This window comes from Marinobacter gudaonensis (genome assembly GCF_900115175.1).
In the GTDB taxonomy this organism is placed as follows: domain Bacteria; phylum Pseudomonadota; class Gammaproteobacteria; order Pseudomonadales; family Oleiphilaceae; genus Marinobacter; species Marinobacter gudaonensis.
Genome location: NZ_FOYV01000001.1, coordinates 1,373,919 through 1,829,253, shown reverse-complemented (window position 1 = coordinate 1,829,253; position 455,335 = coordinate 1,373,919). Strand labels below are relative to the sequence as shown.

General features: G+C 60.3%; 422 protein-coding genes, 2 tRNA genes and 2 other RNA genes (2 of these 426 only partly in view). 236 read left to right on the top strand and 190 right to left on the bottom strand.

Annotation, left to right across the window (positions count from 1 at the left end; genetic code table 11):
* The 4 genes from BM344_RS08390 to BM344_RS08375 form a co-directional block, all read right to left on the bottom strand.
* Positions 1–116: the beginning of an esterase/lipase family protein gene (locus BM344_RS08390; RefSeq protein ID WP_091988213.1), read on the bottom strand. 811 nt of this gene lie to the left of the window's left edge; 116 of the gene's 927 nt are visible here — the first part of the coding sequence; its start codon is at positions 114–116; the stop codon falls past the left edge of the window.
* Between the two features lie 129 nt (positions 117–245).
* Positions 246–560: a DUF3301 domain-containing protein gene (locus tag BM344_RS08385; protein WP_091988210.1), complete on the bottom strand. Its 315-nt coding sequence runs from the start codon at positions 558–560 to the stop codon at positions 246–248.
* 77 nt (positions 561–637) lie between these two features.
* Positions 638–3,727 carry an efflux RND transporter permease subunit gene (locus BM344_RS08380; RefSeq protein WP_091988208.1) on the bottom strand — a complete coding sequence of 1,030 codons (3,090 nt, stop codon included), beginning with the start codon at positions 3,725–3,727 and terminating at the stop codon, positions 638–640.
* A complete protein-coding gene (locus BM344_RS08375; RefSeq protein WP_091988204.1) occupies positions 3,727–4,839 on the bottom strand; it encodes an efflux RND transporter periplasmic adaptor subunit in 1,113 nt (370 codons plus the stop codon). The genes BM344_RS08380 and BM344_RS08375 overlap by 1 nt, the downstream gene beginning before the upstream one ends.
* A gap of 332 nt (positions 4,840–5,171) precedes the next feature.
* Here BM344_RS08375 and BM344_RS08370 point away from each other — a divergent pair, with 332 nt between their 5' ends.
* Positions 5,172–5,684 (top strand): DnaJ domain-containing protein, encoded by a 513-nt coding sequence (locus BM344_RS08370; protein WP_091988201.1) that lies wholly within the window; start codon positions 5,172–5,174, stop codon positions 5,682–5,684.
* Positions 5,685–5,686: 2 nt separating this feature from the next.
* Here BM344_RS08370 and BM344_RS08365 read toward each other — a convergent pair whose 3' ends face one another.
* The gene (locus BM344_RS08365) at positions 5,687–6,472 is read right to left on the bottom strand and encodes a secretin N-terminal domain-containing protein (RefSeq protein WP_091988197.1); all 786 of its coding nucleotides are present in this window, start codon (positions 6,470–6,472) and stop codon (positions 5,687–5,689) included.
* A gap of 360 nt (positions 6,473–6,832) precedes the next feature.
* On the opposite strand from BM344_RS08365, the gene BM344_RS08360 reads away from it, so the two are divergent.
* Positions 6,833–7,885 (top strand): 3-deoxy-7-phosphoheptulonate synthase, encoded by a 1,053-nt coding sequence (locus BM344_RS08360; protein ID WP_091988194.1) that lies wholly within the window; start codon positions 6,833–6,835, stop codon positions 7,883–7,885.
* Here BM344_RS08360 and BM344_RS08355 read toward each other — a convergent pair.
* Positions 7,830–8,501, bottom strand: a complete 672-nt coding sequence (locus BM344_RS08355) for a LysE family translocator (protein ID WP_091988191.1) — start codon at positions 8,499–8,501, stop codon at positions 7,830–7,832. The genes BM344_RS08360 and BM344_RS08355 overlap by 56 nt on opposite strands.
* Before the next feature lie 186 nt (positions 8,502–8,687).
* On the opposite strand from BM344_RS08355, the gene BM344_RS08350 reads away from it, so the two are divergent.
* Entirely contained in the window at positions 8,688–10,130 is a 1,443-nt protein-coding gene (locus BM344_RS08350; RefSeq protein WP_091988188.1) for a dihydrolipoyl dehydrogenase, read from the top strand.
* On the opposite strand, the gene BM344_RS08345 is transcribed toward BM344_RS08350, so the two are convergent.
* Positions 10,131–10,400: a DUF2061 domain-containing protein gene (locus BM344_RS08345; protein ID WP_208603387.1), complete on the bottom strand. Its 270-nt coding sequence runs from the start codon at positions 10,398–10,400 to the stop codon at positions 10,131–10,133. It abuts the gene before it with no gap.
* A gap of 239 nt (positions 10,401–10,639) precedes the next feature.
* Between BM344_RS08345 and BM344_RS08340 the strand changes: the two genes are divergently transcribed.
* The gene (locus BM344_RS08340) at positions 10,640–12,307 is read left to right on the top strand and encodes a choice-of-anchor I family protein (RefSeq protein ID WP_091988185.1); all 1,668 of its coding nucleotides are present in this window, start codon (positions 10,640–10,642) and stop codon (positions 12,305–12,307) included.
* A 67-nt stretch (positions 12,308–12,374) separates the two neighbouring features.
* On the opposite strand, the gene BM344_RS08335 is transcribed toward BM344_RS08340, so the two are convergent.
* From BM344_RS08335 to BM344_RS08310, 6 genes are all read right to left on the bottom strand, one after another.
* Entirely contained in the window at positions 12,375–13,499 is a 1,125-nt protein-coding gene (locus BM344_RS08335) for an NAD(P)/FAD-dependent oxidoreductase (RefSeq protein ID WP_091988182.1), read from the bottom strand.
* Positions 13,499–14,812, bottom strand: a complete 1,314-nt coding sequence (locus tag BM344_RS08330; RefSeq protein WP_091988179.1) for an SAM-dependent methyltransferase — start codon at positions 14,810–14,812, stop codon at positions 13,499–13,501. Before BM344_RS08330 ends, BM344_RS08335 begins: the two co-directional genes overlap by 1 nt.
* Positions 14,813–15,068: 256 nt before the next feature.
* Entirely contained in the window at positions 15,069–16,364 is a 1,296-nt protein-coding gene (locus BM344_RS08325) for a TRAP transporter large permease (RefSeq protein WP_091988177.1), read from the bottom strand.
* Positions 16,361–16,906 (bottom strand): TRAP transporter small permease subunit, encoded by a 546-nt coding sequence (locus tag BM344_RS08320; RefSeq protein ID WP_091988174.1) that lies wholly within the window; start codon positions 16,904–16,906, stop codon positions 16,361–16,363. Before BM344_RS08320 ends, BM344_RS08325 begins: the two co-directional genes overlap by 4 nt.
* A 99-nt stretch (positions 16,907–17,005) precedes the next feature.
* Complete coding sequence (locus BM344_RS08315) at positions 17,006–18,082, bottom strand: TRAP transporter substrate-binding protein (RefSeq protein WP_091988171.1); 1,077 nt, start codon at positions 18,080–18,082, stop codon at positions 17,006–17,008.
* Positions 18,083–18,232: 150 nt separating this feature from the next.
* Positions 18,233–18,691 (bottom strand): ATPase, encoded by a 459-nt coding sequence (locus tag BM344_RS08310; protein ID WP_091988169.1) that lies wholly within the window; start codon positions 18,689–18,691, stop codon positions 18,233–18,235.
* Positions 18,692–18,828: 137 nt separating this feature from the next.
* Here BM344_RS08310 and BM344_RS08305 point away from each other — a divergent pair, with 137 nt between their 5' ends.
* The gene (locus BM344_RS08305; protein WP_091988166.1) at positions 18,829–19,896 is read left to right on the top strand and encodes a beta-N-acetylglucosaminidase domain-containing protein; all 1,068 of its coding nucleotides are present in this window, start codon (positions 18,829–18,831) and stop codon (positions 19,894–19,896) included.
* A gap of 26 nt (positions 19,897–19,922) precedes the next feature.
* On the opposite strand, the gene BM344_RS08300 is transcribed toward BM344_RS08305, so the two are convergent.
* Complete coding sequence (locus tag BM344_RS08300; RefSeq protein ID WP_091988163.1) at positions 19,923–20,633, bottom strand: SIMPL domain-containing protein; 711 nt, start codon at positions 20,631–20,633, stop codon at positions 19,923–19,925.
* 115 nt (positions 20,634–20,748) lie between these two features.
* Here BM344_RS08300 and BM344_RS08295 point away from each other — a divergent pair, with 115 nt between their 5' ends.
* A complete protein-coding gene (locus tag BM344_RS08295; RefSeq protein ID WP_091988159.1) occupies positions 20,749–21,294 on the top strand; it encodes a macro domain-containing protein in 546 nt (181 codons plus the stop codon).
* A gap of 10 nt (positions 21,295–21,304) precedes the next feature.
* On the opposite strand, the gene BM344_RS08290 is transcribed toward BM344_RS08295, so the two are convergent.
* Positions 21,305–22,318: a ChaN family lipoprotein gene (locus tag BM344_RS08290; RefSeq protein ID WP_407656807.1), complete on the bottom strand. Its 1,014-nt coding sequence runs from the start codon at positions 22,316–22,318 to the stop codon at positions 21,305–21,307.
* Positions 22,319–22,410: 92 nt separating this feature from the next.
* On the opposite strand from BM344_RS08290, the gene dauA reads away from it, so the two are divergent.
* From dauA to BM344_RS08255, 7 genes are all read left to right on the top strand, one after another.
* Positions 22,411–24,144 (top strand): C4-dicarboxylic acid transporter DauA, encoded by a 1,734-nt coding sequence (gene dauA, locus BM344_RS08285; protein ID WP_091988155.1) that lies wholly within the window; start codon positions 22,411–22,413, stop codon positions 24,142–24,144.
* Between the two features lie 11 nt (positions 24,145–24,155).
* Positions 24,156–26,102, top strand: coding sequence for a CASTOR/POLLUX-related putative ion channel (locus BM344_RS08280; protein WP_091988152.1), 1,947 nt, complete (start codon positions 24,156–24,158; stop codon positions 26,100–26,102).
* A 226-nt stretch (positions 26,103–26,328) separates the two neighbouring features.
* The gene (locus tag BM344_RS08275; protein WP_091988150.1) at positions 26,329–27,921 is read left to right on the top strand and encodes an isocitrate lyase; all 1,593 of its coding nucleotides are present in this window, start codon (positions 26,329–26,331) and stop codon (positions 27,919–27,921) included.
* Positions 27,922–28,290: 369 nt separating this feature from the next.
* Positions 28,291–29,244, top strand: a complete 954-nt coding sequence (locus BM344_RS08270) for a dentin sialophosphoprotein (protein WP_091988147.1) — start codon at positions 28,291–28,293, stop codon at positions 29,242–29,244.
* A gap of 79 nt (positions 29,245–29,323) precedes the next feature.
* Positions 29,324–29,650 carry a hypothetical protein gene (locus BM344_RS08265; protein ID WP_228143577.1) on the top strand — a complete coding sequence of 109 codons (327 nt, stop codon included), beginning with the start codon at positions 29,324–29,326 and terminating at the stop codon, positions 29,648–29,650.
* Between the two features lie 14 nt (positions 29,651–29,664).
* Entirely contained in the window at positions 29,665–30,360 is a 696-nt protein-coding gene (locus BM344_RS08260) for a C39 family peptidase (RefSeq protein WP_091988145.1), read from the top strand.
* 125 nt (positions 30,361–30,485) lie between these two features.
* A complete protein-coding gene (locus tag BM344_RS08255; protein WP_091988143.1) occupies positions 30,486–30,905 on the top strand; it encodes a hypothetical protein in 420 nt (139 codons plus the stop codon).
* Between the two features lie 7 nt (positions 30,906–30,912).
* Here the strand turns inward: BM344_RS08255 and BM344_RS08250 are convergent, their stop codons facing one another.
* Both BM344_RS08250 and BM344_RS08245 read right to left on the bottom strand, forming a co-directional pair.
* A complete protein-coding gene (locus BM344_RS08250) occupies positions 30,913–31,989 on the bottom strand; it encodes a transporter (RefSeq protein WP_091988141.1) in 1,077 nt (358 codons plus the stop codon).
* A gap of 13 nt (positions 31,990–32,002) precedes the next feature.
* The gene (locus tag BM344_RS08245) at positions 32,003–33,382 is read right to left on the bottom strand and encodes a sigma-54-dependent transcriptional regulator (RefSeq protein ID WP_091988138.1); all 1,380 of its coding nucleotides are present in this window, start codon (positions 33,380–33,382) and stop codon (positions 32,003–32,005) included.
* A 296-nt stretch (positions 33,383–33,678) separates the two neighbouring features.
* On the opposite strand from BM344_RS08245, the gene BM344_RS08240 reads away from it, so the two are divergent.
* Together BM344_RS08240 and senA are read left to right on the top strand one after the other, a co-directional pair.
* Positions 33,679–35,502 (top strand): SLC13 family permease, encoded by a 1,824-nt coding sequence (locus BM344_RS08240; protein WP_091988135.1) that lies wholly within the window; start codon positions 33,679–33,681, stop codon positions 35,500–35,502.
* 150 nt (positions 35,503–35,652) lie between these two features.
* Positions 35,653–37,020: a selenoneine synthase SenA gene (gene senA / locus BM344_RS08235; RefSeq protein ID WP_091990922.1), complete on the top strand. Its 1,368-nt coding sequence runs from the start codon at positions 35,653–35,655 to the stop codon at positions 37,018–37,020.
* Between the two features lie 23 nt (positions 37,021–37,043).
* On the opposite strand, the gene BM344_RS08230 is transcribed toward senA, so the two are convergent.
* The 12 genes from BM344_RS08230 to BM344_RS08175 all read right to left on the bottom strand — a co-directional run bounded on the left by BM344_RS08230 (position 37,044) and on the right by BM344_RS08175 (position 50,651).
* Positions 37,044–38,618, bottom strand: a complete 1,575-nt coding sequence (locus BM344_RS08230) for a cation:proton antiporter family protein (protein WP_091988133.1) — start codon at positions 38,616–38,618, stop codon at positions 37,044–37,046.
* A 36-nt stretch (positions 38,619–38,654) separates the two neighbouring features.
* Complete coding sequence (locus BM344_RS08225; protein ID WP_091988130.1) at positions 38,655–39,599, bottom strand: alpha/beta fold hydrolase; 945 nt, start codon at positions 39,597–39,599, stop codon at positions 38,655–38,657.
* 124 nt (positions 39,600–39,723) lie between these two features.
* On the bottom strand, positions 39,724–41,010 hold the full coding sequence (gene purD / locus BM344_RS08220) for a phosphoribosylamine--glycine ligase (protein ID WP_091988128.1): 1,287 nt from the start codon (positions 41,008–41,010) through the stop codon (positions 39,724–39,726).
* 12 nt (positions 41,011–41,022) lie between these two features.
* Positions 41,023–42,603 carry a bifunctional phosphoribosylaminoimidazolecarboxamide formyltransferase/IMP cyclohydrolase gene (gene purH, locus BM344_RS08215; RefSeq protein ID WP_091988126.1) on the bottom strand — a complete coding sequence of 527 codons (1,581 nt, stop codon included), beginning with the start codon at positions 42,601–42,603 and terminating at the stop codon, positions 41,023–41,025.
* Between the two features lie 84 nt (positions 42,604–42,687).
* Positions 42,688–43,005: a DNA-binding transcriptional regulator Fis gene (gene fis / locus BM344_RS08210; RefSeq protein WP_008170934.1), complete on the bottom strand. Its 318-nt coding sequence runs from the start codon at positions 43,003–43,005 to the stop codon at positions 42,688–42,690.
* Positions 43,002–44,000, bottom strand: coding sequence for a tRNA dihydrouridine synthase DusB (gene dusB, locus BM344_RS08205; RefSeq protein ID WP_091988124.1), 999 nt, complete (start codon positions 43,998–44,000; stop codon positions 43,002–43,004). Before dusB ends, fis begins: the two co-directional genes overlap by 4 nt.
* Before the next feature lie 244 nt (positions 44,001–44,244).
* Positions 44,245–45,477, bottom strand: a complete 1,233-nt coding sequence (locus BM344_RS08200; protein ID WP_091988121.1) for a DUF3426 domain-containing protein — start codon at positions 45,475–45,477, stop codon at positions 44,245–44,247.
* A 61-nt stretch (positions 45,478–45,538) separates the two neighbouring features.
* A complete protein-coding gene (gene prmA / locus BM344_RS08195; RefSeq protein ID WP_091988118.1) occupies positions 45,539–46,435 on the bottom strand; it encodes a 50S ribosomal protein L11 methyltransferase in 897 nt (298 codons plus the stop codon).
* A gap of 2 nt (positions 46,436–46,437) precedes the next feature.
* Entirely contained in the window at positions 46,438–47,784 is a 1,347-nt protein-coding gene (gene accC, locus BM344_RS08190; protein WP_091988115.1) for an acetyl-CoA carboxylase biotin carboxylase subunit, read from the bottom strand.
* 18 nt (positions 47,785–47,802) lie between these two features.
* Positions 47,803–48,270, bottom strand: coding sequence for an acetyl-CoA carboxylase biotin carboxyl carrier protein (accB, locus tag BM344_RS08185; protein ID WP_091988112.1), 468 nt, complete (start codon positions 48,268–48,270; stop codon positions 47,803–47,805).
* Positions 48,271–48,296: 26 nt separating this feature from the next.
* On the bottom strand, positions 48,297–48,737 hold the full coding sequence (aroQ, locus tag BM344_RS08180; RefSeq protein WP_091988109.1) for a type II 3-dehydroquinate dehydratase: 441 nt from the start codon (positions 48,735–48,737) through the stop codon (positions 48,297–48,299).
* A gap of 300 nt (positions 48,738–49,037) precedes the next feature.
* Positions 49,038–50,651: a diguanylate cyclase gene (locus BM344_RS08175; protein ID WP_091988106.1), complete on the bottom strand. Its 1,614-nt coding sequence runs from the start codon at positions 50,649–50,651 to the stop codon at positions 49,038–49,040.
* Positions 50,652–50,846: 195 nt separating this feature from the next.
* On the opposite strand from BM344_RS08175, the gene BM344_RS08170 reads away from it, so the two are divergent.
* Together BM344_RS08170 and BM344_RS08165 are read left to right on the top strand one after the other, a co-directional pair.
* The gene (locus BM344_RS08170) at positions 50,847–52,847 is read left to right on the top strand and encodes a bifunctional diguanylate cyclase/phosphodiesterase (RefSeq protein ID WP_091988103.1); all 2,001 of its coding nucleotides are present in this window, start codon (positions 50,847–50,849) and stop codon (positions 52,845–52,847) included.
* 7 nt (positions 52,848–52,854) lie between these two features.
* Complete coding sequence (locus BM344_RS08165) at positions 52,855–53,907, top strand: DUF2333 family protein (protein ID WP_091988100.1); 1,053 nt, start codon at positions 52,855–52,857, stop codon at positions 53,905–53,907.
* Positions 53,908–53,970: 63 nt separating this feature from the next.
* Here the strand turns inward: BM344_RS08165 and ppa are convergent, their stop codons facing one another.
* From ppa to rpiA, 3 genes are all read right to left on the bottom strand, one after another.
* Positions 53,971–54,498: an inorganic diphosphatase gene (ppa, locus tag BM344_RS08160; protein ID WP_091988097.1), complete on the bottom strand. Its 528-nt coding sequence runs from the start codon at positions 54,496–54,498 to the stop codon at positions 53,971–53,973.
* A 495-nt stretch (positions 54,499–54,993) separates the two neighbouring features.
* Positions 54,994–56,133 carry an acyl-CoA dehydrogenase family protein gene (locus BM344_RS08155; RefSeq protein WP_091988095.1) on the bottom strand — a complete coding sequence of 380 codons (1,140 nt, stop codon included), beginning with the start codon at positions 56,131–56,133 and terminating at the stop codon, positions 54,994–54,996.
* 143 nt (positions 56,134–56,276) lie between these two features.
* The gene (gene rpiA / locus BM344_RS08150) at positions 56,277–56,957 is read right to left on the bottom strand and encodes a ribose-5-phosphate isomerase RpiA (RefSeq protein ID WP_091988092.1); all 681 of its coding nucleotides are present in this window, start codon (positions 56,955–56,957) and stop codon (positions 56,277–56,279) included.
* Here rpiA and ilvA point away from each other — a divergent pair.
* A complete protein-coding gene (ilvA, locus tag BM344_RS08145) occupies positions 56,914–58,653 on the top strand; it encodes a threonine ammonia-lyase, biosynthetic (RefSeq protein WP_265734092.1) in 1,740 nt (579 codons plus the stop codon). The genes rpiA and ilvA overlap by 44 nt on opposite strands.
* Before the next feature lie 269 nt (positions 58,654–58,922).
* The gene (locus tag BM344_RS17560) at positions 58,923–59,084 is read left to right on the top strand and encodes a hypothetical protein (protein ID WP_167363225.1); all 162 of its coding nucleotides are present in this window, start codon (positions 58,923–58,925) and stop codon (positions 59,082–59,084) included.
* Here the strand turns inward: BM344_RS17560 and BM344_RS08140 are convergent.
* The 6 genes from BM344_RS08140 to BM344_RS08115 all read right to left on the bottom strand — a co-directional run bounded on the left by BM344_RS08140 (position 59,054) and on the right by BM344_RS08115 (position 62,541).
* Complete coding sequence (locus BM344_RS08140) at positions 59,054–59,701, bottom strand: 5-formyltetrahydrofolate cyclo-ligase (RefSeq protein ID WP_091988086.1); 648 nt, start codon at positions 59,699–59,701, stop codon at positions 59,054–59,056. The two genes, BM344_RS17560 and BM344_RS08140, sit on opposite strands and share 31 nt — an antisense overlap.
* Positions 59,702–59,705: 4 nt before the next feature.
* A non-coding RNA gene (gene ssrS, locus BM344_RS08135) (6S RNA) lies at positions 59,706–59,887 on the bottom strand.
* Between the two features lie 61 nt (positions 59,888–59,948).
* A complete protein-coding gene (locus BM344_RS08130; protein WP_091988083.1) occupies positions 59,949–60,245 on the bottom strand; it encodes a cell division protein ZapA in 297 nt (98 codons plus the stop codon).
* Positions 60,245–60,451 (bottom strand): TIGR02449 family protein, encoded by a 207-nt coding sequence (locus BM344_RS08125; RefSeq protein WP_091988079.1) that lies wholly within the window; start codon positions 60,449–60,451, stop codon positions 60,245–60,247. The genes BM344_RS08130 and BM344_RS08125 overlap by 1 nt, the downstream gene beginning before the upstream one ends.
* A gap of 102 nt (positions 60,452–60,553) precedes the next feature.
* A complete protein-coding gene (locus BM344_RS08120) occupies positions 60,554–61,828 on the bottom strand; it encodes an ABC transporter permease (protein ID WP_091988076.1) in 1,275 nt (424 codons plus the stop codon).
* A complete protein-coding gene (locus tag BM344_RS08115; protein WP_091990919.1) occupies positions 61,825–62,541 on the bottom strand; it encodes an ABC transporter ATP-binding protein in 717 nt (238 codons plus the stop codon). Before BM344_RS08115 ends, BM344_RS08120 begins: the two co-directional genes overlap by 4 nt.
* A gap of 67 nt (positions 62,542–62,608) precedes the next feature.
* Between BM344_RS08115 and BM344_RS08110 the strand changes: the two genes are divergently transcribed.
* The gene (locus BM344_RS08110; RefSeq protein WP_091988073.1) at positions 62,609–63,130 is read left to right on the top strand and encodes a DUF3299 domain-containing protein; all 522 of its coding nucleotides are present in this window, start codon (positions 62,609–62,611) and stop codon (positions 63,128–63,130) included.
* Between the two features lie 24 nt (positions 63,131–63,154).
* Here the strand turns inward: BM344_RS08110 and BM344_RS08105 are convergent, their stop codons facing one another.
* Entirely contained in the window at positions 63,155–63,730 is a 576-nt protein-coding gene (locus BM344_RS08105; RefSeq protein ID WP_091988070.1) for a ZrgA family zinc uptake protein, read from the bottom strand.
* A 136-nt stretch (positions 63,731–63,866) separates the two neighbouring features.
* Here BM344_RS08105 and BM344_RS08100 point away from each other — a divergent pair, with 136 nt between their 5' ends.
* The 5 genes from BM344_RS08100 to BM344_RS08080 all read left to right on the top strand — a co-directional run bounded on the left by BM344_RS08100 (position 63,867) and on the right by BM344_RS08080 (position 69,296).
* A complete protein-coding gene (locus tag BM344_RS08100; protein ID WP_091988067.1) occupies positions 63,867–64,466 on the top strand; it encodes a UPF0149 family protein in 600 nt (199 codons plus the stop codon).
* A gap of 26 nt (positions 64,467–64,492) precedes the next feature.
* Positions 64,493–65,812: a Xaa-Pro aminopeptidase gene (gene pepP / locus BM344_RS08095; RefSeq protein WP_091988064.1), complete on the top strand. Its 1,320-nt coding sequence runs from the start codon at positions 64,493–64,495 to the stop codon at positions 65,810–65,812.
* A 6-nt stretch (positions 65,813–65,818) separates the two neighbouring features.
* Positions 65,819–67,099, top strand: a complete 1,281-nt coding sequence (gene ubiH / locus BM344_RS08090) for a 2-octaprenyl-6-methoxyphenyl hydroxylase (RefSeq protein WP_091988062.1) — start codon at positions 65,819–65,821, stop codon at positions 67,097–67,099.
* The gene (locus BM344_RS08085) at positions 67,092–68,315 is read left to right on the top strand and encodes an FAD-dependent monooxygenase (RefSeq protein WP_091988060.1); all 1,224 of its coding nucleotides are present in this window, start codon (positions 67,092–67,094) and stop codon (positions 68,313–68,315) included. Before ubiH ends, BM344_RS08085 begins: the two co-directional genes overlap by 8 nt.
* 66 nt (positions 68,316–68,381) lie before the next feature.
* A complete protein-coding gene (locus BM344_RS08080; protein WP_091988058.1) occupies positions 68,382–69,296 on the top strand; it encodes a DUF808 domain-containing protein in 915 nt (304 codons plus the stop codon).
* 19 nt (positions 69,297–69,315) lie between these two features.
* Here BM344_RS08080 and BM344_RS08075 read toward each other — a convergent pair whose 3' ends face one another.
* From BM344_RS08075 to ubiE, 9 genes are all read right to left on the bottom strand, one after another.
* Entirely contained in the window at positions 69,316–70,035 is a 720-nt protein-coding gene (locus tag BM344_RS08075) for a 16S rRNA (uracil(1498)-N(3))-methyltransferase (protein WP_091988056.1), read from the bottom strand.
* Positions 70,032–70,817 (bottom strand): twin-arginine translocase subunit TatC, encoded by a 786-nt coding sequence (gene tatC, locus BM344_RS08070; RefSeq protein WP_091988053.1) that lies wholly within the window; start codon positions 70,815–70,817, stop codon positions 70,032–70,034. The genes BM344_RS08075 and tatC overlap by 4 nt, the downstream gene beginning before the upstream one ends.
* Positions 70,814–71,305, bottom strand: a complete 492-nt coding sequence (gene tatB / locus BM344_RS08065; protein WP_091988050.1) for a Sec-independent protein translocase protein TatB — start codon at positions 71,303–71,305, stop codon at positions 70,814–70,816. Before tatB ends, tatC begins: the two co-directional genes overlap by 4 nt.
* A gap of 11 nt (positions 71,306–71,316) precedes the next feature.
* Positions 71,317–71,571, bottom strand: a complete 255-nt coding sequence (tatA, locus tag BM344_RS08060) for a Sec-independent protein translocase subunit TatA (protein WP_091988047.1) — start codon at positions 71,569–71,571, stop codon at positions 71,317–71,319.
* An 88-nt stretch (positions 71,572–71,659) separates the two neighbouring features.
* Positions 71,660–71,989 carry a phosphoribosyl-ATP diphosphatase gene (locus tag BM344_RS08055; RefSeq protein WP_091988044.1) on the bottom strand — a complete coding sequence of 110 codons (330 nt, stop codon included), beginning with the start codon at positions 71,987–71,989 and terminating at the stop codon, positions 71,660–71,662.
* A gap of 12 nt (positions 71,990–72,001) precedes the next feature.
* Positions 72,002–72,418, bottom strand: coding sequence for a phosphoribosyl-AMP cyclohydrolase (hisI, locus tag BM344_RS08050; RefSeq protein ID WP_091988042.1), 417 nt, complete (start codon positions 72,416–72,418; stop codon positions 72,002–72,004).
* 39 nt (positions 72,419–72,457) lie between these two features.
* A complete protein-coding gene (ubiB, locus tag BM344_RS08045; RefSeq protein ID WP_091988040.1) occupies positions 72,458–74,101 on the bottom strand; it encodes a ubiquinone biosynthesis regulatory protein kinase UbiB in 1,644 nt (547 codons plus the stop codon).
* Positions 74,098–74,739: a ubiquinone biosynthesis accessory factor UbiJ gene (locus tag BM344_RS08040; RefSeq protein WP_091988037.1), complete on the bottom strand. Its 642-nt coding sequence runs from the start codon at positions 74,737–74,739 to the stop codon at positions 74,098–74,100. The genes ubiB and BM344_RS08040 overlap by 4 nt, the downstream gene beginning before the upstream one ends.
* Positions 74,739–75,530: a bifunctional demethylmenaquinone methyltransferase/2-methoxy-6-polyprenyl-1,4-benzoquinol methylase UbiE gene (gene ubiE, locus BM344_RS08035; RefSeq protein WP_091988034.1), complete on the bottom strand. Its 792-nt coding sequence runs from the start codon at positions 75,528–75,530 to the stop codon at positions 74,739–74,741. The genes BM344_RS08040 and ubiE overlap by 1 nt, the downstream gene beginning before the upstream one ends.
* A gap of 124 nt (positions 75,531–75,654) precedes the next feature.
* Here ubiE and BM344_RS08030 point away from each other — a divergent pair, with 124 nt between their 5' ends.
* Entirely contained in the window at positions 75,655–75,933 is a 279-nt protein-coding gene (locus tag BM344_RS08030; RefSeq protein WP_091988031.1) for a polyhydroxyalkanoic acid system family protein, read from the top strand.
* Positions 75,934–75,946: 13 nt separating this feature from the next.
* On the opposite strand, the gene BM344_RS08025 is transcribed toward BM344_RS08030, so the two are convergent.
* Entirely contained in the window at positions 75,947–76,696 is a 750-nt protein-coding gene (locus BM344_RS08025) for an FFLEELY motif protein (protein ID WP_091988029.1), read from the bottom strand.
* Positions 76,697–76,774: 78 nt separating this feature from the next.
* Entirely contained in the window at positions 76,775–77,698 is a 924-nt protein-coding gene (locus tag BM344_RS08020; protein WP_091990917.1) for an alpha/beta hydrolase, read from the bottom strand.
* A 336-nt stretch (positions 77,699–78,034) separates the two neighbouring features.
* Here BM344_RS08020 and BM344_RS08015 point away from each other — a divergent pair, with 336 nt between their 5' ends.
* The 4 genes from BM344_RS08015 (at position 78,035) to BM344_RS08000 (ending at position 84,376) form a co-directional block, all read left to right on the top strand.
* Positions 78,035–79,441 carry a WS/DGAT domain-containing protein gene (locus BM344_RS08015; RefSeq protein WP_228143576.1) on the top strand — a complete coding sequence of 469 codons (1,407 nt, stop codon included), beginning with the start codon at positions 78,035–78,037 and terminating at the stop codon, positions 79,439–79,441.
* Between the two features lie 190 nt (positions 79,442–79,631).
* A complete protein-coding gene (locus BM344_RS08010; RefSeq protein WP_091988025.1) occupies positions 79,632–80,732 on the top strand; it encodes a porin in 1,101 nt (366 codons plus the stop codon).
* 235 nt (positions 80,733–80,967) lie between these two features.
* On the top strand, positions 80,968–82,137 hold the full coding sequence (gene nosP / locus BM344_RS08005) for a nitric oxide-sensing protein NosP (protein ID WP_407656805.1): 1,170 nt from the start codon (positions 80,968–80,970) through the stop codon (positions 82,135–82,137).
* Positions 82,115–84,376, top strand: coding sequence for a hybrid sensor histidine kinase/response regulator (locus tag BM344_RS08000; RefSeq protein WP_091990914.1), 2,262 nt, complete (start codon positions 82,115–82,117; stop codon positions 84,374–84,376). Before nosP ends, BM344_RS08000 begins: the two co-directional genes overlap by 23 nt.
* Before the next feature lie 54 nt (positions 84,377–84,430).
* Here the strand turns inward: BM344_RS08000 and BM344_RS07995 are convergent, their stop codons facing one another.
* The gene (locus BM344_RS07995) at positions 84,431–85,108 is read right to left on the bottom strand and encodes a response regulator (RefSeq protein ID WP_091990912.1); all 678 of its coding nucleotides are present in this window, start codon (positions 85,106–85,108) and stop codon (positions 84,431–84,433) included.
* 370 nt (positions 85,109–85,478) lie between these two features.
* Between BM344_RS07995 and BM344_RS07990 the strand changes: the two genes are divergently transcribed.
* The 3 genes from BM344_RS07990 to BM344_RS07980 are packed head-to-tail and all read left to right on the top strand — an operon-like array spanning position 85,479 to position 87,869.
* A complete protein-coding gene (locus BM344_RS07990; protein WP_091988019.1) occupies positions 85,479–86,432 on the top strand; it encodes an ABC transporter substrate-binding protein in 954 nt (317 codons plus the stop codon).
* Positions 86,429–87,205 carry an ABC transporter permease gene (locus BM344_RS07985; RefSeq protein ID WP_228143575.1) on the top strand — a complete coding sequence of 259 codons (777 nt, stop codon included), beginning with the start codon at positions 86,429–86,431 and terminating at the stop codon, positions 87,203–87,205. Before BM344_RS07990 ends, BM344_RS07985 begins: the two co-directional genes overlap by 4 nt.
* Positions 87,198–87,869, top strand: a complete 672-nt coding sequence (locus BM344_RS07980) for an ATP-binding cassette domain-containing protein (protein ID WP_091988016.1) — start codon at positions 87,198–87,200, stop codon at positions 87,867–87,869. Before BM344_RS07985 ends, BM344_RS07980 begins: the two co-directional genes overlap by 8 nt.
* A gap of 27 nt (positions 87,870–87,896) precedes the next feature.
* On the opposite strand, the gene BM344_RS07975 is transcribed toward BM344_RS07980, so the two are convergent.
* From BM344_RS07975 to BM344_RS07960, 4 genes are read right to left on the bottom strand one after another with little or no spacing between them, the layout of a single operon-like run.
* On the bottom strand, positions 87,897–88,700 hold the full coding sequence (locus BM344_RS07975; protein ID WP_091988013.1) for an ABC transporter permease: 804 nt from the start codon (positions 88,698–88,700) through the stop codon (positions 87,897–87,899).
* A gap of 1 nt (position 88,701) precedes the next feature.
* On the bottom strand, positions 88,702–89,424 hold the full coding sequence (locus BM344_RS07970) for an ABC transporter ATP-binding protein (protein ID WP_091988010.1): 723 nt from the start codon (positions 89,422–89,424) through the stop codon (positions 88,702–88,704).
* Positions 89,421–90,395 (bottom strand): YVTN family beta-propeller repeat protein, encoded by a 975-nt coding sequence (locus BM344_RS07965; RefSeq protein WP_091988009.1) that lies wholly within the window; start codon positions 90,393–90,395, stop codon positions 89,421–89,423. Before BM344_RS07965 ends, BM344_RS07970 begins: the two co-directional genes overlap by 4 nt.
* 43 nt (positions 90,396–90,438) lie before the next feature.
* Positions 90,439–91,611 (bottom strand): ABC transporter substrate-binding protein, encoded by a 1,173-nt coding sequence (locus BM344_RS07960; RefSeq protein WP_091988008.1) that lies wholly within the window; start codon positions 91,609–91,611, stop codon positions 90,439–90,441.
* A 264-nt stretch (positions 91,612–91,875) separates the two neighbouring features.
* On the opposite strand from BM344_RS07960, the gene pedF reads away from it, so the two are divergent.
* From pedF to BM344_RS07880, 16 genes are all read left to right on the top strand, one after another.
* The gene (pedF, locus tag BM344_RS07955) at positions 91,876–92,304 is read left to right on the top strand and encodes a cytochrome c-550 PedF (protein WP_091988005.1); all 429 of its coding nucleotides are present in this window, start codon (positions 91,876–91,878) and stop codon (positions 92,302–92,304) included.
* A gap of 89 nt (positions 92,305–92,393) precedes the next feature.
* The gene (locus BM344_RS07950; protein WP_091988003.1) at positions 92,394–93,359 is read left to right on the top strand and encodes a transporter substrate-binding domain-containing protein; all 966 of its coding nucleotides are present in this window, start codon (positions 92,394–92,396) and stop codon (positions 93,357–93,359) included.
* 124 nt (positions 93,360–93,483) lie between these two features.
* Entirely contained in the window at positions 93,484–95,259 is a 1,776-nt protein-coding gene (locus BM344_RS07945; RefSeq protein ID WP_091988000.1) for a PQQ-dependent methanol/ethanol family dehydrogenase, read from the top strand.
* A 253-nt stretch (positions 95,260–95,512) separates the two neighbouring features.
* Positions 95,513–96,331 (top strand): bifunctional transcriptional activator/DNA repair enzyme AdaA, encoded by an 819-nt coding sequence (locus BM344_RS07940; RefSeq protein WP_228143574.1) that lies wholly within the window; start codon positions 95,513–95,515, stop codon positions 96,329–96,331.
* Positions 96,332–96,487: 156 nt separating this feature from the next.
* Positions 96,488–98,008 (top strand): acetaldehyde dehydrogenase ExaC, encoded by a 1,521-nt coding sequence (gene exaC, locus BM344_RS07935; RefSeq protein ID WP_091987995.1) that lies wholly within the window; start codon positions 96,488–96,490, stop codon positions 98,006–98,008.
* 328 nt (positions 98,009–98,336) lie between these two features.
* Positions 98,337–98,408, top strand: coding sequence for a pyrroloquinoline quinone precursor peptide PqqA (gene pqqA, locus BM344_RS07930; protein WP_007153157.1), 72 nt, complete (start codon positions 98,337–98,339; stop codon positions 98,406–98,408).
* A 53-nt stretch (positions 98,409–98,461) separates the two neighbouring features.
* Complete coding sequence (gene pqqB, locus BM344_RS07925) at positions 98,462–99,391, top strand: pyrroloquinoline quinone biosynthesis protein PqqB (protein WP_091987991.1); 930 nt, start codon at positions 98,462–98,464, stop codon at positions 99,389–99,391.
* Entirely contained in the window at positions 99,388–100,143 is a 756-nt protein-coding gene (gene pqqC, locus BM344_RS07920; RefSeq protein ID WP_091987989.1) for a pyrroloquinoline-quinone synthase PqqC, read from the top strand. Before pqqB ends, pqqC begins: the two co-directional genes overlap by 4 nt.
* Positions 100,140–100,418, top strand: a complete 279-nt coding sequence (gene pqqD, locus BM344_RS07915) for a pyrroloquinoline quinone biosynthesis peptide chaperone PqqD (RefSeq protein ID WP_228143573.1) — start codon at positions 100,140–100,142, stop codon at positions 100,416–100,418. The genes pqqC and pqqD overlap by 4 nt, the downstream gene beginning before the upstream one ends.
* Complete coding sequence (pqqE, locus tag BM344_RS07910; protein ID WP_091987983.1) at positions 100,415–101,572, top strand: pyrroloquinoline quinone biosynthesis protein PqqE; 1,158 nt, start codon at positions 100,415–100,417, stop codon at positions 101,570–101,572. The genes pqqD and pqqE overlap by 4 nt, the downstream gene beginning before the upstream one ends.
* A gap of 175 nt (positions 101,573–101,747) precedes the next feature.
* Positions 101,748–103,532 (top strand): S9 family peptidase, encoded by a 1,785-nt coding sequence (locus tag BM344_RS07905; protein ID WP_228143572.1) that lies wholly within the window; start codon positions 101,748–101,750, stop codon positions 103,530–103,532.
* Between the two features lie 44 nt (positions 103,533–103,576).
* Positions 103,577–104,740, top strand: coding sequence for an alcohol dehydrogenase-like regulatory protein ErcA (gene ercA / locus BM344_RS07900; RefSeq protein ID WP_091987977.1), 1,164 nt, complete (start codon positions 103,577–103,579; stop codon positions 104,738–104,740).
* Entirely contained in the window at positions 104,724–106,493 is a 1,770-nt protein-coding gene (locus BM344_RS07895; protein WP_091987975.1) for a PAS domain-containing hybrid sensor histidine kinase/response regulator, read from the top strand. The genes ercA and BM344_RS07895 overlap by 17 nt, the downstream gene beginning before the upstream one ends.
* A 105-nt stretch (positions 106,494–106,598) precedes the next feature.
* The gene (locus BM344_RS07890; RefSeq protein ID WP_091987973.1) at positions 106,599–106,886 is read left to right on the top strand and encodes a hypothetical protein; all 288 of its coding nucleotides are present in this window, start codon (positions 106,599–106,601) and stop codon (positions 106,884–106,886) included.
* Positions 106,887–106,968: 82 nt separating this feature from the next.
* Complete coding sequence (locus BM344_RS07885) at positions 106,969–108,345, top strand: class II fumarate hydratase (RefSeq protein ID WP_091987970.1); 1,377 nt, start codon at positions 106,969–106,971, stop codon at positions 108,343–108,345.
* A gap of 26 nt (positions 108,346–108,371) precedes the next feature.
* Positions 108,372–108,854 (top strand): CDP-archaeol synthase, encoded by a 483-nt coding sequence (locus tag BM344_RS07880; RefSeq protein WP_091987968.1) that lies wholly within the window; start codon positions 108,372–108,374, stop codon positions 108,852–108,854.
* On the opposite strand, the gene BM344_RS07875 is transcribed toward BM344_RS07880, so the two are convergent.
* Positions 108,851–109,825 carry a metallophosphoesterase gene (locus tag BM344_RS07875; RefSeq protein ID WP_091987965.1) on the bottom strand — a complete coding sequence of 325 codons (975 nt, stop codon included), beginning with the start codon at positions 109,823–109,825 and terminating at the stop codon, positions 108,851–108,853. The two genes, BM344_RS07880 and BM344_RS07875, sit on opposite strands and share 4 nt — an antisense overlap.
* A 164-nt stretch (positions 109,826–109,989) precedes the next feature.
* On the opposite strand from BM344_RS07875, the gene chrA reads away from it, so the two are divergent.
* The 4 genes from chrA (at position 109,990) to BM344_RS07855 (ending at position 113,156) form a co-directional block, all read left to right on the top strand.
* Positions 109,990–111,171 carry a chromate efflux transporter gene (gene chrA, locus BM344_RS07870; RefSeq protein WP_091987963.1) on the top strand — a complete coding sequence of 394 codons (1,182 nt, stop codon included), beginning with the start codon at positions 109,990–109,992 and terminating at the stop codon, positions 111,169–111,171.
* A gap of 111 nt (positions 111,172–111,282) precedes the next feature.
* Positions 111,283–111,936 (top strand): peptide-methionine (S)-S-oxide reductase MsrA, encoded by a 654-nt coding sequence (msrA, locus tag BM344_RS07865; protein WP_091990907.1) that lies wholly within the window; start codon positions 111,283–111,285, stop codon positions 111,934–111,936.
* 11 nt (positions 111,937–111,947) lie between these two features.
* The gene (gene msrB, locus BM344_RS07860; RefSeq protein WP_091987961.1) at positions 111,948–112,373 is read left to right on the top strand and encodes a peptide-methionine (R)-S-oxide reductase MsrB; all 426 of its coding nucleotides are present in this window, start codon (positions 111,948–111,950) and stop codon (positions 112,371–112,373) included.
* An 18-nt stretch (positions 112,374–112,391) separates the two neighbouring features.
* Entirely contained in the window at positions 112,392–113,156 is a 765-nt protein-coding gene (locus BM344_RS07855) for a lysophospholipid acyltransferase family protein (protein ID WP_091987958.1), read from the top strand.
* A 16-nt stretch (positions 113,157–113,172) separates the two neighbouring features.
* On the opposite strand, the gene BM344_RS07850 is transcribed toward BM344_RS07855, so the two are convergent.
* The gene (locus BM344_RS07850; protein WP_208603385.1) at positions 113,173–114,156 is read right to left on the bottom strand and encodes a calcium/sodium antiporter; all 984 of its coding nucleotides are present in this window, start codon (positions 114,154–114,156) and stop codon (positions 113,173–113,175) included.
* A 9-nt stretch (positions 114,157–114,165) separates the two neighbouring features.
* Positions 114,166–115,416 (bottom strand): sodium:proton antiporter NhaD, encoded by a 1,251-nt coding sequence (gene nhaD, locus BM344_RS07845; RefSeq protein ID WP_091987956.1) that lies wholly within the window; start codon positions 115,414–115,416, stop codon positions 114,166–114,168.
* Between the two features lie 339 nt (positions 115,417–115,755).
* Here nhaD and mqo point away from each other — a divergent pair, with 339 nt between their 5' ends.
* From mqo to BM344_RS07820, 5 genes are all read left to right on the top strand, one after another.
* The gene (gene mqo, locus BM344_RS07840; protein ID WP_091987954.1) at positions 115,756–117,234 is read left to right on the top strand and encodes a malate dehydrogenase (quinone); all 1,479 of its coding nucleotides are present in this window, start codon (positions 115,756–115,758) and stop codon (positions 117,232–117,234) included.
* 155 nt (positions 117,235–117,389) lie between these two features.
* Positions 117,390–118,622 (top strand): ATP-grasp domain-containing protein, encoded by a 1,233-nt coding sequence (locus tag BM344_RS07835; RefSeq protein ID WP_091987951.1) that lies wholly within the window; start codon positions 117,390–117,392, stop codon positions 118,620–118,622.
* A 52-nt stretch (positions 118,623–118,674) separates the two neighbouring features.
* Positions 118,675–120,699 (top strand): hypothetical protein, encoded by a 2,025-nt coding sequence (locus BM344_RS07830; RefSeq protein ID WP_091987949.1) that lies wholly within the window; start codon positions 118,675–118,677, stop codon positions 120,697–120,699.
* Positions 120,700–120,747: 48 nt separating this feature from the next.
* Entirely contained in the window at positions 120,748–122,418 is a 1,671-nt protein-coding gene (locus BM344_RS07825; protein WP_091987947.1) for an acetolactate synthase large subunit, read from the top strand.
* Positions 122,419–122,464: 46 nt separating this feature from the next.
* Positions 122,465–123,328 (top strand): hypothetical protein, encoded by an 864-nt coding sequence (locus tag BM344_RS07820; RefSeq protein WP_091987945.1) that lies wholly within the window; start codon positions 122,465–122,467, stop codon positions 123,326–123,328.
* On the opposite strand, the gene BM344_RS07815 is transcribed toward BM344_RS07820, so the two are convergent.
* The 5 genes from BM344_RS07815 to smpB form a co-directional block, all read right to left on the bottom strand.
* Positions 123,325–124,212 (bottom strand): chemotaxis protein, encoded by an 888-nt coding sequence (locus tag BM344_RS07815; protein ID WP_091987943.1) that lies wholly within the window; start codon positions 124,210–124,212, stop codon positions 123,325–123,327. The genes BM344_RS07820 and BM344_RS07815 overlap by 4 nt on opposite strands.
* A gap of 118 nt (positions 124,213–124,330) precedes the next feature.
* Positions 124,331–124,927, bottom strand: coding sequence for an exopolysaccharide biosynthesis protein (locus tag BM344_RS07810; protein ID WP_091987940.1), 597 nt, complete (start codon positions 124,925–124,927; stop codon positions 124,331–124,333).
* Positions 124,928–125,072: 145 nt separating this feature from the next.
* Positions 125,073–125,439, bottom strand: a transfer-messenger RNA (tmRNA) gene (gene ssrA / locus BM344_RS07805).
* A 91-nt stretch (positions 125,440–125,530) separates the two neighbouring features.
* Entirely contained in the window at positions 125,531–126,949 is a 1,419-nt protein-coding gene (locus BM344_RS07800; RefSeq protein WP_091987937.1) for a WS/DGAT/MGAT family O-acyltransferase, read from the bottom strand.
* Between the two features lie 138 nt (positions 126,950–127,087).
* The gene (gene smpB, locus BM344_RS07795; RefSeq protein WP_091987935.1) at positions 127,088–127,567 is read right to left on the bottom strand and encodes an SsrA-binding protein SmpB; all 480 of its coding nucleotides are present in this window, start codon (positions 127,565–127,567) and stop codon (positions 127,088–127,090) included.
* Positions 127,568–127,746: 179 nt separating this feature from the next.
* Here smpB and BM344_RS07790 point away from each other — a divergent pair, with 179 nt between their 5' ends.
* The 3 genes from BM344_RS07790 (at position 127,747) to BM344_RS07780 (ending at position 130,180) form a co-directional block, all read left to right on the top strand.
* The gene (locus BM344_RS07790; RefSeq protein WP_091987933.1) at positions 127,747–129,372 is read left to right on the top strand and encodes a sodium-dependent transporter; all 1,626 of its coding nucleotides are present in this window, start codon (positions 127,747–127,749) and stop codon (positions 129,370–129,372) included.
* A gap of 83 nt (positions 129,373–129,455) precedes the next feature.
* Positions 129,456–129,902 (top strand): type II toxin-antitoxin system RatA family toxin, encoded by a 447-nt coding sequence (locus BM344_RS07785; protein ID WP_091987931.1) that lies wholly within the window; start codon positions 129,456–129,458, stop codon positions 129,900–129,902.
* Complete coding sequence (locus tag BM344_RS07780; RefSeq protein ID WP_091987929.1) at positions 129,902–130,180, top strand: RnfH family protein; 279 nt, start codon at positions 129,902–129,904, stop codon at positions 130,178–130,180. Before BM344_RS07785 ends, BM344_RS07780 begins: the two co-directional genes overlap by 1 nt.
* 22 nt (positions 130,181–130,202) lie before the next feature.
* Here BM344_RS07780 and BM344_RS07775 read toward each other — a convergent pair whose 3' ends face one another.
* Positions 130,203–130,529: an outer membrane protein assembly factor BamE gene (locus BM344_RS07775; protein WP_091987927.1), complete on the bottom strand. Its 327-nt coding sequence runs from the start codon at positions 130,527–130,529 to the stop codon at positions 130,203–130,205.
* A 122-nt stretch (positions 130,530–130,651) separates the two neighbouring features.
* On the opposite strand from BM344_RS07775, the gene fur reads away from it, so the two are divergent.
* The gene (gene fur, locus BM344_RS07770; protein WP_091987925.1) at positions 130,652–131,065 is read left to right on the top strand and encodes a ferric iron uptake transcriptional regulator; all 414 of its coding nucleotides are present in this window, start codon (positions 130,652–130,654) and stop codon (positions 131,063–131,065) included.
* A gap of 97 nt (positions 131,066–131,162) precedes the next feature.
* Here the strand turns inward: fur and recN are convergent, their stop codons facing one another.
* Positions 131,163–132,842, bottom strand: coding sequence for a DNA repair protein RecN (recN, locus tag BM344_RS07765; protein ID WP_091987923.1), 1,680 nt, complete (start codon positions 132,840–132,842; stop codon positions 131,163–131,165).
* 256 nt (positions 132,843–133,098) lie between these two features.
* Between recN and grpE the strand changes: the two genes are divergently transcribed.
* From grpE to greA, 7 genes are all read left to right on the top strand, one after another.
* Positions 133,099–133,698, top strand: coding sequence for a nucleotide exchange factor GrpE (gene grpE / locus BM344_RS07760; RefSeq protein WP_091987920.1), 600 nt, complete (start codon positions 133,099–133,101; stop codon positions 133,696–133,698).
* A gap of 90 nt (positions 133,699–133,788) precedes the next feature.
* Positions 133,789–135,714 (top strand): molecular chaperone DnaK, encoded by a 1,926-nt coding sequence (gene dnaK / locus BM344_RS07755; protein ID WP_091987918.1) that lies wholly within the window; start codon positions 133,789–133,791, stop codon positions 135,712–135,714.
* Positions 135,715–135,793: 79 nt separating this feature from the next.
* The gene (gene dnaJ, locus BM344_RS07750; protein ID WP_091987915.1) at positions 135,794–136,918 is read left to right on the top strand and encodes a molecular chaperone DnaJ; all 1,125 of its coding nucleotides are present in this window, start codon (positions 135,794–135,796) and stop codon (positions 136,916–136,918) included.
* Between the two features lie 24 nt (positions 136,919–136,942).
* On the top strand, positions 136,943–137,743 hold the full coding sequence (dapB, locus tag BM344_RS07745; RefSeq protein ID WP_091987913.1) for a 4-hydroxy-tetrahydrodipicolinate reductase: 801 nt from the start codon (positions 136,943–136,945) through the stop codon (positions 137,741–137,743).
* 193 nt (positions 137,744–137,936) lie between these two features.
* Positions 137,937–139,067, top strand: coding sequence for a glutamine-hydrolyzing carbamoyl-phosphate synthase small subunit (gene carA, locus BM344_RS07740; protein WP_208603384.1), 1,131 nt, complete (start codon positions 137,937–137,939; stop codon positions 139,065–139,067).
* Positions 139,068–139,147: 80 nt separating this feature from the next.
* Positions 139,148–142,366 (top strand): carbamoyl-phosphate synthase large subunit, encoded by a 3,219-nt coding sequence (carB, locus tag BM344_RS07735; protein WP_091987909.1) that lies wholly within the window; start codon positions 139,148–139,150, stop codon positions 142,364–142,366.
* A 4-nt stretch (positions 142,367–142,370) separates the two neighbouring features.
* Entirely contained in the window at positions 142,371–142,850 is a 480-nt protein-coding gene (greA, locus tag BM344_RS07730; protein ID WP_091987907.1) for a transcription elongation factor GreA, read from the top strand.
* 65 nt (positions 142,851–142,915) lie between these two features.
* Here the strand turns inward: greA and yhbY are convergent, their stop codons facing one another.
* Positions 142,916–143,227: a ribosome assembly RNA-binding protein YhbY gene (gene yhbY / locus BM344_RS07725; RefSeq protein ID WP_091987904.1), complete on the bottom strand. Its 312-nt coding sequence runs from the start codon at positions 143,225–143,227 to the stop codon at positions 142,916–142,918.
* Positions 143,228–143,605: 378 nt separating this feature from the next.
* Between yhbY and ftsH (BM344_RS07720) the strand changes: the two genes are divergently transcribed.
* The 13 genes from ftsH (BM344_RS07720) to pnp all read left to right on the top strand — a co-directional run bounded on the left by ftsH (BM344_RS07720) (position 143,606) and on the right by pnp (position 158,293).
* Positions 143,606–145,549 (top strand): ATP-dependent zinc metalloprotease FtsH, encoded by a 1,944-nt coding sequence (gene ftsH / locus BM344_RS07720; protein ID WP_228143571.1) that lies wholly within the window; start codon positions 143,606–143,608, stop codon positions 145,547–145,549.
* A 108-nt stretch (positions 145,550–145,657) separates the two neighbouring features.
* The gene (folP, locus tag BM344_RS07715) at positions 145,658–146,488 is read left to right on the top strand and encodes a dihydropteroate synthase (RefSeq protein ID WP_091990900.1); all 831 of its coding nucleotides are present in this window, start codon (positions 145,658–145,660) and stop codon (positions 146,486–146,488) included.
* Positions 146,488–147,831, top strand: coding sequence for a phosphoglucosamine mutase (gene glmM, locus BM344_RS07710; protein ID WP_091987903.1), 1,344 nt, complete (start codon positions 146,488–146,490; stop codon positions 147,829–147,831). The genes folP and glmM overlap by 1 nt, the downstream gene beginning before the upstream one ends.
* A gap of 75 nt (positions 147,832–147,906) precedes the next feature.
* Positions 147,907–148,665 (top strand): triose-phosphate isomerase, encoded by a 759-nt coding sequence (gene tpiA, locus BM344_RS07705; protein WP_091990897.1) that lies wholly within the window; start codon positions 147,907–147,909, stop codon positions 148,663–148,665.
* 24 nt (positions 148,666–148,689) lie between these two features.
* Positions 148,690–149,067, top strand: coding sequence for a preprotein translocase subunit SecG (gene secG / locus BM344_RS07700; protein WP_091987900.1), 378 nt, complete (start codon positions 148,690–148,692; stop codon positions 149,065–149,067).
* Positions 149,068–149,074: 7 nt separating this feature from the next.
* A tRNA-Leu gene (locus tag BM344_RS07695) sits at positions 149,075–149,159 on the top strand.
* A 325-nt stretch (positions 149,160–149,484) separates the two neighbouring features.
* Complete coding sequence (gene rimP / locus BM344_RS07690; RefSeq protein ID WP_091987899.1) at positions 149,485–149,946, top strand: ribosome maturation factor RimP; 462 nt, start codon at positions 149,485–149,487, stop codon at positions 149,944–149,946.
* A gap of 54 nt (positions 149,947–150,000) precedes the next feature.
* On the top strand, positions 150,001–151,494 hold the full coding sequence (nusA, locus tag BM344_RS07685) for a transcription termination factor NusA (protein ID WP_091987896.1): 1,494 nt from the start codon (positions 150,001–150,003) through the stop codon (positions 151,492–151,494).
* A gap of 18 nt (positions 151,495–151,512) precedes the next feature.
* On the top strand, positions 151,513–154,077 hold the full coding sequence (gene infB, locus BM344_RS07680) for a translation initiation factor IF-2 (RefSeq protein ID WP_091987894.1): 2,565 nt from the start codon (positions 151,513–151,515) through the stop codon (positions 154,075–154,077).
* Positions 154,078–154,102: 25 nt separating this feature from the next.
* Complete coding sequence (rbfA, locus tag BM344_RS07675; RefSeq protein ID WP_091987892.1) at positions 154,103–154,534, top strand: 30S ribosome-binding factor RbfA; 432 nt, start codon at positions 154,103–154,105, stop codon at positions 154,532–154,534.
* Positions 154,531–155,472, top strand: coding sequence for a tRNA pseudouridine(55) synthase TruB (truB, locus tag BM344_RS07670; RefSeq protein ID WP_091987890.1), 942 nt, complete (start codon positions 154,531–154,533; stop codon positions 155,470–155,472). The genes rbfA and truB overlap by 4 nt, the downstream gene beginning before the upstream one ends.
* 78 nt (positions 155,473–155,550) lie before the next feature.
* On the top strand, positions 155,551–155,820 hold the full coding sequence (gene rpsO / locus BM344_RS07665; protein WP_091987887.1) for a 30S ribosomal protein S15: 270 nt from the start codon (positions 155,551–155,553) through the stop codon (positions 155,818–155,820).
* Positions 155,821–156,178: 358 nt separating this feature from the next.
* The gene (pnp, locus tag BM344_RS07660; protein ID WP_407656851.1) at positions 156,179–158,293 is read left to right on the top strand and encodes a polyribonucleotide nucleotidyltransferase; all 2,115 of its coding nucleotides are present in this window, start codon (positions 156,179–156,181) and stop codon (positions 158,291–158,293) included.
* Between the two features lie 87 nt (positions 158,294–158,380).
* Here pnp and BM344_RS07655 read toward each other — a convergent pair whose 3' ends face one another.
* The 9 genes from BM344_RS07655 to BM344_RS07615 all read right to left on the bottom strand — a co-directional run bounded on the left by BM344_RS07655 (position 158,381) and on the right by BM344_RS07615 (position 167,889).
* On the bottom strand, positions 158,381–159,250 hold the full coding sequence (locus BM344_RS07655) for an alpha/beta hydrolase (protein ID WP_091987881.1): 870 nt from the start codon (positions 159,248–159,250) through the stop codon (positions 158,381–158,383).
* Positions 159,220–161,085, bottom strand: coding sequence for an Lnb N-terminal periplasmic domain-containing protein (locus BM344_RS07650; RefSeq protein ID WP_091987879.1), 1,866 nt, complete (start codon positions 161,083–161,085; stop codon positions 159,220–159,222). Before BM344_RS07650 ends, BM344_RS07655 begins: the two co-directional genes overlap by 31 nt.
* 91 nt (positions 161,086–161,176) lie before the next feature.
* A complete protein-coding gene (locus BM344_RS07645) occupies positions 161,177–161,641 on the bottom strand; it encodes a DUF3015 domain-containing protein (RefSeq protein ID WP_091987876.1) in 465 nt (154 codons plus the stop codon).
* Between the two features lie 244 nt (positions 161,642–161,885).
* The gene (locus tag BM344_RS07640) at positions 161,886–162,587 is read right to left on the bottom strand and encodes an ABC transporter ATP-binding protein (protein ID WP_091987873.1); all 702 of its coding nucleotides are present in this window, start codon (positions 162,585–162,587) and stop codon (positions 161,886–161,888) included.
* 9 nt (positions 162,588–162,596) lie between these two features.
* Positions 162,597–163,352 (bottom strand): high-affinity branched-chain amino acid ABC transporter ATP-binding protein LivG, encoded by a 756-nt coding sequence (gene livG / locus BM344_RS07635; protein ID WP_091987872.1) that lies wholly within the window; start codon positions 163,350–163,352, stop codon positions 162,597–162,599.
* 6 nt (positions 163,353–163,358) lie between these two features.
* On the bottom strand, positions 163,359–164,630 hold the full coding sequence (locus BM344_RS07630) for a high-affinity branched-chain amino acid ABC transporter permease LivM (RefSeq protein ID WP_091987869.1): 1,272 nt from the start codon (positions 164,628–164,630) through the stop codon (positions 163,359–163,361).
* Entirely contained in the window at positions 164,630–165,553 is a 924-nt protein-coding gene (livH, locus tag BM344_RS07625) for a high-affinity branched-chain amino acid ABC transporter permease LivH (RefSeq protein WP_091987867.1), read from the bottom strand. Before livH ends, BM344_RS07630 begins: the two co-directional genes overlap by 1 nt.
* 162 nt (positions 165,554–165,715) lie before the next feature.
* The gene (locus tag BM344_RS07620; protein ID WP_091987865.1) at positions 165,716–166,828 is read right to left on the bottom strand and encodes a branched-chain amino acid ABC transporter substrate-binding protein; all 1,113 of its coding nucleotides are present in this window, start codon (positions 166,826–166,828) and stop codon (positions 165,716–165,718) included.
* Positions 166,829–166,980: 152 nt separating this feature from the next.
* Entirely contained in the window at positions 166,981–167,889 is a 909-nt protein-coding gene (locus tag BM344_RS07615; RefSeq protein ID WP_091987863.1) for a TPR end-of-group domain-containing protein, read from the bottom strand.
* A 165-nt stretch (positions 167,890–168,054) separates the two neighbouring features.
* Here BM344_RS07615 and BM344_RS07610 point away from each other — a divergent pair, with 165 nt between their 5' ends.
* Positions 168,055–168,549, top strand: coding sequence for a MarR family winged helix-turn-helix transcriptional regulator (locus BM344_RS07610; protein WP_091987861.1), 495 nt, complete (start codon positions 168,055–168,057; stop codon positions 168,547–168,549).
* Between the two features lie 106 nt (positions 168,550–168,655).
* Here BM344_RS07610 and lon read toward each other — a convergent pair whose 3' ends face one another.
* Positions 168,656–171,106, bottom strand: a complete 2,451-nt coding sequence (gene lon, locus BM344_RS07605) for an endopeptidase La (RefSeq protein ID WP_091987858.1) — start codon at positions 171,104–171,106, stop codon at positions 168,656–168,658.
* Positions 171,107–171,366: 260 nt separating this feature from the next.
* On the opposite strand from lon, the gene trxA reads away from it, so the two are divergent.
* Together trxA and BM344_RS07595 are read left to right on the top strand one after the other, a co-directional pair.
* The gene (trxA, locus tag BM344_RS07600) at positions 171,367–172,230 is read left to right on the top strand and encodes a thioredoxin (RefSeq protein ID WP_091987856.1); all 864 of its coding nucleotides are present in this window, start codon (positions 171,367–171,369) and stop codon (positions 172,228–172,230) included.
* Between the two features lie 6 nt (positions 172,231–172,236).
* Positions 172,237–172,557 (top strand): hypothetical protein, encoded by a 321-nt coding sequence (locus tag BM344_RS07595; RefSeq protein ID WP_091987853.1) that lies wholly within the window; start codon positions 172,237–172,239, stop codon positions 172,555–172,557.
* Positions 172,558–172,594: 37 nt separating this feature from the next.
* Here BM344_RS07595 and BM344_RS07590 read toward each other — a convergent pair whose 3' ends face one another.
* Positions 172,595–173,701, bottom strand: a complete 1,107-nt coding sequence (locus tag BM344_RS07590; protein ID WP_091987852.1) for a fatty acid desaturase — start codon at positions 173,699–173,701, stop codon at positions 172,595–172,597.
* Positions 173,702–173,804: 103 nt separating this feature from the next.
* Between BM344_RS07590 and BM344_RS07585 the strand changes: the two genes are divergently transcribed.
* Positions 173,805–174,860 (top strand): AraC family transcriptional regulator, encoded by a 1,056-nt coding sequence (locus BM344_RS07585; RefSeq protein ID WP_167363224.1) that lies wholly within the window; start codon positions 173,805–173,807, stop codon positions 174,858–174,860.
* Between the two features lie 23 nt (positions 174,861–174,883).
* On the opposite strand, the gene BM344_RS07575 is transcribed toward BM344_RS07585, so the two are convergent.
* Entirely contained in the window at positions 174,884–176,248 is a 1,365-nt protein-coding gene (locus BM344_RS07575; RefSeq protein WP_091987847.1) for a KamA family radical SAM protein, read from the bottom strand.
* 656 nt (positions 176,249–176,904) lie between these two features.
* Here BM344_RS07575 and aceE point away from each other — a divergent pair.
* The 3 genes from aceE to BM344_RS07560 all read left to right on the top strand — a co-directional run bounded on the left by aceE (position 176,905) and on the right by BM344_RS07560 (position 182,817).
* Entirely contained in the window at positions 176,905–179,568 is a 2,664-nt protein-coding gene (gene aceE / locus BM344_RS07570; RefSeq protein WP_091987845.1) for a pyruvate dehydrogenase (acetyl-transferring), homodimeric type, read from the top strand.
* Between the two features lie 10 nt (positions 179,569–179,578).
* The gene (aceF, locus tag BM344_RS07565; RefSeq protein ID WP_091987842.1) at positions 179,579–181,267 is read left to right on the top strand and encodes a dihydrolipoyllysine-residue acetyltransferase; all 1,689 of its coding nucleotides are present in this window, start codon (positions 179,579–179,581) and stop codon (positions 181,265–181,267) included.
* A 284-nt stretch (positions 181,268–181,551) separates the two neighbouring features.
* Positions 181,552–182,817: an NADH:flavin oxidoreductase/NADH oxidase family protein gene (locus BM344_RS07560; RefSeq protein WP_091987840.1), complete on the top strand. Its 1,266-nt coding sequence runs from the start codon at positions 181,552–181,554 to the stop codon at positions 182,815–182,817.
* 64 nt (positions 182,818–182,881) lie between these two features.
* On the opposite strand, the gene BM344_RS07555 is transcribed toward BM344_RS07560, so the two are convergent.
* Positions 182,882–184,021 (bottom strand): DcaP family trimeric outer membrane transporter, encoded by a 1,140-nt coding sequence (locus BM344_RS07555; protein ID WP_091987838.1) that lies wholly within the window; start codon positions 184,019–184,021, stop codon positions 182,882–182,884.
* A gap of 162 nt (positions 184,022–184,183) precedes the next feature.
* Between BM344_RS07555 and BM344_RS07550 the strand changes: the two genes are divergently transcribed.
* The 6 genes from BM344_RS07550 to astB all read left to right on the top strand — a co-directional run bounded on the left by BM344_RS07550 (position 184,184) and on the right by astB (position 191,905).
* The gene (locus BM344_RS07550) at positions 184,184–185,644 is read left to right on the top strand and encodes an exonuclease domain-containing protein (RefSeq protein ID WP_091987836.1); all 1,461 of its coding nucleotides are present in this window, start codon (positions 184,184–184,186) and stop codon (positions 185,642–185,644) included.
* 99 nt (positions 185,645–185,743) lie between these two features.
* Positions 185,744–186,958: an aspartate aminotransferase family protein gene (locus BM344_RS07545; RefSeq protein WP_091987833.1), complete on the top strand. Its 1,215-nt coding sequence runs from the start codon at positions 185,744–185,746 to the stop codon at positions 186,956–186,958.
* 9 nt (positions 186,959–186,967) lie between these two features.
* Positions 186,968–187,987: an arginine N-succinyltransferase gene (locus BM344_RS07540; protein ID WP_091987831.1), complete on the top strand. Its 1,020-nt coding sequence runs from the start codon at positions 186,968–186,970 to the stop codon at positions 187,985–187,987.
* Complete coding sequence (gene astA / locus BM344_RS07535) at positions 187,984–189,087, top strand: arginine N-succinyltransferase (protein ID WP_091987828.1); 1,104 nt, start codon at positions 187,984–187,986, stop codon at positions 189,085–189,087. Before BM344_RS07540 ends, astA begins: the two co-directional genes overlap by 4 nt.
* The gene (gene astD / locus BM344_RS07530; protein WP_091987825.1) at positions 189,075–190,550 is read left to right on the top strand and encodes a succinylglutamate-semialdehyde dehydrogenase; all 1,476 of its coding nucleotides are present in this window, start codon (positions 189,075–189,077) and stop codon (positions 190,548–190,550) included. Before astA ends, astD begins: the two co-directional genes overlap by 13 nt.
* Before the next feature lie 14 nt (positions 190,551–190,564).
* Entirely contained in the window at positions 190,565–191,905 is a 1,341-nt protein-coding gene (astB, locus tag BM344_RS07525; RefSeq protein WP_091987823.1) for an N-succinylarginine dihydrolase, read from the top strand.
* 3 nt (positions 191,906–191,908) lie between these two features.
* On the opposite strand, the gene BM344_RS07520 is transcribed toward astB, so the two are convergent.
* On the bottom strand, positions 191,909–192,544 hold the full coding sequence (locus tag BM344_RS07520; RefSeq protein ID WP_091987821.1) for a TetR/AcrR family transcriptional regulator: 636 nt from the start codon (positions 192,542–192,544) through the stop codon (positions 191,909–191,911).
* A gap of 348 nt (positions 192,545–192,892) precedes the next feature.
* On the opposite strand from BM344_RS07520, the gene BM344_RS07515 reads away from it, so the two are divergent.
* A complete protein-coding gene (locus tag BM344_RS07515) occupies positions 192,893–193,858 on the top strand; it encodes an efflux RND transporter periplasmic adaptor subunit (protein ID WP_407656849.1) in 966 nt (321 codons plus the stop codon).
* A complete protein-coding gene (locus tag BM344_RS07510) occupies positions 193,858–196,884 on the top strand; it encodes an efflux RND transporter permease subunit (protein ID WP_091987817.1) in 3,027 nt (1,008 codons plus the stop codon). Before BM344_RS07515 ends, BM344_RS07510 begins: the two co-directional genes overlap by 1 nt.
* A 16-nt stretch (positions 196,885–196,900) precedes the next feature.
* Here the strand turns inward: BM344_RS07510 and astE are convergent, their stop codons facing one another.
* The 6 genes from astE to BM344_RS07480 all read right to left on the bottom strand — a co-directional run bounded on the left by astE (position 196,901) and on the right by BM344_RS07480 (position 202,229).
* Positions 196,901–197,956 (bottom strand): succinylglutamate desuccinylase, encoded by a 1,056-nt coding sequence (gene astE / locus BM344_RS07505; RefSeq protein WP_091987815.1) that lies wholly within the window; start codon positions 197,954–197,956, stop codon positions 196,901–196,903.
* A 242-nt stretch (positions 197,957–198,198) separates the two neighbouring features.
* Positions 198,199–198,921, bottom strand: coding sequence for an ABC transporter permease (locus tag BM344_RS07500; protein ID WP_091990895.1), 723 nt, complete (start codon positions 198,919–198,921; stop codon positions 198,199–198,201).
* A 15-nt stretch (positions 198,922–198,936) separates the two neighbouring features.
* Positions 198,937–199,641, bottom strand: a complete 705-nt coding sequence (locus tag BM344_RS07495; RefSeq protein WP_091987813.1) for an ABC transporter permease — start codon at positions 199,639–199,641, stop codon at positions 198,937–198,939.
* Between the two features lie 50 nt (positions 199,642–199,691).
* A complete protein-coding gene (locus BM344_RS07490) occupies positions 199,692–200,444 on the bottom strand; it encodes an ABC transporter substrate-binding protein (protein WP_091987811.1) in 753 nt (250 codons plus the stop codon).
* Between the two features lie 101 nt (positions 200,445–200,545).
* Entirely contained in the window at positions 200,546–201,316 is a 771-nt protein-coding gene (locus BM344_RS07485) for an ABC transporter ATP-binding protein (protein WP_091987809.1), read from the bottom strand.
* Between the two features lie 154 nt (positions 201,317–201,470).
* Positions 201,471–202,229: an FCD domain-containing protein gene (locus tag BM344_RS07480; RefSeq protein WP_091987806.1), complete on the bottom strand. Its 759-nt coding sequence runs from the start codon at positions 202,227–202,229 to the stop codon at positions 201,471–201,473.
* A 373-nt stretch (positions 202,230–202,602) separates the two neighbouring features.
* Here BM344_RS07480 and dctP point away from each other — a divergent pair, with 373 nt between their 5' ends.
* From dctP to BM344_RS07440, 8 genes are all read left to right on the top strand, one after another.
* Positions 202,603–203,628 carry a TRAP transporter substrate-binding protein DctP gene (gene dctP, locus BM344_RS07475; RefSeq protein WP_208603419.1) on the top strand — a complete coding sequence of 342 codons (1,026 nt, stop codon included), beginning with the start codon at positions 202,603–202,605 and terminating at the stop codon, positions 203,626–203,628.
* A 101-nt stretch (positions 203,629–203,729) separates the two neighbouring features.
* On the top strand, positions 203,730–204,440 hold the full coding sequence (locus tag BM344_RS07470; protein WP_091987801.1) for a TRAP transporter small permease subunit: 711 nt from the start codon (positions 203,730–203,732) through the stop codon (positions 204,438–204,440).
* Positions 204,437–205,972, top strand: a complete 1,536-nt coding sequence (locus BM344_RS07465) for a TRAP transporter large permease (protein ID WP_091987799.1) — start codon at positions 204,437–204,439, stop codon at positions 205,970–205,972. The genes BM344_RS07470 and BM344_RS07465 overlap by 4 nt, the downstream gene beginning before the upstream one ends.
* Before the next feature lie 18 nt (positions 205,973–205,990).
* Entirely contained in the window at positions 205,991–206,416 is a 426-nt protein-coding gene (locus BM344_RS07460) for a GlcG/HbpS family heme-binding protein (RefSeq protein ID WP_091987797.1), read from the top strand.
* 107 nt (positions 206,417–206,523) lie between these two features.
* Entirely contained in the window at positions 206,524–207,996 is a 1,473-nt protein-coding gene (locus tag BM344_RS07455; protein WP_091987794.1) for an FAD-linked oxidase C-terminal domain-containing protein, read from the top strand.
* On the top strand, positions 207,989–209,056 hold the full coding sequence (gene glcE / locus BM344_RS07450) for a glycolate oxidase subunit GlcE (RefSeq protein ID WP_091987793.1): 1,068 nt from the start codon (positions 207,989–207,991) through the stop codon (positions 209,054–209,056). Before BM344_RS07455 ends, glcE begins: the two co-directional genes overlap by 8 nt.
* 2 nt (positions 209,057–209,058) lie before the next feature.
* The gene (gene glcF, locus BM344_RS07445) at positions 209,059–210,267 is read left to right on the top strand and encodes a glycolate oxidase subunit GlcF (RefSeq protein ID WP_091987790.1); all 1,209 of its coding nucleotides are present in this window, start codon (positions 209,059–209,061) and stop codon (positions 210,265–210,267) included.
* Positions 210,268–210,382: 115 nt separating this feature from the next.
* Positions 210,383–210,823 (top strand): DUF4124 domain-containing protein, encoded by a 441-nt coding sequence (locus BM344_RS07440; protein WP_091987789.1) that lies wholly within the window; start codon positions 210,383–210,385, stop codon positions 210,821–210,823.
* 21 nt (positions 210,824–210,844) lie between these two features.
* Here BM344_RS07440 and rhtB read toward each other — a convergent pair whose 3' ends face one another.
* The gene (gene rhtB / locus BM344_RS07435; RefSeq protein WP_091987786.1) at positions 210,845–211,465 is read right to left on the bottom strand and encodes a homoserine/homoserine lactone efflux protein; all 621 of its coding nucleotides are present in this window, start codon (positions 211,463–211,465) and stop codon (positions 210,845–210,847) included.
* Positions 211,466–211,468: 3 nt separating this feature from the next.
* Entirely contained in the window at positions 211,469–212,431 is a 963-nt protein-coding gene (locus BM344_RS07430; protein WP_091987784.1) for a calcium/sodium antiporter, read from the bottom strand.
* Positions 212,432–212,690: 259 nt separating this feature from the next.
* Here BM344_RS07430 and BM344_RS07425 point away from each other — a divergent pair, with 259 nt between their 5' ends.
* Positions 212,691–212,879 carry a hypothetical protein gene (locus BM344_RS07425; protein WP_091987782.1) on the top strand — a complete coding sequence of 63 codons (189 nt, stop codon included), beginning with the start codon at positions 212,691–212,693 and terminating at the stop codon, positions 212,877–212,879.
* Between the two features lie 64 nt (positions 212,880–212,943).
* Here BM344_RS07425 and BM344_RS07420 read toward each other — a convergent pair.
* The 4 genes from BM344_RS07420 to BM344_RS07405 form a co-directional block, all read right to left on the bottom strand.
* A tRNA-Phe gene (locus tag BM344_RS07420) sits at positions 212,944–213,019 on the bottom strand.
* Positions 213,020–213,140: 121 nt separating this feature from the next.
* Positions 213,141–213,413, bottom strand: coding sequence for an oxidative damage protection protein (locus tag BM344_RS07415; protein WP_091987780.1), 273 nt, complete (start codon positions 213,411–213,413; stop codon positions 213,141–213,143).
* A 73-nt stretch (positions 213,414–213,486) separates the two neighbouring features.
* On the bottom strand, positions 213,487–214,554 hold the full coding sequence (gene mutY, locus BM344_RS07410; RefSeq protein WP_091987777.1) for an A/G-specific adenine glycosylase: 1,068 nt from the start codon (positions 214,552–214,554) through the stop codon (positions 213,487–213,489).
* Entirely contained in the window at positions 214,554–216,737 is a 2,184-nt protein-coding gene (locus tag BM344_RS07405) for an AsmA family protein (protein ID WP_091987774.1), read from the bottom strand. Before BM344_RS07405 ends, mutY begins: the two co-directional genes overlap by 1 nt.
* 205 nt (positions 216,738–216,942) lie before the next feature.
* On the opposite strand from BM344_RS07405, the gene BM344_RS07400 reads away from it, so the two are divergent.
* From BM344_RS07400 to hisF, 5 genes are all read left to right on the top strand, one after another.
* Positions 216,943–217,404: an SRPBCC family protein gene (locus tag BM344_RS07400; protein ID WP_091987771.1), complete on the top strand. Its 462-nt coding sequence runs from the start codon at positions 216,943–216,945 to the stop codon at positions 217,402–217,404.
* 126 nt (positions 217,405–217,530) lie between these two features.
* A complete protein-coding gene (gene hisB / locus BM344_RS07395; protein WP_091987769.1) occupies positions 217,531–218,124 on the top strand; it encodes an imidazoleglycerol-phosphate dehydratase HisB in 594 nt (197 codons plus the stop codon).
* A gap of 72 nt (positions 218,125–218,196) precedes the next feature.
* Positions 218,197–218,838, top strand: a complete 642-nt coding sequence (gene hisH / locus BM344_RS07390) for an imidazole glycerol phosphate synthase subunit HisH (RefSeq protein WP_091990892.1) — start codon at positions 218,197–218,199, stop codon at positions 218,836–218,838.
* Positions 218,832–219,569, top strand: a complete 738-nt coding sequence (hisA, locus tag BM344_RS07385) for a 1-(5-phosphoribosyl)-5-[(5-phosphoribosylamino)methylideneamino]imidazole-4-carboxamide isomerase (RefSeq protein ID WP_091987766.1) — start codon at positions 218,832–218,834, stop codon at positions 219,567–219,569. Before hisH ends, hisA begins: the two co-directional genes overlap by 7 nt.
* 7 nt (positions 219,570–219,576) lie before the next feature.
* Positions 219,577–220,350, top strand: coding sequence for an imidazole glycerol phosphate synthase subunit HisF (hisF, locus tag BM344_RS07380; RefSeq protein WP_091987764.1), 774 nt, complete (start codon positions 219,577–219,579; stop codon positions 220,348–220,350).
* Between the two features lie 2 nt (positions 220,351–220,352).
* Here the strand turns inward: hisF and BM344_RS07375 are convergent, their stop codons facing one another.
* From BM344_RS07375 to gpmM, 4 genes are all read right to left on the bottom strand, one after another.
* Positions 220,353–221,168 (bottom strand): divergent polysaccharide deacetylase family protein, encoded by an 816-nt coding sequence (locus tag BM344_RS07375; RefSeq protein ID WP_091987761.1) that lies wholly within the window; start codon positions 221,166–221,168, stop codon positions 220,353–220,355.
* The gene (locus tag BM344_RS07370; RefSeq protein ID WP_091987759.1) at positions 221,165–222,577 is read right to left on the bottom strand and encodes a S41 family peptidase; all 1,413 of its coding nucleotides are present in this window, start codon (positions 222,575–222,577) and stop codon (positions 221,165–221,167) included. Before BM344_RS07370 ends, BM344_RS07375 begins: the two co-directional genes overlap by 4 nt.
* 96 nt (positions 222,578–222,673) lie before the next feature.
* Positions 222,674–223,807, bottom strand: coding sequence for a murein hydrolase activator EnvC family protein (locus BM344_RS07365; protein WP_091987757.1), 1,134 nt, complete (start codon positions 223,805–223,807; stop codon positions 222,674–222,676).
* Positions 223,808–223,827: 20 nt separating this feature from the next.
* A complete protein-coding gene (gpmM, locus tag BM344_RS07360; protein WP_091987754.1) occupies positions 223,828–225,375 on the bottom strand; it encodes a 2,3-bisphosphoglycerate-independent phosphoglycerate mutase in 1,548 nt (515 codons plus the stop codon).
* 148 nt (positions 225,376–225,523) lie between these two features.
* Between gpmM and BM344_RS07355 the strand changes: the two genes are divergently transcribed.
* Positions 225,524–225,940: a rhodanese-like domain-containing protein gene (locus BM344_RS07355; protein WP_091987752.1), complete on the top strand. Its 417-nt coding sequence runs from the start codon at positions 225,524–225,526 to the stop codon at positions 225,938–225,940.
* 146 nt (positions 225,941–226,086) lie between these two features.
* Positions 226,087–226,590: a protein-export chaperone SecB gene (gene secB, locus BM344_RS07350; RefSeq protein ID WP_091987749.1), complete on the top strand. Its 504-nt coding sequence runs from the start codon at positions 226,087–226,089 to the stop codon at positions 226,588–226,590.
* Positions 226,591–226,656: 66 nt separating this feature from the next.
* Here the strand turns inward: secB and trmL are convergent, their stop codons facing one another.
* The 5 genes from trmL to traF form a co-directional block, all read right to left on the bottom strand.
* Entirely contained in the window at positions 226,657–227,121 is a 465-nt protein-coding gene (gene trmL / locus BM344_RS07345) for a tRNA (uridine(34)/cytosine(34)/5-carboxymethylaminomethyluridine(34)-2'-O)-methyltransferase TrmL (RefSeq protein ID WP_091987747.1), read from the bottom strand.
* Between the two features lie 5 nt (positions 227,122–227,126).
* A complete protein-coding gene (locus tag BM344_RS07340; RefSeq protein ID WP_091987745.1) occupies positions 227,127–228,305 on the bottom strand; it encodes an acetyl-CoA C-acetyltransferase in 1,179 nt (392 codons plus the stop codon).
* 107 nt (positions 228,306–228,412) lie between these two features.
* A complete protein-coding gene (locus tag BM344_RS07335) occupies positions 228,413–229,159 on the bottom strand; it encodes a pteridine reductase (protein ID WP_091987742.1) in 747 nt (248 codons plus the stop codon).
* 9 nt (positions 229,160–229,168) lie between these two features.
* Positions 229,169–230,290 carry a multifunctional CCA tRNA nucleotidyl transferase/2'3'-cyclic phosphodiesterase/2'nucleotidase/phosphatase gene (locus tag BM344_RS07330; protein ID WP_091987739.1) on the bottom strand — a complete coding sequence of 374 codons (1,122 nt, stop codon included), beginning with the start codon at positions 230,288–230,290 and terminating at the stop codon, positions 229,169–229,171.
* Positions 230,291–230,372: 82 nt separating this feature from the next.
* Entirely contained in the window at positions 230,373–231,632 is a 1,260-nt protein-coding gene (gene traF, locus BM344_RS07325; RefSeq protein WP_091987737.1) for a conjugal transfer protein TraF, read from the bottom strand.
* A 267-nt stretch (positions 231,633–231,899) separates the two neighbouring features.
* On the opposite strand from traF, the gene BM344_RS07320 reads away from it, so the two are divergent.
* Together BM344_RS07320 and BM344_RS07315 are read left to right on the top strand one after the other, a co-directional pair.
* Positions 231,900–232,445, top strand: coding sequence for an LPP20 family lipoprotein (locus BM344_RS07320; protein WP_091987734.1), 546 nt, complete (start codon positions 231,900–231,902; stop codon positions 232,443–232,445).
* Positions 232,446–232,451: 6 nt separating this feature from the next.
* Complete coding sequence (locus BM344_RS07315; RefSeq protein WP_407656804.1) at positions 232,452–233,666, top strand: flagellar assembly protein T N-terminal domain-containing protein; 1,215 nt, start codon at positions 232,452–232,454, stop codon at positions 233,664–233,666.
* 60 nt (positions 233,667–233,726) lie between these two features.
* Here BM344_RS07315 and BM344_RS07310 read toward each other — a convergent pair whose 3' ends face one another.
* The 8 genes from BM344_RS07310 to trhP all read right to left on the bottom strand — a co-directional run bounded on the left by BM344_RS07310 (position 233,727) and on the right by trhP (position 241,983).
* On the bottom strand, positions 233,727–234,191 hold the full coding sequence (locus BM344_RS07310; RefSeq protein ID WP_091987732.1) for a SufE family protein: 465 nt from the start codon (positions 234,189–234,191) through the stop codon (positions 233,727–233,729).
* Positions 234,192–234,734: a putative Fe-S cluster assembly protein SufT gene (sufT, locus tag BM344_RS07305; RefSeq protein ID WP_091987730.1), complete on the bottom strand. Its 543-nt coding sequence runs from the start codon at positions 234,732–234,734 to the stop codon at positions 234,192–234,194.
* Positions 234,735–234,812: 78 nt separating this feature from the next.
* On the bottom strand, positions 234,813–235,166 hold the full coding sequence (locus BM344_RS07300; RefSeq protein ID WP_091987727.1) for a HesB/IscA family protein: 354 nt from the start codon (positions 235,164–235,166) through the stop codon (positions 234,813–234,815).
* Between the two features lie 13 nt (positions 235,167–235,179).
* Entirely contained in the window at positions 235,180–236,433 is a 1,254-nt protein-coding gene (locus BM344_RS07295) for an aminotransferase class V-fold PLP-dependent enzyme (protein ID WP_091987725.1), read from the bottom strand.
* Positions 236,434–236,439: 6 nt separating this feature from the next.
* Positions 236,440–237,726, bottom strand: a complete 1,287-nt coding sequence (gene sufD / locus BM344_RS07290) for a Fe-S cluster assembly protein SufD (RefSeq protein WP_091987723.1) — start codon at positions 237,724–237,726, stop codon at positions 236,440–236,442.
* Positions 237,727–237,738: 12 nt separating this feature from the next.
* Complete coding sequence (gene sufC, locus BM344_RS07285) at positions 237,739–238,512, bottom strand: Fe-S cluster assembly ATPase SufC (protein ID WP_091987720.1); 774 nt, start codon at positions 238,510–238,512, stop codon at positions 237,739–237,741.
* 226 nt (positions 238,513–238,738) lie between these two features.
* Positions 238,739–240,187 carry a Fe-S cluster assembly protein SufB gene (gene sufB / locus BM344_RS07280; RefSeq protein WP_091987719.1) on the bottom strand — a complete coding sequence of 483 codons (1,449 nt, stop codon included), beginning with the start codon at positions 240,185–240,187 and terminating at the stop codon, positions 238,739–238,741.
* Positions 240,188–240,663: 476 nt separating this feature from the next.
* A complete protein-coding gene (gene trhP / locus BM344_RS07275) occupies positions 240,664–241,983 on the bottom strand; it encodes a prephenate-dependent tRNA uridine(34) hydroxylase TrhP (RefSeq protein ID WP_091987716.1) in 1,320 nt (439 codons plus the stop codon).
* 181 nt (positions 241,984–242,164) lie between these two features.
* Here trhP and BM344_RS07270 point away from each other — a divergent pair, with 181 nt between their 5' ends.
* On the top strand, positions 242,165–242,521 hold the full coding sequence (locus tag BM344_RS07270; RefSeq protein WP_091987714.1) for a helix-turn-helix transcriptional regulator: 357 nt from the start codon (positions 242,165–242,167) through the stop codon (positions 242,519–242,521).
* Between the two features lie 24 nt (positions 242,522–242,545).
* Here the strand turns inward: BM344_RS07270 and fabB are convergent, their stop codons facing one another.
* Together fabB and fabA are read right to left on the bottom strand one after the other, a co-directional pair.
* The gene (fabB, locus tag BM344_RS07265; protein WP_091987712.1) at positions 242,546–243,757 is read right to left on the bottom strand and encodes a beta-ketoacyl-ACP synthase I; all 1,212 of its coding nucleotides are present in this window, start codon (positions 243,755–243,757) and stop codon (positions 242,546–242,548) included.
* 11 nt (positions 243,758–243,768) lie between these two features.
* Complete coding sequence (gene fabA / locus BM344_RS07260) at positions 243,769–244,278, bottom strand: bifunctional 3-hydroxydecanoyl-ACP dehydratase/trans-2-decenoyl-ACP isomerase (protein WP_091987710.1); 510 nt, start codon at positions 244,276–244,278, stop codon at positions 243,769–243,771.
* A 218-nt stretch (positions 244,279–244,496) separates the two neighbouring features.
* On the opposite strand from fabA, the gene BM344_RS07255 reads away from it, so the two are divergent.
* Positions 244,497–245,012 (top strand): SRPBCC family protein, encoded by a 516-nt coding sequence (locus tag BM344_RS07255; protein ID WP_091987707.1) that lies wholly within the window; start codon positions 244,497–244,499, stop codon positions 245,010–245,012.
* A 20-nt stretch (positions 245,013–245,032) separates the two neighbouring features.
* On the opposite strand, the gene BM344_RS07250 is transcribed toward BM344_RS07255, so the two are convergent.
* Positions 245,033–246,217: an NnrS family protein gene (locus BM344_RS07250; RefSeq protein ID WP_091987706.1), complete on the bottom strand. Its 1,185-nt coding sequence runs from the start codon at positions 246,215–246,217 to the stop codon at positions 245,033–245,035.
* A 125-nt stretch (positions 246,218–246,342) separates the two neighbouring features.
* Here BM344_RS07250 and BM344_RS07245 point away from each other — a divergent pair, with 125 nt between their 5' ends.
* Positions 246,343–246,720 carry a SirB2 family protein gene (locus BM344_RS07245; protein ID WP_091987703.1) on the top strand — a complete coding sequence of 126 codons (378 nt, stop codon included), beginning with the start codon at positions 246,343–246,345 and terminating at the stop codon, positions 246,718–246,720.
* 11 nt (positions 246,721–246,731) lie between these two features.
* Here the strand turns inward: BM344_RS07245 and BM344_RS07240 are convergent, their stop codons facing one another.
* On the bottom strand, positions 246,732–247,559 hold the full coding sequence (locus tag BM344_RS07240) for an ion transporter (protein ID WP_091987702.1): 828 nt from the start codon (positions 247,557–247,559) through the stop codon (positions 246,732–246,734).
* Positions 247,560–247,779: 220 nt separating this feature from the next.
* Between BM344_RS07240 and BM344_RS07235 the strand changes: the two genes are divergently transcribed.
* Entirely contained in the window at positions 247,780–249,132 is a 1,353-nt protein-coding gene (locus BM344_RS07235; protein ID WP_091987700.1) for a hypothetical protein, read from the top strand.
* A 20-nt stretch (positions 249,133–249,152) separates the two neighbouring features.
* Here BM344_RS07235 and BM344_RS07230 read toward each other — a convergent pair whose 3' ends face one another.
* Entirely contained in the window at positions 249,153–249,611 is a 459-nt protein-coding gene (locus BM344_RS07230) for an EVE domain-containing protein (RefSeq protein WP_091987698.1), read from the bottom strand.
* A 106-nt stretch (positions 249,612–249,717) separates the two neighbouring features.
* Complete coding sequence (locus BM344_RS07225; RefSeq protein WP_091987695.1) at positions 249,718–251,073, bottom strand: MFS transporter; 1,356 nt, start codon at positions 251,071–251,073, stop codon at positions 249,718–249,720.
* A 286-nt stretch (positions 251,074–251,359) separates the two neighbouring features.
* Between BM344_RS07225 and BM344_RS07220 the strand changes: the two genes are divergently transcribed.
* The 3 genes from BM344_RS07220 to BM344_RS07210 all read left to right on the top strand — a co-directional run bounded on the left by BM344_RS07220 (position 251,360) and on the right by BM344_RS07210 (position 254,580).
* The gene (locus tag BM344_RS07220) at positions 251,360–251,821 is read left to right on the top strand and encodes a universal stress protein (RefSeq protein ID WP_091987693.1); all 462 of its coding nucleotides are present in this window, start codon (positions 251,360–251,362) and stop codon (positions 251,819–251,821) included.
* Between the two features lie 47 nt (positions 251,822–251,868).
* A complete protein-coding gene (locus BM344_RS07215) occupies positions 251,869–253,371 on the top strand; it encodes an MFS transporter (protein WP_091987691.1) in 1,503 nt (500 codons plus the stop codon).
* Between the two features lie 120 nt (positions 253,372–253,491).
* Positions 253,492–254,580, top strand: a complete 1,089-nt coding sequence (locus BM344_RS07210; protein ID WP_208603383.1) for a DUF2157 domain-containing protein — start codon at positions 253,492–253,494, stop codon at positions 254,578–254,580.
* A gap of 51 nt (positions 254,581–254,631) precedes the next feature.
* Here BM344_RS07210 and BM344_RS07205 read toward each other — a convergent pair whose 3' ends face one another.
* Entirely contained in the window at positions 254,632–256,263 is a 1,632-nt protein-coding gene (locus BM344_RS07205; RefSeq protein ID WP_091987689.1) for an MFS transporter, read from the bottom strand.
* 395 nt (positions 256,264–256,658) lie between these two features.
* Here BM344_RS07205 and BM344_RS07200 point away from each other — a divergent pair, with 395 nt between their 5' ends.
* Positions 256,659–257,222, top strand: coding sequence for a Yip1 family protein (locus BM344_RS07200; RefSeq protein ID WP_091987687.1), 564 nt, complete (start codon positions 256,659–256,661; stop codon positions 257,220–257,222).
* A gap of 14 nt (positions 257,223–257,236) precedes the next feature.
* On the opposite strand, the gene trhA is transcribed toward BM344_RS07200, so the two are convergent.
* Positions 257,237–257,902 carry a PAQR family membrane homeostasis protein TrhA gene (trhA, locus tag BM344_RS07195; RefSeq protein ID WP_167363223.1) on the bottom strand — a complete coding sequence of 222 codons (666 nt, stop codon included), beginning with the start codon at positions 257,900–257,902 and terminating at the stop codon, positions 257,237–257,239.
* A gap of 188 nt (positions 257,903–258,090) precedes the next feature.
* Here trhA and wrbA point away from each other — a divergent pair, with 188 nt between their 5' ends.
* Complete coding sequence (wrbA, locus tag BM344_RS07190; RefSeq protein ID WP_091987682.1) at positions 258,091–258,690, top strand: NAD(P)H:quinone oxidoreductase; 600 nt, start codon at positions 258,091–258,093, stop codon at positions 258,688–258,690.
* Positions 258,691–258,745: 55 nt separating this feature from the next.
* Here wrbA and BM344_RS07185 read toward each other — a convergent pair whose 3' ends face one another.
* Entirely contained in the window at positions 258,746–259,453 is a 708-nt protein-coding gene (locus tag BM344_RS07185) for a Crp/Fnr family transcriptional regulator (protein ID WP_091987680.1), read from the bottom strand.
* Between the two features lie 96 nt (positions 259,454–259,549).
* Between BM344_RS07185 and BM344_RS07180 the strand changes: the two genes are divergently transcribed.
* Positions 259,550–260,467 carry an AEC family transporter gene (locus BM344_RS07180; RefSeq protein ID WP_091987678.1) on the top strand — a complete coding sequence of 306 codons (918 nt, stop codon included), beginning with the start codon at positions 259,550–259,552 and terminating at the stop codon, positions 260,465–260,467.
* On the opposite strand, the gene BM344_RS07175 is transcribed toward BM344_RS07180, so the two are convergent.
* From BM344_RS07175 to BM344_RS07160, 4 genes are all read right to left on the bottom strand, one after another.
* Positions 260,464–261,129 (bottom strand): cation diffusion facilitator family transporter, encoded by a 666-nt coding sequence (locus BM344_RS07175; protein ID WP_091987675.1) that lies wholly within the window; start codon positions 261,127–261,129, stop codon positions 260,464–260,466. The genes BM344_RS07180 and BM344_RS07175 overlap by 4 nt on opposite strands.
* An 86-nt stretch (positions 261,130–261,215) precedes the next feature.
* Positions 261,216–261,674 carry a Cd(II)/Pb(II)-responsive transcriptional regulator gene (gene cadR / locus BM344_RS07170; RefSeq protein WP_091987674.1) on the bottom strand — a complete coding sequence of 153 codons (459 nt, stop codon included), beginning with the start codon at positions 261,672–261,674 and terminating at the stop codon, positions 261,216–261,218.
* Complete coding sequence (locus tag BM344_RS07165; RefSeq protein ID WP_091987671.1) at positions 261,671–263,026, bottom strand: ATP-binding protein; 1,356 nt, start codon at positions 263,024–263,026, stop codon at positions 261,671–261,673. The genes cadR and BM344_RS07165 overlap by 4 nt, the downstream gene beginning before the upstream one ends.
* Positions 263,013–263,678 (bottom strand): response regulator transcription factor, encoded by a 666-nt coding sequence (locus tag BM344_RS07160; protein ID WP_091987668.1) that lies wholly within the window; start codon positions 263,676–263,678, stop codon positions 263,013–263,015. The genes BM344_RS07165 and BM344_RS07160 overlap by 14 nt, the downstream gene beginning before the upstream one ends.
* Before the next feature lie 201 nt (positions 263,679–263,879).
* Here BM344_RS07160 and BM344_RS07155 point away from each other — a divergent pair, with 201 nt between their 5' ends.
* The 8 genes from BM344_RS07155 to BM344_RS07120 all read left to right on the top strand — a co-directional run bounded on the left by BM344_RS07155 (position 263,880) and on the right by BM344_RS07120 (position 271,244).
* Entirely contained in the window at positions 263,880–264,428 is a 549-nt protein-coding gene (locus BM344_RS07155) for a cupredoxin domain-containing protein (RefSeq protein ID WP_091987665.1), read from the top strand.
* A 77-nt stretch (positions 264,429–264,505) separates the two neighbouring features.
* Positions 264,506–266,305, top strand: coding sequence for a copper resistance system multicopper oxidase (locus BM344_RS07150; protein ID WP_091987662.1), 1,800 nt, complete (start codon positions 264,506–264,508; stop codon positions 266,303–266,305).
* 71 nt (positions 266,306–266,376) lie between these two features.
* Positions 266,377–267,048 (top strand): copper resistance protein B, encoded by a 672-nt coding sequence (locus tag BM344_RS07145; protein WP_407656846.1) that lies wholly within the window; start codon positions 266,377–266,379, stop codon positions 267,046–267,048.
* A 156-nt stretch (positions 267,049–267,204) separates the two neighbouring features.
* On the top strand, positions 267,205–267,561 hold the full coding sequence (locus BM344_RS07140) for a hypothetical protein (RefSeq protein WP_091987658.1): 357 nt from the start codon (positions 267,205–267,207) through the stop codon (positions 267,559–267,561).
* A 19-nt stretch (positions 267,562–267,580) separates the two neighbouring features.
* Entirely contained in the window at positions 267,581–267,793 is a 213-nt protein-coding gene (locus BM344_RS07135; protein ID WP_091990884.1) for a hypothetical protein, read from the top strand.
* Positions 267,786–270,167, top strand: a complete 2,382-nt coding sequence (locus BM344_RS07130) for a heavy metal translocating P-type ATPase (protein WP_091987656.1) — start codon at positions 267,786–267,788, stop codon at positions 270,165–270,167. Before BM344_RS07135 ends, BM344_RS07130 begins: the two co-directional genes overlap by 8 nt.
* A gap of 54 nt (positions 270,168–270,221) precedes the next feature.
* Positions 270,222–270,572: a DUF3147 family protein gene (locus tag BM344_RS07125; protein ID WP_091987654.1), complete on the top strand. Its 351-nt coding sequence runs from the start codon at positions 270,222–270,224 to the stop codon at positions 270,570–270,572.
* Positions 270,573–270,710: 138 nt separating this feature from the next.
* Entirely contained in the window at positions 270,711–271,244 is a 534-nt protein-coding gene (locus BM344_RS07120; protein ID WP_208603382.1) for a hypothetical protein, read from the top strand.
* A 34-nt stretch (positions 271,245–271,278) separates the two neighbouring features.
* Here BM344_RS07120 and BM344_RS07115 read toward each other — a convergent pair whose 3' ends face one another.
* Positions 271,279–272,811 carry an FAD-binding domain-containing protein gene (locus BM344_RS07115; RefSeq protein ID WP_091987651.1) on the bottom strand — a complete coding sequence of 511 codons (1,533 nt, stop codon included), beginning with the start codon at positions 272,809–272,811 and terminating at the stop codon, positions 271,279–271,281.
* Positions 272,808–272,951, bottom strand: a complete 144-nt coding sequence (locus BM344_RS07110) for a DUF2256 domain-containing protein (protein ID WP_091987649.1) — start codon at positions 272,949–272,951, stop codon at positions 272,808–272,810. Before BM344_RS07110 ends, BM344_RS07115 begins: the two co-directional genes overlap by 4 nt.
* Positions 272,952–273,026: 75 nt before the next feature.
* Here BM344_RS07110 and BM344_RS07105 point away from each other — a divergent pair, with 75 nt between their 5' ends.
* Complete coding sequence (locus tag BM344_RS07105) at positions 273,027–274,715, top strand: HAD family hydrolase (RefSeq protein WP_091987647.1); 1,689 nt, start codon at positions 273,027–273,029, stop codon at positions 274,713–274,715.
* 30 nt (positions 274,716–274,745) lie between these two features.
* On the opposite strand, the gene thpD is transcribed toward BM344_RS07105, so the two are convergent.
* On the bottom strand, positions 274,746–275,657 hold the full coding sequence (thpD, locus tag BM344_RS07100; protein ID WP_091987645.1) for an ectoine hydroxylase: 912 nt from the start codon (positions 275,655–275,657) through the stop codon (positions 274,746–274,748).
* 176 nt (positions 275,658–275,833) lie between these two features.
* On the opposite strand from thpD, the gene BM344_RS07095 reads away from it, so the two are divergent.
* Genes BM344_RS07095 through ftsH (BM344_RS07085) form a run of 3 tightly spaced genes read left to right on the top strand, consistent with a single transcriptional unit; the run spans position 275,834 to position 281,281 of the window.
* A complete protein-coding gene (locus BM344_RS07095; RefSeq protein WP_091987643.1) occupies positions 275,834–277,171 on the top strand; it encodes an acetyl-CoA C-acetyltransferase in 1,338 nt (445 codons plus the stop codon).
* A gap of 46 nt (positions 277,172–277,217) precedes the next feature.
* On the top strand, positions 277,218–279,317 hold the full coding sequence (locus BM344_RS07090; protein ID WP_091987641.1) for a 3-hydroxyacyl-CoA dehydrogenase NAD-binding domain-containing protein: 2,100 nt from the start codon (positions 277,218–277,220) through the stop codon (positions 279,315–279,317).
* A gap of 26 nt (positions 279,318–279,343) precedes the next feature.
* Positions 279,344–281,281 (top strand): ATP-dependent zinc metalloprotease FtsH, encoded by a 1,938-nt coding sequence (gene ftsH, locus BM344_RS07085; protein ID WP_091987639.1) that lies wholly within the window; start codon positions 279,344–279,346, stop codon positions 281,279–281,281.
* A gap of 33 nt (positions 281,282–281,314) precedes the next feature.
* On the opposite strand, the gene BM344_RS07080 is transcribed toward ftsH (BM344_RS07085), so the two are convergent.
* Entirely contained in the window at positions 281,315–282,559 is a 1,245-nt protein-coding gene (locus tag BM344_RS07080; protein WP_167363222.1) for a substrate-binding periplasmic protein, read from the bottom strand.
* A gap of 120 nt (positions 282,560–282,679) precedes the next feature.
* Here BM344_RS07080 and BM344_RS07075 point away from each other — a divergent pair, with 120 nt between their 5' ends.
* The 7 genes from BM344_RS07075 to BM344_RS07045 all read left to right on the top strand — a co-directional run bounded on the left by BM344_RS07075 (position 282,680) and on the right by BM344_RS07045 (position 290,694).
* A complete protein-coding gene (locus BM344_RS07075) occupies positions 282,680–283,396 on the top strand; it encodes a response regulator (protein WP_091987634.1) in 717 nt (238 codons plus the stop codon).
* On the top strand, positions 283,383–284,849 hold the full coding sequence (locus tag BM344_RS07070; protein WP_091987632.1) for an ATP-binding protein: 1,467 nt from the start codon (positions 283,383–283,385) through the stop codon (positions 284,847–284,849). The genes BM344_RS07075 and BM344_RS07070 overlap by 14 nt, the downstream gene beginning before the upstream one ends.
* A gap of 111 nt (positions 284,850–284,960) precedes the next feature.
* Positions 284,961–286,421, top strand: coding sequence for a carbohydrate porin (locus BM344_RS07065; protein WP_091987630.1), 1,461 nt, complete (start codon positions 284,961–284,963; stop codon positions 286,419–286,421).
* Between the two features lie 35 nt (positions 286,422–286,456).
* Positions 286,457–287,716, top strand: coding sequence for an ABC transporter substrate-binding protein (locus BM344_RS07060; protein WP_091990879.1), 1,260 nt, complete (start codon positions 286,457–286,459; stop codon positions 287,714–287,716).
* A gap of 52 nt (positions 287,717–287,768) precedes the next feature.
* Entirely contained in the window at positions 287,769–288,695 is a 927-nt protein-coding gene (locus BM344_RS07055) for a carbohydrate ABC transporter permease (RefSeq protein ID WP_091987627.1), read from the top strand.
* Positions 288,688–289,557: a carbohydrate ABC transporter permease gene (locus BM344_RS07050; protein WP_091987624.1), complete on the top strand. Its 870-nt coding sequence runs from the start codon at positions 288,688–288,690 to the stop codon at positions 289,555–289,557. Before BM344_RS07055 ends, BM344_RS07050 begins: the two co-directional genes overlap by 8 nt.
* A gap of 18 nt (positions 289,558–289,575) precedes the next feature.
* Positions 289,576–290,694, top strand: a complete 1,119-nt coding sequence (locus BM344_RS07045) for an ABC transporter ATP-binding protein (protein WP_091987622.1) — start codon at positions 289,576–289,578, stop codon at positions 290,692–290,694.
* Between the two features lie 15 nt (positions 290,695–290,709).
* On the opposite strand, the gene BM344_RS07040 is transcribed toward BM344_RS07045, so the two are convergent.
* Positions 290,710–292,242, bottom strand: a complete 1,533-nt coding sequence (locus tag BM344_RS07040) for a cryptochrome/photolyase family protein (protein WP_091987620.1) — start codon at positions 292,240–292,242, stop codon at positions 290,710–290,712.
* Between the two features lie 335 nt (positions 292,243–292,577).
* On the opposite strand from BM344_RS07040, the gene hemN reads away from it, so the two are divergent.
* Positions 292,578–293,996: an oxygen-independent coproporphyrinogen III oxidase gene (hemN, locus tag BM344_RS07035; protein ID WP_091987617.1), complete on the top strand. Its 1,419-nt coding sequence runs from the start codon at positions 292,578–292,580 to the stop codon at positions 293,994–293,996.
* 78 nt (positions 293,997–294,074) lie between these two features.
* On the opposite strand, the gene BM344_RS07030 is transcribed toward hemN, so the two are convergent.
* Entirely contained in the window at positions 294,075–296,102 is a 2,028-nt protein-coding gene (locus BM344_RS07030; RefSeq protein ID WP_091987616.1) for a methyl-accepting chemotaxis protein, read from the bottom strand.
* 285 nt (positions 296,103–296,387) lie between these two features.
* Between BM344_RS07030 and ubiU the strand changes: the two genes are divergently transcribed.
* The 5 genes from ubiU (at position 296,388) to BM344_RS07005 (ending at position 301,389) form a co-directional block, all read left to right on the top strand.
* Entirely contained in the window at positions 296,388–297,383 is a 996-nt protein-coding gene (gene ubiU, locus BM344_RS07025; RefSeq protein WP_091987613.1) for a ubiquinone anaerobic biosynthesis protein UbiU, read from the top strand.
* A gap of 13 nt (positions 297,384–297,396) precedes the next feature.
* Positions 297,397–298,290, top strand: coding sequence for a U32 family peptidase (locus tag BM344_RS07020; protein WP_091987612.1), 894 nt, complete (start codon positions 297,397–297,399; stop codon positions 298,288–298,290).
* Positions 298,291–298,387: 97 nt separating this feature from the next.
* Positions 298,388–299,413, top strand: coding sequence for a sodium:calcium antiporter (locus BM344_RS07015; protein WP_228143569.1), 1,026 nt, complete (start codon positions 298,388–298,390; stop codon positions 299,411–299,413).
* 34 nt (positions 299,414–299,447) lie between these two features.
* Positions 299,448–299,810, top strand: a complete 363-nt coding sequence (locus BM344_RS07010) for a DUF488 domain-containing protein (protein WP_091987608.1) — start codon at positions 299,448–299,450, stop codon at positions 299,808–299,810.
* Between the two features lie 445 nt (positions 299,811–300,255).
* Positions 300,256–301,389, top strand: a complete 1,134-nt coding sequence (locus BM344_RS07005) for an NnrS family protein (RefSeq protein WP_091990877.1) — start codon at positions 300,256–300,258, stop codon at positions 301,387–301,389.
* Here BM344_RS07005 and BM344_RS07000 read toward each other — a convergent pair.
* From BM344_RS07000 to BM344_RS06985, 4 genes are all read right to left on the bottom strand, one after another.
* Positions 301,376–301,702, bottom strand: coding sequence for a carboxymuconolactone decarboxylase family protein (locus BM344_RS07000; protein WP_091987605.1), 327 nt, complete (start codon positions 301,700–301,702; stop codon positions 301,376–301,378). The two genes, BM344_RS07005 and BM344_RS07000, sit on opposite strands and share 14 nt — an antisense overlap.
* 179 nt (positions 301,703–301,881) lie before the next feature.
* On the bottom strand, positions 301,882–302,361 hold the full coding sequence (gene ubiT, locus BM344_RS06995; RefSeq protein ID WP_091987603.1) for a ubiquinone anaerobic biosynthesis accessory factor UbiT: 480 nt from the start codon (positions 302,359–302,361) through the stop codon (positions 301,882–301,884).
* Between the two features lie 68 nt (positions 302,362–302,429).
* Complete coding sequence (gene narL, locus BM344_RS06990) at positions 302,430–303,089, bottom strand: two-component system response regulator NarL (protein WP_091987601.1); 660 nt, start codon at positions 303,087–303,089, stop codon at positions 302,430–302,432.
* A 17-nt stretch (positions 303,090–303,106) separates the two neighbouring features.
* Positions 303,107–304,966 (bottom strand): histidine kinase, encoded by a 1,860-nt coding sequence (locus BM344_RS06985; RefSeq protein ID WP_091987598.1) that lies wholly within the window; start codon positions 304,964–304,966, stop codon positions 303,107–303,109.
* A 178-nt stretch (positions 304,967–305,144) separates the two neighbouring features.
* Between BM344_RS06985 and BM344_RS06980 the strand changes: the two genes are divergently transcribed.
* The 15 genes from BM344_RS06980 (at position 305,145) to BM344_RS06910 (ending at position 324,117) form a co-directional block, all read left to right on the top strand.
* Positions 305,145–306,413, top strand: coding sequence for an MFS transporter (locus tag BM344_RS06980; RefSeq protein WP_091987596.1), 1,269 nt, complete (start codon positions 305,145–305,147; stop codon positions 306,411–306,413).
* Positions 306,414–306,559: 146 nt separating this feature from the next.
* On the top strand, positions 306,560–310,303 hold the full coding sequence (locus BM344_RS06975; protein ID WP_091987593.1) for a nitrate reductase subunit alpha: 3,744 nt from the start codon (positions 306,560–306,562) through the stop codon (positions 310,301–310,303).
* The gene (narH, locus tag BM344_RS06970; RefSeq protein ID WP_091987591.1) at positions 310,300–311,874 is read left to right on the top strand and encodes a nitrate reductase subunit beta; all 1,575 of its coding nucleotides are present in this window, start codon (positions 310,300–310,302) and stop codon (positions 311,872–311,874) included. The genes BM344_RS06975 and narH overlap by 4 nt, the downstream gene beginning before the upstream one ends.
* Before the next feature lie 10 nt (positions 311,875–311,884).
* The gene (gene narJ, locus BM344_RS06965; RefSeq protein ID WP_091987588.1) at positions 311,885–312,625 is read left to right on the top strand and encodes a nitrate reductase molybdenum cofactor assembly chaperone; all 741 of its coding nucleotides are present in this window, start codon (positions 311,885–311,887) and stop codon (positions 312,623–312,625) included.
* Positions 312,626–312,648: 23 nt separating this feature from the next.
* Complete coding sequence (narI, locus tag BM344_RS06960; RefSeq protein WP_091990874.1) at positions 312,649–313,326, top strand: respiratory nitrate reductase subunit gamma; 678 nt, start codon at positions 312,649–312,651, stop codon at positions 313,324–313,326.
* 134 nt (positions 313,327–313,460) lie between these two features.
* Entirely contained in the window at positions 313,461–314,267 is an 807-nt protein-coding gene (locus BM344_RS06955) for a peptidylprolyl isomerase (RefSeq protein WP_091987586.1), read from the top strand.
* Between the two features lie 347 nt (positions 314,268–314,614).
* Positions 314,615–315,364, top strand: a complete 750-nt coding sequence (locus BM344_RS06950) for a Crp/Fnr family transcriptional regulator (protein ID WP_091987584.1) — start codon at positions 314,615–314,617, stop codon at positions 315,362–315,364.
* Positions 315,365–315,406: 42 nt separating this feature from the next.
* On the top strand, positions 315,407–315,787 hold the full coding sequence (locus tag BM344_RS06945; RefSeq protein ID WP_091987581.1) for a putative zinc-binding protein: 381 nt from the start codon (positions 315,407–315,409) through the stop codon (positions 315,785–315,787).
* A gap of 36 nt (positions 315,788–315,823) precedes the next feature.
* Positions 315,824–316,225 (top strand): ribonucleotide reductase subunit alpha, encoded by a 402-nt coding sequence (locus BM344_RS06940; RefSeq protein ID WP_091987578.1) that lies wholly within the window; start codon positions 315,824–315,826, stop codon positions 316,223–316,225.
* Positions 316,226–316,378: 153 nt separating this feature from the next.
* Positions 316,379–318,478 (top strand): transcriptional regulator NosR, encoded by a 2,100-nt coding sequence (nosR, locus tag BM344_RS06935; protein WP_091990872.1) that lies wholly within the window; start codon positions 316,379–316,381, stop codon positions 318,476–318,478.
* Between the two features lie 65 nt (positions 318,479–318,543).
* Positions 318,544–320,439 (top strand): TAT-dependent nitrous-oxide reductase, encoded by a 1,896-nt coding sequence (gene nosZ / locus BM344_RS06930; protein WP_091987576.1) that lies wholly within the window; start codon positions 318,544–318,546, stop codon positions 320,437–320,439.
* A gap of 110 nt (positions 320,440–320,549) precedes the next feature.
* Complete coding sequence (locus BM344_RS06925; protein ID WP_091987574.1) at positions 320,550–321,818, top strand: nitrous oxide reductase family maturation protein NosD; 1,269 nt, start codon at positions 320,550–320,552, stop codon at positions 321,816–321,818.
* Positions 321,815–322,747: an ABC transporter ATP-binding protein gene (locus BM344_RS06920; protein ID WP_091987572.1), complete on the top strand. Its 933-nt coding sequence runs from the start codon at positions 321,815–321,817 to the stop codon at positions 322,745–322,747. Before BM344_RS06925 ends, BM344_RS06920 begins: the two co-directional genes overlap by 4 nt.
* On the top strand, positions 322,744–323,574 hold the full coding sequence (locus tag BM344_RS06915; protein ID WP_091987569.1) for an ABC transporter permease: 831 nt from the start codon (positions 322,744–322,746) through the stop codon (positions 323,572–323,574). The genes BM344_RS06920 and BM344_RS06915 overlap by 4 nt, the downstream gene beginning before the upstream one ends.
* Positions 323,575–323,589: 15 nt before the next feature.
* Positions 323,590–324,117: a nitrous oxide reductase accessory protein NosL gene (locus BM344_RS06910; RefSeq protein WP_091987567.1), complete on the top strand. Its 528-nt coding sequence runs from the start codon at positions 323,590–323,592 to the stop codon at positions 324,115–324,117.
* A gap of 171 nt (positions 324,118–324,288) precedes the next feature.
* Here BM344_RS06910 and moaA read toward each other — a convergent pair whose 3' ends face one another.
* From moaA to BM344_RS06895, 3 genes are all read right to left on the bottom strand, one after another.
* The gene (moaA, locus tag BM344_RS06905; RefSeq protein ID WP_091987565.1) at positions 324,289–325,281 is read right to left on the bottom strand and encodes a GTP 3',8-cyclase MoaA; all 993 of its coding nucleotides are present in this window, start codon (positions 325,279–325,281) and stop codon (positions 324,289–324,291) included.
* A gap of 170 nt (positions 325,282–325,451) precedes the next feature.
* Positions 325,452–327,746: a nitric-oxide reductase large subunit gene (locus BM344_RS06900; RefSeq protein ID WP_091987562.1), complete on the bottom strand. Its 2,295-nt coding sequence runs from the start codon at positions 327,744–327,746 to the stop codon at positions 325,452–325,454.
* A complete protein-coding gene (locus BM344_RS06895; protein ID WP_091987559.1) occupies positions 327,739–328,248 on the bottom strand; it encodes a hemerythrin domain-containing protein in 510 nt (169 codons plus the stop codon). The genes BM344_RS06900 and BM344_RS06895 overlap by 8 nt, the downstream gene beginning before the upstream one ends.
* A gap of 225 nt (positions 328,249–328,473) precedes the next feature.
* Here BM344_RS06895 and BM344_RS06890 point away from each other — a divergent pair, with 225 nt between their 5' ends.
* The 4 genes from BM344_RS06890 to BM344_RS06875 all read left to right on the top strand — a co-directional run bounded on the left by BM344_RS06890 (position 328,474) and on the right by BM344_RS06875 (position 331,527).
* Entirely contained in the window at positions 328,474–328,698 is a 225-nt protein-coding gene (locus BM344_RS06890; protein ID WP_091990869.1) for a hypothetical protein, read from the top strand.
* A 47-nt stretch (positions 328,699–328,745) separates the two neighbouring features.
* The gene (locus BM344_RS06885) at positions 328,746–329,114 is read left to right on the top strand and encodes a YbaN family protein (protein WP_091990868.1); all 369 of its coding nucleotides are present in this window, start codon (positions 328,746–328,748) and stop codon (positions 329,112–329,114) included.
* A 28-nt stretch (positions 329,115–329,142) separates the two neighbouring features.
* Positions 329,143–329,580: an RrF2 family transcriptional regulator gene (locus tag BM344_RS06880; protein WP_091987556.1), complete on the top strand. Its 438-nt coding sequence runs from the start codon at positions 329,143–329,145 to the stop codon at positions 329,578–329,580.
* Between the two features lie 114 nt (positions 329,581–329,694).
* Entirely contained in the window at positions 329,695–331,527 is a 1,833-nt protein-coding gene (locus BM344_RS06875; RefSeq protein WP_091987553.1) for a sensor domain-containing diguanylate cyclase, read from the top strand.
* Here the strand turns inward: BM344_RS06875 and BM344_RS06870 are convergent.
* Together BM344_RS06870 and BM344_RS06865 are read right to left on the bottom strand one after the other, a co-directional pair.
* Entirely contained in the window at positions 331,517–332,590 is a 1,074-nt protein-coding gene (locus tag BM344_RS06870) for a fatty acid desaturase family protein (protein ID WP_091987551.1), read from the bottom strand. The two genes, BM344_RS06875 and BM344_RS06870, sit on opposite strands and share 11 nt — an antisense overlap.
* Positions 332,591–332,658: 68 nt before the next feature.
* Positions 332,659–333,762 (bottom strand): ferredoxin reductase, encoded by a 1,104-nt coding sequence (locus BM344_RS06865; protein ID WP_091987549.1) that lies wholly within the window; start codon positions 333,760–333,762, stop codon positions 332,659–332,661.
* 194 nt (positions 333,763–333,956) lie between these two features.
* Here BM344_RS06865 and BM344_RS06860 point away from each other — a divergent pair, with 194 nt between their 5' ends.
* Complete coding sequence (locus tag BM344_RS06860) at positions 333,957–334,583, top strand: TetR family transcriptional regulator (protein ID WP_091990865.1); 627 nt, start codon at positions 333,957–333,959, stop codon at positions 334,581–334,583.
* A gap of 26 nt (positions 334,584–334,609) precedes the next feature.
* Here BM344_RS06860 and BM344_RS06855 read toward each other — a convergent pair whose 3' ends face one another.
* Positions 334,610–336,109: a WS/DGAT/MGAT family O-acyltransferase gene (locus BM344_RS06855; protein ID WP_091987546.1), complete on the bottom strand. Its 1,500-nt coding sequence runs from the start codon at positions 336,107–336,109 to the stop codon at positions 334,610–334,612.
* 252 nt (positions 336,110–336,361) lie between these two features.
* On the opposite strand from BM344_RS06855, the gene BM344_RS06850 reads away from it, so the two are divergent.
* The 4 genes from BM344_RS06850 (at position 336,362) to BM344_RS06835 (ending at position 340,603) form a co-directional block, all read left to right on the top strand.
* Positions 336,362–337,246, top strand: coding sequence for a bile acid:sodium symporter family protein (locus BM344_RS06850; protein WP_091987544.1), 885 nt, complete (start codon positions 336,362–336,364; stop codon positions 337,244–337,246).
* 15 nt (positions 337,247–337,261) lie between these two features.
* The gene (locus BM344_RS06845; protein ID WP_091987542.1) at positions 337,262–337,642 is read left to right on the top strand and encodes a CidA/LrgA family protein; all 381 of its coding nucleotides are present in this window, start codon (positions 337,262–337,264) and stop codon (positions 337,640–337,642) included.
* On the top strand, positions 337,635–338,372 hold the full coding sequence (locus BM344_RS06840) for an LrgB family protein (protein WP_091987540.1): 738 nt from the start codon (positions 337,635–337,637) through the stop codon (positions 338,370–338,372). The genes BM344_RS06845 and BM344_RS06840 overlap by 8 nt, the downstream gene beginning before the upstream one ends.
* A gap of 155 nt (positions 338,373–338,527) precedes the next feature.
* On the top strand, positions 338,528–340,603 hold the full coding sequence (locus BM344_RS06835) for a TonB-dependent receptor family protein (protein WP_091987537.1): 2,076 nt from the start codon (positions 338,528–338,530) through the stop codon (positions 340,601–340,603).
* A gap of 18 nt (positions 340,604–340,621) precedes the next feature.
* Here the strand turns inward: BM344_RS06835 and BM344_RS06830 are convergent, their stop codons facing one another.
* From BM344_RS06830 to tmpT, 5 genes are all read right to left on the bottom strand, one after another.
* The gene (locus BM344_RS06830) at positions 340,622–342,517 is read right to left on the bottom strand and encodes an alkaline phosphatase D family protein (RefSeq protein ID WP_228143568.1); all 1,896 of its coding nucleotides are present in this window, start codon (positions 342,515–342,517) and stop codon (positions 340,622–340,624) included.
* A 28-nt stretch (positions 342,518–342,545) separates the two neighbouring features.
* Complete coding sequence (locus BM344_RS06825) at positions 342,546–344,105, bottom strand: SpoVR family protein (RefSeq protein WP_091987533.1); 1,560 nt, start codon at positions 344,103–344,105, stop codon at positions 342,546–342,548.
* On the bottom strand, positions 344,102–345,391 hold the full coding sequence (locus BM344_RS06820) for a YeaH/YhbH family protein (RefSeq protein WP_208603417.1): 1,290 nt from the start codon (positions 345,389–345,391) through the stop codon (positions 344,102–344,104). Before BM344_RS06820 ends, BM344_RS06825 begins: the two co-directional genes overlap by 4 nt.
* 39 nt (positions 345,392–345,430) lie before the next feature.
* Positions 345,431–347,353, bottom strand: coding sequence for a PrkA family serine protein kinase (locus tag BM344_RS06815; protein WP_091987529.1), 1,923 nt, complete (start codon positions 347,351–347,353; stop codon positions 345,431–345,433).
* Positions 347,354–347,640: 287 nt separating this feature from the next.
* On the bottom strand, positions 347,641–348,294 hold the full coding sequence (gene tmpT / locus BM344_RS06810; RefSeq protein WP_091987527.1) for a thiopurine S-methyltransferase: 654 nt from the start codon (positions 348,292–348,294) through the stop codon (positions 347,641–347,643).
* Positions 348,295–348,409: 115 nt separating this feature from the next.
* On the opposite strand from tmpT, the gene BM344_RS06805 reads away from it, so the two are divergent.
* Positions 348,410–349,357 (top strand): D-2-hydroxyacid dehydrogenase, encoded by a 948-nt coding sequence (locus tag BM344_RS06805; protein WP_091987525.1) that lies wholly within the window; start codon positions 348,410–348,412, stop codon positions 349,355–349,357.
* 69 nt (positions 349,358–349,426) lie between these two features.
* The gene (locus BM344_RS06800; protein WP_091987523.1) at positions 349,427–350,788 is read left to right on the top strand and encodes a YihY/virulence factor BrkB family protein; all 1,362 of its coding nucleotides are present in this window, start codon (positions 349,427–349,429) and stop codon (positions 350,786–350,788) included.
* On the opposite strand, the gene BM344_RS06795 is transcribed toward BM344_RS06800, so the two are convergent.
* The 4 genes from BM344_RS06795 to BM344_RS06780 form a co-directional block, all read right to left on the bottom strand.
* Entirely contained in the window at positions 350,771–351,820 is a 1,050-nt protein-coding gene (locus BM344_RS06795; protein WP_091987521.1) for an HDOD domain-containing protein, read from the bottom strand. The genes BM344_RS06800 and BM344_RS06795 overlap by 18 nt on opposite strands.
* A 109-nt stretch (positions 351,821–351,929) precedes the next feature.
* Positions 351,930–353,159: a DUF445 domain-containing protein gene (locus BM344_RS06790; protein ID WP_091987519.1), complete on the bottom strand. Its 1,230-nt coding sequence runs from the start codon at positions 353,157–353,159 to the stop codon at positions 351,930–351,932.
* A 286-nt stretch (positions 353,160–353,445) separates the two neighbouring features.
* Entirely contained in the window at positions 353,446–354,180 is a 735-nt protein-coding gene (locus BM344_RS06785; RefSeq protein ID WP_091987517.1) for a 16S rRNA (uracil(1498)-N(3))-methyltransferase, read from the bottom strand.
* A gap of 44 nt (positions 354,181–354,224) precedes the next feature.
* Positions 354,225–355,577: an adenosylmethionine--8-amino-7-oxononanoate transaminase gene (locus tag BM344_RS06780; protein WP_091987515.1), complete on the bottom strand. Its 1,353-nt coding sequence runs from the start codon at positions 355,575–355,577 to the stop codon at positions 354,225–354,227.
* A gap of 168 nt (positions 355,578–355,745) precedes the next feature.
* Between BM344_RS06780 and BM344_RS06775 the strand changes: the two genes are divergently transcribed.
* Positions 355,746–356,234, top strand: coding sequence for a DUF2505 domain-containing protein (locus BM344_RS06775; RefSeq protein ID WP_091987513.1), 489 nt, complete (start codon positions 355,746–355,748; stop codon positions 356,232–356,234).
* Positions 356,235–356,250: 16 nt separating this feature from the next.
* On the opposite strand, the gene BM344_RS06770 is transcribed toward BM344_RS06775, so the two are convergent.
* From BM344_RS06770 to BM344_RS17510, 8 genes are all read right to left on the bottom strand, one after another.
* Positions 356,251–356,997 carry an amino acid ABC transporter ATP-binding protein gene (locus BM344_RS06770; protein WP_091987511.1) on the bottom strand — a complete coding sequence of 249 codons (747 nt, stop codon included), beginning with the start codon at positions 356,995–356,997 and terminating at the stop codon, positions 356,251–356,253.
* A 13-nt stretch (positions 356,998–357,010) separates the two neighbouring features.
* Positions 357,011–357,682 carry an amino acid ABC transporter permease gene (locus tag BM344_RS06765; RefSeq protein WP_091987509.1) on the bottom strand — a complete coding sequence of 224 codons (672 nt, stop codon included), beginning with the start codon at positions 357,680–357,682 and terminating at the stop codon, positions 357,011–357,013.
* Between the two features lie 91 nt (positions 357,683–357,773).
* Positions 357,774–358,532 carry a transporter substrate-binding domain-containing protein gene (locus tag BM344_RS06760; protein ID WP_091987507.1) on the bottom strand — a complete coding sequence of 253 codons (759 nt, stop codon included), beginning with the start codon at positions 358,530–358,532 and terminating at the stop codon, positions 357,774–357,776.
* A 296-nt stretch (positions 358,533–358,828) separates the two neighbouring features.
* Positions 358,829–359,698 (bottom strand): methylenetetrahydrofolate reductase [NAD(P)H], encoded by an 870-nt coding sequence (gene metF / locus BM344_RS06755; protein ID WP_091987504.1) that lies wholly within the window; start codon positions 359,696–359,698, stop codon positions 358,829–358,831.
* Positions 359,699–359,710: 12 nt separating this feature from the next.
* Complete coding sequence (gene ahcY, locus BM344_RS06750) at positions 359,711–361,105, bottom strand: adenosylhomocysteinase (RefSeq protein ID WP_091987501.1); 1,395 nt, start codon at positions 361,103–361,105, stop codon at positions 359,711–359,713.
* A 63-nt stretch (positions 361,106–361,168) separates the two neighbouring features.
* Positions 361,169–362,359: a methionine adenosyltransferase gene (gene metK / locus BM344_RS06745; RefSeq protein WP_091987499.1), complete on the bottom strand. Its 1,191-nt coding sequence runs from the start codon at positions 362,357–362,359 to the stop codon at positions 361,169–361,171.
* A 169-nt stretch (positions 362,360–362,528) separates the two neighbouring features.
* The gene (locus tag BM344_RS06740; RefSeq protein ID WP_228143567.1) at positions 362,529–363,521 is read right to left on the bottom strand and encodes a metalloregulator ArsR/SmtB family transcription factor; all 993 of its coding nucleotides are present in this window, start codon (positions 363,519–363,521) and stop codon (positions 362,529–362,531) included.
* Positions 363,522–363,559: 38 nt separating this feature from the next.
* Positions 363,560–363,754 carry a hypothetical protein gene (locus BM344_RS17510; protein WP_139229633.1) on the bottom strand — a complete coding sequence of 65 codons (195 nt, stop codon included), beginning with the start codon at positions 363,752–363,754 and terminating at the stop codon, positions 363,560–363,562.
* On the opposite strand from BM344_RS17510, the gene tkt reads away from it, so the two are divergent.
* The 4 genes from tkt to fba all read left to right on the top strand — a co-directional run bounded on the left by tkt (position 363,754) and on the right by fba (position 369,267).
* The gene (gene tkt / locus BM344_RS06735) at positions 363,754–365,754 is read left to right on the top strand and encodes a transketolase (RefSeq protein ID WP_091987495.1); all 2,001 of its coding nucleotides are present in this window, start codon (positions 363,754–363,756) and stop codon (positions 365,752–365,754) included. The genes BM344_RS17510 and tkt overlap by 1 nt on opposite strands.
* Positions 365,754–366,785 carry a type I glyceraldehyde-3-phosphate dehydrogenase gene (gene gap, locus BM344_RS06730; protein WP_091987493.1) on the top strand — a complete coding sequence of 344 codons (1,032 nt, stop codon included), beginning with the start codon at positions 365,754–365,756 and terminating at the stop codon, positions 366,783–366,785. Before tkt ends, gap begins: the two co-directional genes overlap by 1 nt.
* 29 nt (positions 366,786–366,814) lie before the next feature.
* Complete coding sequence (locus tag BM344_RS06725; RefSeq protein WP_091987491.1) at positions 366,815–367,975, top strand: phosphoglycerate kinase; 1,161 nt, start codon at positions 366,815–366,817, stop codon at positions 367,973–367,975.
* 227 nt (positions 367,976–368,202) lie between these two features.
* A complete protein-coding gene (gene fba / locus BM344_RS06720) occupies positions 368,203–369,267 on the top strand; it encodes a class II fructose-bisphosphate aldolase (RefSeq protein WP_091987489.1) in 1,065 nt (354 codons plus the stop codon).
* Between the two features lie 2 nt (positions 369,268–369,269).
* Here the strand turns inward: fba and BM344_RS06715 are convergent, their stop codons facing one another.
* Positions 369,270–370,478, bottom strand: coding sequence for an MFS transporter (locus BM344_RS06715; protein WP_228143566.1), 1,209 nt, complete (start codon positions 370,476–370,478; stop codon positions 369,270–369,272).
* 234 nt (positions 370,479–370,712) lie between these two features.
* Here BM344_RS06715 and BM344_RS06710 point away from each other — a divergent pair, with 234 nt between their 5' ends.
* Complete coding sequence (locus BM344_RS06710; RefSeq protein WP_091987487.1) at positions 370,713–371,696, top strand: DnaJ C-terminal domain-containing protein; 984 nt, start codon at positions 370,713–370,715, stop codon at positions 371,694–371,696.
* A 13-nt stretch (positions 371,697–371,709) separates the two neighbouring features.
* Positions 371,710–372,054, top strand: coding sequence for a chaperone modulator CbpM (locus BM344_RS06705; RefSeq protein WP_091987485.1), 345 nt, complete (start codon positions 371,710–371,712; stop codon positions 372,052–372,054).
* Between the two features lie 19 nt (positions 372,055–372,073).
* On the opposite strand, the gene BM344_RS17505 is transcribed toward BM344_RS06705, so the two are convergent.
* Positions 372,074–372,250 (bottom strand): DUF6435 family protein, encoded by a 177-nt coding sequence (locus BM344_RS17505; protein WP_139229632.1) that lies wholly within the window; start codon positions 372,248–372,250, stop codon positions 372,074–372,076.
* Positions 372,251–372,485: 235 nt separating this feature from the next.
* Between BM344_RS17505 and BM344_RS06700 the strand changes: the two genes are divergently transcribed.
* Complete coding sequence (locus tag BM344_RS06700; protein ID WP_091987483.1) at positions 372,486–374,426, top strand: methyl-accepting chemotaxis protein; 1,941 nt, start codon at positions 372,486–372,488, stop codon at positions 374,424–374,426.
* 8 nt (positions 374,427–374,434) lie between these two features.
* Here the strand turns inward: BM344_RS06700 and BM344_RS06695 are convergent, their stop codons facing one another.
* Positions 374,435–375,409: an NAD(P)H-dependent flavin oxidoreductase gene (locus BM344_RS06695; RefSeq protein WP_091987481.1), complete on the bottom strand. Its 975-nt coding sequence runs from the start codon at positions 375,407–375,409 to the stop codon at positions 374,435–374,437.
* Positions 375,410–375,543: 134 nt separating this feature from the next.
* On the opposite strand from BM344_RS06695, the gene BM344_RS06690 reads away from it, so the two are divergent.
* The 3 genes from BM344_RS06690 to BM344_RS06680 all read left to right on the top strand — a co-directional run bounded on the left by BM344_RS06690 (position 375,544) and on the right by BM344_RS06680 (position 378,167).
* Complete coding sequence (locus tag BM344_RS06690; RefSeq protein WP_091987478.1) at positions 375,544–376,278, top strand: DsbA family protein; 735 nt, start codon at positions 375,544–375,546, stop codon at positions 376,276–376,278.
* Between the two features lie 113 nt (positions 376,279–376,391).
* Positions 376,392–377,411 (top strand): oxygen-dependent tRNA uridine(34) hydroxylase TrhO, encoded by a 1,020-nt coding sequence (gene trhO, locus BM344_RS06685; RefSeq protein ID WP_091987475.1) that lies wholly within the window; start codon positions 376,392–376,394, stop codon positions 377,409–377,411.
* 24 nt (positions 377,412–377,435) lie between these two features.
* Positions 377,436–378,167, top strand: a complete 732-nt coding sequence (locus BM344_RS06680; protein WP_091987472.1) for a DUF481 domain-containing protein — start codon at positions 377,436–377,438, stop codon at positions 378,165–378,167.
* A 1-nt stretch (position 378,168) separates the two neighbouring features.
* Here BM344_RS06680 and BM344_RS06675 read toward each other — a convergent pair whose 3' ends face one another.
* The 5 genes from BM344_RS06675 to BM344_RS06655 all read right to left on the bottom strand — a co-directional run bounded on the left by BM344_RS06675 (position 378,169) and on the right by BM344_RS06655 (position 384,602).
* The gene (locus tag BM344_RS06675) at positions 378,169–379,116 is read right to left on the bottom strand and encodes a YbgA family protein (protein WP_091987470.1); all 948 of its coding nucleotides are present in this window, start codon (positions 379,114–379,116) and stop codon (positions 378,169–378,171) included.
* 106 nt (positions 379,117–379,222) lie between these two features.
* Complete coding sequence (locus BM344_RS06670) at positions 379,223–381,475, bottom strand: glycosyltransferase (protein ID WP_091987467.1); 2,253 nt, start codon at positions 381,473–381,475, stop codon at positions 379,223–379,225.
* Positions 381,472–382,530, bottom strand: a complete 1,059-nt coding sequence (locus BM344_RS06665) for a lysylphosphatidylglycerol synthase transmembrane domain-containing protein (RefSeq protein WP_091987464.1) — start codon at positions 382,528–382,530, stop codon at positions 381,472–381,474. The genes BM344_RS06670 and BM344_RS06665 overlap by 4 nt, the downstream gene beginning before the upstream one ends.
* A gap of 65 nt (positions 382,531–382,595) precedes the next feature.
* The gene (locus BM344_RS06660) at positions 382,596–383,618 is read right to left on the bottom strand and encodes a DUF6160 family protein (RefSeq protein ID WP_091987461.1); all 1,023 of its coding nucleotides are present in this window, start codon (positions 383,616–383,618) and stop codon (positions 382,596–382,598) included.
* 324 nt (positions 383,619–383,942) lie between these two features.
* Positions 383,943–384,602 (bottom strand): GntR family transcriptional regulator, encoded by a 660-nt coding sequence (locus tag BM344_RS06655; protein ID WP_091987460.1) that lies wholly within the window; start codon positions 384,600–384,602, stop codon positions 383,943–383,945.
* A 263-nt stretch (positions 384,603–384,865) separates the two neighbouring features.
* Between BM344_RS06655 and BM344_RS06650 the strand changes: the two genes are divergently transcribed.
* Positions 384,866–386,005 (top strand): alkane 1-monooxygenase, encoded by a 1,140-nt coding sequence (locus BM344_RS06650; protein WP_091987458.1) that lies wholly within the window; start codon positions 384,866–384,868, stop codon positions 386,003–386,005.
* A 393-nt stretch (positions 386,006–386,398) separates the two neighbouring features.
* Positions 386,399–386,947 carry a lactoylglutathione lyase gene (gloA, locus tag BM344_RS06645; protein WP_091987456.1) on the top strand — a complete coding sequence of 183 codons (549 nt, stop codon included), beginning with the start codon at positions 386,399–386,401 and terminating at the stop codon, positions 386,945–386,947.
* 6 nt (positions 386,948–386,953) lie between these two features.
* Here the strand turns inward: gloA and BM344_RS06640 are convergent, their stop codons facing one another.
* The 8 genes from BM344_RS06640 to atzF form a co-directional block, all read right to left on the bottom strand.
* Positions 386,954–387,907 carry a DMT family transporter gene (locus tag BM344_RS06640; RefSeq protein ID WP_091987453.1) on the bottom strand — a complete coding sequence of 318 codons (954 nt, stop codon included), beginning with the start codon at positions 387,905–387,907 and terminating at the stop codon, positions 386,954–386,956.
* Positions 387,904–388,557 carry a LutC/YkgG family protein gene (locus tag BM344_RS06635; RefSeq protein WP_091987452.1) on the bottom strand — a complete coding sequence of 218 codons (654 nt, stop codon included), beginning with the start codon at positions 388,555–388,557 and terminating at the stop codon, positions 387,904–387,906. The genes BM344_RS06640 and BM344_RS06635 overlap by 4 nt, the downstream gene beginning before the upstream one ends.
* Positions 388,554–389,993: a LutB/LldF family L-lactate oxidation iron-sulfur protein gene (locus BM344_RS06630; protein ID WP_091987450.1), complete on the bottom strand. Its 1,440-nt coding sequence runs from the start codon at positions 389,991–389,993 to the stop codon at positions 388,554–388,556. The genes BM344_RS06635 and BM344_RS06630 overlap by 4 nt, the downstream gene beginning before the upstream one ends.
* On the bottom strand, positions 389,990–390,778 hold the full coding sequence (locus tag BM344_RS06625; protein WP_091987449.1) for a (Fe-S)-binding protein: 789 nt from the start codon (positions 390,776–390,778) through the stop codon (positions 389,990–389,992). Before BM344_RS06625 ends, BM344_RS06630 begins: the two co-directional genes overlap by 4 nt.
* A 167-nt stretch (positions 390,779–390,945) precedes the next feature.
* Positions 390,946–391,215 (bottom strand): ComEA family DNA-binding protein, encoded by a 270-nt coding sequence (locus tag BM344_RS06620; RefSeq protein WP_091987446.1) that lies wholly within the window; start codon positions 391,213–391,215, stop codon positions 390,946–390,948.
* Between the two features lie 479 nt (positions 391,216–391,694).
* Positions 391,695–392,381, bottom strand: a complete 687-nt coding sequence (locus tag BM344_RS06615) for a GntR family transcriptional regulator (RefSeq protein ID WP_228143565.1) — start codon at positions 392,379–392,381, stop codon at positions 391,695–391,697.
* 388 nt (positions 392,382–392,769) lie between these two features.
* Positions 392,770–396,402, bottom strand: coding sequence for an urea carboxylase (gene uca / locus BM344_RS06610; RefSeq protein ID WP_091987443.1), 3,633 nt, complete (start codon positions 396,400–396,402; stop codon positions 392,770–392,772).
* A gap of 14 nt (positions 396,403–396,416) precedes the next feature.
* The gene (gene atzF / locus BM344_RS06605; protein WP_091987441.1) at positions 396,417–398,252 is read right to left on the bottom strand and encodes an allophanate hydrolase; all 1,836 of its coding nucleotides are present in this window, start codon (positions 398,250–398,252) and stop codon (positions 396,417–396,419) included.
* 370 nt (positions 398,253–398,622) lie between these two features.
* Between atzF and urtA the strand changes: the two genes are divergently transcribed.
* The 9 genes from urtA (at position 398,623) to BM344_RS06560 (ending at position 407,906) form a co-directional block, all read left to right on the top strand.
* Positions 398,623–399,930 (top strand): urea ABC transporter substrate-binding protein, encoded by a 1,308-nt coding sequence (gene urtA / locus BM344_RS06600; protein WP_091987439.1) that lies wholly within the window; start codon positions 398,623–398,625, stop codon positions 399,928–399,930.
* Between the two features lie 108 nt (positions 399,931–400,038).
* Complete coding sequence (urtB, locus tag BM344_RS06595) at positions 400,039–401,637, top strand: urea ABC transporter permease subunit UrtB (protein WP_091987436.1); 1,599 nt, start codon at positions 400,039–400,041, stop codon at positions 401,635–401,637.
* A gap of 3 nt (positions 401,638–401,640) precedes the next feature.
* Positions 401,641–402,765 (top strand): urea ABC transporter permease subunit UrtC, encoded by a 1,125-nt coding sequence (gene urtC, locus BM344_RS06590; RefSeq protein ID WP_091987434.1) that lies wholly within the window; start codon positions 401,641–401,643, stop codon positions 402,763–402,765.
* Positions 402,762–403,586 (top strand): urea ABC transporter ATP-binding protein UrtD, encoded by an 825-nt coding sequence (gene urtD / locus BM344_RS06585; RefSeq protein ID WP_091987431.1) that lies wholly within the window; start codon positions 402,762–402,764, stop codon positions 403,584–403,586. Before urtC ends, urtD begins: the two co-directional genes overlap by 4 nt.
* On the top strand, positions 403,586–404,284 hold the full coding sequence (gene urtE, locus BM344_RS06580; protein ID WP_091987429.1) for an urea ABC transporter ATP-binding subunit UrtE: 699 nt from the start codon (positions 403,586–403,588) through the stop codon (positions 404,282–404,284). Before urtD ends, urtE begins: the two co-directional genes overlap by 1 nt.
* A gap of 170 nt (positions 404,285–404,454) precedes the next feature.
* On the top strand, positions 404,455–404,742 hold the full coding sequence (locus tag BM344_RS06575) for a hypothetical protein (RefSeq protein WP_091987426.1): 288 nt from the start codon (positions 404,455–404,457) through the stop codon (positions 404,740–404,742).
* A 26-nt stretch (positions 404,743–404,768) separates the two neighbouring features.
* Entirely contained in the window at positions 404,769–405,845 is a 1,077-nt protein-coding gene (locus BM344_RS06570; RefSeq protein ID WP_139229631.1) for a tetratricopeptide repeat protein, read from the top strand.
* 74 nt (positions 405,846–405,919) lie between these two features.
* Positions 405,920–406,978: a DUF262 domain-containing protein gene (locus BM344_RS06565; RefSeq protein WP_091987421.1), complete on the top strand. Its 1,059-nt coding sequence runs from the start codon at positions 405,920–405,922 to the stop codon at positions 406,976–406,978.
* A 1-nt stretch (position 406,979) separates the two neighbouring features.
* Positions 406,980–407,906 carry a HEPN domain-containing protein gene (locus BM344_RS06560; protein ID WP_091987418.1) on the top strand — a complete coding sequence of 309 codons (927 nt, stop codon included), beginning with the start codon at positions 406,980–406,982 and terminating at the stop codon, positions 407,904–407,906.
* Positions 407,907–408,069: 163 nt separating this feature from the next.
* On the opposite strand, the gene BM344_RS06555 is transcribed toward BM344_RS06560, so the two are convergent.
* A complete protein-coding gene (locus BM344_RS06555) occupies positions 408,070–408,513 on the bottom strand; it encodes a tautomerase family protein (RefSeq protein WP_091987416.1) in 444 nt (147 codons plus the stop codon).
* A gap of 245 nt (positions 408,514–408,758) precedes the next feature.
* Between BM344_RS06555 and BM344_RS06550 the strand changes: the two genes are divergently transcribed.
* Positions 408,759–410,105, top strand: coding sequence for a S41 family peptidase (locus BM344_RS06550; protein ID WP_091987414.1), 1,347 nt, complete (start codon positions 408,759–408,761; stop codon positions 410,103–410,105).
* A gap of 43 nt (positions 410,106–410,148) precedes the next feature.
* Positions 410,149–411,318, top strand: a complete 1,170-nt coding sequence (rho, locus tag BM344_RS06545; RefSeq protein WP_228143564.1) for a transcription termination factor Rho — start codon at positions 410,149–410,151, stop codon at positions 411,316–411,318.
* Between the two features lie 53 nt (positions 411,319–411,371).
* On the opposite strand, the gene BM344_RS06540 is transcribed toward rho, so the two are convergent.
* The gene (locus BM344_RS06540) at positions 411,372–412,169 is read right to left on the bottom strand and encodes a cobalamin-binding protein (RefSeq protein WP_091987408.1); all 798 of its coding nucleotides are present in this window, start codon (positions 412,167–412,169) and stop codon (positions 411,372–411,374) included.
* A 44-nt stretch (positions 412,170–412,213) separates the two neighbouring features.
* On the bottom strand, positions 412,214–412,705 hold the full coding sequence (locus BM344_RS06535) for an MOSC domain-containing protein (protein WP_091987406.1): 492 nt from the start codon (positions 412,703–412,705) through the stop codon (positions 412,214–412,216).
* Between the two features lie 197 nt (positions 412,706–412,902).
* On the opposite strand from BM344_RS06535, the gene BM344_RS06530 reads away from it, so the two are divergent.
* The 5 genes from BM344_RS06530 (at position 412,903) to BM344_RS06510 (ending at position 418,176) form a co-directional block, all read left to right on the top strand.
* Positions 412,903–413,535 carry a nucleotidyltransferase domain-containing protein gene (locus tag BM344_RS06530; protein WP_228143563.1) on the top strand — a complete coding sequence of 211 codons (633 nt, stop codon included), beginning with the start codon at positions 412,903–412,905 and terminating at the stop codon, positions 413,533–413,535.
* Between the two features lie 25 nt (positions 413,536–413,560).
* Positions 413,561–413,917, top strand: a complete 357-nt coding sequence (locus BM344_RS06525; RefSeq protein WP_322853414.1) for a hypothetical protein — start codon at positions 413,561–413,563, stop codon at positions 413,915–413,917.
* A 50-nt stretch (positions 413,918–413,967) separates the two neighbouring features.
* Entirely contained in the window at positions 413,968–416,709 is a 2,742-nt protein-coding gene (locus BM344_RS06520) for an AAA domain-containing protein (protein ID WP_091987399.1), read from the top strand.
* 240 nt (positions 416,710–416,949) lie between these two features.
* Positions 416,950–417,558 (top strand): DUF3592 domain-containing protein, encoded by a 609-nt coding sequence (locus BM344_RS06515; protein ID WP_091987397.1) that lies wholly within the window; start codon positions 416,950–416,952, stop codon positions 417,556–417,558.
* Positions 417,559–417,846: 288 nt separating this feature from the next.
* On the top strand, positions 417,847–418,176 hold the full coding sequence (locus tag BM344_RS06510; protein WP_091990860.1) for a hypothetical protein: 330 nt from the start codon (positions 417,847–417,849) through the stop codon (positions 418,174–418,176).
* A gap of 80 nt (positions 418,177–418,256) precedes the next feature.
* Here BM344_RS06510 and BM344_RS06505 read toward each other — a convergent pair whose 3' ends face one another.
* On the bottom strand, positions 418,257–418,601 hold the full coding sequence (locus BM344_RS06505) for a PBPRA1643 family SWIM/SEC-C metal-binding motif protein (protein ID WP_091987394.1): 345 nt from the start codon (positions 418,599–418,601) through the stop codon (positions 418,257–418,259).
* Between the two features lie 285 nt (positions 418,602–418,886).
* Here BM344_RS06505 and BM344_RS06500 point away from each other — a divergent pair, with 285 nt between their 5' ends.
* Positions 418,887–419,534 (top strand): hypothetical protein, encoded by a 648-nt coding sequence (locus tag BM344_RS06500; protein WP_091987391.1) that lies wholly within the window; start codon positions 418,887–418,889, stop codon positions 419,532–419,534.
* Between the two features lie 44 nt (positions 419,535–419,578).
* Here the strand turns inward: BM344_RS06500 and BM344_RS17665 are convergent, their stop codons facing one another.
* Positions 419,579–419,791 (bottom strand): DUF1127 domain-containing protein, encoded by a 213-nt coding sequence (locus tag BM344_RS17665; protein ID WP_091987390.1) that lies wholly within the window; start codon positions 419,789–419,791, stop codon positions 419,579–419,581.
* A 112-nt stretch (positions 419,792–419,903) separates the two neighbouring features.
* Between BM344_RS17665 and BM344_RS06490 the strand changes: the two genes are divergently transcribed.
* Positions 419,904–420,785: a LysR substrate-binding domain-containing protein gene (locus BM344_RS06490; RefSeq protein WP_091987387.1), complete on the top strand. Its 882-nt coding sequence runs from the start codon at positions 419,904–419,906 to the stop codon at positions 420,783–420,785.
* A gap of 220 nt (positions 420,786–421,005) precedes the next feature.
* On the opposite strand, the gene BM344_RS06485 is transcribed toward BM344_RS06490, so the two are convergent.
* Positions 421,006–421,896: a LysR family transcriptional regulator gene (locus BM344_RS06485; RefSeq protein ID WP_091987385.1), complete on the bottom strand. Its 891-nt coding sequence runs from the start codon at positions 421,894–421,896 to the stop codon at positions 421,006–421,008.
* A 188-nt stretch (positions 421,897–422,084) separates the two neighbouring features.
* Here BM344_RS06485 and BM344_RS06480 point away from each other — a divergent pair, with 188 nt between their 5' ends.
* The 3 genes from BM344_RS06480 to BM344_RS06470 all read left to right on the top strand — a co-directional run bounded on the left by BM344_RS06480 (position 422,085) and on the right by BM344_RS06470 (position 424,643).
* Entirely contained in the window at positions 422,085–422,909 is an 825-nt protein-coding gene (locus BM344_RS06480; RefSeq protein WP_091987382.1) for a DUF6544 family protein, read from the top strand.
* Positions 422,910–422,988: 79 nt separating this feature from the next.
* On the top strand, positions 422,989–424,284 hold the full coding sequence (locus BM344_RS06475) for a mechanosensitive ion channel family protein (protein WP_091987380.1): 1,296 nt from the start codon (positions 422,989–422,991) through the stop codon (positions 424,282–424,284).
* A gap of 98 nt (positions 424,285–424,382) precedes the next feature.
* Positions 424,383–424,643, top strand: a complete 261-nt coding sequence (locus BM344_RS06470) for a hypothetical protein (RefSeq protein WP_091987377.1) — start codon at positions 424,383–424,385, stop codon at positions 424,641–424,643.
* A gap of 34 nt (positions 424,644–424,677) precedes the next feature.
* On the opposite strand, the gene BM344_RS06465 is transcribed toward BM344_RS06470, so the two are convergent.
* Entirely contained in the window at positions 424,678–425,424 is a 747-nt protein-coding gene (locus BM344_RS06465; RefSeq protein WP_091987375.1) for an NYN domain-containing protein, read from the bottom strand.
* Between the two features lie 211 nt (positions 425,425–425,635).
* Between BM344_RS06465 and BM344_RS06460 the strand changes: the two genes are divergently transcribed.
* From BM344_RS06460 to BM344_RS06435, 6 genes are all read left to right on the top strand, one after another.
* Complete coding sequence (locus BM344_RS06460; protein ID WP_091987372.1) at positions 425,636–426,091, top strand: metallophosphoesterase family protein; 456 nt, start codon at positions 425,636–425,638, stop codon at positions 426,089–426,091.
* Positions 426,092–426,178: 87 nt separating this feature from the next.
* Complete coding sequence (locus tag BM344_RS06455) at positions 426,179–426,634, top strand: CopD family protein (RefSeq protein ID WP_091987371.1); 456 nt, start codon at positions 426,179–426,181, stop codon at positions 426,632–426,634.
* A gap of 7 nt (positions 426,635–426,641) precedes the next feature.
* A complete protein-coding gene (locus BM344_RS06450) occupies positions 426,642–427,061 on the top strand; it encodes a hypothetical protein (protein ID WP_091987368.1) in 420 nt (139 codons plus the stop codon).
* Between the two features lie 83 nt (positions 427,062–427,144).
* The gene (locus BM344_RS06445; RefSeq protein ID WP_091987366.1) at positions 427,145–427,702 is read left to right on the top strand and encodes a GAF domain-containing protein; all 558 of its coding nucleotides are present in this window, start codon (positions 427,145–427,147) and stop codon (positions 427,700–427,702) included.
* Positions 427,703–427,879: 177 nt separating this feature from the next.
* Positions 427,880–428,449 carry a DJ-1/PfpI family protein gene (locus BM344_RS06440; protein WP_091987363.1) on the top strand — a complete coding sequence of 190 codons (570 nt, stop codon included), beginning with the start codon at positions 427,880–427,882 and terminating at the stop codon, positions 428,447–428,449.
* Positions 428,450–428,509: 60 nt separating this feature from the next.
* Entirely contained in the window at positions 428,510–428,890 is a 381-nt protein-coding gene (locus tag BM344_RS06435; protein ID WP_091987361.1) for a ribbon-helix-helix domain-containing protein, read from the top strand.
* 5 nt (positions 428,891–428,895) lie between these two features.
* On the opposite strand, the gene BM344_RS06430 is transcribed toward BM344_RS06435, so the two are convergent.
* Both BM344_RS06430 and ltaE read right to left on the bottom strand, forming a co-directional pair.
* The gene (locus tag BM344_RS06430; RefSeq protein ID WP_091987358.1) at positions 428,896–429,441 is read right to left on the bottom strand and encodes a nucleoside 2-deoxyribosyltransferase; all 546 of its coding nucleotides are present in this window, start codon (positions 429,439–429,441) and stop codon (positions 428,896–428,898) included.
* A 9-nt stretch (positions 429,442–429,450) separates the two neighbouring features.
* Complete coding sequence (ltaE, locus tag BM344_RS06425; protein WP_228143562.1) at positions 429,451–430,470, bottom strand: low-specificity L-threonine aldolase; 1,020 nt, start codon at positions 430,468–430,470, stop codon at positions 429,451–429,453.
* Positions 430,471–430,713: 243 nt separating this feature from the next.
* Between ltaE and BM344_RS06420 the strand changes: the two genes are divergently transcribed.
* From BM344_RS06420 to BM344_RS06410, 3 genes are all read left to right on the top strand, one after another.
* The gene (locus BM344_RS06420; protein WP_091987356.1) at positions 430,714–431,010 is read left to right on the top strand and encodes a hypothetical protein; all 297 of its coding nucleotides are present in this window, start codon (positions 430,714–430,716) and stop codon (positions 431,008–431,010) included.
* A 171-nt stretch (positions 431,011–431,181) separates the two neighbouring features.
* Positions 431,182–432,966: a DEAD/DEAH box helicase gene (locus BM344_RS06415; protein ID WP_091987353.1), complete on the top strand. Its 1,785-nt coding sequence runs from the start codon at positions 431,182–431,184 to the stop codon at positions 432,964–432,966.
* A gap of 49 nt (positions 432,967–433,015) precedes the next feature.
* The gene (locus BM344_RS06410; protein ID WP_091987351.1) at positions 433,016–433,882 is read left to right on the top strand and encodes an NAD(P)-dependent oxidoreductase; all 867 of its coding nucleotides are present in this window, start codon (positions 433,016–433,018) and stop codon (positions 433,880–433,882) included.
* A 71-nt stretch (positions 433,883–433,953) separates the two neighbouring features.
* On the opposite strand, the gene BM344_RS06405 is transcribed toward BM344_RS06410, so the two are convergent.
* A complete protein-coding gene (locus tag BM344_RS06405) occupies positions 433,954–434,694 on the bottom strand; it encodes an AraC family transcriptional regulator (RefSeq protein ID WP_167363221.1) in 741 nt (246 codons plus the stop codon).
* Positions 434,695–434,775: 81 nt separating this feature from the next.
* On the opposite strand from BM344_RS06405, the gene BM344_RS06400 reads away from it, so the two are divergent.
* The 4 genes from BM344_RS06400 to BM344_RS06380 all read left to right on the top strand — a co-directional run bounded on the left by BM344_RS06400 (position 434,776) and on the right by BM344_RS06380 (position 437,999).
* Positions 434,776–435,225 (top strand): hypothetical protein, encoded by a 450-nt coding sequence (locus tag BM344_RS06400; protein ID WP_091987346.1) that lies wholly within the window; start codon positions 434,776–434,778, stop codon positions 435,223–435,225.
* A gap of 459 nt (positions 435,226–435,684) precedes the next feature.
* Positions 435,685–436,002 carry a hypothetical protein gene (locus BM344_RS06395; RefSeq protein WP_139229629.1) on the top strand — a complete coding sequence of 106 codons (318 nt, stop codon included), beginning with the start codon at positions 435,685–435,687 and terminating at the stop codon, positions 436,000–436,002.
* A gap of 391 nt (positions 436,003–436,393) precedes the next feature.
* Positions 436,394–436,873, top strand: a complete 480-nt coding sequence (locus BM344_RS06385; protein ID WP_091987340.1) for an FKBP-type peptidyl-prolyl cis-trans isomerase — start codon at positions 436,394–436,396, stop codon at positions 436,871–436,873.
* The gene (locus tag BM344_RS06380) at positions 436,845–437,999 is read left to right on the top strand and encodes an SLC13 family permease (protein WP_228143560.1); all 1,155 of its coding nucleotides are present in this window, start codon (positions 436,845–436,847) and stop codon (positions 437,997–437,999) included. Before BM344_RS06385 ends, BM344_RS06380 begins: the two co-directional genes overlap by 29 nt.
* A gap of 24 nt (positions 438,000–438,023) precedes the next feature.
* Here the strand turns inward: BM344_RS06380 and BM344_RS06375 are convergent, their stop codons facing one another.
* Positions 438,024–438,833 (bottom strand): substrate-binding periplasmic protein, encoded by an 810-nt coding sequence (locus tag BM344_RS06375; protein WP_091987338.1) that lies wholly within the window; start codon positions 438,831–438,833, stop codon positions 438,024–438,026.
* A gap of 242 nt (positions 438,834–439,075) precedes the next feature.
* On the opposite strand from BM344_RS06375, the gene BM344_RS06370 reads away from it, so the two are divergent.
* From BM344_RS06370 to BM344_RS06360, 3 genes are all read left to right on the top strand, one after another.
* On the top strand, positions 439,076–440,065 hold the full coding sequence (locus tag BM344_RS06370; protein ID WP_091987335.1) for an aldo/keto reductase: 990 nt from the start codon (positions 439,076–439,078) through the stop codon (positions 440,063–440,065).
* 225 nt (positions 440,066–440,290) lie between these two features.
* Positions 440,291–441,016, top strand: coding sequence for a NirD/YgiW/YdeI family stress tolerance protein (locus BM344_RS06365; protein WP_167363220.1), 726 nt, complete (start codon positions 440,291–440,293; stop codon positions 441,014–441,016).
* A gap of 256 nt (positions 441,017–441,272) precedes the next feature.
* Positions 441,273–442,166 (top strand): DUF4124 domain-containing protein, encoded by an 894-nt coding sequence (locus tag BM344_RS06360; protein WP_091990850.1) that lies wholly within the window; start codon positions 441,273–441,275, stop codon positions 442,164–442,166.
* On the opposite strand, the gene BM344_RS06355 is transcribed toward BM344_RS06360, so the two are convergent.
* Entirely contained in the window at positions 442,161–443,162 is a 1,002-nt protein-coding gene (locus BM344_RS06355) for an MBL fold metallo-hydrolase (RefSeq protein ID WP_091987330.1), read from the bottom strand. The genes BM344_RS06360 and BM344_RS06355 overlap by 6 nt on opposite strands.
* 9 nt (positions 443,163–443,171) lie before the next feature.
* Complete coding sequence (locus BM344_RS06350; protein ID WP_091987328.1) at positions 443,172–443,375, bottom strand: DUF3185 family protein; 204 nt, start codon at positions 443,373–443,375, stop codon at positions 443,172–443,174.
* Between the two features lie 171 nt (positions 443,376–443,546).
* Between BM344_RS06350 and BM344_RS06345 the strand changes: the two genes are divergently transcribed.
* Positions 443,547–443,837: a type VI secretion system PAAR protein gene (locus BM344_RS06345; RefSeq protein ID WP_091987325.1), complete on the top strand. Its 291-nt coding sequence runs from the start codon at positions 443,547–443,549 to the stop codon at positions 443,835–443,837.
* 26 nt (positions 443,838–443,863) lie between these two features.
* Here the strand turns inward: BM344_RS06345 and BM344_RS06340 are convergent, their stop codons facing one another.
* On the bottom strand, positions 443,864–444,067 hold the full coding sequence (locus BM344_RS06340) for a hypothetical protein (protein WP_091987323.1): 204 nt from the start codon (positions 444,065–444,067) through the stop codon (positions 443,864–443,866).
* A 107-nt stretch (positions 444,068–444,174) separates the two neighbouring features.
* Here BM344_RS06340 and BM344_RS06335 point away from each other — a divergent pair, with 107 nt between their 5' ends.
* Positions 444,175–444,552, top strand: a complete 378-nt coding sequence (locus BM344_RS06335) for a nuclear transport factor 2 family protein (RefSeq protein WP_091987320.1) — start codon at positions 444,175–444,177, stop codon at positions 444,550–444,552.
* A gap of 77 nt (positions 444,553–444,629) precedes the next feature.
* Here BM344_RS06335 and BM344_RS06330 read toward each other — a convergent pair whose 3' ends face one another.
* Entirely contained in the window at positions 444,630–445,298 is a 669-nt protein-coding gene (locus tag BM344_RS06330; protein ID WP_091987318.1) for a glutathione S-transferase family protein, read from the bottom strand.
* A 188-nt stretch (positions 445,299–445,486) separates the two neighbouring features.
* Between BM344_RS06330 and BM344_RS06325 the strand changes: the two genes are divergently transcribed.
* From BM344_RS06325 to BM344_RS06315, 3 genes are all read left to right on the top strand, one after another.
* Complete coding sequence (locus BM344_RS06325) at positions 445,487–445,942, top strand: GatB/YqeY domain-containing protein (protein WP_091987316.1); 456 nt, start codon at positions 445,487–445,489, stop codon at positions 445,940–445,942.
* A 96-nt stretch (positions 445,943–446,038) separates the two neighbouring features.
* Positions 446,039–446,548: a MarR family winged helix-turn-helix transcriptional regulator gene (locus BM344_RS06320; protein ID WP_091987314.1), complete on the top strand. Its 510-nt coding sequence runs from the start codon at positions 446,039–446,041 to the stop codon at positions 446,546–446,548.
* 87 nt (positions 446,549–446,635) lie between these two features.
* Positions 446,636–447,064 carry an organic hydroperoxide resistance protein gene (locus BM344_RS06315; RefSeq protein ID WP_091987313.1) on the top strand — a complete coding sequence of 143 codons (429 nt, stop codon included), beginning with the start codon at positions 446,636–446,638 and terminating at the stop codon, positions 447,062–447,064.
* 30 nt (positions 447,065–447,094) lie between these two features.
* Here the strand turns inward: BM344_RS06315 and BM344_RS06310 are convergent, their stop codons facing one another.
* A complete protein-coding gene (locus BM344_RS06310) occupies positions 447,095–447,964 on the bottom strand; it encodes a hypothetical protein (protein WP_139229628.1) in 870 nt (289 codons plus the stop codon).
* 116 nt (positions 447,965–448,080) lie between these two features.
* Here BM344_RS06310 and BM344_RS06305 point away from each other — a divergent pair, with 116 nt between their 5' ends.
* Entirely contained in the window at positions 448,081–450,006 is a 1,926-nt protein-coding gene (locus BM344_RS06305) for a CocE/NonD family hydrolase (protein ID WP_167363219.1), read from the top strand.
* 63 nt (positions 450,007–450,069) lie between these two features.
* Here BM344_RS06305 and BM344_RS06300 read toward each other — a convergent pair whose 3' ends face one another.
* A complete protein-coding gene (locus BM344_RS06300; protein WP_091987307.1) occupies positions 450,070–451,218 on the bottom strand; it encodes a cell adhesion protein in 1,149 nt (382 codons plus the stop codon).
* Positions 451,219–451,410: 192 nt separating this feature from the next.
* Here BM344_RS06300 and BM344_RS06295 point away from each other — a divergent pair, with 192 nt between their 5' ends.
* Both BM344_RS06295 and BM344_RS06290 read left to right on the top strand, forming a co-directional pair.
* The gene (locus tag BM344_RS06295; protein ID WP_091987304.1) at positions 451,411–452,106 is read left to right on the top strand and encodes a hypothetical protein; all 696 of its coding nucleotides are present in this window, start codon (positions 451,411–451,413) and stop codon (positions 452,104–452,106) included.
* Between the two features lie 46 nt (positions 452,107–452,152).
* Positions 452,153–452,872, top strand: a complete 720-nt coding sequence (locus BM344_RS06290) for a DnaJ domain-containing protein (protein WP_091987302.1) — start codon at positions 452,153–452,155, stop codon at positions 452,870–452,872.
* 349 nt (positions 452,873–453,221) lie between these two features.
* Here BM344_RS06290 and BM344_RS06280 read toward each other — a convergent pair whose 3' ends face one another.
* Complete coding sequence (locus BM344_RS06280; protein WP_091990848.1) at positions 453,222–453,614, bottom strand: MAPEG family protein; 393 nt, start codon at positions 453,612–453,614, stop codon at positions 453,222–453,224.
* 124 nt (positions 453,615–453,738) lie between these two features.
* Between BM344_RS06280 and mtgA the strand changes: the two genes are divergently transcribed.
* The gene (mtgA, locus tag BM344_RS06275; RefSeq protein ID WP_091987297.1) at positions 453,739–454,431 is read left to right on the top strand and encodes a monofunctional biosynthetic peptidoglycan transglycosylase; all 693 of its coding nucleotides are present in this window, start codon (positions 453,739–453,741) and stop codon (positions 454,429–454,431) included.
* Between the two features lie 17 nt (positions 454,432–454,448).
* On the opposite strand, the gene tenA is transcribed toward mtgA, so the two are convergent.
* The gene (gene tenA / locus BM344_RS06270) at positions 454,449–455,117 is read right to left on the bottom strand and encodes a thiaminase II (RefSeq protein WP_091987294.1); all 669 of its coding nucleotides are present in this window, start codon (positions 455,115–455,117) and stop codon (positions 454,449–454,451) included.
* 107 nt (positions 455,118–455,224) lie between these two features.
* Between tenA and BM344_RS06265 the strand changes: the two genes are divergently transcribed.
* Positions 455,225–455,335, top strand: the start of a protein-coding gene (locus BM344_RS06265) for a DsbA family oxidoreductase (RefSeq protein WP_091987291.1). The gene runs 534 nt beyond the window's last position; the window shows 111 of its 645 coding nt (coding positions 1–111); its start codon is at positions 455,225–455,227; the stop codon falls past the right edge of the window.

Genomic DNA, 455,335 nt, shown 5'->3' with positions numbered 1-455,335 from the left:
ACGCCATGAACCAGCACGATCGGATGTCGGGTCTGGGTGTAGCTGGCGTGACTGAAAAATGAGACTGACAGCAAGGCCAGCCCCAGCATGATTGCTGCGGTAAGTCGGGAACGCATGTTTGACTCCTGTTGTTTTTGTTGACGGCCACGTGAGGTGGCCGACGGTCGTCGATGCGTTGTCGATTATTCGTGCAGTTGCGGTGTTGAGAAATCGCCCAAATGGGGGAGGTCGGATATCAGAGGCGGTCAGGAAAACCGATGTGGTTCCAGTTCCATGTGCTGGATGCGCTGGCCCAGCATGATGATGCGGCCGGTGTAGCGTTCCTCACCGGTGGAGGTGAAATCGAACAGAAACCGCCGCCATACCCGCAACCGACCCTGTTCATCGCGCTTGAACCAGAGCCCGCGCAGAAAGACGGCGTCGTCGAGCAGCATGACATCCATGCTCTTGCAGTATCGATGTGCCGCCTGGAGCACGAAATCCTTGATGGCTTTGGCTCGCCACCAGTACCAGACTGCAAATCCGGCCACGAACAGCCAGAACAGGGTTCCAAGAGTCACAGCGTTGTTTTGCCTTTTGCCGCCGGGGTACAAAAAGCCCGGCACACAGAGTTGTGGCCGGGCCCTGAGCCATCAGTCTAGTGTGCCGGAGCAGCTTTGTCCTGATTCTCTCCGCCGTTGCCATACTCTTCAGCGGCAGTGCCGTGATGATCACGGCCGAGCAGAATGTAGAACGCTGGCAGCACGAAGATGGTGAACAGCGTGCCAATGCCCAGGCCGGCACTGATGGTCAGGCCGATGGCGAAACGGCTCTCGGCGCCCGGGCCGATGGCAATCAGCAGCGGCACCATCGCAAAGATAAGCGCCAGCGAGGTCATGATGATGGGCCGCAGCCGGATGGCGGCCGCTTCCACCACCGCGTCAAACTTGTTGAGCCCCCGCTCTTTCTGCAGCTGGTTGGCGAATTCCACGATCAGGATGCCGTTCTTCGACACCACCCCGATCAGGGTAATAAGGCCCACCTGGGTGTAGATGTTCATGGAGGCGAACCCGAGCACAATGAACGCCATGGCACCGGCCACCGACATGGGGACGGACACCAGGATGATGAACGGATCACGCCAGCTTTCGAACTGCGCCGCCAGCACCAGGTAGATCACCAGCAGTGACAGGAAGAAGGTCACCATCAGGGCGCTGCCCTGGGTGGCCAGCTGCCGGGTCTGGCCGGTGTAGTCGTAGCTGAAGCCCTGGGGCAACACGTCGGCCGCGGTCTGCTCCATGAAGTCCATGGCGGTCCCCGCCGCCACCCCGGGCATGACAACGCCCTGGAGCGTCAGCGAGTTCTGCTGGTTGAACTGGGTGCGGTTCGATGGCTCCACGTCCCGGGTGAAACTGACCACGCTGCCCAGGGGCACCAGTTCGCCGTTATCGGCCCGGATGTAGTAATCGTTCAGCGCCTGCGCGTCCAGCCGGAACTGCTGGTCCACCTGTGGAATCACCTGGTACGAGCGGCCTTCCATGCTGAAGCGGTTGATGTAGCCGCCGCCGAGCATGCTCGACAGACTCTGGCCGACGTCCTGCATTGAAAGACCCAGGTCCGCGACCCGGTCCCGGTCGACATTGATGCGGGTAATGGGCCGGTCGAAGTTGATAGACTTCTGCAGGAACATGAAGTTACCGCTGGCCATGGCCTTGCCGAGCATGTCATCGGCCACCTGGTTCAGCTGCTCGTAGCTGCTGCCCGTGGTGATCACGAACTGGAACGGCAGGCCGCCGCCGGAGCCCGGCAGGGACGGACGGGGGAATACGGCGGTCTGCAGGCCGGTCACCTTCTTGAGTTCTGCATCGAGCAGCGGCTGGGCCTCAAACTGGCTGATCTCACGCTGGCTCCAGGGCGCCATCTTGAAACCGCCAAACACCGCATTGGGGCCGGTAATGCCGATGATCTGGAAATCCTCGTTGTAGCCCGGGACGGTTTCCATGCGTTCCTGGATCTCGTTGCCGTGCTCCAGCAGATAGTCCAGCGTAGAGGTCTGTGGACCGAGGCCCTGATAGAACAGGATGCCCTGGTCTTCGGTCGGCGCCAGTTCGTTCTGGCTCATGGTCACCATGAAGTAGATGGAGCCCAGAACCACCACGGCAAAGAAGATGACCACCGACTTGGTTTGCATCAGTGAGCTGAGCGCCCGCTTGTAACTCGCTGCCAGGCCGTTGAAGGTTTTCTCCACCAGGCTCTCGAAGCGCCCCGGGTTGCCGTGGGGCTTGAGTACCTTGCCCGAGAGCATCGGTGAGAGGGTCAGGGCCACGATCCCGGAAATCACCACGGTGCCAGCAAGGGTGAAGGCAAATTCGGTGAACAGGGAGCCAACCAGCCCACCCATGAAACCGATGGGTGCGTAAACTGCCACGAGGGTAGTGGTCATGGCGATGATCGGCACCGCCATTTCCCGGGCGCCGTGAATGGCTGCCTCGAAGCGGGATTCGCCCTGTTCGATGTGGCGATGAACGTTTTCCACCATGATGATGGCGTCGTCCACCACCAGGCCAATGGCAAGCACCATGGACAGCAGGGTCAGCAGGTTCAGGGAAAACCCGAACATCAGCATGATAAAGGCGCCGCCCACCAGTGAAAGCGGAACCGCCACAGAAGGTACCACCGAGGCGCGGATGGAACCGAGGCACAGGAATACCACCACCAGAACGATCACCAGGGCCTCAAGCAGGGTCTTGATGACCTCGTTGATGGAGTCCTCGATGAAGTCGGACGCATCGTAGGCCAGGCGGACTTTCAGGCCGTCCGGCAGCTGGCTCTCAATATCGGGGAGTTGTTCCTTCACGAGGCCAGCCACGGTCAGCGGGTTGGCTCCCGGGGCAAGCTCGATGGCTACGTAGGTGGCAGGCTGGCCCTTGTATAGCGCCAACTGGTTGTAGGTTTCGGAGCCGAGCTCCACGCGGGCAATGTCCTGCAGGCGAATCTGGGTACCGTTGGCCTGTTTCACCACCAGGTTCCGGAACGCGTCGGGGTCGGCCACGTCGGTGTCGCTGGTCATGCTGATTTCGGTGTAGGTGCCTTTGGTGTTACCCACGGCCGCCTGATAGTTGTTGGCACGAAGCCGTGCCACCACTTCCTGCGGGGTCATGTCCACCGCCGCGAGGCGTTCCGGGTCCAGCCATACCCGAAGGGCAAACTTCCGGCCCAGCAGTTCCGCCTTGCCAACGCCGGACAGCGCCTGCAGACGGGGCTGCACCACTCGGGTCAGGTAATCGGTAATCTGGGGAACGGCCAGCTCTTCACTGTAGAACGCGATGTACATCAGCGCCGTAGAGTCACCGGTGGTGGAGGTGATGACCGGATCCTGGGCCTCGGCCGGCAGCACGTTGCGCTGGCTGGCCACCTTGGCCTGAATCTCTGCCAGCGCCGCATTGGCGTCGTAGTTCAGGATCATCTTCGCTTCGATGGTCGAAGTGCCCTGGGAACTGGTGGACGTGAGGTAATCAATGCCGCTGGCCTCGGCGATGGCCTGTTGCAGCGGCGTGGTGATGAACCCCTTGATCAGGTCCGAGCTGGCACCGGGGTAGGCAGTAGTGACCGTCACCGTGGTGCTTTCAAGCTCCGGGTACTGCCGTATCTCCATTTCCATGGCGGCTCTGGCGCCAAGGAGCAGGATCAGCAGGCTGACCACCGTGGCCAGTACCGGCCGGTGGATGAAGATATCGGTGAAGCGCATTACTCAGACGCCTCCTGCTTGCTGTCCTGCGACTCGCTGCTCTCCTGGATGGTTACCTTCTGGCCGGCCCGCAGACGCAGGAGGCCCTTGGAAACCACGGTTTCGCCGGCTTCCAGCCCGGACAGGATGGCCACGCGGGTGTTGCGGGTCTCGCCGGTAGTAACCGTGCGCCGCTCAACCACCAGCTCGCCGTTGTCGTTTTCCGCGACCACAAACACGAAATCGCCGTAGGTGTTGTAGGAGATGGCGGTGCGCGGCACGGTCACCACCTCATTATCTTTCGGCTGCTGGGTCAGCACCGTGGCAAACATACCCGGGCGCAGCAGATTGGCCGGGTTCTTGAGGGTTGCCCGGATGCGAACGGTACGGGTTTCCGGATTGACCGAGGTATTGATGGCGCTGACGGTGCCCTTGAACTGCTGCTCAGGCACGGCCGCGACCGTTGCGATCACCGGATACTCGGTGTCGATGTCCGGCAGATTCTTTTCCGACAGGGTGTAATCCACGTAGATCGGATCAAGCATGTTGATCTCGACAATGGGGGTGCCGGTGGCAATGTATTCGCCCTGATCCACCATTCGGATACCGAGGGTGCCGTCGAAGGGCGCCCGGATGATCTTCTTGCTGAGCTGGGCTTCGGCCTCGTTGACCCGCGCGCGGGCAGCGTCGAAGTTGGCTTTGGCTTCATCGTACTGGGACTGAGACACGGCGCGCTTGGGCAGCAGGTCAGAGACCCGCTTGAATTCTTGCTCTGCCAGTTGCGCCTCGGCCCGCCGGGTGCGCAGGGCGGCTTCGTCGATGGCCGAATCGATCCGGATCAGTACGTCACCCTGCTTGACCACGTCACCGGACTCGAAATTGATGGCTTCAATCACGCCGGGTACTTCGTTGGCCACCTCGATGCCGTTGATCGCTTCCACACTGCCCACGGCCTTGATGGCAGGTGTCCAGCTCTCGGTGCGAGCTTCGGTGGCAGAGATCTGGGCGGGCGGCTGCGGCTGGGACATCTGTTCCTGCATCTGGCCGAACTGGTAGAACTTGTAGCCGAAGATGCCCCCAAGCACCGCGCCAAGAAAGATAATGACAATCACAAAGCGGGAAGCAGTACGCATAGGTCGGGTCCTGAAAATCTCTGTCCAGTCTGGGCGCTGCAACAGTGTCGGGATTCAGGGGAGGCGGGTGATCTGCGTTCCCTTGCCGATCCATTACACGACAGACTGATTGAATACGGGAATCATTCACGTGTGACGAAACATAGCATCCTACAAAAATACGATTGCTATTGTCACCGGGTTGTAGGTATTTCTATCTAGTGTCCCGTCTGGCCTTCCGATCTTGCCGTATTGCAAGGGGCTTTGGCCAGTACCGTTTTTCCACCGGGGTGCTGGTAATCTAACGGTTGTCGGTGACAGAATTACGACGGCATACAGAGTAGGGATCAACCATGCAGTGGATTCTGGGAATCGCATTGGCCGCGGCGGTGTTTGTGATTCTTAAGCAGTGGGGCGCCTTGACGGCAGAAAAGAAGAAGGCGGCTATCTGGAAGATTGTCCTGGTGGTGGGCGGTGCACTGCTGGTCTTCATGGTGCTCACCGGGCGGGTTCACGTGCTGACAGCGGCCGTGGCGGCGGTCATTCCGCTGTTGCGAAAGTTGCCGGCTCTGTTGAAGTACGCGCCTGCCATCAGCCGCCTTTTTGGCGCCGGTGGCAGCGAGGGCGCCCGCGCAGACAATCCCTTCGGCCGAAGGCAAGACTCCGGGGTTCCGGCGACCGACCGTATGTCGGTGCGAGAGGCCTGCGACATCCTGGGCGTAGACGAGGATTGTCCGGAGCAGGATATTGTCATGGCGCACCGGCGGTTAATGCAGAAACTCCACCCCGATCGCGGCGGCAACGATTATCTGGCTGCCAAACTCAACGAGGCCAAGCAGGTACTGTTGGCCCGTCGTGAAACCTGAGCTCAGGGCAGGAGCTCCACCCTTACTTCAAAGCTGCGGTTGTCCGAGCGGCTACTGTTCACCTGGTAGGTGATGCCGCTTCGTTCCTGAGATTTTCGAGTGCTGGTGCTGCCGAGACTGACCCATTGGCCGGGTTCCACCCGGCGAACCGTCACCAGTGCCTCGGTTTCATAGCCCTCGATTGACGCTGGATCCTCTTCGAATGACACGATGCTCAGTTCCACCGCCTGGTCGGAAATGACCTGGGGGCTGACCAGAAAGCCGCTGCGCGTTTCAACCTGTTGCAGGATGGCTGCGGGGTTTCTTCCGCCCTGAATGGCCACCGGCAGGGTGCGGATCTGGCCAGAGGTGATGTGGGCAGACTGACCGTCCTGCATCACCAGGCTCCGCTCCTGGCTCTGTCCGGTGGTGGTTACCCGGCGTTCAGCGCCTATGCCAACCTGGTCGTTGGTCACTGATACGCCCGCGCCCGAGCGCTTGCCGCCGCTGTCCGTGCGGGAGCGAACAGTGATCCGCAGCTGCACCGGCGCCACGTCCAGAGTCTCCACCAGAGTGCCAATCTCGTCGAGCAGGTCCGGCTGACCGCGCACGATCAACTGCTGACCTCGGGCAATAACGGTGACGGGCGATCCCTGGTAGAGGTCCTGTACCTGGCTGGCGACCTCCTCGCCAGCCCGGTTGTTCAATTCGTAGGTTCGGGTTTCCGCCTGGGCCATGGCCGGCCCGGTGGCCAGGACGAGCGCCCAAACCAGAACCAGCAGAGAGATAAAACGTTGCGGTGAAACCATCTGTGTCTGCTCCCGTTCTCGAGGGAAGAGTTTAAAAATCTCCGGCGCACGGGTTGCCAAGGGGAAAACCGGGGGTATATATTGAAAAGCATGAAGACCACACACGCGACCTGTCAATTGAATGTTTCGCAAGCTTTCGGCGCCAAGCCGGTGGCTGCGGTCGCTGCTGTGTTTTTCTGGTGGTTTGGTTATGGCTTTTATTTTAGCCAGAGCCAGGGCCGCCCATAGGATCTTCATCGAACGAACAACGAGGAAGGCAGCCCGGCAGAAAACCCAGGCTGCCACCGGACTCAGAAAGCCCCGACTGGTAGCCCAGCCGGGGCTTTTTTGATTCTGACCCAAGGAAACGGAAACACTGACATGAACATGCCGTTGAACACCGAACTGACCCAGCAGGACAGCCAAGGCACGCCAGCCCACCGGGTTGAGACCAGGCTGCCCACTCCCGCCGAACTCCGGCGGCAGATGCCGACGACCGATGCGCTGGCCGCCCAGGTGGCCCAACACCGGCAGGCGATCCGGGCTATCCTGCGGGGGGACGATCCGAGACTCCTGATTGTGATGGGCCCCTGCTCCATTCACGACGAAGTGGCGGCGCTGGAATACGCCGAGAAACTCAAAGTCCTGGCGGATACGGTGAGCGACCGGTTCCTGGTTGTCATGCGGGCCTACCTGGAGAAGCCGCGCACCACCGTGGGTTGGAAAGGTCTGCTTTACGATCCGGAGCGTTCCGGCGAGGGCAATCTGGGGGAGGGGCTTCTGCGGTCACGACGCCTGCTGCTCAATCTCGCGGGCATGGGATTGCCACTGGCCACCGAGGCGCTCAGTCCATTCGCCATGGATTACCTCGGTGATCTGATCAGCTGGACCGCCATTGGCGCCAGGACCACCGAATCCCAGGTGCACCGGGAAATGGTCAGCGGCCTGCCCATGCCGACCGGCTTCAAGAACGGTACCGACGGTGGCATTGCCGTGGCCACCAACGCCATGAAGTCGGCAGCGCATCCACATCACCATATGGGCGTCTCAGCCACCGGAGCACCGGTGATGATCACCACCCGCGGCAACCCCGACACCCATCTGGTGCTCAGGGGCGGGCGTGGCATTACCAACTACGACGCCGGGAGCATTGAGCAGGCGGTGGCTTCGCTTCGCAATGCCAGCCTGTCTACCGCAGTGATGGTGGATTGCAGCCACGACAACGCCTGCAAGCAGGCGGAACGGCAGCTCGACATCGCCCGGGACGTGATGGCCCAGCGCCTTGCCGGCAACCATCACATCCGGGGGCTGATGCTCGAAAGTTTCCTGGAGCCGGGGCGCCAGGACGACGGCGAAGAGCTGCGTTACGGCTGCTCGATCACCGACCCGTGCCTGGGGTGGGCCCAGACGGAGGCTCTGATCCGCTCACTGTAGAAAACAGGAGCTGGCCGGCAAGCAACAACAGCACGCCGCCCATCAATCGGTCGAGCCAGTGGCCGAACCGGTTAAAGCCCCGTCGGACCTGCGGCAGTGTGAAGAATACTGCCACCATGGCAAACCACAGTCCGGTCGCCAGCGCCATGTACAGGCCATAGCCCGCCTGCAGCGCAACCGGCGTGCCCGGGCTGATGACCACCGAGAACAGCGACACGAAGAACAGGGTCGCCTTGGGGTTCAGAGTGTTGGTCAGAAACCCCAGGCGCAGCGCCGCTGCGCCGGATTGCCGGGTACCCGAGTGCTGGCCAACGTGGATGCCCCCGGCCCGGGCTCTCAGGCACTGGACCGCTATCCAGGCCAGGTACAGGGCGCCCAGCACTTTCAGAATACTGAACAACAGGATCGACTGCTGGATCAGCAGACCAATGCCCAGCAGCGAGTAGGTTACGTGCACCAGAATACCGGCGCCGATACCCACGGCACAGAGCAGGGCATTTCGACGGCTCTGGAACAGGGCCTGGCGCAGCATAACCGCAAAATCCGGCCCGGGGCTTGCCACTGCCAGCAGGTGCACCAGGGCAACCGTCAGAAATTCCGGCCAGTAAGTCTGCATGGTCTGTGTCTGCCCTCCCGCGCGTATCTGACTGGGTACCAATGATCGAAGCCTGACAGCATAGTGTGAAGCCGCGAGTTTTTCACGCGACGCCTGTTCCTTGCCAGTGCTTCTATACTGAGGACACATCCGATCAAACCTTTCCCCCGTTCCCGGCTGTCGGGAGCGTCTGGCAGGAGGCAGTCCATGGATAAACGACAGGTTGATGTTGCCATCATTGGCGCCGGCACCGCCGGCATGGTGGCTTACCAGAGGGTCCGGAAAGTCACCGACAAGGTAGTCCTGATCGAATCGGACCAGTACGGCACCACCTGTGCCCGCGTCGGCTGCATGCCCAGCAAGTTGCTGATCGCGGCGGCGGAGAATGCCCACCAGGCCCGGATGGGCGAGTTGTTTGGCGTGTTTGCCCGGGAGGTTGCCATTGATGGCAAGCGGGTGATGGAGCGGGTTCGTTCCGAGCGCGACCGTTTCGTCGACGGCGTCATCCGGTCGGTTGAGAAATTTCCCCGGCAGCACCGTCTGATGGGGCATGCCCGGTTTGTCGGTCCTGACCTGCTGAAAGTGGGAGAAGACACCCAGGTGCAGGCCGACAGGATCATCATTGCCACCGGCTCCCGTCCCAATGTTCCCGGCTTCCTGAAAGAGGCCAAGGATCGACTGGTGGTGAATGATGATATTTTCGAATGGCAGGATCTTCCCGGCTCGGTGGCGGTGTTCGGCCCTGGCGTTATTGGCCTTGAGCTCGGTCAGGCCCTCAGTCGGCTGGGTGTGCGCGTGCGCATGTTTGGCGTTGGCGGAAGTGTCGGCCCGATTCAGGACGACAGCCTCCGGGAATACGCGCTCAATACGTTCAATGAAGAATTCCCCCTGGACCCGGATGCCGACGTCCGGTCGGTCGAGCGGGTAGAAGGCGGCGTCGCCGTCACGTTTATCGACAAAGACGCAGGCGAGACCCGGGAGGTGTTCGACTATGTGCTGGCGGCCACCGGGCGGCGGCCCAATGTCGACGGCCTGGATATCCAGAACGCCGAACTCGAGCTGGATGACCGCGGCACGCCGGTCTACGATCCCCACACCCTGCGCTGTGGTCAGAGCGCGGTCTTCATCGCCGGTGACGCCAATAACCGCTTGCCACTGTTGCACGAGGCCGCCGACGAGGGACGAATTGCCGGCGACAACGCCGCCGCCTATCCGGAGGTGCGCGCAGGGCTGCGCCGGACGCCCCTGGCGGTTGTCTTTACCGACCCGCAGATCGCGACGGTGGGGCTAACTATCCATCAGGTGAACGAACGCTGCCAGGGCTGCTTTGCGGTCGGTGAGGTGTCTTTTGAAGACCAGGGGCGAAGCCGGGTAATCGGCAAGAACCGGGGCTTGCTGAGGGTTTACGGAGAGCACGGCAGCGGCCTGTTCATGGGCGCTGAAATGTTCGGGCCGGCGGCCGAGCACATTGGCCACCTGCTGGCCTGGTCGGCGCAGCGCCGGCTGACAGTGAGCGAGATGCTGGAGATGCCGTTCTACCATCCGGTCATCGAGGAGGGGCTGCGCTCTGCCCTCAAGGACCTGAACCGCAATCTCAGCATTGGCCCGGCCCCGGAAGAGGGCTGTACCGACTGCGGTCCAGGGGTCTGATCAACAGGCCCTTGCCTGGGCCTCGCTGCTACCCGAGTTGCCGGCATTCTTCAGGCGCCGGGCCCAGAGTTTTTCATGGAAGAAGTAAGCCACCGTGTTGATGGCGGGCTCCACCATGGCGATCAGGCTGCCAATGAGGATATCTCCGGTGAGCAGATACGCCACTGTGAACGCCACCGTGAAGTGGGTCAGGGCAAAGGTCACTGTTTTTGTCAGCGACTGATCCCCTTGCGTGCCGTGGTTGTGAATAAATAGCTTCAGTGCACTCATGACCTGCTCCGGTATGGAAACGCGACTTCTCCATTCAACACCGGCTGATAATCGCTGTTAAATGAATTGAATTGACGTTTTTGATAGTTCCGATCTATGCCTGCTTGTGGACACCAGCCAGAAGCCCGATTCAGCTCTCTTTGATACCGCTTCGAATGTCTTTGTATTGACGCATGGCTGTCATCTTGCCCCGATAACGTGTGTCGCAAACCGACACACTGTGAACAATCGAGGCAACAATGGAACTGCGCAAATCTCTCTTTGGTACGGTCTTTCTGGTATCTGCTCTGGGGCTGGCGGGCTGCGAGGGCGACGACGGTGCCGCGGGCACAGACGGAACCAGCAAAACACTCATAGAACTATCTGCAGTGGGTACTTACCAGGCTCCGGGCGACGTATTCGATGTCGGTGCCGCGGAAATTGTTGCCCATGATCCAGTCAATCAGCGCCTGTTCGTGGTGAATGCGGGCGCATCCACCGTAGATGTTCTGGACATTCAGGACCCCACCCGCCCGACTCTGTTGCGGACTATTGATGCGACGGCAGAGGGGGCCTCGGCCAACAGCGTTGCTGTATACGGTGACCTGGTTGCAGTGGCTATTGAAGCCGACCTCAAGCAGGACAACGGCAAGGTGGTCTTCTATAACAGTACCGATCTGGGAAAAGTGGGTGACGTGCAGGTCGGCGCTCTCCCGGACATGGTTACCTTTACCCGGGATGGTATGAAGGTGCTTGTGGCCAACGAGGGCGAGCCAAGCGACGATTACACCAACGACCCGGTGGGATCCGTCAGTATCATTGACCTTGCAGCGGGCGTTGCCGGGGCCACCGTATCGACCGCCGGGTTCGAGACATTCAACGGGCAGGAGGCGGACCTGAGGGCCAGTGGTGTCCGGATATTCGGTCCGGGCGCCACGGTAGCCCAGGATCTGGAGCCGGAATACATTGCGGTTTCCCTGGACAACAAAACCGCCTGGGTGGCCCTGCAAGAGGCCAATGCCGTTGCCGAGCTGGATATTGAGGCAGGCGTCATCACCGCGATTCTGCCACTAGGCTTCAAGAACCACAGTCTTATAGGCAATGAGCTGGATGCCAGCAACCGGGACAGCGGCATCAATATCCGCAGTTGGCCAGTGAAAGGCATGTACATGCCCGATGCCATCGCCAGCTTTGGGTATAACGGCAACACTTATTACATTACCGCCAACGAAGGTGATTCCCGGGATTACGGCGGCTTTTCCGAGGAATACCGACTAGCGGATCTGACGCTGGATACCACCGCTTTCCCGGACGCCGCCGAGCTGCAACAGGATGAGAACCTGGGTCGGATCAACGTGACTTCAACCCTGGGTGTGAGCAACGGTTGTGATCCGAGCGACCCTGCCACCAATCCCGTAACCGATTGCGAATACAATGAGGTCTACGTCTACGGGGCCCGCTCCTTCTCTATCTGGGCCGCGGATGGCAAGCAGGTATTCGACAGTGGCAGCGAATTTGAGCGAATCACCGCCCGACTGCTTCCCGAGAACTTCAACGCCACGAACGATGAGAATAACTTCGATAATCGTTCCGATGACAAGGGGCCAGAGCCCGAGGCAGTGACCGTTGGCACAATCAACCGCCAGACCTTTGCCTTTATCGGGCTGGAGCGGATTGGCGGTATCATGGTCTACGACGTGACCAATCCCCAAAATCCGCAATTTGTTCAGTACCTGAACAACCGCGACTTCTCGGTTTCTGAGGCGGATCTCCAGGCGGGTCTGGCGGGCGATCTCGGGCCCGAGGGCATTGCATTTATCGCTGCGGAAGACAGTCCCAATGGCCGGCCGATGCTGGCGGTGGGCAATGAAATCAGCGGCACTACGACCCTTTATGAAATTGATGTGATTGAACTGGCCGCCGACTGACGGACGTGAGTAGTTAGGCTGGGAGCGGGCGGGGCCGCCGCTGCGCCCCAGCCTTTGTTGAGGGCTGTTAAACCGCCGTTTCGAGGGGCGGCACCTCCCGGTGCAGGAACCATTTTTCGGTGACCACCTTGCGGGTGAACCAGTGTGACCGCATGAGGGTGCTGGCCAGGGGCATCTTGACCCAGTCCGGCACCTGCCAGCCCTGGTCCGAATCTGCGGCACGGGTACCGAAACGCTGGGCGATGGCGTCGCCGTAGGTTTGTAAGCTGGATGCCGAGTAGTCGGTGGCCTCACGGATCACGTCCGCCGCCATCAGGGCGGACTCTATGGCGGGCCGGATGCCCTCGCCGCTCTGGGTATAGGCCAGGCCAGCTGCGTCACCGATCAAGATCACGCCGTCGTCAACCAGGGGCCTCTCGGCATGGGCGTAGAGCAGGTACGCGTGGCCCTTGAATCGCCCGGGCAGGTCTGCGGGAATGCGCCCCGCCGATTTCATTTCCTCGACAAACGCCTCCAGGTGGTCGGTGAGTTTGTGATTGTCCTCCCGGCCCAGACCGATGTTCAAATAGTTGCCCTTGCGGAACACCCAGGCGTAGCCCTTCAGGTCTCGACAGAACCAGAGCTCCGGGGTGTCGCCCCGGGCCTGGCAGCTCGCTGCCTGATCCGGGGTCATTTCAAACTCAACTTCTTTGGCGGCCACCACGGTTTCATGGCCGCCGGGGCCATCTCCCAGCAAACGGGCAACCGGGCAGAAGTGGCCGCCCGCTCCGACCACCAGTGGCGCTTCCCAGGTGTCGTTGATCACCCAGTTACCGCCCTTGCGGACGATGGACTTGACGGGGGTGGCCAGCTGTTTCGGGCCCGCGACCTGCGCCAGCAGGTAGTCGTCGAACTCGCAGCGACGAATGCCGTAACTCACCACCTCGCCATGATCATTTTCCACGGCGGACTGCCCCATCATGCCGATTCGGAATCGGCGAATCGGCTGAAGCGTCCGTCCGGTTCCGTAGTCTTTCTGATCAATGCCGAGCGTTTCCATAACCGCGGGCGTCACCCATCCCGCACAGGTCTTGTCCCGGGGAAAGTCCTGTTTGTCGATGATCAGTACTTTCTTTCCCGTGTCTTCCAGGGCTCTGGCCAGGGTGGAACCGGCGGGGCCAGCGCCAACGATGATCAGGTCGTAATAATCCATCACGCCTCCTCGGGTGCGGCTGGAAAGGCATAGATATCCTGGCGGCTTTGGGGCAACCGGTTGTTGTCGCCGTGGGTAAATACCACCTGGAAGAGCTGTAGCGAGCCGGCCCGGAAGGCGGCGATGGAGCCGGCGAGATACATGCGCCAGGCACGGGTAAAGTGCTCGTCGTACATGGCGCTGACCTCGTCCTCGCGTGCCGTGAACCGCTCCATCCAATCGCTCAGGGTCTGGGCGTAGTGCAGGCGCAGGTTCTCCACATCGAGCACCGAGAAGTCGCTGTGCTCGCAGATTTCCATGAACTCGCCAATGCTCGGAGGGTAGGCGCCCGGGAAAATCCGCTTCTCGATCCAGGCGTTCATCAGCATCGGTCGGTTGCGGCCAATGCTGTGCAGCAGAGCTATGCCGTCCGGTTTCAGGCTGCGCTTGATCAGCTCGGAGAGGGCCGGGTAGTTTTCCTTGCCCACATGCTCCAGCATGCCGATGGAAACGAACGCATCGTACTGGCCGCTGATGTTGCGGTAGTCGTCCTCAACGTACTCCACCAGATGGTCCAGCTCCTGCTTCCGGGCTTCTTCCCGGGCGTAGGCCAGCTGTTCCCTGGAAATGTTGTAGGCGTGCACCTTCACCCCGTAGTTGCGGGCCATGTAGCGGGCCAGTCCGCCCCAGCCACAACCGGCTTCCACGACGGTCATACCGGGCTTGAGCCGGAGCTTTCGACACACGTGCTCCAGTTTCGCCAACTGGGCCTGTTCCAGGGTCAGATCGGCGGATTCGTAATAGGCGCATGTGTATTGCATTTCCGCCGTGTCGAGCCAGAGGCGATAGAACTCGTTGCCGAGGTCGTAATGGTGGTGAATGTTTTCCTTGGCCTCCGAAATGCCGGTTGAGCGCGGGTTATGGTTGCGCCACAGCGCCTCCAGCCACTTCGGCCACTTCTGACGGGCCTGATGCACAGACCGGTACAGACATTCCATCAGCTCGGGCAGGTCACCTTCCACCTCCAGGCGGCCGGCACTGTAAAGGTCGCCGAAGGCCAGGTTGGGGTTGGTCACCAGCGCGTACAGGGCCTTGGGATCGGTCAGCTTCAATGTGAATTGCGACTGCTGTCCTTCCGGCTCGATCACGTCGCCGTTCCAGAGCCGGAACCGCAGGGGCGGCGAGCCGGCCATGCGCATCAGTTTGGCGATCAGCCAGCGTTCGTAAGTGTGCGGTGACCGGTCAACGTGGGTGTCTTCCAGTGGCAGGGTCAGCACATGGGACTTGCCCGTCTGCTCGCCGTCCCGGGGTTTCTGGGCAGTACTCTGGTTCATGGACTCCGCTCTCCCTTGATAACCTTGCTTGCAGGCTTGTCAACATCACTGTTGTTGCACGATGTTCGCGTACCAGGGCTTCCCGACTACCATTCTGAGAATCGCCAGTTGTGTGTTCAGTATAGAAAACAGTGGCGTTTTGTCAGGTTGGGAAAACTGGGTGCTGAAAGAGCAGGATTTTCGGGAGTGCGGTTTTTTGGTCGGCTGGAAAAAAAACCGGGCCTTGGCCCGGTTTTTTCTGCATGGATGCTTTCCGTCAGTAGGATGAACTCATCCCGAACCATTCCGGAAAAATCACGATCAGGGCCAACACCAGTATCTGAATGAGAATAAAGGGCAACACACCTTTGTAGATATCCGTTGTTCGCACCTCCGGTGGTGCCACCCCTTTCAGATAGAAGAGCGAGAACCCGAACGGTGGCGTCAGGAAGCTGGTTTGCAGGTTCATCGCGATCAGGATGGCAAACCAGAGCATGTTGATGCCCAGGGCCTCGGCCACCGGCGCCAGAATGGGCACGATGATGAACGAGATTTCCACGAAATCGATGAAGAAGCCCAGCACCAGAATGACCGCCATGGCCAGAATGATGAAGCCCCACTTCTCGCCCGGAAGCTGTAGGAGCCATTCTTCCAGCAGGTAGTCGCCGCCGGTGTAGCTGAAGACCATGGAGAAGGCCGTAGCACCGATCAGGATGGCAAAAACCATGGCGGTGACTTTCACCGTGTCCTTGGAGGCATCCCACACCATTTTGAAGGAGAACTGGCGATAGATGATGGCCAGAACCACGGCGCCAACGCCGCCCAGGGCCGATGACTCGGTGGGCGTGGCAATGCCGGTGAAGATGGAACCCAGTACCACCACGATGAGTGCCAGCGGCGGAATAATGGCCAGCAGCGCGTCGAGGATTTCCTTCTTGCGGGACACGCTGTCGTCTTCCGGCATGGCCGGCGCCGTTTCAGGCCGGAACCGGGTCAGCACCAGAATATAGAGGATATACAGGCCGATCAGCACCACGCCGGGCCAGACCGCCGCCTTGAACAGATCGCCCACGGGCAGGCCCAGTACGTCACCCAGGATGATCAGGATGATGGAGGGCGGGACAATCTGTCCGAGAGTGCCGGACGCACAGATGGTGCCTGTGGCCAGCCGCTTGTCGTATTTGTGTGCCAGCATCACCGGCAGGGAGATCAGGCCCATGGCAACCACACTGGCACCGACCACACCGGTGGAAGCTGCAAGCAGAGCGCCTACCAGGATGGTTGAAATGGCAAGACCGCCAGGCAAACCACCGAACAGGCGGCCCATGGAGGTCAACAGCTGTTCTGCCAGCCGGGTGCGCTGCAGCACCACGCCCATGAAGATAAACAGGGGCACAGCCATCAGCACGGTGTTCTGCATCACGCTCATGATGCGGTAGGGCATGAAGGCAAACAGATCCATGCCTTCAGCAAAGATTCCGAAGAACAGCGCAACGCCCCCGAAGGTAAAGGCAACCGGGAACCCCAGCATGAGCATCAGCAGGGCAACCCCGAACATAATCATACCGATCATGACAGGCCTCCTGCGCTGTGTTCGCCTTCGTATTCCTTGTCGCCTGCCATGACCCGCAGCGCGTAGGTCACCATATTAAGCCCGGCGATTGCGATGAAAACGGCGGTGATCGGAATGACCGACTTGATGATCCAGCGGTGGGGCAGGCCGCCCGGGTCACCGCTGCCTTCCCCCATGTTGTAGGAGTCGAGGGCAAAATCGTAACCATAGATACCGATCAGGTAGGCGAACGGTATGACGAAGATCAGGGCGCCAACCAGATTGACCCACGCCTTGGCCTTGTTGCTCCATTTTGTGTAGAAGACGTCGACCCGCACGTGGCCATCCGTGCGCAGCGCATAGGGAATGCCCAGCAGGAACACCACCGAATAGAGGTGCCACTCCATTTCCTGCATACCGATTGAAACATTGTTGAACGCGTAGCGGGCCACCACGTCGTAAAAGACGTTGGCTGCCATCAGAATCATGGCAACACAGGCCACCCAGCCACAGAATGTGGACAGGCGCGCAAGCCCCTCATCCAGTTTGATAATCCACCGCATTGATGATCCTCCGCCAGCGGGCTGGCGATTTTCGATTGCTCTAAACGACAAAACCGGGATCACTGCAAGAGCGATCCCGGCTCCGTTAAAGCCAATATCTTACTCGACTTCGGCCATGGTGTTGAGGTAGGCGCGCTCGGAAATGTTGGTGTAGGCGCGGCTCTTCTCCAGGTACTCCTGCTGGGACTTGATGATTTTTGCAGCCATCTCACTGCCTTTGGCAGCTTCGTCCAGCAGCTTGTTGTTGGCAGCGTACATGGCATCGAACACATCATCCGGGAACTGCTTGATCTGCACGTTCGGATACTCTTCCTTGATGTTGGCCCAGGCTTCGGCATTGGCGTGCTGGGAGTGAACCAGCATGTCGTAGGACGCGGTCCGCATGGCCACACGCATGATTTCCTGCAGATCTGCCGGCAGCTTTTCCCATACCCGCTTGTTCACCAGGAACTGCAGCTCGGTGGCCGGCTCGTGCCAACCGGTGTAGTAGTAGTCGGCAATCTGCTGGAAGCCAAGACGCAGGTCCAGCGCCGGACCAACCCACTCGACCGCATCGATGGTGTTTCGCTCGAGGGCCGTGTAGAGCTCGCCCGGGGCGATGTTGGTCGGGCTTACGCCCACTTCGGCGAATACTTCACCGGCGAAGCCCGGGATGCGCATCTTGAGGCCCTGCAGGTCCTCCAGGGACTTGATTTCCTTGCGGAACCAGCCGCCCATCTGGACACCGGTGTTACCGCCGGGGAAGGACAGCATGTTGTGGGGCTCGTAGACCTCCTGCATCAGCTCCATGCCGCCGCCGTGGTAGAACCAGGCGTACTGTTCCATGGCATTCATGCCAAAGGGCATGCTGGTGAAGAACAGGGTTTCGGGAACCTTGCCTTTCCAGTAGTAGGACGCGGAGTGGCCCATGTCGTACTGGCCGGCCTTGACCATGTCAAACACGCCCAGGGGGGCCTTGTGTTTGTTGGCGGAATCGATACGGACTTTCAGGCGTCCGTCGGACATTTTTTCAACGTTTTCGGCGAAGCGCTTGGTTGTGTCACCGAAAATCGGGAAGTTTGGTCCCCAGGTTTCCGCCAGGCGGAGGGTGAAAGTCTCTTGGGCGAGCGCCTGCGTGGAGGCAAAGGTGGTTGCCACAGCCAACACAGCCGCGGAAAGAACAGAACGGATCTTCATTGCTCTTCTATCCTCTTATCGTTTTTGTGGGTCGAGCGTCCCCCCCTTGTTAAGGGACTGAACTACTCTCAATGCTAGTTCACGTTAGCAATTATCGTTAACAAACTAAATCAAAAACCGCTGGTTGTACGACCTTGGTCTTAAGCGGGATCAGAGGTCTTCCATCCGGCCGATCTGACTCGAAAGTCGCATGGCCTCGTGTTCCTCCATGGCCAGCAGGTCTTCCAGCAGGGCCTTGGCCTCGGAAATCTCGGCCTTGCCGATCAGGGAGTCGTAGAGGTCCATAACCTGATCATGGAACTGGAACACCTCGGCGGCGATATCCCGGAAGGACATGGAGGCGTAGTGGGTGTAGGAGTCGGCGCTGGGGCCAATCGGTTTGTGGTTCAGGTAGTCGTACAGGCGGGTGTCCATGGCCTTTCGATCTGCCTGTTTCTCGAATTCGCCGACGGCTTTCTCAAGCAATGCCTCATGGCCGGCGAGGTAGTCGAGCAATGCGCTGGCCCTCTCGTCGTTGTTCAGCTTGGCGGACTCGTGCAGGCACCTGGCCAGATGCGCGTGCAGTTGTCGCGTCCAGTCAATCAGGTCTTCAAAGGTTTTTATCTCCATCGCGCGCCTCCTTGAAGGGATCTGGCCATGCGGAACATGGATCGGTTTTCTGGTTGGCAATACTCATCAGTCTAGTCAAAATTGACGGTTATGGGTTGGTGAACCGCCAGCCCTGGAAACCGGAGGGGCGTGGCATCATGACAACGACACTGGGCATCATCGAAGGATTCTATGGCCCCATGTGGACCTGGGAAGAGCGCCGGCATCTGGTGCGAACCCTGGCCCCGCACGGTTATGGCTTTTACCTGTATGCGCCCAAGGCGGATCTTTACCTGCGACGAAAGTGGCAACAGCCGCACCCGCCGGCGGTAGCCGCCGAGCTTGCGGATTTCGCCCGTTTCTGCCGCCAACAGGGCATGCGGTTTGGCGTCGGGTTGAGCCCGTTCGAGGTTTTTAACCGGTTTGACGACGAAGCCCGTACCGCACTCGCCCACAAACTCGAACTGCTGGAACGAATGGACATTGATGAACTGGCCATTCTGTTCGATGACATGACCGCCGACACGCCGGACCTAGCCCGCAGCCAGGTCGACATTGTCGACTGGGTGCGCGAAAGCACCGGCATCGCCCGCTTGAGTGTCTGTCCCAGCTACTATTCCGACGACCCGGTGCTCGACCGGGTGTTCGGCGAGCGGCCCGCTGATTACCTGGAGACCCTGGGGCGCAAGCTGGATCATTCGGTGAATATTTTCTGGACCGGAGAGGAAGTGTGTTCCCGGGAGATCTCGCCGGGACACCTGAAACGGGTGGGCGACCTGCTGGGGCGCAAACCAGTGCTGTGGGACAACTACCCGGTGAACGACGGCGACCGGATGTCGCAGCATTTGCACCTGCGGGCCTTCACCGGCCGGCCGGCGGCGAATGCGGCGCATCTGGCCGGACACGGCATCAATCCCGCCTTGCAACCGACGCTGACCGCCATCCCCGCGATCACGCTGGCGGAATCCTACCGACTGGGGCCGGCCTACCAGTACGGCCAGGCTTTCCGCAACGTCTCGCGGGAAGTGCTCGGGCGGGATCTGGCGGCGCAGCTGCAGGCGGATCTTCTGGTGCTGCAGGACGCCGGCCTGGGGCGTATCAGCGACGAAAAAAGACAGAGTCTGCAGCACACCTACGACGCGTTCGACCACCCCGCTGCCAATGAGATTCTGCGCTGGCTTGCCGGCGAGTACCGGGTGACCGATGAAATGGTGGCAACGCAGTAAGGCCACTCTTCAGCGCGGGTAGTATTCTAACGCAGGTAGTATTCCACCGTTGACACCACCCGGACGGTTTTCACTGGCTGCTGCTCTTCCATCACGCCTGGCGCCTGGTCCCGGGCCAGTATCTGGAACACCCCCTGGTTCGCACGCCGCAGCCCGCCAAGTTCGGTGTTGGCATCCTTGGCGAACTGTGCGGCGGCTTCCCGGGCCGAGGCTGTGGCTTCGGCGATCATGTCTGGCTTGATGTCGTTCAGGCCGTTGAACAGGTAGGTGGGGCCGGAAGGCCCGTAGTCGGAAGACAGCACCACGCCCGAGTCCACCAGTTCACTGACGCCCTGTGCGGCCTGGCGGATGCGGTCGATATCGGTGCTGCGCACCATCAGCGTCTGGTTGATGATGAACTGCTGCTCGCCGTTTGAGTTCTGGTAGGGGTTGGCGCTGGTATCGGTGACGTCCAGGCGTTGCAGCTCCACCGCGTCCTGGCCGATTGCCTGCAGATTGAGGAACGCCATGATGGCATCCCGGCTACTTCGGGCCTTTTCCTGGGCCGCGTTCAGGGAATTGCCGGTAGCCACAAACCGGATAGGCCAGAGCGCGAGATCGGCGGTCACCTCCCGTTCCGCCACGCCCTTGACGGTGACATACCGGTCGCCGGTGCGCAGGTCGGTGAGGCCATCACCAATCAGCGCGGCGGCAATGATGGCGCTGATACCCAGGATCAGTGCGGAGATTGCTTTCATGGCGTGTCCCTGTGTGCTGTCGCAATCGGCCCGGGCAGGTGCCGGTGGTCGACTGCTATGCTGAAAACAGCCATCAAGATTAGCGTTTCGCCGCTGCGGCGAAAAGGGAGGAATCATGACAGACAGGACAGCTTCGGTGAGGGTGGAGTGCGTGCAGGGCAATATCGCCGCACAGCCGGATATGGATGCCATCGTCAATGCCGCCAACGGCGAGCTGATGCCGGGTAGCGGTGTGGCGGGCGCCATTCACGGCGCCGCCGGGCCGGAGCTCGCCGAGGAGTGTCGGCCCCTGGCCCCGATCCAGCCCGGTCAGGCGGTGATCACCGGGGCCCACAAGCTGCCAAACCGGCACGTCATCCACTGCCTGGGGCCGGTCTATGGGGTGGATGAGCCTTCGGACCGGCTGCTGGCAGAGTGTATTCACAATGCGCTCCGGTTGGCCGACCATCATGGCCTGGCATCGATTGCGTTCCCGGCGATATCCACAGGCGTGTTCGGGTACCCGCTGGACCAGGCGGCGGAGGTAGTCATGGAGGCGGTGGCTGACACGCTCGACGAGCTGCGAACCGTCCGGACCATCCGCTTTGTGCTCTTCAGTGATGACGATCTCGCGGTGTTCGAGAGCGCGCGCAAGGCCCAGTCCGGACTGGCCGGCGATTGACTGAGGGTGGTCAGTCACAGTCCGTGCGGGCGGACGTGCTGAAGCGCTCGGCCATGGCCTTGCGTGCGCGCTCCGGGTCACGGAATTCCTCCGGCAGGGGCTGGATCAGGTAGAGATAGTCGCCATGGGTACGGTTCTCTGCCAGGGGTGGGGTGTCGTCCTCCCGGGGCCAGACAACCGGGCTGATCACCGCAACGGAAACCGCCGGCGCCCGTTGCTTCAGCAGGGCGACCGTTCCCAGGCCCTGCTCGCTGTGGAAGGTGCCGGTGATGTGCAGGATCTGGTGTTCCGGGTATTGTGAGCGTGCCTGGAGAATGCGCTCGGCCATGGTGTTGTCCCGCAGGAGCTGGGCCTTGTAGGTGTTGCTCATGCGCTCCTTCATCGTGCTGTCTGCCCGGTGGCTGGCGCCGATGGCGGCCATGAACTTCTCCCGGTAGGCGGGAATGTCCAGGAAGGGCTTTGCTGGCAGGGAGTGTCTGACTGGCTCAGGCAGATTGTCGAGATACTCTGGCCCCTGTCGGCCCACGCAGCGAACCACATGGGCCGGGGCGTTGGCAGCGATCACCGGCAGGTCATGCAGGCGCGCAAACTCCACCAGGGGCCGGTAGGCGCCGCGGTAGTTGTCCCAGGCCTCTGCGTCTTCAATCATTTCGGCTTCGCCGATGTCGCCAGCCAGGTACCGGTTCAGGGCATCCTGATGATCAAGGTCGAACTGCTCCATGGACAGGACCTGCTGCCGGTGCTGCCGGTACAGGGCCTGCTGAAGGCCTGATTGCAGGAGATGCGAGGCATGATGGCCATGATATTCTCCGACAACCACCACATCGGTACCGGCCAGCCGTTCGGCCAGTTCCTCGATACCAAGGGGCCTGTTGCCAGGCGGCGCCACGATGCGGGCATCGTATTGGCTCATGGGCGCTGAGAGCGGTTCCGGGGCCGGGGCATCGGGCATGGCGGCGCATCCATTCATCAACAGGAAAGTGGAAACCAGCAGTGTCAGAGTAACCAGAGTAACTTGATTCATAATAAGCCATACGCTTCCGCGGCCCGATTGGCCGAGCCTATAATTCCACCGGTTGCGAAGCAACTGTCTTGCCGTTAGCAAAAGAGTCCACTATGCCGCACCGCGCCCATCTGTTTTCCCTTCGCCTGGCTCACGCCTTTCGCGAAGCCTGCCTGGATGAGCGTTACCGGGGGCGGCGTTTGCTGCGTGATCTGATGGCCGGCGTTACCGTAGGCATCATCGCCATCCCGCTGGCCATGGCGCTGGCCATCGCCAGTGGCGTGGCGCCTCAGTACGGCCTGTATACCGCGATTATCGCCGGCTTTGTCATTGCCCTGACCGGTGGCAGCCGGTTCAGTATCTCCGGCCCCACCGCCGCCTTCGTGGTGATTCTGTACCCCATCGCCCAGACCTACGGCCTGGGCGGGTTGCTGCTCGCCACCCTGATGTCCGGTGTTCTGCTGGTAGCCATGGCCGTGATGCGCCTGGGGCGATTGATCGAATATATTCCCGAGTCCGTTACCCTGGGCTTTACCGCCGGCATCGCCGTGGTGATTGCCATCCTTCAAATACCGGATTTTCTCGGGCTGCCCATCGGCGACCTGCCCGGGCACTTCTGGCAGAAACTGGTGACACTGGCTGGCGCGCTGCCGCAGATGGACCGGGTCAGTGCGCTCATTGCCGGCCTGACCCTCGCGGTGATGTTGCTCTGGCCCCGGCTGAAAACGCCGGTGCCGCCCCACCTTCCCGCGCTGGTGATTGGCAGCCTGCTGGCGCTCTGGTGCAATGCCCAGGGCGCCGGTGTCGCAACCATTGGCTCAAGCTTCACCTATCTGCTTCCGGATGGCTCCGAGGGGGCGGGCATTCCACCGTTCCTGCCCGAGTTCGTCTGGCCCTGGCAGCAGGCGGGCGCCTCCGGCGAGGCCATCGGCTTTTCATGGTCACTGTTCCGGGATCTGCTGCCCGCCGCCTTTGCCATTGCCATGCTCGGTGCCATCGAATCACTGCTGTGCGCGGTGGTGCTGGATGGCATGACCGGCAAACGTCACAGTGCCAACAGTGAACTGATGGGGCAGGGCCTGGGCAATATCGTCACGCCGTTCTTCGGGGGTATCACCGCCACCGCCGCGATAGCCCGCTCGGCCGCCAATTACCGGGCCGGAGCCGAATCACCGGTCTCGGCCATGGTGCACTCCCTCGTGGTGCTGCTGGCACTGGTGACCCTGTCAGGCGTGCTGGCGTACCTTCCCATGCCCGCCATGGCGGCCCTGCTGGTGATGGTGGCCTGGAACATGAGTGAGGCCCCCAAGGCCGTGCACCTGCTGAAAACCGCCCCTCGCAGTGACATCCTCGTGTTTCTCACCTGTTTCTCCCTGACGGTGCTGCTGGACATGGTGATTGCAATCACGACCGGTGTATTGCTGGCGGCGGTACTGTTCATGCGTGAGATGGCGCGGATGACGCGGGTAACGGACATTACCGCTGGCAGTCGGGTCGCTGGCAGGGGGCTGCCCGAGGGGTGGCGGGTGTTCAAAATCAATGGTCCGCTGTTCTTTGCAGCGGCAGACCGGATCTTCGGCGAGCTGGCCGTCATGTCCCGCGATGCTCGCGGGTTTATCCTCTATATGGACGGAGTCACCGTGCTCGACGGCGGCGGCCTGGCCGCACTGAACAAGCTGATTGTCACCTGTCAGCGGGAAGGGACCGAGGTTGTCATTGCCGATCTGCAGTTTCAGCCCCTCCGGACCCTGGCCCGTGCCGGTGTGGCACCCATCAAGGGCGTGAGCCGCTATACTTCGTCTCTGGACGAGGCCCTGCGGCTTGTCAGTGCAGAAACACCCACATAACGAGGAACGCCATGCTGCCATTCCGGCTTATCGACAGACTGAAATTCATCGTGGAGAGGCAACTGGTCAAGGGCGCCGGATTCCAGCTCCTGGTGGTGGCCGTGTTCATCGGTCTGATCTCGCTGGTGGGCGGGCTGCTGGTGGTGCCCCAGGGCGGCGACTTCGAGGACCCCGGATCCGCCATCTGGTGGGCGTTCCTGAGGCTGACCGATCCCGGTTACCTGGGTGATGACGTCGGCACCTGGCAGCGATTTGTCTCCACACTGCTGACGGTGAGCGGCTATGTTGTCTTCATGGGTACTCTGGTGGCCATCCTGACCCGTTGGTTGATCGCCAAGATGGCCGATCTGGAGCGTGGGCTGACGCCGGTGACCCTGAAAAACCACATAGTGGTGCTGGGCTGGACCAGCCAGACCCTGCCGCTGCTGTCTGAACTGCTCGGCTCCAGTGGGCGTATGCGACGCTTCCTGGAAAAGCACGACGCCCAGAAACTGAACCTGGTGGTGCTGTCCGAGGATGCCTCGGCGGCCCAGGTGCATGAAATACGAAGCGAGCCCGGGATCCGGCGTCGGGCGCGGCAGGTTATCCTGCGATCGGGCTCGGCGATCCAGCCGGATGCGTTGCATCGGGTGGCCTGCCTGGATGCCGCCGCGGTGATTGTGCCCAGTGCCGCCCACGAGGCGGGCAGCCTGGTCACGTCGGATGTGGAAACGGTCAAGGCGCTGCTGTCCATCGCTGCCCAGGCCCGCTACCTGAAAATGTCGCTGCCGTTCGTGGTGGCGGAAATTCAGGATGTCCGCAAACTGCCAGTGATCGAGCGCGCCTATCCCGGCGCGGTGGAAGTGGTGGGTGGCGACGCCACCATCAGCCGCCTGATGGTGCAGAATATCCTCCATCCGGGGCTTTCCGAGGCCTACAACGAGCTGCTCACGGCCGGCGAGGGTAATGAAATCTACATCCGCGGCGGTGAGTCCCTGGCCGGTATGACCCTGGCCGAGCTGGCGGCGGCGCGTCCGGAGGTCATTGTCCTGGGCCTGCTCAAGCCCCGGGAAACGGGTTGGGAAGTGTGCCTGCTGGCGCCTTCGGACACTCCCATCGGCCCGAAAGACCGGGTAGTGATCATGGCCCGGGATTATTCCGAAACCGAGCCCGACGCCAAGCGCACGCCTTTGCCGATCATCGATCGTGGCCCGGCGGTGCGGGTCAGCCCGCCGGCCGACCGGATTCACCACCGGGTCCTGGTGATGGGCTGGAACCGACGCGTGCCCAGCCTGGTGGCCGAGTTTTTGAGCTACAGTCACCGCCGGTTCGAGGTGGATCTGGTGTCCGTGGTGCCCAAGGCAGAGCGGGAACAGGCCATTGCCCGGTACGTCGACGACGATGGTCGCGTGGTCTGTCGCCATATCGAGGCGGATTACATGGTCGAGGGCGAACTGAGGCGGATCGGGCCGGCCAATTACGACACCGTGATCCTGCTCAGCAGTGACCGCCTGGCCTCGGGCGAGGAGGCCGACGCCAGGGCCATGGTAGGGTATCTGCAACTGGAGGATATTCTTGCCGAGTCGTCGCATCGGCCGCAACTGATCATGGAACTGAGCGATCCGGACAACCGGCATTTGCTGGAGGGACACCAGAGCGAAATGCTCATCAGTCCGATGATTCTCAGCCACATTCTGGCCCAGGTTGCCCTGCGCCGGGAGTTGCGCGTGGTGCTGGATGAGCTGTTTACCGTGGGCGGCGCGGAAATCCAGTTCCGCAACCCGGAGAACTATCCCCTGCCGGCAAGCTCTACCTTCCAGACCTTGGAAAAAATTGTCGCCGCTGAGGGCGAACTGGCCCTGGGCGTGTTCCGAGCCATTCCGGACTCGCGGGGCCGGCATCTGCAACTGAATCCTGCCCGCCAGGACTATCTGGAACTCCAGCCCGGGGACCAGCTGGTGGTACTCTGCCTGACCTGAATGCCTGCCCTACGTGCGTCAGGTCGGCCGTTTGGCTGGCCTGATCAGCATTCACCAAAAAAATGCCGAAAATAGATGATATAAATTTCAATTATAAAATCGAAACCACTAAAGTAACCGTCAACGTCAGCGCTTAGCTCAAAAAGTGAGCAGGTTGTTGGCTTCGGAAGTCGCAGTTAGCTTTTCCGTACCTACTTAGAAAACCAACGTAGAAAGGATTGAGATCATGCCCTACGCAAAAGACGTTGACCAGATTGCTTCCCTGTTGAAGCAGCACCCGACCTGGAACGCCATCAACCCGAAGCACGCCGCTCGCATGCGCGCCCAGAACAAATTCAAGACCGGTCTGGATATCGCCAAGTACACCGCCAAGATCATGCGCGAAGACATGGCGAACTACGACAAGGACAGCTCCCAGTACACCCAGTCCCTGGGCTGCTGGCACGGCTTCATCGGTCAGCAGAAGCTGCTGTCCATCAAGAAGCACTTCGGTACCACCAAGCGTCGTTACCTGTACCTGTCTGGCTGGATGGTTGCGGCCCTGCGTTCCGAGTTCGGCCCGCTGCCTGACCAGTCCATGCACGAGAAGACTGCCGTATCCGGTCTGATCGAAGAACTGTACACCTTCCTGCGTCAGGCGGATGCCTGGGAACTGAACCACCTGTTCCGCGCCCTGGAAGAAGCCGAGAAAGCCGGCGACAACGCCAAGGCTGAAGAGCTGATCAAGCAGATCGACAACCACGAAACCCACGTTGTGCCGATCATTGCCGACATCGACGCTGGTTTCGGTAACGCGGAAGCGACTTACCTGCTGGCCAAGCAGATGATCGAAGCCGGTGCCTGCTGCATCCAGATCGAAAACCAGGTATCCGACGAGAAGCAGTGTGGTCACCAGGACGGCAAGGTTACCGTTCCCCACGCCGACTTCCTGTCCAAGATCAACGCTGTGCGTCTGGCGTTCCTGGAGCTGGGCGTGGACGACGGTGTTATCGTTGCCCGTACCGACTCCCTGGGCGCTGGCCTGACCCAGAAGCTGGCCGTCACCGACGAGCCGGGCGACCTGGGCGACCAGTACAACAGCTTCCTCGACGGTGATTACATTGAGGACGCTTCTGAAATCAACAACGGCGACGTGGTCATCAAGTCCAACGGCAAGCTGATGAAGCCCAAGCGTCTGGCTTCCGGCCTGTTCCAGTTCCGTCCGGGCACTGGCGAAGACCGTGTTGTTCTGGACTGCATTACCAGCCTGCAGAACGGTGCTGACCTGCTGTGGATCGAAACCGAGAAGCCCCACGTTGGCCAGATCGCCGGCATGGTAAACCGCATCCGTGAAGTGGTGCCCGATGCCAAGCTGGTCTACAACAACAGCCCGTCGTTCAACTGGACCCTGAACTTCCGTCAGCAGGTATTCGACGCCTGGAAGGAAGAAGGCAAGGACGTATCTGCCTACGACCGTGACAAGCTGATGAGTGAAGAGTACGACAACACCGAGCTGGGTCAGCTGGCTGACCAGTGGTGCCAGAACTTCCAGCGTGACGCGTCTCGCGAAGCGGGTATCTTCCACCACCTGATCACGCTGCCGACGTACCACACAGCGGCCCTGTCCACCGACAACCTGGCCAAGGGCTACTTCGGCGACGAAGGCATGCTGGCCTACGTTGCGGGTGTACAGCGCAAGGAAATCCGTCAGGGTATCGCCACCGTCAAGCACCAGGATATGGCGGGTTCCAACATCGGCGACGACCACAAGGAATTCTTCGCTGGTGACGCGGCCTTGAAGGCCGGTGGTAAAGACAACACCATGAACCAGTTCGGCTAATCGACGGTTCGGATGTTGCCAGGGCGCGCCAGACCCGCCCTGAACCAGAAACCCCGCAGACGCGGGGTTTCTGCTTTTCTGACACCATCGGTTTGCCTTACCTGACTGTTTTTGAAGGATAAAGCACGGCGCAGTCAGAATATCCCTTCCCGCGTGTTTCATCACTGAAACAGATTGCCCCGCCAAAACCGGCGTCCGGCTGGTGCTCTGCTCGAGAAAAGCCCGCAAAAACAAGCACCCAGCATCGCCAGGACGATTCTGGCACGGGAATCGCTCCGTTCATCAGGCGGGTCTGAACCTTGGCTTACCCGATAACGGACGGGGTGGGTCGGATCCCTTCAAAGCCAATAACTCAAAGGAAATGACGTCATGAACACCAAGAAAGCACTGCTAGCTGCTGCCATCGCAATGACCATGGGTATTTCCGGCCTGGCCTACGCGGATCAGGGGGGTGATGGAGATCCCAACACCAATGCGGACAACACCTCCACTGCCAATAACGGTTACTCCGGTAATACCGATTCGGCAAACGATAACTCCACCAACACGGACAACTCGAACAACTCGGATAACTCCGATAATTCCGACAGCTCCGACAACAGCACCAACGTGGCGGATTCGTTCAAGATTGCCGAAAGCGGCAATGACATGTCGGATAACTCCGATAATTCAGACAACTCTGATAATTCGGACAACAGCACCAGCGTGAACGACTCGTTCAAGATCGCTGATAGTGGCAACGACAACTCGGACAATTCCACCAGCGTTGCCGACAGTGCGAACGACAGTTCCGACAATTCCATCAACACCGCGATCACTGACAGTGGCAACGACAGTTCCGACAACTCCACCAATGTGGCGGACAGCGGTAATGACAGTTCGGACAACTCCACCAACGTGGCGGACAGCGGCAACGACAACTCGGATAATTCGATCAACGTTGCCGACAGTGGTAATGACAACTCGGATAACTCGACCAACGTCGCTGACAGCGGAAACGACAGCTCCGACAACTCCACCAACATTGCGGACAGTGGCAACACCACAGTGTCTGGCAGTGGCAACGACAGCTCCGACAATTCCGTGGTGCTGGAGCTGGATGTGTTCCTGAACAACGCCGATCTGGACGGTTCCGTCTCCGGTGTGTCTGCGAACTACGGCGATGCCAACGGGCGCCGCTCCTACACCGAAGCCCGGGCCTCCAATGAAATCTCCGGAGGTTCTGCGAACTTCACCGGTGTCGGGGCCTTTGCCCAGAATGCCGGCGTGGGCAGCGTGACCCAGGCTAATGTGAGTGTCATGTCCAATCTGTCTACCCAATAGCCGAGGGAAGCCGGCCGCATCCTTTCCGGGGTGCGGCCAGCTCTCAGCAAGGAGGCATGCCATGACGAGGATTCCCGGAATGGCATTCGCAATTGCGTTGATTCTGGTCGGCGATCCACGGCCTTCCCAGGCGGAGGAGCTGCTTGGCCTGACCCCCATGAGTGCGGAACAGCTCGAGCAGTCCAGCGGCCGACAGGGCTTGCCGGTGCAGTGGCAACTGAACGATACCGAGCAGAATGCCATCGTCAGTGACAACGTGTTGAGCGGCAACGTCGCCACCGGTGACAACCGGATCATGGACCAGGCGTTCCAGAACATGAGCGGCATTGCCACGGTGATACAGAACACGGGCAATCAGGTGGTGATTCAGGACAGCACCCAGATCAACGTGCACATAAACCAGTAGCGGGGAGGTGGGCCATGGTGTCCAAGGTCTTGATGGCGGCAGGCCTGGGGGCTTTGCTGGCGCTTTGGCCCCCGGCCCACGGCGGAACCGTCGCGGTGCCGGGTATTGCTGGCAGCCTGGAGGTGCCGGTCACCAGCTTTCAGGCTCAGCGATTCCGCTCCGTCATGCGTCAGCAGTTCGATTTCAGCTGTGGATCTGCCGCTCTCGCCTCTCTGTTGACCTATCACTATAACGACCCGGTGTCGGAGCAGGACGTGTTCACGGGCATGTTTGAGGTTGCCAACCTCGAGAAGGTCCGGCAGGAAGGTTTCTCCATGCTCGATATGAAACGGTATCTGGAACAGCGTGGGTACAGGGCGGATGGTTTCCGGATGCCACTCGATGGGCTGCGCACGAAAGTCCGGTTGCCGGTCATCGTGCTGGTCAGTTTTGACGGCTACCGCCACTTCGTGATTATCAAGGGCATCAGTGACAACGCGGTGCTGGTGGGTGACCCCGCCCGCGGTCTCAAGGAGTACAGCAAAACGGAGTTTCTGGAACACTGGGATGGTGCTGCGTTTGTCATACGCAGTCACCTTGAGCAGGGACGAGCCAGTTTCCTGCTGGCTGGCGACTGGTCTGGTATCGCCCGAGCGCCGCTCTCCAGCGCCCAGGAACCGTCAACGATTGGCCATAGCTTGCCGTATTGGCCCTCATCCAGGGAGTGGTGACGATGAATGTCGGCTTGTCTTCAAGAATACTGTCAGCGTGGGTTCTTTCATGTGCCATCGCCGGGGGCGCCAACGCAACCTGGCCGGAAGACGCGGGTTTGCCCCTTTCCGACACGGAGCTAGCCATGCTTCGCGGCGGGTTCGTGGGCCTCGACAATCTGCAGATCAGCATCGGGCTTGAGCAACGGGTCGCCATTGATGGGAAGATTCTGATCCTCAACCGGCTGACCATTCCAGACCTGAATAAGGCGGTGGACGCGGGCCGGATCGCCGCAAGAGTCGAGCAGGCTCTGGCAAACGCGCTGCCAACGGGTAACGCCGCCATTGTGACCTCTTCGCAGCCAGGCACGCCTTCTCCCGCGGTGGGAGCCGGTTCGGGTGTCTCCAGCCAGGTGAATGCCGGTCAGTGGATGACGGTGATCCAGAACCGCGTCAACGGTACCGTTATCCAGAGCCTGCAGCAGCTGAACATTGAGCTGAATAACCTGGGCGCCATGTACAGATTGCCCCACGGTATCCGTGGTTCCATTCCGGTCATGCCCTGATCGGTCCTCAGAGGCTGAACGGCAGCCGCAGCGTGATCTCGGTGTTTGGGGCGCTGTCGGTAACGCCGACACCGACCGAGAGGTTCAGGCTGGCATCCGGTGACAGTCGCTGGGACAGTCCGAACGACAGGGTGCCAACGTGGATCCGGTCGAAGTTGGCATCGAACAGGTTGTTGTCCAGTTCAATAGCTGTCTTGCGAATGATCGAGTGGTCGTAACTCAGGCTGAAGGAGGTCCGCTCGTTGAATGCGAAGCCCATTCCGAACCCGAACCGGATCACGTCGCCAGCATCAACCTTGCCACCATTGTCCGGTCCCTCGTTCTCTTCCCGGGTCCAGACATAGCTGAGGTTGCCAAACAGGACCGCAGGGTCCGACGGGTAGATAAAGGACAACCCGGGTTCGAAGGCCCAGTATCCGGAGCCCGTTGGCCGTTCGGCCAGCTCCACCCCGATAGGATTGCCCTGGCTGTCGACAATGGTCTCCCGATCCACGTCGTAGGGTCCCTCGCCCGTGGGCGCTTTCGCGCGAATCACGCCAATAATGTAGGGCCAGCCGTCCAGCCCGTCATTGATCTGGTAACGGAATGCCAGTTCGACATCGCCCAGTCCGTCACCGGAGGACTCGCGCAGCGTATCAACCGGGGTGCCCTGAAAGGCCTCCCGCTCCCGCAGATCCTCGTCAATCTTGAGGTAGGGCACTCGCAGCGACGCCTCGAAGCGGCTGGTAAAACCGTACTTCAGGGACAGCGCGCCCACCAGAACGTCCCGCTGTATCTCGGAGATATTGATCAGGCCCACCAGCAGGGCGGGTATCACGGTGTATCCCTCAACGGCGACTTGCGTCGAGTTACTGTGTGCGTAGGAGAAGGAGGGCTCGATGGTCAGGCGCCCGGGACGGGTGACGATACCCCGGTCCACGGTTATCGAGGCAATGTCGGTGGCCTGATCCTGTCCGCCCTGGCGGGTGGTGTTTGCAGCCGACTGTGCCGCGGCGCTGGCGCCGTCGCTCGCCTCCTCCGACGCCGCCGGCAACGCGAAGGCGACGGTTAACACCGGTAGCAGATAGAGCGCTGTGCTGTTCATTGATCACTCTCCTTTACTCGCGTCCTGTGTTCCACCCCGCTTTTCCGTGGTGCAACTGGTGTTTTTCCATCAGCCGGTACATCGAGACCCGTGAGATCCTGAGCAGTCTTGCGGCTGCCGAGACGTTGTTCCGGGCCAGGGCAAGACTGACCGAGATCGCTTCACGGTCGGCCCGGGAACGGAAAGCATCGAGGGAAAGTTCTGTTCGAGCGTTCTCGGTGGCGACGGGAAAACCAAGATCCTGGGGCTCAATGCGGGGCCCTTCGCTGAGCAGCAGCGCCTGCCCCAGGCGGTTCTGGAGCTCGCGGAGATTGCCGGGCCAGGCGTGCTCGGTCAGGGAGACCATGGCCGAATCAGTGAGACGAAGGCCGCGTCCTCCCGAGGCAGTCGCCGACAACAGGCCGGTAACCAGTGCCGGAAGGTCCATCCGGCGTTCCCGGAGCGGGGGCATGCGAACATGCAGGCTCCCCAGCCGGTAAAACACGTCACTCCGGAAGGCTCCCACCTCAACCAGTTGGTCCAGAGGGCGGGTGCTGGTGGCGATCAGCCGGGTATCGATCCGTATCGGGTGAGTGGAGCCCAGCCGCTCGATGACACCCTCCTGCAGGAAGCGGAGAATGGCGGATTGCTGCTCGGTTGAAAGTTCATCAATGCCCATCAGAAGCAGGGTGCCGCCTTGGGCTGCCTCAATCCGCCCTTTCTGGGCGCTCATGGCGTGGGTGAAGGCCCCTTTTTCATGACCGAAGAGCTCATTCTGGGTCAGTGACGGCGGTAGGGCGGCGCAGTTTACCACCACCAGGGGCTTGCCCCGTCTCGCCGAGAGCCCGTGGATGTACTTGGCCGCCGCCTCCTTGCCGGTGCCGTTTTCACCATCGATGTGTACCGGCTCGTCGGTTTGGGCAAACCGTTGCAGTAAGTTCCGGACCCTCACGATACCCGGCGAGTTACCGACAAGTGCACAGTTGTGGTAGGTGCCCGACCGGGTATCCGGGAGGCTTGCCTGCAGCACGGACATGCCCCACAGGTGTCCGATAAACGCGCCAAGGCGCTGAGGCCGCAGTGGCCGGGTGTGGTAATCGGAACAGAATCGTTGAATCAGGCGGCGCAGCTCGGGGTTGCGAAGCTGGTCGGCTTCGACAATGGCAACCCACCGTTCCAGAGGGAGGTACTCGAGAATTTTTTCGAGCGCTGCCAGGGCGTCTGACGCCAGTGCGCTGGTGTCAAATACTCCGACTCTGGCTTCCGGGTTGATGTCCGGCATGGCGCTCCCGAAGCTGTCCGGCATTGGCTTTAATGAGTAATACAGCAGTCGCCAGCCACGGAACACGGGCTCGCTGGCGAGAAAATCCGGGTATGCCGCCGACAACCAAACGAGCGGTCGTTTTTCCTCCATGGCGACTCTCCTGCGAAGGGGTCGGGAAAACGGACTGCACAGCGTTCAGTAAAGGTTGGTGCTACCGGAACGGCTCGATCCGATCACTGCCCTGTGACCGCAAACGGCTGGGGGAAACAGGCAAAATACTCCTGTTAACTGCTATACAGGTTATATGCCAGTTCAAACAGGTGTTGCCGATTCAGTCGGTTATGAGCCGGCGCTGTCGAACTTCGGCGTTTCCTGTAAAGTTTGCCGACACAGGCCCGGCACCGGGTGTCGCGGCCGTCAAACGGGATGATCACCAGGGAGTCCGTGTGACCGCCAATCAGATAATCATCTTCTCGGTACTGGCCAGCGCCCTGGCGTTGTTTGTCTGGAACCGGATCCGCTTTGATCTGGTGGCCCTGCTCGCTCTGCTTGCGGTGGCCGTCGCCGGCATTGTTCCCACCGACCGGCTGTTCGATGGCTTTGGGCACCCGGCCGTGGTCACCGTGGCGGCGGTTCTGGTGATCAGCCAGGGCCTGGTGAATGGTGGGGTGGTTGACCGTCTTGCACGTTTGCTGGGCAAGGTTGGCCACCGGCCGACGCTGCAGGTCCTGATGCTGACCTCGGTTGTGGCCCTGTGCTCGGGGTTCATCAACAACGTGGGTGCCCTGGCGTTGCTGATGCCGGTGGCCGTGTGGATGTCCCGCGAGGCCGGGCGCTCGCCCTCGGTACTGCTGATGCCCCTGGCGTTCGGATCGCTGCTGGGCGGCACCATGACCCTGATCGGCACCCCGCCCAACATCATCATTGCCAGTTATCGTGAGGCCGGGTCTTTCGGCATGTTCGACTTTGCGCCGGTTGGCGTGGCCATCACCCTGGCCGGGATTGGCTTTATTACGCTGATTGGCTGGCGACTGACGCCAAGGCGTGGCAAGGCCGACGACGGTGGCAAGCTGTTCAGCGTCGGCGATTACGTGACCGAGCTGCGGGTACCCGAGGATTCCTCCCACGCCGGCGCTACCCTGCACAATCTCCTGACCGGCGCCGATGCCGAGGAGGACGTGGTGGTGCTGGCGCTGATCCGGGATGGCAAGCGTAACCTGGCGCCGACGACCTTTTCCGTGCTGCGCGGCGGCGACCTGCTGCTGGTGGAAGCCGGCACCGACGCGTTGCAGGAGTTTCTGGACAAGACCCAGCTGGAGCTTGCCAACGTTGCCGGAGCAGAGGAGGACGAGGCCGATGACCCGGAAGGCGACGGGGACTCGGCAGACGAGCCCGAAGAGCCGGCTCTGGCAGAGGGGGACGTCCGTCTGCTGGAGGCGGTGATTGCGCCCGAGTCCGTGCTGATCGGTCAGACGGCAAACCGCCTGAACCTTCGGGAGCAGCGGGGGCTGAACATTGTTGCCGTGGCCAGACAGGGGCAGCGACTGGAGAAACGGCTGGGTGATATCCGATTCCAGTCCGGGGACATCCTGCTGGTCCAGGGACATGAGCAGACTCTGCGGGCGACGCTGCAGAACCTGGGGTGCCTGCCACTGGCGGAGCGCGGTCTGCGATTCGGCCAGGAGCGCAGTGGCCTGCTCTCCGGCGGGCTGTTCCTGGCCGCCATCACCCTGATTGTCGCCGGTTGGCTGTCGCCTCCGGTGGCGCTGGTGGCCTGCGCCGTCGTGATGGTGCTCACCGGTGTGCTCAGCCACCAGGAAGCCTACCGCGCGATTGACTGGCCGGTGATTGTCCTGCTGGCGGCCATGATTCCGGTCGGACAGGCCCTGGAGAGCACCGGGGCGGCCAGCCTGATTGCGTCCTGGATGCTTGAGCTCGGCTCCGGCAGTGAGCCCTGGCTGGTGATTTCCATTGTGCTGGCAGGCACCATGCTGCTGTCGAATGTCGTTAACAATGCGGCAGCGGCCATCCTGGTGGCTCCCATAGCCCTCAGCATTGCCAGCCAGTTGAATGTGTCGTCCGATGCGCTGCTGATGGCCGTGGCCATCGGTGCCTCATGCGCCTTCCTGACGCCGGTCGGGCACCAGTCCAATGCTCTGGTCATGGAGCCTGGCGGGTATCGTTTCGGCGACTACTGGCGCCTGGGCTTGCCGCTTTCGGTGATCGTCACCCTGGTGGCCACTCCCCTGATCCTGATGGTCTGGGTCTGAGCGGACGCAGCTGATGGCGGATCCGATCCGATGGCGCTGTCTGTCCGTAAACCCCAGCTTTTGCAGAAGACCGGTTGAATTGGTTTGGCGTCCGTTTTTCGCTGTCTGTTATGCTGATGGGCAGTCAGGTTGAGGTGGATGATGGGTGATATGACCACGATAGAGCGAATCGACGAAGCCAGAGCCGAGCTGCTGAGCCAGCTGGAGTGGACCCGGAAGCGTACCGAGGCCCTGGTGACCTCCCTGCCTGAATCGGCATTGGACGTACCCTACCATCCCGGCGTCAATCCGCCTCTGTGGGAGATGGGCCACGCCGCTTTCTTCTACGAGGTCTTCGTGTTCAATCTGCTGGACGGCACCCCCAGCGTCGATCCTTCCATGGACGATCTGTGGGATTCCTTCCACGTGGAGCATCGGGACCGGTGGAACCGCGAGCTGTTCCCCGGGCGGGAGCAGACCCTGGCCTACTTCAACCTGATCTACGACCGGGTGGCCGAACGCATCCGGACCCAGCCGCTGACCGACCAGGCCCGTTATCTGTACCGGTACGCTATTTACCACCAGAACATGCACATCGAGTCGCTGATCTGGTGTCGTCAGACGGTGGGTTATCCGGCGCCGCCGGGCACCGACTGCTATCGGCCGGCACCTGGCGAGGGGCAGGGTGGTGATGTCACGATTCCGGCCGGCGAGTGGCTCATCGGCATGCCGGGCGAGTCGGAGGCCTATGCCGGTGAAGACTTTGCTTTCGACAATGAAAAGCCGGCCTTCAAGGTTCGCCTGGACGCGTTTGCCATCTCGAAACATCTGGTCAGCAACCGCGAGTTCCGGGAATTCGTCGAGGACGGTGGCTATCGTCGGCCCGAGCTGTGGTCGTTCGGGGGGCGCAAATGGTTGCAGACTGAGACCGATGTGGCCCTGGTCCATGGCAGTGCTGAACCGTTGATGCGGACTCCGAAGCACCCCCTTTACTGGCGCTGGCACGAGGGTCAGTGGCAGGAACGGCTGTTCGATCAGTGGCAGTTGCTGAATCCGGAGGCTCCGGTCACCCACGTGACTTTCTGGGAGGCCGAGGCCTACTGTCACTGGGCCGGTCGACGGCTGCCCACCGAGTTTGAATGGGAGGTGGCGGCGCTTGGCAACCGACCGGGCGGGCCTGCACGTCGTTTCCCCTGGGGTAATGACACGCCGGACGACCGCAGGGCCGATCTCGACGGTCGGGCCATGGCCCAGAATCCCGTCACCGATTACCCCGAGGGCGACAGCCCCTTCGGCTGCAGACAGATGACGGGTACCGTCTGGGAGTGGACCAGCAGTCAGTTCTTCCCGTACGACGGCTTCAAGGTGGATGTGTATCCGTTCATGTCCACCCTTCAGTTCGGCGACCACAAGGTAACCCGTGGCGGCAGCTGCGCCACGTCGTCCTGCCTGATACGCGGTACCTATCGCCAGGCCTATCTGCCGCTGCGCAATGATGCGTATACCGGCTTTCGCACCTGTGCACTTGGCGACCCGTAGGCGCGGAGCCTCCGACGCTCTGGCTAGTCAGCTGCGCCGGCCAACGGTGCCGATCCCGAAGCGCTCCTGTCGGTGATGTGACTGGCCAGTGCCACGCCGGTTTCACTCATGGTCAGGTAGGCCTCGTCGGCGCCCGCCTCACGGATCTGCTTTGCTTCGTCTTCGTACATGGTGTGGGCGACGATATAGCCCTTGAAACCCAGCTTCCTGAGCATACGCGCGGCGATGAGCTTGCCCTCGATGTCGCCCATTGCCAGGATCACGGACTGAACGGCAGGCATATGCAGCCCGTTCCAGAAGGAAGCATCCTCGGCGTCGGCGAACACCACATTGCGGCCGGCTTTCTGGTGCTGGCGGGCTTTCGCCGGATCCGAATCCAGCCCCATCAGCCGGGCTTCGTCGTCGGCGAGCCAGTCGTAGGCGGCGGTTCCGGTACGGCCCATCCCCATGATCAGCACCCGGGTGTCGCCCAGGGAAATAGGCTGCTCGTCGGGGTGATGCTTGCGGCCTTCAAACCGGCTGAGGTTTCTGGCATAGCGCTCGTAAATGCCGTGGGAGAAGCGATTCAGCGGCGCCGACACCAGGAACGACACCGAGACCGAAATGGCCAGGGGAACCAGCCACTCGGGCAGCGCGACGCTGGCGACAATCAGGCCGAATTCGCTGTAGTTGGTCAGCGCCAGGGCACTCAGGAAGCCGCTGCGGGCCCGTAACCGGAACGCCAGCAGCAGGAAAAAGAACAGGATACCCTTGAGTGGCAGCACCAGACCGGCGATCACGGCAAACAGGAGGGCGTCGGAATCCGGGAGCCCGCCCATGCCAATCTGCAGGAAAAACCCGACCAGGAAAACTTCCTTCACGCTCCAGAGCGACTTTGACAGTTCCTGGGCCCGAGGGTGATTGGCGAGCATGGCGCCAAAGATGAGGGCGCCGAGTTCGGAACTGAGCCCCACGGCTTCGAAACCCAGCCCGCCAACAACCAGGGCCAGCAACAGGCCCAACAACACCAGTAGCTCGTCGTGCCCGCTGGCGTCGAGCAGGCGGAACAGCAATGGTCGCAGCAGGGGCAGGCCAAACACAATCAATGCCCACTGTGACGGCGTCTTGCCGGCAGCAAGACTCATCACCACCAGGGCAATCAGGTCCTGCATGATCAGGATGCCGATGGCGACGCGGCCATGGAACGCACGTAGCTCCCGTTTTGATTCGAGCACCTTGGCCGCCAGCACGGTGCTTGAGAAGGACAGGGCGATGGCCAGCATCAGCGCAGTCGACCAGGAGACGTCCAGGAGCAGGTAGACCCCCGGCGCGAATACCGCGCAGGTTATGGCGAAATGCAGGAGGCTGCCGCCGATTACCTCGGGGCTGACGATGGAGCGCAGCTTGAGTTTCAGGCCAACAGTGAACAGCAGCAGGAGCACACCGAGGTGCGCGATGTGCTGGAGCACGCCGGTGGCCTCGATGGCAAGGCTGGTGGTCTCGGCAATGCCGCTCAGTACAAAACCGGCTGCAAGGTAACCCACCAGGGGCGGCAGGCCCACCATTTTGACCAGCAGGCCGAGCACAAAGGCAAAGGTAATCCAGATGGCTTCAGGCATGGGTAACGCGAGGTTTCGGTTTGGACGCAGGCAAGGCTAGCGTGTTTTCACCGACTCGGCCAGAAATTGTCGGAACAAACGAGCCGATTCCTCTGGAACTTCGATCATCGGTGCATGACCAACACCCTCCAGAATGACCTTTCGGGCATCGGGTATCTGCTGGACGAAAATATCGGCGTTACGTGGATCGGTGATCCGGTCCTCCTGCCCCCAGACGATCAGTACCGGCGCCTGAATCTCCGTGATGCGCTCGCTGAAGGCGGACGCCATGGTGCTGTCGCGGATATCGCTAAAGATGACCGTATTGACTTCCCGGTTTGCGATGGCTTTTTCCTCCATCACGCTGTACACGGGCCAGGGCACGAAGGGCTTCTTCTCGAGGGCGAAATCGACCAGGCGTTCGAAGTCGCCCTCTTTGGTGGGAATAAGCGGATTGTCACCGGCCATCACCTGATCGGAGAGGTCGGACTCGTAGGCCCAGATGCCCGCAGGATCGAACAGGGTCGCGGAGCGGATCTGCCCGGGGAAGTTGGCTGCGTAGAGCGCGGTAATGGCGCCGCCCATGGAGTTGCCCATCATGTGAAACCGGTCCAGGCCCAGCTCGTCCAGGATAGTTGCCAGTCGATTGGTCTGTTCGTCGAAGTGGTACCCGATGTCGAGCGGCTTGCTGCTGTCGCCGTGTCCCGGCAGGTCAATGGCATAGACGTTGAAATCACCGGTCAGGTGCTTGGCAAGCCGGGTCCAGTTATCCTTGTTAGCGCCGAACCCGTGAATCATGACAATGGTTTCGCCATCGACCGGCTGCTCGTTGCGCAGGTAAGCGATTGTCAGTTCACCGACCACCAGGGTGTCCGCCTCGAGGCCTGACATTGAACGTTCGAGACCGATTGCAGTGTCGTAAAGGCCCTGGCGGGAACAGGCACTCAGCAGTAGTGAAACGGTCAGCACGAACAGCAGGTTGCGGGTGGCAAAACGGGGCATGGCGGGCTCCTTGGCAATCGGTGGGTTAGCGTCCTCTGCGAGGCGTTTACATTACCCCATAAAAAAGCCCGGTCAATGACCGGGCTGTGTTTTCGAGCAGGCGTTGGTGTTTTCGTTCAACGGCTCACGAACGCTCGCGGGCAATCGCCCGGAAGGCGATATCCTTGCGGTAGAACACGCCGTCCCACTGGATTTTGCCTGCCACGTCGTAGGCCCGCTGCTGGGCCTCGGTAACCGTGTTGCCAAGGGCCGTTGCGCACAGAACCCGACCGCCGTTGGTCACCACCTGATCGCCCGAAAGGCGGGTCCCGGCGTGGAACACTTTCTCGCCGTCGGTTTCTTCCTCAGGCAGGCCGGAAATCACGTCACCCTTGTTGTAGCTGCCGGGGTAACCGCCGGCGGCCAGCACGATACCTACCGATGCCCGGTCATCCCACTCGGAGCGGCACTGGTCCAGTTTGCCGTCGATGGCGGCACTGCACAGTTCCACCAGGTCGGATTTCATGCGCAGCATGATCGGCTGGGTTTCCGGGTCGCCGAAGCGGCAGTTGAACTCAATGACCTTGGGGGCACCGCTGGGGTCGATCATCAGGCCGGCGTACAGAAAGCCTTTGTAGGGGTGACCCTCGGCGGCCATGCCCTGCACGGTCGGGAAGATAACCTCATCCATGATCCGCTGGTGGACATCGGCAGTCACCACCGGTGCCGGTGAATAGGCGCCCATGCCGCCGGTGTTGGGGCCGGTATCGCCGTCGCCCACGCGCTTGTGATCCTGGGAGGTGGCCATGGCCAGTACGTGCTCGCCATCCACCATCACGATAAAGCTGGCTTCCTCGCCTTCGAGGAACTCCTCGACGACGACACGGCTGCCGGCATCGCCAAAAGCATTGCCCGCCAGCATGTCTCGGATGGCGTCCTCGGCCTCTTCCAGGGTCATGGCCACGATCACGCCCTTGCCGGCGGCCAGGCCATCGGCCTTGACCACGATCGGCGCGCCCTGTTTGCGCACGTAGGCCAGCGCCTCGTCGACATCGGTGAAGTTGCCGTAACCGGCGGTAGGGATTTTGTGGCGCGCCAGGAAATCCTTGGTAAAGGCCTTGGAGCCCTCCAACTGGGCGGCGCCGGCGCTGGGGCCAAACACCCTGAGGCCCCGGGCCTCGAACTTGTCGACAAGGCCCGCCACCAGCGGTGCTTCGGGGCCAACGATGGTCAGCTCCACGTTGTTGGTGGCGGCAAAACCGGCCAGGCCCTCAAGGTCCATGACGTCGATATCAACGTTCTCCAGACCCGGTTCCCGGGCGGTGCCGGCGTTGCCGGGAGCCACGAAAACCCGGTCTGCTTTCGGGGACTGGGCGGCTTTCCAGGCCAGGGCGTGCTCACGGCCACCGGAGCCAATAACAAGAATGTTCATCGTTTCAGTACCTCAGTGCCGGAAGTGACGCATGCCGGTAAAGACCATGGCAATGCCGTGTTCGTTCGCCGCATCGATCACTTCCTGGTCGCGCATGGAGCCGCCCGGCTGGATCACGGCGGTGATACCGGCTGCGGCCGCGGCATCAATACCGTCCCGGAACGGGAAGAAGGCATCGGAGGCCATCACCGAGCCCTTCACTTCCAGGCCTTCATCCGCGGCCTTGATGCCAGCGATCTTGGCGCTGTACACCCGGCTCATCTGGCCGGCGCCCACACCAATGGTGCGGCCCGCCTTGGCGTAGACAATGGCATTGGATTTGACGTACTTGGCCACTTCCCAGGCGAACAGCAGGTCGTTCAGTTCCTGCTCGGACGGCTGGCGCTCGGTAACCACCTTCACGTCCTCCATGGCCACCATGCCCAGGTCCCGGTCCTGCACCAGCAGGCCGCCGGTAACGCGCTTGTAGTCCATGGAGCGGGCGCGCTCGCCGTCAAACTCGCCACAGGCCAGCAGGCGAACGTTCTTCTTCGCGGCCACCAGTTCCACCGCTTCCGGCGCGATGGTGGGGGCGATGATCACTTCCACGAACTGCCGGTCGATAATCGCTTTGGCGGTCTCAGCATCCAGTTCACGGTTGAAGGCGATGATGCCGCCGAAAGCCGAAGTGGGGTCGGTGGCGAAGGCCAGGTCGTAGGCCTGGCGGATATCGGCGCCGATGGCCACGCCGCAGGGATTGGCGTGCTTGACGATCACACAGGCCGGGTCGGCGAAGGGCTTCACGCACTCCAGGGCGGCGTCGGTGTCGGCCACATTGTTGTAGCTCAGTTCCTTGCCCTGCAGCTGTTTGGCGGTGGCCACGCAGGCTTCCTTCGGGTGACGCTCGGCGTAGAAGGCGGCCCGCTGGTGCGGATTCTCGCCATAGCGCATGTCCTGCACCTTGACGAACTGGGCGTTGAAGGTGCGCGGGAAATCTGCGTTGTCGTTGTCCGGGGTTCGGCCACCCAGATAGTTGGCGATGGCGCCATCGTAGCCGGCGGTGTGTTCGAACGCCTTGACCGCCAGGTCGAACCGGGTGCTGTAGCTCAGCTGGCCGTCGTTGGCGTCCAGCTCTTTCAGTACACGGTTGTAGTCGGAGGCGTTAACAACAATGGCCACGTCGTTGTGGTTCTTGGCAGCGGCGCGCACCATGGTCGGCCCGCCGATGTCGATGTTCTCGATGGCAGTGGCCAGGTCGCAGTCGGGGTTGGCCACGGTCTCCTCGAACGGGTAGAGGTTCACCACCACCATGTCGATCGGATTGATGCCGTGCTCGGACATGACGGTGTCGTCGGTGCCCCGACGCCCGAGGATACCGCCGTGGATTTTCGGATGCAGGGTCTTGACCCGGCCATCCATCATCTCGGGGAAGCCCGTGTAGTCGGACACTTCGGTGACGGGGACCTTGTTGTCCTTCAGCAGCCTGTAGGTGCCGCCGGTGGAGAGCAGCTCGACGCCGCGTTCGGTCAGGGCTCGTCCGAAATCGACGATGCCTGTCTTGTCACTCACGCTGATCAGCGCGCGACGGACGGAGGTATTAGCCTGGTTTGCCATGGGTCACTATCTTCGCTGGAGATGAACGAATAAGGGCCTCGCGAATGGTGTCCGGGAGGCCCTCATCAAATCAGGGTGTCTGGATTATAGCAGACCGTACTGCTTGAGCTTCTTGCGCAGGGTGCCGCGGTTCAGGCCCAGCATGGTGGATGCCTTGGTCTGGTTGTTGCGGGTGTACTTCATGACCTGCTCAAGCAGGGGCGCTTCCACTTCGGAAAGCACCAGCTGGTATACCTCGGTGACCGGAGCGCCATCCAGTTGGGCGAAGTAGTTTTTCAGGGCCACTTCCACGCTGTCACGCAGGGTGACAGTGTTGCCGCTGCTGTTCACCGTCTGCAACTGATGGATATCATCGTTGGCGGGTGTGCTCAGGTTGTCGTTTGCCAAAGTCTCAGCGCTCATGCTGCGAATACCTCTCCATTTCGTAAGCCTGCAAAGTACTGTTGAATCGCGTCTTTCTGCTCCAGCGCATCGTCGATGGCGTTGAAGCGTTTTCTGAATTGTTTGCCCGGGTCGTGAGACTGCAGGTACCAGCCCACGTGTTTTCTGGCAATGCGCGGCCCCATGGTGTTCCCGTAGAAGGCATGCAGGGCCTGCAAATGCTCGGTCAGGATCTGCTCCACTTCGTCCAGCGGCGGTGCCGGAAGATGCCGGCCGGTTTCCAGAAAATGCAGGATTTCCCGGAAGATCCAGGGGCTGCCCTGGGCGGCACGGCCAATCAGCAAGCCGTCAGCCCCGGTATGACGGAGCACGTCCCGGGCCTTTTCCGGGGAGGTGATATCCCCGTTGGCGAACACCGGAATGGACACCCTGGATTTGACCTCGGCGATGGTGTCGTACTCGGCCTGGCCGTTGTACTTGTCTGCCCGGGTGCGACCGTGTATCGCAATTGCCTGGATGCCGGCGTCCTCTGCCATGCGGGCAATGGTCAGGGCATTGCGATTGTCGCTGTCCCAACCGGTGCGCATCTTCAGGGTAACCGGCACCTCGACGGCCCCTGCCACTGCATGCAGGATATCGCGTACCAGGGCTTCGTCCTTCATCAGCGCCGAGCCAGCCGCCTTGTTGCACACCTTCTTCGCCGGACAGCCCATGTTGATGTCGATGATCTGGGCGCCAAACTCTGCGTTCTGACGGGCCGCATCGGCCAGCATCTCGGGGTCGCCGCCGGCGATCTGAACCGAGCGGGGCTCGGGTTCGCCCTCGTGGTTGAGGCGACTACGGGACTTGCGCGTATGCCAGAGCTTGCTGTCCGCTATGACCATCTCCGATACCGCCAGACCGGCCCCCAGCCGCCGGCAAAGCAGCCGGAAGGGGCGATCGGTCACACCCGCCATGGGTGCGACAATCAGCGGGTTGGGCAGGGTGTACGGCCCGATTTTTGCCGTTGGCAGCATGATCTGAGTCCGTGTCACAGCGGGTTAAGCCAGAGTCGGAGTTGAACGGTTGCTCAGAAAATAACCGATTATGCCTCCGAAGGGCGGTAATGATACCGCCGGGGGCACGTTGATTGAAGGGGCCTGGGGGCGAAAAAACTGATTATTTTTCGCGCTGTCTGGTTGACTTTTGTGCGTTGAGCTGGCCCCGGTGCGCTGTAGCGGAGCCCGTGTTTCCTGATGCCGGTGCCGGCGTGCGCCGGTGTCAGGGCGCGTAAGGGCGGAACAGAATGTTGTAATTGACCGCATCGCGACCAGGGTCACGGATGTTGATGGCGATGCGCACCGGTGTTTCCGGGGGCATGGTCTCGAGCTCTTTGCCCTCGCCGGCGAGGTACTCCTCCGGGGTGAACAGGCTCTGGGCTACAACGTCGCCATTGAGGTTGGAGAAGGTGAGGGCAATGGCCGGGAATGGCTGCTCGAAGTCGGCCCGGTTAATGATGACCGCGTCCACCACCAGCTGCGAGCGGTTGTCCGGATTGGTACGCACCACCAGCTTGCGGCTCTGGATGGCATCAACATCAATCAGGGGCTTGAGTTCGCAGCCCGCCAGTTCGCAGCCCTTCTCGTAGAAGGGGCGAAGTTCGGGGATGGCCGACAGCCGATCAAACTGGAACCAGGTCACCTGTGCCACCAGGACCCCGACCAGGGCGAGTACAATCAGGCTCCAGATAACGGTGCGCAGGCTGCCTCCCCTGCCGCTGTCGACGGCCACGGGTTCCCGGCGGAGATCCCGGAAGGGCGGATCGGCCCGGAAGCTGTCTTCTTGCCGTTCCGGTGTCTCGAATTCGATGGCGGCATCGCTGCCCGAACCCTCCGGCGAAGAAGTCGCAGCGGTTGTCAGCGAGGGCTTTGTGGCCGGCGAGCTCTGGTAGGTGGGTTCTTCTTCCAGGCTCAATTCGGCACCGATGTCCGGACTCGGTTCGGGCTTCGCGGGAGCCTCCGGTTCCGGCTCTGGATCGGGTCTGGCTCTCTTCGCTGTCGTGGTTGACGGCTTGCGGGGCTCCGGTTCGTCGTCGAGAATCGCTTCCGCCCAGCTTTCATCCACCGGTTGCTCGGAGTGGTCGTCCTCAACGTCCTTGTAGTCGCTCTGGTCGCGCTCGTCGAAGCTGCGGAAGCTGTCGCTGAGCTCGTCGTCGGAAAAGGTCAGTTTGCTGCCAGCGTATCGGCCCTCTGCGGCATCTTCCTCGGGATTGTCCGCAAATACGAAGTCCTCCTCGCTGGCGCCGGACGAGGCTGTATCAGAAGGTCGGGACGGGGCTGGAGAAGGGCGATTGCCGGCAGAACTGCCCGGCATGATCTGGTGCTCAATGGCGTTGAACACGTTCATGCAGTTGCCGCAGCGCACTTTGCCCTTGGCAACGCCAAGTTGCTCTTCCGTGACCCTGAACCGGGTCTGGCATTTGGGGCACTGTGTCTGCAGGCTGCTCTGGGTCATGCTTCTTCCTGAAAGCGACGGGGCTACGACTGTCGGAGTTTAGTCGTTACGGCCGGGTTCGTCATCTGTCGATGCGCCGTCCTGTGAGGCGTATCCACTCTTCCCTCTGCTCCGGCTCGTCCATCACAAACCAGGGCTCGTAGGCCGCCATCACCTCGCGGGCCTGGGTGGACAGTATGCCTGACAGAACAAGGGCGCCACCAGGCCGGGTCCGGGCCGCCAGATGAGGAGCCAGGCCGATCAGCGGTTGCGCCAGGATGTTGGCGAGCATGATATCGGCGTGGGTGTCTGGCTCATTATCGGGCAGGTACAGGTCCAGCCGCTGCTCGTCGATGTCGTTGCGACGGGCATTCTCACGGCTGGCCTCCAGGGCCTGGGGATCGGTGTCCACGCCCACCACGTGTTCGGCGCCGAGCAGCAGTGCGGCCAGTCCCAGGATGCCGGATCCGCAGCCGTAGTCGATGACCTGTTTGCCCTGGACGTCCTGCCCGTCAAGCCATTCCAGGCACAGGGCGGTGGTGGGATGGGTGCCAGTACCGAAGGCCAGCCCGGGGTCGAGCATAAGGTTGGCCGCCTTGGGATCGGGCGCCTGATGCCAGCTGGGTACGATCCAGAGCCGGTCGCCAAATCTCAAGGGCTGGAAGTCGTCCATCCAGGCCCGTTCCCAGTCTTTGTCCTCCACCAGGCTTACCTCGATTTCAGGCAGGTCCTGCTGGGTTCTCTGGTGCCAGGCATCGCGGATGTCGGCGCACAGCTGCTCAACGTCCCGGTCGGAGTCAAAGAGGCCGGTCACGGTGGTCTGGCTCCACAGGGGCGTGGTGCCGGGGTCGGGTTCGTACAGGGGCTGGTCGGCGGCGTCCTCCATGGAGACGGCGTCCGAGCCCATCTCCATGAGCAGATCCTCCAGCTGATCCGCGTTGTCCGGATCAGCCGGGATCTGGAGTTGTATCCAGGGCATGGTTATTCCCGCATCAGTTTCTCGAGGTAGTGGATGGTGAAGTCTACCGTTTTAAAGCCACCATCGCGTACCAGTTTTCGATGCAGGGACTGGTTGGTCTTGATGCCCTCGACGACCAGCTCGTCCAGCGCGTTCTTCATCCGGCGCCGGGCAATATCCCGGTCGTCGCCCCAGGTGATCAGCTTGGCCACCAGGGAGTCGTAGTAGGGCGGTACCGTGTAGCCGCTGTACAGATGGGAATCCACCCGCACGCCATTGCCACCCGGCGCATGGAAATGCTTGACCTTGCCGGGGCTGGGAACGAAGGTCTTCGGGTCCTCGGCGTTGATCCGGCATTCCATGGCGTGCCCGGAAATGCGGATATCATCCTGGGTGTACTGCAGGGGCAGACCACTGGCAATGCGCAACTGCTCGCGCACGATGTCCACGCCGGTCACCATTTCCGACACCGGATGCTCCACCTGGACCCGGGTGTTCATTTCAATAAAGTAGAATTCTCCGTCCTGGTACAGGAACTCGAACGTACCGGCGCCCACGTAGCCGATTTCCTTGCAGGCATCCACGCAGGCCTTGAGGGTGCGTTCCCGGGATTCCGGGTTGACGTTGGGCGCGGGCGCCTCCTCAATAACCTTCTGGTTGCGACGCTGCATCGAACAGTCACGGTCGCCCAGGTGGATGCAGTTGCCGTGCATGTCGGCCAGCACCTGCACTTCCACATGCCGGGGCGCTTCCAGGAATTTCTCGAGGTACACGGTGGGGTCGCCAAAGGCGTTGCGGGCCTCGCTCTGGGTAATCTGCACGCCCTTGAGCAGGGCCGCTTCCGAATGCACCACCTGCATGCCCCGGCCGCCCCCACCAGAGGCCGCCTTGATCATCACCGGATAACCGATTTCCCGGGCGATGCGCAGGGTGCGTTCCTCGTCATCATTCAGGGGGCCGTCGGACCCGGGCACCGTGGGCACGCCCGCCTTGATCATGGCGTTGATGGCCGACACCTTGTTGCCCATCAGGCGGATGGTTTCGGCCTTGGGGCCGATGAAGCGGAATCCGCTCTTCTCAACCTGCTCGGCAAAGTCGGCGTTCTCGGCCAGGAACCCGTAGCCGGGGTGGATGCCCACGGCGTCGGTCACTTCGGCCGCGCTGATGATGGTTGGAATATTCAGGTAGCTGTCGGTCGCACTGTTGGGGCCAATGCAGACAGACTCGTCGGCGAGCCGCACGTGCATCAGATCGCGGTCGACCTGGGAATGCACCGCCACGGTCTTGATGCCCAGCTCCTTGCAGGCGCGCAGAATCCGGAGGGCAATTTCACCCCGGTTTGCGATCAGAACTTTCTCTAACATGGCCATGGGTTGCTATCACCGCGTTCAGGAAATGACGACCAGGGGCTGGTCAAACTCTACCGGTTGGCCATTCTCGACCAGGATCTCGGTAATGGTGCCGCTCTTGTCGGCCTCGATCTGGTTCATCATCTTCATGGCTTCAACGATGCAGATGACGTCACCCACGTTCACGCTCTGGCCGACTTCCACGAAAGCCTTGGCCGTGGGTGAGGGCGAGCGGTAGAAAGTGCCGACCATCGGCGATTTGACGGTGTGGCCGGAAGGTGCGGCCGGTGCCGAGGATTCCTCGGATGCCTGTGCGGAGCCACCCTGGGCCTGAGCGGGCTGGGGTGCCGGCGCGGGCGCCGGGTAATGGCTCACGTATTGGGTGCCTGCGGCGGGTTCGCGGCGACGGGAGATGCGTACCGAATCGTCGGCTTCGTGAATCTCCAGCTCCTCGACGTCGGATTCCTCGAGCAGCTCGATCAGTTTCTTGATTTTGCGAATATCCATAGTCAGTCCAGTCCCGTGTGTCAGTTCTATCGGTGAATGCGTGTCAGGGCGGCCTTGAGGGCGAGATCGTACCCCTGGCTGCCCAACCCACAGATAACGCCTTCGGCGATATCCGAGAAATAGGAGTGATGGCGGAAGGGTTCCCGCGCATGCACGTTGGAAAGATGCACTTCGATAAAGGGGATGCCGGCGGCCAGCATGGCATCCCTGAGTGCGACGCTGGTGTGGGTGAAGGCGGCCGGATTGATGATGATGAAATCCACGCCCTCCGCACGCGCCTCGTGCACCCGTTCGATCAGCTCGTACTCCGCGTTCGACTGCAGGTGCAGCAGGTGGTGGCCGTGTTCGGCCGCTACCGAGCGCAGGCGGTCATCGATGTCGGCCAGGGTCTCGTAGCCATAGACCTCTGGCTCGCGGCTGCCGAGCATGTTGAGGTTGGGGCCATGGAGTACGAGAATTGTCGACATGGTGCTGGCTGCCTTGGTGTCTTTTTACAGGATCGCCGAATTTAACGGCATGTTCACCCAATGGTGCGTGCTTATATCCCTCAGATCAACACTTTTTGACATTCGTCCGTGTTGTCCATTGGTCGTAAAAAGACGGCAAATGAATCGAAACCGGACCTTTTTGCTGATGACAGGAATTGTCGTCAACGATGGCCGGAACTTCCATACGACGTTGGTTTCATAAAGCCCGGGGCCGGGGCGGTCAGGTGCCGCGCCCGGCTGGCTGGTGTCGGAGCAGGGAGGGGGAGCTGGCTGCCGAACTCAGGTCTCGGCCAGGGTAACGCAGTTGCGACCGTGTTCCTTGGAGGCGTAGAGGGCGCGGTCGGCCCGCTCGCACAGGGCCTGGGACGTTTCGTTGTTCCAGGCCGCAATGCCACAGCTGAAGGTGACGTTGAACTCCCGATCGCCGGCCGGCTGCTGCAACTCCGAAAACCGCTCCCGGATCTCGTTGAGCACGTTGCGGGCATCGCTCGGGCGGGTATTGGGCAGGATGATGGCAAATTCCTCGCCGCCGTACCGGCCGATGTGATCGGTCTTGCGCAGCCGCTGCTTGAGAAACATCGACAGGCTTCTGAGGACGCGGTCGCCAATCGGGTGACCGAAGGTGTCGTTTACCTTCTTGAAGTAGTCAATGTCGATCATGGCGAAGCACAGCGGCTGGTCTTTCTGACGGGCCCGGACAATCTCCTGGTCCAGCAGGTGCAGGGTGTGAGTGTGATTGAACAGGCCGGTCAGGCTGTCACGGATCATCAGGGCCAGAAGCGAGCGCGCCCGACGGCCACGGTTGTGGATGGTGGCAATCAGGTGTTTCGGGTCGATGGGCTTGGTCAGGAAGTCATCACCGCCGAGGCTCATGGCATGCAACTGCTTGGTGACGTCCTCTTCCGCCGAGAGGTAGATGATGGGCACGCTGTGGAAGCGGTCCTGCTGACGGATGACCCGGGCAATCTCCATGCCGGTGCACCCGGGCATGTACATGTCGAGAATGATGATCTCCGGCGAGAATTCTTCCAGGGCATGGATGATCTGCATGGGGTCGGTGATGATGTGGGCGGTCATGCCCGCCTTCTTCAGCACTGTCTCCATGTACTTGGCCTGAGCCCGGGAGTCGTCCAGCACCAGTACCCGGTAAGGTTCGACGGTGTTGCCGTGGGTGTAGGTCTCGATTTTCTCGATCAATTGCCCGGGGTCTACAGCCGGGTAGAAAAACTCCTCGCCGCCGCATCGCGAGGCGCGCAGGCGGGTCTCGATGGAACCATCCTCGTCACTCATGAAAATGATGGGAATGGGCGTGTCGTGGCGTTCCTGAAGCGTCTCGATGGTGGCGATGCCGGCGTTGGTTTCGCCGGTGAAATTGACATCCACCAGGATGGTTTCGGGTTTATGCAGGGCGCAGGCCTCGTTCAGTTCCGATGCGCTGGCAAACGCTGAGGCGCGAAAGCCAAAGAACTCCAATTGACGGATGAGGCGGCCGGCCATCTCCTGGTTGGCCAGGGCAATGTACACCGGGGTGCGACGGAACTGATGTGGGGCTTCGGTACTGTTCAGGTCGGTGCGGCGCAGGGTACTGTGGGACAGGCTCTCAATGGCATCCTGCAGCTGTCGGGCAAGGGCATCGTCCAGTGGCGTTCCCGGCTCCCACTGGTTGGTCAGTTCACGGAGCGAATCGCCGGCCCTTGCGTGGCTGGCCATTTCGAACCGCTGGGCGTAGCGTACCAACTTGTCGATGGCTGCAACGAATTCGTTGCGATGACCGGGGGCCGATTCCCGGTTTTCATGGATCTTCTGCCAGGTGTCCAGAACAACCCGGGCCTGGGTTGTGACACGGCGTGCGAAATGCTGCCTGAGTTTTTCCTTCTGGCTTTCGTCGTTCATGCTGCTCCGGCCTGTCTCTTTTTTTCGTTTTTGGTGGTCTCGCCCCGGACCACTTTTTCAACCTTAGTCCTTTTGCAGAGTCTATAGTGTTTAATGTTGTCGGCGTAGGTTGCGCTGTGTAAATGTTTGTCAACTCTGAGGTGCAGGTCACAATCGGCCCGCCAGTTGCCGCACGGCCTGTCCGGAGACACCTCCATGGCACGGAAGCAGTTCATCAAGCAACGCAGTCAGCGGGGAGTGGCGACCCTGCGCACCATTCTCCTGATCCTCACCGGCGCTCTTTTGATCACATTGCTGGCGGCGGTGTTCGTGACCAGCTACGGCTATTTCCGCGATTACGTGTCGGATCAGCTGGCCGGCCATGCCCGTGATGGCGCCACCGCCATCGGTCTGTCGCTCTCCAACGCCATTGACGGTCGCGACCCGGTTGCGGCGGCGTCGCTGATCGATTCGGTGTTCGACAGTGGTCGTTACCTCTCCATCAGCTACCGGAATCACCAGGACGAGCAGATCGCAGGTCGTGCCATGACCCTTCAGAACATAGCGGTGCCGTCCTGGTTCAGGTCACTGGCAGATCTACCGTTGCCGGTGGCTGAGGCAGAGGTGGTCCGGGGCTGGAGCCGGCTGGGCACGGTGCAGGTCATCAGCCACCCGGGCAGGGCCTATCAGGACCTGTGGCGCATTACCGTGGGGCTGACCACCAGCACTGCTATCATCGGCGGCCTGGGACTGTTCGCGGTGTTCCTGCTGTTGCGAAGAACCCTGCAACCTCTGCTGGCACTGGAAGACCAGGCCAGGGCCCTTGGTCAGCGAGACTTCCGGAAGCGGGTGTCGGTGACCTCCACCCGGGAGATCAATCAGGTTACCGAGGCCATGAACCGGATGGCCGACGATCTCGGCCAGCTCTTTGAAGGGCAGGCCAAACTGATCCAGCACCTGCGCCGGGTCAACAACGAGGATGCGGTGACCGGTCTGGCCAGCCGCAGTGCATTCGATCAGCGCCTCAAGGTGGAAGTGGAATCCGAGGAGAAGGCGGCGCCGGGGATGTTGATCCTGATCCAGCTGGCGGACTTTGCCGGTTACAATCAGGCGTACGGTCGTAACGACGCCGACCGCCTGTTGCTGCGGGTGGCGAGCGTCGTGTCGGACTTCGTGAACCAGCATGCAGGCGCCTTTGCCGGGCGCCGCACCGGCGCCGAGTTTGCGATTTTTCTTCCCGGTGTGATGGCGGCCGATGCCGGCGTCTGGTGCCGGCAGCTGGTTGCGGACCTCGACGGTGTTTACGCCGACCTGGCGTCACCCATCGATACCGCAGTTCATGCCGGCCTGGCAAAAACGCTGGAAGGGCGGGGCGCCAGGGAATTGATGGCGGCCGCCGACGAGGCCCTGCGAACCGCCCAGAACCGGAACGGCAGTGGCTGTCATCTGGCGGACCCCGAGCGGGACGGCCACCACAACCTCGAAACCTGGAGAGTCATCATCAGCCAGGCCATACGCCAGAGGACGCTGGCACTATGGCTACAGCCCATGGTGAATGAGGGTCGGCTGATGCCGGTTTACCATCAGGTGTTCTCCCGCATCGATTCGGCGGAGGGGTCGTTGAAGGCGGGTACCTTTGTGCCGCTGGCCGAGCGTTTTGGTCTGATTGCCGATCTCGATCGCCTGCTCATTGAACGGGTACTGGAACGGCTGCGAACCTTTCCGGACCAGCCCTTGGCCATCACTCTCGGCAATGCCTCGGTCGCCAGCGAGAGCTTCCGCTCGGATATGCTGGCGCAACTGGACCAGGCGGGCCAGCTTGCAGGCAACCTCTGGATTGGCATCTCTGAACAGGCCATTCATCACCACCGCACGGCGGCGGGCCTGCTGGTGCGTGCGCTGGGGCGCCGGGGTGTTCCGGTGCTTGTGGACCGCTTCGGCGTGGGCGGCGTGCCCTTCAGCTACCTTAGAAATCTGAGGTTTCAGGGGTTGCGTATCGATAACAGCTTCATTCACGACATCGACACCCACGAGGACAACCGCTTTTACGTGGAGTCGGTGCTGGCGATTGCCCACAGTCGCGGTGTGAAGGTGTTTGCCACGGGAGTGGAAACGGCGGCCGAATACTCTGTACTCTGTCAGCTGGGTATTGACGGGGCCATGGGGTACCATCTGGGTCGACCGTTTGCCGCTGATAACCAACAGACAGGGGATTGAGTGCTCTATGCCAGGCAGAATCAGACAGTATTTCAGGGACAGGAAAGAGGATGTGCAGGATTACGCCGGCGGCAGTAGCGTCATCGGCAAACTGATCCTGGCCGTGGTTGGCGTGTACCTGCTGGTAGCGGTGGTTCTCGGGATGTACTGGAGCAGTGAGCCCGATACCTTCTCGGTGCGTGAACACACCCGGTCGGTGGCAAACGCCATGGAGCGGGAGCCGATTACCGGTTTTGCCACCACCACGACTATGATTCGCATCGCCGAAACCCTGCTGGAGAAACCCGGCGGCTACCTCTCCAATGACATCTTCCCGCCGGGCGTCTGGCTCGACAACATTCCCAACTGGGAGTACGGCGTCCTGGTTCAGTTGCGGGACCTCTCCCGTGCCATGCGGCGGGATATCGCGCGGTCCCAGAGCCAGTCTGCCGAAGATCCGGACCTGGTGATCGCAGAACCCCAGTTCCACTTCGACAGCGAAAGCTGGGCCATTCCGTCCACCGAGGCCGAGTACCGCCGTGGCATCGAGGCGCTCAGGCGTTATCTGAACCGGCTCAGCGCACCCGAGCAGGCCAACGCCCAGTTCTTTGCTCGCGCCGATAACCTGAACAGCTGGCTGGCAGATCTCGAGACCCGTCTCGGTAGCCTTTCCAGAAACCTGGGCGAAAGCGTGGGCAAGGCCTCGGTTTCAGACGCGGTGGCCAACGTGGAAGAAGGTAATCCGCTTGCCGAGGAAACCGGCGCCAATGAAGTGCAGACTCCCTGGACCAAAGTGGACGACGTTTTTTACGAGGCCCGTGGCAGCGCCTGGGCGCTGCTGCATATCTTCCGGGCGATCGAAGTGGATTTCCGCAAGGTGCTGCAGGACAAGAACGCCATGGCCAGCCTTAAGCAGATCATCATCGAGCTCGAGGGAACCCAGGGCGAGATGTGGAGCCCGGTCATCCTGAACGGCAGTGGCTTTGGCGTGTTGGCCAACCACTCCCTGACGATGGCGGCTTACCTGTCCCGGGCCAACGCGGCCATCAGCGATATGCGGGATTTGCTGTCGCGGGGCTGATTGGCCTGCGGGAGACATAAAAAAAACCGGGCTGCTGCCCGGTTTTTTGTTGGGAGGCGGCGATCAGCCCTTGTAGTTGTTGATGGAATCAACAATGGCCTTGCGCGCCGCGTCCGCGTTATCCCAACCCTGCACCTTCACCCACTTGCCGGGCTCCAGGGTCTTGTAGTTCTCGAAAAAGTGCTTGATCTGGTCGCGCAGCAGTTCCGGCAGATCGTCAATGTCCTTCACGTCGTGGTAGGTGGTGGTCAGCTTGTCGTGAGGCACTGCCACCAGCTTGGCGTCGCCGCCTGCTTCGTCTTCCATGTTCAGCACACCCACAGGGCGGCAGCGAATCACGGAGCCGGCCTGTACCGGGTAGGGGGTAACCACCAGCACGTCCAGGGGGTCGCCGTCGTCGGCCAGGGTGTGCGGGATGAAGCCGTAGTTTGCCGGGTAGAACATGGGCGTGGCCATGAACCGGTCAACCAGCAGGGCGCCCATGTCTTTATCGAGCTCGTACTTCACCGGCGAGCTGTTGGCCGGGATTTCGATGGCAACGTAGATGTCTTCAGGCGGGTTCTTGCCTGCGGGGATGTTGTCGAATTGCATGTGCGATCCTTCCTGGTACGTTCAAGGTACGTTTAACTGCGGTTAAAAAGTGGGCGCAATTATACGGAAGTCTCCTGCGGTTCGAAACTAAACCTTGGTCGCTGGTTTATTGGCCTGCTATGCCGGGCTTTGGTGCAAGCGGGTATCTGGCGGGACCTTCCGAAAAACGCCCGTGAATACATCCCTGTAGGGCTCGGTCGCGCCATCCCTGGCGCTCCACGTTTTCGGAAGGTCCCGCCAGATACCCGCCCGAACCTCTGAGAAAAGCCGTCGAAGTAAGCACGAAACAAAGAGCGCCGTATTTAATATGAGGACTGCACAGTGTCCGAACGGGGCGTGTCAGTGGCTTTTCCAAAACTGTAGAGGGCCATGGATGGCCCGAAACAAGCGCACATGGATGTGCTTGTAGCGTGTTTTGGAAAAGCCGCTGACGCGGCCCGCCCCCCAAACCGGGCAGGCTGGGTCAGTAAAAGCGGCCAACCCGAAACTCAGAGGTCAGAGTCTGATCTGCTTGGCAATGAGCTCCTTCATGATTTCGGTGGTACCGCCGCCAATCGAGAGAATCTTGGCGTCCCGATACAGGCGCTCGACCACGGTTTCCCGCATGTAGCCCATGCCACCGAACAGCTGCACCGCCTCCCGGGTGACCTTCTCGCAGACATCCACCGAAAAGTTCTTGGCCATCGCCACCTCCTTGATCGGATTCTTGCCGGCCTGCATCAGGGCCGCGCAGCGGTAGGTGTATTCCCGGGCAACGTCGATCTGGGTGGCCATGTCCACCAGCTTGTGGCGGGTGACCTGAAAGCCGGCGATGGAGCGGCCGAAGGCTTGCCGCTGACGGGTGTGCTCCAGGGCCGCCTCGTAGGCCAGTTGCGCGGTCATGTACGCCATGATCGACAGGCTGAGTCGTTCAAACAGGAAGTTGCTCATGATGGCGATGAAGCCGGCGTTCTCGGCGCCGATCAGGCGATCTGCGGGTACCCGGCAGTCCTCAAAGAACAGCTCGGCGGTGTCGCTGGCCCACCAGCCCATTTTGCGCAGTTTCCTGCCGGTGGAGAATCCGGGCATGTCCCGGTCAATCAGCAGCAGGCTGATGCCGCCGTGGCCATCGCCGCCGGTGCGTACCGCCACCGTGTAGTGGTCGGCGCGCAGGCCGCTGGTGATGAAGGTTTTGCTGCCGTTCACGATGTAGTGGTCGCCGTCGCGCACCGCGCGGGTCTTGAGGTTGGCGACGTCCGAGCCGCCTCCCGGTTCGGTTACCGCCAGCGCTGCAATTTTCTCGCCCCGCAGTACCGGCGGAACGATTCTTTCGCGGACTTCCGGTTTTGCCCATTTGGCCACAGGAGGCAGTCCGATATCCAGGGAGCCGAGGCCGGCAACCAGGCCGCCGGACGTGGAGCGCATAAGCTCCTCGGACACTGCCACTTTCATGAAGATGTCCCCCTCGCCAACCCCGCCCAGCGATTCCGGGAAGCCAATGCCCAGAAGGCCTGTCTCTCCGGCTTTCGCGTAGAGATCCCTGGGGAATTCGCCTGCCTCTTCCCAGTCTTCGATGTGCGGACGCACATGGGTATCGATGAATTTGCGCGCGGTGGCCCGAACCTGCTGGTGAGTTTCGTTGAAATAATCGGACACGGTAAAGCTCCCTGATCGGAATCAATGGGAAGCAGTGTCGCCCATATTCTGAAACCAAGCAAGCGCTTGGTTTTCCGTTTTTCAGGCAATAAAAAAGCTGGCCCATCTGGCCAGCTTTGCTGTGTCCGGTGTTGTTGTGACGATCAGGCGCCCTTACTCTCGATGGTTTTGACACCATCCTTGGTGCCCAGCAGTAGCACATCGGCGCGCCGCCGGGCGAACAGACCATTGGTGACCACGCCCACCACGTTGTTCAACTGCTCCTCCACCCGGATCGGCTGGGAAATATCCATGTTGTGGACGTCGATGATGATGTTGCCGTTGTCGGTCACCACGCCTTCACGATACACAGGATCGCCGCCGAGTCTCACGATTTCCCGGCCTACGTGGCTGCGGGCCATGGGAATGACTTCCACCGGCAGGGGGAATGCTCCCAGGATACCCACCATTTTGGACTCGTCGGCAATGCAGATAAAGGTCTTGGCGACGGCGGCCACGATTTTCTCGCGGGTCAGTGCGGCACCGCCGCCCTTGATCAACTCCAGGCGTTCGTTGGTTTCGTCGGCACCGTCCACATAGAACTCCAGTTCACCGGCGCTGTTGAGATCGTAGACCGGGATGCCGTGACTTTTCAGGCGTTCTGCGGTGGCTTCGGAGCTGGCAACGGCGCCATCGAATTCGGTTTTCAGGTCGGCCAGCATGTCGATGAAGAAGTTGGCGGTGCTCCCGGTACCGACACCGATCACGCTCTCGCTGTTAAGGCGGGGGCTGATGTAATCAATGGCGGCCTTGGCGACGGCTTTTTTCAGTTCGTCCTGGGTCATCTGGGGCTCCGGCGGTAAAACAGAATGGATTTGCCGGCATTATAGCGTCTTGTGCGGGTCTGCTTATAGACGGCCCCCGTGCAAAGTTTCTACACTGTGGGTTTTTCCCAGCCGGGCCGCTGAATCAACCCGCCACCAACCAACAGAAGCCGGAACTGCTATGCCGCAACGCTACATCAAGAAGATTCTCGATGCGCGCGTCTATGACGTGGCCATCGAAACACCCCTTACTGAAGCCCGCAGTCTGTCCAAGCGCTTTGGCAACAATATTATGCTCAAGCGGGAAGACCTTCAGCCGGTGTTTTCCTTCAAGATTCGTGGCGCCTACAACCGGATTGCGCAGCTCTCTGAAGAGCAGAAAGCCAAAGGGGTTATCTGCGCCTCGGCCGGCAACCATGCCCAGGGCGTGGCCCTGGCGGCCAAGAATCTGGGCATTAAGGCGGTGATTGTGATGCCCCAGACCACGCCGGAGATCAAGGTGCGTTCGGTGCGTGATCACGGTGCCCGGGTGGTTCTCAAGGGCGATGCCTTTGACGAGGCGGCCGCCCATGCCCAGGACTTGATCAAGAAGCACGGCTACACCTATATCCCCCCCTACGATGATCCGGACGTGATTGCCGGCCAGGGCACGGTGGCCATGGAGATCCTGTGGCAGTTCAGCAAGCCGATTCACGCCATCTTCATCTGTGTGGGCGGTGGCGGCCTGATTGCCGGCATGGCCGCCTACATCAAGTACCTGCGTCCGGAGATCAAGGTGATTGGTGTGGAGCCGGACGACTCCAACTGCCTGCAGGCGGCCATGAAGGCGGGCAAGCGGGTGGTGCTTGATGAAGTGGGCATCTTCGCCGACGGCGTGGCGGTCAAGCAGATCGGCAAGCACCCGTGGGAGATCTGCAAGGACTATGTGGACGAAGTGATCACCGTGTCCACGGATGAAATCTGCGCCGCCATCAAGGATGTGTTCGAGGATACCCGCTCCATTGCCGAGCCCGCCGGGGCCCTGGGCGTGGCGGGCATCAAGAAGTACATTGAGCGTGAGAAGATCGAGGGCGAAAACCTGGTGGCTACCCTGAGCGGTGCCAACATGAACTTCGACCGCCTGCGTTATATCTCCGAGCGCACCGAGGTGGGTGAGAAACGTGAAGCGATCCTGGCGGTAACCATTCCGGAGAAGCCGGGCGCTTTCAAGACCTTCATCAATGCCCTGCACAAGCGCAGCATTACCGAGTTCAACTACCGCTACGCCGATGCCACCAACGCCACCATTTTCGTGGGGATCCAGATCGCCGCCGGCGGCCATGGCCGGGAGGATCTCGTCCAGGAGCTGCGGGAAAACGGGTACTCAGTGGTGGATCTCACCGACAGCGATCTGGCCAAGCAGCACATTCGCCACATGGTGGGCGGCCACGCGCCGACCATCACCAACGAAAAGGTGTTCCAGTTCGAGTTTCCGGAGCGCCCGGGCGCGCTGCTCAAATTCCTGATGTCACTGGGCACCCGCTGGAACATTTCCATGTTCCACTACCGGAACCACGGTGCGGCCTACAGCCGGGTGCTGCTGGGTGCTCAGGTGGAAGACGATGAAGTGCAGGACTTCGAGAAGATGCTCGACAAGGTCGGTTTCCGCTATGAAAACATGACGGATAACGAGGCCTATCAGCTGTTTCTTGGGCAGGGAAATGCGCGATCGAACTAACTCGGAGTAGGCCGGGGTCTGGTGGAGCTTTCCAAAACACGCTGTAAATACGTCCCTGTACGCTTGGCTCCGCCATCCATGGCTCCGCACAGTTTTGGAAAGCTCCACCAGACCCCGGCCGGTCGCCGCGGAGAAAGCTTACTTAATTTTAATCTGTCAAAAATTGTAAAAGTCGAGATAGGTGTTAGTCTTTCTTCTGATTCTTGAAGTCAAGAATAGCTCACTGATTTTTCGACGTTTTCAACATCGCATTTCGAGGAACTGAAACCATGGGCGGCAAGCCTGACATCATCAAAGCCATTGTGCTGATTTTCGCCATCGGCCTGGTGATTACCGGTTTCACCTCCATCCACGCCTCTGAAGACAACGGCCCCCGGGCCAGTGCCCTTGTGGGTGCCGCTCAGGTAGCGAGCCCACCTCTGAACCGGTAACGCTGTTTATCGGTGACCACGCTGTGTAACGGCACATCCCAGGGCTCGATGGGCAGCTTGTCCACTTTCTGAAAATCATGGGCCAGGCCGATCAGCTTGGGCGCCAGTCTTGGCCGTAACCGGCTGAAAGCAAAGGTACGGTCGTAGAAGCCGCCGCCCATGCCCAGTCTGCCTCCGTGTTCGTCAAAACCCACCAATGGAAACAGAACCGCATCCAGTGCCCAGACCGGCCGCCGAAGACCTTTGCTGAAGGCAGGCTCAGGAATGCCGAAGCGGTTGGCGGTCAGCTCCACGCCATCGTAATAGGGGCTGAACACCAGTCGACCCTCATGGATCGGGTGCAATACCGGCAGATAGAAACGGACACCCTTGCGCCGTGCGATGTCCAGGTAAACGTGGGGATCAATCTCGCCGTCGTTGGGGAGGTAGATGGCCACATGCCGCGCGCGGTGCAGGTCCGGATTCTTCAGCAGGTTCAGGGCGAGGTTCTCGGCAGCCTGCTGCTGCTGTTCGAAGCTGAGTGAACGTCGCTGATGGCGCAGACGCTTGCGCAGGGCGCCGCGCGAAATGGTATCTGGATGGGATTGAAACGGTTGGGGCTCGATAAACTGGCTCAAAATAAAGCTTCCCGGGCTGCCGTTATCGGATGTGGCCCTTGAACCCAAAGTTCAAGGTCGGTGGCCGCTGTGACATATTAGGCTTTCCCCTTTCGGGGACGTGCTCACAATGCCCTGAAGTAGCCACCTGGGTAGTGCGCATCGGCTCGAGGACGTATCCGACTATCCCGAACAGCCCAGGAAGTTAGACTCATTATACGGGCAGGTCCGGGGCCGATTGCAACACCTGTCCGGGAATCTCCGGAGGTTACCGGCCGGATCCGTCGCCGAGGGCGCCGCTCAGTTTGCTGTCCATCGCCCGCAGCAGGCTGCTGGTGGCGTCGGACATGGTGTCCCGCTCCAGCAGTTCGTGGGTGATGTTCAGGGCGGCCATGACCGCAATGCGCTCGGTACCGAATACCTTGCCGCCGGAGCGGATCTCCCGCATCTTGCTGTCGAGGTGGCGGGCCGCCCGAAGCAGCGCTTCCTGTTCTTCCTCGGGGCAGGCGACCAGGTATTCCTTGTCGAGGATTTTCACCTCAACGGTAGTGGATTGCTGTGCCATCAGTGATGCTCCAGGGCCCGAAGGCGGCTGATCATGGCTTCGATCTTGTGCTTCGCGTGATCGTTCTTCTGCATCAGCTGGGCCCGTTCCCGGTTCCAGTCGTCCTGCAGTTCCCGCAAAGTTGCGTTGTCCCGCTCGAGTTTCTGACAGCGTTCAATCAGCCTGTCCAGCTTGTCCGCTAATGCCTGTACTTCGGACTGTTCCATGACGTGCCCAACGGTGGTTTGAGAGAGTTGTAACCAACTATAAGTGTGGACGGTAAGTCGGTCAATTTACAGGCTTGTCATCGCGGTCCAACGTGACGGCCATCACTGATCCGAGGCCCCGCCAAAGCCCTGGCGACGGCTCTGGCGCCAGGTGTTGACGGCCGGGATCAGAGCAACGACCAGTGCCGCTATCGGCACCGAGGCCAGAAGCGACCACTCGCTCAGGGTCAACGGGCGCAGGCTGAGCTGCAGGCCGTATTCATTCAGCAGCCAGGGACTGGCCAGGGCTATGGCCAGGGTGCCGATCAACAGGGCCAGGACGCAGGCGGCCAGGGCAAGACCAAGGCACTCCAGCAGGTACAGCGAGGCAATCAGCCCGGGCGAGGCGCCGGTAGCGCGTAGCACGGCAATTTCGTGGGCCCGTTGTGCCTGCAGTGTCAGCAGCACCGCCGCCAGCCCGATCAGGCTGGTTGCCACCACAAATCCGGTGATGCCCAGCAGTGCCGTCTCGAACTGGCCCATCAGCCGCCAGAGCTCGCTCAGGGCAACGCCGGGCAGAATGGCCGAGAGCGGCTCGCCGGTAAACTGATTGATTTCCCGCTGGATGCGGAAAGTCAGAATCGGCCGTTCAATGCCCACGAAGGCGGCGGTGATCGCATCGGGGGTGAAGTCGCGCCCCTGGGCCTGCTCACGGCTGAGAGTCCGCCCTGGTATGGCAACACCGGATTCCCAGCCCACGTGCATGGCTTCCATTCCATCCAGACCTATGTAGACGGCCTGGTCCACGGGGGTGCCGGTGGGGGCCAGAATACCGGTTACGGTGAACGGGGTGTCCTGGTGATTGGAAAAACTGGTTCGGCCGCCTCCGTGGGACAGGACAATGTCCTCTCCCACCTGGTGCCCCAGGGTTCGCGCAACGCCTGCACCGAGCACCACGTCGAACACACCTTCGAACCATTGGCCCTGGGCCAGTTCCAGGGGCAGGTCGCGTCCGTAGCGGAAGTGGGCCGGGAAGTTCTCGTCCGTTGCCACCACCCGGTAGCCCCGGTAGCTGTCGCCCAGGGAGATCGGGATCAGCCAGTCCAGGCGGTTGTCTTCCCTGAGTTTCTGGTAGGTCGACCAGCGTATGTTGTTGGTGGCATCGCCGATATGAAACACCGTGTACAGCAGCAGGTTCAACTGGCCGCTTCGGGCTCCGACAATCAGGTCGGTGCCGCTGATGGTGCTGGTGAAGGACTGCCGGACCTCGGTGCGCAGATACTGGATGCCCAGCAGTAGTGACACGCTCAGGGTCAGAGTCAGGCACACCAGGGCAAGGACCTTCCGGCGGTGCCAGAGGCTGGCCATGGCCAAGGACAGGGCGAGGCGTGCTTTCATGGCTGTTCGCTCCCGAGCGCCAGGCGGTTGTCGAAGTGGGCGGCGAGGGACTGATCGTGGCTGACAAACAGCACCGATGTGCGGTGCTGCCGGGCGAGGGTCAGAAGCAGTTCCAGGAACCGGTCACGGTTATCGGCATCAAGGGCCGAGGTGGGCTCGTCCGCGAGAATCACCCGGGGGGTGCCGATCAATGCCCGTGCGGCGGCAATGCGCTGCTGTTGACCGATGCTCAGGCGGGTAATCTTGCGATGCCAGTGATCCACCGGGATCGATAGCGCGGTGAGCAGACGCTCTGCTTCGTTTTGCGGATCCGGTTCGCAGCGTTGTCTGCGAATCGCCGAGAGGCCGCAGGGCAGGGTTACGTTTCCGAGGGTGGTCAGGTAGGGAACAAGATTGAACTGTTGGAAGATGACACCCATGTGGTCGGCCCGGAACTGGTCCCGGGCGCCCGCGCCCAGGCGGTGGATGTCGGTGCCATGGATGTCAATGGTGCCGCCGGCCGGGCGCAGCATGCCGGCAAGAAGGCTCAGCAGGGTGCTTTTGCCGCAACCGCTGGGGCCATGGATAAACAGATGCTCTCCCTGGCTCAGGTGGATGTCGGGGAAAGTCAGCGGTGCCTGTTCCATTGACCACGAGAAGGAGAGACCGCGGACTTCGATGGCCGTTTGCTCGTTTTGGAAACCGGGGCCGGTTGTGTCTGTCTTGGTGTTCATGTTGATTGCCGTCTCGCCCATGTATGATGGCGGCTTGCCCTTTTGACTGTCAGGAGTCCATGGTCCGATGATGTTTTTCCCGGCACGTTCGCGTTTCGCGCTGTCCTGTCTCACGATGCTTGCACTGTTGTTGTCGCTGCCCACAACCGGCCGCACTGAAACCCGGGAGATCGACTGGCTTGAACTGATGCCGGCGGAGGATCTCGCACTGCTGGAGAATATGCCAGAGATTGACCACGAGGGCGATGGCGCGCCCCTGTTGCCCGATGAAATCATGACCGGGCGCGTGGTGCCGGAGATGGGCAATGTTGAGGGTCGGATCCCGGGCTTTGTGGTGCCCCTGAAAACCACCGAAGACATGCGCATCCTGGAATTCTTCCTGGTGCCTTACTACGGTGCCTGCATTCACGTACCGCCACCCCCTCCTAACCAGATTATCCACGTGAAGTACCGCGAGGGCTTTACCCTTGAGGCGCTGTACGACCCTGTGTGGATCGAGGGCAAGCTGGTGATCGAACGCACAGAGAACGATATTGGCACCTCGTCCTACTCGATGGTGGCAACCGAGGTTGAGCCCTACACCGAGTGAATTCGCGGCGGCCCAAGGCGGCTGTTAGTTAACGTCCAGGCTGAACCGGTCCACGCCCTGTTCCAGGCGCTCGGAACCCTGACCACCGGACCAGACCCACTCGACACTCAGGTGCTCGATCTCGGGAAAACGCCCGGTCAGCGGCGTCGACAGGGTAGTGCCGTCGCCGAGGCCGGCGCAGCTGAGTGTTTGGGCGACTTCGAAATCGGTGTGGGTTGATTCCGGATGCTCTGACCCGGAGTGCCCGGATCTGTGCTCGTGGTGATCGTGTCCGTCAGCACCGGACTGATGTTGCACATCGGCTTCCATGACCTTGCAGCTGGGGTCTGTGGTGTCGACCAGGGGCGTCGCACCCAGCCAGCGGGTGGTTTCCTGTACGGCAGTCTTCTGTTCGCCGGTACGGGCCCTGTGCTCAAAGCCGAGCAGGTTATAGGCCGGTGAGGTGAACAGCAGGTCGATACGGTTGCCTTCCACGGCCAGCTGGAGTTCGGCGTTGCCGTGTTCATGGGCGCCGGGGTTGTCGTCGCTGGCGGCGCTGGTGCTGGCGGTCACTGCGACCGTTAGCGCCAATAGACAGCCGGTCAGTTGGGCTGGATTCATAAAGTTTTCCTTAGCTGGAAATGATACGTTATAACATATTGATATGGTGCCGGATAAAAATCAACAGGCAGTGCCTTGCCCCGCCCCGAATGCTAGGATAGGGCCCTAATTCAACAACACAGGATCTGCCTGTTTCATGTCAGAAACCGACGCCACCGGCGCTGCCCGCGCCGCTGAATTCGAGCGCTGGGCCAACGTCTTTACCACCCACAAGGCATTCAGCCACCCCTCTGAGCTGCACGGTGCCCTGTGTGGCCGTCTGGCCGCCGGATCCCGGATCAACGAGCCGGAATGGTTGGCCATGGTATGCGAGCACATGGGGTTGCCCGAGCAGGCGGCAGAAGAATCGACTGACCTGGCGCCTTTCATGAACAGGGCCTACGAGCAAACCCTGGAACTCTTGAAATCCGCCGACATGAGTTTCCATCCTTTGCTACCGGATGATGACTATGCCATCGAGCAAAGGCTGGAAGCGCTGGTATCCTGGGTGCGCGGTTTTCTGGAAGGGATGGCGTTGTCTGCCGGTGAGTCCCTGGGCCAGGCGCCCGATGAGATCCGCGAGCTGATCGAGGATATGGTGGCCATCAGCCAGCTGTCCGAAGATGAGGAAGCCGACGAGGAAAGCGAGCAGCAGCTTCTGGAAATCACCGAATATATCCGGCTCGGTGCGCTGGCCGTGTTCACCGAATTCAATGCGCCAGAACCACCGAAGTCCGATTCGCCGACCCTGCATTAAGCCGGGTCCCGATTGCAGGAGAGATGATGAATTCCATGATCCCCGTTAAGGAATTTGCCGAGCGCCGCCGCAAACTGATGGAGCGCATGGCGCCAGACAGTATCGCCATTATCCCCGCGGCGCCCGAGCGCGTTCGCAACCGGGATGTTCTGCACCCGTTCCGTCAGGACAGCGATTTTCACTACCTGTCCGGTTTTGGTGAGCCGGAGGCGGTGCTGGCCCTGATCCCGGGGCGGGAGCACGGCGAGTCGGTGCTTTTCTGCAAGGAGCGTAACCCCGAAAAAGAGCTATGGGACGGCTTTCTCGTCGGCCCTGAGGGCGCGATAGAGCGCTATGGGCTGGACGATGCCTTCCCGATCTCCGATATCGACGACATCCTGCCGGGCATGATCGAGGGCCGCAGCCGGGTGTACTACCCGCTGGGTAAGGACGATCACTTCGATGCCAGGGTCATGGACTGGGTGAAGATGATTCGCAGCAAGGTGCGCAGCGGCGCGCATCCGCCCGGGGAATTCGTGGCCCTGGAACACCTGCTGCACGATTTGCGGCTGTACAAGAGCGCCAGCGAAATCAAAGTGATGGCCAAGGCCGCCCAGATCAGCGCCGAGGCCCACTGCCGCGCCATGAAGCGGGCACGGCGAGGCGGTTTCGAGTACAACCTTGAGGCCGAACTCATCCATACCTTCATGGAACATGGCGCCCGTTCCACCGCCTATCCCTCTATCGTGGGCGGTGGCGCCAACGGTTGTATCCTGCACTACATAGAGAACAGCGCCCCCCTGAAAGAGGGCGATCTGGTACTGATCGATGCCGGCTGCGAATACCAGTGTTATGCGTCGGACATTACCCGTACCTTCCCGATCAGCGGCAAATTCAGCCCGGAGCAGCGCGCCCTTTATGAGGTCGTTCTGGCGGCCCAGTACCGTGCCATCGAGGCGGTGTCGCCGGAGAACCACTGGAATCGTCCCCACGAGGCCGCCCTCGAGGTGCTGACCCAGGGCCTGATTGATCTGGGCTTGCTGTCCGGCACCCTGGAAGACGCCATCGCCAACGAGGCCTACAAGCCGTTCTTCATGCACCGCACCGGCCACTGGCTGGGCCTGGACGTGCACGACGTGGGCGATTACAAGGTGGGCGAAGCCTGGCGCCAGTTGGAGCCGGGCATGGTTCTGACGGTGGAACCGGGGCTCTACATCGCTCCCGACAACACCAGCGTTGATGAGAAATGGCGGGGGATCGGTATCCGCATTGAGGATGACGTGGTGGTCACCAGAGAGGGCTGCCGGGTGCTGACCGAAGCGGTGCCGAAGACCATCGCTGAAATCGAAGCCCTGATGGCGGACTGACACCCGGTGGCCACGTTCGATACCGATCTGATCATTGCCGGCGGCGGTCTGGCCGGCGCGACTTTGGCGTTGGCGGTGGCCCGGGCGGTGCCGTCGCTACGGGTTACGGTGGTGGAGGCTTTTCCGCTTTCGCCGGATGCCCTGCCCGAGAGTTACCAGCCCAGTTACGACGCCCGTTCCACGGCGCTTGCCTGGGGCTCACGCCTGATCTTCGAGGAGCTGGGGCTGTGGCAGCGGTTGGCCGAGCATGCCACGCCCATCAAGCACATTCACGTTTCCGACCGGGGCCACTTTGGCGCCACCCGATTGCACGCCGTCGACCACGGCCAGGAGGCCCTGGGCTATGTGGCCGACAACCGCTGGATGGGCCTTTGCCTGATGCGGGAGCTGCTGGATACAGGGGTGCAGTGGCGCGCGCCGGCGGAAGTTACCGACATGATACCCATGCCCGGCGGCGTTCGGGTGCGCCTGTCGGAGGGCGATGACACCCGTGAAATGTCCGCCCGATGCCTGGTGGTGGCCGATGGCGGCCGATCGGGATTGCGGGAGAAACTCGGGTTCCAGCCCGATCGCCACAGCTATGGCCAGAATGCCCTGATCGCCAATGTCTCCACCAGCGACAGCCATGACTTTACCGCGTTCGAGCGCTTCACCGAGGCCGGTCCCATGGCGTTGCTGCCCCACGGTTCGCCGGCCCGCGCAGGGCACCAGTCGGCGCTGGTCTGGACCCTGTCTGATGACGCCCTGGGGCAGGTGCTTGAGCTGTCCGACGAGGAAAAATGCCGCTGGCTGCAAAAGCGGTTTGGCTGGCGGCTTGGCCGGTTTACCCGCATTGGCACCTGCCACCATTACCCGCTGACCCTGACCACGGTGTCCGAGCCGGTGCGCCCGGGCGTGGCCCTCGTAGGCAACGCCGCCCATGCGCTGCACCCGGTCGCCGGTCAGGGTTTCAATCTGGCGCTGCGGGGGCTGATGACGCTGGTTGAGCAGTTCCGGTTGGCGGAGGAGAACGGCCTTGGCATTGGTGATCTGGAAGTGCTGGGCCGCTACCAGAGCCTGCATCGTCAGGACTGGCAACAGACGGTGCGGTTTTCCGATTCCCTGATACGTCTGTTTGGCCAGCCCATGGCGCCGGTCGTCGCCGCTCGCGATGCCGGTCTGGTAGGCCTGGATCTGCTGCCCGGTGCCAAGCGCTGGTTTGCCCGCAAGGCCATGGGACTGGGCGGGCGGCGTGCGGTGATCGACCGGCCCGGCAATCACCCGCAGGAGACCATTGGCCATGAGTGAGTCCGGCAGCTTCGATATCCTGGTGGCCGGTGGTGGCATGATCGGTTCGGCCCTGGCCCTCGGCCTGTCCCGGCAGGGCTGGCAGGTGGGCCTGGTAGAGGGCGCTGACCATGACAGCCTGGTGCGCGCGCCCGATGTGGCCGCATCGGTTGACGATTTCGAGCCCAGGGTCAGTGCCCTGTCGCTTGCCAGTCAGCGTCTGCTGGAACAGCTGGATGTCTGGCCAGATATCATTGCTGGTCGCCACTGTCCGTACCAGACGATGACAGTCTGGGACGGCGACGGCACCGGCCGTATCCGGTTTGAGGCAGCCGAACTCCAGACCCGCGCCCTGGGCACCATCGTCGAGAATCGGCGCATCGTACAGGCCCTGTTTTCTGCCCTGACCGAGAGCACGGTAACGCTTTTTGATGGCGCAAGGATGGTCGGCTGCCAGAGGCATCCGGAGGGGTTTCGGTTGGATCTGGCGGATGGCCGATCACTGTCGGCTGGTCTGCTGGTGGGCTGTGACGGCGCTCATTCGCCATTGCGACAGTGGGTGGGGTTACCGACACGGGAGTGGGACTACGACCAGCAGGCCATTGTCTGTACGGTTCGTACCAGCCAGAGCCACCGCTATACAGCATGGCAGCGGTTTTCCCAGACCGGCCCCCTGGCGTTCCTGCCGCTGTTGCCGGAAACCGGTGAGGAGCATTTCTGTTCCATTGTCTGGTCCCAGGACACCACCGAAGCCCAACGGCTGATGGCCCTGGACGATCGCGCCTTTGCCTGCGAGCTTGAGCGGGCCATTGAACGCGAGCTGGGTGCGGTCGAGGCGGTGTCCCGCCGGTTTGCCTTCCCACTTCGCCAGCGCCACGCCAAGGATTACATCCTGCCGGGGTTTGCCCTGGTGGGGGACGCTGCCCACACCATCCACCCGCTGGCAGGTCAGGGGGCCAACCTGGGTTACGGTGATGTTCGCGCCCTGATGAGCGAGCTGACAAGAGCCCGGCAGGCGGGCCTGGATCCCGCCCACCAGCTGGTTCTGTCCCGCTACCAGCGCCGGCGCAAAGGGGAGAACCTGGCCATGATGGCGGCCATGGAGGGCTTCAAACAGCTTTTCGCCCGGGACGAGTTGCCAGTACGCTGGTTGCGCAACACCGGCCTGCGATGGCTCGACGGTCTCGGGCTGGTGAAAAATCGCATAGCCGCCGAGGCCATGGGGCTTCACGGCTGAACCTCTGAGCCGCAGGGGCTCGGAACCTTTCAACGACAGAAAGACACAGCGACAGGAGTCTTTTCCATGGCAGGAAGCAGTCTGCTGATTCTGATCGACGACATCGCCACGGTGCTGGACGACGTCGCCCTGATGACCAAAACCGCGACCAAGAAGACCGCCGGGGTTCTGGGCGACGATCTGGCGCTCAACGCCCAGCAGGTGACCGGCGTAAAACCCGCCCGGGAGCTGCCGGTGGTCTGGGCGGTGGCCAAGGGCTCAATGATCAACAAGGCGATTCTGGTGCCTGCCGCCCTGGCGATCAGCTTTTTCATGCCGTGGCTGGTGACGCCACTGTTGATGCTTGGCGGCGCCTTTCTCTGTTTCGAGGGCTTCGAGAAGCTGGCGCACAAGTTCCTGCACGGGGAGGAAGACGAGAAGCGCAAGGGCGAGCTCCATGAGGCCCTGAAGAACCCGGAAGTCGATCTGCGTGCCGTCGAGAAAGACAAGATCAAGGGCGCCATCCGCACTGATTTCATCCTCTCCGCCGAGATCATCGCCATTACCCTGGGCACCGTGACCACCCAGACCATTGGTATGCAGTTCCTGGTGCTGGCGGTAGTTGCCGTGCTTATTACGGTTGGCGTCTATGGTCTGGTGGCGGGGATCGTGAAGCTGGACGACGGCGGCCTGTACCTGAGCCAGACCGACAGCCCAATGCTGCAGAAAATAGGGGCGGGTATCCTCTGGCTGGCGCCCTACCTGATGAAGACCCTGTCGGTGCTCGGCACCCTCGCCATGTTCCTGGTGGGTGGCGGTATCCTGACCCACGGTTTTACGCCGGTGTATGACGCTATTCACCACTTCGCCGAGGGGTTCAGCGGTGTGGTTGCGTTGCTGCTGCCGACAGTGGCGGATGGTCTGTTCGGGGTGCTGGCCGGTGCTGTTCTGGTGGCGGTGATTACGCCTCTGGTGAAATGGTGGCAGCAACGCTCCGCCTGAGACTGGCGTCGGAGTGATTCTAAAGACAGCTGTCGAACAGCCGACTGATCAGCACCGGAACCGCGGTTTCCACTCTGAGGATACGCGGGCCAAGGTGCACCCCCTGACAGCCGGCTTCTTGCAGTTTGCCCACTTCGTAATCGGTAAACCCGCCCTCCGGGCCTACACACAGAACCGCAGGCTCCTCAAGGTGTGCCGGGCAGGGCACCGACGTGCCCGGATGGGCCACGAGTGCCTGTTTGCCAGCCAGCAGCGCCGGTAATTCGTCCTCGACAAACGGCTTGAACAGCTTGCGGATGTGCACGGCGGGCATCCGGGTGTCCTTTGCCTGCTCAAGTCCCAGCACCAGGTTCTCCCGCAGATGGTCCTCGGACAGCCAGGGCGTCTGCCAGAAGCTCTTCTCCACCTTGTAGCTGTTGATCAGCCAGAGATCCTTTACGCCCAGGGCGGCGCAGGTTTGCAGGATGCGTCGAAACATCTTGGGCCTGGGCATGGCCAGGACCAGGGTAAGCGGTAACGGAGGCGGCGGTGGCTGGTCAAGGGTAACCCTGAGCTCCGCCTCGGAGTCCGTGAGTCTGACGACCTCGCCAGTGCCCATCGGGCCATCGACGCGGCCGACCGGTACCCGGTCGCCGGTGGCCACCTTGATGACCGAGGTCAGGTGCGTCAGGCGACGCCCCCTCAATACCGCGCGATCAGCGTCCACAAAGTCGCTGTCGAACAGCAGGGCCAGGTTCATTGGCCGTTTGGCTCGTCGGTTTCCGGATCGGCCACTTCCCGTCTTGCCAGCCGCCCGAAGAGGATGCCGAATTCAAACAGGATCCACATGGGCACGGCCAGCAGGGTCTGGGAAATGATGTCGGGCGGGGTCAGCAACATGCCGATGATAAAGCAGCCCACCACCACGTAGGGGCGCTTGGCGGCCAGATCATCGGGTGTGGTGGCGCCGGTCAGGATCAGCAGCACCGTGGCGATGGGGATCTCGAAGGCGACGCCGAAGGCAAAAAACATCTTCAGCACAAAGTTCAGGTAGCTGGTGATGTCCGGCAGTTCAACAATGCCCTCGGGACCGATGGCGGTAAAGAACCCGAACACCAGCGGAAACACCACAAAGTAGGCAAAGGCCGCGCCCGCGTAAAACAGGATCACCGAGGTGAACAGCAGCGGGAAGGCCAGGCGCTTTTCATGGGCATAGAGCCCGGGGGCGATGAAGCTCCAGAGTTGGTAGAGGATGATCGGAATGGCGGCAAACACCGCCAGCACCAGCGCCAGTTTCAGGGGCGCGAAGAACGGCGAGGTTACGTCCGTTGCGATCATGGTCTGACCCACCGGCAGCAGCGAGCGAATCGGCTCGGACAGCCACAGATACAGCTCGTTGGCAAACGGATAGATGGCGGCAAAGCAGATCAGCACTGCCAGCACCATTTTCAGCAGACGGTTGCGCAGCTCGAGCAGATGCTCGATCAGGGGCATTTCCTGCTGGTCCGGAGGCATCTGGCTGCCGTCGGGTTTTGCATTCATGAACGGTTATCCGGCGGACTCTGGGGTGTTTTGTTGTCGGTTTGTTCGTGGCCGTCCGTGCCGGATTGTTCGTGGCTGTCCGTGCCGGACTGGGACGAGGCTTCGCTGGCAGCGGCCCGGTTCTGATCGGCTGAGCTGCCAGTGTCCCTGTCGGCGGCCACCCGGCGGGTGGCTGGTGCGGGTCGGGGCTTGCGGGTTTCGCTCTCCGGCAGAATCATGTGCTCGTACTTCTTCGCCTCGTCCAGGGCGCCACGCACGGTTTTCTGGACGTCGTCGATGCCCACGTCGCCCGCCTTGCGAAGTTCCTCCCGGAGCTCGTCGGCCTTGAGCTGGCGGTCCAGTTCCGAGGTGAACTGGCTGACCATCCTGCGGGCGCCACCGACCCAGCGGCCGGCAGCACGGGCAGCAGTCGGCAGGCGCTCGGGGCCAAGCACCAACAGCGCGATAACGCCGCAGATCAGCAGCTCAAGAAAGCCGATATCGAACATTCAGCCTGGTCTCAGCTGTGGGACTTGTCCCGGGCCTTGTCATCGGCGGCAGCCTGCTGCTGCTCGCCTTCCTTGCCTTCCAGTGATTCCTGGCTACCGGCCTTGGCGTTTTCGCCTTCGGACTTGGTGTCGTCGTCATTCATGGACTTCTTGAAGCCACGGATGGCGCCACCCAGGTCGCTGCCGATATTGCGCAGTTTCTTGGTTCCGAACAACAGAATGACAATGCCGAGTACGATTAGTAGTTGCCAGATGCTGATACCCATGGAGGGGTCCTCATATGATGTTGCTGTTTTATGTCATTGTACGTTAACAGAAGCGACCGGCGGAAACCCCCCGTTAGTGGTATGCCCGTTACCGGTTCCGCGACGCCTTTTCCTCGAGTCCCGAGAGATCGAACCGGCTGGCGAGTTCGTCCAGCACGTCCTTGGGGCCCAGTCCCAGTCTCGAAAGCATGACCAGGCTGTGGAACCAGAGATCCGCGGTTTCGCACACCAGCTCCCGGGTCTCTCCGGAACGCTCGGCATCCTTGGCCGCGAGCAGGGTTTCGGTGCACTCTTCGCCCACCTTTTCCAGAATCTTGTTCAGGCCCTTGGCGTGGAGGCTGGCCACGTAGGAGGTTTCCGGATCCGCCTCCTTGCGGGCCTCCAGAACCCGGGCCAGATTTTCCAGTACATCGTTCACTGTCAGAGCTCCTTACTTACTGCCGTAAATGCGGTTCGGATCCTTGAGCACGGGATCTTTTTCCACCCACTGGCCGTCTTCCAGGGACCGGTAAAAACAGCTGCGTCTGCCGGTATGGCAGGCGATGCCGCCTTTCTGATCCACCTTAAGCAGTACCACGTCGTTGTCGCAGTCGAGCCTGATGTCGCGGATGACCTGCTGGTGCCCGGACGTCTCACCCTTGCGCCACAATTTGCCCCGGGAACGGGACCAGTAGACGGCATGGCCTTCCTCGGCGCTCAGCCGCAGGGATTCTGCATTCATCCAGGCCATCATCAGGATGTCGCCGGTCTCGGCGTCCTGGGCGATGGCCGGCACCAGACCGTCTTCGGTCCAGCGGATACTGTTCAACCAGTCGGGGTTGCCGACATTATCCGAGCTATCTTGCATTTTCGTGAATCCTGAAATTTCCATGGTGCCGGTAACCGGTTATCGGCCGCCCCGAAGGACCAGCCCACAGGCCACGGCAAACAGCGCCCAGCTCCAGGTGGGCACCGTCTGCAGCCATTGCTGGCTGTCCGGGTGCGTACCGGCGAGCCCTGCTGCAATGAGCAGAGCGGCCACGGTGCCCCGGCGCCAGCGGCGCTCGGTGCGCACCTGTTGTTCCCGAAGCAGCTCCAGTGTAGCGCGATTCTGGGGCTCCGTGGGGCCGGCCTGGCGCAGCTGCAACAGGGCGTCGTGCACCAACTGTGGCATTTCGGGCGACTGCTCGAGCCAGGAGGGCAGGTGCGACTGCAGGGACTTGAGCAGGCCGGATGGGCCAATGCGCTTGCGCATCCAGGTTTCCAGATAGGGCTGCGCGGTGCTCCAGAGGTCCAGGTCCGGGTACAGCTGGCGCCCCAGGCCCTCCACGTTGAGCAGCGTTTTCTGCAGCAGCACCAGCTGAGGCTGAACTTCCATATTGAAGCGCCGCGCGGTCTGGAACAGGCGCAGCAGGAAGTGGCCGAACGAAATGTCCTTCAGCGGCTTCTCGAATATCGGCTCGCATACGGTGCGAATGGCCGCCTCGAACTGGTTCACCGGGGTGTCTGGCGGCACCCAGCCGGACTGGATGTGCAACTGGGCCACCTGGCGGTAGTCGCGTCGGAAAAACGCGAGCAGGTTCCGGGCAAGGTAGCTCTGGTCGTCTGGCGCCAGTGTACCCACGATGCCGAAGTCGATGGCAATGTACCGGGGATCCGCCGGGTTGGACGTGTCCACGAAGATGTTGCCCGGGTGCATGTCGGCGTGGAAGAAGCTGTCACGGAACACCTGGGTGAAGAAGATCTCCACGCCCTTTTCCGCCAGCACTTTCATATCCACACCGGCGCTTTTCAGAGCGTCGGTGTCGGCGATGGGAATGCCGTGGATGCGCTCCATGACCAGTACCGACTTGCGGGTGTAGTCCCAGTCGATGAACGGAATGTAGATCAGCGAGGAGTTCTCGAAATTCCGGCGCAGCTGGCTGGCGTTCGCGGCTTCGCGCTGCAGGTCGAGCTCGTCGTGGATGGTGGCGTCGTAGTCGGCGACCACCTCCACCGGGTGCAGGCGTTTGCCTTCGGACCAGTATTTCTCCAGCAGGCCGGCCATCAGATACATCAGCGCCAGATCCTGGCGGATGACCCGCTCAATGCCAGGGCGAAGCACCTTCACCACCACTTTCTGGCCGTTGGGCAGAGTCGCGGCGTGCACCTGGGCCACGGAGGCGGACGCCAGCGGATCCGGGCTGAACTCGGCGAAGAGTTCCGAAACAGGGGCGCCCAGGGATTCCTCGATGATGCCTCTGGCCTGAGCGCTGGGGAACGGGGGAACACGATCCTGCAGGTTCTTCAGGGACTGTGCCATGTCGTCGGGTAACAGATCCCGCCGTGTGGACAGGATCTGCCCGAACTTTACGAACACCGGCCCCAGTTCCTCCAGGGCCAGGCGCAGGCGATCACCGTGGTCGAGTTTTGGTTGCGGGAACAGGTGCCAAGGCGCCAGCAGGAAGAACAGTTTCAGAGGGGCAGGCAGTTCAGCGATCGGCAGGAACGTGTCCAGCCGGTAACGGCAGAATACCCAGGCAATTCGGAACAGGCGGCGCAGGCGGGTCACGGCGTCTCCGGTTGGTCGTTCTGGTCGCCCCGGGCGATCAGGTCCAGGCGGGACTGCAGGCGGTCCGTGCGCAGGCTGAGCTCATCGATGTCCTCGAAGGTGGCTTCCAGTTCCCGCCGACCGGGCAGGGCACGGCTCTCTTCGTGCACGTACTCCTCGATGTTGGCGTTGAGGGACTGGAACGCCTGCCGGCTCCAGCGCAGGGCGCCGCGAACCCGCTGGCCCAGGAAGTGGGCGGGCACATCGCCGATGTGACGGGCCAGGGCGGCTTCCCAGTCCGGATTCAGCTGGTTCAGGGCGCGTTGCAGCTGGTGGGCCAGAGCCATATCGCCGCTGACGTCGAGCCGGCCATCGGCGAACACCCGATCATCGCCGGTGGCCAGGGCGGCAAAGGCAATGGGCCTGCCGGTGATTTCGAGGGCCGGCGAATCTACCGGCTGGCTGCCCACCCGAACCCGGTCACCGGCTCGGTCCAGGGTATAGGTGAGAGCAATCGGAGCGGTCACGGTAAACTGCACCGGGCTCGCCAGTGCCGCCATCAGCGCTTTTTGCCCGACCGGGTCCAGCTCAAGCGCCCGGTTCAGGGCACTTTCCAGTACGGCGGATACGGCAGACAGCAGGGTCGGGCCGGGAAACATCAGGGCTTGATTCCCACGTGCAGTGCCACGATGCCACCGGTCATGTTGTAGTACTTGCAGTTCACCAGACCGGCGTTTTCCATCATGCCTTTCAGGGTGTCCTGGTCCGGGTGCATGCGGATGGACTCGGCCAGGTACTTGTAGCTTTCGCTGTCGCCGGCAATCAGCTGGCCCATCAGCGGCAGGGCCGAGAACGAGTAGGTGTCGTAGGCCTTGCTCAGCAGCGGATTGGTGGGTTTGGAAAACTCGAGCACCATCAGCTTGCCGCCGGGCTTGAGGACCCGGGTCATGTCCCGCAGAGCCTGGTCCTTGTCCGTCACGTTGCGCAGACCGAAGGCAATGGACACCGCGTTGAAGTTGTTGTCCGGAAACGGCAGGTTTTCGGCATCCGCCTGCACATACTCAATGTTGCCGGCATAACCGCGGTCGGTCAGCCGGCTTCGGCCGACCTGCAGCATGGAGGCGTTGATGTCCGCCAGCACCACCCTGCCGGACGGCCCCACAAGGTCCGAGAACTTCATGGTAAGGTCGCCGGTGCCGCCGGCGATGTCCAGCACCTGATGGCCGGGCCGGACGCCGGAAAGCTCGATGGTGAAGCGCTTCCACAGCCGGTGGATGCCCATGGACATCAGGTCGTTCATGAGGTCGTACTTGCCGGCCACGCTGTGGAACACTTCCGCCACCTGGCTCGCTTTCTGGCTCTTGGGCACGTTGCGAAAACCGAAGTGGGTCACGTCGTCCTGGCCGTTACCGTTGGTGGCCGGGTTGGCTGGCGTTTGCTGCTCGCTCATGAGGCTGTCCTGTCAGAATCTGAACCCCGTATTCTAACCGCTGACGGGGTTGCTACAAGGGTGGCGGCGAGTTAAATCGCGCCCTACACTGTAAAGCCGAACAAATTCGAGAGAAAACCGATTCATGTCAGTTATTGATGTACACCGTCCCCACAGTCTGGACAAGGAGCACGCCCGTCAGGCGGCCGAGTCCCTGGCGCAGGATCTGTCCCGTCAGTTCGACGTGCATTACCAGTGGGAAGGCGACCAGTTGAAGTTCAAGCGCAGTGGCGTCAAAGGCCACCTTCACATCAGCCCGTCAGAGCTGCACATTCATCTCGAGCTGGGCATGATGCTCCGGCCTTTCAAATCCCGCATCGAGCAGGAAATTCATTCCCAGCTGGATCAGATCATCAAGGCCTGAGCCCCCGCCAGCGTCACAGGTCGTCTGGAAGCCGGAAGGGCTCCGGGTGACCGGCCATCAGATTGCGCATCACCTGCTGTTCCCGGCTCACCAGGCGGTCGATCAGCAGGTGCACGTCTTCCATCTTGCGGAATGCCGAGTAACCCCGGTGCAGGAAGCTGTGCAGGTCGGTGAGGTCGGCCATCTCTGCGGGGCCGCGGCTGATGGATAGCAGCCAGCCCAGGGTACGGTTACGGACGTAACGATCCAGTTGCTGACCGACCTCGGCTACCAGTCGAATCTGCCTCTCCCGCTGGTCGGGCTGACGGGTTTCCCGGTAGGCGGCGCCGTAGCGGGCGGGGGTCAGTGCTGCAGCGGGTACATTCTGCCGCTCCAGGATCTCGGCGAGTTCCAGGTCGAGCTGCTGGGTCAGCAGATTCAGTTCTACCAGTCCGGCGAAGGTGTCCAGCAGGTTGTCCGGCAGCCACTTCACCATTTTGGGGAATATCCGGTCGACGTTGTCGTCCCGTCGGGTCATACCCGCCGGCGCGTACAGGTCGGTGAGCAGGAACTCCAGACCCTGATGGTAGCCCGGGTGCTGGTATAGGTCGTGGTGTGTGGCCTTGAGCCGTTGAGCCTGCCAGTCGGCTACCTCGAAGGTCTGGTCGAGCAGGGGGTGCGCGGCCTTGTGTTGCCGGAAATCGTGGTAGTCGATCAGCAACCGCTGCAGCCGGCGCGCGCTGTTGGAACGGGTATCGGTGGCGACCAGGCGCTCACGGTACATGGGGTGACTCCACAAAACTGAAAAGCACGCAGTTTAGCGAAGCCGGCGTAACCTTGCAGCCGTTAACACCCGGCCGAATCAGGCCTGGGCGGCAGCGGGCAGGGTCTCGAAGCCGGGCACCCATTCCTTGCTGTCTAGGGTGATGAAGTGGCTCGGCGCCTCGGTTTCCACGATTCTCATGGTGGTGGGGCTCTGGCGGGCACTGGCGAGCATGGCCGAGCGGTCCAGGATCCGGTCCACCGCCGGAATCAGGAAGGTGCCGTGGCGAACGTGTTTGTAGATGCTGGTGTCGGTGCGCACCATCCAGTCCATGATGTTCTCGATGTTGCGAACGATGGTCAGGTGGTCCTTGGTGGCCGAGAACAGCTTGCTCAGGAGTTGCTTCTTGCGCGGGTTCATCTTGCCGAAGAAGGTCTGGCCATAGGCAGATGAGGGCGCGCTGTTGATCAGACGGATTACCCAGGGCCACATGCCATGGCTCACCGGTTCCAGGATGGTGGTTACCAGCGCAGACAGCCGGCCATTGGGCAGTACCGGGGCTTCCAGCACCACCTCAACATCCTCATAGAGCTCGGGCCACTGCTTGATGGCCTCCAGAATCACCGCGCCACCCCGGGAATGGCCGTGGAGCCGGATGTTCTCGGTGGTGGGCAGATTGGAGAGCGCCTGGTTGAGAATGCAGGCGTCGTACTCGATGGTGCCCTCGAGCTGCTTGATGGGCACTTCCCACTCCGGTGTTTCCGGAGTCACCCCATTCACCGGGATGTGGTAGTTGCTGCAGGTCAGCAAAATCAGTTCGGTGGTGGGAGCTTCGTAGGCCTGGGTGAAGTAACAGTGGTTTTCCAGAAAACCGTGCACGCCGATAACGGTCTGTTCAGCCGCACCGCTGTGGTTGCGAACGGAGACCGCGCCCTTGCCAACGCGATAGACCCGCCCGGAGAACATTTCCGAGTAGGCGCTCTCAATCGGTTTTATCAGCTTTCGGACGTGACTGGCTTTCATAACGGTTCTCCCACCCGGCACGGCAATGGCCTGTTTTTGGAATTCGAAGGTGCCGGTGACCTTGTTGTACCCCAACCGCCGGTTTCGCGTATTGGCGCTGCTAACCGGTTTTACGACGTTCCAGGGCCAATCGATGACTGTCGGCGGCACTGGTGCGGGGCGTTTAATAACCATTGCATCAAGGCTTATAACCAGTATAGGGCTGAAGGGTTACCTTCGTGTAATTTTTTGTAACCGTGCGCGCCGATGCGAGATATGGAGCCGATGGGGCATGTCTGGCACAATGCGGAGTTCGGTTTTTACTTACCTCCACCACTTCTCCAGGGACGTTCGGGTTTGAGTCACGAGCAATCGCATCTCCTGTTGCCGTCGGATTCGGCCTGGCTGGCGCTGGAACGTCCGGACAACCCCATGACCATCACCGTCATGCTCCGGGTGGAAGATCTCACTGCAGAGCGCTTTCGGGAGTTCCTACAAATCTACTGGATGGCGTGGGAGCGATTCCGGTACCTGCCAGTTAAACGGGCACCGGGATGGTGGTGGCAGGCGGATCCCACCTTTGATGTCCGGCACCATCTCGATGTCGTACTGGATCGCTTTTCGCCCGATGCGTTGAGGGAGTGGGTCTCGGCCCGCCTGAATCAGCCGCTGCCCCTGTACCGCCCATTGTGGAAATTCTGGCTGGCACCCAACGCAGAAGGCGGCGCCGCGTTGTTGCTGCGCATTCACCACTGTTACGCCGATGGCCTCTCGTTGCTGGGCATCTTTGACCGTCTTTGCCCGCCATCACCCCGCCAGCATCCGGCCATCTATGGGGCGCCTCAGGAGGCCGATCTGGCCCGGTGGACCGCCGCGGCGAAGGTCTGGCTTGAGCGACTGGTGGCTTCCGGCGGCGCCGGAGGGGCTTCGGAAGAGGTCGATTCAGAGCCGCATCCCGCTGAGGGCAACCAGTGGCAGCAGGCCACTCGACTGCTCGAGCGCATGGGAGAGCAGGGCCTGAAACTGGTTCACGAATGCTCGGAGTTTCTGGTGCAACCGGATGATACCGAGAGTGACCTGAGGCGACCGCTGCTGGGTCGCCGCCACTGCCGATGGTCGCAGCCGGTTCCCCTGGCCCGTTTCCGGGACATCGCCAGGGCCACCAACGTCACCATCAACGATGTGTTGCTCAGCTGCGTGGCTGCGGCGGTAAGGGCCCGCCTGGGCATTGACGGCGACGATCTCGAAGAAGCCATCCTGCACGCGGCGGTGCCAGTAGACATTCGCAGCCGGCTGCCCGGCGAGCTCCGGCCGGGCGCGGGCGAGTTGGGCAACTACTTCGGAACAGTGTTCGTGCCGCTGCCGGTGGATGGCGAGGGCCCCCTGGAACGGCTGTATCGCATCAAACACGAGACCCGTCGCCTGAAGAAAAGCTGGCAACCCGGCATTGCCTGGGGCCTGGCGGCGAGCGCCTCGGCGATCCCGGAACCCTGGCGGGAGCCGGTGGCGAATGTCTTCTACCGCAAGGCCAGCGCCGTGGTGTCCAATGTACCGGGTACGCCTGAGCCCCGCTATATGGCCGGCTGCCGGATTACCGAACAGATGTTCTGGGTGCCCCAGGCCGGGGATATTGGCCTGGGCATCAGCATCGTCAGTTACGCCGGGCAGGTGCAGTTTGGTGTGGTGGCCGATGAAGCCGTGATGGCCGACCCGGAAGCCTTCCTTGACGACTGCCTGCAGGAGCTGGCCCGGTTTCCAGGCTAAAAACCGGCCAGGTCGTACTCCCAAAGTTTCATTCCCCATGCCTCCCAAATGAGCAGAAAACCTGCTCCCTCGAAGCATTTTCCCCTTCTGGTGCATCACCGACCATGGAATTCAGGCGACAGACCACGCCTGGAGCGCCCGGATGTCCCGGGTCTCCGATCCCAGATTTCCAAAAACAACCGGGGGAACTATGAAAAACAACAACTTCAGAAAGTCAGGGTTGGCCATGGCCATGGCTGTAGCCATGGGTGCGAGTACCGGGGCCAACGCTGCGGTCGAACTCTACAACCAGGACGGCACCAGCTTTTCAGTGGACGGCTACTTCAACGCGTTTTACGTGAATCGTGACGACAAGCTGAACGACGTTCGCGATTCCCGAATCAAGATGGGCTTCCTGCCCAATACCATTGGTTTCAACTTCAGCAAGGACATGGGCGATCTCACCCTGGGTGGGCGTTCGTCATTCTGGACTACCATCAATGACAGCCTTGATTCGCCTACAGATACGGCCATCGACGTTCGCCAGTTCTACGCTACGGTTGATGGCGATTTTGGCCAGATTTTGATCGGTAAAGACTTTGGCCTTTACGCCCGTTCCAACATTTTCCTCGACGAAATCCTGATGGGATTTGGTTCCCCCGGCGCTGCCGGCGGCGTTTCCTTCGGTAACATCCGCGCGGGTTATCCTTACCCGACGCCCTCTGCTCAGTTCACGTACCGTTCGCCGGATATGAGTGGCCTCAAAATCGCGGCCGGCGTGTTGGATCCCGCCGACACGGTGACCGGCGCCAACGATGAAAACTCAGCGCCTCGCTTCGAGTCCGAGATAACCTACAACGCCAACCTGAACAACGTGGCCCTGACTGGCTGGGTGAACGGTCGCTACCAGTCTGCCGAGAACGGCAACACCACGGTCGACAGCACCGGCGTTGGGTATGGTGTCAAGGCGTCGGTCGCGGGGCTGACCCTGGCCGCTTCTGGTTTTACCTCCAAGGGTGATAACCCGGTTCTGATCGTGAACGGTGCGGTTACAGAAGACGATGCGGACGGCTTCCTTGTTCAAGGCTCCTATGCCTTTGGCGCCAATCGCATCGTTCTGTCCTACGGCGAGACCGATGCCGAGATCCTGAACCTCGAAACCGAAAACACCACCGTGGGTTTCTTCCATGATGTGAACAGCAACTTCAAGCTGGTTGCCGAATACAACATGTACGAAGACAACAACCGCACCACCGGTGCCACCACCACCGAGGCGGACACCATCGCCCTCGGCGCCATCGTGATGTTCTGAGCCAACAGACCTGTCGGTGGCAGGACGCCGCCGGCAGCACTTGTCGGTCTAAGACTAAAGTGCCGGTTTGTCACCCGAGAAACCGGCAGCGCCACAGGCATTGATTCAGGAGGTCGTTTAATCAATGGCTTACGATCGTTTCGGCGCGCCCATTAAAAGCACTGAAGTCGCATTGGCTGCGTTCACAGATCCCGTAGAATCGGAGAAAAGTCATCCGGTCCCGGGACCTGTCCTTATGAAGCCAGCGACGACCCTGCCTGCGGTCCGGGTAGCGAGCTCCAGCGTTCGCGACCCGATGTTGGCCGCCACCAATCTCGCCAGCCAGCTCAGTCACGAGCACCTGGGTTGCGTGCTGTTCTTCTGTTCCGCCGAATACGATCTGGGCCGACTTGGCATCGCCCTTGAACATGCGTTCCGGGGTGTGCGCGTCTGCGGTTGCACGTCGGCGGGCGAGATCACGCCCGAGGGCTATGGCCGCGGCTGCATTACCGCCATTGGGTTCGATCAACGGTATTTCGCCATTGACTGCGCGCTCATTCGGGAGCTGGACCGCTTCACGCTGCAGGACGCCCAGGGCGTGATTGACGGCCTGCTGGCCACCTGTCGGGAAGCCAGACTGGCGCCGATCAAGGGCAACACCTTTGCCATCACCCTGCTGGACGGGCTGTCGAGCCGCGAAGAGCTGGTGCTGGCCACCCTGAATTCTGCTCTCGGCACCATCCCGCAGTTTGGTGGCTCCGCCGGCGACGATGAACGCCTGGCCAATACCCATGTGTTCTACGATGGCCAGTTCCACACCGGCGCCGCCACCGTGCTGCTGGTGAACACGCCATTGGATTTTCGTGTGTTCTCCACCCACCACATGGTGGAGCGCAGTGAAAAACTCGTGGTCACGGAGGCCTGCGCCGAGACTCGCACCGTGTACGAATTGAATGCCGAACCGGCTGCAGAGGCCTATGCCCGCGCCGTGGGCGTGTCGGTCGCCGAGCTGGACCGCAAGATCTTCGCGCTGCGACCCATGGGGGTGAGGATTGGCGGTCATTACTTTGTGCGCTCTGTGCAGCGCGTGAACCCCGACGGCAGTCTCACCTTCTACTGCGCGGTGGAAACCGGCATCGTGATGACCGCCATGGAGCCGGAATCCCTGCTTGATAGCGTTCGCACGCAGATCGAGGCTGCCGAGCGGGTGGTGGGCCCGCCTCTGGTCACCATCGGCTGCGACTGCTTTCTACGTCGGCTGGAAGCCGAGCTGACCGGAGAAGTGGAAGCGGTCTCGCGGTTCCTGCGCCACCACAAGGTGATTGGTTTCAACACCTATGGCGAGCAGTTCGACGGTATGCACATCAACCAGACGTTCACGGGGGTGGTGATTGGCCAGCCTGATGCCCATTACCGAACAGAGTGACTCGCCGCAAGACGACCCGCGGGACCGGCGCATTGCCAAGCTCGAGGCTGAAAACGAGCGTTTGCGGCGCATTCGCGATGCTCTGATTGTGCGGGTGGAATCGGGTGCGGCCCATAAACCCGAACCCTACGCGGCGTTTGAGCATTCCGTGGTGTTGGCCGAGCAGGTCCGTGAGCGCACCGAGGCGCTGAATCAGGCCATGGACGAGCTCAAGGCCAGCAACAAGGCCCTGAACCGCGCCCGTGAGGAGGCCGAGACCTCCCGCCAACGCTTGAGTGACGCCATCGAGAGCATTGCCGACGGCTTTGTGCTGTTCGACCGTCAGCACCGACTTATCCAGAGCAACAGTCGGTTCCGCAGCTACTGGCACTCGGTCGGCCTCGCGGCGCCGGAGCCAGGTATCTCGGTCACCGACCTGAAGACCCGGGCAGTGGCTTCGGGATTGGTGGTCGAGGAACACAGCCATCCGGATTCCGAGGGCGTGGTGTTCCTGCTTTCCAACGAGCGCTGGGTCCAGATGACCGAGCGGCCCACCCGGGAAGGCGGCCTGGTGGCGCTGTACTCGGACATTACCGACGTCAAGAACAGCGAAATGGCGCGACGGATCAAGGCGCTGGAAGAGAGCGAGCGCTGGATCCGCGTGGTCACCGACCATGTGCCCGCGCTGATTGCCTATGTCGGCGCTGACATGACCATCCAGTTCTGCAACAAGGTCTACGAGGGCTGGTATGGCCGCAAGGGCGAATCGCCGCTGGGCAAACGGCTCAACGAAATCCACTCGCCGGAGTTTTACCAGCGCCTGCTGCCGCAGATTCTGGACGTGATGGAGGGTCACAACGTGACCTTCGAGTTCGAGGAGACCGGTGAGCTGGGTGATACCCGCTACATGTTGCGCTCCTACGTGCCGAACGTTGATGAGCAGGGCGACATCATCGGCTTCTTCGTGTTGATTCGCGACATCACCGACCGGCGCAAGACCGCCCTGGCCCTGGAGCAGGCCTATGACAATCTGGAACGCCGGGTGAAAGAGCGCACGGCGGCACTGACGGGACTCAACAACCAGCTGCGCCAGGAAATCACCGAGCGGGCGGCGGTAGAGGCGAGATTGCGGGATGCCAAGCTGGAGGCCGAGCGCGCCAATCTCTCGAAAACCAAGTTCCTGGCGGCGGTGAGTCACGATCTGCTGCAGCCTCTGAATGCCGCGCGTCTGTTCACCAGTGCCTTACTGGAGCAGTCTTTCGGTCCCAAAGCAGAAGGGCTGGTGCGCTCCGTGAGCACGTCCCTGGATGATGTGGAGAATCTGCTCGGGACCCTGGTGGACATTTCCAAGCTGGACGCCGGCGTGATCAAGCCGGATGTCACCGCGTTCGACCTGCGGGACCTGCTCAACAATATCGCCCGGGAGTTCCGGCAGATGGCCATGGCCGAGGGGTTGCAGCTGGATTTCGTGGCCAGCTCGGCGATTGTCGAATCCGATTCCCAGCTGCTGGCGCGCATACTCCGTAACTTCCTGACCAACGCCATTCGCTACACCGGCAAGGGCCGCATCCTGCTCGGCTGCCGACGCCAGGGCGACCATGTGCTGTTGCAGGTGTGGGACACCGGGCCCGGTATTCCCGAGGACAAGCTCACCGAGATTTTCCAGGAGTTCAAACGTATCCGACCGGCCGGCTCACAGCCCGACAAGGGGCTTGGTCTTGGCCTCGCCATCGTAGACAAGATTTCCCGCATGCTGGGACACGAGGTTACGGTGTCGTCGGTGGAAGGCCGGGGATCGGCGTTCAGCGTCCGCGTTCCCGTCGGGCGCCTGAAACCGAGGTTGAAGACCGAGGACCCGAATTCTGCCCGGTCGTTCGACAGTGGTCTGGGGGGCGCGACCATCTGGGTTATCGACAATGACCATGCCATCTGTCAGGGCATGAAAACCCTGCTGGAGGGCTGGGATTGCCACGTGGTGACCGCCGTTTCCCTCGCTGATCTGGAGCGCCAGCTGGATCCTGCAAAAGGGGCCGTGGATCTGATTCTGGCCGACTACCACCTGGACAACGATGAGAACGGGGTGGATGTTGTGGCAGCGATCAACGGTCGGCGGTCATGCCCGGCGCCTGTGGTGATGATTACTGCCAACTACACCAATGAACTGAAGCAGCAGGTGCGCGAGCTGGGGCACCTGTTGATGAACAAACCGGTCAAGCCGCTGAAGCTGCGCAGCGCGCTGAGTCATCTACTTAGAAGCTGAGACTGACGATAGGTGTCGGATTACGGCTTCGCCTGATCCGACACCCACGCTACCTTACCGCTTCAGATACTGACTGAAATCCACGTCGCTGGCCGACAGTATCGCCTGCACCCGGTTATGCACGCCGAGCTTGCGCAGTATGGCCGAGACATGGGCCTTCACCGTGGTCTCGGCAATGTTCAGGTTGTAGGCAATCTGCTTGTTGGATTCACCCTTGGACATGCGCTCCAGCACCAGCAGCTGCCGGCGGGTCAGGGAGTTCAGCAGCTCCGGTGATATCGGGTTGTCCTCGTGACGGCTCCTTCGGCTGTTGCTCTCCTTGCCAGTACGGATGATGTCGGACGGCAGGTAGACGTTGCCGTTGAGGATCTGCTGTATGGCCTCGGTCATCTGGGCCCGGGGCGAGGATTTGGTGATAAACCCGCAGGCACCGTAGGTAATGGCTTGCAGCACCACCTGCTTGTCTTCCTCGGCCGAGACAATCACCACGGGAATGGTCGGTGCCTCATTGCGCAGGCTGATCAGACCGTTCAGGCCGTGCATGCCCGGCATGTTCAGATCCAGCAGGATCAGGTCCAGGTCGTCGTTGTCGCGGGTTATGTCGAGGGCGCTGTCCAGGTCGGCGGTCTCGATGATCTCGCTGCCCTCGAAACCGGACGCGATGACGCTACTGATAGCCTCCCGGAACAGCGGGTGGTCGTCGGCAATCAGGATCTTGTAAGCCGGCTCCATGAATGAGTCTACCTGTTTGTTATTGGTATCCGGGGTGGCTTCCTGACCATCATAACGGTTTTCGGAAGCAGGATGACAGTTCTGAGAAGGGGCGTTCCCGGTAGAGAGTACGGCGTCGAGCTCGTTCAGCATGGCGGCCTCCTGTGCAGAGAATCACCGGAATCGGGTCCGGATCTCTGGTTATTATTGTGATGCTTTCATTACACGCCATCTTGGTCTCAGGTTGAATGCGACCATCGCACCAAAAAACAGGCACCAAAGTACTATTCTTGCCGACCTGTGGGCTTCGTATCGTGGTTTTATGAGCCTACATCCAACAACAACGTCTGTATTCCGGATCTCTCTCGCCGATCTCTGGTTCACAAAGAGAATGGCTGCTCTGCTGTGCCTTCTGCTTGGTCTCGCCGGTGCTATTCATGCCCGGGAAGGCGCGCCTGATTTTCCGGTACTGTCTGTCAGCGTGCTGCAGTTCGGCACGGCTCACTGGGAGCTGGACCACATCCGTCACCGGGGCCTCGATCGAGCCCACGGCTATCAGCTGGTGTTGCAACCGGTGGCCAACCTGCCGGCCTCCAGGCTGGCGGTGACCAGTGGCTCGGTGAATGGCGCCGTGGCCGACCTGCTGTGGGCGCAGTCGCGGTTCGAGGCGGGTGCTCCCTATCTGTATGTACCGTTTTCCTCTCAGATCGGCGACATCGTGGTTGCCGAATCTTCGTCAGTGCGCTCGGTGGCCGATCTGGCGAACAAGCGCATCGGCGTTGCCGGCGGGCCGGACAGCAAGGGCTGGATTCTGCTCAAAAAAGTGGCACAGCAGCAGGGCATTGATCTGGAAACATCGGCGAACATCCAGTTCGCTGCGCCGCCGCTGCTGAGCCAGGCGCTCAAGCGGGGGCAGGTGGATGTGATCGTCACCTACTGGCATTTCGCGGCCCGGCTCCGGGGCGAGGGCGGCTGGCGGTCGGCGTTCGGCATGGCGGAGCTGCTGACAGAACTGAAACTGGACCGCAATCTGCCGGTGCTCGGTTATGTTTTCCCGGCGGCGTGGGCGCGCGAACATCGGTCACTGATTGATGGGTTTGCAGCCTCCCTGGCTGAGGCCAAAGCCGAGCTGGCGGCAGGCGAACGTCCATGGCAGAGGCTGCGGTCATTGATGGGAAATCCCGGGGAGGGCGTATTCGCGGCATTACGGGAGGGCTTTGTCGCCGGTAATCCCGCCCCGCAAACGGACCAGCGAATTGCGGACCTGCAGCGTTTGATGACCCTCACCGGCGCCGATCCGGACAACCTTATGCCAGCCAGCCTGTTTTACCGGAGGCAGCCGTGAAAGGCCGCGCCGGCCGCCCGCCGCTGTGGAGCTACTGGATTGTTCTGCCCTCGTTTGTGGTGATCTGGGCATTGACCGCCTGGCTGCTCCAGTCGCCCTTGTTGCCAACCCCCCTGAGCGTCCTTCAGACCCTGGCTGAGGAATCCGCTTCCGGGCAACTCTGGCATCATCTGGGCGCGACGCTGGGCCGGGTGTGCGTGGCTTTTACCCTGGCCATGCTCCTTGGTACCGCCATCGGCATTGTGATGGGCCGCTCGCAAACCACCAATGCCCTGTTCGATCCCTTGCTGGTGCTGTTACTGAACCTGCCGGCCCTGGTCACCATCATCCTGATGTACGTGTGGTTCGGTCTGGTGGAAGTGGCCGCGGTGATGGCCGTGGTCATCAACAAGGTCCCCAACGTGGCGGTCACGGTTCGCGAGGGCGCCCGCAGCCTCGACCACCGGTTGGAAGAAATGGCCACTGTTTATCAGTTTACCCGTTGGCAGCGCTTGCGTGATGTCTGGGTGCCCCAATTGTTTCCTTACCTCATGGCCGCCACCCGGGGTGGCCTCGCCCTCATCTGGAAAATTGTCCTGGTGGTGGAACTGCTCGGCCGCTCCAGCGGCGTCGGTTTCCAGCTGCACATGGCGTTTCAGGTATTCGATGTGGCCGCGATTCTCGCCTACAGCCTGGCGTTTATCGCCGTGGTCCAGGTGATCGAACTGGCCATCCTGCAGCCCCTTGAGCGCCGGTCCAGCCGCTGGCGGCAGCCGGAGGCCGCCCATGCTTGAGCTCAGAATCGCGGGCCGCGATTTCGGTCAGCCGGTGCTGGGGGAAATTTTCGCCACCGTTGAGCGGGGCGACCGCATCTGTCTGTTGGGGCCCTCGGGTATCGGCAAGACGACACTGCTGAATGCCATTGCCGGTCTGGATACATCGGTTCCGAAAGACGCGGTGATCGGGCGTGACAGTCTTCGCGTGGGTTACCTGTTCCAGGAGCATCGTCTGCTGCCATGGCGGACTCTGGACGCCAACCTCAGGCTTGTTGGTGCCAGTGATCACGAAGCTGAGACTTTGCTGGATCAGGTTGGCTTATCCGGCTACGGGCATTATCTCCCGGACCAATTGTCACTCGGCATGGCCCGGAGGGCCGCCCTGGCCCGTTGCCTGGCGGTGAAACCTGACTTGCTGCTGCTGGACGAGCCGTTTGCGTCATTGGACCCGGTGATGGCCGGAGAGCTCAAGGCGTTGGTTGCCGGGATTCTGGATGCGCATCCGGATATGGCGATGATCTGCGTGACCCACGATGGCGGCGATGCAGAAACATTGGCGAACCGCCTGTGGTATCTCGATGGCAAACCCGCCCGGTTGCAGTGGGATGATTCTATTGTTGGACCCGGACTGGTTGATGGGCTGCTTGGAAAGCTTCGTAGTCTGGACTTAGCCGGTTCCTGAATCCGTGCAAGTCAGCTGCCCCGAACCTTATGCGGGTTTTCCGCCCAGTATTTTCGTGCGTTGCGGGCGAAAGCCGGCGGTTGCAAATAACGCCAGCACCGCAGTGACACCCGCGGTAATCCCGTAAGCCATCGGATTCCACTCCAGATACAGCGAGAACCGGATCGCCTCCACCGCATGGGTGAACGGATTGAACTGGCAGATCCAGTACAGCCAGGGACTGGCCTCGTTCATGCGCCAGAGCGGATACAGCGCCGAGGACATGAAGAACATGGGGAAGATAACGAAATTCATCACCCCGGCGAAATTCTCCAGTTGCTTGATCCAGGTGGCGATGAGCAGCCCCAGCGCGCCCAGCATGAGGCTGGTCAGGATCAGCGCCGGCAACACCGCCAGATAGCCCCAGAGCGGCGGCTCCACATCCACCAGCAGTGCCAGCAGCAGAAACACATACACCTGGCCGATGGACACCACACCCATGGCCAACAGTTTGGTGACCAGCAGGAAGGGTCGTGGCAGGGGGCTCATCAGCAGTACCCGCATGCTGCCCAGCTCCCGGTCGTACACCATGGACAGGGCACCCTGCATGCTGTTGAACAGGATGATCATGCCGCACAGCCCCGGAGCAATATAGGTCTCGTAGGTGATGTAGGTGTCATAGGGCGGGATGATGGAGATGCCCAGCACCGCCCGGAAACCGGCGGCAAACACCACCAGCCACAGCACTGGCCGCACCAGGGCGCTGGCAAAGCGGGTGCGCTGCTGCCAGAAGCGCAGCCATTCCCGGGTCTGGATGCCGATAAAACAGTGCCAGTAGTGAGCTGCGTTCATATCAGCCGGCTCCGGTAAGCGCATGGAAAGTTTCGGCCAGATCGCGGGTACCTTCGGCCTCGCAGATGGCCTGGCCGTTGCCGTCGGCCAGCAGCTGGCCCTGGTGCAGGATCAGTACCCGGTCGTCTTTACGAACTTCCTCGATCAGATGGGTCGCCCAGAGCACGGTCAGGCCGTCAGCTTCGCACAGGGTTCGAACGTGCTCGTTGAGGGCCTTGCGGCTGGCCACGTCCAGGCCCACCGTGGGTTCGTCGAGCAACAGCACTGAGGGCTCATGCAGCAGGGCCCGGGCAATTTCCACCCGCCGCCGATGACCGCCATTGAGCTGGCGGACGGCATCGTTGGCTCGATCCAGCAGGTTGAAGCGTTCCAGCTCCCGGTCACCTCGGGTACGAGCCTCCCTGCGGGAGAGGCCATGCAGCGCCGCGTGGTACTGCAGGTTCTGGCGCACGGTCAGGTCCAGGTCCAGGGCATTGTGCTGGAACACCACGCCGATCTGGCGCATGGCCCCGGCCGGCTGTTTTTCCAGGGATTGGCCGGCCAGTACAATATCGCCCTGCTGCAGCGCCAGCAGGCGGGTAAGCAGACCGAACAGGGTAGACTTACCGGCACCGTTGGGCCCGAGCAAAGCATGAAAACGGCCAGGGGTCAGCGCGAAGCTGACCTCCCTGAGCACCGGCTTGTTGCCGTAACGAAAGCTGAGGTTGCTCGCTTCGATGGTCATGACGTCGGGTCGATGACCACGCCCCAGGGGTAGCGGCCTACCTTGATGGATTTGATCACCTTCAGGTCTTCCACATCGATCACGGAGACATCGCCGGACACGCCGTTGGTGGTGTAGAGGTGTTTTTCGTCCTTGTCGAGATCCAGCTGCCAGACCCGGGCGCCAACCAGCAGATAGTCCAGGACCTCATAGGTCCGGGCGTCCACCACCGCCACGTGGTTGGAGGGGCCGAGCGCCACGAACGCGTATTTGCCATCGGAGGTCAGTTCGATGCCCACCGGTTGTACCCGATCCTGATTTACGCCAGGCACTTTGAATGACAGCTCGTGGATCTGCTCCAGTTTGTCGACGTCAATGATGTGCACGGTGCCGCCGATTTCCGCGGAGGCCCAGGCCACCTTGCTGTCGCGGCTGAACTCCACGTGGCGCGGGCGCTGGCCTACGACGATGTTCTTTTCGATTTTGAAGGTTTCGGTGTTGATCCAGTGCAGCATGCTGGTGGTTTCCGAGGTGTTGACCGCCCACTTGCCATCCGGGCTCACGGCCATGCCCTCCGGTTCGATACCGACATCGATCTGGGCCAGAACATTCTTGGTATCCACATCCACCACCGTCACGATGGCGTCGTCTTCGTTGGCAATGTAGAGATGCCTGTTGTTCGGGTGCAGGGCGAACTGCTCGGGGTCCTCTCCCGAGGGCAGGGTGTCCACGATCTTGCGGGTGGCCAGATCCAGTACCTGCACCGTGTCGTCGTCACTGGCGCAGATATAGAGCTTGGTGTAGTCCTTGGAGAGCAGGATGCCCCGGGGGCGCTGGCCAACATCGATGGTTTCAATCACTTCCAGGGTCTTGGTGTCGATCACCGACAGGGTGTTGTCCTTCTCGTTGGACACGTAGGCCACACTGGCCAGGGCCGGCGTGGAAAGGCCGATCATGGCGGCAAGGGCGGTGCGCGTGAAAAGGGTTTTCATGGTGTAACTCCTTCTTGTTCGGAATGTTGGCAGCCCGCGCCTGTTACTGATTGATCCGGCATTTGCTCTCGGGCCGGTCGAAGCCGAGGGTGTCCAGTTCGGTATTCGGATGAAGAAATCCCTCAAAGGGCGCCGTAGCAACCAGCCCTCGGGGATGAACCAGCGGAATGGGCTGACGCATCTGGCCATTCCAGGCCCGGAAGGTGACTTTGCGGCCCTTGAAAGCGGCCAGTTGGAATTTGTCACTGAACAGGAAATTCCGGATCTCGGCGGGCTGTGCGGAATTCAGGTCGGTCACGGCGGTGCCTATGGCGCGAACCGCCGCCCAGGCTGCGTAGTCCTCATTGTTCATCTGCCGGCCGGCGAGCTCCCGGAACCGATTCTGCAGCTGTGCAGCCCCCCAGCTCTCCACCACGAAGTGCCAGGCCACCGGCGTCATACCCTGGGTGCCCACCACAGGGCGCGGCAGCCAGGTGTTGAAGGGCACGTACTCGCCGAAATCTCCCCGCACATCAGCGACGACCACCGCGTCGTAATCGCTGGCCTGGGTGAACAGTGGCAGTTCTTTCGAGGCCGTGCGGCGCAGATCGGCGTTAAAGGTCCAGGGTTTGTCCTCCACGATTTCCAGCCCGAAGCGTTTCGCCGAACGGCGAAAGGCAGTGGCCCAGTTCTGGTCGGCTTCGGTGGGCCCGGTAATCAGGAATACCTCGTTCCAGCGTCGCTGGTTCAGCCACTGGCCCAGGGCGTCGGTCAGCATGGAATAGCTGGGCAGGGTGTGCAGCAGGTTCGCCGGGCATCCACCGGTGCGCAGAGTGTCGTCCCTCGCGCCGGCGTTGAACAGAAGCGTGCCGTCGGCGGCTTTGCCAGCAAGGGTCCGCAGGGTTGCCGCCGGAGCATTCACCACGAACAGGCCAATGCCGCGCTGGCGCATGGCGTCGAAAGCGGCGATGGCTGCCTCTTCCGAGTCTGCCACCGTCGCCTCCAGGGCATAGACATGGCCCAGAAATTTGCCTGTGGTGCTGTTGTCGTTCAGAGCCAGCTCGGCGCCGCGCAGGCCGGCATCCGCCGGCTCCGGTATCACGTTTGACAACACTGGCCCCGGGTCCGGCTGCCACTGAAGGTAGCCAATGGTCACTTCCAGTGGCTCGGCAATGACCGGGCCGCAGGCGAGGGTCAGCATCGTCAGGAGTGCCGCCGTTCGGAAAAAACAAGCCATGGAACGCTCCGGGTTTCTTGTTGTGATTCCAGCTTATGAAAGCGGTGGGCCCCCTGAAATATTCAGAAAGTCGCAATCAGCCAGTACCAAAGGAGGAGATTTCCGCGTTGGCACCAGCCAATTACTACCAAGGAACTAGGCCAAACGCCCCAAAGTGGCATTCGGATCGCGCACGGCCATTCCTAGACTGGCAGCAAGCACGTTGGCATCCGACAAGTCCAATAGCCAGCGACGGGGAATCCAGAAAAAACAGAGGTAAGACCAATGGCAATGTCCTTTTCACTCAGAACCATTGCGGTTGTGGCCCTGGTTGGCCTTGCTGGCCTGGTTATGGCCCATGGCAACGTCACCCCACAGGATGTGGACACGGGCAACCTGCCGGAATTGGGCGATGACGTCCGCACAGCGAATCCGTTCCGCGAGGGCAACGAGTACGGCAAGTACAACGCCCAGGCCATCAAGGTCGGCGAAAGCGCTTACGCGGGCAACTGTGCCGCCTGTCACGGCATTCGGGCCATGTCCGGTGGGCTGACGCCCGATCTCCGGGAACTGACCGAGTGGGACGACGAGTACTACATCGGCCGGGTGATGAACGGTACCGACCGCGGCATGCCGTCCTGGAAGAAGAGCATGGACCAGAACGCCATGTGGGCCATCCGCACTTATGTGGAATCGCTGCCCAAGCCCGAATGATCTCCGTTGAGGGCGTTTTCGGGATTGCATGAACACGGGTCGGCCTCGCGCCGGCCCGTCGTCGTTGTGAGAAATGCTGGGAGAAAACAATGAAAACACTGTCTCGCATGCTTGTTCTGCTGCTGTTTGCGCAGCTGGTGACCGCCCAGGAGCCGGACGACGGCAACGCGCTCCTCAACCGCCCGGCGGACCGGACCTACGACATCATCCTGGAGTCCGGCTATCTGAAGGTCGGGGTGTACCAGAATTTCCCGCCCTATTCGTACGAGGTGAATGGGGAGCCCGCCGGCATTGATGTTGAGCTCGGGCGCCGTATTGCCGAGGAAATGGGCGTGGCGTTCCGGGTGCACTGGATCGTGCCCGACGAAAACCTCGGTGACGACCTCCGGAACAATGTCTGGAAAGGTCACTATCTGGCCAAGCGACGACTCGCCGATGTCATGCTCCGGGTGCCGTACGACAAGAGCTACGCCTACATGCAGGACTCCACTGGCGAGTACATCAACGAGCAGGTGGTGATGTTCGGACCCTATCAGCAGGAAACCTGGCAGATCGCCTACGACCCGGCGCAACTGGATGCGGTACAGACGGTGGCCGTATTCCAGTACAACCCCATCGGTGTCGAGATCGATACCCTTCCGGACTTCTACCTCACGTCCGCCTTTGGCGGCCGGATGCGCGACCAGGTCCGCCATTTCGCCACCGTGGCGGAAGCCTTCCAGGCACTGAGGGCTGGCGAGGTCAGTGCCGTTATGGGCATGCGTGCGGAAATCGACCATGAGTTGGCCAAGCCCGAGAACCAGGCGTTCAAAGCCGCTTCAAATGGTTTTCCGGGCATTGGTAAACAGGTCTGGGATGTGGGCATGGCCATCAAGCACACCCACCGGCAGCTGGGCTATGCCCTGGAGGCCATTGTCGACCGACTGGTGAAAACCGGGGTGATGAATGAGCTGTTCGCCGGCGAAGGACTTCGCTACAGCGTGCCGCAATACTACCGGGAATTTTTGGATGAACAGGCAATCGCCCGGGCCGAGGGCGGTAGTACTACCAAGTGATGAGAAAACCTGTTCGGGGGGGCAATTGTTGGTTTTTGCCCCGAAGCGAAGAATCGGTTCAGAGGCGGGAAACGTTCCCGGTTCGCCGAGAAACTGAAAAACAAGAGACTTGGAGAGCGCAACCATGAGAACCAACAAGTTCGGGATTCGCATCGCAGCCAGTGCCCTGGCACTGGCCGTGTCCTACGGAGCCCATGCGGTTACCGACGAAGACATTATCAACGACCACAAAACCCCAGGTGATGTTGTCAGCTATGGCATGGGCACCCAGGGCCAGCGTTTCAGCACCCTGGACAACCTGAACGCCAGTAACATCCAGCACCTGCAGCCGGTGTGGGCTTTCTCCTTCGGCAGCGAGAAAATGCGTGGCCAGGAATCCCAGCCGCTGATCAAGGATGGCGTCATGTACGTGACAGCATCCTACTCCCGCGTCTACGCCATCGATGCCAAGACCGGCGAGGAACTCTGGCAGTACGATGCGCGTTTGCCGGACGGCATCATGCCTTGCTGCGACGTGGTCAACCGGGGCGTTGCCCTGTATGAAGACAAAGTGATCTTCGGCACGCTCGACGCCAAGCTGGTGGCCCTGAACAAGGACACCGGCAACCCGATGTGGATCAAGAAAGTGGCCGACTACCAGGCCGGCTATGCCATCACGGCAGCACCGATGGTGGTCAAGGGCAAGGTGATCACCGGGGTGTCCGGCGGTGAATTCGGTATTGTCGGCAAAGTTGAAGCCTACGACGCCAACACCGGCGAACTGGTCTGGACCCGACCGACTGTTGAAGGCCATATGGGCTACGTCTACAAGGACGGCAAGCAGATTGAAAATGGCATTTCAGGTGGCAAGGCCGGTGTGACCTGGCCCGGCGACATGTGGAAGAACGGCGGCGCGGCCACTTGGCTGGGCGGCACCTATGACCCGGACACCGATTCCCTGTTTTTCGGCACCGGTAACCCGGCCCCGTGGAACTCCCACCTGCGCCCCGGGGACAACCTGTTCTCGTCTTCGCGTCTGGCCATCGACCCCGATGACGGCAGCATCAAGTGGCACTTCCAGACCACGCCCCATGACGGCTGGGACTATGACGGTGTCAACGAGCTGATCTCCTTCGATCTGAACCAGAATGGCAAGACCATCAAGGCCGCCGCCACCGCTGACCGTAACGGCTTTTTCTACGTGCTGAACCGGGAAAACGGCGATTTCATCCGCGGCTTCCCGTTCGTGGACAAGATCACCTGGGCCAAGGGCCTGGATCCGAAAACCGGTCGTCCGATCTTCACCGAAGGTGGCCGTCCCGGCGATCCCGCCGCTACCGAGGGTGGCAAAGGCGAGATGGTGGTTGCCCAGCCGGCCTTCCTGGGCGGCAAGAACTGGATGCCGATGGCTTACAGCCCGGAAACCGAGCTGTTCTATGTGCCCTCCAATGAGTGGTCCATGGATATCTGGAACGAACCCGTCTCCTACAAGAAAGGCGCGGCCTTCCTGGGTGCGGGCTTCACCATCAAGCCGGCCAACGACGAGTACATTGGCGTGCTGCGGGCCATGGATCCGAAAACCGGCAAGGAAGTCTGGCGTTACGAAAACACCGCCCCGCTGTGGGGTGGCGTAATGACGACCGCCGGCAACCTGGTGTTCACCGGTACCCCCGAGGGCTACCTGAAAGCCTTTGACGCCAAGACCGGCAAGCAGCTGTACCAGTTCAACACCGGTTCCGGTGTGGTTGGTACCCCGGTGACCTGGGAGATGGACGGCGAGCAGTACGTCTCCGTGGCTTCCGGTTGGGGCGGTGCAGTACCACTCTGGGGTGGCGAAGTGGCCAAGGTGGTGAAGGACTTCAACCAGGGCGGTATGGTCTGGACCTTCAAACTGCCGAAGGATCGGGTTGCCAGCAACTGATCCTTGTGATTGCCGGCCACGGGCCGGTTGATGAAAGGGACGGCTGAGGCCGTCCCTTTTTCGTTTGTGTGTTGGCCGGGCAGCGAGAACAGGCTGGCATGGACCGATGCCGCAAGAATCGGATGGCAGCGCCGGGTGTAAACTCGCATCATAGGAGGCATGACTCAATGAATCGCGAAGGAATTCAGGCATGACTGACTCCCATTCCCCAACACGAGAAGCCTCCGGGACACAGGCATCCGCGGACGGCCCTATGGTCACCCTAGCCCGGCATATCGAGGAGAACCCGGATGCGACACTGAAGCTTGCGGATCTTGGTGAACTGGTAGGGATGTCGGCTACCCGGGTACAGAAGGCGTTCAAGGAAACCTTCGGGGTTACCCCGAAGGCATATCAGGATGCATTGCGCCAGAAAAACTTCCGACGAGCTCTCAGGGCGGGCCGAACGGTGACCGACGCGATCTACGAGGCCGGATACGGCTCCGTCAGCCGTGTGTACGGCGAAGCTGGACGACAGTTCGGGATGCCTCCGTCGCGCTATCGAAAAGGCGGAGAGGGCGAGGTAATCGCGTTCGCCTGTCGGCAAACGTCGTTCGGGCTTTTGATGATGGCAACGACAGACAAAGGCGTGTGTTTTGCTGAATTCGGAGACTCGGAGCTGGCCCTGATAGAGCGGCTGCAGAGGGAATTCCCCAAGGCCCGGCTGCTCCCGTCGGGTGCCGGTGAGTCCTCCGATCTTGATGCCTGGATGGCCGCGCTGGATGAACACCTGAGCAGAAACCGGCCCCGGCCGGAGGTGCCACTGGATATTCGGGGTACGGTGTTTCAGACCCGGGTCTGGAAACTCCTGTTGAGCGTTCGCGAGGGCGAGGTTGTGAGCTACACGGAACTGGCGAGGCGACTGGGTGAGCCGAAAGCCGTTCGGGCGGTGGCCTCGGCCTGCGGACGCAATCGAATCGCGGTGCTGATTCCCTGCCACCGGGTCCTCCGCAGCGACGGTTCACTCGGGGGCTACCGCTGGGGGCTGGACCGAAAACAACGGCTGCTTGATCAGGAAAGCGCCGGTCTGTGAACCCGGCTTCGCCGGGCCATCTTGCTTTCTACTACCAAGGGATGAGTTTTTCGCCCCCATCGCATCATTCAACCATCCTGGATTGCGGTCTACATTGATCAGGTAAACGCGAAAGGCCGCGTTGCCCTGCGACAAACACAACAAGAGGTCGAGACCATGATCTACGCACAACCAGGAAAGGATGGCTCCGTCGTTTCTTTCAAATCCCGTTACGAGAACTACATCGGTGGCGAGTGGGTCGCGCCGGTGAAAGGTCAGTACTTCGAAAACATCACCCCGGTCACCGGCGAGGTGATCTGTGAAATTCCCCGTTCCAGCGCCGAGGATATCGAACTGGCCCTGGACGCAGCACACAAGGCCGCGCCGGCCTGGGGCAAGACCTCACCCACCGAGCGCTCCAACATTCTGCTGAAAATCGCCGACCGCATCGAGGCCAACCTCGAAAAGCTGGCGGTGGCCGAAACCTGGGACAACGGCAAGGCCGTTCGTGAAACCCTGAACGCCGACATTCCCCTGGCCGCTGACCACTTCCGGTACTTCGCCGGTTGTATCCGGGCCCAGGAAGGCCATATGGGCGAGATCGACCACAATACCGTGGCCTACCACTTCCACGAGCCCCTCGGCGTGGTTGGTCAGATCATTCCCTGGAACTTCCCGCTGCTGATGGCGGCCTGGAAACTGGGTCCCTGCCTGGCCGCTGGTAACTGCACCGTGCTGAAGCCTGCAGAGCAGACCCCGGCCAGCATCCTGGTGCTGATGGAAATCATCGGCGACCTGCTGCCCCCGGGCGTGCTGAACATCGTCAACGGCTATGGCATCGAGGCCGGCCAGGCGCTGGCCACCAGCAAGCGCATCGCCAAGATTGCCTTCACCGGCTCCACCCCGGTGGGCTCCCACATCCTCAAGTGCGCGGCCGAGAACATCATTCCCTCTACCGTGGAGCTGGGCGGCAAGTCTCCCAACATCTACTTCTCCGACGTGATGAAGGCCGAGCCCGAGTTCATCGACAAGTGCGTGGAAGGTCTGGTGCTGGCGTTCTTCAACCAGGGCGAAGTCTGTACCTGTCCGTCCCGGGCCCTGGTCCAGGAGGACATGTACGACGAGTTCATGGCCAAGGTCATCGAGCGCACCAAGAAGATCAAGCGCGGCAACCCGCTGGATACCGACGTGCAGGTAGGTGCGCAGGCGTCGAAAGAGCAGTTCGACAAGATCATGTCCTACCTGGCCATTGGTAAGGAAGAGGGCGCCCAGGTTCTGACCGGTGGCGACCGCGAGCATCTGGATGAAGAGTTCAACAACGGCTTCTACATCCAGCCCACCCTGTTCAAGGGCGACAACAAGATGCGCGTGTTCCAGGAAGAGATCTTCGGGCCGGTGGTGGGCGTGACCACCTTCAAGGACGAAGAAGAAGCCCTGGCCATCGCCAACGACACCGAGTTCGGTCTGGGTGCCGGCGTCTGGACCCGCGACACCAACCGTGCCTACCGCATGGGCCGTGCCATCCAGGCCGGCCGTGTGTGGATGAACTGCTACCACGCCTACCCGGCGCATGCCGCCTTCGGTGGCTACAAGAAGTCCGGCGTCGGCCGCGAAACCCACAAGATGGCGCTCGAGCACTACCAGCAGACCAAGAACATGCTGGTGAGCTACGACACCAACCCGCTGGGTTTCTTCTGATCTGTGAGCGGTAAGCGGGCCTTCCACACGGGCCCGCCTGTGAGTCAGCACAGCGGATGTGCCTCTTCAGTCCCGGCATCTGGCCGGGACGACTCTCCTGTGAGAGTTCGGGTTTTGTCACTCTCTTCGGCCCCTCCCAGGGCCTTTTTTCGTTTCCGGCAGCGAGAATTCGGGAGCCCCGTTTTTTGCGACCTAGGGAGGCCTGAAAACAGTTCCAAAGTACCATATTGGCCCCTTGCCCCGGCCGATAGGATGGGAACTGGGTTATCGGCAACTTCGTTGATTCACCCGCAATGCCCTGACAATCATGACAACAGAGGTGAGCATTATGTGGACCAAACCAGCCTACGAAGATCTCCGCATCGGTTTCGAAGTCACCATGTACTTCGCCAACCGCTGAGAAAAGACGCGGCCAGCCTCGAGCTGGCCGTTTTGTCTCCGGAGTAACCTGCCATGTTGATTCACGTTCTGGGCTCCGCTGCCGGCGGTGGTTTTCCCCAGTGGAACTGCAACTGCGCCAACTGCGACGGTTTCCGTAAGGGCACCCTGAACGCGAAGGCCCGTACCCAGTCCTCCATTGCCGTCAGTGAAGACGGCGAGCACTGGATCCTGTTCAATGCTTCCCCCGACATTCGTGCCCAGCTGGCGTCTTTCGAAGCGATGCAGCCGGCCCGGGCTTTGAGGGATACCGGCATCAACGCCATCGTGCTGATGGACAGCCAGGTGGACCACACCACCGGCTTGCTGTCGCTGCGCGAGGGCCTGCCGATGGACGTCTGGTGTACCGAGCAGGTGCATGAGGACCTCAGCGGCGGTTTTCCCCTGTTTACCATGCTCAAACACTGGAACGGTGGCCTGAACTGGCGCCGCATCGAGGCGTCCGAGCAGACGCCCTTTACCATTCCCTGCGCGCCGTCGATCGAGCTGACCGCCATTCCGCTGCTGAGCAACGCGCCCCCGTATTCACCGCGCCGGGACAACCCGCACCCGGGTGATAACATCGGCCTGTTCCTCAGAGACACCCGCACCGGCCAGACCGTGCTTTATGCCCCGGGCCTCGGCCAGCCGGACGAGCGCATTCTGGGCTGGATGCGCCGGGCCGATGTGCTGATGGTGGACGGCACCGTCTGGCACGACGACGAGATGATCCGCCAGGAAGTGGGCACCAAGACCGGCCAGGCCATGGGGCATCTGGCCCAGAGCGGGCCGGGCGGCATGATCGAGGTGCTCGATAGCCTGACGGCGGCGCGCAAGATCCTGATTCACATCAACAACACCAACCCGATCCTGAACGAGGACTCCCCGGAGCGGGCGGAGCTGACCCGCCACGGCATTGAGGTGTCCTGGGACGGCATGCACATCGACCTGTCGGGGGCGCCATGAATGCCAGAGCCAACACCGCCATGAATCGCACGGATTTCGAGCAGGCCCTGCGGGCCAAGGGCCAGTATTACCACATCCACCACCCGTACCATAAAGCCATGTACGGCGGAAAATGCACGCCCGAACAGATCCGCGGCTGGGTGGCCAATCGGTACTACTACCAGATCAGGATTCCCCAGAAGGACTCGGCGATCATGGCCAACTGCCCGGACGCCAGCGTACGCCGGCTCTGGTTGCAGCGTATTCTGGATCACGACGGCCACGACGGCGATGTGGGTGGCATCGAAGCCTGGCTGTGTCTGGCCGAGGCGGTGGGCCTGAGCCGGGATGAGGTGATTGATCAGCGCCACGTGCTGCCAGGCGTCCGGTTTGCGGTGGACGCGTACCTGAACTTTGCCCGCCGCGCGACCTGGCAGGAGGCGGCCTGCTCGTCCCTGACCGAGCTGTTTGCCCCGGAGATTCATCAGTCCCGGCTGGACAGCTGGCCTGCCCACTATCCCTGGATTGAAGAAACCGGCTACCGCTACTTCCGCAAGCGCCTGTCGGAAGCCCGGCGGGATGTGGAGCACGGCCTGACCATTACCCTCGACCACTTCACCACCGAGGCCCAGCAGACCCGTGCCCTGGAGATCCTGCAGTTCAAGCTGGACATTCTCTGGACCATGCTGGACGCCATGACCATGGCCTACGGCCACCGGACCCCGCCCTACCATACGGTGACCGACGCACAGGTCTGGCACCGGGGGCTGTGATGGAGGTGGCTATGCAGGAAGTACCGCGTTTTCGGCGAGGATTCCGGTTCCAGTGGGAGCCGGCCCAGCAGAGCTACGTGCTGCTCTACCCGGAAGGTATGGTGAAACTCAACGGCAGTGCCGGCGCCATCCTTAACGAAGTGGACGGCCAGCGCAGCGTGGCTGATATTGTGGCCAGCCTGGAGCAGCAGTTCCCGGACGCCGGCCCGCTCGGCAAGGACGTCAGCGAGTTCCTGCAGGACGCCCGGCAACAGCACTGGATTGAGTGGTCATGAGCTGCTCCCACGGACACCCGGCGCCCGCCAACCCCCATGATGCCGGGCCGCCCCTGTGGCTGCTGGCGGAACTCACTTACCGCTGCCCGCTGCAATGTCCCTACTGCTCCAATCCGCTGGATTTTGCCCAGACTGAACGGGAACTGACCACCGACGAGTGGGTGAGCGTGCTTCGGCAGGGTCGGGCAATGGGCGCGGCCCAGCTGGGCTTCTCCGGGGGCGAGCCGCTGGTGCGCCCTGACCTGTCGGAGCTGATTGCCGAGGCGCGGCACCTGGGGTACTACACCAATCTCATCACCTCGGGCCTGGGGCTGACCGAGGCCAAGGTGGATGCCTTTGCCGAGGCCGGGCTGGACCATATCCAGGTGAGCTTCCAGGCCTCGGACCCGGAACTGAACAACGCGGTGGCCGGCTCCCGCAAGGCCTTCGACCAGAAGCTGGCCATGGCCCGGGCGGTGAAGGAGGCGGGCTACCCGATGGTACTCAATTTTGTGATCCACCGACACAATATCCACCAGATGAACGACATCATGGATCTCTGCGAGCGCCTGGGCGCAGATTATGTGGAGCTGGCCACCTGCCAGTATTACGGCTGGGCCTTCGAGAACCGGGAAGGCCTGATGCCCTCGAAAGCGCAGCTGGTGAAAGCCGAGCAGGAAGTGAACCGTTATCGCGAACGGCTGCAGCAGTCCGGCTCGGCCATGAAGCTCATTTTCGTGACTCCGGATTACTACGAAGAGCGCCCGAAAGCCTGCATGAACGGCTGGGGCAACCTGTTCCTGACAGTGGCCCCCGACGGCACCGCCCTGCCGTGTCATAGCGCCAGGCTGCTGCCCATCGAATTTCCCAACGTTAGAGACATGGATCTTCAAAACATCTGGTATGACAGCCCCGGATTCAACCACTACCGGGGCGACAGCTGGATGCCGGAGCCCTGCCGCTCCTGCGATGAGAAGGAAAAGGACTTCGGTGGCTGCCGATGCCAGGCGTATTTATTGACCGGCAATGCCGATAATACAGATCCGGTTTGCAACAAATCCGCGTATCATGACCGTATACTGGCAGCGAGGAGAGCTGCCGACCACGCCACGGCCGGCCTGACGGAACTGGTGTACCGAAATGCGGACAATTCACGACTTTTCTTCCGGGGCTGACGGCTCTTCTCTCCCGGCTGATGGCTCTTGCCTCGCAGCTGATGGCTCTTCCCTCCCAGCTGAAGGCTCTTCCCTCCCAGCTGATGGCTCTTCCCTCCCTGCTGATGGCTCTACAACCCGATGCCTGAGTGCCAGCGAGGCGTGTGCCGCCCATGTTCAGTGTGGTGAGCTTACGGTGTCGGCTGCCGGTGTTTACTGGTTGCAGACCGACCCTGAGCGGGGTTGCATGGTGCTGTGGCAGCTGTCGGAGCAGGGACCGGTGAGGTTCGGGCCCGACACCCTGGGCGTCCGCAGCCGGGTCAACGGCTACGGGGGCGGCGCCCTGGCGGCGTGTTCCACCGGGGTGTTTGTGGTGGCCGAGGATCAGCAGATCCGGCATGTCAGCCAGAAAGACGGGCAGTGTACCCAGCTTACCGACGACCCCGATGCGATGTATGGCGGCCTGGTTGCCGATGACACCCGCCAGCGGGTACTGGCGGTACGCGAATGCAATCACCGGCAGCAGCTGGTTGCCATCACCCTCGAGGGTGAGCAAAGAGTGCTTCACTCGGGCCAGGATTTCTACAGTGCCCCGGCACTCTCTGATGACGGTACCCGGTTGGCATGGGTGAGTTGGCAGCAGCCGGATATGCCCTGGATACGCAGCCAGTTGTGGTTGGGTGAGGTGAGTGACGGTGGCGCCCTTGCCGACTGCCATTCCCTGAACTCGCCCCTGCAGGCTTCGGTCCAGCAACCGGTGTTTGATGGCGATCGGCTCTGGGTGCTTTCTGACCATGAGGGCTGGTGGCAACCCTGGCAGGTTGATGAGCGGGGCGAGGGCGACTGGCGCTCGGGCGGAGCTCCGGCCTGTGATCATGCCAACGCGCCCTGGCAGTTGGGTGAGTCCCACCATTGTCCCATCGGCGATGGCCGCTGGGCACGGGTGCGGTACTGCAATGGTACTGGTCAACTCTGGTTGATCTCCGGCCCCGACTACAAGGAACGCCGTGTGGCGACCGGGTATGGTGATTTCCGGCACCTGCGCGTGGCCGAGGGCACCCTCTACTGCGTCGCGCGCTCTGCTACCCGACTGGATGCGATTCTGGCTATTGAGCCCGTGACTGGACATGAGCGCATCGTCGCCGGCGGCGGAGACCCAATGCCAGAGGTCCGGGCCGCACTCCCGCTGGACATTGAGGTGCCAGCCCAGGGACCCGACAGCGACCCGATACAGGGTTTTTTCTACACGCCAAAACAGGCCTCGGTGGACGCACCGCCGCTGATTCTGATTGCCCATGGTGGCCCCACGTCCGCCGCCTACCCGGTGTTCAACCCCCACGTGCACTATTGGTGTCAGCGCGGCTTTGCGGTGGCCGAGATCAACTACCGCGGCAGCACCGGCTTTGGTCGGGCGTTCCGGCTGGCCCTTGAGGGCCGCTGGGGGGAGATTGACGTGGAGGACATGGAGCGGGCGGCTGATCATCTGGCGTCCTTCGGCCTGGTGGATGGCAGCCGGGTGTTCATCCAGGGCCGCAGCTCCGGCGGTTACACCGCCCTGATGGCCATGATCCGGAGCCGCCGGTTCAGGGCGGGAGCCAGCCTGTTCGGGGTTACCGATCCACTGCGTTTGCGGGCGATGACCCATCGTTTTGAATCCGGCTATCTGGACTGGTTGCTGGGCCCTCCCCATGAACATCCCCGGCGCTGGCACGAGCGCACGCCGCTGCACCACGCCAACCGCATCGCGGCGCCGATGATTTTCTTCCAGGGCGGCCAGGATCCGGTGGTGGTGCCGGAGCAGACCCGGGCCATGGTGGCAGCCATGAAAGCCGCCGGAGGTGCGCCGGAGCTGCACTGGTTCGACGAGGAAGGCCACGGGTTCCGCAAACGGGCCAGTCAGGTGGGCATGCTGGAGTGGACCTTCAGCTTTTACCGCCGGCATGGCCAAAAGGCCGATGAACAGGCCGGTTACTTGAGTTAAACTTTCGACGATTCCTATAACAACAAACGGTCGGATAGAGAACGATGAGCCACGACATTTCCGCGCTTAGAAAGTTTGTGTCCCCGGAGATTGTGTTCGGCGCCGGGTCGCGCAAGTCAGTGGCAAACTTTGCCAGCAACTTTGGCGCCCGACACGTGCTCCTTGTGTCTGATCCCGGGGTGGCCGCCGCCGGCTGGGTTCGCGAGATTGAGACAGTCCTGACCGACGCTGGCATCCGCAGTACCCTGTTCACCGGTGTTTCGCCCAATCCCAAGGTCGAGGAGGTGATGACAGGCGCCGAGCTGTACAAGTCGAGCGATTGCGATGTCATTGTAGCCATTGGTGGCGGCAGTCCCATGGACTGCGCCAAGGGCATCGGCATTGTTGCCACCCACGGTCGCAACATTCTCGAATTCGAGGGTGTGGATACCATCACCAATCCGCCACCCCCGTTGATCCTGATACCGACCACGGCTGGTACCTCCGCCGACGTCTCCCAGTTTGCGATCATCTCCGACCCCAATCGCCGGTTCAAATTCTCCATCATCAGCAAGGCCGTGGTGCCGGATGTGTCGCTGATAGATCCGGAAGTGACCGAAACCATGGACGCCTACCTCACCGCCTGTACCGGTGTGGATGCCCTGGTGCACGCCATTGAAGCATTCGTCTCCACTGGCAGCGGCCCGCTCACCGACACCCACGCCCTGGAGGCCATCCGGCTGATCAATCGCAACCTCGAGCCGCTGGTGGCCAACACCGCCGATCCGGTGCTGCGGGAGCAGATCATGCTGGCGTCCATGCAGGCGGGCCTGGCGTTTTCCAACGCCATCCTCGGTGCAGTGCACGCCATGTCTCACAGTCTGGGCGGCTTCCTGGATCTGCCCCATGGTCTTTGTAACGCGCTGCTGCTGGAACACGTAGTGGCCTACAACTACCAGGCCGCCGAGGACCGGTTCCGGCGGGTGGCCGAGGCCATGGACATCGACACCCGGGGCATGAGCAAGGCCGAGATCAAGCGGCGTCTGATGGGCCGGATTGTGGAGCTCAAACGCCGGGTGGGCCTGGAAGCGCGGCTGGCCCAGCTCGGAGTGAGCGTGTCTGACATTCCCTACCTGTCCGGCTTCGCCCTCCAGGACCCCTGCATTCTGACCAATCCACGAAAGTCCTCGCTCCGGGATGTCCAGGTCGTTTATGAAGAAGCGCTCTGACGAACAGGACGGCGAGCGGGACAACAGCTACGGAATTGGCGATCTTCTGGGACTGGGCAGCCAGTCTGTTCGTAAGAACTATTACCCGGCGTTGCAGGAACGGATTGAGGAGCTCGAGCAGGAACGTAACCGCTACAAGTGGCTGTTCGAGAATGCCCTGCACGGTATTTTCCAGGCTAACCTGCGCGGCGGCTTCCTGGCCTGCAATCCGGCAATGGCACGGATCTGCGGGTACGACAGTCCCGAGGCGCTCAAAAACGGGGTGATCCGGCTCCGGGAACAGCTTTTCTGCAGTTCCAGTGAATTTGATGCCATCCGCCAGGAACTGCTCGATCACGGCAGCCTGAGCGCCCGTGAAACCCGGTTCCAGCGGGCCGATCGCACGCCGGTGCAGGTGGCCGTGACCTTGCTGCGCAGGCCGGATTTGGGGCCCGAGGTGGTGGAAGCGTTCGTGGCCGATATTACCGAGCGGGTGCTGGCCCGGCAGAAACTGGAACAACTCAACGCCACGCTTGAGCGCCGGGTGGAGGAGCGTACCGAGGCGTTGCAGAACGCCAACGTGGGCCTGCGTTACCAGATCGAGGAGCGGGAAAAAGTCGAGCGGGAACTGGTGGTGGCCATGGAGGCCGCCAAAGAGGCGAATCGCAGCAAGGACAAATACCTGGCGGCGGCCAGCCACGACCTGTTACAGCCACTGAACGCTGCGCGCCTGATGATCTCCGCGCTTCAGGACAGCTCGCTGCCGGAACAGGAAGCCCGCATGGTGCAGCAGGTGCACCGGGCCCTTGAAGGGGCCGAAGACCTGCTGGCGGATCTGCTGGATATCTCGAAACTCGATCAGCAGGCCATGAAGCCGGACCTGGTGTATACCGACGTGGCCGCCCTGGCCAGATCCCTGGGCGAGGAATTTGAGGCAGTGGCCGCCAATGCCGGCCTGGGCTTCCGGGTACGCACGGTGCCTGCGGTAGTCCGAACCGACCAGCGCATGCTCACCCGCATTGTGCGCAACCTGCTCAGCAATGCTTTTCGCTACACCCGCAATGGCGGCGTGGTGCTTGCGCTCCGGCAGCGGGGCGAGCAGCTGCGCATTGAAGTGTGGGACACCGGTGTCGGCATCGAGGCGGCCAAGCTCCGGGACATCTTTACCGAATTCCACCAGTTGCTGCCCCAGGGTACCGGCGGCCGGCAGGGCGTTGGCCTCGGGCTTGCCATAGTCGAGCGCATGGTGCGGGTGTTGGGCTACAGCATCGATGTGGCGTCAAGGCCGGGGCGCGGGTCCCGGTTCGTGCTAACCCTGCCTCTCGATCAGGCTACTTCGTCCCCCGGGCCTGCGCCCCGCGCCACCTTACCCGGCCATGCCAAGGGGTTCGACGGCCTGCCGGTGCTGGTGATCGATAACGAACCGGCGGTGCTGGAAAGCATGCAGGTGTTGCTGGAGCGCTGGGGGTGCGATGTGATCACAGCTGGCAGCAAGGCGGAGGCGCTGGCGAAGATGGCGCCGGGCGCCCGGGTGCCTGCGGTGATCCTGGCCGATTATCACCTCGACCAGGAATTGACCGGTTACGATGCCATTCACGCGGTCCGGCGGCATCTCGGCCAGGATATCCCGGCCGCTGTCATTACGGCTGATCGAAGTGACGACACCCGCCGACTGTTGCGGGCGCAGTACCTTCCGATACTCAACAAACCGGTAAAGCCGAACCGGCTGCGGGCCCTGATTACCAGCCTGATCACCCCTTCCTCGACGCTCTGATCAAGGTCGCTCCCGACCTCGCCGGTCTCCTTCCGGCGCGCGAAAATCACAGGAATTGCACCGCCCGACTACACTTAGGGGAGGTTCACAGGAAGGAGATCCATCATGAGTGTTCCGGACAACAGCCTGACCAACCACGAAGTCACGGTCTGCCTCGCCGGCGGCGCCGTGCTTGGCCCGTTCAACGCCACCTGGAGCCAGGACTCGGGCGGCGATGTGCGGGAACTGGTACGCGAGTACGACAGCTTCCTCCAGGGTGAGAAACAGCGTCGATACAAGTTTCACCTGCATGATACCTACACCAACACCGTGCACACCCTGATCCTGAACTTTGAGCAGGTCACCGGCATTTGCGACCATGTACGACTGAGGTCCCACGGCGGTACGGGTTGATACAGACGCCGGAGCCTGCCGTACAACGCCGGTAACTCACGATGTAAACGGACAGGATGTAAACGGACAGACAGGAGGGATCATGAGCGACTACAGAATCGAAACCGACAGTCTAGGAGACGTCCAGGTTCCGTCCAACGCGCTCTGGGGTGCACAGACCCAGCGCGCGGTTGAGAATTTCCCGGTCAGCGGGCAGCCCATGCCCGGCGCGTTCATTGCGGCTGTGGCCCGGGTCAAGCGGGCCGCCGCCGAGGCCAATACCAGCCTGGGTCTGCTCGACAGCGACCTTCGGGATGCCATCGTGCAGGCCTGTGACGAACTGGTGGCCGGCGAGCACGCCGACCAGTTTCCGGTTGACCGGTACCAGACCGGTTCCGGCACCAGCACCAATATGAACGTGAACGAGGTGATTTCGAATCTGGCCCGGAACGCTGGTCACGAGGTGCATCCCAACGACCACGTCAATATGAGCCAGAGCTCCAATGACGTGATTCCCACGGCCATTCATGTGAGCTCGGTGCTGGCGGTAAAGGAAAAGCTGCTGCCGGCACTGTCCCACCTGCGCGGGATGATCTACGAGCGTGAGGCGGAATTTTCCGAGCAGGTGAAGACCGGCCGCACCCACCTGATGGATGCCATGCCCGTTACTCTGGGGCAGGAGCTGCGAACCTGGCGGGAGCAGCTCTTCGCCGTGGAAAAACGGGTGGAAGCCGCTGCCGACGAACTGCTGGCGGTGCCCCAGGGCGGGACGGCCGTGGGTACCGGCATCAACGCCTTGCCGGAGTTTGCGGAACAGTTTGCCAAGTCCCTGCGTTCGAACACCGGATTTCATTTCACCACTCTGGAGCACAAGTTCATCGGCCAGAGCGCCGTGGACGGCCCCGTGGCGCTGTCTGCCCAGTTACGGGGCGTGGCCATTGTGCTGACCAAGATCGCCAACGATCTGCGCTGGATGAACAGCGGCCCCATCCATGGCCTGGCGGAGATCAGCCTGCCGGCCCTGCAGCCGGGCAGCAGTATCATGCCGGGCAAGGTGAATCCGGTGATTCCGGAATCCGTGGCCATGGTGAGTGCCCAGGTAATGGGGCTGGACAGCACGGTGGCCATGGCGGGGCAGTCCGGTAATTTTCAGCTCAACGTGATGCTGCCGCTGGTGGGCGCCAACCTGCTGGACATGACCGAGTTACTATCCAACGCCGCCCTGATGCTGGGTGACAAGGCCATCCGTGATTTCACGGTGCACGCCGACAACCTGAATGCCGGCGTCGGCCGCAATCCGGTGCTGGTGACCGCCCTCAACCCGGAAATTGGCTACAGTCTGGCGGCTGATATTGCCAAGGAAGCCTACCGTACGGGTCGCCCGGTGATTGATGTGGCGGAGGAACGGAGTGGTCTCAGCCGTGAACGGCTAGAGGGGTTGATGGACCCGCTCAAGCTGACCCGGGGCGGCATCGCCTGAGGCGCCGGACAGGGAGGCGAGGGCCTTTGCTGATCACCCTGGAGCTTTATGTGATGCTGGTGCTAGCCAACGGTACGCCGGTCGTCGCCGCCCGCCTGCTAAAAGACCGGTGGTCGGCGCCGGTGGACGGTGACCGGCTCTGGGGGGATGGCCGCCCCGTGTTTGGTCACAGCAAAACCTGGCGAGGCGTGGCATTCGGAACGCTGGCGTGCGCGCTGTTTTCTGTGGCGACCGGGCTGGGCTTTGTGTTCGGCGTGCTTTTCGGATTGCTTGGCCTGGCAGGCGACCTGATCAGTAGCTTCATCAAGCGTCGTCTCGGGCTCGATTCCAGCGCCCGGGCCGTTGGTCTTGATCAGATTCCGGAAGCGCTGCTGCCTATGCTGCTGGCCATGGTGTGGCTGCCGGTCAGCGCTTGGGTGGTGATTGCCGTTGTGGCGTTGTTCACCGTTTCCAACATCCTGGCTTCACCGCTGCTGTATCGCCTGGGTATCCGGCGACAGCCGCACTAATCGGGGCCCCGGGTGAGGGTGTGCAGGGTGACCTCTGGCGGGCAGTTCAGGCGCACATTCACCACGGAGGTTCCGCTGCCCGGTGAGGTGTAACCCTGCATGCCGTTGACCTGCCAGTAGCCCCGGCCAAGACTGCGGGGGCAATCCGAGTCCAGGGTTACGGGAATGCCCCCGGGCAGGCAGATCTGGCCACCGTGGGTGTGACCGCACAGGAATACGTCGTACCCGGCGTGGGCCGCCTCCCGCCAGATTTCGGGGGTGTGGCTGAGCAGGATACTGGTGCCACCGGCGGGTATCTCGTCGCCGGCCCGGTGCAGGTTGTGGACCTTGTAGAAGTGGGCGTCGTCGACGCCGGCCAGGAACAGGGTCTGGCCCTCCCGCTCCAGGGGCGCCATCTCGTTCATCAGCAGTTGGTAGCCCATGTCTTCCAGGGCCGGTACCATGCGAACGCTGTCGTGGTTGCCAAGCACCGCGTAGGCGGTGCCTCGAATGCCCCGGCGCAAACGGGCCATGCCTTGCAGGGCATTTTCAATGGGTCCCCAGGTCAGTTTCCGGTAATCACCGGTAAGCACGCACAGGTCGTAATCCAGCGGCTCGATCTGGCGCAGCACCGCCTGCAGGTTGGCCTCATCCATGTCCACATGAAGGTCGGTGAGGTGCAGGATTCGGAAGCCCTCGAAGGCGGCGGGGAGGTTGGGCAGACAGAAGCGGTTGTGAACCGTGTTCAGACGTCGGCTGTTGTGCTGGCCCCGACGCCATAGGCCGGCCAGTTGAAGGCAGGTCCGGATAAACCGGGGCGCAGTGGCCCAGTTTTCCAGATGGAAAGAACTGTGATCCTGCCCGAACACCTTCGCCTCGGCTTCCCGTTCAATGCCCAGTCTCTGGCGGGCGTGAACAGGGCCGAGTCTCAGGCTCAGGCGGTATTCCAGGAGATCGTCCTGGTTCTCCGGTGTGTGAGCCCTTGCCGTCATTGTGTTTCCTTCGTATGCCGAGCCGGGCATGGCCTGAATGCAAAGTGGCAAACCCTCCTTCATTATGGTTGGCCCTCGATGCTATGCAACCAAAACGACATAATGTTCATGTTTGATGCCGGATACCGGCACATCGATGACCAGGCCCCGGGAGCAAGACAACCATGACCACAGAAACGCAACCGAGCAGAGCTTCCTTCTGGCAGATTTTCGGGCTCTTTCTGCGCCTTGGGCTGACCTCCTTTGGCGGGCCGGCGGCCCATCTCGGTTTTTTTCACAACGAGTTCGTCAAGCGCCGCCGGTGGCTGTCGGACAGCGTGTATGGCGAAATCGTGGCGCTCTGCCAGTTGTTACCGGGCCCGGCATCCAGCCAGGTGGGTCTTACTATTGGTTTCCTTAAGGGACACTACCGTGGGGCTCTGGCAGCTTGGCTTGGCTTCACACTGCCATCGGCGGTGATCATGATCGGCTTTGCAGTGGGGTTGAGCCTCTGGCCCGAAGCCAGCTCCGGGGGCTGGGTAAAGGGCCTCAAACTGTTCGTGGTAGCGGTGGTGGCGCAGGCGGTTTGGCAAATGGGCAAGAGCCTGTGCCCGGACCGCAGCCGGGTGGCCATGGCACTGCTGGTGGCGATCGGCCTGCTGATAATCGGGGAGACCTGGATGCAGCTCCTGGCCCTGGCCATCGCCGGAGGCGCCGGAGCGCTCATGGGGCTTGGCAGCGATCGGGCCGCCGATCCGTTGCACTTGCCGTTGCAGTCCGGCAAGCCGGTCTTGATGGGGCTGGTATTCCTGGGGCTGTTGCTGGCGTCGTTCCTGCCACAGGTGTCGGGCAGCCTGGCGTGGGTTGCCGCCGAAATGTACCGGGCAGGCGCCCTGGTGTTTGGTGGTGGCCATGTGGTGCTGCCCTGGCTGCAGGAAGGGTTCGTGGCATCGGGTGCCATGCCGGCGGACACCTTTCTGGCCGGTTACGGGGTGGCTCAGGCAATGCCGGGGCCGCTGTTCAGCTTTTCGGGCTTCCTCGGCGGGGCCGAGGCCGGTGTGGCCGGCGGTCTGTTGGCGGTAGTGGCGGTTTTCCTGCCGGGCACCCTGCTGGTGTTTGCGGGTCTGCCTCTGTGGCGATGGCTGCGGGAACACCGTGCGGCACGCTCGGCATTGGCGGGGGTGAATGCCGGTGTTGTCGGATTGCTGCTGGCGGCCCTGTACGACCCGGTCTGGACTTCTGCGGTGCACGGCCCGATGGATTTTGGCCTGGTGCTGTTGCTGTGGGTGGCCCTGGCGGTCTGGCGAGTGCCGGTGTGGCTGCTGGCGCCGCTGAGCGCGGGCGTGGGTGTGATCCTGCCCCTCTGATGATCGTACAACTGGCGGGCCTTGTAGACGCCGGGGCGCGGGTTGGCAAAGTTGCCGGTTTCCGGCCACAATCCCCTGCAAGCACATAACGGTTTGAAATCAGAGGTCACCATGTCGACATCCTGCAACATTCCCGGCCTGAAGGTTCCCCGCAGCCGATTCCCGGACCCGGAGAAGGATTTGCCCGCCGCCGCTGGCGAGCAGCGGGTGGTATTGGCCGGCGGTTGTTTCTGGTGCGTCGAGGCCGTGTTCCTGGCGATTGACGGCGTCACCCGAGTCCAGTCCGGCTATGCCGGAGGCCATGCCAGTTCCGCCAACTACGAGGCGGTGTGCAGCGGCACCACCGGCCACGCCGAGGTGGTTGAAGTGCACTACGACCCGGCCAGGGTAAGTTTCGGTGAACTGCTGAAAGTGTTCTTCTCCGTTGCCCACGACCCCACGCAGCTGAACCGCCAGGGCAATGATCGCGGCACCCAGTATCGATCCGCCGTGTTTTTTGAAACCGCCGAGCAGCGCGAGGTGGTCGAAGCCTACATCCGGCAGTTGGAGGAGGCCGGCGTGTATCCGGATCCGATCGTGACCACGCTGGAGCCGCTGGAGGCGTTCTACCCGGCCGAGGAGTACCACCAGAACTTCGCCGCCCGCAACCCCTATCAGCCCTACATCATGGCGGTGGCGGCCCCGAAAATGGAAAAGCTGGTGGACCGGTTTGGTGACAAGCTGAAGCCGGAATACACCGACACTGACACAGACAGCACCGCCTGAGGAGATAGATGATGGCCGTTTCTGCATCTGGTTATGACCTGACGCCCCTGACTCCGGCGCAGGTTGAGGAGAAGGCCGCCGACCTGACCGCCGAGGAGCGGCGTGTCCTGCTGGACCACGGCACCGAGCATCCGTTCTGTGGCACTCTGCTGGACAACAAGAAAGCCGGCGTGTACCACTGCCGGCTCTGCGATCTGCCACTGTTCAGCTCGGACTCAAAGTTCGATTCGGGTACCGGCTGGCCCAGTTTTTTCCAGCCCTTCGACCCGGAACACATTCGCTATATCGAGGATACCAGCCTCGGCATGACCCGGACCGAAATACGGTGTCCGCGCTGCGACAGTCACCTTGGGCACGTGTTCCCGGATGGGCCGCCGCCGACCGGGCAACGCTATTGCCTGAATTCCGTTGCCATGGTGTTCACAGAGAACGGCTAGCTGGCCCCGGGAACCTGAATGATCCGACTGAATCTGAGCCCGCTGACCGAATCAGCGACCCTGCTTCGGCGCGCGGGCGTGGTGCTGGGCAGTGTTGGTCTGACGGCTATCTACTCGCTGCTGGTTCTGCTGCGCGCGCTGTTTGGCCAGCTCAACCGGCCGATCGTGGACAAGTACTGTCGGGAGTGGTCGGCGGCGCTGTTACGATTGGTGCGGGCCAACCTTACGGTGCGGGGAGAGGTGCCGGATTTCGGCGACGGGCGGCGTTACATCATCATGTGTACCCACGCCAGTCATTACGATATCCCGGTCAGTTTCGTATCCCTGCCCGGATCCATTCGCATGCTGGCGAAAAAGGAACTGTTCAGCATTCCCCTGCTGGGCCAGGCCATGCGGGCGGCTGAATTTCCGTCGGTGGATCGTTCCAACCGAACCCGGGCGGTGCGGGACCTGGCCAGGGCCCGGGAAATGATGGAAAGCGGTATTGTGCTCTGGGCGGCACCCGAGGGGACCCGGTCACCGGATGGCAAGCTGCTGCCGTTCAAGAAAGGCTGTTTTCACCTGGCTCTGGACACCCAGGCGGTCATCGTTCCAGTGGCGGTGCGCGGGATTCACCGGGTGTTGCCCGCGCGCACATGGAAGATCAACCTGGGCCAGCCCGTGGATGTGCGGGTGGGCGCCCCGCTGGATACCACCGGCAAGACCAAGGAAGACCTCGACGAGGTGATGGCCGAGGTCCGGGAGCGTTTAACCGGTCTTCTCGGTGACGGCGAGGCCGAATAAGGCTCGCTGTGGGGGCTCAGGCCGTGCCGGCCGCCACCACCGTTGACAGCAGGTAGCCCGTGTAGGCCACGTACACCAGCACCAGAATGCCGCCATCAAGCCGGCTGATCAGCTTGCGGGCGCCGGTCAGGCCGAATCCCATCAGCAGCAGGCCAACGGTGAGCGCCAGCATGAGATTCCAGTCCCGGTAGAGCACGGCCGGATCGACCGCCAGGGGCTCAATGGCCGCGGCCAGGCCCACCACCGCCAGGGTGTTGAAAATACCAGAGCCGAGGATGTTACCGAGGATCAGGTCGTGTTCGTTTTTCTTGACCGCCGCCAGTGCCGAGGCCAGCTCTGGCAGTGATGTGCCGATGGCCACAATGGTCAGGCCAATCACCAGGTCACTGACCCCGAGGCTCTGGGCAATGGTGACAGCGCCCCATACCAGCATCCGTGAGCTGACGATCAGCAGGACCAGACCAACCGCCAGCCAGATCAGGGCGGTTTTCAGGGGCATCGGGTGGGCGATGATTTCGGCATCAGTCTCGCTGGCCAGCGGGTCAGCTTTGCCTTTCATGCCCTGGTAGATGGACCAGCCCATCACGGCGGCAAACACTGCCAGCAGTATCCAGCCATCCAGCCGTGACAGTTCGCCATCAAGCAGTTGGGCACCGGCAATGAGTGTGAGCACCACCAGAAGAGGGAGTTCCTTGCGGATCACCTGGGAATGCACCGCAATCGGCGCAATCACGGCGGTCAGGCCGACAATCAGCGCAATGTTGGTGATGTTGGAACCGTAGCCGTTGCCGAGCGCCAGGCCAGGGTTGCCGTCAGCCGCCGCCATGGCCGATACCGCCAGTTCCGGCGCCGAGGTGCCAAAGCCGATGATCACCATGCCAATCAGCAGTGTCGGCATGCCCAGGTGTTTGGCGGTGGCCGCCGCACCTTCCACAAATTTGTCGGCACTCCAGACCAGGAGTACCAGGCCGGCGATGATTGCGCCAATTGCCATCAGCATAGAAAAACCTCAGTTGATGAAACGTCCGAGCATGAACACACCGGCGTAGCCGAGGGTGTAGGCCGCCAGAAGGTGTGCAAGATACCGCATGTAGGCTGCAAAGGTCAGCCCCGGGATCTTGGTCATGGCCACGATACCGGCCGCAGAACCGATCACCAGCAGCGATCCGCCAACGCCCACGGCATAGGTCAGCCCCATCCACTCGCCCGGACTCATATCGATGCCGGCCTTGAGCAGGGCCGCGGTCAGAGGCACGTTGTCGATCACCGCGGAGAAAATCCCCATCAGATAATTCGCGTACAGCGGCGGCAAAACGTCGTAGATAGCCACCAGCGAATCCAGCGCGTGAATCTCCTTGAGCATGCCCACCAGCAGCAGGATGCCGAGAAAGAACAGCAGGGTTTCGAACTCGATAATACGGATGTATTCGAGAATCGGGTCCAGATCGGAATCGTTGCTCAGGAAACGGGATACCAGGAACATCACCGACAGGCCGAAGAGGAAGGTCAGCACCGGTGGAATGGCAAACAGGGCATTGCCGGCAATGGTGCACAGGATTGTTAACAAAAACAGGCCGCCTATGATGGCATCGACCGGTCGTACCGGATTGGTGGTTGAACGCAGGGTGATGGTGCCTGTCAGTCCCCGGGACAGGAACAGGGCCAGTACGAAAACGGTGATCGACGCGGGAATGGCGAGGGTGAGCAATGTCAGTATTTCCACCTTGTCCGCGAGGAATATCATCAATGTGGTGACGTCGCCGGTGATCAATGACACGCCGCCGGAGTTGACTGCAAACACCACCAGGGTGACGAACTGGATGCGCTTTTTCAGCTCCAGATCCAGCGACAGAATCAGCGAGCATGAGACTAAAGTGGCGGTGATATTGTCTGCAAGAGAGGAGAAAATGAAGCAAAACAGTCCGGTCAGGAACAGCAGTCTTCGTTCGCTCACCTGTTTCGGCATGATCAGGTAGATCACGTTTTCGATCATCCCCTTCTTGTTCAGGTAGGCGACAAAGGTCATGGCAGCCACCAGGAACAGCCACAGCCCAGCAATTTCGGCAATGCTCTCGGAGAGCCCGACGGAAATGGCCGAGGTTTCCGCGGCGTTGTCGCTGAACAGAAACAGCAGCATCCAGCTCAGGGTTCCGAAGAACAATGTTACCTTGGCCTTGTTGATGTGGATGGCTTCTTCAAAAATGACGCCGAGCAGCGCCAGCACCGCCAGAACAATCAGGCTTACTTCAAGGGCAGACATGAACGAAGGTCCTGTCGAGGTTGATGACAAATCGGTTTCAGGAAGGGCAGTCGCCGTCGACCGCGCACCCACGGAGGCGGATTTTAGAGCTTTGGCCCGATGCAAACCACTGTTTGCAGGTGCATCTATTCACCATCAGGCACCGTTGGCAGCCAGATACCGGCGCCTCGATTGACAATCGCATTTTATTATCCCCGCAAAAATCGGGATAATTGCGCCCACATTCAGACCGGAAGCAGACGGCGGCGTCGTTTACCTCGCGCCCGACCGGCTTCCGACAGGTCTCCTTGCTGATCGTGGGGGGATGAAAAGCTTCAACACTAGCTAGGGTGAAAAGCAATGGCCGTTAGACAGGCAGATGTAGTGCTGGTCGGCGGTGGCGTCATGAGCGCCACTCTCGGCATGATGCTCAGGCAACTGGACCCGTCCCTGGACATCGTCATGGTGGAGCGTCTCGACCACGTGGCCCATGAGAGCACCGACGGATGGAACAATGCAGGTACCGGCCACGCCGGCTACTGTGAACTCAACTACACCCCCGAAACCGACGATGGCGATGTGGCCATCGAGCGGGCCCTGCAGATCAACGCCCAGTTCGAGGTATCGCTCCAGCTCTGGTCGTACCTTGTGGAGCAGGGCATTCTTCCGGAGCCTTCCTCATTTATCAACCGCACCCCGCACCAGAGCTTCGTCTGGGGTGAAAAGGACGTGGCATTCCTGAAGCGACGCCACGAGCGGCTCAGCGCCCATCACCTGTTCCGGGACATGGAGTACACCGAGTCGCCGACCGATCTGGAAGAGTGGATGCCCCTGGTCGTCAATAACCGCGATCCCATGCAGCCGGTGGCGGCCACCCGAATCAGACACGGCTCGGATGTGGATTTTGGCTCCCTGACCCGAAGCATGGTCAGCTGGCTGGAAACCCAGCCCAACTTCGAACTCATGCTGAGCTCTCCCGTGCACTACATCGACCAGCGTGACAACGGCCGCTGGAAAGTGCGTGTGCGTAACCAGAAAACCGGTGAGCTGACCAAACTCGAAACCGGGTTTGTGTTCCTGGGCGCCGGTGGTGGTGCGCTGCCGCTGCTGCAGAAATCCGGCATCGCGGAGGCCCGCGGCTACGGCGGTTTCCCGGTGAGCGGCCAGTGGCTGGTGTGCGGCAAGCCCGACATCGTTGAGCAGCACAACTCCAAGGTGTACGGCAAGGCGCCCATTGGAGCGCCGCCCATGTCGGTGCCGCATCTGGACACGCGGATCATCAACGGCGAGCCGGCACTTCTGTTCGGGCCGTTTGCCGGCTTTACCACCCGGTTCCTCAAGCAGGGCTCCATCTTTGACCTGTTTGGTTCGGTGAGATCCAACAACCTCAAGCCCATGCTGTCAGTGAGCAAGAGCAACATGGACCTGACCCGGTATCTGATCGGTGAGGTGTTCCAGTCCCACAGCGACCGGGTCGCTGCCCTGCGCAACTTCTTCCCGGACGCCCGGGAGGAAGACTGGCAACTGCGAATGGCGGGCCAGCGCGTGCAGATCATCAAGCAGGTGCCCGGTGGTGGCAAGCTCGAGTTCGGTACCGAGATCGTGGCGGCCAGCGATGGCACCCTGGCTGCCCTGCTGGGCGCCTCGCCCGGTGCCTCTACCGCCGCCAACGCCATGATCAACGTGATCGAGCGCTGCTTCCCGGAGAAAATCAGGACACCGGAGTGGCAGGCGCGCATGAAGGAGCTGGTGCCGTCTTACGGCCAGTCCCTCGTGGATGACGAGGCTCTGCTCACTAAAGTGCGGGAACGGACCCTGTCGACCCTTCAGTTGGCCTGATATTCCGAATCGATCTAAAGCACGCTAAAGCACTGTGATTGCTGGGCTCAGTCCCTGTCATCGCAGTGCTTTTGTGGTTTTAGGGGTTATCTGGATTTGCGATTTCATGAGGGCCTCGTAGGGTTAATAGGTAACCCTAGGAAAGGAGAGAACCTGTGACTGAGCAAAAGTACGATCCTGAAAAAGGGTATGTGGCGCTGCTTGGCTGGAGCGTGAATGCGATTGAAGCCGCCGACAAGTTTGATCGCCGCTATGTGGTGGTGGCTCCGGACTGGGCCGAGGCCTACTGCAAAGAGCACGATATCCCCTATGTGCCCTGGAATTTCGAGCGATTGAACGACCGTTCGTTCGAGATCGCCCAGACCCTCAAGGATATGGGCGTGAACGTGGCTATCCCACTGTTCGAGGAAACCGTGGAGTGGGCCGGCGCCATCAACTCGGTACTGCTGGACCAGCCAAAACTGTTCGGCCAGTCCATGTTGCTGAGAGATAAAGCGCTCATGAAACGCCGTGCCCAACTTGGCGGTATCCGGGTAGGGATTTTCGAGGAGGCCCACGACCGGGACGACGTCATCCGCTTCCTCAAGCGCGTGAACCAGACCCTGCTGAAGCTGGACGGCGACCCCAACGATCCGATCCACCTGAAAGCCTTCGACAAAGCAGGCTGCCTGGGCCACCGGGTGATTCGCACACCGGACGAGGTGGATACGATCCCCGATGAGGAATTTCCGGTGCTCATGGAATCGCATCTGGACGGCTGGGAGTTTGCTGTCGAGGCCTGGATTCATAACGGCAAGATCAAGTTCCTGAACATCTCCGAGTATGTCACCCTCGGCTACTCGGTGTTCGTGCCGGCCACGCCGGATCTGGAAAAATATCGCCCGCAGATTACGGCGGAGATCGAGAAGCTGATCAAGACCTTCGATATCGAGTTCGGTCTGATCCATCCGGAGTACTTCGTCACCAGCGACGGCACCATGTACTTTGGCGAGGTGGCCTACCGGCCTCCGGGCTTCAAGGTGTTCGAGCTTCTCGAGCGTGCCTATGGATTCAACGCCTATCAGGGCATGATCCTGGCCTTCGACCCGAAAACCACCGAGGAGGAGATCAACGCCTTCTTCCCGAAAGAGGTCGAGGATGCCAAAGGCTATGCCGGCTGCTTCGGGGTGTATCCCCGCCGTCGGGTGGTCAGCCGTCTGGAAATGCCCGAAGAGACCGAGAACCACGAGTATTTCGAGTCCCATGAGTTGACGTCGCCGATGGAAGAAACGGTGACCAAGCGCACGGCCTTCGGTACCCACTGGGGTCTGGTGTATTTCTTCGGTGAAGACCCTTATGTGATGCGGGACTTGCTCAAACATCAGGAAGAGCTCGATTTCTATGTATAATCGGTTCACTGATTAACAGAAAGGGTTTGGTGCAGGCCCTGAGGAATCTCGTTTGAGCGAATACCAATCGGCCAGCCAGGCACCGGCAGTCAATTTCGACAAGCTGGTGCACAAACTGGATGAAGCTATTGTGGCCCTGGAGGAAAGCCGGCCGTTTGCCAAGGCCGGCAAGCTTCCCAAACTGTTCGACATCGCCCGGCGTGTGCTGATGCAGCCGGGCGGCTGCGAGGCCATTGAGGCTCGCGCCCGCCGCCTTGAAGAGGCGGGCGTGTTCCAGGGCACAGACTGGGCTGATCCGTCCATTCTGTTGCCGTCCCTGACGCCACACTCCCTGCAAAGTAAAGAATCTGACACCGTAGTGATTGAGGCGTTCAGCCAGCTCAGGCTGCTGTCTGTGGTTCAGGAGCATTACCTGCATCCGAGCGTATCGGCGGAGCAGGCACACCACTACCTGACTCAGGTTCTGGCTATCAACCTGGGCCTCCTGTTCGGTATGACCGGCGAGGCAGAACGGGAGCAAGGCAAACTGGCCCAGATCAGCCAGGGCCTGCTGCAATACGTAGCGGATCATATTGGCTACGAACACATCATAGACAGCCTGATTGAAGAAATCTGGCGCATTCTGGAGCAGCGGCCGATTCGCGTGTCCGATGTGTGCCGGATGATTACCCAGATCGCCATTTGCCGGGCAGATCCTGAAGCTGACCTTGGCAGTGCCGGTCGTGGTGCCGACCGTCTGATTTCTGCTTTGTACGGGCCGACCAGGGCCTGCAGTGAAGATCCGGGGATTCCGGTGTATGAACAACGGCTGGAATCCATGGATGCAGTGGCGCTGCAGAATGAGGCCACCGGGTTCGCCCGTTCCATGCATGACACCGGGCTGGTATCTCCTTACCACGCCTGTTTTGTCCGTTACATCCTGGAGGCCCAGGACAACTTGCTCAGCAGTTCCCTGGGCCTGTCCAGCACCGGCCGCGACTGCCTGCTGTGCTACCGGGAACTGGTGCACACGCTCATTGACACGTCGGTGTTCCCCGAGACCGCCCAGGGGCTTTACGGGCTGGCACTGCTGCTTGAACGGGGCATTCTCTACCAGCCGCCGGTGGCGCCCTCGCTCTGGCGCCAGGTTCGCCTGAGCCTCTGTCCTGCCGCCCGGGAGCGGCTCCAGTATGCCTACGGCTACGAGCCTCAACCGTCGGCCTGGTTGATGCAGGGTGTTCTCAACATGCTGGGGCAGCCGCTGGGCGTGGGGCAGGGTAACAACCCTACCTGCCAGTCGGCGCGAGCGCTGTCCATGTGGGCCTATAACGACCCTGACTACCTGCTTCAGATGGTGGCCTGGGCGGCCAGGGACAACGAGATTGTCATGCACTTCGAGGGGCAGCCGGTGTCGTCGGCCCGAAGTGCCGGTGGTGTGGCCTCGGAGGTTGCCCTGGATCTGGACCCGGTATCACTGGTCGTGGTGCCGCACCTCGATCGCATCTATGCGGAAATGGGCCGGCTTTGCGCCGATCGCGAGGGCGACCCCCATAAATGGGTGAATCCGGAATTCCACGGATGGTCCGCCGGCCGGGGGTTCGCCATCAACGTGGATGTGGCAACGGGCAACCTCATCGGTCTGGAAGAGTTCATCCGCCACTTCTATGCCAGCTATCATCCCTTCTACAACGGCAACCAGCCGCTGATCCATCCGCAACCGGCGGGTATAGCGGTCACCGATAGTGCGGCCCGCTTCATTGGCTGGCACGCCATCACCATCCTTCGGGCCGGGCTGGACCCTGAGGGCGAAATGCGGGTGTACTTTTTCAATCCGAACAACGACAGTGGCCAGAACTGGGGCGATGGTGTTGAAGTGAGTACCTCCGGCTACGGAGAGCGGTTTGGTGAATCCTCGTTGCCCTTTGAGCAATTCACCTCGCGGCTGTACATTTTCCACTACGATCCTCTGGAGCGCGGTGAGCTTGCAGAAGTGAACGATGATGAGCTGGTGCGCGTAACAGAGGGTGTATACCGGAGTTGGGGCAAGGGCCGGGTGCCCGCTGATTCGCTCCAGGCGGAGCCGCCCAAGACTGACTAGGTCCCGCTTCCGATTTGCCCGACCCATTCACCGAGCGAGAGGAAGGTCATGGCCAACGAGAACCGTCCGGCCCGAAACGGCGCCGAGCTGTTTGTGCGCGCGCTGGAGAACGAAGGTGTCCAATACGTGTTTGCGGTGCCAGGCGAGGAAAACCTGGCGTTCCTGGAGGCTCTGCGAGAGTCCAGCATCGAACTGGTACTGAACCGCCATGAGCAGGCCGCAGGCTTCATGGCGGCCACCTACGGGCGTCTGACTGGTAAGGTTGGCGTCTGCCTTTCGACCCTGGGACCGGGCGCCACCAACCTGGTAACGGCCGCTGCCTACGCCCAGCTCGGCGCCATGCCGATGATGATGATCTCCGGCCAGAAGCCGATCAAATCCTCCAAGCAGGGCCTGTTCCAGATTCTCGACGTGGTGGACCTGATGCGTCCGCTTACCAAATATACCCGCCAGATCAGCAACGCCAATACCATCCCGGCAAAGGTGCGTGAGGCTTTCCGCCTGGCCTCGGAAGAGCGCCCGGGCGCGGTGCATCTGGAGCTGCCCGAGGACATCGCAGACGAGGCACCGGAACCAGACACCCACATTTTCAAGCCCAGCGATGCCCGCCGGCCCACGGCCAGCCAGAAGAGCCTGGAGATGGCCTGTGACATGCTGCGCGAGGCGCGTCACCCGCTGATCATGATCGGCGCCGGCGCCAACCGGAAGCGGGTGTCACAGGCGTTGATTCACCTGGTGAATGTGACCGGTATTCCTTTTTTTACCACCCAGATGGGCAAGGGGGTGGTGGACGAGCGCCATCCTCGCTATCTGGGTAACGCTGCCCTGTCGGCGGGCGACTTTGTTCACTGCGCCATCGATCGCGCCGATCTGGTGATCAACGTTGGCCACGACGTGGTGGAAAAGCCGCCGTTTTTCATGACACCGGGTGGCAAGAAGGTGATCCATGTGAACTTCAGCGCCGCTGACGTAGACCCCGTGTATTTCCCACAGCACGAGGTGGTGGGCGACATTGCCAACAGCGTGGAGTACATGGCCGAAAACTGTGGCCAGTGCGCCAACCATGACTTCAGCCAGCTTATGGAGGTGAAAAAGGCGGTGGACGCTCACCTGACCTCTATGGCCGGCGACAGCCGCTTCCCGATCATTCCGCAGCGCATCGTTGCCGATGTGCGGCGGGTAATGCCGGACGACGGCATCATCACCCTCGACAACGGCATGTACAAGTTGTGGTTTGCCCGCAATTACCCGGCCTACGACAACAACACCGTGCTGCTGGACAACGCCCTGGCCTCCATGGGCGCCGGCCTGCCCAGTGGCATGATGGCTTCCATGCTGTACCCCGATCTGAAGGTGATGGCAGTGTGCGGTGACGGCGGCTTCATGATGAACAGCCAGGAGCTGGAAACCGCAGTACGGCTCGGGCTTAACCTGGTGGTGCTGATCATCAACGACAGCGCCTACGGCATGATCAAATGGAAGCAGGGGCAGGAGGGCTACGCGGACTTTGGCCTGGACTACCGCAACCCGGATTTCGTCACTTATGCCCAATCCTACGGTGCCACCGGCCACCGTATTACCCACACCGAAGATCTGCGGCCAACCCTGGAGCAGGCGCTGGCCGCGGGTGGAGTGCATCTGGTGGATGTGCCGGTGGATTACAGTGAAAACCGTCGAGTCTTTGATGAGGAACTGGCCGAGCTGACCTGCCGGTTATAAGCCGTGTATGATGATCACCGGATAAAGAACCGGAGATGTCATCACGATGAGTCATTTGTTTGCCAGAGGTTTGGCCGTTACGTTTGCCTTGGCCCTGTTTGTGGGTTGCAGTAACCCGGAAACACCGCAGGAGGTGGCTTCTGCGTTCTGGCAGGCCATGGCCGAGAATGACGCGGGCGAGGTAACGGAATACTCCACTCTGACAGATGCCTCGGCCTTCGATGGTTACCAGCGCAGCTGGACCGACGCCGTTCCTTCCTATGGTCGCGTGGTCATTGACGACGACGAGGCCACCATCGTCACCCGGGTACCTGCGGAATCGGGCGCTGCGGGTGAGCAACGTGAGATCGCCACCTACCTGGTTCGCGTTGATGGCCAGTGGCTGGTGGACTATGAGCGCACTGGCGATGCCATTGTGAACCCCTCTCCGTTCAGCGGCATTCTGGGGGAACTCAACCGCATCGGTGAAAAGCTCAGTGCCAGCTTCTCGTCATCCTCTGGCCAGCTTGAACGGGATATGGAGCAGCTCGCCCGGGACCTGCAGATCTATTCGAGGGAGATGTCGCAGCAGGCGGGAGAGGCCATGGCCGAGTTCAGTGAACAGCTGCAGAAAGCCATGCGGGATCTTGAGCAGTCGCTGGAGGAAGCCCTCGAAGATGACCGGCAAACGCCTGAGCAGGACCGCATCATTCTGGAACAGGCCGCGCGCGATCTCGACCGAGGCGCCGATGACCTCAACGACCCGACCATGGAATCTCTGGCCAATGCCAGCCGCACGGTGGCCGAAACCGGAGAACGGTTTGGCCGCCTCAGTGAAGACACTCTGAACCGTTACCGCGAGCAGTGGCAGCGCGACATCGCCGAGATGCGTACCGAAGCAGAGTCTTTTATGGCGCAGCTCAGGCCTTAACGGGCCTGCTCGGCGCCACGCAGCATGGCCTGAAGCAGCTCCTCAGCATCAAATTTGGTGAGGGCCTCATCGGCACCCACCTGATTGGCATAACTCAGGCTCATCTCGCTGTTCAGGGAGGTATGCAGAATGATGTACGGCTGCTTGAGCGCGGTGTTGTCCCGCACATTGAAAGTCAGCTCATAACCGTCCAGCCCCGGCATCTCGATGTCACTGACCAGGATGTCCGTGGGCCGCCCCAGCTCATGATCCCGGAGCAGAATCTGCAGGGCATCGTCGCCATTCGAGGTAACGTGATAGGAAATGTCCTTGCTGTCCAGGACATCCGAGAGCTGCTTGCGGGCCACCTGGGAATCGTCCACCAGCAGAATGTTCAGGGATTTCAGGGTTTCGCTCTGCACATCGGTGAGCGTGACCTCGCCGGTCTCCAGGGATTCCGGATAAACCTTCGCCAGCAACAGTTCCACATCCAGCAGCTGAATAATGTCGCCGTCCACATCGAGCAGTCCGGTAATGAATGCCCGGTTGCCCAACGCCTTGGGCGGCGGCATGACCGACTTCCAGTTGGTTTCGATGATCTGCTGTACACCTCGCACCAGAAAGCCGATTTCCTGACGCTGTATGTCGGTGATGATAATCGAGGCTTTTTCCCGCTCTTCCCGTGTCAGCGCCGGATAGCCAACCGCAGCGGCCATGTCGATGACCGGGACTGCAGAGCCCCGGAAGGTAGCCGTGCCGATCACCGCATGGTGACTGTGGGGCAGTTTGGTGAGCTTCATGAACGGCAGGATCTCCCGAATCTTCAGGGTACCGATACCAAACAGGCGCTCCCCGGAGAGACGGAACAGTAAAAGCTTCTGGGACTGCTTCGCTTTGCTGGACATGAACAGATCCTTCCAAACCACCAATCAGAAAACATCAGACAGACCCTCATAATAGCAGCAAGACTCTGCCAAGAGCGGTAAATCGATTGTATCAATTGGTGATCGGATGAAATCGGCGTCAGCCGGGCAGATTGGTGAGAACGAACCAGGCGGTACCGCCGGTCGTCAGGGCTGCAAACAGGGCCAGCAGACCGTCCCGGGCGATAATGGCCAGGCCGAAGGCCGCCAGCGCAAGTCCGCCGCCGTTGGCACTGAAGGGAATGATCTCCATCAGTGGCATGGCCGCAGCAACCAGCAGGCACAGTACCGCCATGACGTACTGCCCCGGCCCCCGCACCAGGAACACCAGGCGCGGCCTGGTCCAGCGGTCCAGGAACCGGGCAGGCGTCTCCAGCCAGTCCAGGCCCTTGTCGAGCTTCTCCTGCTCCATGGAGCGATTGGCCAGACGGGCCGGAATCCAGATCGTCTCCCGCTGGAACAGCAGCTGGCCGACGGTCAGCAGGACCATCAGCGCGAGCAGAGTGGGTACGCCCGGAATGTCGCCGATCAGCGGCGCCAGAGTAACCAACCCCGCCACCAGTGCCAGGGGGCCGAATGAGCGCTCACCCACCACCGCCAGAATATCGCCCACCGATACCCGGCGCTGGCCGTTGGTGCCGTCGCGAAGCCGGTCCAGTAACTCCTGCAGGCTGTTCGGATCGTCCGGTTGGTTCATCGCACAAGGTTCTGGGTTTGAGTGAGGGCGTGGCAGAACCTTACACAATTACTGCGTAGTCTGCATGAACGCAGGATGACGAGGGGGTTAGTTGTGGTGCAGAACGAAAAAAGCCCCGGAAATCCGGGGCTTTTCTCTGGGAGTTTGGTGGAGACGGCGGGAATTGAACCCGCGTCCGCCAGTACTCAGCCTTGAGGTCTACATGCTTAGTGTCTCTCTATTGTTTTAAGTTCAAGCGACCCGAGAGTCAGGGTGCAAGAACCGAGCTCTTTGAATCTTAGCCATGTGTCAGTGAGCTCTGACACACGGAGCAGCCTATAAGCGATGACGTCCTGGGATGTTGCTACTGAGTTATAGGCGCCTCAGCCAGGACGACTGGAACGGCTTACGCCGCCAGTGCGTAGTTTTCGTCGTTTGCGACTATTTTAAAGCAGCTTTGGATTTACGAGATTCGCTGCCATCTCGACATGCACCCAAGGGTTCGCCACCGGCGTCGAAGCCATGTCGTCCCCTTACAGGTGAGTATATGTGTCCGGTTTGCCGGACTTCAAGGTTTCTTTGCGGTTGTTTTGTGCGCGGTGTTGTGTAGATGTACCTACTCGCCTATCCGGCGAGCTGCTTTACTGCCGCGGGGCGCCCGGCCAGCGCCGCGTGGCGGAGTGCTGCGAAGCTGTCGTGGAAGTAGTCCATCACGGCGTTCGGGTCGGCGTGGATGGCCCGGTCGACGGTAATGCCGAACTGGACCGTGCCGGCGTAGCTGAAAATGCTCAGGCCAATGCCGATGCTGCCGCTTTGTGGCACCCAGAACATGGGCTGGGTGACCTTGCTGCCGGCGAGGTACAGGGCCTCCCTCGGGCCGGGCACGTTGGTGAGCACCGCCGAGGCCTTGTTGCTGAGCAGGTCCAGAGCACGCCGCTCAAGGCTGTCAGGGCCGCGGCCGAACAGATCCAGCAGGCTGTAGGTTACCTGGGCCTGGTAAGAGCGCTTGAGCCGGTTCATGTTCTCCTGAACCTGCCGAAAACACATGATCGGGTCCTGTACTTCGACCGGCAGGTTCACAAGCACCAGCCCGAATTCATTGCCGAGGGTGTCAATGGGTTGGTTAAGCGGGCGCAGGTTGAAAGGTACTGCCACCCGGATGCCGCACTCCGGAATGGCCTCCCGGTTGGCGGCAAAATGCCGCCGAAGGGCGCCGGTTGTGGCGCACATCAACACGTCGTTGACGGTGCCGCCGAGGGCCCGAGCACAGGCCTTGACCTCGGCAAAGTCCAGGGGCTCGGCCCAGGCCACCTGTTTGCGCCCGCTCAAGGGGCTCTTGAGGCCGGTTCTGGGTTCATAGGGTGCCAGGCCGAGCTTCAGCAGATCCATGGCAACGCCGCTGGCGGTGGTGGCGAGCTTCAGGGGGTAGTTGGGTTCCTGGCGCACCGAGTCAATGAACAGGCGAGCCTGCTGGGCGGCCACCTGGGCACTGTCCACCAGCCGGTGCAGCGTGCTTCTTCTCCGGGAAGCGTTGCCTGTACGGGTTTCAGGCTTGCCGGCAACCCGTTTGAGTGTCGGCTCGGGGGTCTTGTCGGTCAGTGAGAGCATCACCCGTACCAGGGAAATGCCGTCTGCAATGCAGTGGTGAATACGCACCAGAAGGGCAGCACCACCTTCGTAATTGTCGATGTAGTGCATCTGCCAGAGTGGGCGGCGGAAATCGAGGGAGGTGCTGTTCAGGTCGCTCACCAGTTTCTGCAGCTCGGCTTTGTCTGCCTTGCCGGGCAGTGCAATCCGGTGCAGGTGGTTGTCGATATGGAACAGGGGGTCTTCTTGCCAGTAGGCACGATCGCCATGGTCCACCACCCGTTGGCGGAAGCGCTGGAAGCGAAGAAACCGTTCTTCGAGCGTGCGTTTGAGGCGCTGGATGGAGACCGGCCGTTCAAGGGCCAGCACCCCGCAGATCATCATGGGGTTCTCCGGGGTGTCCATGCGCAGCCAGGCGCGATCCACGGAGGACATGGGGGTCTGTTTGGGTGACATAAGCGCTCCCTTTGCCATGCACCGGAACTCCCGAGTATAGGCCGGTTGCCTGGATCAACAAAGAGAGTGAGTATGCGACATATTTGCCGGCCGCATCCTGACCGGCGTCAGTTCTTCAAGGGGTTGGTCAGCCCGGGCTCAGGCGTTGGCTTCGCGCAGGATGCGCTGCTTCTGGCGGTTCCAGTCGCGTTCTTTCTCGGTAGCCCGTTTGTCGAACAGTTTCTTGCCCTTCACCAGGGCAATTTCGCACTTCACCTTGTTCTTCTTCCAGTACAGGGCGAGTGGAATGCAGGTGTAACCGGCCTGGTTCACCTTGCCCACGATCTTGGCAATCTCCTTGGCGTGCAACAGCAGCTTGCGGGTGCGGGTCGGGTCAGCTATCACGTGGGTGGAGGCGGTGCTCAGGGGTGTGATGTGGGACCCGAGCAACCAGGCCTCGCCATCCTTGAGCAGTACATAGGCGTCCACCAGTTGTGCCTTGCCGGCGCGCAGGGACTTCACTTCCCAGCCGAGCAGTGCCAGGCCCGCCTCGAAGCGTTCCTCGATGTGATACTCGTGCTTCGCCTTTTTGTTCAGGGCAATGGTATTGCTGGGCGTTCCGGGTTTTTTCTTGCTCATGAATCAGTGAATCCGGGGTCGGACAGGTAAACGGGCCAGCCGTGATCTGGCCGGAAAAACGCGCATTGTAGCTCAACAGTGCCGGACCGGTCACGAAACGGGCGTTAAGGGTGGTGCCTGTTCGTGCGATGCCAGATCCTTCGGCTACAATAAGCGGTCATACATGTTCAGGGGCGCGAATGCCTACGCCGTATCAGACACATATCGGGTCATTTACCCGTAAATCAACCTTCTTCTGGGCCGCCGTGGGTGCCACGGTAGGGCTTGCCAATCTGTGGCAGTTTCCCTACCTGGCCAGTCTTCATGGCGGCGGGCTGTTTATCCTGCTGTATCTAGCCTGCCTGCTGTTGGTGACCTTGCCGTTGATGGTAACCGAAGCGGTGGTGGGGCGGTATGCCCGCCATGGGCTGGTGTTGGCCATCGATGGTCTGATTCGCAGTGCCCGGTGTTCGCGCGCCTGGATGGCGGTTGGGCGCCTGAGCATTCTGGCGGCGTTTCTGGTGCTGTCCTTTACCGCCGTGTTCGGGGCCATCGCATTGGCGTATGTGTTCTTCGGCGCCCTGGGCCGGTTTTCGGGAGCAGGGCAGGCCGAGGCCACCGCGGTTCTTGCGGGCCTGGTGTCAGATCCCGGGCAGTACCGCATGTTCATGGCCTGGCATGCCTTCTTCCTGGTACTGGTGGTCTGGGTGTCCGCCCAGGGCGTGGTGCGGGGTCTTGAGCGGGCGTTGCGGGTGGTTGTTCCCGGCACCCTGTTGTTGATGGTGGCGTTGTTCAGCCTGTCGGTGCTGCATGGCCGCATCGAAGGTGCCGCTGATCATATTCTCGCCATGCACCCGGAGGATCTGAGCTGGGAAAGTCTTCGGGCGGCGCTGTTCCACGCCTTTTTCACCCTCGGCCTGGGCATGGGGGTATGGGCCATTCTGGGGGCCTATACCACGCCCCATACCCGGTTGAAGCGCTCTATTCTGGCCGTGGTACTGATGGACACGCTGGTGGCGATCATGGCCGGTCTGATGATTTTTGCCATGGCCACCGACGGCAACAGTTTCGATGGCGAGCGGGGGTTCAGCCTGCTGTTCGTGTCCATGCCCGTCACCCTGGCGGAGCTGCCCGCCAGCCAGTTCGTGATTGCCTCGGTGTTTCTGATGGTGGTGCTGATTGTCTGGACAACGTCCCTGAATCTGCTGGAACCGGTGGTGGGCTGGTTCAGGGAGTGGACAGGCGCTCCCCGGGCACTGTCGGTCATCCTCGCAGGATTGGCCGTGTGGCTGGCCGGGCTCGCGTCACTGCTGTCGTTCAACCTCTGGTCGGAGTACCGGTTCGCTGGTGCCACCGTGTTCAGGTGGCTGGAGCTGGTAACCGGCGGATTGCTGATTCCATTGGTGGCCATCCTGCTCGCTCTGTTCACCGGCTGGTGCCTCACCCGGCATCTGTCCGCCACCATGCTTGGATCGGCTCCGAAGCTGTTTGCAGGCATCTGGTTCTGGGTGATGCGGCTTGTGTTGCCGGTGGTCGTTGCCTGGATCGGCATACAGTACACGGCGTTTTCACTGGCTAACCTTTGCAGCAATGGCAGTGATGCCTTGTGGTGTGAGCAGCGAGATATCATGGTGTCCGGCGGCGAGCCGTCGGCTGCCGGGGACTCGGGGCAGGCGCCTTCCTCCGTATCCCCGGGCGATGACGGTGACGGTTCTGTTCCCAGCGAACCGAAAGGGGAGTCTGGAAGCCCTGAAAAGGCCAGGGCCCCGGATGGTCCGGTTGAAAATGCCCCAAATCAGGACGATATCCTTTATCATAGCGTGTAATTCAGGCTGCCTTTTCAGAGAGAAGTCTGCTCGAAGTTCGTACAACCCGAACAGTGTGTTTGCAAGCAGGACAATCGGTTTCAATGCCCCATCAGATCGACAAAACAGCGTTGGTGATGCATTCCGCTGAGCGGATGTTCCACCTGGTCAACGACATTGCCCGTTATCCGGAATTTCTTCCCTGGTGTGCCGGTGCACGTATTCACGAGCAGAGTTCTTCGGAGATCACCGCTTCCCTGGAAATCGCCAAGGGCGGCATGCGCCATATCCTGACCACGCGCAATCAGTTGCAGATGCCCGAGGCCATCGACATGCATCTGGTTGACGGTCCTTTTCGCAACCTGAGCGGGCGATGGCATTTCAAGCCTCTGGATCTCAATGCCTGCAAGGTGGTGTTGTCACTGCAGTTTGAATTTTCCGGCTCGCTCTCGCGAATGACCTTTGGCCCGGTGTTCAGTCAGGCTGCCAACACCATGGTGGATGCCTTCTGCCGACGGGCCGACGAACTGTATCGAACGGAGGGTGCGTGATGCAGGTGGAAGTGGCCTACGCCCGGCCCGATCGTCAGGAAATCGTACCGGTGACGGTGCCGGCCGGGACCACCGCGCTTGAGGCCGCGAGGCTGTCCGGCATCACCGATCTGTTTCCGGAGATAGAGCTGGATAGCACTGACATGGGCGTGTTCGGGAAGGTGATCAAGGACCCCTCGGCCCATGAGCTACGAGAAGGCGACCGGGTTGAGCTGTACCGCCCGTTGAAAATCGATCCCAAACAGGCGCGCTTGAACCGGGCCAAGAAAAAGGGCTGAGCGGAGCACCAGAAGTCCGGGCTCAGTAGGCGGGGGTTTCCTCGAGCAGCTGGGCTTCGTAAGAAGCGTACTCATCACCTTCGTAATACACGATGATGCGTTGCTCCTTGATCTCGCCACCGGCCCGCTGGAACGTATACACGTAGTACTCGCGGGAGAGATCGACCGGATTGAGCATCAGCGGGGTTCCCAACAGTGCGTGCACCTGGCTTCGGGGCATGCCTGCGGCCAGTTGAGCCAGCTCCTCGTCGGTGACGATATTGCCCTGCTGGACGTTGATCTTGTACACGCCCGGGAATACGCAGCCGGTAAGAAACAAGGTGAGAATGAGAGCTGTGAGCTTTTGCATCGCCGGGGGAAATCCTCTATCTTGAAAACGCCTGCCAGAGGCAGGTATGACACGGGTTAACCGTTCAAAGGCGGCTTCATCATACCGGAAGCCGTGAGGCACACCAAAGAGTGAATAGTAACATGTCATCCGAGAACGCCGAATTACGAAAAGTCGGTCTGAAAGTGACCCTGCCGCGGGTCAAGATCTTCAACATTCTGGAGAATGCCGAAGAAGATCACCACCTCAGTGCCGAGGATGTGTACAAGAAGCTTTTGGAGCAGGGAGATGACGTGGGCCTGGCAACGGTTTACCGGGTGCTGACGCAGTTCGAGGCCGCTGGCCTGGTGCTTCGCCACAACTTCGAGGGTGGCCACGCCGTGTTCGAGATGGCAGGGGATGATCATCACGACCACATGGTGTGTACCCAGACCGGTGAGGTGATCGAGTTTGTTGACGAGGTGATTGAAGAGCGGCAGCAAAAGATTGCTAAAGAACACGGCTATGAAATCGTTGATCACAGCCTGATTCTGTACGTCAAACCACTCAAGTCCTGATTCCCTTCCCAGCCTGGACGGTAAAAAAAGAGGCGGGTGCAAGGCCCGCCTCAACAGCTCTCAGGATCGAGAGGGGAATAGTCCGGTTATCTCATGCTCAGTGGTGTGTCGCCTGGCCCTTGGAAAACATTTCCCGGGCGTGGGCGATGGTGTGTTCGGTCATGTCCACGCCGCCCAGCATTCTTGCCACTTCACCGATCCTGCCCTGGTCGTCGAGGATTTCGATTTTGGAGAAGGTGGCATCCCGCTCGGTGAACTTGCTCACAAACAGGTGCTGATGGCACTGGGCCGCCACTTGCGGGAGATGAGTCACGCACAGTACCTGACCGTTGCCTCCGAGGGTTCGCAGCAAACGACCTACCACTTCCGCCGTGCCGCCACCGATACCCACATCCACCTCATCGAACACCAGTGTGGGGGTGGTGGATGTCTGGGCAACCACCACCTGAATGGCCAGGCTGATCCGTGACAGTTCGCCGCCGGAGGCGACCTTGGCCAGCGGACGGGCCGGATGTCCCGGATTCGCGCTGACCAGAAATTCGATGTCTTCGAGACCATGAGGTGCGGGCTCGTTGCCGTTGCTGCGGTTCAGATGAGTGATGAACTGCATGTTGGGCATGCTCAGTTGCGCCAGCTCGGCGGCCACGCGCTGGTCCAGCTCGGCTGCAGCCCCGGCGCGAGCCTCGGACAGCTGCCCAGCCAGCTCATCAAATCGCGTACGGTGCTCGTCCAGCTCCGCTTCCAGCTGCTCCAGGCTGCCTTCTCCGCCATCCAGTTCCGCCAGTTCAGCGCTCAGGCGTTGATGCAGTTCCGGCAGTTCTTCGGGGGTTATGCGGTGCTTGCGTGCCATCTGGTAGATGGCGCTCAGGCGTTCTTCAACTTCCGCCAGGCGAGCAGGGTCGGCCTCGTAATCCTCTACAAAGTGGCGCAGGTTGTCACCGGCTTCGGTGATCTGAATCTGCGCCTCGTTCAGCATCTGGATGGTATCGGCCAGGGCCGGCACTTCCACCGGCAATTGCTCCAGATGATGCAGTGCCTGGCGCACCAGGTCGGCTGCGTTGTTCTCATCTTCGGTGCACAGCAGGGCCGCCTGGTGGCTGCTGTGCAGAACCGTGTCGGCCTGGCTGAGCTGGGCCTGCTCTTGTTCCAGTTGCTCCTGCTCGCCGTCTTCCAGGGCCAGCCGGTCCAGCTCCTCCACCTGATAGCGCAGAAGTTGCAGGCGGGCCTCGGCTTCGTCCGCATTCTGTTGCCGTTCGTTCAGTCGTTGACGGATATGGTGCCAGCGCTTCCAGGCCTCCCGGGTGTCCGCCGCCAGGCCTTCAACTCCGGCAAATTCGTCCAGCAGTTTGCGATGGGTATCCTTGCGCAGAAGAGACTGGTGCTGATGCTGGCTGTGGATATCCATCAGCAGGCCGCCGAGTTCCTTCAGGTGGTTCAGGGGGCAGGGCTGGCCATTGATGTAGGCCCTGGAGCGACCGTCCTTGCTGATCACGCGGCGCAGGATACAGTCGTCTTCGTCGTCCAGTTCGTGCTGTGCCAGCCAGTCGCCGGCTTCCGGTATGGCGGATACATCGAAGGTGGCGGTGATGTCCGCACGCTTGGCACCGTGGCGCACCGCCCCTGCGTCGGCACGCCCGCCCATGGCCAGGCCCAGGGCATCCAGCACGATTGATTTGCCGGCGCCGGTTTCACCGGTCAGTGCGGTCATGCCCTTGCCAAACTGAAGTTCTACCCGCTCGGCGATGGCGTAATTGGAAACCGTTAGTTGGGTCAGCATGCAGATAACCTCCGCGTTTTTCTGAGTCCGGCAAAATACTGTGGATGTATACAGTTGCTGTGAATATATACAGGGTTTTGTCTGTATGCAAATCCCTTCCGGGTATTTTCTTCAGGAATGCAGGCAACAGATGGTTGAAACCTGAGAGCAGGGCCCCATATCCGTTCGCAACGACGTTTTTCAGGCCTGTAATGGCCGAACACACGATTGGCCGGTCGCCCTAGTGCGAACCGCTTGAGAGCAAGCAGGAGTAGTCATGAGCACTGACGAGAATCGCAACGAACATGAAGAGCTGAGCGAAGCCCTTGAGGCCGCGAAAGATGAGGCGCAGGCCTCTGAGAAGGAGGCTTCCGAGGGCGAAACCTCCGAAGCGGATGCCCTGGCGGCTCAGGTTCAGGAATACCAGGAGCAGATGCTGCGGGCTCAGGCCGAGATGCAGAACGTGCGTCGACGGGCGGAAATCGATGTCGAGAAGGCCCACAAGTTTGCCCTGGAGAAGTTCGTTAAGGAATTGTTGCCGGTGGCAGACAGCCTGGAAAAAGCGGTGGAGAGCACCGAAGGCCACGAAAACGCCGGCGAAGTGGTGGCTTCCATCCGTGAGGGCGTGGAGATGACCCTGAACCTGTTCATGTCCAGCCTGAAGAAATTCAATGTTGAGCAGATCAACCCGGTCGGCGAGCCGTTCGATCCGCAGCAGCACGAGGCCATGTCTATGGTGCCGGCGCCCGATGCCGAGCCCAACAGTGTGGTAGCCGTGGTGCAGAAAGGGTATCTGCTCAACGGCCGTGTGGTGCGGCCGGCCATGGTGGTGGTTGCGAAGGCGGAAGATGCGCCAAAAATTGATGAGCAGGCTTGAAAAGCCGATTAAAGCGCCAATATAGCCAGTAAATAGCGACAGCGGAGGCGGCGCCTCCATGAAAGCATTCAGAAGAATTGGAGTGATTCAATGAGCAAGATCATCGGTATCGACCTGGGAACGACCAACTCCTGTGTGGCCATCATGGATGGCGACAAGGTAAAGGTAATCGAGAACGCCGAGGGTGATCGCACCACCCCGTCCATCATCGCGTACACCGACGATGGCGAAACCCTGGTTGGCCAGTCTGCCAAGCGCCAGGCGGTGACCAACCCGAACAACACCCTGTACGCCATCAAGCGTCTGATTGGCCGTCGGTTTGAAGACGACGTGGTCCAGAAGGACATCAAGATGGTGCCCTACAAGATCACCAAGGCCGACAACGGCGATGCCTGGGTTGAGGTGAAAGGCCAGAAGATGGCGCCGCCGCAGGTGTCTGCCGAAGTGCTGAAGAAAATGAAGAAAACCGCCGAGGATTACCTGGGCGAGAAAGTGACCGAAGCGGTGATTACGGTGCCGGCCTACTTCAACGACAGCCAGCGCCAGGCCACCAAGGATGCCGGCAAGATTGCCGGTCTGGAAGTGAAGCGGATCATCAACGAGCCGACTGCCGCTGCCCTGGCCTATGGCCTGGATAAGAAGAGCGGTGACCGCACCGTGGCCGTATACGACCTGGGCGGTGGTACCTTCGACCTGTCCATCATCGAAATTGCCGATGTAGACGGCGAGCACCAGTTTGAGGTTCTGGCCACCAACGGTGACACCTTCCTCGGTGGTGAAGACTTCGACCTGAAGATCATCGAGTACCTGGCGGACCAGTTCAAGAAGGACAGCGGCATCGACCTGCGCGGCGACTCCCTGGCGATGCAGCGTCTGAAGGAAGCCGGCGAGAAGGCCAAGATCGAGCTGTCCAGCAGCCAGCAGACCGACGTGAACCTGCCGTACATCACCGCAGACGCGTCCGGTCCGAAGCACATGAACGTGAAGCTGACCCGTGCCAAGCTGGAATCCCTGGTAGAAGACCTGGTCCAGCGCAGCCTCGAGCCCTGCAAAGTGGCTCTACAGGATGCCGGCATGAAGGCCTCTGAAATCGACGAGGTGATCCTGGTCGGTGGTCAGACCCGCATGCCGCTGGTTCAGGAAAAAGTGAAAGAGTTCTTCGGCAAAGAAGCCCGCAAGGACGTGAACCCGGATGAAGCCGTGGCTATGGGTGCTGCGATTCAGGCCGCGGTTCTGTCTGGCGACGTGAAGGACGTTCTGCTGCTGGACGTAACCCCGCTGACCCTGGGTATCGAAACCATGGGCGGCGTGGCAACACCGCTGATCGAGAAGAACACCACGATTCCGACCAAGAAGTCGCAGACCTTCTCCACAGCGGATGACAACCAGACCGCCGTGACCATCCACGTGGTTCAGGGTGAGCGCAAACAGGCGAACCAGAACAAGTCCCTGGGTCGTTTCGACCTCGCCGACATTCCGCCGGCGCCGCGCGGTGTACCGCAGATCGAAGTTACCTTCGACATTGACGCCAACGGTATCCTGAACGTGTCCGCCAAGGACAAGGCGACCGGCAAGGAGCAGTCCATCGTGATCAAGGCTTCTTCCGGCCTGAACGATGACGAGATCGAGAAGATGGTGCGCGATGCCGAGGCGAACGCCGAGGAAGACCGCAAGTTCGAGGAGCTGGTGCAGGCCCGCAACCAGGGCGACGCCATGGTGCACGCCGTGCGCAAGACCCTGAAGGACGCCGGCGACAAGGTCAGCGACAGTGAGAAGGAGTCTATCGAAGCCTCTATCAAGGAGCTGGAAGAGGCGCTGGCAGGCTCCGACAAGGAAGATATCGAAGCCAAGACCCAGAAGCTGACCGAGGTATCCTCGGAGCTGGCCCAGAAAATGTACGCAGATCAGGCCGAGCAGGCACAGCAGGCTGGCGGCCAGGAAGGCGCCCAGAGCCAGCAGTCTGACGACGCCGTCGACGCCGAGTTTGAAGAAGTCAAAGACGACGACAAGCGGTAAATCTGAAGTACATCAGGCAGTTGGAAAAACGCGGGGGAATCCCCCGCGTTTTCCGCGTTTAAAAACAGGGTTTTAAAGCATGGCCAAGCGCGATTATTACGAGATTCTCGGGATTTCCCGGGATGCGGACGAAAAGGAAATCAAGCGAGCCTATCGAAAGCTCGCCATGAAGTATCACCCCGACCGTAACCCGGAGGACAAAGAAGCCGAGAACAAGTTCAAGGAGGCCAGCGAAGCCTACGAAGTACTCGCGGACCAGTCCAAGCGGGCCGCTTACGACCAGTTCGGCCATGCCGGCGTCGACGGCCAGGCCGGTGGTGGCTTCGGAGGCGGCGGCGCCAGCTTCTCCGATATCTTTGGCGATGTGTTCGGCGACATCTTCGGAGGCGGCGGCCGGGGCCGTAACACCCGGGGCGCCGACCTGCGCTACACCCTGGAGCTGGATCTGGAAGAAGCCGTCAAGGGCAAGACTGTCCAGATCAAGATCCCGGGGCATCGCGAGTGTGAGGTGTGCGAGGGCAGTGGCGCCGAGAAAGGCTCCCGCCCGGAAACCTGCGGTACCTGTAAGGGCATGGGCCAGGTGCGCATGCAGCAGGGCTTCTTTACAGTTCAGCAGGCCTGTCCCACCTGTCGTGGCTCCGGCCAGATCATCAAGGACCCCTGCAAGGCCTGTCACGGCCAGGGCCGGGTTCAGGAAGAGAAAACGCTGTCGGTCAAGGTGCCGCCCGGCGTGGATACCGGTGACCGCATCCGGCTCTCCGGCGAGGGTGAGATGGGCATCGACGGTGGACCTCCTGGTGACCTGTACGTGCAAATCGCCGTGCGCGAGCACTCCATCTTCACCCGCGACGGTCGCAACCTCTACTGCGAAGTGCCGATCAGTATCGTGGACGCCACCCTGGGTGGTGAGCTGGAAGTGCCGACCCTCGATGGCCGCGTGAAGCTGAAGATCCCGGCAGAAACCCAGACCGGCAAACTGTTCCGGCTGCGCAACAAGGGCGTGAGCCCGGTTCGCGGCGGTCCGTCTGGCGATCTGTTGTGCCGCGTAATCGTGGAGACGCCGGTGAACCTGACCAAGCGCCAGAAAGAACTGCTGGAGGAATTCCAGAAAACCCTGGACGGCAGCAACGGAACCCATCACGCTCCGAAGAAAACCTCCTGGTTTGAAGGCGTGAAAAGCTTCTTCGACGAAATGAAATTCTGATCGGCCGATTAAAGGAACGCGAGCATGAGGGTAGCAATCATCGGCGCCGCCGGGCGCATGGGCAAAGTGCTGATTGAAGCCGTGGACGGCACTGAAGGCCTCGAGCTGGGTGCCGCCATCGTTGAGCCCGGTAGCAGCCTGATCGGCGCAGACGCCGGCGAGATGACCGGTATCGGCAAGACCGGCATCAAAATGGCCGGCAGCCTGGCGGACGTGAAGGATGACTTCGACGTGCTCATCGACTTCACCTTCCCGGACCTGACCCTGGAAAACGCCGAGTTCTGCAAGGCGAACGGCAAGAGGCTCGTGATCGGCACCACCGGCTTGTCCGACGCCGAGAAACAGCAGCTGGCCCTGGCCGCCGAATCCACCCCGGTGGTGTTTGCCCCCAACATGAGCGTGGGCGTCAACGTGGTCCTCAACCTGCTGCGCACCGCAGCGGCAACCCTCGGTGACGACTACGACGTGGAAATCATCGAAGCCCACCACCGCCACAAGAAAGACGCGCCTTCCGGCACCGCCCTGCGCATGGGCGAAGTCGTGGCCGATGCCCTCGGTCGCGACCTCAAGGAATGCGCCGTCTATGGCCGCGAGGGCTTCACCGGCGAGCGCACCCGCAAGGAAATCGGTTTTGAAACCATTCGCGCAGGCGATGTGGTGGGCGACCACACGGTTCTGTTCGCCACCGAAGGTGAGCGTATCGAAATCACCCACAAGGCCAGCAGCCGGATGACCTTTGCCAAGGGCGCCATGCGGGCGGCCTTGTGGCTGAAGGATAAGCCGGCGGGGCTTTATGATATGCAGGATGTGCTTGATCTGAAGTAGGGCATTTCTCGTGGACACAAACGGCCATATTTTTTACAATAAGGCGGTTTGACTGCACCAAGCGTACCTTTGCACCAAGTTTCTGAAAAAGCGGGACCGAGTTAAGACTCCGTCTCGCTTTTTTGCAACCTGAATTTGCGCTTGCGTTCCTGTTCGTGACGAACCGATACGCCACTCGATGAGGATACAAGCCTTGAGCACACCAGCAATCCTTGCACTCGCAGACGGAAGCCTGTTCTACGGCAGCGCCATCGGCGCTGACGGAGAAACCAGCGGTGAAGTGGTGTTCAACACCGCCATGACCGGCTACCAGGAAATCCTGACCGATCCGTCCTACTCCCGCCAGATCGTCACCCTGACCTACCCGCACATCGGCAACACCGGTGTGAACGAAGAAGACATCGAGTCAGACCGCATTCAGGCCGCCGGCCTGATCATCCGCGATCTGCCTCTGCTGGCCAGCAGCTGGCGCAGCAAGGGTAGCCTGGACGAGTACCTGCGAAGCAACAACATTGTTGGTATTGCCGACATCGACACCCGCCGCCTGACCCGGATTCTTCGCGACAAGGGCTCCCAGAACGGCGCCATCGTTGCGGGCGAGAACGCGACCGCCGAGCGGGCGCTGGAACTGGCCAAAGCCTTCCCGGGCCTCAAGGGCATGGATCTGGCCAAGGAAGTGACCTGCGAGAAAGTCTGGTCCTGGAGTCAGACCGAGTGGAGCTTGGATAATGGCTACGGCGAACAGGCCGGGAGCAAGTTCAAGGTGGTGGCCTGGGATTACGGCGTGAAGTTCAACATCCTTCGCATGCTTGCCTCCCGCGGCTGCGACATCACTGTGGTGCCGGCCCAGACCCCCGCGTCCGAGGTACTGGCCATGAACCCGGACGGGGTGTTCCTCTCCAACGGCCCGGGCGATCCCGAGCCCTGTGATTACGCCATCACGGCCATCAAGGAAGTGCTGGAAACCGACATTCCGGTGTTCGGTATCTGCCTCGGCCACCAGTTGCTGGCCCTGGCCAGTGGCGCCAAGACCATGAAAATGGGCCACGGCCACCACGGCGCCAACCACCCGGTGCAGGACATTGCCAAAGGCACGGTCATGATCACCAGCCAGAACCATGGTTTTGCCGTGGACGAGGCAACACTGCCGGCCAATGTAGAGGCAACCCACAAGTCCCTGTTTGACGGTACCCTGCAGGGCATTCGCCGGACCGACAAGCCGGCCTACAGCTTCCAGGGTCACCCGGAAGCGAGCCCCGGCCCTCATGATGTGGCCCCGCTGTTCGACGAGTTCATCCGCCTGATGGAAGCGCGAGCGGCCTGAGACTGACCGCCACGGATAACTCACGGGCGCCGCGTGCTGCGCTGACAGAATTCAAAAGTTGCTGACAGGTTTACCAAGACATGCCAAAACGTACCGACATCCAAAGCATCCTGATCCTGGGCGCCGGCCCCATCGTGATCGGGCAGGCGTGCGAGTTTGACTACTCCGGGGCCCAGGCCTGCAAAGCCCTGCGCGAAGAGGGCTACCGGGTAATCCTGGTCAACTCCAACCCGGCCACGATCATGACCGACCCGGTGATGGCCGACGCCACCTACATCGAGCCGATCACCTGGAAGACGGTCGAGAAGATTATCGAGAAGGAAAAGCCGGATGCCCTACTGCCCACCATGGGCGGTCAGACCGCGCTCAACTGCGCCCTGGACCTGGAGCGCCACGGCATCCTGGAAAAACACGGCGTGGAAATGATCGGCGCCAATGCCGACACCATTGATAAAGCCGAAGATCGCGACCGCTTCGACAAGGCCATGAAGAAGATCGGCCTGGAGTGCCCGCGCGCCACCATTGCCCATTCCATGGAAGAAGCCTGGAAAGTGGCCGACGACATCGGCTTCCCGTGCATCATCCGCCCGTCCTTCACCATGGGCGGCTCAGGCGGCGGCATCGCCTACAACCGGGACGAGTTCGAAGAAATCTGTACCCGCGGCCTGGACCTGTCGCCCACCAACGAGCTGCTGATCGATGAGTCCCTGATCGGCTGGAAAGAGTACGAGATGGAAGTTGTTCGCGACAAGAACGACAACTGCATCATCGTCTGTTCCATCGAGAACTTCGATGCCATGGGCGTGCACACGGGGGATTCCATCACCGTGGCCCCGGCCCAGACCCTCACCGACAAGGAATACCAGATCATGCGGAACGCCTCCCTGGCGGTACTGCGTGAGATCGGTGTGGAAACCGGCGGCTCCAACGTCCAGTTCGGCATCAACCCGGACACCGGTCGCATGGTGGTGATCGAGATGAACCCGCGGGTGTCCCGCTCCTCGGCCCTGGCCTCCAAGGCCACCGGCTTCCCGATCGCCAAGGTCGCCGCCAAACTGGCCGTAGGCTACACCCTGGATGAGCTGCGCAACGAAATCACCGGCGGCGTTACCCCGGCGTCGTTCGAGCCGTCCATTGACTACGTGGTCACCAAGATCCCGCGGTTTACCTTCGAGAAATTCCCCCAGGCCGACGCCCGCCTGACCACCCAGATGAAATCCGTGGGTGAGGTGATGGCCATTGGTCGCACCTTCCAGGAATCCCTGCAGAAAGCCCTGCGCGGCCTGGAAGTGGGCTCCGAAGGCTTTGATGAAAAGCTGGAAGAACTAACCTCGGAAAACGCCCGGGAGACCCTGACCCGGGAACTGAATGTACCCGGCGCGGACCGCATATGGTACATCGGGGACGCTTTCCGCGCCGGCATGAGCGTGGAAGACGTGTTCGCCCACACCAAGGTGGACCCCTGGTACCTGGTTCAGATCGAGGATTTGATCAGAGAAGAGCAGGCACTGAAGAGCGCCGGCAAGGCCGATATCGACCAGGCCACCCTGTTCCGCCTCAAGCGCAAGGGCTTCTCCGACGCCCGCCTGGCCAAGCTGCTGGGCATCTCAGAGGTGAGCCTGCGCAAGCTGCGCCACGACCTGAACATCCGCCCGGTGTACAAGCGTGTGGATACCTGCGCCGCCGAGTTCGCCTCCGACACCGCCTACATGTACTCCACCTATGAGGAAGAGTGCGAGGCCGACGCTTCCGACCGCGAGAAGATCGTGGTGATCGGTGGTGGCCCCAACCGGATCGGCCAGGGCATCGAGTTTGACTACTGCTGTGTGCACGCGGCCCTGGCCATGCGTGAAGACGGCTATGAAACCATCATGATCAACTGCAACCCGGAGACCGTGTCCACCGACTACGACACCTCCGACCGGTTGTACTTCGAGCCGATTACCCTGGAAGACGTGCTGGAAATCATTCACGTCGAGAAACCCAGGGGCGTGATCGTGCAGTACGGTGGCCAGACCCCGCTGAAACTGGCTCGGGGCCTGGAAGCGGCCGGCGTGCCCATCATAGGCACCAGCCCGGACGCCATTGACCGCGCCGAAGACCGGGAACGGTTCCAGCAGATGATCCAGCGCCTGGGTCTGAAACAGCCGGACAACGCCACCGTGCGCAGCCACGAGGAAGGCATCCTGGCGGCCCGGGAAATTGGCTACCCGCTGGTGGTGCGTCCGTCCTACGTACTGGGCGGCCGGGCCATGGAAATCGTCTACGATGAGGAAGAACTGGTGCGCTACATGCGTAACGCGGTGCTGGTGTCCAACGACAGCCCGGTGCTGCTGGACCACTTCCTGAACGCCGCCATCGAGGTGGACATCGACGCCATCTCCGACGGCACCGACGTGGTGATTGGCGGCATCATGCAGCACATCGAACAGGCCGGCGTGCACTCCGGCGATTCCGCCTGTTCACTGCCGCCGTACACCCTGAGCCAGCAGGTGCAGGACGAGATGCGCGAGGCGGTCAAGAAAATGGCCATCGAGCTGGACGTGATCGGCCTGATGAACGTGCAGTTGGCCTGGCAGGATGGCGAGATCTACGTGATCGAGGTGAACCCTCGGGCCTCGCGTACCGTGCCGTTCGTGTCCAAGGCCATTGGTGTGTCCCTGGCCAAGGTGGCTGCCCGCGTCATGGCCGGCAAGAGCCTGAAAGAACTGGAGTTCACCCAGGAGATCATCCCTCGCTACTACGCGGTGAAAGAGTCGGTGTTCCCGTTCAACAAGTTCCCGGCGGTGGATCCCATCCTGGGGCCGGAAATGAAGTCCACCGGTGAGGTGATGGGCCTGGGCGACAGCTTTGATGAGGCCTTTGCCAAGGCCGCGTTGGCCGTGGGTGAGCGTCTGCCCGCCAAGGGCACCGCCTTCATGTCGGTACGGGATGTGGACAAGCCGGGCGCCGCCAAGGTGGCACGGGATCTGGTGGAAGCCGGGTTCAAGTTGATTGCTACCACAGGCACTGCCAAGGCCCTGAAGGAGGCCGGCATTGAGGTGGATCGGGTTAACAAGGTTCGTGAAGGCCGTCCGCACATCGTCGATGCCATCAAGAACGGCCAGGTTCAACTGATCATCAATACCACCGAAGGTCGCAAGGCGATTTCCGACTCGGCGCAGATCCGCCAGTCGGCCCTGCAGACCAAGGTCACCTATACAACGACTCTGGCGGGCGGCGAAGCCTTCTGTCGGGCCATCAAGTTTGGGCCCGAGCGCACTGTACGTCGCCTCCAGGATCTTCACGCAGGAAAGTAACACTATGGCTGACAGAGTACCCATGACCAAGGCAGGCGAGAGCCGCCTGCGCGAGGAGCTTCAGAAGCTGAAATCACAGGATCGTCCGCGGGTGATCGCGGCCATTGCCGAGGCCCGTGAGCACGGCGATCTGAAAGAGAACGCCGAATACCACGCCGCTCGCGAGCAGCAGAGCTTTATCGAAGGGCGCATCCAGGAGATCGAGGGCAAGCTCTCCGCAGCCCAGGTGATCGACGTGACCACCATGGAGAACACCGGCAAGGTGATCTTTGGCACCACGGTGCATCTGCTGAACATGGACACCGACGAGCAGGTCACCTACCAGATCGTCGGCGAGGATGAGGCTGACATCAAAGCCGGCAAACTGTCCATTTCGTCTCCGATCGCCCGGGCCCTGGTTGGCAAGAGCGAGGGCGATGTGGTCGCTATCCGGGTGCCTTCGGGTACGGTGGAATACGAGATCGAGGAAGTGGAATACGTCTGAGCCAAAGCCCGGACGCAAAAAAAGCCGGCCAGGGGAGACCTGGCCGGCTTTTTTGTTGATGAAACTCAGCGCTGATGACGTGTCAGGTTGGACAGCTTCGGATTTGGCTGCTTGGCGCGACGCAGGATAACGGCGATCTTGCCGATGGTCTGGATAAGCTGCGCCCCTGAGCTCTCGCACAGGGCCTGGATGGCTTCCTGACGGGCTTCGCGATCCTGGCTGGCGACCTTGATCTTGATCAGTTCATGATCGTTCAGGGCTCGCTCCAGCTCTTCCTGAAGCCCCTCGGACAGGCCTTTTTCGCCAACAATGATGACTGGCTTGAGGTTGTGGGCAATGGCCCGGAATTCCCGGCGCTGTTCCGGTGAAAGACTCATGATGTAATCTCTTTATCAGTGCCATTAACAAAAGGTCAGCGGCGTAGGCGATGACCTGTGCGTATACTTTTACGAATTGTACCAGATCAGGTGGCGGCACGAATGGTCGTTAACACCTACCGTGGTCATGCCTGACGGGCCCGGAACGAAACTTGTCGTAGCCGGTCCAAGTGACCATGGTTTGGAGGCTCGACCCGCCAGGGTGTTGTAATTTCGATTGCACCACCCAAGATAGAAGTTATGAATGCGTTACACCGATTGCAGCGTCTGTGGCCGATACGGATGGGCCGTTTCTGGTGGACAGGCGTACAATTGGTGTAAGGTGTCAGAAAAGGGGTTCCGTGACAGGTCCGCCCTTCAATTCACAGGTGATGATCCTTGAACGATATGGCAAAAAATCTGGTTCTCTGGCTAGTGATAGCCGCCGTGCTCCTGATGGTGTTTCAGAATTTCTCTCCGACCACCACGGGACAACAAGTCAACTACTCCCAGTTTGTGGAGATGGTCCAGCAGGGGCAGGTCCGTCAGGTTACCATCGACGGCCTGCAGATTCAGGGTACCCGTGGCGACGGCTCCCAGTTCCAGACCATCCGTCCGCAGGTGTCGGACAACAAGCTGATGGATGATCTGCTGGCAAACGATGTCGAGGTAATCGGCAAGGAGCCCGAGCGCCAGAGCCTGTGGACGCAGCTGTTGGTGGCTGCATTCCCGATCCTGATCATCATTGCGTTGTTCGTGTTCTTCATGCGCCAGATGCAGGGCGGCGGTGGCGGAAAAGGCCCCATGTCGTTCGGCAAGAGCAAGGCGCGCCTGATGAGCGAGGACCAGATCAAGACCACGTTTGGCGACGTTGCCGGCGTGGATGAGGCCAAGGAAGACGTGAAGGAACTGGTGGACTTCCTCCGGGATCCCAGCAAGTTCCAGCGGCTTGGTGGCAGCATTCCGAAAGGCGTCCTGATGGTGGGCCAGCCGGGTACCGGTAAGACCTTGCTCGCCAAGGCCATCGCGGGCGAGGCGAAAGTACCGTTCTTCTCCATCTCCGGTTCCGATTTCGTGGAGATGTTCGTGGGTGTGGGCGCGTCCCGGGTCCGCGATATGTTCGAGCAGGCCAAGAAGCAGAGCCCCTGCATCATCTTTATCGACGAGATTGACGCCGTTGGTCGCCATCGTGGCGCCGGCATGGGCGGTGGTCACGACGAGCGCGAGCAGACCCTTAACCAGCTGCTGGTTGAAATGGACGGCTTTGAAGGCAACGAGGGCGTGATCGTCATCGCCGCCACCAACCGTCCCGACGTGCTCGACCCGGCCCTGCTGCGCCCGGGCCGTTTCGACCGTCAGGTGGTGGTTGGTCTGCCGGACATCATTGGTCGTGAGCAGATCCTGAAGGTGCACATGAAGAAAGTGCCCCTGGCCGATGGCGTTGAGCCGGCCCTGATTGCCCGTGGCACGCCCGGCTTCTCCGGTGCCGATCTGGCCAATCTGGTGAACGAGGCGGCCCTGTTTGCCGCGCGTCGCAACCAGCGCCTGGTGTCCATGGAAGAGTTCGAGCTCGCCAAAGACAAGATCATGATGGGCGCCGAGCGCAAGTCCATGGTGATGAGCGAGAAAGAGAAGCGCAATACCGCCTACCATGAGTCCGGTCACGCCATTGTCGGGCGCCTGATGCCCGAGCACGACCCGGTCTACAAGGTAAGCATCATTCCCCGTGGCCGCGCCCTGGGCGTTACCATGTTCCTCCCCGAAGAGGACAAGTACAGCCACAGCAAGCGCTACCTGATCAGCTCCATCTGCAGCCTGTTTGGCGGCCGCATTGCCGAGGAGCTGACGCTCGGGTTTGACGGTGTCACCACCGGCGCCTCCAATGACATCGAGCGCGCCACCAGTCTGGCCCGCAACATGGTCACCCGTTGGGGTCTGTCCGAGAAGCTGGGCCCGCTGCAGTACGATACTGACAGCGAAGAACCGTTCCTGGGCCGGTCCGCCGGTCAGTCCCAGACTGTCTACTCTCCGGAAACCGCCCAGCGGATTGACGAAGAAGTACGGAACATCATCGACAGCTGCTACGAGAAGGCCAAGCAACTGCTGATCGACAACCGCGACAAGCTCGATCTGATGGCCGACGCCCTGATGAAGTACGAAACGATCGACCGCTTCCAGATCGATGACATCATGGAAGGCCGGGTGCCCCGCCCGCCGAAAGGCTGGGGTGACAGTGGACCCACCGGTGGCGTCAAGGCGGACGAGCCAGAGTCGGCACCGGAGCCCAAGGCGTCTGACGATGGTCGTCACCCCGGTGTTGGTCGGCCTGCCGGAGAGCACTGAGAACAACGCCGGGGCAGCGTCATCGCCCCGGAGAGACAGAATGAGAAATGCATGGCGCCGCCCGGATTCCGGGCGGCGTTTGTTTTTGTCAGAGGGAAAAGTATTGCCATGAAGATGAATTTTGCCGGTCGTGAACTGGATATGTCGCTGTGCCACGTTATGGGCGTATTGAACGTCACCCCGGATTCGTTCTCTGACGGCGGCCGCTTCAACCGGCCAGACCTGGCCCTCGAGCGGGCCCGGCAAATGGTTTCTGATGGGGCCGGCTTTATCGATATTGGTGGCGAATCGACCCGCCCGGGCGCAGCGCCGGTATCGGTTCAGGAGGAACTGGATCGGGTGTGCCCGGTGGTGGAGGCCGTGGTCCGGGAGCTGGATGCGGTTGTGTCGGTGGACACCAGTGCTCCGGAGGTGATGGCCGAAACGGCAAAACTGGGTGCCGGGCTGATCAACGACGTTCGTGCCCTGCAGCGTGACGGTGCTCCGGAGGCCGCTGCCCGTGCAGATATCCCGGTCTGTATCATGCACATCCAGGGTGAGCCGGACACCATGCAGGATCGCCCCGCTTACCGGAATGTTCGCCGGGAGGTGAGCGCATTCCTGACCGAGCGTATGCGGGTGGCCGAGCAGGCAGGTGTACGGCCGGAAAACATCGTGCTTGACCCGGGGTTCGGGTTTGGCAAGAGTCTGGCTCATAACCTCAAGCTGCTGGCATCCCTGGAGCAGCTGCAGATCCTCGGCCATCCGCTGTTGGTTGGCATGTCCAGGAAGTCCATGTTGGGCCATATTACCGGGCGGGAAGTGCACGAAAGGTTGCCCGCCAGCCTCGCGGCCGCGACAATAGCCGCCATGAAAGGTGCGAGCATTATTCGCGTGCACGATGTCAGGGAAACGGTGGATGCCGTTCGGGTTGTGGCGGCCATGAAGGAGGCAGATTGATGTCCGAGAGAAAATACTTTGGCACGGATGGTATTCGCGGGCGCGTCGGGGAGTTTCCGATAACTCCTGAGTTTATGTTGAAGCTCGGCTGGGCCGCAGGGCAGGCGTTCAAGCGCGATGGCCAGCGCAACAGCGTGCTGATCGGCAAGGACACCCGTCTTTCCGGTTATATGTTTGAGTCCGCGCTCGAGGCAGGGCTGTCCGCCGCCGGCGTGGATGTCAAACTCCTCGGGCCCATGCCTACCCCCGCTATCGCCTATCTTACCCGGACCTTCCGCGCCTCCGCGGGTATTGTCATCAGTGCCTCCCACAACCCGCATGAAGATAACGGCATCAAATTCTTCTCGCCAGCCGGCACCAAGCTGGACGATGCCCTGGAGGCGGAAATTGAGCGCTGGCTGGATCAGCCCATCGAGGTCTGTGAGCCGGCAGAACTTGGCAAGGCATCTCGGGTGGACGATGCGCCGGGTCGCTACGTGGAATTCTGCAAGAGCACCGTACCCAACGAGTTCACGCTGGATGGCATGAGGATTGTGCTGGACTGCGCCCATGGCGCCACTTATCACGTTGCTCCCAAGGTCTTCCGTGAGCTGGGTGCAAAGGTGTCGGTGATCGGGGCAGAGCCCGACGGCCTGAACATCAATCTGAACGTTGGCTCGACTCATCTGGGTTCCCTCAAGGCCGCGGTTCTTGAAAAGGGCGCTGACCTGGGTATCGCCTTCGATGGCGATGGCGACCGGGTGCTCATGGTGGATCGCGATGGCTCCGAAGTGGACGGTGACGAACTGCTGTATGTGATTGCCTCCCAGCGCTTCGCGGAGGATCGTCTCAAAGGCGGGGTGGTCGGCACGCTGATGACCAACCTGGGTGTTGAGCTGGCACTGAAGGAAATCGGCATCGAATTCGAACGGGCGAAAGTAGGTGATCGCTATGTCATGGAGCGCCTGCTGGCCAATAACTGGGTGTTGGGCGGTGAAGGTTCCGGGCATATGGTGATCCGCGATTGCACCACGACCGGTGACGGCATTGTCTCGGCACTCCAGGTGTTGCTGGCCGTTCGCCGCTCCGGTAAAAGCCTTGCGGAGATTCGCCAGGGGATGAGCAAGCTGCCCCAGACCATGATCAACGTCCGGGTGGGGCAACGGTTTGATCCGTTCAATCGCGAAGAAATCGTGGCCGCCGTTCGCCGCGCCGAGGACGAGTTGGGTGGTGCCGGCCGAATTCTGCTGCGGGCCTCGGGAACCGAGCCGCTGATCCGGGTTATGGCCGAGGGTCAGGACGCTGACCAGATCCGCAGGGTGGTCGAGGAACTGGCCCGGGTGGTGGAGAATTCCAGTCCCTGACTTTGTGTTTTCAGGCGGTTGTCTGCCGGGAGGGAGTACTGTATAGTTCGCCCTCCCTCGGGTATGGGAATTGTTATGCGTCGCAGGATCGTAGCCGGAAACTGGAAAATGAACGGGTCGAAGGACCTGGCAAAGTCTCTGGTCGGCGATGTTCGATCCGAGGTCGGTTCTCTTGCTAATGGCGTTGAGGTTGTTATTATTCCTCCCGCGCTTTACGTCGCAGATGTGGCGTCCCTGGCAGGCGTCGATCTGAAAGTCGGCGTGCAGAATGTCTCCCAGTGGTCTTCCGGGGCCTACACCGGGGAAGTTTCCGCTGAAATGGCGGCCGATCTGGGATGTCAGTATGTTCTGGTCGGTCATTCGGAGCGTCGCCAGCTCTTCGGCGAAACCGACGACGTGATTGCCCGCAAGGTGGAGCGTATTCTCGGCTGTGGTTTGTTCGCCATGGTGTGTGTTGGCGAAACCCTGGAAGAGCGGGATGCAGGTGATGCGGAAGTCGTCGTTGCGGCCCAGGTTCGCAAGGCCCTGGCTGCTGTAGAGCCAGGCCAGTGGGAGCGCGTCGTCGTGGCTTATGAGCCGGTCTGGGCTATCGGCACCGGCAAGACCGCCACCGCGGGCGATGCCCAGGCAATGCACGCTGCCATCCGCAAGGTGCTCTGTGACATGGGTGCGCCGGCTGAAGAGATTTCCCTCCTTTACGGGGGCAGTGTAAAAGCGGATAATGCTGCCGCTCTTTTTGCCGAGCCGGATATCGACGGCGGTTTGATCGGCGGGGCGTCACTGGTAGCGGAAGATTTTGTAAGTATCTGCCGAAGTGTTCCGGCGGGTCACTGAATTTAAAGGTTCGCGAGAGTCGTTATGGATTGGGTAGAAACGCTGGTAGTCGTTTTGCACGTGGTCATCGCGGTGGCGCTGGTGGGTCTGGTGCTGATCCAGCAGGGCAAGGGTGCCGATGCCGGTGCGGCGTTTGGTGGCGGTGCGTCCCAGACCGTTTTTGGAAGTCAGGGTAGCGGCAGCTTCCTGACCCGTGTCACCACGCTGCTTGCGGTGGTGTTTTTTGTGACAAGTTTTACGCTGGCGATTTTTGCCAAGCAGCGCGCCGAGGTGGCCGGTGAGGCCGGTATCCCGGTGGTTCAGGAGTCTGCTCCGGCGGCTCCGTCCGAAGGCGCTGCCAGTGGTGGCGACGCCGCCAGCGAGTCCGAGGGCGGGGAGTCAGATCTTCCCGAACTCGAGTAAGAATGTTGCCCGGGTGGTGAAACTGGTAGACACGCTATCTTGAGGGGGTAGTGGCGAAAGCCGTGCCGGTTCGAGTCCGGCCCCGGGCACCATATTCAGAAAAACGGCTTGGATTTCCCAGGCCGTTTTTTTTGGTCAGTCCTTGACCAGTCTGCCTGGCGTCTCTATACTCCGGCGGATATTGGGACCTGCCGGATTGGTTGTTCGGTGGCAGGTTTCTGGCAGGCCAGGTGTCTGTCAGCAGGAAGCGGTATACCGGTTGGCTTCCTGCGAGTTCTTGCAACAAAGAGCCCCACTGATCGGGGCTTTTTGATTAAGGGGCCTGGCGCAAAGGGCCCTGGTGCATAAAAAGGGCTGATAAAACAGCCCTTTTTTTGTTTTTGGGGTCGGTAAAACAGATAACGGAGATGGCGAAACTTGTCAGCCAAGCTTAAGCAACTGGAAGACATTCTTCGGCCCGTTGTAGAGGGTCTGGGGTATGAGTTCTGGGGCATTGAATTCCGGTCGCAGGGCCATCACTCCCTGCTACGGGTGTTTATCGACGATGCCGAGAACGGCATCGGTATCGACGACTGCGAGAAAGTCAGTCGTCAGATCAGCGGTGTGATGGATGTGGAAGACCCCATCCAGACCGAATACACGCTCGAGGTCTCATCCCCGGGGATGGATCGCCCGCTGTTCCGTCTTGAGCAATACCAGGCCTTTGTCGGTCACCAGGTACAAATCCGTCTTCGCATGGCCTTTGAGGGCCGGCGGAAATTTCAGGGCCTGATCAAGGGCGTGGAAGGTGACGAGGTGGTGGTGGTCGTGGATGACCACGAGTACCTGCTGCCGTTCGACAGCATCGAGAAAGCGCACATTGTGCCGGTATTTGAATGAACGATTTGAACAAGTCCGTGGACGCACAGTTGAATTTAAGGGCAGGGCAATCCAATGAGTAAAGAGATCTTGCTGGTGGTTGAATCCGTCTCGAACGAGAAAGGCGTCGAGAAGGATGTGATTTTTGAGGCGATCGAGCTGGCACTGGCCACCGCTGCCAAGAAGCGCTTCGAAGACGAAGAAGCCGATATCCGGGTTGCCATTGATCGGAAGACTGGCGAGTACGAAACCTTCCGTCGTTGGCTGGTCGTCGATAACGACGCGGTTCCGGCCCTGGGCACCGAGCTCACGCTGCAGGAAGCGGAGGAAATCGATCCTGCCCTGAAGCCTGGCGATATCTATGAAGAGAAGATTGAATCCGAGGCGTTTGGCCGGATTGGTGCCCAGGCGGCCAAGCAGATCATCTTCCAGAAGGTGCGCGAGGCCGAGCGCAGCAAGATCGTCGACAGCTATCGTGACCGTGTGGGCGAACTGGTGTCCGGTACCGTGAAGAAAGTCACCCGTGACAACGTGATTGTCGATCTGGGTGCCAATGCCGAGGCGCTGCTGCCCCGAGAGCATCTGATCCCGCGGGAAACTTTCCGCATGGGTGATCGGGTACGCTCGCTGCTTCTGGAGATCCGTACCGATCACCGTGGCCCGCAGCTGATCCTCAGCCGGACGGCGCCGCAGATGCTGATCGAGCTGTTCCGCATCGAAGTGCCGGAAATCGCCGAGGAACTGATCGAAATCCGTGGTGCCGCCCGGGATCCCGGTTCACGCGCCAAAATTGCCGTGAAGACCAACGACCGTCGGATCGACCCGGTGGGCGCCTGTGTCGGTATGCGCGGTTCCCGCGTCCAGGCTGTTTCCAACGAGCTGGGCGGTGAGCGCGTTGACATTGTCCTGTGGGATGACAACCCCGCGCAGCTGGTGATCAACGCCATGGCGCCGGCGGAAGTGGCGTCCATCGTGATGGACGAAGACCGGCACACCATGGAAGTGGCCGTGGCGGAAGACAACCTGGCCCAGGCCATCGGCCGGAATGGCCAGAACGTGCGCCTGGCAACCGACCTGACCGGCTGGACCCTGAACGTGATGACCGAGGAAGAAGCCGGTGAGCGTCAGGAGCAGGAGTACAACCAACTGGTTGAACACTTCACCAGCAACCTCGACGTGGACGAAGAGTTCGCCGGTGTGTTGATTGAGGAAGGCTTCACCTCCATTGAAGAGGTGGCCTATGTGCCGATGGAAGAAATGCTGGCGATTGACGGCTTTGACGAGGAAACCGTCACCGAACTGCGTCGCCGCGCCAAGGACGTTCTGCTGAATCAGGCTCTGGCCAGTGAGGAAGCGCTGGAAGGCGCCGAGCCGGCAGACGATCTTCTGGGTATGGATGGCATGGACCGTGGCCTGGCCTTCAAGCTGGCCGGCATGGGTGTGCGCACCATGGAAGATCTGGCAGAGCAGTCGGTAGACGACCTGCTCGAGATTGAAGGTATGGATGAAGAGCGTGCGGGACAGTTGATCATGACCGCGCGTGCCCCCTGGTTTGAAGACCAGGCTTAATTCGGGAGGAGGACCAGTATGGCTGAAGTAACGGTAAAACAACTGGCCGAAGATGTAGGCGCTCCCGTGGATCGTTTGCTGAAGCAGATCGTGGAAGCCGGCCTGAAGGCCCGCTCCGAGAATGACTCTGTGTCCAGCGATGAGAAGCAGCAGTTGCTGGCCTATTTGAGAAAAACCCACGGCGAGGCTGATGCCGAGCCGCGCAAGATTACTCTGAAGCGCAAGACCACCACCACGCTCAAGGCTGGCAAGGCCAAGACAGTCAACGTAGAGGTTCGCAAGCGCCGCACCTACATCAAGCGGGCGGAATTGCAGCCTGAGGCGGAAGCGCCCAAGCCAGAAGAGCCGGCAGCAGCGCCGCAGTCCGAGCAGGCGCCTGCCGAGGAAGCGCCAAAGGTAGCGGCCGAGACGTCGCAGCAGCCGGAAGCGGAAGCGCCGGCGGCCGACGAGGCCCGGACGACCCAGGAGGCGACGGCCGAGAAGCCGGCTGACAAGGCCGAGCCGAAGAAAGCGGCGGAGCCGGAGCCAGAGCCGATACCTGCGCCGGAGGATATGCCGATACCGCCGCCTGAAGGCGAAGGCAAGGACCGCAAGCCGAAGAAGAAGAAAGAGAAAGTTCGCGAGCGCGGCGACGAAATCGAGGAAGGCAAGCCCAAGAAGAAGCAGGCTGGCCATCGTGGTCCTCGCAGTCGTCCGGTCGAAGAGCCGTTGGTGATCTCTGAAGACGAAGAGGACACCACGCTCAGAAAGCCGCTGCGTGCGAAAAAGAAACCCAAAGAGAAGCGTCATGGCTTCGAGAGGCCGACCAAACCAATGGTCAGAGAAGTAGAGATTCCGGAAACGATTACCGTCGGTGACCTGGCCCAGCGTATGGCCGTCAAGGCGGCGGACGTCATCAAGACCCTGATGGGTATGGGCGTCATGACCACCATCAACCAGCCCCTGGACCAGGAAACCGCGGTGCTGGTAACCGAGGAGCTTGGCCACAAGGCCAGGACGGTCAGTGAAGATGCGTTCGAGGAAGAGGTTCTGAGCGAGCTTTCCTTCGAGGGCGGCGAGAAGACCAAGCGGGCGCCGGTGGTGAGCGTGATGGGTCACGTTGACCATGGTAAAACCTCGCTGCTGGACTACATCCGTCGCACCAAGGTTGCCTCTGGCGAATCAGGCGGCATTACCCAGCACATCGGTGCTTACCATGTGGAAACCGATCACGGCATGGTGTCCTTCCTGGATACCCCCGGCCACGCGGCCTTTACCGCCATGCGCGCCCGTGGCGCCCAGTGTACCGACATCGTTATCCTGGTGGTGGCCGCCGATGACGGCGTGATGCCCCAGACCAAGGAAGCCGTGCAGCACGCGCGCTCTGCCGGCGTGCCCATCGTCGTTGCCATCAACAAGATGGACAAGGAAGAGGCCGATCCCGACCGCGTGAAAACTGAGCTGGCCGGCATGGAAGTCATCCCGGAAGACTGGGGCGGCGATGTGCAGTTCGTGCCGGTCTCCGCGCACACCGGCCAGGGCATTGATGATCTGCTCGAAGCGGTTCTGCTGCAGGCAGAGGTCCTGGAGCTTGAAGCCGCCGCAGACGCACCCGCCAAGGGCGTGGTGGTCGAGTCCAGCCTGGAGCGCGGTCGTGGTTCCGTGGCTACCGTGCTGGTCCAGAACGGTACCCTGCGCCAGGGCGACATGGTGGTAGCCGGTTCCTACTTCGGTAAAGTCCGGGCAATGACCGACGAAGCCGGCAAGCAGGTGAAGGAAGCGGGGCCGTCGATTCCGGTCGAGATCCTGGGTCTGAACGGCACCCCGGACGCCGGTGACGAATTCTTCGCCGTGGCCGACGAGAAGAAGGCCAAAGAGCTGGCCGAATTCCGCCAGAGCCGCGAGCGCGAGCAGCGCCTGCAGCGCCAGCAGGCGGCCAAGCTCGAGAACCTGTTCGAGAACATGGGCAAGGACGAGGTCAAGACCCTCAATGTGGTTCTGAAGACCGACGTTCGTGGTTCCCTGGAGGCCATCACCAAGGCTCTGCAGGATCTGGGCAACGACGAGGTCCAGGTCAAGATCGTGTCTTCCGGTGTGGGTGGTATTGCCGAGACCGACGTCAGTCTGGCCATGGCTACCAATGCGGTTATTTTCGGCTTCAACGTACGTGCCGATACCGCATCCAAGAAACTGGTGGAGCAGGAAGGTCTGGATCTGCGCTACTACAGCATCATCTATAACCTGATTGATGATGTGAAAGCAGCCCTGACTGGCATGCTGGCACCGGAGTTCCGCGAGGACATCGTTGGCATTGCCGACGTTCGCGACGTGTTCCGCTCACCGAAGTTTGGCCAGGTGGCCGGCTGTATGGTGGTGGAAGGTACCGTCTACCGGAACAAGCCGATTCGCGTTCTGCGTGACAACGTGGTGATCTTCGAGGGCGAACTGGAGTCCCTGCGTCGCTTCAAGGATGACGTTGCCGAAGTCCGCAACGGTATGGAATGCGGTATCGGTGTGAAGGGCTACGACGTGAAGGTCGGCGACCAGATCGAGGTGTTCGATCGCGTGCGGGTCGAGCGCAAGCTCGAGTCCACCGGCGCTTGATGCAGCCAAGGTTAAAGGTAGCCTGATGCCAAGAGAGTTCAGTCGTATTGATCGCATCGGCGATCAGATGCAACGGGAACTGGCCCAGCTCATCCAGCGGGAAGTGAAGGATCCTCGGGTGGGCATGGTTACGGTGAACGCGGTCAAGGTCAGTCGTGACCTTGGCTACGCGGACATCTACGTGTCCCTGTTGTCTACCGAGGAGCTGACCGAGGACTCACCGGAGGTGAAGGACTCGATCAGCGTTCTCAACAAGGCGTCCGGTTTTCTGCGTGGTCAGGTCGGTCGTGCCATGAAACTCCGGGTGGTACCGCAACTGCGGTTCCACTTCGACACCCTGCAGGGCTACAGTCGGAAAATGGACAGCCTGATTCGCGAGGCCGTTGGCGAGAAGCCGGCAGTGGATCGCGACGACGATGACACCGACAACCAGAACGAGCCGGAGCGTAACACTTGAGTCGCAGACGCAAGGGTCGTGACGTCAACGGGATTCTGGTGATCGACAAGCCGCAGGGTGTCACTTCCAATGGCATCCTGCAGCAGGTCAAGCGGCTGTTTGGCGCCGCCAAGGCCGGCCATACCGGTGCCCTTGATCCGCTGGCCACCGGGGTGCTGCCACTGTGTTTCGGGGAGGCCACCAAGTTCTCTCAGATGATGCTCGACAGCGACAAGGCCTACATCGCTACCGCGAAATTGGGCGTCCGCACAGAAACCGGTGACAGTGAAGGTGCGGTGGTGGCTGAAAAGCCCGTGCCCGCGGACCTCACCGCTGAAACGCTGGAACCGGTGTTGGACCGCTTCCGGGGTGATATACAGCAGGTGCCCTCTATGTATTCCGCGCTCAAATACCAGGGGCGACCGCTCTACGAGTACGCCCGCGAGGGTATCGAGGTTGAGCGCCCGGCGCGGCCCGTGACGATCTATGAGCTGACGCTGCTGGATGTTCGCGAGAACGAGCTCGACATCGCCGTGAGCTGTACCAAGGGTACGTATATTCGCTCACTGGTTGAGGATATTGGCGAAGCGCTGGGCTGCGGTGCTCATGTGACGGCTCTGCGCCGGACCATGGCGTCCGGGTTTACCCTCGCCAACGCCCACCCTGTAGAGCAGCTGGAGGCCATCCGCGAGCGTGGCGAGAGCCTGGATGGTCTGCTGGTGGCGCCCGATGCTGCGCTGTCCATGTTCCCTGAGCACGCTTTGGCGGGGCCGGCGCTGGTGTCGATATTGAACGGACAACCGGTTAGAATACCGGGTCAGGCCTATGACGGCTTCGTTCGGCTCTATGCACAGGAGAGCGCGAACGGCAGCTTCGTGGGGCTGGCAGAAGCTTTCCCGGACGGTGAGCAGACCAAACTGGTCCCTCGCCGACTGGTGAAGAGCAGCGGAAGGCGTTAGCCGCTCCGTTGTTTAGCCGGGCTGTAGAGATGCGCGGTTCGGCCGTATTCGAAAGCATCGCAAATTATGAGGTGAGTTATGGCACTGTCTGCCAATGAGAAAGCACAGATCGTAAAGGATTTTCAGCAAGGTGAAGGCGATACCGGTTCCCCTGAAGTCCAGGTGGCACTGCTGAGCGCCAACATCAACAAGCTGCAGGATCACTTCAAGGCCAACAAGCAGGATCACCATTCCCGCCGCGGCCTGATCCGGATGGTTAACCAGCGTCGTAAGCTGCTGGACTACCTCAAGCGCAAGAACGCCGACCGTTACCTGGAACTGATCCAGCGTCTGGGTCTGCGTCGCTGATCCGGGTCTTCGCGACCTGAGGGCTTCGCCGGCGTGGCCGGTGGAAGCCGTCAACGGGCAGATCCGGACGCCGGATCTGCCCGTTGTGCTTGTCTCACACTGCAGTTGAATGATCCGTGATACCGAAGGGTTCCCTGTCGTAACGGAAAGCCGAATTTGATAGCAGGTTGTTGAAAAACCCGGGCCCGGCGGCTTCTGGATTGCCGCTCTTCAGACCGGGGTTTTGCAACAGCCTGTTAGCTTTCAGACGGGTTGGCTTTCGGATCACAGCACGTTCTCTGCAGCCTATCGGTTCTGCCGGCATGGGCCGGGGGAATCAATCAATCTGGAAAAGAGAGACCAGGAGTTTGTTGTGGATCTGAAACCTTTCAAGAAATCGTTCGAGCTTGGCGGCAAGACCGTTACGCTGGAAACCGGCCGTATTGCCCGTCAGGCCACCGGTTCCGTTCTGGTCACCGTGGATGACATCTCCGTGCTCGGTACTGTGGTTGGCGCCAAGGAAGCCAAGCCGGGCCAGCCGTTCTTCCCGCTGACCGTTAACTACTTCGAAAAGACTTACGCCGTGGGCAAGATCCCGGGTGGTTTCTTCAAGCGCGAAGGTCGTCCTTCCGAAAAGGAAACCCTGACCTCCCGTCTGATCGACCGTCCGATTCGTCCGCTGTTCCCGAACGGCTTCATGAACGAAGTCCAGGTGATCACCACGGTCATGTCCTCCAGCAAGAACCAGGATCCGGACATTGCAGCCATGCTGTCCGCCTCCGCGGCGCTGGCCATTTCCGGCATTCCGTTCGACGGTCCCATCGGCGCGTCCCGTGTGGGTTACACCAACGAGCGTGGTTACTTCCTGAACCCGACGTTCGAAGAGCTGGAAACCTCTCTGCTGGACATGGTGGTTGCCGGTACCGAAGACGCGGTGCTGATGGTGGAGTCCGAGGCCAAAGGCCTGACCGAAGACCAGATGCTGGGCGCCGTGCTGTATGGCCACCAGGAAATGCAGACCGCCGTTACGGCGATCAAGGAATTTGCCGCTGAAATCGGCAAGCCTCGCTGGGACTGGCAGCCGGAGCCGGAGAATACCGAGCTGCTGAACGCCATCAAGGCGGAGTTCGCCGGTGCCATCGAGGAAGCCTATGGCATCCGCGACAAGATGGCCCGTTACGAGCGTCTGGGCGAAGTCAAAGCCGCGGCGGTTGAGAAGTTGGCCGGCGAAGAGGAAGGCCAGCCTTCCGAAGACGAGGTCAAGAAGTACTTCGGCAAGATCGAGAAGAGCGTGGTTCGCCAGCAGGTTATCGATGGCAAGCCCCGTATCGACGGTCGGGACAACAAGACCGTGCGTCCGATCGAGATCGAAGTGGGTGTGCTGCCAAGTGTTCACGGTTCCGCCCTGTTTACCCGTGGCGAAACCCAGGCCATCGTGACCACCACCCTGGGTACCTCCCGGGACGTGCAGATCATTGATGCCCTGGAAGGTGAGCGCAAGGACCCGTTCCTGTTCCACTACAACTTCCCTCCGTACTCGGTGGGTGAGGCTGGTCGCGTCGGTTCCCCGGGTCGTCGCGAAGTGGGCCACGGTCGTCTGGCCAAGCGTGGTGTGCTGGCGGTTATGCCGACCCTGGAGGAATTCCCGTACGCCATCCGTGCGGTGTCCGAGATCACCGAATCCAACGGTTCCAGCTCCATGGCTTCCGTGTGTGGCTCAAGCCTGGCACTGATGGACGCAGGCGTGCCCATCAAGGCGCCGGTGGCCGGTATTGCCATGGGTCTGGTGAAGGAAGGCGACAAGTTCGCGGTTCTGACCGACATCCTGGGTGACGAAGATCACCTGGGCGACATGGACTTCAAGGTTGCCGGTACCAAAGAGGGCGTTACCGCCCTGCAGATGGACATCAAGATCAACGGCATCACTGACGAGATCATGGAAATCGCCCTGGAGCAGGCCCACGAAGCCCGTCTGCACATCCTGGGTGAGATGAACAAGGTCATCTCCGAGCCGCGCGCCGAGCTGTCGGCCCGTGCTCCGAGCATCACCACCATCAAGATCAACCCGGAGAAGATCCGCGACGTGATCGGCAAGGGCGGTTCCACCATCCGTGCCATCTGCGACGAGACCGGTGCCTCCATCGATCTGGACGACGACGGCAATGTGAAGATCTACGCCGACAACCAGGAATCTGCCCAGGCGGCGGTGAACCGGGTGAAGGAGATCACGGCGGAGATCGAGGTTGGCGCCATCTACAAGGGCCGCGTCGAGCGCATCGTGGACTTCGGTGCCTTCGTCAACATCCTGCCTGGCAAGGATGGTCTGGTGCACATTTCCCAGATCTCTGAGCGCCGCATCGAGAACGTGACTGACGAGCTGAGTGAAGGTCAGGAAGTTCTGGTGAAGGTGCTGGATGTGGACAACCGTGGTCGCGTGAAGCTGTCCATGAAGGAAATCAAGGAAGGCGATCAGCCGACCGATTTCTCTGCCTGAGGGGATTTCCCTGAACGGTAGGTCGGATTAGCCGAAGGCGTAATCCGACAAACAAGAACCCGCCTGTCCTCTGGATTGGCGGGTTTTTTATTGTCCCATAAACTGAATCATCTCTTTCCGATACCCCGGAATCACAAACGTTGCCCCGTGAGGCGTATCCGTCTGCAAGAATTCTTTGGGCTCTTTCGCGGCCTCAAAAAGCGCCTCCCCATGATGAAACGGGATGATCCCATCCCGCACGCTGTGAATCACCATCACAGGCACCGGGCTGATTCGGGGAATATGATCCACGCCCTCGTAATCGTCTGGGATGGTCCAGCTTAGCGGAATCTGTAATGGCCAGGTGAGCCAGAACTCACCCAGTTTTTCCCGGGCGATTCTGCGGAAGCCTGAGAAGGTGCCGTCCAGGATGACACCATCCAGGCGGGGTTGTTCCTGGCGTTGGGTCCACTCGCTGGCCAGGGCGATGCCCAGGCCGCCGCCGAGACTCTGGCCGAGTATGTAGAGAGGCCGGGTCTTCACTTCGGATTTGTCGGCCAGCCAGCGCAGGCCGGTTTCGACATCGTGCAGTGCGCCTTCGAGGTCCGGGTCGCCGGTGGACTGGCCGTAGCCCCGGTAGTCGATGGTGAAGACGTTGTAGCCCTTTTCCGGGAGCCAGGACACGTTGAGGATGTGGCTGCTGATGTTCTGGGCGTTGCCGTGGAGGAAGTAGACGGTGCCCCGGACCTTGTTATCCGGGGTTTCGGCGGGCAGCCACCAACCGTGGAGGGTTTCGCCGTCGGCGGTGTCCAGGTAGATGTCCTCGTAAGCAAGGTTCAGGCGGTCCGGGGTAATGTAGGTGGCCCGGTCCGGATAGAAGAACAGGCTGCTGCAGCCGGGCAGCAGCAGGACGGCGAGCAGTAGCCCGACGCACCGGCCTGCGGCTTTCAGAAGTAGGCGTGGAGTCCGGCTTGCCATAGGCTCTGGTACCTGTCGTAGTGGTGTTCCCGGGCGAATCTGGCAAACAGGCTGAAGTCACGGCCCAGGTGCCAGTTGGCGTTGGCGTACAGTTGATCCTGGCGGTGCTGGCTGCTGACGATCCAGGCCTTGGTTTTCACGCCGGCCAGCAGACTGAAGCGGTTGTTCTGGTGCAGCAGGCCGATGTCGGCGCCTGGCGCGGCGTCGTAGCCTCGGCGCAAGTCGTCGTCGATCTCCAGGTCGGCGGTCGCCAAAGCAAAGGCCTGGGTCTGGTTGCCCAGGCTCCAGCTGCCGCCGGCGCCTCCCTCAAGGTACGGGGTGAGCACCCGGTCGGTGCCGGTATCGGTTCGCCGGCCGCCGAAACCCACCTGCCAGGACAGCGGTGAGAAAAACGCGTTGCGGGGACTCAGGGAACGGATTTCGACACCGGTCAGTTGTTCCAGCTGCAGCTCGTTGTTGTCGGTATAGAGACGGGCGTCCAGTCTGAGAAACTGAAGCTGGGCACCGCTGCGGTACCCGGCGGGCGGGTCCAGCACGTCGTGGTAGGCAGGTCGCACGATGAGCTGGGTGAATTCCCGGTGCGCCAGCTGACCGGCGCCCAGGCTCAGGCGGAAGGTGTCGTGGCCCTGATCATCGCGAACGGCCGGTTCGGGGGGAGCTTCCGGTGGGGCGACGCCGTTGATCCGGCTGCGCTCCCGAAGCAGGTCATGGGAGAGTGGGGCGGCGATCTCCCGGGGCCAGCCGTCCGCTTCGCTCTTGTAGCGCACGTAGTCGTAGGTGGCATCCAGAACGTGGGCGCGTTCCTCGGGGGGCAGCACCTGGACCTCCGGGTCTCCCACAGCCACATAACCGTTGGCGATGGCGGCGGCGAGGGTCTGGTGATCGTCGGGCAGACTGTCGAGGCTGTAGGCCACCGAGGTGGCTGCCGAGGGGCGATAATAAACCTCGCTTACCAGGTTGCGATCCACCACCCAGCGTACCGTGTCAGAGGGAATGGCGTGAGTGCTTACTTCGCTCAGAAGGTCTGTGCCTGGGCGGGCAATGTCGATCAGGGCCAGCAGGCGATAGGCGCAGTTTTCGTCGAAGAAATAGTAATCGAAGTTACGGTCACGGATTTCCCAGGCGTGGGCAATCATCATGTCCACTTCGCTCTGGGTCAGGTTCAGCTTGTACTCCCAGAGATCCCGATGTTCGATGTCTGAATAAAGCCGGATTTTCTCGTAATAGGGCTGGATGGTGGTGATGCCCGGATAGCCGCCAAAGATGCCCTTGTAGGCAAACAGGATCTCGCTGTCGTGGGCGGCGGCATCGGCGGCATAGGAGATGGTGTTGGCCAGCAGCAGGTTGGTCTCTTCATCCTCCTGGGGCGGATCCAGACGCAGGAATGTGTGGCCAAACATGGACGACGGGCTGTTCAGGTAGGACGCTGCAAACACCAGTGTGACGGTTTCGGTATTCAGTGTGTCCGACCACTCCTGATAGCCCGGGCAACGGATATCGGGCAAGGACAGGTCCAGCTCCTGTTTGAGCCACTGGGTTCTGGCCGGAAACCGGCAGCGGGCATGGTTGTCGCCGCCACCGGGCTGGCGGACGGCGGCCAGGGTTGCCTGCAGTTCGGCTTTCGGCGAGTACTTGCCCTGGTCGCTCAGGAAAAAGTCCGGATCGTCCGCCTGGCTGGTGTAGCCCTCGCCGAAGGTGTCGGGCTGATAGTGAACCAGCGTCAGCCAGGCCGGATCAAGGTGGAGTTCGTTGTGTTGTTCGGCGGGTGTCGCCTGGGTTGGCAGGCTGACTGCGAGCCAGATCAGGACCGGCCCAATGCGAAGCATGTTGCCCATGAAGTGTGCTGCATCCGGGGGTTGAACGATGTCGGGGGTGGAGCGATGCGCCGTCCCTGGCGCATGAGCGCATCCTTTCAGTTTGCCTGTATCAGGCCGCTACGTACTTGCTGAGTGAGTCGTTCTTCTCCAGCAGGGCAACGATGGCGTCAACCGCTTCGCCTGAGGTGGTTTCAGAACTCGGGAAAATGGCAGCGAAGTTGTCCTGCAGCACTTTACGGAAGGTGTCGCGATCCGCTTCGTCAACACCCAGCAGCACGGCCAGGGTGTCCAGGTTCTCACCGGAACCGCGGGACATGTCGCGGGCGACCTTGTCGATGTTGCTGTCCATGTACATGGCCATGGACTGGACGGCTTGGTTGGTCTGGCAGCCGAGGGTGCCTGTGGTCATGCCAAAGGTCTGGTTACCAAAGGTACCGTTGGTGGTTGCAGCCAGAACGTGGGGGGCAATCCCGGACTGTCCCTTCCAGATCATGGCGCCTACGCCACAGCCCGGCTGGGCAAAGGCCATGGAGGAAGCACCCAGAAGAATTGCACCTGCGATCAGTTTTTTCATTATCCACTCCTTTCTGTGGTTTATAGCTGTCGTCGCAAAACACCATGCAGCCACGATGAAGCCGCCATGGTGAAAACGGCCCTGACTGGTCTTTGTGGAGACAGGATGACCGTTGCAGTGAGTATAGTTGATATCCTGCCGGTGCAAGGCAAAAACTGGGTGAGTATTTGATTTTTCCAAGAAAAAAGCCGGAACATGTCGCCATGTGCCGGCTATTTCCCATCGCAATGATGTGCTATCGATCCTATCCGCCCAGGTAGGCGTTCTGTACATCCGGGTTGGCAAGCAGGTTCTTGCCGGTGTCGTGCAGACGGATCTTGCCGGTTTCCAGGACATAGCCACGGTCGGCCAGGTTGAGCGCCTGGTGTGCATTCTGCTCAACCAGGAACACGGTGATGCCTTCGTCCCGCAACTGGCCGATGATCTCGAAAATCTGCTTGATCACCAGTGGCGCCAATCCCAGGGAGGGTTCATCGAGGATGATCATGCGGGGCTTGCTCATCAGCGCACGGCCAATGGCCAGCATCTGCTGTTCGCCGCCCGACATGGTGCCCGCCCGCTGGTGTTCACGCTCCTTGAGGCGGGGGAACAGGTCGTAGACATGGTCGATGCTCTTGCGAATCTCCGCCTTGGTGTTGAAGAAGCCACCCATGTGGAGGTTCTCTTCAACTGTCAGGCCGGAAAAGATCCGGCGGCCTTCCGGCACGATGGAAATGCCCGAGCGCATGATCTGCGCGGTGGGCTCGCTGGTAATTTCGCGGCCCTCGAGGAAAATGCGCCCGGAACTGGCCTGGGGGTTGCCACATACGGTCATCAGCAAGGTGGTCTTGCCGGCACCATTGGCACCGATGAGTGAAACGATCTCGCCCTTTTTGACCTCAACGGAGACGCCGTGCAAGGCCTCGATCTTGCCGTAGTGGGTATGGACATCTTCAAGTACTAGCATGGTTTTACCTCAGGCCTCGCCCAGATAGGCTTTGATCACGTCGTCGTTCTGGCGGATTTCCTCCGGCGTACCACTAGCCAGGGGGCGACCCTGGTTGATCACGTTGATACGGTCGGAGATGTCCATCACCAGGCTCATGTCGTGCTCAATCAGCACCACGGAAACGTTGTAGTCCTCCTTCAGGCTGACAATCAGCTGGTTGAGGTCTTTGGTTTCCGCCGGGTTAAGGCCCGCTGCCGGCTCGTCCAGCATCAGGAGTTTCGGTTCGGTGACCATGCAGCGCGCGATTTCCAGGCGCCGTTGCTGGCCGTAGGCCAGGTTGCCAGCCTCCCTGTTGGCCAGGTCCAGCAGACCGACCCGCTCCAGCCAATAGGCGGCACGGTCCAGGGACTTGTTCTCCCGGGTCCGGTAATCGGGCGTTTTGAGCAACCCCGCAATCAGGTTGGTGTTCAGGTGTCGATGCTGGGCCACCAGCAGGTTCTCCACCACCGTCATCTGGCTGAACAGACGGACGTGCTGGAAGGTGCGCACCATGCCCAGGCGGGAGATCTTGTAATCGGGCTTGCCCTGGACTTCGTTGCCCTCGAACAGGATTTTTCCGCCAGTGGGTTTGTAGAAACCACTCATGCAGTTGAACACGGTGGTCTTGCCGGCCCCGTTGGGGCCGATAATGGAAACGATTTCCCGTTCCTGTACGTCCAGAGACACCTGGTCTACGGCAAGCAGGCCGCCAAAGCGCATGGACAGATTCTGTACTTCAAGCATCGCCTGTCACTCCTGCTTTTTCAGTTCGATATGGATGCGGCGCATGGGCATGAGACCCTGCGGGCGCCAGACCATCATCAGCACCATGGCGGCGCCGAAGATCAGCATCCGGTATTCGGAAAACTCACGGGCCAGCTCCGGCAGGATGGTCACGGCAATGGCTGCCAGGACTACCCCGATCTGGGAGCCCATGCCCCCGAGCACCACGATCGCGAGGATGATGGCTGATTCCAGGAAGACAAACGATTCCGGGCTGATAAAGCCCTGCTTGGAGGCGAACACGGTTCCGGCAAAGCCGGCAAAGAAGGCGCCAATGGTAAACGCCGACAGCTTCACCGCGGTGCGGCTCAGGCCGAGGGAGCGGGCGGCGATTTCATCTTCGCGCAGTGCTTCCCAGGCCCGACCGACCGGCATGCGCATGAACCGGCGGATCACCAGGGCAGTGAACACCGCCAGAACCAGGGCAATCAGGTACAGGAAAATCACCTTGTGCTCGCCGGCATAGGCTATGCCGAACGTCTCGTGGAAGGAGGTGTTACCTTCTTCTTTTACGCGGCGACCGAACTCCATGCCGAACAGGGTGGGTTCCGGGATGCCGCCGATGCCATTGGGGCCGCCGGTGAGCGTGGTCCAGTTATTCAGCAGGATCCGGATGATCTCACCGAAGCCCAGGGTCACAATGGCCAGGTAGTCACCTCGCAATCGCAACACCGGGAAGCCCAGCACCAGGCCGAACAAGGCCGCCAGCAGAGCGCCGATGGGCAGTGCCAGCCAGAACGAAATGCCCATGTACTGGGACAGCAGGGCGAAGGTGTAGGCGCCCACGGCGTAAAAAGCCACGTAGCCAAGGTCCAGCAGACCCGCCAGACCCACCACCACGTTCAGGCCCAGGGCCAGCATAATGTAGATCAGTACCAGGGTGGCCAGGTCAACCGCGCCCCGGGACACGAAGAACGGCCAGAACAGGGCCAGCACGAGGAGACCACTGAGTACCCAGGATTCGATCTTCGCTCGCCGGTTCTCCGACATGGGTTCGCTCTTGGTCTTGGGGAGCGGGTTTGGCAGGTTGCCGAGGGTACCCATGATGGTGTCCCGGAACAGCTGGAACAGGAACACAAGGACCGCAGCCAGCAGCACCATCACGATGGTGCCGGTGTCGGCGCCGGTCAGCGTGACATTAATTCCTTGGGCTTCCAGGTTAAAACCGATAATCGGATAGGAAATTACGAGTGTGATAACCGCGCAGAAGAGCGCGTGTCGCATATTGTTGGCAGCCATCAGATCTTTTCAACCTCCGGTTTGCCGAGCAGGCCGGTGGGTTTGAACAGCAGAATCAGGATCAGCAGGCTGAACGAGATCACGTCCTTGTATTCTCCGCTGAGATAGCCGGAGGTCATGCTTTCGGCTACCCCAAGTATCAACCCGCCCAGCATGGCGCCGGGGATACTGCCGATGCCGCCAAGAACCGCTGCCGTAAAGGCTTTCAGGCCGGCAATAAAGCCGAAGAGAGGATCCACCGAGCCGTAGTACATGCCCAGGAGCAGTCCGGCCACCGCGGCCAGGGCTGCGCCGATGACGAAGGTTGCGGAGATGATCCGGTTGGTGTCGATGCCCAGCAGGTTGGCCATGCCCAGGTCCTGGGAAACGGCCCGGCACGCCCGACCGGTACGGGAGCGGGAAATGAACATGGAGAGGGCTGTCATACAGACCAGGGTGGTGATGAATATGGTGATCTGCATGTACGACAGTGACATCTGGAAACCATCGGCGGAACCGAAGTTGAAGCCGCCGTCGATCAGGGCCGGGAAGCCGATGTTGCGGGAACCCTGGGCCAGGTGCACGTAGTTCTGCAGGAAGATCGACATGCCGATGGCGGAGATCAACGGAATCAGGCGGTGACGCCCGCGTACCGGCCGGTAGGCCACCCGTTCAACCGCCCAGCCCATGGAGCTGGACACGAGCATGGCGCAAATCAGTGCCACGATCAGGACCAGGGGTAGCCAGGCGATACCCAGCGTCGCCAGTCCGGTTATGGCAATCAGCGCGGTGTAGGCGCCGATCATATAGATTTCACCATGGGCAAAGTTGATCATGCCGATGATGCCGTAAACCATCGTGTAACCGATGGCGATCAGGGCGTAGGCGCTCCCGATCGTCAGCCCGTTAATGAGCTGCTGGAAGAAATACAGGAGGTCTTGCATTGTTATGGAACTCCGAAAGCCTGCTCCCTCCGCTACCACACCCCGCTGCCGGGATATCCGGGGCGGAAATGGGGGAGGATCAACAGGAGCCTAGAAAAACACCTTCTCCCGGATCGCGGTGAGAAGGTGCTCTCATAATTACCGTTTGTTAACGATAATGGCTTAGTTTACCGGAGTTTTGCTGCCATCTGAATGCCATTCGTACACAACAAACTCGAATGACTTCATATCGCCGGCCTTGTCGTACTCCACGGTGCCGATCGGGGTCTGGAAGGTGCCTTCGCGCAGGGCAGCGGCAACCTCGAACGGATCGGTGGATTCGGCGGCCTCGATACCATCAGCAATCAGCTGAACAGCAGTGTAGGAAGTCAGAACGAACGGGCCGGATGGATCCTCGCCCTTGTCCTGGAAGGCTTTAACCAGAGCCTGGTTCTCGGCTTTCTGGTCGAACGCTGGCGGCAGGGTTACCAACAGACCTTCAGCGGCTTCGCCGGCGATGGTGTTGATGTCCTTGTTGCCCACGCCCTCGGGGCCCATGAACTTGGCGTCAAGATCAGCCTGACGCGCCTGACGCAGAATCAGACCCAGCTCCGGGTGGTAGCCGCCGTAGTAGACGTAGTCCACGTCTGCCTGCTTGAGCTTGGTGACCAGGGACGAGAAGTCCTTGTCGCCGGCAGTGATGCCCTCGAACATGGCAATCTCGATGCCCTCGTTCTGCAGGGTATCGCGCACCGCGGTGGCAATACCTTCACCGTACTGCTGCTTGTCGTGGACGATGGCCACGCGCTCAGGGCTCTGGGAGGCAATGTAGCGCGCCGCAACCGGGCCCTGCATGCTGTCCAGACCGATGGTGCGGAACACCAGCTCGTAGCCACGCTCGGTGATTTCCGGGCTGGTGGACGCCGGAGTCACCATGAGGATGCCTTCGTCTTCGTAGATGTCAGAGGCCGGCTGGGTGGAGCTGGAGCACAGGTGGCCCACAACGAAGCGGACACCGTCGTTCACCAGACTGTTGGCTACGGTTACCGCCTGCTTGGGATCACAGACGTCGTCGTATTCAACGGCAACGAGCTCTTCGCCCATAACACCGCCGTTGGCGTTGATCTGCTCAATCGCCATGCGGGCGCCGGAAAACTGCATGTCACCATACTGGGCAACGGGGCCGGTCATGGGGCCGGCGATACCAATCTGGATCTCGGCGGCGGCGTGACCTGCGCCCATCAGGGCTACGGAAGTGCTGACGGCGGTAACGAGTTTTTTCACTGAAGTTCTCATTGATTCTGTCCTGTTATGGTTCAGGGTTATTCTTGTGTTCTCAGAGAGTTAAACAAACACCACAGTCCTGCCCTTGTCAAGCGTCGGGCCGGGTGGTTGCTCCGGAACACGGGCAGCCTGTCTCAGCAATTCCCGTGCCGCTCTGAGCCGCTCTAGGCGTCCGTGCCGTCTTCGTCATCCTGTGCAACCAGTGCGCGGAAGTTCTCGTGCTCGCGCAGCTGGGCGAAACTCACGTCTACCGAAGCATCGTCGCGGTATGCCTCAGAAATTTCAATAGCTTTCTTCAGGGTGCTGACCGCATCGTCCCAGCGACCCATTTCAGCGTACGCGCATGCCAGTTGGTAGTGCGCGTGGCCGTTATCCGGTGCCAGCTTAAGTGCCCGCTGGCAGAGGCTGATGGCCCACAGGGGCTCCTGCATCTCGAGCACGGCATCGGCCTTGTAGCTCAGTGCCTCGACGTCGTCAGGGCGCAGGTCCAGTATCTGGTCGTAGGCGGCAATCTTGTTCTGCTGGGAGGTCTCCTGGCTGGCCTTGAGCCAGAGCGAATGCACCTCGTTGGTGCGCTCTATCTCCGCCTGATTCTGATGAATGATGTCGGATTTCTGTTTCAGTTGTTCCTCGATAAACTCAAGGCGCTTTTCATACTCCACCACGAGCTCGTTCACCCGCTTCTCGGCAAGACTGGTGAGCTGGTTGCGCATGTCCCGGATCGAGTTCCAGCCGATGACCACCAGAATGGAGGTAGCGCCGGCAATCAGGTAGAAAAAGTAAGTGACCGTGTCGGTGGCATAGGACATGGTCTTGTCGGCCACGGACAGTTCCTTGTCCACCACCTTCTCGATCAGCTCGGCCCGGGTGCTCTGCATCTCCTTGCGCAGGGCCTTGGTTTCCTCCAGCAAATAGAGTTCAACGAATGGGGTGTACATGGGCTCGTCCAGGGTCTCAATGCTTTCCTCCAGGTCCTCCTCGGTAAGAGGCTCGTCCGGACCGAGGTTTTGCTGGGCCTGCAGGGTGCCGGAAAAAGCCAACGCGAAAAGAAAGGTAAGCAACAACTTGATCATCGTGCTGGGTCCATCTGGTTATGGGAAATTGAGCAGAGGCGTGACCTTAGCATAGTGGCTGACGGAAAAAATGCAGGCACAGTCCCCGACTTGCTTTTCCGGGTGCAAAGACCTCTAATAGTTAGGGGTATAAAGAATTGGCGAAAACCGACTCGGAGTAATGACTTGAACAGTTACGAAGATGTGCTGGTGGCGCTGCGGCGCGTGATCCGGGCCACGGACCTGCATTCCAAGCGTCTGAGCAAATACGCGGGCCTGACTGGTCCGCAGTTGCTGATCATGCGAACCATCCGGGACCTGGGCGAGGTCACTATCGGCACGATTGCTGAAAAAGTCAGCCTCAGCCAGGCGACTGTTACCACGATTCTGGATCGCCTGGAACATCGCAAACTGGTGTATCGGGTGCGCAGTACCCGGGATAAACGCAAGGTGCACGCGCATCTGACTGATGAAGGCGCCGAATTGCTGTCTCGGGCCCCGAATCCGTTGCAGGAAGATTTCATCCAGAAGTTCCAGAGCCTGGCGGAGTGGGAGCAGACCATGATCCTGGCCTCGCTGCAGCGGGTGGCGAACATGATGGATGCGGATGACATCGATGCCTCGCCGGTGCTGACGGTAGGGTCAGTGTTGAACGATGATGGCTGGAAGGAAAAGGGCTGAACCGGGGTGTCGGATTACGACCCTTTAAGTCTAATCCGACCTACCAGTCCACCACCTCAACCCCGTAGGTCGGATTAGCGAAGCGTAATCCGACAAGCTTCCACGGCTAATGCACCGAAGACCCCTTTCTCGGTTTGTTGCCAAAACACACCTGAAAGACATCGCTGTATTGCTTGGCGAAGTTCACCACCAGTCCTTCCTTCAGGTAGTCCGGCAGTTCCTCGTAATCGCCCCGATTGGCCTCCGGCAGGATCAGGTTGCTGATCCTCTGCCGCCGGGCGGCAATGACTTTTTCACGAATCCCGCCCACGGGCAGCACCTGGCCGGTGAGGGTCAGCTCGCCGGTCATGGCAATGTTTTGCTGTGGGGCTTCCCGACGGGCAATGGACAAGAGCGCAGTGGCCATGGTCACGCCGGCGCTGGGGCCATCCTTGGGGGTAGCCCCCTCGGGAACGTGCAGGTGCACGAAGGACTTATCGAAGAACGTGGGGTCACCCTTGAAGCGTTTCAGGTTTGAGGACACGAAGCTGTAGGCAATCTCCGCGGATTCCTTCATCACGTCGCCGAGCTGGCCGGTGAGCTTGAAGCCGCGCTGGCTGCTGTGGATCCGGGACGCCTCGATGCTCAGGGTGGCCCCGCCCATGGCGGTCCAGGCCAGACCGGTTACCACACCAACGCCTTTCAACGACTTCTCTTTCCGGAACGCCGGCTGCCCGAGGTATTCGGGCAGATCGTTGACGCCCACCTTGACCGGCTGGTCCGGATGCTCCAGAAGCTTGACGATGCCCTTGCGCAGGATCTTGTGCAGCAGCTTTTCCAGGTTGCGCACGCCAGCCTCACGGGCATACCCCTCGATCACTTGCCGGATGGCGGCATCGGTGATGTTGAACTGCTTTTTGAGCAGCCCAGCTCGCTTCAATAGCCGGGGCAACAGGTGGTGCTTGGCAATGGCCAGTTTTTCCTCGGAAATGTAGCCGGACAGGCGGATCACATCCATTCGATCCAGCAGCGGCCGGGGAATGGTGTCGAGCTGGTTCGCGGTGCAGATGAACAGCACCTTGGACAGGTCCATGCGAACATCCAGGTAGTGGTCGAGGAAATCCCGGTTCTGCTCCGGGTCCAGGGTTTCCAGCAGGGCCGAGGCCGGATCGCCCTGGAACGAGGCGCCGATCTTGTCGATTTCATCGAGCATGATCACGGGGTTGGCTACCTTCGAATCCTTCAGGGCCTGCACGAACTTGCCCGGCATGGCACCGATGTAAGTGCGGCGATGGCCCTTGATCTCGGCCTCGTCGCGCATGCCGCCGACGCTGAAGCGGTAAAACTCCCGCCCGAGGGCATCGGCCACGGAATGGCCGATGGAGGTTTTGCCCACGCCTGGCGGGCCCACCAACAACAGAATGGAACCGCTCACTTCTTTCTTGAAGGTGCCCTCGGCCAGGAACTCCACGATGCGATCCTTGACGTCGTCCAGGCCGTCGTGGTCGCGGTCGAGAATCCTGCGGGCCTCGGCCAGGTCGAAGTGGTCCTCGGAGTGAAGGCCCCAGGGTACCTGGGTCAGCCAGTCCAGGTAGTTGCGGGTAACGCCGTACTCGGGCGAGCCCTGCTCCAGAACCTGCAACTTCTCTAGCTCGTCCCTGAAACGTTCCTGCACCGCTTCCGGTGGATGGCGTTCTGCCATGCGCTGCTCGAAGCGCTCCACGTCGGCGGTCTTGTCGTCCTTGGCCATGCCCAGCTCGCGCTGGATGACCTTGAGCTGTTCCTTGAGGAAAAACTCCCGCTGGTGCTTCTGCACCTTGGCGTTGACCTCTTCGCTGATTTCCGACTGCAGGCGGGCCACCTCCTGTTCCTTGCGCATCAGCAGAAGCACTTTTTCCATGCGGCGCAGCAGCGGGACGGTGTCGAGCACGTCCTGCAGTTCGTGACCCGGGGCGCTGGTCATGGAAGCGCCAAAATCGGCCAGGGGCGAGCTATCGTCCGGCCCGAACCGGGACAGGTATTGCTTCACTTCCTCGCCGTACAGGGGGTTGGATCGCAACAGCTCCTTGATGGCGCTGATGATGGCCAGGGTATAGGCCTTCAGTTCGTCGGCTTCTTCTTCGGGCTCGGTCGGGTACTCCACCTCCACCAGGTAGGGGGGCTTGCGACGGAGCCACTGGGTAATTCGGAAGCGCTGCAGGCCCTGGGCAATGAACTGAACCTTGCCGTCCTGGCTCTGGGCGTGATGCACCCGCACGGCACAGCCCATGGTTTCCAGCTGGTCGCTGGCGGGCACGCCTTCCTCGGCTTCCGGTTCTTCCACAAAGCAGATGCCCAGTACCTTGTGATCGGTTTCCCCGACCCGCTTCAGGGTCTCGTGCCAGGGGTTCTGGTTCACCATCACAGGCTGGACCTGGGCCGGGAAGAAGGGACGATTGGACACCGGCAGCACGTACATGCGCCGGGGCATCAATTGCTGGGGCAGCGCCAGGCCCTTGCTGTGCTCGTCCCTGCCAATGTATTCGGTCACATCCTCTTCGAACTCTTCAAACGAATCGTTGCGGGTGTCGTCATTCATGCCGTGAACTGTCCATCCGGAAAGGTTGTACGTTACGCCGGGCCGGGTAAGACGTGGGCCCGAGGTCCTGTCTGTGTCGGCTGTCTCTGTAGCCTATGTAACGCCAGATACGGTAATTTCAAGGAGTTGGGTTTTGTCTCCAAAGCCTTGATTTCTGCAGGGCCGGCCCCATGTCCTCAGACAATTCGCAGAGATTCAGGGACGGTGCCCTGTTTATCTCAAGATCTCTCGACAACTTTCGACAATTTCAGGTGCCAGGCATGAGCAACTCCCCCTACATCTTCGAAGCGACCATGGAAAACTTCCAGCAGAAGGTCATGGAAGCCTCTTCCAGTACGCCCATCCTGGTGGATGTCTGGGCCGAGTGGTGTGCCCCCTGCAAACAGTTGATGCCATTGCTGGAGAAGCTGGCCAACGAATACCAGGGCGGGTTCATGCTGGCGAAGGTGAACGCGGATGAGCAGGAGCAGCTGACCGCCAGCCTTGGCGTGCGCAGCCTGCCCACCGTGATCCTGGTGAAAGACGGCCAGGCCGTGGACGGTTTCAATGGTGCCCTGCCGGAGAACGAGATTCGCAAAGTGCTGGACAAACACGTCCAGGCCCCGCAGGAGGATCCGCACGACAAGGCCCGTCGCATCTGGGAAGAGGGCGACGTGGACGGGGCTCTTGCCATTCTGTCCGAGCTCAACCGTAAGGATCCTGAGAACCTCCAGGTATTGATCGACCTCGCCCAGCTGAAAGCTGAGACCGGAGACCTGGAAACCGCGGAACAAGTGCTCGAGAGTCTGCCGCCCGAGGAGAAATTGCAGCACCAGGCCAAGCAACTGGCGGCACGGGTGAAGTTCCTCAAGCAGTCTGCCGAGCTTCCGCCAATCAAGGATCTGGAGATGGCCCTGGAGCAGGACCCGAAAGATCCGAACGCGTTGCACCTGTTGGCGCTTCATCACGTATTAAGGGAGAACAACGCCGAGGCGATGGATCTGCTGATCCGCCTGATGCAGGTGGACAGCAAGTACAAGGACGAAGTGGCCAAGACCACCTTGATCGAACTGTTCGACAAGCTTGGCAACAACAACCCGGATGTACGGACCTATCGGCGGAAACTGTATACCCTGATGCATTGAGGTGGAATGCTCAAACTCCCGCCCCAGCCTGACAACTGTGAACTCTGCGAGCGCCGGGTGGCCAAGCTCACCCGGCACCATCTGATCCCCAAGCACCTGCATCGCAAGAAGCGCTTCCAGAAGCTGTTCAGTAAAGACGACCTGATTACCCGAACCCTGTGGGTGTGTCGACCCTGCCATAACGCCATTCACAAGGCTCGCACCGAGCATGAGCTTGGGCTGTACTTCAACACCCGCGAGAAACTGCTGGAGCTGGAAGAGTTGCGGTCGTTCGTGGAGTGGCTGAGGCACAAACCCGAGGGGTTTGTGCCCAAGCAAAAACGCTGATTCGGTGGTCGAGCAAGCGCTCGCGATGGCTGGTCGCCTACACGGCCAGCTCGCTGCCATCCTGCTGGCGCGAGGACGTGTCCCTAGAGAACCGATTGCCCCTCAGGAAGGTGCCATAGTCGTTGAATCGCACCCCCATTTTCCTCATGACCCGGTGCGCTGCCGGTGCCGTCCATTGTCGAATGTAAAAGGGCTCGCGCACGGCAAAATGATGGATGGCGTGGGTACTGCCGAAGTTGAAGCAGAACAGCTGCATCGGCATCAGCCACCAGGGATTGAGAACCTGGCACTGCTGCATCACGTTCCTGGGCTCGACATCGCCGTAGTAGTGCATGTTCGAGCTAATGAAGTGCAAGCAGAAGGTGCGCAGGAAAGACGGCAGCATGTACACCACGGCAAAGGTGTCGAGCGCTGCAAGCCCGGTTGCCATCCCCTCCGACAGGCTGATGGGGGCGCCTGAGAGCTGTGCGGCGAACAGCACCAGGTGTGCCAGCACCCAGCTGTGGAACAGCAGGTAATAGAGGTTGCCAAGCGGCGCATAGGCGAGCAGCTGCTGCAGGCTCATTTTTCTGGCGTCGCCCTGCGACGCCGGCTTCTGGCTGCGAATGTAGTCACGAACCGCGCGCTGCATGGTGAAAGGCCGCAGCAGTACGGCCAGCATGTTGTCGCCTGTCATCAGCAGGCGACGGACGCCCCAGCGCTCACCGTTGGTGATGCCGCGCTCCTCAAGATCACTCTCGGTTCCGCTGAACTTGTGGTGGTGCAGGTGCAGCTTGCGCCTCACGAATGGGCTGATGGTGCTGGCTCGGGCCAGCCATCCCAGCGCCAGCATCAGATCGTTGGCCCAGGGCCGGTTCTTGAAGTACATGAGGTGAATCAGGTCGTGCTCCAGCTCATGAATCAGCGAGGCAAAGATCGCTGTCACCGGAACACAGATCCACCAGGGTATGAGCTCCATCACATAGAGCGCGCCGCTGGAAATCATGCCCAGAAGCGAAATGGCCATGATGGTGGCACCAATCAGGTTCTGGTGTCTTTCCAGCCAGGGGTGCCGGCGACGCAGGGCCCGCCCCTCCTCCAGGATGGTCTTGCGGATATGTTCGGTTTTCTCCGCGTCGCTCAGGGTGTTCGGATCAACAGACATGGTTTTGACCTTTTTTACGGTTGGACATGTCAACCGGGCACCTACACCCGGTTTTATCAGCTGCTATTGTGATTCCCTACACGTCAGTACCGGCTATGAACCGATGACAAAAAACGATCATTTGACGACAACCAACAAGGCAGCCGTTGCCATTGTGTCGAGCCAGCCCACGGTTCCCGGCACCTATGTCCTGCTGCTGATCGATGTGACAGAGCGCTGGAATGTTCCGGTGGCGGAACTGCTGGAGCACGAGGGGCTGGTTCTCGAGGATCTTCTGCGCAGTGGGTTTCGCCTGCCCAGGGACTGCTTTGCCCGGTTGATCCAGCGAGCCATCTCGCTGACCGGTGAGCCTGGCATGGGCTTTCTGATGGGGCTGCAGATGAAAGTGTCCTGTCACGGTGTGATTGGCCAGGCCGCAATGGTGGCAAGGACCCTGGGTGAGGCGCTGGACATTGCCATCGCCTACTTCAACATGCCGTCATCGGACCTGGAGCTGCGTCTGGATCAGCAGGGCGATCGGGTTCGCCTGGCCTTTGCCGAGCGCGACGAGCGCTACCAGTTGGGGGAAGTGGGTGCCATGTTCCTGCTTACCGGTTTCGCCGCGATGGCCGAGGCACTCACCGGCACCAGGCTTCGGGGTAGGGGGGTGGTCCGTTTTGCCCAGCCCTCATTCATGAGCCGCTTCGATCACCTGATGGCCGGCCCGCTGACCTTCGATGGCGACTTTAATGGCTTTGTGTTCGACCGGTCGATCCTGCAATCCCCGCTGGTTATGTCTGACCCGGTGGCGGCGCGGGTGGCCCGGGAGCAATGCAAGGAGGAGTTGGGGCGCCTTGGTGGCGGCCGTTCCCTGATGCAGCAGGTGCGGGATCTGGTGTTCGATGAGGAGATGGGCTTTGCTTCGATAGAGGAGGTGGCCGCAAAGCTGAACGTCACAACCCGAACCCTGCAGCGTCGATTGCGCGCCGAAGGTGTGGTGTTTCGCGATCTTGTGGAATCCATGCGTCAGCAGCACGCCCGGCGGCTGCTGGCGGTGGGTCAGAAAAGCATCGGGCAGGTGTCGGACCTGCTGGGGTATTCTGATGTGACCAATTTCAGTCGGGCGTTCCGGCGCTGGACCGGGCGTTCGCCCCGGGACTATGCCCGGGCGCCAGGATAGCGGCGCCCGGAACAGAAGGAGACTCAGCCGTTGCCTTTCTTCATCTGCTCGTACTCATCTTCGAAGAAAAACTTCTCCTCGCCAAACGCTGGCTCAAGCTCATGCAACCAGGTAGCGGTGTCGCTGTACTTGGCAAAGAAGGGGCGTTGTACCCAGTCCGGGTTACGACCCTGCAGGAAGCGCAGCACAAAGACTTTTTCGCCCTTGATTTCCGTGATGCCCTGGATCTCCACCTTGCCGGGGCCAGCACTCATGGACGGGCCGCGCGCGGTGCGCGCCAGGCCGGAGACCTGTTTCATGGCTTCCCGGTAAATGTGGTAGGCCTCCGCCAGGGGAACCTCGAAGTAGTTCTTGGCGCCGGTGTCCCGCTCTACGAACATGTAGTAGGGGATGATGCCCAGCTTCACTTCCTTCTTCCACAGCTTCGCCCAGGCGTCGGCGTCGTCGTTGACGTGCTTGATCAGCGGGCCTTGGGCGCGGATTTCGGCGCCGGTGGCGCGGATGCGGCGGATCGCCTCTTCGGCAATCTCGGTGGTGATCTCCTGCCAGTGGTTGTAGTGGGCCATGATAGCCACGTGCTTGCCGGCGTCTACGAGGCGCGCAAACAGATCAATCAGCTCGTCGGCGTCCTTGTCGGTCACGAAGCGGTATGGCCAGAAGGTCAGTGCCTTGGTGCCGATCCGGACGGTCTGGATGTGGTCAAACTCGGGCTCCAGCAGTGGCTCCAGGTACTGCACCAGGTTCTTGGTCTTCATGACCATGGGGTCGCCACCGGTCACCAGCAGGTCGGTGACTTCGGTGTGCTCTTTCAAGTAGCCATGCAGCTTTTCGGCTTCGGTGCTGGCCATCTTCAGGTCTTTATCACCGACAAATTGCGCCCAGCGGAAACAGAAAGTGCAATAGGAGTGGCAGGTCTGCCCCTGGGCCGGGAAGAACAGTACGGTCTCCCGGTATTTGTGCTGCACGCCGTCGAGCACCTCGCCGTCCAGTTCCGGCATGTTCATTTCCATCTGCCCGGCCGGATGCGGGTTCAGCTCGTCTCGGATCTCCTTGGCGACCGCCTGGATTTCCTTCTTGTCGGCACCTTCCCGGTGCAGCGCTGCCATACGCTCGAAATGTTCATCCTTGAGCATGCCTTTCTGCGGGAAGACAAGCTGGTAGATCGGATCGTTGGGCACCTGGTCCCAGTTGATCAGTTCATTGATAACGTATTCGTTGACCCGGAAAGGCAGCACACTGGCCACCACCTTCATCTCAAACAGGGTCTCTTCAGGAAGGTTCTGAATGATCTCGATCTTGTCGAGCTGGCGGTCTGTGTAGACCTTGAAGCGCCGTTCCTCGAACTCCGTGGTGGGAATCCGGTTCGGAAAGGTGACGATGGAGTTCATAGATCGCCCTCTGTTGGTTGACTGAGTAAAAAGTGGTCCGACCACTTTTTGGTGGTTAAAAATCAGGCAGGCAAGTATACATAAATAGGAATTTATTTTCAGGTCTAATTAATAGCTGACGGAAAACTGCAGTACCGCGGCCAGATGCTGCCGTTAAAGTTATGAAAATACGGGTAAATATCTCGAAATTACGCTAATTGTGGCGAATGAGATCGTTTAGCACGGTAACAAAATTCTCTGTGATAGGAATGCTACGACATTGGTCGCATTCTGGTTGTTTAGTGGTCCAAAAACGGTCATTCTTCCGTAACTAACCGCAAGAAGCGGCCCAGAAATGGACTCAGGGGTGGGCTTCAATTGAATTTGATAGGCGAAATGTAGTAAAAATACTACGGATTGGGATAACAGATCTGTTCACGTCTGTCTCGATGCTGATCGACCAGGGTCAAAAGCCCGAAAACCGGGGCGATCCGGCATGAAAAGTGTGAAAGCTGTTCTATGCTTACTACAGGTTCTGTGTACTGAGCACCGGTACACCTGTCAGGCGGATATACCCATAACAACACACTGCATGTAATCGCAGCTCATTGACACCGCATCGCGCCGGCTGCTGATCGTGGCCGCGCTGCACCTTTTGATGCCAAGGGGAGGGTTTGATGTACCAGGACGATGATCCCATTGAAACCAGTGAATGGCTGGACGCGCTGGAATCTCTGATCGAGAACGAAGGCGTAGACCGGGCCAAATATATTCTCGAGAGGCTCTCCGAACGGGCCAGCCGCGATGGCACCGAGCTACCTTATTCCATTACCACGCCATTCCGGAACAGCATTCCCGTATCCCAGCAGGCGCCCATGCCCGGTGACCTGTTCATGGAGCGGCGGATTCGCTCACTGATCCGCTGGAATGCGATGGCCATGGTCATGCGCGCCAACCAGCGTCCGGGTGACCTCGGCGGCCACGTATCCTCGTTCTCCTCGGCAGCAACCCTCTACGACGTTGGTTTCAACTATTTCTTCCACGGTGGCGACAACGAGCGCGAATCCGATCTGGTGTATTTCCAGGGGCACTCCTCCCCGGGTATCTATGCCCGTTCCTTCCTTGAAGGACGGTTCGATGAAAAGGACCTGGACAAGTACCGCGAGGAAGTCGACGGCACAGGTCTGTCTTCCTACCCGCACCCCTGGCTAATGCCGGACTACTGGCAGTTCCCGACAGTTTCCATGGGCCTGGGGCCGATCCAGGCCATCTATCAGGCTCATGTGATGAAGTACCTGCACAACCGCGAGCTCATCGATATGGGCAACCGCAAGGTATGGTGCTTCGTAGGCGACGGTGAATGCGACGAGCCGGAAACCCTGGGCTCCATCTCCATGGCCGGCCGTGAAAACCTCAGCAACCTCATCTTTGTAGTCAACTGCAACCTGCAGCGGCTGGATGGCCCGGTTCGCGGCAACGGCAAGATCATGCAGGAACTCGAAGGCGTATTTCGTGGCGCCGGCTGGAACGTGCTGAAAGTGGTGTGGGGTCGCCATTGGGATCCGCTGTTCGAAAAAGACAAGGAAGGCGTGATGCAGCGGGCCATGGACGAGGTCTGCGACGGCGAGCTCCAGAACTTCAAGAGTAATGGGCCCGCCTACACCCGGAAGCATTTCTTTGGCCGCAATCCGGAACTGGCCAAGCTGGTGGAAAGTCTCTCTGATGAGGAGATCAACAAGCTCAACCGCGGCGGTCACGACCCGTATAAGATCTACGCGGCCTACCACCACGCCATCCATAACAACGGCGGGCGCCCGACCGTGATCCTGGCCCACACCATCAAGGGCTATGGTTTCGGCGAGGCCGGCGAGGCGCAGAACACTGCACACTCGCTGAAAAAACTGGACATCGAACAGCTGAAGTCGTTCCGCGACCGGTTTGCGGTGCCGCTGAAGGACGACGAGCTGAAGGACGTGCCGTATTACCGGCCGGCCCCGGACAGTCCGGAAATCGTTTACATGAAGAAGCGCCGGCAGGAGCTGGGCGGCTTCTATCCGAAGCGCCGCAAGGACTGCCAGCCGTTGCAGATTCCGGAACTGGATATCTTCAAGGCGGTTCTGGACGGCTCGGGTGATCGGAAGATCTCCACCACCATGGCGTTCGTGCGGATCCTCACGGCACTGACCAAGGACAAGCGCATCGGCAAGCGTGTGGTGCCGATCGTGCCGGACGAGGCCCGTACCTTCGGTATGGAGGGCATGTTCCGCCAGTTGGGAATCTACACGGCGGAAGGCCAGAAGTACGTGCCGGAAGACCGTGACCAGATCATGTACTACCGGGAGGACAAGAAGGGCCAGATTCTCGAGGAAGGCATTAACGAGGACGGCTCCATGGCGGCCTGGATGGCGGCAGCGACCTCCTACAGCACCAACAACTTCCCGCTGATTCCGTTCTACATCTTCTACTCCATGTTCGGCTTCCAGCGTGTGGGGGATCTGGCGTGGGCCTCCGGTGACATCCAGGCCCGAGGGTTCCTGATTGGTGGAACTGCGGGCCGTACCACACTGAACGGTGAAGGCTTGCAGCACCAGGACGGCCACAGCCATATCCTGGCGAACACCATCCCCAACTGTAAGGCCTACGACCCGGCCTACGGCTACGAGATGGCCGTGGTTCTGCGACAGGGCATGAAGGAAATGTTCGAGGACAACCAGAACGTTTTCTATTACCTGACCATCGAGAACGAGAACTACGAACAGCCGGCCATGCCCAAGGGCTGCGAGGACGGCATCATCAAAGGTATGTACCTGTTCGAGTCGGTGGAAACCAAGGGTCGCAAGAAAACGCCCCGGGTCCAGCTGCTCGGTGCCGGCGCCATCCTTAACGAGGTGCGTGCTGCCGCCCAGATGCTGAAGGACGACTGGGGTGTTGCCTCAGACGTATGGAGTGTCACCAGCTTCAATGAACTGGCCCGCGAAGGTCAGCACATCGAACGGTGGAACCGCCTGCACCCGGATGACAAGCCCAAGAAGGCCTACGTCACCCAGTGCCTGGAGAAGCAGTCCGGTCCGGTGGTGTCGTCCACCGACTACATCAAGCTGCACTCCGAGCAACTGCGGGCGTTCATTCCCAAGACCTATCTCACCCTGGGTACCGACGGCTTCGGTCGCAGTGACACCCGCGAGAAGCTGCGCAGCTTCTTTGAGGTGGACCGCTACTATGTAACGGTGACGGCGCTTTCAGCCCTGGCCCAGGATGGTGAAGTGAAGAAGGAAGTGGTTCTCGAAGCCATGCGCAAGTACGGAATCGATCGCAACAAAACGAACCCGGTGCTGAGCTAAGGAGACCGCCATGAGTGAACAGGAAATCAAGGTTCCGGATCTCGGCGGTGCGGACGAGGTCGAGATTATCGAGATCAGCGTCAGCGCTGGTGACACGGTCGAGGAAGAGGATCCGATTCTGACGGTGGAGTCCGACAAGGCCTCCGTGGAACTGCCCGCTCCGGGCGCCGGCAAGATCACCAAGATCACTGTGAAAGTGGGTGATAAGGTGAAAGAAGGCGATGTTGTCGGCATGATGGAGCCCTCCGAAGGTGGCTCAGGCGATTCCGCAAGCGACGAGGCGGAGTCGGAATCCGAGGCAAAAGCCGAGGAGAAGACCGAGGAAAAGCCGAAGGAAGAATCCGAAGACAGCGCCGAGAAAAGCAAGCCGGCGCCGAAGAAGTCGTCTGGCGGCTCTCGCAAGGAGACGGTGAAGGTGCCGGCTCTGGACGGTTTCGAGAATGTACCGGTCATTGAGATCAACGTGTCCGAAGGCGACTCCATTTCCGAGGACGACCCTCTGGTCACCGTGGAATCCGACAAGGCCACCATGGAGATTCCCTCGCCCTATGCTGGCAAGGTCGGCAAGATCCTGGTGAAGGAGGGCGATAAGCTCTCCGAGGGCGATGACTTGCTGGAAATGACCGTCGAGGAAGGCGGCGAGGCTGAGGACGAGCCGGCCGATGAGGATTCCGGCAAGACTGAGGCCGAGTCGAAGTCCGAAAGCAAGGCTGAGCCCGAGCAAAAGCAGAAAGCCCAGGAGCCTGCGCCCCAGCCCCAAGGTTCCACCTACGAGCCACCCTCACCGGGTGCGAAGGTGCACGCAGGCCCGGCCGTGCGCAAGTTGGCGCGGGAACTCGGTGCGGACCTGACCCGTATCAAGGGTTCAGGGCCGAAGAGCCGGATTGTCAAAGACGACGTCCAGGCGTACGTAAAGAGCCAGCTGCAACAGTCGCAGCAGGGTGGCAGCGTGGGCACTGGCTCTGGCATTCCAGGGGTCAAGCTCCCGGACTTCAGCCAGTTCGGCGATGTTGAGCGTGAGTCGATGTCGCGCATGATGGCGGCCACGGCCACCAATATGCAGCGCAGCTGGCTGAACGTGCCCCACGTGACCCAGTTTGACGATGCTGACATCACCGACATGGAGGACTTCCGCAAAGCCCAGAAGGCCGCTGGCGAGAAGAAGGGCGTGAAGATGACGCCGCTGCCGTTCCTCCTCAAGGCCTGCGCCACGGCGCTGGCGGAACTGCCCCAGTTCAACGTGTCTCTGGACATGGAGCGCAAGGAGGTGGTTCGCAAGAAGTACATTCACATCGGTATTGCGGTGGATACGCCCCATGGGCTGATGGTGCCGGTAATCCGCGATGTGGACAAGAAGGGTCTGTGGGAGCTGGCCGCAGAAAGCGCAGAGCTGGCGCAGAAGGCCCGGGACAAGCAGCTGAAGCCTGCGGAGATGCAGGGTGCCTGCTTTACCATCACCAGCCTCGGTGGCATTGGCGGTACGGCGTTTACGCCGATCGTGAATACGCCGGAGGTGGCGATTCTCGGGGTGTCCAAGGCGGCCATGAAGCCGGTGTGGGATGGCAAGGCGTTCCAGCCGCGGCTGATGTTGCCGCTGTCGCTGTCCTACGATCACCGGGCAGTGAACGGTGCCGATGCGGCTCGATTCACCGCGTTGCTTAGCCAGCTTCTTGGGGATATCCGTACCCTTCTGTTGTGATTTGACTCAGATTGTCACCCAGCCTGCGAGTTGGGTGGCGCGACGAAGGCCGGTACGGCTTTTCAGAACACGCTACAAGCACATCCCTGTGCGCTTGTTTCGGGCCATCCCTGGCCCTCTACAGTTCTGAAAAGCCGTACCGGCCTTCGTCGTTCTGGCTCTCTTTTAATCGCTCCCTACCCGCCTTATCAATCTTCGTTTTCAACCCCGTCAGGCCGGCCAATGGCCTCCTTCTCTATCCTGTTCACTATCTCCAATACCTAAGGCAACTAAAGAGAGCTGCAATGACTCCCGCCGAAATACTGTCCCAACCACTGAAACTGCGAAACGGGGCGGTCATTCCCAATCGCTTTGCGAAGTCCGCCATGAGCGAAACCCTGGGCACTATTGATAACCGGGTTACCCCGGAGCTGGTCACGCTGTACCGGACCTGGGCCGAGGGCGGTACCGGGTTGTCGATTACCGGGAATGTGATGGTGGATCGCCGGCACATCGGCGAACCGCAGAACGTGGTGCTGGAGGATGAGCGGGATCTGGCGCTGCTGAGGGCCTGGGCGGAGGCCGGCAAAACGGGTGGCAAGAAGATCTGGATGCAACTGAATCATCCGGGCAAGCAGAGCCCGAAGATGCTCAATCGTGATCCGGTGTCGCCCAGTGCGATTCCGTTCAGGAAGGAGTTGCGGAGTATGTTTGCCACGCCGCGGGCCCTGACGGGACCGGAGATCGAGGACATTGTTCAGCGCTTTGCCCGGGCTGCGGCTATTGCGGAGAAGGCGGGGTTTGATGGGGTGCAGATTCACGGGGCCCATGGTTATCTGGTCAGCCAGTTCCTGTCGCCGCACCACAATCAGAGAACGGACGAGTGGGGTGGTTCGCCCGAGAAGCGGATGCGGTTCGTGCTGGCGGTGTACCGGGCGATTCGCGAGGTGACCCGACCCGAATTCTCTGTGGGCATCAAGTTGAATTCGGCGGATTTCCAGCGGGGCGGGTTTACCGAGGAGGAATCACTCGCGGTCATTGAGGCGTTGGATGCCGAGGGGATTGATCTGGCGGAGATCTCCGGCGGCAATTATGAGAACCCGGCCATGGCCAAAGGCGCCGAGAAGGGGCGGGTGAATGTGGAGGTCAAGCAGAGCACTCTGGCGCGGGAAGCCTATTTTCTGGAGTTTGCGGAGAAGGTGCGAAAGCGGGTGTCGGTGCCGTTGATGGTGACCGGCGGTTTCCGGACCAGCCAGGGTATGGCAGAGGCGATCGGGTCGGGGGCCACCGATCTGGTGGGTCTGGCCCGGCCGTTGGCTGTGGAGCCGGATCTGCCCAATCGGGTGCTGGCGGGGGAGCAAGTGACCAGCCAGGTGCGGCCGATCAGAACCGGCATCCGGGCCATCGATAACATGGCCCTGATGGAAGTGAGCTGGTACACGCGCCAGCTCGGGCGCATGGGTAAGGGCAAGGCGCCCAGGCAGCACGACCGAGGTTTATGGTCTCTGGTGGAGGTGTTGGGGGTGATGACCACACGCGGTGTGCGAACGCGGCTTCGGGCTGGTGAATAGCCCAAACAAAAACCCCGGCCTGAGCCGGGGTTTTTGCTGATTCAGCTAACTTCTAACGGGAGGTTTAGAAGTTGTACTGTGCTGCGAACAGCAGGCGGCTTGCGTCGCCATCAGTGCCGCTAACGTTTTCACGGCTCAGGCGCTGAAGTTCTACGCCCATCATCACGTTCTTGACCGGCGTCCACTGGTAGTTGGCCATGATGGCAGAGTTGGTTTCACTCTGGCCGGCCACTGCTACGCCATCAGCTTCCGCGTCATCCCAGTCGACCTCGACCATGCCGTAGCCGATGTTGATGCTGCGACCGCCACCCAGGTTGATGCCGGCACCGATGGTACCGCCGTAGCCGGAGATGGTTTCAACGTCACCGTTCCCATCGACATAAGCGCTGGCAGCACCGAAGTTTTCGCCAGAGCGATACAGGTAGCTGTTAGCACCGTCGGTGTAGGACAGGCTACCCTGAATGGTGATCATGTCGGAAACAGCCATCTTGGCGGCAACGAAGGTGGCAAAGCCCAGGGAGCTTTCATCGTTGGTGCCGTCGTCATAGGCGATCTGGTGAGCCAGAACGGCCGCAGAGTAAGACATGCCGCCTGCTGAATCTTCCAGGCGAGCAGTCACAGTCGGCAGGCCGTCTTTGCTGATGTCGTTCGCCGCAGTGGTTACGAAGCTGTAGTTAGGATCCTCGAGAGATACTGACAGAGGACCGGAAGTGTAACGTACCTGAGCTGTCCGGCTCTGGTAGCCAGCATTGCCCGGGAGTGAGTCGAAATCCAGAGTAGAGGTATTGCCTACGAAGCTGGTGAAGTTAGACCAGGTCTGGCCGGCCAGAACACCGTTGTAGGAACCGTAGGCATGACGCAGACGGAGAGTACCGCCACCACCGCCGCGGAAGTCACCTTCAATGTTGATCATCACGCCTTCAGGGCTGGTGGTTTTCACACCGATACGGCTCTGGAAAGCGTCAGCGCCGAAGTGGCCTTCGGGTGCATTGTCGTTGCCTGCGAGGCCAGCGTAGGAACCAGAGCGGGTGCTCAGGGCCTGGTTGCTGTCCACGTCGTAACTTGCGTTAAACCGTGCGTAACCGTAAACCGACATGTCGTAGTCGCCGGCTTTGAAGTTTACGGCACCAGCCTGGCCAGCCACCCCGAATACTGCCGCAGCTGCCGTCGCACGAATTGCCAATCTCAGTTTGTTGCTTTGCATCGTTGTTGTCTCCACACATTTTTGTTGTTGGACCCAAAAACAAGGTAGTTACGAATTCATGACAATTCAAATAAATTCATTGACGGATTAGACGAATGTCTATAACTGCTTTTCGTTCATAGTCAGACATCTGCGATATCTAATTCGGCGTAGTTTTATTCCATGACATCCGAAAGTACTGTACTGCGATCGGCGACCTTCGCCTTTCTTGATATCGAGACCACCGGAGGCAATTCCGCCCGCGACCGGATTACCGAGATTGGCATACGGTTCTGGCGCGACGGCGAGGTGGTGGGGGAATGGCAGACGCTGCTCAATCCGCAAACACGTATCTCGCCTTTCATTGAGAGCTTTACCGGTATTTCCAATGACATGGTGGCGGACGCACCCTTATTTGAAGAAGTGGCCGATGAGCTGGCGGAGCAACTGAAGGACAAGGTCTTTGTCGCCCACAATGCGCGGTTCGATTATGGCTTTATCAAAGCGGAATTCCGGCGGCTGGCGCGGCCGTTTTCGGCCCGTGTTCTGTGCACGGTAAAGCTTTCCCGCCGGCTTTATCCGGAGTTTCGCCGCCACAACATGGACGCGCTGATTGCCCGCCACGGCCTCGCCCAGGTTCAGCGGCACCGGGCCATGGGGGATGTGTCGGCAATGCTGTCGTTTTTCGAAAAGGCGAGGGCAGAGAAGGGTGACGAGTCGTTCGAGGCCGCGCTGAAAGTGTTGCTGCAGCGGCCGAGCGTTCCCTCCAACCTGCCGCCGGATATCCTCGACGATCTGCCCAGAAGGCCGGGGGTCTATCGGTTCTATGGCGAAAACGACGTGCTTCTCTATGTGGGCAAGAGTACCAACATTGCCCAGCGGGTCGCGTCGCATTTTTCCGGCGACCACAACAGCGCCCGGGGTGTTCGGATGTCCGAGAGCCTGAGGCGGGTGGAGTGGACAGAAACCGCCGGTGAGCTTGGGGCGTTGCTGCTGGAACTCAGGCAGATCAAGCAGCTCAAGCCTTTGTTCAACCGCCGCTCGCGGGCCGCCAAGAATCTGGTGAGTATCGAACTGTCCAGAAACGGCACCGGCTATCTCCAGGCCCGGCTGGTGCGGGAAATCGAACCGCACCGGCTGGGTGATTACTTCGGGCTGTTCCGTAGCAAACGTGACGCCGAGCGAGCCCTGAGTGGCATCACCGCGAAGAACGACCTGTGCAACAAACTGCTGGGGCTGGAGCCGGAGCACGACGGACCCTGTTTCCAGCGCACGCTTGGGCGCTGCAAGGGCGCCTGCGAAGGGCTTGAGAATGTGGAGCGCTACAACCTTCGGGTGCAGATTGCCTTCCACAGCCTGCGACTGAAAACCTGGCCCTGGAGCGGGCCCGTGGGCATCGTGGAGCACAATCGGGACTCCGGGCGCACCGACATCCTGGTGGTGTACAACTGGGTGCACGTGGCCACCCTGCACGATGAGCAGGAGCTGCAGGACTTCTCCCTGAGCGGCCAGGCAGTGACCTTCGATCTCGATTCCTACAAGCTGCTGATGGCGGCCCTGATGGATCGGAGGAAAGGTGTTGAGAAGCCGCACCGGATCATCGAGCTGCCCGCCATCGGGCAACCGGATGTGCTAATGCCCTGAGTGGCGTATCATGAAGGTGTGGTCCGCACACCTACTTACTTGTCCGGTGCGGTCACTCGTCTATGTTTATACGTTTAGCCGCTTCGCCGAGAGAGATCTATGAATAGAGAACCCGTCAGCCGCTCCCTGTTTGATGAAGTCATGGTGCCCAACTATGCCCCCGGTGCGATCATTCCGGTCAGAGGCGAGGGCTCCCGGATCTGGGACCAGGAAGGGCGCGAGTTTATCGATCTGCAGGGTGGCATCGCGGTGACCTGTCTTGGCCATTCCCATCCGGGACTGGTGGGCGCCTTGCAGGATCAGGCCGAAAAGATCTGGCATCTGTCCAACGTGATGACCAACGAGCCGGCCCTGCGCCTGGCCAAAACCCTGTGCGACCTGACCTTTGCCGAGCGCGTGTTCTTTGCCAACTCCGGCGCCGAGGCCAACGAGGCCGCCTTCAAACTGGCCCGTCGTTATGCGTGGGAACACTACGGCCCGGAGAAAAATGAAATCATCTCCTTTACCAACTCGTTTCACGGCCGCACCCTGTTTACCGTGAGCGTGGGTGGCCAGCCCAAGTACCTGGAAGGCTTCGAGCCGGCGCCGGGCGGTATTCATCACGCCACGTTCAACGATCTGGAATCGGTGAAAAAGCTGATCTCCAAAGAAAAGACCTGCGCCGTGGTGGTGGAGCCGATCCAGGGCGAGGGCGGAGTCATGCCCGCTGACCCTGCATTCCTCGAGGGGCTGCGCCAGCTCTGCGACGACAACAACGCGCTCCTGGTGTTCGATGAGGTGCAGTCCGGCGTGGGTCGGACCGGCCACCTGTATGCCTATCAGATGTATGGGGTCGTGCCGGACATTCTCTCTAGCGCCAAGGGGCTGGGTGGTGGCTTCCCGGTGGCGGCCATGCTGACCACGGCCAAGGTGGCGGCCAGTCTGGGGGTGGGTACCCATGGCAGTACCTATGGCGGTAACGCCCTGGCCTGCGCCGTTGCCCAGCGGGTGGTGGAAATCGTGAGCCAGCCGGAGATTCTCAAGGGCGTCAAGGCCAGGTCTGACAAGCTGCGCAAAGGCATGATGGACATCGGCGAACGCTACGGTGTGTTCAGCGAAGTTCGCGGCGGCGGCCTGCTGCTTGGTTGCGTGCTTACCGAACAGTGGCAGGGCAAGGCCAAAGAGTTCCTGAACGCCGGCCTCGAGGAAGGCGTAATGGTGCTGGTGGCCGGTGCCAATGTGATTCGTCTGGCGCCATCGCTGATCATTCCCGAGTCGGATCTGGACGAGGCTCTGCAGCGGTTTGAAGCGGCGGTAAAGAAACTCACAGCCTAAGGAGTTCCTATGTGGCTGGTGCGTCCGGCAAAGCCGGATGATCTGGACCGGATTCTCGACATTGCGGGTGCCCAGGGTGCCCGCCTTTCCTCCACTCTGCCCCGGCAGGGCGACGCCCTGGCCTACAAGATCGAGCACTCCCAGGCATCGTTTGCCGGCCGCATCGGTGTCGACGACGATCCGCCCAGGTTCCTGTTTGTGCTGGAAAACACCGAGAGCGGCGAGATTGCCGGCACTGCCGGCATCGACGCCCGCGCCGGTAACGGTCAGCCTTTCTACAATTACCGCCGTGATGCCCTGATCCATGCCTCCCACGAGCTCGGGGTATCGCGTCGGGTGGAGGTGCTGTACCCATCCCATTCCCTGACCGACACCACCCTGCTGTGTTCCTTTTCCATTCGACCGGATCTGCGCGGCAGCGATGCTTTTGAACTGCTCTCCCGGGCACGGATCCTGTTCATGGCCGAACACCGGGAATGGTTTACCCAGCGCGTGGCGGTGGAGATTCAGGGCGTGCAGAGTGACGATGGTAGTGTGCCGTTCTGGGACAGCCTGGGTCGCCACTTTTTCGACATGGATTTTGAAACCGCCGATCAGTATTCGGGGCAACTGAGCAAGACCTTCATTGCCGAACTGATGCCGCCCAATCCGATCTACGTTACTTTGCTCAGTGAAGACGCCCAGGCGGCCATGGGCCAGCCGCACCCGGTGACGATGGGCAATTTCGAGCTGCTTCAACGAGAGGGTTTCCAGGCCGGTTGCTACCTGGACATCTTCGATGCCGGTCCGGTGCTGGAGGCTCGCACCGACAGCCTGAGAACCCTGGTGACCAGCCACCAAACCGAGTTGCACGGTTCCAACGACGACTCGGGAGAAACCTGCCTTATCGCCGGTGGTGAAGGAGAGGCATTCCGCTGCACCCTGAGCAAACTGTCGGAAACCCTGGATGATGCCGTGAAGGTACCCGTGAGTACCTGGAAGCGGCTGGAGCGAACCTCGGGAGACCGGGTAAGGATCGCACCGTTATGACGCTGCTCATTCGCCCGCTGCAGGAGAACGACCTGGACGACCTGTACGCCATGGCACAGAACGCCGGCAAGGGCCTGACCACGCTACCGGCAGACCGTGACCTGCTGCAGAAAAAAATCAATCACGCCCGGGACACCTTCAGCCAACGCTGCGCCCCGGAAGCGGGCCTCTATCTTTTTGCACTGGAAGACACAGAGCGGAAGAAGACTGTCGGCATCAGCGGTATACAGGCCCGGGTGGGTCTTGAGGAAGTCTTCTACAACTACCGCCTGAGTGTCACCGTGAACGCTTCCCGGGAGCTGGGCGTACACGTGCGAACGCCCACGTTGCACCTGTCGAACGACATGACGGACAACACCGAAATCTGCTCCCTTCTGCTGTCCGACGGTTACAAGGGCGGTGGCAGCGGTTTGCTGCTGTCCCGCTGCCGGTTCATGTACCTGGATGAGTTCCGCAAGCACTTCTCGGAGAAGATATTTGCCGAGATGCGCGGTGTTTCGGATGCCGGGGGGCGCAGCCCGCTGTGGGATGCACTGGGCAGCAAGTTTTTCGATATGGAATTTACCGAGGCCGATATGCTCTCCGGCCTCGGCAACAAATCCTTCATCGCCGAGCTGATGCCGAAATACCCCATCTACCTGCCAATGCTGCCGGAATCGGCCCGTGCGGTGATCGGACGCGTACACGAGAACACCGCGCCAGCGCTGAAGATGCTTCAGGCGGAAGGCTTCAACTTTAACGGGATGGTGGACATTTTCGACGGTGGCCCTGTCGTGGAGGCGTTTATTGATAACATTCGCACCGTGCGGGAGGCCGTGAATCGTCATGCGATGATCACCCGCAAACCGGTGAACCTGGATGTACCTGCCGGTGAGCGGGCCATGGTTTCGAACCGTTCCTTCCGGGATTTCCGGGTGACCACCATCCCGTTGGAGTGCATCGGCCCGGATACCGTGAGTTTGCCGCCGGAGGTGGCCGAAGCGCTGCAGATAGAGTCGGGCGATCCGGTGCGGCTTGCCCCCTTGAAAGATTCAGGGCCGCTGCCCAAACACATTCATAGAGGCTCTTTTCAGGGAGGTGGATCGAAATGGCAAAACTGACCGGCGAACTGTTTATTGACGGGCTCTGGCTCCAGGGTCACGGCTCCGTATTCGAATCGGTCCAGCCTGTCACTGGTGACACCCTCTGGGACGGCGAAAGCGCCAACCTGGAAGATGTAGACGCGGCGGTTCGCGAGGCCCGCAACGCCTTTCTGAAGTGGCAGCGCAAGAGTTTCGCAGAACGTCAGGCGGTGGTGGAGGCCTTCGGCGAACTGCTGGAGACTCACAAGGAGGAACTGGCTCACCAGATTGGGTTGGAAACCGGCAAGCCGCTCTGGGAATCCCGCACCGAAGTGGCCGCGATGATTGGCAAGATCGGTATTTCCGTGAAGGCCTACCACGACCGTACCGGTACATCCGAGTCTGATGTGGCGGGCGGTCACGCTGTGTTGCGGCACCGGCCCCATGGGGTAGTGGCCGTGTTCGGCCCGTACAACTTTCCCGGCCACCTGCCCAACGGTCACATTGTGCCGGCCCTGCTGGCCGGTAACACCGTGGTCTTCAAACCCAGCGAGCTGACGCCCGGCGTTGCCGAGATGACGGTGCGCCTGTGGGAAAAAGCCGGCATTCCGGACGGTGTCATCAACCTGGTGCAGGGTGCCTCGGCAACCGGCAAATCCCTGGCCAGTCATCCGTTGATAGACGGTCTTTTCTTCACCGGCAGTTCCACCGTGGGCCATCTGCTGCACCAGCAGTTTGGCGGTCAGCCAGAGAAAATCCTGGCCCTGGAAATGGGCGGTAACAACCCGCTGATCGTGCAGGATGTTGCCGACATCGATGGCGCCGTCCATCACGCCCTGCAGTCGGCGTTCCTGTCGGCCGGCCAGCGCTGCACCTGCGCCAGACGCCTTCTGGTGCCCAAGGGCAAGAAGGGCGATGCCTTCCTGGATCGCCTGGTGGAAGTGTCTTCGCGCATCCAGGTGGGCGAGTTTGATGCCGATCCCCAGCCGTTCATGGGGTCGGTGATTTCAGCGGAGGCGGCACAAAAACTACTGGCGGCACAGTCGAGCCTGCTTGAAAAGGGCGGTCAGTCGCTGCTCGAGATGAAGCAGTTGAGGCCGGATACCGGTCTGCTGTCCCCGGGCATTATTGATGCCACCGGGGTGGAGACAGTGGACGAAGAGTTCTTCGGTCCGCTGCTCACGGTCTATCGATACAAGAGCTTCGACGACGCCCTGGAACTGGCCAACAACACGCGCTATGGGCTTTCTGCCGGTATCCTTACCGATGATCGCAAGCTTTACGACCGGCTGGTGGAAGAGGTGCGCGCCGGTATTGTGAACTGGAACCGGCCATTGACAGGGGCCAGCAGTGCGGCGCCTTTCGGTGGCGTGGGTGCCAGCGGCAATCACCGTCCCAGCGCCTACTACGCCGCCGACTACTGTGCCTGGCCCATGGCTTCCCTGGAGGCCGGCAAGAGCGAGTTGCCGGAGAGCCTCGCGCCCGGCCTGAACTTTGACTGACGGAACCGACTGCCATGGCAAGACACGCGGTAGAAGCCAATTTCGACGGCCTGGTGGGGCCAACCCACAACTACGCCGGGCTGTCCTGGGGGAACGTGGCCTCGAAGTCCAACGTTCATGCCGTTTCCAATCCCCGGGAAGCCGCCCTGCAGGGGCTCGCCAAAATGAAGCGACTGGCGGACCGGGGCTATGTGCAGGGTGTTCTGCCGCCCCATGAGCGACCCCACATCCCGACCCTGAGGGCCCTCGGTTTTCAGGGGCCGGATGCCCGGGTGCTGGAACAGGCGGCCAAGGCTTGTCCCTCCATCCTGGCAGCGGTGTCGTCGGCCTCGCCCATGTGGACCGCCAACGCCGCCACGGTATCGCCCAGTGCCGACACCTCGGACCATCGGGTGCATTTCACCCCGGCCAACCTGAGTGCCAAGTTCCATCGCTCAATTGAACACGCGGTGACCGGTCGGGCGCTCAAGTCGATTTTTGCTGATGAGACCCGGTTTGCCCATCATCCGGCCCTGCCGTCGGTCAGCCATTTTGGCGACGAGGGCGCGGCCAACCACACCCGGTTGTGCGCCGGTTACGGTGAGCCCGGCGTCGAGCTGTTTGTGTACGGGCAGATCGCCTTCAACGAGCAGGCGCCGGCACCGGAAAAGTACCCGGCCAGGCAAACCCTTGAGGCCTCCCAGGCGGTGGCGCGGCTCCATGGGCTGAGGGACCAGCACGCGGTGTTTGCCCAACAGAATCCCGCCGCCATTGATGCGGGCGTGTTCCACAACGATGTGATCGCCGTGGGTAATGGCAATACCCTGTTCTTCCACGAAATGGCGTTTCTGGACGAGGAACGGGTGCTGGCGGATATCCGTGAGCGGCTGACCGGCGCCGAGCTGGAAGCCATCCGGGTAACCAGCGCTGAGGTTCCGATTGAGGACGCGGTGGCGTCGTACCTGTTCAACAGCCAGCTGCTGAATACACCCGATGGCATGCTGCTGGCGGTACCCGGCGAGTGTCGGGAAGTGGCGTCGGTCAGTCGGTACCTGGATGAGCTGGTGAAATCAGGTGGCCCCATCACCTCGGTGGAGGTGTTCGACGTCAAGCAGTCCATGCGCAACGGCGGCGGACCGGCTTGTCTGCGGCTCCGGGTGGTGCTCAATGACGATGAACTGGGTGCCATCAATCGGGGCGTGATTCTCACCGACGAACTGTACGATCGCCTGACCCTCTGGGTCGAGGCCCATTACCGGGACCAGCTCAGCCAGGAGGACCTGGCCGACCCCATGCTGCTGGACGAGGTGCGCAAGGCCCTCGACGAACTGACCGGCATCATGGGGCTGGGTTCGATCTACGATTTCCAGTTGTAAGCGTCAGGCGGAAATCGACGACGTCAGCATATCCATGGTGTGGCGGATCAGTTGGTCGCCGGGAAACTGCGGGTTGCCTTCGCCCATTTCTGCCTGGCACAGCAGGATCACGCCGTGCAGGGCGCCCCGCAGGTAAAGCGCGGTCTGAACCGGATCCTTGATGCGCTCCCGGTTCATGGTGCCGTCTTCCAGCCCCAGCTCTATTGCCCCCACCATCAGTGCCATCAGATCGGATTTGGAGCAGAGCATCTCTTCGGCCTGGTTTTCATCGGCTTCGGCCATGGCCGTGGAGGCCTTGGTAAGCGCCGAGAAATAATCCGGCTGCTCCAGGTAGAAACGATAGTACGACTCGCCCATGGCGCGAATCTGGGCCAGGCCGGTATCAGCGGTCTGGCGCGCTTCCTCGAAACGCCGGAACAGGCTGTGCCCGGCCCGTAGCATGATGCCCCGCTGAATGGCAGCCTTGTCTTTGAAGTACACGTAGAGCAGCGCCCGGCTGAGGCTGGCCGTGCGGGCGATGTCGTCCATGGACGTGCGCTCGTAGCCCTTCTCCGAAAAGACCAGCTCGGCGGCATCGAGAATCGTGTCGTATCGAGCCTGCTTCTCCCGCTCCCGGCGGGTTTTCAGCGGTTCACTCATTCCATCATCCGGTTAGGTGGCGTCGGCCTGGTCATGATACCTGAAGTTGAATCAAACCCGATTATTGACAAAATGTCAAAGAATGACATTATGTCGATAAAGGTCGCCGGGTTTGCTATGGACAGGCGCCGGCCAAATTCCCGAACACGGATGGAAGGACGAATCATGACGCCTCTCTCGACGCCACTCTCAACGCCACTCTCAACGCCACTCTCGCAGCGCCCCGCCAGCCATGGCCCAGGCCCCGGACTGAAAGCCGTTGTCCTTGCCCTGGCGGTTTTCCCTTTCCTGCTCGCCGGCTGCAAGGCCAGCGATGTCTCGACCGAGTCCCAACAGTCTGCGGTCTCCGTGCGTGTGGCCGAGGTTACCGGTGGCGAAAACCGGGATCTGCCCCTGCGGTTCTCCGGGATTGTGCGCGCCACCCAGAGGGCGACCCTGACCTTCCAGGTGAGCGGCACCCTCAGAGAGCGTGCGGTTGAGCTGGGGCAGAAGGTTCGGGTCGGTGAGGTGCTGGCCCAGGTCTACAACCCGGCCCTGGAACCTGCCCGGGACTCGGCCCTGGCCCGCCTTGAAGAGCTCCGGACCCAGTACCGACAGGCCGAGCGCGAGTGGGAGCGTTCCAGCCGTCTGCACGAGCGCGGCGTGGTTTCGGAGCAGGGCCTGGAGCAACTGGCGGCCCGTCGCGATGCGCTGGAGGCGAGTGTCGCCACCGCCCAGGCGGCGCTGGCCGAGGCAACCCGATTACTCGAGGAGAGCACCCTGCGCGCGCCGTTTTCCGGCCGGGTGGAGGCCCTGCTGGTAGAGCGTGACGAATTCGTGGCGGCCGGCCAGCCGGTGATGCGACTGTCCTCGCCTGAGGGGCGGGAAGTGGAGGTGCGGGTGCCGGCCTATCTGCTGGACCACGTCAAGCTGGAACAGACCTTGCCCGTGTGGTCGGTACAGGATCGCAGCCAGCCGCCCCAGACCGGCTCCGTGGTGGAGATTGCCCAGGCCGGCGCGGTTCGCGGGGAACTGCACCCGGTTCTGGTGAGCCTGCCGGTTAATACCCTGGAGCCCGGCGAACCCGTGGAAGTGGGCATTACCCCGGTGCGACCTTCAGGGCTCACGGTACCGCTGTTGTCGGTGGTGCGTCATGCCGATGGCGTCAGTGTCTACCGGGTGCGTGATAATCAGGCTCGGCGGGTTTCCGTTGAGGTGGATCGCGTGGTTGGCGAGCGGGTGGTGATTCGCTCCGGCGAGCTGAACCCGGGGGATCAGGTGGTTTATGCCGGTATGACGCGCCTCGCGGACGGTGATGCCCTGGAGGTGCGCTGATGACCCGCCGGCTGCTCAACTGCCAGCGCCTGCTGGGCATGGTGGTGACCATGCTCTGCATCCTCGGGGTGGCCGCGTACAGCACCATGCCACGCCAGGAGGACCCGTCCTTTCCTTACCGGGCCGGGCTGATCAGCGTCAATTACGCCGGTGCCAGCGCCGATGCGGTGGAAAGACTGGTGCTGCGTCCACTGGTGGACGAACTCCGGCAGGTGGAAGAAGTGGATTTCACCCAGTCCACGGCCCGGACCGGCGTGGCGCTGGTGCGGCTGCGCCTGAACGACGACATCTACGATACCGATCCGGCCTGGGACCGCGTGCGCCAAGCCATGGAGAGGGCCCGACAGGACTTTCCCGACGACGTCGGGCAGATGGCGCTTGATGACCGCCTGATCGATATCCCGGCGATTGTCCTGGCCGTGGGTGGTTCACCGTCGGTAACCGAACTGTCCGACGTGGCTGAGCGCCTGAAACAGAACCTCTCGGATTTGCCCGGCATCTCCCGCATTGAGCTGGAGGGCGACGCCGATGAGCAGATCACCCTGGCCCTGGACGATGCCGCGCTGTACCGGCTGGGCATATCTCCGGCCAGGGTGCTGGACACCCTGGCCCGCCGCAACCAGACCATTCCCGGAGGCTTTGTGGTGGTGGATGGCCGCCGCCTGTCTGTGCTGCCGAACAGCGAGTTTGCCGACATTGACGCCATCCGCGCCACGCCCATCGAGCTGCCCGATGGCTCCCAGGTGCCCCTGGCTGCCGCCGCTGACGTCTGGCGAGGCCCGGCGGAACCGCGCCAGCCGGAAACCTGGTACAACGGTGAGCGGGTGGTGTTGGTGTCGATCATCATGGAAGAGGGCAACACCGATGCTATCCGGTTCGGGCAGAGGGTGCGGGAGCGCATGGCGCAGATCCGCCCAGACTTTGCCCCCTATGAGATCCGGGAAATGTTCTTCCAGCCGGACAAGGTCGAGGAGCGCCTGGACAACCTGGCCTGGAGCCTGGTGTTGTCGGTGGTGATCATCGTGGCCGTGGTGTTCACTGGAATGGGCATTCGCATGGGCCTGCTGGTGGCGTCGATCCTGCCCATGGTGGCGCTGATCAGCGTGGGGCTGTACGACCTCGGCGGCGGCGTGCTGCACCAGATTGCCGTGATCGGCATGGTCATCTCCCTGGGCATCCTGATCGACAACGCCATCGTGATTGTCGAGAACATCCAGGGCCATCTGGATAACGGCGAGCGCCGACTGGATGCCCTGCGCAGTGCCGTGGGCGAGCTGGCCGGACCGCTTGGCGCCTCCACCGGCACCACGCTGGCGGCCTTCGCGCCCCTGTTGCTGGCCAAGGGCGGCGCGGCTGATTTCACCCGGGGCGTGCCGGTGATGATCATGCTGACTCTCTCGGTCAGTTACCTGCTGGCAATCTCTGCCGTTCCGTTGCTCGCGGCTCGATTCCTGAAGCCGCGCCGAAAGGCCGGCAAGGACCGGCTACTCGGGCTGGCCCGGTTTCTCGGGCGGCTGGTGTCGGATTACCCCGGCCGCCTGATTGCTGCCGGTGCCCTACTGGTGGTCGTCAGCCTGGCCATGACTCCTTTCATGGCCCAGCAGTTTTTCCCTAACGCCGACCGCCCCCGGGTCATCGTGGAAGTGTATCTGCCGGAGGGTACTGACCAGGCGCGTACCGCCGAAGCGGCGGAACGGCTGGAGAAAATGATCCGTTCGCAGCCGGATGTCCTCGAGGTGCACCGGTTCGTTGGCTTCACCGGGCCGTCGTTCTATTACAACCTCCAGCGCGCGCCCCAGGCTCCGAACAGGGCGCGGCTGGTAGTTACCACTCCGACTCTGGAGGACACTACCGGCATGATTCGCTGGATCCGGGCCCATGTGAAGGAGGACATGCCAGAGCTGGACGTGACCGTTGGCATACTCGGCCAGGGGCCGCCCAGGGCAGCACCGGTGGAAATTCGTGTATACCACGCCAGCGACGACACCCGCGTTGCCGCGGTGGAACAGATTTACCGCATTCTGCGGGACGTTGAGGGTACCGTCGACGTGCGCCACGATCTGGACATCGGGGTGCCCAGCATTGCCATCAACGTGGACGATGCCACCGCCGCCCGATACGGCCTGACCCGGGCAGACGTTGCCCAGAGCCTCTACGGCCAGAGCTTTGGGGTGGTGGCCGAGCGCTACCGGCAGGAGGACGACCCCATCCCGCTGGTACTGCGTTCCCGGGAGGGCACTTCGCTGTCACTTTCCCGGCTGTTATCGGTCAACATCTACAACGTCCGCGGCGATGCCGTACCGCTCTCGGCGGTGGCGACTGTGGATACCAGCTGGGAGCCCGCGGCCCGTTACCTGCGTGATGGTGTGCGGATGAATACGGTGACCGCCAACCTGGAAACCGGCTACAGCTTCAGCCAGGCTCTGGATGGCCTGTACGCGGGGCTTGAGGAAAACCCCCTGCCGCCGGGCACCCGCCTGGCCATGGGTGGTGACGCCGAAGGCTCTGGCGACGCCAACTCGGCGCTGCTGACGGCCGCACCCATTGGCATGCTGTTGCTGCTGTTCTTCCTGCTGCTGCAGTTCAACTCGTTCCGGCGGGTGGGCATTATCCTGCTGACGGTGCCGCTGGCGACGGTGGGCATCTTCCCGGGCCTGGTGTTGTCGGGATCGCCGTTCGGCTTCCAGTCGCTGCTGGGCGTGATTGCCCTGGTGGGTATTGTGGTGAACAACGCCATCGTACTGCTGGACGTCATGGACCGGGAACTGGAAAAGGGCAAGGACATCCTGGAGGCGGTGCGTGCTGCGGTCGAACAGCGCACCCGGCCAATCCTGCTGACCACCGCCACCACCGTGGCCGGGTTGCTGCCGCTGGCCTTCTCCAGCTCCACCCTCTGGCCGCCCATGGCCTGGGCCATCATCTCGGGCCTGCTGGCGTCCACCGTGCTGACCCTGCTGGTGATTCCGGCGGTCTGCACCCGCCTCATTAAAGTCAGCGTCCCTGAGCCGGAGAACGCCCCGGCCTGAACTGCTGAAATTGGGGTCAGATGAGGTTTTCATCTGACCCCGTTTGGGGACGGATCATCAAACCAACCCTGTGGCCGACGGGCACCTGCGGATTGGGAAACACGATGGCCTCCGGTGAACGACCGACCCGGTACTCGGTATCGTCATCCTCCCAGATCACCGTGCCGGGCGGGTATTCGGTGAAATTGGCCACATCGTCGGGCACGTGGAACCGGAAGTTCCTGCCGGTGTTCAGAATTTCGTGAACCACTTCGAATACCGTCAACTGATCGAATGGCGGCTGAGGCGAGGGCGCCGCCTGTCCCCGGAACCGCCGGCGAAGCGCATCCCGGATGCCTGAAAAACGCTGCAGATCGTTCTGGCCGAATGGCCGCACCTTACCCAGCTCCACGGTAAAACTCTCGGCGTTCAGCTGCGAAGACGAGAACGACGAAAACGTCGTACCGGCCTTATGTTGCAGTAGCAGCGTTTCCACCTCCGCCTCCAGCAGGAAATCGCACTGGTCCGCTGGCACATTACGCCCCTCAACAAACGGATACAGCGCAAACCGCTCCCGGTGGGACGGACGAATCGCCGTGTGCAGATCGTAGTGGTACAACGCCTGCCGATTGGCCCCGGCAAACTGTCGGCAAATCTCCTCAAGACACTCCGCACGGGCCGCTTCTTCAAGACCGGCATACTCGGTGCGCCGGTGGGCGCCATCGAACAGCCGGTTCAGGTTCACCTCCAGAAAGCGCTCTCCGGCCACCATCGCCTGCGGATTGCCCAGGATCAGCAGGACCGGGCAGGCCAGCTCCCAGGCACCGTCCATCAGCTCGGAAACCAGCCCGTTCATCACCTCAATAGGTGCAGTTTCATTGCCATGAACACCGGCGGAGACGATGAGCGCCTCGGAATTCGGGTTCGCTCGGTCAGAGGGCGGTGTGATGTCCAGAACACCAACGGCCTTGCGGATGATGCGGGTGCCATCGGGGAGATAGGTTTTGGTTTCCGGAAGTCCGGCTACGGCGTTGTTGAGGGTGTGTGAGAGCCAGTCAGAGTGCGTTCCGAAAAGGTCCTGTTTTACAGACATAGAATCCCCGAACCAGGTCTGGGGGCGGGCAGGGTATTGCCTCCCGGGAATGTCTGAAGCCATGGATGGCTTCAGTCAAGCGCACATGGGTGAGGCCGAGCGCTTATGAAGCAAAGCTTCATGCGACAGCCGAACGGCAGCAATCTGTGATTGCTGACTGGACCCGCGTGCGGGTGCTCGTAGCGTTTCCCGGGAGGCAATACCCTGCCTGCCTGGGCACAAGGGAAAAATTCGTGACAGGCTCAGCTGGTAACCGGCCGCTGATGCCGCAACAGGTGGTTTTCCAGTTTGCGGAATGCGAACACCAGAATAAAGGTGAGCGCCATGTAGCAAAGCGCCACGAAGATAAACGCATCGAACGGCGCATAGAACCGCGAATAGATGTTCCGGGCCGCCCCGGTGAGATCCACAATGGTCACCACGCTGGCAATGGCGCTGGCGTGCAGCATGAAAATCACCTCATTGGAATAGGCCTGCACCGCCCGCCGTGCGGCACTGGGCAGGATGATGCGCCGCATGCGCATCGCCCAGTTCATGCCATAGGCCTTGGCCGCTTCAATTTCACCGTGGGGCGTCGACACAATGGCGCCCCGGATAATCTCCGTGGTGTAGGCGCAGGTATTCAGGGCAAAGGCCAGCAGGGCAGGGTAGAACGGCTCCCGGAAAATCTCCCACCAGAAAGTCTCCTGGATACCGGGAATCTGCGCAATGCCGTAGTAGATGATGTACAGCTGGATCAGCAGCGGCGTGCCGCGGAACAGATAGGTGTAAAGCCACACCGGACCCGAAACCAACGGATTCTTCACCGTGCGCAGGATCGCCAGCGGAACGGCAAACAACAGCCCGATCACCAGCGACAGGAAAACCAGTTGAACCGTATTCACCAGTCCCTTCCAGTATTCCATGATGGTCATGGCTGTGAAAATTTCGTTCTGGTTCAGCCACTGCACAATAAAATCAGGGATGAATTCCGGCATACCCTATCCTCCATGAACCACGCCGACGTTGGCCCGTTTGTCGAGCCACTTGATGAACAGCTCAGACCCGGCCGTGAGGGCCAGGTAGACAAACGCCACCGGGATAAAAAAGTGGAACGGCATGCGCTCGGCCTTGGCCGCTTCCTCGGCTACACGCACCATGTCTGTCAGACCGATGATGGAAACCAGAGCGGTGGTTTTCAGCAGAACCTGCCAGTTGTTACCCAGCCCCGGCAGGGCGTGGCGCAGCATCTGGGGCAGCATAATGCGGCGGAACGTATGCAGGCGGGTAAAGCCATAGGCCCGCGCCGCCTCGATCTGTCCGGATTCCACCGCCAGGAAGGCGCCCCGGAAGGTTTCCGTCATGTAGGCGCCGAAAATCAGGCCGATGGTAACCACGCCGGAGATGAACGGATCGAACTGGAAAAAGAAGTCGATGTCGTAGGTGGCCCAGAGATAATCCGAGAGCATGTTCACAGCCACCTGGCCGCCGTAATAGAACAGCAGCATCATGACCAGATCCGGAACGCCCCGGATCAGGGTGGTGTAAGTGGTTGCAATCCCCTTCGCGACCCGGCTCTGGGACAGCTTGGCAGAAGCGCCAACGAGCCCGAGGGTGACCGACAGGGCAAGCGAGAGAAAAGCCAGTTCAATGGTGACTATCGCGCCGTCCATCAGGGCCGGGCCATAGCCTTTGAGATCGAGCATGAAAACGTCCGGTCAGAGAGGGCGGCCCGCTGGGCCGCCCTGACTCAGATTTACATCTTGATGTCGTAGTTGAAGTACTTCTTCATGATGGCGTCGTAGGTGCCGTCTTCCTTCAACGTGGCAAGGGCAGCGTTCACTTCCTCTGCCAGCTCGGTGTCGCGCTTGCGCATGGCAACGCCAACGCCTTCACCCAGCTTGACTGGCTCGCCCACTTCCTTGAAGCCTTCCTTGGTAAGGATGGTCTGCTCGCCAACCGGGTAGTCCACGAAGACCACATCCAGACGCTGGCCTTCAAGGTCCAGCACCATGTCGTCAGCGGTGGTGTAACGCTTGATGGTGACGATACCGCCCATATTCTCGGTAACGTAGGTATCCATGGTGGTGCCGCGCTGAACACCGACGGTCTTACCCTTCATGGCGTCCATGTCGGTGACGTCGGTGCTGAAACCCTCGCGGGCGAACCAGCCGCCAGGAGTGTTGTAGTACGGCTCGGAGAACAGAACCCGCTCGGCGCGCTCCGGGGTGATCGACATGGAGGACATGATCAGATCGAACTTGCGCGCCAGCAAGCCAGGGATCATGCCGTCCCACGCCTGGATAACAAATTCGCAGTTGGCGTTCATTTCCTCACACATGGCTTCGGCCAGTTCCACCTCGAAGCCGGTCAGCTCGCCATTTTCATCCTTGTATTCAAACGGCTCGTAAGGCACGTCGAAGGCGATGCGCAGGTCGCGTTCCTGGGCCTGGGTCGCGCCTGTCACCAGGGCGAGGGCACAGCTTGCTGCAATAATCAGTTTTTTCATGTGTCACTTCTCCAGTGGTTTGCCTTTTGGGCTTTATTTTTGACGGAAACTTTTGGTTCCATCCTTTTTATTTCTTCACCGGTTCAAGATAGCACCGAGTGTCAGAAGTTTGGAGCCAGGAACTGCTTCATCCGTTCCGAATCCGGATTTTCGAACACTTTCTGGGGTGTACCCTGTTCCTCGATCACGCCCTGATGCAAAAACAGGACCTGAGTTGACACATCCCTGGCAAACGCCATCTCGTGGGTGACCACGATCATGGTTCGGCCTTCCTCGGCCAGCCCCTGCATGACTTTCAGCACCTCGCCTACCAGCTCGGGGTCAAGCGCCGAGGTGGGTTCATCAAACAGCATCACCTCTGGCTCCATGGCCAGGGCGCGGGCAATGGCGGCCCGTTGCTGCTGGCCCCCGGACATCTGCGCCGGGTAGTAGTCCTTGCGCTCGTATATGCCCACTTTGTTCAGGTAGGCCTCTGCACGCTCAATGGCCTCTTTTTTGGGAACCTTGAGGACATGAACCGGGGCTTCGATGATGTTTTCCAGGACCGTCATATGCGACCAGAGGTTAAAGCTCTGGAACACCATGGACAGCTTGGCGCGGATCAGCTCCACCTGCTTGTTGTCGGCTGGAATTCGCTGGCCCCTGCGGTTGGTGGTGAACTGTATTGGGTCACCGTGCACGATAATGTCGCCGGAGGTGGGCGTTTCCAGGAGGTTGATGCAGCGCAGGAACGTGCTCTTTCCGGAACCCGAGCTGCCGATCAGGGAGACGACGTCGCCTTTGCGGGTTTCCAGCGAAATACCTTTGAGTACTTCAAGCTGATCAAAGGTTTTGTGAATATCCCTGCAGATCAACGGCGCTTGGTCCGCCATGGGTGGCTCCTGAGGCTGTCATTCAAAGGCGCATGTTTTACGGACTGTGGCGGCGGAAATCAATACCCCGTACACCGGGCTCGCCTTCCGCCACACCCGTTCGCTGGCTGTCATTGTGGTGCAACAGGTGATCAATGCAAGCGTTTTGCCATTCTCAACTGCCGGCACGGGCCAGCCGGGCGGAGGATTCGTCGGCCAGTGGCAGCCGGATCAGCGTGCTGCCCTGCTTTTCCATGTCCCTCATGGCTTCGCTGACAAACCGCACGTGGGCCATGGCCACTTTCTGGGCAGCGGCGGGCTTGGCAGAGATCACTGCCTCATAAAGCTGTCGGTGCTGGCGAACGATTTTCTTACGCATCTCCTCCCGCGGGTTCAGGTTGGCCACGGATGCCTGGACCGTCAGCAGCATCATATTCTTCAGGCTGTTCAGAACATGTACCAGTACCGGGTTGTGGGACGCCTCGACAATGGCCAGGTGAAAGCCGTGGTCCGGTTTGGCGTTGCTCAGTGGGTCCGTCTCCTCCAGGGCCTGGAAGGCCTTGGTGATGCGGTGCCGGTCCATGCGCGTTGCCCGTTGGGCCGCCAGGTAGGCTGCCTGGCCCTCCAGCTGTTCGCGAACTTCCAGCAGATCGAACAGGGTGCGCGGATGGCCTTCAAAAAGATGCATTAAAGGACTTTGTTCGCCCAGTTCGCTGGAGCCGGGAACGATACTCGCCACAAATGAGCCCTTGCCATGCCGGGTCTCTATGACCCCGCGCCCCTGGAGTTCGTGCAGGGCTTCGCGGATTACGGCCCGGGACACGCCCAGTCGGGTCGCCAACTGGCGTTCAGAAGGGATTTTTTGCTCGGGAGCCAGCCCGCCATCGAGGATGAGGCGTTCAAGCCGATATGAAATTTCCTGGGAAATCGCCATTTGGATGCCTGTCTGTGCTTTGTGGTCTGACCAGTTGGTCTTGTGCTTTCTTGGTGATCCGATTGCATACAGATTTGCGTCCGAGCCCGTTAAATATGGCCGATTCGGCGGATTTCGTCCATTTTTAATACTTGAAAAACTGGTCAGACCAGTGGCTCCCGAACTGGACTAAAACCGGATTGGCTACGAATATCTGTCTAATGCCGGCTTCGGTCGGCGTTGCTATGTAGCTCATAACAACAAAGCCAACGGAGACGTTTCGATGAATTCGAAGAATAATATCCGGAATAACTGTGACACCGGCGAGACCCCACCTCGCAGGAATTTCCTGAAGACTGCAGCGGTAGGCGCGGCTTTTGCCGGTGCGATGCTGATGGGCGCGGGTCAGGCCCAGGCAGCAACCACCTGGAAAATCCAGTCCGTGTGGGACGCCGGCACCGTCGGCTACGACCTGTTCGAGGAGTGGTGCAACAGCATCAAGGAGAAATCCAACGGTGAACTGATCTTCAAGCCATATCCGGCCAAGGCGGTGGCAGCGGACAACAACGCCCTGTTTGATGCCGTGCGTAACGGCGTACTGCAGGGTATGAACCCGTTCACCCTGTACTGGTCCGGCAAGATCCCGGCCTCCGTGTTCCTGTCTTCCTACCCCGCCGGTCCTGACCAGCCCCACCAGTGGGATACCATGTTCTACTCCCTGGGCATGCTGGAAAAGACCCGGGAAATCTACGAAAAGTACGGCCTGTTCTACGTTGGTCCGATCCAGCACGACGCCAATATCATCCACTCCAAGAAGCCGGTAAACAGCCTTGATGATCTCAAAGGTATGAAGATCCGTGTTCCGGGTGGCATGGTTGCGGAAGTGTTCCAGCAGTTTGGTGTGTCCACCGTGAGCCTGCCCGGCTCCGACATCTTCCCGGCGCTGGAAAAGGGCACCATTGACGCTGCCGACTACGTCGGACCGGCTGTGAACTACGAGCTCGGCTTCTCCCAGGTGACCGACTACATCATCTTCGGACCTCCCGGTGTAATGTCCATCTACCAGCCTGTTGACCTGATGGACCTGACCGTGAACCTGCGGGCCTGGAAAGCTCTGGATCCGAAACTGCAGCAGCTGGTTGAGGACGAAGTGCGCAACTACTCCCAGAAGCACTACCTGACCATCCAGAAGCGCAACATTGAAGCCATGGAGAAGTTCAGGGCCGATGGCGACCAGGTTACCCGCCTGAGCCAGTCCGACCTGGAGGAGTTCCGTCGGGCTGCGATTCCCATCTGGTACAACTGGGCTAACAAGGACGAAGACGCGAAAGCCATCTTCGACATGCAGCTCGAGTACATGATGAACGAAACCGTGGGCTACGTGGACGAGGAAGACCTCAAGGCCGCTGGCGTCAAATAACACAATTCATCCAACAACAACTCAACAGCGGGGAAGGGCAGGGAGCGCCTTGGGCAAGGCGCTTTCTCCCTTCCCCGCGCTGTGACTGAGGTGAAGACACTATGTCTGATCTGAGCAATTTCGGCTTCGTGATGCCGCACTGGTTCTACTGGGGCTGGCTGGCCATCATGCCGCTTATTATGATGGCGTGGGACCGGTGGTCCAGCGGGCGTGGCGTTCAGGCTGTCGACAAGAACGCCGAGGCCAACGAAAAGCTTCAGCAGATTGAAGCTGAGATGTCCAAAAAGATCGAGTCCGACTACGAGAACTGGTTTACCCGTGTCGTCGACTGGATCAGCGAAAAATCCGGGGTGTTCATTTCCTTCTGGACGGTGAATGCCGTGGTGTTCTACTTCTTTGAAGTGGTCATGCGTTACATCTTCAACATGCCCACCATCTGGGTGCATGAGGCCAGCTTCCTGCTGTTCGGCATGCAGTACCTCCTGGCGGGCGCCTTCGCCTTCCTGCACGGTGCCCACGTGCGGGTGGATGTGGTCTACAACCTGCTGCCGGTCCGTGGCCGGGTGGGTATGGACATCTTCACATCCATGTTCTTTTTCATCTTCTCGGTGGCCCTGATCATCACCTCCTGGACGTTCTTCGAGAACTCCTACTCCATGGATGAGCGCACCGTGGAAACCTGGGGCATCCAGTACTGGCCGGTTAAGGCCATGATGCTGCTGGGCGCCGTTCTGATTACCCTGGCGGGCCTGTCCAAGCTGATCAAGGACATTGCCCTGTTTGTCAGGCTCGGCCGGGAGCAACACGCATGAGTACTACCGTGACCAGTCAAAACTCCTCTAACCTCAAGGGCAAGCTCGGCACCTGGCTGATGATCATCGCCACGATCGCCCTGGCCTTTGTAATGTGTGTTGAGTTCATCAACATTCTGTTCTACGACCCGTTCAGCGACGAAAAATTCCTGTTCAAGCTGGCGGGTATTCTGTCCGACGTGAAAATCGGACCGCTGACCTACCTGATGTTCGGGTCCCTGCTCATCGCTTTGATGATGGGTCTGCCGCTGGCGTTCGTAACCGGTGGCCTCGGGGTCATGTTCATCTATCTCGTGGGTGATTCGCTGATGCTGAACATCATCCCGAGCCGGATCTTCCCGATGATGACCAACTCGGATCTGGCAGCGATTCCGTTGTTCATTTTCATGGCCGCCATGCTCGAACGGGCAGGGCTGATCGAGGAAATGTTCAACGTGGTCTACAAGTGGATGGGTGGTGTTGGTGGTGGCCTGGCCATCGCAACCATTGTTGCCTCCACGCTGCTGGCGGCCATGGTCGGTGTTATCGGTGCCGCGGTTGTCACCATGGGTATCATTGCTCTGCCGGCGATGCTCAAACGGAATTACGACCACAAGATTGCCCTCGGCTCGATTATGGCCGGCGGTACCCTGGGTATCCTGATACCGCCCTCGATCCTGGCGATCCTGTACGCGGTTGTGGCCCAGCAGTCGGTGGGTGAGCTTTACCTCGGGTCGGTCATTCCGGGCATTCTGCTGTCGAGCCTGTACGTGTTCTATGTTTGGATGCGCGCCAAGATCAATCCGGATCTGGGACCGCCCATTCCCAAGGAAGAGCGTATCGGACTCAGGGACAAGCTCCTGCTGCTGAAGGATCTGATTGCACCGCTGGTACTGGTATTCCTGGTGCTCGGTCTTCTGTTTGGTGGTGTTGCAACGCCGGTTGAGGCGGCAGGCATTGGCTCCTTCGGCGCCATCCTGGTCGCCATGAAACACAAGGTGTTTTCCATCGCCACCCTCCGGGATGCGTCCATCACCACCGCCAAGGCGTCAGCCATGGTGCTTTGGATCATGTTCGGTGCGTCGGTATTCGTGGGCTTCTACATCCTTCAGGGTGGTCAGGACTTCATTACCGAATCCATCCTCGGTACTGGCCTGAGTGCTTACGGCATTCTGCTCCTGCTGATGATTCTGCTGGTGGTGCTCGGCATGTTCCTCGACTGGGTCGGTATCCTGCTATTGGCAGTACCCATCTTCATTCCTATCGTTGAGGCGCTGGAATTCCCGGGTCTGTTCGGCCTGCCCGGCGTGGAAGGCGACGATGTGGTGCTCTGGTTCGGGGTGCTCTATCTGGTGAACATGCAGATGTCGTTCCTGAGTCCGCCTTTCGGTTACGCGCTGTTCTACATCCGCGGCGTGTGCCCACCGGATATCACCATGGGTACGATCTTCAAGTCGTCCCTGGTATTCCTCGCGATTCAGGCTCTCGGGGTATTCCTCTGCATCCTGTTCCCGGCCATCACCACGTGGCTGCCCAATCTCGCTTACGGTTAATTTTCAGGAGGAAACGCAATGTTGACAATCAATCGGTTGGACCTGGCGGATGCCCGCATCCTTATTGAAGGCGCCGCCGAAAAGGCCCGCGATATCGGTGTGCCCATGTGCATCGCCGTGGTGGATGAATCCGGCAACCTGATCGCCTTCGAGCGCATGGACGGTGGCAAGATCACCAGTGTGACCATCGCGCAGGACAAGGCGTTCACGGCGGCGGCCGCGAAGAAGGCCACCCACGACTACAACAAGGTGAATGTGCCTGGCAGCCTGGCGTTCGGTATCCATACCGAGGTGGGCGGGCGCATCAGCTCTGTGGGCGGTGGTCTGCCGGTGATTGTCGACGGAGAGGTCGTAGGTGGTATCGGTATCAGCTCCGGCACGCCGCAGCAGGACATGGACTGCGCGCAGGCCGGACTGGACCACTTTGAAACCAAACGCGGTTAATGGCTGTCACACTGAAGTCATCCAAATCCAGCGTCATTCAGGCCCGGTGCCCGGTCTCCGGGCCTGAACTTCAGCCTGGGCCCTGAGCTCAAAGGTTAGTGAGTGTCATGAATACCAAGCCGAAAGTCAGCAAAGGCGAGCTGGCCGAGCAGTTCCGGGCGTTTATCGACCCGGCCTTTGTCATCACCGATGACGAAACCATGAAGCCCTACGAATGCGATGGCATGTCGATGTACTGCGAGATGCCCTTGCTGGTGGTGCTGCCAGAGACCGTCGAGCAGGTGCAGCGGGTCATGCGCATCTGCAATGAGCACGGGATTCCGGTGGTGGCCCGAGGCGCGGGAACCGGTCTCAGCGCCGGCGCCATGCCCAACAAGGAGGGCGTGGTACTGTCGCTGGCCAAGTTCAATCGCATTGTTGAAATCGACCCGCTGGCCCGCACGGCGCGGCTGCAGCCGGGTGTTCGCAACCTTGCCATCAGCGAGGAGGCGGCCCAGTACGGTCTGTACTACGGGCCAGATCCGTCGTCCCAGATCGCCTGCACCATCGGTGGCAACGTGGCCGAGAACTCCGGCGGCGTGCACTGCCTGAAATACGGCCTGACCGTTCACAACATCCTCAGCGTGGAAATGGTGACGGCCGAGGGTGACGTGGTGACCGTGGGTAGCGATGGCCTGGACAGCTGTGGCATGGATCTTCTGGCATTGATGACCGGCTCTGAAGGCCTGCTGGGCGTGGTCACGGAAGTGAAGGTGAAACTGCTGCCCAAACCGGAGGTGGCCCGTGTGGTCATGGCCGGTTTTGATGATGTCCAGAAAGGCGGCGATGCCGTTGGCGGGATTATCGCCCATGGCATCATTCCGGGTGGTCTGGAAATGATGGACGGCCACGCCATTGTGGCGGCGGATGATTTCGCCCAGGCCGGTTACCCCCGCGATGCCAAGGCCCTGCTGTTGTGCGAGGTGGATGGCACCGAAGAAGAGGTGGATGAGCACATCGCCCAGGCGGAGGAAGTGTTCCGCAAGCTTGGCGCCACCTCGGTACGCACGTCCCGCAGCGAGGAAGAGCGCGCCCTGCTCTGGAAAGGCCGCAAGTCCGCCTTCCCGGCGGTGGGCCGGATCTCTCCCGATTATTACTGCATGGACGGCACCATTCCCCGCCGTGAGATTGCCCATGTGCTCACCGAAATGGAAAAGATGTCGGACGAGTTTGGTCTGCGCGTGGCCAACGTGTTCCATGCCGGCGACGGCAACCTGCACCCGCTGATCCTGTTCGATGCCAACGTGCCCGGCGAATTCGAGCGCACCGAGGCGTTTGGCTCCCGGATTCTTGAGTTGTGTGTGCAGGTGGGTGGCTGCATCACCGGCGAACACGGTGTGGGCGTGGAGAAAATCCGCCAGATGGCCGTGCAGTTCAACGACGAGGAGCTGCAGCAGTTCCACGACGTGAAAGCGGCGTTTGATCCCGCCGGTATCCTGAACCCCGGCAAGGGCGTACCTGCCCTGCGGTTCTGTCAGGAATACCGTTCCCTTGAGCACAAACAACACACGCACGAGCATACGGAAGCCGCCCATGGCTGATATTTCCCAACAACTCAAGGAGCAGGTGCTCCAGGCCCGGGACAGCGGGCACAAACTGAACATCGTTGGCGGTGGTACCAAGGCCTTCATGGGCCGGGAAGCCGATCCAGACGCCGGAACCCTCAGCGTGGGCGAGCATACCGGTATCGTTGATTACCACCCGGTGGAGTTGGTGCTGACGGTGCGCGCCGGAACACCACTGAGCGACATTGAGGCAACCCTGGCGGAAGAAGGCCAGTGCCTGCATTTTGAACCGCCGCATTTCGGTGCGGGCTCCACCATCGGTGGCACCCTGGCCTGTAACCTTTCCGGCCCGGGACGACCCTGGGCAGGCTCGGTGCGCGACCAGGTATTGGGCATTCGCCTGCTGAACGGCAAGGGCGAACACCTGCGGTTCGGTGGTCAGGTGATGAAGAACGTGGCCGGTTACGACGTTTCCCGGCTTCAGGCCGGTGCCCTCGGCACCCTTGGCGTCATCACCGAAATCAGTATGAAAGTGATGCCCAAGCCTGCGGCTTCCGTGACCCTGGTTCAGGAGATGGCCATGGACGAGGTGGTTCACTACATGAACAGCCGGGCCGCCGAGCCCAAGCCGATCACTGCAGCCTGTTGGGTGGATGGCAAGGTGTATCTGCGGCTTTCCGGTGCCAAGTCAGCGGTGGAGGCCACTGCCGAAAAATGGTCCGGCGAAGTGCTGGAGAATGGCGACCAGTTCTGGCGTCAGGTTCAGGACCTGCAGCACGACTTTTTCGCCGGTAACGACGTGCCCCTCTGGCGTTTCTCCGTGGGCTCAACCGCCCGGACGCCAAACCTGGAGGGCCACTGGTTTATCGACTGGGCCGGCTCACAACGCTGGTTCCGGGGTGCCGGCGAGCTGAAGGACCTGGAACCCGCGGCGCGGGCAGCGGGCGGCCAGGTGAGCCTGTTCCGTGGCGGAGACCGCTCGGGCGAGGTGATGCACCACCAGCCGGAGGCCCTGAAAGGGATTCAGCGTCGTATCAAGAACGCGTTTGATCCGGACAATATTTTCAATCCCGGACGTCTATACAGCTGGTTGTAATTATGCAAACGAATCTGGTTCAACAATTTGCCAATACCAAGGAAGGGCAGGAGGCCGAGTCGATACTGCGCGCCTGTGTGCATTGTGGTTTCTGTACCGCCACCTGCCCCACCTATCAGGAACTGAACGACGAGCGGGACGGCCCCAGGGGCCGGATTTACCTGATGAAGATGTTCCTGGAAGGCGCCGAAGTGACCGAGAAAACCCGGGAACATCTCGATCGGTGTCTTACCTGCCGCAGCTGTGAGACCACCTGCCCGTCCGGCGTGCAGTACGGCCGGCTGGTGGATATCAGCCGTGGCCTGATCGAGAAAGAACTGCCGCGCAAGCCGAAGGACAAGTGGCTGCGCTGGGGGCTGGCCCGGGTTGTGCCCAACCGTCAGTTGTTTGGCTTTCTGCTGCGCCTCGGCCAGATTTTCCGCCCGGTGCTGCCGGAGAAACTGCGCACCAAGGTGCCGCCCAGAAAACAGGCCAGTCCCTGGCCTGCCGCCAGCCACAGCCGGGTGGTTCTGGCCCTGGCCGGCTGTGTGCAGCCCTCGGCCACGCCCAATACCAATGCCGCCGCTGCCCGTGTTCTGGATCGGCTTGGCATTACCATGGTTGAGGCGCCTGAGGCGGGTTGCTGTGGCGCGGTGAACTACCATCTGTCTGAGCATGAAAAAGGCCTGGAGCGGATGCGCCAGAACATTGATGCCTGGTGGCCGGCGATCGAATCCGGCGCCGAGGCCATCATCATGACAGCCTCCGGGTGTGGCGCCATGGTTCAGGATTACGGGCACCTGCTCAAGGACGATCCAGTATACGCCGCCAAAGCGCAGAAGGTCAGCGAGCTGTGCATCGATCTGGGCGCCTTCCTGCTCCAGCAGGACCTGGAGTCGCTCAAGGTGCGCCAGGATCCGGGCAAGGTCGCGTTCCACTGTCCCTGCACTCTGCAACACGCCATGAAGCAGAATGGCGTGGTGGAGCAGGTGCTGACCCGCGCGGGCGTGAACCTCGCGGCCACAAAGGACAAGCACCTCTGCTGCGGCTCAGCCGGTACCTACTCGGTCACCCAGCCGGAGATGAGCCAGAAACTGCTGAGCAACAAGCTCAAGGCTCTGACCATCGACAACCCGGACCGCATCGTGACCGCCAATATCGGCTGCCAGATGCACCTGGAGACCAAATCTCCAGTGCCGGTGCAGCACTGGATCGAGCTGCTGGATCGGTAAGGCTCGAACCCGCGGTTTGATAGTGGTTTGATAAAGGGTCAGATGAGTCCGTCATCTGACCCTTTTTTCGTTATACTGCCCAACCCGATAACGCAACCACAGGGAGTGGAACCGTATGCCAAGGATGATGGCGGGTATTGTTTTGTCTTTTTTTCTCGCGCAGCTGGCCTCAGCCGACGTTTACACCTGGATAGACAGCCGGGGTGTCGCGCATTTTTCCGATTACCCGCCCGGTGAGATTCCCCACCGACAGATCCGCGTAAAGCCGCCCACGACCGTACCCATGTCGGAGAACCTGGAGCAGGGCGAGCGCATCTCCAATATTCGCAGGGAAGTGGACGATCTGCTGGCCTCGGGTCGGCCGGAGGCCCCGGACACGGGCGCCCGGGAACGGGCCCAGGCGAAACTCGAGAAGACCTGCGCCGGCTACCGGCGCAAGCTGGAGAGGATTCAGTCAAAGCTCCGGGCCGGCTACAGCAACGACCGGGGCAATACTCTCAGACAGCAGCGCCGCACCCTGAGCCAGAAACTCAGCCGGGAATGCATCCTGCGCTGAGGGTGTTGGCAGGAACCTGGATCAGGCCCGCTTGAAGCTGGCCAGGGCCACCGCGGCAGTCACGAACAGACCACCAAAAACCCGGTTCATCTGTCGCTGGCGTCTTGCCGTGGTCATGAAACGGAAAAGCTGGCTGGCCAGCAGGGCATACCCCAGCATTACCAGGCAGTCCACCAGGATCAGGGTAATGCCCATGGTCAGCAGCTGTGGCCCGTGCGGTGCATCAGCCACCAGGAACTGGGGGAACAGGGCGACCAGGAACACGGTGGCCTTGGGGTTGGTCAGATTCACGAATACCGCGTTCCAGAATCGCTTGTGGCCACTCTCTGGCTGACGGTCGTCGTCCATGGACTCCATCACCGGTTCCCGCCACTTGGAGATGCCAAGCCAGACCAGATAGGCAACGCCCAGCCACTTGATAATCGACAGGGCAAGGTTGGAGGAGGCAATGATCGCGCCTAGCCCGGCGCCCACCAGCAGGATCTGGAGACCAAAGCCCAGCTGCAGGCCCATGATCGCGGGCAGAGAGCGGCGTACGCCATAACGCATACCGTTGCTCATGGTATTGATAGCCCCGGCGCCGGGGGAAACACTGATCAGCACCGCAGCAACCAGAAACGTGAGCCAGGCGGCAAGGGACATGATTTACGCTCCTGAAAATGCCAAGAGATACACCGTGTAGGCCACGAAGGCAAGCAGCAGGGCGCCGCCCTCAAACCGGTTGATCCGGCCCGGGCCGCGGAAGCCGTAGCCCATCACAAACAGCGCCAGGGTCAGCGCGGCCATGACCGGCAGGTCCCGGGTGAGGACTTCCGGCGCCACCGTCATGGGCGCGATCATTCCGGCAATACCCACGACCGCCAGGGTATTGAACAGGTTGGAGCCGAGAATATTGCCCAGCGCCAGATCGTGCTCGCCTTTACGGGCGGCAATGATCGATGATGCCAGCTCAGGCAGGGACGTGCCCACGGCCACAATCGTCAGCCCGATCACCAGATCGCTGATGCCGAACGCCGTGGCCAGATCGACCGCACCCCAGACCAGTATCCGGGAACTGGCGATCAGTAGTAACAGGCCGAGCCCGAGCCACAGCAGCGCTTTTTTCAGGGGCATGGCATGGATTTCCCCGGCCATGTCCTCAGCCAGGGCATCCTGGGGCTGACGCATGCCCTGATAGACGCTCCAGCCAAGCAGACCGGCGAAGACCACCATCAGGCCAATGGCGTCCATGCGGTTCAGGTCCCCATCCCAGAGCTGCCAGCCGGCAAAGGCCGTCACCAGCATGAGGATGGGGAGCTCCTTGCGCATAACCTGCGAGTGCACCGCCACCGGGGCCATGAGGGCAGTAATGCCGAGAATCAGGGCGATGTTGGTAATATTCGAGCCATAGGCGTTACCCAGGGCCAGCCCGGGATTGCCCTGGGAAGCCGCGAGCGCAGACACTGCCATCTCCGGCGCGGAGGTGCCAAAACCGACCACCACCATGCCAATCAGCAAGGGTGGCATGCCGAAATGATTGGCCGTTGTCGCCGCCCCTTCCACGAACTTGTCCGCGCTCCACACCAGTAGAACCAGACCCGCAATGATCGCCCCGATGGCCATCAGCATGTCAGACACTCCTCAAGTCAGTTGCCGTCTCGGCGAAGAAAGAATCTACGGTGCCACAGAATGCCACAATAGGTACAAGTTCATCACCCGGCCTTATCTCGCCACCGTGCGCGTTGTCTCTCAAAACCTGGGATAAGCGGGCGCTCTTCCGTTCATCAGCGCAGACATTTTCTGCCATTTTTCATGCCTTAAGTCATCAAGATGTCTGTTTCCGTGCGACTTATGCTGAATGTGTCAATTCAAGCAGGGGAGATGTCCGATGAAGACAGAAGAGATTATTGATAAGTGGCTCGACAAGTGTGATGAGGCAAGGATGGCCCAACAGCGGTACGAGGATAATCCGAGTCCCACGAATTACTCGGCACTCAGACAGGCGTTACGTGCGCGCCGGCTGATGGAAGAGCGCCTGGACCCGAGGAACAGACTGGCGCAGGGGCTGTCGGCCTGAAGAGAATGAGAACGCTCCAGAAAAAACAAAGCCCGCACAAGGCGGGCTTCGTCTGGAATCTTGATGGTGCCCGGAGGCGGAATCGAACCACCGACACGGGGATTTTCAATCCCCTGCTCTACCAACTGAGCTATCCGGGCATGTTGCGCGTCTGCTGTGCAACGGGGCGCTATTAAACCGGTTTCGATGTATTGAGTCAAGGCTGCACCGGAAAAATTTCGCAATCTTTTCAGGGTTGCTCAGGCTTTGATCAGCGCGGTTTTACTGCTCCGGGGGAACATAGCCTTCGGCCTTGTCGAAGGGCTCGTTGTTGAAGAAATGTTCCATCTGGGCCTGCAGGTATTTGCGGGTGTTCGGGTCCATCAGGCTCAGGTGTTTCTCGTTGATCAGCATGGTCTGCTGGGCCTGCCATTCCTCCCAGGCCTGTTTCGAGATGTTCTCGAAAATGTCCTGGCCCTTGGCGCCGGGCATGGGCGGGAAGTCCAGGCCTTCCATTTCTTTCTGGTATTTGCGGCAGAACACGGTACGGCTCATGGTGGCTCCTGTAGGCAAATGTTTTGGCGCAGATGATAACAGATCGGAGAGCTGGTAGGTGGGCGGCCTTGGCTCAGAGCAGGGCCGCCTGCTCGGGCTCGGTCAGTAGCGTGCGGATGGGCGCCGGCAGACCGAGGCCGAGGGCTTCGTGCCGGTGCAGCCATTTCCGGTTATCCCGGTCGGCCACCGCGTTCTTGCCTCCAGCAACCGTCAGCCGGGCCGGTTGGATGTGCAGATGGTAGTGAGAGAAGGTGTGCCGGAAACCGCTGATCAGCTCCGGCTCGCTGCAATCCAGCCCCAGATGCCGTTCGCAGGCTTCCTGCAGTTCATCCGCCCCGAAGGCCGGGTCCAGCTCCGGAAGGCTCCACAGCCCGCCCCAGATGCCGCTGGGCGGGCGCCGCTCAAGCAGGATTCTGCCGTCGTGATCCTCGAGGATAATCATCCAGGTGCTTTTTTCGGGCTTCGCCTTTTTCGGTTTGGAGCCCGGATAGAGCGCGGTTTCACCGGCCGCGTAAGCGGTGCAGTCTTGCTGAAGAGGGCAGCTCTCGCAGGCCGGTCGGCTGCGGGTGCAGACCATGGCCCCCAGATCCATGATGGCCTGGGTGTAGTCACGCACCCTCTGTACGGGGGTGTGTTCCTCCGCCCGCTCCCAGAGCTGGTTCAGCACCCGGGTCTGGCCTGGCCATCCGGGGATGGCGTGGTAGCGTGCCAGCACCCGTTTCACGTTACCGTCCAGTATAGCCGCGCGAATGCCGTAGGCCTGGGCCAGAATTGCTGCGGCGGTGGAGCGGCCGATGCCGGTCAGGGACTCCAGCTGTTCCTGGCTTTGTGGAAACTCGCCGCCAAACTCTTCAACCACCGATTGCGCGGCTTTTTGCAAGTTGCGGGCCCGGGCGTAATAGCCAAGGCCGGACCAGTGGCTGAGCACGTCGTCCACCGGCGCCCTGGCAAGCGCCTGCACGTTCGGAAAGCGCGCCATGAAGGCTTCGAAATAGGGAATGACCGTGGCTACCTGGGTCTGCTGGAGCATGATCTCCGACACCCAGACCCGATAGGCGTTCCGATTATGGTGCCAGGGCAGGTCGTGCCTGCCGTGGCGGTCGTACCAGTGCAGCAGCCGGTCGGCAAAGCTGTCCGCCATCAGTTGAACAGCCCCTTGAGCTTGTCGCCCACCTTCTCCTGAATCTTTTCCTGCACCTTCTCTTCTGCCTTGGCCTTGGCCTTGTCTACTTCTTCCGTAACCTTGGCTCTGGCGGCGTTTTCGGCAATGGTTTTCAGGGTATCCCGGAAGCGGGAGCCATCAAACGAGCAGAGTCCACCCGGGTTTTCGGAGAAGTTGCCGCGGCATTCCACGGGGATCACCGCGTTCTTCACATACTCGGTTACCCGGCAGGCGTTGTCCCGGTGGATTTCACCAACCACGCGCAGCCCCAGCTCGTAATCGAGCATGGACTGGGCCATATCCACAGTGCCGTTACCCTCCAGTCGCATGCCGGCGAGGGCGGCAACCAGGTTGGTGTTGTTGAGGGTGTTGCCATTGATCTCCAGGGTGCCACTCATGTCGTTGAACGGCGTGGTGGTACCCCAGTCGGACGTGGTCAACTGGTCCTGATTGGCCAGCGCAATACCCTGGCAGGCCATACGGGTCAGGTTCATCTGACGGAACTCACCCTTGGCCAGGTTGAACGTGATCTGACCGTCGGCGTTGCTGCGCAGGGCCGAGATCCGGTTGCCCGTGGTGGTGGCATTCACTTTCAGGTTGGCGCCACCGCTGAGCATCTCAAGCTCAGCCAGATCGGTGAGCAGGGGCAGGGTCTGCACGTTGTTCACGTCCGATTTCACTGCCCACTTCGGGTTGTCGCTGCGGGCGTCCAGGGTAACATTTGCGCCGAAGCTGCCTTCGTACAGCTTGCCGCTGAATTCATCCACCTTGAGCAGTCCATCTTTGGCGGTTGTGCTGGCCTTGATCTCGTTGATGGTCAGGTTGCTGACGATCAACTGGCCAAGACCGAAATCGACATCCAGCAACAGGCTGCGCAGGGTCTCGAGGGGCAGCAGGTCGCTCTCGGGATTGCTGCCGGTAGCCTGCGTGGTACCGGAGGATGCGGTTTCGTTGCCACCGCTGGCGGCTTCTGCTTCAGCCTCCGGGGGCAGGTAACGGTCGGCGTTGAGTTTGTCGCCCTGCAGGTTGAACACGATGCCGCTGTTGGCGAGGCTGTAGCTGCCGGAACCCTTGAAGGTGGTGTCGTCCAGTCGGATGTTCAGGTCGCTCAGCTCCACCTTGCCGGCGGGGCCGCCAATGCCTGTTGAAAAGGCGATGGCCGTGAGTACGTCCGGATCACGGGTCTCCACCGCCGGCTGGCCGAGATTGTCCAGCAGCTTCTTCAGGGAGAACTCGGCGATTGCAACCCTGCCGTTCAGGGCGGGGGAGTCTCCAAACCCTTTAACATCCAGATCGGTGTTCAGGGTAAGGTTGGCCAGGGAGGCGGAGAAACCGTTCAGGCTGGCGGTCTCGTTTTCCAGGTTCGCGCTGGCCGAGCCGCCGAGCTCGGCGGTAACGCTTTTACCGCCAAACGGCTCGCCGGTCATGTCGAATACCGCCTTCAGTCCGGAGACCGCAAACTGGTTCAGCGCCTCGTTGGCGGCCAGGCGGGCACTGATGCTGCCGTCCACCTCAAAGGTCGGCTTTGTGGTTGCTACCCGAAAGCCGATTTCCAATGGAAATTCGGAACCCAGGGTAATGCTGCTGGCGTTAACGGTGAAGTTTTCGAGAGTGACGGACTGCCCTGTGCTCTGGTCCGTGTAACGCACCTGGGCATTGCCGATCTGGACATTCTCGACGTTGAAATTAAGGGGCTCACCGCCGGCCTGCTGATCGTCCTGTGCCTGTTCATCCTGAGTGCCTGCGGTCTGTTCGGAGGTGGCTTCCTCAGTCTTCTCCGGCATGATGCGGGTCCAGTTACCCTCGCCCTGCTCATTAACGACCAGTCGCGCGTCGAGGCCGTTGAGCACGAAGGTGTTCACCCTGGGCGACATGGCAATGAGTGACCAGAAGTCCACCTGGGCGACCAGCTGTTCGAGGGCGACGAAACGTTCGCCATCCAGATTGGCCTCAACTGCATTAAGTTCCAGGCCAAGGGGGATGAAAGACCAGCCAATATCGCCTTCCAGAACAAGGTCCAGATTGGTCGCATCTTCTACGGCCTTTTCAATCTGTGGCTTGTAGTCGTTCGGGTTGATAACGGCCATGGCAATGGCAACCGCAGCCACGGCAAGAACGATCAGCGCAACGATGGCAATCAGCACATAACGGACGGCTTTCATGATTCGGGCTTCCTTCCTCATGTTGGGAGCTTGCAGATGTCCAGGGAGAACTCTGTTGGTAATAACCCAAAGGATAACGCAGGGTTAACAAATTAACAGCGCAGGAGTATGACAATGCGGTAGTGTTGGGCCAAAATACACGTCTTTAATTTCCGGCTACAGTTGTAGCAGCAAGAGCACCAACAAACATAAAAAGGAGTAGACCGTGGCAATTACCGTTTCGATTGAGCTGAACCGGGAACTGGAAATTCCGGGAAGCTACGATGAGGTCTTCGAGTTGCTGGCGGATGTGCCACGCTCTGCCAGCCATTTTCCGAAAGTTCATAAACTCACTGATCTGGGCGACAACGCTTACCGCTGGGAAATGGAGAAGGTGGGCGTGGACAAGCACGCAATCCAGTCTGTGTACGCCTGCAAGTACCACGCAGACAAAGACGCCGGCAAGATCACCTGGGAGCCGGTAAAAGGCGAGGGCAACGGCGTGGTGCGTGGTTCCTGGACCCTGAAGGCCAAGGGCGACAAGGCCACCGCGGTGAAATTCCAGACCAGTGCCGAGCTCACCGTCCCTCTGCCGAGCCTGCTCAAGCTGGCGATCAGCCCGGTGATCAAGCACGAGTTCAACAGCCTCGTGGACACCTACATGAACAACCTCAAGAAGGCGTTTTAAGCGGGCCGGACTATCGGCGCAATTGAACCGTTTGCGGGACTCCGGCCAACAGAAAAGGTATAATCGCCCGGTAAAAATACTTCCGGCGCACTGACGCCCTTTTTTATGGATTGTTACGGAGTCCCCATGGCCGAACGCAAGGCTCGGGTAGAACGAAATACCCTTGAAACCCAGATCACCGTGGAGATTGATCTCGACGGTACCGGCAAGTCCAGTTTCGACACCGGCGTGCCATTCCTGGAGCACATGATGGACCAGATCGCCCGCCACGGGCTGGTTGACCTGAACATCGTGGCCAAGGGAGACCTGCATATCGACGACCACCACACCGTGGAAGACATTGGCATTACCCTGGGTCAGGCCTTCAAGCAGGCCGTTGGCGACAAGAAGGGCATCCGCCGCTACGGTCACGCCTACGTGCCGCTGGACGAAGCGCTTTCCCGCGTGGTGATCGACCTCTCCGGCCGTCCTGGCCTGATGATGGACGTACCCTACACCCGTGGCGCCGTTGGCGGCTTCGATGTGGATCTGTTCGAGGAGTTCTTCCACGGCTTTGTGAACCACTCCATGGTGACCCTGCACATCGATAACCTGAAGGGCAAGAACACCCATCACCAGATTGAAACCGTGTTCAAGGCCTTCGGCCGTGCGTTGCGCATGGCGATTGAAATGGATGAGCGCATGGCGGGCATCACCCCGTCCACCAAGGGTTCCCTGTAACCCGGCTCGCTCCGGAAAGACTTTCTGGTGCCGGCCATTCCTGGCCGGTCAATCAAGGACACCGCAACAACCATGAAAACCGTTGCCATCATCGACTACGGCATGGGCAACCTTCACTCTGCCAAAAAGGCGGTGGAGCACGTTGCTCCGGACACCACCGTACTGGTCACCGACAACGCCCGGAAAATCCGCGAAGCCGACCGCGTTATCCTCCCCGGGGTGGGCGCCATCCGCGATTGCATGGCCGAAATGCAGCGCCTGGGTGTTGTCGAGCTGGTTCGCGAAGTCTCCAAGGACCGGCCGTTCCTGGGTATCTGTGTTGGCATGCAGGCCCTGATGTCCCGCAGCGAGGAAAACCGGGGCGTTGACTGCATCGGCCTGTTTCCCTCGCAAGTACGCTACTTCGGCGACCACCTGACCGAGAACGGCGAACGACTGAAAGTGCCGCACATGGGCTGGAACCAGGTGTACCAGTCGGTTGATCACCCCCTGTGGCACAACATCCCGGACGGCGACCGCTTCTACTTCGTGCACAGCTATTACGCCGAGGCCGAGGGCAATGCCGACATGGCAGGCCGAACCCACTACGGCGTCGACCTGGCTGCAGCAGTTGCCAGGGACAATATCTTTGCCGTGCAATTCCACCCGGAGAAAAGTGCCCGGGCAGGTTTGCAGCTTCTGAAAAATTTCACAGAATGGACTGGAAAATGCTAATAATTCCCGCGATCGACCTGAAAGACGGCAAATGCGTGCGCCTGCGCCAGGGCCGTATGGACGACTCCACGGTCTTTGGCGACGACCCGGTCGACATGGCCACCCGCTGGGTGGAAGCCGGCGCCCGTCGTTTGCACCTGGTTGATCTGAACGGCGCCTTCGCCGGTGAGCCGGTGAACGGCGAAATTGTCCAGGCCATCGCCCGCAAATACCCGGACCTGCCCATCCAGATTGGCGGCGGTATCCGCTCGGCAGACACCATCGAAGCCTACCTCAAGGCTGGCGTACAGTGGGTCATCATCGGCACCAAAGCCGTGAAGGAGCCCGAGTTCGTGACCGAGATGTGCAAGAAATTCCCGGGCCACATCATCGTTGGTCTCGACGCCAAAGACGGGCGCGTTGCCACCGACGGCTGGGCGGAAGTCTCTGAAGTGATGGCCATCGATCTGGCCAAACGCTTTGCCAATGACGGCGTTGAGTCCATCGTCTACACCGACATCAGCCGCGACGGCATGATGCAGGGCGTGAACGTGGAAGCCACTGCGGCACTGGCCGAAGAAGGCGGCATCCCGGTGATTGCCTCCGGTGGGGTGACCAACATGGACGACCTCAAACGCCTGGCCACCGTGGCGGACAAAGGCATTCTCGGCGCCATCACCGGTCGGGCCATCTACGAGGGCACGCTCGATGTGGCCGAAGCCCAGGCCTTCTGTGACAGCCTGAAGGGGTAAGCAAACCATGGCACTGGCGAAACGCATCATTCCTTGCCTCGATGTCGACAAGGGCCGAGTGGTCAAAGGCGTGAATTTCGTGGATATCCGCGATGCCGGCGATCCGGTGGAAGTGGCGCGCCGCTACAACGAGCAGGGCGCCGATGAAATCACCTTCCTGGATATCACCGCCAGCCACGAAAGTCGCGACACCACCTACGAGACCGTCGAACGGATGGCGGCGGAAGTGTTTATCCCGTTGACCGTGGGTGGCGGCGTGCGCACCGTGGACGACATTCGCAAACTGCTGAACGCCGGTGCCGACAAGGTGTCCATCAACACCGCGGCTGTGTTCAATCCGGAGTTTGTGCGGGAGGCGGCGGAGCGTTTTGGTAGCCAGTGCATTGTGGTGGCCATTGATGCCAAGCGGGTCAGTGCCGAGGATGAAGCGCCCCGCTGGGAGATCTTCACTCACGGTGGCCGCAAGCCAACCGGCCTGGATGCCGTCGAGTGGGCCCGCAAGATGGTAGACATGGGCGCCGGCGAGTTGCTGCTTACCAGCATGGACCGGGACGGCACCAAGATCGGCTTTGATCTTGGCCTGACCAGGGCCGTGAGCGACGCGGTGATCGTGCCGGTGATTGCTTCGGGGGGCGTGGGCGAACTGCAACACCTGGCCGACGGTGTTACCCAGGGTGGGGCCGACGCGGTGCTGGCGGCCTCCATTTTCCATTTCGGCCAGCACACCATCCCGGAAGCCAAGGCCTTCATGAAGGCCCAGGGCATCGAAGTCCGGGACTGATCCTACTTCTTCTGCGCAAGGGCAGGTCGGATGGCCTGCTTTTCGCCCTCTGCAAACATCTCGCGATTGCCATTGCGCATGGCCCACAGCCCGCTGACCGTAGCAATGGCGATGCCCTGGCGGTCCAGTTCTGGCAGGTGCTTTTCCAGATAATCCACGGTGACCTTGTGAGGATGGCCAATGCCAATGGCACTTCCGTTTTCGCGGGCGCGCTTGATCAGCAGCTTGAACTGGCGATCAATGAACTCTTCGGTCTGCTCGTGATCGAGGAAGACATCCCGTGCCAGGGTCGGAATCCGGTAGGCTTCGGCCACATCGCCGGCAACCGTGGAAGCGATGGTGCGGCTGTCGACAAAATAGACCGGGTACCGGAACAGCTCCTTCATGATCCAGTCCATGGGCTGCAGTTGCTGGGTCAGCAGGCTGCCCATGTGGTTGTTGACCCCGCGAACATGGGGAATTGACTGCAGGGCGCGGCGAAGAGTTGTTGCCATGCTTTGTTCGTCCATGTCCGGCGTCAGGCCACCTGGGCCGAGCCCGAAATTGCGAGTGTTGGCCATGGGCGCATGGAGCATGATTTCCTTGTTCTCGCGATGGGCGAGGCGCGCCAGGGTATCGGTATGGCGGCGGTAGGGCAGGAACGCCAGGGTCAGGGGCTGGTCCATCATGGCCAGACGCTCACCCTCGGCCAGGTCATGGCCCATGTCGTCGATGATGATCGCGATGGTGGGTGGCAGCGTCCGGTTGCCGGGTTCCGCGGAAGCCAGGCTGGCGCTGGCCAGGAGCGCCAGCGCCAGCAGTGTGACGGCTGCTTTCACTGACTGTTTCCTTTCGTCATGCCCCTGGTCTTAGGGTTCAGGATATGAATCCCTTTGAGCAGGTTCAGGGCCGAGCGAAGCTGGTAGTCGCGCTCTGCCAGAGATACCGAATCGGCTTCTGCGGACGGGTCAGTTTTCTCCTGCTCCTGTGCTTTCTCGTTCTGTCCTTCCAGATGCCCGCTCAGATCGGCCTCGGTAAAGAAGGGCTTGCTGTCCAGTTCCTTCAGCTCCGCCGGGCGCACAACGATGTCGGGCTTGATGCCCGTGGCCTGGATGGAGCGACCGTCCGGGGTGTAGTAACGGGCGGTGGTCATCTTGATGGCATGGGTTTCATCCAGCGGAATCACGGTTTGAACGCTGCCCTTGCCGAATGACTGGGTGCCCATCACCACGGCTCTTTCATGGTCCTGCAGCGCGCCTGCCAGAATCTCGGAAGCGGAGGCCGAACCGCCGTTGATCAGTACCACAATGGGGGTGCCTTCCATCACGTCGCCTTCCCGGGCGCTGAAGCGCAGGCGGGAGCTCTGGATACGGCCCTCGGTGTAAACAATCAGGCCTTCATCCAGCAGCGCGTCGGCCGATTCCACCGCTGCCTGGAGCACGCCGCCGGGATTGTTTCTCAGGTCGATGATCAGTCCATCGAGGTCCCGGCCCAGTTCTTCCTCGAGGTCCACCAGAGCATCCTTGAACTGGGTGCCGGTGTCGGCCTGGAACTGGGTGATCCGGACATAGCCATAGCCGTTTTCCAGCATGCGGGATTTCACGCTGGTTACCTTGATCACGTCGCGCTCCACGTCAATCTCGATCGGCGCGTTTTCTCCCTCACGCATAATGGTCAGGGTCACGATAGTGCCCGGTTTGCCGCGCATCAGTTTGACGGCTTCCTCCAGGCTCATCCCTTTTACCGGCTTTTCGTCCAGCTTGATGATCAGGTCGCCGGCCTGTACCCCGGCTTTCTGTGCAGGGGTGTCGTCGATGGGGGCGATGACTTTCACAAAACCATTTTCCATGCCCACTTCGATGCCCAGGCCCCCGAATTCCCCCGAGGTGCTCTCCTCGAGCTCTTCGTAGTCCTTTGGCGCCAGGTAGGTGGAATGCGGGTCCAGGTCCGAGAGCATGCCCTTGATGGCGCTTTCCAACAGCTCCCGGTCGCTCACTTCCTCAACATAGGCGCCTTTGATGCGGCTGAAAACCTCGGTGAACTTGCGAAGATCCTCCAGGGGAAGCTGTTTTTCCGGGTCGGGCAGGCTGATCTGGACACGTTCACCGTTCTGGATGCCCTCCAGCAACTGTTCGGTTTCCGGTGCCGGGTCCTGCGCCAGGGCAAGCCCGGAGGCGGTGGCAAAACAGGTAGCGATCACAAGTGTGCGTAAAGGCGTGGCATGGAGTGTACTTCTGACCCGTTTCATTCCCATATCCTGTTTTGATTCCGATAGTTGGACCCGTTCCCCGGCTCCGGACAGTATGGCGCCACCCGGGCCGTTTGTCAGCCCTTGGCGGAGACGTCAGTTTGCCAGCCAGCGGCCGGGATTGTCAGGCTTGCCGTTGTGTCGAACTTCAAAATACAGGGCCGGCGTATCGGTGCCACCGGTCTGTCCGGCTATGGCGATGGACTCCCCGGCTGTAACCCAGTCGCCGGGGCTGGTGAAGAGGCTGCTGCTGTGGCCATAGAGTGTCATGTAGCCATCGCCGTGATCAATGATGGTGATCAGGCCAAAGCCCCGCAGCCAGTTGGCGAAAACCACCCGGCCGTGGTGAATGGCCCGGATCTCCGCTTCTTCCCCGGTCTTGATCAGCAGACCGGTGCGGCGCAGTTTGCCGTCCGCGTAGCGATCACCAAAGCCGCTCAGGACCTTGCCCTCTACCGGCCAGGGCAGCCGGTTGCGAAGCGAGGCAAAGGGCTTGGATTCGTTTGGGGACGGAATGTTATTGATGGCTTGCTGGACTTCTTCCAGCAGCTTTTCCAGGCGCTTGCGGTCTGATTCCAGCTCCTGGCGTTCGCTGCGGCGGTTCTGAATGTCGGCGTTGAGAGAGGCGAGGGTCTGTTGCCGTTCCTGTCGCGACTGCGCCAGCGCCTGCTGGCGTTGGGCCAGACCTTTTTCGGTGTTGGCCAGCTCAACCCGGATGGCTTCAACAGCGGCCTGAGTGGTGCGGAGCTCTTCCAGGCTTGCGCGGAAGGCTTCAAGGCGGGTCACCGTGTGTTTGCTCAGGTACTCGTAGTAGGTGAGGGTGCGGGCAATGCGGTCCGGATCGATCTCATTGAGCAGTACCTTGACCGCCGGCGCATCGCCCTCCATCCAGGCAGCACGTATCTGGCTCTTGAGGCTCTCCCGCTGTCGATCCAGGGTGCGGGCAAGCTCCCGTTCCTCATCCTGTAGCTGCTCCAGCCGCTGCTTCTGTTGTTCGGCCTGCTGGCGCAGGGAGCGACGTTCGCGGGTCAGGCGGCTGATGGTTTTTTCGGTTTCGGCCAGTTGCCGCTCCAGGGCAGAGCGGTCTTCTTCGGCGTCGGCCAGCCACTCATCGATATCCTCAATCTGTTCCTTGAGTTCCTCGATCTGGGCTGGTGTAACGTCCTGCTGCGCGAGCGCCGGCGCTGCGCCCAGACCAAGGGCGAGCGCCAGCAGTCCGGCATATCGCACGGCCAATGTCCGTTGTCTGATCAACCGAGCTCAACCAGGCTGTGCCCGGTCATTTCCTTCGGTTGTGCCAGTCCCATCAGGGCGAGGAGAGTGGGCGCGACATCGCTCAGGCTGCCATCGTCCCGGAGGCTCACCTGGCGATGACCGGTGTAGACCAGCGGTACCGGGCCGATGGTGTGCGCGGTGTGGACCTGTCCGGAGTTGGGGTCGGTCATCTGCTCACAGTTGCCGTGATCGGCGGTGATCAGGGCTTCGCCGCCCACTTCGTCGAGAGCTTCGACCACGCGCTTCACGCACTCGTCCAGGCATTCCGCAGCCTTGATGGCCGCGTCCAGTTTGCCAGTGTGACCAACCATGTCGCCGTTGGCGTAGTTGCAGACCACCAGGTCGTACTTGCCGCTCTTGATGGCTTCAACCAGCTTGTCGGTCACCTCGGGGGCGCTCATCTCCGGCTGGAGGTCGTAGGTGGCCACCTTGGGAGAGGGCACCAGGATTCGGTCCTCGCCGTCGAACGGCGTTTCCAGGCCGCCATTAAAGAAGAACGTCACGTGGGCGTACTTCTCGGTTTCGGCAATGCGCAGCTGGGTCTTGCCCTGCTTGGCCATGTACTCGCCGAGCCCGTTGGTCAGCTGTTCCGGCGGATAGGCGCAGGAGGTTTTGATGTCGGCCGCGTACTCGGTCAGCATCACAAAGTCGGCCAATTCCGGGTATTTCTGACGCTGGAAGCCGTCGAAATCCTTGTCCACGAAGGTGCGGGTCATTTCCCGGGCGCGGTCGGCCCGGAAGTTCATGAACAGCACGCTGTCGCCGTCATTGATGGTGGCTTCGGGCTCACCGGGCGCCTGGATCCGGGTGGGGGAGACGAACTCGTCGTTCTCACCGCGCTCGTAGGCCTGCTCCAGGCCGGAGACCGGGTCCTGGGCAACAAACTCTGCGCTGCCCTGGGTCATTAGGTTGTAGGCCGACTCGATGCGGTCCCAACGGTTGTCGCGATCCATGGCGTAGTAGCGGCCAACCAGGGAAGCCACCCGGCCAACACCGAGGCTTTTCAGTTTGGCGGCGGCTTTTTCCAGGGACGCCTTGGCGCTGCGGGGCGGCATATGGCGGCCATCGAGAAACGCATGTATGTAAACTTCCTTCGCGCCTCGGGAAGCGGCCAGCTCTGCGGCGGCCAGGATGTGGTCTTCGTGACTGTGCACGCCACCGGGGGACATAAGGCCCATCAGATGTACCGCGCGGCCGCTCTGTACGGCCTTGTCGATGGCGGCACACAGTACCGGGTTTTCCTGGAAGGTGCCGTCTTCGAGGTCTTTGTCAATGCGGGTCAGGCTCTGGTATACCACGCGGCCTGCGCCAAGGTTCATGTGGCCGACTTCAGAGTTCCCCATCTGCCCCTGTGGCAGGCCTACAAACATGCCCGAGGTGTTGATCAGGGTCTTGGGCTGGTTTTGCCAGAGCTTGTCCCAGAAAGGGGTGTTGGCATTGCTGATGGCGTTGTCCTCGGCCGGGTCGCGGTGGCCCCAGCCGTCCAGAATAATCAGTGCGGTCGGCTTGCGCATTGCAGTCATCATTCAGTCCGAAAGTAAAAATGTTAGTAAATTTACTAAAACGAAAATGCAGTTTAACTATTTTCGCATTTACTGACCAGTTTCGTCACCTTCTGTCCGGCAACCAGGCTGTGTATAATCCGGCCAAACTCACTATCAGGGTAAGTGCATGGACCGGTTGTTTGAATTTGTCGTTAACCACTACATTCTGGTGTCGCTGTTTGTGGCATTTCTGGTGGCGATCCTTATTCTGGAGTCCCGCCGCGGTGGTGCCAAGATTTCGGCCCAGGGCGCGGTCAACCTTATCAACAAAGACGAAGCCGTGGTGGTGGACATCCGGGACCGCAAGGAGTTTGGTGAGGGCCGTATTACCGGTTCCATCAACATTCCGCTGAACAGCCTGAAAAGCCGGGTCAACGAGCTGAGCAAATTCAAGGACAAACAGATCATTGTGGCCGACAAGATGGGCCAGCATTCGGCCATGGCGGTAAAGCAGCTGAATGCCGAAGGCTTCAGCAACGTGTCGCGGCTTAATGGGGGGATCGCTGACTGGAAAGCCAGCAATCTGCCGCTGGTCAAGAAATAGAGCCGGCCTTGATCTGAAACCCAATCTGCCGCACTGTTTCACATTAGCCGGCCGGGCGCCGACGTAGAATGCTTCGGCAGCAGACCAGATGACACCCCACAATAAAGGGGCCCCGTGCCCCACGATTGAGAACGAAAGGATTGAACATGGCTGAGAACCAGCAAGCCGCCGCAGGCGGTGACAACCAGAACCAACCGCAGTTTGCCCTTCAGCGCATCTATGTGAAGGACCTGTCTTTCGAATCACCCAACTCTCCGCTGGTCTTCCAGGAGCAGTGGAAGCCGCAGGTGAACCTGGACCTGAACACCTCCCACAACAAGGTCAGTGACAACCAGTACGAGGTTGTACTTTCCCTGACCGTCACCGCGAAGGTGGGAGAGAAAGTCGCCTACATCGTTGAGATCCAGCAGGGCGGGGTGTTCCTGGTTCAGGGTATCGAAGGTCAGCAGCTGGGCCAGATGCTCGGCGCCTACTGCCCGACCATTCTGTTCCCCTATGCCCGCGAAGCCATCGACGGCGTGGTCAACAAGGGCAGCTTCCCGGCCCTGATGCTGGCGCCGGTGAACTTCGATGCGATTTACGCCCAGGCGCTCAAGCGCAAGCAGGAAGAAGCCGCCGGCGAGTCGAAGGAAGAGCAGCAGGCGCACTGATCGCGGCTCTCTGGAAAACAAAAAACCGGCCCTGGCCGGTTTTTTTGTGTCTGCACGGTTTCGGGTCTAGAGCGCGCCCTGGAAGCCCAGTTGCCGCCAGGCCTCGTACACCACCAGCGCGGCAGTGTTGGAAAGGTTGAGGCTCCGGCTCTCCGGGCGCATGGGTACCCGCAGTCGTCGCTCCGGCGGCAGTGCTTCGCGGACCTCGGCCGGCAGGCCCCGGGTTTCCGGGCCGAACATCAGGTAGTCGCCATCCTGAAAACTCACCTGATGGTAATGGGTGTGGCCTTTGGTGGTCAGCCCGAACAGGCGTTCTGGCTTCTCGCTGGCGAGGAAGTCCTGGTAGTTCCGGTGGACTTTGACCGAGGCGTATTCGCTGTAATCCAGGCCGGCCCGCCGCATCTGCTTGTCCTCCAGATTAAAACCCAGCGGTTCGATCAGATGCAGCTGGCAGCCGGTATTGGCGCACAGCCGGATGATGTTGCCGGTATTCGGCGGTATCTCCGGCTCGTAAAGCACCACATGGAGCATGCAGCTCAGCGCTCCACCGCCAGGGCCACGCCCATGCCACCGCCAATACACAGGGTCGCCAGGCCCTTGTGGGCATCGCGGCGAACCATCTCATGCAGCAGAGAGACGAGGATCCGGCAGCCGGAGGCGCCGATCGGGTGGCCCAGGGCAATAGCGCCGCCGTTCACGTTGACCTTGCTGGTGTCCCAGCCCATGTCACGGTTCACCGAGATGGCCTGAGCGGCGAAGGCCTCGTTGGCCTCTACCAGATCGAGCTCGTCAACGCTCCAGCCGGCCCGCTGCAGGCAGCGCTGGCTGGCGGGAATCGGGCCGGTGCCCATGATGCTGGGGTCGACGCCGGCGTTGGCATGGGCCTTGATGGTGGCGAGCGGCGTCAGCCCCAATTCCCTGGCTTTCTCGGCGCTGCACACCATAACGGCAGCGGCGCCGTCGTTCAGCGAGGAAGCGTTGCCTGCGGTTACCGTGCCGTCCTTCTTGAAGGCGGCGCGCAGGTTGGCCAGGCCTTCGGCGGTAACGCCGTCACGGGGGCCTTCGTCGCGGTCAACCACAATGGGGTCGCCTTTGCGCTGGGGAATAGTGACCGGCACGATCTGGTCGTCGAAATAACCGGCGGCACGGGCAGCTGCAGCTTTCTGCTGGGAGGCGGCGGCGAATTCGTCCTGCTCCTGTCGGCTGATGCCGTATTTCTCGACGATGTTCTCGGCGGTAATGCCCATGTGGTAGTCGTTGAAGGCGTCCCAGAGACCGTCCTTGATCATGGTGTCGACCAGGTTCCAGTCGCCCATACGCTGTCCGTTTCGGCTGTTGGGCAGAACGTGAGGTGCCTGGCTCATGCTCTCCTGGCCACCGGCAATCATCAGTTCGGCGTCGCCACAGCGAATCGCCTGCACCGCCATGTGCACCGCTTTAAGGCCAGAGCCACAGACCTTGTTGATGGTCATGGCGGGCACGGAAGCCGGGATGCCGGCGTTGATGGCCGACTGGCGAGCCGGGTTCTGGCCGCAGCCCGCGGTCAGTACCTGACCCAGTACCACTTCGTTCACCTGGTCTCCTGGCACGCCGGTTTGCTCCAGGATCGCCTTGATGACAGCGGTGCCGAGCTGGTCGGCGCGCAGGCTGGAGAGACCTCCGCCAAAGGTTCCGATGGCGGTACGACGGGCGGCAACAATAACGACATCTCTCATGGGGATTCTCCGGATCGTAGGGACGCCCGGGACACAGCCCGGGACACGCAGGATTGAAAGCTGCCGGCATTGTATCCGGAAAGCCGCTTTCGGCCAAAGCCGGCAGGCTACATGTTCAGGCTTCGACCTCCGTCCACCGCCAGTATCTGCCCGGTAATGAAGGGCGCGTCGCAGATCAGGAATGCAATGGTTCCGGCGATGTCGTCCGGGTCACCGGTTCGGGACAGTGGGGTCTTGTCCAGAATGGCCTGCTGCGCCGATTCGTCCATGGCAGCCTCGCCTTCTGGCCAGAGAATGGCGCCGGGCGACACGCCGTTCACCCGCACCTCGGGTGCGAGGTCTTTCGCCCAGGAGCGGGTCAGGGCGGCAAGACCGGCCTTGCTGGCGCAGTAGAGTGGGTGGTCGGCGATGGGTTTTTCGCTGTAGATGTCGATCATGTTCACCACCGAGCCCCGGGATGCCTTCAGGGCGGGAAGGCAGGCCTGCAACAGAAAGAAAGGCGCTCGCAGATTGGCGTTCATGATGGTGTCCCAGTCGTCCCCGGTGGCCCGGGCGGTGGGCGTGGGGTAGAACACGGAGGCGTTGTTCACCAGCGCATCGAGCCGTCCCCAGCGGGCAATGGCTTCTCCGGCCAGCCTGCCGAGATCGTTGTCACTGGCGAGGTCGCCCTGCAGGGCGCAGGCGGAATCCGTACGCTGACGGTTCAGGTCGTACACCAGAGCCTCGGCCTGGTCTTCCCGGCTGCGGTAATGAACCACAAGGTTCCAGCCTCTGCGGTGGAGAGTCCGGGCGGTGTGGGCGCCAAGACGGTGGGCCGCACCGGTCACCAGGGCTACGGGGTTGTGATCAGACATCGGGACTCCCTAAAGGTGGTTGCTGCCAATCGCCTGGTCGATTCGCCGTTGCCGCTCCTTGTGGATGGCCTCGCCCAGGGCTTTACCCTTGTAACCTTGCGCCAGCAGTTCTGCCGGATCAACCCCAATGGCGGCCCGGGACGCCCGGCGCAGCAGATCAACAGCCCGGGCTGCGTCGGGCAGCGCGCAATCGAGCACCCGCAGCAGCTGTTCGAAGCGTTCGGATCGGCGCCACAGGTCGGCTCTGTCCAGAAGATCCAGCAGAACAGCGCTGTCCGGCGCCGTCGGGTCAACTGCGGTAAGCTCCGTTTTCAGTGCGGTGCCCAGGCGAGCCAGATTCTGGCTGTCCCTGGGGGCCTTGAGGGCGCGGGCCCTGTCGAGTGTCTGTGCTTCTGAAAGCGGCGACAGGATGGCAGCGAAACGCTCTTCAGTGGTGGTGTCGGGCTTGCCCTGAATGCAGCGAAGAGCCGCCATGGCCGCCTCGAACGATGCCTGAGGGTCGAGTTCCGGAATCAGTACCGCCAGCGCCCCGCTGCTGCGCAACACGGAGAAAAACGTCTCCGGTGACCGTTCGTGGAGGGCTCGCTGCAGTTCCTGCCAGACTCGTTCTGGCACCAGGTGTTCGACTTCGCCGTCGCGCACCATGTGTTGCATGAGTGCCTGGGTCTGGTCGCAGACGGTAAACCCCAGGGGCTGGAAACGCGCCGCGAATCGGGCGGTGCGCAGGATTCTCAGGGGGTCTTCGGCAAAGGCTTCCGATACGTGGCGAAGGGTGCGATTGCGGATATCGGCCTGGCCCTGGAAGGGATCCACCAGCTCGCCATCCTCGGTTTTCGCCATGGCGTTGATGGTGAGGTCGCGGCGCTGTAGGTCCTGCTCGAGGGTGACATCCGGCGCGCTGTATACCGTAAAACCGTGGTAACCGCGGCCTTGTTTGCGCTCGGTCCTGGCCAGGGCATATTCTTCCCGGGTTGCCGGGTGCAGGAACACCGGAAAATCGGCGCCCACCTGCTTGAACCCCTTGGCCAGCATGTCTTCCGGGGTGGCGCCTACCACCACCCAGTCGCGGTCTTTAACCTCAAGACCGAGCAGTTCGTCGCGAACCGCACCACCCACCAGATAGGCTTGCATCACATGTCTGATTCTTTTCAGGGAATGTGTGCCGGATTATCCGGTGAGCGGGTACCGTTCGCAAATCCGAGGCGGACGCCGGTCAGAAGGCCGCACCCACTTCAATGGCCGCGCCCACATCGGCATCGCTGACCAGACCCGCCAGATCGACGCGGGCACCCAGGATGTTCAGCCCCAGGCCGGCGGTGAACTGGGTCTTCTCTTCAATGCCGTCGTTATCCTCGTTGCTCGCCAGGTTCTGCCGGGCACCGATGCGAAGCTGGGCGTATCGGAAGGCATCAAACTCGGCGCCCACAGCCAGCCACTGGGTATCGTCCTCGTAGCCGAAGGCCTTCTTCTTGGTCAGGTCCAGCTCGGCGGTGATCACGTGATAATCGCCCCGGTGCGCCAGGCCCACAGTCACCATGGGGTCCAGCTCCAGGGTGCGAACTTCCTCGCCCAGCAGCGGGCGGCTGGCGGCGGAGTCGAGTTCCATGGGAATCAGGTTTCGCACGGACGCACCGGCGTTCCATTGCTGCTCCGAGCCGAAGGCGTAGGCGGCACCGAGGTCGAGGTTGAAGCCGCTCTTGTCGGTCTGGTACTGCTCGCCGTCGAAGTCCTCGTCTTCAAAGCCGGAGACGGTCTCGGTGTACTGGAAGGTCTGCAGATTCACGTACTTAGGAGACAGCCCCAGCTGCAGCCGTTGCCCGTTGTTCAGCTCGATGGCTCGGGCGAAGGTCACCCCAAGTTCCGCGACGGCGGAGGCGAGGATCTTGCCCCGGGATTCCAGGCCGTCGGTGACGCCAGAGGTTGCCGGCACAGAGCCGCTTTCGAGACCGGCCAGCAGCGCGTCATCGCTGGCGGCATACTCGCCGCGCACCGTGGCGGTCAGGTTGCCATTGGTAAAGACACCCACGGACAGTCCCTGCGAAGGTACCGCCAATCCGAGGCCCAGGCCTATGTTGGCGCGCATAGTGTCGCGATCAAAGGCCTGGAGCTGGTCCCGCAGGATACCGGCCTGGTTCTGGGCCCCGGTCTGGTTCAGATTGTCTACCGCCTGTTCCAGATTATTGATCGTGTTTTGGATGCGGTCGACCTGGTCGATGGTGTCTTCTTCGTCGGCCAGCCGTGCGTTCACTGAAATCAGCTGCAGACCGAAGTCGTCATTCCAGCTGTGATGGTCAGCGGCCAGCATGGCCGGGTTGGCCACCAGGGCATCGGCGGGGGTTGCGACGGCCACGCCGGTTCCAGCCATGGCGAAGGAGCGGGCAGACTTGAATGATTGGGGGCTGGCGAGGGTGGTGGCGGTGGCCAGTGACAGCCCGACGGCCAGGGCAAGTCGGGTCATACGGTATTCGGTCATAGTGGATCTCGTTGGCAGTAACTTCGTTGTTAAAAGGCAAATCAGATATGCGATCCTCAGAGGGTAATGCAGAAGCCGGTGGTGGACACGACGCTTGGGGTAACCGTTTGTTCCAGAACTGTAAACGGAGGCAGAATTTTGCCGCTTCACCGCCGATTACCCGGAGCTGCCCGTGCCTTTGCTCGAAATATCAGTAGCCTGGGAAAACTGGCGCACTTTTTTCATGGGGCATGGCAAACCTGTCAGGACGTACTTTGGAGAACTGTAATGATCCTTCGCTGGATATTCATCCCTATGCTGGCCTTCGGCCTTGCCGCCTGCGCCCCCACCGGCGGCTTCCGCGGCGACGGTGACCAGTCCCTGCGGGATACCGATCTGGAGCCTATCACCGTGCGTGTCAGCGGTCTGGGTACCTATGCCGACGCCGCCTCCGACCGAACCGACAGCCGCAAACGCTTGCTGGCGCGTCGCGCCTCACAGCTGGACGCCTACCGCAATCTGGTGGAGCGAGTATACGGCACGGTGGTTTATGGCAGCTCCACGGTGAATGACTTCGTGCTGCGCAACGACATGTTCCGGACGTACGTGGACAGCTATATTCGGGGCGCCAAGCTGGTGGCGGTGAACGAACACAGCGATGGCGTTTTCGAGACGGTCATGGAGCTGAAGCTCGAGCCCAGGTTCCGGGCCTGTGTTGCCAAGGTTGCCGACGACCAGGTGCAAGACCTTTGCCCGATTCCCATGCCCCAGGACAACGACAGTATTGGTGACGTTCAGAGCAGGGGCGTTGACTCACTGTACTACCTCGAGTAACCGGCCATGATGAGATGTTCGACCCGTTCCGTTGCAACCCTGCTGATGCTGCTGGCGTTGACGTTTGCCGCCGGTGCACGGGCCGTGGTGCTGGAAGGCGTGGGCCATGCCAACATCCATAACGGCGATCTGGAAGCCGCTCGGGCAGAAGCCCGCAAAGCGGCGATGCGCGATCTCTCGTTGCAGTATGAGGCCAGGGTAAGCACCCGGGATACCATGGAAAACGGCGTGCTCACGGAATCGCGCACCCAGTTGGCCTCGGCGGTGAACGCGCGCAATGTGCGCATTATTGATGAATACCGCAATGGCAACCTGTTACGGGTGACGGTTCAGGGGGATGTCAGTGCGGGTGTTGGCCAGTGTGCGGCCGGCGACGCCGGGAGATTGAAAAAACGGGTGGCCATCACCGGTTTTCCCCTGCTGTACCCGGACCAGGCCCGGGTGGGCCGCCTGGACGACGCCGGCGAAATCTTGCCGCAACAGCTCCAGCGGCGACTGGTGGAGCGGGGCGGCTTTCAGGTTTTTGCCGCCACCACCTCACGGCTGTTCGGTGACCTGCTGAATGCGCCCACCGTGCAGGCGGGTGACAATCGGTTGAGCAACATGTCCCAGCTGGCGCGGGAACTGGACGCCCAGTTTGTGGTAACCGGTGTCATCCGTGATCTGGGGGTTGCTGATCCCTCAGCCTGGGGCACATCTGTACTCGATGGGCTGCAGCGTGGATTGGGCACCGTTGATCAGAGCCGGAGGTTTGCGGTGGATCTGGTGGTGTTTGACGGTTTCAGTGGCGCGCCGGTGCACCAGCAGCGGTTTGAAACTGCCGCAGAGTGGAATGCCGGCCCCGGAAGCTCGACAGGTTTCGGCTCCGCCGGCTTTCAGAAAACGGCCTACGGCCAGTCTGTGCAGGCGCTGATCGGCGAGATGGCGGGCGCGGTGTCCGAGGCTCTGGCCTGCCAGCCGTTCATTACACGGGTGGCGAGAGTCGACGGCCACGGGGTAACCCTGGAGTCTGGCTCAACAGCGGGACTTCGGCCCGGGGACGAGCTGAAACTCTACCGGAGCAAGAGGTACCTGGAGGCGCCAGAGGCTACCCCTGAGCTCCACGATGCCGGGGTTTCGGTCACCATTGATCGGGTCCAGCCAAGGGAAAGCCGGGGCACCATGCCACAGCCGGGAGTGATGGTGAACATCCAGAGGGACGACATCGCCATTCTCTGGTGAGGAAGGCGGGGCTGGCCACGACGGTGGCAGCCCCGTAAGAATCGTTAAGGGCAGTGCGCCTCAGGCGCTGGCGGCTTCGGCGGCGGCGATGTCGCGGATCTTGCCGACCATAGCGCGCAGGCCGTTGCCGCGAGTCGGGGAGATGTGGCGGAACAGGTCTAGCTGTTCGAACAGCTCGTCGATATCGGTGGCCAGAAGGTCGCGCGGGGTCTTCCCGTTCAGTGCCACCAGAATGATGGCGGCCAGGCCGCGCACAATCATGGCGTCTGAATCGATCAGCAGGTACAGCCGACCGGTGCTGTCATCGTAGTGATGGATCAGCCAGACCTGGCTCTGGCAGCCGTGCACGTAGTTTTCTTCCACCCGGGCCTCCTCCGGAAACGCCGGCAGCTGCTTGCCCAGGTCGATGATGAACGCGTAGCGCTCTTCCCAGTCGTCCAGCAGTTCGAAACCATCCAGCACATCGTCCAGGGTGGTGTCTTTACCCAGGGGGTTGTTCAGAAAGTCCTGTTCGCTGGCGGTCATTTACAGCATCCCCAGTTCGAGCTTGGCTTCGTCTGTGAGCATGTCGTTGTTCCAGGGCGGATCAAAGGTCAGTTCAACGGTGACCTTGTCCACGTTGGGTACGTGCTCGAGCTTGGTTTTCACATCCTCGGTAATCACCGGGCCCATACCGCAGCCAGCGGCAGTCAGCGTCATCAAAACGTAGACGTGGTTGCCGTCCTCGGTGCCATTTTCAATCTTGCAGTCGTAAATCAGACCCAGATCCACCACGTTTACCGGAATTTCCGGATCGTAGCAGTTGCGCATGGCTTCCCAGACCTGGTTTTCATTGACGGTGCCGTCTTCCGGTGTTTCGAAGCTGCTTTCGAGGGGCTTTTTACCGAGTGCATCGGCGTTGTGGCCTTCCACCCGGGCGAGGTTACCATTCACCGCGACGGTGAAGGTGCCACCGAGCGACTGCGTGATGGTCACAAAGGTGTCCGACGGAATCATGATTTCGGTTCCCGAGGGGACAAGGCGGGCTTCCACCTCGCGTTTTGTCAGGACCACTTCGCGTTCTTGCATGCCGGTTCGGGCCTCGCTTTTTCAGTCTTTGGTGTCGGATTACGCTTTGCTAATCCGACCTACACGTTCAGTGAGGGGTTAAGCGACGGTGAAGCTTTCGCCGCAACCGCACTCGGCGGTGGCGTTCGGGTTGCGGAACTGGAACATGGAGTTCACGCCTTCCGTCACGAAATCAATCTCGATGCCGTTCACCAGTGGCAGATGTTCTTCCTTCACGAACACATCCACTCCGTCGATATGAAACACCCTGTCGTCGGTGGCAGCTTCCTCCACCCACTGGGTTTCGTACTTGAAGCCAGAGCAGCCACTTTTCTTGATGGCCAGCCGGATACCGCGTGCGTCGGGCTTCTTGTCAAGCTGCTTGCGCACGTGCTTGACCGCGCTCGGGGTCATGGTAACGGCAACACTCGGGGTGAAGACTTCAGCTGTCATGATTCCACCTCCATCAGGCAAACAGGCGCTGGACTTTCTGCAGGGCGGTAAAAAATGTTTCCACCTCGTCCAGTGTATTGTAGAACGCAAAGGAGGCCCGGGCAGTACCGGGAACTCCATAGAAATCCATCAGCGGCATGGCACAGTGGTGGCCGGTGCGGATCGCAATACCCTGCTGGTCTAGCAGCGTGCCTATATCACTGGGGTGCAAACCGGCAATTTTAAAGGACATCACCGGCACTTTCTGTTTTGCCGTACCGATGATTTCCATGCCGGGCACGGTTTCTACCAGCTGGTTGGCACGGGCCAGCAGCGCGGCCTCCGCTGCTTCCATGGCTGTGCGGTCCAGGCCGTTCAGGTAATCAATGGCTGCGGCCAGGCCCACGGCCTCGGCAATCGGCGGGGTACCCGCCTCAAACTTATAGGGCAGAGTGTTCCAGGTGGTGCGCTCGAACGACACCCGCTCGATCATCTCGCCGCCGCCCTGGTAGGGCGGTATTTCTTCCAGAAGCTGGGCCTTGCCATAGAGCACACCGATGCCGGTGGGGCCGAACAGCTTGTGGGAGGAGAATACGTAGAAATCGCAGCCCAGCGCCTGCACATCCGGCTGGAAGTGGGGCACCGCCTGGGCGCCATCCAGCAGGGTGATGATGCCGTGGGCCTTGGCCTGCTCAACCAGTGCCGCTACCGGGTTCACGGTGCCCAGCACGTTGGACACGTGGGTAAGCGCCAGCACGCGGGTCTTCTTATTGAGCAGGCTGGTGAACGAATCCAGATCCAGCTCGCCGTTCGGCGTTACCTGGACAGGTACCACTTTCGCGCCGGTGCGTTCGGCCACCATCTGCCAGGGCACGATGTTGGCGTGGTGCTCCATGTGGCTGACCAGGATCTCGTCGCCGGGCTTGAGGCGTGCTGCCAGGCCGTTGGCCACCAGGTTGATGGCCTCGGTGGTGCCCCGGGTCCAGATGATCTCCCGGGTGCTTTCCGCATTCAGGAAGGCACGCACGGTCTCCCTTGCCCCTTCAAAGGCGGCGGTTGCCCGGTCACCCAGGGTGTGAGCGCCCCGGTGTACGTTGGAGTGCATTTCCCGGTAATAACGATCCATGGCGTTGAGCACCGCTTCCGGCTTCTGCGCGGAGGCGCCGTTGTCCAGATACACCAGGGGCTTGCCATTCACCTGTTGGGACAGGATCGGGAAGTCCCGGCGTATGGCCTCCACGTCGAAGGTGGGGCGGTTGGCGGTCTGTGCCACGGAGAGATCGGTCATGACCGGTTATGCCTCCTGGAATGTCTCTTCAAAGAAGTGGTTCAGGCGGCCCTGGGCCGTTTCCCGCACCGCTTCTACCGGAATCTGTTCCACCAGCTCGTTGATAAAGGCCATGGTCAGCAGAACGTTCGCTTCGCGCCGGCCGATGCCCCGGGAAACCAGGTAGAACAGGGAAATCTCGTCGAGCTGACCAATGGTAGCGCCGTGGGCGCACTTGACGTCGTCGGCGTAAATTTCCAGTTCCGGCTTGGTGTCTATCTCTGCCCCGTTGGACAGCAACAGATTCTTGTTGTTCATATCCGCGTTGGACTTCTGGGCGTCCTGATGGATATGAATGCGGCCGTTGAAGATGGCGTGGGACTGGTCTGCCGCGATATTGCGGTAGGTTTCCTCGCTGTTGCAGTGGGCCGCCACATGCTCGATGGTGGTGTGATTGTCGTAGTGCTGCTTGCCCTGAGTAACCACCACGCCGTTGAGCTTGCACTCGGCGCCTTCGCCTTCCAGGCGCACCTGCAGGTCGTGTCGGCGCAACGGGCCGCCAAAGCCGACACAGTGGCTTTCGAAGCGGGAACTGCGCTGCTGGCGCACACCGGTGGCACCGATATGCTGCACGCTGTCGCCTTCCATATTGAGGCGCACGCTGGTGACGTTGGCGCCCTCCGACAGGGCGAATTCGGTTACTGTATTGACCATCACTGGCTCAGAACCGCTGGAGATGTATTCCTCAACAAGCGTGATCTGGCTGTTGGCCCCGGCGTCTACGTAGATTCTGGGGTAGGCCGAGCCGCTGGCATCGGCGCTCACTTCGTGAACAATGAACAGCGGCTGGTCGAGCACCGCGCCGGGCTTCAGACGCACCAGCAGGCCATCTTCAAAGCGGGCCGAGTTCAGCCGCGCCATCTGCACAGCCTTGTTGTCGAGGGTGCTGTCGAGCCGGTCGGCGAGGGCCGCAGCCTCGTCGTTATCCATGTCGTCGAAACTCTGGATGCGGATGCCGTCCAGATCCGGATACTCGCTGGCCTCGGGGATCAGTACGCCGTTCAGGAACACCACCTTGTAGCCGGGCACGGCCAGGCTGCTGCCGGTCTTGCCTTCCGCCGGCAGCGACAGGGCCATCTCGTCGGTCAGCTTCAGGTACTTGCTGGAGTACTTCCAGTTCTCGGTTTTCCGGGTCGGCAGGGGCATGTCCACCAGGGCCGTGCCGCGCTGCTTGCGCAGGGCCTGGAAGGGCTCCGGCAGGGACTGACCGGTGGGGTGAAGGAAAGCCGTCGAAAGCGTTGGTGCTGGTTTCATTCCGCGACCTCCTTAGTTGCCCGCGCTCTCGGCCGGTTCCTCATCCTTGATGCCAAGCCAGCCGTAACCGCGCTCTTCCAGTTCCAGGGCCAGTTCACGGCCGCCGGACTTGATGATCTTGCCGCCAGCCAGCACGTGCACGTGATCCGGCACAATGTGGTTCAGCAGGCGCTGGTAGTGGGTCACCATGAGGATGGCGCGGTCTTCGGAACGCAGGGCATTCACGCCGTCAGACACGACTTTCAGGGCGTCGATGTCGAGGCCGGAGTCGGTTTCGTCGAGAATTGCCAGCTTCGGCTGGAGCAGCAGGGCCTGCAGGATCTCGTTGCGTTTCTTCTCACCACCGGAGAAACCTTCGTTCACGCCGCGCTTGAGGAACGACGGGTCCAGATCCACCTGCTTGGACACCTCGCGGGCCAGCTTCATGAATTCGGCTGCGTTCATTTCCTCTTCACCATGGTGGTGACGCATGGCGTTTACAGCGGTGCGCAGGAACTGCAGGTTGCTGACGCCGGGAATCTCCACCGGGTACTGGAACGCCAGGAAGATGCCTTCGCGGGCGCGCTCTTCGGTTTCCAGTTCCAGCAGGTTTTCGCCATTGAGGGTAATTTCGCCCTCGGTTACTTCAAATGCCTCGTTGCCTGCCAGCACCTGGGACAGAGTGCTCTTGCCGGAGCCGTTGGGGCCCATGATGGCGTGAACTTCCCCGGCCTTGATTTCCAGGTTGATGCCCTTGAGGATTTCTTTGCCCTCAACGGAGGCGTGCAGGTTCTTGATGCTCAGCATTTGTCGCTTCTCTCTCGTTTAACCGTTGAATTCTGATGTTCACCCTTGTCTTGCTGACCGCTTGATCGGGTGAGTCAGCCGCCGGGCAGGCCCTTCCGGGATACGCTGTGAATACATCCCTGTACGCTCGACGAAATCATCCCTGATTTCGACGATCCCGGAAGGGCCTGCCCGACGGCTTCCGCTATGCTTTTGCGTTTGCCGTCCTGTTTAACCAGCGGAGCCCTTAACCAACGGACCCTTCGAGGCTGACCTCAAGCAGCTTGCCGGCCTCGACTGCGAATTCCATGGGCAGCTCCTTGAACACTTCCTTGCAGAAGCCGTTCACGATCATGGAGACCGCCTGTTCCGGGTCGATACCGCGCTGGCGGCACAGGAACATCTGCTCGTCGCTGACCTTGGAGGTGGTTGCCTCGTGCTCAACGATGGCCGACTTGTTCTTGCTCTCGATGTACGGGAAGGTGTGCGCGCCGCAGCGATCGCCGATCAGCAGCGAATCGCACTGGGTAAAGTTACGTGCACCTTCCGCCCCCGGGCCGAATTTCACCAGGCCGCGATAAGCGTTGGAGCTCTTGCCGGCGGAAATACCCTTGGAGATGATCGTACTGGAGGTGTTCTTGCCCAGGTGGATCATCTTGGTGCCGGTGTCGGCCTGCTGGTAGTTGTTGGTCAGTGCTACCGAGTAAAACTCACCCACGCTGTTCTCGCCCCGCAGCACGCAGCTGGGGTACTTCCAGGTGACCGCAGAACCGGTCTCAACCTGCGTCCAGGAGATCTTGGAGTTCTTGCCGATGGCGGCGCCGCGCTTGGTCACGAAGTTGAAGATGCCGCCTTTGCCTTCTTCGTCGCCCGGATACCAGTTCTGTACCGTGGAGTACTTGATCTGGGCGTCGTCCAGGGCCACCAGCTCAACCACCGCTGCGTGCAGCTGGTTTTCGTCGCGCATGGGGGCGGTGCAGCCCTCAAGGTAGCTCACGTAGCTGCCCTCGTCGGCAATGATCAGGGTACGTTCAAACTGGCCGGTGTTAGCGGCGTTGATGCGGAAGTAGGTGGACAGTTCCATGGGGCAGCGCACGCCCTTTGGCACGTACACAAAGGTGCCGTCCGAGAACACCGCGGAGTTCAGGCCGGCGAAGAAGTTGTCGCCGTGGGGAACCACGGAGCCCAGGTATTTCTGCACCAGTTCCGGGTAATCGCGGATGGCCTCGGAAATGGAGCAGAAAATCACGCCGGCCTTGGCCAGCGGCTCCTTGAAGGTGGTGGCTACCGATACGGAGTCGAATACGGCGTCAACGGCCACACCCGCGAGCTTTTCACGCTCGTGCAGGGGAATGCCCAGCTTCTCGTAGGTTTTCAGCAGCTCAGGATCCACTTCGTCCAGGCTCTGGGGCATGTCTTCCTTGCGCTTGGGCGCGGAATAATAGGAAATCGAGTTGTAGTCGATTTTCGGGTAGCCCACATGGGCCCAGTCCGGCTCTTCCATCTCGAGCCAGCGACGGTAGGCTTTCAGGCGCCACTCCAGCATCCATTCCGGTTCTTTCTTGATGCCGGACAGGCGGGCGATAACGTCTTCGTTCAGGCCGGGCTCGAACGTGTCGGATTCGATGTTGGTCACGAATCCGTGCTCGTATTCCCGTTTGATCAGCTCGTTCACCTCTTTATCGGTGGTCGCCATGATCGTCGCTCCGTATTCTCTCATCACGGGCCTTCGGCCCTTGGTTTCGCCGGCTACCTCACCGTGTGTGGGGCGGGCGCCGGTCGGATATCAGCTGTTCGGGTGTTGCAGTGGTCGCTCGTCCGGTGAGTACGCCCTGCAATCGCTTTTTGGATGACGGATGTTGCGGGTCTGAGGCAAAAAATCTCGCCCGATACGTCTGCTTCTGGCGAGCGATTATACAATACCAGAGTATTTTAGTCAGGTATTAATTTGCGCGTGGGCTGATTATACCTTAATCGGCCCACGGGGCACTAAGGGGCCAGGCAATTGGTCCGTCAGCTTATACGAGGGAGACTGCAGGTTCGGTGCAGGGCGGGATGTCCGGGTCGCCTCCCCAGACACGCCGTGAACCCATCCATGGGGGCTTGGTGTTGCCATCCCTGGCAACACACAGTCTGGGGAGGCGACCCGGACATCCCACCTCAGACTAATTGCTAGCCGCCGGTCGGAAGAATTCGGGTCAGGTAACTGAAGTCGAGAGATGAGGGTAATCCCCCCGGCCTGGGTATACGAACAACATGCCCGCTGCCCGGCGCATACGCCATGGCCTGGCCGTTTCGGTTTTCCATGACACTGGCCGAGAACCGGAGGTTGCCGGCCGGGGTGATCAGTTCCAGGGAATCGCCGGGTGCGAACCGGTTTTTGACGTCGATGGTCAGCCAGCGGTCGTTGGCGTCCACGATGGTGCCTACCACCTGCTGGGTGCCCATCAATGAGGTGCCCTGTTCGTAGCTCTGGTACTCCTTCGGCGGGTGGCGACGCAGGAAGCCTTCGGTGTAGCCGCGGTTGGATAAAGCCTCCAGTTCGTCCATCAGGCCCATGTCGAAGGGTTTGCCCTGCGCGGCTTCGTCGATGGCGCGGCGGTAGGCCTGGGTGGTGCGGGCCACGTAGTAGGTGCTTTTCGTGCGACCTTCGATTTTCAGGGAGTGCACGCCCATTTTTGCCAATTCGGCGACATGCTGCACCGCTCGCAGGTCTTTCGAGTTCATGATGTAGGTGCCGTGTTCGTCTTCATAGGCGGGGATGAAGCCGCCGGGGCGGTTGGGTTCCTGAAGCAGGATTTCTTTCGGTGTGCTTTCCCGAGATTCAACGCCGCCGGTAGAGGCAATAAGGTCTCCGGTCTGGTCGTGCTGGTGTGCCACCGGCTGGTAGTTCCAGCGGCAGGCGTTGGTGCAGGCGCCCTGGTTGGCGTCTCGGTGGTTCATGTAGCCGGACAGCAGGCAGCGGCCGGAATAGGCCATGCACAGGGCGCCATGGACGAACACTTCCAGCTCCATGGCCGGCACCCGGTCACGGATGTCGCGGATTTCTTCGAGGGCCAGCTCCCGGGAGAGGATCACGCGCCGGATGCCCTGCCGGCGCCAGAATTCCACCGTGGCCCAGTTCACCGCGTTGGCCTGCACCGACAGGTGAATGGGCTGGTCCGGCCAGCGCTCGCGCACCAGCATAATCAGGCCGGGGTCGGACATGATCAAGGCGTCGGGCCGGTGTTCCAGGATCGGCGCGAGATCCCTGAGGTAGCTTTTCACCTTGTCGTTGTGCGGGGCGATGTTGGACACAAGGTAAAACTGCTTGCCCAACTGATGGGCCCTGGCGATGCCGGCTCCAAGGGCTGCAACGTCTTTGAAACTGTTGTTTCTTACTCTCAGTGAATACCGGGGCTGGCCGGCGTACACGGCATCGGCACCGTAGGCGAAGGCGGTTTCAAGGTGTTCGGGGGTGCCGGCTGGGGCGAGCAGTTCCGGTGGGTTCATGGGGCTCCGGGGCAGACTGAAGGTCTTGGGTTTGCGGGTGGAAACGTTTGGCAAGTCTGCCGTAATCCGAAACCGATTCCCTTGATCCTGCTCAAAGGTCGTATTGATTGTTTTCGGCTAACATGTGTACGCTCACAGGTCTGGCCCGATCGGCCATTGAATTCGAAAGGAGGAATCGCAGATGGCAGCAAGGCCTCTGAAGCCAGAGGTGGCACGGGCATCACTGAGTGCCAGAGTCAGTTCCCTGATCAGTGTGCAACTGGCCCGTGGCAAGGTGGGTGTTGAGGTGGTGGCATCGCAGCTGCACATGAGCCGCTACACCCTGCACAAGAAGCTCCGGCGGGAAGGGCTGACCTTTGCCCGGCTGCTGGAGGATGTCCGTCGTCGGCAGGCGCTGACTTACATGCAGGATAAAACCAAGCCGCTGGTGGAAATTGCCGAGCAGCTTGGCTTTTCCGAGTTAAGCGCCTTCAGCCGGGCGTTCAAGCGCTGGATGGGGACATCCCCGGCTGAGTATCGGTCGGTCAGGCTGTCCTGAGCCGAGCGGCGCTTTGTCGAAAAGTCACACCTTCTTGAAGATAAGTGTGGCGTTGGTGCCACCAAATCCGAAGCTGTTGCTCATCACCAGATCCAGCGTCTGGTTGTCCATGCGCTCCCGCACAATCGGGTAGCCTTCGGCACCTTCATCCAGGGTCTGGATGTTGGCGGACGGTGCAATGAAGCCCTCCCGCTGCATGATCAGGCTGTAGATGGCCTCATGCACGCCGGCCGCACCCAGGGCATGGCCACACAGGGGCTTGGTGGAGCTGAGGGGCGGAATCCTGTCGCCAAAGGTTTCCTTCAGGGCCTTCAGCTCGGTCACATCCCCGGCCGGCGTGCTGGTGCCGTGGGTGTTGACGTAGCTTATCTCGCCATCGACGTTTTTCATCGCCTGCTTCATGCAGCGAACGGCGCCTTCGCCGCTCGGCGCGACCATGTCGGCGCCGTCGGAGGTGGCGCCGAAGCCCACCAGTTCGGCCAGGATGTTGGCGCCACGGGCCTCGGCGTGCTCCAGGGCCTCAAGAGCAAGAACGCCGCCACCGCCGGAAATCACAAACCCGTCTCGGTTGGCATCGTATGTGCGCGAGGCCAGTTCGGGCGTGTCGTTGTACTTGGTCGACAGGGCCCCCATGGCGTCGAACAGTAGGCTCAGAGTCCAATGGATGTCCTCGCCGCCGCCGGCGAACATCACATCCTGGCGTCCCAGGGCGATCAGATCGGCAGCATGGCCGATGGAATGAGCGCTGGTGGCACAGGCCGAGGTAATGCCGTAGTTGACGCCGCGGATGCCGAAGCCGGTGGCAATGGACGCGTTGATGGCGCTGCCCATGGTGCGGGGCACCCGGTACGGCCCGACGCGACGGATGCCGCGGTCCCGGTGGGTGTCGATGGAATCCAGCAACTCAACCGTGGAGGCGCCGCCCTGACCGAAGATGATCCCGGTGGTGTCCGCCTTGATGTGTTTCTCAGTCAGGCCCGCCTGCTCGATGGCTTCGAGCATGGCCAGGTAGGTGTACCCCGAGGCCGGACACATGAAGCGCCACAGCTTGCGGTCGATCAGTTCCGGCAGATTCAGGTTGATCTGGCCGCACACGTGGCTGCGCAGACCGTTGTCCCGGGCTTCCTCGCTGAAGCCGATGCCGGAGCGGGATTCCTTGAGTGACTGGGCCACTTCCTTCTGGTTGGTACCAAGGCTGGAAACAATGCCCATACCGGTAATTACAACGCGACGCATTCTGCTAACTCCTAAAAGTCATCAGTAGAGGTAAACATGCCAACCCGGAGGTCTTTGGCGGTGTAGATCTCCCGGCCGTCCACTTCCATACGGCCATCGGCGATGGCCATGGTCAGCTTGCGCCGGATCACGCGCTTCAGGTCCAGGTGGTAGGTGACCTTCTTGGCTGTTGGCAATACCTGACCGGTGAATTTCACCTCGCCGGCACCCAGGGCGCGGCCCTTGCCTTCACCACCGCCCCACGCCAGGAAAAAGCCCACCAGCTGCCACATGGCGTCCAGGCCCAGACAGCCCGGCATCACCGGGTCGTCCACAAAGTGCACCTTGAAGAACCACAGGTCCGGGTTGATATCGAGTTCAGCCACCAGGCTGCCCTTGCCGAACAGACCGTCGTTATCGGCAATGTGAGTGATGCGGTCGAACATCAGCATCTCATCGATGGGCAGGCGCATGGAGCCGGGGAACAGCTTGCCGTGGCCGCACTTGATCAGGTCTTCTTTGTCAAAACGATCTGCAGTCATAGTGCCAGTGTCTCTATTACAAAATGATTTCTTCATACTTTAGCTCGAATTTGACGAGGGGCTATTGACCATTAGTGGATGTTTGCTGGCGGATAGTTCCTCCCGTGGCCATTCCCGCTGGCGTTGATGGTCATCAAGGCGGGGTGAAATGGCGCTCCCTACACTGATGGGCATGCGTGTGCGATGACCTCGCAGCGCCTGTCTGGTAAGGAGGAGTCATGTCCGTGGACGAAGAAACCATCAGTGGTCAGCTCCGGTGCGAAGCCGGGCGGGTGAGGGTGCAGCTTGAGCGGGAGATCGGCCATCCGCCGGAGGCGGTCTGGCGAATGCTGACCGATTCTGTATGCCTGGCTGACTGGCTGGCACCGGGCACCCTGGAGGCCCGTAACGGGGGGCGGGTGCAGCTGGACTTCGGCAACAGCGGCATGCCCATAGACTGCCGGATCACCGAATGCCGGCCCAACCGCAGGCTTGCCTATTCCTGGAGTTCCGGTGATGCGCCGGAGCGGCCGCTGATCTGGGAGCTTGCTTCGCAAGACGATGGCACTCGCCTGTCACTGACTCTGCTCCTGCCCCAGGACGAGCTGGTGCCGATTGCCTGCGCCGGTTGGGATGCCCACCTGGAAATGCTACTGGCAGCACTCGAAGGCATCCGCATTCATTTTCCGGCGGGCCGGTTCCGCCAGGCGCGGGAGGTCTTTCAGGGTTTGCTGGAAGAACAACTGGCGGCCTGAGCCGCCAGTGATTGTGGGGTTCAGCCCTCGCGACCATCCGGGCGGGGGCTGGCAAGAATGCCGGTGTACCGGTACAGGAACAGACCGAAGGCCACCAGCCACAGCAGGGTGCTGCTGCCGATCCCCGGATGCCACGGAATCGCACCGAAAGCCGTCAGCACCCGCAGCAGGGCGGCCAGATGGATAGCGCAGAACGCCAGCACCATGCCCCTCGGCAGAACCAGCGGTCGTCCGGTATGACCAAGAGCCACCCGGGCAATGACACCGAGGATAAGGCAGGCTACGGCGCCGGTGCCGGCGGCGTGAGTCCAGGCGCTGGAGGGCCAGTCTGCCAGCAGCGAACCTGCCAGCAGAATCAGAGCGACGGGCACCCAGAGTATGGACAGGTGCAGTATCCAGAGCAGAGGTTCTTGCCGGACCAGCCAGCCCTTCCAGCCCGCGAGACGCACCAGCATCAGGCTTGCCGAAATAATCGCCAGAACGCCGGTACCGGTCTGCCAGCCCGTGACCAGGGCGGCCATCAGCGCAATCAGCGTGAAGACGGATGCCAGGTCCAGGGCCGGTGTCGTTGTCACTGCAGAGGCATCCAGCCCCCGCTGACGCAGCCAGCCGCTTGTGAAGGCCGGGGTAATCCGGCCACCAATGATGCTGATCAGCGCCATGGCCATGATCAGGGCGCCATAACTGAAGGTCATGTCCATCCGAGTGACAAACCCGATCTGCATCACCCAAAGCAATCCCAGCACCACCAGGATAAGCAGTTGGCGTTTCTGGCGGGTTTTCCAGATGCGCCAGCCGGCGTCCAGCATCACCAGGGGCAGGAAGGCCAGGTTGACGCCCTGCACCAGCCAGTCTGGCAGGGCGGCTCCGGTGGCCAGCAGCACACGTCCTGCCAGCCAGACGGCCCAGAGCAACAGCAGACCGAGACCATGGAGCCGGTTGGTCTGGGTCCAGACACAGACGGCGGTCAGCAGAAAGCCTGCAATGGCGGCGGACAGGAAGCCGAACAGCATCTCATGCTGATGCCAGAGCAGTCCGGGCATGGCCAGAGGCAGCTGGATCACACCGGTGATCTGCATGACCCACGCCGGGATGGCCAGCAACGCCAGAAGCGTCATCGACAGGAAGAAAATCCGGAACGGGTAGCTGAATAGCTGGCCAATGCTGGCAGCTTCGGATTTATGGACGGAAGGAATGGCCTGCATGGCGGTCTCCGCATATAGATGCATTTAATAGAAATCTTATATGCGGTGGCCGTGATTGACCATACCCGGTTCGGGGTATGTGTGCGTACAATGGGCCCATCGTTTTGATTCACAAAGGAATGACAATGAGTGCCTATCTGATACTCAAGCACCTGCACATGACTACTGCCTACCTTACCGTGGTGCTGTTTGCGCTGCGCTTACTGCTCGATGCTGTAGGCAGGCCCGGTTGGCGGACCACGCCGCTGCGCTGGATCCCCCACGCCAACGATACCATCCTGCTGACGGCGGCCATTGGCCTGCTGTTCGTCACGCCCTGGGTGCCGCTGGTTCACGGCTGGCTGACGGCGAAGATCTTCCTGCTGATCGGTTACATCATTGCCGGAATCTTTGCGCTCAAGCCCTCCCTGGGTATCCCCACCCGGGTGACGGCGGCGGTGGTTGCGCTGGGGCTGGTAACCGGCATTTTCCATCTGGCGATATACAAACCGGTGTTCTGGTAATCGTGGGGGTGTCAGTCCCGGCGCCCGCCACCCATCTGTTCCGTTAGCGCTGCCAGCTGGTTCTGAACGGCCTGCAATTGGCGGGCAATCTCGTCCCGCTCATCATGGGCCTTCTGGGCCTGTTTGGCGTTCTGTTCCTCGCTCATCACCTCCAGAATGGCGCCGATCATCATGTTCAGGAAGACGAACGCCGTCAGGAAGATAAAGGTGATGTAGAACAGCCAGCTCAGCGGGTACTGCTCCATGGTGGCGTACATCACGTCGGTCCAGTCCTCGAAGGTCGCCACCCGGAACAGGGTGAGCATGGCAATGGCAACGTCACCCCAGAGCTCTTCGTCCACGCTGGCAAAAAACATGGAGCCCATTGCGGCGTAGATGTAGAAGATGATGAACATCAGCAGCGCAATGTAGCCCATGCGCGGAATGGCCTTGAGCAGGGAGTTGATCAGGAAGCGCAGTTCAGGCACCACCGACACCAGACGCAGAACCCGGAACACCCGCAGCAGGCGGCCCAGAAGCACGGCTTCGGAATTATCCAGGGGAATCAGGCTGCCGATCACCACCAGGGTATCGAACAGGTTCCAGCCATCCAGCAGGAAGCGTTTTTTGTCCGTGCATACGCCAAACCGGAACAGGATCTCCACGAGGAAAAACAGGGTGATGGCATTGTCCAGTACCAGCAGGGACTGTTCGATCAGCGGCGGCACATCGTAGGTTTTGGCGCCGATGGTCAGCGCCGAGAGGATGATGATGGCAATCACCACGCCCTGGAACAGTTTGCTGGATTCGATCAGGCGCAGTTTCTCGAAACCGGACACAGAGTTCAGTTGGGGCGACATGGCAGGTAACAGCTCCAGATAATGCGGGGGAGGCTGGAATTCTAAAGCCCGGCGCGGCAATTGGATAGCCTGGATGTGGCTCTGCGTCTGAGGTTGCGCGCGATACTGTCCATAAGTCCTGTTTATTGAGGTTGATCAGCCTTATTCATTCGCGCCATGGCGAAACCCTTCCCATAATCAGTTCACGAACAACAACAAGACTGACAGTGAGTGACATTCCATGGAAAACAGACCTGAGCTGGCCGGCTGGCGCTGGGGACCGTTCACCTTCCGCCTGCCCTTCTATCACACGCGGCTGTGCTGGTCGGAGTTCTTGCAGGGGCTGTTCGTTTCAGCAGCGACCGGCCTTGCCCTGATTCCGGTGATGACGGCGTTCTTCGGGCTCAGTTTCGAGGAAGCCGTGGCCTTGTCCATGATCCACGCCGCGCTTATTTCCTCAGCCGTCATTGTCTTCGGAGAGCCCTACGCCGGCGGCTGGATTACACCAGCCCTGCCGCTGATTCTGGCCTTCGTCATAGGGGGCTATGAAGATCCTGCCAGCCGCTTCCAGGCGATGACCGCGCTGAGCCTGGTATTCGCTGCGCTCGTACTGTTCCTCGGCATCACCGGCCTGGGTCGCCGGTTCGTCATCTGGCTGCCGGATACGCTGAAGGCGGGCATTATCCTGGGGGCTTCCATTGCCGCGCTCAAGCGGGTGTTCGTGGACGATGCCGAACGCTTTCTGCTGGAGCAGCCCATTGCCACCGGTCTTGCCTGCGCCATCTGTCTGATCTTCACGTTCTCGATTCCAATGCAGAAGCTCAAGGAACGCAGCCGGTTCTTCTTCCTGCTGGGCTCGCTCGGCCTGTTGCCGGGTTTCCTGGCGGCCGCGATTGTCGGGCCCCTGGTCGGAGAGGTCGATTTTGACATCCAATGGGGTTTCCTGGTGCCACCGCTGGGTGATGCCTTTGCCAAGGTCTCGCCGCTGGTAATTGGCTGGCCGTCGCAGGAGATGCTCCTTCAGAGCATTCCCCTGGCGTTGATCGCCTACATCATTCTGTTTGGCGATCTGGTAACCGGCAACGAAGTACTCAGGGATGGACTGAAGGTGCGCAAGGACGAGCACGTGGATATCAACCTCAACCGTACCCATTTCTCCCTGTCGATCCGCAACGCCATCATGGGTGTGGTTGCGCCGTTCTTCCCGACTCAGGGAGCCGTTTGGACGGGCGTTCACGTGATTGTTGTCCAGCGCTGGAAGCAGGGGCCCAGGGCGATGAACAGTCTGCACAGTGGGCTGGCTTCCTACTACCTCATGGGCTTGCCATTTATCTTCTTCCTGCTGCCGTTGCTGACCGGCCTAAAACCTCTGCTGGGGGTGGCCCTGTCACTGACGCTGGTTCTGACAGGCTTTGCCTGCGCCTACATTGCCATGTCCATTCCGCGCGATAACGCCTCGAGAGGTACCGTGGTGTTAATTGGTGCTTCCCTGGCGTTCTTCGAGCCCTGGATGGGCCTGCTGATCGGGGTAGTTGCTACGCTGGCACTGGTGGGGTGGGATCGCAGCCCCGACCCCATTCCTCACGACGAGTAAACAACCCATGGCCGTGTCGGTCATTCGGCCAGGCGAAGGATTGCCTGCCATTCCGGCTCTCTCACCGGCATGACCGAGAGGCGGCTGCCCTTGTTGACCAGGGGCAGATCGGCCAGCTCCGGCGCTGATTTGAGTGTCGCCAGCGAGACCAGTGAGGGCAGCGTCCCGACATACCGCATATCCACTGCCGTCCACCGGGGATCCTCGGGGCTGCTTTTTGGATCAAAGTAGGGTGAGTGGGGATCAAACTGGGCAGTGTCAGGATAGGGGGCGCCCACGACCGTGACGATACCGGCAACGCCAATGTGCCGGCAGCTCGAATGGTACAGGAACACCTCATCGCCTTCGGCCATCTGGCGCAGGAAGTTCCGGGCCTGGTAATTGCGCACGCCATCCCATGGAATGACCGATTGTGGGTCGGCGGCAAAATCGTCGATGCCGCACTCATCCGGTTCGGATTTCACAAGCCATTTCGCCATATCGATTCCCCCGGGTTGGTCATTTCGCGCAACGTTGCCCGGGGATTATACGAAAAAAGCCCCGGCGAGCGGGGCAATGAGGCGCAATCAAAGGTGGCTTGAAGTCCTACTCCGGCTTCGGCGGAGGTGACAGGGGAGCGGTGCCCTTTTTCCGGTTCAGCGGATAGAACAGGTGGGGCGAGGACAACTCCGGCAGATCGGTACGCTCCTCGTTGGCAGCCCATTCCTCACGCTCGGCAGACCGGATGGCGTAATGCATCCAGGCGAGGGCAGCCGCGACAATCGCGAACATCAGCATGAAGCAGCTCTGCCAGATGCCGGTCAGGTCGTTCAGCGCACCGAAGGTCAGCGGCAGGATAAAGCCGCCGAGACCGCCAATCATGCCAACCACCCCACCTACAGCACCCACGTGTTTGGGGTAGTACACCGGGATGTGCTTGTACACCGCGGCCTTGCCGAGGGACATGAAAAAGCCAAGGATGAAGATCAGGGCCACGAACATCGGCAGATTCATGGCCAGGGTGAAGCGGATGTCGCCATCAATGCCCTGCACGACGTAGTCGGTGGGCGGATAGCTGAGCAGGAAGGTGCACACCACCGAGGCTCCGAAGGTCCAGTACATCACCCGACGGGCACCGAAACGGTCTGACAGCCAGCCGCCGAGGATCCGGAACAGGGAGGCGGGAATGGTGTAAAGGGCGGCGATGATGCCGGCCGTCTTGATATCCAGGCCATACACGCCGATCAGGAAGTGCGGCAGCCACAGTGCCAGGGCCACAAAGGCCCCGAACACGAAGAAATAGTACAGCGCAAACCGCCAGACCCTCAGCTCCCGCAACGGTTCCATCTGTTCCATGAAGGATTTGGATCGGGCACCGGCACGCTCCGCCGCCAGCGGATCTTCCTTCGCCAGCAGGATGAACGCCACCCCCATGACAGCCAGCACAGTGGCATAGATCTGTGCCGTGCTTTCCCAGCCAAACGCCACCAGCAGGAACGGCGCCCCGAAGTTGGTGACCGCCGCTCCGACGTTGCCCGCGCCGAAGATACCCAGCGCCGTGCCCTGTTGCTTGGGCTCGAACCACGCTGCGGTGTAGGCCACACCCACGATGAAAGCGCCGCCGGCCAGCCCAACGCCGAGGGCGCCCACCAGCAACATGAGGTAGGTGGTGGCGAAGGTCAGCAGGTAAACGCAGGCCGCGGTAGTGAGCATCAGAATGCCGAACACCCAGCGCCCGCCGTAGCGATCGGTCCAGATGCCCAGAAACAGTCGGCTGATGGAGCCGGTGAGTATGGGCGTGGCCATCAGCAGTCCCAGCTGGGTGTCGGATAATCCCAGGTCTTCACTGATGCGGATGCCGATGATCGAGAAAATTGTCCACACCGCAAAGCAGAGAGTGAAGGCAAACGTGGACAGACCGAGGGCTCGGTGTTGCTCGGTTTTCGACGGGCTGGTGGCCATGTTTCCCCTCCTTCCGGAAATCGGTTGGGCGCTGTGTGACACCACCTCTTTACGCTACCAAATCCGACGCCCGGCGGTGCGGGGCATTGGAGGTACCTCCTGCAGGGGGCAAGGGTGGTAGGTGCCTGGCCGGGTTTGATGGGGAGGGGATAGATGGTTGATTTCTCTGGTGGGGTAGGCGTCACCAGGGTTGATTTACGTCAATTATGGGTGGCACCGGAGTGTGGGCTAATGCTGACGGATATCAATCGAACGGGCGCTGGGAGCGCCCCTGGAGAACCCACCCATGAAAATCATGATTGCCTACGACGGTTCGCGCAATGCCAGGCTGGCCCTGGCCCAGACCCTCACCATGTTCCGTGATCTCACGCCGGTGATCACCCTGGTGGCCGTGGCTGAAAACCCCAGGGACATCACCGCCGGTAACGAAGACCTGTTCCAGCAGGAAGTGAGCGAGCTCAAACAGTTTCTCGCCGAGGCCCTGGAAGTTTGTCAGCAGGAGGACATCTCCGCCGAGACCATGCTGCTGGAGGGTGATGCCCGCAAGATGCTGCTGTTCGCCGCCGAGAAGAAGATCCACCCGGACATGCTGGTGATTGCCCGCCACAGCCACGAGCCGGACGGCGGCTTTATTGCCCGCTCACTGACCCATTTTGTGGACGAACTGGATTACATGACCTTCGGCAGCGTGAGCTCCTTCCTCGCCCGCCGGATCCAGTGTCCGCTCCTGATTCTGCCCAGCCGCTGAGCCCGGGCATCAACTGTATTTCTATCTGATAGCCCAGGGAGGCTGACATGAAAGTCGCTGACGTTTTCCACGTCCGTAATCCGGAGATCAGGGCGTTGCACCTGACCTGGATTGCATTCTTCATTACCTTCTACGTGTGGTTCAACATGGCGCCGCTTGCTTCGAGCATGCTCAAGAGCGTCGACTGGCTGACCGCCGATGACCTGCGCCTGTTTGCCATCTGCAACGTGGCGCTGACCATCCCCGCGCGTATCATCGTGGGCATGGCGCTGGACCGTTTCGGCCCGCGTCGGGTGTTCTCCGTGCTGATGGTGCTGATGTCCATTCCGGCCCTGGTGTTCGCCTTCGGTAATACCATGACCCAACTGCTGGTCAGCCGTCTGGTGCTCAGCTCCATTGGTGCCAGCTTCGTGGTTGGCATCCACATGACCGCCATGTGGTTCAAACCCAAGGACATCGGTTTTGCCGAGGGCTTCTACGCCGGCTGGGGCAACTTCGGCTCCGCCGCAGCGGCTATTACCCTGCCCACCATCGCCCTGCACATGTACGGCGGTGAAGACGGCTGGCGTTGGGCCATTGCCCAGAGCGCCATCGTGATGGCGGCCTACGGCGTGTACTACTGGTTTGCCATTACCGACGGCCCTGTCGGTACCGTGCACCGAAAGCCGCGCAAGGCAGTGGCGCTGGAAGTGAGCAGCTGGGGCGACATGATCAAACTGATCCTGTGGACCATTCCGCTGGTCGGTGTGCTGGGCATTCTGGTCTGGCGTATCGAGAACATGGGTTACCTGAGCCCCACCGGAGCCGCGCTCTGCTACGCGGTGATCGTGGCCGTCGTGACCTACCAGATCATCCAGATCCTGCGGGTGAATGTGCCCATCCTCAAGAAAGGCGTGCCGGAAGATGACAAGTACCCTTTCAACAGCGTAGCGGCGCTCAACAGCACCTATTTTGCCAACTTCGGCGCCGAGCTGGCGGTGGTGTCCATGCTGCCCATGTTCTTCGAGGAAACCTGGAGCCTGAGTGCTACCGCTGCCGGCCTCATTGCCGCGTCCTTTGCCTTCGTGAACCTGGTGGCAAGGCCCATGGGCGGGCTGGTGTCCGACCGCCTGGGGAACCGCCGGTTCGTGATGCTCAGCTACATGTTCGGCATTGCCGTGGGCTTCGGGCTGATGGGGCTGCTTAACTCTAACTGGCCGTTGATCATCGCGGTGGCCATTACCGTGTTCACCTCCTTCTTTGTGCAGGGAGCCGAGGGCGCCACTTTCGGTATTATCCCCTCCATCAAGCGGCGCCTTACCGGCCAGATTTCCGGCATGGCCGGCGCCTACGGCAACGTGGGTGCGGTGGTGTACCTGACCATCTTTACCTTCGTTACCCCCAACCAGTTCTTCTACATCATCGCCGGCGGTGCCTTCGTCAGCTGGTTGCTGTGCATGCTTTGGCTGAAAGAGCCCGAGAGCGGTTTCTCCGAGGAATACCATGTGTCTTCGGTGGATTTGCAGATCGAGGAAGAGGAGCGTCGTCGGCAGGCCGCTGCTACTGCCTGATCCCTGACCGCAAGAGTGCCCGCCCGGAGCGATCCGCGCGGGCTTTTTTACAGGCAGGACAAACGCTGGTCGCCATGGCACTATCCCTCTCTGGAATAATGTCAGGAAGAGGGATCAGGGATGGCGCGGATAAGTGTGTCGAGAAAGGAACGCCGGGTGATCAGTCGCGCGCTTGATGAGTGGCAGGCGCAGGGGCTTTTAACGTCCGACCAGGCCGATAGCCTGAGAGGCTCTCTGGAGGTTCAGGTCCTGGACTGGCGGCGTCTGGCCCGGTACGCGCTGTGGGTGGCGATCGCCTGCACGCTGCTGTCGATTTCGGCCGTTCTGGCCGACGAGTGGCTGGTCAGGCTTTTTGAGCGGATCTTCTCGGCCTCGGCCTGGGTCAAATGCCTCCTGTTCATGATCATTGCTGCCCTGTGCTACTGGGCCGGCCTGAGTCGAAAGCGACGGCGGCCTGAACGGACCCTCACCAACGAGGCCATGTTCTTTTTTGGCGTGGTTGCCACCGCCTTCGCCGTTGCCTTCCTCGGCGAGGCCGTCAGTACCGGCTCGGATCACTTCTCACTGCTGTTGCTCCTGGCGGCAGTACTTTATGGGCTGCTGGGTCTCTGGTTCCCCTCCACCCTGGTGTGGGTATTCTCCCTGCTGTCACTGGGCAGCTGGTTCGGCGCCGAAACGGGCTATCTCTCGGGCTGGGGCGCCTACTACCTGGGCATGAACATGCCACTGCGTTTTGTGTTCTTCGGTCTTGCCCTGTTGCTGGCAGGCAGCTGGCTGTTTACCCGGTGGCAGGAGCGTCGGTCGTTCCTGGCGCCGACCAGGGCCATCGGTCTGCTGTATCTGTTTATCGCTCTGTGGATCATGTCGATTTTCGGCAACTATGGAGATGTCGAAAGCTGGGAACGCGCTGGCCATCTGGAGCTGTTGCACTGGTCGGTGCTGTTCGGGCTGGCGGCCATTGCCGCCATCTATCACGGATTGCGGTACGACGATGGCATGACCCGCGGGTTCGGTCTTACCTTCCTGTTCATCAACCTCTACACCCGCTTCTTCGAATATTTCTGGGATGAAACCCACAAGGCTATCTTCTTTGGCATTCTGGCGGTGAGCTTCTGGTATCTGGGCAGTCGTGCAGAGAGGATATGGCGGCTGGAGCCGCTGGCCCGTCTTGGGGGCGGACTCGGGAATAAAAGCCGGTCAGAGATGTAAAAAGGCCTCCCGGAGGAGGCCTTGTTGAGGTTTGCGGTCGACTATCCAGGATCAGGGGTTCTTGATGTACGCGTTCCTGCGCAGATAGAACCACCAGTTCACCAGCAAACACACCGCATAGAACACCGCAAATCCATACATGGCCACTTCCGGTGTGCCGGCCTGGATTTCCTGGCCCATCACCCTGGGCGCAATGAAGGCGCCGTAGGCGGCCACAGCGGAGGTCCAGCCCAGTACCGGGCCTTTCTGTTGCTGGTCAAAGATCACGCCGATGCTGCGGAAGGTGGAGCCGTTGCCAATGCCGCTGGCGGCAAACATCACGATGAACAGGATCAGGAACAGAGCAAAGTAGCTGTTCGGGTCTGTTGAGTTGTAGGCCAGCATCATTACGTAGCCGGTGGCCACGGAAGCGCCGACCATCACCAGTGAGATAATCTGGGTCACGATAGAGCCGCCGAGCTTGTCGGAGATCCAGCCGCCCACCGGGCGGATCAGTGCGCCCACGAACGGACCCATCCAGGCCCAGGTCAGGGCACTTGGCGCGTCGGGATTCACAACCCGGGTAACGGTACCGTCGGCGGCCACTTCCATCATGTTGCCGAAGATGACACTGATGGACAGGGGCAGGGCCGCGGAGAAGCCAATGAACGAGCCGAAGGTCAGGATGTACAGCACGGTCATGGACCAGGTGTGCTTGTTGCTGAAAATGGCAAACTGCTTCTGGATGTTCGGTTTGATATCACCCGGAATGAGGCGCAGCAGCACCAGGGTGAGGATGATGGTAAGCGGCAGTGCCAGCCACATGTTCATTACGCTGAGTGCCCACACGCCGGCCAGGGAAGTCAGCAGGCCAACTCCGTAGAGCCCCAGGATCTTGGCGAACGCAGAAGCCGGATTGCCTGGATTGGGGGTCACCACTTTCAGGTTGTTCATGCCGAACCAGCCGGCAAAGGCCAGGGGGATCAGGAACACCAGCCAGATGAAGCCGGCGTTCTGGATCCAGGTGTCGGTTCCGGCTTCGATGCGGCCGATCAGGGTGCCGCTGGGGCTTTGAAGTTGCATCGGATCCCCGGCCAGGGCGCCGAAGATACCCACTGTCATCACCAGCGGGATCAGGATCTGCATGGTGGTTACGCCGAAGTTGCCGAGCCCGGCGTTCATGCCCAGGCCATAACCCTGTTTGCTCTTCGGATAGAAAGCACTGATGTTACTCATGGAGCAGGCAAAGTTGCCGCCGCCAATGCCGGACAGCAGGGCCAGGGCCTGGAACACGATAAACGGCGTATCCGGGTTCATCAGGGCAATGCCGGTGCCGGCCGCGGGTATCATCAACAGCGCGGTGGTCAGGAAAACGGTGTTGCGCCCGCCGGCAATCTTGATCATGAAGGATGCCGGGATCCGCAGGGTGGCACCGGACAGGCCGGCGATGGCCGAGAGCGTGAACAACTGCTCGATGCTGAACGGGAAGCCCAAGTTTTTCATCTGGGTGGTGATCATCCCCCACATCAGCCAGATGGCAAAGCCCATCAGCAGGCTGGGTATGGAGATCCACAGGTTGCGGGAGGCAATGCGCTTACCCTCCCGTTGCCAGAAGTCTTCGTTCTCGACATCCCAGTGTTCGATGTCGGCGTTGGTCCTTGTTTTCTCGCCGACGGGTGCGGCGCTCGCGGTACTGTTGGCCATGACGTGTGCTCCTCAGTTTGCCTGGCCCCGGATCCCGGGTGAGGGGAGTGGGGCTTTGCGCCATTGTGCAAAGCAGTAGCGGGGGGCATGCTTGATATTCCTCAAGGACAGAATCCCGGCGTGCAGGTCGCAGTTTCCAGTCCCCGGCAGACGTTGGTTTGGTCCTCATAAAGCTGTTTAAAATCAAATGGATGCGTTCGAGATAATCCGAAGTGGGTACTCTGGAGGGGCGTTGGCGCAGTGGAGGTAGCCAATCATTTCCGGGGTTCGCCGGCCCGCTTGCTCAAGGTCATCCCGGTTTCTTGACCACTCCGGGGTCGAGGGCTATCACTGACAATAACATCGGTCCCACTGTGTCAGTGGACCGTGGATGTCGGATGATACGAGGTGGATATATGAATATGAACCAGTTGGCCCGTTTACCGTTTTCCGGTGACGGCGCCTGGTCTGAGCTTCGGCGCCTGAACCTGTCCATCCCCTTCCTGGCATGGGTGGTAGTTGTGCCCCTGTCGTTTCTGCCGCCGGTGCTGCTGTACTACGCCGGAACCCATTATGGTGATGCCTTCATTGACGGCTTCGGAGACAAGCAGTGGCGCTTTATTACCACCATCCTGTTCCTGGCCGAGTTGCTCACCTTTTTTGTGATGGGTTGGCTGATTCACGCGGTCATGGACAGCCACAAGCTGGAGGTCAGCTACCAGGACAGTTACCTGCTGGCGGCAATCGCTCCGCTGCCGCTGTGGCTGTCGTCCCTGGCCCTGCTGGTGCCATACCTGGCAGTAAGCGTGGTGGCGGTTCTCGCCGGGCTGTTTCTGTCCTGCGCGCTGGTGTACCAGGGGTTGCGATCCATCTGCGAGCGCAGGGACAACGACATTGAGGTCATGTCTGCCACCTACACCATCATGGCGGCTGCACTGCTGGCCTGGGGGTTGTTGATGGCGACGGTCTGGGCGTTTTGAGCGAGGCTGCCCGGTCAGGCGGCGTAGGGCAGGACCCCGTAATAGATGGCGCTGAAGTGACAGGCGCTGCCGCCGATCACGAACAGGTGCCAGACCGCGTGCATGTAGGGAATGCGATCGGCCAGGTAGAACGCAACGCCGGCGGTGTACACGATGCCGCCGGCGATGGTGAGGTTAAGGGCTGTTTCGCTCAGGCTTGCGACCAGATCCGAGGAAGCAAAGGTGATCAGCCAGCCCATGGCGATGTAGATGCCGACCCGGGCGAGCTTGAAACGATTCTTGAAAATCACCTTCAGCACCACGCCGGTTATCGCCAGGGACCAGATGACGGCGAACAGCGTCCAACCCACGGTTCCGCGCATGTTCACGAGCAGAAACGGCGTGTAGGTACCTGCGATCAGCAGAAAAATGGCGCAGTGATCCAGTGTCTTGAATACGCGCTTGAGTTCCGGCCGGCGGGCGCCGTGGTATAGGGCCGAGGCCAGATACAGCAATACGAGGGAAGCCCCGAAAATACTGAAGCTGACGATCTTCCAGACATCGCCAACCTCGCTGGCGCCAACGATCAGCGCCACCGTGCCGATGACGCTCAGTACAGCGCCGAGCCCGTGGGTGGCGCTGTTCAACCACTCCTCAATCCGGTGGTGAACGGTTTGCGCCTGGGCCTGTGGTGAGGTCATTGGGTTGGTCTGCGTATTGGACATGCCGCTAACATACTTGAGCGTACACGTGTACGCAACCGCTCTGCATGAACATCCTGTGATCCCATTCAGAAAAACTGAATGACCTGTCTGAAAACTTCCGATTTCACGGCGGTCCGGTGCCGGTTAGCATGCGTAACATCAATCAGACAAAGGAGGTTTATCCCATGGCAAAAGTACTTGTGCTCTATTACTCCATGTACGGCCATATCGAAACCATGGCCAACACCGTTGCCGAGGGTGCCAAGGCAGTTGCCGGTGCCGAGGTAACCATCAAGCGTGTGCCCGAAACCATGGCCGACCAGGCTTTCCTGAATGCCGGCGGCAAGGCCGATCAGCAAGCGCCCGTGGCAGATCCGAAGGAATTGGCAGACTACGATGCCATTATCTTTGGCACCCCGACTCGATTCGGCAACATGGCTGGCCAGATGCGCACCTTCCTGGACCAGACCGGTGGGTTGTGGGCCGAAGGTAAGCTGCACGGCAAGGTGGCCAGCGTATTCACCTCCACCGGTACGGGCGGTGGCCAGGAGCACACGATCAGCTCCTTTTGGACCACCCTGGCCCATCACGGCATGGTGCTGGTACCGCTGGGCTACGGCATTCCGGAATTCTTCGATATTTCCGAGGTAAATGGCGGTACGCCCTACGGCGCCTCTACCATCGCTGGTGGCGATGGTTCACGTCAGCCCAGCGAGAAGGAACTGACGATTGCCCGTTACCAGGGCAGGCACGTTACGGAACTGGCGGTGAAACTGCACGGCTGAGTGTCAACTCAGGTAGATTTTGATTAAGCGTTGAGCGTTTCGGGCAGCAGGTTGCTTACTTGCTGCCCTTTTTTGTGGCCGTTTTCAGGCGTGAGAAGGTGGCCGGCACCACACCCAGCCAGGAGGCAAGCTGGTTGTCCGGCACCCGTTTCACCAGCTCCGGATATTCCTCCAGCAACAGGCGGTATCGGTCGCGTGCGGGCATAGTCTGTTTGCGGAATTCCCGCATGCTGGTGAGTTCCGCCAACTCCTCGGTGAGCACCAGGGCAAAGCTCGGCCACAGTCCCTCGCCGTGGGACTGGATCGCGGAGCGAAAGGCGGAAAAATCGGCCACCCAGACGGTAACCGGTGTTGTGCTGGTCAGGCACAGGGTATTGCGCACGGTGCGGGTACGGCCAAACACGGGCCAGACCATATCCCCTTCGGAAAAGAAGTGGTGTATGGATACCTTGCCGCCCGGTGATTCCCGGTACAGGCGCATGATGCCGTACTGGATCAGATACACGCTGGCCCAGGGGGTGTCGTGTTTCTCCAGGGTAACCTCGGGCTCCACTCGACGCTGATGGAACAGGCGGGTCAGGTCCGCCAGGAATCGGGCGTCGGGCTCATTCTCATGGCCGGACAGGCGAATGCCGAAAATCCGGCTCAAGCCGTTCAGCAGAGCCGTCGATTGCGGGGCCGCATCCTGCGCTATGATGTCCTGGCGCTTCTCTCCGAGCATGCAGGGCGCGGAGGAGACGTCTGGCCGGAGGATGCTGTTCATGCCGTGACCCCTGTTATGAGTATCCGCGTGATTATGGTATTAATCACGCATCTTTTGAAATGACTTAAATCATTAAGGGTTTTCCACTCCGTCGATATGGCCGCCGCACTCGCACTTTTCTTCAAGCTGATTCCCCTCTACATCACGGTGGCCCTCGGGTGGGTGGCCGGCCGCTATCTGCAGGCCAGTGGCCGCCACATCGCCGGCATCATGCTCTACATCGTGACACCCTCGGTGGTGTTCTCCGGTGTTATGGCGGCGCCGCTGTCGCCAGAAGTCATCGCCCTGCCATTCCTGGTATTCGGTCTCTCGTCGCTTCTGGGCTATGTCCAGCTGAAGCTGGCCAGGCGGGTTCTGCACGACGGCAGCGCCAACATCATTCCTCTCTGTGTCGGCTCCGGCAATACCGGCTACTTTGGTGTGCCGGTCGCGCTGTTGCTGTTCGGTGAAGAGGGCCTGGGCCTGTACATCGTGTGCATGCTGGGCACCACATTGTTCGAGAATTCCGTGGGGTTTTATCTCGCGGCCAGGGGCCGCTACAGCATCAAGGACGCGCTCTGGCGGGTACTGAAGCTGCCGTCGGTGTATGCGTTCCTGGCGGCGGTAGCCCTGAATCTCGCCGAAATCGGCATTCCGGATATCTTTGTGCCGCTCTTCGAGAATCTCCGGGGCGCCTACAGCGTACTCGGCATGATGATCATCGGCATGAGCATCACCAGTTTCCGTGGGCTGGCGGGCAACGTCCGCTTCACCGCTCTGGCCTTTTTCGGCAAGTTTGTGGTCTGGCCGCTGGTGGCCATCCTGTTCTGGTGGGTCGATGCCAACCTGCTGGGCATCTACGAGCCCGCGGTGCACAAGGCCATGTTCCTGATTGCCATCACGCCCATTGCCGCCAATACCGTGGTCATTGCCACCCTGCTGGATACCTCACCAAGGCAGGCAGCGGGTACGGTTTTGCTCACCACGCTGTTCGCTCTGGCGTTTATTCCGGTGATGATCTCGGTGGCTTTCTAACGGGAACGTGAAGCCGCTGGCTCTGCCCGCCCGGTCGCTTCAACGGCAGCGCTACGTGCTTCGGCGATGTCGGTGCGGGCATGGCGCACCACGCTAACGCCCGCAGTAATGGCCAGAGTGCCCATCACCGCGGCAACGGCCAGGTCCGGCCAGGCGGTGCCGGTGCCGAACACGCCAAGTGCTGCGGCCATCACCGCCAGGTTGCCGATGGCATCATTGCGGCTGCACAACCACACCGAGCGCATGTCTGAATCCCCGTCCCGGAAACGGAACAGCATGACGGCCACGCCCACGTTCGCCAGCAGCGCCAAGAGGCCAACCAGGCCCATGGTCATTGGCTCGGGCGTGGTGCCGGATTCGAGTACATAAACGGCTCGGGCCCAGACCACCACACCGAATGCGGCCATGGTCAGGCCCTTCACCATGGCTGCGCGGCCGCGCCACAGCATGCCCATGGAGAGCACGGCCAGGGACAGGATGTAGTTGGCACTGTCGCCGAAAAAATCGATGGCGTCGGCCATCAGTGACACCGAGCCCGAGGACAGGCTGGCAATCCCTTCCACCAGGAACATGGCCAGGTTGACCCACAGGGCGACCCAGAGCGCCCGGCGAAACCTCGGGTCGGGAGATTTGGGCTCGGGGGCGGAGCAGCTGCACGCCATAGACACCTCCTTGATATTGGATGGCCCTATTAAAAACCCTGTAGTAACTACAGGGTCAAACCGTTAAAGAGGTTGTTGGCAAAGGTTCAGCTCTGGCCTGGCCCGTGGGTGCCAGGCACGTGGTTGTGATGATCGTCGCTGCGGGGCGTTTCAAGCTCGGTGTTGAGACCATCAAGAATTCCGCATTCCCTGACCGTCCTGGCATCCGAGCAGGCTTCCTGGAGCCGCACGAGGGTCTCTTCCAGACGTGCCAGCTCCTCGAGCCGCTCGCGAACGTGTACAAGATGGCGGGCCAGAAGGGCATCCACTCCGCTGCAGTCGGCCTCCGGCTGCTCGGCGAGGCGAATCAGTTCCCGGATCTCTTCCTGGGCCATATCCAGGTTGCGGCAGCGTTTGATAAACAGCAGCCGGTCGAGATGGGGCTGGCGGTAGGCGCGATAACCGCTGGTGTCCCGGTTGGGTTCCGGCAGCAAACCAATCTTTTCGTAATAGCGGATGGTTTCGACGGGAATGGCCGTCGCTTTTGCAAGTTCGCCGATCTTCACTGCCTGCTCCCCCCAGAATTTCCGGGAAAATGAACCCTGGCCTTGAGGCCGCCGATGGTGCCGGGGCTGAACTCCAGCGTACCACCATATCGCTCGGTGATCTCCCGGGCGATGGCCAGGCCGAGTCCATGTCCCGGTGTCTGTTCGTCCAGACGCACCCCCCGGGTGCCAAGGCTGGGAAGCAGATCGGCGGGCGCGCCCGGGCCATCGTCCTCCACTGTGATGGTCAGTCCCTCAGCGTCTTCTTCCAGGCCCAGTTCAACAACAGCGTTGGACCATTTTCCGGCGTTGTCCAGGAGGTTGCCAATTACTTCGTTCAGGTCGTGCTCCTCGATCGGCCATCGCCGTTCTTCGGTGAGCAGGGTGGACATTTCAAAGGATTTGGCCGGGTACAGCCTACCCAGCATCCACAGCAGATCCCGGGCCTGTTTAAGCGGATAGGCGCTTTTGCCGACCTGCGGTCCGGCGAACCGGCTCCGGCGCATTTCTGCCTCAAGCTGCCGGTCGATGTCGCTGAGCCGGGCCGCCATCTGTTGCCTCAGGTCGTGGGTCAGCGGCCGGTCTTCGTCTTCCAGTATCTGGCGAACGGCGGCAATGGGCGTTTTGACGCTATGGGAGAGGTTGGCCAGGGCATCCCTTGAACGCTCCAGGCGCTGGTCCAGTGAATCCAACAACTGGTTGAGCTGAACCACCAGCGGGTGGAATTCCTCCGGTGCCTGGACAGCAATGCGCGAAACCTCGCCGTCCTGCAGCCGTTTCAGGGTGGCTTTGAGCGATACCACGGGGCGCATGGACAGAGTGATGCCCAGCCAGAGCACGCCGACCAGCAGCAGTATCAGGAGCAGGGAGACAATCGCGGTCCAGAGATGGAGCTCCGACTGGCTGCGCTGCAAGGCGTCCAGGTCTTCGGACACGACAACCACAATCGGGGTGCCGTCTACGGTAAAAGAGTCGCGATAGGCCAGGATGTCGGAGGGCAGGTTGTCTCCGCCAGGACCGCTGACACGCACGGACCCGTCAGAGCCGGATGCGATCAGGGGCATCAGCAGCGGCGCCCAGCTTTCCGGCGACATCAGGGTGCGGGAGGGCGAATGGATCGCGAAGGCGTGGTGAAACACTTCCTGGAAGTAGTCGCCTGTCTGAAGTGTGTCCAGCTGGCCGCCGGAATCACGGATCTGATGTTCGAGGAAGGCGACCTCGTCTTTCAATCGGGTTTCCACGAAGGCCCGCGACATTCGGTCGAGCAGCAGGCCATGGACCAGCCAGGCAACGGCCATGAGGGTAATGCCCGCTGGCAGGAGCAGGGCCAGCAACGTGCCTTTGATGGATGCCGGTTTGCTAAACCACGTCATTGAACAGATAACCCTGGCCGCGCCGCGTTGAAATGGTGTCACTGCCAACGAGTTTACGGAGTCTGCGGATGTAGGCTTCGATAACGTTGTCGCTGGGTGTTTCGTTCAGGTTGTACAGTTGCTCCATGAGCTGTTCCTTGGAGAAAACCTGGCCGGGACGGCTCATCAGGCACCGCAACAGACGGAACTCGGTGCCGGTCAGGCTGTGTTCGGCTCCGTCCGCCAGTTTCAGGCTCTGGCGGTTTTCATCCAGTTCCAGGCCGCCGGCCCTGACCACGGCCTGAACCCGACCTTCGCTCCGGCGGACAATGGCGTTGAGGCGGGCAATCAGTTCCTCCGACTGGAAGGGTTTGGCGAGGTAATCGTCGGCACCGGCTTTCAGGCCGTTTACCTTGTCTTGCCAGTCACCTCGGGCCGTGAGAATGAGCACCGGGAAGTCGATACCGTTGGCCCGCCACTTCCGGAGCAGATCCAGTCCGTTGCCGTCCGGCAGTCCGAGGTCCAGGACAACGGCGCGATATTCCTCCTGTTCGGCGAGTGCCAGGGCCTGCTTCACTGTTCGGGTTGAATCCACGCTGAAGCCGGCTTTCTCCAGCTGGCCAGCCAGCCCGTCTGCCAGCAATCGGTCGTCTTCGACAAGCAATAAGCGCATAGGGGCATCCTTCCTGATTGACGTCACGCGGGCGCCATTGTGACGCTGGTACCTGAAATCATCCTGAACCTTAAAAAATTCGTCATTTTCAGAAAGGATTCAGGTTGGTGGGTAATCGTAACCGTCGATTCTGGATATTGCTCAAGTTTCTGAGCATGCCGTCATTGTTTTTCAAGCCATTATCCCACAGGAGGATACAGGATGAAGCGATCAGCATTTGTAGCAGCGGCAGCGGCCATGACTCTCTCGGCGAACGTGTTTGCGGCCGGTGCCCACAGCGGCGGTCACGGTCATGGTGCCGCCATTGGTGAGCCGGGCAATGCCTCCGAGGCCAGCCGCACCATCTCTGTCGAGATGCACGACAATTACTACGAGCCGGAGGCCATTGAGGTCCAGCCCGGAGAGACGGTGCGCTTCGTGGTGGAAAACAAAGGTAACCTGGTTCATGAGTTCAACCTCGGTACCCCTGCGATGCACGAGGCCCATCAGGACGAAATGAAGATGATGGTCGAGCACGGCGTGATCCAGGGCGGCAAGCTCAATCACGACATGATGAATATGGAGATGGATGGTCACTCCATGAAGCACGACGACCCCAACAGCGTTCTTCTGGAACCGGGTCAGAGCAAGGAAATCGTCTGGAAATTTTCTGAAAAGGCCAATATTGAGTTTGCCTGCAACGTGCCGGGGCATTACCAGGCGGGTATGTACGGCGAAGTGAAATTCAACGAGGCCGTGGCTGAAAAGTAGGGCAGTGGATTCGCGCTGCCGTTTGCGTATCAGAAGAGCGAGTTTCCAGACAAAGGCGTAATCAAGAGTAGTCAATCATGAAGAAAAAACTTCTGGCGGGCCTTGCGGCCATGCTGTTGCCGGCCCTTGGCCTGACCGGTGAGTACAACCTGACAGTCGATCGGGTCACCATCGACACGGGAGACTTCGTCAAGGAAGGCATCGGATACAACGGGGCCTCGCCCGGCCCCGTGCTGAGGTTCAAGGAAGGCGAGGAGGTGACCATCAACGTCACCAACAACCTCGACGAAATGACATCTATTCACTGGCACGGCCTGATTCTGCCGTACAAGCAGGATGGCGTTCCGGGCATCAGCTTTCCCGGCATCAAGCCGGGCGAAACCTTTACCTACCGGTTTCCAATCCAGCAGGCTGGTACCTACTGGTTCCACAGCCATTCTGGTTTTCAGGAGCCGGACGGGGCCTACGGCGCCATTGTGATTGAGCCTGAGGGTCGCGAGCCTTTCCGGTACAACCGCGAATACGTCATTCAGCTGACCGACAAGCACCCGCACTCCGGCGACCGCATCATGCGCAATCTGAAGATGATGCCGGACTACTACAACCGCCAGCAGCAGACCGTTGGCGAGTTTTTCTCCGACGCCTCCGAGCAGGGATTCCTGAACACCCTGAAGGACCGCCTGGCCTGGGGCGATATGCGCATGATGAAAGCGGATGTGGAAGACCTGCAGGGCTTCACCGGGCTGATCAACGGCAAAGGACCGGAGCAGAACTGGACCGGCCTGTTCGAGCCGGGTGAGCGCATTCGCCTGCGCTTCATCAACTCCTCCGCCATGACCTATTTCGACATCCGCATTCCCGGCCTCGACATGACCGTGGTGCAGGCCGATGGCAACAACGTGCAGCCGGTTACCGTGGACGAGTTCCGCATCGGCGTGGCGGAAACCTACGACGTGATCGTGCGTCCGAAAGACGCACAGGCCTACACCATCTTTGCAGAATCCATGGGCCGTTCGGGTTTTGCCCGGGCAACGCTGGCGCCTGAGGAAGGTATGGCCGGGGTCGTTCCGCCACTGCGCGAACCATCTCGGCTGACCATGGCAGACATGGGCGGCATGCACGGCATGGACCACGGCGGTATGCACGGTATGGATCACGGCGATATGGCCGGTATGGACCACTCCGGAATGGAAGGCATGGATCACTCGAACATGGCCGGCATGGATCATTCCAACATGAAGGGGATGGATCATTCGAATATGAAGGGAATGGATCACTCGAATATGGAAGGCATGGATCATTCCGGCATGGCGGGAATGGATCATGGTGCCATGGGACAGAAGGCGCCCAGCGATCCCTTCTATGCCAAGGGCAGTGGCCTGGTGCCAGTCGCAGCCAACGGTGGCAAGTTCCTTTCATACGCCGATCTGCGTGCCCAGAGCCCGCTTTATGAGGACCGTGAGCCGACCCGGGAGATTGAGCTGCGCCTGACCGGCAACATGGAGCGCTACACCTGGAGTATCAACGGTGTGAAGTACGAGGATGCCGATCCGATTCGCCTCCAGTATGGCGAGCGGGTGCGCTTCAAGTTTGTCAACGAAACCATGATGACTCACCCCATGCACCTGCATGGCATGTGGTCCATCCTGGATGTTGGCGCAGGTCAGTTCAATCCGGTCAAACACACGATCAGTGTGCAGCCCGGTACCACGGTGTACATGGAAACCGAGGTGGACGAACCCGGCCAGTGGGCATTCCATTGCCACCTTTCCTACCATGCGGCTGCCGGCATGTTCCGGAAAGTGATTGTCGAGGGCGGCCCTGACACCCAGCAGGCCAACACCGATCCGGTCGAGGAAGAAGGGGGAGAGGCATGAGGTATTGTCGATTCCTGACGCTCGGGCTGGTCGGCTCCCTGCTGTTGCCAACCGCAGTGGCAGCCCAGGACATGATCGAAGACACCACGGCGCGCAAGCAGCCCCTCGCCACCTGGGGTGTTCAGTTCGAAGAACTGGAGTACCGCTACAGCGATTCGGATGAGGAGCTGGGTGTCTGGAAGTCCGATGTCTTTTACGGCACCGACGAGCTGAAATTCCGCTGGCTCAGCAAAGGCGAATACGCCATCGAGGAGCAGGCCTACGAGGGCCTGGAAAACCAGCTGGTGTTGCAAACGCCCATCTCTGACTTTTTCGATGCCAAGGCGGGCGTGCGGTTCGATACACCTGAAGGGCCGGACCGTACCTATGCCGTGCTGGGTGTAACCGGCCTGGCCCCCCAGTGGTTCGAGGTGGACGCAAACCTGTACGTCAGTGATGAAGGTGACGCTTCGGCGGAGCTGGACGCCGAGTACGAACTGCTGCTCACCAACCACTGGATCCTGTCCGCCGCCCTGGATGCCACCGTGGCCTTCAGCGAGGATCGGGAAATCGGGCTGGGTAAAGGCCTGAGCTCCACGGAAGCAGGGCTTCGGCTGAGCTACGACCTGATCGACCGTGCCGTGTCTCCCTACATCGGTGTGGTGCATGAGCGCAAATACGGCGACACCGCCGATTTTGCGGAAGCAGAGGGCGGCAGCACGGAAGACTGGTTCGCGGTGATTGGCGCCCGGATCGCATTCTAAAAGCCACTTCCCATAGCCCGGGCGTTCGCGCCCGGGCTTTTTCTTTCAAAATTGATTCACCTCAAATCAACCTAATTCTGGCGCGCATTTTCAGCGGCAATTCAGAAAGCGGTGCTGAAATGGTTCCGAAGTCACCAAGATGCGAGGTGAAACCCGATGGCCAAAGCACGCAAGCCAGGTATCCAGGAAGCCTTCCTGGTGCGACGAGTACTATCTGTCGAGGGCCTGTCCGAATATCAATGGGAAGACCTGGTACAGGATCTCAATCATCATCCGTGCGTGGATATGGCAGAGCGCAGACCGGCCAGCCGGCTGGGTATCGCCTATGATGGAAGTCACTGGTCGATCGACGAGTTACTGGCCCTGGTTACGGCCCGGGGTGGTCGGATGAAAAACGGTTGGTGGGCCCGCCGAAAGCTGGCCTGGTACCGCTTCACTGATGACAACGTACGGGCGAATGCGCGGCATGAACCCCATTGCTGCTCAAAGATGCCCCCCATGAAACGGAAGTAGCTGGAAAGTGGAGGCCAATATGCATGGAAATACTTTGTGGGCAGGACACTGGCTGTGGATGCTGGTGATTGCCATTGCGGTGGTTGTTCCGGCCTGGCGCATCTGCCAGCGCACGGGTTACCCGGGCTGGCTGGGGCTGCTGATCCTGGTTCCCCTGATCAATCTTGGTCTACTGTATTTCATAGCCTTTTCCGAATGGCCCGCAGACAGGAAGGAGCGCCAGGATGGCTGAGCATCGGCACGCTCATCACCACAACGATCACGACCACAGTCACCATAACCACGACCACGGCCAGACAGGCGGTGATGAACACACCGTGAAGGACCCGGTGTGCGGCATGTCGGTGGACCCGCACAGCGCGGAGCATCGCAGCCAGCACGCCGGTCGAACCTGGTATTTCTGCTCGGCGGGCTGTCAGTCGAAGTTCGAGCAGGATCCGGACCGCTATCTTGGGGACAACAACCGTGAGGAAGAGCCGGTTGCGCCGGGCACCATGTACACCTGCCCCATGCACCCGGAAATCCGGCAACAGGGCCCGGGCGACTGCCCGATTTGCGGGATGGCCCTGGAGCCTGAGCAGGTCAGCCTGGACGACGGCCCCTCGGAAGAACTCAGGGACATGACCCGCCGATTCTGGATTGGCCTTCTCCTCGCCTTTCCGGTGCTGGTTCTGGAAATGGGAGGGCACCTCACCGGGCTTGATCATCTAGTGGCCCCGCAAATGTCCAACTGGATCCAGTTGGTGCTGGCAACGCCCGTCGTCCTTTGGTGTGGCTGGCCCTTTTTTGTGCGTGGCTGGAAATCGGTGGTCAGCCGTAACCTGAACATGTTCACGCTCATTGCCATTGGTACGGGGGTCGCTCTCATCTATAGCCTGGTGGCAACCCTGGCCCCCCAGATATTCCCGGGCGCGTTTCGCCAGGACGACGGTTCGGTGGCGGTCTATTTCGAGGCGGCGGCGGTTATCGTGGTGCTGGTGCTGCTTGGGCAGGTTCTTGAATTGCGGGCGCGGGAGAAAACCTCCGGCGCCATCAAGGCGCTGCTGGATCTGGCTCCGGCCACGGCCAGGAAACTGGGCGATGACGGCAGTGAGTCGGATGTGTCGCTGGACCAGGTCAAGGTGGGCGATCGTCTGCGGGTACGGCCGGGCGACAAGGTGCCCCTCGACGGTGAGGTGCTTGAAGGCAGTTCAAACATTGATGAATCCATGGTCACCGGCGAACCGCTGGCGGTCAGCAAGAAAGCCGGAGATCTGGTGATTGGCGGCAGCATCAATCAGCAGGGCAGTTTCATTATGCGGGCCGACAAGGTGGGCCGCGATACCATGCTGTCCCAGATCGTGCAGATGGTGGTCAGCGCACAACGCAGCCGTGCACCCATCCAGGGTTTGGCGGATAAGGTCGCGGGTTACTTTGTGCCAGCAGTCATCGTGATTGCGATCATCGCCTTTATCGCCTGGTCTGTTCTTGGGCCCACGCCGCCCATGGCCTTCGGCCTGATCGCCGCCGTGAGTGTTCTGATCATTGCCTGCCCATGTGCACTGGGTCTGGCAACCCCCATGTCCATCATGGTCGGCGTCGGCCGCGGCGCCCAGAGTGGCGTGCTGATTCGTGATGCTGAAGCCCTGGAGCGCATGGAAAAGGTGGACACCGTGGTGGTGGATAAAACCGGCACCCTGACCGAAGGTAAACCCCGGGTCACTCAGCTGGTGAGCGCCGAGGGCTTCAGCGACAACGATCTGATGCGTTACGCCGGTGGTCTGGAAAAGGGCAGTGAACATCCACTGGCGCACGCCATCCTTGAAAAGGCGAAGGGTATGGACCTTACCCTGCCGGATGCGGAGGACTTTGATTCACCCAATGGCAAGGGCGTGACCGGCCGTATCGACGGCAGGCGAGTGCTTCTTGGCAACCGGCTGCTGATGGAGGCCGAGGGTGTTGACACTCGCGCGTTCGATGAACGGGCCGAACAGCTCCGCAGCGATGGCGCAACGGTCATTTTCGCGGCCGTGGAGGGGAAGGTGGCCGGCTTGCTGGCCATTGCCGACCCCGTAAAGGAAACCACCGAGGCCGCCATTTCGGCCTTGCAGAAAGACGGCATCCGGGTGGTGATGCTCACCGGCGATAACCGCACCTCGGCCGAAGCGGTTGCCCGCAAGCTGCACATCGACGAGGTTGAAGCCGAGGTGCTGCCGGAGGACAAAGGCAAGATTGTGCAACGCCTGAAGGATGAAGGCCGCATTGTGGTGATGGCCGGCGATGGCGTGAACGATGCTCCTGCTCTGGCAACCGCCGATGTAGGTGTAGCCATGGGCACGGGCACCGATGTGGCCATCGAGAGTGCCGGAATCACGCTGCTGAGAGGCGACCTGATGGGCATTGTCGAGGCGCGTCGGTTGTCTCTGGCGACCATGCGCAACATCCGTCAGAATCTGTTTTTCGCCTTTGTGTATAACTCGGCCGGAGTTCCGATTGCGGCGGGGGTGCTGTATCCAGTGTTCGGGATCCTGCTGTCGCCGATTTTTGCGGCAGCAGCCATGTCGCTGTCCTCGGTCAGCGTCATCGTGAATGCCCTTCGGTTGCGGGTGACCCGCCTGGAAGGTTAGGGGCGCAGGGTAGATCGATGGAACCAAACGGCGTGATTCAACAGAGGACAATGCATGACCTGGCTGATTACCAAGTACGCCATCACCGCCGCACTGGTGGTACTTGTATCCGAAGTTGCCAAACGCAGTGACAAACTGGGCGCTTTGATCGCCGCGCTGCCCATGGTGACGGTACTGGCGATGATCTGGCTATACGTGGAACAACAGCCAGACGAAAAAATCAGTAACCATGCCTGGTACACCTTCTGGTACGTATTGCCGACTCTGCCGATGTTTCTGGTGTTTCCCTTCCTGATGTCGAGGTTCGGATTCTGGCCCTCCCTTGGCATCAGCGCTTTGTTGACCATGGCGTGTTTTGGCGTCCTGGCGCTGGCGGTAAAGCGGTTTGGCATTGTTCTTCTCTGAGCGCCGCCGGGCCGGAACTGACCCAGATCAAACTTGCTGCCATTAGGCGCTATTCACCACCGTTTTTTCAGTCCGGATTCAGATTCATGGGCTTTACTGAAAAGGATGCATGAAGCCGCTACCCAGAAGGAGGGAGCCATGAACCGAATCAGTCGATTTGCCATTTACTCTGTTATTACTGCCTTGCCCGTTCTCGCCTTTTCCCACGGCAACGGCGACCCGATGCCCCACGATGGCATGATGAACCAGCAACAAATGCAACAGATGCACGACAACATGTCGCGTATGCAGGAGATGATGCAGCAGATGCGCAACGCCGACTCCAACGCCGAGCGTGAGCGTCTGCGGGAGCAACACATGGAAGCCATGCACGAGCAGATGGAGATGATGCGCGGCGGCATGATGGGTCCCGGAATGATGGGGCAGGGCATGATGGGCCAGGGCATGATGGAAGATCGTGGCATGGGCCAGGGTGGCATGGGCAATCAGCAGGGCATGATGAATAACCAGGGCCAGGGCAAGAAACAGCCCGGCAACGCTCAGGGCAAACAATCGAGCGGGCCGGGTATGGACAGCGAACAGCGTCTGAACCGGATGGAAAACCGGATGAACCAGATGCAACTGATGATGGAGCAGATGCTCGAACACCAGCGCCAGATGTACCGCAACTGAGTCGGCTGTGCGGGCCTTCCCCTGGGCAGGAAGGTTAGTCAAAGAGTGACAGCTGGTCGCTCTGCCCGTCTTCTTTTCGGGGCCCGGAAGGAAGGCCGGGGCGCTTCTGTACCGGCCCCTTCCGACTGCCATGACGTTTCAGGACACGGTCGGTTTCGGCCCGGCTGACCGACCGTTTTCGAAAATCCCCTACCGCCTTGCGTGCCACCCGGGCCGCCTGCTCGTGATCGCATACCGGGGCAATGTAGGTATTGCCGCCGTAGCGGGCTTTCTGGGGTTGCGTCATCAGCCAGGGGGCGTGGATCATCTCTCTGGGCACGCCGGCCAGTTCCGGAATCCAGCGGCGGATGAACTCACCGTCCGGGTCCAGCTTCTGGCTTTGCAGCACCGGGTTGTAGATGCGCAACGCATTGATGCCGGTCAGGCCCGATTGCATCTGGGTCTGGGAGTAGTGGATGCCGGGCTCGAAATCGGTGAACAGCCGGGCCAGATGCAGAGCGGGATCACGCCAGTGCAGCCATAGCTGGTAACTGGCCACCGCCATCAACATGGCCCGCATCCGGAAATTGATCCAGCCAGTGTGGTTGAGCGCGCGCATGCTGGCATCCACCAGCGGCCAGCCTGTCTGGCCTTCCTGCCAGCGCTGCAGGCGTTCGGAATTGTTGGGCCCGGTTTTTAGTGCTTCCATTTCCCGGTGCATGGCGCGAAATTCCAGTTCCGGCTCGTCTTCCAGTTTCTGGATGAAGTGGCAGTGCCAGTGCAGCCGGGAGCGGAAGCTGGTGAGGCTTTTTTTCTTGCGGGGCAGGGTGTTGCGGTGTTGCCCGGCGGCTTTCGCCTGCTGATAGATTTCCCGAAGGCTGACGGTGCCGTAGGCTATGTGGGGGCTCAGGCGCGAGCAGGCGCGGAAGGCGGTATTGGGGCTGGAAATGTTGTACTGGTAGCCCACGCAACGGCGGTCCAGAAACGACGAGAGCAGCTTTTCTCCACGGGCACTGCCGCCGGCCTGCCGATCCGGACAATCATCGGCAAGGCCCAGCGTCTGGGGCGCCAGTTGCCAGTCCACGGTCGAGGCGCCCTCGGGCGCCAGGATTCGTTCGGGGGCGGCCAGCGTGCTGCCCCGCATCAGGTCCGTCCAGGCGTTGTCCCACAGGTCCCTGTCGGCGAGTCGCCGAACCACACCAAACTGGCGCCACTCCTGAAACTCGACGCCATTCTCCGCGCACCACTGGATGACGGATTTGTCCCGATCAAAGGTCCACTGACCGCCGGTTTCCTGGTGGCAGAAGATGCGCCCTATACCATGACTCGCACGCAGCTGTTTAAGGGCTCCAATCACCGACCCTCGAACCACCCATAATTGGCTCCCGGCGGCGCGGAGCTGCCGGTCCAGATCGGTGAGGGAGTCCCGGATAAACTGCCACTGGCGGCCGCTGGTGTCCGGCAACTGCCAGTAGTCGTCTTCGATCACATACAGCGGTATCACCGGCTCGCCCAGAGCGGCCGCTGCCACGAGCGGGGCGTGATCGTGGGTGCGCAGGTCCCGTTTGAACCAGACCACCGTGGTCATTCGGCTTTGCTCCTGGCCCGCCGGCAGCGTTCGCTGCAGTAGCGCACGTTGTCCCAGTCCTTTGCCCATTTTTTGCGCCAGGCGAACGGGCGATTGCAGACCGCGCAGACTTTCTCGGGAAGATGGGGTTTTTTGTGCATCCGGATAAAATGGTTTTTACTGACAGTTTAGGAAGTTATTGACTTGTACGTTCCTGAAACCCCGAAGGATTGTCCATGGCCCGATTCAGCGATCACCTGCCGGCACCCAGTGTTCTGATCTTCGATTGGCACGGCACGCTGGTCGACACCCATGACGCCATGTTCAGCGCCATGGAAGACATGTTACCGCAGTTGGAGGAACTGGGCCTGGTGGACCGGCTGTTGCCCGAGGACCAGTGCCGGACGGCCGATGACGCCCGCCTGGTGCGCTATATCCGCATCTTCCGGCGCCTGCATCCGCGCATACTGGCGGAGCGGCGAGTATCCCGAACGGATATCTTCAACGCCATTTTCGGCGACGACAAAGACGCCAAGCTGATTGCCCACAAGGCCTACAACCAGGCCTACCGCCGCTACTTTGGACAGGTAAAGCCTTTCCAGCCCGGGGCTTACGAGTACCTGAGTGCGTTGAAGGCCCTGGGCATTCGCCTGGCAGTCTCCACCAACCGCAACCGGGAGTTCCTCGACAAGGAGCTGCGCACGGTGGACGAAGGCCGCTGGCAGCACCTGTTCGACGCCACCGTCTGCGCCGACGATGTGACCGAATACAAACCGGACCCGGAGGTGATCCTCAAGGCGCTGGAGAAACTTGGGCTGCCCGCGGATGAGCGAGCCTGGTACGTGGGCGACAGCTATATCGACATGCTCACGGCCAACAAGGCCGGGGTGTCCGGGGTGTTTTACAACGGTGCCTGCTGGGAGTCTGGCCGTATTGACAGCTGGTTCTCACACCGGGATGCGCCGGCGGCGATTCTCGACAGCTTCGAGGACCTGATGGACCTGCTGGCGTTGCTGGAACGCGGGCAGCCAGAGGCCTTCGAGCGAGCGCCGGCAGAGGTCCGGCCACGGCCCTTCCCGCCGCCCGAGCGGCCACATCCCCGGATTGAGCCCGACTGGCACCCGGCAGTGGTGAAGCTGATTCGCCCGGCGGTGATCCTGTTCGACTGGCACGCCACTCTGGTGGACACTCTGGATGCCATGTACCACGCGGTGGACGACATGCTGCCGGATTTTCACAAGCTCAGGCTCATGGACCGGATGGTGGCCCCGGAAGACAGCAAAACCCCGGAAGACGTCAAGCTGGTGGCCTACGTCCGGGAGTTTGCGAAGCTCCATCCGAAGGTGAAGGCCGACCGGAAGATCTCCCGCACGGACATTTTCGAAGTGCTTTTCGGTGAGGATCAGGAGGCCAAGCAGATCGCCCACAAGGCTTTCAATCACCACTACCGAAAACACTACGGCACCGTGAAGGCGTTCGAGCCCAAGGTGCGGGAGGTGCTGGAAGGCTTGCGCCGGCTCCGCATTCAGGTTGGCGTGATCACCAATCGTGATCGTGAGTTCTTCGACCACGAACTGGCGGCGGTGGAAGACACCGGCTGGACCGAGCTCTTCGATGTGGATGTCTGTGGCGACGACACGCCGCTTCGCAAGCCCCACCCGGACCAACTGCTGCTGGCGGTGCAAAAGCTGGACTATCCGCCGGACCCTTCTGTCTGGTATGTGGGCGACAGCACCACCGACGTGATTGCCGCCAAACGGGCGGGCATGACGGCAGTGTTCTTCAATGGCGCCCAGTGGGACCTGCCGTGGCTCAACAAGATCTTTCCCGGCACCCACAAGCATCCGGACAAGCCGGATGTCGTGGTGAACGATTTTTCGGAGTTCTGGGCGCTGGTGCTGGCCTGCGAGGTGGGGCCGCCTTGAGCACCGGATCGGGAAAGGCGCTGGCCGGTGTCAATCGTTCACCGGCTTGAGCGGGTCCCAGTTCGTGCGGTTGGCGAGGAACTGGGGCCTTGGCTTGTTCCCGCAGAAGGGCTCGGTCAGCGTGTTATGCACGCTGTTGTAGACAAAGAACAGGTTGCTCCGGGGCCAGCAGGACATATTGGCGTTGGAACCATGGAGCGTGTTGCACTCGAAGATGATAAGCGAGCCAGCCGGTCCCTTCGGCGCTTCTATGGCGTTCTCATTCATCAGGTGCGTGAGGCTGGCACCGTCCGGAACGCCGAGATCCTGAATCTTCAGGGATTCCTTATAGTTGTCCTCGGGCGTGCGACCAACACAGGGAATGAAGTACTTGTGCGAGCCCGGGATCAGCATCAGGGGCCCGTTGAACTCGTTGTTATCGGTCATCACGATCGAGCAGCTCAGGCAGCGCATGCGTGGCATGCCGTCCTCGCTATGCCAGGTCTCAAAATCCGAGTGCCAGTTAAAGCCCTTGCCCTTGAACCCCGGCTTGTAGTTGATGCGGGACTGGTGGATGTACACCTCGCTGTCCAGCAACTGTCGCACGATCTTCAGCAGGTGCGGGTCCCGGGTGAGCCGGTCAAAGCGCTTTGATATCTCGTGGATGCCGAAGATGGATCGTATTTCCTCTTTTCCTGGCTCCAGAATCGTCCCCTCAGACAGCTTCAGGTCTTCGTCTTCTTCGTATTCCTGGAGCTCCTGAATGAATTTCTCCATTTCTGATTTGTCGAAGAACGATTCGAAGAACAAAAACCCGCGATCATCGAATTCGCGGACCTGGTCGGCCGTGAGCGGGCCATCCGACAGGCGTTCCTCAGGTGTGTGCACCACTGGATCCAGGCGCTCGAACATGCCCAGTTTGCGCTCCAGCCGGGTTGGAAAGAGGTCTTGAGCGCGACTCATAGCAGATCTCCTCGTCTAAAAGTGTAACTAAAACCCTAGTTGCGAGAAGCCCTTTTTCAAGGTGCGGTTCCGACATGAACCTTGAATCCTGCTCTGCAGGGTCCAAGGTTATAGGTGTGAGTTGAAATTAGAGCCGCCCTGGCCGGCAGGCCAGCTCAGCCAGAGGAGGGATCTGGATGGCACAGCAGGCAAAGAAAACTCGCACACGCCGCGAGGCGGCGCCCCGCACGAAGGACCGGAAGGTGTATCTGGTTGACGGTGCGCGAACGCCGTTCCTGAAGGCCAGGGGACGCCCTGGCCCGTTCTCACCCGTTGATCTGGCCGTTCAGTGTGGTCGGCCGCTTCTGCTTCGACAGCCCATGCCTGCAGATGCCTTCGATCAGGTCATCCTCGGGTGTGTCAATGTGGTCAGTTCCGAGATGAATCCCGCCCGAGTAGCGGCGTTAAGGCTGGGTATGGGCGAGGCGATGCCCGCGTTTACCGTGCAGATCAACTGCGGTTCGGGCATGCAGTCTATCGATACGGCCTACAAATACATCCGGGATGGCGACAGCGACCTGATTCTTGCCGGCGGAACCGAAGCGCTCAGCCACGCACCCATGGTGATGAAATCTGAGGCCGTAGAGTGGCTGGCTGGCCTGAACGCCGCGTCTTCCCCTCAGGATTACGTCAGGCAACTGGCTGGCTTCAGCCCTGGACAGTTCAAGCCTGAAATCAGTCTGGCCAAGGGGCTGACCGATCCGATAGCTGGCCTGAGCATGGGACAGACGGCAGAAATTCTGGCCAAGCAATTCAGGATCAGCCGTACCCAGGCGGACGAGTACGCGGTTTCCAGCCATCAGAGGCTGGCCAAAGCCCAAGAGGAAGGGTGGCTGGAAGGCGAAGTAATGCCCGCAATTTCGCCGGACGGAGAACTGTTCGACCGCGACGATGGAGTGCGTGCCGATACCTCCGTCGAAGCGTTGGCGAAGCTCCGGGCTGCCTTCGAACCGCCCTACGGCCAGGTCACGCCCGGTAACAGCTCACAGGTCACCGACGGCGCCTCCTGGGTGATTCTGGCGTCCGAAGAAGCGGTTAAAAAGTACGATCTGAAGCCCAGCGCGGTGTTGGTCGACAGTCACTGGTCGGCGCTCGAACCTGAAATCATGGGCCTCGGCCCGGTGCTGAGTTCAACGGCTCTGCTCAAGCGTCACAAAGCGGGACTGAACGACATAGACCTGTGGGAAATTAACGAGGCGTTCGCCGCGCAGGTGCTGGCGTGCCTGCGGGCCTGGGAAGATCGGGAGTTCTGTCGGGTAGCCCTCGGCCTGGACGAGGCAATGGGTACCCTCGAAACGGAGCGCTTGAACATTGATGGCGGCGCGGTTGCCATCGGGCATCCAGTGGGCACCAGCGGCAACCGGATCGTGCTGCATATGATGAACGCCCTCAAGCGCAAAGGGCTGAAGCGGGGCATCGCCACTGAGTGTATCGGTGGCGGTCAGTCTGGTGCCATGCTCATCGAGGCCGTTTGAAGCTCGGACACAGAACTCCGATTTGCAGAATGTCAGGAGGACGCACATGAAAGGTCAAATCCTTGAGACACTGAGCTCACGTGACATGGCCCTGGGCCCTTTTGAGGAATATGAGGGCAAGGCATCCGAACGCGAGTGGCAGCATTGGCATCTGGAACGCGACCGCAGTGATGTTGCCTGGCTGATCCTCGACAAGAGAGACGCCAGCGCCAACGTGCTTTCCGAGGCGGTATTGAACGAGCTGGCCGACATTGTTAGCGAACTTGAATCACACACGCCAAAGGGCGTGGTGCTGCGTTCGTTCAAGCCCGGCGGTTTCTGTATGGGCGCCGATATTACCGAGTTTGCCGAGTTGTCGTCGGAAACCGAAGTGGTCGACAAGCTCACCGATGCCCATCGTGTGGTTGACCGGTTCGAAGCTTTGTCATGCCCGACGGTTGCCGTTATTCATGGTTCCTGCCTTGGTGGCGGCCTGGAGCTGGCGCTTGCCTGTGACCTCAGGCTGGCCGTTCCAGGCGCCAAACTGGGGTTTCCGGAAATCCAGCTCGGGTTACACCCGGGGCTCGGGGGAACGGATCGCCTGACCCGGCTTGTTGACCCCATCGAAGCAATGACCATGATGCTGACCGGCAAGACGGCTTCCCACAGCAAAGCCAAAAAGCTGGGTCTGGTAGACGAACTTGTCGAGGAGCGTCATGTGCACGCTGCGGTGGAGGCTGCGATCGCCGGCGATATCGAGTCGGGCAATCAGGGCCTGCGTGGCCGGGTGCTCTCCAGCAAACCGGCGCGTCAGCTCGAGGCCCGCCAGATGCGCTCGCAAAGCGCCAAAAAGGCGCGGCCAGACCATTACCCCGCACCGGAAGCGCTGATTGAACTCTGGGAGGACTTTGGCGGGGCGCCCGGACCGGAGATGCGAGAAGCTGAAATCGCCTCGTTCGCCAGACTCATGATGTCCGAGACCTCCCGCAATCTGGTGCGGGTCTTCCATCTGCGCGAGTCGCTGAAAGGCCTCGCCCGCAGTGAGGCCGAGGCAGTACGCCACGTTCATGTGGTCGGTGCCGGTGAGATGGGTGCTGATATCGCGGGATGGTGCGCGGTGCGTGGACTGAATGTCACTCTCTTCGACATGGAGGCCGAAAAGCTGGCTCAGGCGGTGAAAAAACTCGCCGATCTGTGTGAGAAGAAGCATCGGTCCGACGCCGAGACCCGGGACATACTGGATCGGCTCACACCAGATTTCGCCAACAACGGCGTCGCTCGGGCGGACCTCGTGATCGAAGCGGTGCCCGAGAAAATTGAGCTCAAGCAGAAAGTCTACGAAGAGGTTGAGCCGAAACTCAAACAGGGCGCCATCCTCGCGACCAACACCTCCAGCATTCCCCTGGAAACCCTGCGGGAAAAGGTCAGCGATCCGAGTCGCCTGATCGGTCTGCATTTCTTCAATCCGGTGGCGTTGATGCCCCTGGTGGAAGTGGTCAGTCATGACAAGGCCGCCGAATCGGTGCTTGATCGCGGCCGTCGGTTCGTGGGGCAGATCGACCGTTTACCGGCCCCGGTGGCTACGGCGCCCGGGTTTCTGGTAAACCGGGCGCTGACGCCGTACCTGGTCGAAGCCATGGTGTTGCTGGATGAGGGAGTGGCCGCCGAGAGCATTGATGCGCTGGCCGAGGAATTCGGCATGCCGGTTGGGCCGATTGAGCTGGCGGATCAGGTGGGGCTCGATATCTGCCTGAGTGTCGCTGACATGCTGCGAGAGAGATTGGATACCGCTATGCCTCCGGCACCGGACTGGCTCCGCCAGAAGGTGGACGACGGAAACCTCGGAAAGAAAACCGGGGAGGGGCTTTACCAGTGGAAGAAAGGCAAAGCGGACAAGGACGATGTCTCAGGCGGTACCCCAGACGATACCCTGGACCGGCTGATCCTGCCCATGCTGAACGCTTGCATGGCGTGTCTGCGTGAAGGTGTGATTGAAGATGAAACAACCCTGGATGGTGCAATGATTTTCGGTACCGGGTTCGCGCCCTTCCGCGGTGGGCCCCTGCATTATGCCCATAAACGGGGTTTCGAAAACATTCGCGAATCTTTGCAGAAACTCGCGCAGGCCCACGGACAACGTTTTCAGCCCGATGACGGCTGGCATTGAATGAACCCAACAACCAAGGAGATGCCATGGCTGGCCAGGCCCAGAGATCCAATCCTCAGGATGATCGGAAGGAGCAGGAGACCTCCCGGCAGGAACCGAAGGATCCTCTGTCGGAACAGGGGCAGCAGAACGAGCCGCCCCAGTGGCTTCGATTCGTCAATTTCCTGCTGGTCGCGTTTCTGGTGTTCTATGCGGTGCAGATGTTCAGCCAGTCAAACTTCGAGCAGCTGACCTACACCGAGTTCAAGGAACGGGTTACGTCCGGACAGGTCTCGGAAGTAACCATTGAAGGGCATCAGGTGCGGGGTACCCTCAAGAGCGCTGAAGGCAGCGGCGATGGTACTGGCCAAACGGTATTCCAGACCCAGGTTCCGGAGGTCGGTGAGACCCGCATCGTGGAGTTGCTGGAGCAGAACGGCGTGCCGATCACGGCAAAAGAGTCCGGGCCGGACCTGCTCTCTCGCATGCTGGTCAATTTTCTTCCATGGCTGATTATCCTCGCTGTGTTCGTCTATTTCTGGCAACGCATGGCGCGCCAGATGGGCGGGCAGCAGGGCGGCTTGTTCAACATGGGCAAGTCCAAAGCCAAGCGATTCCGCAAGGACGAGCCGCGCAAGCGATTTGACGACATTGCCGGCTCCGACAGCGCCAAGAGGGATCTGACGGAAATCGTCGATTACCTCAAGAACCCTTCTTACTATCAGCGGCTGGGCGCCAAGCTGCCCCGGGGCGTGCTGATGGTGGGGCCGCCCGGTACGGGCAAAACGCTGATGGCTCGTGCGGTTGCCGGCGAGGCAGAAGTGCCGTTCTTTTCCATCTCGGGTTCCGAATTTATTGAAATGTTTGTCGGGGTTGGGGCGTCCCGTGTCAGGAACATGTTTGAGGAAGCCCGCAAGGAAGCACCCGCGATCATCTTTATTGATGAACTGGACGCCATCGGCCGCTCCCGGGGCGCCGGCGTGGGCGGCGGACATGACGAGAGAGAACAGACCTTGAACCAGATTCTGTCTGAAATGGACGGTTTCTCGCCCCACGAAGCGGTCGTGGTCATAGCGGCCACCAACCGTCCGGATGTATTGGATGCGGCGCTGATGCGCCCGGGGCGCTTTGATCGCAAAGTTACCCTGGACAGCCCCCATCGCAAGGCCCGGGAACAGATACTGGAAATTCACACCAAGGCCATGCCACTGGATGACGATGTCGACCTGGCCGCGGTATCGCGCCGTACCGTCGGATTCTCCGGGGCTGATCTGGAGAATCTCGCCAACGAGGCAGCACTGTTCGCCGGCCGGGACGGCAGCAAGCTGGTGGCCATGGCCCACTTCAATCTTGCCCGCGACAAAATTCTGATGGGCGCCGAGCGTGAGCAGACTCTGAGCGACGATGAAAAGAAAGTCATCGCTTTCCATGAGTCCGGTCACGCCCTGACGGCACTGCTGTTTCCCAAGGCCGATCCCCTGGAGAAGGTGACGATCATTCCCCGGGGGCGGGCGCTGGGTCTGACCGAACAGGCCCCGGACGAAGAGCGTCTGAACATGACCGCCAGCTATGCCCGGGACCGGATCGCCGTGATGCTCGGCGGCCGGGTGTCCGAGCGTCTGATTTTCGGTGAAGTGAGCAGCGGTGCGGAGAACGATATCGAACAGGCAACCAAACTGGCCCGGCGCATGGTGTCCCGATGGGGCATGAGCGAGGCCATCGGGCCGGTATCGGTCAGCTCCAGTCAGGAAGAGGTGTTCCTGGGCCATGAGATTTCCCGGGAGCGGGAGTTCAGTGAGGCCACGGCCGAGAAGATCGACGACGAAGTCAGGAAACTCATCACTGGTATCGAAGGGGATGTGGCCAAGCGACTGGAGGAAAACCGGGATCGGCTGGAACGTATGGCGGAAAGGCTCCTGGAAGAGGAAACCCTGGAGGCGTCCGAGATCGAGTCCCTGCTGTCCATTGACAGCTCCAAAGACTGACATTGCCAAAGCGTGATGTTGCCAGAGACCCTGTTACTGGCGCTCGTATTCGCTCAGGGCGTCTTCGATACCCAGGCCAATGACAATAACCCCCTCGGCGGTCTCGCCAATGTCGGACGGAACCGCCGTGCTGACAGTAACCTGAAACCGTGCTGCCGAGGTGTCGTAACGAATGGGTGAGATGAACAGGGATTGTCCGGGGGTGGCGCTCGCTCCGGACCCTCCCATGACTTTCTGGAATTTTGGCTCATCGCCTTGCCAGTAATCGGAGGTCAGCTGGCTGATGGCGGCCAGGGTGCCCATGTCGTTCACCACCATGACCTCGGTGATCAGCCCCGGGTGAGATTGCTGCCAGGCGTGCAGGGCCCGGGAGCCTGGCAGTGCCAGAATCTCCTCGGCCAGATCCGGTGTCTGGAACGGTGACAGGGCCTGCCACTGGCTGTCGATGGTCATCACGTCGGTAAAGCTTTCCTGCCGGGGCCCCGCCTCAATGATCTGACGAATATCCAGGATACTGTTCAGTTCCGCGAACAGGCGTTCCGAGAGTTTGATAATCCGCCGCTCTTCCTCATCGGACAGTGCGAGTTGGCCAGCCATGCATTTGGTGAGCGTGCGGTTGAACGCACCCAGAAACTCCGGATTATCCGAGGTGAAGGTCTCGCTCAGGTACAGGTACAGGGGCGCATAGCGAACAAAGTGTGTGTTCAGTTGCGGGTCATTGAAGTCGTTGGTCTGGCGCAGGCGGTTCATGACCCGCTCATCCATCAGCGCGGTATCGATCCGGGCGCGCTTGAGCAGGGCGAGCAGCTGGGCCGGCGATGACACGCTCAGGAAAATCCGGTAGCCATTGGCTTCCAGCCAGGCTTCCTCGTTGCTGCCGGAGACCACCCCAATGCGAAGTTCCCGGCTGAACGGCCGGTTGTCCCGGGTGAAGAAATACCATTTCTCCAGTGCCACCGGGTCGCTGCGTTTTGCTATGGTGTCGAGTTCTGATGACGGATCAATGGCAAAGTAGCCATCAATCATTTTGCGCTCAAGTGAGTGGATGGCCCGATTCTGTGGGGCAATCCGGATGCGCGTCGCCCAGCCCGCACGGTTGGCGGCACAGGCCACGGTATTGGCGGTTTCGCCAACCACCAGACTGGAGTCATCAGCGCCCGGCCCCACCATCTGGTAGGGTGGGCTTTCGAAAGTCAGCAGCTTCAGTGTCGGTGCCTGGGCCTGGCACACGGAATAGACCAGCGCTGTGGTAAGGCCCAATGCCAGTCTAAGTGTCATAGAGGGGACCGCGTCCATGTTGTCGACAATCCTGATTTGAGGCTAGCACCAAATCGGGGCTTTTTCCTCACAACTTTTGGACATATTCTTTGGGCCATCAAAAACAAAAAGGGCCATGCTGTGAATGACAGGAAAGCATCGATCCTCGTGGTGGACGACGATGCCGCCATCCTTGAGCTGCTCGGGGAACACCTTTCCCGGGTTGGCTATGATGTCAGGACCGCCGGTGATGGCGAACAGATGTGGCGGCAACTCGACGCGGCGCATGTGGATCTGATTGTACTGGATGTCATGCTGCCCGGTGACGACGGCTTCACCCTGTGCCGGCAGATCCGTGAGCACAGTCGCGTACCGATCATCATGTTGACGGCCAGCTCGGACGAAACCGACCGGGTGGTTGGTCTGGAGCTGGGGGCCGACGATTATCTGGCCAAGCCCTTCAGTGCCCGGGAGTTGCAGGCCCGCGTCAAGGCGCTGCTGCGCAGGGCCAGTTTTTCCCGATCGGACAACCCGCGCTACGTGGTATTCGATCGCTGGCGGCTGGACACCCTGGCCCACGAGCTGATTGATGAGAACCAGGAGAGCACGGCGCTCTCGGGGGCCGATTTCGCGCTGTTGCAGCTGTTTCTCAACCACCCCAACGAAGTACTGGATCGCGACACCATCTCCGATGTGACCCGCGGCCGCGAGTCCATGCCACTGGATCGGGTGGTGGATGTGGCCGTCAGCCGGCTCCGGCAGCGGCTCGGCGACCAGGGCCGCAACCCACGGCTGATCAAGACCGTGCGGGGCGCCGGCTATCTGCTGGCGGCAACGGTGAGCCATGTCTCTGACTAATCGGGGAGAGTCCGCGGGATCCGGTCGGCGCTGGTTTCCCTCATCATTGCTGGGGCGGGTCCTGTTGCTGACCCTGCTGGCCATGGCCAGTGCCCAGATCATTTCCAGTGTCGCCTGGATTGCCACCTTCCGGGCCCAGCAGGTACAGGGGCTGGTCGCAACAACCCGCAACCTGGCCCAGTCCGCCGCGGCCACCGCTCAGTTCTTCAATTCGCTGCCCCTGGAGTACCGGCATATTGTCCTGGACCAGCTCCGCGATATGGGCGGCACCCGCTTCTTCGTTTCACTCAACGACCGGCGCATCAACATGACGCCCCTGCCGGATACCGAACGGAAGCGGCTGGTTACGGAAGAGGTGGAATCGGTCCTGCGCCGGCGGCTCGGTAACCGGATCAATCTGCATGTGGATTTCGTGGACCCGGCCAACCTGCGCATTCTCAACAGCGAGATGCCGCTGGATGCCCTGCCTCAGTCCTGGGCCCACTACGCGCTCACCCTGGAGCCGCTGAACCCTCCCGTTCTGGTCACCCAGGTTGAGGTGACAGAAGACGAATGGCTCTACCTGGCGGCCGCGCTGCCGGCCCCGTATGTGTCCCTGGAGGATGAGGGCATACCCGGCCAGCAGATCCTGTTCCTGGTGGTGATGATCGCCATTCTCTTTCCAGTGCTGGCCTGGCTTATCCGGCAGCAGACACGCCCGCTGCGCAGGCTGGCCCGGGCCGCCCGGGATCTGCCCCTGGAGGACAATCAGCCGCCGCTGGTGGAGAAGGGGAGCGCGGAAATCGTGGCGGTGACCCGAAGCTTCAACACCATGCGTCGGCGCCTGCAGAGCTACATCAGCGATCGCAACCAGTTGTTCCGAGCCATCTCCCACGATCTGAAAACGCCGATTACCCGGCTGCGATTGCGGGTCGATCTGATCGAGGACGACGCCATGCGCGAACGCCTGGAGGCTGATTTGCGGGAACTGGAGCTTTTGGCGAAGAACGCGCTCCAGTCCATCAAGGACAGCGACATCCACGAGAATGCTGAGCCGGTGGATGTAGAGCGGATGCTGCGGGACATGGCCGAGGCCTACCAGGGCGACGGCCCGGGGCAGGTGACCGTGCAGGGTCATTGCCGGGCTTATCGGGGCAAGCCGCTGGCGTTGAAACGGTGTTTTGGCAACCTCGTGGACAATGCCGTCAAGTACGGGAATAGAGCCCTTGTGCGAATTGAGGACGCGGCCGGCGAGCTCCGGATCCATGTGGAGGACGAAGGCCCCGGTGTCTCCGAAGACCAGCTGGCCCGTATCTTCGAGCCGTACTACCGGCTGGACAAGAACCAGCACCAGGGGTTTGGCCTCGGCCTGGGGATCGCACGCAACATTGCCCAGAGCCACGGCGGTGAGCTGGAAATCAGCAATCGGTCCACCGGCGGCCTGCACGTTACCCTGACCCTGCCACGCCACTGATCGCCCATGTAACAAGGTTGTTACATGGGCATTTCCCTTTGATACGTAGTGCTGTCCCTTCCTGCCATAGACTCCGATGTTGCCAATACAACAAAAACAAGGAGTCTGAAAATGTCCAACACTGCGTATGGCACCCAATCTGTAAAAACTACCCGGAAAGCACCTCTAACCCGGAAAATACCTCTTCTGTCTGTTGCCATCAGCCTGATTTCGCTGGGACTGGCGGCCGGGCAGGCTCAGGCCCAGGACAGCCAGAGCGTGGAAGAACGCCTGGCGGCCCTCGAGGCGAAGCTGGCGGAAGTGGAGCCCCAGGCCACCGGCGAAGAGGGCTTTTCCTTCAGCACCTATGCCCGTTCGGGCCTGTTGCTCGGCGGCGACCTGCAGAGTGTTCCCGGTGGTCCCTACCTGACCCCGGCCGGTTCCGTCGGCGGCGCGGTGGGGCGTCTCGGCAATGAGCCAGACACCTACCTTGAGGCCATCCTCAACTATCGCCAGGTGGCCGAGAATGGTACCCAATCCCTCTACCAGTTGATGATTGCCGATTCCACCACCTCTTCGAACGACTGGACTGCAGGAGATGGCGCCCTGAACGTGCGCCAGGCCTATGTGGAGTTCAGCAATCTGGCCAGCTTTACCGGTATTTTCGAGGAGGCTTCGATCTGGGCCGGCAAGCGCTTTGACCGGGACCTGAACTTTGATATTCACTGGCTGGACAGCGATATCATTTTCCTCGGGGGCCTCGGCGCTGGCATCTATGACGTCAGGTTCGCTGATAACGTACACTCCAATTTTTCCCTGTACGGTCGAAGCTTTCTGGAGTTTCCCTCCGACATCCAGAATCAGGACATCACCTCCGACACGGATAACCTGATCGTCACCGCCGACAACTATTTCGGCAAGGTGCAGTGGACCCTCAGCGGAATGAAGGCGCAGGAGAACGACGAGCGCGTTGTGGGTGGTGTTCAGCAGGCCGCCGAGACCGGTGTCCACACCATGCTGGCCTACCACGGCGACAGCTTTTTTGGGCTGTCGGACGGAAACTTCAAAGTGGCGGTGCTGCATGGCCAGGGCCTGGGGGCCGAGACCAAGAACATCGGCGCCGATGGCGACCTTCACGAAGATGCGGTGAGCACCCGGGTGGCTGTCTATGGCACTACCTATCTGAGCGAAAACTGGCGGTTGGCGCCGGCGCTTCTGGCCGAGACCAGTGATGACCGTTACATCAAGGGCGACGATTACCAGTGGCTGACCGTCAATGCCCGCCTTGCCCAGGAGCTGACCACGAACTTCGAGATGCAGTACGAGGCGTCCTGGCAGACCATGGATCTCACCACGCTGGGTTACCGGGGGCGCAGTGACGTGGAGGGCGACTACAGCCGCTTTACCGTGGCGCCCACCTTCAAGCCCCAGGTCGGCGGGTTCTGGAACCGCCCGGAGATCCGTGTATTCGTCAGCTATTCCACCTGGGATGACGAGCTGGAAGGCTATGCCTCCGGCGATGCCCTCGGCGCCGATAGCGATTTTGAAAGCGGTCAATGGACCTTTGGTACCCAGATGGAAGTCTGGTTCTGAACCTGATCACGACAACAAAACAGGAAGGAATGACCATGAAACTGTTCAAGAAAACCCTCGCTGCCGCCGCCGTAACGGCGGCCCTGCTGCCGGCCCAGGCCATCCAGGCCGGTGAAGTGGAAGTCCTGCACTGGTGGACGGCTGGCGGTGAAGCCCGCGCCGCTGCCGCATTGAAGGAAATGATGGAAGAACAGGGCCACACCTGGAAGGACTTTGCGGTGGCCGGTGGTGGCGGTGAAGCGGCCATGACCGTGCTCAAGACCCGGGCGGTGTCCGGCAACCCGCCGGCGGCGGCCCAGATCAAAGGTCTGGACATAAAGGAATGGGCCAAGCTGGGCTTTCTCACCAGCCTCGATGACGTCGCCGAAGCCAATAAATGGAACCAGCTGATTCCGCCGGTGATTGCCGATGTCATGAAGTACGAAGGCAACTACGTGGCGGTGCCGGTGAACGTGCACCGGGTGAACTGGCTCTGGGCCAACCCGGATGTGCTGGAGAAAGCCGGCGTGAAGGTGCCAACCACCCTGGATGAGTTCCACGCTGCCGCCGAGAAACTGGAGGCCGCAGGCGTCATCCCCCTGGCCCACGGTGGCCAGCCCTGGCAGGACGCCACGGTATTCGAAGCGGTGGCCCTGGCGGTTATGGGCCCCGAGGACTTTGCCCGTGCCTTCGTGGAACACGACATGGAGGTGATCAACAGCGCGAAGATGGAGGCGGTGTTCTCCGAATTTGCCAAAGTGATGAGCTATGTGGACGACAACGCCGCCGGGCGCGACTGGAATACCGCCACTGGCATGGTGATCCGGGGTGAGGCGGCGATGCAGATCATGGGCGACTGGGCCAAGGGCGAGTTCACCGCCGCGGGACTGACTCCGGGTGAGGACTACATCTGCGCCCCGGCGCCAGGCACCACTGGCGAGTTCACGTTCAACGTGGATTCGTTCGCCATGTTCAGCCTGAGCGACGAAGCCAACACCGAGGCCCAGAAGGACCTGGCCCGCACCATCCTGGAGCCCGAGTTCCAGACGGTGTTCAACAAGGCCAAGGGCTCCATTCCGGTGCGTACCGATATGGATATGTCGGGCTTCGACACCTGTGCCCAGGCCTCCATGGACACCTTCAAGAGCAGCGCCGACACCGGCGGGCTGGTGCCCAGTTTTGCTCACGGGCTGGCGACCACCAGCTACGTGCAGGGCCAGATCTTCGATGTGGTGACCAACTTCGTGAACTCCGATAACAAGGATCCGGCCAGGGCCACCGACCAGCTGGCAGCCGCCATCCAGGCGGCACTCTGATCCGGTGGGGCCGCCCAGATCGGGCGGCCCCGATCCCCTCGGGAGACTCATCATGGAACACACTCAACGCCACCCGGTCCGGGTGGCCCGGGCGCCGTCCCGCTTTCTCGACGCCCTGCAACGCTGGCTGCCAAAGCTGGTGGTGGCGCCCACGTTTGTACTGATCGGTGTCGGCATCTACGGCTACATGCTCTGGACCGGCGTGCTGTCGTTCACCAGCTCCAGCTTTCTGCCGGTGTATGACTTTGTCGGCTTTGAGCAATACGCCAAGCTCATGGCCAACGATCGCTGGCTGACCGCCTCCGTGAACCTGGGCATCTTTGGCGGCCTGTTCATTCTCAGTTGCCTGGTCATTGGCGTGCTGCTGGCCATCTTCCTGGACCAGAAAATCCGTCAGGAAGGCGCCATCCGCACCATCTACCTGTACCCCATGGCCCTGTCGATGATTGTCACCGGCACCGTCTGGAAGTGGATTCTCAATCCGAGCCTCGGCCTGGAAAAGCTCATGCACGACTGGGGCTGGACCTCGTTCAGCTTCGACTGGCTGGTGAACTCCGACATGGCCATCTACACCATCGTGATGGCCGCCGTGTGGCAGGCTTCCGGCTTTGTCATGGCGCTGTTTCTGGCCGGACTTCGCGGCGTGGATTCCTCCATTATCCGGGCGGCCCGGGTGGATGGCGCCAGCCTGCCGCTGATCTACTGGAAAATCATCCTGCCCTCCCTGCGGCCGGTATTTTTCAGCGCGGTGATGGTGCTCGCCCACATCGCCATCAAGAGCTTTGACCTGGTGATGGCCATGACCGCCGGTGGCCCGGGTTACTCCACCGATCTGCCCGCGGTGTTCATGTACGCCCACACCTTTACCCGGGGCCAGATGGGCCTGGGTTCGGCCAGCGCCATGCTGATGCTGGGTGCCATTCTGGCTCTGATCGTGCCTTACCTGTACTCGGAACTGAGGGAGAAACGTCATGACTGAGGTGGTTCGTACCGGCTTTCGTCCCAGTCGCGTCGCCATCTACGGCGTTCTGCTGCTGGCGGCACTGGTGTACCTGATTCCGCTGTTCATCATGCTGGTGACCAGCTTCAAGACCCCCATGGACATCCGCACCGGCAACCTGATGGCGCTGCCCACGGACTGGACCACCATCGGCTGGACCAAGGCCTGGTCCGAGGCCTGCACCGGCGTTCAGTGTGAAGGTATCCGCGGCTATTTCTGGAACTCCTTCAAGATGACGGTGCCGGCCGTGTTGATTTCCACGCTGCTGGGCGCCTTCAACGGTTACGTGCTGTCGAAGTGGAAGTTCAAGGGCTCTGACCTGTTCTTTGGGATGCTGCTGTTCGGCTGCTTCGTGCCCTTTCAAGTGGTGTTGCTGCCCATGGCAGCCACCCTGGGCAAGCTCGGGCTCGCGAACACCACCACCGGTCTGGTGCTGGTGCACGTGATCTACGGGGTGGCCTTTACCACGCTGTTCTTCAGGAACTACTACGTGGCCATTCCCGATGCGTTGATCAAGGCGGCCCGGCTGGATGGCGCCGGTTTCTTCACCATTTTCTTTCGCATCCTGCTGCCCATGTCCACTCCCATTTTCATGGTGTCGCTGATCTGGCAATTCACCCAGATCTGGAACGACTTCCTGTTTGGCGTGGTGTTCGCCAGCGGCGACAGCCAGCCCATCACCGTGGCCCTGAACAACCTGGTGAATACCAGCACCGGTGTGAAGGAATACAACGTCGACATGGCGGCGGCCATGATTGCCGCCCTGCCCACGCTGGTGGTCTACATCGTCGCCGGTAAATATTTTATCCGGGGCCTTACCGCCGGCTCCGTGAAAGGTTGATCAGAGAGGATAACAACAATGTCTCAACTGGAACTGCGGAGCATCCGCAAAACCTACCCGGGTGTCGCCGAGGAGACCCTCAAGGGCATCGACATCGACATCGCCTCCGGGGAATTCCTGATCCTGGTGGGCCCATCCGGCTGTGGCAAGTCCACCCTGATGAACACCATTGCCGGCCTGGAAACCATTAGCGACGGTTCCATTGTGCTGGAGGGCAAGGACATCTCCACCATGGAGCCGAAGGACCGCGATATCGCCATGGTGTTCCAGTCCTACGCCCTGTACCCCACCATGAGTGTGCGCGAGAACATTGCCTTCGGCCTGAAGATCCGGGGCTTGCCAAAGCACGAAATCGACCAGGAAGTGGAACGGGTGGCGGATCTGCTGCAGATCTCCCAGCTGCTCAACAAAAAGCCGGCGAACCTGTCCGGCGGTCAGCAGCAGCGGGTGGCCATGGGCCGGGCCCTGGCTCGCCGGCCGCGCATCTATCTGTTCGATGAGCCGCTGTCGAACCTCGACGCCAAGCTTCGGGTGGAAATGCGCACGGAGATCAAGAAGCTGCACCAGCGCCTGAAAACCACCATCGTGTACGTGACCCACGACCAGATCGAGGCCATGACCCTGGCCGACCGCATTGCCGTACTCAAGGACGGCGAGCTGCAGCAGCTGGGCACGCCGAAAGAGGTCTACAACACCCCGGCCAACCTGTTTGTGGCCGGATTCATGGGGTCGCCGGCCATGAGCTTCGTGCCCGTGACCGTGGAACAGGGTGATCAGGGATTGTACGCGGAAGTGCGCGGCAACAATGGCAACACGCTAAGGCTGCCGGTGCCGAATTACCTGGCCGACCGCGTGGGACGCAAGGTGATTCTGGGCATTCGCCCGGAACACATCACCCAGCCCCAGGATCAGAAGAACGATCAGAGCCTGGTGACCAAGGGCGAGTTCACCATCGAGGTCACCGAACCCACCGGCCCGGACGTCATCGCGCTGATCCAGCTCAACGACACCAACGTTCACTGCCGGATTGATCCGGAGCACCCGGTGACCTGGGGTGAAACCGCCGAACTGATGTTCGATATGAAAAAGGTGGTGTTCTTCGATCCGGAAACCGAGAAGCGGATTGCGCCCCACTGACGTCACAGCAGGGCGTCAGAGCTGCTCCAGGTTCGCCAGCAGGTGCTCGGCGCGCTGGAGCAGCGCCTCCCGCTTGTCCGGCTTCTGCTTGTCCCAGTTACGGTACATCATCCCAATGCGGGGGTTGTTCGCGAAATCGTCCCGGTGTCGGTCAATGAAATGCCAGTACAGGGCATTGAACGGACAGGCGTCTGCCTCGGTGGCCTTGTTCACCTTGTAATGGCAGTTGGCGCAGTGGTCGGACATGCGCTGGATGTACTTGCCGCTGGCGGCGTAGGGTTTTGAGCCCAGGTAGCCGCCGTCGGCGTGCATCACCATGCCCAGTACGTTGGGCAGCTCCACCCAGTCATAGGCATCGGCATAGACCGCCAGGTACCAGTCGCAGATCTCCTCGGGTTTGATGCCGGCCAGCAGGGCAAAGTTGCCGGTCACCATCAGCCGCTGGATGTGGTGCGCGTAGGCGTTGCGGCGGGTGGCATCGATGGCCTTGTGCATGCAGCGCATCTTCGTCTCACCGGTCCAGTAGAACCAGGGCAGGGCGCGATTGTTGCCGAGCCGGTTTTCCTGCGCATAATGCGGCATGTTCATCCAGTAAATGCCCCGCACAAACTCCCGCCACCCCAGAATTTGCCGGATAAACCCCTCCACCGCGTTGATTGGCGCGCGCCCCGAATACCACGCCCGGGCCGCCGCCTCGCACACTGCGAGCGGATCCAGCAGGCCGCAGTTGATGTAGGGCGAGAGAATCGAGTGGAACAGCCAGTCTTCGGAATCCGAAATCGCGTCCTGGTAATCGCCGAAACAGGGCAGGGCGAAATCGATGAAATGCTCGAGCGCCGCCTCGGCATCCCCGGGCGTTACCGCAAAGTGAAAGTCCTCGGTGGTGCCGAAATGATCGGCGAAATGCTCGTCCACCAGGGCAATAACCTCGCGGGTGATGGCGTCCGGCTCCACCCGAAACGGCGCCGGCGCCGGCGGCTTGCCGGTCCACTTCTTCCGGTTGTCGGCATCAAAATTCCACTGCCCGCCCTCCGGCTCACCCTCGCCGGTCATCAGCAGCCCAGTCTTGCGCCGCATCTCCCGGTAGAAGAACTCCATCCGCAACTGCTTGCGCCCCTCGGCCCAGTCGGCAAACTCCTGCTTGCTGGCAATAAACCGCGAGTCCGGCCGAATCTCCACCGGCACCCCAAGCCGCTCATGCCAACCACAGATCTGCTCATGCAGCCGCCATTCACCGCATTCGGTGGTGATGACTTTCTCCGCGTTAGTTCGCTTAACCTGCTCGCCCACCAGCGCCTCGAGGCTCTGGTGTTCGTTTTCCGGATGATAGGCCTGGTAATGCACCTGCCAGCCATCGCCCTCCAGTTGCCGGGCAAAGTGACGCATGGCACTAAACAGCAGCACGATCTTTTTCTTGTGGTGGTTGGTGTAGCTGGCCTCGTCGTGAACTTCGGCCATGACCACCAGATCCCGATCCTTGTCGGCGTTCTCGAGGGCGCTGATGTCTCTCGTTAACTGGTCTCCGAGAATCAGAATCAGGTTTGCCATGGTGAGGAACTCTCCAGTCAGTAGGCTGCGGGCTTGCACCTAAGTTAGGTGGTTGGAGGGGAAGGCCTGCCAAAATCGTGCGGAGCCATGGATGGCGGAGCCGAGCGTACATGGACGTATTCACAGCGTATTTTGGCAGGCCTTCCCCTCCAACCACCGGGCTATGCCCACAAAGGGGTAAACCAAGTACGCCAACAGCCCAAGGGTGGTTCATAAACCCCGCTGGTAAACTGAAACCATCACTCAGCTGACCCGCATCAAAACGGCACCGCACCCTTTGCCGCACAATGCGGACCAATCCCCGAAAACCGCAGATACACGCCAGAGCACTGATCATGACCGCCACCGCCGCACCTCAGCCCCGAACAGCAACACTGCCTGAATTCCAGTGGGACGACGCCCTGATCCGCCGCTACGACCTCAGTGGCCCCCGGTATACGTCCTATCCCACGGCCGTCGAATTCAACCAGAACTACCCGGTGGAAGAGATGGTCAAGGCCGCCGCCCGCAGCAAGGCCAGCGGCCGGCCCCTGTCGCTTTATACCCACCTGCCGTTCTGCGCGCACCTGTGCTATTACTGCGCCTGCAACAAGGTGATCACCAAAAAGCGTTACAAGGCCATGCCTTACGTGGAGCGGGTTCTGAAAGAAGCGGCCATTCAGTCCAAACTGTTTGGTGCCGACCGTCCCGTCACCCAGCTGCACTGGGGCGGTGGCACGCCTACCTTCCTGCCCAGGGATGTCATGCAGCACCTGATGGAAGGTTACGGTGAGCTGTTCAACCTGCAAAGCGGGGCAGAGCGGGATTACAGCGTGGAGATTGATCCGCGCGAGGTGGACCAGGACACCCTGCCAACCCTCTGGGAACTGGGCTTTAACCGCATCAGCCTGGGCGTGCAGGACGTCAACCCGCAGGTACAGAAAGCGGTGAACCGCATCCAGCCCCGGGCCATGACCGAGAGTGTACTCAACGAGGCACGCCGTATTGGTTTCCGGTCGATCAACCTCGACCTCATCTACGGCCTGCCGTACCAGACCCCGGAAAGCTTCGCGGAAACCCTGGAAGCGGTGATTGAAATGTTACCGGACCGACTCTCCGTGTTCAGCTACGCCCACTTGCCGGACCGCTTCTACCCGCAAACCCGCATCCAGGCCGACACCCTGCCCAGCCCGCAGCAGAAGCTCACTATCCTGCACAACACCATCAACCGGCTGCTGGAGGCCGGCTACGAGTACATCGGCATGGACCACTTCGCCAAGCCCGACGACAGCCTGGCCGTGGCCCAGCGGGAAGGTCGACTGCATCGGAACTTTCAGGGTTATACCACCCACTCGGAATGTGATCTCGTGTCCCTGGGCGTATCCGCCATTGGCCAGACCGACGACGCCTACTTCCAGAACAACCACGACCTGCCCTCCTGGGAAACGGCCATTGATGCCGGCCAACTGGCCATCACCAAGGGTGTGAACCTCACGCGCGATGACCGCATCCGCCGCTGGGTGATCGGCCAGCTGATCTGCCAGTTCCGGCTGGATCGCCAGCAGTTCTCGGCGGTGTGGCAGGAAGATCTGGACCGCTATTTTGCCGATGAGCTCGGGCGCCTCAAGCCCATGCTTCAGGATGAATTGATCGCCGATGATGGCCGGGCACTCCAGGTCCAGCCCGCCGGCCGGTTGCTGATCCGGGCCATCTGCCAGATCTTCGACCTGTATCGTAAGGAAGGTGCCAGCCAGCGGTTCTCCCGCATTATCTGAAGCTTCCGGAATCGGGTTGGGAGAACGAAAAAAGGGCTGTCCGTTTCCGGACAGCCCTTTTTTTGCCAGCGGTGGGTATCAGCTGTAGGCCGGCACCTTGAACTCGTTGGCCAGATCCTGAAGCACCCGGGCCAGCCGGGCCTGCTCACCGGTCACCTGAGTGATTTCCTGGGAACCGGTCAGGGTCAGGATCGCCGCTTCGCTCACCGACTCCATGCTGCCGGCCAGTTCCCGGGTTACCGCCACCTGCTCTTCCGAGGCGGTCGCAATCTGGCTGGCCATGTCGGAAATGCTGTTCACATCGGTGAGGATGTCCGCGAAGGTCTGTTCCAGCTCGGAGGCCTGCTCGCTGGTGGCGTTCGCCAGCTTGTGGCTCTCCAGGATGGAGCGACTGGCGCTCTCGGTAATGTCCTTGAACCCGTTGATGATGTCCTCAATCTGGGTGGTGGACTGGTGGGTTTGCTGGGCCAGGGTGCGCACTTCGTCTGCCACCACGGCAAAGCCGCGACCATGCTCGCCCGCCCGAGCGGCTTCAATGGCCGCGTTCAGGGCCAGCAGGTTGGTCTGGTCGGCCACCTTGCGGATCACATCCACCACATCGCTGATGGTGGTGCTCCGGCTTTCCAGCTCTTCGATCACCTCGTTCACCTTCTGAACGGAACGCGCCAGTGACCGGATGCTCTGTACGCTGCCGTGCAGAACCTGCTCACCACTCCGGCTCTTGTCCATGGCGCTACGAGCAGCGTCAGCCACCTGCTGGGTGTTGCGGGAAATTTCCTCGGAGGTGGCGGACATTTCCTCGGTGGCCGCGGCCACCTGCTCAATCTGTTGCTGCTGGTTCTTCACCTGGCTGGAGTTTTGTCCGGCGGTGGAACTGGTCTGTTCGGTCGCAGCGGCCAGCTGGACACTGGACTTGTCGATCTGCAGCAAGGCATTGCCGAAACGCCCGAACAGCTCGTTGATGGCCTTGCCTATGGTGCCCACCTCGTCGCGGCTGGCGACGTGGATATTGCGGGTCAGATCCTTGTTGTCCATGGCGAAGCGCACACCTTCAAGTAGACGACCGACCTGGAGATTGATGGCCCGGATGATGATCAGAACGAGGGCGAGGACGCCCAGGACCGCACCGCCCGCGACCACCGAGGCGGTGATCAGATCCCGGCGGGCGTCGGCCACAGCGATGTCGGCCAGTTGCTCGATTTCGGTCAGCAGGTCCTGGCGCAGAGTATTGAGAGCACGGATGCGGTCGGTAGCGGTAGCGAACCAGTCGGAGGCATCCAGGGCGTACATGCCGGAGGGGCTGCTGAACAAGGTGGCTCGCTGCTCATCAAGGGCACGGCTTTCGGCGGAGCCCGGTAGGGCCGCCAGTGTGATCCTGTGGCTGTCGTCCGAGGCCAGCATCGCCAGGGCGTTGTCCAGGTAGGCCTGCTGCTGCCCGGCCAGGTCGGCAATTCGCTGGAGCGTGGGCAGATCGAACTCGCCACTGCGGATCAGCGCGGCGCCAGCTGCGCGCTCACGGCCCGCCCTTTCCGCAAGTTCTGCCATGGCCCGGTAGGCGTTGATCTGCCGGGTCAGCTCGGCATCGCTGGTGCGGCGAACGATCAGGCCAATGCGGTCAGTCAGCGATGTGATCGTAGTGGTGAAATAAGAAGCCGCCTCGGTCGCAGCGATTGCCCGACCGTCGATGGAGCGTCGGATCTGGGCGAGGCTGGCCAGGCTCCGGTCGACGGACTGAATGCTGTCAGCAACCGTGGCATCGAATTCGGATCTGGCCGTGAGTGCCTGGATGCTCTGGCGATAGGCGCTGATCCGGCTTTCGGTTTCCTGGCGCTGGCTGGCGAGATCGCGCTCTGCCTGCAGCGCGCCTTCGCTGCCCGGCCTTGCGGCCAGCAGGACAGCAGAGCGGCCCCGCTCTTTCTGCAGCGATTCGGTGAGCGGGTCACCGATTTCGGCCAGTTCCACGGCGGCGCGCAGATACTGCATGTTCTCACGCTCGCTGTAATTCAATGCGATGCTGTCCAGGGCAAAATACAGGATTACCAGCAATGCCGGCACCACCAGGGTCATCAGTTTGCCCCGCATGGAGAGGTTGTTGATCAGTTTCATCGTGTTGCCTTTCTCGGATTGGAAATTGGGGCAATTATCCCGACTCAACCCGCCCCCGGACCATCGTCGTGAGGGGGTAGTTGATGGGGTAGGCGTCTCTCGGTGAGACTGAGTAAGAATTTGTTATCTTATTGATATTAAGAAATAAAACGGAGAAATAAAAATAGCCGGGAGGGTATCTCCATCGGGGTAGGCGGTGCCGTCCCGGAGCTGTGCTGACAATCATCAAGGCGCTTCGCCGAGGGTCTGCGTAGGGTGCCTCCAGACCCAGCAGCGGAGACAATCATGGAACTTGTGTGCCCGGCCGGCAGCCTGCCGGCACTGAAAACCGCCGTGGATAATGGTGCCAACGCGGTGTATTTCGGTTTCAGGGACAGCACCAACGCCCGCCAGTTTGCCGGCCTGAACTTCAATGAACAGCGCGCGGCTGAAGGTATCGAGTACGCCCGGCTGCGCGGCGTCAGGGTGTTCTGCGCGATCAACACCTACCCCCAGCCCGACGGCTGGGAGCAATGGAAGAGTGCGGTGGACCGCGCCGCCGGGCTCGGGGTGGACGCCATCATCCTGGCGGATATGGGCCTGCTCGACTACGCTGCTAACCGCTACCCCCATATTCCCCGTCACCTGTCGGTGCAGGGCTCGGCCACGAGCCATGAGGCGCTTTCCTTCTACAAGGACAACTTCGATATTCGCCGGGCGGTTCTGCCGCGGGTTCTGTCGCTGGACCAGGTTCGCGGTGTTGCCGCGCGCAGCCCCGTGGAGCTTGAGGTCTTTGGCTTCGGCAGTCTTTGCATCATGGCGGAGGGTCGCTGTTATCTGTCGTCCTATCTCACCGACGAGTCCCCCAATACCCGGGGCGCCTGCTCACCGGCCAAGGCGGTGCGCTGGCAGGAAACCCCTCAGGGACTTGAGTCCCGTCTGAACGACGTTCTTATTGACCGCTACGGCCCGGGTGAGTCGGCGGGCTACCCGACTCTCTGCAAAGGCCGCTTTGAAGTGGAGGGCAGCGTTTATCACGCCATCGAGGAGCCGGTCAGCCTGAACACCCTGGACCTTTTGCCGGAGCTGGCGGCCCTGGGTATTCGCGCCGTGAAGATTGAAGGCCGGCAACGCAGCCCCGCCTACATTGCCGAAGTGGCACGGACCTGGCGCCATGCCCTGGACAACCTGGCCGAGGGGGCCGACCACTTTACGGTGGAGCCCCAGTGGCAGAAATCCCTGGCTGGCCTGTCCGAGGGCGGACTGACCACCCTCGGTGCCTACCACCGAAAATGGAAATAGGGGGTATTGTCTGATGCTGAACCTGTCCCTGGGGCCGATCCTGTGGTTCTGGTCCCGACAGACGGTTTTCGAGTTCTACGCCCGTGCCGCCGAATGGCCGGTGGATATCGTGTACCTGGGCGAGGTGGTCTGCTCCCGCCGTCGGGAACTCAAACCCGATGACTGGCTGGACCTGGCCCGGGATCTCAAGGCCTGCGGCAAGAACGTGGTGCTCTCCACGCTCACCCTGATTGAATCCGATGCCGACCTGCGCCGGCTCCGCCGGTTCTGCGAGCAGGGCGACTTCATGGTGGAAGCCAACGACCAGAGCGCCGTGCAGGTGGCCATCCGCAACCGGTTGCCGTTTGTCACCGGTCCGTCCATGAACATCTACAACGTCGCCACCCTGAAGGTACTGGCCAGGCAGGGCCTGCAGGGCTGGAGCCTGCCGGTGGAGCTTGGCCGGGAAACCCTTGGTCATCTGCTTCAGGGCCTTGAGCGTGAGGGCCTGGCCCTGCCGGCGGAAGTGTTTGCCTGGGGCTTCCTGCCCCTGGCCTGGTCGTCCCGCTGCTTTACGGCAAGGCACTACAACCTGCCGAAGGACAACTGCCAGTTCCGCTGCATCGAGCACCCGGACGGCCTGGAGCTGCGCTCCCGGGAATCGCAGGAACTGTTCCGGATCAACGGCATTTCCACGCTGTCTGGCGCACGCTACGACCTGATGCGGCAACTGCCGCTGATGGAGGACATGGGCGTCTCCACGGTGCGCCTGAGTCCGGAGCATCAGGGCATGGAAGAGGTGGTTCATCGCTTTGATCAGGTGCGCCGAGGCAATACGCCCGCGACCGATCCGCTGCAACTGGTCGAAGCGCCGCCCTGTAACGGATACTGGTATGGACAGCCGGGGATGGCAGAGGTGGTGGAGTAGCTGAGAGGTTTGGCGGCGCTGAGGTTGAAAAAGAGCAGGGTGCCCGCAACACTTCCGGTAGCAATGTTTCACCACAGAAGGGGAGCTTATCCTTGAATTGCTGATCTGGGCAGCGGTTGCCGTGGTTGGGACCGCTGTCGTCTGGAAGGGGAGCGGTCTGCTCGAGGCCGCCAGTGAACGCCTGGCCCAGTACTATCGTCTGCCGGAGATTGTACAGGGCGCCATTGTAGTTGCCATCGGCTCAAGCTTTCCGGAGCTGGCGACGGTGGTCGTCTCCACCCTCGTTCACGGCGAATTCGAGCTGGGCGTTGCCGCCATCGTTGGTTCCGCGCTGTTCAACATCATGGTGATTCCCGCCCTGAGTGGCCTGGTCGCCCGAGAGCAGCTGGCGACCAACCGGGACCTTGTCTACAAGGAAGCCCAGTTCTACATGATTGCGGTGGCCACCCTGCTGCTAACGTTTTCCTTCGCCGTTATCTACAACCCCGTTGAGTCAACCGGAGGCCAGTTACAGGGGGAGCTTACCCGGGGGCTGGCGTTCCTGCCCCTGGTGCTTTATGTGGTGTACGTGTTTGTCCAGTACCAGGACACCATGGACTATCAGTCCGACGAGGATGTCTCCCACATTCAGCCTGCAAAGGAGTGGGGCAAACTGGCTGTGGGACTGTTGCTGATTCTCGCCGGTGTTGAAGGACTGGTTCGCGCGGCGGTCAATTTTGGTGACATCCTTGGCACTCCCAGTTTTCTCTGGGGCATCACGGTGGTTGCTGCCGGTACGTCGATCCCGGACGCGTTTGTTTCGGTGCGGGCCTCACGGAAGGGAAAGGGCATCACCAGTACGGCCAACGTCCTTGGCAGTAACATCTTCGACCTGCTCTGCTGTATTCCGATTGGCGTGTTGATCGCCGGCACCGCAGTGATCAACTATTCCGTGGCCGCGCCCATGATGGCGGTGCTGACCCTGGCCACGCTGATTCTTTTCCTGATGATGCGCACGCACATGATTGTGAGCCGAACCGAGTCCTGGAGTCTGCTGCTGGTCTACGGGGGCTTTGTGGCGTGGATTGCCCTTGAATCGTTCAATGTAGTCAATCTGCTTGTGAATTTCCCACCCGGTTCGTGAGAATCCGGGACCACGGCAAGGAGGTTACAGGACCATGGACATCCGACTTAAACGCGCTTACGAGGCGCCCGCCCGCTCCGATGGGCCTCGGGTACTGGTAGACCGCATCTGGCCCCGGGGCGTGTCAAAAGACGTCGCCAACATCGACCACTGGCTGAAGGGGCTGGCGCCTTCCACCGAGCTGCGTAAATGGTTCGGACATGATCCGCAGAAATGGCCGGAGTTCTGTGACCGCTACCTGAAAGAGCTCAAATGCGATGAGGCCGCAGAGGATCTTGCCACACTCGCCAGGATCCTGGATGAGCACAAGCGCGTGACGCTGGTGTTTGCCGCCAAAGACACCGAGCACAATAACGCCGTGGCGCTCCGGGATTATCTTCTGAAGAACCAGATCTGAGTCCTCAGCTCCTTGCCGGTTCTGGCGGCGTTCCGGCAGCGGAAGCCGGAATGATCAGATTGGTAGCTTACCGTCAGGTAAAGCCTCCCCTCAGAATGAGCTCGAGCAATACATCCGGATCCAGATCTTCTATGGGTGGCTGTTGGCAGTTCATTGCAGAGCCCCCTCGATTCCTATAAGATTTATTTTAAATAAATCTTTATTCTTGCCAAGTGGTATTTTCACTTTCTCGAAACATCGGGAGGCCGTAATGACCTGTAACAAGCCTGCGCATATTAAAGATGAGCTCTGGGCACAGCACCTGAGATGGCTGGATCTTGTCGGTCATGAGAGCCGGGCCAACCGCCTCAAGCGCGAACAGGAAAGGGGTAAGCGTAAGCGTTCCTCTTCACAGACCACTGATGCTCACGGTGGGGAATAGGGGATAAGCAGTTTCGCCTTGTTTGTGCCCGGCCAACGGCCTTTCGCCTACCTTTACTTTTTCCCGGTGGCGGCAGCCTTTTCCGCCATCGCTTTGCCCTGGTCTGTTCTTGCCCGTTTCGGTCTGGTGCTTGCCTTGCCAGGCCTGGCAGGCCCATTAGGGCATGCCCACGAAATGCTGTTCGGGTTCGCCATGGCGGTTGTTGCCGGCTATTTGCTGGGCCCGCAGCCCAGGCGCTGGATCCGTCTGATGCTGGCTCTCTGGCTGGTTGGCCGACTGGCGTTTCTGGGCTGGCCGGGGAGCCTGTTTGCGGGTATTGCAAACATTGGTTTTCTGGTGGCTCTGGCCTGGCGGGTGGTGCCCCGTTTTTCCCGTTCCGCCAAGAAATGGCGGAACAAGGCGGTAGCGCCGCTGATTCTCGGCCTCTGTATCGCCGGCTCCCTGTTCCAGATGCTGTATATGGCAGGCAAATCCGGTCCTCTTTATGGGCTGCTGTTGGAAGCCATACTCCTTTTGAGCACTCTTATGTTTTTTATGGCGGGGCGCATGCTGGCACCGGGGGTGGCTGGTCATCTGAACAAGCAGGGCCGGGAACTTGAGGCCCGGGTACAGCCCTGGCTGGAGGGTGCCGTCCTGGCTTTGATGGGGGGCGCGGTGGTGCTCAACCTGTTGCCATGGGAAGCGTTGAGACCCCTGGTTGGCATACTGCTGGTGCTGGCAGCGGTCGCAACCCTGGTGCGTCTTCTGCGTTGGCCAGCCAGGTACTGCCTGGATCGGCCCGACCTGATTGCGTTAATGACCGGATACCTCTGGCTGGTGGTCGGGTGGCTGTCGATTGCAGCTGCCTTGTTGGTGGAGCTGCTTCCCCTGGGCACGGCATTGCATGGGCTTACCATTGGGGCGCTGGGCACGCTTACCCTTACGGTCATGGCCCGGACGCAAGCACAGCGCAGCCACAAGGCATTACGTATGCCGTTTGTTCTTTACCTGGCGATTGCCATGATCAGCCTTTCCGCTCTCGCAAGGCTTGTAGCAGGCAGCGTTCCGATGGGTATGGGACCTTACCTGGTAGCCGCTGCCTGCTGGAGTCTGGCCTATCTGGTTCTACTGGTATTTCTCCTCCGGTCTCGGCATTCGCCGAAACCTAGCCCTGGCTGAGAGCTTCCTGCGCCCATTGCCAGGCGGCGACTGTTGCCGGAAAACCAATCGCATTCATACCCAGCACCAGTGCGTGCTCAATTTCCTCACGCGTGAGACCTAATTCCAGGCTGCGATGAACGTGGGATTTCAACGCAGATTCGCGACCTGCACCTACGCAAACGCCGAGTTTTACCAGAGCACGCGATTTTTCATCCAGGGGGCCGGCTTCAGCAAGGGCTTTGCCGAGCTGCTTGTGTGCCTCCTGAAGCTCTGGAAAGCGGTCGCTGAAGGCAACGAAAGTTCTGGGGAGTTCGTTGTTTTGTTTATCCATTGTAATGCCTCGATTTTGGGTTTTGCTTCGTCTTTGTGAACGTTCGTGAATCCGTTGGTAGATCTGATATCTTCAACAGAAACCTTATCGCACATTGCGTGAGTGTAGAACTGGCCCACGCGGGACACTAGAGCCACTGTCATCCCCGGGTATTAAAGGTATCGGTGACGGCCCACTTTTCAGAAAGTAATTCTTGTGCTCCACTCCAGACTGTCCAGCAGGTTCTTCAATGCCAATCCAAGCTCGGTATCGCCCTCGATGATCAGGCGGCGCTGGAAGAACAGCTGGTCGGGGTCCTGTTGTCGCTCTGCCAGGGTTTTAAAGGCGGCCAGTGAGCCTCGGATGGTGGCCTCGCCGGGGCCATCAACCACACGCAGGCGACCGGCCCAGAAGCCAATGGTGATGCCCGGTTGTCCACCGTTTACTTCCAGCCGGATGCGCCGCCCTGCGAACTCATCGAATTCACCGTCGCTGATCGCCTGCGCGAACATGCGATTAAGCGGCGCCTCTGCCACAAGCTGTTTGACCGGCATCGGGATTCGTTGATCGATAGCCGCGAGCAATGGCGCGGGAGAGGGCAGGTACTCGCGGATAACGGAAAGTGTCTGGCTTGTCAGAGGGGATTCAATGGAGCCAACAAGTGGCAGGGATAAGGCCATGCTTTACTCCGTGCGTTTAAAAACCTGCACAGGGTAAAGCAAAGCCCGCTTTGGCGATTTGATAAAACTCAGCCTTTGTGAAGACCTTCTTCCACGGCCCACACGGCTACCTCCACCCGGGACCGAAGGTTCAGCTTCTTGAGCAGGTGTTTTACGTGCACCTTGACGGTACCGTCGCTGATGTCCAGCTTGCGGCCAATCATCTTGTTCGACAGGCCTTCGGCGATCAGTCGCAGGATGTCCTTTTCCCGTGGGGTCAGGCTGTCGTAATCCGGGCGTGAGGTCTGCTGGGGCTTGTTGGAACGCAGGGCCTGGGCCAACAGCGTGGTCAGCCGGTCGCTGATCACCATCTTGCCAACGGCTGCCTGGTGCAGCTGGGTGATCATGTCTTCGGGTTCCATGTCTTTGAGCAGGTAACCGTCGGCGCCGGCGCGAAGGGCGGCAACCACGTCGTCTTCCTGGTCTGACACCGTGAACATCACAATCCGGGAGCTGATGTTCTGTTCGCGGAGCTTCCGCAATGCCTCGATACCATCCATCTCCGGCATGTTCAGATCCATCAGGATCAGGTCCGGCTCCAGTTCCGTGGCCAGTCGAATGCCATCGGCGGCATTGCTGGCTTCGCCGGCAACCACCATATCCTCTTCCATGTCGATGAGCTGTTTGATGCCCTGGCGCAGCAGCGGGTGGTCGTCAATCAGCAGTATGGTGGCGGGGGAATCAGACATCGGGCTCTCTCTTGTTGTCAGGCGCTGGAGGCTTCCAGCGGAATCAGGTTTCGGGTTTTGGGCACGAACGACAGCACCACTTCAACACCGCCCACTTCCCGGTTGCGCACCTTCACCTGGCCGCCCAGGGTTCGGGCGCGATCCTGCATGATGATCAGGCCGTAGTGGTTCAGGGGTTGATCGCCGCCGGGCAGGCCCTTGCCATTATCCCGGATGCTGACGCGCACCTGGGGCGATTCGAACAGCACATCCACGCAGATATCGCTGGCATCGGCGTGTTTCACCGCATTGGCCAGCCCTTCCCGGATGATCTGCAGGGTGTGGATTTCCTCATTGGGGGAGAGGGTCTGGGGCGGCAGGTTGTAGTTTATCTCCACCGGTTTGCCCAGGCGCTCGGAAAACTCGGCGATGGTTTTCTGCAGGGCACTGTACAGGTCCGGCGTGTCGAGTTTCAGCCGGAAGGTGGCCAGCAGTTCCCTAAGCTGACGGTAGGCGCTGTTCAGTCCGGTGCTGAGTTCGTCCAGTATGGCTTCATGGGTGGCCTGTTGCTCGCCGTCGATATTCAGGCGTCGCAGTCGGGCCACCTGCATCTTGAGGTAGGACAGCGACTGGGCCAGGGAATCGTGCAGCTCCCGGGCGATCACGGTACGCTCCTCGGCCAGGGTCTGCTGCTGCTCCTCGGTGATCTGCCGTTCCAGGAATATCGCCGTGGCCAGCTGGTCGCTGAGGGTCTCCAGCAGCCGGCGATTGGTTTCGGACAGGCCGGTCTCGGCCGGGTACCAGACTTCCAGCGTGCCCAGCAGCTGGCCGGGCGTGCGTATCGGCAGCAGCAGGCGACGACCGTCGTTATCCTCCACCGGGAGTTCGTCATACACCTCCGGCGTTACCAGGCAGGCATTGCAATGGTGATCCCGGCAATAGAAGGGGCGTTCGCGGGTGGCGGTGGTAATGGCCTCGATCGGCTCTGCCGACTCCCGGTCATGGAGGTAGAGACGGATGGGGCCAATCCCCAGTAGCTGCTCCAGTTCCTGCAGCATGGGAATGGCGCCGTGGCACAGGTCGTGGTTGGCAAACAGCTCTCGGCTTGCGGAATGCAGGAGCTGAAGGGCCGCGTGGCTTTTTTCCAGTTCTTCGGTTTTCACCCGGGCCCGCTCTTCCAGCTCGTAGTAGGTCAGGGCCAGTTCGCTGGTCATCTGGTCGAACGCCTGGCCCAGCTGGGCCAGTTCGTCGGAGCCGGCCAGGTTGGCCTTGTGGGTGAAATCCTGCTCGCCTACGGCGGTGGCGATGCCCACCAGCTTGCGCAATGGCCGGAGAATCCGGTTTCTCAGGTCAATAAACAGAGCCACGATGATCAGTATGGAGAACACCAGGCTGATGATCTGAATCAGGTGCAGGAGATCGATTCGGGCTTCGGTGCGTTGCTCAAGCATGCTTACCAGCCGGTCGACATCTTCCACGTAGGTGCGGGTAGCGGCCAGCATCTCACCGCGTATGGGGGCGCCCTGGTCGTGCCCTTCCAAGGCTGGTCGAAGGCTGGTGCTCCATGCGTCCAGAATGCTCTGGTACTGGACCGCCAGGGGATGATCCTTCCCCTGCGGAACCGCCGCCTGGATGGCCGGCGCTGTGAGCCGCTCCTGATAGCGGTCCAGCATGGTGGAAATGGCATCCTGCCCGGGCTGTTCCGCCGACGGCGTTGCGGTTCTGGACAGCAGCTGGAAAGCGCCCATCCGCAAGGCGCCCGCCAGGTTGATGGCGGTGGCGTTACCTTCAATACTTTTCGACACCGCAAGCGTGGTCGCCATGCTGACAAGTGCGGTCAGCACTACGGCGCCAACGACAATGGCAATTCGGTGAACAAGCGGGCTTCTGGGTGTCATTCGATCTCGTACGCGTCAATGCCTGTAGGCGGCGGATTGATTATGCCCCGCCGGCGACCTCCCTGATACCTCCTTGAGGATAGTCAATTACCCCGATGGTTGGTAACCCATCATAAACTTTGACCCCTTCCGGATCAAAAGATGAAACTGAAAAGAAGCTTTTGAATGAGCAGGGGTCATGATATCCGAACGGGAGCGCGTGGATGAACGTCTGGCATCACTGGCCGTGGTGCTGCCACTGGCGATGGCCGGCTTTGTGGTTGCCGCCGGATGCTGGACGCTGTTTGCTGTGGCTGGCGTGCATTTGCGCCTGGAACTGGGGCTCAGCGACCTCCAGTTCGGTTTGCTGTTGGCCATGCCCATGGCGGTAAGCGCAGCACTCGCCATTCCGTCCGGGCTGGCGGCCCAGAAATTCGGCGCCCGCCGGGTGATGCTGGTTTGCCTCGGCGGGCTTGCCGCCTGCATGCTGATCCTGCTTACCACCGACACTTTTCCCGGGTACCTGCTGGCCGCCGGTGGGTTGGGGCTGGCCGGGGGGTTCTACAGCGCCGGGCTCCAGTTCGTGACCAGTCATTGTGAATCGCGGCGGCTCGGCCTGGTGCTCGGCGTGTTCGGTGCCGGTGTGACCGGCGCCGGCTTCAATTACTACCTGGTGCCCCTGTTTCACGAAGCCTTCTCCTGGCACGGGGTGCCGCTCGCCTATCTGATCGTGCTGGTGCTGATCATTGCCCTGCTGGTACTGCTCACGGAGCCGGAAGATGCCGAGGCGGACCCGCTCGCCGAAACCTCGGTGCGGGTACTGTTGCAGCGCATGCGACGAAAACGTGCCGGGCAACTGTGCGCCTATTTTGGCGTGGTGGCTGGCAGCTTCTTCGCCCTGGCTCTGTGGTTGCCCGACTATCTCTCGGCACAGTTCGGGCTGTCGGTGGATGCCGGGGCCCGGCTGGCCCAGTGGTTTGTTGTTCCCGGTGCCCTGGCCCAGATGGCCGGGGGGTATCTCGCAGACCGGTTCGGCAGTGCCCGGGTGGTCAGCCGCGCGCTGCTGGTCTGTCTGGTCTCGCTGTTCGTGCTTTCCTACCCGCCCATGACCCTGTTCATCCAGGGGGTGGACCAGACAATCCAGGTGGAATTCGCCTTGCCTCTGCCGCTGGAGGGCCTGTTTGTGGTGCTCCTCGGGCTGGCACTGGGTTGCACCATGGGCAGCCTGCAACGGCTGGTAATCATCGAGAACCGCCCGGTGGCAGCGTTCGTTGCCGGTCTGCTGCTGGTGAGCGCCTTCTCCGTGGCGTTTGTGCTTCCCGTGATCTTCAGCGGCGTGAACTACTGGCTGGGTATCCGCAGTGCCGTTTTCATGATCCTTTTCCTCCTGCTGGTCAGTTGCCTGTTCCTGTTCGCGCGGGAAAGCCGGCGGCATGAACGCCAGAGCCTACTCCACCCGGGTGTATAGGTCTTCTACCACCAGGGTGGTAGAGGTGGGTTATGAGGTAGTAACCACGCAGATTTTACGGTTTTGCTCACACACAATGGTCTCAATTCGAAGCAACGATCCGTCAAACAGGTTGATGGGTTGATGGGTTGATGGAGAGAGAGACCATGAGTCATTTGATCGACAAACTGAACTACTTCAGGAAGAAGCGCGAGCCGTTCGCCAACGGCCACGGCGAAACCCACGAAGTGAGCCGCGACTGGGAAAACAGCTATCGCCAGCGCTGGCAGCACGACAAGATCGTGCGCTCCACGCACGGGGTGAACTGCACCGGCTCCTGCAGCTGGAAAATCTACGTCAAGAACGGCCTGGTGACCTGGGAAACCCAGCAGACCGACTACCCCCGCACCCGTGCCGATCTGCCCAACCACGAGCCTCGCGGCTGCCCCCGTGGTGCCAGCTATTCCTGGTACATGTACAGCGCCAACCGCCTGAAGTACCCGCTGATGCGCAAGCACCTGATGAAACTCTGGCGTGCGGCGAAGGTGGAACACCAGGATCCGGTCGACGCCTGGGCCTCGATTGTCGAGGATCCCAAGAAAACTGCCGAGTACAAGCCCCGTCGCGGCATGGGTGGCTTCGTTCGCTCCAGCTGGGACGAGGTTAACGAGCTGATCGCCGCCTCCAACGTCTACACCGCCCGCAAGTACGGCCCGGACCGGATCATCGGCTTCTCTCCGATTCCCGCCATGTCCATGGTCTCCTACGCCGCCGGCAGCCGATATCTGTCGATGATCGGTGGTGTGTGCATGAGTTTCTACGACTGGTACTGCGACCTGCCGCCGGCCTCCCCGCAAACCTGGGGTGAGCAAACCGACGTGCCCGAGTCTGCCGACTGGTACAACTCCGGCTACATCATTGCCTGGGGCTCCAACGTACCCCAGACCCGTACTCCGGACGCCCACTTCTTTACCGAAGTCCGTTACAAGGGCACCAAGACCGTCGCCATCACCCCGGACTACGCGGAAGTCTCCAAGCTGTCCGACGAGTGGCTGAACCCGAAGCAGGGCACCGACGCGGCACTGGGCATGGCCATGGGCCACGTAATCCTGAAAGAGTTCCACGTCGACAAGCCCAGCGAGTACTTTACCGACTACGTACGCCGCTACACCGATATGCCCTACCTGGTCATGCTGGAAGAGAAAGAGGACGGCAGCTTTGTGCCGGGCCGCTTCCTGCGTGCCAGCGACCTGATGGATGGACTCGGTGAGGAGAACAACCCCGAGTGGAAGACCATCGCCATTGATGAGGCGTCCGGCGAGCTGACCGCGCCCAATGGCTCCATCGGTTATCGCTGGGGCGAGAAGGGCAAGTGGAACCTCAAGCAGACCGCCAGTGGTAACGACGTCAGTCTCCAGCTGTCCCTGGTCGAGAAGCACGACGACGTCGTCGACGTTGCCTTCCCCTACTTCGGTGGTATCGAGCATGACCACTTCCAGCACGTGGAAATCAAGGATGTCCTTAAGCACAAGCTCGGCACCCGCAAGGTCAAGCTGGCGGATGGCTCCGAGGGTCGCGTGGTAACCGTCTACGACCTGATGGTCGCCAACTACGGCATCAGCCGTGGCCTGGGCGAGGACGACGGTGCCACCTCCTATGACGAAGTGAAGCCCTACACTCCGGCCTGGCAGGAAAAGATCACCGGCGTGCCCGCCGAGAAAGTGATCCGCATTGCCCGGGAGTTCGCGGATAACGCTGACAAGACCAAGGGTCGTTCCATGGTCATCGTGGGTGCCGGTATGAACCACTGGTACCACATGGACATGAACTACCGCGGCCTGATCAACATGCTGATCATGTGTGGCTGTATCGGTCAGAGCGGTGGCGGCTGGGCCCACTATGTGGGTCAGGAAAAACTGCGCCCGCAGACCGGCTGGCAGCCGCTGGCCTTTGGCCTGGACTGGCAGCGTCCGCCCCGGCACATGAACTCCACCTCTTTCTTCTACGCCCACTCAGGCCAGTGGCGCTACGAGAAGCTTGGTGTCGACGAGATCCTGTCGCCGCTGGCGGACAAGTCCAAATTCGGTGGCAGCCTGATCGACTACAACGTGCGCGCAGAGCGCATGGGCTGGCTGCCGTCTGCGCCCCAGCTTAACCGTAACCCGCTGACTATTGCTGCGGAAGCCGAGAAGGCCGGCATGGAAGTGGCCGATTACGTGGCCCAGTCCCTGAAGGACGGCTCCCTGGCCTTCGCCAGCGAAGACCCGGAAGCGCCGGAGAACTGCCCGCGTAACATGTTCATCTGGCGTTCCAACCTGCTGGGCTCCTCCGGTAAGGGCCACGAGTACATGCTCAAGTACCTGCTCGGCACCAAGAGTGGTCTGCAGGGCAAGGATCTGGGCCATGAAGGTGGTGCCAAGCCCCAGGAAGTGAAATGGCACGATGAGGCGCCGGAAGGCAAGCTCGACCTGCTGGTGACCCTGGACTTCCGCATGTCCACCACCTGCCTGTATTCCGACATCGTTCTGCCGACCGCTACCTGGTACGAGAAGAACGACCTGAATACCTCCGACATGCACCCGTTCATCCACCCTCTGACCGCGGCCACCGATCCGGCCTGGGAAGCACGCAGTGACTGGGAGATCTACAAGGGTATCGCCAAGTCCTTCTCCAAGGCCGCGGAAGGCCACCTGGGTGTCGAGAAAGACGTGGTCACTCTGCCGCTGCTGCACGATGCGCCGGCCGAACTGGGCCAGCCGTTCGATGTGAAGGACTGGAAGAAAGGCGAGTGCGACCTGATTCCGGGCAAGACCGCGCCCAACTTCATCACCGTTGAGCGGGACTACCCGAACACCTACGCCCGCTTTACCTCCCTCGGTCCGCTGATGGACAAGCTGGGCAATGGTGGCAAGGGCATCAACTGGAACACCGAGAAGGAAGTGAAGTTCCTGAAGGACCTGAACTACACACACCTTGAGGGTGCCAATGCAGGCCGTCCGAAGATCGAGAGCGCTATTGATGCCGCCGAGGTTATCCTGACCCTCGCCCCGGAAACCAACGGCCAGGTGGCGGTGAAAGCCTGGGCGGCGCTGTCCGAGTTTACCGGCCTGGATCACACCCATCTGGCCACCAACAAGGAAGAGGAAAAGATCCGCTTCCGGGACATCGTGGCGCAGCCGCGCAAGATCATCTCCAGTCCCACCTGGTCTGGCCTGGAAGACGAGCACGTGTCCTATAACGCCGGTTACACCAACGTCCATGAGCTGATCCCCTGGCGCACCCTGACCGGCCGTCAGCAGTTCTACCAGGATCACGAGTGGATGCGCGCCTTCGGTGAAAGCCTGCTGGTGTATCGCCCGCCGATCAACACCAAGACGGTGAGCTACATGATCAACCAGCGCAGCAACGGCAACCCGGAGAAAGCGCTGAACTGGATCACGCCGCACCAGAAGTGGGGTATCCACAGCACCTACAGCGACAACCTGCTGATGCTGACCCTCTCCCGCGGTGGCCCCATCGTGTGGCTGAGCGAGGACGATGCCAAAGAACTGAGCATCGAGGACAACGACTGGATCGAGCTGTTCAACGCCAACGGCGCCATTGCGGCCCGGGCGGTGGTGAGCCAGCGGGTCATGCCCGGCATGGTGATGATGTACCACGCCCAAGAGCGGATCGTGAACATTCCGGGCTCCGAGATCACCGGCACCCGGGGTGGTATCCACAACTCGGTCACCCGGGTGTGCCCGAAACCGACCCACATGATCGGCGGCTACGCCCAGTATTCCTACGGGTTCAACTACTACGGCACCGTCGGCTCCAACCGCGATGAGTTCGTGGTGGTGCGCAAGATGCACAACGTCGACTGGCTCGACGGCGAAGGCAATGACACTGTTCAGGAGGCTGTAAAATGAAAATCCGTTCCCAAGTCGGCATGGTGCTGAACCTGGACAAGTGCATTGGTTGCCACACCTGTTCAGTCACCTGCAAGAACGTCTGGACCAGCCGCGAAGGCATGGAATACGCCTGGTTCAACAACGTCGAGACCAAGCCCGGTATCGGCTACCCGAAAGAGTGGGAAAACCAGGACAAGTGGAAGGGCGGCTGGATGCGCGACAGCTCCGGCAAGATCCGCCCGAAGATCGGTGGCCGTTTCCGGGTGCTGGCGAACATTTTCGCCAACCCCGATCTGCCCCAGATCGACGACTACTACGAGCCGTTTGATTTCGACTACCAGCATCTGCACACCGCGGGCGACAGCAAGCACCAGCCGGTAGCCCGGCCGCGCTCGCTGATCTCCGGCCAGCGCATGCAGAAGATCGAATGGGGCCCGAACTGGGAGGAGATTCTCGGTACCGAGTTCGCCAAGCGCCGCAAAGACAAGAACTTTGACCAGGTGCAGGCGGATATCTACGGCCAGTTCGAGAACACCTTCATGATGTACCTGCCGCGCCTGTGCGAGCACTGCCTTAACCCGGCGTGTGTGGCCAGCTGCCCGAGCGGTGCTATCTACAAGCGTGAGGAAGACGGCATTGTACTGATCGACCAGGACAAGTGTCGTGGCTGGCGGATGTGTGTCTCCGGCTGCCCGTACAAGAAGATCTACTTCAACTGGAAAACCGGCAAATCCGAGAAGTGCATCTTCTGCTACCCGCGGATCGAAGCCGGTATGCCCACCGTGTGTTCCGAGACCTGCGTGGGCCGGATCCGCTACCTGGGCGTGCTGCTGTACGACGCCGACCGCATCGAAGAAGTGGCCAGCGCCCCGGGCGAGCATGAGCTCTATGAGAAGCAGCTGGAGATCTTCCTGGACCCGTTCGACCCGAAAGTGATCGAGCAGGCGAAGAAAGACGGCATCCCGATGAACGTGATCGAAGCCGCCCAGCAGAGCCCGGTCTACAAGATGGCGGTGGACTGGAAACTGGCCCTGCCGCTGCACCCGGAATACCGGACCCTGCCGATGGTGTGGTACGTGCCACCCCTGAGCCCGATCCAGTCTGCCGCCGAGGCCGGCAAGATCGAGTTCGACGGTGTACTGCCGAAGATCGAGAGCCTGCGGATCCCGGTGAAGTACCTGGCCAACCTGCTCACCGCCGGTGACGAGAAGCCCATCGTGCGGGCCCTCAAGCGGATCATGGCCATGCGCCTGTACAAGCGTGCCGAGACCGTGGAAGGCAAAGAGGATCTGCGTGCCCTGGAGGAAGCCGGCCTGAGCAAGGCCCAGGCGGACGAAATGTACCGCTACCTGGCGATCGCCAATTACGAGGACCGCTTTGTGATCCCCACCAGCCACCGCGAGCTGGCGAAGGAAGCCTTCCCGGACGCCACCGCCCACGGCGAGCGCAACGGCTGTGGCTTCAGCTTTGGCGATGGCTGCAACGGCGACAGCAAATTCAACATGTTCGGTGGTCGCAAGCAGACTACCAGCATGGTTCAGAAGCTGGCGACCGTGAAGCAGGTCGATCCGAAACAGCTGCAGGAATAAGGAGGCCGACATGCAACTGCTGAAAGTATTGGCACGGGTGCTTGAGTACCCGAACGAAGAACTCCAGGCCTCCAAAGACGCGCTCACCGCGGCTGTCCTTGAGGATAGCCGGCTGCCCCGGCAGAACAAGGAGCAACTGCTGCGCTGTCTCGACAGGCTCTGCAACGGCGATCTGCTGGATCTGCAGGAAGCCTACGTGGGCACCTTCGACAAGGGCAGGGCCACCTCCCTGTTGCTGTTCGAACACGTACATGGCGAATCCCGTGATCGTGGCCAGGCCATGGTGGACCTGATGGAGGAATACCGCAGCAACGGGCTGGAAATCGACGCAAGGGAACTGCCGGACTACCTGCCGCTGTTCCTGGAATACCTCTCCACCCGCCCCTGGGAGGAGGTCCGGAACTGGCTGGAGGATATCCACCACATCCTGGGCCTGCTGGGCGAGCGCCTGTACCAGCGGGAGAGCTTCTACCACGTGGTGATGGACTCCCTGCTGGTGCTGTCTGGCCGCAAGGCCAACCGTCAGGAGCTGGCGCAGATTGTGGCAGCGGAAGAGCGTGATGACACCCCGGAAGCCCTGGACAAGGTCTGGGAAGAGGAAATGGTGAAGTTTGTTGATGATCAGGGCAGTTCCTGCAGCACCGGCAGCGTGGTTGGTCAGCGTCGCCGGGAGCTTGAGCAGACCCAGACCATTCACCTGAGCGATCAGCTGATGACGGACGCAACGCCCCGTCAGGCAGGACGCGCCTGAGGGCGCAGGAGGAAACGGAAATGATGTCCTATCTGAACACACTACTTTTCGGGGTTTACCCGTATATTGCCATCGCCGTGCTGGTGATCGGCACCTGGGCCCGCTATGACCAGGGCCAGTTCACCTGGAAGGCCCATTCCAGCCAGATGCTGCGCAAGAAGAATATGGTGATGGCCAGCGTGCTGTTCCATGTCGGCGTACTGGTGATCTTCTTCGGCCACCTGGTGGGCCTGCTGACACCGCACGCGCTCTACGAGCCGTTCATGACCCCGGGCACCAAGCAGGTCATGGCCATCGTGGTGGGCGGCATTGCCGGGGTCATGGCCATTATCGGTGGCGGCATGCTCGCCTGGCGCAGGCTGACCGACCCTCGCATCAAGGCCAGTAGCACCTTTGCTGACAACATGATCATTGTGATCCTGGTAGTCCAGCTGGCGCTCGGCCTTTTGACCATCCTGCCCACCATGGGTCACCTGGACGGCAGCACCATGCTCAAGTTCTCCGCCTGGGCCCAGGGCATTGTCACCCTGCAGGGCGGCGTGGCTGGCTACATCGCCGACGTGCACTGGATCTACAAGACCCACATCTTCCTGGGCCTGACCATCTTCGTACTGTTCCCGTTCACCCGACTGGTGCACATGCTGAGCGTGCCGGTGGAGTATTTCGGGCGGAAGTACCAGGTGGTCCGTAAGCGGGCGTAACGGGTGGATTACCGGGAGTGTCGGATTACGCGTGGCGGGCCCACGCTAATCCGACCTACCCGTGCCCGAAAGCAGAAACGTAGGTCGGATTAGGCGAAGCCGTAAACCGACAACCAGATCAAAAGGTAACCATCATGCAACTCATCCCCGTTGGCGACGCCGAAAAACCCAGAAACCAGTTCCCGCCGGTCTATGTGGGCGACACCCTCATCAGCGAAGACGACATCGCCCGGGAAATGCAGCATCACCCGGCCGAAGAAGTCGCCGAAGCCTGGCACGAAGCCGCCCGAAGCCTTGTGATCCGCGAGTTGCTCCTGCAACAGGCAGAGCGCCTCGGCCTGCAGGACGTAGCGGACGAAGAAGACTGCATCGCCCGTGTGCTGGAGCTGGAGCTCAACGTTCCCGACCCCACCGAGGAAGACTGCGAGCGCTTCTACAACGCTAACCCGGCCCGCTTTTGCAGCCCCACGCTTATGGCCGTCAGCCACATCCTGCTGGCCGCAGCCCCGGACGATGTCCAGGAACGCATCCGCCAGGAAGAGGCCGGCCACCAGCTGCTCACCGCGCTGATGGAAGGCCGTTCCCGGTTCGCCGAACTGGCCAAACAGTACTCCGTCTGCGAATCCCGCCATCAGGGCGGCAGCCTCGGCCAGATCAGCAAAGGCCAGACCGTAGACGAATTCGAACGCCCGGTTCTCGCGTTGCAGGAAGGCCTCAACCCGGAACTCATCGAAACCCGCTACGGCTGGCACATCGTCCGCGTAGACCAGCGCATCGATGGCGAGCAACTCCCGTACGAGCACGTCAAACCCCAGATCCGACAGTACCTGAGCGAAAGCGTGACCCGCCGGGCGTTCCGGCAGTACTTGCAGATCCTCGCCGCGGAAACGGGCGTGGAAGGCGTAGATCTGGAGCTTCCGGACTCGCCTCTGATGCAGTAATCGAGACTTCGGCGCTGAAGTCTGGAGGTTGGTGGCCGGTATGGCTTCCCAAAACTGTCTGCAGCCATGGATGGCTGCAGTCAAGCGTCACAGGGAAGTGCCGCAAGGAGCGAGTTTTGGGAAGCCATACCGGCCGCCAACCTGTGCTCCATTGTCAGTGCACCAGGATCAAAGTTCACTGGACGCCTGTGGAACTCAGATTAGTTGGCAACAAAACACATTGAGTTAGATCAATTACTCCCGAATAACCCCCGAACTACCCCCATGGGGGGAGCGCTTTCCGCCCGGTATCCCTCTACTATTTAAAACATGATTTCGAATGCATGAATGTGCAGAGAGGATACGCCATGGCACTCACCCAAACCGCCGAAACCCGCTACGCCAAACCGGTCCTGGTTGCCGTCAACAAACCCTTCGACGACGAAGACGGCCTGCAGGCCCTGCGCAGCCATCCGCTGTTCCGGACCCTGTCTGGCAAAGACGTGCAGCACCTGGTGCAGCAATCCCGACGCATCCGGTTGGGGCATCACCAGCTCCTGTACCGCCAGGACATGCCGGCGCACCATTTCTTCTTTGTGATTTCCGGCCGCCTGCGCCTGTACCGGCTGGATGCATCCGGCATCGACCGAACCCTCGACAGCATCGCTCCCGGCGACTGCTTTGCGGAAGTCATGATCTACGCCGATCCGCCCCGGTACGCTTGCTACGCGGAAGCCCTGAAGTCCAGCGAAGTGCTGATGATTCCGGTGAAGGCCTACCAGGAACTGCTCGAGAGCAACCCCGCATACGCCCAGGCTGCCCTGAGGCACTACGCCAAGCGAGCGGTTTCCCGATTCCATGATCTGGAAATCATGACCGTGCAGAACGCCCGGGATCGGCTCATTCGCTACCTGATCGACCTGCTGCCGAACGGTGCCGAGGAAGGCGGGGAAGTAGAGCTGCCATTGCCCAAGTGCCTGGTGGCATCCCGCCTGGCCATGCAGCCGGAAACCTTCTCCCGGATCCTGGCGGATCTCAAGGCCAACGGCCTGGTACGGGTGAACCGCAGCCGGCTGTTTATTTCCGACCCACAGCGACTGATCGACATCAGCCAGTAATAAACCACAGCAAGCCTCCAGGCTTTTCGGGAAGGAGGACCAGTGACAGCCAGAAAGCAACGACCACTGATCTACTCATGCTCCGGCTGCTCCGATGTGGCACAGCTGGCTAACAACGCGGCGGTGGCGCTCGACCATGCTGGCGAATTCGAGATGTCCTGCATCTCGGGTGTTGGCGGCAAGGTAGCGTCGCTGGTCAAGACCGCCCGCTCGGGCCGGCCCATCACCGTGATTGATGGCTGCCCGCTGCACTGTGCCCGGGCGTGTCTCGAGAACATCGGCGTAGAGCCGGACGACCATGTCCGGCTCTACGACTACGGATTCAAGAAACATTACGGGCAAAGCTACGGTGCCGACGCCGTGGAAGAGGTGTGTGAGGAAGTCCGCAATCGCTCCCGTCAACTCATTGCCCGTAAGGCCTGATTGGCCACGGCCCGACATCGTCAAGGATACTCAACCATGATCAGCAGTTATAAAGACCTTATTCAGGCCTCGCGCAGCCAGCAGGAAGCCCAGCGCCTGCTCTACGTCTTCTGCCGGGCCGAGCTTCCAGACGAAGCTTCTGCTGAGGAAAAGGCCGCGTTCGAGCGCGGCGAGGGCGGCGCCCTCACGCCGGTCATCTGCGTCGACAAGACTCCGGAAGAGGCCCCGGATTTCGGGGCACTGGTGGAAGAATCCCGAGCAACTGGCCAGTCCTGGGACGTTGTGTTCATCGCCGCCATGTCCGGACGGGGCGGCATGGCGCCTTCCACGGATGAAGCGCAGCAGCCGCTGACCATGATGGTGGAGTCCATCCGCCTTGGTCACATTGGCAACTACCTCCCGCTCGATACCCAGGGCAACGCGGTCAGCCTGGGCTGACCGCCATCTATCACCACAGCCAGCCCCGGGTATGCATAAAGAGGTATTTGATTTCCCTCTGGTTTGTCTAGTCTTGGCAGTGTGCGTTCATGCGTTTTGGAGCCCCCAGTGACCGTATTTTCCCGATTGGTAGTTCTGTTGATCCTGTCGCTCATGGCCGGCGGCCTGGTCGCCGCGCCCGTCGGCGAATACCAGCCGGTTGCAGCCCGGCAGGTGGTGCAGAAGGCCATGCCATCCGTGACCAATGTGAGTCCGCGGGAAGGCAATCGCGCCATCCAGGAACTCTATGCCGGCGATGAGTTGGTCGGCTACGCCTACCAAAGTCTCGACTTTGTGCAGACACCGGCCTATTCGGGCAAGCCTCTGAACATTCTGGTGATTCTGGATACCAGCGGAGAAATCGTAACCAGTCATGTGATCGAGCATCACGAACCGATACTGCTGGTGGGCATCCCCGAAGCCAAGCTGCACCAGTTTACCGACCAGTACGTGGGGCTGAAGGCAGATCAGCGGGTGACGGTAGGTGGCACTTCCACCGAACACAAGGTGGCTGTGGATGGCCTGTCCGGGGCTACGGTTACCGTAATGGTGGTCAACGAAGTGATCATGAAGTCCGCCCACCGCGTGGCCGCCGAGCTGGGGTTGGTTGAAAGCCTGAGTAACGCCCGCCCGCCCATGGCCAATATCCAGACCGGCGAATTTCAGCAGAAGAGCTGGCAGACCCTGCTGGGTGAGGGATCGGTGCGTCGCCTGAAACTGACCCGCGGCCAGGTGGACGACGCCTTCAAGGGAACGGCCGCCGAGGGTGTGGATATGGCAGCACCCGAGCAGCGCGAAGAACCCCTGATCGATCTCTACACCGCCTACCTTGACGTGCCCACCATCGGCCGCAACCTGCTCGGGGAGAGCCAGTTCCAGTGGCTGACCGGCGAGCTCAAAGAGGGCGAACACGCCATCGCGGTGATGGCCAACGGTGACTACTCCTTCAAGGGCTCCGGATACGTCCGTGGCGGCATTTTCGACCGGGTCCAGATCCGCCAGTTTGGCGATACCTTCAACTTCCGCGACCTGGATTTCTACCGGCTCAGCGACGTGTACGCCGAGGGGATGCCGGAGTTCAGCGAGATGGCAATTTTCATTATTCGCCAGCAGTACAGCTTTGATCCGGGCACCGAGTGGACCCTGGAGCTTACGGTCAAGCGCCAGACCGGCCCGCTGGACAGCGAATTCCAGGTGTTCCCGCTGACTTATCAACTGCCGGAGCAGTACTACACACGCCCGGAGCCAGTCATGACCGAAGAGGACATGCTGGCGGACCAGCCCATGTGGGTGCAGGTGTGGTACCAGCGCGAATTCCAGATTGTGGTGCTGGGCATTGGTATCGGTGTACTGCTCTTCATCCTTTTCTTCCAGGACTGGCTGGTGAAGAAGCCGAAGATCATGCGCTGGATCCGTCACGCCTTCCTGACCTACACCCTGTTTTTCATCGGCTGGTATGCCATGGGGCAGTTGTCCATCGTCAACGTGCTGACCTTCGTTAACAGCCTGATCAGTGGTTTCAGCTGGAAGACCTTCCTGATCGACCCGGTGATTTTCATTCTCTGGGCCGTTGTCGCCGGCATCATCCTGTTGTGGGGGCGGGCGGTGTACTGCGGCTGGCTGTGTCCGTTCGGCGCACTGCAGGAACTGCTGAATGAAATTGCCCGCAAGCTGAAAGTGCCCCAGTACACCGTCCCGTTCCCCGTGCACGAGCGGCTGTGGGCCATCAAGTACATCATCCTGCTGGTGCTGTTCGGGGTGTCGCTGGATTCCATGGCCACCGCCGAGCGCCTGGCCGAGGTGGAGCCATTCAAGACCGCCATCACCCTGAAGTTTGACCGCAGCTGGCCCTTTGTCACCTACGCGGTGCTGCTGCTGGTGGTCAACCTTTTTACCCGCAAGGTGTTCTGCCGGTACATGTGCCCACTGGGCGCAGCGCTGGCGCTGCCCAGCAAGCTGCGGGTGTTCGACTGGCTCAAGCGGCGCAAGGAGTGTGGCAACCCTTGCCGGCTGTGTGATCACGAGTGTGAAGTCCAGGCCATTCACCCGGACGGGCACATCAACTACATGGAGTGCCATTACTGCCTGGATTGCCAGATGACCTATTTCGATGACCACAAGTGCCCGCCGCTGATCGTCAAGCGACGCGGCAAGCGCCGTGGCCATAACGCACCCGGCCATCCGGAGGAGATTCCGGTGGTGCAGGTGACGTGAGCAGTCCCGCAAGAAGAAAGCATGAGAAGTAAAACCGCCATTACCAACAGATGGAGTTGGATGTTATGAGAAAGAAAGATGATCTGATCAAGGGCTCACCGGCGCTTCCGGAAAGTGGCCAGAGTCGTCGCCGCTTCATGGGCGCTGCCGCGCTGGCCGGCGTTGCCGGTGCCACCGGTTTGGGTTCAGCCGTGATGTCGCGGGAAGCCTTCGCGGCTGCTGCCGAGGAAGCCCGCAATAACTGGTTGATTCACCCCGGCGAACTGGATGAATACTACGGCTTCTGGAGTGGTGGCCATTCCGGCGAGGTGCGTGTGCTGGGCGTGCCCTCCATGCGCGAACTGATGCGGATTCCGGTGTTCAACGTGGACTCCGCGACCGGCTGGGGACTCACCAACGAGAGCAAGGAGGTCCTGGGAGACAGCAGCCGTTTCTCCAACGGCGACAGCCACCACCCGCACATCTCCATGACCGACGGTCGTTACGATGGCAAGTACCTGTTCATCAACGACAAGGCCAACACCCGCGTGGCCCGGATCCGTCTGGACATCATGAAGTGTGACAAGATCACCACCATCCCCAACGTTCAGGCCATTCACGGCCTGCGGCTGCAGAAGGTGCCGAAAACCAAGTACGTCTTCTGCAACGCCGAGTACGTGATTCCGCATCCCAATGATGGCAGCGACACCAGCCTTGAGAACAGCTTTACCATGTTCAACGCGGTGGACGCGGAGACCATGGAGGTGGCGTTCCAGGTCATTGTGGATGGCAACCTCGACAACACCGATGCCGACTACACCGGCAAGTACGCCTGTGCCACCTGCTACAACTCCGAGAAGGCGTTGGATCTGGCTGGCACCATGCGCAACGATCGCGACTGGGCGGTGGTATTCAACATTGCGCGCATCGAGCAGGCGGTCAAGAACGGCAACTACAAGACCCTCGGCGACTCCAAGGTGCCGGTCCTTGACGGCCGCGAAGGCTCCGAGTTCACCCGCTACATTCCGGTGCCGAAGAACCCCCACGGCCTGAACACCTCGCCCGACGGCAAGTACTTTATTGCCAACGGCAAGCTGTCACCGACCGTGTCCATCATCGCCATCGACAAGCTGGACGATGTGTTCGACAACAAGATTGAGCCGCGGGATGCCGTGGTGGCCGAGCCGGAGCTGGGCCTCGGGCCGCTGCACACCACCTTCGATGGCCGTGGCAACGCCTACACCACGCTGTTTATCGACAGCCAGGTGGCGAAGTGGAACATCGCCGATGCCATTCGCAACTATAACGGCGAGAAGGTGGATTACATCCGCCAGAAGCTGGACGTGCACTACCAGCCGGGCCATAACCATGCTTCGTTGACCGAGTCACGGGACGCGGACGGCAAGTGGCTGGTGGTTCTGTCGAAGTTCTCGAAGGACCGGTTCCTGCCGGTGGGTCCGCTGCATGCGGAGAACGACCAGTTGATCGATATCTCCGGCGAGGAGATGAAGTTGGTGCACGACGGTCCAACGTTTGCTGAACCCCACGACTGCATCCTGGTGCGTCGGGACCAGATCAAGACGAAGAAGATCTACACCCGTGATGATCCGTTCTTTGCCACCGCACGGGCCCAGGCCGAGAAGGATGGCGTTACCCTGGAGGCCGATAACAAGGTGATCCGTGACGGCAACAAGGTGCGCGTTTATATGACGTCGATCGCGCCGCAGTACGGGATGACCGAGTTCAAGGTGAAGCAGGGCGATGAGGTGACGGTGTATGTGACTAACCTGGACACCATCGAGGACGTGACCCACGGTTTCTGTATGGTGAACCACGGTGTGAGCATGGAGATCAGTCCGCAGCAGACGGCTTCGGTGACCTTCAAGGCGGATCGTCCCGGGGTGCACTGGTACTACTGCAACTGGTTCTGTCATGCGCTGCATATGGAGATGCGTGGGCGCATGATTGTTGAGAAAGCCTGATCCATTGAGGTTGTTGCCGGGGCCCGGTGCTTGGGCCCTGGCAAGCCCTCTTCCATCGATTTGCTCGAAGCATGGTGCAGTCCTCTAATTTCCTTTTTTGAGAAACGTTGATGTATCGAAAACTGCGTTATGGAGTGGCCCTGACAGTCGCTCTGTTTTCGCTGACCGCGCAAGCGGAACTGCAGGCCACACTGGATGCTCTGGAGCCGGGAGCATCGTTTGAACTGCCCGCTGAGCAGCTTTCTCCACTGGTTATCCGGGTGGCTGACGTATCTGTGTCCTGCCAGGCCGGGACTGTGATTGACGGTGGCGGGCAGGGGAATGCCGTGGAAATTCAGGCCGAGAGGGTGACGTTGTCCGGGTGCGAGGTGCGCAACTGGGGCGGCGACCTGAACGAACTGGATGCCGGGATTTTTGTGGGTCGTGAGGCCAAGGGCGCCGTGGTGGAGAACAACCGGCTACAGGGGCCCGCGTTCGGGATCTGGCTTGATGCGACGCCCGATGTGACGGTGCGTGATAACCGCATTCGTGGGGATGCGTCGATACGGTCCCAGGATCGGGGCAACGGGATTCACCTGTTCAATACTACCGGGGCGCTGATTGAGGGTAACGACATTCGTGAGACCCGGGACGCGATCTACATCGAGACTGCCAATAACAACATCATCCGCGATAACGAGATGTCGGATCTGCGTTATGGCATTCATTACATGTACTCGATGAATAATCTGCTAGAGGGAAATGTGACCCGTCGTACCCGCACCGGCTATGCGCTGATGCAGAGCAAGCGTTTGCGGGTGCTCAACAACCGGTCAGTGAACGATGCCAATTACGGCATTCTGATGAACTTCATTACCCAGTCCGAGGTGCGGGGCAATGTGGTGACCGGGGTGTCCCAGGGTCGCTCGGCAGGCGTGGCCATTGACGGAGCCGAGGGCAAGGCGGTGTTTATCTATAACTCCCTGTACAACACGTTCGAGGGCAATGTGTTTGCCGACAGCGACATTGGTATTCACCTGACCGCCGGTTCGGAGGACAACGAGGTGTTCGGCAATGCTTTTGTGAACAATCAGCGCCAGGTGAAGTATGTGGCCACCCGGACCCAGGACTGGTCGAAAGGAGATCGGGGCAATTTCTGGAGTGATTACCTGGGTTGGGACCGGAACCAGGACGGGATTGGTGATGTGCCCTACGAGCCCAACGACAACGTCGACCGGCTGTTATGGAAATACCCAGAAGCCCGGGTACTGATGTTCAGCCCGGCAGTGGACACACTGCGCTGGGTGCAGGATGCCTTTCCGGTGGTCAAGTCCGCCGGAGTCGTCGATTCCCACCCCCTGATGCGGCTGCCCGCAGTGCTTCAAACGGAGATCCGATGAGCTGCTTTCAACTGGACAATGTCAGTTACCGGTACGACAAGAGCCCTGTGCTCACGGGCATTGATCTGAGACTTGAGCCCGGAGAGATTCTCGGGCTGTTTGGCCACAACGGCGCGGGTAAGACCACGTCGATCAAGCTGATCCTTGGTCTGATGTCGCCCGAGCAGGGAACGGTGTCGGTGCTGGGGGGGCAGGCCGGCGACCCGGAGGTTACCCAGCACATTGGTTACCTGCCTGAGAACGTCATGTTCTATCCGCAGCTCACCGGGCGCGAAATTCTCCGTCACTTTACGCGTCTCAAGGGCGCCGACCTGCGTCAGGTGCCGGATCTGCTGGAGCAGGTGGGTCTGAGTGATGCCATGGACGCCCGCACCAAGACCTACTCCAAGGGCATGCGTCAGCGTCTGGGCCTGGCCCAGGCACTGCTGGGAAAGCCCCGGTTGTTGATGCTGGACGAGCCCACCGTGGGGTTGGATCCGGTGGCCACGGCGGATCTGTACCGGTTGCTGCGGACCCTTCGGAACGAGGGAACCGGCATCGTGCTCTGTTCCCATGTTCTGCCAGGTGTTGAGCCTTACATCGATCGGGCGGCCATCCTGACCGGCGGCGCCCTGCAGGCGGCGGGGGATCTGACGGCCCTCAGGCGGCAGGCCAATATGCCGGTGACCCTCTCTCTGGAGCCTGCCCATGATGTCTCTGCGCTGGAGCGGGCCATCGACCGGGCCGGTCGCTTCAATGGCCTGTTGGTAAAGGCGGATAGCGGTCGCCTGCGGGTGGATGTGCAGCCCCGGGAAAAAATGCCGCTGCTGCAGGCGCTCTTCGCCTCCGGCGAGCTGGCCGATGTGAGTATTCACCAACCCAGTCTTGAGGATATCTACGTGCACTTCATCGGCAGCGGCGGCCTGGCCCATCGCGGAGGCAAGTCATGAACAGTATCTGGACCATTGCCCGCAAGGAGCTCAGCGACAGCCTGCGCAACCGCTGGCTGGTGGCCATTGCTCTGGTTTTCGCCACCCTGGCCCTGGGGATTGCCTGGTTCGGGGCCGCCGCTTCCGGGCAGGTGGGCTATGCCTCCACACCCGCCACCATTGCCAGTCTCGCGAGCCTGGGCATCTTCCTGATCCCGCTGATCGCATTGCTGCTGGCCTACGATGCCATTGTCGGCGAGGAAGAGGGCGGCACCCTGCTGTTGTTGCTGACCTATCCCCTGAGTCGAAGCGAGTTGCTCCTGGGCAAATTCCTGGGCCATGGCCTGACCCTGGCCCTTGCCACGCTGATCGGATTTGGTGTGGCCGGCGTGGCCATCGCCCTGCTGGTGGATGAAGTGACCATCACTAGCCTCATGGCAGCCATGCTGAGGTTCATAGCCTCCACCGTGTTGCTGGGCTGGGGGTTCATTGCGCTGGCCTACCTGATCAGCGTTCGCGTTGGCGAAAAACCGGTCGCGGCCGGGCTGGCGCTGGCCATCTGGTTCTTCTTCGTACTGATCTTCGACCTGCTCCTGCTGGGCACTCTCGTGGCCAGCGAAGGCCAGTTCAGCGCCGAACTGCTGCCCTGGCTGCTGATGCTCAACCCCACCGATATCTACCGCCTGCTCAACATCGTCGCCTTCGGCGACAGCGGCCAGATGACCGGCGTGCTCAGCCTTGGGACCGACCTTCCCGTCGGCGCTGCCGGCTTATGGGTTGGTCTGGTGCTCTGGTTTGTTGTGCCACTGGCTGGCGCTCTCGCGCTTTTCCGAAACCGCCGTATCTGAACGGAGTAACCACCGATGCAGCGAACCCGATTCAACTGGCTCCTCGCCAGCCTTGCAGCCCTCACACTCACCGCCTGCTCAGGCGCAGAGGAGCAGGCCGCCGCAACGCCCGACCCGGTGCACTTCGAAAACGGCGACGAATGCCACGTGTGCGGCATGCTCATTGAAGGCTTCCCCGGCCCCAAGGGCCAGGCCATTACCGAAAAAGACCAGCAGGTTCGAAAATTCTGCTCCACCCGCGATATGTTCGCCTGGGTGCTGCAGCCGGAGAACGTCAACCGGGAACACACCCTCTACGTCCACGACATGGCCCAGACCGACTGGCAGAACCCGAACGACACGGCCCTGATTGATGCCAGGGAAGCCTTCTATGTCGTGGGCTCCACTCGTAACGGCGCCATGGGGCCGACCCTGGCGTCCTTTGCCCGTCAGGTTGATGCAGAAAAGTTTGCAGAGGAACTTGGTGGCAAGGTATTGGCTTTTGGGGAGGTCACCCTGGAAGATCTTAATTCGGGCATGGCCATGTCGGGCGACAGACTATAACGCGATAGTCCGAGGAGCCGGTGAGGGCAGTCCTTCCAAAACTGTGCGGAGCCATGGATGGCGGAGCCCAAGCGTCACAGGGAGGTGCCGCAAGGAGCGTGTTTTGGAAGGACTGCCCTCATTGGCTCCCCCTCCAAGTCACGCAGGTTAGGTGGGAAACTTAAAAAACGCTTAACCGCCGGTCATATTCATAAACCGAAGAATCTGCACATCCCCATTGCTGGAGAAATGATGCCGCTCCGGCTTCAGATCCATGGCATTGATGATGGTTTCCCGCAACTTGCCGTCAGACTCAGGATGGCCCCGAAGCACCCGCCGCAGATCCACCGAATGCTCATTGCCAAGGCACAGCAGCAGTCGACCCTCAACGGTTACACGCACCCGGTTGCAGGTGGAACAGAAGTTGTGGGAATGGGGTGAAATGAAACCGACCCGTGTCTTGCTGTCTTCCATCCGGTAGTAACGGGCGGGACCGCCTGAATCCTCGGTTGCGGGAACCAGATCGTGGTGCTTGCGGATGATGTCACGCACCTCCTCGCTGGTGCACAGCGCCAGACCCCGATCGTGTTCGGAAATCTCGCCCAGGGGCATTTCTTCGATAAACGTGATGTCTACCTGCTTTTTCCGGGCGAACTCGACCAGCTCTGGCACCTCTTCATCGTTGCGGCCTTTCATTACCACGGTATTGATCTTGATCCCGCGGAAGCCCGCCTCCCGGGCGGCATCAATACCGTCCAGCACCTGGGACAGCCTGCCGGTACGGGTAATATCGTGGAATTTGTCGGCGTCCAGGGAATCCAGGCTGATGTTCAGCCGATGCATGCCCGCCTTGCGCAGAGGCTCGGCCATGGTGGTCAACTGACTGCCGTTGGTGGTCATGGCGAAATCGCGCAGACCGTAGGTGCCGATTTCCTTGACCAGTTCGAGGATATCCTTGCGCACCAGGGGTTCGCCACCGGTCAAACGGATCTTCTCGGTGCCCAGGTCGACAAAATTGCGGGCCACACGAGCGATTTCTTCCAGGGTCAGCACCTGCTGACGGGGCAGGAAGGTCATGTCTTCAGCCATGCAGTAGACGCAGCGGAAATCACAGCGGTCGGTTACGGACAGACGTACATAGTTGACGGTGCGGCCAAAACGGTCTGTCAGCTTGGTTCGGGGCATCGGGATGATCCTGTAGTACTGCTTATTTTTTAAACCAATTATAGGCCTAGTATTGCAGATTGGATCAAGGATTCCGATACCCCGGGGTAGGTAACTCCCGTGCTCGGGCGTGGGGAGGGAATGCCGGGCCGTCCATGGCCCGTTCGCAATCAGAGGGTGAATCGCGTTGCTCAGGCGGATTCAGTTACGGTGGCAGGATCCTCTGGCTTGTCGAGCGCCGGTGCCAGGGTGGGGAAGAGCAACGCCTTCACCACCTGCCAGGCTACCGCGAGTGCGCCTACAATGAAGACAACATCGCCAATGGTCCGGATCCAGCGCAGGAACTGTAGGATGTCAGACTGCATGAAGGCCTCGCTGCGGGCGTACCAGAGACCTTCACTGGCGCTCGCCGCGAACTGGATCAGCCCTACCGGCAGCAGGCTGGTAAACAGCATCAGCACCAGGCCACCGTTCAGCCACCAGAAGCCGACTTTCATCAGTCGCTCATCGAACACCAGGCCCGGCCGGATGTAGCGCAGCACCAGCAGGGTGAAGCCCAGGGCCAGGAAGCCGTACACCCCGAACAGCGCTGCATGGGCGTGGGTCGGTGTGGTGTTCAGACCCTGCACGTAGTACAGCGCAATGGGCGGGTTGATCATGAAGCCGAGCACTCCGGCGCCCAGCATGTTCCAGAAGGCAACACCGACGAAGAACAGCAGAGGCCAGCGCACGTTTTCCATCCAGGGCGCACGGCTCTTCAGGCGCCAGTTCTCCCAGGCCTCATAGCCGAGCACAATCAGGGGAACCACCTCGAGTGCGCTGAAGGTCGCACCAACGGCCATCACCGGCGTAGTGGTGCCGCTGAAGTACAGGTGGTGGAAGGTGCCGGGCACGCCGCCGAGCATGAACAGGCTGGCGGAGGCCAGGCTGGCCGAGGTGGCCACCGTACGGGATACCAGGCCCATGCTGCAGAAGATGAATGCCAGGGCAGTGGTGGCGAACACTTCGAAGAAGCCTTCCACCCACAGGTGCACAATCCACCAGCGCCAGTACTCCATCACTGACAGATGGGTGCGCTCGCCGTAGAAGAAGCCGGCGCCGTAGAACAGACCAATGGCCACGACGCTTGCAGTCAGCAACGCCAGCAGGTTCTTGTCCCCGCCGGGTGTGCGCAGGGCTGGAACTATGCCCCTGAGCATCAGTACCAGCCAGAAGGCGATGCCGAGGAATTTGCCAATCTGCCAGATCCGGCCGAGGTCCACGAACTCGTAGCCCTGATGGCCCAGCCAGAAGTTGAGATTCGCAGGCATGATCTGCGCGATGGCCAGATAGTTGCCGACGAACGAGCCAACCACCACGGCAACCAGCGCCCAGAAGAGGATATCAACACCCAGCTTCTGGAATTTCGGGTCCTTGCCCCCGTTAATAATGGGAGCCAGGAACAGACCGGCTGCCAGGAAGCCCGTGGCAATCCAGAACAGCGCCGACTGAATGTGCCAGGTGCGAACCAGTGAGTAAGGGAACCACTCGGATACGTTGATGCCGTAGAAGCTCTGGCCTTCCACTGTATAGTGGGCGGTAAAGCCACCGAGCATAACCTGGAAGGTGAACAGGCCCACCACCAGTAAGAGGTATTTGCCGAGGGCTCTCTGGGACGGTGTGAGGGCGACGTTGGTGAGGGGATCCTTGATCGGTGCTTCCGGCTCGTCTTCGTCATGCTTGCGCAGGAATGCCCAGGCCCAGACCAGTCCGCCGATACCGGCGATGAGCAGAACCACGCTGACGATCGACCAGATAATGTTCTCCGCAGTCGGCTTGTTATCGATCAGCGGTTCGTGGGGCCAGTTGTTGGTGTAGGTGACATCGCTGTCCGGGCGCTCGGTAGCTGCGGCCCAGGCGGTCCAGAAGAAGAACTCGGTCATCCGCTGCCGGCGCTCCGGGTCCGGCAGGGTATTCTCCTTCATGGCGTAATTCTCGCGCGTGGACTGCAACGCCGGGTCGCCACCGAAAAGGCTGTGGTAGTAGGCCGCGGTCTGCGCCATGGCTTCCGCACGACGCTCCGATAGCACGACGGTGTCTCGCGCACTGTCGTAAGTGTTGGTGCGGTAGGCTTCCTTCAACTGGTACTGCAGGGCGTTCTGTTGCTGTCCGTTCAGGGACGCGTAAGGCGCGCCGTATTCCTCCTGCGCCGCGATCTCAAGCCAGTTCACCAGTTCCCGGTGCAGCCAGTCGGCGGTCCAGTCGGGCGCCTGGTAGGCGCCGTGGCCCCAGATGGAGCCCAACTGCATGCCACCTACCGATTGCCAGGCGGTCTGGCCGTCCAGGATGCTGTCTTCGGTCATCAGCAAAGTGCCGTCGGCGGTTTCGACCCGATCCGGAATCGGGGGCGCTTCCCGATACACTTCGGTGCCAAAATAGCCCAGCAGTCCGAAGGTGATGGCCAGAACCGAGATCAGTATCCACCAGAGTTTGCGATAGTCAGCCATGATGAGCGCCCTCCGCTTGCCCGCCGACGCGGTTGAACAGCACGTTGTTTTCAAGATGGATGTGGTTCACGAGATCGTTCTCCAGGGTGGCCAGGCCCCGGTAGAGGGTCTGCCAGGTGTTACATGCCCCGTCCGGCAGGGCGAGGTGGTTGGTAAGGCGGTGGACGCCGGCGAGGGCCAGGCCGTGGTCGTCGTGTTCACGACGCATCACGGAAATGGGCGCGGCGGCCATGCCGTTCATGTTGCGTGCAATCATCGGGAACAGGATCTGTTCCTCTTTCTGCATGTGGGCTTCCAGTTCAGCCTGCATTTGCTCAAGGTGAGCGCTCAGGCCTGCAGGGCAGTCCGGATGGTGGTTGTGAACACGCTCGACACGCTGGGCAAGCCGGATCAACTCCGGAAGCTGTTCACGGTGAAGGTCGTGGTAGCGGGTAAGAATGTGTTCGATCACCACTTCGGTGTCGGCCTGGCGCAGGTCGTCCAGGGCATCCTTCGGTAGCATGGGCAGTTTCTCCTCTTAAACATTCATTACAAATAAATGTTAATGGAGATTTTGATTAGATGTATCTGAAGTGTCAAATCTAATTGGTGGTATGGCTGGTGGTACGACTGATGGTATAGGTAAAAGACGCGAGTTCGTGGCAAGTCTTTTCGCCCTTGGCGGTTGCTTTTTTGTAGGCGGGTCTCTAGATTAAAAATGTATTTGAAATATTTTATGGTGAGAATGATGGCTGACCTTGAAAAATGGCTGTTCACTGCGAACCGGACGCTGGGATTATCGGTGGCCGGGTTGCTGGTAACCATCCTGATGGCCTATCCACTGGCGGATTCGTTGGCGATGCCCATCCAGATCATGGCGCACATCGGCACGCTACTCTTTGCCGTGGGTGTCAAGATTGCCTATGTCGCGAGGCTGGTTTTTCTGAGCCGGCTGGGCAGACCTGTTCATTGAATCCCGGTAAACTGGATGCAGTTATGAACTTTGGCGGAGCCCCCGTGATGGGCGATTTTTTCGGCAAAACCGGATTCAGGATTCTTGCGTATATATTCGTTGGGCTGGCTGTGGCCGGAGTGGCTCTGCCGCTACTGCCGACAACGCCGTTTGTTCTGCTGGCCGCGTATTGCGCGAGCAAAGGCTCGCCGGCGTTTGCGGAATGGCTGGATAACCACCCCAGGTTCGGGCCTGCCATAGCCCAGTGGCGCACCCGTCGGGCGGTGCCGGCCAGAGCCAAAGTGCTGGCCTGCAGCATGATGGCGTTGAGCTGGACAATGCTGTTCATGCTTGGCGCCTCGGCCACGGTGCTGGCGATTTCCGGCCTGTGCCTGTGTGGCACCGCCTGTTACCTGTTAACACGACCGAATTACTGACTGACTGTTCGATAAACTGGAGTCCTGAATGCACATCACCCGATACACCGACTATTCACTTCGAGTGCTCATCTACCTGGCAGTGCAGGGTGATCGTCTGGCAACCATCCAGGAAATCGCGGACAGCTACGACATCTCCAAGAATCACCTCATGAAGGTGGTGCATCAGCTCAACAAGAAGGGGTACATCGAGACGATCCGTGGCAAGAAGGGCGGTATGCGTCTGCACATGGCGCCCTCGGACATCAACATCGGTATCCTGGTTCGCGAAACCGAGCAGGATCTGAGTATTGTTGAATGCTTCTCTTCCAAGAACGCCTGCAAGATCACGCCGGTGTGTGGGCTCAAATCAATGTTTGGTGAGGCGCTCAAGGCCTTCCTCGAGGTACTCGACAAATACACCCTGGCCGATGTGATCCAGGATCAGCACCGGCCACAGTTGCTGCGGTTGCTGCAGATTGCCTGAGGCGCGGATACACAAACTTACCAATCGAATCCAACAATCAGTGCCCGTTCCGTAACCACTGCGATACACTTTTGTTCAGCAGTTTGATAATAAAAACGGATCAGGGCCAGTTAGTTGCATATTGCGTTTCTTGTGTTGCTGGCACTTTGCTCGTCCGGAGCTTTTGCCATCGAAATTCCGGACAACCACCCCGTTGTACTCGATCGTGATAGCGGGCGAGTCGACATTTCCCGTTATCTGACCTATTACGAAGACGCCTCGTCTGATCTATCCATAGACCGCGTTATTCGCCAGTGGCATCGTCTGGGCTCCACCGGTATGCCCGATCAGGCCTACAACTTTGGCTTCACCGATTCCACTTACTGGTTTCATACCCGTGTGGTCAACCCCTCAAGCCCGAACAATCGCTGGGTACTGGAGGGGCTTTACCCCATTATCGATGAGATGGAACTGTTCGTGTTGCGGCCAGATGGCACCATCAACCGGCAGATTGCCGGGGACTCGGTTCCTTTCCGCCTGAGACCGCGGAATCACCACAACATCAACTTTTACCTGGATCTGGCCACGGGCGAGCAGGTGGATCTGTTTTTCCGGGTGAAGACCACCGGGGCCGTGCAGATGCGCATGTTGCTCTGGCATTCCGATGAATTCAGCGCCGCGGATCACCAGGAGCGGTTTCTGCTCGGCCTGTATTACGGCTTGCTGGCGTGCATGGTGATCTTCAACTTCCTGATTTTCGTGTCCATCCGGGACACCAACTACCTGTGGTACGTTTCCTATATCCTGTCCTACGGCCTGTTGCAGCTCAGTTTGAACGGGTTGGCGTTTGAGCATCTGTGGCCGGATTCGCCCTGGTGGAACAACCGGGCAGTTGCCTTCCTGATTGCCACCGGCATGTTCTGCGTACTGGGTTTTTCCCGTTCATTCCTGGCACTCCGCGACAACGCCCCACGGCTCGAGAAAATCTTCCTGGGCCTGATGGCATTTTTCCTGGTGACGGGCGCCGCGGCGCTGCTCTGGCCCGCATACGGAACCGTTATCCGGATCAACACCTTCATGGCCGCGGTAGCGGTGGGCTTTGTGATCCTCGCCGGTGGCCTCTGCCTCTATCGGCGGTTCCGGCCGGCCCGCTATTTCATGCTGGCCTGGACAGCGCTGCTGTCGGGGATGTTGCTGTACACACTCAAGACCTTTGCCTTGGTGCCGGCAAATTTTGTCACCGAGTTCGGTATTCAGATTGGGTCGGCGTTTGAAGTCATTCTGCTTTCCATAGCCCTGGCCGACCGGTTGCGACACATGACCCTGGAAAACCAGAGAATACAGCAGGAAATGACCGAAAAGCTGGAGTCGAGGGTGGCCGAGCGAACCGCGGAACTGGAAGCCGCCAACCGACAGCTCGAGGCGCTCAGTTCAACCGATGGGCTGACGGGGGTGTTCAATCGCCGCTTCTTTGATGTCCGGTTGTCGGAGGAAGCCGCCCGCTGCCGTCGCAACGGGCCCTTGGCCCTGGTCATGATCGACGTTGACCACTTCAAGGCGCTCAACGACAACCTCGGCCACCAGGCGGGGGACGCCTGTCTGCGAAAGCTGGCCGATGTGCTGACCACCGTGGTGCGACGGGGAACCGATCTGGTTGCCCGCTACGGCGGTGAAGAGTTCGCCATTATTCTGCCTTACACCGATGTGGCCGGCGCCGAGGCCCTTGCAAACAAGGTGCGTGTGGCGGTGGAGCGGGATCTGAATTTCCGCTGGGAAGGTCAGTTGGTGCCGGTGACTGTGAGTCTGGGTGCCGCCACTGCACCGGGCGGCACCTCCGTTGAGCCCGGCGACCTGATCGCGGCAGCCGACGCCGCCCTTTATGCCTCGAAGCAGGCCGGGCGCAACCGGGTAACGGTGCGCCCGCCCGGGCATCTGCGCGCTGGCGGAACGGAGCCGTCTACGCGGTAGCGGCACGATTTGCCTGCCCCAGCGGCAGGGAGAAGCGGGCAATGCGCTTGAGCACCGTGCCGTACTGGCGGGCAAAACTTCCGCTGTTGTAGTGAATGCCGTGCTTGCGGCATACCGCCTGCACCTTGTGGGAGATTTCCGGGTACCGATGCGCCGGCAGGTCCGGGAACACATGGTGCTCAATCTGGTAGCTCAGGTGTCCGCTCAGCACGTGCAACCACCGGCCGCCGGTGAAGTTGGAGGATCCGGTTAACTGGCGAAGGTACCAGTGGCCCTTACTCTCACCCTCGCATTCTTCCTCGGTAAAGGTTTCTGCATCCTGCGTGAAGTGACCACAGAAAATCACCGTTGACGACCATAGGTTGCGGATCAGGTTGGCGCTGATATTACCCGCCAGCACAATGGGCGCCACGGGAAAGGTCAGCAGCGGAAAGAACAGGTAGTCCTTGAACGCCTGGCGCCCGCCCTTGCGCGCAAAGTCCTTCAGGAACGGCAGCTTCTCGCGCCAGCTGATCTCCCTCCGCCGCAGTTTCTCGGTCTCGAGTTCGTGCAGCCCCACGCCCCACTGGAAGAACACGCTCAGCAGGATGTAGTTGATGAACTGCAGCGCGTGCCAGGGCTTCCACGGCTCGTCGTCGGTCAGGCGCAGCACCGCGTAGCCGTAGTCCCGGTCCTTGCCGATGATATTTGTGTAGGTGTGGTGCTCGTAATTGTGGGTGCGCCGCCAGGAATCACTCGTACACACGGTGTCCCACTCATAGCTCTGTGAGTGCAGAGCGGGGTCGTTCATCCAGTCGTACTGGCCGTGCATGACGTTGTGGCCAATCTCCATGTTCTCAATAATCTTGGCCACGCCCAGGCTGGCGGTGGCGGCCACGAACACCGGCGGAATGAAGCCAAAGGGCATCATGATCCGACCACCGGCTTCCAGCGTCCGGTGCAGGCGGACCATGCGCCGGATATACCGGGCATCCCGCTCGCCAAGGTCTGCGATAACCTCGTCGCGGATGGCGTTGAGGTCCTGTTCGAGTTCTGCAAGTTGCGTCTCGTTCAATTTCTTCATGGTCTTACTCCTCGCGGACGTTGATGGCTCTTTTGAGGGCTCAAGGCTCCGCAATCAGAATTGGGTTCTCAAAGGTCCAGGGATACCGGACCCCGGGGAATGGAGATACAAAGCTGGATGGTTTCCTCGCCGGGGCCCGAGGCTTTTCCGGTCAGCCGGTTGATCACGGTACCGCTGGTTTTTCGACAGCTGCACTGGTGGCAGATACCCATCCGGCAGCCGTGTCGTGGATTCAGGCCTGAGGCTTCGGCAATATCCAGCAGCGAGGCGTCGCCTTCCGAGCTGGCCGCAAGGTCGCTGTTCGCGAATTGAACCTCGCCACCCAGGGGGGCGTCCCCCAGATCCGCCGCGGGTGCGGAAAAAAAGGTGCTGTGAATGTCGTTCTCGCCAATACCCCGGGCGGCCAGAAGATCACCGGCCAGATCCATCAATCCCTTGGGGCCGCACAGGTACACCTGACGGGCCGTCAGTCCGGGCACGCTGTCCAGATCCCGGTCGTTCAGGAAGCGGGGTGTCGCGCCCTCATGGGTCGGGATGATCTCAAGAGTCAGTGCGCTGTAGCGGCGAGTCAGGGCTTCAAGCTTCTCACGAGCGATGATGTCCTGCCCGGTGCGCACGAAATAGAGCAGGGTGACCGGAGCCCGGTAGTCCTGGGCTGCCATGGTTTCCAACTGGCTGAGTATTGGCGTGATGCCACTGCCGCCGGCAATGAACAGCACCGGCTGCACCGGCTCGGGAATCCGGAAATCGCCGAAGGCGTCGCCCAGGCCAATCACGGCACCGGTTTCCAGATGATCGTGTATCCAGTTGGTAACAAGGCCTCCGGGCAGGCGTTTGATGGTCAGGTTGATCCTGCCGGTTTCCTGCCAGAGGATTGGCGAACTGGACAGGCTGAAGGTTCGCTGGCGGCGAACACCGTCGATTTCAACACAGATGTTCACATGCTGGCCGGCCTCGAAGCCGGGCCAGCGCCCCGCGGGCTTCAAGACCAGGGTTTTGGTGTCCGAAGTGTCCTGGATGACCTGTTCCACCCTTGCCGGTGTGTACTCTTGTATCCACATGGGATTGATCTGTTCCACCAGCGGGTCCAGGAAGGTTTCCGGTTTGTTGGTGTTGAACAGCTGCCTGCCAAGCCAGTGCAGGGCTTTGGACTGTGGTTGTTTCGCTAACATGCGTGGGCCTCCCTGAGGCTTTTCAATATCGTGTGTACGACTGTTCACTAATGTGTACGAATGTACACAGCGATATTCAGAGAGGCAATGGATATAGAGAGCTTGGCGTAAAATGACAAGCATCCGCTGCCTTTTACGGTGTGGATGTGTACACTTGTAGCCTACCAATGGGTGGCGGTCAGAGCGCAGAAGACATGGCGGACAAGCAGCGTAGAAAACCCGGGGAGACCCGCGAAAAACTGATGAACGCGGCCCTGACCCTGGTGGGTAAGGGCCGGCATTTTGCCAGTCTGGGCATACGTGAGGTCACCCGGCAGGCTGGCGTGGTACCCACATCCTTCTATCGGCATTTCCGCAATATGGACGATCTGGGCCTGCAGCTGGTGGATGAACTGGGGCTGGTGCTGCGACGGATGATGCGGGAGGCACGGGGCAATGTGCTGCAGGCGGACAAGCTGATTGACGAGTCCGTGGCCATCTTTATCAGTCATGCCCGCGCCAACCGCAGCTTTTTCATGTTCATGGCCCAGGGGCTGGCTGGCGAGAGCCGGGCCGTGCAGGAGGGGATACGCAGCGAGATGCGGTTTTTTGCCAGCGAGCTGGCCAACGACCTGCGCCGTTTGCGGCTGGTGGACCACCTGAGTGATCAGGACCTGGACGTAACCTGCGATCTGGTGGTTCGGAGCGTGGCGTTCAGCCTGACGGATCTGCTCGGGGTGTCACCGGATGACGATTACCAGATTGACCAGATCCGGAAGCGGACCACCCGCTTCCTTCAACTGATCTTCGTGGGCGCGGCCCACTGGAAGAGCAACGGCTGAGGCGCCGCTGGCTCTACCAAAAGACCTCAGCTGCCGGCCGCCGGCGTTTTCCGGCTGCGTGCTGTCCGCTTTTTCGGTGTTGTCGCCGGTTTGGTGCTGGCGGGTTTAGCGGCTGCCCTGGCTTTGGCCGGCGGCGGCAGGATCAGGCTTTCCAGCTCGTCCAGGGCCTCGCCGGTGTACACCGCCAGCTTCTGCATGCTTGGCAGGGTGTCCCTACAGCCGGTGTAACCGAAGTTCAGGGAGCCGTCGTAGCTCAGGCAGGTGATGTTCAGAGCGCCACCGTGGGCGATCAAGGACACTGGGTACATGGCTTCGAGCTTGGCACCTTCATAGTAGAGAGTCCGCTGCGGCCCGGGCACATTCGAGATAGTCACGTTGAAGACCGGCCGCATGCGCCCGCCAAGCCCGGACATCAGCTGCAGGATATAGGGCGACATCAGCAGCATGGTGTACTGGGTCAGGGCACTCTTGGGCAGCTTCTGCAGATGTTCCTTGGCGCGACGGGTCGACGTCTTGATGTTCTGAAGCCGGATCAGCGGATCCGGTTCATCGGTCGCGAGGGACGCGATCATGAAACTGATCTGTGTGCCGGTGCCCTGGTCGTCTGCGGGTCGGATGTTCACCGGAATGCCCGCAGTCAGCGGGGTGTCCGGCAACTCGTCCTGTTCCACCAGGAAACGACGCAGGGCGGTACCGCAGAGATACAGCACGATATCATTTAGTGAACCGCCAGAGACGTTGGCCAACTCCTTGATGCGCTCCAGCTGGTAGTGCTGGGTGGCAAAACGGCGCTGGCCGGTGACCCTGTGATTGATCTTGGAAACCGGGCCGGTGAACGGTGCTGTCAGGCCATCGTCCGGGTGACGCACGGAATGAATGAGCCGGTTGCCGGCCTGCCAGAGCCTTGGCGCCATATCCGCTTGCAGCTTGAGGGCGTCCATGGCCTGGGAAATGGCGGCTGGCACACTGGCTTCGGAATCGGTCTTGCTGCCGCGCCGGCGCTCGGGGCGCACGGACCAGGGCGGTGGCATGTCCCGCTTGTCCGGGTCGGTAGTGAGCACCCGCTGCATCAGTCGCACCCCGCTGATGCCATCAATCATTGAGTGATGCATCTTGGTGTAGAGCGCGAACCGGTTGTTTTCCAGACCCTCTATGACATGGCACTCCCAGAGGGGGCGGGCAAAATCCAGCGGATTGGAGTGCAGGCGCGATACCAGCACACCCAGCTCCCGCTCACCGCCCGGGCGCGGCAACGCAGAGTGACGCACGTGGTAGTCCAGATCGATGTCCTTATCAACCTTCCAGGCCGGTGCCACCAGCCGGCCCAGCAGGCCGGACCAGGCGAGTTTGTAGCACCAGGGCGGCGCCACATCGCCGGTTTCCTTCATGCGGGCTACCATGTCCCTCAGGAAGGTGTCAGGGGCGCCCTCCGGCAGTGAGAAAATCTGCAGATTGCCCACATGCATGGGGGTGTCTTCAGATTCCACGGCCAGCCAGGAGGCATCCAGTGTTGCGAGGCGTTTCATTCCTTGTGTCTCTCCCCTTGTGTTTCGCCACGTGTGTCCGGGTAAATACGTGTGTGTTGCAAGTATACGTGTAACGCCCCCCAGACACGATGGCCGCGGCCAGAAAGTTCCTTTTTTTGCCAACCTTTTGCCAAGGCATTGCCAAAGGCTCCGGTTACACGCTGTTGCCGTTTGCAGGCTCCCGCAAATGGTCGCCGTGTGCTACTTTGCATCGATTGGTTCCTACTAAAAACAAAAACCTTCGGAGGCACTGTGGAATCCAGTCCGCTTATCTCGGCAGGCCTGCCGGTTGCCCTGTTTATCATCATGATCGGCATTGGCATGACCCTGACCGTCCGGGATTTCCGCCAGGTTGCGGTCTACCGGAAAGGCATGATCGTGGGCACCGTCGCCCAGATACTGGTCATGCCGCTGGTGGCTTTCATGCTGGCCACGGTGCTGTCGGTACCGCCGGCCATCGCCGTTGGCCTGGTGATCATCGCCGCCTGTCCCGGTGGCACCACCTCCAACCTGTTTGTCCTGCTGGCCCGGGGCAATATCGCCCTGTCCATCGTGCTGACCGTTTCCGCCAGTCTGATCACCATCCTCACCTTGCCCCTGTTCACCAATCTGGCCCTGCAACATTACATGGGCACCGAAGAAGACATTGTGCTGCCGGTCTGGAAAACCGTGGGCATGCTGGTTGGCATCGTGCTGGTGCCTGTGGCGATCGGCATGGCCGTTCGTACCCGTAATCCGGAAGTCGCGCGGAAAGCCGAGAGCGTTGTCAGCCTGTTCGGCGGGGTGGTGCTGGCCGTTCTTATCGTGGCGCTGGTCTACGGTGTGCGCGACCAGATCTGGGACCTGCTCAAGCAGGCGGGGCCTGCGACCATTCTGCTGAACCTCGCGGGCATCTTCCTGGGATTGCTGGCCGGAAGGGCCGCCGGGCTCACCCAACGTGAGTCCCTGGCGGTGGCGGTGGAGCTGGGCGTGAAGAATGGCACCATTGCGCTTATGGTTACCTTGACGCTGCTGGAATCCAGCGCCATGTCGATACCGGCGGCGGTGTATGGTGTACTGATGTTCCCCATCGGGTTTGTACTGGCTATGTATGGTCGGCGCGTGATCCCTGCGCCCACGGTTCACGTCTCGAACTGATCGGAGTCTCCAGTCATGCAGTTTCTTAATGGCATTACCCTGCTTCTGGTGTACCAGCTGGTCGGCGAGGTCACCGTGCGGCTGGTGGGCTTACCCATACCCGGGCCGGTACTGGGCATGGTGATGCTGTTCATTACTTTGATGATCTGCGGCCAAGCCCCGGCGTCGGTGGATCAGGCATCATCGGCGTTGCTCAGTCATCTGTCGCTGCTGTTCGTGCCGGCGGGGGTGGGCATGATGGCGCACTTCGGCCGGATTGCCGATGAGTGGCTGCCGATAACGCTGGCCCTGCTCCTGAGTACCGTTATTACCATGGTCGCCACGGCGTTGATCATGCAACTGACCAGTCGCTGGTTTGTGAAGGAAGCGCCGACAGAGGAGGGCAGCAATGAGTGAGCCGGGTCTGAAGGATATCTGGGTCTATCTCTCCACCTCACCGCTGCTGGGGTTGACCATCACCCTGGTTGCCTATGGGCTGGCCTACCGGTTGTACCTGAGAACCAACTCCAATCCGCTGGCCAATCCAGTGGTTACCTCCGTGGCCATGCTCATCGTGCTGCTACTGGCAACCGGCACGCCCTACAGTGATTATTTCGAGGGCGGACAGTTTGTTCACTTTCTGCTGGGTCCGGCAACCGTGGCCCTGGCCGTGCCCCTTTACCAGCAGTTTTCAAGACTTCGGCAGTTGTGGTTACCGGTCACTATCTCGCTGGTCTGTGGCGTGGTGATCGCCGCCGGGAGCTCCATTGGCCTGGCACGATTGCTGGGTGGCTCCATGGAAATCCAGATGTCCCTGGCGCCGAAGTCGGCCACGGCGCCAGTGGCCATGGGCATTTCGGAAAAAATCGGCGGTCTGCCTTCATTGACCGCGGTGCTGGTGGTGCTGACCGGCATCACTGGCGCGGTTTTGGGCACCAAGCTGTTCGACTGGGTCCGCGTGCGGGACGATACCGCCAAAGGCATCGCCATGGGTGTGGCGGCGCACGGTATCGGAACCGCGAGAGCCTTCCAGGTGAGTTCCCAGATGGGCGCGTTTTCGGGCCTGGCCATGGCGCTCTCCGCCTTTGCCACGGCGCTGTTCGTGCCCTGGCTGGTGGATCTGCTGGCGCAGTGGCTGCCGGTTTGAGCGTATCTGGTATCGGTACCAAAGTTGTATAAGAAACAAAACAAATGATTATTTAAAGTCTGGCAGTCTCCCGCTGCAATGAAGTGACACCATTTTCCGGTCACTGCGTACCGTTAATGGGCGAGCAAACCCGGTCATGAGTGCGAGGAGACCACATGAACAACGAGCAGATTATTCTTCCCCGGGTTCTGGTATTGGCGTTTGGTTGCCTCGCCAGCGTTTCCGCCCTGGGGCAGGCGAAGACGGACAGCGATGAACAACTGGTACTCGAAGTGACGGCCTCGCGCCTGGTTCGAGACCTTTACGAAACCCCGGCAGCCGTTTCGGTAGTCGATGCTCCGGACATCCAGGAGGGCCAGCAGCGCCTGCAACTGGATGAGTCACTGAGCACGGTCCCAGGCCTGTTCTTCCAGAACCGCTACAATTTCGCCCAGAACCTGCGTTTGTCCACCCGGGGCTTTGGGGCCCGGGCCCCGTTCGGCATTCGCGGTATTCGCATCCAGGTGGACGGCATTCCTTACACCCTCCCGGACGGCCAGTCCCAGATTGACGCCATAGACCTGGATTCCGCCCAGCGGATCGAGGTCATCCGTGGTCCGGCATCGGTGCAGTACGGCAATGCTGCCGGCGGTGTGATTGACATCACCACGGCGCTGGGCGACGAGCTTCCCGAAGGCGGGCGCCTGCGCCTGGATGGCGCCAGTGACGAGTACCGAAAAGCCGCCGTTCAGACCAATGGTGTTAGTGGCGATACCAGCGGAATCGCTACTCTTTCCTGGCTGACCGTGGACGGACACCGGGAGCAGAGCGAGGCCGAGAAAGGCATCTTCAATACCCGTGTTGGCCATGAACTGGCCCCCGGCAGACGAGTGATCACCACCGTCAATCTGTTGCACAATCCAAAATCCGAAGACCCGGGCGGCCTCACCCTGGCCCAGGCGGAGGCCGATCCGACCCAGGCGACCGCTCTGGCCAAAGGCCTGGACAGCAGCCAGACTGTTAACCAGCAGACCCTCGGTGTGCGCTTTGAAGACGCCGTCGCCTTGCCCGGCCGAGTGACGGTGGATACCTTTTACACCCATCGGGATTTTGCCCAGCAACTGCCCTTCCCGGGCGCCAGCCGGGTTGCTTACGACCGCCATTTCTATGGCGTCAGTTCGCAATACCAGCAAAACTCCTTCCCCGGCGGCCTGCCACTGACCTGGGTCACCGGGCTGGACCTACACCACCAGTCAGATGACCGTCGCCGTTACTCGGTTTCGATCGACGGTGACATCACCGGGCAAACCCAGGCGGAAAACCAGAGTGCTACCAATACGGCGGTGTTCGGGCAGGGCGACCTGGCGCTCACCGACGCCCTGAATCTGTCCCTGGGCGCACGCTTTGACCACCTCAGACTGGCCATTGATGATGAACGACGGGTGGATGGAGACGATTCCGGTAGCCGTACTTTCCGGGAGTGGAGCGGCGTGGCCGGCATCAGCTACCAGTGGGCCGCCAGGCAGCAGGTGTACGCAACGGTGGGTACGGCGTTCGAATCGCCCACGTTCACCGAGTTCGCCAACCCCGCCGGTGGTGGTTTCAATCCGGCGGTGGAGCCCCAGCAGGCGCTCAATCGTGAGATTGGGATGCGGGGGCTGCTGGGAGAGGGCGTGAGCTACGAGCTGGCGCTGTTCTCGATTCGGGTTGAAGACGAGATCCTGCCTTACAACGTGGGTGACCAGACCTTCTACGAAAACGCCGGCGAAACCCGTCGCGATGGCCTGGAGCTGGGGCTGGGCTGGGATATCTCATACGCCTGGCGGATCACCAGTGCCCTGACCCTGGCGGACTACGAACTGAAGGAGTTCACCGACGAGCAGGGCAACAATGCCAACGGCAACGAGATCCCGGGCCTGCCCGGAACCCTGTGGGTCAATGAGCTGGAGTGGCGGGACGTCGGTGGCCGGTTTGCTGCCCTTGAGTGGCAGTACGTGGGCGAATTCTACGCCGAGAACAGCAACCAGACCCGGGTTCCGGATTACTGGCTGGTTGGCGTCCGCGCCGGCGACTCCCTGCGAGTGGCCGATCAGACCCTCAACCTGTACGCCGGCATCCGCAACCTGCTGGATGAGGACTATTTCAGCAACGTGCGCATTAACGCCAACGCCAACCGGCCGGTGGCAGAGCGGGGCTACTTTGAGCCCGGGCCGGGCAGAACCGTCTATGCGGGGTTGGAATGGGTGTTCTGATGCCTGGGTGAACCCCGATCAATCCGGTTCCCGTTGCCGGAAAATCGTCCCGTCACCTTCGGCATTGAGTTGGTGGATGGCGGTGGGTGCGCCGGTTTCATCCAGCCGCAGGTCGCCGATGCCGGCGTGGTTCCAGAGCCGCTCGCCGGCGTCCCGGCCTTCTGGCAGTCGGGGAGAAATCCACATCCGGCGGCGTTTGGTGAACCAGTTCAGAGGCGACCAGGGCGCAAACAGCCAGCGGTTCAGCCGATCGAGCCATTCCAGTAGGGTATTGGGGAATTCGTTCTTGATACCGCTGCTGGTGATCTGCCAGATTCTCGGCCCGCGGCTCTTGTGTCTCAGGCGAATATCATAGGCAAAGGAATAGTGCACATCTCCGGACAGGATCACGAAGTGCCGGGGCGTTCGGGGATGCCGGAAGATGTTCAGCAGCACGCTGGCGGCACCCCGGTGGGCCATCCAGTTCTCCGCATCCACCAGCAGCGGTTTGCCGAAGAAGGTGAACACCCGCTGGATCAGCTCGATCAGCTTCACCCCGAACATCGGCGCGGGTGACACCACAACCACAGCCTCTTCGCCCATCACCTCCTGCTGAAAGTCGGTCAGCGATTCCCAGTCCATCAGGCCTGATGGATGGCTCCGGCGCCTTTCGCTGCGCCAGCGGTGGGTGCGGGTGTCCAGCACCACGAGTCTGGGCGAGGTTGGCAGGCTGTAGTGCCATTGACCGAAGTGGAACAGCCGGTCGATCAGCTCGTTCTGGCAGCCGCTGTCCAGATCGTCCTGGTGGTTTGTCTCCGGAAACAGCGTCTGGCACTGCCCGATCAGTTCTTCAAAACACTCAGGTCGGTTGCCCCAGCCCTGGCAAAGCAGGTAACCGAGCAGGGCATTTCCGATGATCCGGCGGGAAAACGGGTGCTCGTAGGCCGTGGTTTCCCACAGCGCCGAGAGGTTCCAGTCGTCGGTGACATCGTGGTCGTCGAAGATCATGTACACCGGCACATTGGCCAGGGCCCGGGCCGCCCGGGGCAGGGTATTTCGGAAATCGTCAATGGCGCGCTGTTCCCTGCGGTAGCGCTCCAGTTCGTCGGGCCGGTCCACGGGCTCGGCGTCGGTGACCAGTTGCCAGGGCACCGGCGACCACACCAGCAGGTACATGGCCATCACCTCGGCGAAGGAGATCAGGTGGTTGCCTGCGTTGGCGGTGGTGAACACCGGTTTGCGCACGCCGCCGAAGAAGCGCTCGGTCAGATCCTCGTTGAATTCCGATTTCGGCAGCAAGGCGTCCCGATGATAATAGGCGTTGGCCACCGAACCCAGCTCACGGCTGTGGCTCAGGGAGGCGCCCTCCAGGTGTTCCTGGTAAAGGCCCAGCCGGTGAATCACGCACTGGATAGCTTGCAGCATGGGCCCGGCCACGTCATCGGCGTAGATCTGGTCGCCGGTCATCAGGAGCAGCGAGGGTACTTCCTCGAGCTGCCGTGCCTGTTGCAGTTCTTCGTCAACCCGCACCAGGCCGTCGGCGGCAGGATGATGAGGGCGGCGGCAGGAGCCGTGAAGAATCCGGTCCAGGCGGGATTTCAGGGTGACGCCGGGGCGGTCCTGGCCATCGGGGCAAAGATGGGTTGCCCAGTCCCGAATCCAGAGCGGCGCGGCTCCTTCGGCCCCGATCAGTCCCAGATCGTATTGCAGTGGGGTGTCCCACGGCAGGGGTGTTTCAGGGCTGATCGCCAGCAGGTTCAGCCAGGCATGGGTGCCAACCCGGAGCCGGGTGATCTCCGAGTCGCTGACAGCTCTGTCCAGAAGGATGTGGTTGCCGGCGGTCACATGAATACGGAAGTCCTGCCTCTGGCGGGTGACCAGCCAGAAACAGACCGACTCCGGAGCTGCATGGCGAAGCAGTGGCCCGGCGAGCACCGGGCACGGAGTATCGTCCGGGTCCAGGTCAGTCCTCCTCAGGCTCCCTGGGCGGGCAGTGATGCGCTTCCACTACAGCGCCGTCGTCCACGCTTTCCAGATGCACATCGAAGCCCCAGAGCCGGTGGACGTGCTTGAGCACTTCGTCGGTTTCGTCGCCCAACGGTACCCGGTCCACGGGAATGTGGCGCAATGTCAGCGAGCGGTCGCCGCGCACGTCCACGTTCCAGACCTGGATGTTGGGTTCCCGGTAGCTGAGGTTGTACTGCCGGGCGAGTTTCTCCCGCAGTTCCCGGTAACCGGGCTCGTCGTGGATGGCGGTCACCCGGTAGACATCTTCCTGGTCGTCGTTCTGGATCGCGAACAGTTTCAGATCGCGCATTACCTTGGGCGAGAGGAACTGCTGGATGAAGCTCTCATCCTTGAAGTTCTTCATCGCGAAGTGGAGCGTCTCCACCCAGTCGCTGCCGGCGATGTCCGGGAACCAGTGGCGGTCTTCCTTGGTGGGGTTCTCGCAGATCCGTCGCAGGTCCGTGAAGATCGAGAAGCCCAGGGTGTAGGGGTTGATGCCGGAATACCAGGGGCTGTTGAAGGGCGGCTGATACACCACGGCGGAATGACTCTGCAGGAATTCCAGCATGAAGCCGTCGTTCACCAGGCCCTTGTCGTACATGCGGTGCAGCAGGGTGTAGTGCCAGAAGGTGGCCCAGCCCTCGTTCATCACCTGGGTCTGGCGCTGGGGGTAGAAGTATTGGCCAAGCTTGCGCACGATGCGGATGATCTCCCGCTGCCAGGTTTCCAGCAAGGGTGCATTCTTCTCGATGAAGTAGAGAATGTTCTCCTGAGGCTCTTCCGGATAGCGCTTGCGACGTCTTTCTGAATTCTCATCTTCGTCGAGTTTCGGAATTGTTCGCCACAGGTCGTTGATGCGTCGCTGCTGGTATTCCTCACGCTCCTTCTGGCGCCGCGCTTCCTCCGAAGCGGAAATCGGCGCCGGGCGTTTGTAGCGATCCACGCCGTAGTTCATCAGCGCGTGGCAGGAATCCAGGATCTCCTCCACCGCGTCCACACCATAACGCTCCTCGCACTCGGCCACGTAGTGGCGGGCGAACACAAGGTAATCGATGATGGCGCTGGCATCGGTCCAGGTGCGGAACAGGTAGTTGCCCTTGAAGAACGAGTTGTGGCCATAGGAGGCGTGGGCAATCACCAGTGCCTGCATGGGCAGGGTGTTCTCCTCCATCAGGTAGGCAATGCAGGGGTTGGAGTTGATCACGATTTCGTAGGCCAGCCCCATCTGGCCGCGCTGGTAGCCCTTGGAAGTGCTCAGGAACTGCTTGCCGAACGACCAGTGATGGTAGCCCACGGGCATGCCCACCGAGCTGTAGGCGTCCATCATCTGCTCGGCGCTGATCACCTCCACCTGGTTGGGGTAGGTGTCCAGCCCGAACTCGGCAGCGCACTTGGCGATTTCCTCGTCGTATTGCCGGATCAGCTCGAAGGTCCACTCCGAGCTGGTGGAAATCGGCTCTTTGGCTCGAGGCTGGTCGTTTTCCGGCGCATTCGGGCGGTCCATGATTCCAGTCATGCGGCTTTCCTCTCGAACAGCTGGCGGAATACCGGATAGATTTCGCCCGGGTCTGCAATCTGCTGCAGGGCAAAACTCTGGGGGTATTGCTCGTGAATTTTCTCGTACTCGTACCAGAGCATCTGGTGGTCCTGGGGCGTGATCTCCACGTAGGCGAAGTACTGCACCAGCGGCAGCAGGTTCTCCGAGAGGATCTTGCCGCACACCGGGGAGTCGTCGTTCCAGTTGTCACCGTCAGACGCCTGGGCCGCGTAGATGTTCCATTCGGCCGGGGAGTAGCGGGACTCGATGATCTTGTGCATCAGCTTGAGGGCACTGGACACGATGGTGCCGCCGGTTTCCCGGGAATAGAAGAACTCTTCTTCGTCCACCTCCTTGGCGCTGGTGTGGTGGCGAATGAACACCACCTCGATCTTCTTGTAGTTCTTCTTCAGGAACAGATACAGCAGGATGAAGAAGCGCTTGGCGATGTCCTTGTGCATCTGGGTCATGGACCCGGACACGTCCATCAGGCAGAACATCACCGCACTGGTGGCCGGTTTTGGCTGCTTCACATGCTGCCGGTAGCGCAGATCGATCTCGTCAATAAACGGGATCCGCCGGACGTTGGCCTTCAGGCGCGCGATTTCGTCCTCCAGCACCTTGATCTGGTCGTCGTGGCTGAACGCCGGGTCCAGATCATCGGGCGCGGCTTTCAGGGCTTCCAGCTGCTTTTCCAGATCCCTGATCTTCTTCTTGCGGGCACCACCGAGGCCCAGGCGACGGGCGTGGGCGCCGCGCAGTGATCGCACCACATCAAGCTTGGCCGGAACGCCCTGGCTGGTGAAACCTGCCCGCACATATTTGAAGGCTTCGGTGTCCTTGAGTTTCTTGCGGGCCAGATTGGGCAGCTCCAGATCATCAAACAGGAAGTCGAGGAATTCCTCCTGGGTGATCTGGAAGGCGAACTCGTCCATGCCCTCGCCATCGGGGCTGGCCTTGCCCTGGCCGGAACCCTGACCGCCGCCGCCCTGGGGCTTGGGGATGGTGTCGCCGGCCACAAACTCCTGGTTGCCGGGGTGCACCACCTCCCGTTTGCCGCCCTGGCCGTGGTGGAAGATGGGCTCGTCTATGTCCCGGGACGGAATGCTGACACTCTCGCCCCGTTCAATGTCGGTGATCGAGCGCTTCTGCACCGCATCCGCCACCGCTTTCTTGATGTGGTGGCGATAGCGGCGCAGGAACCGTTCCCGGTTCACCGCGCTCTTGTTCTTACCGTTCAGTCGCCGGTCGACTATGTGGGTCATTCCCATGGCGTTACTCCAGCTCAGTGAATGGTCACTGACTCAGTGAGACTTGCGAACGCGCAGGTACCATTCGGCCAACAGCCGAACCTGCTTCTCCGTGTAGCCTCGATCGACCATACGCTCGACGAACTGCTTGTGCTTCTTCTGATCTTCCTGACTCGCTTTCGGGTTGAAGGAAATTACCGGCAACAGGTCCTCGGTGTTCGAGAACATCTTCTTCTCGATCACGCTGCGCAGCTTTTCATAGCTGAGCCAGGACGGGTTGCGGCCCTGATTGTTCGCCCGGGCACGCAGCACGAAGTTGACCACCTCGTTGCGGAAGTCCTTCGGGTTGGAGATGCCGGCCGGCTTCTCGATTTTCTCCAACTCGTCGTTAATGGAGGAGCGGTCGAGGATCTCGCCGGTCTCCGGATCCCGGTACTCCTGGTCCTGTATCCAGAAGTCGGCATAGGTCACGTAGCGGTCGAACAGGTTCTGACCGTATTCGCTGTAGCTCTCCAGGTAGGCGGTCTGGATTTCCTTGCCGATAAACTGCACGTAGTGCGGTGCCAGGAATTCCTTGATGAACCGCAGGTACTTCTCGTGGGTTTCCGGCGGGAACTGCTCCTGTTCGATCTGTTTCTCCAGTACGTACAGCAGGTGTACCGGGTTGGCCGCCACCTCGGTGGTGTCGAAGTTGAAGACCTTGGAGAGGATCTTGAACGCAAAACGGGTCGAGAGGCCGTCCATACCCTCCATCACCCCGGCGGCATCGCGGTACTCCTGGATCGACTTGGCCTTGGGATCGGTGTCCTTGATGTTCTGGCCGTCGTACACCCGCATCTTGGAAAAGATGCTGGAGTTCTCCGGCTCCTTGATGCGTGAGAGCACCGAGAACTGGGCCAGCATGTCGAGGGTATCCGGCGCGCAGGGGGCACCATCGAGGGAGCTGTTGCTCAGCAGCTTCCGATAGATCTGGATTTCCTCGGTGACCCGCACGCAGTAGGGCACCTTGACGATGTACACCCGGTCCAGGAAGGCTTCGTTGTGCTTGTTGTTGCGGAAGGTCTGCCACTCGGATTCGTTGGAGTGGGCCAGGATCACGCCATCAAAGGGCACCGAGCCCATGCCTTCGGTGGTGTTGTAGTTACCTTCCTGGGTGGCCGTCAGTAGCGGATGCAGTACCTTGATCGGCGCCTTGAACATTTCCACGAATTCCATCAGCCCCTGGTTGGCCTTGCACAGGCCGCCACTGAAGCTGTAGGCGTCCGGGTCGTCCTGCGAGAAGTCCTCCAGCATGCGAATGTTGACCTTGCCCACCAGTGCCGAGATGTCCTGGTTGTTATCGTCGCCGGGTTCGGTCTTGGACACACCCACCTGGTCCAGCACCGACGGGTACTTCTTCACCACGCGGAACTGGCTGATGTCGCCGCCAAATTCGTGCAGGCGTTTCACCGCCCAGGGCGACATGATGTTCTTCAGGTAGCGGGCCGGTATGCCGTATTCCTCTTCCAGAATATGCGCGTCTTCGGCCGGATCGAACAGGCCCAGGGGCGATTCGTTCACCGGTGAGCCCTTGATGGCGTAGAAGGGTACCTTCTGCATGAGGGATTTGAGCTTCTCGGCCAGGGAGGATTTACCACCGCCCACCGGGCCGAGCAGGTACAGGATCTGTTTCTTTTCCTCCAGGCCCTGGGCGGCGTGGCGGAAGAAGGAGACGATGTTTTCCACGGCGTCTTCCATGCCGTAGAACTCCGAGAATTCGGGGTAGCGCTTGATCACCTTGTTGGAAAATATCCGTGAAAGCCTCGGATCTTTGGAGGTATCGACGAGTTCGGGCTCGCCGATGGCAATTAACATTCTCTCGGCGGCCGTGGCGTAGGCCGTTGGGTCCTTTTTGCAGATCTCCAGGTATTCCTCCAGGCTGTATTCTTCCTCCTGGGTACTCTCATACCGGTCTTTGAAGTGCTGCAGTATGCTCATAGATTGCCCTCGCTCGCTGTATCTTCAGCTTTCAGTTCACGCAATATCCCCGTTGCAGTCGGTGCCGCCCGTCCGGGCGGTTGGTCTAGTTATGGGTGGAAGGAATGGATACTTGCAAGCCTGTGCGCGAATGACTCGTGGCCGGCTTGCTTAACTTGAGCTTAGTTCACCGTTCGGAAGTTGGACAGTGGGCGTGTGGTTAAGGTTCATTAAATTATGTTAGAGGGCTGTGGGGTTTTTGTAGCCCGGCACATTGCGGCCGGGCGACCAGAGCGGGGGCGTGGGCGCTAGAGTTTGGTGAGACGAAACACACTCTCCGAAGCGTTCTCCAGGCCTTTTCGCTTGGTGAACGGATGATCCTTGGCCAGGGTGTTGGTCAGGATGTGCTCGATTTGGTAGTCGTCCTGGTAGAGCTGGTGCACTTCCTCATCGCTCACGTTGAACGGCGGGCCCTTGATCTCGGTATCGTAGTCCAGGGTGATCAGCAGGATCCTTGTGCCGTCCGGAATGATGGCGGTCAGATGGTCTACATAGCCCTTGCGCATGCCTGGCGGTAGCGCGATGAGGGCGGCGCGGTCGTAGACCAGGCGGATATGCTTGAGGTCGTCGGGCACCAGCTGGAAGAAGTCACCGCACCAGAGCTGAAGGTCGTCGTGCCGGAACGTGGTGAACGGCTCGCCCGGGTGGACCCTGGCTTTCTCACCGGCCTCTTCAAAGAAGTCCTTGCAGGCAATGTCGCTCAGTTCCACACCAATAACCGGGTGCCCCCGGTCGTGCAGCCACCACATATCGTGGGCCTTGCCGCAGAGGGGGACGAAAACGGCATCGGTGCCTTTTCCGGAGAGCTCTGGCCAGTGGTCATGGAGGTACTGGTTGACCGTGCCCTCATGGAAGCCGATTTCTTTTTTGGCCCAGCGTTCATGCCAGAATTCATGTTCCATAGTCTTCACCCTTGATTCACCCCGTTCATACCGGGTTGTTGCCCGGAAATGCGGAGTTTTGGACGTTTGTTTCAGTCTACCTTAATCTGTCGCTAATCGGACTCAGGAGAAAAGTATGAAAGCGGTGTTCCTGGATGCCAATACCCTTGGCGATGACGTGGACCTGTCACCGATCGAATCGGTGACCGGCGAACTTACAAAGTACCAACGCACGACCCCGGACGAGGTTCTGGAGCGGATCCGCGGGTTTGATACAGTTCTGGTGAACAAGGTGGTGCTCGGTCGCGATCATTTCGAAGCGTGCCCGGAGCTGAAAACCATCGCGGTGGTGGCCACGGGGCTGAACAACATCGACCAGACCGCGGCGAAGGAGCACGGCATCCGGGTGATGAACGTGACCAATTACGGCCGCTCCACAGTAGCCCAGCACACCATGGCGCTGATGCTGGCCCTCGCTACTCGCCTGCTGGATTATGACCGGGATGTCCGTGCTGGCCGCTGGGGCCAGAGCGATATGTTCTGCCTGATGGATCATCCGATCATGGAGCTGGAGGGCCGGACCCTCGGGATCGTTGGTTACGGCGACCTGGGCCAGGGCGTGGCAGAGCGAGCAGCGGCGTTCGGCATGAAGGTTCTGCTTGGCGCCCGACCGGGGCAGGGCCCGGGCGAGGTGGATGGTTATGCCCGGGTTCCGCTGGACGAACTGCTCCCTCAGGCAGACGTGCTCTCGCTGCATTGCCTACTGACGGATGAAACCCGGGATCTGATCGGCGCGCGGGAGCTCAAGATGATGAAGCGGGATGCGCTGCTGATTAACACCAGCCGGGGTGGTCTGGTGAACGAGCAGGCACTGGCGGACGCCCTGCGCGCGGGCGAGATCGGCGGAGCCGGATTCGACGTGCTCACCGAGGAGCCGCCCCGCAGCGGCAATCCGCTGCTCGCGGACGACATTCCCAACCTGATCATTACGCCGCACTCGGCCTGGGCCAGCCGCGAGGCGCGGCAACGGATCGTCGTTATCACGGCGAAAAACCTGGCATCGGTGTCCGGCAGCACCAAATAACACCGGTCCGGGTTGTTTACTGTCAGTTGCCTGATAAGCTTAGGAAAACACTGACTGGCAGGACGATGCGTGGCTGCATTCCAATTTAAGGACAGGCTCCAGGCGGCTGAAAACTGGATTCTGTCCAACTCCAACCCGCCCCAGCACTGGCCGTGGACCTGGCTCTACAAGGTCGGGCGCACGGCCTATGCCATGGCGCGAGACGTCATCAGCGGGCAGTTGACCCTCCATGCGATGAGCCTGGTCTACACCACCTTGCTCAGTATTGTGCCGCTGCTGGCCCTGAGCTTTTCGGTGCTCAAGGCCCTGGGAGTGCACCAGCGGATGGAGCCCTTCCTCTACCAGTTTCTGCAGCCGCTGGGGCCCCAGGGCGTGGAGCTGGCGGAGCGGATTCTCGGGTTTGTGGACAACATGAAGGTGGGCGTGCTGGGGTCGGTGGGGCTGGCCCTGCTGGTGTACACCGTGATTGCCCTGGTCCAGAAAATCGAACGGTCGTTCAACATGATCTGGCGGGTGCCGGACATGCGTTCCATGGCGCAGCGGTTCAGCAACTATCTGAGCGTGATCATGGTGGGGCCGCTTTTGATGGTCTCGGCCATCGGCGTCAGCGCGACCATCTTTTCCTCGACCATCGTTCAGACACTCATGGAAATCGAGCCCTTTGGCTCGCTGATCCTGGTGGTCAGCCGCTTCACCCCGTTCTTCCTGGTGGTGGGAGCGTTCACCTTCGTGTATGTGTTCATGCCCAACACCCGGGTAAAGTTGCGCTACGCCTTCATTGGTGGTTTGGTGGCCGGCGTGTCCTGGCAGGCGGCCGGAATGTTGTTCGCCTCCTTTGTGGCCGGCTCGGCCAAGTACGCGGCCATCTACTCGAGTTTCGCCATCGGCATCATTCTGCTGATCTGGATCTATCTCAACTGGATGATCCTTCTGCTCGGCGCCAGTCTGGCGTTTTACCTGCAGAATCCGGGCTCCGTGGCCAAGCGGCAGCAGGTGCAACTGGCGCCGGAGCTGCAGGAGCGTGTGGCCCTGGCCATGATGTGGCTGGTTGCCAAGCCGTTCAGTGAGGGCGGGCCGCCACCGCAGCAGGAAGCTCTGGAGCAGTCTCTCAATGTGCCTGGAGAAGTGACCCGGGCCCTCAGCGACAAGCTGATCCGCTCAGGCCTGCTGATTCTGGCAGGGCGCAACGGGGATCGACTTGCCCCGGGACGCTCGCTGGATCTGATTACTGTGGGTGAGGTCTTGCGGGTAGTGCGTAACGATGAGGACCGGGTTGTGGACCGGCTGCCCCGGGTGATTCCCGAGGAGCTGGTCAGCATCCGACGCGGTGACGAGAGCCGCAGCTTCGCTGATCTTCTCCGCGGCCACCGCGCCGAACGGCAGGAGAATGCCGAGGCTCGAACAGAAGCCGCCTCAACTTCGGACGTTTGACCGGCCGCCCTCCCGCAGCATGACCTGCAGCGCCCGCCGCACGTTACTGATCTGTTCATGTGTCAGGCGCAGTACGGTGGGTAGATCCTCTTCGGCGAGGTTCCGCTGGTGGGCATGCCTGAGTACCTCACGGGTTCCGATCACCATGCCGTCGGTCAGTGGGGTGTGCCGAGACAGGGGAACAGGACGCTCCGCCGCCAGCAGGTAGGCGTGGTACTTAGGCGGCAGATTCCACTCATTGGCGATGGTCTGACAGGTGGCCCACTGGTATCGCGCCAGGGCGTGGCGAATCAGCGCCGGCTCCGGTTCTCTATTTCCAGCATTGGTGCGGCAGATACGTTGCAGCTCCCGCCGGACGGTAATGTAAGCCAGAGAGGGCAGCAGACCCACCATGAAGTGGGCGCTGGTGTCTTCATGCTGGATTTTGGCAATCAGCTCCGCCGCCCGAGCACAGGTCAGTCCCCAGCGCCAGGAGCGTTGGCCAAAAAGCGCTTCCCGGCTGTTCCTGGCGGCCATCATCGGGCGCATGACGGCGGCCGATATGACGTTGCGGATGCCGTCCACGCCCAATATAAAGACCGCCTGATCCACAGACTCGATGACATGGTCGCCTGGCCTGAAATAGGGGCTGTTGGCGATTTGCAGAAGCTGGTCGGTCAGGGATGGGTCTTTGAGAATGATGTCGGTGAGCTGGTGGCGATCGGTGGAGTCATCCGACAGCGCCCGCATCAGCATGGGCAGGCTCATGGGTTGTCTCGGCAGTTCTTCCATTGTCTGGCTGTGCAAACGGCGCCCGAGTTCCGACAGAACCTCTTCGAGCCCTTCAGGCTCGGTCTGAAAAGTTGCGGGTTCGCAGTCCAGCAGCCAGCAGAAAAGGTGGTCTTCCAGTTGTCGGGTTATGTCGGCCGCCCGGTCCGGGGCATCGATTTCCGGGTTCAGTGGAGAGGGGTTGAACAGTCGCACTTCCGGTGTGGGTGGCGCGGGCTGGGGTGATGAAAATAATCCTGAAATCCAGGAGAGAAAACCTGGCATCCGTTGCCTCCGGGTCAAGCCTGCTCGAAGTTGTGAACCTCCGTTTTCATGAGTATAGAGGTACGACGCATTCTTGCACAGGCTCCGCCCGGCAATCCGGTGTCAAAAATTAGAGGAAGGACTCCCCGAAGACGAAGACCAGTTGGCAGACACCGGCGGCAAAACCGAGGAAGGCGCCGACCAGGATCAGTTTGATCTCGTCTTCCTGGAAGCAGGGGCGGAGCAGATCCTGGAACTCTTCAGAAGAGAGCGCAATCATGCGTTCTACCATGATCGATTCCACCGCCTGGGCCCGATCCCTTTCAAAGATCGGGTTGTTGAAGGAGGTCTGGGAAATCTCGATGGCCTTTTCCCCCACCTGGTTCTTCAATGTGGCGAAGCCCGTGGGGCCGAAAGCCATCTGAGTCAGGGCCTTGCCCATGCCAGCGGTCTCGTCCACCAGGGGCTTGATGTGCTTCTTCACCATGTTGCGGGCCCGGTCGCCCCTGGGGCCCCCGAGAATGGCATTGATGATGTTGCCAACGGTGAGGATCTCGTGGGTCACAATGTGGCAGAAGGATTCGGCCACTGCTGGCTGGCGCTTGAGGAACAGGCCCTGGAGCTTGAACGGACCGACCTTTTTCGGGTGCAGGGGACGGAAGATCACGTTCAGTGCGATCCAGTTGGTGGCCCAGCCCACCAGCAGGCCGAAAAATGGCAGCACCCACCAGCTCGGATACACATACCATACGGCCATCTGGATCAGGCCGAACAGGAAGCCGAAATACAGGCCCGAGTTGATGATGAATCGGAACTCCACTTCACCGCATTCGATGAAAATCCGGTTCAGCAACTGCTTGTCACTGGCCAGGCGTTCGATGACCATGCCCTTGATGTCGAGCAGGTCTTCTATGTTGTCAGAAATGTCCTCAACGAGGTTGTCCACCAGTTGCGGCGTCGACTTGCGGACCCGGTCGTAGACCATGTTGCGGGCAGATGAGGGCAGGTTTTCCCAGAAGGTGGGGTATTCCCTAAGCATCATTTCGTCCACATATTCCTCGATGCGAGGATCGACGTTGTGCACGATGTGCGCCGCCAGTACTTTCGGGTCGATCTGCTGGAAGATTTCGCGCACGGTACCGATCTTGGAGATGGTGGCATCAACGCTGATGGCGGCCATTTTCCGGGCCTTGGAGGGGATGATGCCCTGCCAGCCCAGCAGGGGCGGCTTGCCGATGAATTCCAGCGGGTAGAAGGTCATCTTGATGGCAAGCCAGTTGGTGGTCCAGCCGATCAGGGCGGCAATCAGCGGGATGCTGAGGTATTGCCAGAATTCTTGGGTACTTAGCAGGCTTGTCATCCTGATACTCGCGCTTCTTTTATGTTCTGGTGTCTGAGCGGCCGGGGCAGCACTTCGGAAACACGCTGTAAATACGTCCGTGTACGCTCGGCTCCGCCATCCATGGCTCCGCACGGTTTCCGAAGTGCTGCCCCGACCGCTCGATCAAACTTCAGTGTCGGCTTTCTTCAGGGAGCGGTTGAAATCGCTTGCTGCCACGTTTTGATTGAACAGGATGATGTTGTGGGGCCCCCGTTATGTCAATGACTTGGGTGCCGGCGTGAGACGGCGGTACGGTCGTTGCGGGTCAACCGCCGATGTCGCCCCAGAGGTACTGGCACAGGGCCATGGCGGCAACGGGAGCAGTCTCGGTTCTCAGGACGCGGGGGCCGAGGGCGACGGGAAGAAAGCCCTCCTGTTCCGCCTGGGTGATTTCGTCCGGGGATAATCCGCCTTCGGGGCCGATCATCAGGGCCAGACGCTGGGGTGGGATGATGGCTTTCAGGGCGTGTTCCGTTCGATGGTGGAGCACCAGGCGCACGTCGCAGTCACGGGTATGTTCCAGCCATTCGGAGACGCTCATGACCGGCAGGATGTCCGGCACCCGGGCCCGGCCGCACTGTTCAGCGGCACTGACGGCCACCGATTGCCAGTGGCGCAGGCGTTTGTCTTCGCGGTCGCCCTTGAGCTTCACATCGCAACGCTCGGTGGTCAGCGGCACGATGCGTGTCACGCCCATTTCGACGGCTTTCTGCACGGCGTAATCCATGCGGTCGCCCTTGGAGAGGGTCTGGCCCAGGACAATTTCCAGATGGGATTCCGTGGCATTGGCCTCGGGGGTGCCCACTTGCACTGCCACGTTCTTTTTGCTGGCGGCGGTGATGGTGGCGGGGTAGTCGTTGCCGTCGCCATTGAATAGCCGCAGCTCCTGCCCCGGCTGCATGCGCAGCACCCGGCCGACATGCTGTGCGGCGTTGTCGTCCAGGTCGGCGGTGGCGCCCTCGGAGAGGGCGGTCTCAGTGTAGATTCGGGGTATGCGCATGGGCCGGATTTCCGAAGCGGTTATGGCAGATGTCCCGGCGGCCCTCAATCCCGGACCGCGATCTCGATGCCTTCCGTGGCCACCTGGGCGAGATGGCGGATCTGCTCCTCGGTGATCACATACGGCGGCATGAAGTAAACCACATTACCCAGGGGGCGAAGCAAGGCCTGGCGGGTCAATGCATGCTGGTATACCCGGATGCCACGGCGTTCCTGCCAGGGGAACAGGGTTTTCGATGCCTTGTCTTTCACCATTTCCACCGCCAGGGTCATGCCGTGCTGGCGAATGTCACCCACGTGCGGGTGGTCGGCCAGGTGGGCCACGGAGTCGGCCATGCAGGCGGAGAGCTGCCGGTTGCTCTCGATCACGTTGTCATCCCGGAAGATGTCCAGGGTGGCCAGGGCCACCGCGCAGCCGATCGGATTGCCGGTGTAACTGTGGCTGTGCAGGAAGGCCTTGAGGGTTTCGTAGTCGTCGTAGAAAGCCTCGTACACCCGGTCGGTGGTCAGCACGACAGACAGCGGCAGGTAGCCGGCGGTCAGGCCCTTGGACAGGCACATGAAGTCCGGGGTAATGCCGGACTGCTCACAGGCGAACAGGGTGCCGGTGCGGCCGAAACCGACCGCGATTTCGTCGGCGATCAGATGCACGCCGTAGCGGTCACAGGCCTCACGCAGTTTGGTGTGGTAGATCGGGTGGTGCATGCGCATGCCACCGGCGCACTGGATCAGGGGCTCCACCACCACGGCGCAGATCTCGTCGTGCTTCTCGGCCAGCAGCTTGTCCATCGCCTCGAACTGTCGCAGGGCGTAGGCCTCGTCGGTCTCGCCGGGTTCCTTGTTGAAGGCGTCCGGGGAGGGCGCGGTGAGCACCTCCATCAGTAGCGGCTGATAGGTGTCCTTGTACAGGGCGACGTCCCCCAGGGCGAGAGCGCCCAGGGTTTCACCGTGGTAGCTGTTGCTCAGGTTCACGAAGTTCTTCTTGCCGGGCTTGCCCTGGTTCTTCCAGTAATGGAAGCTCATTTTCAGGGCCGCCTCGATGGCCGAGGAGCCGTTATCGGCATAGAAGCATTTGTTGAGGCCGTCTGGCGTTACCTCTATGAGGCGCTCTGACAGGTTAACCACCGGTTCGTGGGTGAAGCCCGCCAGAATGACGTGTTCCAGTTCCCCGATCTGCTTCTGGATGGCGGCGTTGATTCGCGGGTTGGCGTGGCCAAAGAGATTCACCCACCACGAACTGACCGCGTCGATAAACCGGTTGCCCTCGAAATCCTCCAGCCAGACGCCCTCGCCCCGTTTGATCGGCACCAGGGGCAGGGTCTTCTCGTGGTCTTTCATCTGGGTGCAGGGGTGCCACACGGATTTGAGGCCACGGGCCACCAGGTCGGCATTGCGCATGTTTAATCTCCGTCAGACGGTCGGTTCTGGAAAATCGGCGGTTAACCTGTGCGGATATTACAGTTAACAGCACCTGCTGGCCACCGTGCCAACCGGGTGCGACCGGGCGGCCAATGTTGCCGGGCGCGGGCCATCGCAGAATTCCCTGAAAACAACGAGGAGTCGCTGATGGAACTGGAGTTTGAACACCCCTACAACGCCCGGCTGGACCGGGTGCTTGGCGCATTTTTCGATGAATCGCACATCCAGGAAAAGAATGCGCGACTGGGCGCCCGCAACGTGCGCGTTGCCGAGCGGGCCCGGGATGAATCCTCAGGCAAGCTGGTAATTGAGCGGGAAGTGACCAGCTCCCTGGCGGTTCCAGGCGTGTTAGCCAGTTTCCACCGTGAGTGGAACCCGGTTCGGCAGGAAGAGCACTGGTTTCGCAAGAGTGATGGCGAATGGCACTGCGAGTTCCGGGTGCGCATCGAGGGCGTGCCCGCGAAGATCCAGGGCATGATGCAGCTGCGGGAACAGGGCGAGACCTGTACCAATCGGGTGACTCTGAATGTGCGTTGCGATGTGCCTCTGCTGGGCAAGAAGATTGCCCGGTTTCTGGCGGATGACTCTCACGCCAAGATTGAGCGTGAATACGAGGCCACCCGCCAGATGCTCTGAGTCACGTCAATCGCCGCTAGTGAGCGAGCACCCGTGACAGGAACGCCTGGGTGCGCTCATTCTGCGGGTTGTCGAACACGTCGCCGGGCTTGCCCTGTTCCACGATCTGGCCCTCGTGGATATAGATCACCCGGTCGGCCACTTCCCGGGCGAAGCCCATTTCGTGGGTGACGACCATCATGGTCATACCTTCCTTGGCCAGTTCCCGCATAACGTCCAGCACCTCCCCGATCATTTCCGGATCGAGTGCCGAGGTGGGTTCGTCAAACAGCATCAGCCGGGGTTCCATGGCCAGTGCGCGAGCAATCGCTACCCGCTGTTGCTGTCCGCCGGACAACTGGCTGGGGTACTTGTCGGCCTGATTGCCAATGCCCACCCGGTTCAGCAGGCGCTCGGCGGTAGCATTGGCCACGGTTTGCGAGGTGCTCTTCACCTTCTGGGGCGCCAGCATGATGTTCTTCTTCACCGTGAGGTGAGGGAACAGGTTGAACTGCTGGAACACCATGCCGACTTCCTTGCGGATTTCCGCCAGGGCTTTCGGATTGCCGCTTTTTGGCGCCAGCGGGTGGCCATCCACTTCCAGGTGCCCGGATTCGAACTCCTCCAGGCCGTTAACGCAGCGGATCAGGGTGGATTTGCCGGAGCCACTGGCACCGATGATGACCACCACTTCGCCCTTTTCGACGGTCAGGTCAATATCTTTCAGGACATGCAGCTTGCCGAAGTACTTGTTCATGCCCTTCATTTTTACAATCTGAGTCATGGTTTCGGTTCCTTCAGACAGAGGCCAGGCCGCGCCGCTCGACGATGCGGAGTATCAGGGACAGCGACAGGGTAATGGCCAGGTAGAGGATCGCGACCACGAAATACACCTCAAACGCGGTGAAGGTGTTGGCGATGTAGATCTGGCCCTGGCGCACCAGCTCGCCGACACCAATGACCGAGAACAGGGAGGTGTCCTTGATACTGACGATGGCCTGGTTGCCCAGCGGCGGAATCATCCGGCGGAACGCCTGGGGCCATACCACCGACCAGAAGGTCTGGGTGCGGGACAGGCCCAGGGAAAGGCCGGCCTCGGTCTGGCCCTTGTCGATGGACTGCACGCCACCGCGAACCACCTCGGAAATGTAGGCGCCGGAGTTCAGCGCGATGGCCGCGATGCCGGCGGTGAGTGGATCAATCGGTCCTCCGATCAGATCCGGCAGGCCGTAGAAAATAAACAGCACCTGAACCAGGATGGGGGTGCCCCGGAAAATTTCGATATAGGCGGTGGCCGGCCAGCGCAGGAACCATTTCTTGTTGATACTGAGCAGCCCGAAGATGATGCCGAGTACAAACCCGATCAGCAGGCCGCCAAAGGATATCAGCAGGGTATAGGGAATACCCTTGAGCAGAAACGGAATGGAATCGATGGCTGCCTGCCAGTCGAACTGAAACTGGAATTCCACGGTGAGAGTCTCCGAAGAGTGTTTGGAGTCAGGAACTGCCGGGGCGCTCGGGCCCCGGCACAGGAATCGGACCGAATAGGTCCATCAGCCGTTACATGTCGTCCGGCATCGGGCCGAACCACTTCTCGTAGATGGTTTTGTAGGTACCGTCTTCCTTCATGGCGGCCAGGGCGGCGTTCACATCGTCCAGCCATTCGCTGCCGCTCTTGAGGGCAATGCCATACTGCTGGCCTTCATACAGCGGGCCCACGGTCTTTACCTTGCCTTCGCCCTTGGTGCGGGCAAAGTAACCGACGTTGGGGGCATCGTAGAATACCGCATCCACTGCACGTGACATCAGCGCCATGTACATGTCGGAGCTGCCCGGATACGGGGTAACGCCGTCGTCGGCATCGAGGTTCTTGATCAGGTAGTCGTAGCTGGTACTACCGATCTTGGTGCCGATTTTCTTGCCTTCCAGATCGTCGAACTCGCTGACGTCTTCGTTGCCCTCTCGCACCAGGATCCGCAGGCCGGAGTCGTAGTACGGGTCAGAGAAATCAACAATCTCTTCACGCTCGTCAGTGATGGTGATACCGGCAATGGCAATATCCACGTTGCCCGTCTGCAGGGCGGGAATGATGCCGTTGAAATCCATGGTGTTGAGATCAATTTCGAAACCGGCACGGTCGGCGACTTCCCGGATGATCTCCATGTCGAAGCCGATCATTTCACCGGTTTCCTGGTCCATCATCTCGAACGGAACGAAACTCGGGTCTGTGACGACTCGCAGGGTCTCTGCGCTAACGGTTCCTGCGGCAACGGTGAGTGCCAGGCTGGCGCTTAGGGTCTTCAGCCATTTCGTGCTCATACATTCTCCTTTTCTTTCTTATGAGGCTCCGTTTGCCCGGTAAGGCAAGCCGAATCCACCACTGCTGTTGACTGCGATGGACGGGGAGCGTTGATGGAACTGCATCACATACACTTTAGACTATTACGCAGATGAGCACAGGAAATCAAATGCTTGGCGGGGAGGTGAAGGCGGCGGGGGCCTGTTGGATTACGGGCCTTTGGACCTAATCCAACCTACGGTGAGTGGCTTAAATTTGCGGGAAAGGTAGGTCGGATTAGGCCCAGCGGGCCGTAATCCGACACCAGCAAACTGCATCAGAAAGCGATCTTTTCCCGGTCGCTGATACCAAGGTTCTTCCAGATGCTAAGACTGGGCTCGGCCTGGTTCAGGGTGTAGAAATGCAGACCCGGGGCACCGGCCTTGAGCAGTTTTTCGCACATATTGGTGACCACTTCCTCTCCGAACTTGCGGATGGAATCGGCGTCGTCGCCGTAGGCTTCAAGCTGCTTGCGAATCCAGCGTGGGATTTCCGCGCCGCACATGTCCGAGAAGCGCACCAGGCTTGAGAAATTGACGATGGGCATGATGCCCGGCACCACAGGAATGGTCACGCCCATTTTCTCCAGCCGGTCGATGAAGTAGAAGTAGCTGTCCGCGTTGAAAAAGTACTGGGTAATGGCGCTGTTGGCGCCGGCCTGTACCTTGCGGGCAAAGTTCTTCAGGTCTTCCTCGGCGTTGCGGGCCTGGGGGTGGAATTCCGGGTAGGCGGCCACTTCCAGATTGAAGGTGTCTCCGCTGTGCTCCCGGATGAATTCCACCAGCTCATTGGCATAACGCAGTTCGCCGGCCGCCCCCATGCCGGAGGGCATGTCGCCCCGGAGGGCGACGATCCGGTTGATGCCATGCTCCCGGTACAGGTCCAGCAGCTCGCCGATTTCCTGGCGGGTGCCGCCCACGCACGACAGGTGCGGGGCCGTGGAAATGCCCTGCTTGTGCAGGTTCAGCACGGTTTCAATGGTGCGGTCCCGGGTGGAACCGCCGGCGCCGAAGGTGACCGAGAAAAAGTCCGGGTTCACCTCGGCAAGCTGGCTGCGCACGTTCTGCAGTTTTTCCTTGCCCTGGTCGGTTTTGGGCGGGAAAAACTCGAAGCTGAAGCGGCGCTTAAACTGTGTCTGGGATTGCATCTTGTTACCCGATCAGTACTTGTAGCTTTCCGGCTTGTACGGGCCTTCGACCGGTACACCGATGTATTTGGCCTGCTCCGGGGTCATCTTGGTGATCACGCCACCAAAGCCTTCCACCATGGCGCGGGCCACTTCCTCGTCGAGCTGCTTGGGCAGAACCTGGACGTATACGCCCTTCTCCCGGGCGTCTTCCGGCAGGTCGGCGAACTTGCGCTCGAACAGGTACATCTGGGCCAGCACCTGGTTGGCGAAAGAGCCGTCCATGATGCGGGACGGGTGACCCGTGGCATTGCCCAGGTTCACCAGGCGGCCTTCGGACAGCAGGATCAGGTGGTCGTTGGTGGTCTTGTCGCGGTAGACAATGTGCACCTGAGGCTTCACCTCGTCCCATTCCCAGTTCTTGCGCATGTAGGCGGTATCGATCTCGTTGTCGAAGTGGCCGATGTTGCATACCACGGCACCGCTCTTGAGCGCCTTGAGCATGTGCGCGTCACACACGTTCATGTTGCCGGTGGTGGTCACCAGCAGATCGGTGTTCTGCAGCAGGTCGCGGTTGATGCCGGCTTCGGTACCGGTGTTCACGCCGTCAATGTACGGAGACACCACTTCGAAACCGTCCATGCACGCCTGCATGGCACAGATCGGATCGGCCTCGGTAACCTTTACGATCATGCCTTCCTGACGCAGGGACGCAGCGGACCCCTTGCCCACGTCGCCATAGCCGATCACAAGGGCCTTCTTGCCGGACATCAGGTGGTCGGTGGCGCGCTTGATGGCGTCGTTCAGGCTGTGACGACAACCGTACTTGTTGTCGTTCTTGGATTTGGTCACGGCGTCATTCACGTTGATGGCCGGTACCTTCAGAGTGCCCTCGCGCAGCATTTCCTGCAGGCGGTGCACGCCGGTGGTGGTCTCTTCGGTCACCCCGTGGCACTTGGCCAGGATTTCCGGGTACTTCTCGTGGAGCAGGGCGGTCAGGTCGCCGCCGTCGTCCAGAATCATGTTCGGCTCCCAGCCTTCCACATCGGCACCCACGGTGCGCTCGAGGCACCAGTCGTACTCGTCGTCGGTCTCGCCTTTCCAGGCAAACACGGGGATGCCCTGGGCGGCGATGGCGGCTGCGGCCTGGTCCTGGGTGGAGAAGATGTTGCAGGACGACCAGCGCACGTTGGCGCCCAGTTCCACCAGGGTCTCGATCAGCACGGCGGTCTGGATGGTCATGTGGATGCAGCCCATGATGTTCGCGCCTTTCAGCGGCTGCTCTGCCTTGTATTTCTCCCGGAGCTTCATCAGCGCGGGCATTTCGCCCTCGGCGATGTTGATTTCCTTCCGGCCCCAGCCGGCCAGGGAAATATCACGGACTTTGTAATCGTCGAAGCTTTTCAGTTTTTCTGCCGGAGTGCTCATGGTGTTCTCCTGTCAGTCAGTTTGGTCTGGGCGCATGTCTGATGACATACGCCCGAAATAGGTTCAGATACCAGCGGCATCCTTGAGAGCCGCCGCCCGGTCGGTTTTTTCCCACGGGAATGCGGTAAACGTCCGGCCACCAACGGTCATTTCGTAGGGCTCACGTCCAAAGTGACCGTAGGCTGCCGTGGCCCGGTACATCGGGTGCAGCAGGTCGAGCATGTTGGTGATCGCGTACGGACGCAGGTCAAAGTGTTCGCGCACCAGCTGGATGATCTTGTCGTCGCTGATCTTGCCGGTGCCGAAGGTGTTCAGAGAGATCGACGTGGGCTGGGCCACACCGATGGCGTAGGACACCTGGATCTCGCACTTGTCGGCCAGGCCGGCAGCGACAATGTTCTTGGCCACGTAGCGGCCGGCGTAGGCGGCGGAACGGTCCACCTTGGACGGATCCTTGCCGGAGAAAGCACCGCCGCCGTGGCGGGCCATGCCGCCGTAGGTGTCTACGATGATCTTGCGGCCGGTCAGGCCACAGTCGCCCACCGGGCCGCCGATCACGAACTTGCCGGTCGGGTTGATGTGGAACTGGGTGTCCTTGTGCAGCAGTTCCGCGGGCAGAGCGTGCTTGACGATCAGCTCCATCACCGCTTCTTTCAGGTCGTCCTGGGTCACGTCTTCGTCGTGCTGGGTGGACAGCACGACCGCATCAATGCCGGAAACCCGGCCGTTCTCGTAGCGGCAGGTGACCTGGCTCTTGGCGTCCGGGCGCAGCCACGGCAGCAGGCCGCTCTTGCGGGCTTCAGCCTGGCGCTGCACCAGGCGGTGCGAGAAGGTGATCGGGGCTGGCATCAGCACGTCGGTTTCGTTGCTGGCGTAGCCGAACATCAGGCCCTGGTCGCCCGCGCCCTGGTCTTCCGGCTTCTGGCGATCCACGCCCTGGGCAATGTCGACAGACTGCTTGCCGATGATGTTGATCACGCCGCAGGTGTCGCCGTCGTAGCCAACGGTAGAGGAGGTGTAGCCGATGTCCTTGATCACGCCGCGCACCAGATCTTCCAGATCGACCCAGGCGCTGGTGGTGATTTCACCGCCAACGATGGCAACGCCGGTCTTTACCATGGTTTCGCAGGCAACCCGGGCATGGGGGTCGTCGACCAGGATGGCGTCGAGGACGGCATCGGAGATCTGGTCCGCCAGTTTGTCCGGGTGGCCTTCAGAGACCGATTCGGAAGTGAAGATGCTGTAGTCAGACATAGATCAAGCTCCTCTTTGAGCGTTTCAAATTCAGTTTGGGCGTTTCAAATTCAGTCCGGTAGCCGCTCTTTTTAAAGTGCGTTCCGCTTACCGGTTTGTTCGTGAATGTGAGCATACGTAAAAATACGTATCTGTATATCAAAATTTGTTGATATTGCGATCCCGGTCGTCAGACCTGGCCACTGTGTTTCCAGAACTCCCGCACCTGGATCTGGAAACCGTTACGCAGCCCGATAAACAGCTGCTCGCCGGCCACCAGCCCGGCGTCGTCCGCCCAGGCGGTGAGTTCTTCCGGCTCGAAACCCAGCCACAGATCACCGCAGTTGGCCTTGGCCCAGTCCTGGTCATGGCTGCACAGATCGCTGATCACCAGGCAACCGCCGTTGTTCATCAGCGCCGCCGCGTCCAGAAAGATATCCGCCGGGCTGGGCACGTGGTGCAGCACCATGTTGGCCACCACCAGATCAAAGGCATCGCCCCGGGCCAGCAGGGTGTCGGTGACCCCTTCAATCAGGTCGATGTTGTTCAGCCGCTCGTCAATGCAGGTCCGGGTGGCCTTGGCCAGCATGTCCCGGCTGTTGTCCAGCGCAACCACGTGGCCGCACAGCTCGGCCAGCACTGGCAGGAAGCCGCCTTCGCCGGGCCCGATTTCCAGGGCGGTCTGCCACTGGTGCTTGCGTGACCGCTTGCGGATCAGCTCCGCCACCGGGTCGGCGTACAGCTCGAATGCGGCAATCAGCTCCTGCTGTTCCCGGAACTGCTCCGCATGCCTGGCGAAGAACGCCTGGGACTGATCGGCCCGCTGGTTGCGGATGGCCTCGATCTTCTCCTGCAGGTGCGTGGGCAGCGGCACCCGGTCGACCGCTTCGAAAATCTGCCGGATGGTCTGGTCCGTGGGCTTGTCGCTGTCCAGGTGCAGCGGGCGACGGTAAAAGATAGCGTTGCCTTCCCGCTGCGGCTCCAATAAGCCGGCCTTGTTCATCACCTTCAGGTGGTGGCTCATGCCGGACTGGCGCATGTCGAACAGTTGGCTGAGTTCGAGTACGCCGAAGGTATCCCGGCGCAGAACGCGCAGGATCTCCAGGCGCAGCGGATCGCCGCTCGCTTTGAAGATCGGGGCCAGGGCGTCCACGGAGGACAGGGTGTCGGCATGCGCGTTCATGGATGTCATGGCGACAAAGTTTAGGGGGCTTCCGGTGGTCAATCAATAGCAATATCAAAAAATTTTGATATAGAGTTAAATTTTGTCCCGTCCGGATCGTTTCGGCAATCCGCAGGCAAACAATCGTGAAACAGGCGAATGCCGATTTGCCCCGGCACACAGTAATCGGCGAAAATACGCGCCTCTTTTTTGAACAGCCCTATTTTTCCCCGAAAACACTGGAGAAACGTCAATGCCGTCTCGTAAAGATCTCGCCAACGCCATTCGCGCGCTGAGCATGGATGCGGTTCAGAAAGCCAAGTCCGGCCACCCGGGTGCGCCCATGGGTATGGCGGATATCGCCGAGGTACTGTGGAACGATTATCTGAACCACAACCCGGCCAACCCTCAGTGGGCCAACCGGGACCGCTTCGTGCTGTCCAACGGTCACGGCTCCATGCTGCAGTACTCGCTGCTGCACCTGAGCGGTTACGACGTTTCCATCGAGGACATCAAGAACTTCCGGCAGCTGCACTCCAAGACCCCGGGCCACCCCGAGTACGGCTACACCCCGGGTGTCGAGACCACCACCGGTCCCCTGGGGCAGGGCATTGCCAACGCCGTGGGTTTCGCCATTGCCGAGAAATCCCTGGCGGCGCAGTTCAACCGCCCGGGCCATGAAATTGTCGATCACTACACCTACGCGTTCCTGGGCGACGGCTGCCTGATGGAAGGCATCTCCCACGAAGTGGCGTCCCTGGCCGGCACCCTGGGCCTGGGCAAGCTGATCTTCTTCTACGATGACAACGGCATTTCCATCGACGGGGAAGTGGACGGCTGGTTCACCGACAATACCCCCCAGCGTTTCGAAGCCTACGGCTGGCAGGTGATCCCGGCGGTCGATGGCCACGATCCCGACGCCATTCGCGCCGCGATTGAAGCCGGCCGGGCCAACACCGAGCAGCCCACCCTGATCTGCTGCAAGACCATCATCGGTTTCGGTTCTCCGAACAAGCAGGGCAAGGAAAGCTGCCATGGCGCGCCCCTGGGCGACGACGAGATCGAGCTGACCCGCGAGCAGCTGGGCTGGCAGCATGGCCCGTTCGAGATTCCGGCAGACATCGCCAGTGCCTGGAACGCCCGTGAGAAAGGCGCTGCCGCCCAGTCCGAGTGGGAGCAGAAGTTTGCTGCCTACGAGAAGGCCGAGCCGGAGCTGGCGGCCGAGTTCAAGCGCCGCATGGCCGGCGACCTGCCCGCCGATTTCGCCGAGAAGGCACAGGCGTACATTCAGGAGTGCCAGGACAAGGCCGAAACCGTGGCTTCCCGGAAAGCGTCCCAGAACACCCTGAACGCTTATGGCCCGCTGCTGCCGGAACTGATGGGTGGCTCTGCCGACCTGGCCGGTTCCAACCTGACCATCTGGGGCGGCTCCAAGGGGCTGACCAAAGAGGACGCCAGCGGCAACTACATCTATTACGGCGTGCGCGAGTTCGGCATGGCCGCGATCATGAACGGTATCGCCCTGCACGGTGGGTTTATACCCTATGGCGCCACTTTCCTGATCTTCATGGAATACTGCCGTAACGCGGTGCGCATGGCGGCGCTCATGAAACAGCGCTCCATCTTCGTATTCACCCACGATTCCATCGGCCTCGGTGAAGACGGCCCCACCCACCAGCCCATCGAACAGCTGGCGAGCCTGCGTACCACCCCGAACATGAGCACCTGGCGCCCGGCCGACACCGTTGAGTCCGCAGTGGCGTGGAAAGCCGCCCTGGAGCGCAAGGACGGCCCCACGGCTATGGTCTTCTCCCGTCAGGGCCTGCCGGCCCAGGATCGTGACGCCCAGCAACTCGCCGACGTGGCCAAGGGCGCCTACATCCTCTCCGACAGCGAAGGCACCCCGGAGCTGATCCTCATCGCTACCGGCTCGGAAGTGGGTCTGGCCCAGGACGCCGCCGCCAAGCTGCGCGAGCAGGGTCGGAAAGTGCGCGTGGTGTCCATGCCGTCCACCGACGTGTTCGACGCCCAGAGCGCCGAGTACAAGCAGCAGGTGCTGCCGCTGGACGTGACCAACCGCGTGGCCATCGAAGCCGGCATTGCCGACTACTGGTACAAGTACGTGGGCCTGGACGGTCGCATCATCGGCATGACCACCTTTGGCGAGTCCGCACCCGCCGGTGAGCTGTTCCAGGAGTTCGGCTTCACCGTCGACAACGTGCTGGAAGTGGCCGCTGAATTGCTGGACGCCTGATGACAGACTCTGCGCCTTTTCGTATCGCCATCAACGGGTACGGCCGCATCGGCCAGTGCGTGTTGCGTGCGCTCTATGAAAACGGCTTTCGCGACCGCCTGCAGGTGGTCGCGATCAATGAGCTGTCGGACATCGACACCATCGCCCACCTGACCCGCTACGACTCTACCCACGGTCGGTTCCAGGGGGAAATCTCGGTCTCGGACCAGGACCTGATGGTCAACGGCGACGCCATCCGGGTACTTCGCCACGCCGACCCGGCGGAACTGCCCTGGGGGCTGCTGGGTGTGGATCTGGTGCTGGAATGCTCTGGCGCCTTCTCGGACCGGGCAACCGCCCAGAAGCACATCGACGCTGGTGCCAAACGCCTGCTGTTCTCCCAGCCGGCGGAATCCGATGTCGACCGCACCGTGGTGTACGGCATCAACCACCAGGATCTCACGAAAGACGACGTGATCGTGGCGGCTGCCTCCTGCACCACCAACTGCCTGGTGCCGGTGATCAAGGTATTGAATGATGCCCTCGGCGTGGAGCAGGGCACCACAACCACCATCCACGCCGCCATGAACGACCAGCCGGTGATCGACGCCTACCACCACCAGGACCTGCGCCGCACCCGCAGCGCCCTGCACAACATCGTGCCGGTGGACACCGGCCTGGCCAAAGGCATCGAACGCCTGCTGCCGGAGATGGAAGGCAAGTTCAGTTCGGTGGCCATGCGTGTGCCGACCATGAACGTCTCCGCCATCGACATGGTGGTGAACGTGCGCAAGAACACCGACGTGGCAGCGGTAAACAACCTGTTAAAAGAGGCCGCCAACGGCCCGTTGAAGAGCATTCTCGGCTACACCGACGAACTGCTGGCCAGTTCCGATTTCAACCACGACGCCCACTCCGGCGTGGTGGACGGCGGCCAGACCCGGGTTACGGGGGGCACCATGGTGAAAGTGCTGTGCTGGTTCGATAATGAGTGGGGGTTCGCGAACCGGATGCTCGATGTCAGCAAAAGCTGGTTAACCAAACATTCTTAATCTGAAATTTTGTTGAAGGGACGAACAACATGGCCATCAAGAAAATGACCGACCTCAACCTCGCCGGCAAGCGAGTGCTGATCCGTGAAGACCTGAACGTACCGGTCAAGGACGGCAAAGTCTCCAGCGACGCCCGCATCCGCGCCTCCCTGCCCACCATCAAGGCTGCCAAAGACGCCGGCGCCAAAGTGATGCTGATGTCTCACCTGGGCCGCCCGGAAGAAGGCGTGTACGACGAAGCGTCCTCCATGAAGCCGGTCGCCGACCACCTGACCAAAGTGCTCGGCCAGGAAGTGCGGCTGATCAAGGATTACCTCGACGGCGTTGACGTGGCCGACGGCGAAGTGGTGCTGTTCGAGAACGTCCGCTTCAACAAGGGCGAGAAGAAAGACGACGAAACCCTGTCCAGGAAGTACGCGGCCCTGTGTGACGTCTACGTGATGGACGCCTTCGGCACCGCCCACCGCGCCCAGGCCTCCACCCACGGCGTGGCCAAATACGCCCCCGAAGCCTGCGCCGGCCCGCTGCTGGCAGCAGAACTCGAAGCCCTGGGCAAGGCCCTGGACAACCCGGCCAAGCCCGTTGTAGCCATCGTCGGCGGTTCCAAGGTTTCCACCAAACTGGATGTGCTGAACGCCCTGGAAAAAGTCTGCGACCAGATTATCGTCGGCGGCGGCATCGCCAACACCTTCCTGGCCGCTGCGGGCCACCCGGTGGGCAAATCCCTGTGCGAACACGACCTGGTCGACACTGCCAAAAACATTGCCAGCCGCGTGGAAATCCCGCTGCCGGTGGACGTGGTGGTCGCCAGCGAATTCGCCGAAACCGCCACCGCCACCGTCAAGAACATCTCCGACGTAACCGCCGACGACATGATCCTCGACGTGGGCCCGGAAACGGCTGGCGAATTCGCCCAGTTGCTGAAGAACGCCAAAACCATACTCTGGAACGGCCCGGTGGGTGTCTTCGAATTCGACCAGTTCGGCAACGGCACCAAGGCCCTGGCCCAAGCCATCGCCGAAAGCGACGCCTTCTCCCTGGCCGGCGGCGGCGACACGGTGGCGGCCGTTGACAAGTACAACGTTGCTGACAAAATCTCCTACATCTCCACCGGCGGCGGCGCCTTCCTGGAATTCGTGGAAGGCAAGACCCTGCCTGCGGTAGCCGTACTGGAAGAACGCGGAGAGTAATAACAAAAGCGATTCGGACCAAGCCGGGCGATAAGCCCCAGGCCAGAATCGCAAGGCAGGTGGGGGATCCATTCCCGGGACTGTCTGCAGCAAGGATGCTGCAGTCAAGCGTACACGGATGTATTCACAGCGTGTCCCGGGAATGGATCCCCCACCTGCCGCAGCAGACTCCCAAGCAGATAACGAACAGAATCCAACGACCCAAAGCCCAACGAAGGAGACAACCCATGGCCCTGATTTCGATGCGGCAACTTCTGGACCACGCCGCCGAGCATGGTTACGGTGTGCCCGCCTTTAACGTGAACAACCTGGAACAGATGCGCGCCATCATGGAAGCCGCCGACAAAACCGACTCCCCGGTAATTGTCCAGGCCTCCGCCGGTGCCCGCAAATACGCCGGCGCGCCCTTCCTGCGTCATCTGATCCTGGCGGCCATCGAAGAGTTCCCGCACATCCCGGTGGTCATGCACCAGGACCACGGCACCAGCCCCTCCGTGTGCCAGCGCTCCATCCAGCTGGGCTTCAGCTCCGTGATGATGGACGGCTCCCTCGGTGAGGATGGCAAAACCCCCACCGACTACGAATACAACGTCGACGTGACCCGCCGCACCGTCGAAATGGCCCACGCCTGCGGCGTGTCCGTGGAAGGCGAGCTGGGCTGCCTGGGTTCCCTGGAAACCGGCCAGGCCGGTGAAGAAGACGGTATCGGCGCCGAGGGCACCCTCGACCACAGCCAGATGCTGACCGACCCGGAAGAAGCGGCCGACTTCGTCAAGAAAACCCACGTGGACGCCCTGGCCATCGCTATCGGCACCAGCCACGGGGCCTACAAGTTCACCCGTCCGCCCACCGGCGACATCCTGGCCATCGACCAGATCAAGGCCATCCACGCCCGCATCCCGGACACCCACCTGGTGATGCACGGCTCGAGCTCCGTACCCCAGGAGTGGCTCAAGATCATCAACGAATACGGTGGTGAAATCCCGGAAACCTACGGCGTACCGGTGGAAGAAATCGTGGAAGGCATCAAGCACGGCGTGCGCAAGGTCAACATCGACACCGACCTGCGCCTGGCCAGCACCGGCGCCGTTCGTCGTTTCCTTGCCGAGAACCCGGCCGAGTTTGATCCGCGCAAATTCCTCAAGGAAACCATGAAGGCCATGACCGACGTGTGTGTTGCCCGCTACGAGGCCTTCGGCACTGCTGGCAACGCCAGCAAGATCAAGCCGATCAACCTTGAGCGCATGTTCGAGCGTTACGCGTCCGGCGAACTGGACCCCAAGGTCAAGTAAGCTTAAGAGACCGGAACCGAATCGGCCTCCGCATTGCGGGGGCCTTTTTGTTTGTGGCGCCAGGCCGCCAGGAAGATGAGCAGCCCGATGGTTGCCGTCGTGGCGCCGACATAGCCCGTCGAAGACCAGCCAAAGCCCGCAGTGATGGCCATGCCCGCGAGCCAGGGCCCGAGTGCGTTGGCGACATTGAATGCGGCGTGATGCGAGGCCGCCGCCAGGTTCTGGGCGCCATGGGCCACATCCATCAGGTGCGTCTGCAGGGCCGGCCCAAGAGCACCCATCATGGCCACCAGGAAGCAGGCGGCCAGAAGCACCGGCAGCGTGCCAGTAGTGGACGGAAACGCCAGCAGAATGCAGGCGCTTAGCAGCAGGATCACACCAACCGCCCGGAATCCCAGCCGATCGAACAGCCAGCCGCCCAAGAGATTGCCGGTAAAACCGCCCAGGCCGAACACGGCCAGGGCAATCGGAATCCAGTACTCATCAACCCGGGTTACTTCCAGCAGAGTCGGCGCCAGGTAGCTGAACACCGCAAACATGCCGGAAAAACCGATGGCACCAATGGCCAGGGCAAACCAGATGCTCGCGCGATTGAAGGCCCGGAGCTCACTGAACGGACTTTGGCGCTTTTCCTGCCGGTCCAGCGGCAGCACGAAGATCACCAGGCTCAGGGTGGCCACGGAAATCAGCCCCACGAAGAAATACACGTAGCGCCAGTCCAGCGACTGACCCATCCACGCAGCCAGCGGATTGCCGAACAGCAGCGCCAGGGTCAGACCCATCATCACCCGGCTCACAGCCTTGGCACGCTGGTGCACCGGCACAAGTGACGCTGCCACGAGGCAGGCGACCCCGAAATACGCCCCGTGGGGAAGGCCCGCCACAAAACGCGCGATCATGACACCGGTGTAGTCATCGGCCAGCGCGCTGGCCAGGTTGCCCACCGCGTAAAAGGCCATCAGCCAGATCAACAGCTGTTTCCTGAAAAAGCGGGCGCCAATCACGGCGAGCAGCGGTGCGCCCACAACCACCCCAAGCGCGTAGGCGCTGATCAGGTGGCCCACCTGGGGTTCGGTGACCCCAAGATCCGTGGACACATTGGGCATCAGCCCCATGATGGCGAACTCGCCGGTACCGATCGCGAAGCCGCCCAGGGCGAGGGCAAACTCGATCAGAAAGATCCGAAGTCTTGTCACAGGTTCACTGCTCAAACCGGGTACTCCCCGAAAAGATAAAACGAAAAGCCTGACAGTGTGACGGTTACGCGAGCGGGTTGCCATACGGACTACCACGGCTGTCTGATGTTTGATCTGACGCAACTCTGATGCACTGATCATTCACCGATCTCTTGTATTTTTTCGGCAAGCGTCAACTATAGGTATCAGAGGCAAACAGATATCAGAACAGACTGTAACCAGAGGTTATGACGATCAATAAGGAGCGCCATGGACTTCAAGGACTATTACGCCGTCCTCGGTGTGAGTGAGTCGGCCTCCGCCGAGGAAATCAAAAAGGCCTATCGCAAGCTGGCCCGGAAATACCATCCGGATGTCAGCAAGGAAGAAGACGCCGACACCAAGTTCAAGGACCTGGGAGAGGCCTACGAAGTGCTCAAGGACCCGGAAAAGCGGGCAGAGTACGATCAGCTGCGCAAATACGGGGCCCGTGCCGACGGTTCCTTCGAGCCGCCGCCCGGGTGGCAGAGCGCCTCAGGCTTCGGCGGTGGTGGCTACACCGAGGCCGACGCCCGCCAGTTCAGTGACTTCTTTGAGGAAATCTTCGGTGGCGGTCGCCGTGGTGGCTTCTCCGGTGATTTCGGGGGCGGCTTTGGTGGCGGTGGCTTCCGCCAGAACATGCGCATGCGGGGCGAAGATGTGCACGCCCGGCTGGCGCTGTTCCTGGAAGAAGCCTTTCACGGTTGTGAGAAGCAGGTGTCGTTTACCGTGCACGAGGCCGACAGCCACGGCCGGGTGATGCCGCGCCAGAAAACCCTCAAGGTGAAGATTCCTGCCGGCATGCGGGAAGGCCAGCATATCCGCCTGAAAGGCCAGGGCTCGCCGGGTATCGGCGGCGGTGAACCCGGTGACCTGTTCATCGAGGTGGAGTTTGCGCCGCATCCCCAGTTCAGCGTCGAAGGCCGGGATGTGGTGGTGACCGTGCCCATCGCACCTTGGGAGGCGGCTCTCGGTGCCACCGTCACCGTCCCCACCGTGGGCTCGAAGGTGAACGTGAAAGTGCCCAAGGGTTCCACCAGCGGCCGCAAGCTGCGGCTCAAGGGTAAGGGCTTCCCCGGCAAGCACCCGGGCGACCAGATTGTGGTTCTGCAGGTGACCATGCCGGAGAAGCACAGCCCGGAGGCCGAAAAGCTGTACCAGCAACTGGCCGAGGCGGAGAAGCAGTTCAATCCACGCAGCAAGCTTCACGTGTAAGCGGGGGTAAGGGATGAGCAAGCAGGATCGTATGGTAACGGTGGAAGTGGTTGACCCGAATGGGACCCGCTTCACCCTGCATGAAATCTGCGAACGTGGCGAGTGCCATGCAGAGTTTGTTATCAAGCTGGTGGATTACGGCATCATCTCGCCGATCGAGGATGTCGCCGAAGCCCGGCAATGGCAGTTCGATGTTGCCTCGCTCGCAAGACTTCGCAAAGCCCAGCGGCTGCAGCGGGATCTGAAAATGAACCTGCCGGGCCTTGCCATGTCGTTGGAGCTGCTGGACGAAGTCGAGGACATGCGCAGGGAGGTGGCACGTCTCAATCACCGTATCCGTCAATTGATGGGGGAGTAATCACTCCCCCAATAGCGCATCAGGATTTCTTCTCGTCCAGCGCCTGAATCTCGGCGTAGATCTTCTCCGCCTCCTCCATCAGCGTGCCATGGGTACGCAGATCGCCGTTGCGCTGGGCATCCAGGGCCTTTGCGAGTTTGTCCTCATACGCCTTCTGCAGTTTTTTCTTCGGATCGCCTTTCAAGAAGCCGAGCATATTCGGTACCTGTTCTGAATAACTGTTGAACGGTTTACGCTGCCTGCGCCAGAAAGTTCATCCATTGATTGTGGCCGAACCAGAATGGCGTGCAAGGTTTACGACTGACAACAAAACCCGTACACAAAAGCGTCCTTTTTGGGCCCGGGTTTTGCTATACATTCGGATATTCAACAGGCAAGGAGGCCGCTGCGTTGTGCAGGACGCACAGAGTTTGCACAAAAGCGGGGTCCGTATGTCCTTTGAGTTCCTTCGGCGGCTGGTTTCAAGCCGCCTTCTCCGACCGGTTTTCATTGTTCTGGTGGTCGCAGGCCTGGTGCAGGTACTGGTCAGCCAGTGGCTGATCTCCAGCCAGGTCGAGCGTCTGGTAGCGACTGCCGGTACCGCCCTTCAGGCCAGCAGCGAGCAGGTGAGCGCATCCTTCGGTGACACACGCGAGGACGTACGCACCCGCCTGGAGACCATGCGGCAGAAGACCACCGAGGAATTGGCAGAGGAACTCACCCGCCAGCAGATGGAGCAACAGGAGCGGGTGGCCGGTAATGTGCGCAGTGCCGTCATGGCCGAGGCCCAGGGGTTGGCGGACGTTCTCGCTGCGGTTGCAGCACCCCTGATCTGGGATCGCGATATTCCCCGGCTGACCGATCTGGTGGAGCTGGCGGATGCCCGGGAGTCGGTGTTGTTCGCCATTTACTACGACCAGTACGGCGAGCGCCTGACCCGCTATGTGGACCGTTCCGATGACCGGGTGCGCACTCTTATGGAGCAGGGGGAAGGCCGTGGTGCGGCAAATCGGGTCCTGGATGCGGCAAGCCGTGACCCCAACGTCGTTATCATTTCGGCGGATATTGCGCCCCAGGGTTCGGCCATCGGCGAATTGAAGTTGGGACTGTCACTGGAAGGTATAAACCGGGATATGGCCGCCCTGGAAGAAGAATTCAGTGCCACCATTGCCGGCAGTATCAATGCTCTGCGGGATACCCTGGAGGCCGAAACCGAGCAGGTGAACCAGAGACTTCAGCAGCAACTGGCGGCCATGGATGCCAACACCCGTTCGCGCATGGAAGGCACCGTGGAAGCACTGAATTCGGAGGCCTCCAGCCTCTCGGCCAATCTTTCGCTGTTGGCCATCGGCTCGGCGGTGGCGCTGATCGTCCTGGTGGCCCTGGTGCTGGGCGGCGGCCTGCTGCCCAGGGTGTTCCGGCTGAGTTCCGCGATCTGGGGTATCGCCGATGGCGAGGCCGATCTCACCCGACGTGTGGCGATGAAAGGCCGGGACGAGCTGACCGACATGGCCGAAGGCGTGAATCGGTTTATTGCCCGGATCCAGGAGCTGGTGGCCGAAGTGCGCGCCTCCGCCGAGTCGGCAGCCGGCCAGGCCCAGAGCCAGGGCGACATCAGCCGGCAGGCGGTGGCTGCCGTTAATCGTCAGGAGCAGGCCGTGGCCGAGGTGTCGGGCACCATGGACACCATGTCACGGAGCATTGCCGAGGTGGCCGGCAACATTCAGGAAATCGCCGGTTCGGTAAGTAACGTCAGCTCCGAGAGTGAGGCCACCGCTGGTATTTCCCGGGATGTCCGGCACAGGCTGGACCAGGTGGTGCGCAATGTCGAGCAGGCCGTCGAGGCGGTCAACCAGCTGGATGCCCAGAGCAAGGAAATCGGCTCGGTGCTGTCGGTGATCGGCGCCATTGCCGAGCAGACCAATCTGTTGGCGCTGAACGCCGCCATCGAGGCGGCCAGGGCCGGGGAGTCCGGTCGGGGCTTTGCGGTAGTGGCCGATGAAGTACGCACCCTGGCCAGCCGGACCCAGGAATCCACCACGGAGATACAGACCATCATCGAGCGCCTGCAGAAAGGCAGTCAGCAAGCGGTGACCGCCATAGGCGATGTGTCTGGCCAGGTGGCGGAGTCGTCATCGGAGTTCCGCCGGGCAGACGAGCACTTCGAGCGTATCAACCAGCTGCTTGGCAGTCTTCAGGAGCGTGCCCTGGCCACGGCCTCGGTTGCCGAGGAGGAGGGCCGGCAGGCCAGCGATGTCAGTACCAGCGTCGCCGACATTGCCAGCTCCTCGCAGGAGACGGTTCAAGCCATCGAACGCTCCGACAAAGCCAGTGGCCAGATTGCCCGCACGCTGGCCTCGTTGCAGGAGAAAGCTTCCCAGTTCCACGTTTGAGGAAAGCCTCAGGAGGTTGTTGAGAGCAGCCTGGCCCGGGCTTGCCCGTATTCTTCGCTCAGGCGGCGGACCAGATCCGCGACCGGTAACACGTCATGGATCTGGCTCACACCCTGGCCTGCCGACCACACGGTTTTCCAGGCTTTGGCCTCGTCGTCCATGGGCTTGAGCTTTTCGCCGTAGTTGACCTCGCCCGCCTGGTTCAGGCGGTCCATGGCGTAGCCGGCGGCTTCCAGACTCTGGCGCATGAAGCTGGCAGGCACGCCAGACACGGCCGGGGTGTGGATGATGTCGGCCGATACCGCCTCAATGATCATGTTCCGGTAGGCGTCGTCGGCTTGGGATTCGGTGGTGTTGATGAACCGCGTGCCCAGGTAACCCAGATCCGCACCGAGGGCCTGGGCGGCCAGCAAATCCTCTCCGTGAGAAAGCCCCCCGGCCAACAAGATGGTGCCGTCAAACACCTCGCGAATCTCATGCACCAGCACCACCGGATTGATGGTGCCGGCGTGGCCTCCGGCACCGGCAGCCACCGCAATGATTCCGTCCACACCGGCCTCAGCCGCCTTGCGCGCGTGTTTCTGGTTGGTCACATCGTGGAACACCAGGCCGCCGTAACTGTGCACCGCTTCCACCACCTGGCTGGCGGCGCCCAGGGAGGTGATCACAATGGGCACCTGGTGCTTTACACACAGCTCCAGATCCGCCTGCCAGCGGGGATTGGTTCGGTGCACGATCAGGTTCACGGCATAAGGTGCCGTCTTTACATCCGGGTGCGTGCTCCGGAACGCTGCCAGTTCCTCGTTCATCTGGACCAGCCAGTCCTCAAAGCCTTCGCTGGTGCGCTGGTTCAAGGCTGGAAAGCTGCCCACAATGCCCTGCTTGCAGCAGGCCAGGGCAAGCGCGGGGCCGGAGATCAGAAACATGGGGGCGGCCACCAGGGGAAGGGAGAGGGTATCTTTCAGCAGTGCGGGCAATGGCATGAGGTTTCCTTAATTTTTCTTGGAACTTTTGTAGGATATAAAGGATCTTAGCGTGCCCCGCCGGCGCTGAAAACGGTCGCGTGCTAATTACTCCGTCACGCCGGAAGAACAAACAGAGCAAAAAGGAGCCCTTCATGGGTGAAGCAAAACGACGCAAGGAAACCGGAGCCCCGGCTCCCCGCAAGGGCAAATCCAACAAGCCCCTGATGATCGGCGTGGCCGTCCTGATATTGGCTGCTGTGGTGTTCGGATTATCCTTCATGACCTCCTCTCCAGAGCCTACCTCCGATGAGCTGCCGGTAGCGGCTCCCAACGCCGAACCTTTCCCGTCGGAACTGGACCAGTTCGGTATTTCCGTGGGTCCTGAGGACGCCCCCGTGGTGGTCCGGGAGTTTGCTGATTACCAGTGCCCGGCCTGTGGCCGTTTCTCCTCGGCCAGTAAGCAGCTGAAGCAGGAGTACGTGGACACCGGCAAGGTGCGTTTTGTCTATTTCGATCTGCCCCTCCAGCAGCACGAGAACGCCATGCCCGCGGCCCAGGCCGCCCGCTGTGCCGGTGATCAGGATGCCTACTGGGCCATGCACGATCGCCTCTACGATTCCCAGACGGAATGGAGTGGCTCCAACGATCCGGTGGCCACCTTCACCCGCTACGCCACGGATCTTGGCCTGGAAGAACGCCGCTTCCGCCGGTGCATGACCACGGAACTGCACCGCGAGGCGGTCGAACAGAGCCGCCAGGTGGCCATGCAGCTTCGGGTGACCAGCACCCCGACGGTGCTGGTGGACAACATCCGTCTGACACGGCCCGGCTGGGGCCAGCTCTCCGCCTTAGTTGAGCGTGAACTGGCAGGCGAGCAGCAACAGTGACACTTGATCGTGAGCCTGAGTTGGTTAAAATTTGCGCCCTCTCAGGCTCCGGCCTCTGAAAACAACCCAGAACCCATGCTCCGGATTTACGGTCCGGCCCGCAGGAGACAAACATGAGCAACAACGTCGTTGTCTGCGCCCTGTACAAGTTCGCAGTCCTGAATGATTACAAATCCCTCCGTCAGCCCTTATTGAACCTGATGCTTGAAAAAGACGTGCACGGCACCCTGCTGCTGGCGCGTGAAGGCATCAACGGCACCATCGCCGGAAGCCGCGAGGGCATCGATGCCGTGAAGGCCTGGATCGCCAGCGACGAGCGGTTCGATGGCATCGACTACAAAGAGTCATTTGTGGACATCCAGCCGTTCAAGCGCACCAAAGTGAAGCTCAAGAAAGAGATTGTCACCATGGGTGTGGAGGGCATCGATCCGAAGCGCATCGTCGGCACGTATGTGGAACCAAAGGCGTGGAACGACCTGATTTCCGATCCGGACGTGGTGCTGGTGGATACCCGCAACCAGTACGAAGTAGAGATCGGTACCTTCAGGAATGCCGTCAATCCGGCCACCGATACCTTCCGGGAGTTCCCGGAATACGTGAAGCAGAACCTGGATCCTGCCAAACACAAGAAGGTGGCCATGTTCTGTACCGGCGGCATCCGCTGCGAGAAATCCACGGCCTATCTGAAAGAGCAGGGCTTCGAAGAGGTGTATCACCTGAAAGGCGGCATCCTGAAGTACCTGGAAGAGGTGCCGGAGGAAGAAAGCCTGTGGCACGGAGAGTGCTTCGTATTCGATGACCGGGTCACGGTGAACCACAAGCTTGAGCGTGGCGAGTACGATCAGTGTCACGCGTGCCGGCGGCCCATCACCGAGCAGGACAAGCAGCGTCCGGAATACGAGCAGGGTGTGAGCTGCCACCAGTGCGTTGACTCACTGACCGAGGAACAGAAAGCCCGCTTTGCCGAGCGTGAGCGCCAGATGCGTCTGGCGGAGGGGCGTGGCGAAGCCCATGTGGGCGGCGAAGCGGCGCGCATCATTGCCGAGCGCAAGGCCCGGAAAAAGGCCGAAAGAGAACGTCAGGCCCGTCAAAGCATGGCCGGAGAACAGGCCAGGAACACAGAGGGCGCCTGACCGGACAACCAACAGGGAGACTTCATGGATTTACGAAAGGCCGTAGCCGTCACCGCCGTTGTGTTCACGCCCCTTGCCTTCGGGCAGGACGCCGATAACTGGAAAGGTGAGACCGAGCTGGGCGTGCTGATCACCTCCGGCAATACCGAGGAGACCAACATCAAGGGTCGATTGGGCCTGATCCATGAAGTCGAAACCTGGCGCAACACCGGCGAGTTCCGCGCCAATTACTCGGAAACCGAAGACGAGACCACCGCCGAAAAGTACCTGGCGACGCTGGAAACCAACTACAAGTTCTCTGAGAACCAGTACTGGTTTCTCCGGGGCGCCTACGAGGACGATCGTTTTTCCGGCTACGACTTCGAATCCTCACTGACAACCGGTTACGGTCAGCGGGTCTGGAATTCCGGAGAGCGTTCCTTCCTTGATCTCTCGGCCGGTGCCGGTTATCGCTACAACAAACTGGAGATGGTGAACGCCCGGGGCGAGGACGCCGAGAAAGAGGCCATCGCCCGTCTGGCCGGGCAATTTGATTATGCCTTGTCTGAAAATGCCCTGTTTCGCCAGAGGCTAAGCACGGAAATCGGTCTGGACGAGAACAACACCATCACCGAGTCGGAGACCTCGCTGCAGGCCAACGTGGTGGGTAACCTGTCCATGAAGGCCGCGTTCCGGGTCAAGCATCTGTCCGACCCGCCGGCCGGTTCCGAGGATACCGACACCGAAACCTCGCTGTCGCTGCTCTACGGTTTCTGATCTAGACGTTGTTCCGCAGCCCAAGCTCGTCAGGGTAAGGCGTCAGATACTGCTGGCTGTGCAGGTAATCCACCGGTTCCCGGCGTTGGGCCATACGCAGCAGGGTCATGGGCACCACCAGCGGCACCTCGCCCCGGCGGTAGGCCTCCATCTGCTCCAGCAGCACCTTGCGCTCTTCATCGCCCAGGGAATCCCGCAGGTAGCCCATCAGGTGCTGCATGGCGTTCATGTGCGAGCCCCGACTCACCTTCTGGCTCATGGCTTCCATGAACTGGTGAATGTAACGGTCGGCGATGGTTTCGAGTGGCTCGGATTTGAGGTCCCCCAGCATCGGGCCAAGCTGGCGGTAGATCCGTTCGGAGTGGGCCAGTAGCTGGAACTTGTGGCGGGTGTGGAATTCGATCAGCGCCTTGGCCGACAGCTTCTCGCCGGCCACATTCTGCATCCAGTCGTCGTAGGCGAACACCCGCTCGATGAAGTTTTCACGGAGCATGTCATCGTTCAGGCGGCCTTCTTCCTCCACCGGCATCAGCGGGTAGGCCTGCAGCAGGGCTTCGGCAAACATGCCGCGGCCGTCGCGCCGGGTTACCTGGCCGTCCTCGTTGTGCACCTTGATGCGCTCCATGCCGCAGCTGGGGGACTTGGCCATCAGGATGTAGCCCCGAAGATCGGCTAGCGACGGCAGGATGCGGTCGATAAAGTCCTGCATGGCGCCGGTATGGTCGGCGGTGCCTTTGGTTTCAATCAGGCGAAGGCCGTCGCTGTATTCGCGCAGGTGAATCGCCGGGCGGGGCACGCCCAGGCCCGCTTCCAGCTCGGGGCAGATGGAACGGAAGTCGAAATGTTTCGACAGCACCTGGGTGCAGTAGCGGGAATGCTTATGGCCGCCATCATGGCGGACTTCCTTGCCCAGCAGGCAGGTGCTGATTCCAACGGGGATGCCGCTCACGGTTACTCTCCAGTTGTAACGAGTCGAGTCGTATCGAGACAGTGGTTAAAACGTCTCTGTAATACGTGTATTGAGTCTAGCCCGATCAGGCCGGCCCCGAAAACCGTCACTTTTCCTGCTTGCCCAGGCGACCGGAACCTTTGCGTTTCTTGGCAAACATCGCCAGGGTGGTGGCGTAGATGGCGCGCACGTCCCGGGCGAACTGTTCCACGGAGTAATCCCGCGCAAACTCCAGGGCCTGGCCGGAGAGCCTGCCACGCAGCGCTTCGTCTTCCAGCAGTTTTTTCACCTCGGCACGCCACTGGTCCTGCTTTTCCGGTGTCTTGAAACCGTTGTGGCCGTGGCGGACCACGTCCTCGATACCGCTGGAGCGCACGGCCACCACTGGCAAGCCCGCGGCCATGGCCTCCAGGATCACCATGCCCTGGGTTTCGGATATGGAGGCGAACAGGAAGGCGTCTCCCAGCCGATACCAGTTGGCCATTTCATCCGGCGGCACGGCGCCTACCAGGGTAAAGTGTTCCTGCAGTCCCAGGTCCTCGATTTTCTGCTGCAGCCGATCCCGCTGGTGCCCGTCGCCGATCATCAGGAAGCGGAAGGGCACGCTCGTTTCCCGACGCAGGGCATCAACCGCCTCGATCATGAAGTCGATGTTCTTCTCGTTGGACAGACGGGAGACGCTGATAAACACCTTCTCATCGTGAAGCTTCAACCGCTTGCGCAACGCCTCGACGTCCTCGTGCCGGACATCCTGGAACTTCTGGTATTCAATGCCCGTGGGCTGCACAAACGTGGGTGTTTTCACCCCGATCATGCGCAGGTACTCCTCGGTGGAGTAGGTGGGCACAATCACACCATCGCACTTATTGGCAAAGCGCTTGATCAGCGCGTGCGAAATCAGATTGCGGAACAGCATGCCTGGCAGGGGCACGAAATGGGCGTAGTGCTCCAGCCGGGTGTGGTAGGTGTAGATCGCGGGAACCCGCAGGGTGCGGGCCACGAACAGCCCCAGGGAGCCCAGCCAGAAGGGATGGTGGAGGTGAATGATGTCCGGTTTGAAGGCCCGAACCCGCTTGCGGATACGGGCCAGAAATATATTGGCCAGCCGAAATTCCCGCTTCTCGCCCATGGCCAGCAGTGATGGTACCCGAAGCACGTGGGATTCGGCCTCCGGCTGGCCCTTGTATCGCGGGGCCACCACCAGCAGCTTGTCGCCCAGTTGTTCCAGGCCGCGCCGCAACCGTTCAATGGAAATGGGCACGCCACCAATGAAGGGCAGATAATTGTTGGTGAACATGGCAATGCGAAGGGGCTTCTCCAGCCAGGGCGAGGGGTCCAGGTCGTAATCCGGGTAATAATCCTTGGCGATGAAAATAGCGCCGTAGAGTTTGATGGCCAGGGCGGCGAACAGCGCAACAATCAGCAGGAAATTGAGATAGCCGGTGTAGAACAGCGAGTAGATAAAGAACCAGAGGCTCTCCAGCCGCTTCAGTATCGGGTGCTGCCCGATTTCCAGGCGCTGCAGGCTGTGGCTTACCTCCCCCTCGGCACTCACACTCACCCGCACGTAGTGGTAGAAGCTGGTGTCGTTATTCATCACCAGGCCGCCGGCCCCGCCGGTGGTAATGAAGGTGGTGCCGGCCGCGGTTTTCTCTGAGAACAACGACAGGTTGGAGGAAAACACGCGGTCCACATCGTGGTCACTGATCGCCTTCAAAAGCGCATCCCGAAACTCGGGCGGCGCCAGGTAGTCGGCCTGGCGATCAAACGGTGCGTTCTCATCGGGCTGCAGCGGCGGATGGCCAATGAAAAGGATCCGGGCATTGGACGTATCCTGGGCCAGCAGGTCGTTGAGCCAGCGGATCTGCCAGCGCCAGGGAGTCTTGCCGGTGCTGTCCAGGAAAATCAGACGGCTGCTGCCCGCCTCAATACTGAAAAAGTGCGGGCCGAAGTGGTCATAGAACCGGAAGCTGCCGAAATCCTCGTACTCATGGGCGCCGAAGGTGAGCAGATAGGGAATGTCCAGGTGGCTCAGGGTGCCATAGAGGGCCCGGTACTTGTCCTCACCGCCGCCACTGACGGCGTTGCCGGCGGAGACCATGAAATCGATGCCGGACTGGTTGAGCTGCGGAATAATCCGGTCCTCGAACACTCCAACCGAGTTGTTGATGTTACCCACCACCGCAAAGCTGAACGGCTCTCCAGCCTGAACCTGCCGGTGAATCCGCTCCACCTGTTCGGTGTGGACCCCCTCGAAGTTCTCTGTGAACAGGTTCAGGTAAACCTTGTAGCCCACCAGCAGAACCACCGCCAGTACACACAGGTAGAACAGAAGCTTGAGTGGATTGCGGAACATCATCCGGCTTTCCTCCGGTTGGCAACGAGCTCCCTCTGCAGCACCACCAGCCCGATGATCATGCCCAGATAGATGGTCAGTAACCGCCAGCACACGATCACCAGGATCAGATGGTTGGCAGACAGGATATCCCGGAAGAAGCTGCCGAAGACACCTTCGGAAATGCCCGAGGCCCCGGGCGTGGGTGAGAAATACATGACAAACGTGGTGACCACCAGCAGCCCCACCGACATCACGTAGTCCACGCTGTAGTCCAGGCTATGCATCAGCAGCGCCGGAAAGCTGAACAGACTGAGCAGGAACACCGCCGTGAACAGCACCGACAGCCAGACATACCGGGGCGCACCCCGCAGGTAATCACCAAAACTCCGGGACAGACGCAGCATCTCCCGGCGCGCCTTGAACTGCCAGCGACGGTGCCTCTGTTCGCTGATCAGGTGCAGTCGACAGGCGGTAAGCAACACACGGGTCAGTGGCCCGATCAGCCAGTGGGTGCGGAACAGCAGCACCAGGAAAAAGCCCAGATACAGAATAATCAGCACCGCCAGTGCCGTGCCAATGTCGCCGGCAATGGAATTGCCGTCCAGCGGCTTGAGGGTCAGCAGGAATATCGGTGTGAGCGAGAAAATGAACAGCACCGCCAGAATGGTCCGGATGGTGGTGGCGGCGGTGGCCCGGCCCACCGGCACGCCGTGATGGTGCAGGTACCAGATCTGGGCAAACCCGCCCCCGGTGGCCATGGGCGTGATATTGGAAAAAAACAGATTGATAAACACCAGCCGGCACATGGCCGGAAACGGCACCCTGTGCCCCAAAGCCCGGAGCGTGAAGTACAGGCGCAAGCCGTCGGAGACAAAGTACACCAGTAACAGGGCGGCCACGGACAGCAGCGTGCCGGGGGCGATCAGCCGGTCATCAAAGGTGATGCTGCGGCCGGCGAACTGATCGTACACCGTGTACAGCCCGGCAAAGGTCAGGGCAAGAAACAGCAGACTGAACACCACGAGCCGTCGACTCGAAGCGCGTCTGGAATACTGAATGTCCGTTGAGTCCGTCATGGGCTGCCCGTCAGAGTGAGACGGGCAGTTTACAGGGTAGGGTGTGGTGGGTGTCCAGTGTCGGCCTAGTGGCCATAAACCATCATCGTGGTGTCGGTAATGGCAAAGTCGGTGAACTGGACGTTGCCGATACTGGTGCCGCCAATCTTGAACACCGGCATATCGATGTCAGCCCGGAACTCCACCTCGTGAATCGACAGGCCATCGTTACCGGACGCGGCGCTGGTGCCCCGCGACAGCTTGGCCGTGGCACTGGCCATGCCGAAATGGCCAACCGTGTCATCGCCCCGTCGGTTGTGAATCTGCAGCCCCTCAATGCCAACCGCGGCAAAGTTGAATACGAACAGCAGATCAGCGGCATCCCAGTTCAGGCTACCGTTGGTAATCTCGAAATGGGTATCCAGCTGCAACTCAGAGCCCGATACCTGATTACCGTTCGCCAGGGTGCGTGAAGAAGTGCCGCCATTACGGATGACCAGATCCGTGGGCCCGACATAACCCTGCAACAGCACATCCGAGAACAACGTGGCCGAACCCTCAGTGCCCGAGGCGGTGATGCTCTCCACCGCCAGCTCGAAATCCACCGCCTGCAGATAATCGTCAATGCTGGCCGGATCGCCGTAGTCGATCGCACCCAAGTGCATCACCAGATCACCACTGTTGAACTGCTTGCCAAAAGAGCCTGCCACGGAGTACTTCGCCAGAGCATCGGCCACATCCGGATCTGTCGGGTCCAACAACCCGGCATCAGCGCGCCGGGCAATCTCCGAAAAGCCGTGTTCCAGCACCTCACCGTCGCCGGCAATATCCACCGTCAGCTTCATGTTATCGAGCACCGTATCGTTCTGCCCCGACAACCTCAGCCCGTTCACATTCAGGGACCCCTCATCGGTCCAGCTCAGACGGTCAATGCTCAGCTTCGTTTCCAGCTCAATGGTCACCCCGGCCTGACCGGTTACCCCGGACATCGCACCATCGTCCAACGGCCGGAACTCCGCCATGGCCGGCAGAGGAAGCGACAACGCAAGCACCCAGAGCGAGAGCGTGGAAGGCAGGGTGTTTCGACGACAGGCAGAGGACTGAGTCATGGTGGCCCCAAAAGTCTGGTTTGTTGTTATCAACGGGAGCGAACAGGCACTACCCGGGCCGCAGGGGGACAGCACAACCAATGCAGCGGAATCTTTGGTTTGTTACAGACTGTTACGATACGAGGCGAGGAAAGAAAGATCTGTGAGCGATGTCACACCCGGACACCAGCAGAGGGTTAGGGGCGAAGCGGGCGGGACAAGCTTCCAAAACTGTGCGGAGCCATGGATGGCGAAGCCAAGCGTACAGGGACGTATTCACAGCGTGTTTTGGAAGCTTGTCCCGCCTGCTTTGCATGCTCCAATGTATGAAGGGCTACAGCGCGGTCAGGCGCCCAGAGCCTGCTGAATCAAAGCCTTCTGATGCTCCGCAAACTCCCGAATCAACGCCTGCGCCTTAACCGAATCCCGCGCCAGAACCGCCTGCGGCAGATTGGCAAAAAACTCACTGGTCTGCGCCAGGCCCCGCCGATAACGATCGGCGCTCAGATAATAGGCGCGACTCACCGCCGGCTTGAAATTCGACAACGCCTCCGTGAGATACGGATTGCCCACCACCTCGCAGCAGGCCTCCATCACCTCAAAGCTCGCCTCAACCACCGCTGAAATATCCGCCGCTGACGACTTCATCCGCTCCACCGCATTGTTCACCGCCGCCAGCATCTTCGGCTTGTCGCTCTCCTGCCAGCGCTCGCACAGCCGCACCGCCAGCATCATCAGCAAGTGCATATACACGTCATACAGTTCCGAGGCATGGGCCGAGTCCAGCCGGGTGGCCGAGGCGCCCTTGCGCGGCGTGTTCTCCACCAGATGCCAGCGCTCCAGCGTGTACAGGGCCTCCTTTACCGACGCGCGGCTAACCTTGAGCTCCCCGGCCAGGGTGGCCTCCTGAATACGCTCCCCGGGGCGAATCTGGCCAGTCATGATCCGCTCGGCCAGGTAGTTGGCGATCTGCTCCGCCAGGGTGTTTGGCACCTGAAAATCCATAAAGGCTCTCTGAACAGGTCGTAAAAACGGTCCGGCCTCGTTGGCAGTCCGGCCATCGTTGAAATGCGTGCGCATGAGTTTATCACAGCCTCTGAAGGTGCAAGCCCCAACGCCCTGATTCGGCGGCGTTCCTGAGATTTGTCAAAAAAGTTGCCTGCCAATGATTGACGACTGATGCATTGTAGGACAATAATGCAAAAAATGACAGGTGAGCGGAGATTCACCAACACGCATTCAAAGGTATGAATCCGATGGAGAGCCCAATGAGCACAACCCAGCTATCGATCCACCGCGAGGCCACCCGCCGGCGCATACTGTTGACCCTGAAAAAGTACAGCTACCTGATTGCCATGGTGCCCCTGGTACTGCCGCCCCTGCTGCTGGCCGCGGGCCAGGCCACAGACCTTGTTAACCTGTTCTCCTGGGGCGTGCCGGTAGTGGTGTTCGGGATCATTCCAGTGCTGGACATGCTGCTGGGAAAGGATTCCCTGAACCCCGATGAAGAGAGCGACGTGCCGCAGATGGTCGGCGAGCGCTTCTACAAAGCCATTACCCTGGGCTGGGTAGCCGGCTTTGCGGTGCTGCTGGTATGGAGCATGCTCGAACTGGCGTCCGGCACCTTCAACCTGGTGGGGGGTATCGGCTGGATCTTCTCCATCGGCATCGTCGGCGGCCTCGGCATCAACGTCGCCCACGAACTCATCCACAAAGACGACAAACTCGAAACCCGCGCCGGCGGCTTCCTGCTGGCTCTGGTGTGTTACGCCGGCTTCAAGGTTGAACACCTGAGAGGGCACCACGTGCATGTGTCAACTCCGGAAGACGCCTCTTCGTCCCGCTACAACCAATCGCTGTACAACTTCCTGCCCCAGGCCTATGTGCGCAATTTCCTGAACGCCTGGAAGCTGGAAGCCGAACGCCTGCAACGCAAGGGCCATAAAGCCCTCAGCTGGCGCAACGAACTGATCTGGTGGTACAGCATCAGCGCCCTGGTACTGGCGGTCTTCACCCTCGCCTTCGGCTGGCTCGGTGCCGCGTTCTTCCTGGGCCAGAGCTTCATCGCCTTCACCCTGCTGGAAATCGTCAACTACCTCGAACACTACGGCCTGCACCGCAGAAAACTCGACAACGGCCGCTACGAACGCACCACCCCCGAACACAGCTGGAACAGCAACTACTTCCTCACCAACGTCTTCCTGTTCCACCTCCAGCGCCACAGCGACCACCACGCCTGGGCCAAACGCCGTTACCAGATCCTCCGCGACCACGACATAGCCCCACAATTACCCGCCGGCTACGCCGCCATGGTGGTCCTGGCGTTGTTCCCACCACTCTGGCGGCGGGTGATGAACTCCAGAGTGGAGGCCTACTACAAAGGCGAAGAACACCAGTTGGCGAGTTAACCGACAAAAAAGAAGTCGTCATCTGTCTTTCCCAGGATGCCGGCAGCAAAGTGAGGCGGCAGGGGTGTGAGGGGGTTATTTCTGCAGGGAAACGAATGTCTGAGCAAAGCGAGTTCGGCTTCCCGGAAGAAATAGCCCCCTCATGCCCCGGCCAGCCCCCAGGTTCAGATCGGCAAGGAACCAACCTCCACACCCGGATCGGCCTGTACTCGAAGGCCCCCAAAGCTTCAGAGCGTCTCTGAAGAACCGCCGGCAATAAACCGGCCCTCAGGACCCCGGCGGTTAGTCTCTGGCCCCGGGGTCTTTTTTCGCGCTCTTTTCCCCGCCCTTGAAATCCCTCTGAAACGCACGCAGGTATATGGTTTGAACTCCGCGGCAAAAAGGGAAAACACAATGCCCAAGCATTTCGAACAGGCCCCCGGCCTTCACGACGACCCAGTTCCCGAAACCGAAGGTTACGTCTTCAACCAGACCATGATGCGCATCAAGGAGCCCGAGCGCTCCATGGACTTCTACACCCGGGTAATGGGCATGCGCCTGGTGCGCAAACTGGACTTCCCGGAAATGAAGTTCACCCTGTACTTCCTGGGATACCTGGACGACCGCCAGGCTGGCCTGGTGCCGCAGGACGACGCCCACCGCACCACCTACACCTTCGGCCGTGAAGCGGTGCTCGAACTGACCCACAACTGGGGCACCGAGGATGACAACGATTTTGGATACCACAACGGCAATGACGAACCACAGGGCTTCGGCCACATCGGTGTTGCTGTTCCAGACGTGTACGCCGCCTGCGACCGCTTTGAAAAGCTCGGTGTCGAGTTCGTTAAAAAGCCGGACGACGGCAAGATGAAGGGCCTGGCCTTTATCAAAGACCCGGACGGCTACTGGATTGAAATCCTGCAGCCGGACATGCTCGAAAGAAACCGCAAGGACGACTGAGGTCGTTTAATCCGCGCCGGCCTCCTGGCCGGCCGCGGGTTTGCTGCCGTAGCGGGAAGCCACAATCACCGCGGCAGTCAGTATCAGGGCGCCGGCAATGCCGATGGGCCCTAGAATTTCCTCCAGGAAAATCCACGCCAGCAGCGCCACAAACAGTGGCTCCAGTGTCACGATAATGCTGGAGAGCGTGGCCGGTGTGGTCTTCATGCCCGTGAAGAAGCACACATAGCCAATGCAGGTCGGCACCACGCCAATGTAGCCCACCATCAGCCAGTGCCGGAATTCCAGACTGGCCATCCCCTCGAAACCGCCGCTCAGCGCGACTACGGGCAGCAGAATCAGGGCTGCGGTGAAAAAACAGATAAAGGCCGTGGTGAACACCGGCGTGCCGGCGGAGCTGTAGCGGCTGGTGAGGGTAAACCCGGTGTACACACAAGCGGCCAGCAGCGCCATCAGAATGCCGGCGAGCCGCAGGGTGCCGCTGGTGTCCATGTCGCTCAGTACCAGCATGGCGGTGCCGGCAATGGCGGCGATCAGCGAGAGTACGGTTAACAGCCCCGGCTTCTCGCCCAGAATCGGCGCAGCGAGAATAGCCACCAGTACCGGCGGCAGGCAGAGCGCAATCAGCGTGGCGATGCCGGCGCCGGTGAGGTCCACGGCCAGAAGGTAGCTGCCCTGGTAGAACGCCTGGAACAGGCCGAGAGCAGCCAGCGGAATCAGCGCCTTACGGGTCAGGCTGCGTAGAGAGCTGCCGGGCACCCGGGCGCCGGGGTGCGCGCGCTCAAGGCGCACCTGCTCCCGGCGCATCAGCAGCCAGAAAAACGGCAAGGCCACCGCCAGCCGCAGAAAGCCCAGGGTAATGGCCTGCAGCTCTGTACCGGTAAACAGGAATTTCGCAACAATGCCCGTGGTCGCCCATAGCAGGGCTGCCAGGGCGATCAACAGGGCGCCTTGGATCATTCAATCATCAACACAATGAGCTCTTTGGGACCGTGAACACCGTAAGCCAGAGTCTGCTCGATGTCGGCGGTTTTGGACGGCCCAGAGATTAGCAGGGCATTGGTTGGCATGCCAGCGGCCCAGTTCTGGGCATGGATGGCCTCGTGGAAGGTGGTGTAGAGCTCCGAGGCCTTCAGCACGGCCACGTGAACCGGTGGCACCAGGCTCATCAGCCGGGGCTCATCCGGCGTTGGCCACAGGATCAGCGAGCCGGTTTCGGCAATGCCGCCCCGGGTGGAAGTAATGGAGGCATCCACCTCGTTGAACAGATGGGCCTGCCAGCTTTCAATGGGTTCGTCGTAAATCAGCAGTTCCGGCAGGTCGTCCCGGCCGGCGTTGCGCAGGGCCTGGCCAATCTCATGCTGCTTCGGAATCAGCAGGTTCCGTGCCCCGCGGGTGCCGAGCAACTCGGCCAACCGGTCCATCCAGCTGTCCTCGCTGCAATGGTGCACCTCGCCGTGCACCGACTCGATCATCTTCTCGAACCGCTCGATCCGCTCGGCGGTGGTCCAGTCCGGCCGCTCCAGCACCGAGAAATCACACTCGGGCGCGGTCAGCTCGCCACCGGTGCGGTTGCGCAGTCGCTGCAGAATCGTCTCCCGGGAACTCATTGTCCACGCTCCTTCATGCGCTGATGCAGGGTTTTGGCGGCCAGCTTCGGCGCCGTGCGGTAATCGGTCCAGGCGCCCACTTTTGAGGGTTGCAGGGCGCGGAACTTGCTGGCAACACCGGTGCCCAGGCGATACACGCCGGGGCTGGCATGCATCCACGCCCAGCCTTTCCAGATCAGCGCTTCCGTCGAACTGCGCTTGGCACCATGGCCACGCACCTTGGCCGGGTGCAGCTGGTCGCCGTCCACCGATTCCTGGCGCAGGCGCACCAGCAGGTCCGGAATGGGAATCTTCACCGGGCAGACTTCGCCGCAGGCGCCGCACAGGCTGGAGGCGCTGGGCAGGTGCCGGCCTTCGTCCAGGCCAATCAGGTGCGGCATCAGGATCTTGCCAATGGGGCCCGGGTAGGTGGTGCCGTAGGCGTGGCCGCCCACGCGGGTATACACCGGGCAGTGGTTCATGCAGGCGCCGCAGCGGATGCAGCGCAGGGTGTCCAGCAGCTCGTCGTCCTGGTAAATGGACGAGCGGCCGTTATCCACCAACACCACGTGCACTTCCTCGGGGCCGTCCAGCTCCTCGGCCTTGCGGGGCCCGGAAATCATGTTGAAGTAGGTGGTGATGTGCTGGCCGGTGGCCGAGCGGGTGAGCAGGGCCAGCAGACCGGTCACGTCCGCCATGGAGGGCACCACCTTCTCGATGCCGGTAACCGCAATGTGGCATTTGGGCACGGTGGTGGTCATGCGGCCGTTGCCCTCGTTCTCCACCAGACACAGGGTGCCGGTGTCGGCCACCGCGAAGTTCACCCCGGACACGCCCACATCGGCGTTCATGAACTTCTCCCGCAACTGCTGGCGGGCGCTGGCGGTCAGGTACTCCACGTCGTTGGAGAGATCGGTGCCGGTTTTCTCGTGCATCAGCTCCGAGATCTCACCGGTGTTCTTGTGAATTGCCGGCATGATGATGTGCGAGGGCGTCTCATCGGCCAGTTGCACAATGTACTCGCCCAGGTCCGATTCCAGAGCTTCAATACCCTGTTCTTCCAGGTAATGGTTCAGCTCCATTTCCTCGGAGACCATGGACTTGCCCTTGATCACCGTCTTCGCATCCCGGGCCTTGCAGATGTCCCGCACAATCCGGCACGCCTCGTCGCCGTCCACCGCCCAGTGCACCTTGATGCCATTCTCGGTGAGCTTCTGCTCCAGTTGCTCGAGCAGATCCGGCAGGTTGGCGAGCGCTTTCAGGCGGATGTTGGCGCCCAGATCCCGCAGCGTTTCCAGATCCCAGCCGTCAAAGGCGTTCTTGCGCTTGGACATAAGCCCGTCCATGGCGCTGCGGAAATTCTTGCGGATCTTGGGGTTATGAATGGCCGCGTGAACGCGAGGGTAGAACTCCTTCACATCAACGTGGTGGCCGGTGCGCTCGGCGGTCTCGCTCATGACTGGTGCCCTCCCTTATTGCCTTCACCTCGAGTCCGTGCCCAGAGGAAACTGAGAATGTGCTCGCCCCGAACCGGCTTCTGGTTCTTCTCGGCGTAGCCATCAATGTTCATCAGGCAGCCGCAGTCGGTCGTCACAAACCGCTGGGCGCCGGCGTCCACCAGCGTGTCTACCTTCTCGCTCACCATGGCGCCGGAGATTTCCGGATGGCGCACCGCAAAGGTCCCGCCAAAGCCGCAGCACTCCTCCGGCCGTGCCTGCTCCACCAGGTTCACGTTCTTCAGCTGGCCCAGCAGCTTCGGGCCCACTTCGGCCACGCCCATTTCCCGGCGCGCCGAGCAGGAGGTATGCATGGCCACGGTGGTGGGTTCGCCGAGGTCTTCCAGTTTGATATGGCAAACGTTGAGCAGGAAGTCAGTCAGTTCCCACACCCGCCCGGCGATCTCGGCCGCCTTCACCTCGTCGGAGGTGTCCTTGAACAGGTCCGGGTAGTGCTTGCGCATCATGCCGCCACAGGAGCCGGAGGGCACCACAATGGGCCAGTCTTCCGGAAACAGGTCCAGCTGGGCGCGGGCCACCGACCGGGCCTGGTCGTGGTAGCCGGAGGTATAGGCCGGTTGCCCGCAGCAGGTCTGGTTCTGGGGAAACAGCACCTCAATGCCTTCCCGCTCCAGCAACTCCACACCGGCAATGCCCGCATCGGGGTAGAACAGGTCCACCAGGCAGGTGCCGTAGAAATAGACTTTGGAAGGTTTGGACGGATAAACCTTGATGGGATCAACCATGGGCCAACGCTCGAATTTTCTGGATTGTTATCCGGCAATAATAGGGTGGTGAAGCGGGCGTTGCCAGACGACTTTAGGGGCAGTCGGAGGCTAGGGAGGGAAAGCAAAGATGGGCGGAAAACGAAGGGCTAAAAAGGGCAGCGGTGGAATCCGCTGCCCCGGGGGTGTTACTCAACAGTCAGGCGATCAGCGTTCTTCGCCAGGGTGGCCTCGCCAATGCCTTTCACGTTGGCGAGGTCAGTTGTTGCCGCGAACGGGCCGTTGGCTTCACGGTAGGCAACAATCGCTTCGGCCTTGCTCTCGCCAATCCCGCTGAGGCTGGCCAGGGTGGCAACATCGGCGGTGTTGATGTTAACAGCGGCGTCCTGGGCTTGGGCAAAGCCGGTCACCAGGCTGAACAGCAATACGAGGGTTGCGAAAAGGGGGGTGCGGTTCATGGAATGTACTCCTGAGATTTGCGTTTTTGGTTGTGTGCCAGGGCGCAAAGCAGCAGAAGCGTATTGTGACAAAACAGAGACGGGTGTGTTCGAGCGAAGGAAGTGCACGGACGGGATCACATTCCCTGTAATCCCCGTTTCCGTGGCTGACCCCTGCCTGGTCCTTCAGGCGTGCGACTCATCCTGAGCGCGTCTTCCCTGTGGTCATCCCTGTGCATCCCGATCCTTCGGGTAACTCCAAATCCCTGGAGTTCTCATCCCTGATGCTTCTATCCATGAAGCTTCCATCCGTGAAGCCTCAATCCTTGAAGCTCTCGTCCTTGAGCCAACGTTCCATGCTGGCTTGTCATCCCTGACACTGATCATTCTACCGGGAGCCGGATCGGACAATACCGGACAATGGCGTCGGGGTTTGTGAGATATATCTTACGAACCTGTAAGCTTTTCGGCGGCTCTCAAAATGAACGTGAGTTCAGTGTTTAAGGGGTCTGCGGGGCAATTTGTTGCCCGTTGCGGTGAGCTTCTGCGGCCTCGCGGATTCGCTCCATGGTGATCTCGCGAACCGCTTTCTGGCTGGCGCGAATGTGGTGGGTCAACCGGTCGGCGGCTTCGGTGGCCATGCCACTGCGCAACGCTTCCAGAATGGCGGCGTGTTCCACGTAGGTGGCGTCCACCCGATCGTCCCGGGTGAAGTCCAGGCGCCGGATGATCCGCAGCCGGTCGGTGATCTCCCGGTGAATGCGCGTCATCTCCCGGTTGCCGGCCGCAGCCACCAGGTCACAATGAAAGCTCTCGTCCAGCGCCCGCACGGTACTGCCGACGGCCCTCTCGGAGGGGTGGTCCGGGTTCCAGATGGCTGTCAGCGTGCGAATGGCCGGCGGCTCCTCGTCCAGGCCGCAGATCTTGTGCATCGCGGCCCTCTCGAGGGTGATCCGCAGGTCGTAGAGCTCTTCCACCTGCCGGAAATCAAACGGCTTCACCTGCCAGCCGCTGCGGAACAGCACCTCCACGTAGCCTTCCCGCTGCAACCGGTACAACGCTTCCCGCACCGGCGTGCGGCTGGCATTCAGGCGCGTGCCCACATCGCCCTCGCTGAACTTGTCACCGGGGATCAGGCGGAACTCAAAGATGTCGTCCTTCAGGGCTTCGTAAACCCTGTCTGCCATGGACTCTTTTCTTTTGGTGTTTGTTGCCATGTTCTTTTCGTTCGCCCCTTGTTTTGATTCCGGGTTGCCTCTTGGGTGGAGTTTGGCCGCTGGGCGCGGCTATCGGGAAGGCTTTGCAAAAGACGCCGTGAACCCATCCATGGGGGCTTGATCGCAGCATCCCTGCTGCTCACACTTTTGCAAAGCCTTCCCGACATCCACGCCCGACTCCCTTGTCCGAAAGCCGGTGGTGGCAGGTCTGTCACAGACTGTGAGCAGCATGGATGCTGCGATCAAGCCTACATGGACGTATTCACGGCGTGTCTGTGACAGACCTGCCACCATCGGCTAAACCCCCAAGCCAGCGGCCAGAGGCGGCCAAACTCCGAAGTCAAAGCCAGACCAAACCTCAAACCTTGATGCTCAACAAAGGCTCCCCCGGAGTAACGGCTTTGCCAGGCTCCACATGCATGGCACTGATCTCCCCGGCCTGGGTCGCGTTTATCTCGAATTCCATTTTCATAGCCTCCACGATCACCAATGGATCACCCTCGGCCACGGTATCGCCCGGTTTCACCAGGCACTTCCAGATGTTGCCGGCAATCTCCGCGCTCACCAGTTCGCCGAATTTCGCGAGATCAGACACCTCCGGTTTGGGCGGTGCCTTGGCGAGTTTGTCCAGTTCCGCGGCTTCGCTGTCTTTCCACAGGGCCACCTCTTTAGCATAGGCCGCCTGCTGTAGTTCGCGGAACTCGGCGATGGAGTCGGCGTTGGCGTCCAGGAAGGCCTGGTGGGATTTGAGGTCGAAGGTTTCTTCCTCAATTTTCACCGTCAGCTGGCCGGCGCGGAACTGGTCGCGCATTTCGTTCAGTTCGGCTTCGGTGACCGGGTAGTAGCACACCTGGTCGAAGAACCGCAGCAGCCAGGGGGCGCCTTCGGCGAACTGGGGGTTCTTCAGGTATTTGTTCCAGATGGGCAGGGTGCGGCCGACCAGCTGGTAGCCGCCGGGGGAATCCATGCCGTAGATGCACATGTACACGCCGCCGATGCCCACGGTGCCCTCGGCCGTGTAGGTGCGGGCCGGGTTGTACTTGGAGGTGAGCATGCGGTGCCTCGGGTCCAGCGGAACCGCGCAGGGTGCGCCGAGGTAGACGTCGCCCAGGCCCAGCACCAGGTATCTTGCCGAGAACAGGATGTCGCGGACGGCCTCGCGGCTGGGCAGGCCGTTGATGCGTTGCATGAAGTCGACGTTGTTGGGCAGCCAGGGGGCGGTGTCGCGCACCGACTGGCGGTATTTGTCGACGGCTTCCAGGGTGGCGCTGTCTTCGAAGGCCATGGGCAGGTGAATGACCCGGCTGCGCACTTTCAGCTCATCGGTGGGCGGCAGGGTGGCTTCCAGGTCCAGCAGGTAGGTCATCAGCGCTTCCTGCGTGAGAATCCGGGCGTCGTAGCGCAATTGCAGCGAGCGCACGCCCGGCGAGAGCTCCAGCAGGCCGTTGGGTTGCACGTCGGCGATGGCTTCCATCAGGGCGTGGATGCGCAGGCGGAAGCCCAGGTCCATCACGTTGGGGCCGTATTCCAGCAGGATGTACTGGTCGCCGGCCTGGCGGTAGGTCACTTCCGGGCGCCCATCGGTTTCGGCCAGGTGGGCCAGGATGGTGGCGGACAGGCCGTTCACCGGTTCAAGATCCGGCTTCACCAGGTCTACCATCGGCGGTGCCATCAGGCTCTTGATGGCCAGTTCCTGGCGCTCGGAGAGTTTCACGGCGGTGTCGTTATCGATGGCCACGAACCGGATCGTATCGCCGGGTTTCACCTGGCCGACCTTCCACAGCTCCGCCTTGGCGATGGTCACCGGGCACACAAAGCCGCCCAGGCTGGGGCCGTCCTTGGTGAGGATGACCGGCATGTCGCCGGTGAAGTTGATAGAGCCGATCGCGTATTCGCAGTCATGGATGTTGGAGGGGTGCAGCCCCGCCTCGCCGCCGTCGGCCCGGGTGAATTCGGGCTTGGGTCCGTTCAGGCGGATGCCCAGGCGGTTGGAGTTGTAGTGCACTTCCCAGTCCTGCTCGAAGAACTTCTCGATGGACTTTTCGGTGAAGAAATCCGGGGCGCCGTGGGGGCCATAGAGCACGCCGATTTCCCAATGGTCCGGATAGTCGGGGATCAGGTCCGGATCCGCCGGGGCCGGGTCGTGGGTCGGTGCCGTGGTGGTGCAGGCCGGCAGATCGATCTGGCTGATGCCGAGCATGTCGCCGGGTCGCAAAGGCCGTCCGCCGTGGCCGCCGAACTGGCCGAGGGCGAAGGTGGAGCGGCTGCCCAGGTACACCGGCACATCAAAGCCACCGCGCACCGCCAGATAGGTGCGGCAGCCCTTGATAGCCTTGCCCACCGCCAGAACCTGGCCGGCCTTCACAGTGATGGGTTTCCAGAATTCCACCGGTTTGTCGTCCAGGGTCGCGTCTGTAAGCGCACCGGTGAGGGCAACCACGGAGTCCTTGTGGAACTTCAGGCTGGGGCCGATCAGGGTGGCTTCCAGGCCGGCGGCTTCGGTGTGGTTGCCGACAATGCGGTTGGCAATCCGGAAGGCGTAGTCGTCCATGGGACCACTGGGCGGCACGCCGATGTTCCAGTAGCCCACGCGGCCGGGATAGTCCTGCACGGTGGTGTAGGTGCCTGGTTTGACCACTTCGGCCACCGAGGGTTTGAAATCGAAACTCTCCAGGGCGCGGGTAGAGACAATGCCATCGGCAAAGCTCTGCTGGGCCACCACCTGGCGCAGGTAATCCAGGTTGGTGGCAATGCCCATCAGCCGGGTTTCCGCCAGGGCGGCTTTCAGTTTGGCCAGGGCCTCGTGCCGGTCTTGGCCGTGCACAATCAGCTTGGCGATCATGGGGTCGTAATGGGCGGACACCTCGCTGCCGTTTTCCACCCAGGTATCGACCCGTACGCCGTCTTCCGGCCAGTGCACGTCGGTCAGCTCACCGGGGGAGGGCTGGAAGTCCTTCAAGGGATCTTCGGCGTAGATGCGCACCTCCATGGAGGCGCCGTTCAGAGCCGGCTCGAAGTTCGCCAGGTCCGGGCTTTCGCCGGCGGCGATTTTCAGCATCCATTCGATCAGGTCCAGGCCGGTGACCGACTCGGTGACCGGGTGCTCAACCTGTAAGCGGGTATTCACTTCCAGGAAGTAGAACTCGTCCCGGTCGGCGTCGTAGATGTACTCCACGGTGCCCGCGGAGCGGTAATTTACCGACTGCCCGAGGGAGACGGCGGCATCCAGCATCTTCTGGCGAGTGGCCACCGGTAGGTTCGGTGCCGGGGTTTCCTCCACCACTTTCTGGTTCCGGCGCTGCAGCGAGCAGTCCCGTTCGCCCAGGGCCACCACATTGCCGGCGCCATCGCCGAACATCTGCACTTCCACATGGCGGGCCCGGGCGATGAAGCGCTCCAGGAACACGCCGCTGTCATTAAAGAAGCTCTGGCCCTGGCGGCGCACGGTTTCAAAGGCGTCGCGCAATTCACTGTCACTGTTGCAGCGGGTCAGGCCGATGCCGCCACCGCCGGCGGTGCTCTTCAGCATCACCGGGTAGCCCAGGCGCTCGGCGGTTTGCAGGGCTTCGTCCAGGCTTTCCAGCAGGCCGCTGCCCGGGGCCAGGGGCACACCGGCGGCTTCCGCCAATTCCCGGGCCCGGTGCTTCAGGCCGAATTCGCGCATCTGGTCGGCCGTGGGGCCGATAAAGGCAATGCCATCGGCCTCGCAGGCCTCGGCGAAGTCCGCGTTCTCGGAGAGAAAGCCATACCCCGGAATAATCGCCTCGGCGCCGGTGTGCTTCGCCGCCGACAGGATTTGGGCCTTGTCCAGGTAGGTTTCGCTGGCGCCGTTACCGGTGAGTGCCACGGATTCATCGGCCAGGGTCACGTGCAGGCTGTGGCGATCCTGGTGGGAGTAGACAGCCACGCTGCCAACGCCGATGGCCTTGAGGGTGCGGATGGTGCGAACGGCGATTTCGCCTCGGTTGGCGATCAGAACTTTGCTAAACATGATGGCGGTTCTCCTTATGCCGTGCCGGATTTGAGTGCGTTGATGTAGGCGCGCCAGCCGCCGAATTCGGTGACATCCCGGGCGCCATCGAAGCCGTAGCCTTCGCAGATAAAGCCGTTCACCCAGCGGCCATCGGCCAGCTCCACGTTGCCGATGCCGAGCGGTGCAGGAATCAGGTCCACGAAGGAGCCAAACGCCGAGGCGGGCATTTCCCAGACTTCCACGATGATTTGCTCGCCTTCACCAGCGGCCACTCTTTTCAGGCCCGGTTTCGGCGGCGTGGTGTTGGGCAGGGCGTACAACCGGTAGTTGGCGGAGGTGGTGGTCTGCTCCAGCAGCACCGAGAAGCGCTCGGTCAGCTGGGTGTTCAGGGGCATGCCGCTGAGGTGAGCGCCCACTACCGCCACTTGCACGGTGGGCGTTGATATGGCCGCGCCGGGCTCTTCTTCGGGGCGGGGTTTGTCGGTGGCGCCCAATTTGGTGGGGTGGGCGTTCAGCCATTGGCAGGCCAGGTGCTGCAGCTCCGCATCCTTCCAGGCGCCGCTGATGAGCGTGACGCCGAACGGCAGGCCGTCGTCCCGGAAGCCGGCGGGCACGGCCAGGGCGCTCATGTCCGCCAGGTTCACGAAGTTGGTATAGGTGCCCAGCTGGCTGTTCAGGGTTACCGGGTCGGCGTTCACCGCCTCAATGGTGGGCGCCGTTGGCGCCGTAGGCACCAGCAGAGCGTCGATATCGGCCAGTAGCGCGTCGATCTCCCGTTGCAGTTCTTCCTTGCGGTACTGGGCCTTGAAGGTATCGGTGGCGCTGAACTTTCCGCCGTTGCCGATAATGCCTTTCACCACCGGGTTCATCTCCCCGGCGTGGCTGGCCATGAATGCTTCCACGGCGGCGTGGCGCTCGGCCACCCAAGGGCCCTCATAAAGCAGCGCCGCCAGTTCCAGCATGGGGCTGAAATTCAGGGGAACGACCTCCACATCCAGCCCACGCCACAGGCTGATGGCGGTGTTCCAGGCCGCTTCCGCGTTCTGGTCGCCAAACCATTGCGGATGCTCGGGAATGGCGAGTCGTCTGATCGGGCCGGGACGGCGCAGGGCAGGGCCATCCAGGGGCAGGGCGTAAGGCGCCTTGCGTGAGAAGGCATCGCCGGCATCGAAACCGGCCATGGCCTCCGATACCCGCCCGGCGTCGTTGACTGTCAGCGCAAAGATCGAGACGCAATCCAGCGAGCGACAGGCCGGCACCACGCCGCGAATGCTGAACAGGCCCTTGGTCGGCTTCAGGCCGACCAGGTTGTTCAGGCCTGCCGGCACCCGGCCGGAGCCGGCGGTGTCGGTGCCCAGGGAAAACGGCACCAGGCCCCGGGCCACTACCGACGCTGAGCCGGAACTGGAACCACCGCTGACCACCTCCGGCTTGAAGCTGTTGGGCACCGCGCCATAAGGGGAGCGGGTGCCGACCAGGCCGGTGGCGAACTGGTCCAGATTGGTCTTGCCGATCACCACCGCGCCGGCGGCTTTCAGGCGCGCGATGACCTTGGCGTCCTGTTCCGGGGTGTAGGCAAAGGCCGGGCAGGCGGCGGTGGTTTTGAAGCCCTCGGCGTCGATGTTGTCCTTGGCGGCGAATGGAACGCCATAAAGAGGCAGTGCACCTTTGTCGCCACCCGCGGCTTCCAGAGTCTGGTCCAGGTCTGCCAGTGCGCGGCTGAGGCCATCGCCGTCGAGCAGGGAGATCCAGGCGGCATCCTCAGTATCCAGCCCGCTCAGCAGTTCGCCCAGCAGCGCTGCCGGCGATGCGCCCTCTCTGTAGGCGTTCTGCCAGTCCTTGATGGTCCATCCGAGTGTTGAAGGCATTGGTTGTCCTCATGTGCGATTCATCTTGTATACATGTGGAATGGCAATGCCTGTGCCATTTGCGGATTTTTCTTGATTAACATTTAAAAACAGAGGGTTATGGTTTTTGTGCGTGAGGTCGCGCTGGCGAGGCCTGCCCAATGCCGGTGCGGGCGCACCAAAACTGGTCTGTAAAACAGGGGGTTGGCGGGGTGTAAGCAGGTGCAGGGTGGGGGTCTGTCGGCTTGTATACTAGTTAACTGATTGTTTTAGCTAAATTTGCAGGGAATGTGGAACAGCAGATGCAGAGGCTCCGGTGCGTTTCATGACGAACTGCACGCTTCAACACACGACTAAAGGCAAGACCCAACTCAAGAAAAGGACGCACGACATGAGCTTCAAAAAACACGTGAAACTGGGCCTCTCTGCACTCGCACTTTCCATCTCCTTTAATTCCGTGGCAGCGGAAGACCCCATCAAGGTGGGCATCCTGCACAGCCTCTCCGGCACCATGGCCATCAGTGAAACCGTACTCAAAGACACTGTTGAAATGCTGATCGAGCAACAGAACGCCAAGGGCGGTGTGCTCGGTCGCCAGATGGAAGCGGTGGTTGTAGACCCGGCCTCCAACTGGCCGCTGTTCGCGGAAAAAGCCCGGGAGCTGCTGGCCCAGGAAAAAGTGGACGTGATCTTCGGCAACTGGACCTCGGTTTCCCGCAAATCGGTACTGCCGGTGGTGGAAGAGCTGAACGGCCTGCTGTTCTACCCGGTGCAGTACGAGGGTGAGGAATCCTCCGAGAACGTGTTCTACACCGGCGCGGCGCCCAACCAGCAGGCGATTCCGGCGGTGAACTACCTGATGAATGAAATCGGCGTGGAGCGCTGGGTGCTGGCGGGCACGGATTACGTGTACCCGCGCACCACCAACAAGATCCTTGAGACCTACCTGATGGACAAAGGGGTGGCCAAGGAAGACATCATGATCAACTACACCCCGTTTGGTCATTCCGACTGGCAGAACATCGTCTCCGACATCAAGCGCTTCGGCTCCGCCGGCAAGAAAACTGCCGTGGTGTCCACCATCAACGGCGATGCCAACGTGCCGTTCTACCGCGAGCTGGGCAACCAGGGCATTTCTGCCGCCGACATCCCGGTGGTGGCCTTCTCCGTGGGTGAGCAGGAACTCTCCGGCATCGACACCGCGCCGCTGGTGGGCCACCTGGCCGCCTGGAACTACTTCATGAGCGTGGACAACGACGCCAACTACGCCTTCATCGACCAGTGGATCGAGTACACCGGCAAGGAAGACGCCGTAACCAACGACCCGATGGAAGCCCACTACATCGGCTTCAACATGTACGTTGAGGCGGTGAAGAAAGCCGGCACCACCGACGTGGACGCGGTGAAAGACGCCATCATCGGCGTAACCGTGCCCAACCTCACCGGCGGCTACGCCACCATGATGCCCAACCATCACATCACCAAGCCGGTGCTGATTGGCGAGATCCAGGACAACGGCCAGTTCTCCGTGGTGTGGGAAACCCCGGCCACCGTGGCGGGCGATGCCTGGTCTGACTTCCTGCCGGGTTCCCGCGACATGATCGCCGACTGGCGCAAGCCGCTGTTCTGCGGAACCTTCAACACCGCCACCGGCACCTGCGGCGCCTCTGCCGGCGAAATGGCGATGGAAGCCGAGTAAGGCTCAAACGGCCTTGCCATATTGGGCGAGCGCCAAGGACAGCCGGGGGTGGCAGAGTTGCCCCCGGCAGTCACCCCGCACCACGCTTTCAACCAACAGGACATTCTCATGAGCATCTGCCGATCGCTCACATTGCTGCTGATGGCTGCGTTATCCCTGCTCTCGCTCCCGGCGACAGCGCAGGACACCGACCCTGGCAAAGCCCTTCTGATCAACCTTGCCGAGGCACCGGCCAACAAGGTGGAAGAGGCGGTGAATGCCATTGTCAGCAGCGGCGACGAACGGGCCAGGGGCTGGCTCGAAGCATACGGGGCCAACCGCCTCAGCCGGATAGAAGACACCGGGCAGGTGGTGCTGGTACTGAACAACCGGGGCCGGGACTGGGAAATCGCCGACCCGCTTACTGGCGAAAACCTGGGCGAAATCTCCCGCCGAGAGCTGGACAGAGTGGCCATCAACAACCGCATCCGGGGCCAGCTTGAGGGCATACTCGCCATGCTGGACCTGAACGCCAAAGACCCGGACGTGCGGGAAGCCTCCGCCCGGGACATGATGGGCAAGGTGGACGCCTCCCTGGTGGCGCCGCTGGAAGCACGGCTAGAGGTGGAAGACAACGCCGCCGTGCGCAACCGAATTGAAGAAGCCCTGGCCATTTACCGGGTAGGCGAGGGCAACCTGGAGGCCGTGGACGTGCTGGCCGGCAGCCTGCACCCTCGCGCCCGCGCTGCCCTGAACGAGGCCGTGCGAGGTGACAACGAGGCACTGGCCAACCGGGCGGCCAAGGCCCTGGAAAGCATCGAACAGAAACTGAAACTAAACCGCGCCGCCGAGACCCTCTATTTCGGGCTTTCTCTCGGCTCGGTGCTGGTCCTGGCTGCCATCGGCCTGGCCATCACCTTCGGCGTAATGGGCGTGATCAACATGGCCCACGGCGAGCTGATCATGCTGGGTGCCTACACCACCTGGGGCATGCAGCAACTGCTGCCGGGCCAGCCTGGCCTCGCGCTGATTCTCTCGATACCCGCCGGCTTCCTGGTGGCCGCCACCGCCGGCATCATCATCGAACGCAGCGTGATCCAGTACCTGAAAGGCCGACCGCTGGAAACCCTGCTGGCCACCTTCGGCATCAGCCTGATCCTGCAGCAGCTGGTACGCACGGTGATCTCCCCACAGAACCGCACCGTGGTAACGCCGGACTGGATGAGCGGCTCCCTGGTGATTAACGACGCCCTCTCGCTCACGTTGAACCGCCTGTACGTGCTGGCCTTCGCCCTGATTGTCTTCACCGGCCTGATGCTGATCATGCGCAAGACCCGCCTGGGCCTGGAAGTGCGCGCCGTAACCCAGAACCGCGCCATGGCCCGCTCCATGGGCATCCGTGCCACCCGGGTGGACATTATGACCTTTGCCCTGGGCTCCGGCGTTGCCGGCCTGGCCGGGGTGGCGCTCTCCCAGCTCACCAACGTGGGCCCGAACCTGGGCCAGAACTACATCATCGATTCCTTCATGGTGGTGGTTTTCGGTGGCGTCGGTAACCTCTGGGGCACGCTCATTGCCGGGCTTTCCCTGGGCACCATCAACCAGCTGCTCGAACCCTGGGCCGGTGCCGTACTCGCCAAGATCATTGTGCTGGTGTTCATCATCCTGTTTATCCAGAAACGGCCGAAGGGATTGTTCCCTCAAAAGGGCCGCGCAGCAGAAGGTTAAGTTATGTGGCTGACAAGACCCCTGCGTGAGCGATCCACGCAAATTTTCCTGGGTGTGCTGTTCGCAGCCCTGGTGGTGGTGACCTTCCTCCACCTGTTCATACCCCAGGGCAGCGCCCTGCATGTGAGCGCTTTTACCGTGACCTTGCTGGGCAAATACCTGTGTTACGCCCTGCTTGCGGTGGCCGTCGATCTGGTGTGGGGTTACCTCGGTATCCTCAGCCTGGGCCACGGCGCCTTCTTTGCCCTCGGCGGCTACGCCATGGGCATGTACCTGATGCGCCAGATTGGTGATCGCGGCGTGTATGGCGATCCCATCCTGCCGGACTTCATGGTGTTCCTGAACTGGCAGGAGCTGCCCTGGTTCTGGCACGGCTTCGACATGGCCTGGTTTGCCTTCCTCATGGTGCTGCTGGCTCCGGGCCTGCTGGCGCTGGTGTTCGGCTTCCTGGCCTTCCGCTCACGGGTGACCGGGGTGTACCTCTCCATCATCACCCAGGCGCTGACCTTCGCCCTGATGCTGGCCTTCTTCCGCAACGAGATGGGCTTTGGTGGCAATAACGGCCTCACCGACTTCAAGGACATTCTCGGCTTCAACCTGCGCACCGACGCCACCCGCCTCGGGCTGTTCATCGCCACCGGCATTGCCCTGGCCATCGGCTACGTGATCTGCCGCGGCATTGTGACCAGTAAGCTGGGCCGGGTGAGCGTGGCCTGCCGCGATGCCGAGGCCCGCACTCGCTTCCTGGGCTACCGGGTGGAGCGGGTGCAGCTGTTCGTGTTCGTGGTCTCCGCCATGCTGGCGGGTGTGGCCGGGGCGCTGTATGTGCCTCAGGTAGGCATCATCAACCCCAGCGAATTCTCGCCGCTGTTCTCTATCGAGATCGTGGTGTGGGTGGCCCTGGGTGGCCGGGCAACGCTCTACGGCGCGGTGATCGGCGCCATCCTGGTGAACTACGCCAAAACCGTGTTCACCGGCATCATGCCGGACGCCTGGCTGTTCGCCCTCGGCGGCCTGTTTGTGCTGGTGACCGTGTTCCTGCCCAAGGGCATTGCCGGGCTGCTGCAGAAGCGCCGCAAAGCCAACACCGATGACGACACACCCACCGGGCAGGAGGCCACCGCATGAGCATTTTTCAGGAACTGGCCGACCGCGAGCACGTATTCGAGTTTCTTACCCAGGTGCAATCGCCGGTGGACGTGCGCCACGGCCCGATTCTGTACCTGGAAGACGTGAACGTGAGCTTTGACGGATTCAAGGCCATCAACAACCTCAACCTCACCATCGACGACGGCGAGCTGCGCTGCATCATCGGGCCTAATGGCGCGGGCAAAACCACCATGATGGACATCATCACCGGTAAAACCCGGCCGGACACCGGCTCCGTGTGGTTCGGCAGCCACCACAACCTGCTCACCATGAACGAGCCGGACATCGCAAGCCTGGGCATCGGCCGCAAGTTCCAGAAGCCGACGGTGTTCGAAGCGCTCACCGTGTTCGAAAACCTGGAACTGGCCATGGCGGCAGACAAGCGCGTGTTCCCCACGCTCACCGCCATCATGAAACCGGAATTCCGGGACCGCATCGACGAAGTGCTCGAGATGATCGGCCTGAAAGACCTGCGGGTCCGCCTGGCCGGCATCCTCTCCCACGGCCAGAAGCAGTGGCTGGAAATCGGCATGCTGCTGATGCAGAAGCCGCGCCTGTTGCTGGTGGACGAACCGGTGGCCGGCATGACCGAACAGGAAATGGAACGCACCGCCGAACTGCTCACCAGCCTGGCCGGCAAACAGTCGGTTGTAGTGGTGGAACACGACATGGGCTTCGTGCGCTCCATCGCCAGAAAAGTGACCGTGCTGCACCAGGGCAGCGTGCTGGCCGAAGGCACCATGGACCAGGTCTCCAACGACCCGGAAGTGATCAAGGTTTACCTGGGGGAGGAGGCGTAATGCTGAAGATCCAGAAGCTCAACCAGTTTTACGGCGAAAGCCACACCCTCTGGGATCTGGACCTGGACGTACCCCAGGGCCAGTGCACCTGCGTAATGGGCCGCAACGGCGTGGGCAAGACCACCCTGATGAAATGCATCATGGGTGAGGAAACCACCAAGAGCGGCAGCATCGAATTTGCTGGCGACGTGGAACTCACCAAAAAGAAGGTGGAAGACCGCTCCCGGCTGGGCATTGGCTACGTGCCCCAGGGCCGACAGATCTTCCCGCTGCTGACCGTGGAAGAAAACCTGCGCACCGGGCTGGCGGTGCGCAAGGACGGCAGCAAGAAAATCCCCGAGCGGGTGTACGAGCTGTTCCCGGTACTCAAGGAAATGCGGCACCGGAGAGGCGGCGACCTGTCTGGTGGGCAGCAACAGCAACTGGCTATTGGCAGGGCGTTGGTGATTGAGCCCAGGCTGCTGATTCTGGATGAGCCAGGGGAGGGGATTCAGCCGAATATTGTGGCGCAGATTGGGGAGGTTATTCGTCGATTGATCGAAGAGGATGGGCTTACCGTTCTTCTGGTTGAGCAGAAGTTGCCGTTTGCTAGGAAGTATGCGGATCGGTTTGCGATTTTGGATCGGGGGAGGAGGGTTGCTGAGGATGAGATTGCAGGTCTGTCGGATGCGCTGATCAAAAAGCACCTGACTGTGTGATCGATTAAAGCAAAGAGCTACTGATAAGTGCATAAAGCCGCTCGCGGAACCGGGCGGTTTTCTTCTATCCGGTTTACCAAAATTTACGTCCCACCTGTAGGAAGTTTCCTTACGATTAGGCTAGTGTGTAGCTATAAGAAACGGACTGACGCCGCTGTTAAGGATAACGGATGGACCACACTCAGCTACTGCACGCCCTCCAGAACAACGTTCCGACCGAGATTTGGTATCTAATACCCCTGTTTCTCGTGGCGGCGGTCATCAAATCGCCCTGTTTCAAAGGTAGGGCCGGGGAAGCGGTGGTTAACCTATACGCCAAACTCTTTCTCGATAAAAGCCGTTATCACCTGATCAAGAACGTTACCCTGGATACGGTGAAGCGCATTTCCCGGTTATCAGAGCAAAAGCTCAAAAATGGCTGTCGGATGCGAGCGTTCTTACATATTTATGTAGAGTAGCGGGCCGAACAGTGAAGGAGGTTTTCTTGCAAAGAAATCTGTTAGTAATGATCGTTCTCGTGACGCTATTGCCGCTTGGACTCCAAGCTGCAGATGATGTTGCTGTGAATAATACCCAGCAGCAGGAGGTAGCGGCGCTTGACGCTCAGAAGTTTCGTGACGACATCGAGAGTTTAAATCGTTCATTCGATGAGGTGAGACGCGATCAACTCAACTACAAGATTGAAAATAGTTTACTTAAGGAAGTTTATTCTTCAAATCTTGAAACCGTAAATACGGTTATGACGATTGCTCTTGCGTTGTTCACAGTTCTCGGTTTTTTAGGTGTTCGAGGAATATTTTCGCTCCGAGGGGAGTTTCGTGGTGAGCTGAGTACATTTCAAAATGTGACGAGTGAGGCTCAAAAACGGTTGGATGAAATCGAACGGTCACACAAGAACATATCGGAACAAATCCATCGACTAAACAGAGAAAATGAGGAACAGAACGCTCGCATTAGCACAATGGAGTTGCATGATCAGGCTGCCTCCGCATTTCAGAAGAATGATTTCGAACGTACAATTGAGTTGATGAGTTTGGCTCTGGAGGCCAATCCTCAAGATGTAGAAGCCATGAATCAGAAAGCCATGGCGTATATCTCGACGGGCAAATACACCGAAGCGGCTGCGCTTCTAAACAAGGCTATTGAAGTTAATCCTGATTTCTCTTCGGCTGTTCAGAACCTTCTTGAGGCCTTGATTTGTGCTGGTCGTATTGAAGACTTTGATATTGTTCTGAATAAACATCGATTTGAAATAGCAAAAACTCTTCATTTAGAGGAATACTTGACCGCGTTGCGCCTTTTTAAGACGGATCAGGTAGAGATTTTGTACTCGCATATGATTGAACATATTGAATCTCTATCACAGCCAGATGAAGCTGGCTGGTGCCTCGACTGGAATTTTGAAGATATCAAAAGAGCGACTAAATCATCATACGGAACTAATCACAGAAAGGCGTTAATTGTCTACACGGATGTTTTGTCGGGAGATTTGTCGCCAATAAATGGCTTGGCGCGCATTCGGGAATTGCAGGTCATAGACTTAGAAAGTTTTCAGTTGTGAGGAAATTGGTTTCCTGCTGATATTTAATGTCTTAATATCAATTAGATCAGCATTTTTAATAAAGTGAGTATCGTATGAAAGAAATATTAGAAAAATTTGCCAAGGCTCAGGAAAGCTTGGTTACGCAACAGTCAGATTTCTCCCTTTCAGCAATAGCGGAAATGGTAAAGTTTGAGTCTATAGATATTTCTCCGCATTATCAGAGGCGGGATCGTTGGCATGTTGAAAAGCAGTCAGCTTTAATTGAATCATTTTTATTAAACATACCCGTACCACCAGTTTATCTATCTGAAGATGAATATGGTACCTATACTGTAATTGATGGAAAGCAGAGGATTACGAGTATTTTTGAGTTTTTGTCTGGAAAGTTCAAATTGAAGGATCTTAAAGAGGTCCCGGAGTTGAATGGTTTTACCTTTGAAGAGCTTCCTTCCCAGCTAAAGCGCGCACTGTCCATTAGACCTTTTATGCGTGTAATAACCTTGCTTAAGCAATCAGATCCTGAGCTTAAATACGAAGTTTTCCTGAGGCTAAATACGGGTGGGGAAAAGCTAAAGGCCCAAGAAATCAGAAATGTAGCGTTCGCCGGTCCTCTAAATGAACTGCTTTTCGAGCTGTCTGAAAATGAGTTTATCAAAAGAAAGCTTAAAATAACTTCGTCAAAGTCAGCTCAGTATCGAAACATGGATGATTTAGAGCTGATTTTAAGGTTCTTTACGATTCACGATAGATGGCAGAGTTTTGGGAAAAAAATCGCTATCGCCATGGATGATTTCATGGCAGAGAATCAGTTTGGTGACGTAGGTAGGCTACGGAATCTTTTCAACTTTTCCATTGAAGGATGCCAGAGAATATGGGGAGAGTTGGCATTTCAGAAACCACTGAATAATGGTTGGCGTGATCAGCTTATTGCACCATTATTTGATGCGCAGATGGTTGCAGTTTCTTTGATAGATGAAGCAAGAGTTTCAGAGCTTGAGGAGCACAGTGATGAGGTCCTAAATGCAACTCGAGAACTATATTACAATGACCCGGAGTTTCACAAGGCGGTTACACAAGCTACTGGTGATTCCTTAGCTATTAGGAACAGAATATCAAAGCTCAAAAATATGCTTGAAACTGTTGAGGTTTGATATGCCATCCGCCAAGGCAGATTTTGTAGAACGCATTAGGTGTTTGGATGCTTCAATTGATACTGACTCAGTTCAGAATAAGGCACTAGCTGAAATACAGCATAATTCAATTGCCAGAATGCTAAGAAACGGGCTTGCAGTAGTAAGCTTCGCTTCCCTCGAAGATTTCATTAAAAAGCGGTCTTCTGAAGCAATGGCCGAGGTTAGCAAATGCACTATTTCCTTTTCTGAATTACCAGAAAAGCTGCAGCGCGCTGCAACGTACGAAGTTCTGTCTGCTCTTAACTATCAATTAAGTCTCTTAGATAAAGAAGATAAGCCTGCATATATTCAAGAGCATGCACTGAGGATTTCATCAACGGCTACTCCAAACTTCGAGTTATCAAGTCATACATTCGCTCATGCCCAAGCTAATGTTAGCGGTACTGCTATTGCAGATGTATTGAAATGTTTCAACGTCGAGGACCCCTGGCGTCAAATGTCCAAAATCGCTTCTGATTTGGGACTGACTTCAGGACTGTCATTGGCAGAAATTTTTCGAAGTGCGGCGATTAGACGGCATCGTGCTGCTCATGTTGCTGGTGCCGACACGCCTCCTACGGACATAAAACAATTTGTGAGGGAAGCTTTTTCTATAGCGATAACCTTTGACGCTTTACTTTCCAAGGCGATTCAGAAACTTCTTGAAAATGATGATGATTATATTCGTAAAGGCCTGAAGCTAAGCGCTGATAGTGTTAACTTTAGAACTATAAAGTTTATTGATAATAAGTGGAAAGAGTATAAAGGGAATTCCGCACGTGCATTCCGAACCTCCAATGACTATCAAGAATTATCAAGAGAGGCGAGGCGCAGAGCACTGACGTCGAAAGAGTTAATCGTGGAATTTGACCAGGCAGGGCTTGTAACATGGTGGGAATGCCAATAAGGGTGCTTTAAAAAGGGAAGGTGTGGAGAGTCTATTTCTTGGCACTTTTAACTTAGAAAGTCTGCTTATCCCGCACCTTACTTCGAAAGAGTTGTCTATCCCTAAGGCGGTCGCTCAGCTTTTCGCACCCAGGAAAACTGGGACTGGGAAAACTGCGACAGATTTAGTAATGCGGTTGGTTGGACAAGGTGGCGCGCTTTCCCGGAGACATTCCCTTTTCCCATTCAGCTTCCTCCCCCGGCGCAGGCAAAAACCGCCCAAACTCGATCATCTGGGTCGCCGGAATGTCCTGCAGATAGATCCAGACATCTTCAGCTGTGATGTCGACGATTTGTGCGATTTCTTGCAGCATCTGGCTCATCAGGGCCTGTTTGATCTCGACGTTTCTGCCCTCCCGCACCAGGCCGTGCACATACACCTGAGGCGCGGTATTCACTCTGCCTCCCACAAAGTGGTCGCCCTCATTGGCCGCAGAAAACAGAACCTGGGCGAAGAACCGGGGAGCGCGGGTTTGGGCATTATGGGCCGCTGTGATGGCCTCGGCGATCTGTGATTTATGCTGCGGCGACAGAGACAGATTCGCGACCGTGACGGTGTAAGTGGGCATGGGAAACTCCTGCCATGGGTTGTACGTTTGCAGTGGATATCGCCACTATGGGAGTGAAGCGGGCTTGTTTCACTATAGCAACGCTTATCTGCCTGGCCCTGGCGATTTACGCTGCCGATCACGGTAGGGCGGTTGTAGGTGAATGAAGACGGTGTGGTTATGCAAAAATAGATCTGTCCCGGTTTTCCGGTTGTGTGACTGTAGCCCGACGTCTGAAAACAACAGAAACGGATCTGGAGTCCTCTATGAAACCCGCCCAACGCCCCGGCAGTTCTCTTTCCAGCCCTGATTTTGCAAGCCTGCAGGGTGTCTGGCGTTCCCAGGGTTACGGCACTGTGTTGCTGATCGAGGAAGATGGGTACACCCTTTTTGAAGAAACCAGCATCAGCTGCCTGAAGATTCATGAGGGCAGTATTGAAGAACTTGGCCACTATTACGATGACTTGGCGGTATCCCCGGGTGGCCAGGCGTTCAGTGCCCATCGGGTAACGGGCGTAGCACGCATCAGCTTCCGTCGCCTGAAAGGATTGCCCGCCACTGTTACTGAAAGTCAGAGGCACAGGGCAAAGGATCCGCAATACAACTTTGACGTTTTCTGGCGAACCTTTCACGAGCAATACGCCCTGTTTGAACTCAAGGGTGTGGCCTGGGACCAGGCGCATCAGCACTATCTTCCCCAGATTAACGCGAACCCATCACAGGAAACGCTCTTTGCCATCATGGTTGCGATGCTACGGCCCCTGCGGGATGGCCATATTCGTCTGCATTCACCCTTGGGGCATTACCGGGCAGGTGCCGAGCCGGCGCTGTTCAGGCGGCTGATACGAGAACTTGAAGACGCCAATGATGACCGGGAGCTCACCAGCTACCTGGGCGATCTCAACGAGTCGGCGCGTGACGTGATCCATGAGGATTATCTCGCAGGCGCCGTTAACCATGGCGGCAACCGGCTGGTGGAGTGGGGGCGCCTTAATGACCTCATCGGCTACCTGAATATCCGGGCCATGGCCGGGCAAAGCGGCAAGTCAGGCAAACCGGCGGCGGATCTCAATGCAGTCGACAATGTGATGAAGCGGGTGCTGGCAGAGGTTGGCGAGCTGCCCAATCTGGTGATCGATCTTCGCAATAATGGTGGAGGGTACGATGGTGTCGCACTGCGTTTTGCAGCGTACCTGATGGATCGCAAACGGCTGGCGTTCACCAAGTCAGCCCGTCATGGCAATGGATTCACCGGAAAGCAGTCTGTCTATGTCACGCCTGCCATTGAGACATATCAGGGCAACCTGTTTGTGCTGACCAGCGAGCTAACGGCCAGTGCCGCAGAAATTTTCGTGCTCTCATTGCTGCAGCATCCCCGTCTCACGCTTATTGGCGAGCCTACCCAGGGCATCCTTTCCGACACGCTTGAGCGACATCTGCCAAATGGCTGGCACCTGACCTTGTCCAATGAAATCTACCGGGCCTACGACGGTGAGATCTACGAAGATGTCGGCATCCCGCCGCACATCCGTCTCAAGTACCTTGGCCGAAAAGGGCGTGAGGAAGGCAAAGATCCGATGCTGGAGCGGGTCATTAAGCTGGTCCGAAAATAGGGACAGATTTATTTCTTTGGATACGATACTGTGTAGAGGTTGAATGCTGCCAAGTGCGGCCTTGCTCCCAGTTTTCACTCGTTCACAACCGTTCAATCATCCCACACAACGCATCCAACCCCATCGGTCAGTGCAGACCTTTGCGACGCACACTGGTTTTTTGCGGTTAGCCCATTTCGAAAAACATCTATCAAACAAGAGCTATCAAGCAATCATGACGAGAAAGACATTAGGTTTAACCGGAAAACGCAATAAAGATGCTAAGCCAGTGGCTGAGGAAGCCGAAGCCGTGGTTGAGGATGTAGGTGAGGCTGATCCACAAAAACGTTTTCTGAATGCTGTGGCAATCAATCCGGCGCCGGGGATTCGCCTGGAGTCGGGTTCCGAACAGCTCACGGTGCGCGCGATGGATTTGATCACGCCGATTGGAATGGGGCAGCGGGGATTGATCGTTGCACCGCCGGGGTCTGGGAAATCGACGGTTTTAAAACACATTTGCCAGGCGGTGGGGAAAGCGTATCCCGAGATTAAACTTTACGCGCTATTGGTAGATGAGCGACCTGAAGAGGTCACTGATTTCAGGCGTAGCGTGCCGGCTGAGGTACACGCTTCTTCTTCGGATGAGAGCTATGCGCATCACGTTCGCGTTGCCGATGAACTGCTTGATCTCGCCCGCCAACAAGCCGGAGAGGGGCACAACGTGATGATTGTGATTGATTCTCTCACGCGGCTTTCGCGTGTGCACAATGCGGAGCGCAAGAGCAGCGGTCGCACTATGTCGGGCGGGGTGGATGCCCGAGCGATGGAGATCCCGCGAAGGTTGTTTGGCTCGGCGCGAAACCTTGAGAATGGCGGCTCGCTGACCATTCTGGCAACCGTTCTGGTGGATACCGGCAGCCGTATGGACCAGGTTATCTTTGAGGAATTTAAGGGCACGGGGAACATGGAGCTGGTTTTATCGAGAGAGGTTGCGAATCAGCGAATCTTTCCCGCGCTGGATATTTCGAAAAGCAGCACACGCCGTGAAGAGCTGCTGTTGGATCCAAAAGACTTAGACAAGATAAGAGCATTGCGCCGGGCCCTTGGCGGTCTCAAGCCGCTGGAGGGCACAAAAAGGCTGGTTGAGCTGCTCGAGAAGTACCCCACAAATGCCGAGCTTCTGAAAAACATCCCCGTCAAGGGTGGTTTCGAGAACATCGTCAAGATCGGCTAGAGCAGCTTCTGTGAGAATGACCTTCCATGGTTTCATTTCCATGAATTCCCTGTCTAGGAGTTGGACGACGTTAACACCCGATCAATAATCCCACACAACGCATCCAATCCATCCGTCAGCGCGGCCGGCCCCGGCTGAAGAATCAGCGGTGATTTGATCTCATACAGGTGGTTGTTCGCCACGGCTGGAATATCCCGCCAGCCGGGCCGAGCGGCGACTTGCTCCGGGCGGAATTTACGCCCGCACCAGGAGCCGATGATGATGTCTGGTTTGCGCTGGATGACGTCTTCGGGGTTCTCGATGATGCGCTCCCGGGCACCGGGCTCGGCTGCCCGTTCCGGAAAGATATCCTCGCCACCGGCAATGCCGATCAGCTCCGACACCCAGCCAATTCCGGTGATCATTGGGTCGCCCCATTCCTCGAAGTAGACCCGGGGGCGATTGGGCGCCGCTCTTTCCGCTCTGATTCCTTCAATCCTGTCGGATAGCGCCTGGGCGTAGGCGTCGGTTTGGTCCGTGAGGCCCAGTATGCCGCCGAGGGTTCGGATCATCGAAAGGATGCCCGCGACGGTGCGTTGATTGAAGATGTGCACGGCCACGCCGCTGCGCACCAGCTCGGCTGCGATGTCGGCCTGCATGTCTGAGAACCCCACCACCAGGTCTGGCTTCAGTTCCAGGATTTTCCCGATCTTGGCGGAGGTGAAGGCAGAGACCTTGGGCTTTTCCTTCCGTGCTCTTTCGGGCCTGACGGTGAAGCCGGATATACCGACGATGCGATCCTCAGCGCCGATGGCGTAGAGGGTTTCTGTGGTTTCTTCGGTTAGGCAGACAATTCGCTGGGGATAATTCATCGGGGCACTATAACGCTGAAGCGGGAGATTTGCGCGTTGGGATGTTAGTCGCAGACCCGAACGTCATCCCCAAGCCCAATCTCCCCCGCCTCAACCACCCGCGTTGTGATTCCGCCATGCCCCCGCATGGCGTTGTAACCACCAGGCCCAAGCGCGGTCTCCATCTTGCTGCATGGGTGGCAAAGGCCGGTGTATTCCAGCACCACGCTGCCAATTCGGAATTGCTTGCCCTTCAGCGCCAGCAGGTTCAGGCCAGACACCACGATGTTGCGCCGGAAAACCTCGGGTGCGATGGCCTCGCGGTGAAGACAGGAGGCAATGGCGCTCAGGTGCTCCTGCTGGATCAGGGTGACCTGGCGTTTGCTGGTGTCGCGACCCTTGAATCGGTCGCCCTCCAGGCCCTTGCCCGGGGTTACCGCCACGCTGTTGAGGACCTGCATGGGCTCACCGCGTGCGGGACGGATGCCAATCCATTCCACGCGGCCGCATTGGGGGAGGGTATCCAGCAGGGTTTGAAGTGGGGTTGGTTCAGGCATCGGTGCTCGCTCGTTCACAGGGGCGAAACAGCTTCGCCCTCCGATAGTCACGAAGGTACCAAAAAATTGGAGAAAACCCAGTCTTTTGGCCAGGCGTAAGCGCACTGTTTGTGGCAGCGCGCCATCAGAGGAGTGGGAGTGCTTTTCGCACCCATTTTGGGTATGATTGTACCTTTATTGGGTATTTTAGGGGTTGTATGGGAAATCAACAGCACTCGACACAAATGGGAATGGCGGACGCGCTTTTCCCCTCAACTCGGCAAAAGGTTTTAAAGCTCTTTTTCTTGAGGCCCGATACCGAATTTGCTCTACGTGAGGTAATCGATGCGGTTGGTGCAGGGTCGGGCGCAGTGCAACGAGAAGTGGCGCGGCTGGTAGATTGTGGACTTGTTTTTCAAGATCTACGAGGCCGGCAAAAGCGCTACAGGGTAAATCGAGAATCCCCGATTTACGCTGAGCTTGCTTCTCTGGTGACAAAATTGCTTGGCCCAGAATCTCAGATCAATGCGGCGTTGCAACCACTGTACCCTGAGATTGATGTTGCGTTGCTTTACGGCTCAGTGGCGAAGGGTGTTGATCACGCAGGAAGCGATGTTGATCTGTTGTTAGTATCCGACACTGTGAGTCTGGAAGATATTTTCGAAACACTTGATCCGGCAGAACGTTCGCTCGCCCGCACCATTAATCCCACGGTGTATACTCGAAGCGACTTCACAAGCCGTCTTGTGAAACAGCAGTCTTTCCTTACCAGGGTCCTGGATGGGCCTTACATCCTACTTAAAGGGAATTTGGATGAATTCGGAATCTCTCGACAATCTGGTCAAGATTAATAAGCTCCATCGGGAGCCTCCCGATGTGGAAGAAATCAAAGGATTGATACGCTCTGGGACCGTTCGTTTGAACGATGCACGTCTCGAATCGCTAAGCATCGAAAGCCGTTTTGATCTCTCGTATAACGCTGCACATGCGCTGTCCCTGGCTGCCTTACGGCATTGCGGCTATCGGTCGGACAATCGCTATCTCGTTTTTCAATGTTTACAGCACACCCTGGGGTTGTCGGCGGCGAAATGGCGAGTGCTTGATCAAGCTCATAAAAAGAGAAATCTGGCGGAATATGAGGGGGAGATCGACCTGAGCCCATCCCTGGTTCAGAGTGTTCTCCAAATTGCAGAAGAGATCGAGCATGCCGTGTTCAAGCTGACGGGCGATTGAAGGAATCTTGATGAATAACGCTTTTTCGCATTGGTTCAGGGCGCTGTGGCATGGTTCGGATTGAAATGAGTGGTCAGGATAAAACTGACCAAATCTCTGATTGGGAAATTAAACGTTCAAGAACGTCTTTTGACCTGGAAGTCCGTTTCCCGTCCGGAAAGACCTTTCGACGGCCATTGGCCGATTGCAAGATAGAACCGACAGAGGTCTTCGAAAATTGCCTGCTCTCGAAAGATTCGGGACGCTCCTACCAAGAGGCAAAGAAGGTCGCTGTGTTTGGTAAAAAGCAGGCGCTGGTTCGCTATCCCAATTCAGAAAAGGATTATTTATTCAAACGAGAAAATGTTGTTATTGAGCAATCTGCCAATTTCAAACAGGGTACGGTTTACCAATACTTTCTTAAGGTCGCCGAGGCGAGAGCAAGAACAGGTGCGTCGACAAAAGATGACGAGGCGTTTTCGCCGGATAGCCTCTTACAGAACCAGCTAGATAAACTTCTGCCGAATCCTGATTCGGTATTGAACGCCTACTTCTCAGGTGCATCTTTGTCCCGAGAAGCTCCTGAACAACTCATATTTCCATTCGGTCTTAATGAAAGTCAGCTTTTAGCAACCCGGCGGGCTTTCCAATCTCAGGTAAGCGTTATTCAGGGCCCTCCTGGAACGGGCAAAACGCAGACCATCTTGAACATCATCGCTAACATTCTCCTGCAGGGAAAAACCGTTGCGGTTTTGTCCAATGCCAACTCGGCGGTGGAGAATATCTATGAAAAACTGAAGACTCATGACCTCGACTATCTATCGGCGCAGCTGGGGAATCGTGACAACCGTAACCGGTTCTTTGAAGATCCACCTTCGATCCCCGAGTTAGCCTCCGCACCAGCAGACGTCGTACCCACTCTAATGGACATCACTCGACAGCTCGGTGCGATTGAGAAGGTACTTGATGCTCAAACCAAAGCGGCTTTGTTAAAGGCCGATATTAGAGAGTTGTTGGCAGAAGCCCGCCATTTAACGCAGTGGATAGAGGATGATCCGGAATCCGCTGGTGAGTGTTTCGACTCGAAGCTTTCAGCGAAGTACCAATTTCCCGTAAGCCAACTAATCGAACTGATCGCATTTTTAAACCTTCTAGAAGACAAACCCATCTCTCTGCGCGATCGCCTGACACTTTTCTTCCGTTACCGAATTGTCCGTACGAAATATTTTCGCACCACGAAGCAGCGAAATGGCCTTGTACAGCTGCTTCAGAAGCAATATTACGAGAGAGCCCTGCAACAGAAAGAGCTAGAGCTGGAAACTGTCCAAAAGACTCTTCAAGACAACGATCTGGAAGCGTTGATGCTCGAAATTGCCAAGTCATCTCTTGCGTATTTGCGGTCAGAGTTGGGTCGGAGGAAATGGCCGCACATCGATTTGAACGGGGCGGCTCATCGCCAATTGCCCAAGGACTTTTTTCAGCGTTTTCCGATTGTCGGAAGCAGTACCCACTCGGTTTTGGCATCGCTAGGGGCTGGCACTGTGCTTGATTATGCCATCATCGATGAGGCCTCCCAGCAGGACATCTTGCCCGGAATTCTGGCAATGAGCTGTGCCCGCAACCTTATTATTGTTGGCGATACAAAACAGCTCAAACCGGTTCTTAAACCGATCGAGCTGGCTCCGCCCGACGAGAAATACGACTGTTCAACGCAAAGTTTGCTTGATTCATGTCTCAAGGTTTTCGGTGAGACCGCACCGGTCACTTTGCTGAGAGAGCATTACCGATGTGACCCCATGATCATTCAATTCTGCAACCAGCAGTTTTACGATAACCAACTCATCCCCATGACCGAGGGGACGCATCCAGATCCCATGCGGCTGATTGTTACAGCCAAAGGTAATCACGCTCGAGGATTCAAAAACCTTCGTGAAATAGACTCGATTCTCCACACTCTGGAGGGCGCTGAGAAAGGACTGTCTGAAGATTTGGATGGGCGAGGTTTTATCGCGCCTTACAATGCTCAGGTGGATCTTGCGGAAGGGGCATTGCCCGCTGATTTCGCGAGTAAAACTGCGCACAAATTCCAGGGCAGGGAGTGCGATGAAATCGTTTTTTCCACAGTTCTGGACAAAAAGTCTGCAGATGACCATCAGCAGACAAGTTTTGTCGATGACCCTCAACTTGTTAACGTTGCTGTTTCACGTGCAAAAAAGCAATTCACCCTCGTAACAGGCGACGAGGTATTCAATAGAGCGCAAGGCCATATTGCGGCACTGGTCAGGTATATCGAGTATTACGGTTCTGGCGGGCCGAATCAGGTCATCAGGTCCCCTGTGGTCTCGGCATTCGACTTGTTGTATCGAGAGTATGACAGCTCGCTGAACCGATTGAAGAATCTGCTTCGATCTTCGGACTCTGACTTCAAGTCAGAGCAAATCGTTGCCCAGATTCTTCGTGAATCCCTTACTCGGGATTCCAATCGGGATCTCAAAGTTTTCCCCCAAATTCCCTTGAATCAGATCGTTTCCGCCCGTTCGCTGTCACTGACGAAAGACGAAACAGCATTTTTGCACTCCCGAAGTAGCTGCGACTTTGTCATTTATTACAAAGTCGGCAAGAAACCCCTTGCGGTGATTGAAGTAGACGGCGGGTCACATGAGTCAGATGTTCAGCGGCGTCGGGACGCCTTGAAGGACAGTATTCTCCGAAAAGCAGGCGTTGAAATACTGCGGTTGAGTACCGTCCAGAGCCAGATTGAAGAACGTATCGCCAAGTTCTTGCATCGAATACAGGGTTACTCACTTCAGTAAGCTAGTAAAATCCAGTCTGAGTGTTGAAACCCAAATCGGGTAAAAATATACCCATTTTAGGTATCTTGGCGAGCATACAGGATTCAGTTCGAGTCGCTTTCGATTGTAACCAGCCCCTTCTCCGGCTGGCACACCAAAGGGGAAATTGTTCAAAAACCGGGACAGAGCTTTTTCCGGATTTCTTATCGAGATCCATTTTTGCTGGTTCACTGTTAGGCCAGCCGTCACAAGGAATCTAAAATGCGAAGGAAACGCACAACAGACTGGCCGCTGCTCTGGTCAGCGGTAAAGGATCATGCCGGCTCCTTTTTCTTGCTCCTGAGCATGGGGCTGATATTCGCATCTGCCGGAGGCGGGGTTTTCTTTCTTGGCTTTGGTGAATGGGGGGCCATGTTATTCGGTGGATTCTTTGCACTGATTGGCCTCGCTCTGTTTGTCTATTCTTTTGTAAGCGCCCACTCAAGCATCGGTTATTACTACGGCCTGGCCCTGTTGAGAAAGTACGGCATGGAAGTGGATGGCGTTCTGACTCGGAAAGAGGCGGAGTGCCAGTTAAATCAGGTTTTTGACCACAACAACAGGTTGAAAGGCGAGTATTACAGCTGTCATCTGCTCGTTGAATTTGACTATCAGTTCAACGGGCGCAACCACAGCGGGGCGTATTATCTGAACAAGGCCGATCTGTTCGATAAACTTCGCGAAGGGGATCGTTTGCCGCTGAAGGTGTTGCGGCTCGACCCTTCAGTCCACAAGGTTCGGGAGCGTCGGCTGTCCAACATGCTCAGGGGGCGTGAGCCCGAGCAGCCGTCTCAGATTCCTGCTGGGGCGGAGATTTCTCAGTTGGCGTGAGTGAAGTGCATTTTGCCGGCACCGCCAAAGCCAGCCTCCGGGATCTCGCAGAAGAGTTCGACGGGATGAATGACGGGAAACGCGTGACTCTGCCGCACTGAACGCATTCCTTAACTTTCCGTAACCTGTTGAAATATAACGTTATCGTAACGGGTGGTGTTACTCGCACGTTTGGTACTCTCGAAGTGATGGCAAATCTGACAAGTGGCGGATGGGGCGATGGATACCGTGGTTTCCTGCCTGTCCCACGGAGCTGGTCAGATAACCTGAACCATGGGAGTTATGTCTATGAACATCAAATCACTGCTGGTTTTTTTGACGTTGAGTGCCACCTCACTGGGTGCTGTGGCCGATGACACCGCCGACGCAGCCCTGGGTGGCGGTATCGGTGGCGCGATTGGAGCTGCCATTGGCAATGAGGTAGGTGGCCGGGATGGTGCTATCCTCGGTGGTGCCGTCGGTGCGGCAACGGGAACCGCCATTACCACACGGGATCACGATAGAGACTACTATCGGGACCATGATCGTCGCCGCTACGACCATGACGATCACCGCTCGTACCGGAAGTCCCGCGGCCATTTCTGCCCGCCGGGGCAGGCGAAGAAGGGTAACTGCTGAATTGCGACGGGCCAGCGTGATTACGCTGGCCTCGTTCTGCTGCGGCTATCGAGAAACCACCCTCTACTCTAGGGCGCTAGTTAGCCGCAGCACTTCTTGAATTTGAGTCCACTACCGCAGCTGCAGGCGTCGTTTCGGGAGGGTGGCTTCACCGTTGTCACTGTCCCACCTTTGTTCAGGATAGCGGTGAGCTCGTTGATGGATTCAACAGCGCCCTCGCCGGTATCAACCGTAATCGTCGCGTGCAGCTTCGCCTCGGCCACCTGAGCCTCAATCTCCTGCTTGCGCGCCTCGTTGGTCACTACCAGCGTGAGCGGGTATTTCTTACTGCCGCTCTTCTGGCTGGCTTTGGTCTGAAATCCGCCATAGGCGGTGTGGTGCTGGCGGGCGTCCTGCCTGCCCTTGTAGAAAAATTTGTCTGACATGCTGAAATCCTGATGGGAAAATGCCCGAGCTGCTGCCGGGAGGAGTCTTTTAGCATGCTTGTGGGAACGGCGATATAGGCAGAACTATTTTTCAGGCGTTTCTCGGTTATGCGGGTTGGGCGTTCCTTCGCTCGGCGTTTTGGGGTGGTTGCTTGTGGCGCCCGAGGCAATGAGTTTGCGCCAGCAGTTGGGTTTTGATTTGGCGAGGTCTTTATAGCTGTTTGCTGGTGGATTCACAATCAACGCCTGACTAAGCTCAGTTGATACGTGTTAGAGGACAGACTTGTGATCAGGAAATGGCTCAGTCAATGGCGCTCGGAATCGCTGGATCCGCTCTCTCGGAACATAGGCATCGCGAAAACCAACCTCCTGGATCTCGCGGGAGAATTCGACAGTCCCGCCCTGCGGGAGCGAATCGATGACATTATCCGGTTCGTCGGTACCTACGATAAACGGGCACTGGTCGCCAGTTACCGGTCTCAGTTAGACACGATGTTTGATGAGCTTGCGAGCTCCCAGGACGGCGACCGTGTAGAAGCCGTCTTCATTGAACACGATTTGTGGAGTCAGAAGGCGGTGATGGCCTGCTTCGGGGGCGGGGACTATGCACTCATGGACGGATCCGATTATCTCGATTCCGGTGCGTTCGGAGATCACCTGATCACCCTGACTGGGGAGTTCGATTACTCGGAACTCTGGTCGGTCATTGACGAAGATGAGTTATCCGGCTTCGAAGACAGCCACTGCCCGGACAGTGGTTTGTTGGGGTTCACCAAGGACTACCTCGCGGCGGTGTCTTTCCTGTACATGAGTCGGGCGCTTCAGGAGTTGCAGGAGGCCCGTACCTCTGCCCACCTGGTGAATCGCGTTCATGTTTATGCCAATGAGCACGACGGCGAGCACGTGACCTTGTCCGCTCCTTTTTCTGAGTAACGCCTTTTAAAATTCCAGTGCCCACATCGACAGCGATGTTGGTGTTACTCAGTCCAGAAAGGCTTCCGGGCTTCCTGTTCGGCATCGACTCTTGAGATGCCGATGTCTCGCAGCATGAAGTCAGGCAGGCGGGCAAGTTGTCGGCGAGTTCTCCAGTTCACATGCCATCTGCTGATTCTATGGATCAGACTGTTTTTAACGGCTTTACTGTTGTGAACGTATCTGGCTGCCTGAGCAGAGGAGGAAGCGGCTGACATTGTGGTTCTCCTTTACTGTAAAGTTCAGGCTTATTGTTTCGTTTGGACTGCGGCCGGACAAACGGGTTAAACTGGCAAATACTTAATTTAAAGTTAACCGTAGGTTGTGGGTATGCAGGTGCTTCCTCCCCTCAGGGCTCTACAGGCTTTCCGGTACGCAGCCAGAGATCTCAGCTTTAAAGCTGCGGCTGAGGCGCTGAACATCTCCAATGCGGCGGTCAGCTCACATATTCGGGGGCTGGAAGAGTTTCTTGGAATGAAGCTGTTCGTGAGACTGACTCGAGAGGTGAAACTGACCCCTGAAGGAAGCCGTCTGTCGGGATTCATTGAAACGGGCTTTCAGGAGATTGAACGGGGAATTGCCACGTTTGCGCCGAATTCAGACCCGACAAATCTGAAAGTGTCGACGTTGCCCTCTTTTGCAAACCGTTGGTTGATGCCCAGAATCAGTCGGTTTCAGGACAAGTACCCTCATGTAAAGCTCAGTATCATGCCCAGCTTCAGCCTGGTGGACTTTCAAGGTGATGGTGTTGATCTGGCCGTTCGTTTCGGGAAGGGAAATTATCCCGGGCTGGAGTCCCGGCTATTCATGGAAGAATCCCTTGTTGTGGTTTGCCACGAGGCGCTTGTTGGGGACCGCAAAATCGAGATTTCTGACCTCGCAGCCTTGCCCTGGCTCGTTGATGAATCCATTGATATGCAGGGCTCATGGACCGAGTTTCAGAAAGCCCTTGGTATTGATATTCCCGACACGGCTATCAAACTCGCCGTGAATGAGGCATCTGCCCAGGTAGAAGCGGTTCTTGCCGGACGTGGCATTTCCTTGGTTCGCTACACCCTGGTCGCCGATATGCTGGAAGCCGGGCTCTTGATCCGGCCGATCAATTTCTCGATGCCCGCGGAGTATCACTACTACCTGGTTGCCCCAGAGGCCAAGTTCAGAACCGAAAAGGTCAGAGCATTTGTGTCCTGGATTTCCTCGGAGATTTCCTGAAGCCTTTTCCTTTTCCCAAGGCTCTGAAAAGCCGAATGAAAGCATCCCGGCGAGCGGCCTGGTTGCGCCTTTCGATCTTTTTTAACTCCGGCAGCGATGTGTAATACATAGGATGATCCTTATGGCTTTCTGGTTGCAGTGGCTTTAAGACACTTTAAGCTGTACTTCTGGGCACAGGGAACGCCCAAACACGCAAGCCAGAATTGCACATGCGAACAAGTTAGTTCGCGTTGAGATTGAGCCTCAGGGCATCGCCTATCACTCGGGTAAACTCGCGGATGCGTTTTACCCGTTTCAGGTCGGGATGGGTCAGTATCCAGAGCGGAATGGCCAGGTCTTCAACCGGTGGCGTCAGGCGTACCAGGTCGTCATCGGACTCGCCCAGATAACAGGGCAGGATCGCGATGCCTGAGCCTGTTTTCACCGCTGTCCACATGCCAAGCATGCTGTCGATTCGATACGTGCAGGCATTGCTCACCTCCTGCTGAGCCATCCAGGCTTCCAGCTTGCCGTTGCCCATATGAATGTCGGGGCCAACCCAGTGATGGCCACGCAGTTCGCTGACGGCAAGGCGCGACTCACTCCACCGGTTGGCGGCCCCATATACGGCCTGCTGAATGACGCCAGCCTTTCTGCCGATCAGGGTTTCAGGGGGTGTTGAAGTGGGACGTATGGCAATGTCAGCCTCCCGCTTACTCAGGCTGTGAAGCTGATTCGAAATCACGACTTCCAGCGAGATATCCGGGTAGTTCTTGCGAAACTGTTGAAACATTGGCGCCAGCAGCCCTGTAAACAGAGTGTCTGTGGTGGTCACCCGGATCGACCCTGAAAGCTTGAGATCCTGTCCGGCAAGCCGACGTTCCACATCCGTGATGTCCCGGCTCATCCTCTGCGCAACAGCAAACAGGTCTTCGCCGGCCGGGCTCGGTGAATAACCGCTGCGTGAGCGTTCAAACAGTTCTACGCCCAGGCGTTCTTCCATGCTGTTGAGCCTCCGAAAAACGGTGGCATGGCTGAGTCCCAGCTTTCTTCCTGCGCCAGAGAGCGTGCCCGCCTCTGCAACGGCCGCGACGATTTGAAGGTCATCCCAGCGGATTTGATGTTCATTCATGAAAGGATGATGTTAATAGTTGGTGAATTATTGTACGAGTGAGGACAGACTAGGGGAAAAACGGGGACAGATCTATTTTTTGGTCAGTTCGGTTGTTTCTTTGAGGGTTCAGAGCTGATCTGAATCATAAACTTCGCAGCGGCCTCCGTGCTGCGAAGGCCGATTGAGGAGGTTATCCAGTGAGTACGATGGCCCTTGTGCTTGGGTTGTTTGTGGTGATTCTGCTGGGGCTGGCGGCCTGGCGGCTTCTCGATCACCGGGCAGACCACGAGGCCATGCGCAAGCTTGAAGGCACACAGCCTGCGAGCCCGCCAGTCTTTACCCCTGAGATGATCACTGACCTGCCGGAACCGGCACGGCGCTATTTTCTGTACACCATTCAGCCCGGCACGCCGCTTCGTACGGTCGCCCGTCTCCGCATGGTTGGGCGCTTTGGTATGGGGAACCGGGAGAACCCGAATTATCTGGATTTCGAGGCCACCCAGGTGCTGGCTATGCCGTCCGGATTTGTCTGGAAGATGCGCGCGCGGCGGGGGCTGTTGCGGCTGTCTGGTTCCGACAGCCAGCGGTGGACACGGTTCTGGCTGATGGGGCTGCTGCCGATTGCCCGCTTCGGTGGCGATGCGGACCATACCCGTTCAGCGTTCGGCCGCTATGTGGCTGAGTCCGTCTTCTGGTCGCCGGCGGCGCTGCTGCCGGACCCGGGTGTTACCTGGGAGGCGTTGGGAGCTGATCAGGCGCGGGTGACCGTGGACCATGGTGACCTTTCACAGTCGGTGGATCTCTCGGTGTCGGCCGATGGCCAACCGCTACTGGTGCGTTTTCAGCGCTGGAGTAACGCCAATCCCGAGAAACAGCATCGGCTGCAGTCTTTTGGGGGCTATCTCTCCGAATTCCGTACCTTCGACGGTTTCCGCCTGCCAACCCACGTGGAGGCGGGCAACCACTTCGAGACCGAGCAGTACTTTCCGTTTTTTGTGGCGGATTTGACCGCTGTTGATTTCGGCCGTTAGTGCAACCCCGAAACAGACTTGTTTCTAGCCTCCTATACTGAGGGTAGGCTGAGTGCTGAAAGGCAGAGCCACTCAAGGAATGCTCGTTAACCGGGAGTTGTCGATGGGGGAGAGCTGGCAGCAATTGCTGGAGGCCATGCAGGGGATACGCCCGGAGGAGGTTATCCCGCAGGTTGTTGTGCTGGTGTTTGCGGGATTGGCGGCGCTCTATGCGCATCGCCTAATTGCCCGACTGACCTCGGTGGACTCCCGGGGCGTTCGACACGTCACCAAGCGCACCATCCGCCACCTCGCTTTTCCGGTGTCGATGCTGCTGGTGGTTCTGCTGGGGCGCGCGTTGTTAGCCGCGTTAAGTCTGGGCCACTGGGCGCTGGATCTCGCTATCCCGCTGCTGATCTCCTTCGCGCTGATTCGCATCCTGGTGTACATGTTGCGCATGGGCTTGCGTAGCGGCCCTCTGGTCGAGGCTTCGGAAACTGCCATCAGTATCCTGATCTGGTTTGTGGTGGGCCTGCACCTCGTCGGCTTGCTGCCCGCAGTGCTGGCGGCCATGGACGGCCTCGCCTTCTCCGTGGGTGAACTGCGCATATCCCTGCTGGCGGTTATCAAGTTGCTCCTGCTGACTGGCCTCGTGTTGGTGGTTGCCATCTGGCTCTCGGGCATGATCGACCGTCGGTTGTCCCGGTCGCCAAGTCTGAGCCCCGGCGCGGCCGTCGGTTTCTCGAAAGTCAGCAAGCTGGTGTTGATGATCGTTGCTGGGCTGTCGGTTCTTAACCTGGTCGGCATTGATCTGACCGGCCTGGCAGTGTTCGGCGGCGCTTTGGGTGTTGGTCTGGGCTTCGGCCTGCAACGGATCGCCAGCAATTTTATCAGCGGCTTTATTCTGGTGTTCGACCGCTCGATTCGTCCCGGTGATGTGGTCAGCATCGGCGAGAAGTTCGGCTGGGTGGTCGCCATGCATGCCCGCTACGTGGTGGTGCGCAACCGCGACGGCGTGGAGACGCTCATTCCCAATGAAAACCTGATCACCAGTGAGGTGATTAACTGGTCGTTTTCAGATCCCAACGTGCGGCTCAAAATCCCGGTGTCCATAAGCTACAGGGATGATGTGGAGCGTGCCATGGACATCATTCTGGAGATCGCCTCGGAGCACCCCAGGGTGATCTCAGCGCCGGCGCCGGTGTGCCAGTTACGGGAGTTTGGCGACAACGGCATTCGTCTGGAGGCCCGGGTCTGGGTGGCAGATCCCTCCGCCGGTTTTGGTAATGTAAGCTCCGACATCAACCTGGAGATCTGGCGCCGGTTCAAGCAGGAAGGCATCACCATTCCGTTCCAGCAGCACGACGTTTACATCAAGGAAATGCCGTCGAAATGAGCCAACCCGGAGTAGGTGGGACGGAGCTACTTCACGTACCGCTTTCCATCCGCATCGACTATGCTTTTTAAGGACGGATGGATACAAGGAGAACCACCATGCGCTTTCTTTCTGTTTTACTCGCAACCCTGCTGTTTTCTGCACCGGCGCTCAGTGGCCAGTGCCCTGTTCTGATGAAACAGGTTGACTCTCAGATGGAGTCCGCCGATCTGGATGCAAGCACCCGGGCCGAGGTTGAGAAACTCCGTGCCAAAGGCGAGTCGTTTCATAAGGCGGGCAAACACGCACAATCCGAAAAGACGCTCCGGAAAGCTATCGAGAAAATAGACGCGGCTGTTGAGCAGGCTGCCGGGACTTGATCCGATCGGAACGCCGGTCGCTCGAAGCGCCGGCCTATTTCTCCGGGCTCTTGATGTAGAGTGTGTTTTTGTCCCGAACGTTCATCTCGAAGAGCTCGCTGGCCCGAATGAGATCACTCAGTTTCTTGTACCCGTAGTTAACGGGGGAGAAGGAGCTGTTGTTGGATATGTAGGTGCCCACCGCCCCCAGATGCGCCCAACCGTCGTCATCGGCCGTTTGCTCCACGGCTGTGCGCAGTGTCCGGACCAGTAGCGCATCGCCTCGAAGCTCCTTGCGCGTTCGCTTGGCGGTTGGTTTTGGTTTGGCAGGGCTGCCGCTTTCGTTGTTTTCCCCCTCTTCACTTTCTTCCCGAAGGTTCTCCGTGTAGATGAACTGGGAACAGGCGTTCACGAAGGGCATGGGGGTTTTACGCTCACCAAAGCCGAATACCGGCAGCCCCGCTTCCAGTATGCGCATCACCAGCGGCGTGAAGTCGGAATCACTGGTCATCAGTGCGAAAGCGTTAACGTTGCCGCTGTAGAGCAGGTCCATGGCATCGATGATCATGGAGGCGTCGGTGGCGTTCTTGCCGGCGGTGTAGGCAAATTGCTGCACCGGGCGAATGGCGTTGGCGTGCAGCTTTTCAATCCAGCCGCCCAGCTGCGGGCCATTCCAGTTGCCGTGGGCGTGGCGCACGTTGACGGCCCCGTACTTGGCCAGCTCCTGGAGCACGCCTTCGATGGACTGGTGGCTGACGTTGTCGCAGTCGATCAGCAGGGCAATTTTGTAGTTGTTGTTCATGGTCTTGAGAGGTCCTTGTCTCTGTGGGTTGGATGAATGGTAGCAGTTAATGCAAGGGGGTGGTCCGCGCAAGACTTGTTCAAAAGGTGAGGATGGAATGCCCGGTACGCCTCAACTGCAGCCCTGCCGCTTTTCGTTTGGGGCCTGGTTACGGTTACTATGTTCTTCGGATTTTGTCGGAATTCATTGAAGTGATGGAAGGAGCGTGTGCGTGCAAATCGGCGTAATCGCAGACACTCACAGCAAGATGCGTCCCGAAGCCCTGGAAGTTTTGGAAGGCTCGGATGTCATCCTTCATGCCGGTGACGTCGGCCGGGATGAGGTTCTGGAAGCGCTGGAGGCGATCGCACCGTTGGTCGCGATTCGGGGCAACATCGACAAAACCGGCCGTGCGTCGACGCTTCCGGATGTTCGGGAGCTGGAATATCTGGGCAATGCGTTCTACATGCTCCACGATGTCAAAACCCTCGATTTTGATCCGCAGGACCGGTACCGCGTGGTCATCGCTGGCCATTCCCATAAGCCCCGCAATGAGTGGATTGGCGATGTGCTTTACTTCAATCCAGGCGGCGCCGGTCCAAGGCGATTTACGCTGCCGATCACGGTAGGGCGGTTGCAGGTGAGCGACGACGGGGTTGTGGGTGAAATCATTGAACTGCCTGTTTGAGGGGAGGGCCTTCGGCCTGGCAGGCATCGGGGTTGCCATCGTAAATATCAAATCTGATCGAACACACAGTTTCCAGGGAGTTGCCTTATGGGCCTAGCTATCGCACTGCACGTTCTGTCCGCCGTGGTCTGGGTTGGCGGTATGTTTTTCGCGTACATGGCCATGCGCCCGGCCGTGGTTGAGGTGATTGATGCTTCTCAGAGAGGTGCGCTTTGGTGTGCCACGCTTTCCCGGTTTTTCCGGTGGGTCTGGGCAGCCGTGATTCTGTTGCTGGTAACCGGGTACTGGATGGTGTTCGGCGTATTTGGCGGTATGGCCGGCGCGGGCTGGCATATTCATGCGATGCAGGGGCTGGGCATTGTGATGATGCTGCTTTTCTTTCACGTGTATTTTGCCCCGTTCCGCCGGCTGAAGCAGGCGGTTGCCAATCAGGATCCGCAGGAAGGCGGGCGTCAGGTGGCGAAGATTCGCAAGCTGGTAGGCACCAATCTGATTCTCGGGCTGATTGTGGTCATTATCGGGGCCGGTGGGCGGTATCTGTAGACTCAATATGAACTCGCACACTGACGCAGTTCGTAGCCCGTGGATCCGCTTTCTCTCGAACCTGTTCGTGGTCCTCGTGGCCTGGACGATCTTTATCAAGTATCTGTTCCCGATCGGCTTTGCCTGGGCGCACGATGAGGCATGGACAACCTACATTTATTGGGACCTGTGGCCAGCTGCCCATCTCTGGCTGGCCTGGGCGCTATTGGCCAGGCCCCGGTATACGCGCGTGCTGGCCATTGGCATGTCGGTGGTTGAGATCCTGATTATCACCACGCTTTTCGTCTGGTTCCTCTCCGATCCGGAGTGGTCCATCTGGCGCACCAACTGGTTTGTGAATAAGCTGTTTGTGCTGACTGCGTTTGCGCTGGTGCTGGGTACGGCGCTGCTCCGGCCTGAGAGTCTCAAGGCACGGGCTTCTCGATAACCTTCCCGAATTAAGGGGGGTCGCTGGCAGAGGTCGCCTGCTCTTATATACTGAAGGGAGCGGATAGCTTCGAGGGAGCGGCCATGAGTGACAACGGATATATAGCACCAGCCGTCACAGAGCATGAAGAGGAGCGTCTGGCGGTATTACACGACCTGGAGCTTCTGGATACGGCCTCCGAATTGCGGTTCGACCGGTACACGAGCCTGGTGGCGGATGTGTTCGGATTCCCCATCGTATTGATCACCCTCGTGGACCGCGATCGGCAATGGTTCAAATCCAGACTGGGTTGGAATCTGAAGCAGTGCTCCCGGGATATTTCCTTCTGCGGTCATGCCATCCTCGAAAACTCTCTGATGGTTGTTCCCAACGCACTGGATGATCCGCGTTTTGCGAATAATCCGTTGGTCACTGAGGACCCCAAAGTTCGTTTTTACGCCGGCGCTGTGGTTCGCGGGCCTTCCGGGTATCCGCTTGGCACGCTCTGTGTGCTGGATTATTACCCCAGGTATTTCGACGACGAGCACCGGTCCCTGCTGCGCCGATTCGCTGACCTGGTCGAGAACGAAATAGCCCATGATGCGGATCTGCTGGCGCTGAAAAGGAATCTGTACGCGCGCAGGAAGTCCGGCCCCAACTAAGTTGCTTTGAATCAGCCCCTTGCCGCCAAGCTGGTTGATACAACTGGTCGACCTGACTTTGATTTGCCCGATCCTGTAGTAATCCTTTAATACCCGCCTGCCACCGGCCACTGCTACTGTTTCCTGACCCGGCAAAACAAACACAAGGAGGAAACAGCCATGAGCTCGCAAACAGCAATGAGCGGGAAGAAGATTCTGATGATCACCGGTGATTTCACCGAAGACTACGAAACCATGGTGCCATTGCAGGCGCTGCAGGCGGTGGGCCACACGGTGCATGCCGTGTGCCCGGACAAGAAAGCGGGCGATACGGTGGCCACGGCCATTCACGATTTCGAGGGCGACCAGACCTACAGCGAAAAGCCCGGCCATCGCTTTGCCCTGAACGCAGATTTCGAGGGCCTGGACCCTGCCAGGTACGATGCCCTGGTGGTGCCTGGCGGTCGAGCCCCGGAATATCTGCGGTTGAACAAGGATGTACAAAAGCTGGTTCGCCATTTCTTCGAGACCAACAAGCCAGTGGCGGCCATCTGCCATGGCGCCCAGTTGTTGGCAGCAGCCGGTGTGCTGGAGGGCCGCAAGTGCTCTGCCTATCCGGCGTGTCAGCCGGAGGTGGAACTGGCCGGCGGCACCTTTGCCAGCATTGAAGTTGATCAGGCGGTCACCGATGCTAATCTGGTAACAGCGCCCGCGTGGCCAGCGCACCCGGCCTGGTTGGCGCAGTTCTTCAAGTTACTGGATCAGTAACACCAGCGGGGGCCGGTCCGCCGGCCCCTCAGCGCCCTGATAACCCGCGGGGAGGCCGCTATGTGCAAGCTCTTTATCAACGCCGATCCGGAGCTCTGGGTTAGTCGCACCCACTCCCTGCGTATTGATGGCATGGTCACCAGTGTCCGCATGGAGAACGCCTTCTGGCAGGTGCTCGCCGAACTGGCGGAGCGCGATGGAATGAACCTGCCACAAATGATTACCCGGCTTTACCATGAGTCGATTGATGCCGGGCACGATCTCGGCAATTTCACCTCGTTCCTGCGAGTGTGCGCGCTCCGCTATCTCGAGTTACAGCTGAGTGGTGACGTGCCGAGAGACACCCGTGTGCCGATTGCCTCCCTGGATGCGGATCGTATTCTTGCCGGCGAACCGGATAAGGCGCCTGCGGCAAACGTGGTGAGCAAAGCGAAGCACTAGCTGCCTCAGGCCCCGGCCAGCGCCTTCGCACACCGGCGGAATAGCTCCGCCGAGAAAAACCGGTGCTCGCCTGGTTGATCAGCCACGAACAACTGACCACCGGAGCTGTAGATGCCGCCTTCAATCATCAGGTTGTCGCGCATCTCGAAGTCTTCGATGGTGTGGCCCAAACCGTCCTCAGGGGTGTTGCCTGCCCGTTCTCTGTAATAGCTGCTGTCCAGCGTAAACCCGAAAGCGCGCTTGCCTTGCCCGATGATGTAGCCGACTTCGAACACCGTGCCGGGGTCTGCGCTGATGCCCCGGAACGGGGTAAGGTTGGCGATGATGGCGTCGCAGCTGTCCATCAGGTTCCGGTTCGCCCGGTAAATGCGGTGGCCGCGTCTGAATTTCGCTTCGTTGTCTGAGAACGCCAGTTCGATGTCCAAAGGGTCTACGCCTTCCAGGCCGTATTCCTGCAGCAGGCGCTTCTTCTCGGCCACGATGGACTTGTGTTCGTCCGGCGGGAAGAAGACCTCCGGGCCCGCGAGATAGATCCGTTCTGGTTTTGCCATGGGGCCCTCTCAGAGCTGATAAAACCGCCGGATAGCCTCCAGCAACTGGTCGACATCCTGTCGGTTTACATCCCTGTGCGTCACCAGGCGAATAGGGTCTCCGGCGGTAATCAGGATGCCCTGGGTGTGAAGGAAGTCTCTCAGGCCAGCGGCTTTGCCGGACCGGCAGCGGGCATAGACGATGTTGGTCTGGGTGCTGGCGGGGTTGATCTCCAGCTGAGGAATGTCGGCCAGGCCGGCGCTGAGGTGTTCGGCGTTCTCGTGATCTTCAGCCAGCCGCTGTGGGCCTTTCTCCAGGGCGATTCGCCCGGCAGCGGCCAGTATGCCCGCCTGTCGCATGCCCCCACCCAGCATTTTACGCAGCCGCGTCGCCCGCTCGATAAACGCTTTGGAACCGAGCAGCAACGACCCGACCGGCGCGCCCAAGCCTTTCGATAGGCAGACGCTGACCGAATCGTAGTATCGGGTGATCTCGGTAACGTCGCACTCGGATTTTACCGCAGCATTGAATACCCGGGCGCCATCGAGGTGCAGCAGCAAACCATGATCGTTGCAAAAGGCGCGTGCCTGGCGCTGGTAGTCCAGGGACAACACCCTCCCTCCGATGGTGTTTTCCAGTGAGAGCATCCGGGTGGGCGCAAAATGGAAATCGTCGGGCTTGATGGCGGCTTTGGCTTTCACCAGGCTGATGCTGCCGTCCGGCTCGTTCTCGATAGGCTGCGGTTGAACGCTGCCAAGCACAGCGGCGCCGCCGCCTTCGTACCGGTAGTTGTGTGCCGACTGGCCGCAAAGATATTCATCGCCGCGGCCACAGTGGCTCATGATCGCCAGCAGGTTGGCCTGGGTGCCGGTGGCAGTAAACAGTGCCGATTCAAATCCCAACCGTTCGGCTGCGTACGCCTGGAGGCTGTTTATAGTGGGGTCATCCCCATAGACGTCGTCTCCCACCTCGGCGCTGGCCATGGCCTCGCGCATCTCAGGGGTGGGACGGGTGACCGTGTCGCTGCGAAAATCGATGATCTTGCTCATAGTTTGGAAGCGTAGTCCGGAAGGATGGTCCGAAGATAATCCGAGTCCACTGTATCGGGAAATCGGGACGTATGCATTCCCACTGCTCTTAAGGGTTTTGTGACATTTCGTTTATCGACTCTTTACCCCGGCGTGACAGCCCCGTGAGCAGGCCTGTTTATTCTGCATTCTGACGCCAAAGGCCAGCAGTGCGTCGGCCGGGCGGCGCCAAACAGCGATTGTTTCCAATAAGGAGAATGCACAATGAAAACCCTGACAGCCACACTGCTTGCCCTTGGTACCACTCTGATCATCATGACGCCGGCCCAGGCAGCAGACACCGACAAAGACAGCATGGGAATGGACGAGAAAATGATGCAGGAGGACATGAAAGATGACGGCATGCATAAGGACGCCATGAAATCCGGCACCATGCAGGAGGGGATGAAAAAAGACGGCATGGCGGCCGATGACATGAAGGACACCATGACGAACGGAGATATGGACAAAAAAACGATGAAAAAGGACAGCATGTCCGGCGGCGATAAAGACGCCATGTAACTGCTGGTCGGGACCAGGGCATCGCCCAGCCCTGCTCCCGGGTTGATCTATTTTCGCGGACATTTTGAGGGGGCGGGCGATTTCCAGAGCCCCGCTCGAGTTGGCTTTGAGCAGAGTGGGGGCTTATCCTCGTCGCACACATACTTCCTGGAGCGTCCGTTCGCTGCCGAAATGAATCCAACTTTCCAACTGCGTCCCTACCAGCAAGAAGCCGTTGACGCCACGCTGAACCATTTCCGCCACTCCGATGAATCGGCGGTTATTGTGCTGCCCACCGGCGCCGGCAAGAGCCTGGTGATTGCCGAGCTGGCCCGCCTTGCCCGTCGCAAGATTCTGGTGCTCACTCACGTGAAAGAGCTGGTGGAGCAGAACCACGCCAAATACGAGAGCTATGGCCTTCGAGGTGGCATTTTCTCCGCTGGGCTCAAACGCAAGGAAAACCATCATCAGGTGACCTTCGCCAGCGTTCAGTCGGTCTCGGCCAACCTGGAGGAATTCCGGGATGAGTATTCCTTGGTGATCATCGATGAGTGCCACCGGGTGAGCGGTGAGGACACCAGCCAGTACCATCGGATCATAGAATTGCTGCGCCAGCAGAACGAGTCCCTCAAGGTGCTGGGGCTGACCGCCACGCCCTATCGCCTCGCCATGGGCTGGATCTATCGCTACCACTACCGGGGCCTTGTGCGCGGCATCGAAGAGCAGACCAAGCCCTTCCAGCACTGCATTTACGAACTGCCACTGAGCTACATGATCAATCGCGGGTATCTCACCAAGCCCGAGCTGGTCAACGCGGCGGTGGCCCACTACGACTTCTCTACCCTCGTGCCGGACCGCTTTGGTGAATACACCGAGAAGGACGTGAACCGGCTGCTCAGCAAACACAAACGGGTGACTCGCGCCATCATCGAGCAGGTCAGCGAGCTGGCGGCCGAGCGCCAGGGCGTGATGATTTTCGCGGCCACGGTGGAGCACGCCCGGGAGATCACGGGATACCTGCCGGAACCCGAAACCGCCCTGATCACCGGCGCCACCGACCTGAATGACCGGGATTCGCTGATCCAGCGTTTCAAGCAGCGGCAGCTGAAATTCCTGGTGAATGTGTCCGTGCTCACCACGGGCTTCGATGCACCCCATGTGGACTTCATTGCTATTCTGAGGCCCACGCAGTCGGTCAGCCTGTACCAGCAGATTGTCGGGCGCGGGCTGAGGCTGAGCGAGGGCAAACGCGATTGTCTGGTGATTGATTACGCCGGCAACGACATGAACCTGCACCACCCGGAGGTAGGCGAGCCGAAACCCAATCCCGACAGCGAGCCGGTGCAGGTGTTCTGCCCGGACTGCGGGTTTGCCAACATCTTCTGGGGCAAGACCGACGCTGACGGCCAGGTGATTGAACATTACGGGCGCCGATGCCAGGGTTTGCTGGAGCCGGCGGAGAGTGGCGAAAGTGCCGAAAGTGGCGGGCAGGCCAATCGCCCGCAGCAGTGCGCCTTCCGGTTCCGCTTCAAGGAGTGCCCGCATTGTGGCGCCGAAAACGATATTGCCGCCCGTAACTGCGGCCAATGCCAGAAAGCCATCCTGGATCCGGACGATCAGCTGAGGGACGCCCTTAAGCTCAAGGACGCCATGGTGATCCGCTGTGGCGGCCTGTCGGTAGTTGCTGAAGGGCGGAGGTTGAACCTGACCTATCACGGTGAGGATGGCGAAGAGCTCAGCGAGTGGTTTGATCTGGGTAGGGCCGGGCAGCGGGCGGTGTTCAATCGGCTTTTCGGTCGCCGGTTCGCCAATAGCCAGGCCCCGAGAACCTTCAACACGGTAGAGGACGTGCTGGCGGTTCAGGCCGGGTTGCCGGCCCCGGATTTCGTGATTGCCCGAAGGCAGAAACATTACTGGCAGGTGCAGGAGCGGATCTTTGACTATCGGGGCGCCTACCGCAAAGCGAATGAGATGTAGGGCCCCGGAACCTGAACTACACTCACCGAACACGGAACGGGAGGATGGTATGAACGTAGCGTTTATCGGTCTTGGCATCATGGGCAGCCGTATGGCCCGGAATCTCCTGAAGAGCGAGGGCAACGAGTTGAAGGTATTCAACCGCTCGCCCGAGGCCGTGTCGGAATTGCAGAAGGCGGGCGCCAGGCCTGCGGATTCCGCGCGCGCCGCTGTGGCCGGGGCCGATGTTGTGTTCACCATGCTCAGCTCGCCCGATGTTGTGGAATCGGTGGCGTTTGGCGAGAGCGGGTTTGTGGAAGCGATGGAGCAGGGCGCGTTGTGGGTGAACTGTTCCACCGTAAACCCCTCCTACACGCGAGAGTGCGACGAACGGGCCCGGGCCCGGGGTCTGCGATTCCTGGATGCGCCCGTGGCAGGCACCAAGAAGCCGGCGGAAACGGGGGAGTTGACCTTTCTCCTGGGCGGCAAAGCCTACGACGTGGAGCAGGTGCGGCCATTGCTTGAACACATGGGCCAGAAAATCCTCCACGTGGGTGCCGCAGGCCAGGGCAGCGCCTTCAAGATGCTCGTGAATGCGCTGCTGGCGCAGACCATGCTGGTCTACTCCGAAACCGCCCTGCTGGGTGAGAAGCTGGGCTTCAGCCGGGAGTTCCTGATGGACACGTTGCCGAACCTGCCGGTTACCGCCCCCTTCCTGAAGGCCAAGGCCCAACTGATCAAGGACGGCAACTACGACACCCAGTTTCCGCTGGAATTGATGCTCAAAGACCTGCAACTGCTGGATGTGACAGCCTATGAGCAGAAGCAGCCGCTGTTCCTGGCGAGCCTGGCCAAATCCGTGTATGGGCAGGCGAACAGCGCCGGCCTCGGCCGGGAGGACTTTGCGGCGGTGTTTGAGCACCTGGCCAGGCATTGAGACGAACCATACGCTCGCCCACCGGCAGGCTTCAGGTTTTTGTTGACCACTGAAGCCTGCCGGTGGGCGGGTCATTTCAAAACATGCAAACCCTGCAGGTCGCGAAGCACCTGCGTTGGTGCCAGGCCAATCATATTCCTGAACATCCGGCTCAGGTGGGCTGAATCATGCATGCCCGCGCTCAGAGCGGCTTGGGTGAGGGATTGTTTTTTCGCCACATGATAGAGAGTTGAGCGCAGGCGCGACCAGCTGCGGTAGCGGCGAAAGCTGATGCCCACCTCGGCCCTGAACAGGTGATTAAATCGTGATTCCGACAGGCGCACTCGGTCGGCCAGGTCGGCACGGTCGGAGGGCAGGTCGCCAAGGTTGCGCAGGTAGTTGAGGCTGTGGGCGATGCGCCTGTCCAGGTCAGTCCGTCGGCCGAGGGCGGAGGGGGGAAGGAGCCTTGCCAGATCGAAGGATTGCAGTGTCCGCGTCAGGGAACGGGAGCGCTTGAAGGGCTGGATCGGGTCAAACACCACTGGTCGTTCATTCAGCCATCCGGCTTTCAGAAGCCGGGTTTCCGGCGCGTCCGGTTCCAGATAAAGCGAGGCCATGTATTCGCCTCCGCTGTCCATTTCGTGCTCGACATCTGCATCAACCAGGGCGCTGTGGCAGGTTTCACTCCGGCCATCCGGGAACCTGAGCGTGATGGGCCCGCTCAGGCCAATCAGCAGAACAGGCGCGGCATGGGCGTGCAGTCGTGCGGGAGGCAGCTCGCCCAGGAAAAGTGCCCGGTCACCCGCAAGCCAGATTTCTTTTTCTTGAGTCATTGAACAGCCCAAACGTACAAGTTCTGCCGCCGGCTCCTGGGGCATAATTCAGCTTTACAACTATAACCAAGGAGCAAACGTATGTCTCTGGCTGAAAAGATTTGCCTTTCAGCGGCTTTTTTGTTTTTCATGACCGGGCTACTCACCGGTATCTGGAAGTACAGACACATGGCCCGGAGCGAGGATGCTTCCTCGCCAGTGTATGTCGACATCGCTCATCGCAGTTCACTGCTCTATAGTTTTGCAGCACTTTTGTTAGCCGCGTTCAGCGCACACAGTGTTCTGGCAGCGTGGATTAATGCCGCCGCAGCCCTCGCTGCTCTGGTGTTTTTCGCGTTTGCTATTGGCACGTACGTGTTGCACGGCCTGCTCCAGGATACTGACAACCAGCTTCGTCGCCCTCATCGCCTGGGCGAGCGGCTCCTCCCACCCTGGATGACTGGGCTGTTCATGGTTCTGCTGATTGTTGGGGAAGTGGGCGGCACCCTGGTTCTTGGCACGGGTGCGATGCTGGGCATCTGGAAGGGCTGAGGACCCGTGGCCCCACGTCTGCCTCGTGTTGTCGGCCTTATGCCGCTGACTCTGTTGGCTACTGTGGCAGGCTGCACGATGATGGGCAGTCCCCCATCAACCTTGGGAACGGTTCAGGCCGGCGAGTACTCGCATCCGCTCGGGCATTTTTCATGTCCGATCACCCTTCCGATCGCAGGGCTGGAGCGGACACCGCTCATCGTGGATACGGAGCGCCATACCCGTTCCGAATCGATACCACTCTCACAGCGGTCTCCGGGAGATTGGCGAAACAACAGGATTGTCAGTGACATCACGCTCCCGTCCCGTTTCGTAAGGTTTGAATATCCCTCTGGGGCGCTTATTCGAATCAGTAGCGGTAGGCGCATTCAACCAGTCGAGAGAGTGTTACACGACGGCTTCAGCCGTGGAATGTCCTGGCAATTCTTTGTCGCAGAACCTGAGATCGAGGAGGGCCGATTGGTAACTGGCTTGTTGCTGGTGCCGTGGTTCGAAGAGGGGACGGAGTACATGGGCGTGAATGCGCTTGAGGTGTACCGACAAGGACAGGGGCCGGACGCCGAATTATGGCTCAAAGGTAACCTCTTGGTTGGCGAGGCCATTCATACCGTGAACATCCAGTTACCCGTGGCGCCTTTCCTCATAGAGGGTATCCACCCCAGAGATCTGCCCGCCATTCGAGACCACATCGGATCGAGCGATAACCGCATTGAGACGCTGCTGGCGGACCTTACGCAATGGATGCAACGCTGTCGATTCTCGGAGCTGGAGCAGTGAGAGCCTGGCAATTGGTCCTGGTGCAACTTTGGGTCGTTGCCTTCACCCCGCTTTGGCTGCTCATCCTCGCCTTCGCACCGCTGGTGCTCGCACCTCCAAACCCATCGTGGCCAGCGTTTCTTCTCACCATCTTGCCACCTGGCCTGGTCATTGCCGGCTCCATTGGGCTCTGGGTGGCTTGGTGGAAGAAAAATGTGAAGTGGATGAGGATTATTTCGCTACTCCTTTTCCTGTTGCCCCTTTGCGTCCTCGTTCCGATGGGGCTTCCCTAGCCCGTCTCTTAAGCCGATCTGTAAAAGCTGTCTCAGGGGGTCAACGTGGGCCATGTGGCGCTGGAGTCAATGTAAACGCGGGTTATAATGGCGAATCGTGAATTTAAGCGGAGTCCATTATGCCCATCGAAAAGAACCAGGTTGTCCTGTTCCATTACAGCGTACGCGATGAACAGGGCAACGTTGTTGAAGACTCCCACGGCGGTCACCCCAACGCCTATTTGCACGGCCACGGAGGCATTATCAAAGGGCTGGAAGAAGCCCTCGAAGGCCGCGAGGCGGGCGATACCTTCAGTGTGACTGTAACGCCAGAGAAGGCCTATGGTCCGCGCAAGGAAAATGCCATCCAGCGCGTGCCTATCAAACACCTGATGGGCGCCAGGCGCTGGAAGCCGGGCATGATTGCCCAGGTGCAGACCGAGCAGGGGCGTCGCCACGTAGTGGTGGCCAAGGTGGGCCACAAGTTTGCCGACGTGGACACCAATCATCCCATGGCGGGCCGAACGCTGACCTTTGATATCGAGATCATTGAGGTACGCGACGCCGAAGCGGACGAGATCGCTCACGGCCATGCCCATGGGCCGGGAGGACATCACTGAGGGTATGTTCCGTCACCTGCTGACCCGGGTCAGTGAGGACCGGTTACTGATTGTGCTGCTGGTGGCATTGGCACCGCTGTGGTGGTTTTCCTCCGAATCGGCCGGGGCCCTGCACCGGCTTGTCGACTGGAAAACGGTGGGCGCGTTGGCCGGGCTGATGATGCTGAGCCGGGGGCTGGAGGAGAGTGGCTATCTCGGCCGTGCCGGGCATTGGCTGCTGCAGCGCGTGAAGGGTGAACGGTTGCTGGCGGTAACGCTGATACTGTTTTCTGCCTGCCTTGCCGCCGTCATCACAAACGATGTGGCCCTGTTCATCGTGGTGCCACTGACCCTGAGCCTTCGCCGGGTGGCGGATATTCCTCTGGGGCGCCTGGTGATCTTCGAGGCGCTGGCCGTGAACGCCGGCTCGGCACTCAGCCCCATTGGCAATCCGCAGAACCTTTTTCTTTGGCAGGTGTCCGGGGCGGGTTTTCTCGAGTTCACGCTGATGATGGCGCCCCTGGCGCTGTTGCTCACTTTACTATTGGTCCTGCTAGTGCCCGTGGCATTTCCCGGCACGCGAATTTCTGTGTCCGATGTTGCCGCGGAATCGGCTGTAGCGCACGGGCTGTTCCGCGTCTCACTGATGCTGTACGTGCCGTTTCTGATGCTGACTGATCTGGGCTATGCAGCGCCGGCCGCCGCCGGGCTGCTGGTGTTCTTTCTGGTGTACCGGCGCAGCCTGCTGTTGGGTGTGGACTGGTTGCTCCTTCTGGTCTTTGCGCTGATGTTCATCGATATGAACCTGCTGGCCAGGCTGCCGATTATTCAGGACTTCGCCAGTCACCTTCTGCAGTTGCCCGGGCAGACGTTGACCGCAGCCGTTCTCACCTCACAGGCGATGTCCAACGTGCCTGCTGCCATCTTCCTGGCGTCGTTCACCGACCACTGGAAAGAATTGGCCTGGGGCGTGTCCGTGGGCGGCTTCGGCCTCGCCATTGGTTCCCTCGCAAACCTGATCGCCCTCCGCCTGGCTCGTCAGCCGGGCTTGTGGCGGGAGTTCCATTACTGGTCGATACCGGTTCTGTTGGGCGGTTGGCTGACTGCCGTCGGATTCAATAACTCTCAAGCCTGGTTGGGGCACTGACCCGTAGGGTGACCTCTGGGGATGCTAGTCCAGCCAGGGAAGATCAGGATGTCCCGGCTGACTCAACGCTTCGATCATGTCATCGGGGTAGGTGCCGCGATAGTATCTGGCAAGCGTGCCATCCAGTTTCATCTGGTCCAGGGTGTCCTGCCAGAGTGCGACCGTTGAATCCGGAACGTCCAGTGACAGCGCTATGTAGAGGTATTTCGTGGAGGTAGCGTAGGCCAGCCTTACTTCGTTCTCGGAGTAGGGCGTTTCGGCAAATAGGGGTACGCGCGCGATATCGCTGGTCATCCAGGCATCTACCCGGCCATGCATGAGCATGTCTAGGCACTGGGCAGAGTGGGTCGGTTCTTCCAGGTTGGTGAAACCCATTGCGTTCAGGGCCTGGCCGCCCGAGCTGCCGCGGTAGACGCAGACGGCATCAAGGTTGCGCGCATCCTCCAGGCTCGTGAGGGAAACATCATCCTCGGTGCGCACAAAGAGGCCACCTGTGATGCGCTTGATGGGGCCTACCCATTTGAACTGATTTTCCCGCAATTCCGTGCGAGTGGTTTCAAACAATGCGACGTCGGGCCCCCGGCGGGCCAACATGTAGCCCCGGGCCCAGGGGAGCAGCGAGATCTTCCCGGTGTGCCCAACCCGTTGCAACAATTCGCGCACGAGTTCCGCGGTTGGTCCGGTCACGCGGCCTTGGTCGTCAATATATTCCCCTGGAGGCGAGTGCTCGGTCAGCACGGTGATCGACTCGCCTCGCGCCGCAGCGCTGGAGAGTGGACTGAGTAACAGCACTCCAACCAGAAACATTCCACCAAAACGGTTAATCCAGAGCATTCACCAATCCTGTATCCGGGGCATCCGGCCAACTCTCACAACGGTCTTGGCTATAGTGGTTCAAGAATATCCGGCCTGACAAAGTATTTCTGTAACAAAACGAAAGCCCGGGCCTCTGAAAATAGCGGCCAGTGTTCTGCCCAACGGGGTTGAAATCGGGCAATTGCCCTCGCATGTCAGTGAGGTAAACCACTCATCACTCCGCACCCATTGGGGCGGTTTTCAGAACGACGAGAGGTACCATGGAAAAGCGATCATTTGCCAACACCGACATTCAGGTAACCCCGGTTGGCCTCGGCACCTGGGCCATTGGCGGCTGGATGTGGGGCGGAACCGACGAAGCCCAGTCCATCGATACAATTCATCGGGCCATCGACAAGGGCATTGGTCTGATCGACACCGCACCGGTATACGGCTTCGGTCGTTCCGAGGAAATCGTAGGCAAGGCCCTTGCCGGCGGCCGTCGGGATCAGGTGGCTCTGGCTACCAAAGTGGCACTCAACTGGGACGACGAGCACAAAAAGGTCTGGAGGGACGCCACTGCGGCCCGCATTGAGCGCGAGGTGGAAGACTCCCTGAAACGCCTCCAGACCGACCATATCGACATCTACCAGGTACACTGGCCGGATGCCAAGACGCCTATGGAGGAGACGGCGAGGGCACTTGAGAAGCTCTACAAGGCCGGGAAGATTCGTGCCATTGGCGTAAGTAACTTCACACCCGCGCAGATGGACGAGTTACAGAAAACTGTTCCACTGCACAGCCTGCAGCCACCCTATAACCTCTTCGAGCGCGAGATCGAGCAGGACATCCTGCCCTACTGCCGTGAGCATGGCATTGCCACCATCACTTACGGCGGACTCTGCCGCGGTCTGCTGACCGGCAAGATGCGCGAGGACACCCAGTTCACCGGCGACGACCTGCGCAAGCACGATCCCAAGTTCAAGGGCGATCGCTACCAGCAATATCTGAAGGCCGTAGCCGAGCTGGATGCCTTCGCCAGGGAGCGTTACCAAAAGAACGTTCTGGCGCTGGCCCTGCGCTGGCTGGTGGATCAGCCCGGCGTGACCACTGCGCTCTGGGGCGCGAGAAAGCCGGAACAGCTCGACCCGGTGAGTGACATCGAAGGCTGGTCGCTGGATCAAGAGGCGATGGCGGCCATTGATGACATTCTGGCCCGGTGCATTAAAGACCCGGTAGGTCCCGAATTCATGGCGCCGCCGACCCGGTAAAGCACCGACTGCCCTCTGCCAATAAATCTGGCCCCTGCTCCGGCTCGCCCACGGGTGAGTTCGGGCAGGGGCTTTTTAGTGGACATGTCCTGATTTGTTATGAAAGGCCAAACCGACAGTGCCGGCGACCGAGGCGTTGAATTACGGGGAATCATCAACAGGTATGTCTATAGGCGTTTTTTACAAACGTCCCAAGTCACCGGGAAACGACAAGGAGAATCCGCGATGATTACACGCATTCTCGCAAGTTCCTTTGCCTTGATGATGTTTTTCTCAATGCCGGCGATGGCTGCGAATGCCGCGGCGCAGGCGCCGGACGGTTCCTGGATTACGCTCAGCGGTGAGGTTGCAGAGGCCGAAGCGCCCGACAGCTTCGTACTGGATTACGGTGGTGGCACCGTTCGTGTTGAGCTCGACAACTGGAGCCCGACCCAATACCCGCCGGACCTCCGGCAAGGCGACAAGGTGAAAGTTCGTGGCCGTGTCGATAATGACACCTACGACAGCGCAAAAATCGAGGCCAAAAGCGTTTATGTTGAGAACCTCGGCATTGAGTTTTATGGCAGCTCGGGTGATGAAGAGGCCATGACCAGCATGGACCTTTCGCCCCACGATCCGATCAAGACTGGGGAGTTTTCTATCAGTGGCCACGTTGAAAGCATAGATGGCCCGGTGTTCACGATTGATACCGGAGAGCGTGAGCTGACCGTTGATACCTCCACGCTTGAATTTGATCCACTCGATCGGCCCGGGCTGAGAAACCTGACTCTCAAGACCGGTGATTATGTTACCGTCACTGGCAAGGCCCGCAGCAGCCTGTTCGAGCTTCGCAAGATCGTGGCCGATTCCATCATCATTCGCGCCACTTCGCCCTTGGGTGAAGACCGTGTCGGCGGCGATACACCCATCGACCCTGGTGCTCCGGTCACGCTCCCCAAACCGGTTCTGTAAAAGGAACTGGCCTGAGGCCAGTTCTCACTGGCCTCAATCCTTCCTTTCTGTATATCTTCTGTTCTCGTCATTCAACGATGACCTGCCTCAGGAACAACGGAGTAGAACGCCCTTATTCAGGCTATGATGCAGGCACTGAACTCTTTCAGGTTCAACCGCAGGCCTGGTAGCGTTATCACAAAAGGGATAGCAGGAGATTGCAGTGATCAGTGGGTCAGGGACGTTCGCACACACCGCCGTTGTTTTTGGAATGCTCATGGTTCTTGCCGGGCCCGGTTCCGCCAAGATCTACAAGTGGGTGGATGAGAACGGTCAGGTCCATTTCAGCGACCGGCAGGACCATCGCCTCGAGCAGGAGGAAGTGCAAGTAAAGCCGGTGGCTTCCGACTGGTCCCCGTTTGAGATTGATGTCCGGTCACCCGGGGCAGACCTGAGCGACGACGAACGCCAGCAGGTTGTGGCAGGGGTGAACAACGTCTACGAGTTCTTTGATCGGGTGCTGTCCTTCGACATGAATCGCACGGTGCCGGTCAATATTCTGATTCTCAGGGACAGTAAGGCGTACCGGACTTACCTCACCCGCCGGAGCCAGGGTATGGCGGTGGCTTCCTATGGCCTTTACATACCGTCTGAACACCAGATCGTAGTTTATCTGCGGGAAAGCCGGGAACTGACCTTCCAGACCATCAAACATGAAGTCAGTCATGCGGTGCTCGATACCATCGTTCCTTACGCCCCGGCCTGGTTAAACGAGGGCTTGGCCGAGCAGATGGAAACCATAGAGCGTGACGCTTCGGGATTGTATTTCGAGCGCCACGAAGAAAACCGCTGGGTGGTTGCGCAGGCTCGGGATCAGGGTGTATTGACGGATATCGACAAGTTTTTGAAGCTGCCCAGCAACCAGTGGCGCCACGCCGATTTTTCGGGCCGCAGCAGCCTTAGGGCCCAGTCGGGCCAGTTTGTGTATTTCCTGCTCTCCAAACCCACCCGCCGCAATTTCGTGGAGCGGCTGATGCACAACTTCAACCGGGGGGATCGTACCCTGTCCTATTACCTGGTGGACGATAATTACCTCGGCGGCGTCACCATGCTGGGCCTGGACTGGCGGCGCTGGCTGCATGATCAGGGCGAGGGGATTGTTCGCCTATAGCGTGAGAGGCGGCGACCAGACTTCCCCATGCTGCATTACCCGGAACTCTGATTCATTCAGGCCCTGTCGCTCCAGGGCCGCCCTGAGCCGGCGTGGAGGTTCGTCCATGGGCTCATCCGTGAGCACGAAGGTTCCCCAGTGCATGGCCACCGACTGGCGTGCGCCGATATCCTGGTGAATGCTGACGGCCTCTTCCGGCGCCACGTGTACTGGTGCCATAAACCAGCGCGGGTCGTAGGCGCCGATCGGAAGCAGGGCGAGGTCGATCGGCGAGAACAGCTCGCCGACTGTCCGGAAAAGCCGGCCGTAGCCGGTATCACCAGCGAAAAACAACCGGAAACCTTCAATGTCCAGAAGCCAGCTGCACCAGAGCGAGCTGTTGGTGTCGGTCGGGGTTCGGCCGCTGAAATGCTGGGCCGGAAGACAGAAGATTTCCTGGTTATCAGCCAGAACTTGCGATTGCCACCAGCCCAGTTCCATCAGGTTCTGGATTCCCCGTTTCTCGAACCAGCCCCGCAGACCCGAGGGAATGCAGAAGCACAGGCGGTCGCCGAAGCGGCGATAGAGCTGACGCACCGTGGGTTCGTCCAGGTGGTCGTAGTGGTTGTGGGAGATCAGCACCAGATCAATATCGGGCATGTCGGCCACTGTCAGGGCTGGCGGCGTGTACCGCTTCGGACCCACCAACTGGAATGGGCTGGCCCGGTCTGACAACACCGGATCGGTAAGCAGGTTCAGGCCGCGATACTGGAAAAGGAAGGAAGCATGCCCGAGCCAGACCAACTGAGGCCGGGCCGGCGGATTCATCAGCAAATACCCGTCTGGTCGTAACAGCGTGTAGCGTTTACCCTTCGGAAACCGGCGGCCAGGCGCCAACTGCCAGCGCAGGAAGTCGCCTAATCCATGGCGTGGCACCGGCTCCAGGTTCCGGTATCGGCCCCCGTGGCTCCGCGCTTGCGAGGAGAGGTCAGCAAGGCGATGACGGTCTACGGGCATGGAGTGGGATTATTTCCTGAAGAACGTCAGAAAAGCGCCTGCTGCGGCCGCGGCAGCGCCACCGATCAGGTACCACATGGTTTCGTCGGTAAATCGGCCGGTGACGGTTTCGGTCAACTGATTCCCGATCGACTGCGTTGACTGGTAGCCGAAATAGAGCAACCCGATTCCGACCACCAATAACACGATACCGACCAACTTCGAGCTTGCCATGTACATCTCCTTTTTGCGGATTTTGCAACGCGTCTGGATGGACTTTTGCCGCACAGTATCGGCGATTAACCTCGTAAATAACAGGCGGTTTGTTTAACATGGGGCTGCAAGACGCGGACGGGAGACACCCGTCCAAAGGAACGATTCTTCAAGGAATGAAGGAGTAGGACGATGAGTAAGAGCGTTGTGCTGTTAGGTGATCTGGGGTCCGATCACGAAGGCTTTCCGCCAACCCCGGTGATAGCCGGTTCACCCGATGTTCTGATTGATGGCAAGCCCGTTGCCCGTGTTGGCGATCCTCTCGCCCCGCACTCCAAACCCAAGCATCCGCCCCACCCACGCAGCATTGCCGCAGGCTCCGGCACGGTGCTGATCAACGGAATTCCCGCCGCAGTGACCGGAGGGGCCATCTCGTGCGGTGGCGTCACGATTGGCAGCGGCAGCGTGGTGATTGGCGACTGATCATTGGCCGGGTTTCCATCTGGCCGTCAAACCTCCACAAACCTCGGCACCAGCATCAGTACCAACCCGACGGTCAGCATTTCCCAGGGACTGCCGGCCAGGTAGGGATAGAGGGCCATGCCAATGCCACAGTAACGGGCCACCATGTGCTTCTGGCGCCGACCGTACATGAAATAGGCCAGGCCGATGCACCCGAAAATCAGCGCCAGGATAATGTTGGCAGTTTCCATGGGTGACCTCCTCGGCTAGCATGGATCGTATGGTTCGGTCGTAACACCCCGCAAGCAAGGAGCGGCTGGCGTGCGAGAGCACCCGCTCCTGATCAGGGAGAATGCCAATGACGCCCAAGGACATTGTGGCTCAGTTTATCGAGAATATCCGTGCGCAGCGTCTGGATGAAGCCAAGGACCTGCTCGCGGATGAGGGCTTTGAGTATGTCGGCCCGAACATGCGTTTCCTGAGCCGGGAGGACATGCTGGGGTACCAGTTCGGCATGTTCGCCATCCAGAAGGACCTGGTTCTGCGTCAGCTCAGCGCCGATGGCGAGCATGTGTTTGCGATCCTCGATTACCGCACCTATTTCGAGCCGATCGGGGATGTTCGTTTGGCCATCTGGTTTCGGGTCCGGGAGGGCCGGATTCAGGTGATGGAAACCTTCTACAATGCGGCGGTTGTAGAGAACATGCTGGGTGGGAGTCTGCCACCGGCAAACTGATTCAACCCTCAGATGCAGTGCTGCCAGTGCCCGGAGCTGTCTCCAGCCCGCGCACTGGCTATTTGTGTGGCTTTACTTCAGGCGAAGTCGTAATCCCCACCTTTCTCAAGTGCCCTCTGATAGGCAGGTCTGGCGTGGATCCTCCGGACCCAGTCGGTGATGTGTGGACGTCCCTTGCCAACGATGCCCCGGGCCATGGAGGCCTCCAGCGGAAAACTCATCTGGATATCCGCTGCACTGAGGTTATCCCCCAGGAACCAGGTGTTATCAGCCAGGTGGTTTTCCACGAAATCCAGGTGGGTCTTGATCATCGGTCCGATGAAGATTTCGTTGGTCTTGTCTGAAATGCCCTTGGCAATTGGCTTGACAAAGAATGGCATGGGGCTGGTCTTGACCTTCTCGAACACCAGGCGCATCACCAGGGGCGGCATCAGTGAGCCTTCGGCGTAGTGCAGCCAATAGGTGTAATCCAGCCATGCCTGGCCACCGGCCTCGGGCAGCATGGTGTCCTTGCCGTAGGTGTGTGCCAGGTACTCAATGATGGCGCCGGATTCAGCCACCACCAGGTCGCCATCGGTGATCACCGGGGATTTGCCGAGCGGGTGGACCTTTTTCAGGCTTGCTGGTGCCAGCATGGTTTTGGGATCGCGCTCGTAGCGCTGGATTTCATAGGGTACGCCCAACTCTTCGAGCATCCAGAGGATACGCTGCGAGCGTGAATTGTTCAGGTGGTGGACAGTAATCATGGGCAACTCCCTGTGCATTTGGTTCGGGTGGTGTGGAAGGTAGTCCGAAAAACGGCTTTTGGTTCACTCCGGGCCGCAAGAAAGGCCGCATTGTACAGGCCAGGCTGTTCGGTAAAAGGAAGCCCCTTTGCATTCTTCCACTTTTGCCCCCATAAACCCCATGCAAGCCCATGAACAGGAGGAAAACCATGACGGCACCAACCCTTAAGGAAAAGTTGAACAATGCAGTGAAGGAAGCGATGCGGAACAAGGACAAGACGCGCCTTGTGACCCTGCGGATGGCCCAGTCGGCGGTCAAGCAGATCGAGATCGATGAGCGCCGCGAGCTGGATGACGAGGACGTTCTGAAGGTGCTGGACAAGATGCTCAAGCAGCGTCGCGATGCGGCCAGCCAGTATGACGCTGCCGGCCGCGAGGAGCTGGGCGACAAGGAGCGTGCGGAAATGGTCATCATCGAGGAATTCATGCCCGCCGCGCTCAGCGAGGATGATCTGGATGGCCTGATTCGGCTGGCTATCAGCGCCACCGACGCTCAGGGCATGCAGGACATGGGGAAGGTGATGAACGAGCTCAAACCCCAGGTGCTTGGGCGCGTTGACATGGGCCATCTGAGCAAGAAGGTGCGCGACGCTCTGGCCGGGTGATGGTGAGTTGTCCCGGTGGCTGAGTCCGCCGGGGTTGCATATCCTCATGCATTGCGCTAATTTAAATCGTGCACAAGGTAATCGTGAGCGATTGATATGCCGAATTCTGAAACCCGAGATCCGAAAGCCAGGCAGTTTGTGGCGCCGGCAGGCGACCTGCTGACACTCGATCGGCAGATGTGTTTTGCACTTTATTCGGCGTCTCTGGCGATGACCAAGCTCTACAAGCCGATGTTGTCGAAGCTTGACCTGACCTATCCCCAGTATCTGGTCATGCTGGTGCTGTGGGAGCGTGACGGCATCCGGGTTTCCGGCTTGAAGGAACGACTCTATCTGGACTACGGCACCCTCACGCCACTGATCAAGCGGCTGGAAGCGCGCGGATTGCTGATGCGCCAGCGCTCTCCCGAGGATGAGCGACAGGTGATCGTTCGCCTGACCGAAGAGGGCCGTGCCCTGAAAGCAGAGGCGGGCCAGATCCCGGAGCAGGTAGCGACCGCAGCGGGCTGTTCACTGGCGGAACTGGAGGATCTCAAGAACCAGCTCCTTGCCCTGCGCAACCGCCTGCACAGCAAGCTGGAAAATCAACTGGAGGAGAGCGCCTGAGAAGGCGTTCTCCAGAGAAGCAAGCAAACCCACGCCAGGCCACGCAGGCCTGAGCAAGTGAGCAAGCAAGTAAGAGAGGAACGTGTTATGTCTATTGAGCAAGTACTGTATCGCGCATCCGCAGAAGCAACCGGTGGCCGGGATGGCCGTGCCATTTCCTCAGACGGCATCCTCGATGTCGAGTTGACCACGCCGAAAGAACTCGGTGGCGCTGGCGGCAAGGGCACCAACCCCGAGCAGTTGTTCGCCGCCGGCTACTCCGCGTGCTTCATCGGCGCCATGAAGTTTGTGGCCGGTCGCGACAAGCTGAAAATGCCTGAAGATGCGTCCATCGAAGGCGTTGTGGGCATCGGCCAGATTCCTGCCGGTTTCGGAATTGAAGTGGAGCTGCGCATCAGCCTGCCAGGCATGGACGACGCTGAGGCAAAGAAGCTGATCGATGAAGCCCACAAGGTTTGCCCCTATTCCAACGCCACCCGTGGCAACATCGATGTGACCCTCAAGCGGGTTGCCTGAGGTCTGATCAGGCCCTCATCTAACGGAAACCTACCAGTGGAGCGTGATACTGCCCAGCAGGGTCTCGCCCAGGTGTAGGTCGCGGGTTCCCGTGTCCAGGTCCCGGTACCGGACACGGGTGTCCACACTGGCGCCAAGGCCCAGTACCAGATCGGGCCATGCGTCGGCTCCCGCGAGAACCCGATAGCGTACTTCCGCCTGCCAGTCCCTCAGATACAGAGCGCTTTCCACCTCGCGCGCCCGATCCAGGGTCGCCCAGCGATCACCCACTCTTCGAAGGCTCACCGTCCAGAGCCTGTCAGGACTTTTCCACTGCGCAAGAACAGGCAGATCCAGTAGCCAGTGGCCCTGATCATTGGCATGCGCCCACCGCACTCGCGGAAGCCAGCGGAAAGAGCCAAACCGATGATCACCACCGACACCCAGGCTCAATCTGGCGTCATCGCTGATTGCCCGAAACAGCGCCAGTCGGCCGTTGGCCACCTTCCTGTGGAAATCCTGCTCCTTGAACATATTGGAAGTGCCGGCCAGGCCAGCTCGCCCCTGTACTCGATAGGGCCCCTGTTGCCAAGAGCCGCCGACGGTGACTCGGTGCAGGTGGCCATTGTGTGCCGGTTGGCCGGTGCGAATGCGCAGGGGCTGGTAATCGTATTGCACGGTGGTGGCGCCACTCGCGGTGTCTGTTTGCCAGCGGATGCCGCGCTGGGAGCGGGTCACTTCCTTTGCGGCGGGGGCTTGCCCTGGCCAGTTATAGGGCTGCCACTGCTGATAGAACAATTCGGTGGAGGTAGCTGCCTGCACCGGTGTACACAGGCCGAGTCCTGCCAGCAGCAGGCATCGAAACATCAGTAAGCCCGGCGGGTACTGCCTGTGGGCGCTGGCGCATGGTTTGTGAATCACAGGGCTGCCTCCCTGAATTGTCCTTTCAGGCCTTATTCCGGCTCAGGCGGAACATTTCGAGCGTCGCTTCCGTTGCTTGTTGTCGAGTTATCCCAAACATAACAAGGACAATAACAATGCCTGAAACTAAATCCCATAACGCAGGGTTCGCCCTGTCGACGTGCCTGGTACTTTCCCTGGTTTTAATGGGCTGCGGTGGCGGCTCCGCCGAGGACGCATCGCCGGGTGTTGAAGCCTCGGCTGAGGCCCCGGGCCAGGCCTGCGACAATCCCGGTAATGGCGCGAGACCCCAGTGTGTGACTCCGCCGCCGGTATCCTGCAACGGCGAAACGCCTGTAGAAGGAGGTGCGAGTTATCCGGTGTCGCTGCCTTCGGCCAGCGGAGAAACCATTACCTTCCAGGTTCTGGAGCCGTCCGGCACTCTCGATTGCCGGCAAGGCCACCCGCTGGTGCTGCATGGCCACGGCTTTGGCGGTTCCCGGACCACCGAGGGTTTCCAGAATTATCGGGACGCCGGCTTTGTGGTGATTTCCATTGACCAGCGAGGCTTTGGTGAGAGCTCCGGCACCGTTCGGGTGATGGATCCGGAATTCGAGGGTGAGGATCTTATCCAGATTCTGGACTGGGCCGAGGCCAATCTCGACTATCTGCGCTACCGGAACGAACCAGACCTGTCCGCTGAGCTGAATCCGAACCTGGTGGCAGGTGCCATCGGTGGCAGTTACGGTGGTGGTTACCAGCTCTTGCTTCAGGGCCTGGACCCGCGTCAGCGGCTGGATGCGTTGGTGCCGGACATCACCTGGCATGATCTTCGTTACAGTCTCAACCCCGGTAACGTGATCAAGACCGGCTGGGATCTGTTCCTCGTGGTGGGCGGCGAGAATGGGTCGACCGGCCAGGGCAACGATGGCCTGGACCCGATCATTCGTGAAACCCTGGCCCAGGGCGCCACGATGAACCGGTTCCCCGAAACTGGCCTGGATTTCTTTTACTATCACAGCCCGGCCTACCGCTGCTCGGGCGACCCGGTATCGATCCCGGAGAATCCGGAGCTGCTGAGTTACCAGATCAATCCGCCGGCCTACGATGTTCCTCCGGCGCCTTTCAGAAAGATCGATGTACTGCTGACCCAGGGCATGCGCGACACCCTGTTCAACTTCAACGAGGCCTGGCGCAATTTCGAATGCCTGCGCGCAAGCGGCGGCGATGTTCGTTTGCTGACCCACGAAACCGGCCACATTCTTCCAGTGGAGCCGCCCGAGGAAGCGCAGCCCGGCGAGTATGTCGATCCCACCGCCGATTTGCTGGAGCTCCCGGGGTTCCAGGCCGCAGGCGGACAATTTGCCTGCGGAGAGCTCTCCATTTCTGACGCCACCCTGAACTGGCTGGAACATCACCTGATGGGGCGGCCGCTCGCGTCTTCTTTCGAAGGTACCGATTCCGAGGTGTGTCTTTCCCTCGAAGATGGCAAGGCCGTGCGCGTGCCCATGGACGCGTTCCCGGCCCCGGCGTCAGACGGCGGGCTTCTGCAAGGTGAGTTTGCCGTTGAGCGCACCTTTGCTACCGCAACACCGGTTGCCTCCGGCTATGAAGCGGCCGCTACCGCAACACAGCCACCGACCGCCCTGGTTCTGGGGCGGGCAGGCGAGGGCGGTGCCACGCTGGGTGGCATTCCCACGGCCATGGTGACGGTGTCCGATCTTGCGGGCCGGTCTTCGTGCGAAGCAGAGCTTGATCCCTTTGCGCCCGGCTGCGACCCCATAGTCTTCATCGGCCTCGGCAAACGGGGTGAGGGCGAGAGTCGCTGGCAGCTGATTGACGATCAGATCAAACCTGTGCGCGGCCTGAAGACCGATGCCACGGTGGAGCTGGTCGGGATTGCCGAGGCACTGGCCCCCGGTGATGAAGTGGCGCTGCTGGTTTACGGTTTCCACCCGCAGTACCCGGCAAGCTGGTCCCGGGATGCGCTGGTACCTTTCGTGAACCTGGCGGGTGCCGTGCAGTTGCCGATTCTGGAAGGAAGCCTTGATCCGATGCTCTGACACCGGACGATTGACGAGGTTGATGTGGCGGGCGCCCGGTTCTGGCGCCCGCCGATGGCTCACTCAGTAGTTTTTCCGTTCAAACTGGTCGTCCACCGGGTCGGCGGTGTAACGGCCTTCGACCTGATCCCAATGGTACTGATCGCCCATCATGGCGTTGATTCTGCCGTCATCGGTGGATGCGCTGGCGGCGTTCTGCCCGGTGAGCGTTCTGCCTCCCCACCAGTTAATGGTGACTTCCTCCGGCGCAGCAGACGCCATGGAGCGGAAGTACCAGGGCACCACGTGGTTGTGCTTGTTCAGGTAATCGGCGGACGCCAGGTACCAGAAACGGTTATGGATGAAGGTAACCATACCCTCAAGCTCGGTATTCTTGTCACCGATCCAGACATCCTGGATGCCGGAGGACTTGTACCAGGTGACCGGGGTGTTGTGGCGTTGGATCAGTTCCTGAATCATCCAGCGCGTGCGCTCTCCAACCCAGTCATTGGCGCCGTCACCATTGGCATCACCCAGATAGCCCTTGCCATCCTGGGACCAGAAAGGGTCAAGCAGTTCCAGACGATCCACCATCACGTTGGTTCCGGCGGTACCGGCATAGATCGCATCGCTGATTTTCATCGCCACGATAGTTGCCAGCTGGTTACCCAGGGAGTGCCCGGAGAAGCGAACGTAGTAGGAGGTGTTGCCTGCCAGGGCCGCGGTTACCTGTTCAAAGGCAATCTGTCCAACCGATTTGTTCGGCGAATACTGAGTGCTGTAGCTGCCATCGCTCAGGCGATAGCGCATGCCGCGGGGTCCGTTCGCGCTCCACATCTTGGCCTCGGCATCCTTGACCTCGGATTCATCGGCGAACTGGTCCCAGTAGAAATAGGCGATGTTCCAGCCCTTGTTCTTCCAGGCCGTTGAGGTAATCACATCTTCGTTACCCCATACGAAGCGAAAATCCTCCCGATCATAGCCATCGCCGCGCGTCGCGGAGCCGGGTTGCCAGCCATGGAAGTGAACTATGGTGGGTTTGGACGGGTCGTAAAAGCGGCGGGGAACGTTATTGACAGTGCCATCGGCCTCTACGGCTTTAACCGACTGGTTATTGCCATCGAACCAGTAGAGACCATAATCAAGGGTATCCTCGACTGCATGGGCCGATAACGGCATGAGCAGTAGTGCTGCCAGAAGCGCTGACAACAGGGATCGATATGTCCTGAGCATAGTTGCAAACCTGTTTTGTTGTTGTGTGATCGGGCGAGCAGCCCGAAGGCCAACATAACAGACCTTTCGAGTGGTAAAAGTGAACGGTCAGCCATTTTTAGAGCTTGAAAACATTGGAAATTTGTCGGTTTGTATTGGTAGCCGGGCTTACCCTAACCTTTGAGCAAGGCTGCGTTTTCGTGGGGCAGTGTCATGTCAGATAAGCAGGTTCGAACCCGGTCCGATAAGCAAGCCATCGACCAGTTCATCAATGAGGTCCGCACCCTGCCAAAACAGGGCGGCGGGCAGGGCCGGCTGATTTTTGCATTGGATGCCACGGCGAGTCGCGAGGCGACCTGGGATCAGGCCTGCCATTTGCAAAGCGAGCTGTTCATGGCCACCCGGGACCTTGGCGGTCTGGCTATCCAGTTGGCTTACTACCGGGGGTTCGGCGAATTCAAGGCGACGACATTTGTGACCGAAACCGGCCAGTTGTTAAATCTGATGAATGGCGTTTCCTGCCTGGGTGGGCGTACCCAGATCGGCCGGGTTCTGGCCCATGCTGTCCGCGAAACCCGGGCCAGGCCAGTGAAAGCAGTGGTGTTTATCGGCGACTGCTGCGAAGAACCGGTGGACGAGCTTTGTCATTGTGCCGGTGAGCTCGGTCTGCTTCGAACGCCAGTGTTTATGTTCCACGAGGGGCACGATGCCCATGCCAAGGCTGTGTTCCAGCAGGTGAGCAAACTCTCCGGTGGCGCCTATGCGCCTTTTGATCGCAACAGTCCCCAGGTTCTGAAGGATCTTATGGCAGCAGTTGCGGTCTATGCCTCCGGGGGAGCGAAAGCCCTTCAGGACTTTTCCAGTCGCAGTTCTGCGGAAGTGAAACGCCTGACGCAGCAGATTCGCTAATCGAGTTGAACCGTTTCAGTTGGGCCGGCGGGCCCGGAGTGTATTGGTGCCGTTAACGTTCATCGTCATTGTTGCCGCCGTTGTGGCCTTTGTCTGGCTGAGAAACCAGCCGCCCGCTCAGCGTCCCCAGGCAATCCTCAAACTGGCCCTCCTGGTTGGCACTCTCATTCTTCTGGTACTTGCGGTGACGGGTCGACTGCATTTTCTGTTTGCTTTTCTTGCTTTCCTTTACCCACTGTTGAGGCGCCTGCTGCCCTCGCTGCTGGGCGGTCTGATGTCTGGCAATACCGCCGGTGGAGGTACAAGGGCGAGTGCCGGCAACCAGTCCCGGGTGTCGGGTGAGATTCTGGAAATGAGCCTGGATCATGACAGCGGCACCATGAGTGGCCGTGTTATCAAGGGGCCAATGGAAGGTCGGGAGCTGGACAACCTGAGCGAACAGGAATTTCTTGAACTGCTCCGATATTGCCGGGCCAATGACGAAGATTCCGCCCGTTTACTGGAGACGTATCTGGATCGTCGATTTGGCGATTCATGGCGCGCCGATGACCAGACTGAGGACCAGGAATCGGGCCGGGCCGGTAGCGCCGGCGGGCCGCTTACCGAGAGCGAGGCTCTGGATATTTTGGGGTTAGAGCCGGGCGCCAGCCGGGATGAGATCATCAAGGCCCATCGGCGGATGATGCAAAAGGTGCACCCTGACCATGGCGGCAGTAACTACCTGGCGGCCCGCATCAACGAGGCGAAGGAGTGCCTGTTGGGGTAGCTCCCGGCCGGTTGTCAGGGCGTGGTAAGTGCAAAACTCAGTAGCCAGCGATTGCCTTTCTCGATGCGTGAAACCTGATGCTGGTACAGGTCGGGGCGAAAGAGGTAGGCTCTGCCGATTAGGTTAAAGATATTCCTTTCGCAAATGAACTGGCCTCCGGACCTCGGCTGCTTCAAGACCAGATTCAGTTTGTAAAGCCGCCCGTGGGCTACCATGTCGATGTGGGGCACAACCCTGTGACCCTCTGGGTAATGCACCAGGTAAATGCTCAGACGCTTGGACTGTAACAAGACTCGTGTTTTTACCTGGGATGTCATTGCATGTCGCCTCGCTAACGTGCCTATTCGACTCATAAGCTCAGTAGAGTCCAGACGAACACCATCTGGGCGCCAAAACTGATGAGGAACGAGATGGTCCGGAGGAATGGGATTTTGAATGTGAAAGCGACAGCGTGAGCCATTCGCATCCAGAAGTACACCACGCTCGCGGTCGCTGTTGCCTCCGTACTCACGCCCAGAGACTGGGTGATCAAAACGAGTGATGCGAAGACGACGAGGTTCTCGACTGCGTTCTGGTGCGCCTTCATTAACCTTTGCGCCCAGGGCGACTGAGGCGCCGGGTTGTCCGGATAGCCCATGGCTTCTTTGGGCCCCCTCACGACAATGCGGTTGATGATATAGGGAATCCAAAGAACCGCCGTAAGCAAAGTGGTCAGTGTCAGGTATAGAAGTTCGGTTGTCATGACGCATTGGCCTTGGGATGGGTTTGCCAAGTATACGGCAGCGGCTGCTTCATTGGATGTTGCTCCCTTGGTAGTATCCTGAAGACCAAAGGCCGGACTGAAATCAAATTGCGGGAGCAAATCCATGGCCAAAGCGTCAATTGGCGTCACTCTGGTGCGTTGGTTGTCTATCACCTTTGCCGGTATTGCGGCCTTGTGTTTCTCCATCATTTTGCTGCTCCGGTTCTTCGACCCTCCCACGTCGGCATTTATGGTGGCTTATCAGATGCAAGGGGATGGAAGCCCCATCGCCCAACAGTGGGTGCCGCTGTCGGAGATCTCGCCCTGGATGCCTTTGGCCGTCGTCGCGAGTGAGGATCAGCGTTTTCCGGAGCATTGGGGCGTCGATTTTCGAGCCATTCGCCAGGCAGTCTCCGAGTATCGGGCCGGCGAGGGGCTTCGCGGCGCCAGTACGATCACCCAGCAAACCGCGAAGAATCTTTTTCTCTGGAATGGTCGAAGTTTTGCCCGAAAGGGTCTTGAGGCAGTGCTCGCGCTGGCCATTGATGTTCTATGGCCGAAAGCGAGGGTGCTGGAGGTGTACTTGAATATCGCCGAGTTCGGCCCCGGGGTTTATGGCGTGGAGGCGGCCAGTCATGCGTACTTCGGCAAGTCCGCTCGCAGTCTCTCCGCTTACGAGGCAGCAAGCTTGGCGGCAGTCCTGCCCAACCCCAAAGTGCTCAGCGTCCGCTCGCCCTCATCTTACGTGCGGGACCGAGTTGACTGGATCCTCGGGCAGATGGCGCAACTGGGGCGAGGTTATCTCCGAGAAATTTAGAGCCGTCATGAGCTTGATCAGTTGCTCAGTGTCAGTCCCATCTCCCAGAAATCGATTTCCAGCCTGGTCGCGTCACTAAAAATGCGTGCCAGTTGCTCGAACCTGGCCGGTGAAATCTCCGCCAGGCGCTTGTCAAGCCAGCGGATCTCCGCCTTCATGGCGTCCTGGAACTCGTCGCTCTCGTACATGCTGATCCACGCATCGTACGGGTTGCGGTCGCCGCGAGCCGTTTCTGGTCGGTCGTTCAGCCAGTTGGCAATTTCCCCGTAACCGACCATGCAGGGTGACAGGGCCACGTGAAGATCGAGCAGATCCCCGCGGTTGCCGGTGTCCAGAACGTATCGGGTGTAGGCCAGCGTCGCCCGGGCTTCAGGCAACTCGGCCAGTTCCTGCTCTGAAATACCCCAGGCTTTGCAGTAATCGATGTGAAGCCCAAGCTCCACATCCACGATCGCCTGCAGCCCGTCCTTTGCTTGTCGCAGATCCGCAAGGGTCGGGCTTTTGTAGGCGGCCAGTGCAAAGGCGCGGGCGAACTGAATCAAAAACAGGTAGTCCTGCTTCAAATAGTGTTGAAAGGACTCAGAAGCCAGCGATCCGTCACCCAATTGAGTAACAAAGCGGTGTTGGATATAAGCCTGCCATTCGTCCCGGCAGCGTTCTTTGAGGTCGTCGAACTGGTAAGGCATGATTGAACTATGTCTCCGGCTTTTTCTGGTCGGCGTCCGTGGAGTATACGTAATCTGGCGGGTGAGGCCATGCCACCATTTCCCCTTTAAACGTTTTATGGAGTCCCATGAACAGAATTCAGATTGACATCGTTTCCGACATCGCCTGCCCCTGGTGTGCCATTGGCTACGCCCGACTGGAGCAGGCCATGGCGAAAGTGGCGGACAAGTACGCGTTT

What these genes read in the sequence shown, in the direction of transcription:
- BM344_RS06360 (WP_091990850.1), top strand. Translation starts at nt 441,273, where the DNA reads ATGGTTCTTGCCGGGCCCGGTTCCGCCAAGATCTACAAGTGGGTGGAT.
- BM344_RS06510 (WP_091990860.1), top strand. Translation starts at nt 417,847, where the DNA reads ATGAACATCAAATCACTGCTGGTTTTTTTGACGTTGAGTGCCACCTCA.
- urtB (WP_091987436.1), top strand. Translation starts at nt 400,039, where the DNA reads ATGAGCATCTGCCGATCGCTCACATTGCTGCTGATGGCTGCGTTATCC.
- BM344_RS08040 (WP_091988037.1), bottom strand. Translation starts at nt 74,739, where the DNA reads ATGTTTCCCGGCCCGACCCTGCTGTCTGCCGTATCCGCCGTACTGGAA.
- BM344_RS07155 (WP_091987665.1), top strand. Translation starts at nt 263,880, where the DNA reads ATGAAGCGATCAGCATTTGTAGCAGCGGCAGCGGCCATGACTCTCTCG.
- BM344_RS07455 (WP_091987794.1), top strand. Translation starts at nt 206,524, where the DNA reads ATGAATACCAAGCCGAAAGTCAGCAAAGGCGAGCTGGCCGAGCAGTTC.
- BM344_RS07215 (WP_091987691.1), top strand. Translation starts at nt 251,869, where the DNA reads ATGAAAGTCGCTGACGTTTTCCACGTCCGTAATCCGGAGATCAGGGCG.
- BM344_RS06405 (WP_167363221.1), bottom strand. Translation starts at nt 434,694, where the DNA reads ATGACTCAAGAAAAAGAAATCTGGCTTGCGGGTGACCGGGCACTTTTC.
- BM344_RS06740 (WP_228143567.1), bottom strand. Translation starts at nt 363,521, where the DNA reads ATGAACGCGCATGCCGACACCCTGTCCTCCGTGGACGCCCTGGCCCCG.
- BM344_RS07590 (WP_091987852.1), bottom strand. Translation starts at nt 173,701, where the DNA reads ATGTCTGTTGATCCGAACACCCTGAGCGACGCGGAGAAAACCGAACAT.
- BM344_RS06865 (WP_091987549.1), bottom strand. Translation starts at nt 333,762, where the DNA reads ATGTTAGCGAAACAACCACAGTCCAAAGCCCTGCACTGGCTTGGCAGG.
- BM344_RS06695 (WP_091987481.1), bottom strand. Translation starts at nt 375,409, where the DNA reads ATGCCATTGCCCGCACTGCTGAAAGATACCCTCTCCCTTCCCCTGGTG.
- BM344_RS06725 (WP_091987491.1), top strand. Translation starts at nt 366,815, where the DNA reads ATGGCCATCAAGAAAATGACCGACCTCAACCTCGCCGGCAAGCGAGTG.
- urtE (WP_091987429.1), top strand. Translation starts at nt 403,586, where the DNA reads ATGCTGAAGATCCAGAAGCTCAACCAGTTTTACGGCGAAAGCCACACC.
- BM344_RS06690 (WP_091987478.1), top strand. Translation starts at nt 375,544, where the DNA reads ATGGGTGAAGCAAAACGACGCAAGGAAACCGGAGCCCCGGCTCCCCGC.
- BM344_RS06435 (WP_091987361.1), top strand. Translation starts at nt 428,510, where the DNA reads ATGTGCAAGCTCTTTATCAACGCCGATCCGGAGCTCTGGGTTAGTCGC.
- nosZ (WP_091987576.1), top strand. Translation starts at nt 318,544, where the DNA reads ATGAGAAAGAAAGATGATCTGATCAAGGGCTCACCGGCGCTTCCGGAA.
- BM344_RS06900 (WP_091987562.1), bottom strand. Translation starts at nt 327,746, where the DNA reads ATGGCTGACTATCGCAAACTCTGGTGGATACTGATCTCGGTTCTGGCC.
- BM344_RS07640 (WP_091987873.1), bottom strand. Translation starts at nt 162,587, where the DNA reads ATGCTAGTACTTGAAGATGTCCATACCCACTACGGCAAGATCGAGGCC.
- BM344_RS07180 (WP_091987678.1), top strand. Translation starts at nt 259,550, where the DNA reads ATGGCCGCCGCACTCGCACTTTTCTTCAAGCTGATTCCCCTCTACATC.
- BM344_RS07980 (WP_091988016.1), top strand. Translation starts at nt 87,198, where the DNA reads ATGCTTGAGCTCAGAATCGCGGGCCGCGATTTCGGTCAGCCGGTGCTG.
- BM344_RS07095 (WP_091987643.1), top strand. Translation starts at nt 275,834, where the DNA reads ATGGCACAGCAGGCAAAGAAAACTCGCACACGCCGCGAGGCGGCGCCC.
- BM344_RS06280 (WP_091990848.1), bottom strand. Translation starts at nt 453,614, where the DNA reads ATGACAACCGAACTTCTATACCTGACACTGACCACTTTGCTTACGGCG.
- pqqC (WP_091987989.1), top strand. Translation starts at nt 99,388, where the DNA reads ATGAATGCCAGAGCCAACACCGCCATGAATCGCACGGATTTCGAGCAG.
- BM344_RS07815 (WP_091987943.1), bottom strand. Translation starts at nt 124,212, where the DNA reads ATGTCCAGCAAAGCGAAGCAGTCCCAGAAGCTTTTACTGTTCCGTCTC.
- BM344_RS08270 (WP_091988147.1), top strand. Translation starts at nt 28,291, where the DNA reads ATGAACACCAAGAAAGCACTGCTAGCTGCTGCCATCGCAATGACCATG.
- narJ (WP_091987588.1), top strand. Translation starts at nt 311,885, where the DNA reads ATGCAACTGCTGAAAGTATTGGCACGGGTGCTTGAGTACCCGAACGAA.
- dnaK (WP_091987918.1), top strand. Translation starts at nt 133,789, where the DNA reads ATGAGCAAGATCATCGGTATCGACCTGGGAACGACCAACTCCTGTGTG.
- BM344_RS08110 (WP_091988073.1), top strand. Translation starts at nt 62,609, where the DNA reads ATGATGTTTTTCCCGGCACGTTCGCGTTTCGCGCTGTCCTGTCTCACG.
- BM344_RS07885 (WP_091987970.1), top strand. Translation starts at nt 106,969, where the DNA reads ATGAGCGACTACAGAATCGAAACCGACAGTCTAGGAGACGTCCAGGTT.
- BM344_RS07010 (WP_091987608.1), top strand. Translation starts at nt 299,448, where the DNA reads ATGGACATCCGACTTAAACGCGCTTACGAGGCGCCCGCCCGCTCCGAT.
- accB (WP_091988112.1), bottom strand. Translation starts at nt 48,270, where the DNA reads ATGGATATTCGCAAAATCAAGAAACTGATCGAGCTGCTCGAGGAATCC.
- BM344_RS06795 (WP_091987521.1), bottom strand. Translation starts at nt 351,820, where the DNA reads ATGCCAGGTTTTCTCTCCTGGATTTCAGGATTATTTTCATCACCCCAG.
- ubiE (WP_091988034.1), bottom strand. Translation starts at nt 75,530, where the DNA reads ATGAGCGAGCAGCAAACGCCAGCCAACCCGGCCACCAACGGTAACGGC.
- BM344_RS07295 (WP_091987725.1), bottom strand. Translation starts at nt 236,433, where the DNA reads ATGACCGATCTCTCCGTGGCACAGACCGCCAACCGCCCCACCTTCGAC.
- fur (WP_091987925.1), top strand. Translation starts at nt 130,652, where the DNA reads ATGTCATCCGAGAACGCCGAATTACGAAAAGTCGGTCTGAAAGTGACC.
- BM344_RS06490 (WP_091987387.1), top strand. Translation starts at nt 419,904, where the DNA reads ATGCAGGTGCTTCCTCCCCTCAGGGCTCTACAGGCTTTCCGGTACGCA.
- BM344_RS07490 (WP_091987811.1), bottom strand. Translation starts at nt 200,444, where the DNA reads ATGAAAAAACTGATTATTGCAGCAAGCTGTGCCCTCGCCCTGGTGACA.
- BM344_RS08275 (WP_091988150.1), top strand. Translation starts at nt 26,329, where the DNA reads ATGCCCTACGCAAAAGACGTTGACCAGATTGCTTCCCTGTTGAAGCAG.
- astA (WP_091987828.1), top strand. Translation starts at nt 187,984, where the DNA reads ATGACGCTGCTCATTCGCCCGCTGCAGGAGAACGACCTGGACGACCTG.
- BM344_RS06790 (WP_091987519.1), bottom strand. Translation starts at nt 353,159, where the DNA reads ATGACAAGCCTGCTAAGTACCCAAGAATTCTGGCAATACCTCAGCATC.
- BM344_RS07220 (WP_091987693.1), top strand. Translation starts at nt 251,360, where the DNA reads ATGAAAATCATGATTGCCTACGACGGTTCGCGCAATGCCAGGCTGGCC.
- BM344_RS07890 (WP_091987973.1), top strand. Translation starts at nt 106,599, where the DNA reads ATGAGTGTTCCGGACAACAGCCTGACCAACCACGAAGTCACGGTCTGC.
- BM344_RS07470 (WP_091987801.1), top strand. Translation starts at nt 203,730, where the DNA reads ATGTCTGATCTGAGCAATTTCGGCTTCGTGATGCCGCACTGGTTCTAC.
- tpiA (WP_091990897.1), top strand. Translation starts at nt 147,907, where the DNA reads ATGCGTCGCAGGATCGTAGCCGGAAACTGGAAAATGAACGGGTCGAAG.
- BM344_RS07945 (WP_091988000.1), top strand. Translation starts at nt 93,484, where the DNA reads ATGAGAACCAACAAGTTCGGGATTCGCATCGCAGCCAGTGCCCTGGCA.
- BM344_RS06455 (WP_091987371.1), top strand. Translation starts at nt 426,179, where the DNA reads ATGGGCCTAGCTATCGCACTGCACGTTCTGTCCGCCGTGGTCTGGGTT.
- BM344_RS07115 (WP_091987651.1), bottom strand. Translation starts at nt 272,811, where the DNA reads ATGACCACGGTGGTCTGGTTCAAACGGGACCTGCGCACCCACGATCAC.
- tmpT (WP_091987527.1), bottom strand. Translation starts at nt 348,294, where the DNA reads ATGGAACATGAATTCTGGCATGAACGCTGGGCCAAAAAAGAAATCGGC.
- ftsH (WP_091987639.1), top strand. Translation starts at nt 279,344, where the DNA reads ATGGCTGGCCAGGCCCAGAGATCCAATCCTCAGGATGATCGGAAGGAG.
- accC (WP_091988115.1), bottom strand. Translation starts at nt 47,784, where the DNA reads ATGGCCATGTTAGAGAAAGTTCTGATCGCAAACCGGGGTGAAATTGCC.
- BM344_RS06910 (WP_091987567.1), top strand. Translation starts at nt 323,590, where the DNA reads ATGCAGCGAACCCGATTCAACTGGCTCCTCGCCAGCCTTGCAGCCCTC.
- BM344_RS06975 (WP_091987593.1), top strand. Translation starts at nt 306,560, where the DNA reads ATGAGTCATTTGATCGACAAACTGAACTACTTCAGGAAGAAGCGCGAG.
- BM344_RS08300 (WP_091988163.1), bottom strand. Translation starts at nt 20,633, where the DNA reads ATGAAAGCAATCTCCGCACTGATCCTGGGTATCAGCGCCATCATTGCC.
- gap (WP_091987493.1), top strand. Translation starts at nt 365,754, where the DNA reads ATGACAGACTCTGCGCCTTTTCGTATCGCCATCAACGGGTACGGCCGC.
- BM344_RS08115 (WP_091990919.1), bottom strand. Translation starts at nt 62,541, where the DNA reads ATGAACACCAAGACAGACACAACCGGCCCCGGTTTCCAAAACGAGCAA.
- astE (WP_091987815.1), bottom strand. Translation starts at nt 197,956, where the DNA reads ATGTCTGTAAAACAGGACCTTTTCGGAACGCACTCTGACTGGCTCTCA.
- BM344_RS06325 (WP_091987316.1), top strand. Translation starts at nt 445,487, where the DNA reads ATGACGGCACCAACCCTTAAGGAAAAGTTGAACAATGCAGTGAAGGAA.
- narL (WP_091987601.1), bottom strand. Translation starts at nt 303,089, where the DNA reads ATGTCTGATTCCCCCGCCACCATACTGCTGATTGACGACCACCCGCTG.
- BM344_RS07040 (WP_091987620.1), bottom strand. Translation starts at nt 292,242, where the DNA reads ATGGCAAACCTGATTCTGATTCTCGGAGACCAGTTAACGAGAGACATC.
- BM344_RS08170 (WP_091988103.1), top strand. Translation starts at nt 50,847, where the DNA reads ATGGCACGGAAGCAGTTCATCAAGCAACGCAGTCAGCGGGGAGTGGCG.
- BM344_RS06620 (WP_091987446.1), bottom strand. Translation starts at nt 391,215, where the DNA reads ATGAACCGCACCCCCCTTTTCGCAACCCTCGTATTGCTGTTCAGCCTG.
- BM344_RS08250 (WP_091988141.1), bottom strand. Translation starts at nt 31,989, where the DNA reads ATGAACAGCACAGCGCTCTATCTGCTACCGGTGTTAACCGTCGCCTTC.
- BM344_RS06415 (WP_091987353.1), top strand. Translation starts at nt 431,182, where the DNA reads ATGAATCCAACTTTCCAACTGCGTCCCTACCAGCAAGAAGCCGTTGAC.
- BM344_RS07000 (WP_091987605.1), bottom strand. Translation starts at nt 301,702, where the DNA reads ATGGATAAACAAAACAACGAACTCCCCAGAACTTTCGTTGCCTTCAGC.
- BM344_RS07120 (WP_208603382.1), top strand. Translation starts at nt 270,711, where the DNA reads ATGAACCGAATCAGTCGATTTGCCATTTACTCTGTTATTACTGCCTTG.
- BM344_RS07210 (WP_208603383.1), top strand. Translation starts at nt 253,492, where the DNA reads ATGGCGCGGATAAGTGTGTCGAGAAAGGAACGCCGGGTGATCAGTCGC.
- ubiU (WP_091987613.1), top strand. Translation starts at nt 296,388, where the DNA reads ATGGAACTTGTGTGCCCGGCCGGCAGCCTGCCGGCACTGAAAACCGCC.
- BM344_RS07030 (WP_091987616.1), bottom strand. Translation starts at nt 296,102, where the DNA reads ATGAAACTGATCAACAACCTCTCCATGCGGGGCAAACTGATGACCCTG.
- carB (WP_091987909.1), top strand. Translation starts at nt 139,148, where the DNA reads ATGCCAAAACGTACCGACATCCAAAGCATCCTGATCCTGGGCGCCGGC.
- BM344_RS06630 (WP_091987450.1), bottom strand. Translation starts at nt 389,993, where the DNA reads ATGAGCGAGACCGCCGAGCGCACCGGCCACCACGTTGATGTGAAGGAG.
- BM344_RS07970 (WP_091988010.1), bottom strand. Translation starts at nt 89,424, where the DNA reads ATGACCATCGAAGCGAGCAACCTCAGCTTTCGTTACGGCAACAAGCCG.
- BM344_RS06880 (WP_091987556.1), top strand. Translation starts at nt 329,143, where the DNA reads ATGCACATCACCCGATACACCGACTATTCACTTCGAGTGCTCATCTAC.
- BM344_RS07655 (WP_091987881.1), bottom strand. Translation starts at nt 159,250, where the DNA reads ATGGCAAGCCGGACTCCACGCCTACTTCTGAAAGCCGCAGGCCGGTGC.
- atzF (WP_091987441.1), bottom strand. Translation starts at nt 398,252, where the DNA reads ATGCCTTCAACACTCGGATGGACCATCAAGGACTGGCAGAACGCCTAC.
- BM344_RS06315 (WP_091987313.1), top strand. Translation starts at nt 446,636, where the DNA reads ATGTCTATTGAGCAAGTACTGTATCGCGCATCCGCAGAAGCAACCGGT.
- tkt (WP_091987495.1), top strand. Translation starts at nt 363,754, where the DNA reads ATGCCGTCTCGTAAAGATCTCGCCAACGCCATTCGCGCGCTGAGCATG.
- urtD (WP_091987431.1), top strand. Translation starts at nt 402,762, where the DNA reads ATGAGCATTTTTCAGGAACTGGCCGACCGCGAGCACGTATTCGAGTTT.
- BM344_RS08130 (WP_091988083.1), bottom strand. Translation starts at nt 60,245, where the DNA reads ATGGCACAGCAATCCACTACCGTTGAGGTGAAAATCCTCGACAAGGAA.
- BM344_RS07185 (WP_091987680.1), bottom strand. Translation starts at nt 259,453, where the DNA reads ATGAACAGCATCCTCCGGCCAGACGTCTCCTCCGCGCCCTGCATGCTC.
- BM344_RS07460 (WP_091987797.1), top strand. Translation starts at nt 205,991, where the DNA reads ATGTTGACAATCAATCGGTTGGACCTGGCGGATGCCCGCATCCTTATT.
- BM344_RS07975 (WP_091988013.1), bottom strand. Translation starts at nt 88,700, where the DNA reads ATGAACGCAGCTCACTACTGGCACTGTTTTATCGGCATCCAGACCCGG.
- traF (WP_091987737.1), bottom strand. Translation starts at nt 231,632, where the DNA reads ATGACCGAATACCGTATGACCCGACTTGCCCTGGCCGTCGGGCTGTCA.
- BM344_RS07255 (WP_091987707.1), top strand. Translation starts at nt 244,497, where the DNA reads ATGTCCGTGGACGAAGAAACCATCAGTGGTCAGCTCCGGTGCGAAGCC.
- BM344_RS06915 (WP_091987569.1), top strand. Translation starts at nt 322,744, where the DNA reads ATGAACAGTATCTGGACCATTGCCCGCAAGGAGCTCAGCGACAGCCTG.
- BM344_RS06920 (WP_091987572.1), top strand. Translation starts at nt 321,815, where the DNA reads ATGAGCTGCTTTCAACTGGACAATGTCAGTTACCGGTACGACAAGAGC.
- BM344_RS07250 (WP_091987706.1), bottom strand. Translation starts at nt 246,217, where the DNA reads ATGCAGGCCATTCCTTCCGTCCATAAATCCGAAGCTGCCAGCATTGGC.
- narI (WP_091990874.1), top strand. Translation starts at nt 312,649, where the DNA reads ATGTCCTATCTGAACACACTACTTTTCGGGGTTTACCCGTATATTGCC.
- BM344_RS07110 (WP_091987649.1), bottom strand. Translation starts at nt 272,951, where the DNA reads ATGCACAAAAAACCCCATCTTCCCGAGAAAGTCTGCGCGGTCTGCAAT.
- msrB (WP_091987961.1), top strand. Translation starts at nt 111,948, where the DNA reads ATGGCCGTTTCTGCATCTGGTTATGACCTGACGCCCCTGACTCCGGCG.
- sufB (WP_091987719.1), bottom strand. Translation starts at nt 240,187, where the DNA reads ATGGCGACCACCGATAAAGAGGTGAACGAGCTGATCAAACGGGAATAC.
- chrA (WP_091987963.1), top strand. Translation starts at nt 109,990, where the DNA reads ATGACCACAGAAACGCAACCGAGCAGAGCTTCCTTCTGGCAGATTTTC.
- BM344_RS07485 (WP_091987809.1), bottom strand. Translation starts at nt 201,316, where the DNA reads ATGGCGGACCAAGCGCCGTTGATCTGCAGGGATATTCACAAAACCTTT.
- aceF (WP_091987842.1), top strand. Translation starts at nt 179,579, where the DNA reads ATGAGTGAACAGGAAATCAAGGTTCCGGATCTCGGCGGTGCGGACGAG.
- BM344_RS07780 (WP_091987929.1), top strand. Translation starts at nt 129,902, where the DNA reads ATGCAGGTGGAAGTGGCCTACGCCCGGCCCGATCGTCAGGAAATCGTA.
- purD (WP_091988128.1), bottom strand. Translation starts at nt 41,010, where the DNA reads ATGAACATTCTTGTTATTGGCTCCGGTGGCCGTGAGCACGCCCTGGCC.
- BM344_RS06565 (WP_091987421.1), top strand. Translation starts at nt 405,920, where the DNA reads ATGAAAGAAATATTAGAAAAATTTGCCAAGGCTCAGGAAAGCTTGGTT.
- metF (WP_091987504.1), bottom strand. Translation starts at nt 359,698, where the DNA reads ATGCAATCCCAGACACAGTTTAAGCGCCGCTTCAGCTTCGAGTTTTTC.
- BM344_RS06615 (WP_228143565.1), bottom strand. Translation starts at nt 392,381, where the DNA reads ATGGCAGACAGGGTTTACGAAGCCCTGAAGGACGACATCTTTGAGTTC.
- rhtB (WP_091987786.1), bottom strand. Translation starts at nt 211,465, where the DNA reads ATGTCCCTTGCCGCCTGGCTCACGTTTCTGGTTGCTGCGGTGCTGATC.
- tatB (WP_091988050.1), bottom strand. Translation starts at nt 71,305, where the DNA reads ATGTTCGATATCGGCTTTCTTGAGCTGCTGATCTGCGGCGTTATCGCG.
- BM344_RS07785 (WP_091987931.1), top strand. Translation starts at nt 129,456, where the DNA reads ATGCCCCATCAGATCGACAAAACAGCGTTGGTGATGCATTCCGCTGAG.
- BM344_RS08350 (WP_091988188.1), top strand. Translation starts at nt 8,688, where the DNA reads ATGGATAAACGACAGGTTGATGTTGCCATCATTGGCGCCGGCACCGCC.
- BM344_RS06855 (WP_091987546.1), bottom strand. Translation starts at nt 336,109, where the DNA reads ATGAAACGCCTCGCAACACTGGATGCCTCCTGGCTGGCCGTGGAATCT.
- trhA (WP_167363223.1), bottom strand. Translation starts at nt 257,902, where the DNA reads ATGACCTCACCACAGGCCCAGGCGCAAACCGTTCACCACCGGATTGAG.
- hemN (WP_091987617.1), top strand. Translation starts at nt 292,578, where the DNA reads ATGACCGCCACCGCCGCACCTCAGCCCCGAACAGCAACACTGCCTGAA.
- hisF (WP_091987764.1), top strand. Translation starts at nt 219,577, where the DNA reads ATGGCACTGGCGAAACGCATCATTCCTTGCCTCGATGTCGACAAGGGC.
- BM344_RS06445 (WP_091987366.1), top strand. Translation starts at nt 427,145, where the DNA reads ATGAGTGACAACGGATATATAGCACCAGCCGTCACAGAGCATGAAGAG.
- BM344_RS07575 (WP_091987847.1), bottom strand. Translation starts at nt 176,248, where the DNA reads ATGAACTCCATCGTCACCTTTCCGAACCGGATTCCCACCACGGAGTTC.
- tatC (WP_091988053.1), bottom strand. Translation starts at nt 70,817, where the DNA reads ATGAATGCAAAACCCGACGGCAGCCAGATGCCTCCGGACCAGCAGGAA.
- BM344_RS07355 (WP_091987752.1), top strand. Translation starts at nt 225,524, where the DNA reads ATGGACCGGTTGTTTGAATTTGTCGTTAACCACTACATTCTGGTGTCG.
- BM344_RS06480 (WP_091987382.1), top strand. Translation starts at nt 422,085, where the DNA reads ATGGCCCTTGTGCTTGGGTTGTTTGTGGTGATTCTGCTGGGGCTGGCG.
- BM344_RS06840 (WP_091987540.1), top strand. Translation starts at nt 337,635, where the DNA reads ATGAGTGAGCCGGGTCTGAAGGATATCTGGGTCTATCTCTCCACCTCA.
- BM344_RS07245 (WP_091987703.1), top strand. Translation starts at nt 246,343, where the DNA reads ATGAGTGCCTATCTGATACTCAAGCACCTGCACATGACTACTGCCTAC.
- BM344_RS17505 (WP_139229632.1), bottom strand. Translation starts at nt 372,250, where the DNA reads ATGCTCGGCTTCTTGAAAGGCGATCCGAAGAAAAAACTGCAGAAGGCG.
- BM344_RS07090 (WP_091987641.1), top strand. Translation starts at nt 277,218, where the DNA reads ATGAAAGGTCAAATCCTTGAGACACTGAGCTCACGTGACATGGCCCTG.
- BM344_RS06320 (WP_091987314.1), top strand. Translation starts at nt 446,039, where the DNA reads ATGCCGAATTCTGAAACCCGAGATCCGAAAGCCAGGCAGTTTGTGGCG.
- dapB (WP_091987913.1), top strand. Translation starts at nt 136,943, where the DNA reads ATGAGGGTAGCAATCATCGGCGCCGCCGGGCGCATGGGCAAAGTGCTG.
- BM344_RS07440 (WP_091987789.1), top strand. Translation starts at nt 210,383, where the DNA reads ATGCCAAGGATGATGGCGGGTATTGTTTTGTCTTTTTTTCTCGCGCAG.
- BM344_RS07520 (WP_091987821.1), bottom strand. Translation starts at nt 192,544, where the DNA reads ATGAGTGAACCGCTGAAAACCCGCCGGGAGCGGGAGAAGCAGGCTCGA.
- ahcY (WP_091987501.1), bottom strand. Translation starts at nt 361,105, where the DNA reads ATGAGCACTCCGGCAGAAAAACTGAAAAGCTTCGACGATTACAAAGTC.
- BM344_RS06885 (WP_091990868.1), top strand. Translation starts at nt 328,746, where the DNA reads ATGGGCGATTTTTTCGGCAAAACCGGATTCAGGATTCTTGCGTATATA.
- BM344_RS06780 (WP_091987515.1), bottom strand. Translation starts at nt 355,577, where the DNA reads ATGCGCAATGCCGACCTGGTGGCCCGTGGCCTCAAATCCGTGTGGCAC.
- urtC (WP_091987434.1), top strand. Translation starts at nt 401,641, where the DNA reads ATGTGGCTGACAAGACCCCTGCGTGAGCGATCCACGCAAATTTTCCTG.
- msrA (WP_091990907.1), top strand. Translation starts at nt 111,283, where the DNA reads ATGTCGACATCCTGCAACATTCCCGGCCTGAAGGTTCCCCGCAGCCGA.
- trhP (WP_091987716.1), bottom strand. Translation starts at nt 241,983, where the DNA reads ATGAACCCACCGGAACTGCTCGCCCCAGCCGGCACCCCCGAACACCTT.
- BM344_RS07165 (WP_091987671.1), bottom strand. Translation starts at nt 263,026, where the DNA reads ATGACGTGGTTTAGCAAACCGGCATCCATCAAAGGCACGTTGCTGGCC.
- BM344_RS07495 (WP_091987813.1), bottom strand. Translation starts at nt 199,641, where the DNA reads ATGCTCGATCTCAAAGGCTATGGCCCGGCCCTGATGGACGGCGCGATA.
- pepP (WP_091988064.1), top strand. Translation starts at nt 64,493, where the DNA reads ATGAATTCCATGATCCCCGTTAAGGAATTTGCCGAGCGCCGCCGCAAA.
- hisI (WP_091988042.1), bottom strand. Translation starts at nt 72,418, where the DNA reads ATGCAAGATAGCTCGGATAATGTCGGCAACCCCGACTGGTTGAACAGT.
- BM344_RS06895 (WP_091987559.1), bottom strand. Translation starts at nt 328,248, where the DNA reads ATGCTACCGAAGGATGCCCTGGACGACCTGCGCCAGGCCGACACCGAA.
- BM344_RS06330 (WP_091987318.1), bottom strand. Translation starts at nt 445,298, where the DNA reads ATGATTACTGTCCACCACCTGAACAATTCACGCTCGCAGCGTATCCTC.
- BM344_RS07940 (WP_228143574.1), top strand. Translation starts at nt 95,513, where the DNA reads ATGGTCACCCTAGCCCGGCATATCGAGGAGAACCCGGATGCGACACTG.
- BM344_RS07550 (WP_091987836.1), top strand. Translation starts at nt 184,184, where the DNA reads ATGACATCCGAAAGTACTGTACTGCGATCGGCGACCTTCGCCTTTCTT.
- BM344_RS07875 (WP_091987965.1), bottom strand. Translation starts at nt 109,825, where the DNA reads ATGACGGCAAGGGCTCACACACCGGAGAACCAGGACGATCTCCTGGAA.
- BM344_RS07070 (WP_091987632.1), top strand. Translation starts at nt 283,383, where the DNA reads ATGTCTCTGACTAATCGGGGAGAGTCCGCGGGATCCGGTCGGCGCTGG.
- BM344_RS06295 (WP_091987304.1), top strand. Translation starts at nt 451,411, where the DNA reads ATGTCAGATAAGCAGGTTCGAACCCGGTCCGATAAGCAAGCCATCGAC.
- purH (WP_091988126.1), bottom strand. Translation starts at nt 42,603, where the DNA reads ATGGCAAACCAGGCTAATACCTCCGTCCGTCGCGCGCTGATCAGCGTG.
- BM344_RS06775 (WP_091987513.1), top strand. Translation starts at nt 355,746, where the DNA reads ATGGAACTGGAGTTTGAACACCCCTACAACGCCCGGCTGGACCGGGTG.
- folP (WP_091990900.1), top strand. Translation starts at nt 145,658, where the DNA reads ATGAAGATGAATTTTGCCGGTCGTGAACTGGATATGTCGCTGTGCCAC.
- BM344_RS08290 (WP_407656807.1), bottom strand. Translation starts at nt 22,318, where the DNA reads ATGAATCAAGTTACTCTGGTTACTCTGACACTGCTGGTTTCCACTTTC.
- BM344_RS07430 (WP_091987784.1), bottom strand. Translation starts at nt 212,431, where the DNA reads ATGCTGATGGCCATCGGGGCGATCATTGCGGGTCTGGTTCTACTGGTG.
- aroQ (WP_091988109.1), bottom strand. Translation starts at nt 48,737, where the DNA reads ATGTCGACAATTCTCGTACTCCATGGCCCCAACCTCAACATGCTCGGC.
- BM344_RS07620 (WP_091987865.1), bottom strand. Translation starts at nt 166,828, where the DNA reads ATGAGAACTTCAGTGAAAAAACTCGTTACCGCCGTCAGCACTTCCGTA.
- BM344_RS06430 (WP_091987358.1), bottom strand. Translation starts at nt 429,441, where the DNA reads ATGGCAAAACCAGAACGGATCTATCTCGCGGGCCCGGAGGTCTTCTTC.
- secG (WP_091987900.1), top strand. Translation starts at nt 148,690, where the DNA reads ATGGATTGGGTAGAAACGCTGGTAGTCGTTTTGCACGTGGTCATCGCG.
- BM344_RS07810 (WP_091987940.1), bottom strand. Translation starts at nt 124,927, where the DNA reads ATGAACCAACCGGACGATCCGAACAGCCTGCAGGAGTTACTGGACCGG.
- ppa (WP_091988097.1), bottom strand. Translation starts at nt 54,498, where the DNA reads ATGCAATTCGACAACATCCCCGCAGGCAAGAACCCGCCTGAAGACATC.
- gpmM (WP_091987754.1), bottom strand. Translation starts at nt 225,375, where the DNA reads ATGACTGCAATGCGCAAGCCGACCGCACTGATTATTCTGGACGGCTGG.
- BM344_RS07615 (WP_091987863.1), bottom strand. Translation starts at nt 167,889, where the DNA reads ATGATCAAGTTGTTGCTTACCTTTCTTTTCGCGTTGGCTTTTTCCGGC.
- BM344_RS07050 (WP_091987624.1), top strand. Translation starts at nt 288,688, where the DNA reads ATGACTGAGGTGGTTCGTACCGGCTTTCGTCCCAGTCGCGTCGCCATC.
- urtA (WP_091987439.1), top strand. Translation starts at nt 398,623, where the DNA reads ATGAGCTTCAAAAAACACGTGAAACTGGGCCTCTCTGCACTCGCACTT.
- moaA (WP_091987565.1), bottom strand. Translation starts at nt 325,281, where the DNA reads ATGCCCCGAACCAAGCTGACAGACCGTTTTGGCCGCACCGTCAACTAT.
- BM344_RS06680 (WP_091987472.1), top strand. Translation starts at nt 377,436, where the DNA reads ATGGATTTACGAAAGGCCGTAGCCGTCACCGCCGTTGTGTTCACGCCC.
- rpiA (WP_091988092.1), bottom strand. Translation starts at nt 56,957, where the DNA reads ATGACCCAGGACGAACTGAAAAAAGCCGTCGCCAAGGCCGCCATTGAT.
- BM344_RS08255 (WP_091988143.1), top strand. Translation starts at nt 30,486, where the DNA reads ATGCTTCGCGGCGGGTTCGTGGGCCTCGACAATCTGCAGATCAGCATC.
- BM344_RS06400 (WP_091987346.1), top strand. Translation starts at nt 434,776, where the DNA reads ATGTCTCTGGCTGAAAAGATTTGCCTTTCAGCGGCTTTTTTGTTTTTC.
- livH (WP_091987867.1), bottom strand. Translation starts at nt 165,553, where the DNA reads ATGCAAGACCTCCTGTATTTCTTCCAGCAGCTCATTAACGGGCTGACG.
- BM344_RS07855 (WP_091987958.1), top strand. Translation starts at nt 112,392, where the DNA reads ATGATCCGACTGAATCTGAGCCCGCTGACCGAATCAGCGACCCTGCTT.
- BM344_RS06640 (WP_091987453.1), bottom strand. Translation starts at nt 387,907, where the DNA reads ATGATCCAAGGCGCCCTGTTGATCGCCCTGGCAGCCCTGCTATGGGCG.
- BM344_RS08370 (WP_091988201.1), top strand. Translation starts at nt 5,172, where the DNA reads ATGCAGTGGATTCTGGGAATCGCATTGGCCGCGGCGGTGTTTGTGATT.
- BM344_RS06925 (WP_091987574.1), top strand. Translation starts at nt 320,550, where the DNA reads ATGTATCGAAAACTGCGTTATGGAGTGGCCCTGACAGTCGCTCTGTTT.
- BM344_RS06340 (WP_091987323.1), bottom strand. Translation starts at nt 444,067, where the DNA reads ATGGAAACTGCCAACATTATCCTGGCGCTGATTTTCGGGTGCATCGGC.
- BM344_RS06465 (WP_091987375.1), bottom strand. Translation starts at nt 425,424, where the DNA reads ATGAACAACAACTACAAAATTGCCCTGCTGATCGACTGCGACAACGTC.
- mqo (WP_091987954.1), top strand. Translation starts at nt 115,756, where the DNA reads ATGGCCGTTAGACAGGCAGATGTAGTGCTGGTCGGCGGTGGCGTCATG.
- astD (WP_091987825.1), top strand. Translation starts at nt 189,075, where the DNA reads ATGGCAAAACTGACCGGCGAACTGTTTATTGACGGGCTCTGGCTCCAG.
- BM344_RS06485 (WP_091987385.1), bottom strand. Translation starts at nt 421,896, where the DNA reads ATGAATGAACATCAAATCCGCTGGGATGACCTTCAAATCGTCGCGGCC.
- BM344_RS06825 (WP_091987533.1), bottom strand. Translation starts at nt 344,105, where the DNA reads ATGACTGGAATCATGGACCGCCCGAATGCGCCGGAAAACGACCAGCCT.
- BM344_RS07800 (WP_091987937.1), bottom strand. Translation starts at nt 126,949, where the DNA reads ATGTCACCCAAACAGACCCCCATGTCCTCCGTGGATCGCGCCTGGCTG.
- rbfA (WP_091987892.1), top strand. Translation starts at nt 154,103, where the DNA reads ATGCCAAGAGAGTTCAGTCGTATTGATCGCATCGGCGATCAGATGCAA.
- BM344_RS08030 (WP_091988031.1), top strand. Translation starts at nt 75,655, where the DNA reads ATGTCAGTTATTGATGTACACCGTCCCCACAGTCTGGACAAGGAGCAC.
- senA (WP_091990922.1), top strand. Translation starts at nt 35,653, where the DNA reads ATGACCACGATAGAGCGAATCGACGAAGCCAGAGCCGAGCTGCTGAGC.
- BM344_RS07990 (WP_091988019.1), top strand. Translation starts at nt 85,479, where the DNA reads ATGGCTGCTCTGCTGTGCCTTCTGCTTGGTCTCGCCGGTGCTATTCAT.
- BM344_RS08260 (WP_091988145.1), top strand. Translation starts at nt 29,665, where the DNA reads ATGGTGTCCAAGGTCTTGATGGCGGCAGGCCTGGGGGCTTTGCTGGCG.
- dctP (WP_208603419.1), top strand. Translation starts at nt 202,603, where the DNA reads ATGGGCGCGGGTCAGGCCCAGGCAGCAACCACCTGGAAAATCCAGTCC.
- BM344_RS07080 (WP_167363222.1), bottom strand. Translation starts at nt 282,559, where the DNA reads ATGACACTTAGACTGGCATTGGGCCTTACCACAGCGCTGGTCTATTCC.
- mutY (WP_091987777.1), bottom strand. Translation starts at nt 214,554, where the DNA reads ATGGCGGACAGCTTTGCCGACCGGCTGCTGCACTGGTACGACCGCCAC.
- BM344_RS07130 (WP_091987656.1), top strand. Translation starts at nt 267,786, where the DNA reads ATGGCTGAGCATCGGCACGCTCATCACCACAACGATCACGACCACAGT.
- BM344_RS07405 (WP_091987774.1), bottom strand. Translation starts at nt 216,737, where the DNA reads ATGAAAGCCGTCCGTTATGTGCTGATTGCCATCGTTGCGCTGATCGTT.
- trxA (WP_091987856.1), top strand. Translation starts at nt 171,367, where the DNA reads ATGAGCAACTCCCCCTACATCTTCGAAGCGACCATGGAAAACTTCCAG.
- BM344_RS08100 (WP_091988067.1), top strand. Translation starts at nt 63,867, where the DNA reads ATGTCAGAAACCGACGCCACCGGCGCTGCCCGCGCCGCTGAATTCGAG.
- BM344_RS07225 (WP_091987695.1), bottom strand. Translation starts at nt 251,073, where the DNA reads ATGGCCACCAGCCCGTCGAAAACCGAGCAACACCGAGCCCTCGGTCTG.
- BM344_RS07175 (WP_091987675.1), bottom strand. Translation starts at nt 261,129, where the DNA reads ATGGCGTGCAGCTGCTCCGCCCCCGAGCCCAAATCTCCCGACCCGAGG.
- hisB (WP_091987769.1), top strand. Translation starts at nt 217,531, where the DNA reads ATGGCCGAACGCAAGGCTCGGGTAGAACGAAATACCCTTGAAACCCAG.
- BM344_RS06305 (WP_167363219.1), top strand. Translation starts at nt 448,081, where the DNA reads ATGCCTGAAACTAAATCCCATAACGCAGGGTTCGCCCTGTCGACGTGC.
- BM344_RS07200 (WP_091987687.1), top strand. Translation starts at nt 256,659, where the DNA reads ATGAATATGAACCAGTTGGCCCGTTTACCGTTTTCCGGTGACGGCGCC.
- BM344_RS07555 (WP_091987838.1), bottom strand. Translation starts at nt 184,021, where the DNA reads ATGCAAAGCAACAAACTGAGATTGGCAATTCGTGCGACGGCAGCTGCG.
- infB (WP_091987894.1), top strand. Translation starts at nt 151,513, where the DNA reads ATGGCTGAAGTAACGGTAAAACAACTGGCCGAAGATGTAGGCGCTCCC.
- astB (WP_091987823.1), top strand. Translation starts at nt 190,565, where the DNA reads ATGGCAAGACACGCGGTAGAAGCCAATTTCGACGGCCTGGTGGGGCCA.
- BM344_RS06520 (WP_091987399.1), top strand. Translation starts at nt 413,968, where the DNA reads ATGGTTCGGATTGAAATGAGTGGTCAGGATAAAACTGACCAAATCTCT.
- BM344_RS07425 (WP_091987782.1), top strand. Translation starts at nt 212,691, where the DNA reads ATGAAGACAGAAGAGATTATTGATAAGTGGCTCGACAAGTGTGATGAG.
- trmL (WP_091987747.1), bottom strand. Translation starts at nt 227,121, where the DNA reads ATGCTCCATGTGGTGCTTTACGAGCCGGAGATACCGCCGAATACCGGC.
- BM344_RS06845 (WP_091987542.1), top strand. Translation starts at nt 337,262, where the DNA reads ATGCAGTTTCTTAATGGCATTACCCTGCTTCTGGTGTACCAGCTGGTC.
- BM344_RS08380 (WP_091988208.1), bottom strand. Translation starts at nt 3,727, where the DNA reads ATGCGCTTCACCGATATCTTCATCCACCGGCCGGTACTGGCCACGGTG.
- uca (WP_091987443.1), bottom strand. Translation starts at nt 396,402, where the DNA reads ATGTTTAGCAAAGTTCTGATCGCCAACCGAGGCGAAATCGCCGTTCGC.
- BM344_RS08120 (WP_091988076.1), bottom strand. Translation starts at nt 61,828, where the DNA reads ATGAAAGCACGCCTCGCCCTGTCCTTGGCCATGGCCAGCCTCTGGCAC.
- BM344_RS06820 (WP_208603417.1), bottom strand. Translation starts at nt 345,391, where the DNA reads ATGACCCACATAGTCGACCGGCGACTGAACGGTAAGAACAAGAGCGCG.
- tatA (WP_091988047.1), bottom strand. Translation starts at nt 71,571, where the DNA reads ATGGGTATCAGCATCTGGCAACTACTAATCGTACTCGGCATTGTCATT.
- BM344_RS06710 (WP_091987487.1), top strand. Translation starts at nt 370,713, where the DNA reads ATGGACTTCAAGGACTATTACGCCGTCCTCGGTGTGAGTGAGTCGGCC.
- pedF (WP_091988005.1), top strand. Translation starts at nt 91,876, where the DNA reads ATGGCAATGTCCTTTTCACTCAGAACCATTGCGGTTGTGGCCCTGGTT.
- BM344_RS08345 (WP_208603387.1), bottom strand. Translation starts at nt 10,400, where the DNA reads ATGAGTGCACTGAAGCTATTTATTCACAACCACGGCACGCAAGGGGAT.
- trhO (WP_091987475.1), top strand. Translation starts at nt 376,392, where the DNA reads ATGAGCAACAACGTCGTTGTCTGCGCCCTGTACAAGTTCGCAGTCCTG.
- BM344_RS07235 (WP_091987700.1), top strand. Translation starts at nt 247,780, where the DNA reads ATGGAAAACAGACCTGAGCTGGCCGGCTGGCGCTGGGGACCGTTCACC.
- glcE (WP_091987793.1), top strand. Translation starts at nt 207,989, where the DNA reads ATGGCTGATATTTCCCAACAACTCAAGGAGCAGGTGCTCCAGGCCCGG.
- BM344_RS07645 (WP_091987876.1), bottom strand. Translation starts at nt 161,641, where the DNA reads ATGAAAAAACTGATCGCAGGTGCAATTCTTCTGGGTGCTTCCTCCATG.
- BM344_RS07340 (WP_091987745.1), bottom strand. Translation starts at nt 228,305, where the DNA reads ATGAGAGATGTCGTTATTGTTGCCGCCCGTCGTACCGCCATCGGAACC.
- BM344_RS08000 (WP_091990914.1), top strand. Translation starts at nt 82,115, where the DNA reads ATGCCCATTACCGAACAGAGTGACTCGCCGCAAGACGACCCGCGGGAC.
- BM344_RS07335 (WP_091987742.1), bottom strand. Translation starts at nt 229,159, where the DNA reads ATGTCTGATCACAACCCCGTAGCCCTGGTGACCGGTGCGGCCCACCGT.
- prmA (WP_091988118.1), bottom strand. Translation starts at nt 46,435, where the DNA reads ATGCCCTGGATACAACTCCAGATCCCGGCTGATCCGGACAACGCGGAT.
- BM344_RS07650 (WP_091987879.1), bottom strand. Translation starts at nt 161,085, where the DNA reads ATGGGCAACATGCTTCGCATTGGGCCGGTCCTGATCTGGCTCGCAGTC.
- BM344_RS06555 (WP_091987416.1), bottom strand. Translation starts at nt 408,513, where the DNA reads ATGCCCACTTACACCGTCACGGTCGCGAATCTGTCTCTGTCGCCGCAG.
- grpE (WP_091987920.1), top strand. Translation starts at nt 133,099, where the DNA reads ATGAGCACTGACGAGAATCGCAACGAACATGAAGAGCTGAGCGAAGCC.
- gloA (WP_091987456.1), top strand. Translation starts at nt 386,399, where the DNA reads ATGCCCAAGCATTTCGAACAGGCCCCCGGCCTTCACGACGACCCAGTT.
- BM344_RS08340 (WP_091988185.1), top strand. Translation starts at nt 10,640, where the DNA reads ATGGAACTGCGCAAATCTCTCTTTGGTACGGTCTTTCTGGTATCTGCT.
- BM344_RS06515 (WP_091987397.1), top strand. Translation starts at nt 416,950, where the DNA reads ATGCGAAGGAAACGCACAACAGACTGGCCGCTGCTCTGGTCAGCGGTA.
- BM344_RS07055 (WP_091987627.1), top strand. Translation starts at nt 287,769, where the DNA reads ATGGAACACACTCAACGCCACCCGGTCCGGGTGGCCCGGGCGCCGTCC.
- lon (WP_091987858.1), bottom strand. Translation starts at nt 171,106, where the DNA reads ATGAATGACGACACCCGCAACGATTCGTTTGAAGAGTTCGAAGAGGAT.
- BM344_RS06835 (WP_091987537.1), top strand. Translation starts at nt 338,528, where the DNA reads ATGAACAACGAGCAGATTATTCTTCCCCGGGTTCTGGTATTGGCGTTT.
- BM344_RS07540 (WP_091987831.1), top strand. Translation starts at nt 186,968, where the DNA reads ATGTGGCTGGTGCGTCCGGCAAAGCCGGATGATCTGGACCGGATTCTC.
- BM344_RS07960 (WP_091988008.1), bottom strand. Translation starts at nt 91,611, where the DNA reads ATGGCTTGTTTTTTCCGAACGGCGGCACTCCTGACGATGCTGACCCTC.
- yhbY (WP_091987904.1), bottom strand. Translation starts at nt 143,227, where the DNA reads ATGAGTCTTTCACCGGAACAGCGCCGGGAATTCCGGGCCATTGCCCAC.
- ltaE (WP_228143562.1), bottom strand. Translation starts at nt 430,470, where the DNA reads ATGAGCAAGATCATCGATTTTCGCAGCGACACGGTCACCCGTCCCACC.
- BM344_RS07895 (WP_091987975.1), top strand. Translation starts at nt 104,724, where the DNA reads ATGAAGAAGCGCTCTGACGAACAGGACGGCGAGCGGGACAACAGCTAC.
- BM344_RS08075 (WP_091988056.1), bottom strand. Translation starts at nt 70,035, where the DNA reads ATGAACCTGGCCCTGCTGTTCGACAGCGACTTTGTGGACGCTGATCGC.
- rho (WP_228143564.1), top strand. Translation starts at nt 410,149, where the DNA reads ATGCTGCCAAGTGCGGCCTTGCTCCCAGTTTTCACTCGTTCACAACCG.
- BM344_RS06335 (WP_091987320.1), top strand. Translation starts at nt 444,175, where the DNA reads ATGACGCCCAAGGACATTGTGGCTCAGTTTATCGAGAATATCCGTGCG.
- BM344_RS06665 (WP_091987464.1), bottom strand. Translation starts at nt 382,530, where the DNA reads ATGACGGACTCAACGGACATTCAGTATTCCAGACGCGCTTCGAGTCGA.
- BM344_RS06530 (WP_228143563.1), top strand. Translation starts at nt 412,903, where the DNA reads ATGGGAAATCAACAGCACTCGACACAAATGGGAATGGCGGACGCGCTT.
- fis (WP_008170934.1), bottom strand. Translation starts at nt 43,005, where the DNA reads ATGAGCGCTGAGACTTTGGCAAACGACAACCTGAGCACACCCGCCAAC.
- fba (WP_091987489.1), top strand. Translation starts at nt 368,203, where the DNA reads ATGGCCCTGATTTCGATGCGGCAACTTCTGGACCACGCCGCCGAGCAT.
- BM344_RS06440 (WP_091987363.1), top strand. Translation starts at nt 427,880, where the DNA reads ATGAGCGGGAAGAAGATTCTGATGATCACCGGTGATTTCACCGAAGAC.
- BM344_RS06635 (WP_091987452.1), bottom strand. Translation starts at nt 388,557, where the DNA reads ATGAGTTCCCGGGAGACGATTCTGCAGCGACTGCGCAACCGCACCGGT.
- BM344_RS06955 (WP_091987586.1), top strand. Translation starts at nt 313,461, where the DNA reads ATGCAACTCATCCCCGTTGGCGACGCCGAAAAACCCAGAAACCAGTTC.
- BM344_RS07300 (WP_091987727.1), bottom strand. Translation starts at nt 235,166, where the DNA reads ATGACAGCTGAAGTCTTCACCCCGAGTGTTGCCGTTACCATGACCCCG.
- smpB (WP_091987935.1), bottom strand. Translation starts at nt 127,567, where the DNA reads ATGAGCAAGAAAAAACCCGGAACGCCCAGCAATACCATTGCCCTGAAC.
- fabB (WP_091987712.1), bottom strand. Translation starts at nt 243,757, where the DNA reads ATGCGTCGCGTTGTAATTACCGGTATGGGCATTGTTTCCAGCCTTGGT.
- BM344_RS06705 (WP_091987485.1), top strand. Translation starts at nt 371,710, where the DNA reads ATGAGCAAGCAGGATCGTATGGTAACGGTGGAAGTGGTTGACCCGAAT.
- BM344_RS06760 (WP_091987507.1), bottom strand. Translation starts at nt 358,532, where the DNA reads ATGAGCACGAAATGGCTGAAGACCCTAAGCGCCAGCCTGGCACTCACC.
- BM344_RS07370 (WP_091987759.1), bottom strand. Translation starts at nt 222,577, where the DNA reads ATGAAACGGGTCAGAAGTACACTCCATGCCACGCCTTTACGCACACTT.
- mtgA (WP_091987297.1), top strand. Translation starts at nt 453,739, where the DNA reads ATGGCCAAAGCGTCAATTGGCGTCACTCTGGTGCGTTGGTTGTCTATC.
- BM344_RS06985 (WP_091987598.1), bottom strand. Translation starts at nt 304,966, where the DNA reads ATGACACCCAGAAGCCCGCTTGTTCACCGAATTGCCATTGTCGTTGGC.
- BM344_RS08305 (WP_091988166.1), top strand. Translation starts at nt 18,829, where the DNA reads ATGACAACGACACTGGGCATCATCGAAGGATTCTATGGCCCCATGTGG.
- secB (WP_091987749.1), top strand. Translation starts at nt 226,087, where the DNA reads ATGGCTGAGAACCAGCAAGCCGCCGCAGGCGGTGACAACCAGAACCAA.
- BM344_RS07790 (WP_091987933.1), top strand. Translation starts at nt 127,747, where the DNA reads ATGCCTACGCCGTATCAGACACATATCGGGTCATTTACCCGTAAATCA.
- BM344_RS06815 (WP_091987529.1), bottom strand. Translation starts at nt 347,353, where the DNA reads ATGAGCATACTGCAGCACTTCAAAGACCGGTATGAGAGTACCCAGGAG.
- BM344_RS07630 (WP_091987869.1), bottom strand. Translation starts at nt 164,630, where the DNA reads ATGGCTGCCAACAATATGCGACACGCGCTCTTCTGCGCGGTTATCACA.
- recN (WP_091987923.1), bottom strand. Translation starts at nt 132,842, where the DNA reads ATGCTGACCCAACTAACGGTTTCCAATTACGCCATCGCCGAGCGGGTA.
- BM344_RS08265 (WP_228143577.1), top strand. Translation starts at nt 29,324, where the DNA reads ATGGCATTCGCAATTGCGTTGATTCTGGTCGGCGATCCACGGCCTTCC.
- BM344_RS07145 (WP_407656846.1), top strand. Translation starts at nt 266,377, where the DNA reads ATGATCGAAGACACCACGGCGCGCAAGCAGCCCCTCGCCACCTGGGGT.
- BM344_RS08230 (WP_091988133.1), bottom strand. Translation starts at nt 38,618, where the DNA reads ATGCCTGAAGCCATCTGGATTACCTTTGCCTTTGTGCTCGGCCTGCTG.
- BM344_RS08295 (WP_091988159.1), top strand. Translation starts at nt 20,749, where the DNA reads ATGACAGACAGGACAGCTTCGGTGAGGGTGGAGTGCGTGCAGGGCAAT.
- BM344_RS06375 (WP_091987338.1), bottom strand. Translation starts at nt 438,833, where the DNA reads ATGCTCTGGATTAACCGTTTTGGTGGAATGTTTCTGGTTGGAGTGCTG.
- pqqB (WP_091987991.1), top strand. Translation starts at nt 98,462, where the DNA reads ATGTTGATTCACGTTCTGGGCTCCGCTGCCGGCGGTGGTTTTCCCCAG.
- BM344_RS06380 (WP_228143560.1), top strand. Translation starts at nt 436,845, where the DNA reads ATGCCCATGGGCCGGGAGGACATCACTGAGGGTATGTTCCGTCACCTG.
- BM344_RS07230 (WP_091987698.1), bottom strand. Translation starts at nt 249,611, where the DNA reads ATGGCGAAATGGCTTGTGAAATCCGAACCGGATGAGTGCGGCATCGAC.
- BM344_RS07060 (WP_091990879.1), top strand. Translation starts at nt 286,457, where the DNA reads ATGAAACTGTTCAAGAAAACCCTCGCTGCCGCCGCCGTAACGGCGGCC.
- BM344_RS07135 (WP_091990884.1), top strand. Translation starts at nt 267,581, where the DNA reads ATGCATGGAAATACTTTGTGGGCAGGACACTGGCTGTGGATGCTGGTG.
- BM344_RS07965 (WP_091988009.1), bottom strand. Translation starts at nt 90,395, where the DNA reads ATGAAAACCCTTTTCACGCGCACCGCCCTTGCCGCCATGATCGGCCTT.
- BM344_RS08245 (WP_091988138.1), bottom strand. Translation starts at nt 33,382, where the DNA reads ATGGAGGAAAAACGACCGCTCGTTTGGTTGTCGGCGGCATACCCGGAT.
- BM344_RS07415 (WP_091987780.1), bottom strand. Translation starts at nt 213,413, where the DNA reads ATGAGCCGTACCGTGTTCTGCCGCAAATACCAGAAAGAAATGGAAGGC.
- BM344_RS08105 (WP_091988070.1), bottom strand. Translation starts at nt 63,730, where the DNA reads ATGAATCCAGCCCAACTGACCGGCTGTCTATTGGCGCTAACGGTCGCA.
- BM344_RS08280 (WP_091988152.1), top strand. Translation starts at nt 24,156, where the DNA reads ATGCTGCCATTCCGGCTTATCGACAGACTGAAATTCATCGTGGAGAGG.
- BM344_RS07320 (WP_091987734.1), top strand. Translation starts at nt 231,900, where the DNA reads ATGATCCTTCGCTGGATATTCATCCCTATGCTGGCCTTCGGCCTTGCC.
- BM344_RS06890 (WP_091990869.1), top strand. Translation starts at nt 328,474, where the DNA reads ATGGCTGACCTTGAAAAATGGCTGTTCACTGCGAACCGGACGCTGGGA.
- pqqE (WP_091987983.1), top strand. Translation starts at nt 100,415, where the DNA reads ATGAGCTGCTCCCACGGACACCCGGCGCCCGCCAACCCCCATGATGCC.
- BM344_RS06770 (WP_091987511.1), bottom strand. Translation starts at nt 356,997, where the DNA reads ATGACTCAGATTGTAAAAATGAAGGGCATGAACAAGTACTTCGGCAAG.
- BM344_RS06650 (WP_091987458.1), top strand. Translation starts at nt 384,866, where the DNA reads ATGAGCACAACCCAGCTATCGATCCACCGCGAGGCCACCCGCCGGCGC.
- BM344_RS07560 (WP_091987840.1), top strand. Translation starts at nt 181,552, where the DNA reads ATGACTCCCGCCGAAATACTGTCCCAACCACTGAAACTGCGAAACGGG.
- BM344_RS06625 (WP_091987449.1), bottom strand. Translation starts at nt 390,778, where the DNA reads ATGGTTGATCCCATCAAGGTTTATCCGTCCAAACCTTCCAAAGTCTAT.
- BM344_RS07045 (WP_091987622.1), top strand. Translation starts at nt 289,576, where the DNA reads ATGTCTCAACTGGAACTGCGGAGCATCCGCAAAACCTACCCGGGTGTC.
- BM344_RS07595 (WP_091987853.1), top strand. Translation starts at nt 172,237, where the DNA reads ATGCTCAAACTCCCGCCCCAGCCTGACAACTGTGAACTCTGCGAGCGC.
- nhaD (WP_091987956.1), bottom strand. Translation starts at nt 115,416, where the DNA reads ATGTCTGCCCTTGAAGTAAGCCTGATTGTTCTGGCGGTGCTGGCGCTG.
- BM344_RS07315 (WP_407656804.1), top strand. Translation starts at nt 232,452, where the DNA reads ATGATGAGATGTTCGACCCGTTCCGTTGCAACCCTGCTGATGCTGCTG.
- metK (WP_091987499.1), bottom strand. Translation starts at nt 362,359, where the DNA reads ATGTCTGACTACAGCATCTTCACTTCCGAATCGGTCTCTGAAGGCCAC.
- BM344_RS06805 (WP_091987525.1), top strand. Translation starts at nt 348,410, where the DNA reads ATGAAAGCGGTGTTCCTGGATGCCAATACCCTTGGCGATGACGTGGAC.
- sufC (WP_091987720.1), bottom strand. Translation starts at nt 238,512, where the DNA reads ATGCTGAGCATCAAGAACCTGCACGCCTCCGTTGAGGGCAAAGAAATC.
- BM344_RS17560 (WP_167363225.1), top strand. Translation starts at nt 58,923, where the DNA reads ATGGGCGGCAAGCCTGACATCATCAAAGCCATTGTGCTGATTTTCGCC.
- livG (WP_091987872.1), bottom strand. Translation starts at nt 163,352, where the DNA reads ATGCTTGAAGTACAGAATCTGTCCATGCGCTTTGGCGGCCTGCTTGCC.
- BM344_RS06410 (WP_091987351.1), top strand. Translation starts at nt 433,016, where the DNA reads ATGAACGTAGCGTTTATCGGTCTTGGCATCATGGGCAGCCGTATGGCC.
- BM344_RS07510 (WP_091987817.1), top strand. Translation starts at nt 193,858, where the DNA reads ATGACCCGCCGGCTGCTCAACTGCCAGCGCCTGCTGGGCATGGTGGTG.
- BM344_RS08315 (WP_091988171.1), bottom strand. Translation starts at nt 18,082, where the DNA reads ATGAAGATCCGTTCTGTTCTTTCCGCGGCTGTGTTGGCTGTGGCAACC.
- BM344_RS08010 (WP_091988025.1), top strand. Translation starts at nt 79,632, where the DNA reads ATGAAAAACAACAACTTCAGAAAGTCAGGGTTGGCCATGGCCATGGCT.
- dauA (WP_091988155.1), top strand. Translation starts at nt 22,411, where the DNA reads ATGCCGCACCGCGCCCATCTGTTTTCCCTTCGCCTGGCTCACGCCTTT.
- hisA (WP_091987766.1), top strand. Translation starts at nt 218,832, where the DNA reads ATGCTAATAATTCCCGCGATCGACCTGAAAGACGGCAAATGCGTGCGC.
- BM344_RS08080 (WP_091988058.1), top strand. Translation starts at nt 68,382, where the DNA reads ATGGCAGGAAGCAGTCTGCTGATTCTGATCGACGACATCGCCACGGTG.
- BM344_RS07205 (WP_091987689.1), bottom strand. Translation starts at nt 256,263, where the DNA reads ATGGCCAACAGTACCGCGAGCGCCGCACCCGTCGGCGAGAAAACAAGG.
- nosP (WP_407656805.1), top strand. Translation starts at nt 80,968, where the DNA reads ATGAAGCCAGCGACGACCCTGCCTGCGGTCCGGGTAGCGAGCTCCAGC.
- BM344_RS06700 (WP_091987483.1), top strand. Translation starts at nt 372,486, where the DNA reads ATGTCCTTTGAGTTCCTTCGGCGGCTGGTTTCAAGCCGCCTTCTCCGA.
- BM344_RS08085 (WP_091988060.1), top strand. Translation starts at nt 67,092, where the DNA reads ATGAGTGAGTCCGGCAGCTTCGATATCCTGGTGGCCGGTGGTGGCATG.
- BM344_RS07775 (WP_091987927.1), bottom strand. Translation starts at nt 130,529, where the DNA reads ATGCAAAAGCTCACAGCTCTCATTCTCACCTTGTTTCTTACCGGCTGC.
- BM344_RS07465 (WP_091987799.1), top strand. Translation starts at nt 204,437, where the DNA reads ATGAGTACTACCGTGACCAGTCAAAACTCCTCTAACCTCAAGGGCAAG.
- BM344_RS06475 (WP_091987380.1), top strand. Translation starts at nt 422,989, where the DNA reads ATGCTCGTTAACCGGGAGTTGTCGATGGGGGAGAGCTGGCAGCAATTG.
- tenA (WP_091987294.1), bottom strand. Translation starts at nt 455,117, where the DNA reads ATGCCTTACCAGTTCGACGACCTCAAAGAACGCTGCCGGGACGAATGG.
- BM344_RS06420 (WP_091987356.1), top strand. Translation starts at nt 430,714, where the DNA reads ATGAAAACCCTGACAGCCACACTGCTTGCCCTTGGTACCACTCTGATC.
- BM344_RS06470 (WP_091987377.1), top strand. Translation starts at nt 424,383, where the DNA reads ATGCGCTTTCTTTCTGTTTTACTCGCAACCCTGCTGTTTTCTGCACCG.
- BM344_RS08200 (WP_091988121.1), bottom strand. Translation starts at nt 45,477, where the DNA reads ATGACCCAGAGCAGCCTGCAGACACAGTGCCCCAAATGCCAGACCCGG.
- BM344_RS06535 (WP_091987406.1), bottom strand. Translation starts at nt 412,705, where the DNA reads ATGCCTGAACCAACCCCACTTCAAACCCTGCTGGATACCCTCCCCCAA.
- BM344_RS07310 (WP_091987732.1), bottom strand. Translation starts at nt 234,191, where the DNA reads ATGACCGCCAGCGAACAGGACTTTCTGAACAACCCCCTGGGTAAAGAC.
- BM344_RS08375 (WP_091988204.1), bottom strand. Translation starts at nt 4,839, where the DNA reads ATGCGTACTGCTTCCCGCTTTGTGATTGTCATTATCTTTCTTGGCGCG.
- BM344_RS07545 (WP_091987833.1), top strand. Translation starts at nt 185,744, where the DNA reads ATGAATAGAGAACCCGTCAGCCGCTCCCTGTTTGATGAAGTCATGGTG.
- BM344_RS07065 (WP_091987630.1), top strand. Translation starts at nt 284,961, where the DNA reads ATGTCCAACACTGCGTATGGCACCCAATCTGTAAAAACTACCCGGAAA.
- BM344_RS08020 (WP_091990917.1), bottom strand. Translation starts at nt 77,698, where the DNA reads ATGAAAGCCAGTCACGTCCGAAAGCTGATAAAACCGATTGAGAGCGCC.
- BM344_RS08320 (WP_091988174.1), bottom strand. Translation starts at nt 16,906, where the DNA reads ATGCGGTGGATTATCAAACTGGATGAGGGGCTTGCGCGCCTGTCCACA.
- BM344_RS07240 (WP_091987702.1), bottom strand. Translation starts at nt 247,559, where the DNA reads ATGTCGCCCCAACTGAACTCTGTGTCCGGTTTCGAGAAACTGCGCCTG.
- BM344_RS07150 (WP_091987662.1), top strand. Translation starts at nt 264,506, where the DNA reads ATGAAGAAAAAACTTCTGGCGGGCCTTGCGGCCATGCTGTTGCCGGCC.
- BM344_RS07020 (WP_091987612.1), top strand. Translation starts at nt 297,397, where the DNA reads ATGCTGAACCTGTCCCTGGGGCCGATCCTGTGGTTCTGGTCCCGACAG.
- BM344_RS06450 (WP_091987368.1), top strand. Translation starts at nt 426,642, where the DNA reads ATGAACTCGCACACTGACGCAGTTCGTAGCCCGTGGATCCGCTTTCTC.
- BM344_RS07125 (WP_091987654.1), top strand. Translation starts at nt 270,222, where the DNA reads ATGACCTGGCTGATTACCAAGTACGCCATCACCGCCGCACTGGTGGTA.
- BM344_RS06365 (WP_167363220.1), top strand. Translation starts at nt 440,291, where the DNA reads ATGATTACACGCATTCTCGCAAGTTCCTTTGCCTTGATGATGTTTTTC.
- BM344_RS07270 (WP_091987714.1), top strand. Translation starts at nt 242,165, where the DNA reads ATGGCAGCAAGGCCTCTGAAGCCAGAGGTGGCACGGGCATCACTGAGT.
- BM344_RS07820 (WP_091987945.1), top strand. Translation starts at nt 122,465, where the DNA reads ATGAGTCATTTGTTTGCCAGAGGTTTGGCCGTTACGTTTGCCTTGGCC.
- BM344_RS06370 (WP_091987335.1), top strand. Translation starts at nt 439,076, where the DNA reads ATGGAAAAGCGATCATTTGCCAACACCGACATTCAGGTAACCCCGGTT.
- nusA (WP_091987896.1), top strand. Translation starts at nt 150,001, where the DNA reads ATGAGTAAAGAGATCTTGCTGGTGGTTGAATCCGTCTCGAACGAGAAA.
- ercA (WP_091987977.1), top strand. Translation starts at nt 103,577, where the DNA reads ATGAGCCACGACATTTCCGCGCTTAGAAAGTTTGTGTCCCCGGAGATT.
- BM344_RS08175 (WP_091988106.1), bottom strand. Translation starts at nt 50,651, where the DNA reads ATGAACGACGAAAGCCAGAAGGAAAAACTCAGGCAGCATTTCGCACGC.
- BM344_RS07105 (WP_091987647.1), top strand. Translation starts at nt 273,027, where the DNA reads ATGGCCCGATTCAGCGATCACCTGCCGGCACCCAGTGTTCTGATCTTC.
- dnaJ (WP_091987915.1), top strand. Translation starts at nt 135,794, where the DNA reads ATGGCCAAGCGCGATTATTACGAGATTCTCGGGATTTCCCGGGATGCG.
- BM344_RS06345 (WP_091987325.1), top strand. Translation starts at nt 443,547, where the DNA reads ATGAGTAAGAGCGTTGTGCTGTTAGGTGATCTGGGGTCCGATCACGAA.
- BM344_RS07330 (WP_091987739.1), bottom strand. Translation starts at nt 230,290, where the DNA reads ATGCAAGCCTATCTGGTGGGTGGTGCGGTTCGCGACGAACTGCTCGGT.
- BM344_RS06300 (WP_091987307.1), bottom strand. Translation starts at nt 451,218, where the DNA reads ATGCTCAGGACATATCGATCCCTGTTGTCAGCGCTTCTGGCAGCACTA.
- glmM (WP_091987903.1), top strand. Translation starts at nt 146,488, where the DNA reads ATGTCCGAGAGAAAATACTTTGGCACGGATGGTATTCGCGGGCGCGTC.
- BM344_RS06540 (WP_091987408.1), bottom strand. Translation starts at nt 412,169, where the DNA reads ATGAATTATCCCCAGCGAATTGTCTGCCTAACCGAAGAAACCACAGAA.
- BM344_RS07585 (WP_167363224.1), top strand. Translation starts at nt 173,805, where the DNA reads ATGACAAAAAACGATCATTTGACGACAACCAACAAGGCAGCCGTTGCC.
- BM344_RS07140 (WP_091987658.1), top strand. Translation starts at nt 267,205, where the DNA reads ATGGCCAAAGCACGCAAGCCAGGTATCCAGGAAGCCTTCCTGGTGCGA.
- nosR (WP_091990872.1), top strand. Translation starts at nt 316,379, where the DNA reads ATGGCCGGCGGCCTGGTCGCCGCGCCCGTCGGCGAATACCAGCCGGTT.
- BM344_RS17665 (WP_091987390.1), bottom strand. Translation starts at nt 419,791, where the DNA reads ATGTCAGCCGCTTCCTCCTCTGCTCAGGCAGCCAGATACGTTCACAAC.
- thpD (WP_091987645.1), bottom strand. Translation starts at nt 275,657, where the DNA reads ATGAGTCGCGCTCAAGACCTCTTTCCAACCCGGCTGGAGCGCAAACTG.
- narH (WP_091987591.1), top strand. Translation starts at nt 310,300, where the DNA reads ATGAAAATCCGTTCCCAAGTCGGCATGGTGCTGAACCTGGACAAGTGC.
- BM344_RS06560 (WP_091987418.1), top strand. Translation starts at nt 406,980, where the DNA reads ATGCCATCCGCCAAGGCAGATTTTGTAGAACGCATTAGGTGTTTGGAT.
- exaC (WP_091987995.1), top strand. Translation starts at nt 96,488, where the DNA reads ATGATCTACGCACAACCAGGAAAGGATGGCTCCGTCGTTTCTTTCAAA.
- BM344_RS08165 (WP_091988100.1), top strand. Translation starts at nt 52,855, where the DNA reads ATGCCAGGCAGAATCAGACAGTATTTCAGGGACAGGAAAGAGGATGTG.
- BM344_RS06940 (WP_091987578.1), top strand. Translation starts at nt 315,824, where the DNA reads ATGATCAGCAGTTATAAAGACCTTATTCAGGCCTCGCGCAGCCAGCAG.
- BM344_RS06575 (WP_091987426.1), top strand. Translation starts at nt 404,455, where the DNA reads ATGGACCACACTCAGCTACTGCACGCCCTCCAGAACAACGTTCCGACC.
- BM344_RS06660 (WP_091987461.1), bottom strand. Translation starts at nt 383,618, where the DNA reads ATGACTCAGTCCTCTGCCTGTCGTCGAAACACCCTGCCTTCCACGCTC.
- BM344_RS06550 (WP_091987414.1), top strand. Translation starts at nt 408,759, where the DNA reads ATGAAACCCGCCCAACGCCCCGGCAGTTCTCTTTCCAGCCCTGATTTT.
- sufD (WP_091987723.1), bottom strand. Translation starts at nt 237,726, where the DNA reads ATGAAACCAGCACCAACGCTTTCGACGGCTTTCCTTCACCCCACCGGT.
- BM344_RS06785 (WP_091987517.1), bottom strand. Translation starts at nt 354,180, where the DNA reads ATGCGCATACCCCGAATCTACACTGAGACCGCCCTCTCCGAGGGCGCC.
- BM344_RS07995 (WP_091990912.1), bottom strand. Translation starts at nt 85,108, where the DNA reads ATGGAGCCGGCTTACAAGATCCTGATTGCCGACGACCACCCGCTGTTC.
- BM344_RS06670 (WP_091987467.1), bottom strand. Translation starts at nt 381,475, where the DNA reads ATGATGTTCCGCAATCCACTCAAGCTTCTGTTCTACCTGTGTGTACTG.
- BM344_RS08365 (WP_091988197.1), bottom strand. Translation starts at nt 6,472, where the DNA reads ATGGTTTCACCGCAACGTTTTATCTCTCTGCTGGTTCTGGTTTGGGCG.
- BM344_RS07850 (WP_208603385.1), bottom strand. Translation starts at nt 114,156, where the DNA reads ATGCTGATGGCAATTGGCGCAATCATCGCCGGCCTGGTACTCCTGGTC.
- BM344_RS07480 (WP_091987806.1), bottom strand. Translation starts at nt 202,229, where the DNA reads ATGGCGATTTCCCAGGAAATTTCATATCGGCTTGAACGCCTCATCCTC.
- BM344_RS06980 (WP_091987596.1), top strand. Translation starts at nt 305,145, where the DNA reads ATGATATCCGAACGGGAGCGCGTGGATGAACGTCTGGCATCACTGGCC.
- hisH (WP_091990892.1), top strand. Translation starts at nt 218,197, where the DNA reads ATGAAAACCGTTGCCATCATCGACTACGGCATGGGCAACCTTCACTCT.
- rpsO (WP_091987887.1), top strand. Translation starts at nt 155,551, where the DNA reads ATGGCACTGTCTGCCAATGAGAAAGCACAGATCGTAAAGGATTTTCAG.
- BM344_RS08310 (WP_091988169.1), bottom strand. Translation starts at nt 18,691, where the DNA reads ATGGAGATAAAAACCTTTGAAGACCTGATTGACTGGACGCGACAACTG.
- BM344_RS08355 (WP_091988191.1), bottom strand. Translation starts at nt 8,501, where the DNA reads ATGCAGACTTACTGGCCGGAATTTCTGACGGTTGCCCTGGTGCACCTG.
- BM344_RS06505 (WP_091987394.1), bottom strand. Translation starts at nt 418,601, where the DNA reads ATGTCAGACAAATTTTTCTACAAGGGCAGGCAGGACGCCCGCCAGCAC.
- BM344_RS08125 (WP_091988079.1), bottom strand. Translation starts at nt 60,451, where the DNA reads ATGGAACAGTCCGAAGTACAGGCATTAGCGGACAAGCTGGACAGGCTG.
- BM344_RS08330 (WP_091988179.1), bottom strand. Translation starts at nt 14,812, where the DNA reads ATGAACCAGAGTACTGCCCAGAAACCCCGGGACGGCGAGCAGACGGGC.
- BM344_RS08335 (WP_091988182.1), bottom strand. Translation starts at nt 13,499, where the DNA reads ATGGATTATTACGACCTGATCATCGTTGGCGCTGGCCCCGCCGGTTCC.
- BM344_RS08325 (WP_091988177.1), bottom strand. Translation starts at nt 16,364, where the DNA reads ATGATCGGTATGATTATGTTCGGGGTTGCCCTGCTGATGCTCATGCTG.
- BM344_RS06655 (WP_091987460.1), bottom strand. Translation starts at nt 384,602, where the DNA reads ATGGATTTTCAGGTGCCAAACACCCTGGCGGAGCAGATCGCCAACTAC.
- BM344_RS06350 (WP_091987328.1), bottom strand. Translation starts at nt 443,375, where the DNA reads ATGGCAAGCTCGAAGTTGGTCGGTATCGTGTTATTGGTGGTCGGAATC.
- BM344_RS07950 (WP_091988003.1), top strand. Translation starts at nt 92,394, where the DNA reads ATGAAAACACTGTCTCGCATGCTTGTTCTGCTGCTGTTTGCGCAGCTG.
- BM344_RS06355 (WP_091987330.1), bottom strand. Translation starts at nt 443,162, where the DNA reads ATGCCCGTAGACCGTCATCGCCTTGCTGACCTCTCCTCGCAAGCGCGG.
- ilvA (WP_265734092.1), top strand. Translation starts at nt 56,914, where the DNA reads ATGGCGGCCTTGGCGACGGCTTTTTTCAGTTCGTCCTGGGTCATCTGG.
- BM344_RS08225 (WP_091988130.1), bottom strand. Translation starts at nt 39,599, where the DNA reads ATGCCCCGTTTTGCCACCCGCAACCTGCTGTTCGTGCTGACCGTTTCA.
- BM344_RS06950 (WP_091987584.1), top strand. Translation starts at nt 314,615, where the DNA reads ATGGCACTCACCCAAACCGCCGAAACCCGCTACGCCAAACCGGTCCTG.
- aceE (WP_091987845.1), top strand. Translation starts at nt 176,905, where the DNA reads ATGTACCAGGACGATGATCCCATTGAAACCAGTGAATGGCTGGACGCG.
- dusB (WP_091988124.1), bottom strand. Translation starts at nt 44,000, where the DNA reads ATGCTGCCAACGGCAAAAATCGGGCCGTACACCCTGCCCAACCCGCTG.
- sufT (WP_091987730.1), bottom strand. Translation starts at nt 234,734, where the DNA reads ATGCAAGAACGCGAAGTGGTCCTGACAAAACGCGAGGTGGAAGCCCGC.
- BM344_RS07160 (WP_091987668.1), bottom strand. Translation starts at nt 263,678, where the DNA reads ATGCGCTTATTGCTTGTCGAAGACGACCGATTGCTGGCAGACGGGCTG.
- BM344_RS06385 (WP_091987340.1), top strand. Translation starts at nt 436,394, where the DNA reads ATGCCCATCGAAAAGAACCAGGTTGTCCTGTTCCATTACAGCGTACGC.
- wrbA (WP_091987682.1), top strand. Translation starts at nt 258,091, where the DNA reads ATGGCAAAAGTACTTGTGCTCTATTACTCCATGTACGGCCATATCGAA.
- BM344_RS08025 (WP_091988029.1), bottom strand. Translation starts at nt 76,696, where the DNA reads ATGTACCGTGAGCGCCTGGTCGCCACCGATACCCGTTCCAACAGCGCG.
- BM344_RS07825 (WP_091987947.1), top strand. Translation starts at nt 120,748, where the DNA reads ATGGCCAACGAGAACCGTCCGGCCCGAAACGGCGCCGAGCTGTTTGTG.
- BM344_RS08360 (WP_091988194.1), top strand. Translation starts at nt 6,833, where the DNA reads ATGAACATGCCGTTGAACACCGAACTGACCCAGCAGGACAGCCAAGGC.
- BM344_RS06860 (WP_091990865.1), top strand. Translation starts at nt 333,957, where the DNA reads ATGGCGGACAAGCAGCGTAGAAAACCCGGGGAGACCCGCGAAAAACTG.
- BM344_RS06870 (WP_091987551.1), bottom strand. Translation starts at nt 332,590, where the DNA reads ATGAAGAAATTGAACGAGACGCAACTTGCAGAACTCGAACAGGACCTC.
- glcF (WP_091987790.1), top strand. Translation starts at nt 209,059, where the DNA reads ATGCAAACGAATCTGGTTCAACAATTTGCCAATACCAAGGAAGGGCAG.
- fabA (WP_091987710.1), bottom strand. Translation starts at nt 244,278, where the DNA reads ATGACTGCAGATCGTTTTGACAAAGAAGACCTGATCAAGTGCGGCCAC.
- greA (WP_091987907.1), top strand. Translation starts at nt 142,371, where the DNA reads ATGGCTGACAGAGTACCCATGACCAAGGCAGGCGAGAGCCGCCTGCGC.
- ubiT (WP_091987603.1), bottom strand. Translation starts at nt 302,361, where the DNA reads ATGGCCTTATCCCTGCCACTTGTTGGCTCCATTGAATCCCCTCTGACA.